The sequence below is a fragment of the Kribbella sp. NPDC043289 genome (genome assembly GCF_056436705.1).
In genome coordinates this window covers 433044-894416 of sequence record NZ_JBWKCB010000002.1, presented here as the reverse complement: position 1 = coordinate 894416, position 461373 = coordinate 433044, and the positions used below count along the sequence as shown (strand labels likewise).

General features: G+C 69.0%; 424 protein-coding genes (2 of these 424 running past the window's edge). 191 read left to right on the top strand and 233 right to left on the bottom strand.

Annotated elements, in window-relative coordinates:
- Positions 1-3186, bottom strand: the 5' portion of a protein-coding gene (locus tag AC0662_RS16025; protein WP_478301324.1) for an excinuclease ABC subunit UvrA. 1518 nt of this gene lie to the left of the window's left edge; the window shows 3186 of its 4704 coding nt (coding positions 1-3186); the start codon lies at positions 3184-3186; the stop codon falls past the left edge of the window.
- A 163-nt stretch (positions 3187-3349) separates the two neighbouring features.
- Between AC0662_RS16025 and AC0662_RS16020 the strand changes: the two genes are divergently transcribed.
- The 6 genes from AC0662_RS16020 (at position 3350) to AC0662_RS15995 (ending at position 13245) form a co-directional block, all read left to right on the top strand.
- The gene (locus AC0662_RS16020) at positions 3350-5695 is read left to right on the top strand and encodes a helix-turn-helix transcriptional regulator (RefSeq protein ID WP_478301322.1); all 2346 of its coding nucleotides are present in this window, start codon (positions 3350-3352) and stop codon (positions 5693-5695) included.
- A gap of 124 nt (positions 5696-5819) precedes the next feature.
- The gene (locus tag AC0662_RS16015) at positions 5820-7322 is read left to right on the top strand and encodes a cytochrome ubiquinol oxidase subunit I (RefSeq protein WP_478301320.1); all 1503 of its coding nucleotides are present in this window, start codon (positions 5820-5822) and stop codon (positions 7320-7322) included.
- Positions 7319-8362 (top strand): cytochrome d ubiquinol oxidase subunit II, encoded by a 1044-nt coding sequence (locus AC0662_RS16010; RefSeq protein WP_478301318.1) that lies wholly within the window; start codon positions 7319-7321, stop codon positions 8360-8362. The genes AC0662_RS16015 and AC0662_RS16010 overlap by 4 nt, the downstream gene beginning before the upstream one ends.
- Before the next feature lie 94 nt (positions 8363-8456).
- A complete protein-coding gene (locus AC0662_RS16005; RefSeq protein ID WP_452203954.1) occupies positions 8457-10316 on the top strand; it encodes a glycoside hydrolase family 15 protein in 1860 nt (619 codons plus the stop codon).
- Complete coding sequence (locus tag AC0662_RS16000; protein ID WP_452203953.1) at positions 10313-11680, top strand: NAD(P)/FAD-dependent oxidoreductase; 1368 nt, start codon at positions 10313-10315, stop codon at positions 11678-11680. The genes AC0662_RS16005 and AC0662_RS16000 overlap by 4 nt, the downstream gene beginning before the upstream one ends.
- An 11-nt stretch (positions 11681-11691) precedes the next feature.
- Complete coding sequence (locus AC0662_RS15995; RefSeq protein ID WP_478301315.1) at positions 11692-13245, top strand: GMC oxidoreductase; 1554 nt, start codon at positions 11692-11694, stop codon at positions 13243-13245.
- On the opposite strand, the gene AC0662_RS15990 is transcribed toward AC0662_RS15995, so the two are convergent.
- The 4 genes from AC0662_RS15990 to AC0662_RS15975 all read right to left on the bottom strand — a co-directional run bounded on the left by AC0662_RS15990 (position 13242) and on the right by AC0662_RS15975 (position 17974).
- Positions 13242-15368 carry a winged helix-turn-helix domain-containing protein gene (locus AC0662_RS15990; protein WP_478301313.1) on the bottom strand — a complete coding sequence of 709 codons (2127 nt, stop codon included), beginning with the start codon at positions 15366-15368 and terminating at the stop codon, positions 13242-13244. The genes AC0662_RS15995 and AC0662_RS15990 overlap by 4 nt on opposite strands.
- Before the next feature lie 197 nt (positions 15369-15565).
- Positions 15566-16969, bottom strand: a complete 1404-nt coding sequence (gene zwf / locus AC0662_RS15985) for a glucose-6-phosphate dehydrogenase (RefSeq protein WP_452203950.1) — start codon at positions 16967-16969, stop codon at positions 15566-15568.
- A gap of 18 nt (positions 16970-16987) precedes the next feature.
- Positions 16988-17284, bottom strand: a complete 297-nt coding sequence (locus AC0662_RS15980; protein WP_452203949.1) for a hypothetical protein — start codon at positions 17282-17284, stop codon at positions 16988-16990.
- Between the two features lie 147 nt (positions 17285-17431).
- On the bottom strand, positions 17432-17974 hold the full coding sequence (locus tag AC0662_RS15975) for a hypothetical protein (RefSeq protein WP_452203948.1): 543 nt from the start codon (positions 17972-17974) through the stop codon (positions 17432-17434).
- Between the two features lie 138 nt (positions 17975-18112).
- On the opposite strand from AC0662_RS15975, the gene AC0662_RS15970 reads away from it, so the two are divergent.
- Positions 18113-19444 (top strand): serine hydrolase domain-containing protein, encoded by a 1332-nt coding sequence (locus AC0662_RS15970; protein WP_478301310.1) that lies wholly within the window; start codon positions 18113-18115, stop codon positions 19442-19444.
- Here the strand turns inward: AC0662_RS15970 and AC0662_RS15965 are convergent.
- Together AC0662_RS15965 and AC0662_RS15960 are read right to left on the bottom strand one after the other, a co-directional pair.
- Entirely contained in the window at positions 19425-20090 is a 666-nt protein-coding gene (locus AC0662_RS15965; protein ID WP_452203957.1) for an amidohydrolase family protein, read from the bottom strand. The genes AC0662_RS15970 and AC0662_RS15965 overlap by 20 nt on opposite strands.
- Positions 20053-20541: an amidohydrolase family protein gene (locus AC0662_RS15960; protein WP_452203946.1), complete on the bottom strand. Its 489-nt coding sequence runs from the start codon at positions 20539-20541 to the stop codon at positions 20053-20055. The genes AC0662_RS15965 and AC0662_RS15960 overlap by 38 nt, the downstream gene beginning before the upstream one ends.
- A gap of 6 nt (positions 20542-20547) precedes the next feature.
- Between AC0662_RS15960 and AC0662_RS15955 the strand changes: the two genes are divergently transcribed.
- On the top strand, positions 20548-20745 hold the full coding sequence (locus AC0662_RS15955; RefSeq protein WP_452203945.1) for a hypothetical protein: 198 nt from the start codon (positions 20548-20550) through the stop codon (positions 20743-20745).
- Here AC0662_RS15955 and AC0662_RS15950 read toward each other — a convergent pair.
- Positions 20742-21446: an SDR family NAD(P)-dependent oxidoreductase gene (locus AC0662_RS15950; RefSeq protein ID WP_478301307.1), complete on the bottom strand. Its 705-nt coding sequence runs from the start codon at positions 21444-21446 to the stop codon at positions 20742-20744. The genes AC0662_RS15955 and AC0662_RS15950 overlap by 4 nt on opposite strands.
- An 80-nt stretch (positions 21447-21526) precedes the next feature.
- On the opposite strand from AC0662_RS15950, the gene AC0662_RS15945 reads away from it, so the two are divergent.
- Positions 21527-21886 (top strand): winged helix-turn-helix transcriptional regulator, encoded by a 360-nt coding sequence (locus tag AC0662_RS15945; protein WP_452203943.1) that lies wholly within the window; start codon positions 21527-21529, stop codon positions 21884-21886.
- Here the strand turns inward: AC0662_RS15945 and AC0662_RS15940 are convergent.
- The 4 genes from AC0662_RS15940 to AC0662_RS15925 form a co-directional block, all read right to left on the bottom strand.
- A complete protein-coding gene (locus tag AC0662_RS15940; protein ID WP_452203942.1) occupies positions 21883-22872 on the bottom strand; it encodes a cobalamin B12-binding domain-containing protein in 990 nt (329 codons plus the stop codon). The two genes, AC0662_RS15945 and AC0662_RS15940, sit on opposite strands and share 4 nt — an antisense overlap.
- Positions 22869-24176 carry a PP2C family protein-serine/threonine phosphatase gene (locus AC0662_RS15935; protein ID WP_478301305.1) on the bottom strand — a complete coding sequence of 436 codons (1308 nt, stop codon included), beginning with the start codon at positions 24174-24176 and terminating at the stop codon, positions 22869-22871. The genes AC0662_RS15940 and AC0662_RS15935 overlap by 4 nt, the downstream gene beginning before the upstream one ends.
- The gene (locus tag AC0662_RS15930; protein WP_452203940.1) at positions 24163-24570 is read right to left on the bottom strand and encodes an STAS domain-containing protein; all 408 of its coding nucleotides are present in this window, start codon (positions 24568-24570) and stop codon (positions 24163-24165) included. The genes AC0662_RS15935 and AC0662_RS15930 overlap by 14 nt, the downstream gene beginning before the upstream one ends.
- A 173-nt stretch (positions 24571-24743) precedes the next feature.
- Entirely contained in the window at positions 24744-25430 is a 687-nt protein-coding gene (locus tag AC0662_RS15925; RefSeq protein WP_452203939.1) for an ANTAR domain-containing protein, read from the bottom strand.
- A gap of 196 nt (positions 25431-25626) precedes the next feature.
- On the opposite strand from AC0662_RS15925, the gene AC0662_RS15920 reads away from it, so the two are divergent.
- Positions 25627-26313: a GAF and ANTAR domain-containing protein gene (locus AC0662_RS15920; RefSeq protein WP_452203938.1), complete on the top strand. Its 687-nt coding sequence runs from the start codon at positions 25627-25629 to the stop codon at positions 26311-26313.
- A gap of 6 nt (positions 26314-26319) precedes the next feature.
- Here the strand turns inward: AC0662_RS15920 and AC0662_RS15915 are convergent, their stop codons facing one another.
- The 3 genes from AC0662_RS15915 to AC0662_RS15905 are packed head-to-tail and all read right to left on the bottom strand — an operon-like array spanning position 26320 to position 29790.
- The gene (locus AC0662_RS15915; protein ID WP_452203937.1) at positions 26320-27285 is read right to left on the bottom strand and encodes a family 43 glycosylhydrolase; all 966 of its coding nucleotides are present in this window, start codon (positions 27283-27285) and stop codon (positions 26320-26322) included.
- 55 nt (positions 27286-27340) lie between these two features.
- Complete coding sequence (locus tag AC0662_RS15910) at positions 27341-28732, bottom strand: glycoside hydrolase family protein (protein ID WP_452203936.1); 1392 nt, start codon at positions 28730-28732, stop codon at positions 27341-27343.
- Complete coding sequence (locus tag AC0662_RS15905; RefSeq protein WP_452203935.1) at positions 28729-29790, bottom strand: LacI family DNA-binding transcriptional regulator; 1062 nt, start codon at positions 29788-29790, stop codon at positions 28729-28731. Before AC0662_RS15905 ends, AC0662_RS15910 begins: the two co-directional genes overlap by 4 nt.
- A 149-nt stretch (positions 29791-29939) precedes the next feature.
- On the opposite strand from AC0662_RS15905, the gene AC0662_RS15900 reads away from it, so the two are divergent.
- Genes AC0662_RS15900 through AC0662_RS15885 form a run of 4 tightly spaced genes read left to right on the top strand, consistent with a single transcriptional unit; the run spans position 29940 to position 34442 of the window.
- Complete coding sequence (locus AC0662_RS15900) at positions 29940-31346, top strand: ABC transporter substrate-binding protein (protein WP_452203934.1); 1407 nt, start codon at positions 29940-29942, stop codon at positions 31344-31346.
- Positions 31346-32278: a carbohydrate ABC transporter permease gene (locus AC0662_RS15895; RefSeq protein ID WP_452203933.1), complete on the top strand. Its 933-nt coding sequence runs from the start codon at positions 31346-31348 to the stop codon at positions 32276-32278. Before AC0662_RS15900 ends, AC0662_RS15895 begins: the two co-directional genes overlap by 1 nt.
- Positions 32275-33114 (top strand): carbohydrate ABC transporter permease, encoded by an 840-nt coding sequence (locus tag AC0662_RS15890; protein WP_478301300.1) that lies wholly within the window; start codon positions 32275-32277, stop codon positions 33112-33114. Before AC0662_RS15895 ends, AC0662_RS15890 begins: the two co-directional genes overlap by 4 nt.
- Positions 33111-34442 (top strand): glycoside hydrolase family 32 protein, encoded by a 1332-nt coding sequence (locus AC0662_RS15885; RefSeq protein WP_478301298.1) that lies wholly within the window; start codon positions 33111-33113, stop codon positions 34440-34442. The genes AC0662_RS15890 and AC0662_RS15885 overlap by 4 nt, the downstream gene beginning before the upstream one ends.
- Positions 34443-34627: 185 nt before the next feature.
- Here AC0662_RS15885 and AC0662_RS15880 read toward each other — a convergent pair whose 3' ends face one another.
- From AC0662_RS15880 to AC0662_RS15870, 3 genes are read right to left on the bottom strand one after another with little or no spacing between them, the layout of a single operon-like run.
- Positions 34628-35662, bottom strand: coding sequence for a hypothetical protein (locus AC0662_RS15880; RefSeq protein WP_478301296.1), 1035 nt, complete (start codon positions 35660-35662; stop codon positions 34628-34630).
- Positions 35659-37203 carry a glycoside hydrolase 5 family protein gene (locus AC0662_RS15875; RefSeq protein ID WP_478301294.1) on the bottom strand — a complete coding sequence of 515 codons (1545 nt, stop codon included), beginning with the start codon at positions 37201-37203 and terminating at the stop codon, positions 35659-35661. Before AC0662_RS15875 ends, AC0662_RS15880 begins: the two co-directional genes overlap by 4 nt.
- Positions 37200-40388 carry a hypothetical protein gene (locus tag AC0662_RS15870; RefSeq protein WP_478301292.1) on the bottom strand — a complete coding sequence of 1063 codons (3189 nt, stop codon included), beginning with the start codon at positions 40386-40388 and terminating at the stop codon, positions 37200-37202. The genes AC0662_RS15875 and AC0662_RS15870 overlap by 4 nt, the downstream gene beginning before the upstream one ends.
- Positions 40389-40582: 194 nt before the next feature.
- Here AC0662_RS15870 and AC0662_RS15865 point away from each other — a divergent pair, with 194 nt between their 5' ends.
- The 6 genes from AC0662_RS15865 to AC0662_RS15840 all read left to right on the top strand — a co-directional run bounded on the left by AC0662_RS15865 (position 40583) and on the right by AC0662_RS15840 (position 47956).
- On the top strand, positions 40583-41638 hold the full coding sequence (locus AC0662_RS15865; RefSeq protein WP_478301290.1) for a LacI family DNA-binding transcriptional regulator: 1056 nt from the start codon (positions 40583-40585) through the stop codon (positions 41636-41638).
- A gap of 316 nt (positions 41639-41954) precedes the next feature.
- Positions 41955-42941, top strand: coding sequence for an ABC transporter permease (locus AC0662_RS15860; protein ID WP_478301288.1), 987 nt, complete (start codon positions 41955-41957; stop codon positions 42939-42941).
- Between the two features lie 26 nt (positions 42942-42967).
- Positions 42968-43813 carry a carbohydrate ABC transporter permease gene (locus AC0662_RS15855; RefSeq protein ID WP_478301286.1) on the top strand — a complete coding sequence of 282 codons (846 nt, stop codon included), beginning with the start codon at positions 42968-42970 and terminating at the stop codon, positions 43811-43813.
- 25 nt (positions 43814-43838) lie between these two features.
- Positions 43839-45458: a substrate-binding domain-containing protein gene (locus AC0662_RS15850; protein ID WP_478301284.1), complete on the top strand. Its 1620-nt coding sequence runs from the start codon at positions 43839-43841 to the stop codon at positions 45456-45458.
- Positions 45459-45470: 12 nt separating this feature from the next.
- Positions 45471-47261: a hypothetical protein gene (locus AC0662_RS15845; RefSeq protein ID WP_478301282.1), complete on the top strand. Its 1791-nt coding sequence runs from the start codon at positions 45471-45473 to the stop codon at positions 47259-47261.
- Positions 47258-47956 (top strand): polysaccharide deacetylase family protein, encoded by a 699-nt coding sequence (locus AC0662_RS15840; protein WP_452203922.1) that lies wholly within the window; start codon positions 47258-47260, stop codon positions 47954-47956. Before AC0662_RS15845 ends, AC0662_RS15840 begins: the two co-directional genes overlap by 4 nt.
- On the opposite strand, the gene AC0662_RS15835 is transcribed toward AC0662_RS15840, so the two are convergent.
- The 3 genes from AC0662_RS15835 to AC0662_RS15825 form a co-directional block, all read right to left on the bottom strand.
- Complete coding sequence (locus AC0662_RS15835; protein ID WP_478301280.1) at positions 47932-48909, bottom strand: hypothetical protein; 978 nt, start codon at positions 48907-48909, stop codon at positions 47932-47934. The genes AC0662_RS15840 and AC0662_RS15835 overlap by 25 nt on opposite strands.
- Before the next feature lie 85 nt (positions 48910-48994).
- A complete protein-coding gene (locus tag AC0662_RS15830) occupies positions 48995-49954 on the bottom strand; it encodes a hypothetical protein (RefSeq protein WP_452203920.1) in 960 nt (319 codons plus the stop codon).
- Between the two features lie 126 nt (positions 49955-50080).
- On the bottom strand, positions 50081-52897 hold the full coding sequence (locus AC0662_RS15825; protein ID WP_478301278.1) for a helix-turn-helix transcriptional regulator: 2817 nt from the start codon (positions 52895-52897) through the stop codon (positions 50081-50083).
- Positions 52898-53013: 116 nt separating this feature from the next.
- Between AC0662_RS15825 and AC0662_RS15820 the strand changes: the two genes are divergently transcribed.
- A complete protein-coding gene (locus AC0662_RS15820; RefSeq protein WP_478301276.1) occupies positions 53014-53601 on the top strand; it encodes a dihydrofolate reductase family protein in 588 nt (195 codons plus the stop codon).
- Between the two features lie 61 nt (positions 53602-53662).
- Here the strand turns inward: AC0662_RS15820 and AC0662_RS15815 are convergent, their stop codons facing one another.
- From AC0662_RS15815 to AC0662_RS15790, 6 genes are all read right to left on the bottom strand, one after another.
- Entirely contained in the window at positions 53663-55768 is a 2106-nt protein-coding gene (locus tag AC0662_RS15815) for a COG1361 S-layer family protein (protein ID WP_478301274.1), read from the bottom strand.
- Positions 55765-59520, bottom strand: coding sequence for a DUF7507 domain-containing protein (locus AC0662_RS15810; protein ID WP_478301272.1), 3756 nt, complete (start codon positions 59518-59520; stop codon positions 55765-55767). The genes AC0662_RS15815 and AC0662_RS15810 overlap by 4 nt, the downstream gene beginning before the upstream one ends.
- Before the next feature lie 114 nt (positions 59521-59634).
- Entirely contained in the window at positions 59635-60261 is a 627-nt protein-coding gene (locus AC0662_RS15805; RefSeq protein WP_478301270.1) for a 3-oxoacid CoA-transferase subunit B, read from the bottom strand.
- Position 60262: 1 nt separating this feature from the next.
- The gene (locus tag AC0662_RS15800) at positions 60263-61033 is read right to left on the bottom strand and encodes a CoA transferase subunit A (protein WP_478301268.1); all 771 of its coding nucleotides are present in this window, start codon (positions 61031-61033) and stop codon (positions 60263-60265) included.
- Positions 61030-61794, bottom strand: a complete 765-nt coding sequence (pcaD, locus tag AC0662_RS15795; protein WP_478301266.1) for a 3-oxoadipate enol-lactonase — start codon at positions 61792-61794, stop codon at positions 61030-61032. The genes AC0662_RS15800 and pcaD overlap by 4 nt, the downstream gene beginning before the upstream one ends.
- Before the next feature lie 28 nt (positions 61795-61822).
- Complete coding sequence (locus tag AC0662_RS15790) at positions 61823-63031, bottom strand: acetyl-CoA C-acetyltransferase (RefSeq protein ID WP_478301264.1); 1209 nt, start codon at positions 63029-63031, stop codon at positions 61823-61825.
- Positions 63032-63111: 80 nt separating this feature from the next.
- Between AC0662_RS15790 and AC0662_RS15785 the strand changes: the two genes are divergently transcribed.
- The gene (locus AC0662_RS15785; RefSeq protein WP_478301262.1) at positions 63112-63993 is read left to right on the top strand and encodes a LysR family transcriptional regulator; all 882 of its coding nucleotides are present in this window, start codon (positions 63112-63114) and stop codon (positions 63991-63993) included.
- Here AC0662_RS15785 and AC0662_RS15780 read toward each other — a convergent pair.
- The gene (locus AC0662_RS15780; RefSeq protein WP_478301259.1) at positions 63987-64802 is read right to left on the bottom strand and encodes an IclR family transcriptional regulator domain-containing protein; all 816 of its coding nucleotides are present in this window, start codon (positions 64800-64802) and stop codon (positions 63987-63989) included. The two genes, AC0662_RS15785 and AC0662_RS15780, sit on opposite strands and share 7 nt — an antisense overlap.
- A gap of 121 nt (positions 64803-64923) precedes the next feature.
- Here AC0662_RS15780 and AC0662_RS15775 point away from each other — a divergent pair, with 121 nt between their 5' ends.
- Genes AC0662_RS15775 through catC form a run of 4 tightly spaced genes read left to right on the top strand, consistent with a single transcriptional unit; the run spans position 64924 to position 68194 of the window.
- Entirely contained in the window at positions 64924-65478 is a 555-nt protein-coding gene (locus AC0662_RS15775) for a flavin reductase family protein (RefSeq protein ID WP_452203910.1), read from the top strand.
- An 11-nt stretch (positions 65479-65489) separates the two neighbouring features.
- Complete coding sequence (locus tag AC0662_RS15770) at positions 65490-67043, top strand: 4-hydroxyphenylacetate 3-hydroxylase family protein (RefSeq protein ID WP_478301257.1); 1554 nt, start codon at positions 65490-65492, stop codon at positions 67041-67043.
- A gap of 12 nt (positions 67044-67055) precedes the next feature.
- The gene (catA, locus tag AC0662_RS15765; protein ID WP_478301255.1) at positions 67056-67919 is read left to right on the top strand and encodes a catechol 1,2-dioxygenase; all 864 of its coding nucleotides are present in this window, start codon (positions 67056-67058) and stop codon (positions 67917-67919) included.
- Positions 67919-68194 carry a muconolactone Delta-isomerase gene (gene catC / locus AC0662_RS15760; protein ID WP_452203907.1) on the top strand — a complete coding sequence of 92 codons (276 nt, stop codon included), beginning with the start codon at positions 67919-67921 and terminating at the stop codon, positions 68192-68194. Before catA ends, catC begins: the two co-directional genes overlap by 1 nt.
- On the opposite strand, the gene AC0662_RS15755 is transcribed toward catC, so the two are convergent.
- The 4 genes from AC0662_RS15755 to AC0662_RS15740 all read right to left on the bottom strand — a co-directional run bounded on the left by AC0662_RS15755 (position 68160) and on the right by AC0662_RS15740 (position 72021).
- On the bottom strand, positions 68160-69488 hold the full coding sequence (locus AC0662_RS15755; RefSeq protein WP_478301252.1) for a sensor histidine kinase: 1329 nt from the start codon (positions 69486-69488) through the stop codon (positions 68160-68162). The genes catC and AC0662_RS15755 overlap by 35 nt on opposite strands.
- A gap of 2 nt (positions 69489-69490) precedes the next feature.
- Entirely contained in the window at positions 69491-70177 is a 687-nt protein-coding gene (locus tag AC0662_RS15750) for a response regulator transcription factor (protein ID WP_478301250.1), read from the bottom strand.
- A 130-nt stretch (positions 70178-70307) separates the two neighbouring features.
- Positions 70308-70916 (bottom strand): hypothetical protein, encoded by a 609-nt coding sequence (locus AC0662_RS15745; protein ID WP_478301248.1) that lies wholly within the window; start codon positions 70914-70916, stop codon positions 70308-70310.
- 283 nt (positions 70917-71199) lie between these two features.
- Positions 71200-72021 (bottom strand): tryptophan 2,3-dioxygenase, encoded by an 822-nt coding sequence (locus AC0662_RS15740; protein WP_452203903.1) that lies wholly within the window; start codon positions 72019-72021, stop codon positions 71200-71202.
- Between the two features lie 81 nt (positions 72022-72102).
- Between AC0662_RS15740 and AC0662_RS15735 the strand changes: the two genes are divergently transcribed.
- From AC0662_RS15735 to AC0662_RS15715, 5 genes are all read left to right on the top strand, one after another.
- Positions 72103-72600 carry a hypothetical protein gene (locus AC0662_RS15735; protein ID WP_478301246.1) on the top strand — a complete coding sequence of 166 codons (498 nt, stop codon included), beginning with the start codon at positions 72103-72105 and terminating at the stop codon, positions 72598-72600.
- Between the two features lie 94 nt (positions 72601-72694).
- A complete protein-coding gene (locus AC0662_RS15730) occupies positions 72695-74158 on the top strand; it encodes a glycoside hydrolase family 76 protein (RefSeq protein WP_478301244.1) in 1464 nt (487 codons plus the stop codon).
- Positions 74159-74176: 18 nt separating this feature from the next.
- The gene (locus AC0662_RS15725; RefSeq protein WP_478301242.1) at positions 74177-75625 is read left to right on the top strand and encodes a hypothetical protein; all 1449 of its coding nucleotides are present in this window, start codon (positions 74177-74179) and stop codon (positions 75623-75625) included.
- Positions 75626-75674: 49 nt separating this feature from the next.
- Positions 75675-76166, top strand: coding sequence for a DUF2505 domain-containing protein (locus AC0662_RS15720; protein ID WP_452203899.1), 492 nt, complete (start codon positions 75675-75677; stop codon positions 76164-76166).
- Positions 76167-76242: 76 nt separating this feature from the next.
- Positions 76243-76458 (top strand): hypothetical protein, encoded by a 216-nt coding sequence (locus AC0662_RS15715; protein ID WP_478301239.1) that lies wholly within the window; start codon positions 76243-76245, stop codon positions 76456-76458.
- Positions 76459-76592: 134 nt separating this feature from the next.
- Here the strand turns inward: AC0662_RS15715 and AC0662_RS15710 are convergent, their stop codons facing one another.
- From AC0662_RS15710 to AC0662_RS15685, 6 genes are all read right to left on the bottom strand, one after another.
- Positions 76593-77285: a hypothetical protein gene (locus AC0662_RS15710; RefSeq protein WP_478301237.1), complete on the bottom strand. Its 693-nt coding sequence runs from the start codon at positions 77283-77285 to the stop codon at positions 76593-76595.
- Between the two features lie 205 nt (positions 77286-77490).
- Positions 77491-79119 (bottom strand): L-glutamate gamma-semialdehyde dehydrogenase, encoded by a 1629-nt coding sequence (pruA, locus tag AC0662_RS15705; protein ID WP_478301235.1) that lies wholly within the window; start codon positions 79117-79119, stop codon positions 77491-77493.
- Between the two features lie 142 nt (positions 79120-79261).
- Complete coding sequence (locus tag AC0662_RS15700) at positions 79262-79732, bottom strand: VOC family protein (RefSeq protein ID WP_452203896.1); 471 nt, start codon at positions 79730-79732, stop codon at positions 79262-79264.
- Between the two features lie 20 nt (positions 79733-79752).
- Positions 79753-80682, bottom strand: a complete 930-nt coding sequence (ku, locus tag AC0662_RS15695) for a non-homologous end joining protein Ku (RefSeq protein ID WP_478301233.1) — start codon at positions 80680-80682, stop codon at positions 79753-79755.
- Between the two features lie 15 nt (positions 80683-80697).
- Positions 80698-81225: a DUF6912 family protein gene (locus AC0662_RS15690; protein WP_478301231.1), complete on the bottom strand. Its 528-nt coding sequence runs from the start codon at positions 81223-81225 to the stop codon at positions 80698-80700.
- Positions 81222-82688 carry a WS/DGAT/MGAT family O-acyltransferase gene (locus tag AC0662_RS15685; protein WP_478301229.1) on the bottom strand — a complete coding sequence of 489 codons (1467 nt, stop codon included), beginning with the start codon at positions 82686-82688 and terminating at the stop codon, positions 81222-81224. Before AC0662_RS15685 ends, AC0662_RS15690 begins: the two co-directional genes overlap by 4 nt.
- Positions 82689-83020: 332 nt before the next feature.
- On the opposite strand from AC0662_RS15685, the gene AC0662_RS15680 reads away from it, so the two are divergent.
- From AC0662_RS15680 to AC0662_RS15670, 3 genes are read left to right on the top strand one after another with little or no spacing between them, the layout of a single operon-like run.
- On the top strand, positions 83021-83503 hold the full coding sequence (locus AC0662_RS15680) for a cupredoxin domain-containing protein (protein ID WP_452199551.1): 483 nt from the start codon (positions 83021-83023) through the stop codon (positions 83501-83503).
- On the top strand, positions 83500-84828 hold the full coding sequence (locus tag AC0662_RS15675; protein ID WP_478301227.1) for a hypothetical protein: 1329 nt from the start codon (positions 83500-83502) through the stop codon (positions 84826-84828). The genes AC0662_RS15680 and AC0662_RS15675 overlap by 4 nt, the downstream gene beginning before the upstream one ends.
- Positions 84828-85571 (top strand): nucleotidyltransferase domain-containing protein, encoded by a 744-nt coding sequence (locus AC0662_RS15670; protein WP_452199548.1) that lies wholly within the window; start codon positions 84828-84830, stop codon positions 85569-85571. Before AC0662_RS15675 ends, AC0662_RS15670 begins: the two co-directional genes overlap by 1 nt.
- Here the strand turns inward: AC0662_RS15670 and AC0662_RS15665 are convergent.
- From AC0662_RS15665 to AC0662_RS15645, 5 genes are all read right to left on the bottom strand, one after another.
- Entirely contained in the window at positions 85531-86769 is a 1239-nt protein-coding gene (locus tag AC0662_RS15665; RefSeq protein ID WP_478301225.1) for a glycosyltransferase 87 family protein, read from the bottom strand. The genes AC0662_RS15670 and AC0662_RS15665 overlap by 41 nt on opposite strands.
- Positions 86766-87437: an HAD family hydrolase gene (locus tag AC0662_RS15660; RefSeq protein WP_478301223.1), complete on the bottom strand. Its 672-nt coding sequence runs from the start codon at positions 87435-87437 to the stop codon at positions 86766-86768. The genes AC0662_RS15665 and AC0662_RS15660 overlap by 4 nt, the downstream gene beginning before the upstream one ends.
- Before the next feature lie 88 nt (positions 87438-87525).
- Positions 87526-88320 (bottom strand): DUF4097 family beta strand repeat-containing protein, encoded by a 795-nt coding sequence (locus AC0662_RS15655; RefSeq protein ID WP_452199542.1) that lies wholly within the window; start codon positions 88318-88320, stop codon positions 87526-87528.
- A 124-nt stretch (positions 88321-88444) separates the two neighbouring features.
- Positions 88445-89719, bottom strand: a complete 1275-nt coding sequence (locus AC0662_RS15650; RefSeq protein WP_478301221.1) for a CpaE/TadZ family protein — start codon at positions 89717-89719, stop codon at positions 88445-88447.
- Positions 89719-90378: a CpaB family protein gene (locus AC0662_RS15645; protein ID WP_478301219.1), complete on the bottom strand. Its 660-nt coding sequence runs from the start codon at positions 90376-90378 to the stop codon at positions 89719-89721. The genes AC0662_RS15650 and AC0662_RS15645 overlap by 1 nt, the downstream gene beginning before the upstream one ends.
- A 168-nt stretch (positions 90379-90546) precedes the next feature.
- Here AC0662_RS15645 and AC0662_RS15640 point away from each other — a divergent pair, with 168 nt between their 5' ends.
- Positions 90547-90795, top strand: a complete 249-nt coding sequence (locus AC0662_RS15640) for a helix-turn-helix domain-containing protein (RefSeq protein WP_452199538.1) — start codon at positions 90547-90549, stop codon at positions 90793-90795.
- Between the two features lie 117 nt (positions 90796-90912).
- Here AC0662_RS15640 and AC0662_RS15635 read toward each other — a convergent pair whose 3' ends face one another.
- Positions 90913-91461, bottom strand: coding sequence for a hypothetical protein (locus AC0662_RS15635; RefSeq protein ID WP_478301217.1), 549 nt, complete (start codon positions 91459-91461; stop codon positions 90913-90915).
- Positions 91462-91630: 169 nt separating this feature from the next.
- Here AC0662_RS15635 and AC0662_RS15630 point away from each other — a divergent pair, with 169 nt between their 5' ends.
- The 5 genes from AC0662_RS15630 to AC0662_RS15610 all read left to right on the top strand — a co-directional run bounded on the left by AC0662_RS15630 (position 91631) and on the right by AC0662_RS15610 (position 97250).
- Complete coding sequence (locus tag AC0662_RS15630) at positions 91631-92962, top strand: LysM peptidoglycan-binding domain-containing protein (RefSeq protein WP_478301215.1); 1332 nt, start codon at positions 91631-91633, stop codon at positions 92960-92962.
- Between the two features lies 1 nt (position 92963).
- A complete protein-coding gene (locus AC0662_RS15625) occupies positions 92964-94256 on the top strand; it encodes an Rv3235 family protein (protein WP_478301213.1) in 1293 nt (430 codons plus the stop codon).
- A gap of 182 nt (positions 94257-94438) precedes the next feature.
- Positions 94439-95416 (top strand): VanW family protein, encoded by a 978-nt coding sequence (locus tag AC0662_RS15620; protein ID WP_478301211.1) that lies wholly within the window; start codon positions 94439-94441, stop codon positions 95414-95416.
- Between the two features lie 61 nt (positions 95417-95477).
- Positions 95478-96185, top strand: coding sequence for a helix-turn-helix transcriptional regulator (locus AC0662_RS15615; protein WP_452199529.1), 708 nt, complete (start codon positions 95478-95480; stop codon positions 96183-96185).
- A 12-nt stretch (positions 96186-96197) separates the two neighbouring features.
- Positions 96198-97250, top strand: coding sequence for an aminoglycoside phosphotransferase family protein (locus AC0662_RS15610; RefSeq protein ID WP_478301209.1), 1053 nt, complete (start codon positions 96198-96200; stop codon positions 97248-97250).
- A gap of 3 nt (positions 97251-97253) precedes the next feature.
- Here the strand turns inward: AC0662_RS15610 and AC0662_RS15605 are convergent, their stop codons facing one another.
- On the bottom strand, positions 97254-98651 hold the full coding sequence (locus AC0662_RS15605; protein WP_478301207.1) for an alpha/beta hydrolase: 1398 nt from the start codon (positions 98649-98651) through the stop codon (positions 97254-97256).
- Between the two features lie 157 nt (positions 98652-98808).
- On the bottom strand, positions 98809-99420 hold the full coding sequence (locus AC0662_RS15600) for a TetR/AcrR family transcriptional regulator (RefSeq protein ID WP_478301205.1): 612 nt from the start codon (positions 99418-99420) through the stop codon (positions 98809-98811).
- A 278-nt stretch (positions 99421-99698) separates the two neighbouring features.
- Here AC0662_RS15600 and AC0662_RS15595 point away from each other — a divergent pair, with 278 nt between their 5' ends.
- The 6 genes from AC0662_RS15595 to melA are packed head-to-tail and all read left to right on the top strand — an operon-like array spanning position 99699 to position 105868.
- On the top strand, positions 99699-100577 hold the full coding sequence (locus tag AC0662_RS15595; RefSeq protein WP_478301203.1) for an endo alpha-1,4 polygalactosaminidase: 879 nt from the start codon (positions 99699-99701) through the stop codon (positions 100575-100577).
- Positions 100578-100610: 33 nt separating this feature from the next.
- A complete protein-coding gene (locus tag AC0662_RS15590) occupies positions 100611-101909 on the top strand; it encodes an ABC transporter substrate-binding protein (RefSeq protein WP_478301201.1) in 1299 nt (432 codons plus the stop codon).
- The gene (locus AC0662_RS15585; RefSeq protein ID WP_478301199.1) at positions 101879-102832 is read left to right on the top strand and encodes a carbohydrate ABC transporter permease; all 954 of its coding nucleotides are present in this window, start codon (positions 101879-101881) and stop codon (positions 102830-102832) included. The genes AC0662_RS15590 and AC0662_RS15585 overlap by 31 nt, the downstream gene beginning before the upstream one ends.
- Positions 102829-103647, top strand: coding sequence for a carbohydrate ABC transporter permease (locus AC0662_RS15580; protein WP_478301197.1), 819 nt, complete (start codon positions 102829-102831; stop codon positions 103645-103647). The genes AC0662_RS15585 and AC0662_RS15580 overlap by 4 nt, the downstream gene beginning before the upstream one ends.
- 2 nt (positions 103648-103649) lie before the next feature.
- Complete coding sequence (locus tag AC0662_RS15575; RefSeq protein ID WP_478301195.1) at positions 103650-104576, top strand: carbohydrate kinase family protein; 927 nt, start codon at positions 103650-103652, stop codon at positions 104574-104576.
- Positions 104573-105868, top strand: a complete 1296-nt coding sequence (gene melA, locus AC0662_RS15570) for an alpha-galactosidase (protein ID WP_478301192.1) — start codon at positions 104573-104575, stop codon at positions 105866-105868. Before AC0662_RS15575 ends, melA begins: the two co-directional genes overlap by 4 nt.
- Here melA and AC0662_RS15565 read toward each other — a convergent pair.
- The 3 genes from AC0662_RS15565 to AC0662_RS15555 all read right to left on the bottom strand — a co-directional run bounded on the left by AC0662_RS15565 (position 105832) and on the right by AC0662_RS15555 (position 112452).
- Positions 105832-106788 carry an NAD(P)H-dependent flavin oxidoreductase gene (locus AC0662_RS15565; RefSeq protein ID WP_478301190.1) on the bottom strand — a complete coding sequence of 319 codons (957 nt, stop codon included), beginning with the start codon at positions 106786-106788 and terminating at the stop codon, positions 105832-105834. The two genes, melA and AC0662_RS15565, sit on opposite strands and share 37 nt — an antisense overlap.
- Before the next feature lie 1283 nt (positions 106789-108071).
- The gene (gene secA / locus AC0662_RS15560) at positions 108072-111056 is read right to left on the bottom strand and encodes a preprotein translocase subunit SecA (RefSeq protein ID WP_452199511.1); all 2985 of its coding nucleotides are present in this window, start codon (positions 111054-111056) and stop codon (positions 108072-108074) included.
- Between the two features lie 184 nt (positions 111057-111240).
- Complete coding sequence (locus AC0662_RS15555; RefSeq protein WP_478301188.1) at positions 111241-112452, bottom strand: winged helix-turn-helix domain-containing protein; 1212 nt, start codon at positions 112450-112452, stop codon at positions 111241-111243.
- Between the two features lie 155 nt (positions 112453-112607).
- Between AC0662_RS15555 and AC0662_RS15550 the strand changes: the two genes are divergently transcribed.
- Positions 112608-113420 (top strand): S1 family peptidase, encoded by an 813-nt coding sequence (locus tag AC0662_RS15550; protein WP_478301186.1) that lies wholly within the window; start codon positions 112608-112610, stop codon positions 113418-113420.
- Between the two features lie 64 nt (positions 113421-113484).
- Here the strand turns inward: AC0662_RS15550 and hpf are convergent, their stop codons facing one another.
- The 5 genes from hpf to mtrA all read right to left on the bottom strand — a co-directional run bounded on the left by hpf (position 113485) and on the right by mtrA (position 119349).
- Entirely contained in the window at positions 113485-114111 is a 627-nt protein-coding gene (gene hpf / locus AC0662_RS15545) for a ribosome hibernation-promoting factor, HPF/YfiA family (RefSeq protein WP_337759795.1), read from the bottom strand.
- A gap of 238 nt (positions 114112-114349) precedes the next feature.
- Entirely contained in the window at positions 114350-114931 is a 582-nt protein-coding gene (locus AC0662_RS15540) for a ComF family protein (RefSeq protein WP_478301183.1), read from the bottom strand.
- A 157-nt stretch (positions 114932-115088) separates the two neighbouring features.
- A complete protein-coding gene (locus AC0662_RS15535) occupies positions 115089-116870 on the bottom strand; it encodes an LpqB family beta-propeller domain-containing protein (protein WP_452199503.1) in 1782 nt (593 codons plus the stop codon).
- On the bottom strand, positions 116867-118624 hold the full coding sequence (mtrB, locus tag AC0662_RS15530; RefSeq protein ID WP_452199501.1) for an MtrAB system histidine kinase MtrB: 1758 nt from the start codon (positions 118622-118624) through the stop codon (positions 116867-116869). The genes AC0662_RS15535 and mtrB overlap by 4 nt, the downstream gene beginning before the upstream one ends.
- 47 nt (positions 118625-118671) lie before the next feature.
- Positions 118672-119349: an MtrAB system response regulator MtrA gene (mtrA, locus tag AC0662_RS15525; RefSeq protein WP_141859693.1), complete on the bottom strand. Its 678-nt coding sequence runs from the start codon at positions 119347-119349 to the stop codon at positions 118672-118674.
- A 257-nt stretch (positions 119350-119606) separates the two neighbouring features.
- Between mtrA and AC0662_RS15520 the strand changes: the two genes are divergently transcribed.
- Genes AC0662_RS15520 through AC0662_RS15500 form a run of 5 tightly spaced genes read left to right on the top strand, consistent with a single transcriptional unit; the run spans position 119607 to position 124654 of the window.
- Positions 119607-120626, top strand: coding sequence for a hypothetical protein (locus AC0662_RS15520; RefSeq protein ID WP_478301181.1), 1020 nt, complete (start codon positions 119607-119609; stop codon positions 120624-120626).
- A complete protein-coding gene (locus AC0662_RS15515) occupies positions 120623-121255 on the top strand; it encodes a DUF4129 domain-containing protein (RefSeq protein ID WP_452199498.1) in 633 nt (210 codons plus the stop codon). The genes AC0662_RS15520 and AC0662_RS15515 overlap by 4 nt, the downstream gene beginning before the upstream one ends.
- The gene (locus AC0662_RS15510; protein ID WP_478301179.1) at positions 121252-122394 is read left to right on the top strand and encodes a DUF4350 domain-containing protein; all 1143 of its coding nucleotides are present in this window, start codon (positions 121252-121254) and stop codon (positions 122392-122394) included. Before AC0662_RS15515 ends, AC0662_RS15510 begins: the two co-directional genes overlap by 4 nt.
- Positions 122391-123362: an AAA family ATPase gene (locus AC0662_RS15505; RefSeq protein WP_452199494.1), complete on the top strand. Its 972-nt coding sequence runs from the start codon at positions 122391-122393 to the stop codon at positions 123360-123362. Before AC0662_RS15510 ends, AC0662_RS15505 begins: the two co-directional genes overlap by 4 nt.
- A gap of 41 nt (positions 123363-123403) precedes the next feature.
- Complete coding sequence (locus AC0662_RS15500; RefSeq protein ID WP_478301177.1) at positions 123404-124654, top strand: DUF58 domain-containing protein; 1251 nt, start codon at positions 123404-123406, stop codon at positions 124652-124654.
- Here AC0662_RS15500 and AC0662_RS15495 read toward each other — a convergent pair whose 3' ends face one another.
- From AC0662_RS15495 to AC0662_RS15460, 8 genes are read right to left on the bottom strand one after another with little or no spacing between them, the layout of a single operon-like run.
- Positions 124655-125323: a phosphotransferase gene (locus AC0662_RS15495; protein ID WP_478301175.1), complete on the bottom strand. Its 669-nt coding sequence runs from the start codon at positions 125321-125323 to the stop codon at positions 124655-124657.
- A gap of 26 nt (positions 125324-125349) precedes the next feature.
- Complete coding sequence (locus tag AC0662_RS15490; protein ID WP_452199489.1) at positions 125350-126159, bottom strand: VOC family protein; 810 nt, start codon at positions 126157-126159, stop codon at positions 125350-125352.
- On the bottom strand, positions 126156-126491 hold the full coding sequence (locus tag AC0662_RS15485) for an ArsR/SmtB family transcription factor (protein ID WP_452199487.1): 336 nt from the start codon (positions 126489-126491) through the stop codon (positions 126156-126158). The genes AC0662_RS15490 and AC0662_RS15485 overlap by 4 nt, the downstream gene beginning before the upstream one ends.
- Positions 126492-126513: 22 nt before the next feature.
- On the bottom strand, positions 126514-127473 hold the full coding sequence (locus AC0662_RS15480) for an ABC transporter ATP-binding protein (RefSeq protein WP_478301172.1): 960 nt from the start codon (positions 127471-127473) through the stop codon (positions 126514-126516).
- Positions 127474-127475: 2 nt separating this feature from the next.
- Positions 127476-128435: an ABC transporter ATP-binding protein gene (locus AC0662_RS15475; protein ID WP_452199483.1), complete on the bottom strand. Its 960-nt coding sequence runs from the start codon at positions 128433-128435 to the stop codon at positions 127476-127478.
- Complete coding sequence (locus AC0662_RS15470) at positions 128435-129319, bottom strand: ABC transporter permease (RefSeq protein ID WP_452199481.1); 885 nt, start codon at positions 129317-129319, stop codon at positions 128435-128437. Before AC0662_RS15470 ends, AC0662_RS15475 begins: the two co-directional genes overlap by 1 nt.
- A complete protein-coding gene (locus AC0662_RS15465) occupies positions 129316-130338 on the bottom strand; it encodes an ABC transporter permease (RefSeq protein WP_452199479.1) in 1023 nt (340 codons plus the stop codon). The genes AC0662_RS15470 and AC0662_RS15465 overlap by 4 nt, the downstream gene beginning before the upstream one ends.
- Complete coding sequence (locus AC0662_RS15460; RefSeq protein WP_478301169.1) at positions 130335-132131, bottom strand: ABC transporter substrate-binding protein; 1797 nt, start codon at positions 132129-132131, stop codon at positions 130335-130337. The genes AC0662_RS15465 and AC0662_RS15460 overlap by 4 nt, the downstream gene beginning before the upstream one ends.
- 381 nt (positions 132132-132512) lie before the next feature.
- Here AC0662_RS15460 and AC0662_RS15455 point away from each other — a divergent pair, with 381 nt between their 5' ends.
- The 3 genes from AC0662_RS15455 to AC0662_RS15445 are packed head-to-tail and all read left to right on the top strand — an operon-like array spanning position 132513 to position 135603.
- Entirely contained in the window at positions 132513-133121 is a 609-nt protein-coding gene (locus AC0662_RS15455; protein ID WP_452199475.1) for a TetR/AcrR family transcriptional regulator, read from the top strand.
- Positions 133122-133123: 2 nt separating this feature from the next.
- Positions 133124-134020 (top strand): ABC transporter ATP-binding protein, encoded by an 897-nt coding sequence (locus tag AC0662_RS15450; RefSeq protein WP_452199473.1) that lies wholly within the window; start codon positions 133124-133126, stop codon positions 134018-134020.
- A complete protein-coding gene (locus tag AC0662_RS15445) occupies positions 134017-135603 on the top strand; it encodes an ABC transporter permease (protein ID WP_478301166.1) in 1587 nt (528 codons plus the stop codon). Before AC0662_RS15450 ends, AC0662_RS15445 begins: the two co-directional genes overlap by 4 nt.
- Positions 135604-135608: 5 nt before the next feature.
- Here the strand turns inward: AC0662_RS15445 and AC0662_RS15440 are convergent, their stop codons facing one another.
- Together AC0662_RS15440 and AC0662_RS15435 are read right to left on the bottom strand one after the other, a co-directional pair.
- Positions 135609-136358 carry a DUF1206 domain-containing protein gene (locus AC0662_RS15440; protein ID WP_452199470.1) on the bottom strand — a complete coding sequence of 250 codons (750 nt, stop codon included), beginning with the start codon at positions 136356-136358 and terminating at the stop codon, positions 135609-135611.
- Between the two features lie 47 nt (positions 136359-136405).
- Positions 136406-137401 (bottom strand): stage II sporulation protein M, encoded by a 996-nt coding sequence (locus AC0662_RS15435; protein ID WP_452199468.1) that lies wholly within the window; start codon positions 137399-137401, stop codon positions 136406-136408.
- Between the two features lie 82 nt (positions 137402-137483).
- On the opposite strand from AC0662_RS15435, the gene AC0662_RS15430 reads away from it, so the two are divergent.
- Complete coding sequence (locus AC0662_RS15430; protein ID WP_452199466.1) at positions 137484-138470, top strand: RDD family protein; 987 nt, start codon at positions 137484-137486, stop codon at positions 138468-138470.
- Positions 138471-138533: 63 nt separating this feature from the next.
- On the opposite strand, the gene ahcY is transcribed toward AC0662_RS15430, so the two are convergent.
- Complete coding sequence (ahcY, locus tag AC0662_RS15425) at positions 138534-139964, bottom strand: adenosylhomocysteinase (protein WP_452199464.1); 1431 nt, start codon at positions 139962-139964, stop codon at positions 138534-138536.
- 122 nt (positions 139965-140086) lie between these two features.
- Here ahcY and AC0662_RS15420 point away from each other — a divergent pair, with 122 nt between their 5' ends.
- Positions 140087-140446: a MerR family transcriptional regulator gene (locus tag AC0662_RS15420; protein WP_452199463.1), complete on the top strand. Its 360-nt coding sequence runs from the start codon at positions 140087-140089 to the stop codon at positions 140444-140446.
- Positions 140447-140514: 68 nt separating this feature from the next.
- On the opposite strand, the gene AC0662_RS15415 is transcribed toward AC0662_RS15420, so the two are convergent.
- The 8 genes from AC0662_RS15415 to AC0662_RS15380 all read right to left on the bottom strand — a co-directional run bounded on the left by AC0662_RS15415 (position 140515) and on the right by AC0662_RS15380 (position 147791).
- Positions 140515-141474, bottom strand: a complete 960-nt coding sequence (locus tag AC0662_RS15415) for a cation diffusion facilitator family transporter (protein ID WP_452199461.1) — start codon at positions 141472-141474, stop codon at positions 140515-140517.
- A 22-nt stretch (positions 141475-141496) separates the two neighbouring features.
- Entirely contained in the window at positions 141497-142651 is a 1155-nt protein-coding gene (manA, locus tag AC0662_RS15410; RefSeq protein WP_452199459.1) for a mannose-6-phosphate isomerase, class I, read from the bottom strand.
- On the bottom strand, positions 142645-143721 hold the full coding sequence (locus AC0662_RS15405; protein ID WP_478301162.1) for an SIS domain-containing protein: 1077 nt from the start codon (positions 143719-143721) through the stop codon (positions 142645-142647). The genes manA and AC0662_RS15405 overlap by 7 nt, the downstream gene beginning before the upstream one ends.
- Entirely contained in the window at positions 143721-143924 is a 204-nt protein-coding gene (locus AC0662_RS15400) for a Trm112 family protein (RefSeq protein WP_452199456.1), read from the bottom strand. Before AC0662_RS15400 ends, AC0662_RS15405 begins: the two co-directional genes overlap by 1 nt.
- Complete coding sequence (locus tag AC0662_RS15395) at positions 143925-145310, bottom strand: phosphomannomutase/phosphoglucomutase (protein ID WP_478301160.1); 1386 nt, start codon at positions 145308-145310, stop codon at positions 143925-143927. It abuts the gene before it with no gap.
- 86 nt (positions 145311-145396) lie between these two features.
- A complete protein-coding gene (locus AC0662_RS15390) occupies positions 145397-146149 on the bottom strand; it encodes a ThuA domain-containing protein (protein ID WP_478301158.1) in 753 nt (250 codons plus the stop codon).
- Positions 146142-147230, bottom strand: a complete 1089-nt coding sequence (locus AC0662_RS15385; protein WP_478301156.1) for a Gfo/Idh/MocA family protein — start codon at positions 147228-147230, stop codon at positions 146142-146144. Before AC0662_RS15385 ends, AC0662_RS15390 begins: the two co-directional genes overlap by 8 nt.
- 114 nt (positions 147231-147344) lie before the next feature.
- Entirely contained in the window at positions 147345-147791 is a 447-nt protein-coding gene (locus AC0662_RS15380; protein WP_452199450.1) for a metallopeptidase family protein, read from the bottom strand.
- A gap of 31 nt (positions 147792-147822) precedes the next feature.
- Between AC0662_RS15380 and AC0662_RS15375 the strand changes: the two genes are divergently transcribed.
- On the top strand, positions 147823-148206 hold the full coding sequence (locus AC0662_RS15375; RefSeq protein WP_452199449.1) for a DUF3499 domain-containing protein: 384 nt from the start codon (positions 147823-147825) through the stop codon (positions 148204-148206).
- 1 nt (position 148207) lies between these two features.
- Here AC0662_RS15375 and AC0662_RS15370 read toward each other — a convergent pair whose 3' ends face one another.
- The 4 genes from AC0662_RS15370 to AC0662_RS15355 form a co-directional block, all read right to left on the bottom strand.
- Positions 148208-149686 (bottom strand): DUF5719 family protein, encoded by a 1479-nt coding sequence (locus tag AC0662_RS15370; protein WP_478301152.1) that lies wholly within the window; start codon positions 149684-149686, stop codon positions 148208-148210.
- The gene (locus AC0662_RS15365) at positions 149683-152598 is read right to left on the bottom strand and encodes a glycosyltransferase (protein ID WP_478301150.1); all 2916 of its coding nucleotides are present in this window, start codon (positions 152596-152598) and stop codon (positions 149683-149685) included. The genes AC0662_RS15370 and AC0662_RS15365 overlap by 4 nt, the downstream gene beginning before the upstream one ends.
- 169 nt (positions 152599-152767) lie before the next feature.
- The gene (locus AC0662_RS15360; RefSeq protein WP_020389877.1) at positions 152768-153019 is read right to left on the bottom strand and encodes a WhiB family transcriptional regulator; all 252 of its coding nucleotides are present in this window, start codon (positions 153017-153019) and stop codon (positions 152768-152770) included.
- A gap of 321 nt (positions 153020-153340) precedes the next feature.
- Positions 153341-154651 carry a hypothetical protein gene (locus tag AC0662_RS15355; protein WP_478301148.1) on the bottom strand — a complete coding sequence of 437 codons (1311 nt, stop codon included), beginning with the start codon at positions 154649-154651 and terminating at the stop codon, positions 153341-153343.
- Positions 154652-154766: 115 nt separating this feature from the next.
- Between AC0662_RS15355 and cofD the strand changes: the two genes are divergently transcribed.
- The 3 genes from cofD to AC0662_RS15340 all read left to right on the top strand — a co-directional run bounded on the left by cofD (position 154767) and on the right by AC0662_RS15340 (position 157530).
- Entirely contained in the window at positions 154767-155744 is a 978-nt protein-coding gene (gene cofD, locus AC0662_RS15350; RefSeq protein WP_452199441.1) for a 2-phospho-L-lactate transferase, read from the top strand.
- A complete protein-coding gene (locus AC0662_RS15345; RefSeq protein ID WP_478301146.1) occupies positions 155741-156715 on the top strand; it encodes a coenzyme F420-0:L-glutamate ligase in 975 nt (324 codons plus the stop codon). Before cofD ends, AC0662_RS15345 begins: the two co-directional genes overlap by 4 nt.
- A gap of 137 nt (positions 156716-156852) precedes the next feature.
- Positions 156853-157530: a DUF3105 domain-containing protein gene (locus AC0662_RS15340; RefSeq protein ID WP_478301144.1), complete on the top strand. Its 678-nt coding sequence runs from the start codon at positions 156853-156855 to the stop codon at positions 157528-157530.
- Here the strand turns inward: AC0662_RS15340 and AC0662_RS15335 are convergent.
- The 8 genes from AC0662_RS15335 to AC0662_RS15300 all read right to left on the bottom strand — a co-directional run bounded on the left by AC0662_RS15335 (position 157481) and on the right by AC0662_RS15300 (position 165806).
- Positions 157481-158359 (bottom strand): hypothetical protein, encoded by an 879-nt coding sequence (locus tag AC0662_RS15335; RefSeq protein ID WP_478301142.1) that lies wholly within the window; start codon positions 158357-158359, stop codon positions 157481-157483. The genes AC0662_RS15340 and AC0662_RS15335 overlap by 50 nt on opposite strands.
- Before the next feature lie 23 nt (positions 158360-158382).
- On the bottom strand, positions 158383-158907 hold the full coding sequence (locus AC0662_RS15330) for a hypothetical protein (protein ID WP_478301140.1): 525 nt from the start codon (positions 158905-158907) through the stop codon (positions 158383-158385).
- A gap of 432 nt (positions 158908-159339) precedes the next feature.
- Positions 159340-160434 carry a mannose-1-phosphate guanylyltransferase gene (locus AC0662_RS15325; protein WP_478301138.1) on the bottom strand — a complete coding sequence of 365 codons (1095 nt, stop codon included), beginning with the start codon at positions 160432-160434 and terminating at the stop codon, positions 159340-159342.
- A gap of 11 nt (positions 160435-160445) precedes the next feature.
- Positions 160446-161516, bottom strand: coding sequence for an NAD(+)/NADH kinase (locus AC0662_RS15320; RefSeq protein WP_452199430.1), 1071 nt, complete (start codon positions 161514-161516; stop codon positions 160446-160448).
- A gap of 100 nt (positions 161517-161616) precedes the next feature.
- Positions 161617-162684, bottom strand: coding sequence for a hemolysin family protein (locus tag AC0662_RS15315; RefSeq protein WP_478301135.1), 1068 nt, complete (start codon positions 162682-162684; stop codon positions 161617-161619).
- Positions 162681-164018 (bottom strand): hemolysin family protein, encoded by a 1338-nt coding sequence (locus AC0662_RS15310; protein ID WP_478301133.1) that lies wholly within the window; start codon positions 164016-164018, stop codon positions 162681-162683. The genes AC0662_RS15315 and AC0662_RS15310 overlap by 4 nt, the downstream gene beginning before the upstream one ends.
- Positions 164019-164027: 9 nt before the next feature.
- On the bottom strand, positions 164028-164915 hold the full coding sequence (locus tag AC0662_RS15305) for a siderophore-interacting protein (RefSeq protein ID WP_478301131.1): 888 nt from the start codon (positions 164913-164915) through the stop codon (positions 164028-164030).
- Between the two features lie 42 nt (positions 164916-164957).
- A complete protein-coding gene (locus AC0662_RS15300; RefSeq protein WP_478301129.1) occupies positions 164958-165806 on the bottom strand; it encodes an SDR family NAD(P)-dependent oxidoreductase in 849 nt (282 codons plus the stop codon).
- A gap of 70 nt (positions 165807-165876) precedes the next feature.
- Between AC0662_RS15300 and AC0662_RS15295 the strand changes: the two genes are divergently transcribed.
- Positions 165877-166788 (top strand): LysR family transcriptional regulator, encoded by a 912-nt coding sequence (locus tag AC0662_RS15295; RefSeq protein ID WP_452199421.1) that lies wholly within the window; start codon positions 165877-165879, stop codon positions 166786-166788.
- Here AC0662_RS15295 and AC0662_RS15290 read toward each other — a convergent pair.
- The gene (locus AC0662_RS15290) at positions 166747-167100 is read right to left on the bottom strand and encodes a twin-arginine translocase TatA/TatE family subunit (protein ID WP_478301126.1); all 354 of its coding nucleotides are present in this window, start codon (positions 167098-167100) and stop codon (positions 166747-166749) included. The two genes, AC0662_RS15295 and AC0662_RS15290, sit on opposite strands and share 42 nt — an antisense overlap.
- Before the next feature lie 74 nt (positions 167101-167174).
- On the opposite strand from AC0662_RS15290, the gene AC0662_RS15285 reads away from it, so the two are divergent.
- Positions 167175-167855 (top strand): TIGR03089 family protein, encoded by a 681-nt coding sequence (locus AC0662_RS15285; RefSeq protein WP_452199417.1) that lies wholly within the window; start codon positions 167175-167177, stop codon positions 167853-167855.
- Between the two features lie 2 nt (positions 167856-167857).
- A complete protein-coding gene (locus tag AC0662_RS15280) occupies positions 167858-168637 on the top strand; it encodes an SDR family NAD(P)-dependent oxidoreductase (RefSeq protein ID WP_452199415.1) in 780 nt (259 codons plus the stop codon).
- Here AC0662_RS15280 and galE read toward each other — a convergent pair.
- The 4 genes from galE to AC0662_RS15260 all read right to left on the bottom strand — a co-directional run bounded on the left by galE (position 168634) and on the right by AC0662_RS15260 (position 173259).
- The gene (galE, locus tag AC0662_RS15275) at positions 168634-169587 is read right to left on the bottom strand and encodes a UDP-glucose 4-epimerase GalE (protein WP_452199414.1); all 954 of its coding nucleotides are present in this window, start codon (positions 169585-169587) and stop codon (positions 168634-168636) included. The genes AC0662_RS15280 and galE overlap by 4 nt on opposite strands.
- A gap of 61 nt (positions 169588-169648) precedes the next feature.
- On the bottom strand, positions 169649-170281 hold the full coding sequence (locus AC0662_RS15270) for a class I SAM-dependent methyltransferase (protein ID WP_452199412.1): 633 nt from the start codon (positions 170279-170281) through the stop codon (positions 169649-169651).
- Positions 170278-172365, bottom strand: a complete 2088-nt coding sequence (locus AC0662_RS15265) for a spermine/spermidine synthase domain-containing protein (protein ID WP_478301122.1) — start codon at positions 172363-172365, stop codon at positions 170278-170280. Before AC0662_RS15265 ends, AC0662_RS15270 begins: the two co-directional genes overlap by 4 nt.
- Positions 172366-172428: 63 nt before the next feature.
- Positions 172429-173259, bottom strand: coding sequence for a S1 family peptidase (locus tag AC0662_RS15260; RefSeq protein ID WP_478301120.1), 831 nt, complete (start codon positions 173257-173259; stop codon positions 172429-172431).
- A gap of 260 nt (positions 173260-173519) precedes the next feature.
- Between AC0662_RS15260 and AC0662_RS15255 the strand changes: the two genes are divergently transcribed.
- Together AC0662_RS15255 and AC0662_RS15250 are read left to right on the top strand one after the other, a co-directional pair.
- Positions 173520-175013: an LCP family protein gene (locus tag AC0662_RS15255; protein ID WP_478301118.1), complete on the top strand. Its 1494-nt coding sequence runs from the start codon at positions 173520-173522 to the stop codon at positions 175011-175013.
- A 6-nt stretch (positions 175014-175019) separates the two neighbouring features.
- A complete protein-coding gene (locus AC0662_RS15250; protein ID WP_452199404.1) occupies positions 175020-176024 on the top strand; it encodes a glycosyltransferase family 2 protein in 1005 nt (334 codons plus the stop codon).
- 6 nt (positions 176025-176030) lie between these two features.
- Here the strand turns inward: AC0662_RS15250 and AC0662_RS15245 are convergent, their stop codons facing one another.
- From AC0662_RS15245 to AC0662_RS15220, 6 genes are all read right to left on the bottom strand, one after another.
- Positions 176031-176789 (bottom strand): ABC transporter ATP-binding protein, encoded by a 759-nt coding sequence (locus AC0662_RS15245; RefSeq protein WP_452199402.1) that lies wholly within the window; start codon positions 176787-176789, stop codon positions 176031-176033.
- The gene (locus AC0662_RS15240; protein WP_478301115.1) at positions 176776-177675 is read right to left on the bottom strand and encodes an ABC transporter permease; all 900 of its coding nucleotides are present in this window, start codon (positions 177673-177675) and stop codon (positions 176776-176778) included. Before AC0662_RS15240 ends, AC0662_RS15245 begins: the two co-directional genes overlap by 14 nt.
- A gap of 42 nt (positions 177676-177717) precedes the next feature.
- Positions 177718-178419, bottom strand: coding sequence for a tyrosine-protein phosphatase (locus tag AC0662_RS15235; RefSeq protein ID WP_452199553.1), 702 nt, complete (start codon positions 178417-178419; stop codon positions 177718-177720).
- Between the two features lie 5 nt (positions 178420-178424).
- A complete protein-coding gene (locus AC0662_RS15230) occupies positions 178425-179132 on the bottom strand; it encodes a hypothetical protein (RefSeq protein WP_452199398.1) in 708 nt (235 codons plus the stop codon).
- A 106-nt stretch (positions 179133-179238) separates the two neighbouring features.
- Positions 179239-179562, bottom strand: a complete 324-nt coding sequence (locus tag AC0662_RS15225; RefSeq protein ID WP_452199396.1) for an AzlD domain-containing protein — start codon at positions 179560-179562, stop codon at positions 179239-179241.
- Positions 179559-180245 (bottom strand): AzlC family ABC transporter permease, encoded by a 687-nt coding sequence (locus tag AC0662_RS15220; RefSeq protein WP_452199394.1) that lies wholly within the window; start codon positions 180243-180245, stop codon positions 179559-179561. The genes AC0662_RS15225 and AC0662_RS15220 overlap by 4 nt, the downstream gene beginning before the upstream one ends.
- Positions 180246-180299: 54 nt before the next feature.
- Between AC0662_RS15220 and AC0662_RS15215 the strand changes: the two genes are divergently transcribed.
- Together AC0662_RS15215 and AC0662_RS15210 are read left to right on the top strand one after the other, a co-directional pair.
- Complete coding sequence (locus tag AC0662_RS15215) at positions 180300-180875, top strand: helix-turn-helix domain-containing protein (protein ID WP_452199392.1); 576 nt, start codon at positions 180300-180302, stop codon at positions 180873-180875.
- Positions 180876-180982: 107 nt separating this feature from the next.
- Positions 180983-182059, top strand: a complete 1077-nt coding sequence (locus AC0662_RS15210) for a ricin-type beta-trefoil lectin domain protein (RefSeq protein ID WP_478301111.1) — start codon at positions 180983-180985, stop codon at positions 182057-182059.
- A gap of 54 nt (positions 182060-182113) precedes the next feature.
- On the opposite strand, the gene AC0662_RS15205 is transcribed toward AC0662_RS15210, so the two are convergent.
- Positions 182114-182944: an SAM-dependent methyltransferase gene (locus AC0662_RS15205; protein ID WP_478301108.1), complete on the bottom strand. Its 831-nt coding sequence runs from the start codon at positions 182942-182944 to the stop codon at positions 182114-182116.
- A gap of 166 nt (positions 182945-183110) precedes the next feature.
- Between AC0662_RS15205 and AC0662_RS15200 the strand changes: the two genes are divergently transcribed.
- On the top strand, positions 183111-183989 hold the full coding sequence (locus AC0662_RS15200; protein WP_452199386.1) for a helix-turn-helix domain-containing protein: 879 nt from the start codon (positions 183111-183113) through the stop codon (positions 183987-183989).
- A gap of 11 nt (positions 183990-184000) precedes the next feature.
- Here AC0662_RS15200 and AC0662_RS15195 read toward each other — a convergent pair whose 3' ends face one another.
- Entirely contained in the window at positions 184001-184492 is a 492-nt protein-coding gene (locus AC0662_RS15195; protein WP_452199384.1) for a winged helix-turn-helix transcriptional regulator, read from the bottom strand.
- A gap of 54 nt (positions 184493-184546) precedes the next feature.
- Between AC0662_RS15195 and AC0662_RS15190 the strand changes: the two genes are divergently transcribed.
- Positions 184547-185128, top strand: coding sequence for a GNAT family N-acetyltransferase (locus tag AC0662_RS15190; RefSeq protein ID WP_478301105.1), 582 nt, complete (start codon positions 184547-184549; stop codon positions 185126-185128).
- Positions 185129-185295: 167 nt separating this feature from the next.
- Here the strand turns inward: AC0662_RS15190 and AC0662_RS15185 are convergent, their stop codons facing one another.
- The 6 genes from AC0662_RS15185 to AC0662_RS15160 are packed head-to-tail and all read right to left on the bottom strand — an operon-like array spanning position 185296 to position 190079.
- The gene (locus AC0662_RS15185) at positions 185296-185637 is read right to left on the bottom strand and encodes a VOC family protein (RefSeq protein ID WP_478301103.1); all 342 of its coding nucleotides are present in this window, start codon (positions 185635-185637) and stop codon (positions 185296-185298) included.
- A 20-nt stretch (positions 185638-185657) separates the two neighbouring features.
- The gene (locus AC0662_RS15180; RefSeq protein WP_452199378.1) at positions 185658-185852 is read right to left on the bottom strand and encodes a ferredoxin; all 195 of its coding nucleotides are present in this window, start codon (positions 185850-185852) and stop codon (positions 185658-185660) included.
- 11 nt (positions 185853-185863) lie between these two features.
- On the bottom strand, positions 185864-187063 hold the full coding sequence (locus AC0662_RS15175; protein WP_478301101.1) for a cytochrome P450: 1200 nt from the start codon (positions 187061-187063) through the stop codon (positions 185864-185866).
- Between the two features lie 30 nt (positions 187064-187093).
- A complete protein-coding gene (locus AC0662_RS15170) occupies positions 187094-188236 on the bottom strand; it encodes an NAD(P)/FAD-dependent oxidoreductase (RefSeq protein ID WP_478301098.1) in 1143 nt (380 codons plus the stop codon).
- Entirely contained in the window at positions 188233-188877 is a 645-nt protein-coding gene (locus tag AC0662_RS15165; RefSeq protein WP_452199372.1) for a TetR/AcrR family transcriptional regulator, read from the bottom strand. The genes AC0662_RS15170 and AC0662_RS15165 overlap by 4 nt, the downstream gene beginning before the upstream one ends.
- Positions 188877-190079, bottom strand: a complete 1203-nt coding sequence (locus AC0662_RS15160; RefSeq protein ID WP_478301096.1) for a cytochrome P450 — start codon at positions 190077-190079, stop codon at positions 188877-188879. The genes AC0662_RS15165 and AC0662_RS15160 overlap by 1 nt, the downstream gene beginning before the upstream one ends.
- Positions 190080-190221: 142 nt before the next feature.
- Between AC0662_RS15160 and AC0662_RS15155 the strand changes: the two genes are divergently transcribed.
- Positions 190222-191679, top strand: coding sequence for an MFS transporter (locus tag AC0662_RS15155; protein ID WP_478301094.1), 1458 nt, complete (start codon positions 190222-190224; stop codon positions 191677-191679).
- Positions 191680-191710: 31 nt separating this feature from the next.
- On the opposite strand, the gene AC0662_RS15150 is transcribed toward AC0662_RS15155, so the two are convergent.
- Complete coding sequence (locus AC0662_RS15150; protein WP_478301092.1) at positions 191711-192280, bottom strand: dienelactone hydrolase family protein; 570 nt, start codon at positions 192278-192280, stop codon at positions 191711-191713.
- Between the two features lie 58 nt (positions 192281-192338).
- Here AC0662_RS15150 and AC0662_RS15145 point away from each other — a divergent pair, with 58 nt between their 5' ends.
- Positions 192339-192920, top strand: a complete 582-nt coding sequence (locus tag AC0662_RS15145) for an ArsR/SmtB family transcription factor (protein WP_452199365.1) — start codon at positions 192339-192341, stop codon at positions 192918-192920.
- Here AC0662_RS15145 and AC0662_RS15140 read toward each other — a convergent pair.
- Entirely contained in the window at positions 192884-193741 is an 858-nt protein-coding gene (locus AC0662_RS15140) for a helix-turn-helix transcriptional regulator (RefSeq protein ID WP_478301089.1), read from the bottom strand. The two genes, AC0662_RS15145 and AC0662_RS15140, sit on opposite strands and share 37 nt — an antisense overlap.
- 70 nt (positions 193742-193811) lie before the next feature.
- Between AC0662_RS15140 and AC0662_RS15135 the strand changes: the two genes are divergently transcribed.
- The gene (locus AC0662_RS15135) at positions 193812-194621 is read left to right on the top strand and encodes a phytanoyl-CoA dioxygenase family protein (RefSeq protein ID WP_478301087.1); all 810 of its coding nucleotides are present in this window, start codon (positions 193812-193814) and stop codon (positions 194619-194621) included.
- A gap of 11 nt (positions 194622-194632) precedes the next feature.
- On the opposite strand, the gene AC0662_RS15130 is transcribed toward AC0662_RS15135, so the two are convergent.
- Entirely contained in the window at positions 194633-195253 is a 621-nt protein-coding gene (locus tag AC0662_RS15130; protein ID WP_478301085.1) for a TetR/AcrR family transcriptional regulator C-terminal domain-containing protein, read from the bottom strand.
- A 94-nt stretch (positions 195254-195347) separates the two neighbouring features.
- Here AC0662_RS15130 and AC0662_RS15125 point away from each other — a divergent pair, with 94 nt between their 5' ends.
- From AC0662_RS15125 to AC0662_RS15095, 7 genes are all read left to right on the top strand, one after another.
- On the top strand, positions 195348-195551 hold the full coding sequence (locus tag AC0662_RS15125) for a DUF7489 domain-containing protein (protein ID WP_452199359.1): 204 nt from the start codon (positions 195348-195350) through the stop codon (positions 195549-195551).
- Between the two features lie 101 nt (positions 195552-195652).
- Positions 195653-196276: a hypothetical protein gene (locus AC0662_RS15120; RefSeq protein WP_478301083.1), complete on the top strand. Its 624-nt coding sequence runs from the start codon at positions 195653-195655 to the stop codon at positions 196274-196276.
- A 35-nt stretch (positions 196277-196311) separates the two neighbouring features.
- On the top strand, positions 196312-196929 hold the full coding sequence (locus tag AC0662_RS15115) for a chemotaxis protein CheB (protein ID WP_478301081.1): 618 nt from the start codon (positions 196312-196314) through the stop codon (positions 196927-196929).
- Positions 196929-198800 (top strand): CheR family methyltransferase, encoded by a 1872-nt coding sequence (locus AC0662_RS15110; RefSeq protein ID WP_478301079.1) that lies wholly within the window; start codon positions 196929-196931, stop codon positions 198798-198800. The genes AC0662_RS15115 and AC0662_RS15110 overlap by 1 nt, the downstream gene beginning before the upstream one ends.
- A 10-nt stretch (positions 198801-198810) precedes the next feature.
- Positions 198811-199734, top strand: coding sequence for a GAF domain-containing protein (locus AC0662_RS15105; protein WP_478301077.1), 924 nt, complete (start codon positions 198811-198813; stop codon positions 199732-199734).
- An 11-nt stretch (positions 199735-199745) separates the two neighbouring features.
- Positions 199746-200459, top strand: a complete 714-nt coding sequence (locus AC0662_RS15100) for a GAF and ANTAR domain-containing protein (protein WP_478301075.1) — start codon at positions 199746-199748, stop codon at positions 200457-200459.
- A 148-nt stretch (positions 200460-200607) separates the two neighbouring features.
- Entirely contained in the window at positions 200608-201555 is a 948-nt protein-coding gene (locus AC0662_RS15095) for a hypothetical protein (protein WP_478301073.1), read from the top strand.
- 75 nt (positions 201556-201630) lie between these two features.
- Here the strand turns inward: AC0662_RS15095 and AC0662_RS15090 are convergent, their stop codons facing one another.
- Positions 201631-202794 (bottom strand): acyl-CoA dehydrogenase family protein, encoded by a 1164-nt coding sequence (locus AC0662_RS15090; protein ID WP_478301071.1) that lies wholly within the window; start codon positions 202792-202794, stop codon positions 201631-201633.
- Positions 202795-202918: 124 nt separating this feature from the next.
- Here AC0662_RS15090 and AC0662_RS15085 point away from each other — a divergent pair, with 124 nt between their 5' ends.
- Positions 202919-204256 (top strand): UDP-glucose dehydrogenase family protein, encoded by a 1338-nt coding sequence (locus tag AC0662_RS15085; protein WP_478301069.1) that lies wholly within the window; start codon positions 202919-202921, stop codon positions 204254-204256.
- Positions 204257-204286: 30 nt separating this feature from the next.
- Here the strand turns inward: AC0662_RS15085 and AC0662_RS15080 are convergent, their stop codons facing one another.
- From AC0662_RS15080 to AC0662_RS15070, 3 genes are all read right to left on the bottom strand, one after another.
- Complete coding sequence (locus tag AC0662_RS15080; protein WP_478301067.1) at positions 204287-205507, bottom strand: MFS transporter; 1221 nt, start codon at positions 205505-205507, stop codon at positions 204287-204289.
- 75 nt (positions 205508-205582) lie between these two features.
- Entirely contained in the window at positions 205583-206083 is a 501-nt protein-coding gene (purE, locus tag AC0662_RS15075) for a 5-(carboxyamino)imidazole ribonucleotide mutase (RefSeq protein WP_478301065.1), read from the bottom strand.
- An 8-nt stretch (positions 206084-206091) separates the two neighbouring features.
- Positions 206092-207264 carry a 5-(carboxyamino)imidazole ribonucleotide synthase gene (locus AC0662_RS15070; protein ID WP_478301063.1) on the bottom strand — a complete coding sequence of 391 codons (1173 nt, stop codon included), beginning with the start codon at positions 207262-207264 and terminating at the stop codon, positions 206092-206094.
- A gap of 144 nt (positions 207265-207408) precedes the next feature.
- Here AC0662_RS15070 and AC0662_RS15065 point away from each other — a divergent pair, with 144 nt between their 5' ends.
- Complete coding sequence (locus tag AC0662_RS15065) at positions 207409-207972, top strand: GtrA family protein (RefSeq protein WP_452199336.1); 564 nt, start codon at positions 207409-207411, stop codon at positions 207970-207972.
- 1 nt (position 207973) lies between these two features.
- Here AC0662_RS15065 and AC0662_RS15060 read toward each other — a convergent pair whose 3' ends face one another.
- Positions 207974-208498 (bottom strand): hypothetical protein, encoded by a 525-nt coding sequence (locus AC0662_RS15060; RefSeq protein WP_478301061.1) that lies wholly within the window; start codon positions 208496-208498, stop codon positions 207974-207976.
- Positions 208499-208584: 86 nt separating this feature from the next.
- Between AC0662_RS15060 and AC0662_RS15055 the strand changes: the two genes are divergently transcribed.
- Positions 208585-209868: a phospholipase D-like domain-containing protein gene (locus AC0662_RS15055; RefSeq protein WP_478301059.1), complete on the top strand. Its 1284-nt coding sequence runs from the start codon at positions 208585-208587 to the stop codon at positions 209866-209868.
- On the opposite strand, the gene AC0662_RS15050 is transcribed toward AC0662_RS15055, so the two are convergent.
- Complete coding sequence (locus AC0662_RS15050; protein WP_478301057.1) at positions 209869-212673, bottom strand: AfsR/SARP family transcriptional regulator; 2805 nt, start codon at positions 212671-212673, stop codon at positions 209869-209871. It lies immediately after the preceding gene.
- 84 nt (positions 212674-212757) lie between these two features.
- On the opposite strand from AC0662_RS15050, the gene AC0662_RS15045 reads away from it, so the two are divergent.
- Complete coding sequence (locus tag AC0662_RS15045) at positions 212758-213969, top strand: GNAT family N-acetyltransferase (RefSeq protein ID WP_478301055.1); 1212 nt, start codon at positions 212758-212760, stop codon at positions 213967-213969.
- Here AC0662_RS15045 and AC0662_RS15040 read toward each other — a convergent pair.
- Positions 213966-214586, bottom strand: coding sequence for a PH domain-containing protein (locus AC0662_RS15040; RefSeq protein ID WP_478301053.1), 621 nt, complete (start codon positions 214584-214586; stop codon positions 213966-213968). The two genes, AC0662_RS15045 and AC0662_RS15040, sit on opposite strands and share 4 nt — an antisense overlap.
- Positions 214587-214727: 141 nt before the next feature.
- On the opposite strand from AC0662_RS15040, the gene AC0662_RS15035 reads away from it, so the two are divergent.
- From AC0662_RS15035 to AC0662_RS15025, 3 genes are read left to right on the top strand one after another with little or no spacing between them, the layout of a single operon-like run.
- A complete protein-coding gene (locus tag AC0662_RS15035) occupies positions 214728-216122 on the top strand; it encodes an OFA family MFS transporter (protein ID WP_478301051.1) in 1395 nt (464 codons plus the stop codon).
- Positions 216119-216226 carry an MFS transporter small subunit gene (locus AC0662_RS15030; protein ID WP_478301049.1) on the top strand — a complete coding sequence of 36 codons (108 nt, stop codon included), beginning with the start codon at positions 216119-216121 and terminating at the stop codon, positions 216224-216226. Before AC0662_RS15035 ends, AC0662_RS15030 begins: the two co-directional genes overlap by 4 nt.
- Positions 216227-216274: 48 nt before the next feature.
- Entirely contained in the window at positions 216275-216823 is a 549-nt protein-coding gene (locus tag AC0662_RS15025) for an MOSC domain-containing protein (protein ID WP_478301047.1), read from the top strand.
- On the opposite strand, the gene AC0662_RS15020 is transcribed toward AC0662_RS15025, so the two are convergent.
- The 3 genes from AC0662_RS15020 to AC0662_RS15010 all read right to left on the bottom strand — a co-directional run bounded on the left by AC0662_RS15020 (position 216801) and on the right by AC0662_RS15010 (position 221003).
- Positions 216801-217607, bottom strand: a complete 807-nt coding sequence (locus tag AC0662_RS15020; protein WP_478301045.1) for a biotin--[acetyl-CoA-carboxylase] ligase — start codon at positions 217605-217607, stop codon at positions 216801-216803. The genes AC0662_RS15025 and AC0662_RS15020 overlap by 23 nt on opposite strands.
- Complete coding sequence (locus AC0662_RS15015) at positions 217607-220234, bottom strand: phosphoenolpyruvate carboxylase (RefSeq protein ID WP_452199317.1); 2628 nt, start codon at positions 220232-220234, stop codon at positions 217607-217609. Before AC0662_RS15015 ends, AC0662_RS15020 begins: the two co-directional genes overlap by 1 nt.
- Positions 220235-220367: 133 nt before the next feature.
- Complete coding sequence (locus AC0662_RS15010; protein ID WP_478301043.1) at positions 220368-221003, bottom strand: TetR/AcrR family transcriptional regulator; 636 nt, start codon at positions 221001-221003, stop codon at positions 220368-220370.
- Between the two features lie 129 nt (positions 221004-221132).
- Here AC0662_RS15010 and AC0662_RS15005 point away from each other — a divergent pair, with 129 nt between their 5' ends.
- Positions 221133-221609, top strand: a complete 477-nt coding sequence (locus AC0662_RS15005; RefSeq protein WP_452199313.1) for an SCP2 sterol-binding domain-containing protein — start codon at positions 221133-221135, stop codon at positions 221607-221609.
- 11 nt (positions 221610-221620) lie between these two features.
- Here AC0662_RS15005 and AC0662_RS15000 read toward each other — a convergent pair whose 3' ends face one another.
- Both AC0662_RS15000 and AC0662_RS14995 read right to left on the bottom strand, forming a co-directional pair.
- Positions 221621-223519, bottom strand: a complete 1899-nt coding sequence (locus AC0662_RS15000) for a hypothetical protein (RefSeq protein ID WP_478301041.1) — start codon at positions 223517-223519, stop codon at positions 221621-221623.
- Between the two features lie 52 nt (positions 223520-223571).
- Positions 223572-225002, bottom strand: coding sequence for a hypothetical protein (locus AC0662_RS14995; protein ID WP_478301039.1), 1431 nt, complete (start codon positions 225000-225002; stop codon positions 223572-223574).
- A gap of 89 nt (positions 225003-225091) precedes the next feature.
- Here AC0662_RS14995 and AC0662_RS14990 point away from each other — a divergent pair, with 89 nt between their 5' ends.
- A complete protein-coding gene (locus AC0662_RS14990) occupies positions 225092-226669 on the top strand; it encodes an acyl-CoA carboxylase subunit beta (RefSeq protein WP_478301037.1) in 1578 nt (525 codons plus the stop codon).
- Entirely contained in the window at positions 226666-226866 is a 201-nt protein-coding gene (locus AC0662_RS14985) for an acyl-CoA carboxylase subunit epsilon (RefSeq protein ID WP_452199307.1), read from the top strand. The genes AC0662_RS14990 and AC0662_RS14985 overlap by 4 nt, the downstream gene beginning before the upstream one ends.
- On the opposite strand, the gene AC0662_RS14980 is transcribed toward AC0662_RS14985, so the two are convergent.
- Together AC0662_RS14980 and AC0662_RS14975 are read right to left on the bottom strand one after the other, a co-directional pair.
- On the bottom strand, positions 226863-228053 hold the full coding sequence (locus AC0662_RS14980; protein WP_478301035.1) for a Maf family nucleotide pyrophosphatase: 1191 nt from the start codon (positions 228051-228053) through the stop codon (positions 226863-226865). The two genes, AC0662_RS14985 and AC0662_RS14980, sit on opposite strands and share 4 nt — an antisense overlap.
- The gene (locus tag AC0662_RS14975) at positions 228050-229753 is read right to left on the bottom strand and encodes a DUF885 domain-containing protein (RefSeq protein WP_478301033.1); all 1704 of its coding nucleotides are present in this window, start codon (positions 229751-229753) and stop codon (positions 228050-228052) included. Before AC0662_RS14975 ends, AC0662_RS14980 begins: the two co-directional genes overlap by 4 nt.
- Positions 229754-229850: 97 nt before the next feature.
- Here AC0662_RS14975 and AC0662_RS14970 point away from each other — a divergent pair, with 97 nt between their 5' ends.
- Positions 229851-231080 carry a neutral zinc metallopeptidase gene (locus AC0662_RS14970; protein ID WP_478301031.1) on the top strand — a complete coding sequence of 410 codons (1230 nt, stop codon included), beginning with the start codon at positions 229851-229853 and terminating at the stop codon, positions 231078-231080.
- Here AC0662_RS14970 and AC0662_RS14965 read toward each other — a convergent pair.
- Both AC0662_RS14965 and AC0662_RS14960 read right to left on the bottom strand, forming a co-directional pair.
- Positions 231060-231395, bottom strand: a complete 336-nt coding sequence (locus AC0662_RS14965; RefSeq protein ID WP_452199301.1) for an MmcQ/YjbR family DNA-binding protein — start codon at positions 231393-231395, stop codon at positions 231060-231062. The two genes, AC0662_RS14970 and AC0662_RS14965, sit on opposite strands and share 21 nt — an antisense overlap.
- A gap of 2 nt (positions 231396-231397) precedes the next feature.
- The gene (locus AC0662_RS14960; RefSeq protein WP_452199299.1) at positions 231398-232813 is read right to left on the bottom strand and encodes a DHA2 family efflux MFS transporter permease subunit; all 1416 of its coding nucleotides are present in this window, start codon (positions 232811-232813) and stop codon (positions 231398-231400) included.
- Between the two features lie 93 nt (positions 232814-232906).
- Here AC0662_RS14960 and AC0662_RS14955 point away from each other — a divergent pair, with 93 nt between their 5' ends.
- On the top strand, positions 232907-233455 hold the full coding sequence (locus AC0662_RS14955; protein WP_452199297.1) for a TetR/AcrR family transcriptional regulator: 549 nt from the start codon (positions 232907-232909) through the stop codon (positions 233453-233455).
- A 13-nt stretch (positions 233456-233468) separates the two neighbouring features.
- On the opposite strand, the gene AC0662_RS14950 is transcribed toward AC0662_RS14955, so the two are convergent.
- Genes AC0662_RS14950 through AC0662_RS14925 form a run of 6 tightly spaced genes read right to left on the bottom strand, consistent with a single transcriptional unit; the run spans position 233469 to position 238856 of the window.
- Positions 233469-234017, bottom strand: a complete 549-nt coding sequence (locus tag AC0662_RS14950; protein ID WP_452199295.1) for a hypothetical protein — start codon at positions 234015-234017, stop codon at positions 233469-233471.
- Positions 234014-235315, bottom strand: coding sequence for a DUF58 domain-containing protein (locus AC0662_RS14945; protein ID WP_478301028.1), 1302 nt, complete (start codon positions 235313-235315; stop codon positions 234014-234016). Before AC0662_RS14945 ends, AC0662_RS14950 begins: the two co-directional genes overlap by 4 nt.
- Positions 235312-236316 carry an AAA family ATPase gene (locus AC0662_RS14940; protein ID WP_452199292.1) on the bottom strand — a complete coding sequence of 335 codons (1005 nt, stop codon included), beginning with the start codon at positions 236314-236316 and terminating at the stop codon, positions 235312-235314. Before AC0662_RS14940 ends, AC0662_RS14945 begins: the two co-directional genes overlap by 4 nt.
- Positions 236317-236326: 10 nt before the next feature.
- Positions 236327-236914, bottom strand: a complete 588-nt coding sequence (locus tag AC0662_RS14935) for a hypothetical protein (RefSeq protein WP_478301026.1) — start codon at positions 236912-236914, stop codon at positions 236327-236329.
- A complete protein-coding gene (locus AC0662_RS14930; protein ID WP_478301024.1) occupies positions 236911-237630 on the bottom strand; it encodes a DUF4129 domain-containing protein in 720 nt (239 codons plus the stop codon). The genes AC0662_RS14935 and AC0662_RS14930 overlap by 4 nt, the downstream gene beginning before the upstream one ends.
- 17 nt (positions 237631-237647) lie before the next feature.
- Positions 237648-238856 (bottom strand): GNAT family N-acetyltransferase, encoded by a 1209-nt coding sequence (locus AC0662_RS14925; RefSeq protein WP_478301022.1) that lies wholly within the window; start codon positions 238854-238856, stop codon positions 237648-237650.
- 65 nt (positions 238857-238921) lie between these two features.
- Between AC0662_RS14925 and AC0662_RS14920 the strand changes: the two genes are divergently transcribed.
- On the top strand, positions 238922-239995 hold the full coding sequence (locus AC0662_RS14920) for a CobW family GTP-binding protein (RefSeq protein ID WP_478301020.1): 1074 nt from the start codon (positions 238922-238924) through the stop codon (positions 239993-239995).
- Here the strand turns inward: AC0662_RS14920 and AC0662_RS14915 are convergent.
- The 4 genes from AC0662_RS14915 to AC0662_RS14900 are packed head-to-tail and all read right to left on the bottom strand — an operon-like array spanning position 239992 to position 244232.
- Positions 239992-240687, bottom strand: a complete 696-nt coding sequence (locus tag AC0662_RS14915) for a maleylpyruvate isomerase N-terminal domain-containing protein (RefSeq protein WP_478301019.1) — start codon at positions 240685-240687, stop codon at positions 239992-239994. The two genes, AC0662_RS14920 and AC0662_RS14915, sit on opposite strands and share 4 nt — an antisense overlap.
- A gap of 53 nt (positions 240688-240740) precedes the next feature.
- Positions 240741-241517, bottom strand: coding sequence for an HpcH/HpaI aldolase family protein (locus AC0662_RS14910; RefSeq protein ID WP_452199281.1), 777 nt, complete (start codon positions 241515-241517; stop codon positions 240741-240743).
- A 14-nt stretch (positions 241518-241531) separates the two neighbouring features.
- The gene (locus AC0662_RS14905; RefSeq protein WP_452199280.1) at positions 241532-243061 is read right to left on the bottom strand and encodes an acyl-CoA carboxylase subunit beta; all 1530 of its coding nucleotides are present in this window, start codon (positions 243059-243061) and stop codon (positions 241532-241534) included.
- Between the two features lie 7 nt (positions 243062-243068).
- Positions 243069-244232: an acyl-CoA dehydrogenase family protein gene (locus AC0662_RS14900; protein ID WP_452199279.1), complete on the bottom strand. Its 1164-nt coding sequence runs from the start codon at positions 244230-244232 to the stop codon at positions 243069-243071.
- A 52-nt stretch (positions 244233-244284) separates the two neighbouring features.
- Here AC0662_RS14900 and AC0662_RS14895 point away from each other — a divergent pair, with 52 nt between their 5' ends.
- The 4 genes from AC0662_RS14895 to AC0662_RS14880 all read left to right on the top strand — a co-directional run bounded on the left by AC0662_RS14895 (position 244285) and on the right by AC0662_RS14880 (position 250295).
- Positions 244285-244686 (top strand): MerR family transcriptional regulator, encoded by a 402-nt coding sequence (locus AC0662_RS14895; protein ID WP_452199277.1) that lies wholly within the window; start codon positions 244285-244287, stop codon positions 244684-244686.
- Between the two features lie 105 nt (positions 244687-244791).
- The gene (locus AC0662_RS14890) at positions 244792-247575 is read left to right on the top strand and encodes a cation-translocating P-type ATPase (protein ID WP_478301015.1); all 2784 of its coding nucleotides are present in this window, start codon (positions 244792-244794) and stop codon (positions 247573-247575) included.
- A complete protein-coding gene (locus AC0662_RS14885) occupies positions 247572-248504 on the top strand; it encodes a polyphosphate kinase 2 family protein (RefSeq protein WP_478301013.1) in 933 nt (310 codons plus the stop codon). The genes AC0662_RS14890 and AC0662_RS14885 overlap by 4 nt, the downstream gene beginning before the upstream one ends.
- Positions 248505-248516: 12 nt before the next feature.
- Complete coding sequence (locus AC0662_RS14880; RefSeq protein ID WP_452199271.1) at positions 248517-250295, top strand: SulP family inorganic anion transporter; 1779 nt, start codon at positions 248517-248519, stop codon at positions 250293-250295.
- Here AC0662_RS14880 and AC0662_RS14875 read toward each other — a convergent pair.
- From AC0662_RS14875 to AC0662_RS14850, 6 genes are read right to left on the bottom strand one after another with little or no spacing between them, the layout of a single operon-like run.
- Complete coding sequence (locus AC0662_RS14875; protein WP_478301010.1) at positions 250278-250961, bottom strand: sirohydrochlorin chelatase; 684 nt, start codon at positions 250959-250961, stop codon at positions 250278-250280. The genes AC0662_RS14880 and AC0662_RS14875 overlap by 18 nt on opposite strands.
- Positions 250958-252085: a uroporphyrinogen-III synthase gene (locus tag AC0662_RS14870; RefSeq protein WP_452199267.1), complete on the bottom strand. Its 1128-nt coding sequence runs from the start codon at positions 252083-252085 to the stop codon at positions 250958-250960. Before AC0662_RS14870 ends, AC0662_RS14875 begins: the two co-directional genes overlap by 4 nt.
- Complete coding sequence (nirD, locus tag AC0662_RS14865; protein WP_452199265.1) at positions 252075-252419, bottom strand: nitrite reductase small subunit NirD; 345 nt, start codon at positions 252417-252419, stop codon at positions 252075-252077. Before nirD ends, AC0662_RS14870 begins: the two co-directional genes overlap by 11 nt.
- The gene (nirB, locus tag AC0662_RS14860; RefSeq protein WP_478301008.1) at positions 252416-256258 is read right to left on the bottom strand and encodes a nitrite reductase large subunit NirB; all 3843 of its coding nucleotides are present in this window, start codon (positions 256256-256258) and stop codon (positions 252416-252418) included. Before nirB ends, nirD begins: the two co-directional genes overlap by 4 nt.
- Entirely contained in the window at positions 256255-258387 is a 2133-nt protein-coding gene (locus tag AC0662_RS14855) for a molybdopterin oxidoreductase family protein (RefSeq protein ID WP_478301006.1), read from the bottom strand. Before AC0662_RS14855 ends, nirB begins: the two co-directional genes overlap by 4 nt.
- Positions 258384-259751 carry an MFS transporter gene (locus AC0662_RS14850; protein WP_478301004.1) on the bottom strand — a complete coding sequence of 456 codons (1368 nt, stop codon included), beginning with the start codon at positions 259749-259751 and terminating at the stop codon, positions 258384-258386. Before AC0662_RS14850 ends, AC0662_RS14855 begins: the two co-directional genes overlap by 4 nt.
- A gap of 147 nt (positions 259752-259898) precedes the next feature.
- Between AC0662_RS14850 and AC0662_RS14845 the strand changes: the two genes are divergently transcribed.
- Complete coding sequence (locus AC0662_RS14845; protein ID WP_478301002.1) at positions 259899-262037, top strand: MMPL family transporter; 2139 nt, start codon at positions 259899-259901, stop codon at positions 262035-262037.
- A 1-nt stretch (position 262038) separates the two neighbouring features.
- Here the strand turns inward: AC0662_RS14845 and AC0662_RS14840 are convergent, their stop codons facing one another.
- Positions 262039-262353, bottom strand: a complete 315-nt coding sequence (locus tag AC0662_RS14840; RefSeq protein ID WP_478301000.1) for a hypothetical protein — start codon at positions 262351-262353, stop codon at positions 262039-262041.
- 40 nt (positions 262354-262393) lie between these two features.
- On the bottom strand, positions 262394-262594 hold the full coding sequence (locus AC0662_RS14835; protein WP_478300999.1) for a hypothetical protein: 201 nt from the start codon (positions 262592-262594) through the stop codon (positions 262394-262396).
- Between the two features lie 47 nt (positions 262595-262641).
- On the opposite strand from AC0662_RS14835, the gene AC0662_RS14830 reads away from it, so the two are divergent.
- Together AC0662_RS14830 and AC0662_RS14825 are read left to right on the top strand one after the other, a co-directional pair.
- Positions 262642-264684, top strand: a complete 2043-nt coding sequence (locus AC0662_RS14830) for a hypothetical protein (protein WP_478300997.1) — start codon at positions 262642-262644, stop codon at positions 264682-264684.
- Between the two features lie 41 nt (positions 264685-264725).
- Positions 264726-265169 (top strand): YdeI/OmpD-associated family protein, encoded by a 444-nt coding sequence (locus AC0662_RS14825; RefSeq protein WP_478300995.1) that lies wholly within the window; start codon positions 264726-264728, stop codon positions 265167-265169.
- A 1-nt stretch (position 265170) separates the two neighbouring features.
- Here AC0662_RS14825 and AC0662_RS14820 read toward each other — a convergent pair whose 3' ends face one another.
- Positions 265171-266118: a helix-turn-helix domain-containing protein gene (locus AC0662_RS14820; protein ID WP_478300993.1), complete on the bottom strand. Its 948-nt coding sequence runs from the start codon at positions 266116-266118 to the stop codon at positions 265171-265173.
- 81 nt (positions 266119-266199) lie between these two features.
- Between AC0662_RS14820 and AC0662_RS14815 the strand changes: the two genes are divergently transcribed.
- Positions 266200-267408 carry an MFS transporter gene (locus tag AC0662_RS14815; RefSeq protein WP_478300991.1) on the top strand — a complete coding sequence of 403 codons (1209 nt, stop codon included), beginning with the start codon at positions 266200-266202 and terminating at the stop codon, positions 267406-267408.
- Here the strand turns inward: AC0662_RS14815 and AC0662_RS14810 are convergent.
- Positions 267395-270406 (bottom strand): helix-turn-helix transcriptional regulator, encoded by a 3012-nt coding sequence (locus AC0662_RS14810; RefSeq protein WP_478300989.1) that lies wholly within the window; start codon positions 270404-270406, stop codon positions 267395-267397. The genes AC0662_RS14815 and AC0662_RS14810 overlap by 14 nt on opposite strands.
- 110 nt (positions 270407-270516) lie before the next feature.
- Here AC0662_RS14810 and AC0662_RS14805 point away from each other — a divergent pair, with 110 nt between their 5' ends.
- Positions 270517-271953 carry an Nramp family divalent metal transporter gene (locus AC0662_RS14805; RefSeq protein WP_478300987.1) on the top strand — a complete coding sequence of 479 codons (1437 nt, stop codon included), beginning with the start codon at positions 270517-270519 and terminating at the stop codon, positions 271951-271953.
- A 4-nt stretch (positions 271954-271957) separates the two neighbouring features.
- Here the strand turns inward: AC0662_RS14805 and AC0662_RS14800 are convergent, their stop codons facing one another.
- Positions 271958-272740: a hypothetical protein gene (locus tag AC0662_RS14800; RefSeq protein ID WP_478300985.1), complete on the bottom strand. Its 783-nt coding sequence runs from the start codon at positions 272738-272740 to the stop codon at positions 271958-271960.
- Positions 272741-272787: 47 nt separating this feature from the next.
- A complete protein-coding gene (locus AC0662_RS14795; protein WP_452204778.1) occupies positions 272788-273717 on the bottom strand; it encodes an SMP-30/gluconolactonase/LRE family protein in 930 nt (309 codons plus the stop codon).
- 181 nt (positions 273718-273898) lie between these two features.
- On the opposite strand from AC0662_RS14795, the gene AC0662_RS14790 reads away from it, so the two are divergent.
- Complete coding sequence (locus tag AC0662_RS14790; protein WP_478300983.1) at positions 273899-275353, top strand: three-helix bundle dimerization domain-containing protein; 1455 nt, start codon at positions 273899-273901, stop codon at positions 275351-275353.
- Here AC0662_RS14790 and AC0662_RS14785 read toward each other — a convergent pair.
- Entirely contained in the window at positions 275344-276255 is a 912-nt protein-coding gene (locus AC0662_RS14785) for an SMP-30/gluconolactonase/LRE family protein (RefSeq protein WP_478300981.1), read from the bottom strand. The two genes, AC0662_RS14790 and AC0662_RS14785, sit on opposite strands and share 10 nt — an antisense overlap.
- Positions 276256-276316: 61 nt before the next feature.
- On the opposite strand from AC0662_RS14785, the gene AC0662_RS14780 reads away from it, so the two are divergent.
- Both AC0662_RS14780 and AC0662_RS14775 read left to right on the top strand, forming a co-directional pair.
- Positions 276317-276766 (top strand): Lrp/AsnC family transcriptional regulator, encoded by a 450-nt coding sequence (locus tag AC0662_RS14780; RefSeq protein ID WP_452204781.1) that lies wholly within the window; start codon positions 276317-276319, stop codon positions 276764-276766.
- 64 nt (positions 276767-276830) lie between these two features.
- Positions 276831-278609, top strand: coding sequence for an acetyl/propionyl/methylcrotonyl-CoA carboxylase subunit alpha (locus tag AC0662_RS14775; protein WP_478300979.1), 1779 nt, complete (start codon positions 276831-276833; stop codon positions 278607-278609).
- Positions 278610-278645: 36 nt separating this feature from the next.
- On the opposite strand, the gene AC0662_RS14770 is transcribed toward AC0662_RS14775, so the two are convergent.
- Complete coding sequence (locus AC0662_RS14770) at positions 278646-279023, bottom strand: hypothetical protein (RefSeq protein WP_452204783.1); 378 nt, start codon at positions 279021-279023, stop codon at positions 278646-278648.
- 149 nt (positions 279024-279172) lie between these two features.
- On the opposite strand from AC0662_RS14770, the gene AC0662_RS14765 reads away from it, so the two are divergent.
- Positions 279173-279814, top strand: a complete 642-nt coding sequence (locus AC0662_RS14765; RefSeq protein ID WP_478300977.1) for an SMI1/KNR4 family protein — start codon at positions 279173-279175, stop codon at positions 279812-279814.
- On the opposite strand, the gene AC0662_RS14760 is transcribed toward AC0662_RS14765, so the two are convergent.
- Positions 279815-280588, bottom strand: a complete 774-nt coding sequence (locus AC0662_RS14760; RefSeq protein WP_478300975.1) for a phosphotransferase enzyme family protein — start codon at positions 280586-280588, stop codon at positions 279815-279817.
- Between the two features lie 267 nt (positions 280589-280855).
- The gene (locus AC0662_RS14755) at positions 280856-281320 is read right to left on the bottom strand and encodes a GNAT family N-acetyltransferase (protein ID WP_478300973.1); all 465 of its coding nucleotides are present in this window, start codon (positions 281318-281320) and stop codon (positions 280856-280858) included.
- 250 nt (positions 281321-281570) lie between these two features.
- On the opposite strand from AC0662_RS14755, the gene AC0662_RS14750 reads away from it, so the two are divergent.
- Positions 281571-282422, top strand: coding sequence for a peptidylprolyl isomerase (locus AC0662_RS14750; protein ID WP_478300971.1), 852 nt, complete (start codon positions 281571-281573; stop codon positions 282420-282422).
- A gap of 71 nt (positions 282423-282493) precedes the next feature.
- Here the strand turns inward: AC0662_RS14750 and AC0662_RS14745 are convergent, their stop codons facing one another.
- The 3 genes from AC0662_RS14745 to AC0662_RS14735 all read right to left on the bottom strand — a co-directional run bounded on the left by AC0662_RS14745 (position 282494) and on the right by AC0662_RS14735 (position 286364).
- Positions 282494-283657, bottom strand: a complete 1164-nt coding sequence (locus AC0662_RS14745; protein WP_478300969.1) for a glycoside hydrolase family 76 protein — start codon at positions 283655-283657, stop codon at positions 282494-282496.
- Between the two features lie 92 nt (positions 283658-283749).
- Positions 283750-284973: a SpoIID/LytB domain-containing protein gene (locus AC0662_RS14740; RefSeq protein WP_478300967.1), complete on the bottom strand. Its 1224-nt coding sequence runs from the start codon at positions 284971-284973 to the stop codon at positions 283750-283752.
- Positions 284970-286364 carry an N-acetylmuramoyl-L-alanine amidase gene (locus AC0662_RS14735; protein ID WP_478300965.1) on the bottom strand — a complete coding sequence of 465 codons (1395 nt, stop codon included), beginning with the start codon at positions 286362-286364 and terminating at the stop codon, positions 284970-284972. The genes AC0662_RS14740 and AC0662_RS14735 overlap by 4 nt, the downstream gene beginning before the upstream one ends.
- Positions 286365-286521: 157 nt before the next feature.
- Here AC0662_RS14735 and AC0662_RS14730 point away from each other — a divergent pair, with 157 nt between their 5' ends.
- On the top strand, positions 286522-287364 hold the full coding sequence (locus AC0662_RS14730) for a hypothetical protein (RefSeq protein WP_452200960.1): 843 nt from the start codon (positions 286522-286524) through the stop codon (positions 287362-287364).
- Positions 287365-287441: 77 nt separating this feature from the next.
- Here AC0662_RS14730 and AC0662_RS14725 read toward each other — a convergent pair whose 3' ends face one another.
- Entirely contained in the window at positions 287442-288350 is a 909-nt protein-coding gene (locus AC0662_RS14725) for a hypothetical protein (RefSeq protein WP_478300962.1), read from the bottom strand.
- Between the two features lie 38 nt (positions 288351-288388).
- Complete coding sequence (locus tag AC0662_RS14720) at positions 288389-289768, bottom strand: NAD(P)H-quinone dehydrogenase (protein WP_452200956.1); 1380 nt, start codon at positions 289766-289768, stop codon at positions 288389-288391.
- Positions 289769-289799: 31 nt separating this feature from the next.
- Between AC0662_RS14720 and AC0662_RS14715 the strand changes: the two genes are divergently transcribed.
- Together AC0662_RS14715 and AC0662_RS14710 are read left to right on the top strand one after the other, a co-directional pair.
- A complete protein-coding gene (locus tag AC0662_RS14715) occupies positions 289800-290261 on the top strand; it encodes a gamma-glutamylcyclotransferase family protein (RefSeq protein ID WP_452200954.1) in 462 nt (153 codons plus the stop codon).
- A 9-nt stretch (positions 290262-290270) separates the two neighbouring features.
- Positions 290271-291905 (top strand): phospho-sugar mutase, encoded by a 1635-nt coding sequence (locus AC0662_RS14710; RefSeq protein WP_478300959.1) that lies wholly within the window; start codon positions 290271-290273, stop codon positions 291903-291905.
- A 33-nt stretch (positions 291906-291938) separates the two neighbouring features.
- Here the strand turns inward: AC0662_RS14710 and AC0662_RS14705 are convergent, their stop codons facing one another.
- From AC0662_RS14705 to AC0662_RS14690, 4 genes are all read right to left on the bottom strand, one after another.
- On the bottom strand, positions 291939-292391 hold the full coding sequence (locus AC0662_RS14705; protein ID WP_452200950.1) for a hypothetical protein: 453 nt from the start codon (positions 292389-292391) through the stop codon (positions 291939-291941).
- Positions 292392-292548: 157 nt separating this feature from the next.
- On the bottom strand, positions 292549-293502 hold the full coding sequence (locus AC0662_RS14700; protein ID WP_452200948.1) for a neutral zinc metallopeptidase: 954 nt from the start codon (positions 293500-293502) through the stop codon (positions 292549-292551).
- 112 nt (positions 293503-293614) lie between these two features.
- Positions 293615-294511, bottom strand: a complete 897-nt coding sequence (locus AC0662_RS14695) for an alpha/beta hydrolase (protein WP_478300956.1) — start codon at positions 294509-294511, stop codon at positions 293615-293617.
- A 4-nt stretch (positions 294512-294515) separates the two neighbouring features.
- Positions 294516-295076 (bottom strand): PH domain-containing protein, encoded by a 561-nt coding sequence (locus AC0662_RS14690; RefSeq protein ID WP_478300954.1) that lies wholly within the window; start codon positions 295074-295076, stop codon positions 294516-294518.
- Between the two features lie 46 nt (positions 295077-295122).
- Between AC0662_RS14690 and deoC the strand changes: the two genes are divergently transcribed.
- Genes deoC through AC0662_RS14670 form a run of 4 tightly spaced genes read left to right on the top strand, consistent with a single transcriptional unit; the run spans position 295123 to position 299398 of the window.
- A complete protein-coding gene (gene deoC / locus AC0662_RS14685; protein ID WP_452200942.1) occupies positions 295123-296079 on the top strand; it encodes a deoxyribose-phosphate aldolase in 957 nt (318 codons plus the stop codon).
- 3 nt (positions 296080-296082) lie between these two features.
- Complete coding sequence (locus AC0662_RS14680; protein ID WP_478300952.1) at positions 296083-297519, top strand: aldehyde dehydrogenase family protein; 1437 nt, start codon at positions 296083-296085, stop codon at positions 297517-297519.
- Positions 297509-298381, top strand: a complete 873-nt coding sequence (locus tag AC0662_RS14675) for an aldehyde dehydrogenase family protein (RefSeq protein WP_452200937.1) — start codon at positions 297509-297511, stop codon at positions 298379-298381. The genes AC0662_RS14680 and AC0662_RS14675 overlap by 11 nt, the downstream gene beginning before the upstream one ends.
- Before the next feature lie 3 nt (positions 298382-298384).
- A complete protein-coding gene (locus AC0662_RS14670; protein WP_452200936.1) occupies positions 298385-299398 on the top strand; it encodes a S66 family peptidase in 1014 nt (337 codons plus the stop codon).
- Here the strand turns inward: AC0662_RS14670 and AC0662_RS14665 are convergent.
- On the bottom strand, positions 299388-299759 hold the full coding sequence (locus AC0662_RS14665) for a cupin domain-containing protein (protein ID WP_452200934.1): 372 nt from the start codon (positions 299757-299759) through the stop codon (positions 299388-299390). The genes AC0662_RS14670 and AC0662_RS14665 overlap by 11 nt on opposite strands.
- A gap of 106 nt (positions 299760-299865) precedes the next feature.
- Between AC0662_RS14665 and AC0662_RS14660 the strand changes: the two genes are divergently transcribed.
- Entirely contained in the window at positions 299866-301461 is a 1596-nt protein-coding gene (locus AC0662_RS14660; RefSeq protein WP_478300949.1) for an HD domain-containing phosphohydrolase, read from the top strand.
- Here AC0662_RS14660 and AC0662_RS14655 read toward each other — a convergent pair.
- Both AC0662_RS14655 and AC0662_RS14650 read right to left on the bottom strand, forming a co-directional pair.
- Positions 301458-302060, bottom strand: coding sequence for a hypothetical protein (locus AC0662_RS14655; protein ID WP_478300947.1), 603 nt, complete (start codon positions 302058-302060; stop codon positions 301458-301460). The genes AC0662_RS14660 and AC0662_RS14655 overlap by 4 nt on opposite strands.
- A 17-nt stretch (positions 302061-302077) precedes the next feature.
- Positions 302078-303088, bottom strand: a complete 1011-nt coding sequence (locus AC0662_RS14650; protein ID WP_478300945.1) for a serine/threonine-protein kinase — start codon at positions 303086-303088, stop codon at positions 302078-302080.
- Between the two features lie 38 nt (positions 303089-303126).
- On the opposite strand from AC0662_RS14650, the gene AC0662_RS14645 reads away from it, so the two are divergent.
- Positions 303127-303666 (top strand): RNA polymerase sigma factor, encoded by a 540-nt coding sequence (locus AC0662_RS14645; RefSeq protein WP_452200926.1) that lies wholly within the window; start codon positions 303127-303129, stop codon positions 303664-303666.
- Here the strand turns inward: AC0662_RS14645 and pepN are convergent.
- Genes pepN through AC0662_RS14630 form a run of 3 tightly spaced genes read right to left on the bottom strand, consistent with a single transcriptional unit; the run spans position 303653 to position 307568 of the window.
- Positions 303653-306091 (bottom strand): aminopeptidase N, encoded by a 2439-nt coding sequence (pepN, locus tag AC0662_RS14640; protein WP_478300942.1) that lies wholly within the window; start codon positions 306089-306091, stop codon positions 303653-303655. The two genes, AC0662_RS14645 and pepN, sit on opposite strands and share 14 nt — an antisense overlap.
- Positions 306092-306106: 15 nt before the next feature.
- Positions 306107-306478 carry a hypothetical protein gene (locus tag AC0662_RS14635; protein ID WP_452200922.1) on the bottom strand — a complete coding sequence of 124 codons (372 nt, stop codon included), beginning with the start codon at positions 306476-306478 and terminating at the stop codon, positions 306107-306109.
- Positions 306479-306488: 10 nt separating this feature from the next.
- Positions 306489-307568, bottom strand: coding sequence for an FAD-dependent oxidoreductase (locus AC0662_RS14630; RefSeq protein WP_478300940.1), 1080 nt, complete (start codon positions 307566-307568; stop codon positions 306489-306491).
- A 70-nt stretch (positions 307569-307638) separates the two neighbouring features.
- On the opposite strand from AC0662_RS14630, the gene AC0662_RS14625 reads away from it, so the two are divergent.
- A complete protein-coding gene (locus AC0662_RS14625) occupies positions 307639-308340 on the top strand; it encodes a TetR/AcrR family transcriptional regulator (RefSeq protein ID WP_478300938.1) in 702 nt (233 codons plus the stop codon).
- On the opposite strand, the gene AC0662_RS14620 is transcribed toward AC0662_RS14625, so the two are convergent.
- Entirely contained in the window at positions 308337-309212 is an 876-nt protein-coding gene (locus AC0662_RS14620; protein ID WP_478300936.1) for a LysR family transcriptional regulator, read from the bottom strand. The genes AC0662_RS14625 and AC0662_RS14620 overlap by 4 nt on opposite strands.
- 82 nt (positions 309213-309294) lie before the next feature.
- Here AC0662_RS14620 and AC0662_RS14615 point away from each other — a divergent pair, with 82 nt between their 5' ends.
- On the top strand, positions 309295-310038 hold the full coding sequence (locus AC0662_RS14615) for a sulfite exporter TauE/SafE family protein (protein WP_478300934.1): 744 nt from the start codon (positions 309295-309297) through the stop codon (positions 310036-310038).
- Positions 310035-310319, top strand: coding sequence for a hypothetical protein (locus AC0662_RS14610; protein ID WP_478300932.1), 285 nt, complete (start codon positions 310035-310037; stop codon positions 310317-310319). The genes AC0662_RS14615 and AC0662_RS14610 overlap by 4 nt, the downstream gene beginning before the upstream one ends.
- 21 nt (positions 310320-310340) lie before the next feature.
- Here the strand turns inward: AC0662_RS14610 and AC0662_RS14605 are convergent, their stop codons facing one another.
- From AC0662_RS14605 to AC0662_RS14580, 6 genes are all read right to left on the bottom strand, one after another.
- Complete coding sequence (locus AC0662_RS14605; protein WP_478300930.1) at positions 310341-310832, bottom strand: YkvA family protein; 492 nt, start codon at positions 310830-310832, stop codon at positions 310341-310343.
- A 54-nt stretch (positions 310833-310886) separates the two neighbouring features.
- Positions 310887-312350 carry an FGGY family carbohydrate kinase gene (locus AC0662_RS14600; protein ID WP_478300928.1) on the bottom strand — a complete coding sequence of 488 codons (1464 nt, stop codon included), beginning with the start codon at positions 312348-312350 and terminating at the stop codon, positions 310887-310889.
- 10 nt (positions 312351-312360) lie between these two features.
- A complete protein-coding gene (locus AC0662_RS14595; RefSeq protein WP_478300926.1) occupies positions 312361-313824 on the bottom strand; it encodes a mannitol dehydrogenase family protein in 1464 nt (487 codons plus the stop codon).
- Positions 313821-314645, bottom strand: coding sequence for a carbohydrate ABC transporter permease (locus tag AC0662_RS14590; protein ID WP_478300924.1), 825 nt, complete (start codon positions 314643-314645; stop codon positions 313821-313823). Before AC0662_RS14590 ends, AC0662_RS14595 begins: the two co-directional genes overlap by 4 nt.
- Before the next feature lie 94 nt (positions 314646-314739).
- A complete protein-coding gene (locus tag AC0662_RS14585) occupies positions 314740-315702 on the bottom strand; it encodes a carbohydrate ABC transporter permease (protein WP_452200904.1) in 963 nt (320 codons plus the stop codon).
- A 12-nt stretch (positions 315703-315714) separates the two neighbouring features.
- Positions 315715-317082, bottom strand: a complete 1368-nt coding sequence (locus AC0662_RS14580) for an ABC transporter substrate-binding protein (RefSeq protein ID WP_478300921.1) — start codon at positions 317080-317082, stop codon at positions 315715-315717.
- Between the two features lie 147 nt (positions 317083-317229).
- On the opposite strand from AC0662_RS14580, the gene AC0662_RS14575 reads away from it, so the two are divergent.
- Both AC0662_RS14575 and AC0662_RS14570 read left to right on the top strand, forming a co-directional pair.
- Positions 317230-318189, top strand: a complete 960-nt coding sequence (locus tag AC0662_RS14575) for a sugar-binding transcriptional regulator (RefSeq protein ID WP_478300919.1) — start codon at positions 317230-317232, stop codon at positions 318187-318189.
- 6 nt (positions 318190-318195) lie between these two features.
- A complete protein-coding gene (locus tag AC0662_RS14570) occupies positions 318196-318984 on the top strand; it encodes a phosphotransferase (protein ID WP_478300917.1) in 789 nt (262 codons plus the stop codon).
- Here AC0662_RS14570 and AC0662_RS14565 read toward each other — a convergent pair.
- Positions 318944-319387, bottom strand: a complete 444-nt coding sequence (locus AC0662_RS14565) for a hypothetical protein (protein WP_478300915.1) — start codon at positions 319385-319387, stop codon at positions 318944-318946. The genes AC0662_RS14570 and AC0662_RS14565 overlap by 41 nt on opposite strands.
- A 68-nt stretch (positions 319388-319455) precedes the next feature.
- On the opposite strand from AC0662_RS14565, the gene AC0662_RS14560 reads away from it, so the two are divergent.
- The 3 genes from AC0662_RS14560 (at position 319456) to AC0662_RS14550 (ending at position 322523) form a co-directional block, all read left to right on the top strand.
- A complete protein-coding gene (locus AC0662_RS14560; RefSeq protein ID WP_478300913.1) occupies positions 319456-320055 on the top strand; it encodes a uridine kinase family protein in 600 nt (199 codons plus the stop codon).
- 97 nt (positions 320056-320152) lie between these two features.
- Entirely contained in the window at positions 320153-320815 is a 663-nt protein-coding gene (locus tag AC0662_RS14555; RefSeq protein WP_478300911.1) for a hypothetical protein, read from the top strand.
- A 1066-nt stretch (positions 320816-321881) separates the two neighbouring features.
- Positions 321882-322523 carry a DUF998 domain-containing protein gene (locus AC0662_RS14550; RefSeq protein WP_478300909.1) on the top strand — a complete coding sequence of 214 codons (642 nt, stop codon included), beginning with the start codon at positions 321882-321884 and terminating at the stop codon, positions 322521-322523.
- Here AC0662_RS14550 and AC0662_RS14545 read toward each other — a convergent pair.
- From AC0662_RS14545 to AC0662_RS14520, 6 genes are all read right to left on the bottom strand, one after another.
- Entirely contained in the window at positions 322481-323758 is a 1278-nt protein-coding gene (locus tag AC0662_RS14545; protein WP_452200888.1) for a thymidine phosphorylase, read from the bottom strand. The genes AC0662_RS14550 and AC0662_RS14545 overlap by 43 nt on opposite strands.
- A complete protein-coding gene (locus tag AC0662_RS14540) occupies positions 323758-324186 on the bottom strand; it encodes a cytidine deaminase (protein WP_478300907.1) in 429 nt (142 codons plus the stop codon). The genes AC0662_RS14545 and AC0662_RS14540 overlap by 1 nt, the downstream gene beginning before the upstream one ends.
- Entirely contained in the window at positions 324164-325453 is a 1290-nt protein-coding gene (locus tag AC0662_RS14535) for an ABC transporter permease (RefSeq protein ID WP_478300905.1), read from the bottom strand. Before AC0662_RS14535 ends, AC0662_RS14540 begins: the two co-directional genes overlap by 23 nt.
- Positions 325450-326646, bottom strand: coding sequence for an ABC transporter permease (locus AC0662_RS14530; protein WP_478300903.1), 1197 nt, complete (start codon positions 326644-326646; stop codon positions 325450-325452). Before AC0662_RS14530 ends, AC0662_RS14535 begins: the two co-directional genes overlap by 4 nt.
- A complete protein-coding gene (locus AC0662_RS14525; RefSeq protein ID WP_478300901.1) occupies positions 326646-328196 on the bottom strand; it encodes an ABC transporter ATP-binding protein in 1551 nt (516 codons plus the stop codon). Before AC0662_RS14525 ends, AC0662_RS14530 begins: the two co-directional genes overlap by 1 nt.
- A 93-nt stretch (positions 328197-328289) precedes the next feature.
- A complete protein-coding gene (locus AC0662_RS14520; RefSeq protein WP_452200878.1) occupies positions 328290-329369 on the bottom strand; it encodes a BMP family lipoprotein in 1080 nt (359 codons plus the stop codon).
- Positions 329370-329665: 296 nt separating this feature from the next.
- Here AC0662_RS14520 and AC0662_RS14515 point away from each other — a divergent pair, with 296 nt between their 5' ends.
- Positions 329666-330847 (top strand): amidohydrolase, encoded by a 1182-nt coding sequence (locus AC0662_RS14515; RefSeq protein ID WP_452200876.1) that lies wholly within the window; start codon positions 329666-329668, stop codon positions 330845-330847.
- A 151-nt stretch (positions 330848-330998) separates the two neighbouring features.
- On the opposite strand, the gene AC0662_RS14510 is transcribed toward AC0662_RS14515, so the two are convergent.
- Positions 330999-332573 (bottom strand): acyl-CoA mutase large subunit family protein, encoded by a 1575-nt coding sequence (locus AC0662_RS14510; RefSeq protein WP_478300899.1) that lies wholly within the window; start codon positions 332571-332573, stop codon positions 330999-331001.
- 150 nt (positions 332574-332723) lie between these two features.
- Here AC0662_RS14510 and AC0662_RS14505 point away from each other — a divergent pair, with 150 nt between their 5' ends.
- The 3 genes from AC0662_RS14505 to AC0662_RS14495 all read left to right on the top strand — a co-directional run bounded on the left by AC0662_RS14505 (position 332724) and on the right by AC0662_RS14495 (position 338377).
- On the top strand, positions 332724-335816 hold the full coding sequence (locus tag AC0662_RS14505) for a M14 family metallopeptidase (protein WP_478300897.1): 3093 nt from the start codon (positions 332724-332726) through the stop codon (positions 335814-335816).
- 210 nt (positions 335817-336026) lie between these two features.
- Complete coding sequence (locus AC0662_RS14500) at positions 336027-337151, top strand: glycosyltransferase family 4 protein (RefSeq protein WP_452200870.1); 1125 nt, start codon at positions 336027-336029, stop codon at positions 337149-337151.
- Positions 337148-338377 carry a glycosyltransferase gene (locus AC0662_RS14495; protein WP_478300895.1) on the top strand — a complete coding sequence of 410 codons (1230 nt, stop codon included), beginning with the start codon at positions 337148-337150 and terminating at the stop codon, positions 338375-338377. Before AC0662_RS14500 ends, AC0662_RS14495 begins: the two co-directional genes overlap by 4 nt.
- A gap of 108 nt (positions 338378-338485) precedes the next feature.
- On the opposite strand, the gene AC0662_RS14490 is transcribed toward AC0662_RS14495, so the two are convergent.
- The gene (locus AC0662_RS14490) at positions 338486-339301 is read right to left on the bottom strand and encodes an MBL fold metallo-hydrolase (RefSeq protein WP_478300893.1); all 816 of its coding nucleotides are present in this window, start codon (positions 339299-339301) and stop codon (positions 338486-338488) included.
- A 223-nt stretch (positions 339302-339524) separates the two neighbouring features.
- Here AC0662_RS14490 and sdhC point away from each other — a divergent pair, with 223 nt between their 5' ends.
- The 5 genes from sdhC to AC0662_RS14465 all read left to right on the top strand — a co-directional run bounded on the left by sdhC (position 339525) and on the right by AC0662_RS14465 (position 344096).
- Positions 339525-339902, top strand: coding sequence for a succinate dehydrogenase, cytochrome b556 subunit (gene sdhC / locus AC0662_RS14485; protein ID WP_344237808.1), 378 nt, complete (start codon positions 339525-339527; stop codon positions 339900-339902).
- A gap of 1 nt (position 339903) precedes the next feature.
- Positions 339904-340371 carry a succinate dehydrogenase hydrophobic membrane anchor subunit gene (locus AC0662_RS14480; protein ID WP_452200865.1) on the top strand — a complete coding sequence of 156 codons (468 nt, stop codon included), beginning with the start codon at positions 339904-339906 and terminating at the stop codon, positions 340369-340371.
- A gap of 10 nt (positions 340372-340381) precedes the next feature.
- Positions 340382-342124 carry a succinate dehydrogenase flavoprotein subunit gene (gene sdhA / locus AC0662_RS14475; protein ID WP_452200863.1) on the top strand — a complete coding sequence of 581 codons (1743 nt, stop codon included), beginning with the start codon at positions 340382-340384 and terminating at the stop codon, positions 342122-342124.
- Positions 342124-342828 carry a succinate dehydrogenase iron-sulfur subunit gene (locus tag AC0662_RS14470; RefSeq protein WP_387663305.1) on the top strand — a complete coding sequence of 235 codons (705 nt, stop codon included), beginning with the start codon at positions 342124-342126 and terminating at the stop codon, positions 342826-342828. Before sdhA ends, AC0662_RS14470 begins: the two co-directional genes overlap by 1 nt.
- 107 nt (positions 342829-342935) lie before the next feature.
- Complete coding sequence (locus AC0662_RS14465; RefSeq protein WP_478300890.1) at positions 342936-344096, top strand: WD40/YVTN/BNR-like repeat-containing protein; 1161 nt, start codon at positions 342936-342938, stop codon at positions 344094-344096.
- 3 nt (positions 344097-344099) lie between these two features.
- On the opposite strand, the gene AC0662_RS14460 is transcribed toward AC0662_RS14465, so the two are convergent.
- Together AC0662_RS14460 and AC0662_RS14455 are read right to left on the bottom strand one after the other, a co-directional pair.
- The gene (locus tag AC0662_RS14460) at positions 344100-344522 is read right to left on the bottom strand and encodes a DUF2000 family protein (protein WP_478300888.1); all 423 of its coding nucleotides are present in this window, start codon (positions 344520-344522) and stop codon (positions 344100-344102) included.
- 482 nt (positions 344523-345004) lie between these two features.
- Positions 345005-345832, bottom strand: coding sequence for a M55 family metallopeptidase (locus tag AC0662_RS14455; RefSeq protein WP_478300886.1), 828 nt, complete (start codon positions 345830-345832; stop codon positions 345005-345007).
- Positions 345833-345855: 23 nt separating this feature from the next.
- Here AC0662_RS14455 and AC0662_RS14450 point away from each other — a divergent pair, with 23 nt between their 5' ends.
- Positions 345856-346647 (top strand): helix-turn-helix transcriptional regulator, encoded by a 792-nt coding sequence (locus tag AC0662_RS14450; protein ID WP_478300884.1) that lies wholly within the window; start codon positions 345856-345858, stop codon positions 346645-346647.
- Here the strand turns inward: AC0662_RS14450 and AC0662_RS14445 are convergent.
- From AC0662_RS14445 to AC0662_RS14435, 3 genes are all read right to left on the bottom strand, one after another.
- Positions 346619-346855 (bottom strand): SCO4848 family membrane protein, encoded by a 237-nt coding sequence (locus AC0662_RS14445; RefSeq protein ID WP_452200853.1) that lies wholly within the window; start codon positions 346853-346855, stop codon positions 346619-346621. The two genes, AC0662_RS14450 and AC0662_RS14445, sit on opposite strands and share 29 nt — an antisense overlap.
- A complete protein-coding gene (locus tag AC0662_RS14440; RefSeq protein WP_478300882.1) occupies positions 346856-349618 on the bottom strand; it encodes a helix-turn-helix transcriptional regulator in 2763 nt (920 codons plus the stop codon). It abuts the gene before it with no gap.
- A gap of 233 nt (positions 349619-349851) precedes the next feature.
- Positions 349852-350574 carry an amino acid permease gene (locus AC0662_RS14435; RefSeq protein ID WP_478300880.1) on the bottom strand — a complete coding sequence of 241 codons (723 nt, stop codon included), beginning with the start codon at positions 350572-350574 and terminating at the stop codon, positions 349852-349854.
- Between the two features lie 168 nt (positions 350575-350742).
- Between AC0662_RS14435 and AC0662_RS14430 the strand changes: the two genes are divergently transcribed.
- From AC0662_RS14430 to AC0662_RS14410, 5 genes are read left to right on the top strand one after another with little or no spacing between them, the layout of a single operon-like run.
- A complete protein-coding gene (locus AC0662_RS14430; RefSeq protein WP_478300878.1) occupies positions 350743-352089 on the top strand; it encodes a glutamine synthetase family protein in 1347 nt (448 codons plus the stop codon).
- A complete protein-coding gene (locus AC0662_RS14425; RefSeq protein ID WP_452200845.1) occupies positions 352070-352777 on the top strand; it encodes a gamma-glutamyl-gamma-aminobutyrate hydrolase family protein in 708 nt (235 codons plus the stop codon). Before AC0662_RS14430 ends, AC0662_RS14425 begins: the two co-directional genes overlap by 20 nt.
- On the top strand, positions 352774-354120 hold the full coding sequence (locus tag AC0662_RS14420; RefSeq protein ID WP_478300876.1) for an aldehyde dehydrogenase family protein: 1347 nt from the start codon (positions 352774-352776) through the stop codon (positions 354118-354120). Before AC0662_RS14425 ends, AC0662_RS14420 begins: the two co-directional genes overlap by 4 nt.
- A complete protein-coding gene (locus AC0662_RS14415; protein WP_452200841.1) occupies positions 354121-354897 on the top strand; it encodes a 3-oxoacyl-ACP reductase in 777 nt (258 codons plus the stop codon).
- A gap of 9 nt (positions 354898-354906) precedes the next feature.
- Complete coding sequence (locus AC0662_RS14410) at positions 354907-355626, top strand: FadR/GntR family transcriptional regulator (protein WP_478300874.1); 720 nt, start codon at positions 354907-354909, stop codon at positions 355624-355626.
- A gap of 8 nt (positions 355627-355634) precedes the next feature.
- On the opposite strand, the gene AC0662_RS14405 is transcribed toward AC0662_RS14410, so the two are convergent.
- The 6 genes from AC0662_RS14405 to AC0662_RS14380 all read right to left on the bottom strand — a co-directional run bounded on the left by AC0662_RS14405 (position 355635) and on the right by AC0662_RS14380 (position 363796).
- Entirely contained in the window at positions 355635-356546 is a 912-nt protein-coding gene (locus AC0662_RS14405; RefSeq protein ID WP_478300872.1) for a carbohydrate ABC transporter permease, read from the bottom strand.
- Entirely contained in the window at positions 356543-357466 is a 924-nt protein-coding gene (locus tag AC0662_RS14400; RefSeq protein WP_452200835.1) for a carbohydrate ABC transporter permease, read from the bottom strand. Before AC0662_RS14400 ends, AC0662_RS14405 begins: the two co-directional genes overlap by 4 nt.
- The gene (locus tag AC0662_RS14395) at positions 357466-358803 is read right to left on the bottom strand and encodes an ABC transporter substrate-binding protein (protein ID WP_478300870.1); all 1338 of its coding nucleotides are present in this window, start codon (positions 358801-358803) and stop codon (positions 357466-357468) included. The genes AC0662_RS14400 and AC0662_RS14395 overlap by 1 nt, the downstream gene beginning before the upstream one ends.
- 20 nt (positions 358804-358823) lie before the next feature.
- Complete coding sequence (arfA, locus tag AC0662_RS14390; RefSeq protein ID WP_478300868.1) at positions 358824-360326, bottom strand: arabinosylfuranosidase ArfA; 1503 nt, start codon at positions 360324-360326, stop codon at positions 358824-358826.
- Positions 360327-360449: 123 nt separating this feature from the next.
- Positions 360450-362663: a twin-arginine translocation signal domain-containing protein gene (locus AC0662_RS14385; RefSeq protein WP_478300866.1), complete on the bottom strand. Its 2214-nt coding sequence runs from the start codon at positions 362661-362663 to the stop codon at positions 360450-360452.
- A gap of 131 nt (positions 362664-362794) precedes the next feature.
- Positions 362795-363796, bottom strand: coding sequence for a LacI family DNA-binding transcriptional regulator (locus AC0662_RS14380; RefSeq protein WP_452200828.1), 1002 nt, complete (start codon positions 363794-363796; stop codon positions 362795-362797).
- 187 nt (positions 363797-363983) lie between these two features.
- Between AC0662_RS14380 and AC0662_RS14375 the strand changes: the two genes are divergently transcribed.
- Complete coding sequence (locus AC0662_RS14375; RefSeq protein ID WP_478300864.1) at positions 363984-364928, top strand: zinc metalloprotease; 945 nt, start codon at positions 363984-363986, stop codon at positions 364926-364928.
- A gap of 77 nt (positions 364929-365005) precedes the next feature.
- A complete protein-coding gene (locus tag AC0662_RS14370) occupies positions 365006-366166 on the top strand; it encodes a D-alanyl-D-alanine carboxypeptidase family protein (protein ID WP_452200824.1) in 1161 nt (386 codons plus the stop codon).
- Here AC0662_RS14370 and AC0662_RS14365 read toward each other — a convergent pair.
- From AC0662_RS14365 to AC0662_RS14335, 7 genes are all read right to left on the bottom strand, one after another.
- Positions 366163-367224 carry a YihY/virulence factor BrkB family protein gene (locus AC0662_RS14365; RefSeq protein WP_452200823.1) on the bottom strand — a complete coding sequence of 354 codons (1062 nt, stop codon included), beginning with the start codon at positions 367222-367224 and terminating at the stop codon, positions 366163-366165. The genes AC0662_RS14370 and AC0662_RS14365 overlap by 4 nt on opposite strands.
- A gap of 29 nt (positions 367225-367253) precedes the next feature.
- Positions 367254-367766, bottom strand: coding sequence for a 2'-5' RNA ligase family protein (locus AC0662_RS14360; protein ID WP_452200821.1), 513 nt, complete (start codon positions 367764-367766; stop codon positions 367254-367256).
- A 6-nt stretch (positions 367767-367772) separates the two neighbouring features.
- On the bottom strand, positions 367773-368828 hold the full coding sequence (gene trpS, locus AC0662_RS14355) for a tryptophan--tRNA ligase (RefSeq protein ID WP_452200819.1): 1056 nt from the start codon (positions 368826-368828) through the stop codon (positions 367773-367775).
- Positions 368829-368974: 146 nt separating this feature from the next.
- Positions 368975-369391, bottom strand: coding sequence for a hypothetical protein (locus tag AC0662_RS14350; protein WP_452200817.1), 417 nt, complete (start codon positions 369389-369391; stop codon positions 368975-368977).
- 56 nt (positions 369392-369447) lie between these two features.
- Complete coding sequence (locus tag AC0662_RS14345) at positions 369448-370137, bottom strand: hypothetical protein (protein WP_478300860.1); 690 nt, start codon at positions 370135-370137, stop codon at positions 369448-369450.
- A 48-nt stretch (positions 370138-370185) separates the two neighbouring features.
- A complete protein-coding gene (gene ngcE, locus AC0662_RS14340) occupies positions 370186-371529 on the bottom strand; it encodes an N-acetylglucosamine/diacetylchitobiose ABC transporter substrate-binding protein (protein ID WP_478300858.1) in 1344 nt (447 codons plus the stop codon).
- Between the two features lie 39 nt (positions 371530-371568).
- A complete protein-coding gene (locus AC0662_RS14335; RefSeq protein WP_478300856.1) occupies positions 371569-372354 on the bottom strand; it encodes a sugar isomerase domain-containing protein in 786 nt (261 codons plus the stop codon).
- Positions 372355-372566: 212 nt separating this feature from the next.
- On the opposite strand from AC0662_RS14335, the gene AC0662_RS14330 reads away from it, so the two are divergent.
- A complete protein-coding gene (locus tag AC0662_RS14330; RefSeq protein ID WP_452200809.1) occupies positions 372567-373547 on the top strand; it encodes an N-acetylglucosamine kinase in 981 nt (326 codons plus the stop codon).
- On the opposite strand, the gene AC0662_RS14325 is transcribed toward AC0662_RS14330, so the two are convergent.
- Positions 373533-373916: a YciI family protein gene (locus tag AC0662_RS14325; RefSeq protein ID WP_452200807.1), complete on the bottom strand. Its 384-nt coding sequence runs from the start codon at positions 373914-373916 to the stop codon at positions 373533-373535. The two genes, AC0662_RS14330 and AC0662_RS14325, sit on opposite strands and share 15 nt — an antisense overlap.
- 136 nt (positions 373917-374052) lie before the next feature.
- Here AC0662_RS14325 and AC0662_RS14320 point away from each other — a divergent pair, with 136 nt between their 5' ends.
- From AC0662_RS14320 to AC0662_RS14310, 3 genes are read left to right on the top strand one after another with little or no spacing between them, the layout of a single operon-like run.
- Positions 374053-375237, top strand: coding sequence for a serine/threonine-protein kinase (locus AC0662_RS14320; protein ID WP_478300853.1), 1185 nt, complete (start codon positions 374053-374055; stop codon positions 375235-375237).
- Between the two features lie 51 nt (positions 375238-375288).
- Entirely contained in the window at positions 375289-375906 is a 618-nt protein-coding gene (locus tag AC0662_RS14315) for an ArsR/SmtB family transcription factor (protein WP_452200803.1), read from the top strand.
- Positions 375907-375910: 4 nt separating this feature from the next.
- Complete coding sequence (locus tag AC0662_RS14310) at positions 375911-377170, top strand: MFS transporter (RefSeq protein ID WP_478300850.1); 1260 nt, start codon at positions 375911-375913, stop codon at positions 377168-377170.
- On the opposite strand, the gene AC0662_RS14305 is transcribed toward AC0662_RS14310, so the two are convergent.
- Positions 377115-378443 carry a hemolysin family protein gene (locus AC0662_RS14305; protein WP_452200799.1) on the bottom strand — a complete coding sequence of 443 codons (1329 nt, stop codon included), beginning with the start codon at positions 378441-378443 and terminating at the stop codon, positions 377115-377117. The two genes, AC0662_RS14310 and AC0662_RS14305, sit on opposite strands and share 56 nt — an antisense overlap.
- A gap of 167 nt (positions 378444-378610) precedes the next feature.
- Between AC0662_RS14305 and galT the strand changes: the two genes are divergently transcribed.
- Both galT and galK read left to right on the top strand, forming a co-directional pair.
- On the top strand, positions 378611-379657 hold the full coding sequence (gene galT / locus AC0662_RS14300; protein ID WP_452200797.1) for a galactose-1-phosphate uridylyltransferase: 1047 nt from the start codon (positions 378611-378613) through the stop codon (positions 379655-379657).
- On the top strand, positions 379654-380781 hold the full coding sequence (galK, locus tag AC0662_RS14295; RefSeq protein ID WP_478300848.1) for a galactokinase: 1128 nt from the start codon (positions 379654-379656) through the stop codon (positions 380779-380781). The genes galT and galK overlap by 4 nt, the downstream gene beginning before the upstream one ends.
- Before the next feature lie 9 nt (positions 380782-380790).
- Here the strand turns inward: galK and AC0662_RS14290 are convergent, their stop codons facing one another.
- The gene (locus tag AC0662_RS14290; protein ID WP_452200793.1) at positions 380791-381603 is read right to left on the bottom strand and encodes a DeoR/GlpR family DNA-binding transcription regulator; all 813 of its coding nucleotides are present in this window, start codon (positions 381601-381603) and stop codon (positions 380791-380793) included.
- 78 nt (positions 381604-381681) lie between these two features.
- On the opposite strand from AC0662_RS14290, the gene AC0662_RS14285 reads away from it, so the two are divergent.
- From AC0662_RS14285 to AC0662_RS14260, 6 genes are all read left to right on the top strand, one after another.
- Positions 381682-382809 carry a GNAT family N-acetyltransferase gene (locus tag AC0662_RS14285; protein ID WP_478300846.1) on the top strand — a complete coding sequence of 376 codons (1128 nt, stop codon included), beginning with the start codon at positions 381682-381684 and terminating at the stop codon, positions 382807-382809.
- A 147-nt stretch (positions 382810-382956) separates the two neighbouring features.
- On the top strand, positions 382957-383619 hold the full coding sequence (locus AC0662_RS14280; RefSeq protein WP_452200789.1) for a GNAT family N-acetyltransferase: 663 nt from the start codon (positions 382957-382959) through the stop codon (positions 383617-383619).
- Positions 383620-383714: 95 nt separating this feature from the next.
- Complete coding sequence (locus tag AC0662_RS14275) at positions 383715-384530, top strand: CAP domain-containing protein (RefSeq protein ID WP_478300844.1); 816 nt, start codon at positions 383715-383717, stop codon at positions 384528-384530.
- Positions 384531-384739: 209 nt separating this feature from the next.
- A complete protein-coding gene (locus AC0662_RS14270; RefSeq protein WP_478300842.1) occupies positions 384740-385720 on the top strand; it encodes a CAP domain-containing protein in 981 nt (326 codons plus the stop codon).
- 249 nt (positions 385721-385969) lie between these two features.
- Entirely contained in the window at positions 385970-387994 is a 2025-nt protein-coding gene (locus AC0662_RS14265) for a CAP domain-containing protein (RefSeq protein WP_478300840.1), read from the top strand.
- 75 nt (positions 387995-388069) lie between these two features.
- The gene (locus AC0662_RS14260; protein ID WP_452200781.1) at positions 388070-388330 is read left to right on the top strand and encodes a hypothetical protein; all 261 of its coding nucleotides are present in this window, start codon (positions 388070-388072) and stop codon (positions 388328-388330) included.
- On the opposite strand, the gene AC0662_RS14255 is transcribed toward AC0662_RS14260, so the two are convergent.
- Complete coding sequence (locus AC0662_RS14255) at positions 388306-389259, bottom strand: GlxA family transcriptional regulator (RefSeq protein ID WP_478300838.1); 954 nt, start codon at positions 389257-389259, stop codon at positions 388306-388308. The genes AC0662_RS14260 and AC0662_RS14255 overlap by 25 nt on opposite strands.
- 82 nt (positions 389260-389341) lie before the next feature.
- On the opposite strand from AC0662_RS14255, the gene AC0662_RS14250 reads away from it, so the two are divergent.
- A complete protein-coding gene (locus AC0662_RS14250) occupies positions 389342-390100 on the top strand; it encodes an MBL fold metallo-hydrolase (RefSeq protein WP_478300836.1) in 759 nt (252 codons plus the stop codon).
- A gap of 116 nt (positions 390101-390216) precedes the next feature.
- Positions 390217-390687, top strand: coding sequence for a lamin tail domain-containing protein (locus AC0662_RS14245; RefSeq protein ID WP_452200775.1), 471 nt, complete (start codon positions 390217-390219; stop codon positions 390685-390687).
- 11 nt (positions 390688-390698) lie between these two features.
- On the opposite strand, the gene AC0662_RS14240 is transcribed toward AC0662_RS14245, so the two are convergent.
- Positions 390699-391547, bottom strand: coding sequence for an MOSC domain-containing protein (locus AC0662_RS14240; protein WP_478300834.1), 849 nt, complete (start codon positions 391545-391547; stop codon positions 390699-390701).
- Positions 391548-391605: 58 nt separating this feature from the next.
- On the opposite strand from AC0662_RS14240, the gene AC0662_RS14235 reads away from it, so the two are divergent.
- A complete protein-coding gene (locus AC0662_RS14235; protein ID WP_478300832.1) occupies positions 391606-392124 on the top strand; it encodes a helix-turn-helix domain-containing protein in 519 nt (172 codons plus the stop codon).
- On the opposite strand, the gene AC0662_RS14230 is transcribed toward AC0662_RS14235, so the two are convergent.
- Both AC0662_RS14230 and AC0662_RS14225 read right to left on the bottom strand, forming a co-directional pair.
- Positions 392087-392893, bottom strand: a complete 807-nt coding sequence (locus tag AC0662_RS14230) for a spermidine synthase (protein ID WP_478300830.1) — start codon at positions 392891-392893, stop codon at positions 392087-392089. The genes AC0662_RS14235 and AC0662_RS14230 overlap by 38 nt on opposite strands.
- Before the next feature lie 16 nt (positions 392894-392909).
- Positions 392910-394007 (bottom strand): glycerophosphodiester phosphodiesterase, encoded by a 1098-nt coding sequence (locus AC0662_RS14225; protein WP_478300828.1) that lies wholly within the window; start codon positions 394005-394007, stop codon positions 392910-392912.
- A 169-nt stretch (positions 394008-394176) separates the two neighbouring features.
- Here AC0662_RS14225 and AC0662_RS14220 point away from each other — a divergent pair, with 169 nt between their 5' ends.
- Positions 394177-395169, top strand: coding sequence for a malate dehydrogenase (locus AC0662_RS14220; RefSeq protein WP_452200763.1), 993 nt, complete (start codon positions 394177-394179; stop codon positions 395167-395169).
- Positions 395170-395226: 57 nt separating this feature from the next.
- On the opposite strand, the gene AC0662_RS14215 is transcribed toward AC0662_RS14220, so the two are convergent.
- From AC0662_RS14215 to AC0662_RS14200, 4 genes are all read right to left on the bottom strand, one after another.
- Complete coding sequence (locus AC0662_RS14215) at positions 395227-398475, bottom strand: S8 family serine peptidase (protein ID WP_478300826.1); 3249 nt, start codon at positions 398473-398475, stop codon at positions 395227-395229.
- Between the two features lie 74 nt (positions 398476-398549).
- Positions 398550-399260 carry a transporter substrate-binding domain-containing protein gene (locus tag AC0662_RS14210; protein ID WP_478300824.1) on the bottom strand — a complete coding sequence of 237 codons (711 nt, stop codon included), beginning with the start codon at positions 399258-399260 and terminating at the stop codon, positions 398550-398552.
- 53 nt (positions 399261-399313) lie between these two features.
- A complete protein-coding gene (locus tag AC0662_RS14205; RefSeq protein ID WP_478300822.1) occupies positions 399314-400555 on the bottom strand; it encodes a hypothetical protein in 1242 nt (413 codons plus the stop codon).
- A gap of 29 nt (positions 400556-400584) precedes the next feature.
- Positions 400585-401031, bottom strand: a complete 447-nt coding sequence (locus AC0662_RS14200) for a GNAT family N-acetyltransferase (protein ID WP_478300820.1) — start codon at positions 401029-401031, stop codon at positions 400585-400587.
- Positions 401032-401100: 69 nt separating this feature from the next.
- Between AC0662_RS14200 and AC0662_RS14195 the strand changes: the two genes are divergently transcribed.
- On the top strand, positions 401101-401739 hold the full coding sequence (locus AC0662_RS14195; protein ID WP_452200753.1) for a phosphotransferase: 639 nt from the start codon (positions 401101-401103) through the stop codon (positions 401737-401739).
- On the opposite strand, the gene AC0662_RS14190 is transcribed toward AC0662_RS14195, so the two are convergent.
- Positions 401727-402647: a helix-turn-helix domain-containing protein gene (locus tag AC0662_RS14190; RefSeq protein ID WP_478300817.1), complete on the bottom strand. Its 921-nt coding sequence runs from the start codon at positions 402645-402647 to the stop codon at positions 401727-401729. The two genes, AC0662_RS14195 and AC0662_RS14190, sit on opposite strands and share 13 nt — an antisense overlap.
- A gap of 71 nt (positions 402648-402718) precedes the next feature.
- On the opposite strand from AC0662_RS14190, the gene AC0662_RS14185 reads away from it, so the two are divergent.
- A complete protein-coding gene (locus AC0662_RS14185) occupies positions 402719-403030 on the top strand; it encodes a cupin domain-containing protein (RefSeq protein ID WP_478300815.1) in 312 nt (103 codons plus the stop codon).
- Here AC0662_RS14185 and AC0662_RS14180 read toward each other — a convergent pair.
- Positions 403027-404016 carry a pirin family protein gene (locus AC0662_RS14180; protein ID WP_452200747.1) on the bottom strand — a complete coding sequence of 330 codons (990 nt, stop codon included), beginning with the start codon at positions 404014-404016 and terminating at the stop codon, positions 403027-403029. The two genes, AC0662_RS14185 and AC0662_RS14180, sit on opposite strands and share 4 nt — an antisense overlap.
- 167 nt (positions 404017-404183) lie before the next feature.
- Between AC0662_RS14180 and AC0662_RS14175 the strand changes: the two genes are divergently transcribed.
- The 4 genes from AC0662_RS14175 (at position 404184) to AC0662_RS14160 (ending at position 408137) form a co-directional block, all read left to right on the top strand.
- Positions 404184-406268, top strand: a complete 2085-nt coding sequence (locus AC0662_RS14175) for a glycosyltransferase family 39 protein (protein ID WP_478300813.1) — start codon at positions 404184-404186, stop codon at positions 406266-406268.
- A 438-nt stretch (positions 406269-406706) separates the two neighbouring features.
- Positions 406707-407564 carry a bifunctional methylenetetrahydrofolate dehydrogenase/methenyltetrahydrofolate cyclohydrolase gene (locus tag AC0662_RS14170; RefSeq protein ID WP_478300811.1) on the top strand — a complete coding sequence of 286 codons (858 nt, stop codon included), beginning with the start codon at positions 406707-406709 and terminating at the stop codon, positions 407562-407564.
- A gap of 37 nt (positions 407565-407601) precedes the next feature.
- The gene (locus tag AC0662_RS14165) at positions 407602-407871 is read left to right on the top strand and encodes a DUF3017 domain-containing protein (protein ID WP_478301919.1); all 270 of its coding nucleotides are present in this window, start codon (positions 407602-407604) and stop codon (positions 407869-407871) included.
- A gap of 44 nt (positions 407872-407915) precedes the next feature.
- The gene (locus AC0662_RS14160; RefSeq protein ID WP_452200742.1) at positions 407916-408137 is read left to right on the top strand and encodes a hypothetical protein; all 222 of its coding nucleotides are present in this window, start codon (positions 407916-407918) and stop codon (positions 408135-408137) included.
- A gap of 61 nt (positions 408138-408198) precedes the next feature.
- Here the strand turns inward: AC0662_RS14160 and purH are convergent, their stop codons facing one another.
- Genes purH through AC0662_RS14145 form a run of 3 tightly spaced genes read right to left on the bottom strand, consistent with a single transcriptional unit; the run spans position 408199 to position 411657 of the window.
- A complete protein-coding gene (gene purH, locus AC0662_RS14155; RefSeq protein WP_478300809.1) occupies positions 408199-409758 on the bottom strand; it encodes a bifunctional phosphoribosylaminoimidazolecarboxamide formyltransferase/IMP cyclohydrolase in 1560 nt (519 codons plus the stop codon).
- Positions 409755-410396, bottom strand: coding sequence for a phosphoribosylglycinamide formyltransferase (gene purN, locus AC0662_RS14150; RefSeq protein WP_452200739.1), 642 nt, complete (start codon positions 410394-410396; stop codon positions 409755-409757). The genes purH and purN overlap by 4 nt, the downstream gene beginning before the upstream one ends.
- Before the next feature lie 10 nt (positions 410397-410406).
- Positions 410407-411657, bottom strand: coding sequence for a cell division protein PerM (locus AC0662_RS14145; protein WP_478300806.1), 1251 nt, complete (start codon positions 411655-411657; stop codon positions 410407-410409).
- 185 nt (positions 411658-411842) lie between these two features.
- Here AC0662_RS14145 and AC0662_RS14140 point away from each other — a divergent pair, with 185 nt between their 5' ends.
- Positions 411843-413177: a hypothetical protein gene (locus AC0662_RS14140; protein ID WP_452200735.1), complete on the top strand. Its 1335-nt coding sequence runs from the start codon at positions 411843-411845 to the stop codon at positions 413175-413177.
- Positions 413178-413237: 60 nt separating this feature from the next.
- Here AC0662_RS14140 and sucD read toward each other — a convergent pair whose 3' ends face one another.
- Positions 413238-414128, bottom strand: coding sequence for a succinate--CoA ligase subunit alpha (sucD, locus tag AC0662_RS14135; RefSeq protein WP_452200734.1), 891 nt, complete (start codon positions 414126-414128; stop codon positions 413238-413240).
- 14 nt (positions 414129-414142) lie between these two features.
- Positions 414143-415315 (bottom strand): ADP-forming succinate--CoA ligase subunit beta, encoded by a 1173-nt coding sequence (sucC, locus tag AC0662_RS14130; RefSeq protein ID WP_478300803.1) that lies wholly within the window; start codon positions 415313-415315, stop codon positions 414143-414145.
- Between the two features lie 127 nt (positions 415316-415442).
- Between sucC and AC0662_RS14125 the strand changes: the two genes are divergently transcribed.
- Complete coding sequence (locus AC0662_RS14125; protein ID WP_478300801.1) at positions 415443-417104, top strand: glycoside hydrolase family 13 protein; 1662 nt, start codon at positions 415443-415445, stop codon at positions 417102-417104.
- Between the two features lie 60 nt (positions 417105-417164).
- Here AC0662_RS14125 and AC0662_RS14120 read toward each other — a convergent pair whose 3' ends face one another.
- The 5 genes from AC0662_RS14120 to AC0662_RS14100 all read right to left on the bottom strand — a co-directional run bounded on the left by AC0662_RS14120 (position 417165) and on the right by AC0662_RS14100 (position 421588).
- Entirely contained in the window at positions 417165-417338 is a 174-nt protein-coding gene (locus tag AC0662_RS14120) for a hypothetical protein (protein ID WP_478300799.1), read from the bottom strand.
- A complete protein-coding gene (locus tag AC0662_RS14115; protein WP_478300797.1) occupies positions 417335-418195 on the bottom strand; it encodes a carbohydrate ABC transporter permease in 861 nt (286 codons plus the stop codon). Before AC0662_RS14115 ends, AC0662_RS14120 begins: the two co-directional genes overlap by 4 nt.
- Positions 418195-419247: a carbohydrate ABC transporter permease gene (locus tag AC0662_RS14110; protein ID WP_452204650.1), complete on the bottom strand. Its 1053-nt coding sequence runs from the start codon at positions 419245-419247 to the stop codon at positions 418195-418197. The genes AC0662_RS14115 and AC0662_RS14110 overlap by 1 nt, the downstream gene beginning before the upstream one ends.
- A 100-nt stretch (positions 419248-419347) precedes the next feature.
- Positions 419348-420616 (bottom strand): ABC transporter substrate-binding protein, encoded by a 1269-nt coding sequence (locus AC0662_RS14105; protein ID WP_452204651.1) that lies wholly within the window; start codon positions 420614-420616, stop codon positions 419348-419350.
- Between the two features lie 552 nt (positions 420617-421168).
- Positions 421169-421588, bottom strand: a complete 420-nt coding sequence (locus AC0662_RS14100; RefSeq protein WP_452204652.1) for a coenzyme B12-dependent isobutyryl CoA mutase small subunit — start codon at positions 421586-421588, stop codon at positions 421169-421171.
- Between the two features lie 132 nt (positions 421589-421720).
- On the opposite strand from AC0662_RS14100, the gene AC0662_RS14095 reads away from it, so the two are divergent.
- The 3 genes from AC0662_RS14095 (at position 421721) to AC0662_RS14085 (ending at position 424272) form a co-directional block, all read left to right on the top strand.
- Positions 421721-422578 (top strand): esterase/lipase family protein, encoded by an 858-nt coding sequence (locus AC0662_RS14095; protein WP_478300794.1) that lies wholly within the window; start codon positions 421721-421723, stop codon positions 422576-422578.
- A gap of 218 nt (positions 422579-422796) precedes the next feature.
- Positions 422797-423705 carry a M23 family metallopeptidase gene (locus tag AC0662_RS14090; RefSeq protein ID WP_452204654.1) on the top strand — a complete coding sequence of 303 codons (909 nt, stop codon included), beginning with the start codon at positions 422797-422799 and terminating at the stop codon, positions 423703-423705.
- A gap of 48 nt (positions 423706-423753) precedes the next feature.
- Positions 423754-424272 carry a DUF6886 family protein gene (locus AC0662_RS14085; RefSeq protein ID WP_478300791.1) on the top strand — a complete coding sequence of 173 codons (519 nt, stop codon included), beginning with the start codon at positions 423754-423756 and terminating at the stop codon, positions 424270-424272.
- Between the two features lie 17 nt (positions 424273-424289).
- Here AC0662_RS14085 and AC0662_RS14080 read toward each other — a convergent pair whose 3' ends face one another.
- The 4 genes from AC0662_RS14080 to AC0662_RS14065 all read right to left on the bottom strand — a co-directional run bounded on the left by AC0662_RS14080 (position 424290) and on the right by AC0662_RS14065 (position 428989).
- Entirely contained in the window at positions 424290-424850 is a 561-nt protein-coding gene (locus AC0662_RS14080) for a hypothetical protein (protein ID WP_452204656.1), read from the bottom strand.
- A gap of 87 nt (positions 424851-424937) precedes the next feature.
- A complete protein-coding gene (pcrA, locus tag AC0662_RS14075) occupies positions 424938-427256 on the bottom strand; it encodes a DNA helicase PcrA (protein ID WP_478300789.1) in 2319 nt (772 codons plus the stop codon).
- Positions 427257-427302: 46 nt separating this feature from the next.
- On the bottom strand, positions 427303-427884 hold the full coding sequence (locus AC0662_RS14070; RefSeq protein ID WP_478300787.1) for a TetR/AcrR family transcriptional regulator: 582 nt from the start codon (positions 427882-427884) through the stop codon (positions 427303-427305).
- Between the two features lie 13 nt (positions 427885-427897).
- Entirely contained in the window at positions 427898-428989 is a 1092-nt protein-coding gene (locus tag AC0662_RS14065; RefSeq protein ID WP_478300785.1) for an acyltransferase family protein, read from the bottom strand.
- Between the two features lie 42 nt (positions 428990-429031).
- Between AC0662_RS14065 and AC0662_RS14060 the strand changes: the two genes are divergently transcribed.
- The 3 genes from AC0662_RS14060 to AC0662_RS14050 all read left to right on the top strand — a co-directional run bounded on the left by AC0662_RS14060 (position 429032) and on the right by AC0662_RS14050 (position 430674).
- A complete protein-coding gene (locus tag AC0662_RS14060) occupies positions 429032-429391 on the top strand; it encodes a hypothetical protein (protein WP_478300783.1) in 360 nt (119 codons plus the stop codon).
- Positions 429392-429469: 78 nt separating this feature from the next.
- Positions 429470-430066: a ClpP family protease gene (locus tag AC0662_RS14055; protein WP_452204661.1), complete on the top strand. Its 597-nt coding sequence runs from the start codon at positions 429470-429472 to the stop codon at positions 430064-430066.
- Positions 430063-430674 (top strand): ClpP family protease, encoded by a 612-nt coding sequence (locus tag AC0662_RS14050; RefSeq protein ID WP_478300781.1) that lies wholly within the window; start codon positions 430063-430065, stop codon positions 430672-430674. The genes AC0662_RS14055 and AC0662_RS14050 overlap by 4 nt, the downstream gene beginning before the upstream one ends.
- A gap of 91 nt (positions 430675-430765) precedes the next feature.
- Here AC0662_RS14050 and AC0662_RS14045 read toward each other — a convergent pair whose 3' ends face one another.
- Complete coding sequence (locus tag AC0662_RS14045; RefSeq protein ID WP_478300779.1) at positions 430766-431854, bottom strand: serine hydrolase domain-containing protein; 1089 nt, start codon at positions 431852-431854, stop codon at positions 430766-430768.
- 43 nt (positions 431855-431897) lie between these two features.
- Between AC0662_RS14045 and AC0662_RS14040 the strand changes: the two genes are divergently transcribed.
- A complete protein-coding gene (locus tag AC0662_RS14040; protein WP_478300777.1) occupies positions 431898-432626 on the top strand; it encodes a PIG-L deacetylase family protein in 729 nt (242 codons plus the stop codon).
- On the opposite strand, the gene AC0662_RS14035 is transcribed toward AC0662_RS14040, so the two are convergent.
- Entirely contained in the window at positions 432623-433573 is a 951-nt protein-coding gene (locus AC0662_RS14035; RefSeq protein ID WP_452204665.1) for a DUF1152 domain-containing protein, read from the bottom strand. The two genes, AC0662_RS14040 and AC0662_RS14035, sit on opposite strands and share 4 nt — an antisense overlap.
- A gap of 63 nt (positions 433574-433636) precedes the next feature.
- On the opposite strand from AC0662_RS14035, the gene AC0662_RS14030 reads away from it, so the two are divergent.
- From AC0662_RS14030 to AC0662_RS14020, 3 genes are all read left to right on the top strand, one after another.
- A complete protein-coding gene (locus AC0662_RS14030) occupies positions 433637-434371 on the top strand; it encodes an alpha/beta fold hydrolase (protein WP_478300774.1) in 735 nt (244 codons plus the stop codon).
- An 83-nt stretch (positions 434372-434454) separates the two neighbouring features.
- The gene (locus AC0662_RS14025) at positions 434455-435807 is read left to right on the top strand and encodes a DUF1727 domain-containing protein (protein WP_478300773.1); all 1353 of its coding nucleotides are present in this window, start codon (positions 434455-434457) and stop codon (positions 435805-435807) included.
- A complete protein-coding gene (locus AC0662_RS14020; RefSeq protein ID WP_452204668.1) occupies positions 435804-436589 on the top strand; it encodes a type 1 glutamine amidotransferase in 786 nt (261 codons plus the stop codon). Before AC0662_RS14025 ends, AC0662_RS14020 begins: the two co-directional genes overlap by 4 nt.
- Before the next feature lie 107 nt (positions 436590-436696).
- On the opposite strand, the gene AC0662_RS14015 is transcribed toward AC0662_RS14020, so the two are convergent.
- On the bottom strand, positions 436697-438019 hold the full coding sequence (locus tag AC0662_RS14015) for a C1 family peptidase (protein WP_452204669.1): 1323 nt from the start codon (positions 438017-438019) through the stop codon (positions 436697-436699).
- A gap of 136 nt (positions 438020-438155) precedes the next feature.
- Here AC0662_RS14015 and rpsR point away from each other — a divergent pair, with 136 nt between their 5' ends.
- Positions 438156-438398 carry a 30S ribosomal protein S18 gene (gene rpsR, locus AC0662_RS14010; RefSeq protein ID WP_452204670.1) on the top strand — a complete coding sequence of 81 codons (243 nt, stop codon included), beginning with the start codon at positions 438156-438158 and terminating at the stop codon, positions 438396-438398.
- A gap of 125 nt (positions 438399-438523) precedes the next feature.
- Positions 438524-441406 (top strand): S8 family serine peptidase, encoded by a 2883-nt coding sequence (locus AC0662_RS14005; protein ID WP_478300770.1) that lies wholly within the window; start codon positions 438524-438526, stop codon positions 441404-441406.
- Positions 441407-441460: 54 nt separating this feature from the next.
- Here AC0662_RS14005 and AC0662_RS14000 read toward each other — a convergent pair whose 3' ends face one another.
- Both AC0662_RS14000 and AC0662_RS13995 read right to left on the bottom strand, forming a co-directional pair.
- Positions 441461-442102, bottom strand: coding sequence for a response regulator (locus tag AC0662_RS14000; protein ID WP_452204672.1), 642 nt, complete (start codon positions 442100-442102; stop codon positions 441461-441463).
- Entirely contained in the window at positions 442099-443643 is a 1545-nt protein-coding gene (locus tag AC0662_RS13995; protein WP_452204673.1) for a PspC domain-containing protein, read from the bottom strand. The genes AC0662_RS14000 and AC0662_RS13995 overlap by 4 nt, the downstream gene beginning before the upstream one ends.
- 182 nt (positions 443644-443825) lie before the next feature.
- Here AC0662_RS13995 and AC0662_RS13990 point away from each other — a divergent pair, with 182 nt between their 5' ends.
- The 11 genes from AC0662_RS13990 to AC0662_RS13940 all read left to right on the top strand — a co-directional run bounded on the left by AC0662_RS13990 (position 443826) and on the right by AC0662_RS13940 (position 455796).
- Positions 443826-445208 (top strand): PspC domain-containing protein, encoded by a 1383-nt coding sequence (locus AC0662_RS13990; RefSeq protein WP_452204674.1) that lies wholly within the window; start codon positions 443826-443828, stop codon positions 445206-445208.
- Positions 445205-445396 carry a hypothetical protein gene (locus tag AC0662_RS13985; RefSeq protein ID WP_452204675.1) on the top strand — a complete coding sequence of 64 codons (192 nt, stop codon included), beginning with the start codon at positions 445205-445207 and terminating at the stop codon, positions 445394-445396. The genes AC0662_RS13990 and AC0662_RS13985 overlap by 4 nt, the downstream gene beginning before the upstream one ends.
- Before the next feature lie 137 nt (positions 445397-445533).
- Positions 445534-446685: a Cmx/CmrA family chloramphenicol efflux MFS transporter gene (locus AC0662_RS13980; protein ID WP_452204676.1), complete on the top strand. Its 1152-nt coding sequence runs from the start codon at positions 445534-445536 to the stop codon at positions 446683-446685.
- Between the two features lie 27 nt (positions 446686-446712).
- The gene (locus AC0662_RS13975; RefSeq protein ID WP_478300766.1) at positions 446713-446919 is read left to right on the top strand and encodes a cold shock domain-containing protein; all 207 of its coding nucleotides are present in this window, start codon (positions 446713-446715) and stop codon (positions 446917-446919) included.
- Positions 446920-446976: 57 nt separating this feature from the next.
- Positions 446977-448128 carry an L-histidine N(alpha)-methyltransferase gene (locus AC0662_RS13970; protein ID WP_452204678.1) on the top strand — a complete coding sequence of 384 codons (1152 nt, stop codon included), beginning with the start codon at positions 446977-446979 and terminating at the stop codon, positions 448126-448128.
- Complete coding sequence (locus AC0662_RS13965) at positions 448125-448688, top strand: hypothetical protein (protein WP_452204679.1); 564 nt, start codon at positions 448125-448127, stop codon at positions 448686-448688. The genes AC0662_RS13970 and AC0662_RS13965 overlap by 4 nt, the downstream gene beginning before the upstream one ends.
- Positions 448689-448827: 139 nt before the next feature.
- Positions 448828-450846 (top strand): ligand-binding sensor domain-containing protein, encoded by a 2019-nt coding sequence (locus tag AC0662_RS13960; RefSeq protein ID WP_452204680.1) that lies wholly within the window; start codon positions 448828-448830, stop codon positions 450844-450846.
- A gap of 90 nt (positions 450847-450936) precedes the next feature.
- A complete protein-coding gene (locus tag AC0662_RS13955; RefSeq protein ID WP_478300763.1) occupies positions 450937-452202 on the top strand; it encodes an extracellular solute-binding protein in 1266 nt (421 codons plus the stop codon).
- Positions 452203-452363: 161 nt separating this feature from the next.
- Positions 452364-453179: a carbohydrate ABC transporter permease gene (locus AC0662_RS13950; protein WP_452199250.1), complete on the top strand. Its 816-nt coding sequence runs from the start codon at positions 452364-452366 to the stop codon at positions 453177-453179.
- Positions 453179-454051: a carbohydrate ABC transporter permease gene (locus tag AC0662_RS13945; RefSeq protein ID WP_452198921.1), complete on the top strand. Its 873-nt coding sequence runs from the start codon at positions 453179-453181 to the stop codon at positions 454049-454051. Before AC0662_RS13950 ends, AC0662_RS13945 begins: the two co-directional genes overlap by 1 nt.
- 104 nt (positions 454052-454155) lie before the next feature.
- Positions 454156-455796 (top strand): MFS transporter, encoded by a 1641-nt coding sequence (locus AC0662_RS13940; RefSeq protein WP_452198922.1) that lies wholly within the window; start codon positions 454156-454158, stop codon positions 455794-455796.
- A 35-nt stretch (positions 455797-455831) separates the two neighbouring features.
- On the opposite strand, the gene AC0662_RS13935 is transcribed toward AC0662_RS13940, so the two are convergent.
- The 3 genes from AC0662_RS13935 to AC0662_RS13925 form a co-directional block, all read right to left on the bottom strand.
- Positions 455832-456296: a DUF7144 family membrane protein gene (locus AC0662_RS13935; protein ID WP_452198924.1), complete on the bottom strand. Its 465-nt coding sequence runs from the start codon at positions 456294-456296 to the stop codon at positions 455832-455834.
- 23 nt (positions 456297-456319) lie between these two features.
- Entirely contained in the window at positions 456320-457402 is a 1083-nt protein-coding gene (locus AC0662_RS13930; RefSeq protein WP_478300760.1) for a hypothetical protein, read from the bottom strand.
- A gap of 96 nt (positions 457403-457498) precedes the next feature.
- The gene (locus AC0662_RS13925; protein ID WP_478300758.1) at positions 457499-458473 is read right to left on the bottom strand and encodes an LLM class flavin-dependent oxidoreductase; all 975 of its coding nucleotides are present in this window, start codon (positions 458471-458473) and stop codon (positions 457499-457501) included.
- 96 nt (positions 458474-458569) lie between these two features.
- On the opposite strand from AC0662_RS13925, the gene AC0662_RS13920 reads away from it, so the two are divergent.
- The 3 genes from AC0662_RS13920 to AC0662_RS13910 form a co-directional block, all read left to right on the top strand.
- Positions 458570-459703 (top strand): mandelate racemase/muconate lactonizing enzyme family protein, encoded by a 1134-nt coding sequence (locus AC0662_RS13920; protein ID WP_478300756.1) that lies wholly within the window; start codon positions 458570-458572, stop codon positions 459701-459703.
- A gap of 9 nt (positions 459704-459712) precedes the next feature.
- Positions 459713-460672, top strand: a complete 960-nt coding sequence (locus tag AC0662_RS13915) for a dihydrodipicolinate synthase family protein (protein ID WP_478300754.1) — start codon at positions 459713-459715, stop codon at positions 460670-460672.
- A gap of 239 nt (positions 460673-460911) precedes the next feature.
- Positions 460912-461373: the 5' portion of a hypothetical protein gene (locus AC0662_RS13910; RefSeq protein WP_478300752.1), read on the top strand. 762 nt of this gene lie beyond the right edge of the window; only the first 462 of its 1224 coding nucleotides appear in the window; the start codon lies at positions 460912-460914; the stop codon falls past the right edge of the window.

Here is a 461373-nt window from a genome sequence, read left to right as displayed (position 1 = left end):
CAGCCGCCGGCCCCCACACTCGCGACAGGGAAACCCGATCGAGTCCTTGCCGCCGACGTCATTCCGGGCCCAACTGTTCAGCCCGGTCCACGACGCGTCGCCGTACAGGACAGCGTTCCGGGCCTCGTCGCTCAACTCGGCCCAGGGTGTGTGGTCGAGGTCATACCGGTACCGCGAGGCCAGCGACCGCGTCGGCGCCTCCATGCCGCCGGTCGCGCGGAACCACGACAGGCTGCCGCCGAACACGCCCGCGGGAATCGGCACGTCCGGGTGCACGATCAACTTGGCGAACTCGAACTCCCGCTCGACCCCGAGTCCCAGGCACTGTGGACAGTTCGAGACCGGCGATCCCACCAGCTGGCGCGGCTCGATCGGCACCGCGCTGGTTCCGCAGTCACCGCACAGCCACGTTCGATCCGGCTTCGGGGACGTCCGGCGTACGCCGTCACTCCCGCAACTCAGACAGGTCCGAACACCGGCCCGGGCGATGATCACGGCGAGCAGCCGATCGAGATCGCTGGACCGGCCAACGGTCACCCGGTCCGCATCCCACACGTAGAAGCCCGGCCCCTGTCCGTCGAAGGACAGGCCCGACGGGTCGATACCGATCGTCGGGCCCAGGCCGGTCACCGAGTCGACCGGCGCCTCCGGTCCCTCCCGCACCGACTGCCGCTCGTACACCGACAGGCACTCGAGCAGCCGCCTGGTCGCCTCGGACTCGAGTACGTCGTGGACCAACGACGACTTGCCGGACCCCGAGACCCCGGTGACGACACTGAACCGGCCTTTAGCGAAGTCGACGTCGACACCCTGCAGATTGTGGGCACGAGCACCACGGACCCGTACGGCGGCACTCGATCGCCGGTCGGTGCGCGGCGCGGCGCGAGGACGCACCCGCGGCTGTTCCTCGGGTTCCGGCGGTCCGCAATGCTGCAGCCGTCCGCCGTCGGGACCGCCCGCCGGACCGAGATCGATGCGCCAGTCGGCGGCGGCGATCACGTCCGGTTGGTGCTCGACGACGACCACCGTGCAGCCACTGTCCGTCAGCCGGTCGAACACCGCCAGCAACCGATCGAGATCGCCAGGATGCAGCCCGGTCGTCGGCTCGTCGAGCAGTAGCAGCTCACCGGCCTTGGCCTTGGCGACCTCGCGGGCGAGCCGGACGCGTTGGGCCTCCCCGCCGGACAGGCTCGGGGACGCCTGTCCGAGCGTCAGGTAACCAAGACCGACCTCCTGCAAAGGCTCCAGGATGCGAGTCACCGCCGGGTGCTCCGCGAAGACCGCGACGGCCTCGTCGACGCTCAGCTCCAGTACGTCGGCGATCGACCGGCCGGCCCACGTCGCTTCGAGGACCTCGGGCCGATAGCGCCGGCCGTCACAGGCCTCGCACGGAACCCAGATCGGCGCGACATAACTCGTCGAGACCTGACTCAGGTTGATCGCGACCGAACCCATCCCCTCGCAGTCCGGGCAAGCGCCCTCAGCCCGGTTGAAGGTGAAGTCCGATGCGGACCGGCCGGTCTCGGTCGCGAACACGTCGCGGATCCGGTCCAGCACCTTGGTGTACGTCGCCGGGTTCGACCGCGGGTTGTTGCCCAGCGGCGCCTGATCCACCGCCCGCGCCCGGATCACCGGCCCATCGAACGCCGCGCACCCGACCGGCCCACGCTCGCGCAAGGACGCCAGCAACACCTCGCGGCTCAGGGTGGTCTTGCCGGCCCCGGATGGACCGGTGATCACCGTCAGCGCTCCGAGCGGGATCTCGCAGTCGACGTCGCGCAGGTTGCGCAGGGTCGCACCGGCGATCCGGATCCGGTCCGCGGAGAGCGGTCGCCGGGATCGTTGCTGCCGAGCGCCGGTGGCGAAGCTGCGGCCCGACGCCGTGTCCGCACGCCACAGTTCAGCGGGCGGGCCCTGAAACACCAGCCGTCCGCCGGCGTCACCACCGCCAGGCCCGATTTCCACGACATCGTCGGCCATCGCGACGGCCAAGGGATCGTGTTCGACCATCAGGACCGGGCCGGGCAGCGCGACGACGGCGTCGAGCAGTCGGCTCAGATCGCTGTGGTGCAGGCCGATGGTCGGTTCGTCGAGGACGTGCAGCAGGTCTTCGAGGCGCCCGGACAGCACGACCGCGAGCCGGGTTCGTTGCGCTTCACCGCGCGACAGCGTCGGCATCGAGCGATCGAGGGCGACGTACCCTAGGCCGAGCTGTTCGAGTGGGCGCAGGCGTCGGAGCAGCTCGTCCTGGACGCGTCGCGCGCGCGAGCCGAGTGGGAGTTGTTCGACGAATTCGAGGGCCTCGGTCACCGGTCGACCCATCAGCTCCTGGAACGTGACGCCGGCGATGCGATGTGACGAGGTGTCGTGGTCGCCACGGAACGCCGACGGTGCGAGGGGCCGGACCCAGGCGCCGCATCGCGGGCAGATCGGGGCGCGCAGTACCGGCGTACCGCCGAGGAGGACTTCGGGTCGGCCCAGCGCGTCGGCGTGCTCCAGCATGGCCCGAACCTCGGCCGCCGACTGGTCGGATCGGAGCGTGGCGACTCGGACGACGACATCGTGTGGCAGCGCCGGGTCGAGGCGCGGAGCCCGACCGGCTGCCCACTCTCGACCGTCGACGGAGACGTGGGCGAACTGTCCGCGGATGCCCGCAAGCAACCGGGCGTGACTTCCCGTCAGCCCCCGCACGATCGCGACCTCGACGTCGAGCTCGTCCCGCTGAGCGAGCAGGTCGAGCGCGGTCGTCAGACGTTCCTCGGCGGAAAGCGCCCGGATCGGTACATCGCAGCGCGGGCACTGCACCTCGGCGAACCGCGAGTACAGGATCCGCAGGAACGGATGCAGCCCGACCGATGTCGCCAGCGTCGAGGCCGGGTTCCGGTTCAGGACGTTCTGCGCGACCGCCACCGCAGGCCCCAGGCCGTCGATCCGCCGGACCTGCGCGGCGGGAACCCGCGCCGAGTTGCCGCCGAGCGCCAGCGTCTCGACGAACCGCCGATGCGCCTCGGCATGCACCACGTCGAACGCCAGCGACGACTTGCCCGACCCCGACACACCGACGACGGCGGTCAGACCCGGTCCGAAGGAGACGTCGACATCGCGCAGGTTGTGTTCGGCTGCGCCGTAAACGTCGAGGAACCGTCGCCGACCACGGCCGGTCGCACCCGCGCCTCGACGATCCATCCCGCCATCCTCGCAGCTCTCCGGACCAGTCCACCGAAGACTGGGTTTCACCCCATCGGGGCGATGCGGGGCCCCTCGCGCGAACCCAGAGTCGAAGGAAGGGGAGGGTCTGTCTCTGCCTGCGCGGCGGCGGACGGCAGACGCGCGAGCGGTCGGGGGAACTATGACGGTGCACGTGCGGGCGCCCGTACCAGCTTTTCACGTCGTTGACCGGACGCGGTTGCTCGATCGCCTGTCGGAGGCGGTACGAGACGCCCCGTTGACGCTCGTCAGCGCACCTGCGGGCTCCGGCAAGACCGTGCTCACCGCAGCGTGGGCACGACATTACGGACAGACGCCGGTGGCCTGGCTCTCGTCGTCCGGCGGCGAGGACACGTTCCTGACGGACGTGCAGCGCGCACTGACCGACGCCGGCGCCGGTACGACGGACTCCGCGGCAGCGAACCTGGACCAACTGTCCGACGAACTGCTCCGGCTCGACCAACCGGTCGTACTCGTCGTCGACGCGGCCGAGCGCGTGCAGCGGCGTACGGTCTTCGATCAATTGGATCGTTTGCTGGACAGCAGCGGCGACCACTTGCGCGTGCTGATGACCACGCGGGTGGATCCGCCGATGCCGCTGCACCGCTACCGGCTCGAAGGGACCGTTGCGGAGATCCGGCAGGACGATCTCGCCTTCACCGGTGCGGAGGTCGCCGCGTTGCTCGGTGCCCACGACGTCAACGAGCCGGAGATAGCGGCAAAGGTCGTTCTCGATCGCACGGAGGGCTGGGCGGCCGGAGTGCGGCTGGCAGCGCTCGCGATGCGGTCCGGGGCGCAGGCCGGTGCGCTGAACGGATTCGCGACCGATTACCTGGTCGCAGAGGTTTTCGGTGAACTCGACGAGGCCGATCGGGACTTCCTCCTGCGCATCAGTCCGGTGGACGAGTTCACTCCGGACCTCGCCGCCTCGTTGTCCGATCGCGCGGACGCGGGCGCCGTACTGCAGCGGATGACGGCCGGCAACACCTTCGTCCAGCCGGTGCGTGGCCGTGCCAACTGGTACCGAATCCATCCGCTCTTCCGTGAATTCCTCCGCGCCCAGGTGGTCCGGACGCTGCCGGTCGACGACCTCCACCAACGGGCGGCCGACTGGTACGCCGACCAAGGCCAACTGCTCCCGGCTGTCCGTCATGCCGCCGCGACGGGCGATTGGGAACGCGCAGCGAGCGTCGTCATTCGTTGTCTGGCGATCGCGGACCTGTTGCTGTCGACCGCTACCGGCACGGCTCTCGCGGAAGAGCTGGCCAGCATGCCCGCTCTCGACCGCACCGATGTGCACTTGGTTCGCGCCGCGCTGGCGCTAAAGAAGGACGACGTCGACACAGCCGCGGATTGCCTCGCGCGTTGCGAGATGTCCTTGCCTGCAGCAGTTCTGACCACTGTCATGCACGACAAGTCCGGCTCTGTCGACGCAACGCTGGTGGCCGCGCGCGACGCCCGCGAGCAGCTGCCCGCGAGCGATTCCGATCTCCTGTCGGCGTTGGTGCTGGCCGCCGAGGGTACGGCGTACCTCCGCCGAGGGGACCTGGACAGTGCGTGCGCGGTGCTCGGTGACGCTGTCCGGCTCGCGACGTACGAATCTGAAGACCTGCGGCTGCGGTGTGTCGCGACGCTCGCGCTCGCCGAAGCGTGTCGCGGTCATCTGTCCCGCGGCGAGGGGCTGGCCGACATGGCCGAGCGCATCGCGGACGATTCGCACCGTCTCGCAGCGGCCCATCTGGCGCGCGCCTGGGTCGCGCTGGAGCGACAGGACCTGCACCGCGCGCAACACAGTCTCACCCGCGCGCGCAACCTCAGCGAGACCCAGGACGACGTACTGATGGGATCGGTGTCGACGTTGTTGCGTGCACGGCTGATGCGGGATCGCGGTGACACCGTGGGCGCCCGCTCGGCGCTGCGGACCCCGGAACCACGCGCTGGTTGGCTGCGCGAGTACGTCGACGCTGAAGCCGCCGGTGTCGGACTCGACCTGCTCGACCGGGGCGAGTCGGACCAAGCGGATCGTCAGACCTTGACCACCTCGCAGCGCGTGCAGGACCTGCTCGACCACGCGCACAGCCAGTGGCTCGACGGTGACGTCCGCGGCGGCCGCTCCGAGATCGCGAAGGCGCTGTCGCTCGCGCGCGGCGAGCGGATCCGGCGGCCGTTCACCCACCTGCCGGCCCGGATCCGGGCGGTCATCCGCAACGATCTCTCGCTGCGATCCCACGCCCTCTGGTTGCGTCCGGACCAGACCACGGCGATGACCTGGGCGCGGGACCCGTCGCCGATCGTCGAAGAGCTCTCCGAGCGCGAACTCGAGGTACTCCGCCGGCTCTCGACGCTGCGCAGTACCGACGAGATCGCTGCCGAACTGTTCATCTCGGTGAACACCGTGAAGACGCATGTCCGCAAGATCCTCCGCAAGCTGTCGGTGTCCAGCCGGAACGAGGCGGTCCGCCGCGCCTGGGACCTGCATCTGATCTGACGAATCCGATCTGCCGAATCACTCCCGCCGGATGATCCCGCGCGGGTTCGGCGCCCGAAAGACTCGAAGGGCGCCGAGCCGGGGACCGGCCCCGGTCGCGCCTGGGAGGCCAGTAGGAGGCCAGATGATCGCGAGCGGCACTGTCACTGCCCTGGTGGCCGAGGCGGTGAACCCGGTCCCGTGGGCCCGGGCCCAGATGGCGTTCACGCTCGCGTTCCACATCATCCTGGTGCCGCTCGGTGTCTCCTGGGCGTTCATGACCCTGATCGCGAACTACCGGGCGATCAAGCGGGACGACCACGACGCACTGGTGCTCGCGCAGCGCTGGTCGAAGTACATGGCTGTGACGTTCGCCGTCGGCGCGGTGACCGGGACGGTGCTGAGCTTCGAGTTCGGCCTGCTCTGGCCGCGGTTCATGGGCGTGTACGGCGACGCGTTCGGAATCCCGTTCGCGTTCGAGGGGTTGTTCTTCTTCACCGAGGCGATCTTCGTCGCGATCTACCTGTTCGGCTGGCGCCGGCTGAAACCGTGGACGCACTTCTGGACCGGCGTACCGATCGTGATCGCCGGGGTCTTCGGGGCGGTCTCGGTGGTCGCCGCGAACGCCTGGATGAACGCGCCGGGCGGCTTCACGATGAACGCGAACGGCGAGATCACCAAGGTCGAGCCGCTCGAAGTGATCTTCAACAAGGCGATGCCCTGGCAGTCCGCGCACATGGTGGTCGCGGCGTACCTGGTCGGCGGGTTCCTGATCGCGTCGGTGTACGCGACCGGGATGCTCCGCGGCCGGCACGACCGGTACCACCGGATCGCGTTCACGATCGCGTTCACGGTCGCCGCCGTGATGACCCCGATCCAGATGGGGGTCGGCGACACGCTGGCCCGGTGGGTGTACAACAACCAGCCGGAGAAGTTCGCCGCGATCGAACTCGTGCCGACCACGAAGTCCGACGTACCCGAGACGTTGCTGGGCAAGCTGAACGCGGACGGCACGATCTCCGGCGGCATCCCGATCCCCGGGCTCGCGTCCTGGCTGTCGGATCCGAAGACCGGTAAGTCGACCGTCGTCCAGGGCCTGAACAGCGAGGCCGTTGCCGATCGCCCGACGATCCGGGAGACGAACACCGTCCATCTCGCGTGGGACATCATGGTCGGGCTCGGCACGCTGCTCTTCCTGCTGTCGGTCTGGTACGGCCTGACCTGGCTCTTCCGGCGGCACATGCCCAAGAGCCGGGCGTTCCTCTGGATCGCCGCGGGCAGCGGAGTGCTGGCGGTGATCACGATGGAAGCCGGGTGGGTGGTCACCGAGGTCGGCCGGCAGCCGTGGATCGTCTACAACCAGATGAAGGTGGAGCAGGCGGCCACCGCGAACACCGGGGTCTGGATCACCTTCATCTGCGTCTTCGTCCTGTACGCCGCGCTCGGGGTCACGACGATCCTCGTACTGCGGGGCATGAGCCAACGCTTCCGCCGCTCGGGCGGGTTCATCGAGGGCGACTCGCCGTACGGTCCGACCCAGGCGGGCGCAGCCAAGGAACCGCCGGTCGAGCAGGTCGAGGAACCCGTCGAGGAACCGGCCAAGGAGCCGGTCAAGCAGGAGGCCAAGGCGAAGGACGGGGCGCCGTGAGTACGACGGTCGCCATCGTCCTGCTGCTCGCGCTGGCGGCGTACGCCGTGTTCGGCGGCGCGGACTTCGGCGCCGGGTTCTGGGACCTGGTCGCGGGCGGGCCGGAGCGTGGCGCGGAACCGCGGGCGGTGATCGAGCGATCGATCGGGCCGGTGTGGGAGGCGAACCACGTCTGGCTGATCTTCGTCTTCGTCGTCACGTGGACCGCGTTCCCGTCGGCGTACGAGTCGATCGTGCTGACGATGTTCGTCCCGCTGACGCTGGCCGCGCTCGGGATCGTCCTCCGCGGGGCGAGTTTCGCGTTCCGCAAGGCCGTGGTCACGTTGCGGTTCCGGCGGATCTTCGGTGGCGCGTTCGCGTTGTCGTCGGTGCTCGTGCCGTTCTGCATGGGTGCGATCGCGGGTGGCATCGCGTCCGGGCACGTGCCGTCGGGCGGTAAGGCCGGTGACCCGGTCGACAGTTGGCTGAACCCGACGTCCATCGTGACCGGGGTGCTGGCGGTCGCCGTGGCGGCGTACCTGGCGGCGGTGTACCTGGTCTGGGACGCTCGGCACTTCAGCGAGTTCGCGATGGGTGAGTACTTCCGCCGGCGCGCTGTGCTGAGCGCCGTCGTCGCCGGGGTCGTCGCGGTGGCCGACCTCGTCGTCGTGAACGCCAAGGCGTCGTACGTCTTCGACGGCCTGATGTCGAGAGGCCTGCCGACCGCGATCCTCAGCGTCCTCTGTGGTGCCGGGGCCCTAGTCCTTTTGATGCGGTACGCCGCCCGTGGCGCAAGGGTGCTCGCCATCCTGGCGGTCGCCCTGATCATCGTCAGCTGGGGTATCGCGCAGTGGCCGTATCTCCTGCCGGTGAGCCTCACGATCAAGGCCGCCGCGGCACCCAACAGCAGCTTGGTGACGTTGGTGGTGGTCGTCGGTCTGGCCGCGCTGATCGTGGCACCGGGCTTCGTCCTGCTCTACGTCCTCGACCAGCGCGCGATGCTCCCGGAGGAGGGCACCGAAGACGTCGGCGACCGCCCGCTGGACGCGCCGGCGGGCTGAGCCGCGCCCCAATCATCACTGGCGGATGATCCGCCGCTCGCGGCACCCGGCCGATCGTGGGTGGAGGCCACGACCGAACCAAGGAGCCCTCGCCATGACCTCGACGTCACCGTTCCCGCCGATCGCCGACTACGCGTTCCTGTCGAACTGCCACACCGGCGCCCTGGTCGCCCCGGACGGCTCGGTCGACTGGCTCAGCATCCCCGCGTTCGACGCACCGAGTGTCTTCGGCAACTTGCTGGACCGCGGCGCCGGGTCGTTCCGGTTCGGTCCGTACGGCATCAACCAGCCGACCGCCCGGGTGTACGTGCCGGGCACGAACGTGATGACGACGACCTGGCACACCCCGTCCGGCTGGCTGCTCGTCCACGACGCGCTGACAATGGGTCCGTCCCAGGGCCCGGACACCGTCACACCGCACACACGGCCGCCGGCCGACGACGACGCCGACCACCTGCTGGTCCGGACCGTCGAATGCCTCGACGGCTCCGCCGAGATCGAACTCGTCTGCGAGCCGGCCTTCGACTACGGGCGGGTCCCGGCCGAGTGGACGATGGTCGGCGACGACATGCACGCCGCGGACGCGACCGGAGCCGGTAAGACCTTCCGGCTGAGCACCGGCATGCTGATCGGGATCGAGGGAAGCTCCGCCCGGGCCCGGCATGTGATCACCAAGGGACAGAAGGCGTACTGCGCGCTCTCCTGGGCCGAGGGACTCGCGTCGCCGGCCGGCCTGGACGACGCCGTGGCGCGGATCGAGGCGACGATCCGGTTCTGGCGCAACTGGCTGGCCCGGGCCCGGATCCCCGACCACCGGTTCCGGCATCCGGTGGAACGCTCGGCACTGACCATCAAGGGTCTGACTTACATGCCGACCGGGGCGACGGTCGCCGCGGCCACCACGTCGTTGCCGGAGACACCGGGTGGCGCCCGCAACTGGGACTACCGCTACACCTGGATCCGGGACACCACGTTCACCCTGCAGGCGCTGCACTACCTGAACCTGGACTGGGAGGCGAACGAGTTCATGCAGTTCGTCGCCGACCTGGAGCCGAACTCGGACGGCGCGCTGCAGATCATGTACGGCATCGACGGCCGCCGCGACCTCGCCGAGACCACCCGGGACGACCTCACCGGCTACGAGGGCGCCAGTCCGGTGCGGATCGGCAACGGCGCCTACAACCAACGGCAGAACGACGTGTTCGGAGCGGTGCTGGACTCGATCCTGCTGCACACGATCCGGAGCAAGCGGCTGCCGCGTCGGTTGTGGCCGCTGGTGGAGTCGCAGGCCCAGTGTGCGATCGCGTCCTGGCACGACCCTGACCAGGGCATCTGGGAGGCCCGCGGCGAGCCCCAGCACTACGTCTCCTCGAAGCTGATGGGCTGGGTGGCCCTGGACCGTGCGGCCAGGCTGGCCCGGATCCGCAACGAGGAGGGCCTCGCCGAACTGTGGGCGAAGACGGCCGAGGAGATCCGTGAGGACATCCTCGAGCACGGCGTGAGTGACCGCGGTGTCCTGCGGCAGCACTACGACACCGACGCGCTGGACGCCTCGACCCTGCTCGCCCCGCTGTTCGGCTTCCTCCCGGCGAGCGACGAACGGATGCGGGCCACCGTCGAGGCGATCGACAAGGAACTGACCGAGAACGGGTTCGTCCTGCGCTACAAGACCGACGAGACCGACGACGGCATGTCCGGCAAGGAGGGCACGTTCCTGATCTGCTCGTTCTGGCTGGTCTCCGCGCTCGCGATGGTCGGCGAGGTCGATCGCGCCCGGAGCCAGATGGAGCGGCTGCTGCGGATCCAGTCGCCGCTCGGCCTGTACGCCGAGGAGTACGAGGTGGACCGGGCCCGGCACCTGGGCAACTTCCCGCAGGCGTTCTCGCACCTGGCCCTGATCGGAGCCGCCGGCCGGATCATCATCAACGATCTCCGGGAGGAGCTGTCGCTGTGACCGAGCACGCGGTGACCGAGCAGAAGGACGAGAGCCCGCACGTCGTCGTCCTCGGCGGCGGGCTCGCCGGGGTGGCGTGCGCGCACACCCTCGGCGACGAGGGGGTCCGGGTCACGTTGGTCGACCGCAACGACTACCACCAGTTCCAGCCGCTGCTCTACCAGGTGGCGACTTCCCAACTGCCGGCCGAGGACATCGCCCGCCCGCACAAGGCGATCTTCCGCGAGCACCCGACGGTCGAGGTCCGCACCGCCGACGTCGCTGAGATCGACACCGAGAAGCTGGCGGTGACGTTGAAGAGCGGCGAGCGGATCAGCGGCACCCACCTGGTGATCGCGGCCGGCTCACGCCCGCAGTTCTTCGGCGTACCGGGCGCGGCCGAGCACGCGTACCCCTTGTACTCCGTCGTCGACGCGGAACGGTTGCGGCTGCACATCCAGGACATGGTCCAGGCCGGCGCCAAGTCCGATGACGACGACGGCGCGCTGGACGTCGTCGTGGTCGGTGGCGGTCCGACCGGTGTCGAGATCACCGGAGCGATCACCGAGTTGATGGCGGCCCTCGTCGCCACCGAGAAGATCCCCAAGGCCGGCCAGATCACGCTGGTCGACCGCGGGAAGGCGGTACTGGCCCCGTTCTCCAAGAAGTCGCACAAGTACGCGCACAAACGGCTCGTCGAACAGGGGGCCGATCCGCGCCTCGGGACCGGCGTGACAGCCGTGCACTCCGACCGGGTCGAGTTCGACGACGGTACGTCGATCCGGACCCGGACCGTCATCTGGGGCGGTGGCGAGTCGGCGGCGGCGGTGGTGAAAACCGCGAAAGATCTGCCCACGGGGCGTGGCGGGCGGATCGACGTACAGCACGATCTCACCGTGGACGGGCATCCGCACGTCTACGCGATCGGCGACGTCGCGAACATCCCGGCGAAGGACGGCAGCATCTACCCGCAGCTCGGCTCGGTCGCCCAGCAGTCGGGGGCGTGGGTGGCCGCGAACATCCTGCGTGAACTGCACGGGGACAAGGCCAAGCCGTTCCACTACAAGGACAAGGGCATCATGGCGATGATCGGCCGGAACGCCGCCGTCGCCGAGGTCGGCAAGCGCCGGCACCAGATGGAGGGACCGCTCGCCTTCGCCGCCTGGCTCGGCGTGCACGCGATGCTGCTGAGTGGCGCGCACAGCAAGACCGACGCGTTCATGTCCTGGGCCTGGGACTACTTCGACCGCGACCACGCCGCGACCGTCGAGTGGTCCACCACGCCGCAGCGGATCGCCTGGGGTGACGACTCCGCCGACGTCCCGCACATCCACGTCGACCGAGACGACTCGACCCCGTCGGCCGGCAGCAACCAGGCGGAATGAGGAGAACAGCCATGGCCGAGCAGTACGACGTTGTCATCATCGGATCGGGAGCAGGGGGCGGGACCCTCGCCCACCGGCTCGCCCCCTCGGGGAAACGGGTGCTGATCCTGGAACGCGGCGACTGGCTCCCCCGCGAGGCCGAGAACTGGGACGCCGAGGCGGTGTTCGTCGACAACCGCTACATCTCCAAGGACCAGTGGTTCGACGGCCACGGCAAGCCGTTCCAGCCGCAGGTGCACTATTTCGTTGGCGGCGCCACCAAGTTCTACGGCGCCGCCCTCTACCGACTGCGGGAACGCGACTTCGGCGAACTGAAACACCACGGCGGGATCTCGCCGGCCTGGCCGATCTCGTACGACGTGATGGAGCCCTACTACACCCAGGCCGAGCAGCTGTACCAGGTGCATGGTTCGCGCGGTGAGGATCCGACCGACCCGCCCGCGTCAGCGCCGTACCCGTATCCCCCGGTCTCGCACGAGCCGCGGATCCAGAAGCTGTTCGACGACATGGCCGCGGTCGGGCTGCACCCGTTCCACGCGCCGTGCGGCGTGATGCTGGACGAGAGCGAGCCGGCCTTCAGTACCTGCATCCGGTGCGCGACCTGCGATGGCTTCCCGTGTCTGGTGCACGCGAAGTCCGATGCCGACGTGATCGCCGTTCGGCCCGCGATCAAGCATGACAACGTGACGTTGCTGCGCAATGCCGTCGTACGCCGCCTTGAGACCGACGCGACCGGACGGACGGTCACCACGGTCGTCGCCGTGGTGGACGGTACCGAGCAACGGTTCGCGGGCGACGTCGTCGTCCTGTCCGCGGGGGCGGCCAACTCGGCGAAGATCCTGCTGGCGAGTGCGAACGACAAGCATCCGCACGGGCTGGCGAACGGGTCGGACCAGGTCGGGCGCAACTACGTGTTCCACAACAGCCGGGCCTTCCTGGCGGTCTCGACCGAGAAGAACGACACCCGCTTCCAGAAGACGCTCGCCATGAACGACTACTACTTCGGCGACGAGGACTTCGACTACCCGATGGGCAACCTGCAGATGGTCGGCAAGTCCTCGGCTCCGATGTATCGCGGCGAGAAACCGGTGGAGACATTGGTCGCGCCAACCTTCGCGCTGCGTGACGTCGCCGAACACGCCGTCGACTTCTGGCTGTCGGCCGAGGACCTCCCCGACCCGGACAACCGGGTGACACTCGATGCCGACGGCAACGTCGTGCTGAGCTACACGCCGAACAACACCGAGCCGATGGAGCAGCTGTACAAGCGGGTGAAGAAGAACCTGGGCAAGCTGGGGATGCACCCGCACCACCTGATCTCGCGCAACGTCTACATGAAGAACGACATCCCGGTCGCGGGCTGCGCGCACCAGGCCGGCACGGTCCGGTTCGGGCACGACCCGGCGACGTCGGTCCTCGACTCCGACTGCAAGGCGCACGAGGTCGACAACCTGTACGTCGTCGACACCAGCTTCTTCCCGAGCATCGGTGCGGTGAACCCGGCGCTGACCGCGATCGCCAACGCACTGCGGGTCGGAGACCATGTGCTGGAGCGCCTTGGTTAATGGGACATGCCGGTCTCGGCCATCAGCTCGACCACTTCCCGGCGCGAGGAGGCGCCGAGCTTGCGGTAGACCGACTGCGCCTGTGACTTCACGGTGTGCCGCGAGACGTACAGCTGCGCGGCGATCTCCGGGAAGGACAGGTGGGTCGGCAGCATCCGCACCAGCCGCAGCTCGGCGGTCGTCAGCGAGGAGAAGCCGGCCGAGGCAGCCACGGTGATCTGGTCGACGCGGGTCCGCAGCTGCGCGATCGCCGCCGGCAGGGTGCCGAGGTCGGGGCGGCGGCGCAGGATGTTCTGGGCCTGTTCGAGGACGGCGTGCGCACCGGCCGGGTCGACCAGTGCCATGTACGTGCGGGCGAGCTCGAGCAGGGCCTGGACCGACACGATCGGGAGCGCGTAGGTCAGGAGTGGTCGCAGTTCGGCGGCCCGCCGGACGAACTGGCGGGCCTCGCGCATCTCTCCGCGACGGGCGGCCGAGTGCGCGGCGGCGGCGTACACCAGGGCGCTGGTCCAGTACGCCTCGTAGTGGCCGGTGTCGACGAGCTCCAGAGCGCGTTTGAGCATCGCGTCGCCGGCGGTGGGCTCGCCGCGCTCGGCCGCGATCAGGGACTGCTCGGCCAGGATCAGCGCGGCCAAGGGAGTGACCCCGAAGCCGGTCGCGACGTCGTACGCGTGGGTGAAGCCGATGTCGGCGCGCTCGAGGTCGCCGGAGACGAACCAGGACAGCGCCTGCGACTGCAGCATCGTCGCGCGGAACGGGCTGGCCGGGCTGAGTCCGTCGAGCGCCAGGATGCTGTCGGCCCGCATCGCCTCGGGCCCCTCCCGGCTGAGGTTGGCGCGCATGTACGCCAGCGTCGCGGCGACCGTGCTGCCGTCGGACAACGTGCCGCTCACCGGCAGGCTCTCCGCGACCGCGACCCAGCGCTCGGCCTCCCGCGGGCGGCCGAGCAGGGCGAAGATCAGGGCGCCGTGCGCGGCGATCGCGGCGTAGTGCGGCACCCGCGGGCGGTGGTCGAGCAACTCCATCCAGCCGTGCACGGTGTCGACACGGCCGCCCGCCCAGACCGGTTGCATGAGTTCGAGGACGAGCCGGGCGACCCGTTCGGTGTCGCCCGCCGCGTCGGCGTGGTCGATGGCGGCCTCGGGTGTCCCGACCGCCTCGAACCAGTCGGCGGCGCGGGAGTGCAGCTCGGTCCCGAGGTCCGGATCACCGCGGCGCAGTTCGGCTTGGAGCAGTTCGCGGAACAGATGGTGATACCGGTACCACTCGCCGTGCCGGTCGAGCGGTACGACGAGCAGGTTGTGCCGCTCGAGGTCCGCGAGCATCCGGGCAGAGTGCTTCCCACCCAGAACGGCGTCGCACAACGGTCCGCTCATGCGGTCGAGGACCGACGTACGGACCAGGAAGCTCGCCTGGTCGGGAGACAGTCGCGCCAGTACTTCGGACCGTAGGTACTCGTCGATCAGGCGATCGTCGCCGGCGAAGCTGAAACCGGTCGTCGGCGCACCGGACTGGATCGCCAGCGCGGCCAGGTACAGGCCGGCCGGCCAGCCCTCGGTACGGCGTACCAGCTCCTCGACCTCGGCCGGCGACACCTCGGTCCCCGCCAGGCGTAGCAGCGCGGCTGTCTCGACGTCGTTCATCGCCAGGTCTCCGACACCGATCTCGACGAGCCGGCGACCGATCCGCAACCGGGACAGCGGGAGCGGCGCCGGATCGCGCGACGCGACCGCGAGCCGCCAGCCGGCCGGCACCCGGAACGCGAACTCGGCGATCGACGCCGCGCACTCCGGGCTCGTGATCTCTTCGACATGGTCCAGTACGACGACCAACGGCGACCGCAGCCCGGAGATCGACCCGACCAGCCGGGGTACGGCGTCGACGCCGCCACCCGACGCGGCGAGCAGTGCCCGCGACTGCGCGCCGACCGGCTCGATCTGGTCGAGCGCATCCAGGATGCCGGTCCACAACGCGACCGGGTCGTTGTCGGAGCGCTCGCACGACACCCACGCCACCCGTGCGCCGAACCGCGCCGTCCACTGGGCGGTCCACTGGGCGAGCACAGTCGTCTTGCCGTAGCCGGGCGGCGCCACCACGGCGACCACCGGCTCCGGTGATTTCATCAAGCGATCGACAACCGCGGTCCGCGGAACCAGTCGCTCACGCGCACCCAAGATCCCGGACCCCACGCTGTGGCCCCCAGGCGTCACGGTCGGTGCGACGGGAACGGAGGTGCCTCCCGAACCTGCGTCCGGCCCCTGCACACGGCCGAGGATACGCCCGGTCGTTGAACGGGCGCCGATCTCCACTCAGTGCGGGGTCAGCTCGAGATCCACGGCAGCTGCCAGCCACCGAACCCGTCCGGCACCCGGTCGGCGGCCGTCGGGCCCCACGTCCCCGGCTTGTAGGTGTGGACCGGCGTCGGCGCGTCGATCAACGGCTGCATCACTCGCCACGTCTCCTCGACCGCGTCCTGGCGGGTGAACCGCGTGCTCTGACCGGTCATCGCCGCGTGCAGCAGCACCTCGTACGGCGTGGGTGCCTCGCCACCCTCCTTGCTGAACTCCATGTCGAGGTTGATCGGCGCGGCCCGGACCGAGTCGGCGCGATGCGCGTCCACCTGGATCCGCACTCCGGTGGACGGGTCGAGCCGGATCACGAGCTGGTTCGACTCCGCGAGATGCCCGGGGGGCGCGAACCCCAGCCGGGGTGAGCGTTTGAACACCAGGCGCAGCTCGGTCTGCGTCTCCGGCAGCCGCTTGCCGGTCCGGATGAAGAACGGGACGCCGGCCCAGCGCCAGTTCTCGATGTCGAGCCGGAAGGCGGCGTATGTCTCGGTGGTCGAGGTCTGCGCGACCCCGTCGATGTCGAGGTACCCGTCGTACTGGCCGCGGACGTAGTGCTTGGGGTCGGCTTCCTCGACGGCCCGGAAGAGCGCGGTGGTCGCGTCCTTCAGCGTGCCAGGATCGCCGCGCGACGGCGGTTCCATCGCGGCGGCCGCGACCACCTGCATGAGATGGTTGACGCCTACGTCGCGCAGCGCGCCCACCGGGTCGTAGAAGTGGCCGCGGTCCTCGACGCCGAAGCTCTCGGCCATCGTGATCTGCACACAGTCCAGGTAGTTACGGGTCCACAGCGGTTCGAGGACGGCGTTCGCGAACCGCAGGTACAGGATCTCCTCGAGCCCCATCTTTCCGAGGTAGTGGTCGATCCGGTACAGCTGGGACTCGTCGATGTACTGGTGCAGCTCGTCGGCCAGTGCCCGGGCGGACTGCTGGTCGTGGCCGAACGGCTTCTCGACCACGACCCGGGCACCGGTGGTGAGCCCAGCCTCGGACAACCCCTGCACCACCCGGCCGAACAGGAACGGCGGGATCTCCAGGTAGAACACCGGCGTCTCGGCGCCCTTGATCACCTCGCCGACCCGTTCGTAGACCGACGGGTCGCCGAAGTCACCGCTGACGTACGACAGCCGGGCCGCGAACCGGTCGAAGACCGCTTGGTCGATCTTGACGCCGGTACCCTCGATCGACGTCCGGGCGCGCTCGATCAGCTGGTCGAGCGTCCAGTCCTGCGCCGCCACCCCAACGATGGGGCAGTCGAGCAGGCCGCGCGCCTCCAGCCGGTAGAGCGAGCGAAACGTCATCACCTTGGCGAGATCGCCGGTGATCCCGAAGATGACCAGGACGTCCGCGGTCGATGGCTCCGTTACCGTCTGCGCCATGCCTACCCCACCTCAATTTCAGACCGGCCGGGGCTGCCGGCCGGGAATCTGGTTGCGCTGGGTCGCGCTCGCGGCCCAGTGCGCGATATCGCCCAGCGCGGCCAGCCCGATCCAGAACCAGTCGAAGCCGTGCAGTCCGCCCGCTTGCCAGAGCAGCAGGTAGATCAGGGTCGTGAAGGGCAGGAAGATGATGCCCAGCAACGGCCAGATCCAAGAGCTGAACGCCGCGTCGACCCGTTCCGGCCGCGCGACCCACACGATGAGCACGCCCAAACGCGGGAAGAACCCGGCCAGCAACGCCAGCAGGCAACCCATCAGCCCACTCCCCCCTTGCCGATCAGTTGGTCAGTCGGTCGGTGTCGTTACCGACGGCGGCGCGCCGTACGACGGGAAGTCCGTCGTGCCACCCTGCGAGAGCCGAACATGGGGTCACCTCCAACGCCTCGAGTTCCGGCCGCGGCGTCATTTCGCCGCGGCGGCCTTCTCCATCTGCTGCATTTCCTTGGCCTCTTCGGCCTCCAACAGTCCGATACTGACCAGGTCGACCGGGCTGATGAAGCCGTCGGCCAGCCGGAAGCCACCGGCCCGGGCGACGGCGTCGCGCAACGGGACCGCCCAGTGGTGCTCGATCAGCACCAGCGCCGCGGCCGAGTCGTTCGGGATGTCCTCCAGGACGTCCCAGGCCTCTTCGTCGTCGAAGACCTCGAACCCGTCCGCGGCCGCCTCGGCACCGGCCTCGGCGCCCTTCTCGATGCCTTCCTCGCCCTCGATCCCGAGGCCGATCAGCGCACCGATCTTCGTGCCCAACTCGACGGCCTCGTCCGTGGTGAGGTTGCTGAGGTGCGCGACCTCCATCTCACCCTCGGCGTCCTTGTGGACGGCCAGCGCGTCGATCACCCGGATGGCGTCGGTCTCGCGCAGCCTTTCGAGCTCTTCGATGATCTCCCCGTGGAAATTCGGATGGTTGAACCCGAGCACCACCAACTGCACCGGTCCGATCGCCATGCGGTTCTCCCCCTCCAGGCCAGTTCCGTACCCAGGCGACGGCAGTCGCTCGCCGCGCCCCCATCCTCACCGCCACCCGAAGCCAGCAACATCATCCGCGGCGGGTGATTAACCCCGTGCCGCTGTAGAAAGAGGGGCATGCCGGTAGCGAGCAGAACACTGGACGAGCTACAGCGGCGGCTGCCCGGGTTGCTCGTCGAGCATCAGGTCCCGGGTGTCGCGGTCGGGGTTTGCGACGCGGAGTCGGCGTTGTGGTCGGCCGGATTCGGGGCCACTCGGGCAGGTGGTGATGAGGCGGTCGGCGCCGGGACGATGTTCAGCGTGCAGTCGTGTTCGAAGATGTATACGGCGACTGCGGTGCTGATCGCGGTTCAGGAAGGTCTCGTCGAGCTCGACGTGCCGATCACGCGGTACCTGCCGGAGTTCCGGGTCAACAGTTGCTTCGAGGAGCGGCCCGAGCGGCTGATCACGCTGCGGCATCTGCTCAGTCACACCGCCGGGTTCACGCATGAGGCGCCGGTCGGCTCGAACTATCTGGTCGGCCGGGAGTCCTTCGCGGCGCACTGCGAGAGCATCTCCGACACGTGGCTCCGGTTCCCGGTCGGGCACCACCACCAATACTCCAACCTCGGCATCGATCTGGCGGGCTACATCCTGCAGCGCCGCAGCGGGCAGCCGTTCCATGCTTTCGTACGGCGGGTCCTGCTCGCCCCGCTCGGGATGACGCGGACGACATTCGACCCGCGGGAGATCGCGCGGGCAACGGATCGGGCGATCGGACACACGGCCGGCACGACGCGGCTACCGGTCCGGGTCCCGATGGTTGCCGCCGGCGGCCTGTACACGACCGTCAACGACGCCTTCCGCTACATCCAGTTCCACCTCTCCGGAGGTGCGTCCCTGATCGATCCCGCGCTGCTCGCCGAGATGTACCGGAGCGATCAGGGGTACGGCCTCGGTCTCGCGTTGGCGCACGCGGACGGAATTCCAGTCCGCGGGCACGGCGGCGGCGGTTTCGGATTCCTGTCCGACATCTACTGGGCGCCCGAGGAACAGTTCGGGGTCGTCGTACTGACGAACTCGACGGACCACTCGCTGCAATGGCAACTGGCCAGCGACATCTTCCGTGACCTGCTCCCGGACAGCCCACGTCGCGCAGCAGCTCCCGAACACGTCGCCGAGCCCCCGGAGTCCCTGGCCGATCTGGCGGGTGCGTACGACGGCCCCGCCGCGGAGGCCGAGCCGGACGGACCGTGGAACCGTGACTACGCCATCCGGGCCAGCGGCGTCCCGAACGGAACCGCCAGACTGCGCAAGGAGAAGGACGTCCTGCTCTTCAACCACTGGCACGGCGAAACCCTCCGCCTCCGCGAACACACCTCAGGCATCTACGTCGCAGCCAACGGCGAGACCCTCGACCTCACCCGCACCCCGCCCACCTACGCGAACGTCAGACTCCACCCGCAGTAGCCCGCACGAACGTCGGTGGGAACAGATCGGAACCGTCCGCCGCGCGCGGTCCGTACGCGGCCCGCATGTGGTCGAAGAGCTCCTGTGCCTCAGCCCGCAGCGCTGCGAGGTCGAAGCCCGGGAGTTGTCCGTCGCGCATCACGATGCGGCCGCCGATCATGGTGAGCCGGGCGCCGCGGGCGTGGCCGTTCATGATCAGCGTTCGCACCGGGTCGTCGAGTACGCCGTCCCGGAAGTCGTCGAACCCGAACGCAGTCAGATCCGCTGTCGCCCCGACCGCGATCCGCCCGAGGTCGGGCCGCTCGAGGGCGTCGGCGCCGGCCAGGGTCGCCGCGCGGACGTAGTCCTCCACCGGCGCGGCATCGAGCGCACCGTCGATCACCTTGGCCACGTTGCTGCCGACGTCGATGCCCCGGATCAGGTCCGGCGGGAACGAGTCGGTGCCCAGAGCGATCCGTACGCCGGCATTCCGCAACCGCCCGAACGAGCGCAGTGCAACGCCGTACCGCAGGGACGTCAGTGGGCAGTGGATGATCGTGATCCCGTGATCGACGAGCATCCGGAGACCGCGGTCCGGGGCACCGGACACCGGCACACCGTTGCGCCGGTCATGGTCGTCGGTCGCCGGGTCGCCGTCCAGGTAGATGCCGTGCGGGATCAGCAGCCGAGGCCCGAGTACGCCGAGCCTCTCGAGCGCCGAAGTACCGCAGTCCGAGCGCCTCCGCCTCCTCGGCCATCGCGACGGCGTCCTCGTACGACTCCGCCCACTCGCTGTGTACCTCGCTGGCGATCGGCATCGCCGACGTGATGCCGTGCGCGATCAGCTGCGCGAACGCGAACCGGCGGACCGTCCGGCGCTGGTCCGCGTCGAACGTGTGCCGCCGACCGTTCGCGGCGTATTCCGGTGACCACTCGACCGTCCGCGACGACCAGGAGTCGAGGAGCGCGTGATCGATGTCGGACACCGCGTCGAGGTCGATCAACCCCGGCATCAGCAACGCGTTGCCGAGATCGACCCGCTCACCCGCGGCGGTCGCGCGCGGCGGGCCGACGTACGAGATCGTCGTACCGTCGACCTCGACCTGGCCCGGGGACAACAGTTGATGGTCACCGTCGACGTACCTGAGTACGTGATCGGCGGTGACAACGATGCTGGTCAGCGCAACTCACCTCCGTCAGCGACCAAACGGCCGCCGTGGATCACAGTACGGTCGCATGTCGTGAAGGTCGCCTCCGCCTTCGAGTCCATGCGCGAACTCGACGGCGAAGACTTCGGCTACCGCAGGACAACCAACTCCTAAGCGACCTTGTGCCGCGCACCGCCCTCGAGGTGGATCGTCTCGCCGGAGACGAAGCCCGCACGGACGAGCCACAGCACCGCGTCGACGACGTCCTCGATCTCACCATGCCGCCCGACCAGCGATCCGGCGGCGCTCTTCTGCAGTACTCCGGCCTTCCGGTCACCCAACCGGTCCCAGGCACCCGAGTCGACGACACCGGGTGAGATCGCGTTGACCCGCACCGGGGCGAGATCCGCCGCGAGGTGGCGCGCGGCGTACTCGACCGCTCCGTTGGTCACTCCCTTGACCAGCGAACCCGGCCCGGGACGCCACCCGACGACACCCGAGAACAACAGCATCGACCCGGTCGGCCGCAGGATCGGACCGAAGTGCTTGGCGAGCAGCATCGGCCCGATCACCTTCGCCGTGAACGCGGCGACGAGCTTGTCGTGATCCAGCTCCGCCGTCCGTACGTCGTGCGGCGCCGACCCGGTCGTCACGAGATGGTCGATCCCGTCGCTCAGTTGCTCGGCCGCGGCCGCGATCGTCGTCTCGTCCTGCAGGTCCAGGTGGACGGCGCTCGCACCGACCTCGTCCGCGAGCGCCTGCGCCCGGGCCAGATCACGCGCGCCGACCACCACGTCGTACCCCTCCTTCACGGCACGTCGCACCACCGCCGCGCCCAGCGCCCGCGCGCCGCCGACCACCAGCATCCGTTCCATCACGGTCACTCCCTCTCGTAGGATCGGGCTCAACGGTATGGATTTGATACCGGTATCTTCAACGGAACCGGGAGGCCCCGATGGGCAAGGCGTACAACGTGATGGCGGCGACGTGTCCGAGCCGCACCGTGCTGCATCGGATCGGCGCCCGCTGGACGGTGTTCGTCGTCAACGCGCTCGACGACGGCCCGCGGCGGTTCACCGAACTGAAGGCGCACATCCAAGGCATCACGCCGAAGGTCTTGACCGAGACCCTGCGGTCGCTGGAGCTCGACGGACTGATCAGCCGGCACGAGTACGCCGAGAATCCGCCGCGGGTCGAGTACGACCTGACACCGCTCGGACGTTCCCTGCTCGGTCCGCTGCGTGCTGTCCGGCTCTGGGCCGAACAGCACGTTCCCGACATCGAAGCGGCCCGGGCCCGAGCTCTCACGCCCTAAGGCCAGGACGTATCGAGAAGCGTCGTTGCGAGCGGGTAGTCGCGAAGGGTCCGGGTCAGTTCGTTGCGCAGGTCGTCCAGCAACGTCGGTGACTGGGCGCGGAACTCCAGCAGTGCCGACACCCACCAGACGGTCTGCGCGATCGGGCGTGGGTCGGCGGTGAGCAGCGCCGCCCAGACGGCGTGCAGCAGCTGCTCGATGCAGTCCTTGACCAGGTCGAGGTCGAGATCGCAGCCGCTCCCCGGCCAGCGGGACATCAGGTCGAGGATCAGCCCCGAGTGCGCCAACTCGAGCGCGGCCTGCTCGGCGACCTCGCCCGCGGGCAGCGGCGCGGCCGCCGAGACCACGGCCGGCATCGTCCGCATGATCTCGATGGCATCGCTCGCGTCGGCCGCCCACGCGGTGGCGCCCAGGCTACGAGCGCGGAGGTCGTCCGACCCGAAGGCCGGACCACCGACGAGCACCGGGATGCCCGCGGCCTTCGACGCCTCGATGAACCGTCTCGTGGTCGGCAGCGAACCGAGCACCGAGCAACTCACCGCCAACGCGTCCGGGCCCAGGTCCTGCAGGTACTGGCTCAGTCGCAGCGCCGGCGTGGAGGCGCCGAGCAGCGTCGTGTTCCAGCCGTCCGAACGCAGGGCGCAGTCGATCATCATCGCGGGCAGCGCATGCCACTCACGTTCCGCGCACGCGACGACCACACGGCCGCGGACCACGGGCCGGCGCCGTACCTCGCGAGCGATCGCCTCGGTCGCCGACATCGCCACCGCGGTCGCGGCATGTTCCTCCGCCACCGACCACTCGCCACGCTGCCACTTCTCGCCGACCACACGCTGCGCAGCGCCGACGACCTCGGTGAGCAGAGAGATCGGATCAGTGCCGCTAGCGAGCGCTGCGTCCACCACGGCCAAGGCCGCCACGCTGTCAGTGCTCGCCACCGCGCTCTGGAACTCGGTCAACGCCGGTCCGAGATCGACTACCGTCACGAGCTCGCCCCCGCACAACCGACAGACAGTACGGCGATGTCGTCGTGTGACCGTCCCGCGAGATGCTCGACCACGTCCTGCTCGAGCGCGGCACACACCACGTCAGGCCCCGCCCCGGCGTACCGGCCGAGCAGCTCGCGTAACCGGTCGTGGCCGTAGAACCCGGACTCGCCGCGGGCTTCCTCGATACCGTCGGTGAACAGCACGAGCTGATCGCCGGGCGCCAACCGGACGGTGGCGGTCGAGTACTCCTCGTCGGCGACGACTCCGAGTACCGCGCCGTCCGCCGCGACTTCGCTGACCTCGCCGCCGGAGCGCACCAACAGTGGCGGGGCGTGACCGGCCACCGCGACGTCCACCGTCAACCCGTCCTCGCCCCCGGACCGGATCCGTAGACAGACCAAGGTGACGAACCGGTTCGAGACGTCGTTGTGGAAGACCGAGCTCAGCGCCGACATCAGCGCCCCCGGATCGCGCTCGAAATGCGCGGCCGTACGAATGCTCTGCCGGGTGCGGCCGGTCAGGACCGCCGCCTCGACACCCTTGCCGCACACGTCGCCGAGCGCGATCAGCCAGTCACCGCCCGAGCCGAACACGTCGTAGAAGTCGCCACCGATGTCCAACTGCTCCGCCGCCGGCCGGTACCGCGCACCGAGCGCCACACCCGGGATCTCCGGCAGCGGCGGAGGCACCAGGCTGTCCTGCAAAGCCTCGGCGATCTGCCCCCGCTGTTCGTAGAGCCGCGCGGAGTCGAGCGCGAGCGAGGCCCGGGCCGCGATCCGCTCGGCCGTCGCGATGTCGTCCGGGCCGAACCCGCGTCCCTGCCCGCGCACCAGGATCAACGCCCCGAGCGTCGCGCCACGCGCGGTCAGACCGGTCGCAAGTACGTCGGCCGGTCGCAGCGACGATGCCTCCTCGCGCAGTTGCGGATGCGGCACCAGACTCGCGAGTCCGTCCTCGATTCCTGCGGTCGCAACATGCATCAGCTCGGTCAGACCGTTCGCCAGCACCCGTTCGAGCGCCTTCCCGGCCAGCCGCCGCCGCGGCACCGTCACCACGCTCCCGAGGTCGTTTCCACCGAACACCTGAAGTCCAGTGCCGCGCGGGTTGATCAGCGCGACCACCGCCCAGTCGGCGACCTCGGGACACACGCCGTCGAGCAGCCGCAGCACCGACCGCCGCATGTTGAGCGAACCCGTCATCGCCAGACCGATCTCGTCCGCGAGCTCCGGCCGAACCGCCGTCGTACCGGCGATGTCGAGGTCGACGCGTCGCAGCTCGTCGATCCCGTCAGCCTCGCTCACGGGACCCCATCTCGAAGCCCGGTACGACGGCCTGCGCCGCCGCACCGTCGACGGTACGAACCGCCTCGTCGACCGTCTCGTACAGCGCGAACACCTTGTGCAGCTTGGTGATCTTGAAGATCCGGTGCACCCGCGGCCCCGGCGCGGCGACCAACAGCGCCCCGCCCTGCGCCGCCGCGTCCTTGTGCGCCCCGACCAGCACCCCGAGCCCGCTGGAGTCCATGAACTCGATCCCGGCCAGGTCCAGCACGATCGGCCGCGCCCCGAGCCGGGCCTTCAGTTCCTCGGTGAGCGCCGGCGCGCTCTCCAGATCCAGGTCACCCACCACCTGGACGAGCACGTACGCACCGGCATCGGTGGTCCGGATGACGAGTTCGGCACCTTCGTCGATCATGACGCAGCATCTCCTTGCCGGGACGCCGCTCGATCAGAGCGCAGACGTCCGGGCGGCTCAGCGCACGCGGGCGTGCGGAACCTGTTCACGGTTGCTGGCTAAACCGATCGACCTCGGTTACAACTATCACCACCACGGCTCACGGGCAAGCGGTACGGCGGCGCGGCGGTCACTCAGCCGGGGGCGAGCAGGTCCTGATCGTCGATGACGCGGCCGGCGATGTCGCGCAGTTTGACCTTGTGCTCGAGCGAGACCTGACTGAGGACGTCGTACGCCTCGCGGCTGTCGATGCCGTAGCGCTCCATGAGGATCCCGAGGCTCGAGCTCACCACCCGGTGCGACTCGATCGACGCCTGCAGGCGGTGCTGGTACCAGAGCGTCTCCATGGCCAGCGCGACATGGGTGGCGAACCGCTGGAGATCCACCTGATCGGCGGCCGTTCCGGTCCAGTACAGCGACAACACACCGACGGCTCGGCCCCGCCCCGGCACCAGCGGGACGTGGGTCAGCCCACGGACGCCGGCTTCGGTCAGACCCGCGGCGAGGGCGGGCACGTCACGGATACCGACTGACACGTCCACGGAGAGCGACTCGCTCGCGGCGAGTGTGCGATGCCAGGCGCTCGTCGGTACCGCTGCCTCGTCACGGACGAACCCGGCCGCCGTACCGGCGACGTCGAGCAGCGTTGCGCCGCGGCTCAGGGTCGCGGCTCCGACCAACGAGCACGCGAAGATCTCGGCGGCCAGCTCGGCCGTCACCACGAGCAGTTCGTTCATCTCCCGGGCCGAATGCAGCCGCAGCGCCACGTCGCCGAACGTGGCTGCCGTCGGGCGTACGACCCGCTCGCCATCCGATCGCATGGGACTCCTGTCCGGGACATGGACCGGTCGATACCAAGGCCCGCTGCTGAATCTCGGGCGAGATCATAAGCGATCCTGCCGCGTTCTGGATCCCCTGGACATCTCGTCGTACCTGCTGCTGCGCCGCGGGGCCGGGACACCGCACAATGAGGGGCAGTGGTCGGCGTCGCCGGCCTGTGCGAGGTGAGGTTGACAGATGGAACTCCCAGAGCTGGCCGGCATGATGAGCACGGTCGCCGACACGTTGCGGACGCCGGTCACGGTCGAGGAGTCGCTCGAGCTGATCACGACCAGCGCGGCCGGGACGATCCCCGGGATCACCGGTGCCAGCGTCTCGGTGACCAACAAGGACAACACCATCAAGACGCTCGCCTCCACCGACCCGCTGGTGGCCGAGGCCGACGATCTCCAGCACGAGCTCGGCGAAGGACCGGCCATCGCGGCGGCCCTCAGTGAACCGGTCGTCCAGGTCGACGACATGGCCACCGACCAGCGCTGGCCGCTCTACGGCCCGAAGGCCGCCGCGCTCGGGCTGCACTCACAACTGGCGTTCCAGTTCCGCGCCGCGCCCAACGTGCGCGGCTCCCTCAACCTGTACGCCGACGAACCGCAGGTCTTCGACGCCGACGCCCGCTACCTCGCCGGGATGTTCGCCGACTGGACCGCGGTACTGCTGGGCTGGGGCCGGCAGGAGATCACGATGTCGCAGGCGCTGGAGAGCCGGACCACGATCGGCACCGCCATCGGGATCCTGATGGAGCGCTACCAGCTCGACCAGAACCGCGCGTTCACGTTCCTGGCCCGCACCTCGCAGACCGGCAACGTCAAACTCCGCGACGTGGCGGCCGGTGTCGTCGCCGAGGCCGCCCGCAAGGCGCGCTGAGGAACCTCAAGCCAGGTACGGGCGTCCTGCACCGTCCCACTTGATCGTGCCGGTGTAGGCCTGCCGGGTGTTCGAGTCCTTCACACCGTTGTGGTTGGCATCGACGTAGGCGTGGAACGCGACGCGGGTCGTCGTACCGACGGTGATGACGGTGGCTCCGCCGGGGCCGCAGAGCTTCGTCGAGGCGGTGCTCATCAAGGTCTTCACGCGGGTGAAACGCCCGCCCCAGAAGGTGTTCGCGGACCAGACGTCGGTGTTGTAGCTGCAGTTGATGTAGTCGCCGCGGGACGTGAACAGCCACACCTTGCCACCGTGCGCGATCACCGACGGGCCCTCGATCTTGGACGAGCTGACGACCTTCGCGATGCTGCTGCCGACCACGCGGGTGCCGGTCTGGGTGTCCATCTGAACGGCACGGATCTGGAAGCCGGAGGCGTTGCGATAGTCACTCTTGTAGATCAGGTACCGCTTGCCGTCCTTGGCCCGGTACGCCGCCGGGTCGATCGCCTCGTACCCACGGGAGACCCACGGCGAGCAGACGACCGGCTTCGAACCGCCCACGAATCCGCTGGCCGGATGACGAGAGGTCGCGACGCCGATGCAGTGCACGTGCCGCGAGGATGACTGCCCAGTGAAGTACATGACGTACAAAGTCCCGTGGCTGTCCTTGCTCTGGAAGACCTCTGGCGCCCAGAGCAGGGGCGAGCCGTGATCGACCCAGGCCGGGATGGACGCCATCGAGTTGTGGATCGCGGACCAGCCGCTGCCGCTCGTCGACCGCGCACCGAAGCCGGTGCCCGTCCGGTACAGGTAGTAGCTGTTGCCGAAATGCGCGAAGCCGGGATCCGCGAAACTCTGCGTACCGACACGACGGACGCTGCTCGGTCCGGCCGCGTTTGCAGGAAGCACACTCCCCGCGACCAACCCGAGAGCACCGACCACACCACCGAGAACCTGAGCCAAACGACGCACGCTGACCTCCACGGATCCGACCGAGCGCTGCACTGTAACCCCACCGAAGGGCCACCTAGCGCGTAGCGACCGTGAAGTCGATCAGCTCGAAGCCGCCGTCCGTCACGAACAGCCCGAGATGCCCGGCGCCCTCGGCGCTTTCGACCCGGAAGCTGAGCGCGACCCGGTCGTCAACCACAACCTGCCCGGTCGGTCCGTCCAGGAGCACCTGCACCGCGTGCCGGCCAGGCGGCAACGGACAAGCCCTTTCAAGTTCCTGCGGTACGTCGCCCCGCACCTGCCACTGCGCCGGCCCGGTCCGGCCACGCGGCCAGCGATCCAGCACGACCCGATCCCGCTGCGGCTCGAGCCGCACGATCGTGGCGTCCTCGCCATCCGCGCTCGCATGGATCAGCACCCCGAACGACTGCGTCCCCGCGTCCACGTCAACGGTCAGCGACACAAGGCATTCCGCCGGCGCCACGTCGCCCACCCAGGCGGCGTACCGATCGATCGCCCCGCGCCCCGGGTCACCGGAGAGCTTCACCTGCTGCACCTCGGAGTACGCCGCGACAACCTCCGCGGGCAGCCCGAACGCCAGCGTCCCGTCGGCCTCCTGATGCGCTTCGAGGACGGCGAGATCTCCGGCCCACTGCCACGCATCCCCTTGTTTCGTGGGGATCCAGCCGATGAAGAAGCGCCGCCCGTCGTGCTCGACCGACTTGGCCGCGTAGAACGCGCGCCCGTCGACCGTGTCCCGACCCGGCGCGAGCCACGGGCCGTCCGGGCCACGCGAAACGCGGTACCGCGTCTGGAACGCGTCGGTGAACTCGGAGTACACCAGGTACCACCAGTCGCCCCACTGGAAGACGTCCGGGCACTCCTGCGTGATGAACCGGTGCGGCTCCCACAGCGGCTCCGCGAGCGTCCACTGTTCCAGATCGGTCGACGTCAATCTCGCGACGACGCCACAGCGGCGATTCGGTGCGTCGTCGTACCGAGCGGCCAGAACCATCTGCCAGGGCTCATCGACCGCGGTGCGGTAGGCGAAGGGATCACGCCAGTCCTGCGGTATGAAGCCGTCCGGTGCGCCGAAGGTCAGCTCGGGTCGCTTGGTCCACCGCGTCGGATCGCCGTCACTCGTCGCATGGCACACCAACTGGAGACCGCGCCGCCGCGGGTTGTGGCCTGTGTAGAACAGATGCAGCTGCGAGCCGTCGTACACCACACTGCCCGTGTAGCAGTCGAAATCCTCCGCGTCGCGATCGCCACCGGGCAGTACGACGCCATGGTCGGTGTAGTGCACGAAGTCGGTCGTCGACACCAACGCCCACGGCATCCCGCTCTCCCCCGCCGTCGGATCGTCGGGCCGCAGGTCGAGCAGGTAGAACAACCAGACCCGCCCGTCATGACTGAACGGGATCACGTCTCCGACGAACCCTTGCGAAGGCCGCCAATGCAGGCTCATGCGCGCTGCCTCGGTCGAGGGGTACGTCGGGGCGGGTGCCCGACCGAGTCGCGTTCGATCAGGTCGCACCCGATCACGACCCGCTCGGGCGCGTCCTCCGGCCCGGCCAGGACCAGCTCGCCGGCCCGGCGTCCCAGCAGCAGATGCGGCAACGCGGCGGTCGTCAACCGCGGCCGCACCTGGTCCGCGACGTCCGGCTGGTCGTCGAAGCCGACGATGCTGACGTCCTTCGGGCAGTTCAGCCCCAGGTCGTGCAGCGCGAGCATGGCGCCGATCGCCATCCGGTCGTTCCCGCAGACCAGCGCGGTCGACCCGTGCTCGGCGACTGCCTCGGTCGCCAGGTCGTACCCCGATCCGATCTGATAGGTCCCGTACCGGTGCAGCAGGTCGGCCGGCCGCAGACCCGCCGCCCGGGCGGCGTCGGCGAAACCGCGCCGCCGTTCCTTGCAGGCGTACTCGTTGCGTGGGCCACCGAGGAACGCTACCTCGCGATGCCCCCGCTCGAACACCGCCGCGGCCGCCGCCCGGCCACCGGCGTACTCGTCGGCGAGCAGGACGGTGTCGGCCTTGCCCTCCTCCGGCCAGCAGTTGATGAAGATCGTCCGGATCCCGTTCAGCCGCGGGCTCTGGTGCAACGGCTTCGGTGACGGCGAGGCGTACAGGATCGCGCCGACGCCCTGCGCGAGCAGGCTCGCGACCGCGGCGTCACCTTCCTCCGGGTCGTCGGTGGTGTCGACCACCATGCAGACGTAGTCGGCCGGCTGCACGACCTGCTGGATCCCGAGCACGATCAGACCGGCGTACGGCTGGGAGACGATCCCGCTGGTGACCACGCCGATCGTGAACGATCGGTTCGAGCGCAGCTGCTGCGCGGCCCGGTTCGGCACGAAGTTCAGCTCGGCGGCGGCCTCGAGCACGCGGCGCCGGGTCTCGGACGCGACCGCGACGTCGCGGCGGTCGTTCAGCACGAACGACACGGTCGGCTGGGACACGCCCGCACGCCGCGCGACATCGGTCATCGTGACCCGTTTCGGCCGGTCCGCCGATTGCTTCGCCATGGGCTCCCCTTCACGGTTGGCGACCGCAGTATTCATACCAGAGCAGGCACCAATACGTATTGCGCACCACCGTACACCGCTGCTACGGTCCCGGGTCAATACGTATTGGGCGGCACGCCGGGCCGCCCAGCGGTCAAGGAGGAATCCCCATGAACCGAATCCATCCGCCCGGTTTCCCGCTCGCCCGCCGCACCCTGCTGAAGGCCGGTGCGGGTGGCCTCGGGCTGGCCGCCCTGGCCGATCTGGCCGCGTGCAGCAACGACAGCGGCGGCGGCTCCTCGAAGTCGCTCAAGATGCTGTACTTCGGTGAACAGGCGCAGGCCACGCAACTGCAGAACAGGCTGCAACCGCAGATCAGCAAGCTGGACCCCGCGATCAAATTCGAGATCTCCGCGATCAACGGCACCGACTGGAACGACTTCCTGGCCAAGGTGCTCACCCAGATCGCCGCGGGCACCCCGCCGGACATCATCAGCGTCGCCACCGAGGGACTGCAGTTGATGGCCTCCAAGGAGCTCGCGGTCCCGCTCGACGACTACGTCACCAAGGACCTGTCCGCCCTGCAGGAGTACTTCGACGACATCCACCCCGCCCTGGTCGAGTCGATGATGTACCAGGGTCACCTGTGGGAACTGCCGGACAGCTTCAACGCGGGGAACATGTTCTACAGCACGGGCCTGTTCCAGCGCGCCGGCGTCGTACCGCCGAGCGAGGACTGGACGCTCGAGGACTTCGAGGCGGCCGCGACGAAGATCGCCAAGTTCAAGGGCATCAACGCCTTCGGCTGGGTGGTCCGCCTCTGGGGCAGCTGGACCTCCTTCATGTACGCCAACAACGCCAACCTCCTCGAGGAAGGCAAGTACGACGGCGGCGACTGGTTGTGGAGCAAGGCGTACGCCGGTGACGCGGCGGCCGCCGGTCGCAAGGGCGGCTGGAAGTGGGGCGCACCGACCGCCAACTCCGACGCGGTCGTCGAGTCGCTGAACTACATGATCGAGCTGACCAAGAAGGGCCTGTCACCGTCGCCCGACGTCGGCGGTGGCGGGACGCTGCAAGGCCTGTTCGCGTCGAACCGGATCGGGATGTCGATCGGCGGCGGGTTCTGGGCCGGCGGGCTGACCAACGCCGGGATGAAGAGCGGCAGCTTCGACGTGACGATGTTCCCGAAGTGGAAGAGCCAGCGGCACCTGTTCGGCGCCGGCGGGTACGCGATCTTCAAGTCGTCGAAGAAGAAGGACCTGGCCTGGGAGGTCCTGAAGCTGCTGGTGAAACCGGAGACGTTCGACCTGGTGTTCCCCGGCAACGTGACCACGCCCGGCCGCAAGTCCCTGGTGACGGCCGCGCGGTACGCCAAGACCGGGCCGAAGCACTGGCCGGTCTTCTACGACACGCTGACCAAGCATCCCGATACGGCGCCGATCCCGGCCCCGCCGTACTACAACGCGCTCGCCACCGCGCTGAACCAGCGCACCACCCAGGCGATCTCGTCCGGGAACGCGAAGGCGGCGCTCGACGGATTGCAGTCCGACCTCGAGAAGGCCGCGGGGGCCGGCTGATGACCGCCGTCACCGCGGAGGTGCGCGAGACCGTCGTCAAGCGGCGCAGTCATCCGGCCGCGCACGGCGAGGCGCCGTTCGGCTTCGCGATGATCGGGTTGTCGGTGCTGTTCGTCGCGGTCTTCACCGCGATCCCGATCGTCGCGTCGCTGGGTCTGTCGTTCTTCTCCTGGGACGTGATCTCGAACCCGCGGTACGTCGGCCTGGAGAACTACCAGCGGTTGTTCACCGACGGGCCGGTGCTGAAGTCGTTCGGTGTGACGCTCGGGATGGCGGTCGCGATCGTCGTACTCCAGCTCACCATCGGGCTCGGGCTCGCCGTGCTGGTGAACCAGCGCCGGCGGATCTGGGCCCGGACGGTGTTCCGGACCGCGTTCTATCTGCCGCTGCTCGCCTCGACGGCAGCCGTGTCGATCTTCATGGGCTACCTGTTCGACTACAAGTTCGGCGTCGTCAACTACTACCTCGGGCTGCTCGGCATCCCGAACGTGCCGTGGCTGACCAGCGGCTTCGGCGCGGCCACCACGATCGTGCTGATCGCGGTCTGGCAGCAGGTCGGGTTCACGTTCGTGCTCTTCGTCGCCTCACTGATGTCGGTCCCGACCGATGTCCTCGAGGCCGCGCAGATCGACGGCGCCGGCGCGGTGCGCACGTTGCTGCGGATCAAGCTGCCCCTGATCAGTCCGACGATCCTGTTCGCCGCGGTCGTTGCACTGATCAACGCGATGCAGCTGTTCGACCAGCCGTACATCATGACCAAGGGCGGCCCCGGATCGGCGACCACGACGGTGACGATCTCGATGTACCAGAAGGGCTTCCAGAACCTGCAGTTCGGCTACGGCTCGGCGATCGCGATCGTGCTGCTGGCGGCGATCCTGGCGATCACCGGGCTGCAGTTCCTCGCGGCACGAAAGCTGGTGTTCTACCAATGACGCACTCCACCACGACCCTCGCCCGGATCGGCCGGATCAGCGGCCTGGTGATCCTGGTGCTCGCCGCGATGGTTGCCCTCGGCCCGTTGCTCTGGACGGTCACCACCTCACTGCGGACCCCCGCCGAGGCGTTCAGCAACCCACCCCAGTGGTTCCCGCTGCACCCGGACTTCTCCAACTACAGCGCGGTGTTCGACCGGATCCCGATCGGCTGGTTCTTCGTCAACAGCGTGGTCGTCACCGGGCTGATCGTGGTCGGCCAGACGATCACCTGCACCCTGTCCGGCTACGCGTTCGCGATGGTCACCTTCCCGGGCCGGTCGGTGATCTTCGGGATCTTCCTGGCCACCATGATGGTGCCGCTGCAGACGATCATCATCCCGGTGTTCGTGATCGTCCGGTACCTCGGACTCTCGGACAGCCCGCTCTCGCTGGTGGTCTCGGCACTCGGCAGCGCGTTCGGGACCTTCCTGATGCGGCAGTACTTCCTGCAGATGCCCAAGGAGCTCGGCGAAGCGGCCAGGATCGACGGCGCCGGCCATTTCCAGACGTTCCTGCTGATCTACGCCAAGATGGCCGGTCCGGCGATCGCGACGCTCGCGATCCTGAACTTCTCCGGCTTCTGGGCGGAGTTCTACCGGCCGCTGATCTTCCTGCAGACCCAGGACAACTTCACGCTGCCGTTGGGGCTGGTCGGGCTGCAGGGCAACCTCGGCACCGGTTCGATCTCGGTGGTGCTGGCCGGCGTCGTGCTGGCCATTCTGCCGAGCGTAGTGCTGTTCGTCTTCGCCCAGAGGTACTTCATCGCAGGCATCACGGCAGGAGCATCACGGTGACCCAGACCCGGTCCGACCCGCGAACGATCGGTGCCGTCGCGCATCTCCGCCCGGCGTACCACGTCCGCCCGCCGCGCGGGTACCTGAACGACCCGAACGGACCGATCGAGGTGGGAGACGACGTACACCTGTACTTCCAGTCGCGGTCCACCGTGGACATGCACGTGCCGGTCGAGTGGGGGCACGCGACCTCGACCGACTACGTACGCTGGACGGTGCACCGCCCGGCGATGACGCCGCAGCCGGGCGGGCCGGACACCGACGGCTGCTGGTCCGGCAACACGATCCTCGACGACGGGCGGATCCGGGCGTTCTACTCCGGCCGGATCGACGAACGCCCCTACCAGTCCGTACTGACCGCGGTGTCGGAGGACGGCGGCGCGTCGTTCGGACCGGCGCGGCAGGTGGTCCCGGATCCGGTGGACGACGCGCTCATGTTCCGCGATCCCTTTGTCTGGACGGAGAACGGGAGCTGGTGGCTCGCGGTCGGTGCCGGGTACACCGACCGGGGCGCGAGCATCACGCTCTACCGGTCGAACGACCTGCAGGAGTGGACGTACGCCGGCCCGCTCGCCGAACTGCCCCGCGGTGTCGCGGGCGGCGAGGACACCGGCGCCGCCTGGGAGTGCCCACAGCTGCTGACGCTCGACGGCCGCCGGATCGCGGTGGTCGCATCCTGGTCGCCGGAGGCAGGTCCCGCGGAGGTGCTGTCGTTCGACGTCGACGCGCCGGTGGTGCCGCGGCGCGTCGATCACGGGACGAACTTCTACGCCGCGTCGGCGATGCGCGACAGCCGGTTCGGGCCGCTGCTGTTCGGGTGGCTGACCGAGGGGCGTGACCGCGACGGGTGGGACGGCTGGGCAGGAGTCATCTCGCTGCCTCGGGCCGTCTGGCTCGGCGCCGACTCGTCGGTCCGGAGCGCGCCGGTTCCGACGGTCGACTCGCTCCGCACCGGCCCCGGCGTACCGGCCGACGGCTGTACGACGGGCCCGCAGTGCGAGATCGCCGTACCGGAAGGATCGGGGCAGGTGGTGATCCGCTTCGGCGAGCACGAGCGAGTGGTGATCGAGCTGACCGCCGACATGTTGACGATCGACCGCACCGAGGCCAGCCTCTCGCCGTACGCCCATCGCGACCGGATGCGCGTGTCCGACGCGTTCGATCCTTCGTCCGGGCGTCCCGCCGCCCGGATCTTCCTCGACGGCTCGGTGCTCGAGGTCTTCACCAGTGCCGGCCGTGTCCTCAGCACCCGCGTCTACCCGACCACACCGCCTACCTGGCACGTCGAAGCACCACCCAACGCCCACTTCTGGACCCTCGACCGCTGACAGGAGTCCCCATGTGCACTCCTGGGCGGTCGATTTCAGTTCGTCCATCGCGGATGTGAAGGGTGTGCCGCTCGACCTCGTCAACGGTGAGCTCACGGACCAGATCTTCGCGGACCCGACCAGCCGCGGCGTCACGTTCTTCGCCGAGAACGGCACCGCCGCGGCCAGCCTCAAAACCTGGCCTCTCAAGTCCAGTCGGCGTTGGACGGCAGGTCTACGACGGCCGCCCCTCGGGCGGTCGGTCCGATGTGGTTGAAGACCACCGACCGGCCGTCCGGGGTGACGGAGGGGTGGGGGTGGTAGGGATGGGTTTCGTGGGTGGTGGTGGCGAGGGTGGTGCGTTCGCCGGTTCGGGTGTCGATGGCGACGATCGAGGAGTGGTGGTCGGCGTTGTGCCAGCCTCGGCCGGCAGTGTCTGCGGGTCCGCTGGTGTCGACGACTGCCCATCGGCCGTCGCGGCTGATGCCGCAGTGCCAGTCCCGGTCGCCCGCGCTGACCAACCGGGCCGCCCCATCCGGTAGGACCTCCCACAGACCACGCGGCCCCACCGGACTCTCGCCGTACGCGACCACCAGCAGACCGGGCCGATGGAACATCCACCGCTCATGCCCGACCGCAACGGGTCGGCCGGGCTCGGTGGACATCGCGAACTGGTCGGCGACGGCGATGCCCTTGGGGGCGTGGACCGGGTGATACGCCCAGACCCGGTCATGGATCGTGGTGGCAGAACCCTCGTGCGAGAAGGCGACCCACTGCTCGTCGGCAGGACAGTAATGGGCATGGTTCGCCCACCAATCCACGCTGACCAGCGGCTCCGCCGTACCCGACGCCAGATCGATCTCGACCAGCGTTCGCTCCTCCCCCGCGGTCAGAACGGTGACGGCGCGCCGCCCGTCCGCGGACACCCCCACCAGCCCGTCCATCGTCGACCCGTCCGGCGGGGTGTACGCGACCCGCGCCGCCCCGGCCTCCCGCAACTCCTTCAGTACCAGCCGGTTCTGCCACGGCGCGATCAACGTCTCCGACTCCGACGCGATGTCGATCCATGGCGGTGCGCCGTCACCTTCGAGTTCCAGCAACACCACCTGGTCCGCCCCGTCGAGTCCCACCCCGACGACCTCGAACCCCCGCCCGCTCTCCCGCACCAACGCGACACCGCCGTGCCAATAGCCGTTGTTGTGCGGGTACGTCGCATACGCCCCTTCGACCAGCACGTTCACGATGCAGCTCCCGTTACGTAGACAGGACTCGCGGTCAGTGTGAGTACGACGGACTCGTTGCTCGGCGTCAGGGTCCGCGTCCCGCCGTACTCGTCGGTGATCGTCAGCGGTCCGGACGCCCGGAGCGTCACGTTCTCGCTACCGGTCGACCACATCACCCGGGTCGTCGACGCGCCGGAGTACGGATAGGAGTACGCAGTCGACGAGCCGAGGTCCTCACGGGCGCCGAGGGTCTTGCCGCCGACGGCCCGGATCAGTACGGCGTTGGTGATCGCGCCCGGCTTCGGGGCGACGCCCGCCACTCCGTCCACCGGTTGCCGGAACAGGCCGAAGTGGTGCTCCCGGTTCGCCGGGTCGGTGCCGTCGTCCATCGCGGAGTACCACGAGAAGACGTCGACGCCGGCGGCCTTCGCCAGAACCTGCGCGCGGACGAGGTTGTCGGCCTGCTGCGGCTCCGTCGATCCGGGCGCGTACGTCGGCCACCCGTTCTCGGTGATCCACACCGGCACCTTCCGCGCGCCGGCGGCCTGCCGCACCTGCTGGACGAGTGCGGGCAGCTTCGACACCAGCAGCGTGTGCTCGGGGATCGTGTTGGCCCCTTCGAGCGCGTAGCCGTAGACGTTCGTGGCGAACGTGTCGATGTAGTTGATCCCACCGGCCGCCAGGAACCCACTGTTCCACGCGTCGTCGATCGTCGATGTGATCGGCCCCATCACGTTCGCGTCCGGGTTGCCCTCGTGGATCGGCCCGTACGTCGCCTGCAACATCTGCACGTAGCACGCCGGCGTCGTACCGCACGCGCCGTTGTTGAACCCGGTCCCGTTGAACTCGTTGTAGACGTTGAAGTCCTCGACCTCGCCCCGGTAGTGCGCGGCCGCCGCCTTCGAGAACGCGCCGAACGCAGCCAGTCCCGCAGCGGAGCTCGGTGTCTTCCCGCCGTCGTAGTTGGCGTTGCTGTAGGCAAGGACTCCCTGCGGCGCCATCCCGAGGCTCGCCGCCTGTTGCGCCTTCGCCTCGAAGCTGTACCCCGCCCAGTCGTACACCCCCGGCGTCTTCTCGATCAGCGACCAGTTGAGGTCGCTGCGGACGTGCGCGTACCCGATCGTGCCGAGCGCGTTCATCAGCCCGTCCTCGAGTGCCTTGTAGTGCCCGAAGTGCGTGTCGATGCCGAAGTACGGGTCCCGGGCGGCCGGTGCGGGCGTGACGATCCCGAACGACGTCGTCCGGGTCAGCGTCTGCCCGTTGACGACGCTCGAGAACTTCAGCGTGTAGTACCCCGGACCGAGATCACCGACCGCCAGCTGCGCATCGCTGCCGCCCGCGACCGATGCGGTACGGACCGTCTGTCCCTGAGGATTCGTGATCACGATCGAGATCGTGGCACCGGTGGTACCGAACTCGAGGTTCGCCGTGGTGGGAGTCAACAGCAGGCTCGGATTCAGCACTGACAGGTCGGGCGTGGCGTCGGCCCGTGCCGGGAGCGTTGGCAGGCCCAACGCCCCCACGGCCAGCGCCAGTACGGCGACCAGTGCGCGCCTCATCCGACGACCTGCGCAGTACGGAAGAGCGCGGGGTTCTTCGGCGCGCTGCCGACGCCGGCGCCCCATTCGAGCCAGCCCTTGCGGGCGTCGCCGTTCACGCCGGAGTCGTCGTCGTTGACAAGGAACGAGAGCCCGAGAACGCCGGCCGGTGGACCGGTGAAGCCCAGGGAGGTCCACGGAATCACGAGATGGTACGTCGTGACCCCGGTCGTACGCGTGATGTCGGCGGTCGCACCGGGGGTCGGGCCGAGGTTCTGGCCGGTCGGTGCGGCGAACGTGTACACGGCCGGGCCGCCGTCGAGCAGGGCCGCGCCGATCTCGACGCGCTGACCGCCGAGCACCGTCGGCAACCGGTCGTACGTGTCGAACTGGATCGAGTCGGTCTGCCAGAGCAGGTCGTTGCTCCGGGCACCATAATGGATGTCGTCGGTGATCCTCGCGTCGACCACCAGCGACGACGGGGTGTGCGTGAACCGCACGGTCCCGCCGAGATCGGCCGGGCCGGTCCGGGTCCCGCCGCGGATCGCGACGAACCTGCTCTGCTTGTCGAGGTCGATCGGCGCGAGCGTCTGCGCCGCGTTCGGCTCGATCGGCGAGTACGACACCGTCCCGCTGAGCGTCTTCGCGTCCACGATCACCCGATAAGCCACGTTGTCGAAGAGGCTCACCGCACTGACCGGAAGCGTCACGGTCGCGGTGCCGCGCGCCGGGATCTCGGAGGCGGAAGCCGATCCGCTGACTGCGCCTACGGCGTACCGGATCGCGGTCGGGGTGACGGCACGTGAGCGGTTGTTGGTGAGGGTGACCTTCAGGCCGTATCCGTCGCCGATGACCGGCTCCGCGCTCACCAGGAGCGGTTCGACCACGGTCGTCGCCGAGCGCAGGCTCGCCACCAGTTGCCGGTCTTCGGTACTGACGGCAACTGCTACCGACCGCTCGCCCAGAACGGTTGTGGCCGGCAACTGTACGGTGACCGACGTCTTCCTCCCGGGCGCGGTCACCAGTTCCGCACCGCCGGCCACGAGTTTCGCTGGGAGACCGGTCCCGGGCTTGGTCCGATCCGCGGTGACGGTCACCGGTACGTCGTCACCCGCGACCGCGCTCGCCCCGACCGAGATGCCGAGCGGCGACTGCGCGGCCGCGACATGCCGCACCGCGCCGCTCACGAACACCGGACTGGCGTCAAGCGTCAACGTCACCTTGCCGTCGTGCGGCGTGATCGTCCGGGCCGCCCCGAACTGGTCGGTCAGCCGGAACGGACGGTCCACGGTCAGTTGCACCTGCTCGGACCCCGTCGACCAGAGCACCCGGGTCGTCTCGCCGCCGCCGACGTACGGGTAGCTGTAGGCGGTCGCCGAGCCGAGGTCCTCGCGGGCCTGCTGGGTCTTGCCCGACACCATCCGGATCAGCGCCGCGTTCGAGATCGCGCCGGGCTTCGGTGCCACCCCGAGGACCCCGTCATTCGGCCGCCGGAACAGCCCGAAGCGGTGTTCGCGTTCACCCGGATCGTTGCCGTCGTCCATCGCGTCGTACCACAGGTACTTGGTGACGCCGGCGGCCTTGGCCAGCAGCTGGGCACGGATCAGGTCGTCGGCCTGCTGCGGTTCGGTCGAGCCGGCGGTGTGCGTCGGCCAGCCGTTCTCGGTGATCCAGACCGGGATGTTCCGGCCGCCGTCGAGGGTGTGGATCTGCTGCACGAGCGCGGGAAGTTCCTTGGTCAGGACGGTCTTCTCGGGGTTCGTGTTCGGGCCGAGACTCGAGTAGCCGTACATGTTGGCGGCGAACGAGTCGACGTACTCCAGTCCGCCGAGCGCGAAGAACTGGTCGAGCCAGGTCTTGTCGATCCCCGCGGTCACCGGGCCGATCACGTTCGCGTTCGGATTGCCTTCGTGGATCGGGGCGTACACCGCCTTCAGCATGTCCAGGTAGCAGGCCGGTGTGATCCCGCAGGCCCCGTTGTTGAACCCGGTCCCGTTGAACTCGTTGTAGATGCCGAAGTCGTTCGTCACCGGCGCGTAGAACTGCGCCGCCGCCTTCGCGTACCGGCCGAACGCGGCCAGGCCCTCCGGCGTACTCGGTGTCCGGCCGCCGTCGTAGAACTTGTTGTTGTAGGCAAGGTTCCCCATCGGCGAGAGACCCAGCGCCTTGGCCTGGCGGGCGCGCGCGTCGAACGGGTACGACGCGAAGTTGTACGTCCCGGGCGCGGTCTCGACCGCCGACCAGCTGATGTCCGAGCGCGTCTGCGCCCAGCCGACGTCGGCCATCGCCTGCGCCAGCCCGTCCTCGAAGCCGGTGTAGTGCCCGAAGTGCGTGTCGACGCCGAAGAACGGGTCCCGGACCTTCGGCCCGGGCGTGACGACACCGAAGGAGGTGGAGCGGCTCAGCGGCTCACCGCCGATCGCACCCGAGAACGTCAACGTGTAGTACCCCGGGCCTAGGTCGTTCGCCGGTACCGACGCGTGACCGGTCGCGTCGGGCGTCACCCGTCCGGTCCGTAGCGAGACGCCGTACTCGTCGCCGATCGTGTAGTCCACCGCGGACGCGAGCGTCGCGAACTGCAGGCTGGTCGCACCCTGGCGGAACACGAGATCCGGGTTGGTGATCGCCAACTGCGGAAGATCCGTGAACGTCACGGCGATGCGGCTGATGCAGACGTCGGGCATCGCGCCCGCGGCGGACTTCACGTCCAGCCGGAAGTCGGCGCCGTTCGACCGGTTCGCGAACTTGATCTTCGACAGCTCGAACGTGTGCGACGTCCAGGTCCGGCTCCCTGTCAGCGGCTGGTTCGCCGAGCCGGTGAACGGGTTGCTGACGCCGTCGTACTGGACGTCCATGTTCGTGGCACCCGCGTCGTAGTAGTCGACGGTCACCAGCGCGCGGTCCGCGCCGGCCGGGATCGCCGCGGCCGCAACGTCGACGTACAGGTAGCGGACGTACGGGTCGTCGGACAGCTGCCAGCACTGCCGGCCGTCCTTCTCGGTACTGGCGTGTGCCGGGTCCTTGTCGGCGTCCCCCGGCCAGGCCCGGACGACTCCGGAGTACGACGGGGTGCTGCCGAGGACAGCGACCGCATCGGGACCGACGGCGGCGGCAGTGAGTGGAGTGAGTGGGGTGAGCGAGGCCGCGAGCAGCGCCGCGGCGGTGATCAGGCCGGCCGAGCGGCGGCGAAACGGGCGTGGATTCATCGAAACTCCTGACCGAGCGTGGGAGGGAGGGTTCCGGAAACCTGAGGCCCCGGACGCTAGCCGATCGCACCAATCTGGGCAAGCGCTTGCCCGCCGTAATTTCCGAGATGCTCGATTAGCGCGGGGAATCGACGCCTCGACCGGGCAGAAGCATCGGGACAGCGCTGTCCCGCCTGTGCGGATATCATGTCGGCGTGCCGAACGAACCGAAGGTGACCACCCGACTGGCCGATGTCGCCCGCGAGGCCGGCGTGTCGCCGTCGACCGCGTCCCGGGTGCTGAACGGCAGTGCCCGGCAGGTCGCCGACGAGTACCGGCAGCGGGTGCTGGCCGCGGCCGAGCGGGTCGGCTACACCACGAACCTCGCCGCCCAGGCGACCGCCCGCGGCCGCTACCCCGCGATCGCGCTGGTGGTCGGGGACATTCGCGACCAGTTCTTCGCCCGGATCGCGTTCGGCGCGATCCGGGAGGCCGCCCGCCGCGGGTACGTGCTCAACCTGCTGTCCACCGAGGGCGACACCGACCGCGAGCGCAGCCTCGTGCACGACCTGCGCCGGCAGCGGCCGGAAGCGCTGATCCTGGTGCGGAAACGCGACACCACGCCGACGGCGGGCTCGATGCTGCTGCAGGAGCTGATGGAGTTCGAGCGGGAGAGCGGCCGGGTGGTGATCGTCGGCGAGCCGTCGGAGCCGGTGCTGGCGATCCGCCCGCCGGACTTCGACGGCGCGAAGGACCTCGCCACCGCGATGCTGGGGCTTGGCTACCGCGACTTCGTGGTGTTCAAGGCCGATCCGCTCGTGCCGTCCGCGCAAGACCGGCTGGACGGTTTCCGCGCGGGCCTGTCGGCCGGCGGTGTCGCCTTGCCGGACAGCCGCGTCTATCCCGCCGAGCGGAGCTTCCGGGGCGGTGCCGCAGCGGCCGCGGCCTACCTCGCCGACGGGCGGGAGACCGAGCTGCTCTTCTGCACCGAGGACGAGGTCGCGCTCGGGGCGATCCAGCACTTGCGCTCGCAGGGGTACGCCGTCCCCGAGCAGCTGGCGTTCGCCGGGTACGGGCGGAGGCGCGTGAACCCGTTCGGCGAGGAGGACTGGCTGACCACGGTCCGCTCACCGTTCGAGGAGATGGGCGCGGCCGCCGTCGACGCCGCCCTCGGCCCGGCCGTTGCCGGCGTACCCCGCTCGGCCCCCGAGGTCCACATCGGCCCCAGCACGCCACCCCGCACCTCCACGACCGACCCAACCCCAGCCTGAGCCCACCACAGCCCGAGCCAGCCCCGCCCGGGCCCCGGTCTGAACCACCACGGGCCTGAGCCGACCCCGGCCGGTCCGGCCTCGGTCGCGGCCCGCCCTCCCCCGCGTGCGGCGAGCGCGCACACGCGCCGGCCGGCGCGTGTGATGGCGGTGGGAATGTGTCCGGGAATGCTTCCCGTGGGTGAGTTCGGGATGGGTGACGCCGTGCTGAATTCGTAGCGCTACGACCAAATCTTCGGTCTTGACATCGTTGATCGGCGGACCATAGCTTTCGGGAAAGCGCGTTCCCACTTTGTTTCCCGGACGGAGCACCTCGATGACGATGACCGGTCAGCGGGCTGATCAGGGATCTCCGCCGTCCGCGTCCGCCGGTCCGCCGGCGCGTGCGCGCCGGCTGAGCCTGGCCGCCCGGATCCGGCGGGACCGGATGCTGCTGCTGTTCGCCGCGCCCGGAATGCTATTGCTGCTGGTGTTCCACTACCTGCCGCTGCTCGGGAACGTGATCGCCTTCCAGGACTACCTGCCGTTCCTCGGGTTCCGCGGCAGCGAGTGGGCCGGGCTGCACAACTTCTCGGTCCTGGTCAGTGGCGACAGCGACTTCCTGACCGCGCTGCGGAACACGCTGGTGCTGTCGCTGATCCAGACCGTGTTCGTGTTCCCGATCCCGATCCTGCTCGCGCTGGCGCTGAACAGCCTGCTCTCGGAGCGCGTGAAGAAGCTCGTCCAGTCGATCCTGTACCTGCCGCATTTCCTCTCCTGGGTGATCGTGGTCTCACTGTTCCAGCAAATCCTCGGCGGCAGCGGGATGGTCAACCAGTTCCTCCGCCAGCAGGGCTGGGGCGTACTGAACGTGGTCGGCAACCCGGACGCGTTCTTCACGCTGCTGACCAGCCAGGTGGTCTGGAAGGACAGCGGCTGGGCGACGATCCTGTTCCTCGCCGCACTGTCCCGGATCGACGTCGAGCAGTACGAGGCGGCGGCCGTGGACGGCGCGTCTCGGTGGCGCCAGCTCTGGCACGTGACGCTGCCGGGTCTGCGCGGGATCATCGTGCTGCTGCTGATCCTGAAGCTCGGCGACTCGCTCACGGTCGGGTTCGAGCAGATCATCCTGCAGCAGCCGGCCGTCGGTCAGCAGGCCAGCGAGGTTCTCGACACGTACGTCTACAACAACGGAATCGTCAACGGGGACTGGGGTACGGCGGCCGCGGTCGGCCTGATCAAGGGCCTCGTCGGTGCCGCGCTGGTCTTCGGCGCGAACAAGATCGCCCACCTCTTCGGCGAGGCGGGGGTGTACCAGCGATGAGGAACGGACAACCTCTACCCGGGCTGATGTCCCGCACCTTCCGCGGGGTCGCGCTGACGGTCTGCTGTTTCCTCGTACTGTTCCCGTTCGTCGGCGTGGTGACCACGAGCTTCGCCGGTCAGGACGACGTGAACCGGACCGGCGGCCTGGTGATGCTGCCGCGCGAGTGGACGTTCGAGGCGTACCACGCGATCTTCTCCGGCGGTGTGGTAACGCGCGCGTTGCTGGTCAGCGTGTTCGTCACCGCGGTCGGGACGCTGTGCTCGATGGCAGTCAGCACCCTGCTCGGCTATGCGTTGGCCTCGCCAACGATGGTCGGCCGGAGCTGGATGCTGATGCTGGTCCTGCTCAGCCTGCTGTTCTCGCCGGGCCTGATCCCGAGCTACCTGATGGTCAAGCAGCTCGGGCTGATCGACACCCTATGGGCGCTGATCGTGCCGACGATGCTCAGCGGCTTCAACGTGATCGTGGTCCGCGCGTTCTTCATGGGCATCCCGGACGAGCTGCTGCAGAGCGCCCGGATCGACGGCGCCGGCGAGTGGGCGATCTTCCGGCTGATCGTGCTGCCGCTGTCGAAGGCGGTGCTCGCGGTGGTCGGCCTGTTCTACGCGGTCGGCTACTGGAACGCGTTCTTCAACGTGATGCTCTACATCAACGACCAGTCCAAGTGGACCCTGCAGTACGTGCTCCGGACGTACGTCGTGAACAACACCCGGATCGGCAGCGACCAGGTCAACGTCGACGCGCTGCCGCCACAACCCGCACTCCAGATGGCCGTCCTGGTGGCGTCCATCGTGCCGGTGCTCCTCGTCTACCCGTTCCTCCAGCGGCACTTCGCCAAGGGTGCCCTGACCGGCGCCGTCAAGGGCTGAACCGCCTTCACCACAAGGAGAAATCATGACTTCAGGCCTGTCCCGACGGGACCTGCTGAAGCTCGGTGCCGGCCTCGGCGCGACGGCAGCCCTGGGCGGCTGCGGCGGTGGTACGTCGCCGCAGGCGAACTCGCCGCAGAGCAAGGCGGGCGCGTTGCCGAAGTACCTCCGCTTCCCCGGACTGCCGGCGCCGGATCTGCCCGGCAACGACCAGGGTCTGCTCGACGCGTTCACGAAGTACCCGACGACGCTCGTGGACGCCTGGAAGGGGCGGACGCCGGGTGACGGGAAGCCGGTCACCGGGCTCGCGCAGCTGAACGGCGCCGCACCGCCCGGGCCGCCGGGCAACGTGTTCTGGAAGACAGTCAACGAGCGGCTCGGGTCGCCTGTGCAGATGCAGCTGGTGAACGCGGGCGACGACTTCAACACGAAGATCGCCACCATGAGCGCCGGGAACGACTTCCCAGACATCATGCAGATCAACAACTCGATCCCGTCGCTGGACCGGTTCCTGGCCGCGAAGATGCTGGACCTGACGCCGTACCTGTCCGGCGAGAACGTGCGGAAGTACCCGGCGCTGGCGAACATCCCGACCCGCTACTGGGAGGCCTGCGTCTTCGACGGCAAGCTGTTCGGGCTGCCGATCGCGCGCGGCCTGCTGTCCGCCTGGGGCCTGTACTACCGGTCCGACCTGATCGAGGAGGCCGGCGGCCAGGCGAAGGTAGAGAACTTCGACGACCTCTACCAGTTGGCCAAGGCAACGACCAACCCGAAGGCCGGTGTCTGGGCGTTCGCGAACAGCCCGCTGGACTACCTCCGGATGATGCTCGCGATCCCGGCCGGATGGCAGCAGTCCGGCGGCTCGATGGTGAACATGATCGAGCACGAGCACCAGCAGCAGGCGCTGGAGTCGGCCCGGAAGATCGTCGTCGGCGGTCTGGTGAATCCGGACATGGCGGCCGCACCGCCGTCGCAGTGGCAGCAGTGGTTCGGCAGCAAGAAGGCCGCCCTGCTGGGCGGGACGTACAGCGCCTGGGTCAGCCTCACCCAGCAAGGAGTACCGGTCGACAAGATCGGGATGTTCCCGGTCGCCGGGTACGACGGCGGCAGCGCGCCGGGCTGGAAGGGCGGCCTGAACAACAACATCGCGGTCATCCCGGCCAAGAACAAGGACCGCGCCGAGACCCTGCTGAAGATCGCGGACTTCCTCGCGTCCCCGTTCGGTACGTCGGAGAACCGGCTGCTGACCAGCGGCGTCGAGGGCCACAACTACACGCTCGACGGCACCAAGATCGTGCTGAACCAGGACCTCACGAACGAGCGCAGCCTGGGCCTGAACTACCTGGCCGCACCGCCGCCGGTGGTCGCGTCCTCCACCGACCCGCGGTACGTCCAGCTCGAGTACGCCGCGCAGAAGAAGCTCGCCGCCGACGGAACCATGGACCTCGCGCAGACGCTGTTCTCGGACACGAACTCGCGCAAGTTCCCGCAACTGGAGAAGGAACGCCAGAACGTGGAGTTCGACATCATCCTCGGCCGCAAACCGGTGTCGGCCTGGAAGGAGTACGTCGAGCGCTGGAGGAGCTCGGGCGGCGACAAGATCCGCCAGGAGCTGCAGAAGGCGTCCGAAGTCGCAGGCGGCTAGGACGCCCCGAGGATGAGGAACGAGATCGTGCACGAGTCCAACGACCGATTCGACACCGAGCTGATCCGGCTGGCCCGGGTCGCCGGTGACCAGGCGTACGACGCGGCGGCCGGGCTGATCGCGCAGGACGCGAAGTACAACCCGATCCACACCCGGATGTGGACCGGCGTCCGGCACCCGCACCGGGAGAGCGTGGTCTACGCGCTGGTGCTGCTCGAGTCGGGTACGGCCGCAGACGTGCCGCTCGCCGAGGAGATCCTGCTGCGCGTGCTCGCGGAGCAGGACGCCGACGACGCGTCCCCGACGTACGGGATCTGGAGCTACTACCACGAAGAGCCGCTCGACCGGATGGTTCCGCCGGACTGGAACTGGGCGGACTTCATCGGGCGGGAGCTGGCGTTCGTACTGCTCCGGCACGAGCCGCAGCTGTCCGAGGAGACCCGTACCGCGGTGCGGGTCGCGCTCGGGCACGCGGCCCGGTCGATCATCCGCCGCAACGTGACGATGAGCTACACGAACATCGCGGCGAAGGGCACGTTCGTGACCCTGGCCGCCGGTCAGCTGCTGAAGGACCCGGAGCTGACCGAGTACGCCGTACGCCGGGTCGGCCGGCTCCGGGAGCAGATCGAGGCGGCCGGGAGCTTCGCGGAGTACAACAGCGCCGGGTACTGGACCATCACGATGGAGGCGATCGCCGCGATCGTCCAGTACGTCGACGAACCTCAGGCGGTGGCCGGGGCGCGGTGGATCGTCGAGCGGCTGTGGGGGCACCTGGCCGGCCGGTGGCACTCGCGGACCGGGCAGCTGAGCGGTCCGATGGCCCGCGTGTACACGGACGAGCCCGCGCGGACGCCGGACCTGCTCGCGCTGCTCGCGAAGGCGACCGGTTTCCGGGGATTGTTCGCGGAGCTGCCGGCGCTCACGCCGACGCTCGGGCTGGCCGGACCGGCGCTGGTCGACGTCGAGGCGCCCGCCGCGGTCGTCGAGCGGTTGCTGGACACGCCAACAGGAGTGGTTCGGGAACGGTTCAGCTACCTCGAGGGACAGGTGCCGGTGGTCGGGACCACCTGGCACGGCTCGGACGCGACGCTGGGCAGTGCGAGCGTCGGCGAGTACTGGCTGCAGCGCCGCCCGCTGATGGGGTACTGGCGCGAGCCGGAGGACCCGGCCTGGGGACCCTCGCGGTTCGTTAAGCTGCACCTGATGAAGGACGACCACGACTTCTCGTCGGCCGTGTTCGCGTCGGTGCAGTCCGGCAGCCAGGTCCTGTGGTCGGTGAGCTTCGTGTCGCCGGGCGGTGACGAGCATATCGGGCTGCATCAGATCGAGGCGGGACAGGCGTTCTCCGTCTCGTCACTCCGGTTGGTACTGGAGATCGCGGGCGCCGACGGCGCGACTGTTTCGGAAGGGCCGGTGGCGGTCGGTCAGAAGTTCCGGGTGCGTACGCCGGGTGCGGACCTGGTCGGGAGTGTGGACTCGATCAGCTTCGGCGATCATCGGCCGACGTTGCGGATGGAGCGTACGGACGACCGGATCCTGCTGGTCGCGGAGCTGCTGGAGGGTCCGGCGTCGATGACGATGCAGGACATCGCCCCGGCGGAGCTGACCGGTACGTTCTCCCTGTTCGAGGGCGCCGACCGGCCTGACGTGGCGGCGCCCTCGATCACGGTGTACGACGGGGACGTGCAGGCGCACTGGGTCACCGCCGACGGCACCCAGTTGCGGCTGGTGGCTCCGGCTCGGGTCACCACGAAGACGGGGCATCCGCAAGCCGTCCGTACGTCGATCGACGTACGCGCGTGACAGGGACGCTCCTGCTGACGTTCGACGATCGGCACGTCGCGGGCTGGGAGGAGGCGCTGCCGGTGTTCGACGCGGCCGGGGCACGCGTGACGTTCTTCGTCGTGGAAGCGGACTTGCTCGACGACGCGGAGCAGGCAGGTGTACGGCGGCTACTGTCCGCCGGGCATTCCGTCGGGTCGCACGGCGCCCGGCATCGCAACGCCGACGAGACGATCGCGGAGTTGGGCGCCGTGGAGTACCTGCGGACCGAGATCACCGGCAGTGTGGCGGCGTTGCGGTCGCTGGGTGCGTCGGCGAGCAGCTTCGCGTACCCGAACAGCCGGCGGGATGAGACGACGGATGCCGTGCTGCTGGAGGTGTTCAACCACCTACGGGCCGGGAGCCCGCGCACGACCGATCTCGGTACGGCGTTGGCGTCGGTCGTGCACGGGGACGCGAAGGTGTTTCCCGGGCGCGGCATCGACACCGGGCGGGGCGGCGTACCGCAACTGAACGACGCCGTCGCCCTCAGCGAGCTCTTACGGGAGCTCGCCGAGGCCGACGGGACGCTGGCGCTGTACGCCCACGAGATAGCACCGGTTGCCCAAGGCAATCATATCCACCCGGACCGCCTTCGCGCCGTACTTGCCGAGGCGCGGAGGCTGAGCCTCCGGATGATCGGATTCGACGACTACTCGCCGGTCAGCTGGTTGTAGTGCGTGGTGATCGCCGCGTGACTGGCCACGTTGAAACGGCAGGGACCTTGCCGTACGCCGTGATCGCGGTCGCGGTGCCGTTCGTCTTGCTCAGCGCGAACTGGTAGCCGGACTGCGTGTCGTTGTCGACCGCCACGAGCAGCGAACCGCCGCGGGTCCCGCAGCCCTGGACGACGAGCGACTCGTACGCCGACCAACCCGACGAGCGGATCAGCTTCATCACCGGCTTCGCCCCCGGCGGCGACCGGGATGCGCGCGGTCCAGAGCGCTCCCGCGTTCGTCGTCATCAGCAGCGTGTCGTACGTCGCCGTCTCGCTGATCACCGTCACCGTCTTGAAACCGCGGAACCCGGGGATCGGACCGAGCGCCCGGAAACCGGCGCCGACGATCTGGTAGCGGTACAGGCTGCCGTTCGTGTTCAGGCCGTACAGGTACGCGTGCCGCGGTGCGGCGACGCTGAAGTTCGACGTGGCGATCAACTTGAAGCTGGTCCAGCCGGAACCGACCTTCTTGAAGGTGGGCGACCAGGTGAAGGTGTCACCGCCGTCCCGCACGTAAGTTGTGTGCCGGTACAGGTTGCCGCCCTGCAGGAGCAACCCGTAGTAGTACACCTGCGTGCCGACGGCGTTCACCGCGCCGTACCAGGTCGTGTTCGCACGGCTGCCGGCGAGCTTGAACGGCGTGTCCTGGAACGCCTGGACCTGGCGTCCCGGCATCGCCAGGGTCTCCTGCGACGTACCCGTCACGGTCGGGGACATGACGTCGCTGATGCACGGTTCACCGGCCGCCTTGAGCATGTTCGGGTTCACGTTCTTGGCGAACGGGTGCTTCGGGTCGGCCTGGCCGGTGGCGGCGGCCGGGACGGACGCGACGGCGGCGGCCAGCAGGCCGGCGCGGCGATCGCCAGTGCAAAACGCTGCAACTTCATTGGGTCTGCTCTGGAAAGATCTCACTAGCCCCCGAGATCGCGCTGACTATAGCCGCGCCCGGGGACACCGCGCGTGGCGGTGTCCCCGGCTGCGGGGTACTGCGGGTTGGTTACTCGCCGACCAGCTGGTCGTAGTGCGTCGTGATCGAGACCTCGTTGACACCGTCGAAGACGGCCCCCGGGATCTTGCCGTACCCCGTCATCGCGGTGGCCGTGCCGTTCGCCTTGCTCATCGCGTACTGGTCGCCGGACTTGGTGTCGTTGTCGACCGCCACGAGCAGCGTGCCGCCGCGGGTGCCACAGCCCTGCGCCACCAGCGACTCGTACTGCGCGAAGCCGGTGGAGCGGATCAGCTTCAGCACCGGCTTGGCGCCGGCCGCGATCGGGATGTGTACGGTGTAGAGCGCACCCGACGTCGTCGTCATCAGCAGGGTGTCGTACGTCGCCGTCTCGCTGATCACCGTCATCGCCTTGAAGCCGCGGAAGCCGGCGAGCGGACCGAGCGCCTTGAAGCCGGCGCCGACGATCGCGTAGCGGTACAGGCTGCCGTTGGTGTTCAGGCCGTACAGGTACGCGTGCCGCGGCTGCGCGACGCTGTAGTTGGACGTGGCGATCGCCTTGAAGCTGCCCCAGCCCGACCCGACCCGCTTGAAGGTCGGCACCGGCGGCTTGTTCTCGTCGTTCGACAGGTACGTCGTGTGCCGGTACAGGCTCGTGCCCTGCAGCAGCAGGCCGTAGTAGTAGAACTGGGTGCCGGACGCGTTGACGGCGCCGTACCAGGTCGCGTCCGCGCGGGAACCGACGTACTTGAAGGGCTCCCAGACGTCGGCGCGCGGCGGCTTGGCGGCCGTCACGTCGATTTCCTGCATCGTCCCCGCCGCGGTCGGCACGCCGACGTAGTTGATGCACGGACCGCCGGCGAACGTCTTCACCGAGCTCGGGTGGGCGGCCTTCTTGGACAGGTAGGGCTTCGGGTCGGCCTGGCCGGTGGCGGCGGCCGGAATCGAAGCGACGGTGGCGGCCAGCAGGCCGGCCCCCGCGAATGCGAGCGCGAAGCGCTGCAGTTTCATAGGAGTTCCCCCTCCAGATGTGTCCCGATTAGCTCGAGATCGCGCTGACTATAGCCGAGGTCGCCGACCTGCGCGAAGGTCTTGCACCTTGTTGCAATCGTTGCTGATCAGCGTTCTGGGGCCCAGTCAGGCGCTCAGCCCGGCGCGGTGCGCGACCGCGGCGGCCTCGGTGCGGGTGGCGACGCCGAGCTTGCGCAGGATCCGGGCGACGTGGGTCGCGACCGTGTTCGGGGAGACGAACAGTTCGTGGGCGATCTCGGCGTTGGACAGGCCGCGCGCGAGGGTTCGCAGTACGACGAGCTCGCGCTCGGTCAGCCCGAGCGCCGTGGGTTCCGCGCGGACCGCCGAGTCCGATAATCCGGCCCGCCGCGCGAGGTCGTTGATTTGGGCCACCAATGGTTCCGCTGCCAGCCGGTCCGCGAGCTCACGGGCCTCCTCGAGACGTCGCCGCGCACCCGGTTTGTTGTTCGTCCGGACCGCGCTCGCCGCGCCACCGACCAGCGCTCTGGCCAACTCGTGCACATCCTTGGCCGACCGCCACCCGTCGGCGGCCGTGTCCCAGGCCGCGATGGTGTCGACGGCGTACGCCTCGCAGGTCAGCGTCGCCGCGTCGACGACCGGCCAGCCGGTCGCGTCGGGCAACCGGCGCCGTACGTCGTCCGACCAGCGCGGGACGTGTCGTCGCCGTCCCGGCTGGGCGTGCTCCAACCGGACCGCGGCGAGCGCAACCCGTGCCAGGCCTCGCGGATCCAGCCCGTCCCCGCCGGGGAGTACGGCGACCGTCTCGGTGAGCAGACCGTCCGCACGGGCCAGATCACCACGACCCATCTCCAGCGCGACCTCGATCGGCAAGCGCTGCAACGCGAGTTCGCTGGCCGCACCGGATTGCGGAGCGACCATTCCCCCCAGGTGGTCGGCGGCTTCGGCGTAGTTGCCCCGTCCGACGGCGATCTCGGCCAGCGCGATCCGCAGACACGCGGCGTACCAAGGCGACGGGCCGTCCGCGAGGGCGGCGTACGCGACCTGTTGGGCCTCGTCCCAGCGGCCCAGGACGAGGAGGGCCATCGACCGGTTCTGCGCGAGCATCGTGCCGCGGGCGCGCATCCGGCCCCAGCGTTGGGCCTGCTGCTCGGCCAGTTCGAGCAGCTCGATCGCTGCCTCCGGATCCCCGGAGTCCGTCAGCGCCTGGCCTTCCCACTGCAGGGAGGTCAGGTACGTGTGGTGGTCGTGAACAGCCTCGGCGGTCCGCCGCGTTGCTTGCAACAGGGAACGCGCCTCCGCTGGCCCGCCGCCTAGGTGCAGCGTGATGCCGCCGACGGTCAACTGCGCCTCGGCCAGCGCCTGACCGTCTCCGGTTCTCTCGGCCAGCTTCAGAGCGTGCTGTGCGTGCCGTTCCATCCCAGGCCCCGGAGTGCCGACGAACTCGGTGAACGCGAGTGCCGAAAGCAGTCTGCTCCGCAGCACAATGTCTGCCCCTTCGGGCACCATCTCGACGGCTCGCAGCAGGTCGTCGCTCCCTGAGCCGTCGATCCGGCACCGCAGCATGCCACGGAGGCGGAGGAGTGCTGCGACGCGCAGCGGCTCGGTGATCGTCGTCAGAGCCTCGGTGGCATGCTCCACGCCCTGCTGGGAGCGACCGGTCGTGAACGACGCAGTAGTGGCCTGTTCCTGGACTGTCGCGCGGTCGACCCCGATGAGGCCGGCTGCCCCTTCCACGTCGGGCCACAGCGCCAGAACGCGTTCGAGCATGTTGAGCTGCTCGTCGTACGCGTACTGCCGCTCGGCGGTCGCGGCAGCTCGCCAGGCCGCCACCAGTGCCTTCGCTGGTTGGCGCGCCACGGTCCAGTGTTCTGCGAGCGCCGCGGACGGCTCCGGTCCCGCTGCGATCGCCTCGGCGTACCGGGCGTGCAGGTGTCGACGCTCCCCCGGCAGCAAGGCGCTGTACACCGCCTCGCGGATCAGGTCGTGGCGGATCGCGTAGCCCGCCTCGAGCACCGCCAGCTGGTTCCGCTCGACCAGCTCCCGCACTGCCTCGTCGACCGGCTCGTCGGACACCTCAGCCAACAACTCATCCGGTACGGCGTCACCCGCGACCGCCACTGTGGCGAGGACTCTCCGAGCCGACGGCGAGAGATCGGCGACCCGGCTGAGCAGCAGGCTGGTCAGCCCTTCGGACGAAGCCCGCCCGGAATCGAACAACGCCTCCACGAACAGCGGATTGCCACTGGACCGCCGGTGGATCTCGCTGCTGGCCACCGCGTCCGGCGGCCGCCCGTCGAGAGCCGACAGCAGTGCGGTCACGCCCTGTCGATCCAGCGGCGCCAACTCCAGCCCGACGACCTCCGGACGGCGCCCTAGCTCGGACAGCAACTGCCGCGTCGGGTGCCCCGCAGGCAGCTCACCGGTCCGTAAGGTACCGATCAGCAGGACAGCGGCGGTGCCGAGGTTGCGGACCAGATAGACGAACAGTTCGCGGCTGGATGCGTCCGCCCAGTGCAGGTCCTCCACCACCAGCACGAGCGGGCGTTCCTCCGCTGCGCGGGTCAGCAGACCAAGGACCTCACCGAACAGCCGGACAGGCCCGCTCGGGGCCTCCGGAAGCGAAAGCTCAGGCAGCCACCCGGCCAGCGCGGACCCGCTCGACGGCAGCGCGTCGGCGAGCCGGTCCGGGCCCCACGCTCGCGACAGGTTGCGCAGGATCGCCATGAACGGCACCCATGGCGTACCGTCCGCGCCGAGCTCCAGGCAGCCACCGGTGAGCACCAGCGGATCCCCGTCGAGCCCCTCGATCCCCGCGGCCACCAGGCGGGACTTGCCGATACCCGCCTCGCCGGAGACCAGCACGGTCGCCGGCTGTCCATCCCGGGTCCGCTCGTACGCCCCGCGCAGCGCGTCGAGCTGAGCCTGGCGGTTGATCAGAACTGGACTGATGACTGCCCCCATGCCGGTCATCCTCGCATCCAGCAGGTCTCGGGCCGGATGTCATCAGATCTGGTGACGACCCGGATGGGCTCCGCAGGACAGAGTTCGAGATACGTCAACCCAGCAAGGAGCCCACCATGAGCAGGACCGTAGTAGGCAACATCTCCCTCTCCCTCGACGGCCGGGTGAACGGCCCGGGCGGCGACTACGACATGGGCTGGATCGCGCCGCACGCGGTCACGCCCGGCGCGCTGGCCCACATGAGCCGGGTGACCGAGCCCGCCACCACGGCGCTGCTCGGCCGGAAGAACTACCAGGGCTTCGGCGGCTACTGGCCGACGGTCGCCGACGACGAGAGGGCACCGGCGGAGAGCCGGGCGTTCTCCCGCTGGCTGAACCAGGTGGAGAAGGTGGTCTTCTCGACCACTCTCGACGAGGCAGCGTGGGAGAACAGCAGACTGGCCACCGAGGACCCGGTCGCGACGGTCAAGGAGCTGCGGGAGCAGGAAGGCGGCGACATCGTCGTACTGGCCAGCGCCAGCGTCATCCGTGCGCTCCTGGCCGCCGGCGAACTGGACCGGCTGTCCGTCACGCTCTGCCCGGAACTCGTGGCCGGTGGGGTCCCGCTGTTCGACGAGACCACCGCTGCGTCGTCGTGGACCCTCACCGATTCCACGGTGACCGAGAGCGGCGCACTCTGCCTTCTGTACGACCGCAAGGCCTGAACCCTGTCTAGGAACAGCCCGGCGCCCTCCAGTCCGTCAACTGGAGGGCGCCGGAGTTCCTTCAGGACCGCGTACGGCGGGAGCGCGTCGCGGCGACCACTGCGATGCCGGCCGTGATCAGAGCCAGCGCGGCGAGCAGGAGGCCCGCGCTGACCGGGCTACCGCTGTCGCCGAGGTCCCCGCCAGGCTTCTGCGGCGTGGCTGGCGGTGTAGGCGGCGGTGTGGGTGGCGGAGTGCCTGGCGGCGTGGTCGGCGATGGCGTCGGCCGGCCGGGCTGCGGTGGTGTCACCTTCACCGTGACCGAGCTCTTGTTGTCGTTCGTGTCCGGATCCGGCGTGGTCGACTCCGCCGTCGCAGCGTTCGTCACCGAGGTTCCGCCGTACGTCGTGTCGACCAGGACGTCCAGTGCGACCCGTGCCGTCGTACCCGGGTCGATTCGGCCGACCGCACACGTGACCTTCTGGCCCTGCGCTGTGCAGTACTCCGGCATGCTGGTGAGCCGGAGTCCGTTCGCGAGCACGTCGGTGACGACCACACCGACCGCCGCCGACGGGCCCTCGTTATGGACGGCGATGGTGTACCGCAGCGTGTGTCCGGCGACGACCGACTCCGCCGACGCGGTCTTGCTGACGCTCAGGTTCGCGGACTGCTTGGTGCGGCCACTGACCTTCGCCTCGTTGTTCGGAACCACCGGGTCAGAGGTGGAGGAACCGACGCGGGCGATGTTCTCGAGCGTCCCGCTGAACCCGGGCACCACGGTGGCGTGGATCGTGATCTTGATGGTCGCGCCTTCCGCGAGCACCGTCGTACCGCACTGGACCGTGCCGGCCTCCGGAGCGTCCGGTGCGCCGGGTGCGAGCGGCGGCAGGATGATGCAGGAGCCACCGGTCGCGGTCACGTTGGTGAGGCCGCGGGGCAGCTCGTCGGTGACCTCCACCAGGCGGGCGTCGGACGGGCCGTTGTTCTTCACCGTCAGCGTGTAGGTCACCGCCTGGCCGGACACCGGCTCGGCCGGCGACATCGTCTTCGTGATCGCCAGGTCCGCCAGCGCGGTCACCGGCGACTCCACCGTGCCCGTGTTGTTGTCCGGGTCCGGATCGGTGGTCGGCGATGTCGCGGTCGCGGTGTTGGTGACGCTGCCTCCGTCGTACCCGGAGGCCAGGCGGACTCGGAGCGAGACGACCCGCTGTCCGATCGGCAGGTCACCCAGCTCGCAGCGCACCGCCCGGCCCTCGACCGTGCACCCCGCCGACGCGGAGCTGACGGTCAGTCCTGCAGGCACCATGTCGGACAGGACCACCGAACGCGCGGTCGACGGACCCGCGTTGGTCACCACGATCGTGTAGTCGAACGTGCTGCCCGGTGTGACACCGGCCGGGTCCGAGGTCTTGACGACACTCAGATCCGCACGAGTCTCGACCGGAGTGGTCACCGTGGAGCTGTTGTTGCTCTCGTCCGGATCAGTCACCGGCGAAGTCGCCGTCGCGGTGTTCGCCAACGACTTCCCCTGGTACGCCGGGTCGAGCGCCGCCGTGATCACCACAGTCGCCGTCTTGCCCGCGGCGATCGTGCCGAGCGCGCAGCTGACGTCCTGGCCAGCCGTCGTACAGGAGCCCTGCGTCGGGTCGACCGTGGTCAGCGTGAGTCCGGTCGGCAGACTGTCGGTAGCCGTGACCGGTGTGGCGTCCGACGGCCCGTGGTTGACCACCGTCAGCCGGTAAGTCACGCCACCGCCTGCCACGACGGTCGCGTCGTCACTGGTCTTGATCACCTCGACGTCCGCGACCTGCCGCACCTCGCTGGTCACCGAATCCTTGTTGTTCGAGGGATCCGGATCCGTCGTCGTACTGGTCACCGCGCCGGCGTTCGTGACCGCCGCGATCCGTTCGGCAGCGACCGCCACCCGGATCACGACCACCGCGTTGCCACCGGCCGCGAGCGTCCCCAGCGCACACGTCACCGCGGATCCGGACGTGGTGCAGGTGCCGTCCGCACTGGTTGCCTCAAGCACCGACAACCCCGCCGGTACGGCGTCCGACACGGACACTGCCCGCGCGGTGGACGGACCGTCGTTGTGCACTGTCAGCGTGTAGACCGCCTCGTCACCGGCGATCAGCGAGGTCGGCGCCACCGTCTTCACGATCGACAGATCGGCGGCCGTGGTCACCGTGGTCTCGGCCGAGTCGCTGTTGTTCTGGTCGTTCGGGTCCGGTGTAGCGAGCTGACCGTCGCGCTGTTGACGAGCGTCCCCGCGGGCTGGTCCGGCGACACCTTCACGACCACCGTGACCGTCGCGTCGTCGTTCGGTTCCATCCGGCCGACCGGGCAGCTGACGACCGGTTCGGACAGCGCGGGGCTCTGGGTGCACGCGCCACCAGGCCCGGTGCCGCGAACGAACGTCGTACCCGATGGCAGGGTGTCGGTGATCACTGCACTGACCGCGTCCGAAGGTCCGGCGTTGTGGACCGCGAGGGTGTAGGTCAGTTCGTTGCCCGCAACAACGGTCGCCGCCGCGGTCTTGGTGACGGACAGGTCTGCCTCGGCCCGCACGCTCGGCGTGGTGGTCGAGGTGTTGTCGGAGGTCGTCGGATCCGTGGGAGTCTCCGAGTCGGCCGTTGCGGTGTTGCCCAGCTCTCCGGGCTCGGTGGACGCGGCGACCGTCCCGGTCACCGTGACCACGAAGCTGTCGCCGGCCGCGAGTGTCGCTGCCCGACAACGCACCTGGCCGCCTGCGCTCGTACAGATCGCGCCACCGGTCGCACTCGCCGACACCCCGGTCACCGCAGCCGGTACGTCGTCCACCACCGAGACGCCCTGCGCATCCGACGGTCCGGTGTTCCGGACGGTCAGTTTGTAGGTGATCGCCTTCCCCGCGACCACCGGGTCCGGCGAGGCCGTCTTGGTGAGCGTGATGTTGGCCTGCGTACCGGTCGTCAGCGTGTACGTCGCCGTGTTGTTGTCGTCGTCGGGATCAGGGGTCGGCGACGCGACGGTCGCCGTGTTCGCGAGATTGTTCGGAGGGGCACCGGACGGGGCGTTCGCCACCACGGTCACCGTGACGACGTCGCCCGGAGCCACCGCGCCGAGCGCACAGCTGACAGTGCCGTCGGCCTCGGTGCAGCTGCCGCTCGAGGTCTTCGACGAGACGTACTGCAGCGGCGCCGGCACCGGATCGGTCACCTTCACCGACTGCGCCGCGGACGGGCCGTTGTTCGTCACCGTCAGCGTGTAGGTCACCGGGTGGCCGGCCTGCACCGGGACCGGCTGAGCGGTCTTGGTGATCGCCAGATCGGCACTCGCCGCCACGTTGTCCGTGGTCCGTCCGGTGTTGTTCGAGTCGTCCGGGTCAGGCGTCGTACTGTCGGCGGTCGCGGCGTTGGTGAGCTGGCCGATCGCCTTCGGAGACACGGTCCCTGTCACGGTGACAGTCGCCGTCGAGCCGACTGTCAGGTCACCCAACGCACACGCGACCTGCCCCGAACTCACCGTGCACGACCCGGCCGAAGTGTCCGCGGTGATCCCGGTGATGGCCGCTGGTACGTCGTCCTTCAGCTGCACGGCCTTCGCGTCCGACGGTCCCGCGTTCCGCACCTTGATCTGGTAGGTGATCGGCTCGCCGGCGACGACGGGCTTCGTCAACGTGGTCTTGGTGACCACCACATCGGCCTTGGCCGCACCAGGAGTCACCGTCACGGTGCCGGTGTTGTTCGAGTCGTCCGGGTCCGGGGTGTCGCTGTTCACCTTCGCCGTGTTCTTCAGCGCGCCGCCGGTGTAACCGGCGTCGAGCGTCGCCGCGATCCGCACCGTCACACTCGACCCAGCCGCCAGGCGTGCCAGCGTGCAGCTGATGTCCTGGCCGGCCGTCGCGCAGTTCGCATCCGACTGGACGCCGGTGACCGCGAACGCGGTCGGGACCGTGTCCGCGATCCGCACCTGTTCGGCATCCGACGGTCCGTCGTTCCGGATGGTCAACGTGTAGACGACGGGCTCACCTGGTGCGGGGCTCGCCGGCTCCACGGACTTCACCAGCGCGAGGTCCGCCGTACGGGAGACGTCGGTGGTGACCGAGGAGATGTTGTTGTCCGGGTTCGGATCGGAGGTCGAGGTGGTGACTGTCGCGACGTTCGTCAGGCTGGTCGCCGTACTCGCGGAGGGGACCCGGACCACGACGGTGATCGTGGCGGTCGCTCCGGACGCGATCGTGCCGAGTTCACAGGTGGTCGACGAGCACTTGCCCTGCGTCGGCGTCGCGGACACCAGTTGGACGCCGTCGGGCAACGTGTCGGCGACCGTCACGTCCTGCGCGGGGCTCGGACCGTTGTTGCGGGCAACCAACGTGTAGGTGAGGTTGCCGCCGGCCGCGACCGGGTCGGGCTTCGCAGTCTTGGTGATCGACACGTCGGCCTCGGCCGCGACCGGAGTGTGCACCTCGTCGGTCCGGTACGTGTACTGCTTGTTCAGCGTCTCCGCCGTGTAGTCGAGCAGACCGGTGTTGGTCAGCGTGGTCCCGGCCGCCGCCTTGTCGACCGTCACCCGGAACCGGACCGCACTGCTCTGGTTCTTCTTGATCCGGCCGCCTGTCGTGGCATCCGCACCGGTGCCGATCCGGAACCGGACCAGCCGCGAGCTTCCGTCGTACTCGGCCTGGTCGTCGCCCGCCTGGTCGGTCTTGGCACCGGAATGCGGGCCTGAGACCACGCTGAGCGAGCCGGGGACGTACGTCGTGTTCGCCGGCAGTGCATCGCGGACGACGGCGCCGAGCGCGTCGTCGTCACCGGTGTTGCTGAAGCTCATCGTGTATTCGAGGGTGTCCCCAACCTTCGCCGGATCGTTACCGGCCAGGTTCCGCACCGTCTTCGTGCCGAGGATGGTCGGCGCGTAGAGGTCGATCTGTGTGGTCAGCGCGGCCGGGTAGTAGACGTCGCCGGTGCTCGCGAAGGTCAGCTCCGCACTGGTCGAGTTGTTCGGCAGGATCCCGGCGGCGTCCACCACCTTGGCATCCATGCCCAGGTTGTTCACGCTGGCCGGGGATCGGTCGGCCAGGTTCGAACCGCCGTCGGTGATCCGGCTGCCGTAGAAGTTCGCGGACGGGTTCTGGGTGTCGGCGAGCCGGGTGCCGTTGACCGCGAAGTAGTCACCCGTGATGCCGGCGTCCCCCTCGTACGTGACACTGCCGAACCGGGCGTTCACCGCACCGCTCGGCGGCGCCAGGAAGCCGGAGATGTTCGTCCGCTCCGGCTGGCCACTGCTCACCTTGGCGTACCCGTTGAACACGCTCAGGTCACGCAACGGCTCGTCGGCCTGCTGGTAGGCGATCACCAGACTCCACCCGGCGTACCGGTCGGCACCCGTCCCGGTCGCCACGTCGGCGCCCCAGTACGGACCGTTGCCCCCGGCCCGCACCAGATCGGTGACATCAAGGTACGACGAGTAGTCGTTCTTCGAGCCGGTGTTCAGCAAGTCGGTCCGGCTGGCGGTGACGGTCTGGTACTTCGTCGCGCCGGGCAACCGCAGGCGCATCGTCGTACCGTCGTCGGTGCTCGCCGTGCCACCCTTGCCGGCGCCGCGGGCCGCACCCCAGAACAGGCCGGCGTACAGCACCTGCGCTCCCGACGGCAGATTGACGCCCGCGCTCGAGGACGAGCTCGTGGACGGGTCGGAGTCCGTGTCCAGGAGCTCCATCGTCCAGTCGTTGTTGTTCGCCGACGAGCTCCCGCCGGCCAGCGACGTACGGCAGGCCGCTGACGTCCGATCGCAGGTCAGCAGACTGTTACCGGTGATCCGGATCGCGCCGTTGGTCTGGGCGCCGAACACCTTGCCGAAGTCCCGGACGGTGTCCGCCCGGGCCGTTGCCGGCAGCACCAACCCGGTCGTCAGAACGAGCAGCAGAGCGAGCAGCATCCGCACCCGAGCGGCCATCTGAAGTCCCGTTCTAGTCAGCAGTCGCCCGCCAGACCTACCACACAACAGACCTCAGAGTAACCATTCCACTACCGTGTGTCGCTACATCTTGTTGCCAACAGCACGCAACTGTCAACGTACGGGTGCCGCCGTCGCCGCCCGTACGTCGTCCTCGGTCACGCCGGGGGCCAGGTCGACGAGGGTGAAGGTGCCGTTGGCAACGTCCAGGACCGCAAGGTCGGTGATGACGCGGTGCACGACGCCGCGGCCGGTGAGCGGCAGGGTGCAGACGTCGAGGAGTTTGGAGGCGCCCTGGCGGGTTCGGTGCTCCATCAGGACCACCACGCGGCGGGCGCCGTTGACCAGGTCCATCGCGCCGCCCATGCCCTTCACCATCGCCCCGGGGACGAGCCAGTTCGCGAGGTCGCCGTACGCCGAGACCTGCATGCCGCCCAGGATCGCGACGTCGATGTGGCCGCCGCGGATCATCGCGAAACTCGTCGCGGAGTCGAAGTACGACGCGCCGTCGACGACCGTCACGGTCTGCTTCCCGGCGTCGATCAGGTCCGGGTCGACCTCGTCGTCGTACGGGAACGGCCCGACGCCGAGGACACCGTTCTCCGCCTGCAGGGTGACCGACGAGCCGGCCGGCAGGTGGTTCGGGACGAGCGTCGGCAGGCCGATGCCGAGGTTCACGTACTCGCCGTCGTTCAGCTCGCCCGCCGCTCGGGCGGCCATCTGGTCACGTGTCCAAGGCATGTCAGGCCTCCCGCGGCCGCGTCGTGCGCTTCTCGATGCTCTTCCGCGCGGCCTGCTCAGCAGTCAGCGGTACGACGCGGTGCACGAACACGCCCGGCAGATGGATCGCGTCCGGCGCGAGCTCGCCGACGTCGACGACCCGCTCGGCCTCGACGATCGTCAGCCGCCCGGCCATCGCCGCGACCGGGTTGAAGTTCCGCGCCGCCGCGTGGAAGACGCAGTTCCCGGCCCGATCGGCGGCCGCGGCGCGGACCAGCGCGACATCGGTGACGATCGCCTCTTCCAGCACCATCTCGCGGCCCTGGATCGTCCGCACCTCCTTGGGCGGCGAAGCGACCGCGACCGTCCCGTCCGGCGCGTACCGCCACGGCAGACCGCCTTCGGAGACCAACGTGCCGACCCCGGTCGGGGTGAAGAACGCACCGATCCCGGCCCCGCCCGCGCGCAGCCGCTCGGCCAGCGTGCCCTGCGGGGTCAGCTCGACCGTCAATTCCCCCGCGAGGTACTGACGAGCGAACTCCTTGTTTTCCCCCACGTACGACGCGATCACCCGGCTGATCCGCCCGCGTTCGAGAAGCAGTCCGAGACCGGCGCCGTCGACACCGCAGTTGTTCGAGACGACCGTCAGGTCACCGGCGCCCTGCTCGAGCAACGCCTCGATCAGGAACCACGGGATCCCCGCCAGCCCGAAACCGCCGACCGCGAGACTGGTCCCGTCGGGGAGGTCGGCGACCGCCTCGGCCGGGGTCGCGACCACCTTGTCCACACTCATGCGTCCTCCTGAAGGTGGGCGACGACGGCCGGCGTCACCACGTCGGGGCGTTCCGCGGCGGCCAGGTGCGCGGCCTCCGGTACGACGAGAAGCTTGCCGTCAGCAACCGCGGTGGCGATCCGCTCCAGCTGCCACGGCGGGGTGGCCGGATCGTCGGCACCGGCGATCGCGAGGGTCGGTGCGGTGATCGCCGGCAGGTCGTCGAGAAGGTCCATCGCCGCGATCACCTCGCAACAGGCGGCGTACCCGGCGGGTGGGGTCGTGGCGACCATCTCCTCGGACTCCTTGCGGATCCGCGGGTTCCGGTCCAGCCAGGCGGCGGTGTACCAGCGTTCGACGACCGCCTGCGCGACTGCCGACGTACCCCGGGCGCGGACCAGGGCCGCGCGGTCGGTCCACGCGCTCGACGGGTCGAGCCGGGCGCCGGTGCAGAGGACGACGAGCCGGTCGACGCGGTCCGGGTTGCGGGCGGCCAGGCGGAGGCCGGTCATGCCGCCGAGCGAGAGGCCGACGAAGTGGGCGCGCTCGATGTCGAGGTCGTCGAGCAGCGTGATCACGTCGTCGGCGAGGTCGTCGATAGTGGAGGTCCCGGGCGGAACCGGTGAGCGGCCGTGCCCGCGGGTGTCGAAGCGGACGACCCGGCAGTGGCGTTCCCACTCGGCGAGATTCGCGTCCCACATCTCCCACGTGGAACCGAGCGAGTTCGCCAGTACGACGGTTGGCGCGTCGGGCCGGCCGCTGACGGTGTGGGCGACCTTCATCGGACGACCTCTCTCATCGGTCTGCCTCTCATCGGACGGCCTCGAAGATCGCGGCGATGCCCTGGCCCCCGCCGATGCAGAGCGTTTCGAGCGCGTAGCGACCGTTGCGGCGGTGCAGTTCGCGGGACAGCGTGGCGAGGATCCGGGCACCCGTGGCGCCGACGGGGTGGCCCAAGGAGATACCGGAGCCGTTCGGGTTCAGGCGGTCGTCGGTCGGGTCGACCTTCCACTCCCGCAGGCAGGCGAGAACCTGCGCGGCGAAGGCCTCGTTGAGTTCGATCAGGTCGAGCTCGTCGAGGGTCAGGCCGGCGCGATCGAGAGCCGCCGCGGCGGCCGGGACCGGGCCGATGCTCATCACCTCGGGACCTACGCCGGCGACTGCCCAGGATCGGAGCGCCACGAGCGGGCGGAGGCCACGCCGCTCGGCCTCGTCGCGGGTCGTGACGACACAGACCGCCGCGCCGTCGTTCTGACCGCTCGCGTTGCCTGCCGTGACGGTGGCGCCGGGGTCGCTCTTCAGCATCACCGGACGGAGCGCGGCGAGGCCCTCGAGGGACGTATCGGGCCGCGGGTGCTCGTCGGCGTCGACCAGCGTCGTCGTACCGCGGCGGCCCGGCACCTCCACCGGGACCAGCTCGTCGGCGAAACGCCCTTCGGCCTGCGCGGCGACGGCCCGCTGGTGCGAGCGGAGCGCGAACTCGTCCTGCTCCTCGCGAGAGACGCCGTACTCACGGCGGACGTTCTCAGCGGTCTCCAGCATGCCGCCGGGGACCGGGTGGTACTTCCCGCCGGCCGTCTCGCGGGCGCGGATCAGGCGGTCGTTCAGCTCCACGTTGCCGCGGACGCCGGTGCGCAGACCGAGTGCGTAGTGCTCCACCTGCGACATCGATTCGGTGCCCCCGGCAACCACCACGCTCGCGGCGCCGGTGGCGACCATGCCGGCCGCGTACAACACGGCCTGCAGACCCGAGCCGCAGCGCCGATCCACCTGCACACCCGGTACGCCGACGCCCAGGCCCGCGTCGAGTGCGGCGATCCGGCCGATCGCCGGCGCCTCGCCGTTCGGGTAGCACTGGCCGAGGATCACGTCGTCGACAGCACCTTCGCCCAGACCGGTCCGGCGTACCAGCTCGGTGAGCGCCGCGGTGGCGAGGTCGGCCGCGGACAGCCCGGCGAGCGCGCCGCCGAAGCGGCCCACCGGAGTACGGATCGGTTCACAGATCACGACGTCGCTCATGCCCTCGACGGTAGGCCGCCGGGACCGATATGGAGAAATACTCATTTACGCTCGATCGAGACTCTGTCAATATCAATCCCGTGGAGCTACGCCATCTGCGGTACTTCGTCGCCGTCGCCGAGGAACGTCACTTCGGGCGCGCGGCGGCCCGCCTGCACATGGCCCAGCCGCCGTTGTCGCAGCAGATCCGCCAACTCGAGAGCGAGCTCGGCCTGCAACTCCTCCGCCGTACTACGCGACGGGTCGAACTCACGCCCGCCGGCGAGGCGTACCTGGTGCGCGCCCGGCAGATCATCGCGGCGGTGTCATCGGCCGCGGGAGAGGCGCAGCGAGTCGCGGCGGGACTGCAGGGCCGGTTGGTGATCGGGTGCGTCGGGTCAGCGACGTACAGCCTGTTGCCGCAGCTGGTGCGGACGTTGCGCGAGGAGTTGCCGGACGTCGAGGTGGCGGTTCAGGGCGAGATGCTCGCGCCCGATCAGGTCCGGGCGCTGGTGGACGGGCGGATCGATCTCGGCCTGCTGCGACCACCCGTCGAGGACGAGTCCCTGAGGGTCGAGGTACTGCGGGCCGACCAGCTGATCGTGGCGGTTCCCGACGGGCATCGGCTGGCCGGGCGGCGCCGGGTGCGGCTGGTCGATCTGGCCGACGAGGACTTCGTGATCCACGCCGGCGGCGGGCGATCGGTGATGCACGACACGGTGCTGGCGCGCTGCCGGGAGGCCGGGTTCGAGCCGCGGGTGCGGCACGAGGTGGCCGAGACTTCGACACTGGTGACCTTCGTGGCGGCCGGGCTCGGGATCGCCGTCGTACCGGCACCGGTGGCGGAGCTGATGGTCCCCGGAGTCGCCTACCGAGCGCTCGGCGGGCAGGCGGCAGTGGAGTTGGCCGCAGCGACGCGGGTGGACGACGAGGCGCCACACCTACAGCGGGCGCTGGCCCTCCTGACCGGGTTGGTTCAGTAGAACCCGTCGCGGGCCTGGGCATCGAGCCGACGGGTGCCGCCGAGTAACCGGAGGTCATCCGAGATTGCCGCAGCGGCGTCGCGCATCAGCGGGATGACCTTCTCGACGATCTGTTCCTCAGTACGCCGCCCGACCGTCGTCGAGTAGGCGAGCGCCGCGAGGACCCTGCCGTCCGGCGTACGCACAGGCACGGCGGCGGACAGCAGGCCGTCCTCGAGTTCGGACTCGACGACGGCGTACCCGTCCTGCCGGACCTGGTGCAGCACGTCGCGAAACGCGGTCGGGTCGGTGACCGTACGCCGCGCCAGCCGCGGCAGCCCGGCCGCGATCACGGCTTCGACCACCGACGCGTCCGCCCACGCGGTCAGCACCCGCCCCATCGATGTCGCGTGCGCCGGTACCCGGCTGCCCACGTCGATCGCGACGGCCATCACGCGGCGGACCTGGACGCGGGCGACGTACACGACGTCGGTCCCGTCGAGTTGTGCGAGGGACGCCGACTCCTGGGTCTCCTCGGCGAGCCGGAGCAGGTGCGGCTGCGCAGTCTCCACGAAGCTGTGCGTGGCCGCGTAGTGCTGACCGATCGTCAGCACGCGAGGCGTCAGCGTCCACCGGGAGCCCTGCGCGGCGACGTACCCCAGACGCTGCAAGGTCAGCAGGATCCGCCGGACCGCGGGCCGCGACAGCCCGGTCGCGGCGGCGACCTCCGCGAGCGTCGGTGTCGGCCGGTCCGCGTCGAACGCGAGCAGTACGGCGAATCCGCGCTCGATGCTCTGGATGTAGTCGCGCTCGCTCCCCTCCCCACTCATGGCGGCCATCCTTCCACGAAAAGTTGTTGAGCCCTTGACAGTCGCGCGTCAGGACTCCAAGGTCTTGTCGTACGCCAAGCGTACGGCTTGTACGCAGAGCGTACATCGAGGAGGAACGCTGATGGACTCCCGAGAACTCCGCACCGCATTCGGTCAGTTCGCCACCGGCGTCACCGTGGTGACCTGCACCAGCGACGAAGGCCTTCCGCACGGCGCCACCGTGAACGCGTTCACCGCCGTGTCGCTCGAGCCCGCGCTCGCGCAGGTCACACTCACCCGCACGTCGAAGGCGTGCCAGTACCTCGACGGCAAGCCGTTCGCGATCAACGTGCTCGCCGACGACCAGCTCGACGTCGCCTGGCACTTCGCCGGACGGCCCAGCCAACTGCCAGGCCGCACCCCCGGCTGGGTCGACGGTCCCACCGCTCCGCTGCTCGACGGCGCGGCCACGACGATCTCGTGCCGGCCGTGGCGGACGTACGACGGCGGCGACCACCTGATCGTGATCGGTGAGGTGCACGCGGTCGAGATCACCGCCCGGGACCCGCTGCTGTTCCACGGCGGCCGGTTCCGCTACCTCGGTCCGGTCGAGACCCACTGGTCCGGCTCCATCGACTGCCCGAACAGCGGCTGGTTCGACGCCAGCGCCGTCTTCACGCCGCTTTCCCTTGTCTGAAAGGACTTCTCATGACCACGACTGTCGAGCAGGAAACCACCACCAAGCGCCCGATGAACGGAGCGGAGTACCTGGACTCGATCCGCGACGACCGCGAGATCTGGATCTACGGCGAACGCGTCAAGGACGTCACCGAGCACCCCGCGTTCCGGAACCCGGCCCGGATGACCGCCCGGCTGTACGACGCCCTGCACGACCCGGCGACCAAGGACGAGATCACCGTCCCGACCGACACCGGCAACGGCGGCTACACGCACCCGTTCTTCCGCACCCCGCACAGCTCGGCCGACCTGCAGAAGGACCGGGTCGCGATCGAGCACTGGGCCCGGCAGACCTGGGGCTGGATGGGCCGCAGCCCCGACTACAAGGCCAGCTTCCTCGGCACGCTCGGCGGCAACACCGACTTCTACCAACCGTACGAGGAGAACGCGAAGCGCTGGTACAAGGAGTCCCAGGAGAAGGTCCTGTACTGGAACCACGCGATCATCAACCCGCCGGTCGACCGCAACCTGCCGCCGGACGAGGCCGGGGACATCTTCATGCGGGTCGAGAAGGAGACCGACGCCGGCGTGATCGTGTCCGGCGCGAAGGTGGTGGCGACCGGTTCGGCGATCACCAACTACAACTTCATCGCGCACTACGGCCTGCCGATCAAGAAGAAGGAGTACGCGCTGATCTGCACGGTCCCGATGAGCTCCCCTGGTGTGAAGCTCATCTGCCGGCCGTCGTACACCATGCAGGCCGACGTGATGGGCAGCCCGTTCGACTACCCGCTGTCCAGCCGGATGGACGAGAACGACACCATCTTCGTCTTCGACAAGGTGCTGGTCCCGTGGGAGAACATCTTCCTGTACGGCGATGTCGACAAGATCAACGGCTTCTTCCCGCAGTCCGGGTTCATCCCGCGGTTCACCTTCCACGGCTGCATCCGGTTGTCGGTGAAGCTCGACTTCATCGCCGGACTGTTGCTCAAGGCCCTCGAATGCACGGGCAGCAAGGACTTCCGCGGCGTCCAGACCCGCGTCGGTGAGGTGATCGGCTGGCGGAACCTGTTCCGCTGCATGGCCGACGCGATGGCACTCAACCCCGACCCGGGCCCGAACGGAACGGTGCTGCCGAAGCTCGACTACGGCCTGATCTACCGCCAGTTCATGATCACCGGGTACCCGCGGGTGAAGGAGATCATCCAGCAGGACGTTGCCTCCGGCCTCATCTACCTGAACTCCAACGCGATCGACTTCAAGACTCCCGAGGTACGCCCGTACCTGGACCGCTTCGTGCGCGGGTCCAACGGGTACGACGCCGTCGAGCGCACCAAGCTGATGAAGGCGCTGTGGGACGCGGTCGGCACCGAGTTCGGCGGGCGGCACGAACTGTACGAGCGGAACTACTCCGGCAACCACGAGAACGTGAAGGCCGAGATCCTGTTCGCCGCCGAGGCGCAGGGCGAGACCGCCGCGATGAAGGGCTTCGCCGAGACGATGCTCGCCGAGTACGACCTGGACGGCTGGACCGTGCCGGACCTCGTCAACCCCACCGACGTCAGCCGGATCCTGAACCGCTGAAGGAGCCACGTCATGACCACTGTTCACCATTCCCCGACCGCGGCCGGCTCCGGCGCCAACGCGAGTGAGAACTTCAAGGCCAAGCAACTGGCCGACGCCGGCACCTCGCCCGAACGGGTCAGTGAGGTCGTCACCGCCGTCCTGGAGGGCGTGCACGCCGCGATCAAGGACCACCAGGTCACGTATCCCGAGTTCCAGGCGGCGAAGGCCTGGCTGATGGCGGTCGGCGACGGTGGTGAGTGGCCGCTGTTCATGGACGTGTTCGTCGAGCACGTCGTGGAGGAGGTCGCGGCCTCGTCGCAGCGCGGCACGCTTGGCACGATCGAAGGTCCTTACTACCTTGGCTCGCAAGGCCGTCTGCCCGCCGAATGCGAGCTCCCGCACCGCGCGGACGAGCAGGGTACGCCGCTGGTGTTCAGCGGTCAGGTCCGCGATCTCGACGGTGCGGCGCTGGCCGGGGCCGAGGTCGACATCTGGCATGCCGATGCCGACGGCTACTACTCGGGCTTCGCGCCGGACATCCCGGACGGCAACCTGCGCGGCGTCGTGGTGACCGACGCGGAGGGGCGGTTCGCGATCCGGACGGTGCAGCCGGCGCCGTACCAGATCCCCACCGACGGACCGACCGGCAAGCTGATCGAGGCGGCCGGGTGGCACCCGTGGCGGCCGGCCCACCTGCACCTGATGGTGCGGGCCGACGGCCACCGTACGATCACCACACAGCTCTACTTCGCCGGCGGCGAGTGGCTCGACTCCGACGTCGCCGAGGCCACCAAGCCTGAGCTCGTCCTTGATCCGGTCGACGACGGTTCGGGTGTCCGGCGGGCGACGTACGACTTCGAGCTCGAACCGTCCCGAACCGACAAGGATCAGTGATGCTCTTCCACGTCCGTATGGATGTCCACCTGCCGCCCGACCTGGATCCCGACGTCCGCGCCGAGCTGGTGGGCCGCGAACGCGAGCGGGCGATCGAGCTGCAGAACTCCGGCGTCTGGCCGGAACTGTGGCGGATCGTCGGCGAGTACGCGAACTTCAGCATCTTCGACGTCGCGTCGAACGACGAGCTGCACGACCTGCTGTCGAGCCTGCCGCTGTTCCCGTACATGACGATCCAGGTCACCCCGTTGGCGAAGCACCCGTCGAAGATCTGAGGGTCAGTTCGACCTCGTTGTGGCGCAGGGTGAGGTGGCCGCCGGCGGCCTCGGCACACCGGCGGGCGATGTCCAGCCCGAGGCCGGTCGAGCCGCGGTCGCTGCGGCCGCGCTCGCCCGCGCCCAACGGGATCCCGGGACCCTCGTCGGCGACCACGATCCGTACGCCGGAATCCGTTGGCGCGACCGTGATGCGCGCCGGAGTCCCGTCCGGGGTGTGCGCGACGACGTTCTCGACCAGCGCGTCGAGCGCCGCCCCCAGATCTTCGGCAGACGACCGCACCAACGCTGGAACGTCCGGGAGGTCGAGTGTCAGTTCGCGGCCTTGGTCCTCGAACAGCGGTTCCCAGAACGCCGCCCGCCGGCGCGTCACGTCGACGGCGTCGCAATGCGGCACCCGGCCCTCGCGCTGCGGTCGACGGGCCGCGCTGATCACCGCGGTCAACGTCCGCTCCAGAGCAGTGACCTGGGTGTTCAGCTCCTCGGCGCTCTCCCGGTCCGGCAGCGCCTCGACCTGCAGCCGGAGCGCGGTCAACGGCGTCCGCAACCGGTGCGACAGATCCGCGACCGCCTCGCGCTCGACTGCGATCACCTCGTCGATGCGGTCCGCGAGCCCGTTCAACGCGGCGCCGACCTTCGCCACCTCAGCCGGGCCGGTGGTCGGGGCGCGGGCGTCCATGTCGCCCTGGGCCAGCCGTTCCGCTGTTCCCGCGGTCTCCTCCAGCGGCCGCGCCAACCGTCGCGACACCAGCTCCGCGCCGACGATGCTGAGCAGCAGGACGAGCAGACTCGCGCCGATGAGGATCAGTAGCCGCGGCACCAGACCCTCGTACAGCTCGGCGTTCGTCAGGTAGAGACAGACGGACGCGGGGCCTTGCGGCGTACCGACTCCGACGTCGACCGCGAGACCGTCGTCGACGCTGCGGTAGTCCGCGTCGCCGACCTTCGGCGGGCCCTTCTGGTCCTTGTCGCCGTCGCCGTCTCCGTTTCCGGCCGGCACGTCCGTCGGCGTCGGCACCCCGCCGGGCGGCGGGTTTCCGAGAGTCGTTCCGTCGGGCATCCGCACCGAGATCTGCCCCGGCCCGTCCGGCAGCCCATCGAGGTACGCCGTGATGTCGTCGGCCGTGTGGTCCTGGTCGCCGACGTAGTACGCCACCGACTCGGCCAGGTACCGCGCCTTGTCCTTCGACTCGTTGGCAGTCGTCGTGCGCAGCAACAGCACCAGCGGTACGGCGAACGCGAGCACCACCAGCGTGGTCATGCCGACCGAGAGGAACAGGATCCTGCGGCGCATACTCAGCCGTCCGCCTCGGCGAGCTTGATCCCGACACCACGCACGCTGTGCAGGAAACGCGGTTCCGCCGCAGTTTCCCCCAGTTTCCGGCGCAGCCACGACAGGTGGACGTCGACGGTCCGGTCGCCGCCACCCCACGGCAGCCCCCAGACCTCCGCGAGCAACTCCCGCTTGGTCACCACGGCCCCCGGGCGCCGCGACAACGCGAACAGCAGATCGAACTCCTTCCGGGTCAGATCCACCGGCGCCCCATCGACCGTCACCTCGCGGCTGCGCGGATCGATCCGCAGGCCACCGATCTGCACGGTCGACTCCGCCTGCGGGTCCTGCCCGAGCCGCCGCAGTACGGCACGGATCCGGGCATCCATCTGGGCCGCGCTGAACGGTTTGATCACGTAGTCGTCCGCGCCGGCATCCAGGAGCCGTACGACGCTCGCGTCGTCGTCGCGGGCCGTTGCCACAATCACCGGCACGTCACTCACGGCGCGCACCATCGCGAGCACGTCGCGACCGTCGAGGTCCGGGAGCCCGAGATCCAGCAGCAGTACCTCGGGTTTCTCGCGCGCCACCGCGGCGACCCCGTCCGCACCGGCGGCCACCGCCGAGACGACATGCCCGGCCGCCGTCAGAGACTTCCCCAACGACGCCCGAATCGCATCATCGTCCTCGATCAGCAACACCCGCGCCATGCCCCGAGCGTATCCGCCCCACCCTCAACCCCAGCTCAAGCCGCAGTTAAGCCCCGGGTGAGCCTTCGTGGAAACCTTTGGCCACCAGACGGTCCTTTCTTTCCACAAAGCGGGCTCCCGGTCGGGTGGTTCAGGGCGGGGGTGGTTTGAGGCCGGTGGTGCGGAGTTCGAGGGTGGCGAGTTCGGTGATGACCGTGCGGTCGCCTTCGCGCCAGGCGGCGACCGGGTCGTCGGAGATCCGCGCGAGTTTGTGCATCGGCTGGTTCGCCATCGCCCGCAGCGCGAACAGATCCAGATCCGCCGCACTGTCGATGAACTTCTGCGCCGCGCTCGCCCGCCGCGCGAACCGGATCCGCCGCGGCAGCCAGATCAGTACCGCGAACAGCACCGGCAGCGCGATCGTCACCCCCGCCAACAGATACGCGAGCTGCTCGACCGCATGCGCCTGATCCCGCCCCGCCTGCGCCAACTTCCCCGCCGCGCCCGCAGCCCCGTCGATCGGCGCCCGCAACTGGTCCCCCACCGCCGGCACCTTCCCGATCGGCTCCGACATCCGCCGCAGATCCCCCGCCAACCCGTCCCCAGCCTCAGCCGCCTTCCGCCCCGGCGTCCCCAACGCATTCGTGACCCGGTACACGAGCAGCCCAAGCTCAACACATAGCCAGACCCACCCCACCAATACCAGATCCCCCACCACCTGCCCAACCCGCTGCACCCCCACATCGGAGTAGAGCTTCACCACACCCGCCCTTCCCTGACCCCGACTCGTCGGCCGCGACACTAGCGCGCCGGCCACCACACCAGCAGCCCAACCAGCCCGCCGGCCCGAAGACATGTACCCGCCCGCCACGGGCGGCACGCACCCGAGAAGGCAGCCGATAACAACTGCGGGCGAACGCACCTGGCGCCGGCGACAGAGCCACCCGTGGTCGTCGCACCACCATCCGTCCCGCCGGTCACATCCACCCGGAGCACCTCACCTCCGAGGGGTGCCGGCGAAGTACGCGCGGGTGAGAGGAGAACTACAAACTGCTGCGGAGGTTCCAGAGGAGGGGGTAGTAGCGGAGGTCCAGGCGGCTGCGGAGGTAGTTGGCGCCGGAGGAGCCGCCGGTGCCGGGTTTGGTGCCGATCATGCGTTCGACCATGACGACGTGGCGGGCGCGCCAGGCGGCGGCGAGTTCGTCGTGCTGGAGGAGGGCTTCGGCGAGTTCCCAGATGGCGGCGTACTGCGAGCGGTTGCCGGCGATCTTGCGCAAGGCACCGCGGAGGTTGTCCTCGGTGGTGGTGTCGAAACCGCCGGCCCGTACTACTTCGACAAACGCGTCCCACAGCGTCGGTTCGTCGAGGCGGCGGCGCAGGCGCTCCTGTTCCGCCTCGGTCAGGCCGCGGAACCGGCGTACGAACGACGGGTCCTTCGCGCCGGACAGGAACTCGATCTCGCGGAACTGCACCGACTGGAACCCGGACGCCGGCGACAACCTATGCCGGAACTCCCCGAAGTCCTGCGGCGTCATCGTCTCCAGTACGTCGACCTGCTGCGTGAGCACCCGTTCGATGGTGTGCACGCGGCGCAGCAGGTGTTCGGCCAGCCAGAGCTCGCCGGACAGCATCGCGTCGCGGGACGCCGTCAGCTCGTGCAGGATCTGCTTGAACCACAGCTCGTACACCTGATGGATGGTGATGAACAGCAGTTCGTCGTGCGCCGGCGGCTCGGACTCGAGCCGCTGCTGATCGAGCAGCTCGGTCAGCCGCAGATAGCTGCCGTAGGTGAGCCGCCCGCCCTCCTCGCCGAAATGCACGTCGACCCCACCCCACTGCCCCGCCACCCCGTCACCAGTGCTCATGACACGGAGACTAACCGACCAATCCGTGACCGGTCAGCTAGTCATTCGTTGACCTAGGGGTACGCCAAGTCGAGGAGTTGCATGTCCGCCACGGTCGAGACACCGATCGTCCCGGGACCGGTGCACGGTCCCACCAGGGAAGAACCGTTGATCGAGGCGTTGCTGCTCGACGACTACCGGTCACTGGTCCACCTCGCCTATCTGATCCTCCCGCCTGCGATCAGCCGGGCGAGGCGGGTGGCCGCGGCGCACGCGGTGGTCCACCGGGCGCTCCCGCCGGGGCTCGAGCTGCCGTCCAGCCTCGTCGTGGCGTCGGACTTGCGCGTCCCGGCGACCAGGCACCGCGAGTTCATGCGGCGGCGCGTCATCCAGGAGGCGACCCGCGAGGTGGAGCGCCGGCCGGTACTGGCGCGACTCGGGAGCGTGCTCGCCCCCGCAGACGGCCTCGGATTCGACCCGTGCGCGACTCGCACCGACCGCACCGCCCTGCACCGCCGCTGCGCCCGCGGCCGCCGGGTCACCATCGCTGCCACGGTCCTGCTCACCACCGCAGTGCTCGCAGCCTTACTGCTGTCCTGACTTCCTGACGCCGTCCTGACTTCTTGACTGGGTGCAGTCCGGCCCTTACCTTCAGTGACACCGCATTCTTCCTACCGCCCCAGGGAGATCCGTGATGTCCGTTGGAATCGTTTCCAGCATTGCCCTGCTGATTGCACCGCTCGGCGCGCCCCTACCGGCGCCGGCCTCCGAGACCCCACCGGTGAACATGTCCACTCAGGCAACGATCTGCAACAAGTACTGCGACGCTCGCGACCCCGCCCTGGCCCCCAAGGACCGCACTCCGGTCTCCACCAGCTTGTTCGGGCGCACGATCACCCTGCACATCGATGACGACGACGCGATGGGCTGGGCCTCGATCGCGAACGGCAGTCCGGGCGACGAGGTCTGGCTCGACCGCTCCATGGACGGCGGCCGCACCTGGACCGCCGGCAGCCGCCTCGGCAACACCGCGATCCCGGCCGGGCAGACCGGCTGGCGCACGCAGATGTACAACGCCGACGACTGGATCAACCTCGGCGTCGGCGCTCTCCGCGCCTGCGGCAAGGCCGGCGACCGCGCCGACATCGCCTGTACGCCGTGGGCGCGACCGACCTGGAACGCCTGGGACCGCCGCACCGCGGCTGCCACCGCATTGATGCAGGACTACAACCTCAGCACCGGCCTGTTCGACACCACCGGCTGGTGGAATTCGGCCAACGCCCTCAACGCGCTGATCGACAACATCCGAGTCAGCGGCATGCACAGCTACGAGTACGCGATCGCGCGCACGTACGACCTGAACCTGAACCAGTTCGAGGGCCAGTTCCGCAACGACTACATCGACGACACCGGGTGGTGGGGTCTCGCGTGGGTCGCGGCGTACGACCTGACCGGTGATGCGAGGTACCTGCAGACCGCGCGTGTGGACGCCGACCACATGGCGGCGTACTGGGACAACACCTGTGGCGGCGGCGTGTGGTGGAGTGAGGCGAAGACGTACAAGAACGCGATCACGAACTCGCTCTACATCCAGCTCAGCGCGCAACTGCACACCCGGATCTCAGGCGACAGCACGTACCTGCAGCGCGCGCAGGCCGGATGGACATGGTTCCAGCAGAGCGGCATGATCAACGGCTCGAACCTGGTCAACGACGGCCTCGACAAGGCCACCTGCAAGAACAACGGCCAGACCGTGTGGACGTACAACCAAGGTGTCCTCATCGGCGCGCTCACCGAGTTGTCCAAGGCAACGAACAACTCGGCGTACCTGACCACCGCGCGGCAGCTCGCCGACGCGGGGACGACGGCCGCCTCGCTGCACACCGCCGACGGCATCCTGCGCGAACCGTGCGAGAGCGGCGACTGCGGCGGTGACGGCCCGTCGTTCAAGGGCGCGTACTCGCGGGGCCTCGGGAAACTCAATGCAGCGCTTTCCGACCATCCGTACACGTCCTACCTGCAACGCCAGGCCGATCGTGCGTTCACCGCGGACCGTACGCCGATGGACCAGTACGGACTGCGGTGGTACGGACCGGTCGACAAGCTCGATGCCGCGCGTCAGCAGTCCGCGCTTGATCTGCTCAACGCGGCCCCCTGACGGCGGTACGTTCGCAGTGTGACGACGATCTTCGAGCGCGCCGACTGCACGCTGACCCTGCGGATCGACGACCGGATCGAGTACACGATCGACGGCGGCGATCGCCAGTTCGTCATCAGCACTCCGCTCGAAGGTCTCGCCACACTGACCGCCTTCCTCGGGGAGGTCGCGAGCACTGACCTTGAGGCGTCCGGCACGCTCGCCGACGCCAGCCGGGCCGCGGCCGTGCGCGACGGATTCGATCGCTACGCCTTCGGGAGCATCGCCTCGGAGGTCCGCCGCTGGTGTCATCAGGCCGGCCTGTCGTCGACGTGGCAGGTCGACGGACGGCGTACCCGCCGCGAACACATCCTCGCCGTCGTCCCGCAGCCCGGCACGGAAAGGAGCGTCACGGTCAGCGTGGCGTTCTGGACCCCCGGCGACGCCGACGAGTTCTCGTTCACCGAGGAGTACCGCGGACCCACCGAGATCATCGGCTACAGCTTCGGAACCGGCATCCGGTACGACGAACTGCCCCGCCTCACCACCTACCTCGAGGGAGACCGCGGTACGCCGGGCGACCCGGAGGACCGTCTGGTTGCGGTCCTCGACGAACTGGTTGCCCAAGGCACCATCGATCCGCTGGCCGGCCAGGGCGCGCTGCGCGAGCTCTTCGAGACCTGGTGCCACGAGGCCGGGATCGACACCCGGCACCGCAGCCGTGGGACCGACCGCCGCGAGACCCTGGTCACCGTCGACACCCGGCCGGATCAGGTCGCCACGATCTCGTTCTCGATCGACGCGTATGCCAAACAGCTGGGTTTCCAGGAGGGGTACGGGCCCGCGGACGAGAACTGGCGGGACGCGCTCTACCAACTGCAGTTCGGCTACGACCAGATCGCGAAACTCCAAGCCTGGTTGACGAATCGGGTCGGCCCCGTCGACGAACGGCTCACCCCGGACGACGCCGTGGTCGCCGCCTGGCGCGTACTCGCCGACCGTGGCGAGCTGACGCCGCGGCGCCCGATGGAGGTCCGGGACCGCGTCGCCGGCTGGCTGACCGAGGCCGGTGTCGTGTTCCGCAGCTACGGGTCCGCGTGGCGCGAGACGCTGCTGCGCGTCCACCGGCAGCCGAGCGACTGCATCTTCACGTTGTCGCTGACGATCGATCCCGCCGACCGCGACAAGGGCATCACGTTCACTGAGTTCTACGACTACGGACCGAGCGGCGACGATCCCGGCCGCGAGTACGGGTACAGCGTGCACGCGCCGTACGACGCCCTGGACACCTTGGCGAACGCCTACGCGCCGGGCACCGACGGACCCACGCAGGACCGGCTCGTGAACGCTTTCAAGGACCTGGTCGCGACCGGTCAGCTCGGTGACCAGAGAGTGTTGAAGGCGAACCAGCAGGCGGTACTGCAGGGTTTCGAAACCGCGGGAGTGCCGGCGACCCCGGACGTGTGGGTCTGGCTCAACTCCGACTGACACCCGCACGCTCACGCCGGTGACCGATGTGTAATGCCATGATGGCCGCATGGAGCTGAAGCTGTCGGCGTCGTACGACGCCACCCCTGAGGAAGTGTTCGCGATCGTCACCGACACCACGTTCCGCGAGCAGGCCTGCGAGAAGACCAAGGCGCTGTCGTACGACGTGAAGGTGAGCACATCAGGCGCCGACACGATCGTCCGGGTCCAGCGCAAGATGCCGGCCACCGACATTCCGGACATGGCCCGGAAGTTCGTCGGCGAGACGCTGACCGTCGTCCAGACCGAGACCTGGCACGCACCCGCCGCCGACGGTTCACGGAAGGCGGACGTGTCCGGCGAGATCAGCAACACCCCGGTCACGCTGAAGGGCACCGCGAGCATCACCCCGAACGGCGCGCAGACCGTCCAGGCGATCGAGCTCGACGTCAAGGTCGCCGTACCGCTGATCGGGAAGAAGCTCGAGCCAATCGTCGTCGACGCCATCCGCGCCGGCCTGGTCAAGGAACACGACCTCGGCCGCGAGTGGAGCGCGAAGTAAGCCGTGTCGCTGCGCTGACCTGATCACCTCCGGTGGCAACCTGAAATCAAGAGTCGCACCGGAGGTGACCGTCGTCATGCGAAGTTCCCTGCGCAAGAACCGCGACCGCACCACATCTGTCGAGGCCCCCGACACCGACCAGTACTGCGCCTTCTGCGCCACGGTCATGCCGTTCGAACGCCTCGACCCCGCGGACTACCAGGTCGACGAGCCGGCTGAATGGATCTGCACCGCCTGCGGATCCGCCCTCCTGGTAGACCCACCCACCCAAGAACTCACCCAAACCGCCTGACCCCGCAGACCACGCAACCCGGTCTGTCCCGCTCGTCTGCCTGCTGGTCGGTTGTTTACCCGGTGGCGCGTTACAGCCCGGCACCGGACCCAGAACCCGCCAGTCGGGGTCCGACCCGACGTACCGAACAACTGTCAGCGGGCCCGGGCGTCGGCGGCCGCTAGGCCGGTACGCATTGCTTGCCGGACCTCGGGCGCCCAGGGGCCGGTGTTGGCCAGCGGGATCTCGGTGATGAAACGCCGCTCGCGTTCGGGGATCCGCGCCACGACCAGATCAGGGTCGTCGACCACCGCCGCGTAGAGCCTGGGCCCGTCCGCGCTGAACAGGTCCGCCGCGACGAGCCGACCGTCCGCGGTCCGCATGATGTTGTCCGGGTTGTCGTCCAGCCGCGGCGCGAACCACGGCAGCTCCAGCTGTCCCCGCTCGTACACCCGGCGTACGACGTCCGCGAGCTCGGCCAGCTCGGGAGCGCGGTCGGCCAGGGTTCGATGGAACCTGGCCGCCTGATCCGGAGCGACCGGTTCGAGCCACTCCAGCAGTTGCAGATCCCCGCCGCCCGCCAACCGACGATGGGCAAGGAGCCGTGGGACCTGGCGTGTGTGCGCCGCCTCTCGATACAACGCGGCCGTGTACGGCCCGGCCGGGTCGAACGGACTGATCCGCGCCGCAACACGACCGTCCGGCGACCGATAAGCGACCGCCCAGTCCCCCGCCCCGCACGGCGTCCACCCCGCCTGCAACAACACACGCGCCACGTCACGGTGGTCACCTTCCGGCTCCAGCGCACGCAGCACGGCCCGAGAGACGCTCCCCTCGCCGCCAGTCACGCCGCCGAGCATAAACACCCAGCTGAGCCCACCGCACCCCGATATCTCCGGCTGGGACGACTGCCGTGTCCGGGCACAGGAACCAGTGACCGTGCACAGGAAATAACAGGTCTCAACCCACCAGTTCCTGTGCAAGCCCCCAACACTCGACCAGCCCGCACGCCCCGCCCGCTCGCCCCGCCAGCTGCGCCGGTGGGGCGGGTACTCAGCCCTGGTGGGGGTAGCGGTAGTCGGTTGGCGGGGCGAAGGTTTCCTTCATCGACCGCGGGGAGGCCCAGCGGATCAGGTTCCACATCGAGCCGGCCTTGTCGTTGGTGCCGGAGGCGCGGGCGCCGCCGAAGGGCTGCTGGCCGACGACGGCGCCGGTCGGCTTGTCGTTGACGTAGAAGTTGCCGGCCGCGAAGCGCAGGTACTCGGCGGCCTCGGCGACAGCGTGCCGGTCCTGGGCGATCACGGCGCCGGTCAGACCGTACGGCGCGGAGTGCTCCATGTTCTTCATCACGGTCGCGTAGTCCGCGTCGTCGTACACGTGCACGCCGAGGATCGGGCCGAAGTACTCCATGGTGAAGATCTCGTCGGTCGGGTCGTCGGAGACCAGCAGCGTCGGGCGGACGAAGTACCCCTCGCTGTCGTCATAGGTGCCACCGGCAACAACGTCGATCGAGGACGTCGCCTGGGCGCGGTCCAGCGCGGCCTTGTGCTTGGCGAACGCGCGGTCGTCGATCACGGCGCCGATGAAGTTCGACAGGTCGGTGACGTCGCCCATCGTCAGCGACTCGGTCTCGGCGACGATGTCGTCCTTGATCAGGTTCCACACCGAGCGCGGCACGTAGGAACGCGACGCCGCCGAGCACTTCTGCCCCTGGTACTCGAACGCGCCCCGCACCATCGCGGTCTTCAGCACCGCCGGGTCCGCCGACGGATGCGCCAGGATGAAGTCCTTGCCACCGGTCTCGCCGACCAGCCGCGGGTACGTCTTGTACGCCGCGATGTTCGTCCCGACCGTCCCCCACAGCGACTGGAACGTCTTCGTCGAGCCGGTGAAGTGGATGCCCGCGAGATCCGGATGCGTCAGCGCGGCCTTGCTCACCTCGAGGCCGTCACCGGTGACCAGGTTGATCACGCCGGCCGGCAGGCCCGCGGCCTCGAACAGCCGCATCGTCCAGTGCGCCGCGAACTGCTGCGTCGGCGACGGCTTCCAGACCACGGTGTTGCCCATCAGCGCGGGCGCGGTCGGCAGGTTGCCGGCGATCGCGGTGAAGTTGAACGGGGTGATCGCGTAGACGAAGCCCTCGAGCGGCCGGTAGTCGACCCGGTTCCACACGCCCGGGGACGAGATCGGCTGGTCGCTGACGATCTGCCGCGCGAACGCCACGTTGAACCGGAGGAAGTCGATCAGCTCGCACGCCGCGTCGATCTCGGCCTGCTGGACGGTCTTCGACTGACCGAGCATGGTGGCCGCGTTCAGCGTGTCGCGCCACGGGCCGGCGAGCAGGTCAGCGGCCTTCAGGAAGATCGCGGCGCGGTCGTCGAAGGACAGCGAGCGCCACGACGGCGCCGCCGCGAGCGCCGCGTCGACAGCGGCCTTACCGTCCGCTTCGGTCGCGTTGCCGAGGGTGCCGAGGACGTGCGCGTGCTTGTGCGGCTGCACCACGCCGACCCGCGCGCCGCCGCCGAGCTTCTGCTCGCCGCCGATGGTGCAGGTCAGGTCGATCGCACCGGCCGCGGTGAGCTCCTTCAGCTTCCCTTCCAGGCTCGCGCGCTCGGCCGAACCGGGCGCATAGCCCTTGACGGGCTCGTTGGCGGGCGTCGGGACGGCGGTGACGGCATCCATGCTGCGGACTCCTCGATCGTGTGGTGGACCGTGCGGGCAGGGACCGGTGCGGATGGCCGGCGCAACCCGTGACCTCTGCATCGTGCCACGCCGTACCCCCGGACCACGAACCCGACTGGTAGCCCCTGTGGACAACCAGGTGCTAGCGGCGCCACGGCATGTGTTGGAGGGCCCACGTGTTGCCGTCCGGGTCCTCGAACCAGGCGTAGAACACGCCTCCCATGTCCTGGGTCTCGCTGACCTCGACGCCGCGCCCGATCAGCTCCTGGCGAGCCGCCTCGATGTCCTTCACAACCAGGTGCAGGCCGCGCTGGGTACCGGGCGGCATCGCCAACTGGTCCAGCCCGGTGGTGAGGCTGATCGAGCAGAACGACCCCGGTGGGGTGAGCTGAATGATCCGCACCCCCTCGGCCGGCGTCACGTCGACGTCGAGGTGGAAGCCGCACTGCTCGGTGTAGAACTGCTTGGCCCGCTCGATGTCGGACACCGGGATCGGGATCAGCTCCAGCAGGTACGCCCCCGGCTTCACCACGACCGCGCTCGGATCGTCCGGGATCTCGGAGATGTCCTTCGGGATCTCGGTCGTCGTCGGCTGTACCGGCAGATCGGTCATGCGATTCCCCCTCAGCCCAGTCAGGCCGACTTCTTGGTGGCCTTCTTGGCGGTCTTCTTGGCCGGCGCCTTCTTGGCGGCGGCAGCCTTCTTAGCCGGCGCCTTCTTCGCGGCGGCCTTCTTGGCCGGTGCCTTCTTCGCCGGCTCGGCGTCCGCGGCGCCACCGCCCGCACGCCGGGCCTTGGCGGCCTCGACGGAGGCGCGCAGCGCAGCGACCAGGTCGACGACCTCGGCGCCCTCGGTCTCCTCTTCCTCGGACTCCGGCAGCGGCACGCCTTCGGCCTTCGCCTCGACGACCTTCTCCAGCGCCACGCGGTACTCGTCGTGGTACTGATCCGGGTCGAACTCACCGCGCAGCGTGTCGATGTACGACGACGCCATCGCCTTCTCCTGGGACCGGATCTCCACGTCCTCGGACGGCGCCGCGAACGACTTGTCCCGGATCTCGTCCGGCCACAGCATCACCTGCAGCACCAGGACGTCGTCCACGGTGCGGAGCAGCCCGAGGCTCTCCCGGGACCGCAACGCGACCTTGACCAGCGCGTACAGCTCGGAGCCCTCGAGGGCGTCCCGGAGCAGTACGTACGGCTTCGCGCCCGGACCACCGTCAGCGGCCAGGTAGTAGGACTTCCCCAGGTAGAGCGGGTCGACCTGGTCCGCCGGCACGAACTCGAGCACGTCGATGACCTTCTTGCTGGACAGCGGCAGGTCCGCGAAGTCGTCGGAGTCCAGCACCACCATCCGGCCGTCGGGCATCTCGTACCCCTTGCCGATGTCGGAGTACGGCACCTCTTCGCCGTCGATCGAACAGATCCGCTTGTACCGGATCCGGCCCCCGTCGGCGACGTGCACCTGGCGGAACGAGATGTCCTTCTCCTCGGTCGCGGAGAACACCTTGATCGGGATCGTCACCATCCCGAACGAGATGGCCCCCTTCCAGATCGCCTGCATCGCCATCAGCTCCCGTCAGATTGATCCGTTCCGCCCCCGCGGCCCCTCCGCCGCGAGCAGATCTGGAATCTCCTGTGTCGCGTACCACATCAGGTCTTCACCCTCGCACGAATCCAGGGCGAACACCGCGTCGTCGTTGCCGTTCTGAGCGGCCTCCCAGAGGTCCGCGGCCTTCCCGACCACCGGGATCGCGTCGGCCGCGTCCAGGTGCACCGAGGCCACCAGGCGCCACGGGATCACCACGTGCAGCTCGAGCCGGGCGTCACCGAGCTCCACCGACCCGTCGGCCGGCGGTACGGCGCTCACCTCGGCAGCGATCACCACGCGTCGCCGAGCGGTCCCCGAATCGTCGGCCAGCAGTCCCACCGAGGCGCGGGCCGCCTGCGCCATCGCGGCGTACTCCAGCTCCTCGTCGTCGCCGTCGGCGTACCACTCCCGCAGCGCCGGGGTCACGCCGTACGCCGTCAGCGGGGCCGGACCGATCTCCCCAGCGTTGCACGCCACGCTCAGCAACCGGAGCGTGGATGGGATGTAGACCCTCATGAACCCGCCTTCTTGTTGGTACCGCGGGGTTTCTTCCGGCCCCGGGAGGCCCGGTTCCGGCTGCCCTTGGTGGTGTCCAGCAACTCGTCCAGCGCATCGGTCACACATTGGGCGAAAACAGCGAGGTCCGGCATGGCGGTGCGGTCCGCGTTCAGACCGTAGTACACCTTGCCGTCGTACGACGTGACGCCGACGGAGAGCCCTTGCCCGGGCATCAACGGAACTACCGGGTACGACGCCAGCATCGGGGCACCCTGCGCGTACAGCGGGAACTGCGGACCCGGCACGTTGGTGATCACCACGTCGTCGATCGGCCGCACCGTGGTGGTCGCGACCCGGGCGGCGAGCGCGTGCAGCGTCGTCGGGGCGAACCCGGCGATGCCGACCAGCGAGCGGGCGCTGACCGCGCGGCCGGTGTCCTTGTGCACCTTGGTCTGGTACGAGATCTGGTGCAGCCGCATGACCGGGGAGTTCTCCCCGATCGGCAGGTTCACCGCGGAGGCGATCACGCGGGAGCCGAGCGAGGTCGGCTCCTCGTCCTCGTCGTCGCGGATGCTGACCGGGACCACCGCGCGCACGCTCCGGGTCGGGCCGACGCCCTCACCGCGGGTCATCATCCAGGCCCGTAGCGCACCGGCGACCACGGCGAGGATCACGTCGTTGACGGTGCCGCCGTGCATCGCCCGGACGGTCCGGTAGTCCTCCAGGTCGGTCTGCACGGTGGTGAAGCGGCGCTGACCGGACGTCTTCACGTGCAGCGTGCTGTCCTGCGCGTGCCGCTGCGCGACCAGCGAACCGACCACGTCACCGAGCACCTCGCGGACCGAAGTCGAACCGGTCAGGCTGGCGATCTCGGCGCGAGCCAACTCCAGGGCCGCGGTCGGATGCCGGCCGGCGTCGATGAACACGCCGGCGAGCAGCTCCAGCGCGGACGGTGGGTGGTCGGGCTGCCAGGTGTCGGTCGGTGTGTCCCGGGGGTGCGCGGTCGCGTCCAGCACGACCTGACCGATGTCGACCGTGCTGTTGCCGTCGACAAGCGCCTGGTGGGACTTCGCGATGATCGCGAACCGGTCACCTTCCAGACCCTCGACCAGGTACATCTCCCACAACGGCCGGGCCCGGTCGAGCCGCCGGGACATGATCCGGGCGACCAGCTCGAGCAGCTGCGCGTGCGTGCCCGGGCGGGGCAGCGCGGAGCGGCGGACGTGGAAGGTGATGTCGAACTCTTCGTCGTCCACCCACACCGGCCCAGCGAACCGGCCGGGGATCTGCTGGACGCGCTGCCGGTACCGCGGCACGAACGCGATCCGGTCGCGGATCAGCGCCACCAGGCTCTCGTAGTCGAACCCCTCGTCGCCGTGCACCGGCGGCTCGAAGATGTCGACCGTCCCGACATGCATCGGGGTGGCCGGCGACTCGGCCTTGAGAAAGGTGAGGTCGAGCGACGTCAGCCGATCGGGCATTGCCATCACCTTCCTCTCAGTAGTTGCTGTCACCCTAGCGGCCACGTCAGACAGTGGGCTGCGACACTGACCGTGGAGGGCGTCTGGGATCCCTGCGCCGTCGCGAGCAGGTGCTCGGCGGAGTGCCTCGCCGCGCTGGAGGGAAGGTCTCGATGTGGTTTCATCGTGGCCTTTCCTCCAACGCGGTGAGGTGCCCGCCGAGTGCCGCGCAGTAGGCGCAGGGGTCCCAGACGCCCTCCTCAGGGAACGATGAGCCATTCGTGTTCGTCAGGCAAGAGGGTGTGTCCCGCACCCTGAGAAGTTCACGTACCCCTCGAAAGGCTTCTGGACCGATGCGTTCGACCCTCACTCGCGGTGCCGCCACCGCTCTCCTGCCCACCCTCGGCGTGCTGGTCCTGGCCGGCTGTGGTGGCGGCGATTCCGGCAGCGGAACCAGCACCCCGTCAGCGAGCGCGTCGACCCCGACCTCGAGCCTGCCGACCAACACCCCGACCCCGGGGTCGCCGAACACCAGCTCCCCGTCGAACACCGCGGACCCCTCCGGTGAGCAGGCCGACGTCACCATCGACGTCACCGTTGCCAACGGCAAGGTCAACCCGAGCGGCGCCACGATCAAGGTGAAGGCCGGACAGACCGTGCTCGTCAAGGCGACCAGCGACGCCGACGAGGAGCTGCACATCCACGGCTACGACAAGGAGCTGGAGCTCACCCCGGGCAAGCCCGCGTCGGTGACCTTCACCGCGAACATGAAGGGCACGTTCGAGGTGGAGACCCACAAGAGCGGCAAGCTGGTCGCCAAACTAGTCGTCTCGTGATTGCACAACTCCTCCCCCTGCACGGGATCGGTGGGCGGCAAGACCTTCCGGTTCCGTTCGGGCTGGCGGTTGGTGGTGCCGCGGTCGCGGTGACGGTCTCGTTCGTGATCCTCGGGCTGGCGTGGCGAAGTCCGAAGTACCGCGGGAACGCGTCGGGGAAGCCGTTGCCCGCCGCAATCACCCGGACGGTCGACGCCGGCTGGTTCCGGTGGATCGTCCGCGTGGTCGGGCTGGCGACCTTCCTGTACGCGATGGTGTCGCTGATGTTCGGCGTCGACCGGTTGACGAACCCGATCTTCGGCTTCATCTACATCCTGGTCTGGGTCGGACTGGTCCCGATCTCGATCCTGCTCGGACCGGTCTGGCGGACGCTCAACCCGCTGCGCACGATCCACCTGCTGCTGTCCAAACTGCTCCGGCAGCCGTCGTCGAAGGGTCTGCTCGAGCTCCCGTCATGGGTAGGACTGTGGCCGGCCGCACTCGGGATCTTCGCGTTCACCTGGCTGGAGCTGGTCGCGCCGGATCGCGCGACGATTCCGGTACTGCAAGCCTGGATCGCGCTGTACGTCGTGATCACGCTGTTCGGCGCGATCCTGTTCGGTGACCGCTGGTTCGCGCAGGGCGACCCGTTCGAGGCGTACGCGACGCTGATGTCGCGCCTCTCGCCGTGGGGCCGCCGGACCGACGGCGCGCTGGTGGTCCGGCGTCCGCTGGAGAACCTCGACGGGATGCAGCCGCGGCCCGGCCTGGTCGGACTGGTGGCCGCGCTGCTCGGCTCGACGGCGTACGACGGATTCTCGAACTCGTCGGCGTGGATCGGCTGGGCGCAGAACCAAGACGTCTCGATGACCTGGCTCGGGACCGCCGCACTGATCGTGTTCATCCTGTTCGTGCTGGTCACGTACTCCGGCGCCACGCTCCTCGCCGGCCGCCTCTCGGACAGCTCCCGTACGTCGCTCCCGGGTCTCTTCGCGCACTCCCTCGTACCGATCGCCTTCGGGTACGTCGTGGCGCACTACCTGACCCTGTTCATCCTCGAGGGGCAGCGGACGCTGATCTACCTGAGCGACCCGCTGAGCAACGGGGCGAACATCTTCGGCACGGGTCTACTCGCGGTGAACACCGGTATCACCAACCACAGCACGGCGATCGCGGTGATCCAGGTGCTGGCGGTGGTCGGCGGTCACCTGCTCGGCGTCGTCTCGGCCCACGACCGCGCGGTCGCCCTGTTCCCCCGCGCCAAGGCGCTGGCTGGTCAGCTCCCGCTACTCGTCGTCATGGTCGGCTACACCTGCGGCGGCCTGCTCCTACTGTTCTCTTCCTGATGTACACACCCGCCGCACGCTCGGCCCTCCGCGACAGACTGGTCGAGGCGGCCCGAGCGGACGCGCGCATCGCGGGTGCCGCGCTGACCGGATCGGCCGCGTCCGGCGCCGAGGACGAATGGTCGGACATCGACCTCGCGTTCGGCCTCGCCCCGAGCGCTGACCAACAGGCCGTACTGGAGGACTGGACGGCGCGGCTGTACAAGGACCACGGCGCCGTCCACCACACCGACGTGTGGTCGAGCGGGACCGTCTACCGAGTGTTCCTGCTGGAGTCCACGCTGCAGGTGGACATCGCCTTCGCCCCGGCCGACGAGTTCGGCGCGCGCGGTCCCGCCTTCCAAGTGCTGTTCGGAGAGACCGTGGAGCAGCCGGTCTGGAAAGCGCCGTCGCCGATCGACCTGGTGGGGATGGCGTGGCTGTACGCCCTGCACGCGCGATCGAGCATCGCGCGCGGCAAGGTGTGGCAGGCCGAGTACATGATCAGTGGAGTCCGTGACCACGTGCTGATGCTGATGTGCCTGCGGTACGACGTTCCGCATTCGCAAGGTCGCGGGTTGCATCTGTTGCCGTTGGTCGCCAGCACGACCGTGGAGCCGACGCTGGTGCGGTCGCTCGAGCTCGCCGAGTTGCGGCGGGCGTTTCGCGCGAGTGTCGACGTACTGCTGGCCGAGGTGGAGCTTGTCGACGCGGACCTGGCGGTCAGGCTTGGGCGGCCGGTTCGGGAGTTGACGCGGTCTTAGGCAGTCCGCGGCTGGTCCATGCGAGCAAGATGAACGCGACCATGCCGACGATCAGGTGCGAGTTGCCGGGGATCGACTGCCAGAACGACCAGTCGAGCTCCCGGTCGTCGCGGTACGGGACCCACCAGATCGAGCGCAGTACGAACAAGCCGTAGAACAGCACGCCGGCGACGACCGCCGGGTTCAGTCCCCAGACCCGGTTGATGCCGCGGATCAGGCTGACGCCGAGCGGGATGATCCACACCCAGTGGTGACTCCACGAGATCGGCGACGCGTACAGCACGGCGAGCGCCAGTACCGAAATCGCGGTCACGCGTTCGTCGGCCAGCCAGTACCGCCGGGCCAGCCAGAGCACGATCAGCCCGAACGCGGCCGAGAGCAGGAACCAGACCGGCTGCACCCAGCTCGCCTCGTCACCGATCCGGTGCAGGAACCCGTTGAACGACTGGTTCCCGGTGTACGCGATGCCACCGACCCGGTTGGCGTCCAGGATCACGTCGGTCCAGTACCGCCACGACTGGTGCGGTACGACAACGAACCCGACCGCCATCGTCGCCAGCAGCCCGAGTACGGCGTTGCGCAGCGCCCGCCACTGCTTCGTCACCACGAGCAACGCGAGGAACGGTAGCGGCGTCAGCTTCACACCGATCGCGACGCCGACCCAGAACCCCCGCAGCCGCGCGTCGTTCGGCCGGACCAGGTCCAGCAGGATCATTGCGGTCAGCAACAGGTTGATCTGGCCGAACTGGATCGTCTGCCAGACCGGTTCGAGCAGCAGCGACAGCAGGGTGAGCGCGATCAGCACCGCGGTCTGCTTGCGCTGGCTGATGAACGACCAGAACGTCTTCGGCAGGCTGGTCCGCCAGAGCGCGGTGATGGACAGCACCGAGATCGTCGTCCAGGCCACCAGCGCGACACCCCACGGTACGGCGGCGAGCGGGACCATCGCGATCGCCGAGAACGGCGGGTACGTGAACGGGAGATCGGAGCCGCCCGGCAGCTTCGCGTCGTACAGCGACTGACCGTGCAGCAGCACCGAGCCGCCCATCCGGTAGACGCGCAGGTCGATCATGCCGCCGTACAGGTGGGCGACCCAGGCACCGAGTGCAACGAGGACCGCACAGCCGGCGATCGCGATCAGCACGCGGCGGCGGCCGGCCGGCAGAACAGGGGAGGAGGGAGGGGTGGTCACGGTCACGTCAGGTCGGCTCCGAACAGGGTTTCCAGCGCTCGCCGGGTCTCGTCGTACTCGGTGTGAAGTATCGCGGTCATGCCGACCGCACGGGCGCCGTCGACGTTCAGTTGCAGGTCGTCGACGAACACGCATTCCTCCGGCTTCAGGTCCAGCCGGCCGGCGGCGAGCAGGAAGATCTCCGGCTCGGGCTTGCGCAACCCGACCTCACCGGAGATCACGATGTCGTCGAACATGCCCGCCCAGGTGTCGCGCGGGTACGTGTTGCCCCAGGAGTTCGACAGCAGGGCGGTCCGGATCCCGCGCTCGTTGACGCGCCGGACCAGCGCCGCCATCGCCGGCTGGTGCTCGAAGTGCGCGAACATCCGCTCGATCAGTCCTTCGGCGGGCACCGGCGTCCCGTCCCGCCGTACCAGCATGGACGCCAGCTTGCGCTCGAAGTCCGGTACGGCGATCTGGCCGCGCTCGAGGGCATGCACCGGGTTCAGCTCAGCCTCCGCGGTCGCATCCTCCGGCGACTCCGACGGGAGCCACGCGAGCACCGCCCGCAGGTACGAGTCGAAGTCGAAGTCGTCCAGCTCCGCCCAGCGCCGCAGCGCCGCTTCCAGGCCGGAGGTGAGCACGCCGCCCCAGTCCACCAACAGACCTCGCGGCATCGCGCGCACCTCAACCATGGCGGCAAGACTACTCAGCCCGCGACCTCCGTGACGCTTCCGGCCCCGGCGCTCACTCCACGTACACGGCCGCCGGGAATCGCCGGGATCAGTGGTTGTACTCGATGCTGACGTCCCCGGACGACGTCTTCGCCTTGATCGTGCGGGTGGCGTTCGGGTCGATCTTGACGTTCGCCGACTCGTCGCCGGACGAGGTGGTGGTGTCGACCTTGTACGACTCGGCACCGGACGGGATCCGGATCTCGACGTCCCCCGAGCTCGACTTCGCCTCGACCGACTGCGGCGCGACCGTGAAGTCGAGTGTCGCGCTGCCCGAACTACTGGCCGTCGTCACCGAGGTCGCGGCCAACCCGTCCCCCGCGAGATCACCCGAACTCGAACGCATCGTGAGCGGCCCGCCGACATCGTGGACGTCGATGTTGCCCGAGCTGGTCTTCACGTCCGCCCCACCCGCGAACCCGGACACGGTCACGTCCCCGCTACTGCTCTCGACCCTCAGCTTGACGTCCCGCGGCACGGTCAGGACGTAGCTGGTCTTGCACCCGAACGACAGGAACCCGCAGCCGCCACTCTTCAGCTCGAGCGTGCTGTCACCCGCGTCGTAGCTCTCCTGCGGATCCGAACCGAACACGTTCCGCTCGAACTGCCGGTCGACCTTCAGTTCGGTGCCGTCCCCGGGCTGGATCTCGACCTTCGCGGCCCCACCCTTGACCAGCAGCGAGTCGCCCTGCACCTGGTAGCTCTGCTGGCCGCTCTTGGTGCCCTCGGTCAGCCCGGTGAGTGCCCAGTACACGCCACCCAGGATGAGCGCGATCGAGATGGCGATCCCGTACCGCCGCTGCGCGCTCATCGAACTGGACTGCCGCCCCTGGACATCGGACATGACGCTCCCTGAAGTACGGATCGAAGTACCTCAAACCCTGGCACACCAAACCCGCACTGTCTGGCGGGGTTGTCCCCGAGATCCCCACCATCCGACCCTGACTCCGCCGCCCTTTGATCCCGGGTCAGGCGGGGACGGCGGCCAGCTCCTTGTGGATCGTGGTGGCGAGTTGCTGGAGGGATTTGCGGAGTTTGCTGGACTTGGCCGCGTCGGAGAGGCTGCGGCCGTGCGACATGGCGGCGTCGACCGCGCTCTGGTCGAACGGCAGGAACGCCGCGGGCTCGATCCCGGCGTACTGCGCCAGCGCCTCGGCCGCCGCCTCGTTCGGCGAGCCGCCGAGAGTGCCGGAGCGGACCCGGTTCATCACCACGCGCACGGTGACCGACGGTACGACGGCGCGCACCTCGTGGATCGCCCGGATCAGCCGGGTCAGACCGACCGGGTCCGCGGAACCGACGACGATGACCTCGTCGGCCTCCTCCAGCGTGGAGACGGTCGCCCCGTTACGCCGCGGGGCCAGCGAGTCGAACGAGATCTCCTCGTCGGTCTCGATGCAGAACCCGGCATCCACCACCGTCACCGGCGCCAGCGTCCGCGCGGTCGACCAGATCGACTCGATCGCGGCCGGCCGCAGCTCGGTCCAGCGGTCCGCGCGGCTGAGGCCGGTCAGCACCAGGAGATGCGGATCCACCTGCCGGGCGTGCTTGGCGAGCATCACCATGTCGAGCGAACCGTTCGACGCCGAGCGCGCCGCCGCGGCCAGCCCGGACGTCTCGTCGAGCATCCCGAGCATCTGCGCGACGGTCCCGCCGTACACATCGGCGTCGGCGAGCAGCGTCGGGATCTTCTTCAGCGCCAGCTCGTAGGCAAGGTTGACGGCCACCGTCGTCCGCCCGGGCGCGCCCGTCGGCCCCCAGACCGCGATCAGCCGGCCAGCTCCCTCGGGGTACGGCGGCGGCTCGCTATTGATCGTGTCCGGCGTCAGCGGCACGAACCCGCCCGCGAAGTGCGCGTTGGAGACCGGCGGACCCGAGTCGACCGCGTCGGTGACCGCGCGACCGAGATCCCCCGGACTCACGTCGGCCGGGAGGATCCGCTCGATCCCCATCCGGGCGAGCCGGTCCTCGGCGCCGAAGGGCGCACCGTTCTCGGTCGGGTCGACCAGCGCCAGTACGACGATGCCTCGGGCGTGCAGCGCGGCGACGGCGTCCGACGAGAGCCGGGGCAGGGCGTCGGCCAGCAGCACCGCACGGGCCTGCCCGCTACCGGCCGCGGCCATCACGTCGGCGATGTCGACGCAGCGCCGGACCACTCTGATCCCGGGCGCGCGCTCGGTCCGCCGTACGACTTCTGCCTCCCAGGGCGCGCCGGTCACGGCCAGGAGGACGGGGATCGCCATCAGTTGCCCTTCCGCACCAGGGTCGGCTCGCCGGCACTGATCGCAGTCAGAGCGGCCGGGATGCGGGGCAGGTCGCTGGAGGCGAGGCTGATCAGGACCTGGCGCCGGGCCGTGCTGCCCGAGACGCCCTTCACCGAGTCGATCTGCAGCACCCGCACGCTGCTCCACAGCGGCTTGGCCGACTGCCCCTCCTCCTTCGGCACCACCCAGACGTCCACGATGTCGCCGACCGCGGTGTCCGACGGCAGGCGGCCGGTCGCGACCGACAGCGGCATCTCGGTGCGAGTCTGTTCGGACTTCGGGACGGCGGCATCCTTCGGGAGGAACTCGCCCTCGCCGACCGTGCGCCCGACGACCAGGCCCTTCACGTCGGCGTCGGCGGACAGGTACCGGCCCGAGTCGTTGCCGTTGGTGAAGCGCACCCGGACCGTGGTCAGGTCGTCCCCGGTGAGCGGGGCGCCGACCCGGAGCTCGTGTTTGGCGGCCAGGATCGTGGTCGTGTCGTCGGCGGAGGACAGCAGCTTGGCGCCGGCCAGCGCGGTGACGGCGACCAGCAGCACGCCCAGGACCAGACGCCCGTCCTTCCAGCGGGCCTTCCGGTTCCGCTGGGCCGGCGCGGACGGCGCACCGAATCCACTTCGCACTTGTGTCTCGACCACGTCGGCTCCCCAGTCAATCGATCGCTCTCGGCGGACATTCTGCCCGTTCCCGGTTCCGGACGTGAACGGTCATCCACAGGCTGTCACGGCCTGGGGACAAACGCGATCATCCATTCGCCAACCGTGGCAAACTGAAGGAACCAGCCACTATCCGAAGGAGTACGGACGATGCCGAGCCCCCGGTTCCTCCAGCTCGCCGATGTCGCGGAGGTCCTGAACATCTCCGCCAACCAGGTCTACGCATTGGTCCGCCGCGGTGACATCCGGGCCGTCAAGATCGGCGGCCGCGGTCAGTGGCGGGTCGAGGCCACCGAGCTCGAGAAGTACATCGAGCGGCTCTACACCGAGACCGAGCAGTTCATCGACAGCCATCCACTCGGCGAAGAGGCCGAGACCACGGAGGACGCCCGCTTCTAAGTCGCAGACGGTCACGCCGGCGGGCTGGCGCTGGTGAGACCAGATGGTTGTGAACTCGATACGTCGCGGCGGGAGTACCGATGGGTGCGCGTGTCGGCGTACCCGCCGGTGTTTGGGTCAGCGGCGGCGGAGGGCTCGGAGTGACTGGGTGGGGACCAGGCGGACGTTGTAGACCTCGGTCCGGCGGCGCGGTGCGTCCAGGGGGTGCTCGGCGAGCTCGAGGAAATCGGCACCGACACGGTCGATCGTGCCGCTGACCGGGCCACCGCCGCCGCAGAACAGCGTCACCGGTGAGCGGTCCCGGGCGATCCCCCGGAGCAGATGGGCGAGCCCGAGCTTGCCCTCGACCGCCCCGACGGCCGGCTCGGCCCACGGCCCCAGCTGGTGTACGGCGACCAGCGCCCCGACCGGGATCAGCCACTCCTCGTAGCGCTCGGTCTCGAGCAGCAGACAGTCCTTGCCGACCCGGCTGAGCAGCCCGCGCACGGGCTCCGCGTCCATCAGCTCCACGCGGACGACGGTGTCCACCGCACCGCGGAGCCGGTCGAGCACCGTGATCTTCCCGACCTCGGCGCGGATCCGGTCCGCGACCTCGCCGTACAGATCCGTCTCCTGGAGCGCCTCGAACTGCGACTCCAGGTCCGCGAACAACGCATCCCACCGCATGACCGTGAACCTACCGGTCCCGAGTGCCGACGTACCCCTCGGTGATCACCCTCCGCACCGGAAACCGACGCTGCGTGCGTTAAGGACTTGCAAAGCTGACCTAGAACCGGTCTATAGTGGTCAAGCCAACGCAAACTAACGCAAACTCAAAGGTCGGGAGCGAAGCGGGATGAACGCGATGATCCGGGTGCTGAAAGGCACACTCGCGGTGCTCGCGCTGGCTGCCCTCGGGCTGGCGCTGCGCTGGATGACCGCCGGGTCGATCAGCGGCGTGCGCACGTACGACCTGGATTCGCTGACCGTGCTCGCGGTCGGGACGGTCGCCTGGATCGCGTACGGGTGGCTGGTGCTGGCCGTCCTGATGACGGTGCTGGAGCAGATCCCCGGAGTCGTCGGCGCGCTCGCCGGAGCCGTCGCCGGGCGCATCACGACGAAGACCGCGCGGGCCATCCTCCGCTCCGGCCTCGGCGTCGCCGCCGTCACCCCACTCACGGTCGGCGTCGCCCACGCCTCCCCCGGCGACAGCGCCCACGTCCGCCAGTGGGACCAGACCGAGCCGAAGTCCACGGTCAACCTCGGCAACACCAACTACCGAGCCACCGAACCCCGCTCCTCGGTCGAAATCGGCGGCACGGAAGCCAACTACCGCGCCACCGAGCCCCGCTCGACCGTAGAAATCGGCGGCACCGAAGCCAACTTCCGCGCTACCGAGCCCCGCTCAACCGTAGAAATCGGCGGCACCGACACCAACCGCCCCGCCACCTCCGCCGACCAGAACACGACCCGCGCCTCCGCCAACACCCAGTCCTCCGCGAGCAAGCAGTCCTCGACCAGCACCCAGTCGTCGGCCGGCACGCAGGAGCGCAGCACCGCCAACTACCGCGCCACCGAGCCCCGCTCCACCGTCGAAATCGGCGGCACCGAAGCGAACTACCGTGCGACCGAGCCCCCGTCGACCGTGGAGATCGGCGGTGGCGACACCGACCGGACTGCCCCGGGACAGCCGACTGGCAGCCGGACTGGCGGCAACCCCACGACTCCGGGGACTCCGACCGCGTCTGGCCGTCCGGCGACCTCAGCGGACTCGACCATGCCCAGCAGCCCCGCCAAGCCGAGCAACCCGACGGCTCCGGGCACCCCGGGTACGCCTGGTCGTCCTGCGGCGCCTGCTCAGCCGAGTGCGGAGCGGCCGGCGGATGCGCGGATGCGGATGGGGGTGCCGGATCGGCCTACCGACGGGGCGCCGACGCGGTACACGGAGCTGCGGCCGCGGGTTCCGGTGCGGGTGGTCGTGCGCGAGGGGGACTCGCTGTGGAGCATCGCCGCGCGAGAGCTCGGTCCGGGTGCGACGGACGCGGCGATCGCCGCCCGCTGGCCCGCCTGGTACGCCGCGAACCGCCACGTGATCGGGGACGACCCCGACCTCATCCTTCCCGGCCAGGTCCTCCGCATTCCGCCCACCCACGGCGACCACCTCCCGACCACCCACCAGGAGAAGTGACATGAGCCAGCCACAGAACCTCGGTGCGGACGACCTCCAGCACCCCACCAGCTCGGCGCAGGACGAGTCCACCACGGCGCCGGTACTTGCCACCGCCACTTCCGCACAGGACGAGGCCATCGCGGCTCAGGCGCAGCACGCGTCCGCCGTCTCCGCTGCGGAGGACGGGGCCACCACGGGCTCGGTGCGCGGTACGTCCGGCACTACCTCGGCGTACGACGAGTCCGCCGCTTCGGCGCCGGAGCGTGTCGTTCTCGCCGCCGTTACCGACCCGACTTCAGCACTGGAATCCACGGAGGCAACCATGGCCGTCACCAACGCCGCTCGGGCCGACCAGCTCGGCACCACCGCGATCGCCGCAGTCGTCGGGGCGGCGCGCGCGGAGGTACCGGGGATGTTCGCCGCGGTCGAGCGTCCGCGGCTGCAGGCTGTGGACGGCGGGTCCGCGAGGAGCGCCGTACCTGCGACTGCTCGGTACGCCGGTGGCCTGACGGAAGGGGCGCTCGCCCTGCGCCTGCAGGCGATCACGCGGCTCGGCGTCGGCTCCGCCCCACGCCACCTGTCGAGCATCACCTCCGCACCCCAGGCCGATGCGGCTGCTGCCGAGCCCGCGCACCTGGACCCCACGGTCGAGTCAGACGCAGCCGACGCGAAGCCGGCCGAGGCTGACGCGGCTGGTGCGGACGCCGCTGGTACGACGAAGGCGCGGAAGCTCAGCGTCGTCTCGGATTCGGCATCGGCGGCGGCGACGCCGGACGCGGCGCCTGGGCAGCCTGACGGGGCCCGGGCGCCGCTCACCACGACCACCCCGCGCGCGGTCCCGGTCGACGCCACCGCCGCCAACGCCGGCGCCGCTTCAGCCGCGACCGCCGCCTCGGTCCCGACCGCCAAGGGTCGCGCCGCGAAGGTTGGCGGCTCCCCCGTCGGCACCGCCCAGACGTCGGCGGTTCCGGTTGGGGTGCCGGAGGCTCGGGCTTGGGGTGGGCGGTTGGCTCAGGCGGTTTCTGAGGTGCTGGCTGGGGATCGGCCGATTTCGCAGCTGGTGCGGTTCACGGACGACAGCGTGTTCATGGAGCTGAACCGGCGGGTGCGGTTGCTCGGGCTGAACTCGACCGCGGTGAGCCGTGGGGCGCGGGAGAAGAGCACGGTGCGGTCGGTGCGGGTGTTCATGCCGGAGCCGCAGATCGCCGAGGTCGCCGCGCACGTGCGGCACGGGGACCGCTCGCGGGCGATCGCCTTCCGCCTGGAGATCCGCCGCAACCGCTGGGTCTGCACCGCGCTCGAGATCGGCTGACGGGCCGCGGCGAACTCGATTGGGTTCGGAAGTATTTGCCGCCGTCATCGAACTCCCGGTGTGTACACGGCGTCGTACGGAGCGCAATCCGATCGTGCTGTTGCTGTCATCTGGTTGGGGCCGCGGCGGCGTACGGTAACCGAGGTCGGTCACCAGGCCGGCCGCTTGTTCGGGGGAACAGGATGTCTGAGACCACAACTGCCGCACCGCTGGACGAACGGACGGAGTCGACTGGGGTGTCGCCGGCCGGGACGTGGCAGGTCGAGGTGCAAGAGCTGAGTGCGGCCGAGCGGGCGCGGGTGCTGCCCGCGGTTCGGCGTCGGCGGTGGACCGAGCGGGTGCCGCTGCTCTATCCGCTGGCCGTGCGCTACCACCGTGCGGTCAAACGCCTCGAGTGGATGCGGTCCAGCACGCCGTACGCCGATGTGCGCCAGGCGGCCGACCTTCCGGTGCGGATCAAGCGCCACAAGTCGCTCCTGCTGCGGCAGCTCGGTGAGACCGAGATGTGGATGCAGCACAACAAGGTGAAGAACCTGTCGCTCGCCTGCGCCCAGGTCGACGGTCTGCTGATCCGGCCCGGCGAGACGTTCTCCTTCAACAAACTGGTCGGGAACGCGACCCGTCGCAAGGGGTACGCGAAGGGCATGCGGCTGTCGAACGGTCAGGCTCGTCCGGGCATCGGCGGCGGTATCTGCCAGCTCGCCAACCTGCTGCACTGGATGGTGCTGCACTCGCCGATGACGGTCACGCAGCGCTCGACGCACAGCTTCGACCCGTTCCCGGACAACGGCCGCGTCCTGCCGTGGGGTGTCGGCTGCAGCATCGTGTACAACTACGTGGACCTGCAGTTCCGCAACGACACCGACCAGACCTTCCAGCTGCACGTCGGCGTCGGCGACCGCTATCTCGAGGGCGAGATTCTCGCGGACGTCCCGGCCGCGTCGTCGTACCGCGTGTTCTCCAAGGACGAGCGGTTCCTGCGCGTCGGAGCGGAGTACTTCCGCCGCAACGAGATCTGGCGGACCGTGATCGACCGCCGTACGGGGGCGGCGCTCCGCGACGAACTGGTCAAGGAAAACGTTGCCCTGGTCAAGTATGTCCCGGTCGACGTGCCGGTGCTCGACGTCGTGGTCCCCAAGCAGTACCCGCCCCGAGGCTGACGCCAGGCGACAGGTGCCGCACGGGCCTGAAACTGTCGGTAGGGCGTAGCAGACTGGCGGTGTGACCGTAGCTGTCGAGCCGTACCGGGAGCGCCCCGCGCGCATCGCCGGCGCCGGCCTGTGGACACGCGAGGCCGAAGGTGGGGAGTACCGGATCCTCCCGGACGGCTGCATGGACCTGTTGCTGATGGACGACGACCTGATCGTCGCCGGTCCCGACAGTCACGCCTGGACGGGCAGCGCCCCCCGCGGGACGCGGTACGCCGGGATTCGGTTCGCGCCCGGAGCGGCACCGGGTTTCCTCGGCGTACCGGCCCGCGAACTGCTGAACGAGCGGGCCCGGCTGGCCGATCTCTGGTCGCCGAACCGGAGCAGACGCCTGCTCGACCGGATCAGATCGGCTCCCGACTCAGCGGCCGCGCTCGACCTCGAGGTCGCCAAACTGGTCGAGGCACCGATGGACCGGCTGATCCCGCACGTTCTCCGCAGCGTCCGCGGCGGCCTGCTCCGCGGTACGTCGGGCGTTTCCCGCCTGGCCGGGACGGTCGGCCTGAGCGAGCGGCAACTGCATCGGCGCTGTCTGGAAGCCTTCGGGTACGGCCCGAAGATGCTGGACCGCGTGCTCTGGATGAACGTCGCCCTCGACCACGCCCGCACCGGCCTCTCGCTCGCCGACGTCGCCGTACTCACCGGGTACGCCGACCAGGCGCATTTCACCCGCGACGTGAAAGCCCTCACCGGTCTGCCCCCGAAGATCCTGTTGAGTTGAGAGAACCCGCGCATGTCAGCATTGCTGTTCATGACCGGTCACCCGGAAGTCGGTACGGCGACGCTGCGGCACAACCCGTTGAACGCGGTGACTGCGACCGTCGAGCGGGTCACCTACGCGGACGGCCGGACTGCGGTTCGCAAGGAGCTTCGCCGGCCGACCGACACCCTAGGCCCGTGGGCCGCCTCCACCGACCCGCGGCACTGGAACTACTGGCGCCGCGAGCTCGAGGTCTACCGCGACGACGAACTCCGCGGCCGACTCGCCGACGCCGGGCTCTTCATCCCCTCCGCGCAGGCGGAGGAGTCGCCGGACGGCGCCGTACTCCTGATGGAAGACATCGGCGGCACGCCCGGCACCCAGTTCAGCCTCGCGGAACATGCCGCACTCGCGCGCGCCTGCGGCCGTTGGCAGGCGCGCCCGATCGACGACCGGCCCTGGACGTCGAGGGGTTTCCTCCGCGACTACTCGACCACGCGCGACGTGCCGTGGCAGTTGATGACCGACGACAGCTCCTGGCAGCAGCCGCTGATCCGCGAGACCTGGCCGGCCGGACTGCGCGAGGCCTGGACGCGGCTCCTCGTGCATCGGGACGCACTGCTCGACCTGGTCGCGAGTCTCCCTCGCGCCCACTGCCACCTCGACTTCTGGGTCTCGAACGTGATCCAGCGACCGACCGGCGAGCTCGCCCTCTTCGACTGGTCGTTCTTCGGCGACGGCGCGCTCGGCGAGGACATCGGCAACTACATCCCGGACGCGGTCTTCGACCTGTTCTGGCCGGTCGAACGGATGCCCGAGCTCGCCGAGACCTGCATCACCAACTATCTCGACGGCCTGCACGACGCCGGCTGGCACGGCGACCCGGACGAGGTGCGACTCGCGGTGATGGCCTCCGGCGTCAAGTACGCCTGGCTGCTGCCCGGCCTGCTCGGCCGCGCGTCCGACGAGTCGCACAACGCCTACCACCAGGAGGTCGACAGCCGGCACCTGTTCCACCAACGCGGCCAGGCCCTCGCCTTCGTCGCCGACTGGTGCGCGGAGGCGATCACCCGAGCACGACGGTGATCGTCAGGTGGTGCCGCAGGCGCGGTCGTGAGCCGGGCGCCGGCCGGTGGCGAGGAAGTCGGTGACGGTGTCGTTCAGGCACCGGTCAGCCTTGAACAGGTACGCGAGATGCCCGCCCTGATCCGCGGTCACCATTCGCGCACGGTCGCCGAGCACGCCGCGCATCATCCGGGCCCCGACCAGCGGAGTCGCGGGGTCGCGGAGGTTCTGCGCGATCAGGATGTTCGACGGACCACGGTCGGAGATCCGCACCGGCGCCTCCTGCCGCGCCGGCCAGTACGCACACGCCGACACACTCGCCGTCGCCGCACCGAACATCGGGTAGCGGATCCGGTCGATCGCGACATTCACCTGGTACGTCGCCAGCGCCCGCGGCCAGCGCGAATCGTTGCAGAGCACGTGCAACTGACTCGCCAGGTAGTTGTCGTTCACCGGGGCGGCAGCAGTCTTCGCAGGTGCTTTCGCAGCGCCGGCCGGGTCGCCGGTCGCGAAGCTCCGCCAGATTCCGGCAAGTTCCGGAAACTTGTGGTCGTAGTACAGCTGGCTGAACGTCGTCTGCCGGAAGATCGCGCCCAGCGACCGCCCGCCGACCATCTCATGATCGGCCTTCGCGGCGAGCTCGTAGTACTTCGCCGTCACCTGCGCGACCGTGGTCCCGAGGCCGTACTCCGGGTGCGCCGCGACGTACTGCGCGAAGTCCGGAAAACGTTCCTCGAAACCTCGGGCGATCCGCCGCTGGAACGCGTAGTCCCAGCCACCGGGCCCGGTCGAGCTGTCCAGCACGACGCGATCGGTGCGTTCCGGAAACATCGACGAGTAGACCGCACCGAGGTACGCGCCGTAGGAAATCCCGAAGTACGACGTTTTCCGTTCCCCGAGGGCGGCGCGGATCCGGTCCATGTCGCGGGCCGTGTTCGCCGTGCTGATGTACGGCAACAGCGCACCGGTCTTCGACTTCGCGCACTGCCCGGCGATCGTCTTCGCCAGCGCCGCCTGCTGCTTCACGTCAGCCGCGTTCCGCGCGTACGGCGGCACGCTCGAGAACTGCTGCGCCGCGGTCAGGTCGCACGTGACCGGCGTACTGCGGCCGACGCCGCGGGAGTCGAAACCGATGATGTCGTAGCTGTCCCGGACGTTCTTCGGCAGCGCGAGTTTGGTGCCTGAGGCATCGACCAGGTCGGCCGGAAAACGCAACCCCTCGCCGCCGGGACCGCCCGAGTTCGTCAGCAGGATGCCGCGGCGCTTGGCCGGATCGGCCGTCGACAAGCGGGAGACCGCGATGGAGATCGTCGGCCCGTCCGGCCGACTGTAGTCCAGTGGTACGTCGAGTGTCGCGCACTCGGGTTTCGACGCGGTCGGTGGATCGAACGCCGGGCAAGCACCCCAGCTCAGCCCCTTCACGACAGAAACCCCAGAACTCGCCTCGGAAACTGGAGCGCTCGCGGCGGAAACTCCCGTTCCGGCGAGGGCTACAGCGGATGCGGTCAGGACAGCAATCGTCGTCTTTCGCACAGTTCTCCTTGTCTGCTGGAAGGTCTGCTGAACGGTGGGCTGGGCGTCAGCTCATGGGGTCACCGATCGCGCCGCCGGTGGCCTCGCGAACCCCGCGCACGATCCGCGCGAACGGATCACTCAGCCGTGCCCGATCGCCGGCGACGACGGCGACCAGTTGCTCCTCGCTGACCACCCGAACCACAGCGGTGATGGTCGCGGCATGCACCCGCACCCCCACGTCGTCGAGGGGCCGGCGCAACCGATGGGCGACGATCGGCACCAACTCGCGCTCGGCCTGATCACAGGCCATCAGGAACGCGGTCCGGATCGCGGGTTCCGTTCGGCTGAGCACGATCATCTTCCCGGCGGCGCGATCGTCGTCGAGCTCCTCGGCCGACGGCGTCCGCTCGTCCTGCTCGGCCGCCACGTGATCCTCGAGCGACCGGTCGTCGGGCCAGCGCCGCCAACCCTCCAGGAACCAGGCCCAGCTGTGGGCCAGGATCGGCTCGGCGCAACTTTCCTTGCTCCGGAAATGCCGCCACAACGTACGCACGGACAGTCCGACCGCGTCCGCGATCTGTTGCCCGCTCGTCGCGGCGACACCGTTTTCCCAGAACAGGTCCGCCGCGGCCCGGGACACCTCGAACCGCAGCCGGTCCCGTCGCTGAACACTCATCGCCGCTCCTGTCACTTAGTGCCATTTCGACACTAAGTGACAGTCGGGTCACGCGCGCCAGCACTGCGCAGTACCGCTCTCTGGGCCAGAATCCACGCACTCGTATGCACGTTCTGCTTGACGGAGTCGCGTGGCAGCGCTTGACTGGGTCGGCAGTGACGCACCCAGCCGGTAGCGGACCACGCCAGCGACAAGGCGGTCCGGAGCCCGGTTTTCAGGCGCCAGGGCTCAGGTGAGGCCCGAGGCGGGGTCGCGTCCCCGGGACCGATGGAGCAATCGTGTCCAAGTCGCACCAACTCACCCACCGCCCCCATCACCGGCTCACTCGCCGCCTCCTTGTGGCCGGCCTCGCCGCCGCGTTGGCCGTGGCCGCGACGGTCGCCGTCCGCACCCGCAATCCGGCCGACGCGGCAGACGCGGCACGCACGGCCGGCACGTCAGCCACGTCAGTCACACTGCCGCCGGCGCACGCGAAGTTCGACTACCAGATCGGTGGCGCGTACACCCCACCCGCCGGCGTTCAGGTGGTGACCCGCGACCGGACCGCCGCACCGGCGGCCGGGCTCTACAACATCTGCTACGTCAACGCTTTCCAGGTACAGCCCGGCGAACAAGGACAGTGGGCCTCCGACCTGCTGCTCCGCGACGCCAACGGCAACCTCGTCATCGACGAGGACTGGGGCGAGCCGCTGCTCGATCTCCGCACCGCCGACCAGCGGAACCGGATCGCCGCCAAGGTCAACGGCTGGATCGACGGCTGCGCGGCCAAGGGATACCAGGCGATCGAGCCGGACAACTACGACAGCTACACCCGCTCGAAGAACCTGCTCACCGCCGGACAGGCCAAGGCGTTCCTGAAGCTGCTGGCCACCCACGCGCACAGCAAGAGCCTGGCCATCGGCCAGAAGAACACCGTCGAACTGGCCGGCGACCGGACGACGGTCGGCCTGGACTTCGCCGTCGCCGAGGAATGCGGCCAGTACGACGAGTGCGCCGACTACGTCGATGCCTTTGGCAACAACGTGATCGTGATCGAGTACACCGACAACGGCCGGCGGAAAGCGTGTTCGCAGTACGGCGGAACGCTCTCGATCGTGCAGCGCGACGTGGACGTCTCGACTCCCGGTGACTCCGGGTACGTCCGCAAGACCTGCTGAAACCCCCTTCCTGCATCTTTCCTGGAGACCGTCATGTCTCAGCATGCTCGCAACCTGTCCCGCCGCGACATCCTGCGCGCCGCAGCCGCCGCGGCCGCCGTCGGCACGCTCGGTGCCTGCGGCAAGAACGACGACACGGGGGCCGACGCCAACGGCGTGGTCACGCTCGATCTCTGGCACGGCCAGGTCGATCTCGGCAAGGCCGCGGTCGACAGCCTGATCGCCGCGTTCAACAAGAGTCACCCGAAGATCAAGGTGGTCGGCGGCGGTGGCGGGGTGACCGCGGACAGCATGCTGCAGAAGGTCACCGCGGGTCTGGCGGCGGGGTCCTACCCGGACATCGCGTACATCTTCGGGTCGGATCTCGCCAGCCTGACCAAGAGCCCCAAGGTCGCCGACCTGACCGGCGGGCTCAAGATCGACGACTACTGGCCGGCCGCGAAGGACGCCGTCAGCGTGAAGGGCAAGGTCCGCGCCGCACCGGCCCTGCTCGACTCGCTCTGCGTGGTCTACAACAAGAAACTGTTCGCCGCGGCCGGCGTCCCCGCACCGAAGGCCGGCTGGACCTGGGACGACTTCGTGGCCGCCGCCAAACAGCTGACCAACCCGGCCAAGGGAGTCTTCGGCACCGGCTGGCCCGGCGTCGGAGACGAGGACACGGTCTGGCGGATCTGGCCGATGATCTGGGACCTCGGCGGCGACGTCGTGAACGGCGACGGAAAGAAGGTCGGATTCGATTCCGTAGGCGAGCAGGCCCTTGGAACACTCGACAAACTGCGCACCGACAAGTCGCTGTACGTCGACCCGAAACCGGGGAGCGAGCAGCTCTACCAGGTCTTCCTCGGCGGCCGGATGGGCATGGTCGCGACCGGCCCCTGGCAACTCCCGGAACTCAAGGAAAACGGTGTCGAGTACGGCGTCGCGCCGCTGCCGTCGTACTCCGGGAAACCGGTAACGATCTCGGGTCCGGACACCTGGACGATCTTCGACAACGGCAAGGCGAAGGTGAAAGCGGCCACCGAGTTCGTCAGTTGGTTAGCCGAGCCGGAGCAGGACCTGCAGTGGGACATGAAGGGCGGCAGCCTGCCGATCACCAAGGCCACCGCTGACCTGCCGGCGTGGAAGCAGCACGCCGCCGCGACCAACGGGCTGGACGTGTTCGTGAAGGCGCTCGACACAGCGAAGGTGCGGCCGACGATTCCGACGTACCCGCAGATCTCGCAGCATGTCGGTGAGGCGATCGCCGCCGTACTGCTGGGGAAGCAGAGCCCGAAGGATGCGTTGAAGCAGGCCGTCGACCAGTGCAACCAGGTACTGGCGGTGCCGAGCTGATGGCCAGCGTGGTCGGTACGTTCACTGTCGACCCGCGGAGCCGGGCGGCAGCGAAGCGGCGGGCCCGGAGCGAGGGCGCGACCGGGTGGGCGTTCGTCAGCCCGTCCGTGGTGATCATCCTCGGGCTGAGCGTCGTACCGGTGCTGTGGTCGTTGTTGTTGTCGTTCCAGGTCAACGATCTGGTGTCGCCGAGCGAGTGGGTCGGGCTGGCCAACTACCAGGCGTTGCTGAAGGATCCGGCCTTCGGGTCGGCGGTCTCGCACACGCTGATCTACACCGTGCTCTATGTGCCGTTGAGCGTCATCGCTGGGTTAGCGATCGCGATCGCTCTGGACCGCAAGATCGCGTTCATCGGCCTGTACCGGACGCTGGTGTTCGTACCGTTCGTGGTGTCGGCGGCGGCGCAGGGCGTGCTGTTCTCGTTCGTTCTCGATCCGGAATTCGGTGTCGCGAACTCGGTACTGCACAAGTTCGGCCTGCCCGCGCAGGGGTTCTTCAGCGACCCCGGCCAGGCGCTGTACCTGCTCGTCGCCATCTCGCTGTGGAGCGGAACGGGTTTCTGCGTGATCGTCTACCTGGCCGGTCTGCAAGGCGTGTCGAGCGAGCTCGTCGAGGCGGCCCGGATCGACGGCGCCGGCCGGTGGGGCGTACTGCGGCACGTCACCCTGCCCGCGCTGACGCCGGTGACGATCTTCCTGCTGCTGTTCCAGACCATCAATGCGTTGCAGGTGTTCGACCTGGTCTTCGTGACCACGAAGGGCGGGCCGCTCGGGTCGACGACGGTGATCGTCTACTTCATCTGGGAGAAGGCGTTCAAGACCTTCACCGCCGGCTACAGCGCCGCGGCGGCGTACACGCTGGCGGTCGCGTTGCTGGTGGTCGGTGTGGCCTTGCAGATCTACCGGCGGAAGGTGGCGCGATGAAGCGTTTTCCGTTCAGTGCTTGGCATTTCGTCCTCGCGCCGCTGGCGTTGCTGTTCGCGTTGCCGCTGGTCTGGTTGCTGGTCAGTTCGGTGATGAGCAACGCGGAAATCAACCGTTTTCCGCCGGCCCTGATTCCGCACGGGATCAAGCTGGACGGGTACCGGTACGTGCTCGGAAACGCTCTGTTTCCACGATGGTTCCTGAATTCCTTCATCGTTTCCGCGATTGCCGTGACCGCGAACCTGGTCCTCGGATCGCTCGGCGGGTACGCGTTCGCGCGAATCCGGTTCGCCGGCTCGAAGATCGTGCTCGGGCTGATGCTGGCGACGATGGTGATCCCGTTCCAGCTGACCATGATCCCGACGTTCCTGGTGATGAAGCAGCTCGGGCTGATCGACACCCTCGGCGCCCTGATCGTTCCGTCCCTGGTGACGCCGCTTTCCGTTTTCCTGTTCCGGCAATTCTTCGTTTCCTTGCCGCGGGAGCTCGAGGAGGCCGCCTGGATCGACGGCTGCGGCCGGCTGCGCATCCTCGTCTCGATCGTGCTCCCGCTCGCACGGCCGGCGCTGAGCACAGTCGCCGTACTGACGTTCCTCGCGACCTGGAACGACCTGACCTGGCCGTTGATCGCGATCAACACCGACTCCACCTACACCCTTCAGCTCGGACTGACCACGTTCCAAGGGCAGCACCACACGCAGTGGTCCGCCGTGATGGCCGGAAACGTCATCACCGTGTTGCCGGTCCTGCTGGGGTTCCTCCTGGCCCAGAAGGCGTTCATCCGCTCCCTGGCCTCCACCGGACTCAAAGGCTGAGAATGACTTACGACCTGCTGGTGATCGGCGATGCGAACCCCGACGTGGTCGTCGGGCCCGTCGATCAGCCGATCCTGTTCGGCCAACGGGAACGCCTGGTTCCCAGCGGCTCCCTGGTACTCGGCGGCTCGGCGTCGATCATGGCCTGCGGCGCGGCGCGTCTCGGGCTGCGCGTCGCCTTCGCGGGCCGCGTGGGTGCCGACGCGGCCGGCGACTTCGTCCGTACGGCGCTGGCCGACCGCGGCGTGAACGTCGACGCCCTCGTCGTCGACGACGCGCTGCCGACCCCGCTCACCACCATCCTCACCTCGGGCGACGACCGCGCGATCCTCACCTCCCCCGGCTGCCTCCCGAGCACCTCGGCCGACGACGTACCGCGAGACCTGCTCAGGTCGGTACGCCACGTGCACGCCGCGTCGTTCTACCTCCTGCCGTCGCTGGCGGCCGGACTGGCAAGCCTCTTCAAGGAAGCGAAAGCGGCCAAGGCCACCACCTCGCTGGATCCGAACGACGACCCGACCGGCCGCTGGGACCGGACGGTCCTCGACCCGATCCTGCGGGTCACCGACTACTTCCTCCCCAACGCGGCCGAAGCCCTCGCGCTGACCGGTCACCCCTCGGTCGAGGACGCGGCCGGCATCCTGGCCCGCCGCGGCCCCTTGGTCGTGGTGAAGAACGGGTCGGACGGCGCCCTCGCCCACAACGGATCCAAGGTGTTCACCACGCCGGCGCTGAAGGTGGACACGGTCGACTCCGTCGGGGCGGGCGACAGTTTCGACGCCGGCTGGGTGGCCGCCGTACTCGACGGGTCCCGCACCGAGCGGGCCCTGGCCATCGCCGCGGCCTGCGGATCGCTGTCCACCCGCGCCGCCGGCGGTACCGCGGCCCAACCCGACTGGGACCAAGTGACAGAGAGCGTGACATCATGACCAAGATCGTCTTCATCGGCGCCGGCAGCGTGGTCTTCACGCAGGGTCTGCTCGCCGACCTTTTCAGCCTTGACCTCGGCCCGCTGCACATCGCGCTGCACGACATCGATCCCGAGCGACTCGACACCGCCGCGGCCGCCGCGGCGTACATCGCCCGCGAACACGGCGTGACGCCGCAGATCACCGCGCAGCTCGACCGGCGCGCGGCGCTCGCCGCCGCCGACTTCGTGATCAACATCGTCCAGGTCGGGATGAACGCGGCGACCCGCGCCGACTTCGAGATCCCCGCCCGCTACGGGATCCGGCAGACGATCGGCGACACGCTCGGCGTCGGCGGGGTGTTCCGCGCGCTCCGCACCTTCCCGGTACTGCGCGGGCTCGCGCAGGACATCGCCGACGTCTGCCCGGACGCGTGGTTGCTCAACTACACGAACCCGATGGTGATGAACGTCTGGTACCTCAAGGCCCTCGGCGTCCGGAACGTCGTCGGTCTCTGCCACTCGGTCTACTGGACGATGCAGGGGCTGTCCGAGCTGGTCGACGTACCGTATGACGACGTCACGTACCTGGCCGCCGGCGTGAACCACCAGTCGTGGGTACTGCGGTTCGAGCGCGCCGGGGAGAACCTGTACGACCGGTTGGACGCGGCGATCGCGGCGGATCCGGAGCTGCTGCGACGGGTCCGGGTGGACATGTACCGGCGACTCGGGTTCTACCCGACCGAAACGAGCGAGCATTCGTCGGAGTACGTGCCGTGGTACCTCGGGCACGCGAGCGAGGTCGAGCGGCTGCGGTTGCCGATCGGCGCGTACCTCGAGATCGTCGCGGACAACCTCGCGTCGTACGAGCGGACCCGCAACGCGCTGAAGTCCGGCGAACCCGTGGTGGTCGAACCGACGATGGAGTACGCCCCGCAGATCATCCACAGCATCGTCACCGGCACGCCGCGGACGGTCTACGGCAACGTGCCGAACACCGGTCTGATCAGCAACCTACAGCCCGGCGCGGTCGTCGAAGTCCCTTGTCTGGTTGACGCTTCGGGGGTGCAGCCGACGTCGATCGGGGCCCTTCCGGCGCAGTGCGCGGCCCTGAACCGCTCGTACCTGAACGTCGCCGAACTCGCCGTCCAGGCCGCCGTCGACGAGGACCCACGAGCGCTGCGGCAGGCCGTGATGGTCGACCCGGCGACCGCGGCAGCGCTACCGGTCGAGCAGATCTGGGAGCTGTGCAACGACCTGGTGATTGCTCACCGCAACTATTTGGACCCGTCGTTGAGGGCAGCGCTCAGATAGGTCCGGTACGTCGCGAACTCGGACAGCACCGCGGCCGCGGTCGGCTCGCCCGTCAGTGCGCCGACGCCTTGGCCCGCGTAGATCGACGCGCGGGCCGGGTCCGCGGCCGTCGAGCCGTCGACGTACTCCGCGTGGCCGGCGTCGTCGGTTTTCAGCTGCTGCTCGCGGCCTTGCCAGGTGTCGAAGTACGCGTTCCGCAACGCGCGGCCGCCGAACTCGTCCGGCCACCCGGCGCGCGACGCGGCGTCGAACACCGTGCCGTAGACGGTGTCGGTCTCGTCGGCCTCGATGATCCGCTGCCGTGCCGGTTCCTTCGTCAACGCCTCGACGCAGGTCAGGAACGCCGTACCGATCCAGCCGCCGGCCGCGCCCGCGGCGAGTACGGCCGCGAGCCCGCGCGGGCCGGAGATCCCGCCACCGGCGAGCACGGGCAGATCGGTCAGGTCCAGAATCGCCTGCAGCAATGGCAGTGTCGCGATCGCGTTCCGGCCGTGCCCGCCCGCCTCGGCGCCGCGCGCGACGATCGCGTCCACGCCGGCATCCACAGCCTCACGCGCGTCCGCGACCGTACCGGCCTGCGTCGCGACGACGATGCCCGCCTCCTGCAGCGGGGCGACGTACGGCTTGTAGTCACCGAAGCTGAGCGAAACGAGCGCCGGCTTCAGCTCGAGGATCGCTTCCAAGTGCTCCGGATGCTCCTCGACCGACCAGGCCATCAACCCGATCCCGTACGGCTTCCCACCCGCCGCCGCGATCGCTCCCTCGGTACGAATCCAGTCCGCACTCACCGCCGACCCGGCCCCCAGCATCCCCAACCCACCACCAGCCGAGATCGCCGCCGTCAACCTCCCCCCACTGACATTAGCCATCGGCGCCCCCACCACCGGAACGCTCACCCCAAACCGCTCCCTCAACCACATACCCCCCAGCCCACCACACCCCCACCCTCAAACCAACACCAGCCCCACCACCCCTGCCCCCACACCGAGGACCCCCGAGTGCTGGCGTACGCCGCGCCGCCCGCCGCCAACGCACACCAACCCAATGCGCCACGCGTCACCAACCCACCCCGCGCCATAGTCGGGGCCTTGGACCCCCACCGGGGACTGTGCACAAGCAATTGCCTATCCATAGTCCCCACCGAGTGTGCACACCCCCGAGTGCCGGCGTACGCCGCGCTGCCCGCCGGCCGATCCACCCACAAACCCAACGCGCCAGGCGCCACCAACCAACCCCGCACCAGACTCGGGGCCTTGGACCCCCACCGGGGACTGTGCACAAGCAATTGCCTATCCGCAGTCCCCGCCGCATGTTCACGCCCCCGAGTGCCGGCGTATGCCGAGCCGCCCGCCACCAGCGCCAACGCCAACGCCAACGCCAAGACCTTGACCAGGTGGTCCTGGACTAGGGTGCGCAGACCCAACCCAACGCGCCCGGCGTCACCAACCAACCCCGCGCCAAAGTCGGGGCCTCAGACCCCCACCGGGGACCGTGCACAAGCTATTGCCTGTGCGGTGTCCCCACCGGGTGTTCACACCCCCGCGCGCCGGCGTACCAAACCACGCCTGCCGCGGAACGGCGCGACGCCTGCGCCGAGCGACCCGACACTTCGGGTACGCCGCCGGGGAAAGGCAGGGCGAACAGGCCACTCAATGCCGCCAATGCGGCCGAGTTACGCCGACCGCAGCGCGCAGCGCCGCACCATGCTCGGGGCCTTGGCCCCCTACCGGGGACCGTGCACAAGCAATTGCCTATCCACAGTCCCCACCGGGTGTGCGCACCCCCGAGTGCAGGCGTCCGCCGCGCCGCCCGACGCTCGCCAACGCACACCAACCCAACGCGCCAGGCCTCACCAACCAACCTCGCGCCAATACTCGGGACCTTGGACCCCACCGCGGACTGTGCACAAGCAATTGCCTGTGCACAGTCACCACGGAGTGTTCACACCCCCAAGCGCCGGCGTACGCCGCGCCGCCCGCCACCAGCGCCAACGCACACCCAACCCAACGCACCCGGCGTCACCAACCAACCTCGCGCCAATACTCGGAGCCTCAGACCCCCACTGGGGACTGTGCACAAGCTATTGCCTGTGCGCAGTCCCCGCGGAGTGTTCAAACCCCCGAGTGGCGGCGTACGCCGCGGCGCCCCGGAACGGCGAACGGCCGGCTCCGGGGTTGCGGGGCCGGCCGTTCGGGGGAATGGGTTACTTGTAGACGTCTGACTGGGGGTCGCCGTGGCAGCGCTTGTACTTCTTGCCGCTGCCACAAGGGCAGGCGGCGTTGCGCGGCGTGCCGGCGTACTCCAGGCTGCCTGCTTCGGCGCCTTCCTGGTGCGTCGCGACCTCGTCGTCGCCGTCGATCGTCGGCGCCGAGTAGGTCAGCCGCTGCTGCCGGGGCTCGTTGCTCAGACCCTTGGCGCGCAGCCTCGGCGTGTCCCGCGGCCGCGGGGTGTCCTGCGGGCGCTCCTCGTCGTCCTCGCTCCGGCCCTCGAACTCCGCGACCGGTGCGCCCGGCGTGAGGATGTCCTGGATCCGCCGGCCTTCGAGGCTGTCCTCGTCGGCCAGCGCGGCCTCGGAGGCGAGCTCCATCTCGGCACGCATCGCCTCGATGTCGACCTCGACGTTGAAGATGAAGTTGATCGACTCTTCCTTGATCGACTCCATCATCGAGGCGAACATGTCGTAGCCCTCGCGCTGGTACTCGACCAGCGGGTCGCGCTGCGCCATGGCGCGCAGGCCGATGCCCTCGCGTAGGTAGTCCATCTCGTAGAGGTGCTCGCGCCACTTGCGGTCCAGCACGCTGAGCACGACGCGCCGCTCCAGCTCGCGCATCGCCTCCTCGCCGAGCAGCTCTTCACGACGCTCGTACGCCGCGTGCGCGTCCTCGAGGAACCGCTCGACCAGGAAGTCCTGGGTCAGGCCGGCCTTCTCGCCGCCGGCCTCCTCGATCAGCTCGTCCTCGGTGAGCTCGGTCTGGTACAGCAGCTTCATCGCGGCGAATAGCGCGTCCAGGTCCCAGTCCTCGGCGAACCCGTCCGCGGTCGCGCCCTGCACGTACCCGGTGACGGTCTCGTCGAGCATGTCCTGCACCTGGTCGCGCAGGTCGGCGCCCTCGAGCACGCGGCGACGCTCGTCGTACACCACGTGGCGCTGACGGTTCATCACGTCGTCGTACTTGAGGATGTTCTTCCGGGTCTCGAAGTTCTGCGCCTCGACCTGGCCCTGCGCGGACGCGATCGCCTTGGTGACGACCTTGTTCTCCAGCGGCTGGGTGTCGTCGTTGTTCCGCGACATCGCCCAGTCGACCATCTCGCGCTTGAACAGCCGCATCAGGTCGTCCTCGAGCGACAGGTAGAACCGGGACTTGCCCGGGTCGCCCTGGCGGCCGGCGCGACCGCGGAGCTGGTTGTCGATCCGGCGGGACTCGTGCCGCTCGGTGCCGAGGACGTAGAGGCCGCCGAGTTCGCGGACCTCCTCCTGCTCTTCCTTGACCTGCTTCTCGAACTGCTCCAGCAGCGACGGGTACTCCGACTCGTACTGCTCGATGTCCTCGGCCGGGTCGATACCGCGGGCGCGGAGCTCCTTGTCGGCGAGGAACTCGGGGTTGCCGCCGAGGATGATGTCGGTACCACGACCGGCCATGTTGGTGGCCACCGTGACGGCGCCGCGGCGACCGGCCTCGGCGACGATCGCGGCCTCACGCGCGTGCTGCTTCGCGTTCAGGACCTCGTGCTCGATGTTCTCCTTGAGCAGCTGCCGGGAGAGTCGCTCGGACTTCTCGACCGACGTCGTACCGACCAGGATCGGCTGCCCCTTGGCGTGCACCTCGACGATGTCCTTGACCACCGCGTCGAACTTGGCGTCCTCGGTGCGGTAGATCAGGTCCCGCTCCTCGACCCGGATCATCGGCTTGTTGGTCGGGATCGGCACCACGCCGAGCTTGTAGACCTTGGAGAACTCGTTCGCCTCGGTCATCGCCGTGCCGGTCATGCCGGCCAGCTTGCTGTAGAGGCGGAAGTAGTTCTGCAGCGTGATCGTCGCGAGGGTCTGGTACTCCTCCTTGATCTCGACGCCTTCCTTGGCCTCGATCGCCTGGTGGAGACCCTCGTTGTACCGGCGGCCGTGCAGCGTCCGGCCGGTGTGCTCGTCGACGATCAGGACCTCTTCCTGACCCTGGCCGCCGACCACCACGTAGTCCTTGTCCCGGTGGAACAGGTCCTTCGCCTTCAGCGCGTTGTTCAGGTAGCTGATCAGCGGGGTGTTGGCCGACTCGTACAGGTTGTCGATACCGAGCCGGTCCTCGACCTTCTCGATGCCGCGCTCGAGGATCGCGACGGTGCGCTTCTTCTCGTCGACGTCGTAGTCGGCGACCCGGCGCTTGGTGTCGTCGATCTCCAGGTCGGTGACCCGCGGGTTCTTCCGCTTCAGCTCCGCCTCGTCGGCCAGCGTCCAGGCCTTCAGCACGTTCGCGATCCGGGCCATCTCGACGTACCAGCGCTGGGAGTCCTCAGCGGGGCCGGAGATGATCAGCGGGGTCCGGGCCTCGTCGACCAGGATCGAGTCCACCTCGTCCACGATCGCGTAGTTGTGCTCGCGCTGGACGCAGTCCTCGATGCTGGCGGCCATGTTGTCGCGCAGGTAGTCGAAGCCGAACTCGTTGTTGGTGCCGTAGGTGATGTCCTTGGCGTAGGCGACCCGGCGCTCGGCCGGCGACATCTCCGGCAGGATCACGCCGTAGTCCAGGCCGAGGAAGTGGTACACCCGGCCCATCCACTCGGCCTGGTACTTCGCCAGGTAGTCGTTCACCGTGACGACGTGCACGCCCTTGCCGGACAGCGCGTTCAGGTACGTCGGCAGCGTGCCGACCAGCGTCTTGCCCTCACCGGTCTTCATCTCGGCGATGTTGCCCAGGTGCAGCGCCGCGCCACCCATGATCTGTACGTCGTAGTGCCGCTGGTGCAGGGTCCGCTGGGCGGCCTCCCGGACGACCGCGAACGCTTCCGGCAGCAGCGCGTCGAGCGTCTCCCCGTTCTCGTGCCGCTGCTTGAACTCCGCGGTCTGGCCGCGCAACTCCTCGTCGGACATCGCGGAGAAGTCGTCCTCGATGGAGTTGACCATCTTCGCGATGCCCTGGAGCTGGCGGAGGATCTTGCCCTCGCCGATCCGCAGGACCTTGTCGACAACCTTCATGGTGGGGAGTTCTCTCCTTGCTGCTGAAGCCTGGAAGCGGGCGACGCCGCATGGCACGGCCGACCCCGGGGGAAGGCGTGCGTCCCCCATCGTACGGGGCCGAGTGTGCCAAGCCACGCCCGCAGCGTGCCTCGGGCCCTAACCGACCCACGCGCGAGCGAACCGGAAAGTTCCCGGCCTCATCTCAGAAACCGCGCAAGGCGTCACTCAGCGCAGGCGACAGATCACCTCCACCGGCCACCCGGACCTGGTCCAGCCCGAGCCACCCCGCCAACTGGACGAGCTCGGCGGCCAGCTCCTCGGGCGTCTCCACCGGAGCCTTCGGCTCGGCGTGTGCCGACTGGACCAGCAGTACGCCGCCGGCGCGGTCGGCCTTCAGGTCCACTCGGGCGACCAACTTATCCCCGAGGAGAAAGGGAAGCACGTAATAACCGTGGACGCGCTTCTCGGCCGGGACGTAGATCTCGATCCGGTACCGGAAGTCGAACAGGACCTCGGTCCGGGTGCGCTCGAAGACCAGCGAGTCGAACGGGCTGACCAGGGCGCGGGCGTTGACCCGCCGCGGCAGCCGCGCGTCGCGGTGCAGGTACGCCGGGCGCTTCCACCCGTCGATCCGGACGGGCAGCAGCTCGCCTTCTTCCACCAACTCGGCGATCGCCTGCAGCGTCGGCTCGGGCGCGGTCCGGAAGTAGTCCCGTAGGCATTGCGCCGTCGCGACTCCGTGGGCCCGTGCCGCGATCGAGACCAGTCCACGGTGCGCCTCGGCGAGGGACGGGGTCGGCGTCTCGACCACCGCGCGCGGCAGCACCCGCTCAGGTACGTCGTACAGCCGCTCGAACTGCTGGTTGCGCCTCGCGACCGTGATCTCGCCCGCGAAGAACAGGAACTCGAGGGCGCGTTTCACGTCGGACCAGTTCCAGCCCCAGTTGTCCTTCGAGCGCTCGACGTCGTCGTCGATCTCGCGGGCGGTGAGCGGGCCGTGGGTCTGCACGTCGCTCAGCACCTGCTTGACCAGGTCCGGCCGCTCCTTCGCGATCGACCGCGGACCGCCCCATGCCTCGGTCGTCGCGCGCGCCATCCGCCAGCGCATCAGCGGGTGCGTCTCGACCGGGATCAGCGACGCCTCGTGCGCCCAGTACTCGACCAGGCGACGCGGGGCCTTCCCGGAAGCCCGGTCGAGCAGATCACGCGGATACGGCCCGAGGCGGGAGTAGAGCGGGAGGTACTGCGTGCGACTCAGCACGTTCACGCTGTCGATCTGGATCAGCCCGATCCGGCCGAGCACCCGCGCCAGCGCCCGTGCGTCCGGGACGCCTTTCGGTCGCGGGTCCATGAACCCCTGCGCCGCCAGCGCGACCCGGCGCGCCTGAGCCGTGGACAGCACCTCTGTGGTCATGCGCGCATTCTGCCGGGCCGCACCGACAATCCCCGCCCGAGCCGTGGGCATAACTCGGGAGTTACCGAAAGTGGGAGGTGCGCTACGGATGGTGTTCGAGGGAACCTGCCAGCAGGCCGTCCGCCCGTGCGGCCCCTATCACCATGGAGTGAGGCATGACAGGAATGAAGCATGTGGTCCGCGCTGCCCTCGCGGCCGGCGTCCTGACCGCGGCGTCCCTCGGTGCGGTGGCCGTCGCCGGCACCGCGTCGGCCGCCCAGAACCCCGGCGCCCCGACCAACCGCATCGTCGGCGGCACCGTCGCCCACACCGCGGACGCCCCCTGGGCCGTCGCGCTGAACAACAGCGGTTCACCGTCGCCGAGCGGCCAGTGGTGCGGCTCCACGCTGGTGAAGGCGAACAAGATCGTCACCGCCGCGCATTGCGCTCAGGAGGCCGCGACCACCTACACCGCCATCCAGGGCCGTGACGTCCTGACCCAGTCCGGCGGCAAGACGTCGAAGATCAGCAGCATCTGGGTGGACCCGGAGTATGGGAAGTCGCCCGCGCACGACGTCGCCGTACTGACGCTGGCGACGCCGTTCGACGGTGTGGAGACGCTGGCGCTGGAGACCGACAAGGCCGTGGACAAGGCCGGCGCTGCGTCGGTCGTCTTCGGCTGGGGCTCCACGGAGGGCACCGGCCCGGAGGACACCTTCCAGAAGGTCGACGTACCGGTGCTCGGTGACGACTACTGCTCGAAGGCCTACGCGAGCCAGGGCTACACCCCGGACGGCGAGATCTGCGCCGGCTACGAGGCAGGCGGCAAGGACTCCTGCCAGGGCGACTCCGGCGGCCCGCTGGTCCTGAACGGCCGCCTGTTCGGCGTCGTCTCCTGGGGCGTCGGCTGCGCGGACGCCGGCAACCCGGGCGTCTATGCCCAGGTCGCCACGTACGCCGCCGAACTGCAGAAGCAGATCGACAGCTGAGTCTCCCCGCAGAGTGAAGGGGCCGGGCGATTGCCCGGCCCCTTCGTCGTGCTCCTCCCGCGGTCTAGACGGCCAGCCGGATCACGCCGTAGTCGTAGCCGCGACGGCGGTAGACGACGCTCGGCTGGTTCTCGTCGGCATCGACGAACAGGTAGAAGTCGTGCCCGACCAGTTCGAGCTCGTAGAGCGCCTGGTCCAGGGTCATCGGCTTGGCGGTATGGGTCTTCTCGCGCATCACCAGCGGTCCGTCGCCGGTGACCGTGAGAGATCCGTACTTGTGTGTCGCCACCTCTTCCTCGGCGACTGGTTCCTCCACTACAGGGGCGTTGCCGTTGAGCGGCTGCTTCGCGTTCACGTGCCGCAGGCCTTCCGGCGTTCGCTCACCACGGTGCACCCGGCGCCGGTCGGCCGCCTTGCGGACCTGGGACCGGAGCCGGTCCAGGCAGACGTCGAACGCCGCCTGCTTGGTCTCTCCGCACGCCTCCGCGCGGACCACCGGACCCTTGGTGTACATGGTGAGCTCGACACGCATCGCCCGATCGTGCTGTCGCGGGTTCTTTTCCTGGCTGACTTCCACCTCGCACCGCAGTACCCGATGATCGACTTTCTCGATTCGCTCGAGTTTTTCCTCGACGTACTGCCGGAAGCGGTCACTGACCTCGCAGTGATGACCCTTGACAACGACGTCCACGGAAACCTCCATCGATCGGCGACTTCTTGTTACGTCTCCGGGCCCCCGTCCTTCCTGTCCTCGCTGAGCTGACTGCGATTGGGGCGCCCGAAACGAGAACACCCGCGGTCGAGCCGGTCGGACCCCGTGGCCAGGAAGCCGGCTGATCCGGTCCTGCACCACTCCACTGCCCGACAAGCCCCTGCGGGTGTCATAGGCCAACGCTAGTCGGCTTCGGCGAAAACCGGTAGAGAAGTTCTCATGAACCAGACGTCTCGTGTCGCGCGGTCGCGGCCAGGACGGCGCAGCCGAGGACCCGGATTCCGCCGGTTTCCAAGGCGCGGCAGGCCTCGCTGAGCGTGGATCCGGTGGTGATCACGTCGTCGACCAGCAGGACAGGTTGATCGCTCAGCGTTTCAGCCCAGCGCGAACGCAGCCCGAACGCCCCGTCCAGGTTGGCGGTACGGCGTTCCGCGGACAGCCCGGCCTGGTCGTCGGGACGCCCGACGACCCGCAGCGCGTCGGCCACGCGCGCGTCGATTCCCTGTCTGCGCAGGGATCTGACGGCTGTCTTCGTAATCCGCCGGAGCGGGTCGTGCCCGCGCTGCCGGACTGTTGCCCGAGGCGACGGCACCGGACACAGCCACGCCGCCCGCCGCCCTCCGAGGGCCGTCCGGGCGACCGTCGCGAGCAGGTAACCGAGCGGTTTGGCGAGCGCGTACCGGGCATGCTCCTTGTGCGCGAGGATCAGCTCGCGGAGCTCCCCGCCGTACGCCGCGGCGGCGGTCGGTGGCGCGAGCCCGGGTGGCGCCGGGTCCGGCCATGCACGGAACGGAGTCAACTGCGTCAGTAGCCCCCGGCAACCATGACAGAGAGTCACTCCGGGGCGCTCGCAGCCGGCGCACCGCCCGCCCAGCACCAGATCCGCGAACCCACCCCACACCCCACCACGATCGGTGAGTCGTCGCCGGCGGGCAACTCCCGCCTGTGGACAACTGTCAGCCGGGGTACGTCGGGATGATCGGGGCGGACCCGGCGTCGGAGTCCATCGTCATCCAGAGCAGGTCCTTGCTGAGCCAGTGCATGCGTCCGCTGTCGTCCTCGATCACCGGCAGGGTGTCCTTGTTCGGGTTGGACGTCACGTGCTCCGCGGTGAAATCGGGGGTCGACCCCGGCAACAGCTGCAGACTCGAGCCGTCGGTGTTCACCATCCAGGTCTGACGCCGCGGGCTGCTGGCCGTCGCCCCGACGACGAGGATGCCGGCCTTGCTCCAGGCCGCGTCGGTGATGTTGGTCAGCGCGAGCTGCAGCTGCCGGAGTTCGGTGAGCACCAGCTGCTTGCCGCCGTCCCTGGTCTGGACGGTGCCGATCTGCACGGTGTTCTGGTCGCCGGCCTTCGGCTTCATCACGATCAGCGCCCGGACGCCGTCCGGCGCCATCCGGAGCTCCTCCGGGGCATCGCCCTTGAAGTTGACCGCCACCGGGGTGAGCTTCCCGTCGTGACCGCGGACGCGGAGCCGGGGGTGGTCGGTGTCGGCGCGATCCAGGATCCACAGGTTGTCCTGGCTGTCGAAGCTCGGCTGCAGGGTCTTGCCCTCGACCTTGATCGGCACCAGGTCGTCGTTCTTGTCGCCGGACGGGTCAAGCCGCCCGTACATGACGACGTGGTCGCCGTTCTTGGTGGTGGTGACGATCGCGCCGAAGGCGCCGCTCAGGTTGACCGCGAACGACTCGGCGTCGTACGACGACAGCTTGCTGCTGGTCAGCGGCTGGGCGGCGATGTCCGAGGACCCGTCCAGGCCGACGATGCGCTGCGGTTTGTTCCGCCGCAGGCCGAACAGCTTGGTCAGCGCCGCGCCCGGCACCTGCGGGTCGAACTGGGCGAAGTTGGCGAACGGCAGCACGTCTGGGTCGTCCGGCAGCAGCGGAGCGCCACCGACGGTGATCTTGGCGCGCAGATTGATCTGGTTGAGCGTCCAGACGATCTGTGCGGCCAGCAAGCGGCGGTCCTGGTCGCGGAGACCACCGGCGGCGTCATTCAGCGCCACGGTGGCCACGCCGAAGTCGACGGGGACGGACACCTGCACTTCGGTACCCGGCGGTGCCACAGTGGACACGCCGTTGCCCAGCCGGCTGGTCGGGCCCTTCAGCAGCTCCTGGATGAGCTGGGTCGCCGCCTGGCCCTGTGACAGGTTCAGCGGCAGGTAGACCGGGTCGGCCACCAGGAGCTCTCGGGCCTGGTTGAAGAAGTACAGGTCCCGGGAGGCGAGCTTCAGGTCGACCTGGTTGCTGCCGAGGTACGCACCGGGCGGGACCGAGTCGACGCGGTACTGGCCGTCGATCTTCTTCAGCTTGAACAAGAAGGTGGTCTGGGCGTTCACCGGCGCCGGGTTCCACTCGCCGCGCGCACCGATGGTGGCGATCCTCGGAGCGCTCAGCTGGATGCCGTTGCCCTTCTTGGTGAGCGACTCGGGGCTCTGGTCGTACACGACCGTCTGCAGCTCCGGCTTCCACGCCGCGGCCGCCTCCGGAGTCATGTACTGCCGAGCGACGTCGTACGCCTGGGAGTCCGACATGGCCTCCAGGAAGCCGCTGACGATGGCCATCTCGTCGACGTTCGCCCGCGGCGGCTTGGCCTCGACACCGACACCACCGAGGTCCGGCGCCAGCCCTTGCCGCTCGCCACTGCGGATGGTGCCCTGGGTCGGTACTGTCGCGCACCCGCCGAGCAGCGCGGCGACGACCAGCAGCGGCAGGACCGCGCGCAGCTTGCGCCTCACCGCTCGTCACCACCGTTCAGCTTCTGGTACGGCGCTCCGACGTCGACGAGCTCCGTGACGATCCGGAGGGCGTCCGCCGGGCGGGCCGGGAGCGGCGAGCCGGTGAGTGCCACGTCCGGACGGCGCGGCAGCGTCAGCCGGAAGTACGCACCGTCACCCGGTGAGCCCCAGGCGTCCAGACGGCCGCCGTGCAGCCGGGCGTCCTCCAGCGCGATCGACAGACCGAGGCCGGTGCCACCCGTGGTCCGGGCCCGGGCCGGGTCGGCACGCCAGAACCGGCTGAACACCATCTCCGCCTCCTCGGCCCGGAAACCGACACCGTGGTCACGGACCGCGACGGCCGCCGCGTCCTCGTCGTACGCCGTGCTGATCCGGATCGGGAGGCCCTCGCTGTGCTCGATGGCGTTGCCGATCAGGTTGCGCAGGATCCGCTCGATCCGGCGCGAGTCCACCTTGGCCCGGCACGGCGCCGTCATGTCCAGCTCGACCGGACAGCCCTTGGCCTTCAGCAGGGCCTCGTGGTTCTCCAGGACGCGGGTCACGATGTCGCGCAGGTCGACGTCCTCCAGGTCGAGCGCGGCCGCACCGGCGTCGAACCTGCTGATCTCCAGCAGGTCGGCCAGCAGCTCCTCGAACCGGTTGAGCTCGTTCTGCAGCAGTTCCACCGAGCGGCGGCTCATCGGGTCGAACTGGTCGCGGCTCTCGTGCAGCAGGTCGGCGGCCATCCGGACCGTGGTCAGCGGCGTCCGCAGCTCGTGCGACACGTCCGACACGAACCGGCGCTGCAGCCGGGACAGCTCCTCCAGCCGGCGGATCTGCCGCTGCAGGTTGCTGGCCATCTTGTTGAACGACACGGCCAGCCGGGCCAGGTCGTCGGTACCGCGGACCTGCATGCGTTCCTCGAGCTTGCCGGCTGCCAGCCGTTCAGCGATCCGCCGGGCCATCCGGACCGGCGTCACGACCTGTCTGGTGACCAGCCAGGCCACTGCACCGAGCAGAACGATCAGCAACAGACCCGCGGTCACCAGAGCACGCTGGACGACGTCGAGCGTCTCCTGCTGCGCGGTGAGCGGGAAGAGGAAGTAGATCGCGTACCGGTCGCCGGTGGAGTTGATGCGGATCTGCGACCCGATCACCAGCCCCGGTGCGCCGGAGCCGTCGCGGTAGTTGATCTTCGTGTACGTGTCGTACAGCTTCGAGTCGTCGCTCATCACCGAGGACGCGAGTGCCTGCGGGATCGAGTCGCTGTCGACCAGACCGGTGTAGCGGATGGCGTTGGACGCCGCCTGGTCGGTCGGGACCAGCAGAACGTCGTACAGGCCCGGGCGGTTGGTGCCGAGGACCAGCTCGGACAGCTGCTGGTTGATGTCGCTGCGGTTGGCGGCGTCGATCGTGTTGGCCAGCTGCGCCAGCTGCGCGCGCACCTCCGCCTGGGCGCTGGTACGCCGTGATTCCAGGACACCGTCGGTGACCTGGCTCATCATCACCCAGCCGACCAGGATCAGGACCAGCGTCGACATCAACAGGGTGCCGGTGACGATCCGGGCCTGGATGGAGCGGCGCCAGATGTCCGGCCAGTGCTTCGGGTGCGTCCGCCACAGCGGCTGCGGCTGGGCAGACCAGTCCGCCACGGCGGCGGTGAGCTCCAGCTCCGTCCCGCGGGATTCGGCCCCCTCCTGCTCGGGCGGGGCCGGCTGCCCGTCCGACGGACCACCTGGTTGGCCGGTGTGGTCCACGATGACCGGATCGGCCACCGGCTCCGGGTGGGCCGTCTGCGACTCTGGGCCGCGTCCGTACTCGATCAGTCCGCACCAGCCTTGTATCCGACACCGCGGACCGTGACGACGATCTCGGGGTGCTCAGGGTCCTTCTCGATCTTGGAGCGCAGTCGCTGGACGTGCACGTTCACGAGCCGGGTGTCGGCCGCGTGCCGGTAGCCCCAGACCTGCTCCAGCAGCACCTCACGGGTGAACACCTGCCAGGGCTTCGACGCCAGGCAGACCAGCAGGTCGAACTCCAGCGGCGTCAGCTGGATGGTCTCGCCGGCCCGCTTCACGGAGTGCCCGGCGACGTCGATGGTGAGGTCGCCGATGGTCAGCGACTCCGGACCGGGCTCGTCCATCCGGCGCAGCCGGGCCCGGATCCGGGCCACCAGCTCCTTCGGCTTGAACGGCTTGACCACGTAGTCGTCGGCACCGGACTCCAGCCCGAGCACCACGTCCACGGTGTCGCTCTTGGCGGTCAGCATCACGATCGGTACGCCGGACTCGGCCCGGATCGCCCGGCAGACGTCGATACCGTCCATCCCCGGCAGCATCAGGTCGAGCAGCAGCAGGTCGGGCTTGAACTCCCGGAACGCCGGTACCGCTTTGTCACCGGTCGCACACAGATAGGTGTCGTAACCCTCGTTGCGCAGCACGATGCTGAGCATCTCCGACAACGCGGTGTCGTCGTCGACGATGAGGATGCGGCCCCGCATCGTCCGGTTACCCTCTGCCACGCCCAGTCTCCTTGCCGTCCGAATGTCGTCCGACTGCCGTTCGAATCCCGACCGATCGGTGTGCGACCGGCGGGTGCCAGGCCGTACGCACTACGGATAGTGTCCCATTCCCCCGGTAGTGCACACGCCGGATCGCCGTCTGACCCCGAGTTGGGCTGTGATCATGGTGCACGGTTGGGGTCCACCACAACTCACGTGCCGAGAGGTACGACGGTTCAGCTGGGAGGAGGAACGCAGTGACCGACCGGAACATGCGCCTGTACGACGACGTGGCCACGGAGCCGCTGCGCCCCTGGCTGCCCGCCGATCTGCTCGACAACGCCGCCCGGACGATCTCCGACAACAAGACCATCATGCTCGGTCTTCCGGTACTCGCGGGGATCGCATTGGTCGCGGTGCAGGCGGTGCTGACCGAGGTCGCCGTACCAGGTGGGCTCGGTGGGTTCTTCGGAGCGGACGACCCGTTCTCGCAGGCCGGTGCGGCGCTGTTGCTCACGTACGGCGTGCAGGTGGTCCTGTTCTCGGTCGTGTCTAGCATGCTGGCCGGGATCATCGCTCTGGCCGCGGTGCGGAGTCAGCTGGCGCAACGGCTCGGTCCGCGTGAGCTGATGCGGCTGATCAGACCTGCGCTGCCCGCACTGGCTGCCGTCGGTCTGGTGCAGTCGCTGTCGTTCATCCTGCTGATCGGCGGCTGGGGACTCCTGGTCTTCGGTGTCGGAGCTGGTGCCGACGCAGCGATCTCTTCGGATGCAGCTGGTGCGGTCGCCGTGGTGATGATGCTCGTCGGCGGTGCACTGGTGCTGATCTTCGGCGTCCGGCTGGTGCTGGCCGGGACGGTCGTGCTGATGGAGGGCCGGCACGCGCCCGCCATCGGCCTCTACATCCCCGCGCGGGTCGGCGTCTGGGGGGCGCTGCGACGGTCGTGGCAGCTGGTACGGGGCAAGTTCTGGCGGGTCTTCGGGATCCTGCTCTTCGGCGGCCTGGTCGTGAACATCATCGGGTACGCCCTGCAGTTCGGGGTCAGCGCCATGATCATCACCCTCGGCTCGTGGGCGGACCTCAGCAACAGCAGCGGGGCCGTGCTCGTGACAGTCGTGCTGGGTGTGGCGGCCGGTGTCGCGACCGTGCTCACGCTGATCGCCAGCCTCGCGTTCATGTCCGCCGTCCAGGCCCTGATCTACCTGGACCTACGGGTACGGCGTGAAGGCCTCGACCTGTGGATGCGTCCGGCACTGCGGTCGGAGGGACCGGCGTGATCGTGTTCTGGCAGGAACCGCCTGTCGACATCGACCGGGACCAGGCTGCCCAGGAGGCGGCCAAAGAGCTGTCCAAGCCGGCGTACCGGGACTCTGGCGGTTCGCTGATCGGCAAGGCTCTCAGCAAGTTGGTGGAGTGGATCCGCGACCTGCTGGACAGCCTCACCGGTTCGTCTCCCAACGGCCATGCCGGTCTGGTCATGCTGATCGTTCTGCTCGTCCTTGTCGTCGTCGTGGTGCTCTGGCGGGCCGGAGTACTGCGGACCAGTCGTAAGGCCACGTCGCAGGCCGTTTTCGACACGGCGCGGCCGCAGCGCGCAGCGGAGTACCGAGCGCAGGCAGAGCGGGAGGCCGGCGCCGGCGACTTCGCTCTGGCCATCCGCAGTCGCTTCCGGGCCTGCGTTGCCGAGCTGACCGAGCGGACCGTGCTGGACGAGCGGCCAGGACGTACGGCGTACGAAGTGGTCACCGATGCGTCGCGAGCGGCACCTGTACTGCGTGAACCGCTGCAGCCGGCCGCACTGGTGTTCACGGAGGTTGTCTACGGCAACCGTCAGGGGACACCGGAGCGGTACGCCGCTGTTGTGGCCGCTGACAACGCCGCACGGACCGCACGAGTGGCTGTATGAGCACGCCGGTCGGGCGGACCGTCGGCGATAGCTGGAAGGCGTTACGACTTCCCCTGCTCGTCACTGGTGTCGTCGTGCTCGCTGCGATCGTCATCCTGATCGCCACGTCCGCACAGACGTCAGGTCAGTTCAGTCCGGACTCCACCGAGCCAGCCGGGGCACGCGCGCTGGCAGCGCTGCTGAAGAACCACAACGTCGACGTACATGGCACCGAGTCGCTGGACGACGCCGTGGAGCCAGGTGATGGACAGACGCTGCTGGTCGGGCCCGGCGGCTCACTCGATCGCTATGACTGGCAGCAGATCGCCGACGCCAGGTGGAGTCACCTGGTCCTGATCGGGCCGAGTGGTGACGCTCTGGACATTCTCGCGCCCGGAGTCAAACCCACCGGAGACGCGCTGGACCTGCAGAGTCGTAAGGCGGACTGTGACCTCCCAGCCGCGGCCAAAGCGGGGACAGCGACAGTCAGCGGGTACACGTACAGCGCACCCGACAACGCCATCGCCTGCTACGGCGACGGCATCAACAACACCATCGTCCGGCTGGACCTCGACGGCCGCACAGTCGACGTGATCGGTACGCCGACGTCGTTCACCAACGCGCGACTCGCGGACGACGGGAACGCCGCGCTGGCGCTGAACCTGATCGGCACGCACCAGGACCTCACGTGGTTCCTGCCGCAACGGGACACGTCCGGCAGCGGTCCGGTCAACCAAGACGCGCCACCGCTGATTCCACCGGACGTGCGGTACATCGCGTGGGCGCTGGCCTTCACAGTCCTGGTGGTGGCGCTGTGGCGGGGCCGACGGCTCGGTCCGGTCGTGGCGGAGCAGTTGCCGGTCATCGTGCATGCCGCGGAGACCACTGAGGGCCGTGCGCGGCTGTACCGGCGTTCACGCGCCCGGGACCGTGCCGCGGCGGCACTGCGCGAGTCCGCGCTGGGGAAGCTCCACAAGGCCCACGGCATTCCCCGCCGGGCCGAACCGTCCGCAGTGGTCGCGACTGTTGCCGCCCGCACCGGTCGGGACCCGGCCGTGCTGTACGAACTGCTCTACGGGCTGCCGCCACAGTCCGACGCCGCTCTGATGTCCTTGTCCTTTGAGCTCGACGTACTGACGCAGGAGGTACGACACCCGTGACGACTACCGAGGTCTCCGCGGACCAGGCCCGGCAAGCGCTGGTCGCGCTCCGGACCGAGATCGGCAAGGCGGTGGTCGGCCAGGACACCGCGGTGACCGCACTGGTGCTCGCACTGCTCTGCCGCGGCCACGTGCTGCTCGAGGGCGTCCCCGGTACGGCGAAGACGCTGATGGTGCGCGCACTGTCCACAGCGATGCGTCTGAACACCAAGCGGGTCCAGTTCACGCCGGACCTGATGCCGGGCGACGTGACCGGGTCACTGGTCTACGACGCGCGGACGAGCGAGTTCGAGTTCCGGCCGGGACCTGTGTTCACCAACATCCTGCTGGCCGACGAGATCAACCGGACGCCACCGAAGACCCAGGCCGCGCTGCTGGAGGCCATGGAGGAGCGGCAGGTCACCGTGGACGGCGAACCGCGCCTCCTGCCGGCGCCGTTCGTTGTCGCCGCCACGCAGAACCCGGTGGAGTACGAAGGCACCTACCCGTTGCCCGAGGCCCAGCTGGACCGGTTCCTGCTGAAGGTGACGCTGGACATCCCGCCACGGGACGCCGAGATCGCCGTACTCGCCCGGCATGCACAGGGCTTCGATCCGCGGGACCTGGCTGCCGCTGGGTTGCGTCCCGTGGCCGGTCCGGAGGATCTGGAGGCTGGACAGCGCGCCGTACGCCGGGTTGCGGTCCGCGACGACGTACTGGCTTACGTCGTGGACCTGTGCCGCGCCACTCGCCAGTCGCCTTCTCTGCAGCTCGGTGTCTCACCGCGTGGGGCCACAGCGCTCCTCGCGGTCTCTCGTGCGTGGGCGTGGCTCTCCGGCCGCGACTACGTCATCCCGGACGACGTCAAAGCCATGGCACGTCCCTGTCTGCGGCACCGGGTCCAGGTGCGCCCGGAGGCCGAACTGGAGGGCGTCAACGCCGACGCGGTCCTGGAAAGCGTGCTGGCCACCGTCCCGGTCCCCCGCTGATGGTTGTGACAGGCCGGGCCGGGCTACTGGCGGCGGCTGGGGTGGTTTTCGTTGCCCTGGCGGCGCCGTCGTGGGACGGGGTCGGTCTGGTCGTTCTCGTGGTGCTGTTGGTCTGTTTGGTGGACATCCTGCTGGCAGGCTCGCCACGTCGGCTGCAGTTCAGTCGCGACGGAGACCACGCCGTACGGCTGGGCGAGCAGGCTGTTGTGCAGTTGCTGGTGACCAACCCGGGACGACGCGTACGCGGGTTGTTGCGAGACGCGTGGCCGCCGTCGGCCGGCGTACTGGATCCGCCACACAAGCTGGATCTCCCGTCAGGCGAGCGTCGGCGGCTGGTGACGCATCTGGTGCCGACGCGGCGGGGAGATCGCCAGGCGGCGCGAGTGACGGTGCGGTCAATCGGTCCGCTCGGGTTTGCTGGACGCCAGGGGTCGCATCGGGTGCCGTGGACAGTGCGGGCGTTGCCACCGTTCAACAGCCGTAAGCATCTGCCGTCCCGGTTGGCGCGGCTGCGCGAGCTGGACGGGCGTACGGCGTTGCTGGTGCGCGGCCAGGGCACCGAGTTCGACTCACTGCGGGACTACGTGCCCGGTGACGACGTACGAAGCATCGACTGGCGGGCGACGGCTCGGCGCGGGAACGTCGTACTGCGGACCTGGCGCCCCGAGCGGGATCGTCAGGTCGCGATCGTGATCGACTCCGGTCGCCTGTCCGCGGGGCGGGTCGGCGACGCACCACGGCTCGACCACGCGATGGACGCCGCTCTCTTGCTGGCCGCACTGGCCACTCGCGCCGGCGATCGGGTCTCCCTGCTGGCCTGCGATTCCGCAGTGCGGGCCGACGTACGCCGTCCTGCGCCGGAGGACGTGCTGCCGTCGTTCGTGAACGCTCTCGCGAACGTGGAGGCCGAGCTGGTGCAGACGGACTTCCGGGTCGTTGTGTCGCAGGTGCTGGAGCGACTGGGTCAGCGTTCGCTCGTAGTACTGCTCACTGGGCTGGACCCGGCGGTCATCGAGGAGTCACTGCTGCCCGTCATCGGTCCGCTCCTGCGCCGTCACGTAGTACTGCTCGCTTCTGTCGCCGATCCACGGCTGGCCGAGCTCGAGTCCACCCGCAGCGACCTGCTGGAGGTGTACGGCGCTGCGTCGGCTGCCCGTACCCGTCTGGATCGAGAGCGCGTCACAGCGACGCTGGCGCGAGCCGGCGTCACCGTGGTGGACGAGAACCCGGACCAGATCGCTCCGGCCCTGGCAGACACCTATCTGGCGCTCAAGAAGGCTGGACGACTGTAGCTACAGGGCTGCTTCGAAGGTCTGTCTGTTGGCCGTGATGAAGGCGTGTTCACGGCGGGACCATGCGATGCGTTCGGCTGCGTCTGCGGGGTCGCACGGGGTCTGCTGCCAGAACGTCACGTTGTGGAGCTGGGCTACTTGGGTTGCCGGAATGACGGACCGGCGTTGCGACGAGGTCAGGCCGTAGGCGTCCGCGAAGACTCGGACCTGGTGGGCCTGGCGGTCCGGGTCGGCGTGTTTCGAGGCGATGCACCAGGTCCACGCGGCGTACCCGATGTCCTCCAGGGGATCGCCGGGGGCGGCCAGGTCGAAGTCGATGATGGCGGCCGGGAGGTCCTGGTCGAACACGAAGTTGTTCGGCGCGGCGTCGTGGTGACAGACCAAAGGTGAGGCGCCCGCCAACGCAGTGCCGGCGGTGGCGTCGTGGAAAGCGCGCAGGAGCGCACCGGCCGCGGCGACCTGGACGTCGGACCAGCGCTGGAACCTGGCGGGCACCCAACCATCGACGTACGTGAGGATGTCGCGGCCCGACTCATCCTGACCGAGGTACTTCGGGGCCGCGGTGAATCCCCGCTCCGCCAGGAGTTCGAGAAGCGCGGCCGTGAAGGCGGAGGCGGCCGACCCGGGGCGGCGCACCGTGTCGTCGACGCGCACTACCCCGGCCGTCATGCGACCTCCGGCGAGAGGTTGTTCGGTCATGCCATCGTCGGGCGGGCCTGGAGGAACGTCCAGCGGTGACCTTCGAGATCCTCGGCCTCGTAGCTGCGGTAGCCGTGCTCGTGGATGTCCTGCAGGATCTTCGCGCCCTTGTCGCGCGCGTGGGCGAAGTGCGCGTCGAGATCGTCGACGTACACCCAGACATTGTGATCGGTCGTGCTCGGCCGCGGCTCAGTGCGTTCGAACAGGAGCACGGCGGCGGATCCGACGTGCAGCTCGATCCACATCGCTTGCTCCCCCTCGGCAGGCAGCGTGTCCCACGAGTCGAGCGCGAACACCTCGTGCAGCCAGCGCGCCGCGGCGGCCGGATCTTCGTAGTACAAGGCGATCGAGAGCCGGCCGATCTCGCGCGGCGACCCGGCAGCGCTCGCCCGCCGCGCGACCCAGTCCGGCAGCCAGCGGATGACGCGCGGCCAGAAGTAGAACGCTTTCCCGCCCTCGGTGACCAGCGACTGTACGACGGTCACTCGCGTCCCACCGTCGATCGCCTCGAAGTCGACCCGGGTCTCGGTGTCGTCGACCGAGCTGCGATAGCCGAGCCGCACACCGGGCTCCCAGTCGGTGATGATCGCGAGTTCGAGGGCGTCGTCGGCGTACACCTCGAGCACCCGTCCACCGACGCCGGGCTCGATCCGCATCGCGGTCACGCGGCTGGAGTCGAAGAAGTTGATCGGGTTCCGCAGCCACCACTGGTCGATCTCCGCGGTGAACGCCTCGAAGGCGGTCGCGGGGTCGACCGCGACCTCGACCGAGGCGGTGGCCGAACGTGGCACGGGCGTGGTGGTCATGATGACTCCTTCTGCTCGACATGCCGTTTGAACGAGCCCAACTGATTGCGCCAGTGCGCCTGGACCTGGTCGAGCCAGGCCTGGACAGCGACTACGGGCTCGGGGTTGAGGCGGAACAGCCGGACCCGGGCGTCGCCGGGGACCCGTTCGTCCTCGACGAGGCCGGCCTCCAGGAGAAGCTTGAGGTGGCGACTCATCGCGGGCGACGACGCACCGGTCGCCGCGGCCAGCTCGCCCGCGCGCCGCGGGCCTTCCCCGAGCAGCTGCACGACCTGCCGCCGCGTCGGGTCCGCGAGCACCTCGAAGACCCGGTCGACCTGCTCTTCCGCCATACCGCAATAGTTCTACTTCTTGTTAACTATTGTCAACCGTTGAAACTAGTGCCGCGGCCAGATGACACGCGACCTGCGGCGTACTGCTGGCCGGGAGGATCTCGAGCAGCTTCGTGGTGCAGGCTTCGATACCGTTGCCAGCAGCCACCAGTTGGCAACGCGGGTGGAAGCGGCAGCCGGTGGGGATGTGGGTGGGGTCCGGGGGCTCGCCGGTGAGGACGATGCGTTGCGGGGACTCGGGGAGGACCGACAGCAGCGCGCGGGTGTAGGGGTGCTGCGGGTCGGTGAGGACGGCCTCGGTCGGGCCGGATTCGACGATGCGGCCGAGGTACATGACGGCGACCCGGTCGGCGATGTTCCACGCGAGGCCGAGGTCGTGGGTGACGACGAGTGCGGACAGGCCGAGGTCGTCGCGGAGCCGGAGCAGGAGCGAGAGGATTTCGCCGCGGACCGAGGCGTCGAGGGAGGCGACGGGTTCGTCGGCGATCAGCACCTTCGGGTCCAGGGCGAGCGCGCCGGCGATGACCACGCGTTGCCGCTGGCCGCCCGAGAGCTCGTGGGGATAGCGGTGGAAGAAGCGCTCGGGCGGGCGCAGGCCGGCTCGGGACAAGGCCGAGGAAACGACCGATTCCTCGTCCGCGAGGCCGTGGATCCGTGGGCCCTCTGCGACCGCCTCATAGACGGTATGGCGGGGGTTCAGCGACCCCATCGGATCTTGCAGGACCAGTTGTACCTCGCGGCGGAACGCGCGCAGGGACCGGCTGGAGTAGCTCAGCGGCGTGCCGTCGTACGTGATCTGGCCCGACGTCGGGCGTTCCAGGCCGAGGAGGGTACGGGCGAGGGTGGTCTTGCCGCAGCCGGACTCGCCGACCAGGGCGACGATCTCGCCGGAACCGATCGACAGGTTGACGCCGTCGACGGCGCGGGCCCGGCGGCCGCCGCGGCCGGAGAACTCGACTGCGAGGTCTGTTGCTTCGAGCATCGTCATTCCCCCACTCGGACGCAGGCAGTGGATCGCTCCGCGCCCGCGGGCCGGAGATCGACATCGACGGTCGCGCAGGTGTCGAGCGCGACCGGACAGCGCGGGTGGAAGCTGCAACCTTCAGGCAGCTTCTGCGGATCGGGCGGATCGCCGGCCAGGCCCCGCGGCGCGAGCCGGGACGACGGGTCGCCGACGGTCGGGAACGCCGCGGCGAGCGCCTTGCTGTACGGGTGCTCGAAGGAACCTGACGAAGGACCGAGTTCGACCAGGCGACCGGCGTACATGACGGCGAGCCGGTCGCAGACGTCGGCGAGCACCGACAGGTCGTGCGAGATCATCAGCAGCGAGATGTCGTGCTCGGCGATCAGCTGGCGGATGAGGGCGAGGACCTGCGCCTGGACCATCAGGTCGAGGGCGGTGGTGGGTTCGTCGGCGATGATCAGTTGCGGCGAGCAGGCCAGCGCCATCGCGATCATGACTCGTTGCCGTTGGCCACCACTCAGCTCATGGGGATAGCTGCGAGCGCGCCAGGCTGGCAGACCGACCTGTTCGAGGAGCTCGCGGACCCGGGCGTCCGCGGCGGCTCCGGAGGCCAGCCGGTGGACAAGCAGCGGTTCGGCGATCTGGTCGCCGATTCGGCGGACCGGGTTCAGCCCGTGCTGCGCGCCCTGGAAGACGATCGACGCCGACGACCACCGGACGGCACGCAGCCGGCCCCACTTCATCGTCAGCACGTCCTCGCCGTCCAGCAGGACCCGACCACCGACGACGGCCGTGCGCGGCAGCAGTCGCAGCAACGCGAGCGCGACGGACGACTTCCCCGACCCCGACTCCCCCGCCAGCCCGACCGCCTCGCCGGCGGCCAGCGCCAGCGAGACGCCACGAACGGCGGGCACCTCACCGGACCCTGCTGCCGCGCCGCCGATCCGGTAGGTCACCGACAACTCTTCGAGACTGAGCATCACACCGCCCGGGTTCGCAGTCGGGGATTGAGCACGGACTCCAGCGCCCTTCCACACAAGGTGAACGCCATCACCACGATGACGATGCACAGACCCGGCACGAGGATGTACCACCACGCCCCGGCGGTCGCCGCGCCCCAGTCGTAGGACCCCCGCAGCATCGTTCCCCACGAGGTCTTGTTCGCACTCACCCCGAGGAACGCCAGCGTCGACTCGGTCACGATCGCGCTCGCCACCTCCAGCGTCGTACTTGCCAACAGCAACGGTGCGACGTTCGGCAATACGTGCCGGGTGGTGATGTGCCAGTGCCCGGCACCGAGCGCCAGCGAGCGTTCGATGTACGGGCGGGCCTCGACGGCCAGCGTCTGCGCGCGGATCAGCCGGGCCGTCGACGGCCACGACGTCACGCCGATCGCGATGATGATCGTCGCCGTCGAGCCACCGAGGATCGCCGCCAGCACCAGCGCGGTGACCAGCGACGGCAGCACCAGGAACCAGTCGGTCACCCGCAGGATCACGGCGCCGAGCCAACCGCGGAAATGTCCGGCAGCGATTCCGAGCACGGTTCCGATCACCATGCTCAGCAAGGCCGCCAGGAATCCGATCAGCAGCGATGTCCGCGCGCCCCACCAGATCATCAGCAGTACGGAACGTCCGGACTCGTCCGTTCCGAGCGGATCGCGCAGGCTCGGCGGCGCCAGTTTCGCGCCGGTCCCGCTGACCACGTTCGTGACGCCGGAATCGATGAACAGCGGCGCGATCAGCGCGAGCACGACAGCGAGCGCCAGAACGACCAATCCGGAAACGCCTGCTCGGTGTTTCCGGAAATCCGTCCAGAAACGACCGGCGGCGCGCCGACGACGTACCCAGGCGACGGTGCTCATGCCGACCTCACCCGTGGGTCCAGGAAGTGGTACACGACGTCCGCCAACGTGTTCATCACGATCACCGACACCGTGATCAGCAGGAACGTTCCTTGCATCAAGGTGAAGTCCGGAACCCGGATCGCCTCGTAGAACAGCTGCCCGAGCCCCGGCCAGCTGAAGATCGCCTCCACCGTCACCGCACCACCGACGACGAACCCGATCCGCATGAACACCAACGTCACGGTCGGCAGCAGCGCATTGGGTACGGCGTGCTTCCGGCGTATCTCGTCATCGCGCAGACCCTTCGCCCGCGCGGTCGTGATGTAGTCCTGACCGACCTCGTCGAGCACCGACGAGCGCATCACCAACAGGTACTGCGCATAGACGACGGCGACCAGCGTGAGACACGGCAACACCATGTGCTGCCCGACGTCCAGCACACCCGCGAACCCGTCCGGCTTGTCGACACTCGAGCTCCCGCGGGTCGGGAAGATCCCCGGAATCGGTCCGATCCCGGCCGCGAACACCATCAGCAGCAACAGCCCGAGCCAGAACGTCGGCACCGACCACAGCACCAGTGAGACCGCGGTGGACAACTTGTCGAACCGGCTGCCCGGCTTCCACCCGGCGCGGGCGCCCTGCCAGAGACCGAGGCTCACCGCGAGCACCAGCGCCGTCCCGGTGAGCAGCAGGGTCGACCCGATGCGCTCCCCGATCAGGTCGAGGACCGGCCGCTTGTACTCGTACGACGTGCCGAGGTCGAACTGCAAGGTCTGCTTGACGAAATGCACGAACTGCTCAGGGATCGGCTTGTCCAGACCGAGCCGCGCACGCTCCAGATCCAGCTGCTCGGGCGTCATGTTCCGGCCCTGCGCGAGGGCCCGGACCGGATCGCCCGGCAGCAACCGGAACAGGAAGAACGTCGCGACGATCACCATCGCGATGCTGAGCAGGGCCCCGCCCGCCTTGGTCGCCGCGTACCGCAGCAGACCGTGGCGGGCCGGAGTCTGCTCGACCGCTTCGATCGTGGTCGTCATTCGCGCTCGTCGGCCGCGCCGCGCCGCCGACGCAGTACGAAGAAGCCCACGATGGCGAGGACGGCGACACCGCCGGCGACACCGGCGATCACACCGCTGCTCGTTCCGCTAGCGTTTTCCGACTTTCCGTCCTTCGACACCGCCTCGACGGTGTAGAACGGCCAGTACCCGGAACCGCCGTACAGCAGGCCCTTGTCCTCGGGAATCGGCGTGATGCTCGCGATCCGGTCCTTGCGGTAACCCTCGAGGTCGTTCGGGTAGTACAGCGCGATCACCGGAGCGTCGGTGTAGAGCCGTTCCTCCATTTTCTTGATCGTTTCCGCACGCTTTCCGCGGTCGAGTTCCTTCTGCTGCTGCAGGTACAGGCTCTCGTACTGCGGATCGCAGTAGAACGACTCGGTTCCACCACCCTCACCGGTCGCCGTCGGGCGCCGGCTGCACAGGTGCGTGCCGAGCACTTCCTCCGGATCCGGGTTCACCGACCAGCCGCTGATCGCGATGTCGAAGAGCGCCGTCGTACCGGTTTCCTCGGTGAACTTGCTCGAGTCCAGCCGCTTCGTGGTCAGCTGGATGCCGATCTCCTTGAACCAGCCGGTCAGGTACTCCGCGAGCTTGTCCTCGATCGGGGTGTCGGTGTGGATGCTGAACCGGAACTGCAGTTTCCGCGATCCGTCCGGCATCGTCCGGACACCGTCCGCGCCCTTCTTGTAGCCGGCGTCGTCGAGGATCTTGTTCGCCTTCGCCAGGTCGAACGAGACCTTCTCGTCGCCGCTCGCCTCCCAGAAGTAGTCCTTGTACAGCGGCGGGATGATCGATCCGTCGGCCGGTTTCGCGAGGCCGCCCTGGACCTCGTCGACCAGCTTCTGCTTGTCGATCGCGTAGTGCAGCGCGGTCCGCACCTTCGGGTCCTTCAGTGCCGGATGCCCGTCGCCGATCGGCTTGTTGTCGCTCGTCGTCGCCCCGTGGTTGATCTGCAGGTACGTCGCCCGCCGGCCCTGCGTGTTCCACTGGACGATGTTGTCGTCGCCCTTCAACGACTCGAAGTCCGGCGGGTTCAGCCGGCCGATCAGGTCGATGTCGCCCTTCTTCAGCCCGACGATCGACGCCGCCGGGTTGTCGTAGAAGATCACCTGCAGCTCGTCGATCTTCGGCCGTCCGCGCCAGTAGTCCGGGTTCGCCTCCAAGCGCACGTACTGGTCCTTCTTGTGCTCGACCGCGATGTACGGGCCGCTGCCGACGGTCGGGTACGTCTCGCCGTCGTACTTCGCGATGTCCTTGACCTTCTCCCAGACGTGCTTGGGCATGATCGGCACCGGGTTGTCGAGCATCGACGCCTGCGGGGCCTTGAGCTTGATGGTCAGCTCCTGGCCGTTCGCGGAAACGCTCTGGAAGTTCTCCACCGCCGGGCCGTTGCCGGTCTTCGCGCCGTCGTCGGTCATCATCTTGTTGAATGTCCAGGCCGCGTCCTCGGCGGTGATCGGCTGTCCGTCCGACCACTTCGCCTGGCGAATCTTGAACGTCCAGGTCAGCCCGTCCGGCGACGTCGTCCAGGACTCGGCGAGGTCCGGGCTGGGTTGCAGGGTCTTCGAGTCCGGCACCGTCAGGAAGCCGTAGATCAACCGCTGGATCGACCCCGTCACCAGCCGCACGGCGAGGAACGGGTTCATCGAGTCCACCGACTGGGTGACACCGATCTTGATGACCTTCTTCGGTTCGGGATCAGCGGCCGCCGCCGTCCCCGGAACCATCGCCAGCAGACACAACGCCGCCAGCACCGCCAACAGCTTCCTCATGGGCCGCCCCACCTTCCCCAGCCGGTGTTGGTGTTTGAGGAAGAACCCACACCAGCGAGCCCACAGGTGTCAACGAGATACGAAACTTTGTCACATTGAAGTAATCAACTTACGGCCGCCGAGCACTTTCCGGCTATCACCGGAAGTTGCCGTCCCACCTTCGGCGGCGCCAAAGCCCGAGTCGTGGCGTGTGGCTCGCCTCCCCTGCGTCGAGTCGTGGATCTGTCGGCGTGTCGCCCAGCCGATCCCCACGACTCGACGAACAACCGACCGAGAAAGGCCGGGGCGGAGCGCGCGGGCTGAGCGCAGTACATGGGTTCCTGCACTTGACTACACGGTTGTGTAGTAGTTTGCTTTTGTGTGTAGCGGGAGGAGAGGGTGATGGATCGACCGGCGGATGACCTGACGGCGCGGGCGCGGATTCGGGATGCGGCGATCAGGCTGTTCGGGGAGCGTGGGATCGAGGGGGCCTCGATCCGGGACATCGCGGCCGAGGCCGGGGTGTCGTCGGGGTTGGTGCGGCATCACTTCGGGTCCAAGGAGTCGCTGCGCGAGGCGTGTGACAAGTACGCCAAGGAGCGGATGGTCGAGATCGGCGCCGAGCTGACCCAGAACAACGACCTCACCGGGCTCGACCCGCTGGCTCTGCACCCCCGCGCGTTCCCGCTGCAGTTGTACATCGTCCGTTCGATGATGGACGGCTCGGAGACCGCGACTGCCCTGTTCCTCGAAGGGGTCGACGCGGTCGAGGAGTGGACGACCAGCTACGGCATCGACCCCAAGGACCGGCGCGGGTACGCCGCCGCGCTGGCCGCGATCAAGCTCAGCGTGTTCGTGTTCCGCGATCAGGTCTCGAAGGCGCTCGGCGAGGACATCACCACCCCGGCGGGCTACAACCGGATCGGCCAGGCCCTGATGGAGGTCTTCACGATCCCGCTGCTCACCCCCGAACAACTCGAGAAGATCCAGCAACGCTCTGAGGAGAAGTGATCATGCCGGCTGCGATCAGCACGGAAGGTCTGGTCAAACGGTTCGGGCGCACCCACGCCCTGGACAGTCTCGACCTCACGGTGCGAACCGGTGAGGTGCACGGGTTCCTCGGCCCGAACGGCGCCGGGAAAACCACCACGATCCGGATCCTGCTCGGGATGACGCGGGCCGACGCGGGCGTCGCGCGGGTCCTCGACGGCGACCCGTGGTCGGACGCGACCGAGCTGCACCGGCGGCTCGCGTACGTCCCGGGCGACGTCACCCTGTGGCCGAACCTCTCCGGTGGTGAGGCGATCGACCTACTCGGCCGGATGCGCGGTGGCGTGGACAAGAAACGCAAGGCCGAGTTGCTCGAGCGCTTCGACCTGGACCCGCGGAAGAAGGCGCGCGCGTACTCGAAGGGCAACCGGCAGAAGGTCGCGCTGGTCGCCGCGTTCGCGTCCGACGTCGAGCTGCTGCTGCTCGACGAGCCGACCAGTGGTTTGGACCCGTTGATGGAGGAGGTCTTCCGCGAGGTCGTGCAGGAGGTCAGCGACCGCGACGGCCGAACGGTCCTGCTGTCGAGCCACATCCTGTCCGAGGTCGAGGCGCTGTGCGACCGGGTGACGATCATCCGGGCCGGCAAAGCCGTCGAGAGCGGCTCCCTCAACGAGCTCCGGCACCTGACCCGTACGTCCATCCAGGCGGAGCTCGTCGGCCCGATGGACGGTCTCGCGCAGCTGAACGGCGTACACGATCTGCAGATGGACGACGGTCGGGTGCGGTTCGACGTGGACACCGACGAGATCAACCCGGTACTGCGGCGGTTGACCGAGATCGGCGTACGGAGTCTGGTGAGTCAGCCGCCGTCGCTCGAGGAACTGTTCCTGCGGTTGTACGAACCCGAGACCGTGCGATGAGAGGCCTCGTGGGGACCGGCGGGCTGATCCGGCTGATCCTGCGCCGCGACCGGATCGTGCTGCCGTTGTGGATCGTGCTGCTCGTCGCGATCTCGGCCAGCTACGTCAAGGAGTACGGCGACCTGTTCCCGACGCCCGAGTCCCGGGTCAAGTACGCGAGCAACGCCGGCTTCATCACCTTGTACGGCGAGCTGTCCGGATCGAGTCTCGGTGAGTTCGTCACCTGGCGGCTCGGGTTCGTGCCGGTGATGGTCGGGCTGATCAGCCTGCTCACGGTGATCCGGCACACGCGGGTCGAGGAGGAGACCGGGCGTCGCGAGTTGCTCGGGGCAACGGTCATCGGGCGGTACGCGCAGCTGGCCGCGGCGCTGATCGTGACGCTCGGCGCGAACGTCGTACTCGCTGTCCTGCTCACGTTCGCGATGCACGGCCAGGATCTGCCGATGGCGGGATCTGTCGCGATCGGCGTCGTCTACGCCGGCACCGGATGGTTCTTCGCGGCGGTCGGTGCGGTCGCGGCGCAACTGACCGCCAGCGCGGGGACGGCGCGCGGGATCGCGATCGGCGTGCTCGGCGGCGCCTACGTACTGCGGGCCGCGGGCGACACCAGCGCGCACACCGACGGTCCACTCGCCTGGCTGTCGTACCTGTCGCCGATCTCCTGGGCCCAACGGATCCACCCGTACGCCCAGAACCGTTGGTGGCTGGGCATCTTGGTGCTGGCGGCAACGATCGCGCTGGTGGCAGTCGCCGCCTGGCTGTCCACGCGCAGGGACATCGGCGGTGGGCTACTGGCCGACCGCCTCGGTCCGGCGGACGGCGCGATCGGCTCGCCGCTCGGGCTGGCATGGCGGCTGCATCGCGGACTGCTCGCGGCATGGACGGTCGGATTCGCCTTGCTGGGCTTGCTGTTCGGTGGGGTGGCCAAGGGCGTCGGCGACATGATGCGCGACGACCCGAGCATCCAGGAGATGTTCCGGCGGATGGGCGGGGCGGCCGGGTTGATCGACTCGTTCCTGGCCGGTGTGATGACGCTGGTCGGGCTGATCGCCTCGGCGTACGCGGTCCAGGCCACGCTGCGCCTGCGGGTCGAGGAGAGCAGCGGTCGCGCCGAGCCGGTGCTGGCAACCGCCACGAGTCGCTGGCAGTGGGCCGCGAGCCATCTCGTCTTCAGCCTGCTGGGTCCGGCGGCCGCGTTGCTCGCGGCGGGTGTCGCCGAAGGGCTCGCGTACGGCGTGGCGATCGGCGACGTCGGTGGCCAGGTACCCCGATTGGTCGGTGCCGCGCTGGTCCAGCTGCCGGCGGTGTGGGTTCTTGCGGCGATCGCGCTCGCGATCTTCGGGTTCTTCCCGCAGGCGTCGATGGCGTCGTGGGCGGGCCCGGCGGTCTGCATCCTGATCGGGTTGGTGAGCGCCGGTGTCGCGACGGCCGGCTGGATCCGTGACATCTCGCCGTTCACCCACCTGCCCTCGCTTCCGGGCGGTTCCGTGTCGGCGGGTCCGCTCATCGTGCTGCTCGCGATCGCCGCGGTCGTGGGGGGCGCAGGTCTGGTCGGCCTGCGCCGAAGGGACCTGCCGGCCTAGGCAGGTCAGCGGCGGGCGTTGCGGGACCAGATGAAGCAGTAGCCGCCGAAGGCTGCGATGCCGGCTGCCAGCACCGTCAGGAGGACGGAGCCGAACGGCTGCTCCTTGATGGTGTGCAGCGCGGTGTCGAGCCCGCCGGCCTTCTGCGGGTCGTAGGCGATGGCGGCCCAGCCGAACAACGCGCCGACGACCAGGAACGCGAGGCCCTTTGCGGCGTACCCGATCCGGCCGAGCAGGATCGTCAGGTCGGACACACCACCCGCGAGATCCTCGGTGAACTTCTTCGTGATCGCCTTGTGCAGCTGGCGGACGCCGATCCCGATGATGACCAGGCCGATGACGACGATGACGACCCGTCCGGCTCCGTGCGCCATCAGCCGGCCCGACATCGTCTCTTGCTGATTCGTGCTCGAACCGCTGGAACCGACACCGACCTTGACGGCGCTGATGCCAAGGAACAGGTACACGACGGCCCGGCCGATCGACGAGATCTTCTTCTCCAGCTCGAGGTGACCGTAGACGAGCTCCAGCACCCGCCACAGCACCAGGGCGAACATGCCGCCGGCGGTCACCCACAGCAGTACGCCGCCGAGCGGTTGGTCAGCCAACTCACGCAGAGCACCCTGCTGCGTCGCCTCCTGTGACGACTTGCCCCAGGCCAGCTGCAGCGCGATCCAGGCGATCAGCAGGTGGACGACGCCGTACGCCATCAGGCCGACGGTGATCGCGACGTCGTACGCGCGGCTGTGCCTCACTTCGGTGGCGGTACTCACGATCGTTCCGGTGCCCACCACGGAAACGGTCAGGCGGAGACGGGTGCGCTCGCTTCGCGGTCGGCTTCGTCGATGTCGCCGTACTCGCCGTGGCGGTAGGCGCGGCGGCCGAGGGTCCAGACGTAGGTGAAGAAGGCCAGTTCGGCGAGGATGCCGATCGTGACGCGGACCGGGGCGGGCAGGAACGGCGTCACGAACGCTTCGATCAGACCGGTGACGAGCAGGACCGCGCCGAGACCGATGGCCATCCCAACGGTTGCGCGGCCGGTCTGGGCGACCGCCTGCATCCGGGTGCGCGGACCCGGCACGATCCACGACCAGCCGAGGCGCAGTCCGGCTGCAGTCGCGACGAAGACCGCGGTCAGCTCGAGCAGACCGTGCGGAGTGATCAGACTGAAGAACAGACCGCCTCGGTCGTTGCTGATCATCAGACCGGCGCTGAGACCCAGGTTGAACGCGTTGTCCCAGAGGATGAAGACGGACGGGATCAGCAGGATGCCCAGCGCCAGTACGGCGGCACTGATAGTCGCGTTGTTGATCCAGACCCGGAGCGCGAAGTCCTGCGCCGGGTTCTCCGAGTAGTAGGACTCGAAGTCGTGGTTGACGAGCTGTTTGATCTGGTCCGGTGTGGCGACCGAGTCCAACGTCTCCGGATGCGCCAGCACCCGCCACGCGGTCCACGCAGCGACCAGGTAGAACAGCAGCCCGATGGTGACCCACCACCGCCTCGACGCGTACAGCGCGGCCGGAAAGGTCACCAGGAAGTACTTCGAGATGTCGCGCCACACAGGAGCCTGCGCACCCGTCACCGCACCGCGGGCGTCGGCGATCAGACCGGACAGCCGGCCGATCGACACCGGGTCCGCACCGGCGGCTCGGAGCGCGGCCAGGTGAGTGCCGACGCGTTGGTAAAGCGTGACGAGTTCCTCGGCCTCCGCACCGGACAGGCGGCGCTGGCGCCGGGTCAGGTACGCCAGGCGGTCCCACTGCGGCTGGTGCACCGAGACGTACGCTTCGACGTCCACTGCCGCACCTCCTCCACCCGGATGACTTCCTGCGCTGGCAGACTAGCCGGACCGGGTGTCTACGGAGGAGGGGGGCGACAACGTGTCTCAGCTGGTCACCGGTGAGGCGGTCGTCCTCCAGGTGCGGATCGCGCGGATGCCGACGCGGGCGCTGGCCTGCGCTATCGACATCGCGCTGCAGGGCGCCGTACTGGTGGCGCTGATCTCGCTGCTGGCCGGGTTCCTGCTCGGGGGCGAGGCCAGTGAGGCGCTGGGGGTCGCGCTGATCTTCATCGTCGTACTGCTCGTCGTGGTGGGCTATCGGGTGGTCATGGAGACGCTGACCCGCGGGCGCACGGTGGGCAAGATGGTGCTCGGGCTGAAGGTGGTGCGCGACGACGGGAGTTCGATCCGGTTCCGGCACGCGCTGGTCCGGACGCTGATGTGGTTCTTCGTCGACTTCGCCCCGTGGTTCGCGGCGTGCCCGGGGATCGTGGCGAGCCTGATGAACAAGCAGGGCAAGCGGATCGGGGACATGGTCGCCGGTACGGTCGTCATTCGCGAACGGCACCAGCCGATGGCGTCACCGCCGCTGTTCGTCCCGGCCCAGCTGGTGCAGTGGGCGCAGTCGCTGGAGCTGTCACGGCTGTCCGACGAACTGGCGAACGCCGCCCGCGACTACCTGGCGCGCTACACCGAACTCCTCCCCGGTGCTCAGATCGCCATCGGCGAGGCGCTCGCCACCCGCGTCGCCGCCGTCATCGCGCCGCCCCCACCGGGCCCGATCATCGCCCCGGCCTTCCTCTCCGCCGTCCTCGCCGAACGCCGGCGCCGCGAACTCCACCGGCTCTCCACGCAGCGCCCACTCAACACCGGCCCGTTCGCTCCCGCGTTCGCACCGGCGGCCACGCCGTCGTACGCGATCCCCGCGGGACCCTTCGCCCCGCCGAGCCCGTACGGCGTGCTCCCGCCGGCCGCGCCCGAGCCGGGCCCGTTCACCCCACCACCGCCGCCGAACTCCCGGCCGGCCGCCGTCAACGCCCAAGGCTGGGCGGCACCCGGCAGCAACGACGCCACCCAGTGGTTCTGAGCGGGTTATTGTTGCAGGCCGGGAACGCCCCGCAGGAAGCGGGGCGTTCGCGCTGTGCGGGACTCAGTAGCGGTAGTGCTCTGCCTTGTACGGTCCCTCGACCGGTACGCCGAGGTACGCCGCCTGCTCCTTGGACAGCTCGGTCAGCTTCACGCCGAGCGCGTCCAGGTGCAGCCGCGCGACCATCTCGTCCAGGTGCTTCGGCAGCACGTAGACCTCGGTCGGGTACTCCGCGGTCCGCACGAACAGCTCGATCTGCGCGAGGACCTGGTTGGTGAACGAGTTCGACATCACGAACGACGGGTGCCCGGTGGCGTTGCCCAGGTTCAGCAGCCGGCCCTCGGACAGGACGATGATCGTGTGGCCGTCCGGGAACCGGAACTCGTCGACCTGCGGCTTGATGTTGATCCGCTCGACACCGGCGGTCTTGTACAGCCCGGCCATGTCGATCTCGTTGTCGAAGTGACCGATGTTGCCGACGATCGCCTGGTGCTTCATCGCCGCCATGTGGTCGGCGGTGATGACGTCCTTGTTGCCGGTCGTGGTGACGAAGATGTCGGCGATCCCGACCACGTCGTCGACCGTCGAGACCTGGTAACCGTCCATCGCCGCCTGCAGCGCGCAGATCGGGTCGATCTCGGTGACGATCACCCGGGCGCCCTGACCACGCAGCGACTCCGCGCAGCCCTTGCCGACGTCGCCGTACCCGCAGACGACCGCGACCTTGCCGCCGATCAGGACGTCGGTGGCGCGGTTGATGCCGTCGATCAGCGAGTGCCGGCAGCCGTACTTGTTGTCGAACTTCGACTTGGTCACCGAGTCGTTCACGTTGATCGCCGGGAACAGCAGCGCGCCGGCCTTGTGCATCTCGTACAGCCGGTGCACGCCGGTGGTGGTCTCCTCGGTGACCCCCTTGATGCCCTGACCGATCGTCGTCCACTTGTCCTTGGACTCCGACAGCGAACGGGTCAGCAGGCTCAGGACGACGCCGTACTCCTCGGAGTCCGCGGTCGACGGGTCCGGAACGGCGCCCGCCTTCTCGAACTCGGTGCCCTTGTGGACGAGCATGGTGGCGTCGCCGCCGTCGTCCAGGATCATGTTCGGGCCTTCACCCGGCCAGGTCAGCGCCTGCTCGGTGCACCACCAGTACTCCTCCAGCGTCTCGCCCTTCCAGGCGAACACCGGGACACCGGCCGGCGCCTCCGCCGTACCCTGGCCGACGACGACCGCGGCGGCCGCGTGGTCCTGGGTGGAGAAGATGTTGCAGGACACCCAGCGCACCTCGGCGCCGAGCGCCACCAGGGTCTCGATCAGTACCGCGGTCTGGATCGTCATGTGCAGCGAGCCCATGATCCGGGCGCCGGCCAGCGGCTTGCTCTCGCCGTACTGCGCGCGCATCGCCATCAGACCGGGCATCTCGTGCTCGGCCAGCCGGATCTCCTTGCGCCCGAACTCGGCGAGACCGAGATCCGCCACCTTGTAGTCGAAGGTCATACCGCTCCCCTGAAGACTGTGCCCTGAATTGTGATTGCTTCCGACCTGAGCCTAGAGGGATGAGCCACGCGGTTTGATCGCTCCAGGCGCGAAATTGACACCGGAATGTCAGGATTGATGCTATGCGCATCGCCGAGGCCGCTCGCCAACTGGGTACCACTCCGCGCATGCTGCGCTACCGGGAGGCACTCGGGCTGCTCCCGCGCTCCCGGTCGGAGCACACCGCGCAACGCCAGTACGACGACCGCGACCTGGCCGCGGTACAACTCGCGCTCGACCTCGAACGCCGGTACGACGTGACGCCGGCCGCGCTCGCCTTCGCCCTGCGAGCCCTGGCCGAACCGTCCGTCGCGGCCGACATCAGGAACCTCGGCTACCGCACGGGGCGCCTGACAGCACCACCCACCCAAGCCCAGATCGACCGCGACCGGGCGCTGCGCTGGCTTGGACGCAGCGGCGTCCTGCCGGAGAAGCCTCGCTAGGAAAGGAAGGAAAGAAGGGAGGGGAGGGGGAAGCCCCGCCGTGGAAGGTCGGCGAGGCAGCGGCGGCGTTAGTGGGACGGGGCTTCGGGGACGGCGGGGCGGTCTTCGCGGACGTAGTTCTCTACGTAGATGTCGGGCTCGAGGTAGATGTGCTGGCTCATCGGCTCCGCCTCGCGGATGGCGTGCTCGGCGGCGTTGATGGTGTTGGCGACCACGGCGGCGTCGGAGGTGGGCTCGACGGCCAGCTTGGCCGCGACCAGCACCTCCTCGGGGCCGAGGTGCAGCGTGCGGATGTGGATCAGCCGCGTCACACCGGGAGTGTTCTCGATCGCGGCGACGATCCGCTGCTGGGACTCGCGGGTCGCGGACTCGCCGAGCAGCAGCGACTTCATCTCGATCGCCAGGAAGATCGCCACGCAGACCAGCAGCGCACCGATCGCCATCGAACCCAGGCCGTCGAACACACCGTTGCCGGTGGCAAGCGTCAGGATGACGCCGAACAGCGCCAGTACCAGTCCGGTGAGCGCGGCGAAGTCCTCCAACAGGATCACCGGCAGCTCCGGGGCCCGGGCGTTCCGGACGAACCGCACCCAGGAGACGTTGCCGCGCAGCTTGTTCGCCTCGACGATCGCGGTCCGGAACGAGAAGCCCTCCATCACGATCGCGATCAGCAGCACCGCGACCGGGACCCACTTCCAGTGCTCGATCCCGTGCGGGTCGTGCACCTTGTGGTAGCCCTCGTACAGCGCGAACAGACCACCCACGCTGAACAGCACGATCGACACGATGAACGAGTAGACGTACCGCTCCCGGCCGAACCCGAACTGGTGCAGCTCGTCCGCCGCACGCTTCGCACGCTGCCCACCGACCAGCAACAGCACCTGGTTGCCGGCGTCGGCGAGCGAGTGGATCGCCTCGGCGAGCATCGACGCCGACAGGGTCAGAGCCCAGGCGGCGAACTTCGTGATCGCGATCCCGGTGTTCGCCAGCAAAGCCGCGACAACGGCCTTGTTCCCGCCACCAGCCATGGTGTTCTGATCCTCCGAAGTGTCAGCGTGCGGACACGACGAAGGCCGTGCCGGAACCACGCAAGATACAGGGTCCGTCGGGTCCAGCAGCGAACGCGGACTGACCGGCGGACAACTTCACAGCAGATTCTTGGTCGGCAACCTCGATCTGCCCCGACACACAGCAGACGATCCGCGGACCCACACCGTCGACGGTCCGCTCGTCGTCGTCCAGATCGACGCGGTGTACGGCGAAGTACTCACACCCGGTCTCGTAGCCGCCGTCGTCACCGGCTGTCAGCACCGGGTCCGCGAGCGGCTCGAAGTCGACCACCGACACCAGCTCCGGGACGTCGACGTACTTGCTCGTCAGCCCGCCCCGCAGCACGTTGTCCGAGTTCGCCATCACCTCGAACCCGAGCCCGCGGATGTACGCGTGCACGTTCCCGGCCGGCAGGTACACCGCGTCGAACCGCTGCAGGCGAACCCGGTTCAGCAGCAGGGCCGCGAGTACGCCCGGATCGTCCGGGAAGTCCGCGCACAGCTTCGCCAGCGTCTCCCGCTCGAGCGCGAACGCGTCCCCGGCGTACTGCGCCACGGCCTCGCCGAGCGCACCGACCAGCGGACGGATCGTGTCCCGGTCGGTGCTCATGAAGTCGGTGAACGCCTCGCGGAGCTTTCCGTCCCGGAGCTGGTCGGTGAGCTTGTCGAAGCCCACCGGTGCGAGCGCCTCGAGCAGCGCGACGGTCTGCGCCAGCGGGCGGAAGCCGACCAGCGCGTCGAACGGCTCGAGCGCGATCAGGATCTCCGGCTTCGGCCAGGCGTCCTTGTAGTTGCGGTCCGCGGCGTCGCGGGGAATCCCGGCCGCCTCGTCCCGCGCGTACCCGTCGATCGCCTGGTCCCGCGAGGGGTGTGCCTGGATCGACAACGGCTGCGCGGCCGCCAGCAGCTTCGCGAGGAACGGGAACCGGCCCTCGAACCGCTCGGCCGTCTCCTCCCCCAGCACAGCCGCGGGGTCGAACGACACCGCGTCGTACAGGGTGTCCCCGGACGGCAGCACCGACGGCGCGGACTCGTGCGCGCCCATCCACATTTCCGCCTGCGGCTCGCCGGTCGGCTCGACGCCGCGCAGCTTCGGTAGCGCGGTCGGCGAACCCCACGCGTAGTCGCGGATCGTGTTCTGCAGCGGGACTACCACGCCATGTCCTCCGAGGGATTCCTCGGCTCGACCGGATCGTCCACGGTCGGCATCCCGTGCCGGCCGAGGCCGATCCCGAGGTACGCCGCGGCGTACCGGCCCTGCTGGGTCAGAGCGGCGTACCGCGCGACATCCGTGCCGTCGGCCTGCCTGATCGTGTGCACGCGGACGTCGTGCGCCTCCGCCTTGGACTCCAGCTTGCGGCGTTGCTCGGCGACACCGGCCTCTTCGGTCCCGTCGTCCAGGATGATCAGCGCCGGCCGCAGCTCCGCCGGCTTGTCGAACGGGTCCGCGAACAGATCCCGTGGCGGCTGGTTGAGCACCGGAAGCAGGTGGCCCGCGTCAGCGGCCAGCGCCGGCCGGCCACTGGCCAGCCGCAGCGCCTCAACCACGCGGCGAGCTGCGCGCGCGGCCAGCACGGAGCCACCCCAGACGAGCGGCAACGCGTCCGCCAGTACCAGCGCGAGGTCCTTCGCCGGGTTGGAGGACACGTCGTTGTTGGGCGAGCACTCGATCGCGACGTCGTCCAGCAACGACGCTACGGCCTTGTGATCCACCTCGGGACCAAGCTCCATCTGATGCAGCGCCTGCAGTACGGCGACGGCGGCGGCCAGCTGGTCGTCGGACTGGGACGGCAGCCGGATCGCATGCCGCAGACCGGCCGACGCGATCGCCACCGGAGAGTCCACCGGCGCAGCCACCATCAGCCCGCAACCACGGCGTACGGCTTCGCCCGCGGCCGACACCGCATCCGTGTCCTCGGCGGCACCGCCGAGGACGACGACCAGGTCCAGCGGACCGGCCCAGCCGGGCAGACCGGGGCCCGGCCAGGCAAGGAACGGAACCGGGCAGACCGGCTCGAGGACGGCCCGGACGAGCCGGGCGTCCCGTCCGGCCGCGACCACGGCCCGCGGCCGGAAGCCGTCGGAGTCCAGCGCGGACAGCACGTCCTCGGACGCTTCGAGCTCGGCCCGGATCCGGGCACCGGCCATCGCCAGCCGGCGCAGCAGACCGTCCGCCGCCTCGAGGGCGGCCGGGTCGTCCAGCCGGGTGTCGTCGAAGACGCTCATCAATTCTCCGTGGCCGCCGGTTCGCGCGTGTCCCGGGCCTCGTCGATCAGCAGCACCGGGATCTCGTCACGCACCGGGTACGCCAGCGCGCAGCCGGCGTTGGTGCAGATCAGCTCGTTCGCCTCGTCGTCCACGCGGAACTCCGAGCGGCACTTCGGGCAGACCAGGATGCTCAGCAGGTCCGGGTCCAGATTGACTGCCATTCAGTTCTCCTCCACCGATGCGCCGGTGATCAGGGCCAGTACTTCGTCACGGACGCGCTCCATCGTGGCCTGGTCCGCCGCTTCGGCGTTCAGCCGCAGCAACGGCTCCGTGTTCGACGCACGGACGTTGAACCACCACTGTCCCGCTGACACGGTCAGCCCGTCCAGATGATCGACGGTCACGCCGTCGACGCCAGAATACGTATCTTCGATCGCCGCGACCGTCGCCGCCTGGTCCTCGACGGTGTTGTTGATCTCGCCGGACGCGACGTACCGCTCGAACTCGGCGAACAGCTCGCTGGCCGGCTGGTCCTGCTCACCGAGGGCGGCCAGCACGTGCAGCGCGGCGAGCATGCCGGTGTCGGCGCGCCAGAAGTCGCGGAAGTAGTAGTGCGCCGAGTGCTCGCCACCGAACACCGCGTCGGTCTCGGCCATCTTCTGCTTGATGTAGGAGTGCCCGACGCGCGCGCGGACCGGCGTACCGCCGTGCTCGGTGATCAGCTCGGGGACGGCCTTGGAGGTGATCAGGTTGTGGATGACCGCCGAGCCGGGGTGCTTGGCGAGCTCACGGACCGCGACCGCGCCGGTGATCGCGCTCGGGGAGATCGCCTCGCCCTTCTCGTCCACCACGAAGCAGCGGTCGGCGTCACCGTCGAAGGCGAGGCCGAGGTCGGCGCCGGTCTCGCGGACCTTGGCCTGCAGGTCGACCAGGTTCTTCGGGTCCAGCGGGTTGGCCTCGTGGTTCGGGAAGTTGCCGTCCAGCTCGAAGTACATCGGGACGATCGTCACCGGGCCGCCGGCGAAGACCGCCGGGACGGTGTGGCCGCCCATGCCGTTGCCGGCGTCGACGACGACGGTCAGCGGGCGGATGGCGGACAGGTCGACCAGGTCGTGCAGGTGATCGGCGTACGCCGTCAGCAGGTCCTTGTGGGTGACGTGCCCGCGGGCGGGACCGGTCTCGGAGTTCTCGGCGAGGGCCTTTGCGACCAGGTCGGCGATGTCCCGCAGGCCGGAGTCGGAGCCGACCGGAGCGGCGCCGGAGCGGCAGAGCTTGATGCCGTTGTACTTCGCCGGGTTGTGGCTCGCGGTGAACATCGCACCCGGCAGGTCGAGCCGGCCGGACGCGAAGTACAGCTGGTCGGTGGAGGCCAGACCGATGTCGATCACGTCGGCGCCGGTGCTGGTCACCCCCTCGGCGAACGCCGCCGCCAGCGCCGGGCTGGACGGCCGCATGTCGTACCCGACCACGACCGCACCGGGTCCACCGAGCACGTCCAGCACCTCGACGAACGCGGCCCCGGTCGCCCGGGCCACCGACTCGTCCAGCTGGTCGGGCACAACCCCCCGCACGTCGTACGCCTTGAAGATCGCCGCAACGTCAACCATGCGTGGACCCTATCCGGCCCACCCCACAACCCCCACCTCAACCCGTCGAGAGCCGCACGGTCAGTTCGCGGAGTGGGCCGTCGGGCTCAGGCCTTCTCGAACCAGCCGATGTCCTTGCGGTGGTGGACCGTCGGGAGCTGGCGCGGGCTGCTCGGGGCGGCCCACTTGGCGGCGTTGGCCAGGATCTGCTGGATCTCCGGCTGATGGTACGTCGGGTACTCCTGGTCACCGGGGCGGAAGTAGAACACCCGGCCCTGGCCGCGGCGGTAGCAGCAGCCGGAGCGGAACACCTCGCCGCCGGTGAACGAGCTGACGAACACCAGTTCGTCGGGCTGCGGGATGTCGAACAGCTCGCCGTACATCTCCTCGCGCTCGATCACCAGCGGGTGCGGGACACCCTGCGCGATCGGGTGCCCGGCGGCGACCGTCCAGATCAGCTCGCGGTCGTTCTCGGCCCGCCAGTCGAGTGAGCAGGTGGTGCCCATCAGCCGGATGAAGATCTTGCTGAAGTGCGCCGAGTGCAGCGCGATCAGACCCATCCCGGACAGCACGTGCTGCTGGACCCGGTCGACGATCGCGTCGTCGACGTCGCCGTGCGCCGCGTGACCCCACCAGGTGAGTACGTCGGTGTCGGCGAGCACCTCCTCGGTCAGACCGTGCTCGTCCTGCTGCAACCACGCCGTACGGACGACGACGTCCTGCCCGAGCTTGTCCCGCAGCGCCGCCGCGATCGTCTCGTGCATGGTGTCCGGGTAGACCTTGCGGACCGACTCGTCGCGGCCCTCGTGGACGTTCTCGCCCCAGACGGTGACGCGGATCGGACCCTTCGACTCAGCCATGGAGTACCACCTCTCGGCCCGCCTTCGCGGAGGCGTAGCAAGCGTCGATGACTTCGGTCCGGAGCAGCGCCTCGGACCCGTTCTGGCCTTCCCACTCGCCGCTGCGGACGATCCGGACGAACTCCCGGACCACCGCGCGGTGGCCGAGCCCGGCGCCGGTCGCCGGCTTCACCTCGGCCGGGATGCCGGCCACGTCGGTGAAGATCCGCAGCGTGTCCACGGTGGTGTAGTTCTGTACCTCGATCTTCGCGCCGCCCTCGGTGCCGAACAGCTCGATCCCGAAGTTGTCGCCCGGCGCGCGGTACGTCGCCCAGCTGGTCTCCAGCTGCAGCGCGCCGCCACCCTTCAGCCGCAGGTACGCCGTCGCCAGGTCCTCGACCTCGAACTTCGAGCCGAGCGTGTTGACGGTCGGGCGGTCCGGGCTGCTCGAGCTGCCCTTGCCCTGCGGACCGAGCTCGGCAAACGTGTCCGCGGACACCGTGGTGATCTGCGGCTCGCCGAGCAGGTGCAGCGCCATATCGAGGATGTGGACGCCGAGGTCGATCAGCGGACCGCCGCCGGACAGCTCCCGGTTGGTGAACCAGCCACCCATGCCGGGGATGCCGTTGCGGCGCATCCAGTGCGCCTTCGCGTAGTAGATCCGGCCGAGCTGACCCTCGTCGATCTGGTGCTTGAGGGCTGCGACGTCACCACGCTCGCGGTGGTTGAAGACGACCTTCAGCACCCGGCCGGCCTTCTTCGAGGCCTCCACCATCGCGGTGCCCTCGGCGACCGTCCGGGCCAGCGGCTTCTCGGACAGGACGTGCAGACCCTTCTCGAGCGCCTTCAGCGCGATCGGGGCGTGCAGCTGCGTCGGCGTACCGATGCTGACCGCCTCCAGCCCCGGCGTCTCGAGCAGGTCTTCCCACTTCTCGTACAGATGCGGTACGCCGTGCTTCTCGCCGAGGCTGGTCAGCGTGTCCTTCTCCAGGCCCGCCAGCGCGATCACCTCGACATCCGGCAGCTCGGAGAACGCCTCCAGCGCCGTCCGACCGGCGAATCCCAGGCCGACCACACCGACCCGCAGTTTTTGATCGTTCACAGACACGATCCTCTCCCGATGACAACGAAGGTCACAAACCTCAATCCACAGTACGGAACACGTTCCAACATGTGCGAGGGGGGCGGCCTGTCGCCCACCGGGTGAGACGCGGAGTCAGTCCTCGTCGGTGTCGAAGTCCGGGTCGATCTGCTCCGGTGACAACGCGAGCACGTCGGCCAGCTCGAGCACCAGTGCGGAGCGGACCAGCCAGGCCAGGCTCGCCCCGGACCGCTCGGCGCGGAGCTCGATCGGCCGCCGGAAGACGACGATCCGGTACGGCTCGTGGGAGGTCCCGCCGGTCGCATGTGTGAGCGGGATCTCGGTCGCGTCGAGGTCCAGGTTCGGGACGTCCTCGATCGCGAACTCGACCCGCGCGATCACCTGCGGGAGCCGCTTCTCGAGCCGTGTCACCTCGATCGCGACCACCTCGTCGAACGAGGCCGCGAGCGAGCGCTGCAGCGGCAATCCACGCGGCGCGAACTTGCTCGGCCGGCTGATCGGGCCGAGCATGCCGCGCCCGTGGCGGTCGATGTGCCTGCGATGACGGCGAGCCTCGGTCACGCGCTCAGCCTAGTGGGGGTAACGTCTGCCCGTGAGCATCGCCAGGATTTGTTCGCGCGCCGGATGTCAGAAGACGGCTGTGTCGACGCTCACCTACGTCTATGCGGACTCCACGTGCGTCCTCGGCCCGCTGGCGACGTACGCCGAACCGCACTGCTACGACCTGTGCGCGGACCACGCCGACCGGCTGACCGCTCCGAACGGCTGGGAAGTCATCCGGCTCGCTCCTGACCCGGCAGCCGCCGGACCGTCCTCGGACGACCTGGAAGCCCTGGCGAACGCGGTCCGCGAGGCTGCGCGTCCGCTGCCGCCCCGCGAGCCCCGCACGGGTACGCCGGGCGCACCTGTCGAGGTAAAGCGCCGAGGTCACCTGCGGATGCTGCAGGACCCCGGCGCCAACTCCTCCGAAGGCTGAGCTACCGCAGCGCGGCGCTGACCTCAGGCTGCGCACCCAGCTGTGCACGGAACACCAGCGACGTCGACAGCGGCCACACAGCCACCTGAGGTACGTCCTCGTCCTTAGGCTTCGCCGCCGGCATCAGTGTGACGCCTGCCACGACCGTCCCCCGCGTCTGCTGCACCATCAGGTACGTCGCGCGCGGCTGCGCGGGGAACGCGATCTGTGTCGTCGCGCCGGCCACAATGTCCAGCGCCCGCGTCGTCAGCACCCGTCCGCGCGCGTCCCGCAACTCGAACTTCACACTGCCCGTCTTACCGGGCGCGGTCACCTGCAACATCGCAGGCTGCTGGTGCGCCGGCAACACGAGGTACGCCGGTCCGGTCAGCGCCTCCGCCGACCCGATGGACGCGAACTCACTGCGGCTCGCGTCGGTGACCCGCAGCGACGCGGTCACCGGCTGGTCTGACGTGATCGTGACCCCGCTCGCGTCACCGTGCAGCACTGGGTCGAGCATGAACGTCTTCACCGAGCCGGCCGCGATCTGGACGGTCTCCAGACCGGCAGGCTTGAACGGACCGTTCGGCCCGTTCACGGTGAGGCTGGCGGTCGCCTGCAGGTCCGACGGGTTCGCCACCGACAGGATCCGCAGACCGCCACCGGCCGCCACCGCCGGCACCAACACCTTGGTCGCGGGCGCGGCCGACGCGTTCAGCCAGTCCACACCGACCGGCTGACTGCCGTTCGACGCGTTGGAGCGGACAGCGGCAGCTACGCGACCACCTGTCGACTCCACGTGCAGTGCGATGTCGCGGAGGTTCGGAGCGACCTCCTTGAGGAACAACGCGAAGAAGCCGTGTGCCGGGACCACGATGCCGCGGGCGGCGGGCAGGTCCTGCGCCCCGGAGCGCGCGAACACGCCGACGTTCACCTCCGCGTTGACGCTGTCCAGATTGGTCAGCACTAGGACGTCGCGCCGGTCACTCGCACCGGACGCCCCGACGAACCAGAAGTCCGAACCGGGCGCCTGGCAGCTCACGCTGGCCATCCCACGGTTCACACCCTCCTGTGCGGTCGTCGTACTCGTGCCGACCGTGCCGGCGGCGAGCGGACCGGTGCCCTGGATGGACAACGGCTCCGGCTTCACCGCCGGAGCGCTCGAAGCGATCGTTCCGCGGGTCAGCAGGGAACCGACCGGGTCGCCAGTGGCGGGCAGCGGCGCGATCGTCAGCGGGTCGGCGTCGCCGGACGCGATCGGAGTACCTTCGGGCAGCGTCGGAGCCACCGCGTTCACCACGCTGGCCATCTTGCCGCCGGGTGACAGCACCGGGCACGACAGCGCCGTACGGTTCACCACCGCACGGGACGGCTCGGTCACAGCCGCTTGCGGGCGGGTGTCCGGCGACTTGGGGTGGGTGACCACGCCGAGGCCGGCCAGTACGGCCATGGCGGCGACGACGGCCCCGATCCGCAGCCGCGGGTCGGACAGCAACCTCACCGGGGGTCCCTCCTCGCGTGTGTTCCTTGCGGTACGGCGACAGTGCGGCGGACCGTCGGCAGACAGAACACCAGTGCGATGATCCAGGCGATCAGACCGAGGATGCGCCACACCGTGTGGGTCTGGTCGACCAGTGGGGTCTTGCCCTCGATCTTCGACCGGTCCACCAGCCAGGACGCGTCGCCGTCGCTAGCGCTGGCTCTGGTCAGACCAGGCAGCGAGTCGAGCGTGGCCTGCAGCGTGGTGTCCACCGGACCGGGCAGGTAGACGTAGTCGATCGCCAGACCGGCCAACTGCCTGCCCTCCTCACCGCTACCGCCGCCACCGAGGGTCGCCAGTACGTCGGCGATCGGTTTGGTCTGCGCAGCGGTCGGAGCCGCCTCGAGCGACCCCATCCGCGGTCCGCCGTCCTTGACCAGTGAGAACCGCATCTGGCCGTTCGGCGCCTTGCGCACCACCAGGATCGAGTTGTTGTCCGGCGGGTCCTGCGAAGACACGAGGTACGCCGGGAGGTCCTGAGCAGGCCCCCGCCACAGCGGACCGTCACTTCCACGCACCAGCCAGAAGCCTGCGGTCACGACAGTCGTCAGCAGGACGACGCCGAGCACGCCCTGCACGATGATCTCGGTGGACTTGCCGACCGAGTCCCACGCGACCGTCACGGCGATCACCCAGCCGGCGGTCATCAGGAACATCAACGGCCCGCTGCCACCACCCAGTCGGCTCGCGACCAGCGTCCCGGCCAGGCCGGCCAGTGCGGCGAACCAACCGAGCAACTCGTACCGGTTCCGCGACTGACGCAGCAGACACAACAGCGCCACCAGGATGAGCGGTACGGCGAGCCACCAGGGCGTCGGCGCACCGATCGGCGTACCGGTGAGCAGATGCGGGAGGCTGTCGCCCGGACCGACCGCAGCGGTCGGCGGACCGCCCGCCTCCTGGCCCAGCTTCGACGGGTGCAGCACCAGGTCGATCGTCCACGGCAGAACGAGCACGAGCCCCAGTACGACGGAGAACACCAACTGCCGGCCCTGTCGCCGCCAGCCCAGCCCGAACACGGCGCCGAGAACGAGCAGGACGGCCATCAGAAGACCGAGCGCCGGCGTGAACGCGATCAGCACGGCCAGGCAGATCCCGGCGAACCACGCGGCCCGCCAACTGCCCTGGATCACCACACGCCGCCGCCGCGCGACGGTGTGCACGGCAGCCCCGAGCAACGGCAACACGATCGCCGCCACAACAGTCCCGAGCCGCCCCTGCGTGATCGCCCCGTTCATGAACACGGCCAGCCCGTACGCCGCTGCGCCCCAGGCGCGCGCCACACGGTCGACGACGAACGATCGCAGCAACGCCCAGGCCGCCAGACCCGCCAGCGGCACCGCACCGAGCAACAGCAGGTTCGTCGCACCGGTCGGGCCGAACATCACCGTCGAGAACGCCCACATCTGCGCCAGCCACGCAGGTGGTGTCACGCCTGGCGGAGCGGACGCGGCCGCGTGCCACAGGGCCGCGAGGTTCTCATGGGCCGGAAGCAGGAGGTTGGACCGAAGGACGCCGCCACCGATCAGATCGCGGGCAGAGATCAGCGCACCGATAGCCAGCACGACCCAGGCGACCAGGAACGGCCGCCGGATCAACTGACGACGCCAGCGCGGCTGGTCGACCGCTACGCGGGCAGTGGACTTGGCCCGGCGAGCAGTGGTGACGACCTGCTCTTCCGGTTCGTCCGCCCAGGCTTCACGGATCCGCTCGGAGATCGTGCTGGTGGTTTCCTCCAGGTTGTGCCGCAAGGCGTGCACGGACCGGGAGAACAGGCCCTTGATGTCGTCGTACGGGACCTGGTCGAGGTTTTTGCGGTTCTTGCGGGCCGTTGTCCAGCCGCCGGCCAGGAGCGTGCCGAGCAAGGCGGTCCACTCGTCGACCGCACCTGACGGTGTCTTGCCGAGCAGGAACCAGATCGACCGCATCACGGTGCCGAGGAGGAACCGGAGGATCAGGAGGGGCAGCAATTTGCCCGGTGCGTTCGCGAGAACCGTGTAGTACGCGTGGGCGCGGTCCAGTTGGTAGGCGTGCCGACGAGTGCCGGCCAGCGCCCGCTCACCGGTCGCAGCGGCCTGCGCGTGATAGACGACCGCGTCCGGCGCGACTCCGACCTGGTAGCCGGCGCGACTGGCCCGCCAGCCGAAGTCGATGTCGTCGCGGAACATCGGCAGCCGCGGGTCGAACCCGTGCAGCGATTCCCAGACATCGCGACGTACCAGCATGCCGGCCGAACTGACCGCGAGCACGTTCCGCGGGTGGTCGTGCTGCCCCTGGTCGAGCTCGCCGTTCTCGATCCCGGTGTCGCGGCGGCCGCCGAGCGACGTGGTGACGCCGACCTCGAGCAGTTCGCGATCCCGCGGCCAGAGCCGGAGCTTCGGGCCCCAGACGCCGGTGTTCGGCGACATTGTGGCCTGGAGCAACAACTTCTCCAGGGCCTTCGGTGCCGGCGCGCAGTCGTCGTGCAGCAGCCACAGCCACTCCACCACGGGCATGTGCCCGTCGTCGCCGTACGGGCCGACGGCACTCGGGATCGGCGCGAAACCGTGCGTCTCCAGGCCGCGGGCCACGGCCAGGCCGAAACCGGTGCGCGCCGAGAGGCTCACCACCGGCTCCACACCAGGCATCGCGGCGAGTAGTTCGGCGGTGTCGTCGGTGGATCCGGTGTCGACCGCGATCAGCCGGTCCGGACGTGGGTTGAGCGCCCACAACGCCTCGGACAGACGCGGCAGCCAGGCCGCGCCTTCGTGGCCGACCACCACAGCGGTGACGACATGGCGGACCCGCGGACGACCCATGGCGTCGTCGATGTGATCGGTCGGGAAATCGACGGAGTCGAAGAATTCCCAGCCGGCCGGAGCTTCTTGTTCCATGCGGAGCTGTGACACCTCGATGCTTGCGGACGGTCACCGTGACCGCAGTCCCGGCGAGGAATCACCATACAGCCGCCGTCGGAGTGTGTGGAAAGCCGCGGGCCCCGGGGGTGATCACCCCGGGGCCTCGCGGAAGTCCATCGTGAAGTTGTCGCTTGCGTTCGGACCGTCAGACGGCCTTTTTCTTCAGCTTGCGGCGTTCCCGTTCCGACAGGCCGCCCCAGATCCCGAAGCGCTCGTCGTTCTGCAGCGCGTACTCGAGGCACTCGCCCCGGACATCGCAGCCCAGGCACACTTTCTTGGCCTCGCGGGTGGAACCGCCCTTCTCCGGGAAGAAAGCCTCTGGATCGGTCTGGGCGCACAGCGCCCTTTCCTGCCAGTTCGGCTCCTCCTCGATCGCCTCACCGTCGACAATCGCCATCAGGCCCTCTGTCACGGTACGACCTCCTCGACCCTGTTCGTTCCCCTGTACATGTGGGTTTGCGGTCCACACGCCTGACCTCGTCCGTCCTGCGCTCTGCAACGGTCCCCGATACCGAGTGTCCAACGAACGACACGGTTGAAATTACATTCCTGCAATCCACGAAAGTCAAGCCGTGCTCTGCTATTGGGATCATCCGCAACATGGCCGCAAAAGAACGAGAGGCCTGTAGATACAGGCCTCTCGCGCTGTGTACCCCAGATTCAAACGCCCTCCTGGCGGATTTTCACACCCGGCCAGGAGAGGGCTTTCCCTTCCAGATCAGGAAGGTTGCGACCACCAGCCCTGCTGGCCCTGCTGCGGGTTCTGGTCGTTCTTGTCCGGCTCGACCCGCGGATCGACCCGGGTCTCGTCGCCGGCCTCGGTCTGCGGCGCGGGCGCCGGAGGCTCAGTGCCGCTCGGCTGCGGCTCCGCTGCCGGCGTCCCCTCGGCCTGCCAGGCCTGCTCCTGCTGCCAGGCCTGCTGCGCCTGCTGGGCTTCGCTCGGCTCGTGCGAGCCCTCCTCGACGACCGCGGCACCCTGAGTGCCCTGGTCCTGCTGGCCCCACTCCTGCTGACCGGGCTGCTCCTGCTGGCCGGCCGGCTCGTGCTGACCGTGCTGCTCCTGCTGGCCGTACTCCTGACCGGACCACTGCTGCTGTCCGGCGTCGCCGGCACCCCATTGGTGCTGCTGCTCCTGCGGCCACTGCTGGCCCTGACCCTCGTCGTGGCCACGCCACTGCTGCTGGCCCTCAGAGCTCCACGCCTGCGTGGGCTCAGCTGCCTGCTGGCCCTCGGCGGACCAGGCCTGCTCGCCCTGCTGACCGGAGTGCTGCGCGGAGTGCTGACCGGGCTGGGCCTCGGCCTGACCGGCCGACCAGTTCTGCTGTTCGCCCTGGTTCCAGCCCTGCTCCTGCGGCCACTGCTGCTGGTCGCCCTGACCCGCCGCATAGCCACCCGCAGCGCCGGCCGCCGCGTAACCGCCGTACTGGCCCTGGTCGTGTCCCTGGTCGTACTGGCCGCCGTACTGACCCTGCTGGCCCTGCTGACCCTGCTGACCCTGCTGGTAGCCCTGCTGGCCGTACGGCGCGGTCTGGCCGTACTGCTGGCCCTGCTGACCCTGCTGCTGGAACTGACCGGGCTTCGGGGCGCGGACCGGCGCGGGCATCGCCTGGAACGTCTTCAGGATGTAGAAACCCGCCGCGGCGTACAGGGCGAGCGCCCCGAGCGCGGTCAGGAAGTTCGTGATGTTGACCCCGGCGGACGCGCCGCTGTTGAAGGTCGCGAACCCGGCCAGCAGCACGACGAGAGCCAGCACACCCGTGATCACGAGCGCGACCAGCGCGACGAGCCGCGCGTTCGGGGTCCGCTCACCCTCGTTCACCAGCCAGACCGCGCCGACCAGCGCGATCAGCAGCGCCAGCCCGGAGGTCTGGAACGGGCCGACATCCCGGAACGCACCGGCCGAACCAGCGACGAAACCGGAACCGGTGACGAACAGCTGGAGTAGCGCCGACAGCGCGAACAGGGCAGCGAAAGCGAGCAGAATATACGCGACCGGCTCTTTGAGCTTCTTGGTTGCGTCGGTGACCACGAGGGCTCCTCGGATGTTGGGGGGCCGTACAACTGAGCTGTGCGGATGCATCTGACCCTCCGCAGCATAGTCGTGCGGTGGTCCGCCGCATTGACGACTCGTGCAGACTCTTCCCATGCGATTGACAGTGCTGGCCGGTGGCATCGGCGGTTCCACCTTCCTGCGCGGGCTGCTCAAGGCCCGGCCGGACGCCGAGATCACCGTCGTGGGGAACACCGCCGACGACATCACCCTGTTCGGGCTGCGGGTCTGCCCCGACCTCGACACCGTGATGTACACGCTCGGCGGCGGGATCTCCGAGGAACGCAAATGGGGCCGTGAGGACGAGACCTGGGTGATCAAGGAGGAGCTCGCGGCGTACGGCGTGGAGCCCACCTGGTTCGGGCTCGGCGACCGCGACGTCGCGACGCACCTGGTGCGTACCCAGATGCTCGACGCGGGCTACAGCCTCACCGCGGTCACCGAAGCACTGTGCAGCCGCTGGAAACTGCCGGTCCGGCTGCTGCCGATGAGTGACGACCGGATCGAGACCCACGTCGTGGTGGACGACCCGGAGAACCCGGGACGCCGCAAGGCGATCCACTTCCAGGAGTACTGGGTCCGCTACCAGGCCGAGGTCCCCGCGCACCAGATCATCGCCGTCGGCCAGGACAAGGCCAAGCCGGCGCCGGGTGTCCTGGAGGCGATCGCGGAGTGCGACGTACTGATCGTCCCGCCGTCCAATCCCGTGGTGTCGGTCGGCACGATCCTCGGCGTACCCGGGATCCGGGAGGCGGTCCAGGCGACGGCCGCGCCGGTCATCGGGCTGTCGCCGATCATCGGCACCGGTCCGGTCCGTGGCATGGCGGACAAGGTGCTGGCCACGGTCGGTGTCGCCTCGACCGCCTCGGCCGTCGCGCGGTACTACGGTTCGCGATCGTCCGGCGGTGTGCTGGACGGTTGGTTGATCGATACCTCGGACGCGATCCAGGCGGATTCGATCGCCGGAGCCGGAATCAATGTCCAGGCCGTCCCGTTGTGGATGACGGATGAGACCACGACCGCCGCGATGGCTGACGCGGCACTGAACCTCGCGGAGGCCGTACGGCGATGAGGAAGCACCTGGAGATCTTCCCGGTGACCGGACTGCCCGAGGTGGCGGCCGGGGACGACCTGGCCGCGCTGATCGCCGACGGCGCCGACTTGCGCGACGGCGACGTCGTCTCGGTGACGTCGAAGATCGTCAGCAAGGCGGAGGGTCGGTTGACGCACGGCACCCGGCAGGAGGCGGTCGACGCCGAGCTCGTCCGGGTCGTCGCGCAACGCGGTGAGACCCGGATCGTGCAGACCCGCCACGGCCTGGTGATGGCCGCCGCGGGCACCGACACGTCCAACACCGCGCCCGGCACCGTGCTGCTGCTCCCCGTCGACCCGGACGCGTCGGCGCGCGAGCTGCGCACCGCGCTGAAGGAGCGGTACGACGTGAACGTCGGCATCGTGGTGACGGACACACTCGGCCGCCCGTGGCGCAACGGTCAGACCGACCTCGCCATCGGTGCCGCCGGGGTGCGCGTGGTCGAGGACCTGCGCGGTACGACGGACAGTCACGGCAACGTCCTCGCGGTCACCGAGCCGGCGCTGGCCGACGAGATCGCGAGCGCCAGCGAACTGGTGAAGGGCAAGGCGGACGGTGTCCCGGTCGCCGTACTGCGCGGGCTGGACGACGCCGTACTGCCGGTCGGCGAGCACGGTCCCGGGGCGCGGGCGCTGGTGCGGGACGCGGAGTACGACATGTTCAGCCTGGGTACGCGGGAGGCCGCGCGGGCCGCCGTACTCGATCGGAAGGCGCCAGTTGGGCCGCGGGAGGTCGATCCCGCGGTGTGGTCGGGGTTGCTGGCCGAGGTCGACGACGTACGGCTCGAGGTGGGTGACAACGCTGTCACGGTGTTCGGTGAGGAACCGGTGACGGTCGGGGTGGTGGCCGAGCGGCTCGCCGTCCTGCTGCACGCCGAGGGGTACGGCGTCGCGGTGCGGCCCGGGCCCGGAAGCGAGGCGACGGTCACGTTCGGCTCACGGTCTGCCTAGATTGGCAGTAGTTTTCTAGGCAACTTCTTAGGGTCACCTCGTACACTGCCATCGCACGGCGGCGCGGTGGCCGCCCTAATCCGGGAAGACCAAACACTGTGGGTAAAGCGTCGTCGCAGAAACAGTCGCGCCGCGAGATGATCGAGAAGATGCAGCGCGAGCAGGCCCGCTCGGACCGCCGCCGCACGATCATCATCGTGGTGTGCTCCATCGTGGTAGGCCTGGCCATCATCGCCTACCCGGCGATCAAGCTGATCCAGGACTCCCGGACCAAGAACCAGGCGCTCACCGACTTCGGCGTCGCCGCCTCCGCCGCGTCCTGCGACCCGGCCACCAACGACGCCGCCGGCGGCACCCAGGACCACCGCCCCGACGGCGAGAAGATCATGTACTCGGTGTCGCCGCCGTCGTCCGGCCCGCACTACGCCGTCTGGGCGCCGTTCGACAAGAAGTTCTACTCGACCGGCGACCGGCCCCCGGTGGAGAACCTGGTGCACAACCTCGAGCACGGCTACACGATCCTCTGGTACCGCGACACGCTGCCGAAGGACCAGATCGACCAGATCGAGAAGATCGCCAAGGCCCAGCTCCCCGACAGCGCGAACGGCAAGTTCATCGCCGCCCCCTTCAAGGAGTCCGACGGCAAGGCCTGGCCCGACGGCAAGAACCTCGCCTTCGCCCACTGGAGCGGCCCCGACGCCTCCCAGAAGTCCTTCGGCCACCGCCAGTTCTGCGGCTCCGTCAGCGGCGACGCCCTCAAACAATTCATCGAGAAGTACCCAGCCGCCGACGCCCAAGAACCCAACGGCGGCTGACACTCCCCGCACACCGAACGGCCCCGAGGATGCATCCTCGGGGGCGTTCGCCTTGTACGTCGTCCGCTCGAACGGACCTCGGACACCCTCTGCGGACGGGAGACACGCTATTGCCTGTCCAAGGTCCGGATCGGATGTTCGAGGTCCACCCCGAGGGCGGCAGACCGTGCGGCGTGCGTGACCGCGAGCGTCCGACCATGTTCGAGGGACAGACCCTGACATCACCGCGGCCCGCCCGCGGTGCCATCCGGACTTCCAGACCCTCCCGCGAGCGAATACCGGCTTCCTGCGCCCGTTGTGCCGCCCGGGCACGAACCTTCTCCAGCTCGGCTCGATCTCTCTCGTCCAGCGCAGCCAGGGTCGCGGCATCGATGGCGATCGGCTCTTGGCTCAACCGGAAGTCGAGGCTGCGATAGGCCACGCCGGCGATGGGCAGTTCGATCCCGCCCTGCCCAGGCAAGAACTCACCACCGAGCTCGAGGACCTGCACCATCGGCTCGTACGGGTCGTCGAACGCCGGAAACCGTTCATACGGCCGGTCACCGAGCGACGCCCACCGGAACATGTCGGTCACCACCTTGCGTACCTGCGGCATCAGCTCGTGGCCGACTGCAGCCTCCAACCGCTCCAGCCAGACCGGATCGGTTTCCAAGGAAGGATCGAACGCCAGAGCAACCTCAGCGAGAGGCCACAGTTGAGTGATGCCTAGCGCGTTGGCCCAGACAGCCTTACGGCGGAAGAACTCGCTGGCCAACGCGCCTCGCGACGTCTGGTGCAGGTCTTCGGCCTCCTGGTCGTCCCACCGCGCCGCGACCAGGCGCTCGAGCAATCGCTGACACGCCGCCGTGTCTGTCACAACCCCAGTCCTTCCTTCGCCAACCGAACCACTTCGTCCAGGTTCGGCAGATCCTCCGCCACCCGCAGATCACCTCTCGGTATGTCCAGCTTGTCCCAGTGCGCCAGCAGGTCAACCATGCGCGCCTGCAGGCTCCGCGGCGCCGTGTTGTGGGCCGAAGGGTGATCCGGCGAGACCCTCGACATCTCGTACTCGTCCCAGGCATCTGCGTGGGACGACTTGTAAGGGACTCCGGCTTCCATCAGCTTCGCTTCAACGTATTCGTGCGCGATCAACGACCAGAGCTGCGCCTGTTGCTTGTCCGTCAGCTCGGCGCCCGATGCGGCTCGGTCCCACAACGACCCAACTCCGTCGAGAGGCGTGAAGTATCCACGTCTGACCACTCCCGGTTCCACCGCCGCATCGTGCTGGCGGATGAACAAGTTGTCTTTTGCGACCTCGACGACCTCGCGGGGGAATCCGCTGTTCTCAGCCACAGCGTCGACATCTTCGGTTTCGCGGATCCGCCGGTATGTCTCCATGTCCTTGGGATCGGCGTTCTCGACGAACTCGTGACCTGGCGTGTCTGTGGTGACTCCGGCCGGGTCATGCTCCGACTTGGTCGTGTAGCGATCGGTTGCTCGATCGCTAGGGTCGTCACCCGCATTCGGGTCAGCCGTTGGTGGCCGACTGCCATCAAGTCCTGTACGGGATGCCTGCCCCGTCTCGTTGGACCTGTCCGCATCGGCGCCCGCCGATTGGTTGCCGATGGCATCGTCGCTTGGTGATTGCCCGTGCCCGTCAGCACACTACTGCACCCCGCGACGCCACGACTACGCTAAGTCGCACCTCCGCTGCAGGCCGGACCTCGGACACCCTCTGCGGACGGGAGACACGCTATTGCCTGTCCAAGGTCCGGATCGGATGTTCGAGGTCCGCTGCGAGGGCGGCAGACCGCTGGACCGTGGTGCGGCTCAGATGTAGTTCGCGTGGTCGGATTGGACTTGGGCTACTAGGTCTTTGACGCGTTCGCCGTCGGAGAGGGGGCAGACCATGGTGACGTCCTGGGTGTGGACGATGATGTGGCTGCGGAGGCCTACGGTGGCGATCAGGTGGTCGGGGTCGTCGGTGACGATGATGTTGTCGTGGGAGTCGAGCAGGCAGCTCAGGGTGATGCTGTCGGTGCGGTTGCCGTTCGGGTCGGCGTCGTACGTGTCGGCCAGGGCGGCCCACGAGCCGACGTCGAGCCAGTGCACCGGCATCGGTACGACGACCACGTCGGCGTCCACCTTGCCTTGGGAGGCGGGCTCCATCACGGCGTAGTCGACGCTGATCTTGCGCAGGTTCGGGTAGATCTCGGCCAGCGTCGCGTCGCGTTCGGGGGTGTCCCACACGGACGCGACCTCACGCAGCCGGGTCGCCGACTCGGACAGCAGCGAGTCCAGGACGTTGAGCACGGTCGATGCCTGCCAGACGAACATCCCGGAGTTCCACCAGAAGCGCCCGGTCGCCAGGTACTCCTCGGCGGTCGACCGATCCGGCTTCTCCCGGAAACGGTCGACGACGAAGGCCGACGTACCCTCGATCGCCGCCCCGCGCTCGATGTAGCCGAGCCCGGTGTGCGGATGCGTCGGCTCGATGCCGAACGTCACCAGCGACTTCGGCCGCGCCTCCACCACCTCGAACCCGTGCTCGATCGCCGCCCGGAACTCGTCCTCCGGACTGATTAGGTGGTCCGACCCGACGAACGCGACGACCGCGTCCGGATCGTTGCGCGCCACCACGGCGGACGCGAGCCCAACCGCGTTCGCGGTGTCCCGCCGGGCCGGTTCGCCGATGATGTTGTGCTCGCCGAGCTCGGGGAGTTCCTTGCGTACGACGTCGGTGATCGCGCCGACCGTGCACACATAGATGTTCTCCGGCGCGACCAGTCCGCGCAGGCGGTTGTACGCCACCCGCAACAGCGACTGCCCGGCCGCCAACGGCAGCACCTGCTTGGGCCTGTCGTCTCTGGACATCGGCCACAGCCTGGTCCCCGAACCACCTGCCAGGATCACCACGTTCCGCATGGGGACAGACCCTACCGGTCGTCACCAGGCGGTGGCGGGATGCGCAGGTGCTGCAGGTCGGGCGGCACCGGCGAATCGGCCGGCTGCCAGAACAACTCGGACTGCCCGTCGAGCGCCGTCGCCGGCGCGTCGGTGAGCTGGAAGCGATCGCGCAACCGTCCGTAGAAGTCGGTCGGACGCAGGCGCACCAACCGCAACCGCTGCGGCGATCCGTACACCCCGATCCAGTCCCCCGGGTCGAGCACGCCGCGCAACTGCCCGTCGATGCTGACCGCGGCCTGTCCCGAATGCGGCAGCACCCGCAGCGCGATCGCCTCGTCCGGCGCCGCGACGACGGTCCGATTGAAGGTCATGTGGGGCGCGACCGGAGTGAACACGATCGCTTCGGTGTTCGGCGACAGGATCGGTCCACCCGCTGCGAAGCTGTACGCCGTCGATCCGGTCGGCGTCGCGACAATCACCGCGTCCGCGGAGTACGACGCCAGCAAGCGCCCCGAAAGGTAAACGCCCAACGCCACTTGATGATCGCGCGCCAGTTTCTCCACGACCACGTCGTTCAGCGCGGTGACGTCCAGCGCCATCCCCCAGCCGTCGCCCTCGGCCATCTCGTGCCGCACCGGTGGTGGCGGCAGCGCCGGTCCGTGCCCGTACCGCAGCAGTGACTCGATCCCGGTCGGGATTTCCAGCGGCCGCGACGCCCGCATGGTCAGCGTCATCCGTTCCTCGTACGTCGCTCCGCCGTGCTGTACCGCCTCGAGGGCGGCCTCGACGTCGCGGCATGCCACCTCGGTCAGGAACCCGACCTTCCCGAGGTCGACGCCGAGCACCGCCGCGTTGTTCTTCGCCGCGATCCGCGCGCCGCGCAGGAACGTGCCGTCGCCGCCGAGCGTGACCACGAGGTCCGGATCACCGGCGTGGTGCAGCTCGTCGGTGCCGCTGCGGCGTTCCTGATGGTCCTTCCAGACGTCGATGTCGGTGCACCCGATCCCGTGGTCGGCCGCCCACTTGCGTACGGTCCCGGCGGTCTCCACTGCCACCGGCCGCCCCTGATGAACCACAAGCCCGATCCGCTCAATCGCCACTGGCCCTCCTCCGCCCTCGCAACCACCGTATCCGGCGACTTTGTGCACCCACCGCCTATCTGGAGCACCCCGAAACGCGCGGTGGGTGCCACAAAGTGTGTCAGTCGGCGGCCTCGGTGCGGGCGGCGGTGACGATCGGGTCGGTTTCGTCGTCGAACTCGCCGATGACTTCCTCGAGGAGGTCCTCCAGGGCGACCACGCCGATGGCCTGCTCGCCGCCGCAGACGACCGCGAGCTGTGACCGTTCGTCGCGCATCGTGCGGATCGCCTTGGCCACCGGGGTGTTCTCGCCGAGTTCGAGGGCCGCCATCATCAGGTCCGAGGCGCGGCTGCCGGTGTCGCCGGCGGTCGTCGCGCGGGCGGCGTCGCGGACGTGCACGATGCCGCAGATCGACGTACCGGAGCTGACGACCGCGAGGCGGGAGTGGCCTTCGCGGCGGCTGATCAGCTCGACCTCGCGGGCCGACGCGGACGCGGACACCGTGGAGAGCTGGGCGATCGGCGTCATCACCTGGCCGACCGTGGTGTTCTGCAGCGCGAGCATCGCGGTGAGCAGGTCGTGCTCGGGTTCCTCGAGGGTCCCGTGCTCGCGGGAGGACTCGATCAGCAGCCGCAGCTCGTCCGGCCCGTGGGCGTTGGCGATCTCGTTCTGCGGCGTGACTCCGACCAGCCGGACGCACAGGTTGGCGATCCAGTTCAGGACGCTCAGCAGCGGCCGGAAGACGTACGTGAACGCGCGGAACGGCAACGCCAGCGCGAGCGCGGACCGCTCGGGATCGCTGATCGCCCACGACTTCGGCGCCATCTCGCCGAGCAGGACGTGCAGCAGACCGATCCCGCCGACCGCGATGATCAGCGCGATCACGTGCCCGACGCCCTCCGGTACGTGCGCGAGCTCGAACAGCGGGTGCAGCAGCTGCGCGATCGCCGGCTCGCTCAGCGAACCGAGACCCAGCGTGCACAGCGTGATCCCGAGCTGCGCGCCCGCGAGCATCAACGACAACTCGCTGACCCCAGCGATCGCGGCCCGCGCCGAACGGCTGCCCGACGCGGCCATTTCCTCGAGCCGATGCCGCTTCGACGCGACCAGCGCGAACTCCGCGGCCACGAAGAACCCGTTCAACGCCAGCAGTACGGCGGAGATGACCAGCGCCCACGTCGTACTCATGCGACCCGCTCCATCAGCACGATGCCAGGCACCCGCCGCTCGATCGTCTGCACCGTCAACCGCACCGACTCGGTCGGGATCGGCTTGCCCTCGTGGTCGATCCGCGGCGGCAGCTCCACGACGAGGTCGTCGCCGACGACCGGGATGCGCCCGAGCCGGGCCATCACCAGCCCGGACACCGTCTCGTAGTCGTCGCTGTCCGGCAGTTGTACGCCGGTGGCCTCCTCGACCTCGTCGAGTCGCCACCTGGCCGGGACCACCCACGCCCCGTCCCCGCCCTGCACCAGCCCGGTCTCGGGCAGGTCGTCCTCGTCGCGGATCTCCCCGACGAGTTCCTCGGCGATGTCCTCCAGCGAGACGATGCCCGCGAAACCGCCGTACTCGTCGACGACGATCGCGAGCTGCCGACGGGCGACCCGGAGCCGCTCGAGCACTCCCGGCAGCGGCAGCGTCGTCGGTACGGCGACCGGCGGCGACGCCAGCGAACCGACGGCGATCGTCCCGCGATCGGCCGGTTCCAGCTCGACGACGTCGCCGATCGCGACGACACCGATCACCTCGTCGACCGACTCGCCGATCACCGGGAACCTGCTGTGCCCGGTGTCCTGCAGCTCGACCACCCGGGTGAGCGGCTCGTCACGATGCATGGTGACCACGTCGACGCGCGGGACCATCGCCTCGCCCGCGGTCCGGCCGCGGAAGTCCAGGCCGCGGTCCAGCAACCGCATCGTGTCCTGGTCCAGCAGACCCTGCTCGTACGACGTCTCGATGATCCGGTCGAGCTCCTGCGGTGTCGCGCCCTGCGGCAGTTCTTCGACCGGTTCGATGCCGACGCGGCGGAGGATCCGGTTCGAGGCCGAGTCGAACAGATGAATGACCGGACCGGCGACCGTCAGGTACACCAACGTCGAACGCGCCAGCCGGAGCGCGATCGCCTCGGCCTTCGCGATCGCCAGGTTCTTCGGAGCCAGCTCGCCCAGCACCATCTGGATGATCGTTGCCAGCAACAGCGCCAGGATCACCGAGACGGACCTACTCACGGCTGTCGGGACCCCGGCCCCGCCGAGCAGGTGCTCGAGACCCGCGCCCAGATAGGGCTCGGCGAAGTAGCCGGCCAGCAGCGCGGTGATGGTGATGCCGACCTGCGCGCCGGACAGCACGAACGACAGCCGTGCGGTGACCTTCAGCGCCCGGGCGGCCGCCGCGTCACCGCCTTCGGCGAGGGTCCGCAGACGGCTGCGGTCGACGGCGACGTACGCGAATTCCTGGGACACGAAGTAGCCGGTGGCAACGGTCAGCACCAGGATCAGGCCCAGGCCGGCCAGGATCAGCATGACAAAACCTTATGAGAACTCCAGCGACTGCAGTACCGCGGGGTCGGTGACGTCGAGCCCTTCCTCGGCGGCCTGCGCGAACACCCGCGTCCGGAGCGCGTCCCCGCCCTCGGCGGTCTCACCGGCGATCCAGTAGGCGACCGTGTGCAGATCGTCGCGATCGACCCCGAGCTCGTCGACGAGGTACGGCCGGATCGAGCGCACCACGCCCGCCTCGGCCGCACACCACGCTTGCAACCGCCCGGCCGGCCGCCGGAACCTGCGGACCGCCTCCTCCAGCGCACTCCCCGGCCCGGCGAGCGGCGGCGAATGGATCCACTGCACGTCCCCCTTCACCAGCGACCGCTCGGCCGGCGTCTCCGCCTGCAGGAAAACGGTCGCCGGTACGTCGAGGCTCTCGACGATGCTCGCGATCGCGGGCAGGGACGTGGAGTCGCCGATCAACAGGTGATGATCGACGTCGCCGGCGTGGAACTCGCGCCGCATACCGACCAGCACCGCCCTGTCGCCGCGTCGGGTGTTGTCCAACCATGTGATCGCCGGCCCGTCGCCGTGCAGGGCGACGTCGAACGTGAGCCGCCGGGTGTCCGGGTCGAACGCGCGGACCGTGAAACCGCGGGTCAGCGGCGTCGGGCGGTCCTGCGGCCAGACCGGCGCACCGGCCGGGCTGATCTTCGGCATCCGGACGCTGCCGATCCCGTCCGGCGGGATCACCAGCTTGAACGCGTCCGCCGGCCGGATCGTCCGGTACGCCGCGAGCCCGTCCCCCTGCACCGTCACCCGGCTGAACCGTGGGGTCAGTGACTCGATGGTCTCCACCCGGACCGGGCAGATCACCCGGGAGTCACCGGAACGGGTCAGCCGCCTGATCTCACCGCGTATCGTCGATCCCCTCACAGAAAGTTAGGTTAACCTAACCGTGAGGGGTGGACGAGGGGCTTACCGAGGGGTGGACGGCGTCCACGCGACGACCTCACCGTCGCGGATCAGTTCGCCGTACTGGGCGGGGTCGACGTGGTCCGCGAGGACGAGGTCGACGATCGGCTGGACGGCATCGGCGGGCGACTTGGCCTGACTGAAGTCCTCGAACCACGGGCGTGAGGCGCGGGTGTCAACGAGCCCGGGGCAGACCGAGGCGATCAGCGTGTTGGACGCAAGGTCACCCTCGCGCCGGTCGTCGGCGACCGCGCGGACCGCGGCGACCTGCGCGACCTTCGACGGGAAGTTGATCCACTCCGGCCAGCCCTGCGCGGTCGCCGTACCGTCGTGGACCGCGGTCCGCCACTCCTCGACGACCTTCTCGATGTCCTCGAGCGAGGCCCCGTCGAACCGCGACCACAGGTGCTCCGGCAGGTGTTCCAGGGTGCCCAGCGAGCTGGCCACGACGATCAGCCGGCCGCCCGGCCGCAGGATCGGGCCGAACGAGCGGAGCATGTACTGCGCGCCGAGGTTCGCCACGTCCACGACCTCGTCCACCTGCTCGACGGGCTCCTTGCCCGGTTCCAGCGGCCCCACGGCGTTGGACACCACGATGTCCACGCTCCCGAGCTCCGCCGCCAGCCGCGCCACGGCGTCCCCGTCGGTCACGTCGAGGACCCGGCCTTCGACGCGAGCCTGGAGCTCGGTACTGCGATTCAGTTGGTCGACGGCGTTGGCGACACGTTCGGGGTTCCTGCCGGTGAGCAGGACCAGGTCCTCCGGGGTCATCCGGTGCGCGAGTTCTTGGACCAGTGCATACCCGATGCCTTGGTTGGCGCCGGTGACGAGGGCGATGCGTTGTGCTGTCATGTCGCCAACGTAGGCCTGGAGCGGGTATGACTCCAACGAAAGTTCAGCACATGTGGTATGCGTAAACGTCATGGACTTCACCGACGTCTCGCTGGTTGCGTTGCGGGTGTTCCGGGAGGTGGCCGAGCGGGGTACGTTCACGTCCGCCGCGACGGCGCTCGGGTACACGCAGTCCGCGGTGTCCCGGCAGATCGCGACTCTCGAGCGGGCCGCGGGCGGACAGCTCCTGGAACGTCGCCGCGAAGGCGTCGCGCTGACGACCGCCGGCCAGGTGGTACTCCGGAACGCGGCCACCGTCCTGGATCAGATCGACGCCACCGCGCGCGAACTCGCCGGCCTCCCGGTCGCAGGCGGGACCGTCCGGCTGGGCTGGTTCCCGAGCGCCGGCGCCGTCTTGTTGCCACGGGCAATCAGCGCGGTACGGCGTACGCACCCGGCGGTGACTGTCACGACGCGAGAGGGTTCCACACCCGCCTTGGTCCGGGCGTTGCGGGCCGGGACGATCGATCTCGCGGTGATCGCGTCCGCGCCGCCGTTCCGGCCGCCCGACGCCGAGTCACCGGCACTGAAGCTGGAGACGCTGGCCGAACGGAGCCTGCGGCTGGCGGTGCCGACGGGGCACGCGTTGGCGGCGTACGACTCGGTGGACGTTGACGATCTGCGGGGTCAGCGGTGGATCGCCGGGCCGGCATCGAGCAGCGAGATGTGGATGGGTGTGTGGCCGGGGCTGGACGAGCGGCCGGTGATCGCGCATACCGTGCGTGACTGGTTCGCGAAGCTGCAGTTGGTCGCGGCCGGGGCGGGGGTGACGACGATCTCCGCGTCGATGGCCTCGGCGGTGCCCGTGGGTGTTCGGGTGGTCACCGTCCGGGGTGGACCGCAGGAACTGCGGCGCATCCTCCTCGCCCGGCTGCCCGGGCGGATGCCGGAGCCGGTCGCCCTACTGGCCGCCGCCCTGCGCGCTGCCGCCGCCGAGGCCTGACCCATCCCCAGGCACCTGAGGCGCCGGAGCGATGGGCGCGGGTGCCTGCGGCGCCGGGGTGGAGGTGTCCGCCCCCGGAGCTTGAGCCGGCTGGTGCGGAGTGTCCTGAGTGGTGGCGGTTGGCTGGGGCTGTTGGGCGGTGACCTGCGGCGTTTCGTCGTCGTCGCCGCTGCGGGCCTTCTCGAACTCCTTCATCGCCCGGGCCGCGTTCTTGGTCAGCTCAGGGAGCTTCTTCGCGCCGAACAACAGCACGACGATCACCAGGATGACGATCCATTCGCCGCCCTCGGGCAACGCGAGCATTGGCATCATGACAAGCCTCTTTCACCCAACAACCACCGGTCGGTTCCACGGTACGTCGGCCCCCGAACCGTAGGCTGGGCCATATGTCACGAGTCCTGCCCGAGCTGTTCGCGGCCGCGGTCCGCCGGGACGGTGCCGCCCCGTTCCTGACCTACTACGACGACACCACCGGCGAGCGCATCGAGCTCAGCGCGGTCACCACCGCGAACTGGGTCGCGAAGACCGCCAACCTACTGGTCGACGAGTACGACGTGGAATCCGGCGAGACCGTCGCGATCGGCCTCCCGCCGCACTGGCTCGGCGTGGTCTGGGCGCTGTCCACCTGGTCGGTCGGCGCGTCCCTCACCAGCAAGACCGGCGCCCTCGCGATCACCGGCCCGGACTTCGCGATCCGCGGCGACCGCGAGACTGTCGCGTCCGCGCTGCTGCCCCTCGGCGGACGCTTCCGCGAACCGCTGCCGGACGGGATCCAGGACTACGGCGCCGAGGTCTACAACCACCCCGACGTCTTCGTCCCGTTCGACCCGCCGACGCCGGCATCACCGGCGTACGACGACCTCTCCCACGACGACCTGATCGGTACTGCGGAACCGATCGCCGACCGCATCCTGGTCACCCGGACGCTGACGGACCGCGACGGGCTGGGTCTGCTCGTCGGCGTGATCTCCGGAGGTGGTTCGATCGTGCTCTGCCGCAACCTGGATGCCGCCAAGCTGGAGCGCCGGGTCGCGGACGAGAAGGTCGACCGAATCGTGGAGGGGTAGGCGTGCGCAGGTTCGAGGGGAAGGTCGCGCTGGTCACAGCCGCGGCGCAAGGGATCGGGGCGGCCGTCGCGCGGCGGCTGGCGGACGAGGGTGCGTCGGTGGTGGTGACCGATCTCCAGCAGGAGAAGGTCGGCGAGGTCGCGGCGAGCATCGGTGAGCAGGCGCTCCCGCTGCAGGTCGACGTGACGAGCCGCGACGACGTGGACGCCGCCGTCGCGGCCGCGGTCGAGCGGTTCGGCCGGCTGGACGTCGTGGTGAACAACGCCGGCGGTTGCATCGTGCGGTCCGTCCCGGAGGACGCGACCGCCGAGGAGTTCCACGCCCAGCTGGACCTCACCCTCGTCGGCGCCTCACGCTGCATCCAGGCCGCGCTCCCCCACCTGGTGAAGAACCGCGGCAACGTCGTCACGATCAGCTCGGTGAACGGTCTCGCCGCGTTCGGCAACATCGAGTACGCCGCCGCGAAGGCCGGCCAGATCGCGATGACGGTCAACTACGCAGCGCGGTACGGCGAACTCGGCGTCCGGTTCAACGTCGTTGCCCCCGGCACCATCCGGACGCCGAACTGGGACAACCAGCCGGACACCCTGGAGCGCTTCAGCAAGATGTACCCGCTCGGCCGCGTCGGCGAGCCCGAGGACATCGCCGCGGCGGTCGCCTTCCTGGCCTCCGACGACGCCTCCTGGATCACCGGCCACACCCTGCCCGTGGAGGGCGGCGTGCTCACCGGACCCGGCGGCATGAACCTCGGGCCTTCCGGCTTCTTCAAGAAGGAGTACTAGCCCTTCGGCCAGGCTTCCCACGAGGTCGCGAACATCTGGTCGACCGTGTAGGTGTTCGCCCAGCCGAGGTCGCGGGCGGCGAGGTCGCCGTTCGCCACCACACGAGACGGGTCGCCGGGGCGGCGTGGGCCTTCGGACGGGGTGAAGTCGATCCCGGTGACCCGGCGCGCGGCGTCCATGATCTCGCGGACCGACGTACCGGTGCCGCTACCCAGGTTGTAGACGCGCTCGAGGGTCTTGCCGGACTCGAGCGCCCGGGCGGCCGCGACGTGGGCGCGCGCCAGGTCGGCGACGTGCACGTAGTCCTTCACCGACGTACCGTCCGGGGTCGGGTGGTCGGTGCCGTAGATCTGCGGCACCTTCCCCTGGGTGAGCAGGTTGCAGACGATCGGGAACAGGTTGTACGGGCTGGCGTCGTACACCGCCGGGTCGCCGGACCCGACGACGTTGAAGTAGCGCAGCGAGGTGTGCCGCAGGTCCGTCGCGGCAGCCTGGTCGCGGAGCAGCCACTCACCGATCAGCTTGGATTCCCCGTACGGCGACTGCGGGTCCGGCGCGGTGTCCTCGGTGACGACCTCGTCCTTCGGGGTCCCGTAGACACCCGCGCTGGACGAGAAGACGATGTTGCCGACGTTCTTCTCCGCCATCGCTTCGAGCAGCGACACCATCGCGGTCACGTTCTGCGTGTAGGTGTGCAGTGGGCGGTCCACCGAAACTCCGGCGTACTTGAAGCCGGCCAGGTGCACGACCCCCTCGACGCCGTCCAGCGCCTGCCGGACCGCTGCTCCGTCGAGCAGGTTCGCCTGCACGAACGGCACGCCGTCCGGGACGAACTCCGCCTTCCCACTCGACAGGTCGTCGATCACGACCACGTCGATCCCGTCGTTGCGGAAGGCGCGCACCACATGCGCCCCGATGTATCCGGCACCACCAGTCACGAGCCAAGTCATGTCTCAGATCCTGCCACCACACGCCGCCCGGGACCTCGGAAACGGGCCGAACCTGTACCAACTAGCAGACAGTTGCCAGCCAGAAATAAGCGAGTTCGGTCCACTCGACCTCGCGCGGGGCGACGTCGGCGGTGAACTGTTCCCGGGTCGGGAAGTTCTTCAGTACCTCGAAGCTGCGCCCGTCCGAGAGCTGCCGGTCCTGGTAGGTGTCGCCGGCGGCCGATGTCCGGGTGATCGGGTAGTTGCTGCCTTCGACGTAGCGGTTGTCCGCGAGGATCACCACGCCACCCGGCTCGACCCGGTCCAGCAGCCCGGCTGCGAACCGCCGTACGTCGGCGCGCAGCACGTGCGACCAGAAGAACCCGGCGAAGATCGCGTCGAACCGGCCCTCGACCGCACCGAGGTCGTAGGCGTCCGCGGTCTCGAACCGCACCTCGGCCGGACCGTACGACCGGGTCCGCGCGACGGCCAGCGTCTCGTCGTTCAGGTCCGTCGCCACCACCGACCGGGCGGTGGTGGCGAGCGCCTTCGTCCAGTAACCGGTGCCTGCGGCAACTTCCAGCACGGAACGGCCGCTGACCAGCGGCGGCAGGAGGGCCCGCAGGCGCGCCAGGTCCTCCTGCCGTTCCGGCTTCTCGTAGACCGCGTCGTACTCGCCGGCACGGCTGCGGTAGTAGTCGCCGAGATCGCTCATCGGAGTGCTGTTCTGACCTTCGGCGTCAGGATGAACGCTCCGGCGTAGAGCAGTGCGGCGATGATCAGCAGGCCGTGGAAGCCGATGATCAGGGCCGCGTACTCGAGGCAGCCGCCGAGCATCGCGCCGAGCAGGTTCGCCCCGAAGGACGCCGTACCGTCGGCGGTGTCGGTGAAGCGCTTCGCGAAGATCACGTTCGCGGCGAAGATCGGCAGGAACGCGATCAGCACCGCGACCAGCGCCCGGAGGCCGACCGGCATCTCCAGCAGCCAGCTGTCGGGGAAGATCCACGACAACGCCAGCCCGCCGAACAGCACCGCGAACATCACCTTGATCGGTGGTGTCTTGAACCGTCTCGTCACTTCGACCGCGGCCAACACCGCCACCAGCACGCCGGCGAACACGATCGCGTTGACCACCCACGTCGTACCGAAGAGCAACGCGAACCCGGTGATGCTCTTGGTCTCGAGCAGCATGAACCCGGCGCCGAGCAGGAACAGGTCGGCGTACGGGCGCATCCGCTTGTACGACGCCCCGCCGCCGGCGATCCCGACGCCGACGAGACCGGCGACCAGGACCAGCCCGAGCGTGATCAGGTACAGACTCGGGATCCGGTCGGTGAACAGGTACAGGAACGGGCGGTTGTCCGTCGCCGGCGGCGGTGTGATCGCGGACGCCCCGGGCCACTCGGCCGCGCAGGTCTGGTCCTGCTCGGTCAGGCCGACGGTCACCACGGCCTGCTGCAGGCCGTCACCGATCTTGTCCACACACGGCTTGTGCCCGAACGCCGTCTGCGCCGTCAACGCCAGCCGGTCGATCAGCCAGGTCTCGCGGTAGTAGTTGTACATCGCGAACGCGCCACCCGGATTCAGGTGGTCGCGCGCGGCCTCGAACGCCTGCTGGGTGAACAGGTAGCTCTCCAGCCGCAGCGAGCTCGCACCGTTCACCAGCGTCAGCGAGTCCGGCAGCGCGAGCAGGATCATGTCGTACTTCTTGTTCGTCCGGGACAGGAACGCCCGGCCGTCGTCGATGTGCGAGGTCACCCGCGGGTCCTGGTACGGACGGTCCGGGTGCAACTGCTTGCCGAGGTCCCGGATCCGCGGGTCGATCTCGACCGCGTCCACGTGCGTCGCGCCCTTCTTCAGCGCGATCGCCACGTCCGACCCGGAGCCGGCGCCGATGATCAGCACGTTCTTGGGCGTCTTCCCGGTGTTCGCGCGCTCGTACGGCAGTCCGTACTGCGGTTCCCACTTCAGCCGCGCGTCGGCCGGGATCGCCTGCTGGTGCGGTACGCCGTTCACCGTGATGGTCAGCAGCGGCACACCCTCCCAGGTGTACTGCTTGGTCTGCACCTTGTAGTACGGCGACCAGCTGTTCTGCGGCTGCGTCGACTCGTGGAACAGCACACCGAGCATGACGATCAACGGAGACAGCACGAGTGCGGCACTCACGCCGGTCGCGACCGCACGCCGGCCAGGAGCCGTCGCGGTCCGCGGGATCAGCAGCGTCGCGAACACCACGGTGACGATCAGGCCCCACCAGATCGGCGGTGCGCCGAGGAACGACAGTCCGGTGAAGGCGGCGATCCCGACCAGGCTGCCGATCAGGTCGAAGCGGTACGCCGTGAGTCGGGGTACCTCGGAGAAACAGCGGCCGACGAGCTCGGCCGGACCGGCCAGCACCACAGCCGCGGCGACGAAGATGATCGGCAGGATCACCCAGACCGGCGGGCCGGTGGTGTTCAGGCTGGTGAAGTAGATGACGCTCGACGAACTGCCGCGGTTGACCGTGACCGGCTTCCACGCGATCACCAGGACCAGCAGGCCCAGCATGATCGGCGAGTAGTACGGCAAGCGTTTCGCCCGGCCGGACCGGAGGACACCGATCCCGATGCCGAGGAACGAGCCGAGCAACACGAAGTTCGAGAAGTAGCTCAGATGGACCACGTTCGAGCCGGTCCAGCGAATCAGCGCGAGCTCGGTGAACAGCATCAGCGCACTGGACGCGACCAACCGCGTCCGTACTCCGAACGGGCTCGGCCAACTTGTTGTCGTGACGTGGTCAGTTGCGGAGTCGACTGCCATGCGGGGGGACGTTACCGGATAAGCAAGTGGTCTGCGTCACCCCCGCGGCAGCGTTACCGACTGTCAGTGCCGACGGGCCGGTTTCGGGAGCTCGCAGCCGGACTTGTTCAGGTCGATCGCGCGATCGGCGGTCAGGCAGGTGTAGAGCCACCAGGTCTGCTCGCCGTACGCCGCGCCCTTCTCGACCGTGACGTTGCCGTCGGCGTCGACCTCGCACGGGTTGTTCACCGTGCACTGCTCGCCGTCTTCATTTCCGGTGTTGTTCACGCCGATGACTTCACCCGTTGTGGTGCTGACGACCGGCGAACCCGACGTACCGCCGATGGTCTCGCAGCCGGGCTGCTGGTACTTGATCGAGTTCTGCCAGGTCCAGTCGCCCTCGCGGAGCTGGGGAATCGTGGCCTGCACCGAGCAGGTGTAGATGCGCTGCCAGTAACCGGACACGACCGCCATCCCGGTGCCGTTCGCCGGCGCCTGCTTGGCCAGCGTCAGCGGGGTGACGTTCAGCCGGCTCTTGATCGACGCGTAGGTCTCGTTCACCTCGTAGACGATCATGTCGGTCTTGGTCATGGTGCCGAACAGGATCTTGTCGGCGCGGACCGTACCGGCCCGGCTCGCGTCCGGCTTGAGCAGAGTGATCGAGCGCGTCGACGCCTTGTTCACCAGCACCTGGCCGGGTTGCAGGAACCCGCCCTCGTAGCAGTGCCCGTTGGTGAGTACCAGGGCCTTGTCGGTGTCCACCGATTCGGCGTACCGGACGAGGGAGGCGGAACAGTTGCTCAGGGCGGCGATGCCGGTGAAGTCGGCGCCGGGGGCCGCGTGGGCGGACGTGGCGCCGAGCAAGGTGGTGGCTGCGACCGTGGAGGCAGCCAGGAGCGTACGCAGGAGTTTCATGGGGGCGGTTTCCTCACTGTTTGTGCTTGCAGGACTTCGTAACGCATCCGTTGGCCGGTCTCCATCACAACTGTGTGAAACCGCCTGTCCACAGGGTCAGTACACGGGTTTTCCTGCGCTGCGTGAGGGGACTGCTACTCTTCGTCTCCGGATCCGCCCGGTCCCGAACCATCGCCTACCCCGGCACGTCGTACCAGTCGATGAGGAACGACAAGGTACGGTCGGCAGCAGCCGCCCCGGATGGATTACGGAAGGACGTCATGCCGCAGGAGAAGCCAGACCTGCGCAACCTCCGCGAACCGGTGCGGTTCAAGCGGGCGCTGACGCTGTTGCTGATGACACTGTTCCTGCCCGGGTCGGCGCAGATCGTCGCGGGCAGCCGGAAGACCGGGCGCTGGGTCTGGCGGATCGTCGCCGGCCTGCTCGCGATCGTGATCTTCTTCGTGGTGCTCGGCCTGATCTGGCGGTCCGGCACGATCAACATCCTGGTCCGTCCGGGCACGCTGCGGTTCGTCCAGGTGCTGCTGATCCTGCTCGCGGTCGGCTGGGCGGCGCTGTTCGTGGACGCCTACCGGCTCGGCCAGCCGCTGATGCTGGAACGCAACCACCGGCTGACCGCCAGCATCCTGGACGGCGTGATGATCTTCGTGGTCGTCGGCGCCCTGATCTACGCCAGCGTGATCGTGAACACCCAGCGGGACTTCGTCGCCAGCGTGTTCGGCAGCGGCAAGACCTCGAAGGCCGAGAAGGGCCGCTACAACGTGCTGCTGATGGGCGGCGACTCCGGCGCGGACCGGATCGGTACCCGTCCGGACAGCATGACGGTGGCCAGCATCGACGCCGACACCGGCCGCACGGTCCTGGTCGGCCTGCCGCGGAACCTGGCCAAGGTCCCGTTCCCCGCCGGTACGGCGATGGCGAAGCAGTTCCCGGACGGCTTCAAGTGGAAGAACTGCGGCGCCGAATGCCTGCTGAACGCGGTGTACACCTACGCCGCGAACCACAAGAACCTGTTCCCCGGTGACCCGAACCCGGGCGAGACCGCGACCACCCAGGCCGTCGAGGCGGTCACCGGACTGAAGATCAACTACTACGTGCTGATCGACCTGGCCGGCTTCCGCGACCTGTTGAACGCGGTCGGCGGGATCACCCTGGACATCGGCAAGCGGGTTCCGATCGGCGGCGGCAGCTCGCCGATCAAGGGCTACATCGAACCCGGCAAGAACCAGCACCTGGACGGGTACCACGCGCTCTGGTTCGCCCGCTCCCGGGCCGAGTCATCGGACTACGAGCGGATGGCCCGGCAGAAGTGCGTGATGTCGGCGATGCTGAACCAGCTGTCGCCGTCGACCGTGCTGACCAAGTTCCAGGGCATCGCCTCGGCCAGCAAGGAAGTGGTCAAGACCAGCATTCCGGCCAGTGAGCTGGGCACCTTCACCGACCTCGCGCTGGACGCGAAGAAGCTGCCGGTGTCAAGCTTCTCCGCGGTCCCGCCGTTGATCCACACCGGCGACCCGGACTTCGCGTTGATCCGTACCAAGGTCGCGGAAGCGATCGCGAAGTCGGAACAACTGGACAAGGGCGGCTCGGGAGGAGACGGTAAGACCTCGAACACTCCGAGTAGTACCGCCAGCAAGCACCCGAGCAGCACTTCGACGAAGCAGCCGACCACCGGCAGCACCAAGAAGCCGACCACCTCACCGACCACACCCGCCACCGGCGTCGACGACGTCGCATCGATCTGTAAGGCCTGACCTGATATGCCGCTGTCCCACTGGCCACCCGTGTCCGTCGTGATGCCCGTGCTGAACGAGGAACGCCACCTCGAGGAGGCGGTCGGGCGTGTCCTCGACCAGGACTACCCGGGTGAGCTCGAAGTCGTGCTGGCGATCGGGCCGGGCAAGGACCGGACCGAGGAGATCGCGGACAAGCTGGCCGAGAAGGACCACCGGATCAGCATCGTCCCGAACCCGACCGGCAAGACCCCGGCGGCGCTGAACGTCGGGATCGCGCACGCCAAGCACGACATCCTGGTCCGGGTCGACGGGCACGGCGCGCTCACCGACGGGTACATCACCCGCGCGGTCGAGGTGCTGGAGGAGAGCGGCGCGGACAACGTCGGCGGCGTGATGGCCGCCGAGGGCCGGACCCCGACCGAGATGGCGGTCGCCTGCGCGTACCGCTCCCGCCTCGGGCTGGGCGCGTCCACGTTCCACCAGGGCGGCAAGGCCGGACCGGCCGACACCGTTTACCTCGGGGTGTTCCGGCGGGCCGCGCTGGAGCGGGTCGGCGGTTTCGACGAAACCATGCACCGGGCCCAGGACTGGGAGCTGAACTACCGGATCCGCAAGACCGGCGGTCTGATCTGGTTCAGCCCGGACCTGTCCGTCACCTACCGGCCGCGCTCGTCGCTGTCCGCGGTGGCCAAGCAGTTCTTCCACACCGGTCAGTGGCGCCGTGAGGTGATCCGCCGGCACCCGGAGACCGCCAGCAAGCGGTACCTGGCTCCCCCGGTCGCGGTGATCGCGCTGGCCGTCGGCACGATCCTCGGCATCATCGGCCTGGCCACCGGCATCAGCTGGCTCGACATCGGCTTCCTGGCCCCGCTCGGCTATGCCGTGCTGCTGCTCTTCGGCTCGGCGATGGAGGGCCGGTACCTGCCCTGGAAGGCGCTGGCCTGGCTACCGCTGGTCTGCGCGACCATGCACGTCTCCTGGGGCCTCGGCTTCCTGGTCGGCCTCCGGGAGCACCCGAAGGCCGTCTAGCCCCGGCTAGCCGGCCCGTGTGGCCTTGATGTAGGCCGCGACGACCTCGTCCACCGGCCCGTCGAGCTTCAGGACGCCGCTGTCCAGCCACAGCGCGCGGTTGCAGGTCTCCTGCACCACGTCCAGGCTGTGGCTGACCAGGAACACCGTCCCGGCCTGGTCGCGGAGTTCCTTGATCTTGCGCTCCGACCGGACCCGGAACTCGGCGTCACCGGTGGCCAGCGCCTCGTCCACGAGCAGGATGTCGTGCGTCTTCGCCGAGGCGATCGCGAACTTCAGCCGCGCCTGCATCCCGGACGAGTACGTCGACATCGGCAGGTCGATGAAGTCCCCGATCCCGGAGAACTCGACGATCTCGTCGTACCGGTTGTCGATCTCGGCCGGGGACATGCCCATCGCAAGACAGCCGAGCACCACGTTCCGGTCGCCGGTGAGGTCGTTCATCATCGCGGCGTTGACGCCGAGCAGCGATGGCCGCCCGCCGGTGTAGACCGCGCCGGAGGCCGGCGGCAGCAGGCCGGCGATGGCCCGCAGCATGGTCGACTTGCCGGAGCCGTTGCGGCCGATCACGCCGATCGCATCGCCCTTGTACGCCGTGAAGGTGACCTTCTTGACCGCGTGCACCTCACGGATCGTCGGCCGGTCCTGGCGTTTGACGATCCGCCGCAGCGCCGTCGCCGCCGTACCCTTGCCGCCTTGGCCGGCGATCACCTTGTAGATGATGTCCAACCGGTCGGCGATCACTGTGGGATCAGCCGCGCCCATAACGGTCCTCCGCCCGCCAGAAGTACCAGAACCCACCGGCCAGCATCACGAATGACCAGACGATCGCGATCGTCCAGGCGTGTGGCAGTTCGTTCGCCTGGTGTTCCTGCAGCAGCGACCGCCGGACGATGTCGATGTACGCCGAGATCGGGTTGAGCGCGAGCACCTGGGTCACCCACGGCGGCGCATCGAGCTGGGTCAGCTTGGCCGGCAGCGAGAAGAAGATGCCGGACGCGTACAGCCAGGTCCGGGTGATGAACGGCAGCAGCTGGGTGACGTCGGAGACGAACGTCCCGATCCGCGCGAACACCAGCGTGATCCCGATGTTGAACATGATCTGCAGCAGCATCGCCGGTACGACGAGGAACCAGCGCCAGGCCGGTCCGTCGGTGAACCCGACGACCACGAACAGGATCGCCAGCGAGACCATCATCTGGTTCAGCTCGTTCAGCACATAGGCCAGCGGGAGTGTCGCGCGCGGGAAGTGCAGGGTGCGGATCAGGGACATGTTCAGCGCCAGCGAGCGGGACCCCTCGGTCATGCAGCGCTGGGTGAACGTGAACACGAAGATCCCGCTGAGCAGGAACGCGACGTAGTTGTCGATCCCGTTCTTCGTCCCGAGCAGGACACCGAAGGCGAGGTAGTAGACCGCCGCGTTCAGCAGCGGTGTCAGTACCTGCCAGATCGAGCCCAGGCGGGCTCCGGCGTACATGGCGTAGGTGCGCGCGGTGGCATAGCTGAAGACGAACTGGCGACGGCTCCACAGCTCGCGAAGGTACGAGCCGAGCGGAGGGCGGATCGAGCTCTTGGAGAGTCCGTAGCGTTCGGCCAGCCCTGCAAGCTCCGTCGGGTCGGTGACCCCGGTCTGCTCTGCGGCGGTCGGCATTGCGTTAATGTACTGCGCTCCGTGACGCCCGGGTGACGCAGGTCAGGCCACCAAGCGTGCTCTCAGCTTGCTGAGATCGGTGTCGGTAAGACCACCGTGCCGCAGGTATGCCTCCGGTCCGCCGTAGTTCGCGTCCAGGTGCCGCAGGATCGCGACGATCGACTCGGCCCGGGTGTCGCGGAACTCGCGCATCTCCGGGTGCCGCGACAAGTCCGGCTCGTCGGCCAGCTGCTCCTCGAGCCAGGCCGCCATCCGCGACTGCGTGCGGAAGTAGTCGGCGACGATCTCCTGCTCCGGTACGCCGGCCACGCTCAACGCCAGCGCCACGACCATGCCGGTCCGGTCCTTGCCGCCGTGACAGTGCACGACGACCGCGCCGTCCGGCTCGTCCGCGATCGCCTTCACCGCGGCCGCGAACCGCTCGGGCCGCTGGTCGAGCATCCAGAGGCACGCCGCGATGATCGTCGGCTGACCGTGGTCCGGGTCGGCCGGGTCGTGCACCGATTGCCGCACCGCCAGCGGCGTACCGGTGAACGGTGTCGGGAACTGCGCGACCTCGGCGTCGCCGCGCAGGTCGAGGATCCGGGTCACGCCGGACCGGCGCACCGCCGCGACGCCGTCGTCGGTCAAGTACCCCAGGCTGTCGGCACGGATCAGCACCCCCGCGCGGATCACCCGCCCGTCGGCGGTCGGCAGGCCGCCGACGTCCCGGACGTTGCGGCAGCCCGGCCAGTCGAGGTCCATCCCGGTCACCGGTCCTGCGGACGGTCCGGGTTCGGGCCCGGGTTGTACGGCGGGGGCGCGGGGAACGTGTGGTCGGACGGCGGCGGCTGCTGCGGGTAGCCGGATTGCGGGTAGTTCGACTGCGAGTAGTTGGGCTGGGGATAGTTGCCCGGGGCACCAGGTTGGGTCGGGAAGGTCTGACCCTGACGATTCCGACGACCCTTGCGGACCGCCCCGATCACCAGGAACGTGCTGCCGAGCCCGACGAAGATCAGCAGCGCGAACACCGCGCCGAGGATCGACAGGACGAAGCGCACGACAGACATCTTCGGCCCGGCGGCGTACGTCGCGTTGGTCTCGTCGTCCGTGCACGAGATGTTGTAGGTCCCGGCCGGTACGGTCTGCTCCGACTTCGCGATGACGTACCAGATGTCGTCGTTGATCGTGACGGTCTCCGACCCGGTCGGCCGCTTCAGCGGTACGTCGTTGCCGTTCGCGTCCTGCGCCTTGCACGGCGGGGCGAGCACCGGGACGGACGCGTAGATCGTCAGCCCCTCCTTCTTCAGCACGACCTGCCCGGACTCGATCGGCTGCGGCTTCCGCGGTGCCGTCACGACGATCTGCCAGGCGAAGATCCCGGTCACGATCGCCCCGACGACGAAACAGGCGATGGCGATCTTCGGCAGGATCGACTTGGCGGGTGCCGGTCCGGGCTGCCCGGGCTGCATGCTCATAGCCGCACGGTATCCGCTGCGGGGATGACCACGCCCACTCTTGCGGCTGCCGGGTTGTCTGACCGCTGACGTGCTGCAGCCCGCTAGCGGCCCGATACCCCGCCGGCTACGGGACGCCGAGCAGGCGTAGGCCGGCCGCGGTGACTGCGGCGGCCACCACGATCAGGACGAACGGCGCCTTCCGCCACGCCAGCACACCGCCCACCAGCACTCCGGCCGGACGCGCAATCCCGGCCGGACCGTGGCCCTCGGTCAGCGCGGAGGTGGCGACCAATGCGGTCAGCAGCACGATCGCGGCCGCGGCCAGCAACTGCTGCACCCGCTCCGGCACCTCGAAGCGACTCCGCAGCGCGGGCCCCGCGAACCGCAGCGAAAAGGTCCCCACAGCAAGCACTCCGATGCCGACCAGCAGGAGCGGGGTATTGGTCATGGGGCCACCTCCACGGCGGGCTTCGTGGCGCGGTAGCAGAGCAGCCCCGCCAGCGCGCACAGGACGGGTAGACCGGCTGGCAGGAACGGGGTGGTCGCCAGCGCGACGACGACGCCGACGAGGGCCGCCGTACGCGTCGATCGGTCGCGCAAGGACGGCAGGACCAGGGCCAGCAGGACCGCCGGGAACGCAGCGTCCAGGCCGAACATGTCAGTATCGGTGATGACCGAGCCGGCCAGTCCACCGACGACGACGCCGATGTTCCAGCAGACGAAGATGCCGATCCCGCCCGCCCAGTACGCCGCCCGCTTCTGCCGTACGTCGTCCTGTCCCATCGCGAACGCCACGTTCTCGTCGGTCATCACGTGACTGCCGGCCCAGCGCCGCCAGCCACCACCGATCACGTCGCTCACCGCCAGGCCGAACGGGACGTGCCGGGTGTTCACCAGCAGACCCGCGATCATCGCCGCGATCGGGCTGCCGCCGGCCGCCACGATCCCGACGAACAGGAACTGCGACGCGCCCGCGAAGACCACGATCGACAACAGGATCGGCACCCACAACGGCAGCCCGCCGCCGACGCTGATCGCGCCGTACGAGAGCCCGACGACGCCGTCGGCCAGACAGACCAGACCGATGTCCCGGGCGAGTCCCCGATCGAGTGTTCGCCAGATCGAACGCATGGGCATTATGATGAACAACGCGCCGCCCGTTCGTCAAGCCGAACAACCAGACCGATGGAGCGAACGATCGTCATGGACAGCACCAGAGCACCGCTCGACGTGATCGCAGCCTCTCTGCGCCGGCACCGGGCGCGCGCCGGACTGTCACTGACCGAGGTCGCTAAGCGGGCGGGAGTCGCGAAGTCCACGCTCTCTCAGCTCGAGTCCGGCACCGGCAACCCAAGCGTCGAAACGCTGTGGGCGCTGGCCGTTGCCCTCGACACCCCGTTCGCGGCGCTGCTCGACCCGCCGCGGCCGAAGATCCAGGTGATCCGGGCCGGCGAAGGACCCGCGATCTACTCCGACCAGGCCGAGTACAGCGCCACCCTGGTCGCGTCCAGCCCGCCGAACGCCCGCCGTGACCTCTACCGGATCGTCGCCTCCCCCGGCCCCGGCCGGAAGTCCGAGCCGCACATGCCGGGCGTCGTCGAGCACGTGATCCTCGGCTCCGGACGAGCCCTGGTCGGCCCGGCCGACGAGCCGGTCGAACTGCTCCCGGGCGACTACATCGCCTACCCCGGCGACCTCCCGCACATCTTCCAGGCACTCGAGGAAGGAACGGCGGCAACGCTCGTTTCCGAGCACATGTAACGTTAACCGCTCACCTCTGGACATCTGCGCGCAGCTCTGCGCATCATCGTCGATGAGAGCTCTCGAAGTCGAAGTACCGCCCGCTTCGCTTGGAGGTAGCACCCCCGATGAGACTCAAGTCCTTACTGCTCTGCGCCCTGCTCGGCCTCGCCGCCGCGCTGATCCCCGGCAGCGCGTCCGCCATCGGCGTCACGCCCGGCACCTACGTGAACTACACGTTCGACACTCCCTCGCTCACCCAGGCCGAGTTCCGGATGACGATCAACAACGCACCCGGCCGCGCGAACGTCTACTGGTCCAACCAGTTCGCCTTCACCGGCGGCGACGTCGGCGGGTACACCGGCATGCAGACCCACCGCGACGGCGGCGGCATGTTCCTCTACTCGCTGTGGAACTCCACCGCCTGGAAGGTCGGCGACGCCGGCACCTACTGCATCCAGTTCCAGGAGGACGGCACCGGAGGTAGTTGCCGCCTCGACCGAGCCCCGACGCCCGGCCACACCTACGCGTTCGCCGTCGCCAGTGAAGGCAGCGGCTGGTATGGCGTGACCGTCCGCGACCTCACTGCCGGTACGTCGTTCAAACTCGGCAGCCTGCAAACGGGAGCAGGCAACACGATCAGTACGTCGGGCATGGTCAGCTGGACCGAGTACTTCGACTGGAACAACGCCAAGGCGACCTGTGACGACGAGCCGTACTCGAAGCTCACGATGAGCGCACCGACCAGCGGCAGCCTCACCGCGCACTTCACCGGCAGCTCGGTGAGTACGGGCTGTGCCGCGGACAGCAAGGTCACCCTCAACGGATCGTCCGCCGTGCAGGAGAACGGCATCGGCAACTCCGCGTCCGGTGACATCCGCGGCAGCGGCGGCTGCCTCGACGTCTCCGGAACCGACGGTACGACGATCCTGCTCTACAGCTGCACCGGCGGCGACAACCAGAACTGGGTGCACGCCGAGAACACCACGTTGCACGCGCAGTTCGGCTGTCTGGACGCCAGCGCCACACAGGCCGGCGCCGTCATCCTGTACAGCTGCCACGGCGGCACGAACCAGCAGTGGAGCCTGCCCGGTGACGGCACCATCCGGTCCGGCGGCCGCTGCCTGACCGCACCCGCTGCCCTGGGCAACCCGGTAACCGTTGCCACTTGCAACAACTCGGCCGGACAGCGCTGGACGTTCTGAAAGCACAGCGGGCGCCCGGGACGGATCCCGGGCGCCCGCTGAGCGACTGAGCGGTCAGACCTTGCGGCCGACCGCGCCGACGATGCATTCCTCGACCTGGTTGAGCGGCTTGAGCCGCGGGCCGTCCGGCCACCAGTCGTCGCAGAGCACCAGACCCGGGGCAACGAGCTCCTGGCCGGGGAAGAACTCCATCAGTTCCGCGCGGGTGCGGAACCTACCGCTGCCCATCGGGCTGTGGATGAATTTCTCCTCCATCTGCTGGGCGACCTTGGTGTGCTCCGGAGTCTCCGGGTCGTAGAAGTGCGAAATCGCCGTGTACGACCCGGGCACCACCGCGTCGACGTACTTCTGCATGATCTGCGCGCCCTCGGTGCCGATGTAGTGGTGCAGCGTGCCGGCCTGCATCACGGCGATCGGCTCGCTGAAGTCGAGGAAGTCACGCACCTCGGGCCTGCTCAGCACCTCGTCCGGATCGAAGATGTCGGCGCTGACGAACAGCGTGTTCTCGTTCTCCTCGAGCAGCGCGCGGCCGTGCGCGAGCACCACCGGGTCGTTGTCGATGTAGAGCACCTTGGCCTCGGGCTGGATCCGCTGCACGACCTGGTGGGTGTTCTCGGCGGTCGGCAGACCGGACCCGCAGTCGAGGTACTGCGTGATACCCGCCTGGCCGGCCAGGAACCGGCAGGCGCGAATCAGGAAGTTCCGGTTCGACCAGGCCAGGTCCTGGGCCTGCGGCGCGGCGGCCTGGACCCCACGCAGGACCTCGCGGTCGACCTCGAAATTGTCCTTGCCGCCCAAGAAGGCGTCGTACACGCGGGCGATGCTGGCCCGGCTGGTGTCGACACCGACCGGGATCGAACTGGGTGCATTGGTGGCATCGACCATCGGTGAACCTCGCAGAGAGTGATCGGGAAGTCTGTGCGACCGACTCTACCGAGAGTACGGCGCGCTGAACACATCGTGTCGGCGGGTGCGGTATGGACACGTTCACGGTCCGTTATGGAATGATCAACTGCTGCACACCGAACCACTGCTGCTGGGAGGCGAAGAGGTGACAGAGCCGGGGGCGTACGGCGGCCCGACCGCTCTGCGCATCGTGCTCGGTGTCCACCTGCGCCGGCTGCGCGAGGCCGCCAAGGTGAGCCGCACCGACGCGGGCTGGGCGATCCGCGGCTCGGAGTCGAAGATCAGCCGCCTGGAACTCGGCCGGGTCGGGTTCAAGGTCCGCGACGTCGACGACCTACTGACGCTGTACAAGCTGGACGACCCGGAGGAACGCGAGCGCCTGCTCACGCTGGCCCGCGACGCGAACAACCCGGGCTGGTGGCAACGGTACGACGACCTGACGCCGCAGTGGTTCCACTCCTATCTCGGCCTGGAGATGGCGGCCGACCTGATTCGTACGTTCGAGTTGCAGTTCGTGCCGGGGCTGTTGCAGACCCCGGAGTACGCGCGGGCCGTCGTCAAACTCGGCCAGCAGGACGTGCCGTTGTCACCCGAAGAGGTGGACCGCCTGGTCGCGCTGCGGATGAGCCGTCAGGACGTGCTGACGCGGCAACGACCTGCACGCCTGTGGGCCGTCGTCGACGAGGCGGTCCTGCGGCGTCCGATCGGCAGTCCCGCGGTTCTCAAGGCCCAGCTGGAGTACCTGATCGAGGCGGCCAGGCGGCACAACGTGACGCTGCAGATCATCCCGTTCGACAAGGGCGGGTACACCGCGACCGGCGGCGCGTTCACGCTGCTGCGTTTCAACGACAGCGACCTTCCCGACATCGTCTACATCGAGCACCTGACCAGCGCCGTCTACCTCGACAAGCGCGAGGAACTCGATCTGTACGTCGTCACCATGGACGCCGTCTCGATCACCGCGGCGCAGCCTCGGGAGACCGAATCCCTGCTCCGGAAGGCAATCGCGGACCTCGAGGCCTAGCGCCGCTCGACCTACCGTGGTTGGGCGCCCGGGCCGGGGCGGAAGGCGACCTCGCGTGGCGCCGGCTCGTGACCGCCCTCGCACTGCATGACCACCGTCACCCGCTCGCCGCAGTCACCGCGATGCCGCGGCTCGATCGGCGGTCCGGACTCTAGCGGCAGGTACTGGTCGGCCCACTGGATCATCGCCACCAGCACCGGGTAGAGGTCCATCCCGGCCTCGGTGAGCCGGTACTCCGAGCGTTCGCGCTGCCCGGGCAGCCGGTACGGATGGCGGCGGATCAGGCCGCGTTCGATCAGCGCGGCGAGCCGCTCGGTGAGCATCTGGCGTGGGATGCCGGCCCGGGCCCGGATGTCCTCGAACCGGCGGACACCGACGAAGACCTCGCGGAGGACGTGAAAAGTCCACTTGTCACCGAGGATCTCCATCGTCCGGGAGATCGTGCAGTTCTCCGTGGACCACCGCATCGCCTCGGGCTCCTGCGCGTTCACTGCCGTACTCATGTGACCAGGATAAGTCCGCTTGACAGACTCAGCCAAGCAGGGAACGCTGAATCCGTGAACCAGACTCAGGCGAGACCGCCGCTCGTCCGACGTGCCGGTGAACCCGACGCGGACGAGCTGTCCAGGATGCTGACCGGGCTGACGGACCTCAGCCGCTACTTCCGCTTCCAGACCGCGATCGGGAATCCGCCCCGGCCGGCGCTGCTGCTGCGGATGCTGTGCCCGAACGGCGCGGCCTTCGTGGCGACCCGCGACGAGAGCATCGTCGGGCACGCGATGTGGGCGTGGGCGCCGGGCGCGTCGACGGCCGAACTGGCCGCCGTGATCGGCGAGGCCGACCAGCGCCGCGGGCTCGGGATCCGAATGCTCTCGATCGCCGCCGCGGACGCGATCGCGGCCGGCGCGACGCATTTCCTGTTCGTCGTCAGTGCCGCCAACGAACGCTCGCTCCGCATGGTCCGCCGCCGCTGGCCGGACGCGACGGTCGAGCGCGACGGCGCATTGCTGACGTACCTCGCTCCCGCCCGCCTACCGGACGCCGTCGCGGACACTCACCCGGTGCCACGCACGGCTCTCGCACCGTCGCGGCAGCGCTCCGCCTCCGAGAGCACACCGCTCGAATGCCCGGCTGTTTGAGTGTCCGTCAGCGAGTGCCGCGCGTACGCCTCGGACGGATATCCGTTGCCGTTGGGGGTTGTCCGCTCTCATGCCAGCCGAGAACCCCCAACGCGAAGGGATAACCCGTGCTACGAGAAGCACGGAGTACGGCGACAGCAGGTCCGCGCGTCGTGCTGCACGGGATGTCAGGTGGCACGCTGGTGGTGGGGCTCGTACAAGCCGATCTCGCCACCTCCGGGGAGCCGGAGTGAGGTCAGGACGCCCCAGCGTTGGCGTTCTACCGGCTTGCTGAACTCGACCCCCTTCGCGCGCAGGTCCGTCATCGTTTGCTCGAGGTTGTCGCACATCAGCAACAGCTCGTGCGAGCCGCTCTCGGCCGGATGCACCGCGACCTCGGCCGGGGGCAGCTTGAAGATCAGCCAGCCGTGGCCGGCATCGACCGACGGGTACTCCAGCACGTCGGAGAAGAACGCGCGATCGGCCTCGGCGTCGGTGCTGTAGATGATCACATGCGCTCCGTTGATCATCTACAGCACTGTAGCCGGGCTCAGTCCTCGACGACGATGGCCAGCGCGGGGCAGACCGCGGCGGCCTGGTGGATGTCGGCGGCCAGTTCCGCGGGCGGGTTGTCGGTGAGGAGGACGACGACGCCGTCCTCGTCACGCTGGTCGAAGACGTCGGCGGCCGCCGTGACGCACTGGCCGGAGGCGACGCACTTGTCCTGGTCGACGGTGATCTTCATGGCGTGTCCTTTCACCAGGTGACGGGAAGCGAGTAGACGCCGTACACCGCGCCGTCGTGCTTGAAGGGGATCTCCTCCAGCGGTACGGCGCGCCGCAGCGTCGGGACGCGGCGGTACAGCGTGTTGTAGACGACCTGCAGCTCCATCCGCGCCAATGGTTGCCCGAGGCACTGATGCACCCCGAACCCGAACGCCACGTGCCGGCGCGCGTCCCGGCGTACGTCGAGGGTGTCCGGGTCCTCGAACACGGACGGGTCGCGGTTGCCGAGGTCGTTCGGGAAGATCACGCCCTCGCCGGCCTTGATCACCTGCCCGTGCAGTTCGATGTCCTCGAGGACCGCGCGACGGCGGCCGTTGTGGGTGATGTTCAGGTACCGCAGCAGTTCCTCGACGGCGCTCGCCACCACCTTCGGGTCGTCGGTCTCCCGCAGTACGGCGAGTTGTTCGGGGTGCTCCAGCAGCGCCAGCGTGCCGAGGGCGATCATGTTCGCGGTGGTCTCGTGCCCGGCGATCAGCAGCAGCACGCCGATACCGGCGGCATCCCGGCGGGTCAGCTCACCGGCCTTGATCCGCTCGGCCAGCCCGGACAGCAGGTCGTCCTTCGGGCTCTCCAGCTTCTCCCCCATCAGCTCGTTAAGGTACTTGCCGATGTTGTTCCGCGCCTGGGTCCGCTCCTCGACCGAGGCGCTGGTGCGGATCAGGATGCGGCTGTTCTGCTGGAAGAACTCGTGGTCGTCGTACGGGACCCCGAGCAGCCGGCAGATCACCAGCGACGGGACCGGGAGCGCGAACGCCTCGACCAGATCGACCGGCTTCGGCCCCGCGAGCAGGTCGTCGATCAGGCCGTCGACGATCTCCTGGACCTGCGGCCGCATCGCCTCGACCCGCTTGATCATGAACGGCGCGGTGACCATCCGCCGCAGCCGCGCGTGCTCCGGGTCGTCCATCAGGATGAACCCGATCCCCGCGTCCTCGCCGGTCGGCAAGGCCCGTGCGACGGTGTTCGGGTAGCCCGGCTTGTTGACGTCGGAACTCACCCGAGGATCCGCGAGCAGCTTGCGCTGGTCGTCGTACCGCGTCACCAGCCACGCGGTGCTGTCGAAGACCTGCACCTTCACCAGCGGCGCTTCTTCCTGCAGTTCACGCAGCTGCGGCGGCGGATCGAACGGACAGCCCGTGGCCCGGGCCATCGGATACACCGGAGTAGTCATACGAATTCCTTCCCCAGAGAGGTCTTCGAATTACGCGTGCACCAGATGCTCCCGGTGCAGGCGGGTCTGTTTCGGCATGTTCCAGCCGAGTACTGCGGTGACGCGGTCGTCGTGGCGGTAATGCGCGACGAAGCGTCCGTCCGTGATGTTGCCTTCGACAACGGTCACCTCGGCGTCCACGGACGGGCGGCCGTGCAGCTGGAGCTTCACCGCGAACTGATCCGTCCAGAAGTACGGGATCGGGCGGTAGGGCTGCGCTTCGCCGAGGATGTTGGCCGCGACGCAGATCGCCTGTTCGGTCGCGTTGGTCCGATTCTCCAATCGGATCAGAGAATCGCCGTACTGCCAGAGCGCCACGTCGCCGGCCGCGTAGATCCCGTCCGCCGCGCGGCAGAACTCGTCGCACACCACACCGTTGCCGAGAGCGAGCCCACTTCCTTCCAGCCACTCGGTTGCGGGCGCAGCGCCCAGCGCCACGACCACCACGTCCGCGGGCAGCACCTCACCATCAGCCAGCCGTACGCCGCTCACTCTGCCGCCCACGTCTGTCAGCCCGGTCACCGCCGCGCCGAGCCGGAGCTCGACACCTTCGCTCGCATGCAACTCGGCAAGCAGGCCACCGACCACCGGACCAAGCTGGCTCTGCAACGGCACCGCTTGCGGACCTGCCATCGTGACGGTGAGGCCGAGCTTGCGGGCCGTCGCGGCGATCTCGGCCCCGAGCACCCCGTCACCGACCACGACAACCCGCGCGCCATCCACCAGGTCCGCACGCAAGGCAGCGGCGTCGTCGAGCGTCCGCACCACGTGAACACCGTCGAGTTCAGGCCCGGGCAGCCGGCGCGGCGTCAGCCCGGTAGCGATCACCACCGCATCGGCAGACAACGCACGTCCCGCCGCGGTCCGAACCACCTTCCGCCCGACATCCAGCGCGACGGCGGAGTCACCGAGCACGAACTCGGCCTCCAGCGCCGACAACATCGCCTCCGGACGCAACTGCGTGCGCCCGGCGTCCCAGTCCCCGCAGAGGAACTGCTTGGACAGCGGCGGCCGATCGTACGGCGGGTGCCACTCCGCGCCGAGCACGGTGATCGGCTCCCGGAACCCCTTGCGGCGCAGGGCTTCCACGGTCGTCAACCCGGCCGCGGACGCTCCCACCACGAGCACGCTCACGAAGTCACCGGCGCGGTCAGCAGGCCGACGATCCCGTCGATCAGCCCGTCGGCCATCTCCTGCCAGGTCGCCCGAGCCGTCGGCGTACCGTCCGCGAGCGCCCGCTCGAACTCGGCCGTCATCTGGATGATCAGATGCCGCGCCATGTCGCCACGCTCGATCCGGACCGCCGGCGGCAGGTCCGCGAGATGCTCGCCGAGACCGTCGACGAGCTGCGTGAGCGTCGGCGAGTTCCGCGACTCCTGCAGCTGGATCTCGCGCAGGGCGGGATCGTTCATGAGTTGGGCGCTGAACCGCGCGAGCCAGCTCGGCGTCCCCAGACTGCCCATGTGGTCGGTCGCCGACCGGACCAGGACCGTCACGTAGTCCCGGACGTCCGGTTCGGCACCGAGCTCGGCGAGCAGCTCCCGGCGCCGGTCCTCGACCGGCACCGCGTGCCTGCGGACGATCTCCCGCACCAGATCGGTCTTGGTCCCGAAGTGGTACCCGACCGCGGTGTTGTTGCCCTGACCAGCGGCCTCGCTGATCTGCCGGTTCGACACCTCGTGCACGCCGCGCTCGGCGAACATCCGCTCCGCCGTGTCCATGATCAGGTCCCGCGTGGCATTCACCCGCGCCGACCTGACCGTCTTCGCCATCATCACCAGATCACCCTTACCTCCCGCAGCCCACCGACGAGCAGCCCTTCGACGAGCGGCAGCTCGGCCGCCGGCACTGCCAGCGCCAATGTCGGCAATCGACGCAGCAAGACTTCCAGAACGACCTGCAGCTCGGTACGCGCCAGCGACTGACCGATGCAGGAGTGCGGCCCGGCACCGAACGCGAGGTGGACGTTCGGGCTGCGACTCAGGTCCATCTCGCCGGCATCGGCGAAAACCCGCTCGTCCCGGTTCGCCGAGGCCATGCTGCAGATCGCGGTCGTCCCCGCGGGCAGTGCGCCGTCGGCGAGCTCGAGCTCCTCGGTGACGTACCGCATCATGCCGAAGCCCGCGTTGGCGTCGTACCGCAAGGTCTCCTCGACGGCGGTGCGGACCAGCGCCGGGTCCGCGAGCAACTGCTCCCAGCGGTCGCGGTCGGCGAGCAGCATCGCCATCATCTTGCCGATCATGTTCGTGGTGGTCTCGTGGCCCGCGATCAGCAGGCCCATGCCGGTGGACACCAACGCGTCGTCGCTCAACTGTTCCCCGGCCGAGTCGGTGCCGGTGATCAGGTCACTCAGCAGATCGGTCCCGGGGTTCGCCCGCTTCGCCTCGACATGACCGCTCATGTACGCCGTGAACTCGGCCTGCGCGGCTTCCATATCGGCGGCCGAGTAGCGACTCAGGTTCAGGAACGTGTCGGACCAGTAGGAGAACCGCTCCCGATCCGAGGCCGGTACGCCGAGAAGTTCGCAGATCACCCACACGGGCAAGGGGAACCCGAGGCTCGCTTTCAGATCGGCCGGGTGCCCGCCGTCGACCATCTCGTCGACGAGTTGCTCCGCCATCGCCTCGATCGACGGCCGCAACGCCGCCATCCGCTTGGCCGTGAACCACTTGGTGATCATCCGCCGCCACCGCTGGTGCCCGTCACCCGACTGCGGTACGCCGGGACGCCGCCGGTCGAACACGCCGGCGCCTTCCGCCGACACCCGCGCCGCTCCCTCCGCGGTACGGGCGAACCTCGCGTCGGACAGCACCTGGCGAACATCGTCGTACCGGGTCAGCAGGGCCGCCTGGTCGCCGCTCGGCAGCCGGACATGCGCCACCGGGCACTCGCGCCGGAGCTCCTCCCACTCGGGTGGCGGTTCGATCGCATCGACGGGTGGGATCGGGTAGTCGGCAAGCTGATCACTATCGGTCACAGGCCATCACCTCCGTGTGGTTTCTTCTCCCAGCTTCCCTCGCCGACTTGTTTAAGTCAACTGCCTGACTTAACGTATGGTTGCAGAAACCAACCATCTATCGCTGCTCTCAACTATCTATCGCTGCGCTCGGAGGCAAGTGATGTCCGCTGCTCATTCAGTGCGTACCGGGGCCGTCGTTCCGGTGCTCGCCTCGGCCGGGATCACGGTCGCGCTGATGCAGACCCTGGTGATCCCGCTGGTTCCCGAACTGCCGCGGCTGCTGAACGCCTCGGCCGCCGGGACCGCCTGGGCGATCACCGCGACACTGCTCGCGGCCGCGGTCGCGACCCCGATCATGGGCCGCCTCGGTGACATGTACGGCAAGCGCCGGATGCTGCTGATCAGCATCGGCATGCTCGTCGCCGGCTCGGTGGTCGCGGCGCTGAGCAGCTCGCTGGTCCCGATGATCGCCGGCCGCGCGCTCCAGGGCCTGGCCTCCGGCGTGATCCCGCTCGGGATCAGCATCATGCGCGACGAGCTGCCCTCCGAGAAGGTCGGTACGGCGGTCGCGCAGATGAGCGCCTCACTCGGCGTCGGCGGCGCACTCGGTCTCCCGGCTGCGGCGTTGCTGGCCGAGAACTTCAACTGGCACACGCTGTTCTGGGTGTCGGCCGCGCTCGGCGCGATCGTCTTCGTGCTGGTCGTGCGGTTCGTCCCGGAGTCGGCGGTGCGGTCCGGCGGGCGCTTCGACGTACCCGGTGGGGTCGGGTTGTCGGTCGGGCTGATCTCGTTGCTGCTGGCAATTTCTCAGGGCGGGAGCTGGGGCTGGGGCAGCCCTCGCACGCTCGCCCTGTTCGCCCTCGCGGTCGTCGCGCTGCTCGCCTGGGGCTGGTGGGAGACGCGGACCAAGGAGCCGCTGGTCGACCTGCGGACGACGGCCCGCCCGCAGGTCCTGCTGACCAACCTGGCGTCGATGGTGTTCGGGTTCGCGATGTTCGCGATGTCGCTGGTGCTGCCGCAGCTGCTGCAGATGCCCAGGGCAACTGGTTTCGGACTCGGCCAGTCGATGCTGGCGTCCGGTCTGGTGATGGGCCCGTCGGGTCTGATCATGCTGGTCGCCGCGCCGTTCTCGGCGAAGATCTCGAGGACCCGCGGCCCGAAGGTCACGCTGATGCTCGGCGCCCTGGTGGTCGCGGCCGGCTACGGCGTGGGCAGCGTGCTGATGAGCCAGGTCTGGCAGCTGGTCCTGGTCTCGCTGCTGATCGGCACCGGCATCGGCCTGGCGTACGGCGCGATGCCCGCGCTGATCATGTCCGCCGTCCCCGTGTCGGAGACCGCGGCGGCGAACAGCTTCAACACGCTGATGCGGTCGATCGGCACCTCGGTATCCAGCGCGATCGCCGGCGTGATCCTGGCGAACCTGACGATCAGCCTGGGCGGCTACACCCTGCCTTCGCAGAGTGGCTTCCGGGCCGTCCTGCTGATCGGCGCCGGCGCCGCGCTGACCGCGCTGGTGGTGGCCTCGTTCATCCCGACCCGGCGCGAGCGGCAGCTCGACAGTACGTATACGCCCACTGCCGAAGCGGCCACGCTCAGCGGCTCAGCCAATCAGGCGTAGTGGACGTATACGTACTGTCCTCCTGCAGACGCTAGGCCAGGAAGTCCAGCGTGCGCTGGAGGACGAGCTTGGCGGCGGCTTCGTCGTAGCCCGGCAGGGAGGAGTCGGCGAACAGGTGCTCCTTGCCGGGGTAGAGGAACAGCTCCACGGAGCTGTTGGCGGCGACCAGGGCGCGGGCGGCGTCGATGTCGCCGCCTTCCTCGGCGAAGAACGGGTCCTCCTCCATCCCGTGCACCTGCGCCGGCAGACCCGCGGGCCACGCCCCGAACTCCTCGGCCGGTAGACACGAGTAGTAGAACAGGCCACCGACCGCACCCGGCCGGGTCTGCGCGAGCTGCTGAGCGGGGACGACGCCGAGCGAGAAGCCGGCGTACACGATGTTCGCCGGCAGGTCCTGCGCCGCCGCGACGCCGCGCTCCGCGATCTTCCCGAAGCCCGTCGCCCGCGCGTAGTCCATGCCCTCGTCGAGGGTCGCGTAGGTGTTGCCTTCGTACAGGTCCGGCGTGTGCACGGTGTGGCCCGCCTGCCGCAACTCCTCGGCGAACGCCTTCACCCCGTCGGTCAGTCCCTGCGAGTGGTGGTACAGCACGACCTCGGCCATCATCAGCTCCAATGATCCAAATATCTCGAACAATCGGCGATGCTAGTCTATTCGAACCATGTCGATCAACAGTGGGGTACCCGACTACGAGCTCGCGGACACCGTCGAGCTGACCACCGCCGAGCAGGTGCGGGCGATCAGCGACCCGTTGCGGACGACGATCCTCGGGCTGCTGCACGAGCGGGCCGCGACCGTGACCGAGCTGGCCACCGCGGTCGGCCGGCCGAAGAGCACGGTCGCGCACCACGTGAAGGTGCTGACCGACGCCGGCATCCTGCGGGTGGTGCGGACGCGGCGGGTGCGGGCGATCGAGGAACGGTTCTACGGGCGCGCCGCACGGATGTTCTACGTCGGGCTCGGCCGGCAGGGCGCGGAGGGTCGGCTGCCGCAGGACTTCAACGACTTCGAGGTCGCGGCCGACGAGTCCAAGCCGGCATATGACGCGGGCGAGATGCGGTCGTTCATCCGGCACGCCCGGATCCCGGAGGAGCGGGCGGCGGAGTTCTGGCAGCAGGTCGACCGGTTGATCCATTCGTTCGACCAGCTGCCCAGGTCCGGCGACACGACGTACGGCTTCACCGTCGGCCTCTATCCGATGTTCGACTACCCGACATTGCCGCCGGTCGAGGGCGAGGACTGAGACCGGAAGGCAGTCGGCGTCGTGCCGGTGAACTGACGGAACACTCGGGCGAAGTGCTGGCTGGAGCTGAAGCCGAGGCTCAACGCCAGCGCCGTGATCGTGATGTCGCTGGTCTCGAGCAGTTGGCGCGCGCGGTCGATCCGGCGCTCGCTCAGGTAGCGGTGCGGCGGCTGACCGAGCTCACCGGTGAACAACTCGGCCACGTACGCCGGTGCGAGTCCGGCGCGATCGGCGAGTTCGCGAAGGGTCCACCGCTCGTGGAACTCCTGGTCCAGCAGGCGTTTCACCGTCCGTACGGCGGGATGCATGGCCAACTGCGGTACGGCGGCCGGCGCGAGCGACCGGGAGACCGCGAGGACGAGATGATCCACCGCGAGCGCCAGCCCGGTCTCGGCGTACTCGTACCGCGTCGTCAGTTCACGCACCAACTGCGCGAACGCGTGCGTGAGTTCGCCCGCCTCACGATGGACGACCGTCTTGGGCCACGGTCGCGCGAGAGCGGTCTGACGCCGGGCGACCGCGTCGCGATCGACCGCGGCGAAGTAGAAGTGGTGATTGCCGGACCGGCCCGCCAGGTGATGCGTGACGCCGGGCGGTACCGCGAAGAGGTGGCCGGGATGCAGGACGTAGCTCTCACCGCCCGCCACCCAGTGCGTGGTGCCGTGCTGCTGCAGGTAGATCTCCCAGACCGGGTGCTGATGCGGTTCGATCAGGAACTGCTCCGGCGCCCACTGCTCCCCCGCGTGCCGCAGACCGCTGGCGGGGTCGAACCCCTCGGCATGGAAGCCGGCGCGGAGCCCGCTGGGACGGTGCAAGGACACCTGAAGATTGTGTCCAGGTGGCTGAACATCGGCAACGCCCGCGCGAGCCGGGATTCCTAGGTTGGTCGCCATGGAGCTACCAGGACCTGATGACATCGCCTTCTACCAGGAACGCGGCTACTGGATCTCGCCGGTGATCGTGCCGTCCGACGTACTGGACGCGGCCGAGCGCGGGATGGAGCGGTTCTACGCCGACGATCACGACCACACACTGCCCGACGTACCCGCGACCCGCGGGTGGCGGCCGGCGGACGGGGATGTACTGCGGAAGAACGACTACTCGTCGCTGCGCGTGGACGAACTGGCCGCGCTCGTCCGGCACCCGGCGATCGCGGCGACGGCGGCCGCGTTGTCCGGCGCGGACGGGATCCGGCTGTGGCACGACCAGTTGTTGTTCAAGCCGCCGGGTGAGTCGGCGGCGCGCGTCGGATGGCACACGGACCGGCAGTACTGGCAGTCGTGTACGTCGGACGAGATGCTCACCGCATGGGTCGGATTCCACGACGTCGACGAGGTGAACGGGGCGGTCGGGTTCCTGCCCGGCAGCCATCGCTGGTCCGTGACGGGGCTGGACTTCTTCTCCCAGGACACCGCCGGACTCGAGGCATCGATCGCCGCGCAGGGGTTCGACCCGACCCCCGTCGTACCGCGGATGAAGCGTGGCCAGGTGAGCTTCCACCACTGCCGGACGGTGCACGGAAGTTCGGCGAACCTGAGCACGGCAGCACGCCGATCCATCGCCATCCACCTGCAGCCGACCGACAACCGCTGGCGCCCCGGCGCCAGCCATCCCAACGACGAACTGGTCCGCCACAACCCCACCCCCGACTACACGGACTCCAAAATCCAGCCCCGCCTCTGGCCTGCCGGGGTCAGGTAGTCGTGACCGACCTAGCCATCGGGTGACGGGTCGAGGCCTTTCACCAGCGCGGCCAGGCCGGTCGCGAACTCGTGGTCAGGGCCCAGCGCGACGACCTGCCCGGCAACATCGAGAAGATGCGCGGCTTCCGGAGAGGCGGTCGGGGGAAGGGCGATGTCGTTCCCGTCCCGGGCCGTCTGCTGCTCGATAGTCGCACCGATGGTGTACCGCGACACCGCGACGTACGCCAGAATCGCGCCCGTACCGCTGAATCCGTGCCGCTCGAGGAACGACACCTGCGCGATCGCGTGCGCCAGCTCCGGAGCCCGCGGCCCGGCCAGCGCCAGTAGCCGCGCACCGTCCCGGACCGCGAGCATCGCGCGGCGCAGGCTGTACGCGTTGCGGGTCAGGAACGTCCGCCAGCCCTCGCCCGGCTGTGGCAGCCGCTCGGTGTGCCAGCGTTTCAGCACCTCGGCGGCGACGGCGGCGAGAATCTCGTCCTTGTCCCGGAAGTGGTGGTACAGCGCCGGCTGCCGGACGCCGAGCCGGGCGGCCACCGCGTGCAGCGACAGCTTGTCGAGACCGCGCTCGTCGAGCACCTCGATCGAGGCGGCGACGATCGCGGTGCGGTCGGTACGTCGCTGCTGTGGCACCAGCGAACCGTACCCACAGACCTCCCGGTTCGGCGAAGCTTATCGATGATAAGGTTCGGGTCGACCACTGAGCGTAACCGGAAGGAGCGCCACCGTGACTGACCAGGAAGCCTGGAGCGGGGTCGTCGTGAAGAAGTCCCGCGCCTTGTACGACGGTTCGAACCTCTACCGCAAGCTCGAGGTGCAGCTCGACGGCGGCGAGGTCCAGGACATCAAGGTGCAGCGCGACCTCTGGAAGCAGCTCGAGGTCGGCGACCGCGTGGTCAAGGAGGCCGGGTCCGACCCGCGCCGCGGCTGACCCAGCGACTGACCCAGCGACCGACACAGCAGCCGTTCGGCTCCGAGTTCGCAGGTCTTCGGACCCTGGCGCCGCTCCGCGCCAGGCCGCACGCTGAGCCCATGCTCATTGACGCCCAGATGCCCGTGTGGGAGCAGCGCATGACGCGGGCCGTGCCGGTCGATGCCGATGCGCAGCGGACCTATCGCGCCATCCGGGACGTCGAGCTGTTCCGATCGCCGCTGCTGTCCGAACCGCACCGGAACGGGTCGCTGCCCGACGATCTCCTCGGATGGGCCGGGCGTGCCCCTGGCAAGGTGGTGAACGAACCGCCGGGCTTCGATCACCTGATGACCCGAGGGTTCCAGGTGGTGGCCGACAACGAGGAGACCGAACTCGTGATCGGTTTCATCGGCCGGTGGTGGCAGGCCGACTACACGCGGGTGGTCTGGAGCCCGGCGGAGCTGCGCGCGTTCGACCTGCCTGGCTACGGAGTCGGGGTGTGGGGCTTGACCGTCCTCGGCTATGGCGAGCGCAGTTCGGTCCTCGTCGCCGAGGTCCGGCTACGCTGCACCGACGCGGCGTCCCGGCACGCTCTCGGCGCGTACTTCGCCTTGACGTCGCCGCTGATCACGGCAATGGGCCAGCCGATGCTCCGGCTGATCCGCCGTGCGGCCGAGCGCCGCGTCACCCCGGTTGCCGTCGATGGTGACGGATCGTGGTCACGACGGCGCGATAGGCGCTAGGCTCGGGGAGTGTTCACCGGCCGCACCTCCAGATCATGAATCAACCTGGTCCACCCCGTCTCGGAGCCGAGCAGGTCGATCGGTTCGACATCGTCGCGATCGCATCGTCCGCGGGCGGCATCCGGGCGCTCACGCAGGTGCTCGGCGGATTACCGTCGGGGTTGCGGGTCCCGGTGCTGGTCGTCCAGCACCTCGACCCACGGCATCAAACGGTGATCGCCGATGTGCTCGGGCGCCGGTCCCCCTTGCGGGTGAAACTGGCCGCGGACGGCGAGCACGCCAAACCGGGTACGGCGTACATCGCGCCGCCGAACCGGCATCTGCTGGTCGGCGCGGGCGGCGAACTGTCGCTCTCGAGCAGCGAGCTGGTGCATTTCGTCCGGCCGTCGGCGGACCTGCTCTTCGAGTCCGCGGCCGGAGCCTACGGAGCGCGAGCGATCGCTTGTGTACTGACCGGATCGGGGCGCGACGGTTCGATGGGCGTCAGCGCGGTCAAGTCACGCGGCGGCACGGTGATCGTCGAGGACCCGGAATCGGCGGAGTTCAGCGGAATGCCGGAGGCGGCGGTGGCCGCCGGGGCGGTCGATTTCGTCCTGCCGCTCGGTGAGATCGCGGACGTGATCGCGGCGCTGGTCGAATCGAGGAGCGTTTGATGTCCGACAACGTCCACGACAGCCCGGACCCGGACCTTGAGCAGCTGCTCGGCTTCATCCGGGACTCCCGCGGCTTCGATTTCACCGGCTACAAGCGGACCTCGCTGGCCCGCCGGGTGCGCAAACGGATGGCCGACGTGGGAATCGCCGGCTATCTGGACTACCGGGATCTGCTGGAGACGAGCGCGGAGGAGTTCGAGTTCCTCTTCAACACCGTCCTGATCAACGTCACGAGTTTCTTCCGGGACACCGACAGCTGGTCCTACCTCCAGCGCGAGATCCTGCCCGAGCTGCTGAGCAGCGTCGACCCCGAAGAGGAGATCCGGGTCTGGAGCGCCGGGTGCTCGAGCGGCGAGGAGGCCTACTCGCTGGCCATCATGTTCGCCCAGGCGCTGGGGATCGAGGAGTGCGCCCGGCGGGTCAAGATCTACGGAACCGATGTCGACGAAGAGGCACTGCGCGAGGCGCGCACCGGCTCGTACCCGGCCAAGGCGCTCGAGGCGATGCCGGAAGAAATGCGCAGCCTGTACTTCGAGGAGAGCGGCTCGCGCTTCACGTTCCGGTCCGACCTGCGCCGCCGGGTGATCTTCGGTCGCCACGACATCACCAGGGACGCCCCGATCTCGCGACTGCACTTGCTCGTGTGCCGCAACACGCTGATGTACTTCAACGTCGAGGCACAGGCGCAGATCATGGACCGGTTCCACTTCGCCCTCCGGGAGAGCGGCTACCTGTTCCTCGGCAAGGCCGAGATGCTGCTGTCCGACGGCGAGCGCTTCGACGTGGTGAGCATGCGGCAGCGGATCTTCCGCCGGAAACCGGGTGACGCCGGCCCGCCCCATCAGCCCAGCCCACTGCAGCTGGCCCCGGCCGCCGGGCTGGAGCTTCGCGACGCCGCCCGCAAACGGCAGCTTCGCGACCTGGTTCTGGAGACGGCGCCGAACGCCATCATCTCGGTCGACCTGGACGGGACGATCATCCAGCTCAACAGCCAGGCCAGAGCACAGTTCGGGCTGACGTCCCACGACCTCGGCCGGCCGTTCCGCGACCTCGAGGTCTCCTACCGGCCCACCGAGCTCCGCTCGCTGATCGAACAGGCGCACTCCGAACGCCGAGCGGTCCGGGTCAACGCGGTCGAGCGCAGACTGTCCGCCGAGGACGTGCAGTACCTCGACATCGTCGTACAACCGCTGACCGCCTCGGACGGCATCCTCGTGGGATCGTCCGTCGTGTTCACCGACACCACCGCCCTGACCCGGCTGCAGCTCGAGGTGAAGCGAAACCGCGAGGATCTCGAGACCGCCTACGAGGAACTCCAGTCCACCAACGAAGAACTCGAAACCACCAACGAGGAACTCCAGTCCAGCATCGAGGAACTCGAAACCACCAACGAAGAGCTGCAGTCCACCAACGAAGAACTCGAAACCACCAACGAGGAACTCCAGTCGGGCAACGAAGAGCTCGAGACGATGAACGAGGAGATCCGCATCCGCAGTACCGAGCTCGACGAGGCCCGGACCTTCCTCGAGGGTGTGCTGTCCAGCGTTGCTGCCGGAGTCGTGGTGCTCGATGGCGACCTGCGGGTCCGCAGCTGGAATCGCGGTGCCCAAGAGCTCTGGGGACTGCGCGGCGACGAGGTGAAACAGCAACTGTTCTTCCAGCTGGACTTCGGTTTGCCGACGGCGGCGCTGGTCGAGGTGGTCCAGCGCTGCGTGGACACCGGCGCCCGAACCGGGCCGACCGAGCTGCCCGCGGTGAACCGCAAGGGCCGGGCGATCAGGTGCGCGGTCACCTGTTCGCCACTTGACAGCCAAGGAGACGGCGTGGTGCTGCTGATGGAAGACATGCACGGAACCGACGAAGAGGCATAGGCTGAGCTTCGTGGGAGCTGGGCTGTCGGCCTGGATCGGGCCGGTTCGTGAGCGTGCTGAGATGGAGCTGGCCCGAGCGAGTCGGGCAGGCGCTATCGCCCTGCGCCATGAGCAGCTGATCGCGACAGCCTCCGAGTCTGCTCGCCCGCTGCATGAGCGAATGGTTCGGCTGCACCGCAAGAACGAAGAGCGCCACCTGACCGCCGCGAAGCTGCATGACGCCCACATCCGCCGGATCGAGCGGTGGTTCGCTCTGGACGCGGCGGCGGCGAGTCGCCGGCCGCTGCTCATTTCCACCGTGGCCGAGATGCTCGGCGCCCGGAGCGCCGGGATCACGCTGCTCAGTTCCCGGTGGGCCGTGGCGGCCTCGATGACGGCCTCGGACCCACTGGCGGCAGCGGCCCAGGACTTGGAATTCACCCTGGGCGAAGGACCCGTGCACGACACGGCCGCCTCCGGCCGGCTGGTTGTCGTGGCCGAAGACTCACTGCCGGATCGCTGGCGGCTCTTCTCGCCGGCTGTCTCGGCCCTCGGCGTGCACTCGATCGCGGCTGCGCCACTGGGGCTTCCGGACCGGTGCTTGGGCGCACTCGCGGTGTTCGACCCGCCACCCTCCGGCCCGGACCAGCCTCCTGGACGGGCGATAGAGGAGATCGCCGACGCCCTGACCCACACCATCCTGCTCACCGACGAGTACGTCGCCCAGCTCATCGAGGAAAGCTCGGTGGGCGACAACCTGGCAGGGAGCCTGGTGGACGGCCCCGGGGACTCCGCGGTCGTTCATCAGGCCGCAGGGATGGTCGCCGCACAGTGCGGCTGCAACGTCGCGGACGCACTCGCCCTGGTCAATGCCCGGGCGTTCGCGGACAACGAACTGGTCACCACCACAGCCCGCCGGATCGTGGAGAGACGGCTACGGCTGGACACTCCATAGGGAGACCGACAATGAACCGCCCCGATCATCCGCGATGGGTCAGCGTGCCGGATCTCGTCGCCAGATTCGTGGCAGATCCGGACGTGGGAAGCACCCTCGGCTGGCTCACGACGCACTGTGCCGAGGTTCCAGGCGCCCGCGCGTCGGCCTTGCTGCTGGCCGGCCACGAAGGCGTGCTCGAGGTCGCCGCCGTGTCCTCGGACCTCGCGAGCTGGTTGCACGAGCTTGAAGCGCGCAACCTCGAAGGACCGGCTCAGGACAGCTACGCCACCTGCCGCCGCATCGACTGCGCGGATCTGTCCGAGGCCGATACCCGGTGGCCCCAGTACGCCGCGGCGGCGCGGCGGGCCGGGATCCGGGCGGTGCACGTGTTCCCGTTGGCGCTGCCGGGGCGGGCGATCGGCGCGCTGGCGATGTATTTCAGCCAGCCGGGCGGCCTGTCCGAGGACGACCTCGGGCGAGGGCAGGCGCTGGCGAGCACGGCAGCCCTCGGGGTGGCCAGTGGCCAGGCCACGCAGGACAAAGCGCGCGCCGACCAACTGCAGGGCGCGCTGGACAGCCGGGTACTGATCGAGCAGGCGAAGGGCCTGCTCGCGGAACGATTGAGCGTCGCTCCCGGCGAGGCGTTCGGCGTACTGCGAAAGTACGCCCGGAACCACCAGGTCCGCCTCGACATCGTCTGCACGGCCGTCCTCGACGGCAGTCTCTCGCTGTCCAGCCGCTGACGCGGAGGTACCTCACCAAGAGTCGGTAGATCTCGATTTGATCACGTCGCGTTACGGGAGTAACGCCAGGTAGGCGGGCCGCGATGGGACGGTCAGTGACCTGAGACTCGGGGAGTTGACCGAGGAACCTGCTCTTGGAAGAGGAACCATGAAGCTGCATCGTCTTGCCTTCGCGATGGCGGGTGTGGGCCTGCTGGCCGCGTCCGTCGCGACTGTTCCGGCCAACGCCGGAAAGACCGACCCGAAGCCGTGGTCGGACCTGACCCACCAGTCGAACACCGCGAAGGCCGCTTCCGCCGCCTGCTACATCTCGGTCGGCTACCCGACCGCGGCCGGCACCATGGAAGCAGCCGACGTGATCGCCGGACGGCCGCCCGAGGGGCTGCCGTACGAGTCGTTCAAGTTCGTCGGCACCCGGGCCAACGCGACCTGGTACATGGCCAGCAACGCCGCGGCGACCCAGTTCTACTACTACGGCCTGCTGCTCCAGGGCGGGAACCTGTACCGACACACGACGTACATCTACGACACCGACCGCGCACCGCTCGCGACCTTCAAGAAGGTCGGCAGCGGCTGGTCGAGCTTCAAGACCATCGCCACCTCGAACTACAGTGTCGGCGCGCCGCGGCACCAGTACCTGTACGGGCTGAACAGCAACGGCAGTCTGTACCGCTACTCGATCGCCGGCGCCGGCATCAAGTCCTACGGTTCGTTCGCCGGTTTCAAGGGCTTCAAGACGATGACGGTGCTCAGCGAGACCGCGACGTACGACACGCTGCTGATGACCACGACCGCCGGTGCGCTGTGGACCGTGCGGATCCCGGTCGCGGCCTCGACCAAGCCGGTGCTGAAGCGGATCCGGACCGGTGGCTGGCAGAACTTCGAGTCCCTGGTCGTCGACGGCTGCGGTGACCGCGGCGGTTCGCTGATCGTTGGTGTGGACAACGACACCAAGACCGGCACCCTCTACGCCATGAGCAAGGCGAACGGCGCAGCCACCGCCTTGACCGGCTACGGCAACATCCCAGGCGTCGTCTTCAACGGCGTCAACTCGGTCCTCCTCACCACCCACTACGACCAACTGGTCGGCGAGTAGCAACCGCAGCTGTGCGCCGCGGACCACCGCGGCCCACAGCTGCTGTTCAAGAACGCGTGTGTCGCCCGGCCGGGATCACTTGAGGCCTTTGAGGAGTTGGCGGGCCATGACGATGCGCTGGACTTGGTTGGTGCCTTCGTAGATTTGGGTGATCTTGGCGTCGCGCATCATGCGTTCGACTGGGTAGTCGTGGGTGTAGCCGTAGCCGCCGAGGAGTTGTACGGCGTCGGTGGTGACGGCCATCGCGACGTCGGAGGCGAAGCACTTGGCGGCGGCGCCGAAGTAGGTGAGGTCGCTGTCGTTGCGCTCCGAGCGGGCCGCGGCGGCGTACGTGAGCTGGCGGGCCGCCTCGATCTTCATGCCCATGTCGGCGAGCATGAACTGCAGGCCCTGGAACTCCGCGATCGCCTTGCCGAACTGCTTGCGCTCCTGGACGTACCCGAGCGCGTAGTCCAGCGCGCCCTGCGCGATCCCGAGCGCCTGTGCCGCGATCGTCACGCGGGTGTGGTCCAGCGTCGCCATCGCGGTCGAGAACCCGGTGCCTTCCGCACCGATCATCCGCGTGGCAGGGATCTTCACGTTGTCGAAGTACACCTCGCGGGTCGGCGAACCCTTGATCCCGAGCTTCTTCTCCGGCGCCCCGAACGACACGCCCTCGTCGGACTTCTCCACCACGAAGGCGGAGATCCCGCGAGACCGCGCCTCCGGGTCGGTGACCGCGAACACCGTGTAGAAGTCGCTGACGCCGGCGTTGGTGATCCAGCGCTTCACGCCGTTCAGCACGTAGTCGTCGCCGTCGCGGACCGCGCGGGTCTTCATCGACGCGGCGTCCGACCCGGCTTCGGGCTCGGACAGGCAGTAGGAGAACATCGCGTCGCCCGCCGCGACCGGCGGCAGATAGCGCTGCTTGACCTCGTCCGACGCGGACAGCAACAGCGGGAGTGAGCCGAGCTTGTTCACGGCCGGGATCAGCGAACTCGAGGCGCAGGCCCGCGCCACTTCCTCGATCACGATCACCGTGGCGAGCGCGTCCGCCCCGGCGCCGCCGTACTGCTCCGGGATGTGCGGCGCGTGGAAGTCCGAGGCCTTCAGCGCGTCGTACGACGCCTTCGGGAACTCGGCCAGCTCGTCCACGTCCCCGGCGTGCGGGGCGACCTTGGCGTCACAGACGTCGCGAACGGCCTCGCGGATCGCCTGGTGCTCCTCGGACAGCGCGTACAGCTCGAATGAGTTACTCACGAGTCACACAGTACGACGAACCACCCGTGCGCGGGGGACGTCGTACCCCGAAAGTGAGCAACAGCGCACTCTGCAGACATGAGCCGGTCACCGGCTGATAACCACGATGGGTAGAGTCCCCGACATGAGTGAAGCGACGCCCCGGCCGCTGCGGATCGCCGTCATCGGTACCAACTACCTAGGCGCGAACACCGCCGCGGGGATGGCCGAGTTCGGTTTCGACGTGATCGGGGTCGAGATCGACGAGCACCGGCTCAAGCTGCTGAACGACGGTAAGGCCCCGCTGTACGAACCCGGGCTGGACCCGCTGCTGAAGAAGCACACCGAGTCCGGCCGGCTGCGGTTCACCAACGACTACACCGAGATCGCCGACTGGGCCGACGTGCACTTCGTCTGCGTCGGCACGCCGCAGCTCGAGGGCAGCGAGGCCGCGGACCTGTCGCAGGTGCACTCGGTCGTCGACATGCTCGCCCCGCTGCTGACCCGGCCGGTGCTGGTGGTCGGCCGCTCCACGGTCCCGGTCGGTACGTCGACGATCGTCGAGCAGCGCTTCCACGCCGAGTCCCCCGCCGGTCAGGCGGTCGAGATCGCCTGGCAGCCCGAGTTCCTCCGCGAGGCGCACGGCGTCGAGGACACCCTGCACCCGGACCGGCTGGTCTTCGGTGTCCAGTCCGAGGCGGCGGAGACCCGGCTGCGCGAGGTGTTCGCCACCCCGATCGGCGAGGGTACGCCGGTAGTGGTGTGCAACCTGCCGACCGCGGAGCTGGTGAAGGCGGGCGCGAACGCGTTCCTGGCCACGAAGATCTCGTTCATCAACGCGCTCGCCGAGATGGCCGACGCGACCGGCGCGGACGTCACCCAGCTCGCGGACGCGCTCGGGTACGACCAGCGGATCGGCCGCGGCGCGCTGAACGCCGGCCCCGGGTACGGCGGCGGCTGCCTGCCGAAGGACCTGCGGGCGTTCATGCACCGCGCCGGCGAGCTCGGCGTCGAGGAGATCATCACGCTGCTCCGCGAGGTCGACGACATCAACCAGCACCGGCGCGCGGGGATCGTGCACCTGACCCACGAGATGCTCGGCGGCGAATGGATCGGCAAGAACGTCACGGTCCTCGGCGCAGCCTTCAAGGCCGGTACGGACGATGTTCGGGACTCGCCCGCGCTGGACGTGGCCGGCCGGATCCAGCTGCACGGGGCCAACGTCACGGTGTACGACCCCGAGGCGATGGAGAACGCCCGCCGGGTCCGCCCGACGCTGCGCTACGCCCCGAGCGCCGTCGAGGCCTGCCGCGACGCGCACGCCGTACTGCACCTCACGGAGTGGCCGGAGTTCCGTGCGCTCGACCCGGCCGCGCTGAAGGACGTCGTCGCCGCACCGGTTGTCGTCGACGCCCGGCTGAACCTCGATGTCGAGGCGTGGCGGGCGGCAGGCTGGACCTACCGCGCGCCTGGCAAGCCGTAACGCACAAGCCGTAAAAGCAGAGAGCCCGGGTCAGCTGACCCGGGCGTTGCGGATCACCGGGCGGCTGAGGGCGATCAGGCCGATCAGCGCGACCGCGACTCCGATGCCGAGGCAGACGCCGGTGATCTGGATGCTCTCGACGTCCGCGAGGCTGCCGAGCACCGGGTTCATCACGACCTGGGCGAGGCTCTGGCAGAGCACGATCACCGACTGCAGGCGGGACTGGTACTCGCGTTCGACCGAGTTCATCAGCAGCGGCAGGATGTGCCCGGTGAAGGTGCCGACGCCGATGCCGCTGATCACCGCCGCCACGATCGTGAGCGGCAGCGGGAGGAACGCGGACAGGCCGATGAAGCCGACGGCGGCGAGCAGCAGACCCAGCATCGCGACCATCCCGGGGCGCTGGAAGGCGCCGCGCATCAGGATCCGGATCGACACGACTCCGACCCCGAGGCTCCGGGTCGCGATCAGGATGCCGGCGGTCGTGGCGTCCCAATGGTGGTCGCGGGCCAGCAACGGCAGCAGCAGGGCGTCCATCGGCATCAACAAACCGGCCGCGATCGTCATCGTGATCAGCAGCGCCCGGGTGAGCGGCCGCCCGAAGGCCGCACGGAGGCCGTCCGCGATCGACCGGAACATGCTGGTCGTCCGGGACCCGTGCGGGGCGGTGGTGCCGCGGAGCAGGTACAGCACCACGATCATGATGCCGAAGGTGATCGCGTCGAAGCCGGCCGCCGCGGACAGACCGGCCCAGTTGACCAGGAGACCGCCGACCGCGGTACCGGTGACGGCGAAGACGACGCCCGAGACCTGGAAGCTCGCCAGCGCCCTCGGCACCTGTTCCGGCGGAACCAGGAGCCGCGGCATCGAGCGGGACGAGGGCAGGAAGAACGCGTCGATGACGCCGACCACCAGGGCCAGGACGACCAGCAACCAGATCGGCTCGCCCACCGCGAGCGTGGCGGGCACCAGGGCGGCGGTGACCACGAACATCGCGACACAGCTGACGAGCAGCACCCGCGGAGCGCCGTACCGGTCGCCGATGGCGCCGCCGATCAGGAGGAGCACGGCGCGCGGGGCGGCAGCCAGCAGCAGGATCAGACCGGCCACCCGCCCACCGTGCTGGCTGGCGGACCATCCGATGGCGAACATCATCGTCAGGTCGCCGAGCAGCGAGACCAACGCGCCGAACAGCCAGATCCAATAACGGACCGGAATGCGCTGCGTATCCGGTTCAGTGGGCGGAGTCACGATCGACGACCTTAAACGACAACCAATGGGATCTCACGACTACCCGCCCCCGTCCGGAGAAAACCAGCGACTCCTTCAGCCTTTACGCAACTCTGCCGCCCCGTCACGCACCGTGACGCCCTTCCCGCGCGCGATCTCCGCCAGCGACGCCTGGAACCCGATCATCCGGTCCCGCAGCTTCTCGTCGGAAGCGGCCAGGATCCGGACCGCCAGCAGCCCCGCGTTCCGGGCGTTGCCGATCGAGACCGTCGCCACCGGCACCCCGGCCGGCATCTGCACGATCGACAGCAGCGAGTCCATCCCGTCCAGGTACTTCAGCGGCACCGGGACGCCGATCACCGGCAGCGGCGTGACCGACGCGAGCATCCCGGGCAGGTGCGCGGCTCCGCCGGCGCCCGCGATCAGCACCTTCAGGCCGCGTTCGTGGGCTGACCGTCCGTAGTCGATCATCTCGGTCGGCATCCGGTGCGCGGAGACGACGTCTGCCTCAAAGGGCACCTCGAAGTCCGCGCACACCTCGGCCGCGGCCTTCATGGTCGGCCAGTCGGAGTCCGACCCCATCACGATGCCAATCATCAGCAGTCCTATTCGTCGATCGTGCCGGTCAGGTAAGCGGCCGCGTGCCGGGCCCGCTCACGGGTCTGTTCGAGATCGTCGCCGTACGCCGTGACGTGGCCGACCTTGCGGCCCGGCCTCACCGACTTCCCGTAGAAGTGCACCTTGAGGCCCGGGTCGCGCGCCAGGCAGTGCAGCAGGCCGCGGTGCATGTCCTCGACGTCCCCGCCGAGCACGTTCACCATCACGGCGTACGGCGCCCGCGCGGCCGGCGACCCCAGCGGCAGGTCGAGGACGGCCCGCAGGTGGTTCTCGAACTGGGACGTGACCGCCCCGTCGATCGACCAGTGCCCGGTGTTGTGCGGGCGCATCGCCAGCTCGTTGACCAGCAGCCGTCCGTCGCGGGCCTCGAACATCTCCACCGCGAGGACGCCGACCACGCCGAGCTCGCCGGCGATCCGCAGCGCGGTCTGCTGCGCCTGGGCGGCCTTCTCCGGCGCCAGGCCGGGCGCGGGCGCGGTGACCTCGACGCAGATGCCGTCCTTCTGCACCGACTCGACGATCGGGTAGGCGACCGCCTGCCCGTGCGGCGAGCGGGCCACGATCGCGGACAGTTCGCGGACGAAGTCCACCTTCTCCTCGGCCAGGATCGGTACGCCGCTCGCGAAGGCCGTGGCGATCGCGTCGTCGTCGGGGCCGTCGATGAACCAGACGCCCTTGCCGTCGTACCCGCCGCGGGTGGTCTTCAGGATGATCGGGAAGCCGCCGACCCGCTTGGCGAAGTCCGCGACGTCGGCGGGCGACTCGACCACCTGGTGCGCCGGCGACGGCGCGTCGAAGGTGTCCAGCCGGGCCCGCATCACGGCCTTGTCCTGGGCGTGCACGAGCGCGTCCGGACCGGGCCGGACCGCGACCCCGTCCGCCTCGAGCGTGTGCAGCAGGTCCGTCGGCACGTGCTCGTGGTCGAACGTCACCACATCACACTCGGCGGCGAACCGGCGTACCGTCTCGGGGTCCTTGTAGTCGCCGACGGGGGCGTCGGCGACGGCCTGGGCCGCCGACACCGTGGGGCCTTCGGCGAGCACCCGGAGCTGGATGCCGAGCGCGACGGCCGTTTCCTGGGTCATCCGGGCCAGTTGGCCGCCACCGACCATGCCGACCACCGGCGTACCGACGGGGAGGTCGTTTCGATCGAACTTCACAGCGGTGAGCCTAATGTCCATACAACATCGCTCCTACGGCGGCCACCGCGGCGCGCTGAGGATTTCGGTGTCTGACCGGTCGCCAGGTACCGTGGGAAGCTGTTCTGCCCGTCGCGATCTGATCACAGAAGGTTCCGAACACCGTTGAAGCTCGTCACCACGCTGTACCGCCAGTTCCAGCACCTGGTGCACGAAGTGGCCAAGTTCGGACTGATCGGTGTCCTCGGTCTGGTCGTGGACCTGCCGATCTACAACTGGCTCGTGTTCAACAACCCGCTGGTGCTCGCCGACTCGGGAGTCGGCATGCTGCACCACAAGCCGCTGACCGCGAAGCTGATCTCGACCACCGTCGCCACCGTCGTGACGTACTTCGGGAACCGCTACTGGACGTGGCGGGACCGGGAGCGCAGCGGACTGCACCGTGAGTACGTGCTGTTCTTCGTGCTGAACGGGATCGGCCTGCTGATCGCGGCCGGCTGTCTGGCCTTCTCGCGGTACGTGCTGGACCTGCACAGCTGGCTGTCCGACAACATCGCGGCGAACTTCATCGGCCTCGGCCTCGGCACGCTGTTCCGCTTCTGGTCGTACCGGAAGTTCGTGTTCAAGGAAGAGACCGCGCCCGACGAGGTCGAGCAGACCCCGGCGCCGAACTCCCCCGCCGAGCTCGACGACACCGAGTCGACCGGCGACCTTCCCGCCGTCCGCTGATCTACTGCCAGCCGAACCAGCGGGAGCATTCCGCCGCGGTGACCATGCGATGCGAGCTGATGCTCTTCGCCCAGTTACCGCTGGTGTCGCCGTAGTGCCACAGCACGTTCACCCAGCGCCCGGGCGCCAGGCAGAACGAGTCGCCTTTGCCGCCCGAGTTGTATTTCGGGTACGTGTAGAACTTCACCGGCCTCGATGAGGTGTTCAGCACCGAGGCGGTCTTGTTGTCGAACGCCTTGATGGCACCCTTGCCGTCGCCGTAGTCGCTGTCATTGCCCTTGTCCTTGGCGTCGTTACTGCCCGCACAGTCGTCCCTGGCGTACAGGAAAACGTAGCCGCTCTTCGCGTACTTCGCGGCCGTCTGCCGACAGTTCAGCTCGGCCGCGGCGACGGTGGCTGCGGCAGTGTCGGCAGTTTCGGTCCTGGGCGGCGCTGCGGTGGTGTGGGCCGCGCCGCCTGCCAGCAGGCTCGCGGTGGCAGCGGTGGCAGCGGTGGCAGCGGTGGCGAGAAGCGTCAGCTTGATCATGCGCCAGGACGGTAGCCAGCGCGGTTATCGGCCGGTTATCACCGGCGGATACTGCGCCGATAACCGGCGTCCGTACGGTCCCGGCCATGAGATCACGGATACTTGCCGGCCTCGTCGCCACCGTCGTCGCGTCCGGGTCACTTCTCCTGGCCGGGGGCGTACCCACGAGCGTCGCGAAGACCCAGGCCCTCACCGACCACACCACCTTCAGCAACCCGAACACGTCCGAGAACGACGACATCGTCGCCGAGATCGTGCGTTTGATCGACGACGCTGAGAGGGGCAGCAAGATCTGGGTAGCGCACTATCACTTCAACGAACCCCGCATCCGGGACAGCCTGATGAAGGCCTCCGACAACGGCGTGGGCATCCAGGTCGTCCTCAGTGGGGCTGAGCGGAACGTCCCCGCCGCCGTCGCTCTCAAGGACAAGCTCGAGAAGGACCCGACGAAGCAGTCGTGGGTGTTCTTCTGCCCGGGGAAGGGCGGGGAGTACTCGTGCCTGGGCTCGCACATCATGCACAACAAGTTCTTCCTGTTCGAGAAGACCGCCGGCGCCAGTAACGTGATCGTCCAGTCCTCCGCGAACCTCAACGAGTTCTCCGGAACGAAGATGTGGAACAGCTCCGTCACGCTGGTGGGGCACAAAGGTCTGTTCGACGCCTATCGCGCGTACTTCGAGGACCTGCATGCGGCCGAACCGGAGCCTGACTACTTCCATAAGCACAAGTACTCCGACGACGAGTTCACGCTGACGCACTCGCCGCGCCGCGACGACACGGGCACCACCTGGGTCGAGGTGCTGAAGGACATCAAGTGCACGGGCAACACGTCCGGTGGTACCTCGGACAATCACCGGACGATCATCCGGGTCGCCAACAACTCGTTCGCCGGCCACAACGGGAGCCGGATCGCGGATGCCCTGTGGCAGAAGGACCAGGAAGGCTGTTACGTCGACATCGTGGCCAGCGAGATCTCTCATGGCGACAAGCCGGGCGACGCACAGCCCCTTGAGCACCTGTTGAAAAAGCCCAACGGGTACCACGGACCCGTCGTGCGGGAGTTCAGTGAGTACACCTACAAGGCCGACGGGTCCCGTGGTCCGAAGCGGAAGCAGTTGCATCAGAAGGATCTGATGATCGACGGCAACTACAAGCAGCCGAACAACAAGGTGGTCTTCACCGGGACGCTGAACTTCAACAACAAGTCCAACGCGTCGAACGACGAGTCGCTGCTGATGATCGACAACGACACGATCCACGACGACTTCGTCAAGCAGTTCCTGCGGATCCGGACCTGCGCGAACCTCGACTGGCAGACGAGTGCCCAGCAGAACGGCAACGAGCCGGATCACTCACCCGACTGCATCTGATCAGAGGTTGCGACTGATGACGTCGGGAGTCCGTGGCCGGTCGGTGGACTCGATCGCGTGCCGTTCGTCGGCATCGATCAGTCCAAGGCCGGCCAGGATCCCCGCGGACGTGGACCAGGCGGCCCGCGCCTCCACCGCTTCGCCGCGATCCTGGTACGTCTTCCCGAGACCCCACCAGATCTCCGCGTCCAGGTACGTGTCGGTCGTTGCCTTGCGCAACTCGAGCGCCCGGCGGAAGTGCGCGATGGCCTCGACGAAACGGCCGGACCGGCGCAGTGCCTCGGCCAGGTTCGCCAGGATCGACGTCATCCGCCGCGATTCGCCGGACGCCTCGGCGGCGTCCAGCGCCGCGGTGTGCGTCCGCACCTCGTCGTCCGTCCGCCCGAGATGCCGATACGTCAGGCCCAGACCGGTGAGATACAGCGGTACGACGAAGTCCCGGCCGGCGCTCCGGGCCAGGTCGATCGCTTCGGAGTACGAGCCGATCGCCTCGTCGTACCGCTCGAGCCGGTGCTGGACGACAGCGAGCATGTGGACCTGCGCGGCCTCGGTCGAGTGGTTGCCGATCAAGCGGTACGCCTCGCGCGCCTGGCGGAGATGCTCCGGCGCCGCGTTCAGGTCGCCGATCTGCATCTGCCCGTACCCGATCGCCTCGTGGGCGACCGCCAGATGGCGCGGGTCCGCGGTGTGATCGGCCGCGTCGAGTGCGACGACACCCATCGTCCATGCGTCCCCCACGCGACCACGGTTCGTCAGGAGTACGGCGTACACCGCGCACAGTGCCGCGGTCAGCACCGGGCCTTCGTCGGTGGGCAGCTCGGCGGCCTGCTGGACGAGCGCGAGCAGGTTGTCCCGTTCGACGTCCAGCCACGCGTAGACCGCGTCCCGGTCGTCGAGGGTCGCGCCGTCGCGGGTCAGCAGGTGTGGCTCGAGGTCGTTACGCCAGGTCGCCAAGGGAAGCGCGATCTCGATGGCTCGGCGTGCGGTGGCGAGGTGGCAGTGGAAGGCCCGGCGCAACGCGGCGACACGGTCGGTCTCGGGATCCTCGGCGTGGGCGCGTTCGCGGGCGTACAACCGGATCAGGTCGTGCATGGCGTAGCGGCCGGGTCGCGGAGCACGGATCAGTTGGGCGTCGGTGAGGTCCTCGAGCAGCCGACCGGTGGTTTCCGGCGGCAGATCGACGAGTGCGGCAGCGACCGGAACGCCGAGGTCAGCGCCGTCGAGGAGACCGAGTGCCCGGAAGAGGCGCCGGTGCTGCGGTCCGAGTTCGGCGTACCCGAGCTCGAAGCCGGCGCGGAGCGCGCGGTCGCCGGAACTCAGGGCATCCAACCGGTCGTCCTCCTGCCGGAGCCGGTCCGCCAGATCGGGCAGCGTGGAGCCCGGCCGCGTGACGAGCCGGGCGGCGACGAGCGAGATCGCGAGCGGCAGGTGACCGCACAGACGGACGATCTCGTCGGCAGCGCCTTCGTCGTACGGCGCTGTTGTGGTCAATCGCTTGAGCAGCTGGAGCGCCTCGTCGTGAGTGAGTACGTCGAGGTTCTCGTGGACCGCACCGGGCAGATCGACGAGAACGCGTCGGCTGGTGACCAGGACTCGGCAGCCCGGCCCGGCGGCGATCAGCGACGCGACCTGCGCCGGGTCGTGGGCGTTGTCGAGGACGAACAGCAAGCGGCGGCTGTTGGTCAGCGACCGCAGCCGCGCGGACGCTTCGTCGGGATCACTCGGGACGGCGCGGTCGCTGGTCCCGAGCGACCGCAGGATCCGCGCCTGCGCCGCCTTCGGCTCCAACGGCCTGCTGCCCGGCGTGGATCCCCGCAGATCGATGTAGATCTGACCGTCCGGAAACCCACCGACCAGACTGTGCGCGACCTGGATCGCGAGCGTCGACTTCCCCACGCCACCGGGACCCGCCACCGCGACCACGGGGTACGGCGGATCCGATGACAACAACTCCACCAAGCGATTCAGCTGCTGCTCCCGGCCGGTGAACACCGGCAGCTCACCTGGCAACTCCGCCGGCACGACATGAGCGGGATCCGGTACGCCGGCATTCGCACGAGGCGGGTCCGCGGTCAGGACCGTCCGCTCGACCTCGCGGAGCTCCCGGCCCGGTTCGAGACCGAGCTCGTCGAGCAGGACCCGACGGCCCTCCTGGTAACTGGCAAGTGCGTCCGCTCGCCGGCCGGACTGCCACAGCGCGGTGACGAGTTGGGCGCGCAGCTTCTCGCGCAACGGGTGCTCGGCGACGAGGCGAGTGAGCTCGCCGACCAGCTCGCGACCGCGGCCGAGCGTCAGCTCATGGGCGTAGAGCTGTTCGCAGGTCCACAGCCGCGCCTCGCTCCACTGCTGAGCCGCGGCGGCCAGCCCGGGTGCTTCCAGACCGGCGAGCACTGGGCCGTGCCACAGGCCGAGTGCCGAGCGCAGTTGTTCCACCGCAGCGGCTGGGTCGGTCTCGGCCTTCGCTGCGGTCATCAGCCGACCGGCCTCGGCGACGTCGGTCCAGACCCGGGTGTGGTCGAGCCGGTAGCCGCCCGGCGTGGTCATGATGACCGGGGGTGTGCCGTCGCCGAGGTCGAACGCGCGCCGCAGCGCCGAGATCTGGATGCTGACCTGGGTCCGGGCCGAGGCCGGTGGATCGTCCTGCCACACCATGGCGATCAGGCGTTCCAGCGGCACCACGCGGCCTTCGTGCAGGACCAGCGCGGCCAGCACCTGCAGGGCTCGCGGGCGCCCCAGCCCGACCGGACGGCCGCGGATCGCCGCGTCGACCGGGCCGAGAACGCGGATCTCGACCAGTCGATTCATTCCACCGCACAATAATCGCCGCCGGTGTCATTCCGCTGTCACAAACCAGCTGCCGTCTCCGGTTCGGCATGTGAAGATGCGGGGGTGACCGACATCGAGGTACGCGCAGCGACGGCCGCCGATTTCGAGGCGACGCGGGAAGTGTTCGGCGGGGCGATGATGTTCGACCCGTCCTCCGACGAGCTCGGGCGGCAGCTGTTCGAGCCCGAGCGCACGCTGGTGGCGACCGACGACGGGGCCGTCATCGGGACGACCACGGTGCTCACGCGGGACCTGTCCGTCCCGGGTGCGGTGGTCGACGCCGCGCACGTCACCGGGGTCGGGGTACGCGCGACGCATCGCCGGCGCGGCGTGATGTCGCAGCTGATCGGGCGGCAGCTCCGCGAGGTCCCGGAGGCAGTCGCGGTGCTGTGGGCCAGCGAGCCGGCGATCTACGGCCGCTTCGGGTACGCCGCGGCCGCCTGGGGTACGGCGTACGAGGTCGATCTGCATCGTGTTGGTCCGACCAACGATCCGATCCGCCCGGGCGCGCTCGGTGTACTGACGGCGGACGAGGCGCTGAAGGAGTTGCCGGCTGTTCTGCGCCGCCTGCAGGAGCAGCGGCCCGGGGTGTCGGGGCGCTCGGAGCTGCGGTGGCGGAAACACCTGAAGGACAAGCCGGAGGACCGCAACGGGCGAACGGCCCTGGAGATCCTGGTGCACCGCGACGAGGCCGGGACCGTCGACGGGTACGCCCTCTGGCGCGGCAAGATGAACTGGATCCCCACCGGGCCGGCGAACGAGGTCCTTGTCGAGGAACTCGTCGCGCCCGAGTTCCCGGCGTACCGGGCGCTCTGGCAGCACCTGTTGACGATGGATCTCAGTGCGAAGCTGGGCTACGGGTACGCCGCTGTCGACGAGCCGCTGCTGCAGCTCGTCAGCACGCCGACGGCGCTCGACCGCCGCGTGGGCGAGTCGCTCTGGCTCCGCGTGACCGACGTACCGCGGGCGCTGCGGGAGCGGCGGTACGCCGTACCGATCGACCTCGTTCTCGAGGTGACGGACGGCCTGATCGAAGCGAACAACGGCCGCTTCCGGCTGACCGGCGACGACGCGCTCGTGACCTGCGACCGCACCGACAGTCCCGCCGACCTGACCCTCTCGGTCGCCGAACTAGCCGCGACCTACCTCGGCGGCCGCCACCTCGCCGAATTCGCCACCACCGGCCGAGTCACCGAACACACCCCCGGCGCCCTCAACCGAGCCACAGCAGCCTTCAACTGGCCCCTCGCCCCAGTCAGCGTCGAGATCTTCTAGCGGTCGTCGTCGGAGCTGAAGAGGGTTTCGCCGTCGTCGGGGCGGGTGGGGCGTTCCTGCTGTTGGGGGCGGCGGCGCATGTGTTCCGGCGGCGCCTCGTCCTCGAGGATGCCGTCGCCAGGTTTGCCGTCGGGGCCGCCGAACAGCAGGTCTGACATCTGCAGGTGGACGTGCTCGACATGCGGTACGTCGGGCAGCACCACCTGACCGCGTTCGCCGGCGGACTCGATGTGCAGCGTGCCGCACCCGAGGATGCGGTCGATCAGCCCGTGCTCGTACGACACGTCGTTGACCCGCATCAGCGGGATGTCCCGGCCGGTCCGGGTGAGCACGCCGTGCCGGGTGATCAGCCGCCGGTTGGTGATCGTGTACGTCGAGAAGAACCAGTTCAGGAACGGTTTCAGCGCGAACATCGCCAGTACCACCACGCCGACCGCGAGGATCGCGATCCGGGCCGGCGTCTGCACCGAGCCGGTCGGCACGATCGCGGCCAGGAACCCACCGAGGGCCGCCACCACGAGCAGCAGGAGCACCGGGCCGATCAGCGCCTTCCAGTGCGTCCGGGTGCTGACGACGACGTACTCGTCCTCACCCAACAACTTCGCCGAGATCGCCATACCCCCAGTCTCACAGGTCGCAGGTTCGGTTGTCCCCTCCCGACACGATCGAGCGAAAAGATGGTTTAACACTTCACAATCTGCATACAGTGAGCCAAGATGCGCGAAGGGTTACCAGCTGGGGGACGAGAGGGAGCCGTGATGGCAGTCTTGTCGGTACTTGATCGGGAGCACACCGTCGCACCGCCGGGGTACAGCCGGTGGCTGATCCCGCCGGCCGCGCTGGCCGTCCACCTGTGTATCGGGCAGGCGTACGCGACCAGCGTCTACAAGACCTCGATGGTGAAGCACTTCGGCGCCAGTCAGACGGCGGTCGGCGTCGTGTTCAGCATCGCGATCGTGATGCTCGGCCTCTCGGCCGCGATCGGCGGCACCTGGGTCGAACGCAACGGCCCGCGGAAGGCGATGTTCGTCGCCGCCTGCTTCTGGGCGACCGGATTCCTGGTCGGCGCCCTCGGCATCGGCACCGGCCAACTCTGGCTGGTCTACCTCGGGTACGGCGTGATCGGCGGCATCGGTCTCGGGATCGGCTACATCTCCCCGGTGTCCACCCTGATCAAGTGGTTCCCCGACCGCCCGGGCCTCGCCACCGGCCTGGCGATCATGGGCTTCGGCGGCGGCGCGCTCGTCGCCAGCCCGCTGTCCCGCCAGTTGCTCAGCCTGTACGACGCCGGCTACAACCCGAACGTGAGTACGTCGGTCGCGGGCGGCGGCGCACTCGTCGGGCTGTTCGTCACGCTCGGCGTCGGCTACTTCGTGATCATGATGTTCGGCGTCTTCAACATCCGCGTCCCCGCCGACGGCTGGACGCCACCGGGCTTCGACTCGGCGAGCGTGCAGCAGAAGGCGCTCGTCACGACCGGCAACGTCTCGGCCGCGAACGCGATCAAGACGCCGCAGTTCTGGTTCCTGTGGGTGGTGCTGTTCTGCAACGTGACCGCGGGGATCGGCATCCTCGAGCAGGCCAGCCCGATGATCCAGGACTTCTTCCGCGGCGACGACGGGAAGTCGACCGTCGCGGTCGCGGCGGCGGCCGGGTTCGTCGGGCTGCTGTCGATCTTCAACATGGGCGGCCGCTTCGGCTGGTCGAGTACGTCGGACGTGATCGGGCGCAAGCCGATCTACGCGATGTACCTCGGCGTCGGGATCGTCGCGTACGCACTGCTGGCGACCGTCGGGCACACCAGCACGTTCGTGTTCGTCCTGCTGGCGGCGGTGATCATCTCGTTCTACGGCGGTGGCTTCGCGACCGCACCGGCGTACCTGCGGGACTTGCTCGGCACGTACCAGGTCGGCGCGATCCACGGCCGGCTGCTGACCGCGTGGTCGGCGGCCGGGATCGCGGGACCGCTGATCATCAACGGGTTCCTCGACAAGGAGGGCAAGCCGGGCACGCTGACCGCGTCGGCGTACCGTCCGGCGCTGTTCACGATGGTCGGCGTCCTCGTCGTCGGGTTCGTCGCCAACCTGCTGATCCGCTCGGTCGCCGAGCGGTTCCACGAGAAGACCGAGACGACCGCGGAGGCCGCACGATGAACCAGACCGCACGCCTGGCGATCTCTTGGCTCCTGGTCGCCGTCCTGCTCGGGTACGGCGTCATCGAAACGCTGATCACCGCAGCCAAGATCTTCACCTCATAAAGCGAAAACGATCAAGTACGCCGGCGCGAACGGCGGCACGATGGTGGCATGACCACCACCGTGCCCGCCGCCGTCGTGGCGGTGAACGTCGTCCACGAGCTGATCCGCGGGCCGACGCGGTGGACGGCGATCGACAAGCGGCCGGTGGACGGGGCGGTCGCGGTGGGCGAGCTCGGGCTGGTCGGTGACCGGCAGTGCGATACGCGGTACCACGGTGGGGTGGACAAGGCGCTCTATGCGTATGCCGCGGAGGATGCGGAGTGGTGGAGCGCCGAGTTGGGGCGGGAGATTCCGCCGGGGTTGTTCGGGGAGAATCTGACCACGCGCGGGCTCGACATCACCGGCGCGCTGCTCGGCGAGCGGTGGCGGATTGGTGGGACGGCCAACGGAATCCTGGTCGAGGTACGGTCGGCGCGGACGCCGTGCGGGAACCTGTCGGGGCGGATGGGGATCCACCGCTTCCACCATCGGTTCGCGAAGACCGGGCGGGTCGGCGCGTACCTGAAGGTGCTGGAGACCGGCTCGGTGCAGGCCGGCGACCCGATCGTGGTGGTGCACCGGCCGGCCGCTGCGGTCAGGCTGGGCGGAGGTGGGTGACGTCGCCGGCGGCGAGGGGGCGGGGGCCTTCGGGGGTGTCGACGATCAGGCGGCCGTCGTCGGCGAGGTCGCGGGCAGTGCCTTCCAGGAAGGTGCCGTCAGGGAGCTCGACGCGGACCTTCCGGCCGATCGTCGCCGACAACTCGCGGTACTCCGGGAGGATCGTCTGCGGATCCCCACCCGACTCGACCCAGGTCCGGTAGCGCGCTGCGAGCTCACGCAGTACCGCAGCCATCACCGTCGTCCGGTCCGTGGTGGCTGCCTTCTCCAGCAGGAGTGACGTGGCAGCCTCGTGCGGCTTCTCCGACTCGCGCAGCGTCACGTTGAGACCGATCCCGATGACGGCAGCCGGACCGTCGACCCGCTCGAGCAGGATGCCCGCGAGCTTCCGGTCCTCCACGAGTACGTCGTTCGGCCACTTCACCTGCGCCGGTACGTCGGCCACTTCGCGCACCGCGGCCGCAACGGCCAGCGGTGCGAGCAGACCGAGCCACGGCCAGCGCGACGCGTCGACCGCTGTCGGCCGCAGCAACAGGGACATCAGCACTGCCGACTGCGGCGGAGTCGTCCACGTCCGCCCCAGCCGTCCTCGACCGGACGACTGGTACTCCGCCACCACGACCAGCCCTTCAGGCTGGCCCTTCGCGGCAGCAGCCGCCACGACCGCATTGGTCGACGGCGTCTCCGCGAGTACATCGATCTGCGTCCACAGCGAACCGGGGCGCACCAAGCGGCCCCGCAGGAACTTCTCGTCCAGCGGGGGCCGCTCCAGGTCGTTGAACATCAGCCGGTGTTCTGCAGGCCGGCGGCAACGCCCGAGACGGTCAGCAGCAGCAACCGTCGAGTGCGGACGATCTGCTCCTCACTGAGCGAGTCATCGGTCCGCAGTGTCCGCAGCGCCCGCAGCTGCAGGTAGCTGAGCGCGTCGACGTACGGGTTGCGCAGCTCGACCGCACGGCCCAGCACGCGACGGCCCTGCAGCAGGCGCTCCTGGTCGAGCACCTTGAGCACCCACTCGGTGGTGAGCGCGTGCTCGTCGAGCATCTGCTGCGTCAGCTCGTCCCGGTCGCCCAGCTCGAGGTAGCGGCCGAGGATGCGCCGGTCGGTCTTCGCCAGCGACATCTCCGCGTTCTCCAGCATCACCTGGAACAGCGGCCAGTTCTGGTTCGCGTCCCGCAGAAGCGCGACGTCACCGACCGCCTGCAGCGCCGTACCCAGGCCGTACCAGCCCGGTGCGTTGACGCGGGCCTGCGACCAGGCGAACACCCACGGGATCGCCCGCAGGTCCTCCAGCGACGACACCGCGACACCACGCCGCGCCGGCCGCGAACCGAGCGGCAGCTGCCCCAGCTCCTCCAGCGGCGTCACGGTGCTGAACCACTCCGCGAACCCCTCCGCCTTCACCAGCCGGTGGTACGCCGTCCGCGCGGCCTCGTCGAGCGTCTTCTCCATCACCGAGAACCGCTCGGCCGCCGCGACGGCCCGCTCCTCGATGGCCGGCGTCGACGCGAGCAACGTTGCCGCGGTGACCTGCTCGATGTGCCGCTGCGCGATCGCCGAGTTCCCGTACCGGGCCGGGATCGCCTCACCCTGCTCGGTGAGCTTGAACCGCCCGGCCACCGACCCAGGAGCCTGCGCCAGTACGGCGCGGTTCGCCGGGCCACCGCCGCGCCCGAGCGCGCCACCACGGCCGTGGAACAGGGTCAGCCGGATCGCGTTCCGCTGCGCCCACGCGGTGATCCGCGCCTGCGCGTCGTACAGCGCCAGCGTCGCGGACACCGGGCCGACGTCCTTCGCGGAGTCGGAGTACCCGAGCATCACCTCGAAGCGCCGGTCGTTCGCGGTCAGCCGGTGCCGCACGCGGGTGAGCTGGATCGCGTTGTCCAGCACCTCCACCGAGTTCTGCAGGTCCTCACCGGTCTCGAACAGCGGTACGACGTCCAGCTCGATCGGACGCCCGTCCAGCGCGGCGTCGGCGAGCTCGTACACGGCCGCCAGGTCGCCGGCGTTGCGCGTGAACGAGACGACGTACCGGCGGCAGGCCTCGGGGCCGAAGCGCTGCTGGATCTGTCCGATCACCCGCAGCGTCGCCAGGACCTCTTCGGTCTTCTCTGACAGCTCTCCGCCGCCCAGGACCTCCTCGAGGGCCTTGGCGTGTACGGCGGAGTGCTGACGGACCTCCAGCTCGGCCAGGTGGAACCCGAACGAGTTCACCTGCCAGATGAGCTGCTGGAGCTCGCCGTACGCCTGGCGTGGTGCACCGGCGGTCACCAGCGAGTCCTGCAGCACCTTGAGCTCGTGCAGGAAGTCAGCGGCCCGCGGATAGCCGAAGTCGGCGTCCCGGTTCCGGGTGGCGGCCAGCCGGCGCGCGGCGAGCAGCAGGAGCTGCCGGTGCGGCTCCGCGGGCGACCGGCTCTCGATGTCCGCGATCAGCTCCGGGTTGACCGCCCGGGCGTCCTCCAGGATCCGGCGGACCGGTGCGGACGGCGGAGTGGTCGCGGCGTCCAGGGTGAGCGCGCGGCCGAGCACCTCGGTGGCCTGCTCCAGCGCCCGCAGGACGTGGTCGGCCTGGATCTGCATGGCCTCGCGGGTGATCGCCGCGGTGACGTTCGGGTTGCCGTCGCGGTCGCCGCCGATCCACGACCCGAGGTGCACGAACGGTGCCACCACCGGCGGCCGCGTCCCGGCCGCGTCCCCGGCGAGCGCGTCGTCGAGCCGGCGGTACACGTTGCCGACGACGTTGAACAGGGTCTCCTCGAACACCGCCATCGCGGACCGCACCTCGTCCAGCGGCGAGGGGCGGGCGGTGCGGAGTTGCGACGTACGCCACAGGACGTCGACCTGCTCGACGAGGCGGCGGCGGTTCTCGGCCAGGTCGCTGTCGCCGGCGCGCGGGTCGTGGCGCTCGTCCAGCAGCGACGAGATCCGCCGGATCGTCGCCAGGACGGCGCGGCGCCGGGCCTCGGTCGGGTGCGCGGTCAGTACCGGACGGAACTCCAGGCCGTTGAGCAGCGCGCGGGCCTGCTGCTCGCCGCTGTCGCGGGCGATCTGCTCGACGGCCTGGGCCAGCTCCGACACCACGGCCTCGCTGCCGGCCCGGTCGCGCTCACGGAGCACGCGGGCGCGGTGCAGTTCCTCGCTGAGGTTCGTCAGGTGGAAGTAGCAGGTGAACGCGCGGGCCACGTCCTCGGCGCGCTCGTGCGGCCAGGAGGCGACCAGCTGCTCGGCCGCGGCGCCGTCTCCGGCGATGGTCAGCTCGCGCAACTTCTCGACGTCGTCGAGCAGCGGCTGACCGGCGTACTCGACCAGAACCTTTCCGAGGATCTCTCCGAGCAGGCGGACGTCGGCCCTGAGTTCCTCAGGCACCTCGAACCGCGCGCGGGTACGGGTCTCACTTCCGGTCTCGGTCACGTTCGCCCACATTATCGGCGGACGCCCGTCCGTGCCGCCGAGTCCGCCCACTGGAAGCCGATCGTGACCGGGCGTTCAGCTACTTCACAGTATGTGAGCCGCCCGTGTGGCACTGGTCACGCTCGGGCGGTGATCAGACGGTGCCGAAGCCGCCGGCGACGATCTGTGCGACGGTTCGGGCGAGTTCGGCCGGGGTGCGGTCGGTGCCGCCGGGGCCGTCGGTGACGAGCATCTGGGCGCAGGTCTCGGTCATCGCGGCGAGCAGTTCGGCGAGTACCGGGAGGTTCGCGGCCGGGTCGGTGACACCGGGAAACTGCTTCAGCAGGGTCAGCCGCAGGCTCTCGACGAGGAACGCCCGGGCCGCGCGGACCCGCTCGGCGATCACGGGCGTCGCGCCGTACTGGGCTCCGAAGACGATCTGCCAGGACCGCGGCTGCTTCTGGACGGCGGTGAAGAACGTGGTCAGGCCGTCGAGGACGTGCTGCTGCGGGCTGCCGACGCTCGGGTCGGCCGGGAGCGCGCCGACGATCGAGATCACCAGGTGCTGCTCCTCGCGGGCGAGCAGCGCGAGCAGCAGTTCGTCGCGGTTCGCGAAGCAGTCGTAGACGACCGGTTTGGTGACGCCGGCCGCGTCCGCGATCAACTGCATCGTCGTCCCGGCGTACCCGTTCGCGGCGAAGACCTCGAGGGCGGCGTCCAGGATCAGTGGGCGGCGGCGCTCCGGACCGAGATGCCGCGCCCGCCGGCGTCGCTCAGTCTCCTCGACCACTTGACAAAGCTACCGCATCGTAGGAAATTCCTACGGTCTGGTAGGGAAGTTCACCGGAGACACTTCGGCGCCCGATGGGCGGCGAAGAGTGTGCGGCGAACCTCCCACTCACTGCCGCGGGGGTGGTCGATGACCGAACGAGGCAGTGCCGGCTGGCTCGAGTCCGAGGGCATCACCGCCCTGGACGCGAGTGAGCTTGCCCGGATGGTCGACCGGACGTCGGAGCGGGAGCTTCGGCATCGACTCATCGGGGGAGTACGAGAGATCGCGTTGCGCGAGATCTTTCGGCGGATGCCGGAGTACCTCCGACCCGCCCGGGCCGCCGGGTTCGATGCTGTCGTCAGATGGCAGATCACCGGCGCGGGCGGGGCCGGCGACGCCGTCGACGAGTACTGGATCCGGGTCCACGACGGCCACTGCGCCGCCGTACCAGCGCCGGCCACGCCACCCGACATCTCGATCCGCACCGACCCCGCCACCCTGCTCCGCATCGTCACCGGCAACGAGGACCCGCTCACCGCCGTCCTCAAACAACGCCTCACCGTCCAAGGCGACCTAACCCAAGCCGCCCGCCTCACCAAACTCTTCGCCGTCGGCCCGCCGTGAGCCTCCCGCCACTACTTCTCCATGCCGCGTGGCTTGGCGTGGGTCTGCCCCGTCGATTGCTCTGTTGACTGGCCGGCGGTGGGGGCTTTGACGCCGCTGGGCTTGGCGCTTGTCGGGTCGAGGCCGGGGACGAAGCGGGCGGAGGGATCCTGCCGTGCTCGGACCAGTTCGTGGACCTCTCGGGCCAGCTGGTGCCCGAACTCGCGAGATCGGCCGGCGATGTCGCGCTCCGGCGTACCGGCTTGGCGCCAGGCCTCGACCTGGGTGGGCAGTACGCCGAACGCCGCGTCGACCCGCGCAGCGACGTCGCGGGCGAGGGCCGGTTGTTGCTCGCTGGGGATGCCGGCGTGCGCCGTCAGTACGTCGGCCGCGGTCGTCGCGATCGCCCCGCGGGGCTGACCGGCGAGCTGCCGCAACGTCTCGCCCGCGTCCCGGCCGGTGAGGTCGTCGATGCTGCCCGCGAAGGCCCGCGCGGCCGGCGCGCGCTCCGAGTCGACGTGCGGAACGGGCCCTCCGGTGAGCTGCTCCGCGACGTCACCCGGCAGGGTCTGCTCGATGACCAGGTCGAGATAGTCCTCCGAGAAGGCGCGACCGACCGCGAACGTGAGGTCCGAAGGGATGGTCGCCTGCGCCCGAATTTCGTCGCCGAGGGTGTACCCGTCCGAGACGGCCTGCCACGACAGCGTCGACGTCACCGCTTGCAATGCTGCCCGGGCCTCCACGACCTGTTCGTCGGTGAGGACGATAGGACCCTCCGCGGTCAGCTGCCGCAGTGGCGTCTCCACCAGGTTCCTGTTGAGGCGGAGCGTGCCGTCGGAGTCCTGCGCGACGTACACCTGGTTCCCGGTCCGACCGGCCGGTGCGGGGACGTGCTCGCCGTTCCACAGCGACTCCGACGTACCGGTCAGCTCGCCGACGGTGTCGCGCATCCCGTGCAGCAACGCGTCGACCGACGCCGGCCGATCTCTCCGCCGAGCAGCAGGGACCGGAGCGGACCTGACCGAAGCGGGTTTCGGCGCCGGTTCGGCCGCAACGCGCGCGGCGTCGCGTTCCTGTTTGGCCGGGTGCCAGTCCGGCAGTTCGTCGAGGAACTCGTGCAGCCCCCGCATCTCCGCGATGACCGTCGCGTTCGCCCCGTCGACCGCTCCCGCTCCCCCGGCGATGTCACCCCAGCGGCTCTCGAGTTCCTGGGTCAGCTCGCGTTCTCGGGCCGCGCCGAGATCACGCGCCGCGAAGCGGGTTTCGAGCTCGTCGCCGAACTGGCGCACGAACACCGCCTGCTGGGCGCCCGGCGGCAGCGTTCGATGGGCCTCGTTGTCGAACAGCACCATGCTCGCGGCGGCCTGCCCGGCGCCGCCGGCCCCGGCGCCGGCCAGGGCCTTCAAGACTTCCACGTCGTTCTGGTTGATCCGCGCCCCGACCGCGAGGGCGAGGGCTCGCGCGGCCGCGGCGTCGCCCTCCAGCAGCGCGTGCGGGAAGAGTCCCAGATCGTCCGGTCGGCCGTTCGGCAGCAGGCGCGGGACGATCCGCTGCGTCGCGGTCGACGCGTAGGCGTGACTGACGGCTGTCGTCAGTCGCTCGCGGTTCGCCGGATCGGGTGCCGGCGACAGCGGGCGGCGGGGGTCGAGGGACCGTGCGCAGGCCGCAACGACCGCCGTCAAGGCAGCTCGAACCTCCGGCCGGCGGTCGACCGCCTGGTGCGTCGCCCGAGTCAGGTTCAGCTGCGGGCTGGAGGCGAGCTTCACCGGGGTAGCGAGGTTCTCGGCGAGCGCCTTGAGCGCCCGCTCGTGATTGCGCGCGACCGCGATCACCTGCGGGCTGGGCCCGTCCGATTCGCCACGGGTGTCGCTGGCGACGAGTTGGTTGACTCGGTGGACCAGGTTCAGCACATCGGGATCGAGATCAGCCACGGCGGAACGCTATCCCCGCCCCAGGTTCAGCGCGGGCGTCAGAGGCCGCGTATCAGAGGCTGTGGGTGGACGGACCGTCGCGGCGGGATCCGGTGGAGCCGGTCCGCGCCGCGTCGCCGGCGCCGCGCGTCTCCCCGCCGGAGCCGTGTACGGCGCGCAGCGGCGGGATCGCCGCGTCGTCCAGGAAGCGCTGCGCGGCATCCCGCCCAGGGCCGGCCGGCGGCCGGGACTCGAACCCCTTGATCGCCGCATGCGTCTGATCCCCGAGCGACGCGCCGTACCACGCGGCCTCCTGGCGCAGGTCCGCGTCGCGCGCCTGCCACTCCTCCACCTGAGCGGGTAGGTCTTTGAGGCCCTCGACCAGCATGGTGGCCGTCGCTGCCACGGCGGCCGGACGGCTCGCCGGGGGGATGTCCGACATCGTCACCGCCGCGTCGGCCGCGGCGGCCGCGGCGGCCGCCGGCGACGTGATCTGCTCCGCGGTGACGCCGGGTTCCATCCCGGAATGGTGCTCCACCCTGGTCAGGAGCCGGTCGACGACGATGGCCTGAAGCTCCCCGAACTGTTGATCTGCCACGCCCGGCAGCGTAGCGAGACGGGGAGTCAGCCCACTGTCAGAGCGCGACGGTGCGGTTGCCGAAGCGTCGTACCCCGGCAGGAACCGGGCGAGCTCCTGCGTGTTCGCCGCCGCGGGTCCGTCGTCACCGGCGCGGAGCTCCGCGAGGGTCTTGATCTCCTCGGCGCCGATGTAGTTCGCCCAGCCGAGCGCGGCGAGGCCGCGGTCGGTGGGGTTGCCGGCCGGATCGAGGCCGAGGGCGGCCTGCGGCGGTGCAATGTCTCCGACCGGCTCCGCCAAGCCGTCCTCCAGCTCGTCGGTGACGGCCAGGACGGCACTCTCCCGCTCCACAGCGGTCAGCATGTCGAAGCCCGACTTGGTGCTCAGAACGATTTCCGCGGCCTTCGCACCCATCTGGCCTCGGCCCGCGGCGACCACCGTGTCGAGCACCTGCTCACCAGGTACGCCGACCTGCCGGCCGAGCGTCGACGTGATCATCCACGCGGTTTCCTGGTCGGCCTCGAGCCTCGGCGGCCCGAACTCCCCCAGCCCCGCGTCCAGCCGCTCGGCGATCCGGGGAGTCGCGAACTGCGCCCAGGTTCTGCTCATCGCCACGCCGAACGCGTCCCGGTTGTACTCGTACTCCGCGGTCGACAGCAGCTCGTCCCGCTCCTGCGCCGTGACCGGGCCTGGCACCCGCAAGTTCGCGCAGTGCGCGACCGTCTCGGTCAGCTGCTGCCGGATCGCCGCCCGCTGATCGTCACGAGGCGCGTCGTTGCCCGCGGCCAGCGCTTCGAGCAGCGGACGCCCGCTGCGCGTCACCCCGCGCGTCAGCTGTTCGTCGGTCGCGAGCGACTGGCCGCCCAGTTCCTCCAGCACGGCCCGGTTGATCCGGCCGAGGACCTCCGTCAGATCTGCATCCGCCACGCTCGGCAGCGTAGCGAGGCGGAGAGTCAGCGCACTGTGCGGCCGACGTCACAGGCGGTACGGCGTACTGGCGCGTAGGCTGCCCGTTCATGGGAGAGACCGTGAACATCCACACCACGGCCGGCAAGCTCGCGGATCTCGAGCACCGGCTCGACGAGGCCGTGCACGCCGGGTCGGAGCGCGCGGTGGAGAAGCAGCACGCGCGCGGCAAGAAGACCGCCCGCGAGCGGATCACGATGCTTCTCGACGAGGGCTCCTTCTCCGAGCTGGACGAGTTCGCCCGGCACCGGTCGACGAGCTTCGGCCTGGACGCGAACCGCCCGTACGGCGACGGCGTGGTGACCGGCTTCGGCACCATCGACGGCCGCCAGGTGTGCGTGTTCGCCCAGGACTTCACGGTCTTCGGCGGCAGCCTCGGTGAGGTGTTCGGCGAGAAGATCGTCAAGGTGATGGACCTGGCGATGAAGATCGGCTGCCCGCTGATCGGCATCAACGACTCCGGCGGCGCCCGGATCCAGGAGGGCGTGGTCTCCCTCGGGCTGTACGGCGAGATCTTCCGCCGCAACGTCCGCGCGTCCGGCGTGATCCCGCAGATCTCCCTGATCATGGGCCCGTGCGCGGGCGGCGCGGTCTACTCCCCCGCGGTCACCGACTTCACGGTGATGGTCGACGAGTCGTCGTACATGTTCATCACCGGCCCGGACGTGATCAAGACCGTCACCGGTGAGGACGTCACCCAGGAGGAGCTCGGCGGCGCGCGGACGCACAACACCAAGTCCGGTAACGCGCACTACCTCGGCAGCGACGAGGAGGACGCGATCGAGTGGGTGAAGACGCTGGTCGGTCACCTCCCGCAGAACAACCTCGAGGATCCCCCGGTGTACGACGCCCCGGCGGACCTCGAGCTGACGGACACCGACCTCGCGCTCGACACGCTGATCCCGGACTCCCCGAACCAGCCGTACGACATGCACACCGCGATCGAGGCGGTCGTCGACGACGGCGACTTCCTCGAGGTGCAGGAACTGTTCGCGCCGAACATGATCGTCGGCTTCGGCCGCGTCGAGGGCCGCCCGGTCGGCGTGGTCGCGAACCAGCCGATGCAGTTCGCCGGCACCCTCGACATCGACGCGTCCGAGAAGGCGGCCCGGTTCGTCCGCACCTGCGACGCGTTCAACCTGCCGATCCTGACCTTCGTCGACGTCCCCGGCTTCCTGCCCGGCACCGACCAGGAGTGGAACGGCATCATCCGCCGCGGCGCCAAGCTGATCTACGCGTACGCCGAGGCGACCGTCCCGATGATCACCGTGATCACCCGCAAGGCCTACGGCGGCGCGTACGACGTGATGGGGTCGAAGCACCTCGGCGCCGACATGAACATCGCCTGGCCGACCGCGCAGATCGCGGTGATGGGTGCCCAGGGCGCCGTCAACATCCTGCACCGCCGCGAGCTCGCCGCGGCCGAAGACGTCGACACCCGTCGGCAGGAACTCATCACGGAGTACGAGGACCACCTGGCGAACCCGTACATCGCGGCCGAACGCGGCTACATCGACGCCGTGATCAAGCCCAGCGAGACCCGCGCCGAGATCGTCCGCGCCCTCCGCCTGCTCCGCACCAAACGCGACACCCTGCCCCCGAAGAAGCATGGGAACATTCCGCTGTGAGCACACTGCGCGTCGTCAAAGGCGATCCGACTCCAGAAGAGCTCGCTGCGCTGGTAACCGTCCTGGCCGCACGCTCGACCGCACCGGCGCCGGCTCCCGACCCGGAACGAGCCGGCAACTGGGCGACGTACTGGCGTAACGCCCGCACCCCGCTGCACCCCGGCCCCGGCCAGTGGCGCGCCTCGGCGCACCCCTAAGTCCGCCGGAACCGCACGAGCGGGTACGTCGGAGCCTCGCCCGTGTTGCGCACCGGGCCGGGGAAGGTTGTCGCGCCGTCCAGCACTAGGCCGTGCCGCGCGGCCACTGCCACCAGGTGGGCCAGGGAGTCCTGCGAGCGGGTGTCGTTCGGGCCGCGGGTGTCGGAGTACCGGCTGGCGTCGGTCTTCTCGGTGGTGGTCACGAAGACGCCGTCGGTTCGAAGTACCCGGGCGACCTCGGCGATCACCGGTTCGCTGTCGTCGAGGAGATGCAGCAGCCACACCGCCACCACCGCATCGCACCGGCGGTCGGCGATCGGCAGCCGGCCCGCGTCCGCCGCGGCGACGTGGCCCGGAAGGCGGACCCGCGCGTGGTGCAGCATCGCGGCGGACAGGTCGACACCGTGCACCAAGTTGCCCAGTGCAACCAGCTCGGCGCCGACGATGCCGGTCCCGACCGCGAGCTCCAGTACCCGGCCGCCCTTGGGGAGCAGCGAGTCGACCGCCTGCGCGGCCGCCTGCGCGCGGATGGATCCTCCGCGGGTCTCGTCGTACGTCGAGGCGACGGTCTCGTCGTAGGTGTAGGAATGCTGCGTCTTCCACAACTCGGGCCAGGCGATGCCGACCTCGGCGAGCATCGTGCGGAGCAGCGGGAGCGAGACGCCGACCACGTTGTGATAGTCACCGTTGGTCGAGGTGACGAACGGTCCGCCCAGACCGTCGACGGTGAACGAGCCGGCCACCACGAGAGGCTCGCCGGTCGCGACGTACGCGTCGATCTCGTCGTCCGTCAGGTCCGCGAACTCCACGGTGGTGGACGCGAGCTCCCGCAGTTCCTGCTTGCTCTCGGTGTCGATCAGGCAGTGCCCGGTGTGCAGTACGCCGGTCCGCGCGCGCATCGCGCGCAGACGTTCGCGCGCGACGTCCGGCGTACCGGGTTTGCCGAAGGGTTCGCCGTCGAACTCGAGCACCGAGTCGCAGCCCAGAACCGTCGCGTGGTCGGTCAGGTTGGCGACCACCGCGCGGGCCTTCAGCGTGGCGAGCAGCCGGGCGAGCTCACCCGGAGACTCCGCGGTGATGTGGTCCTCGTCAACACCGGACACGATCACCTCCGGCTCGACGCCCGCGCCACGCAGGGTCTTCAGCCGGGCCGGCGACGCCGACGCGAGCACGAACCGCGGGCTCACAGCTTCGCCAGCGCCCGGCGCAGCGGGTCCAGGCCGATGGACCCGAGGTTCAGCGCGTCCCGGTGGAACTCCCGCAGGTCGAACGCGGAACCCTTGCGCTGCTTGGCCTCCTCGCGCGCCTGCAGCCACATCCGCTCCCCGACCTTGTACGACGGCGCCTGGCCGGGCCAACCGAGGTACCGGAGCAGTTCGGCGCGCAGGAACTCGGTCTCCATCCGGCAGTGCGCGCGCAGGAACTCGAACCCGAGGTCGGCGTTCCAGCGCTCACCCGGCCGCCAGCCGAACGGGTTGTCGCGCGGGACCTCCAGCTCCAGGTGCATGCCGATGTCGACGATCACCCGGGCCGCCCGGAAGCCCTGGCCGTCCAGCATGCCGAACCGGGCGCCGGGGTCCTCGAGATAGCCGAGCTCCTCCATCAGCCGCTCGGCGTACAGCGCCCAGCCCTCGCCGTGGCCGGAGACCCAGCAGGCGATCCGCTGCCAGCGGTTCAGCAGGTCGGTGCGCAGCATCGTCTGGGCGACCTGGAGGTGATGCCCGGGTACGCCCTCGTGGTAGACCGTGGTGACCTCGCGCCAGGTGGCGAAGGTCTCGACGCCGCTCGGCACCGCCCACCACATCCGGCCCGGCCGGGTGCTCAGGTCCTCACTCGGCTGCGTGTAGTAGATCGAGCCGTCCGAGGTCGGCGCGATCATGCACTCCAGCGTGCGGATCTCGTCGGCGATGTCGAAGTGCGTGCCGCCCAACTCGACGACGGCCGCGTCGGACAGCTGCTGCATCCAGTCCCGGAAGGCTTCCTTGCCGTGCACCGTCCGCGCCGGGTCGTTGTCCAGCAGCGCCGCCGTCGCCTCGATGCTTCGGTCGCCACCGTTCAGGTCGGCCGCGATCTGCTGCATCTCCGACTCGATCCGGGCCAGCTCCTGCCAGCCCCAGGCGTAGGTCTCCTCGAGATCGATCGTCGCACCGAGGAAGCTGCGCGAGGCGAGCTCGTACACCTCCCGGCCGCACGCGTCCCGCTCCGGAGCCCGTGGCGCGAGTTCGGCGGTCAGCCAGGCGCCGAACTGGTCGAACGCCTTCCGGGCCGCGGCCGCCGCGGCCTCCACCGTCGGCTTGACCGGGCTCTCGGGCGCCCGCGCCGCGAGGCCGGCGAAGAAGTCGTCGCCCTCGGCCCCGGTCCAGCTGGCGATCCGCTCGGCCAGCCCGTTCACCTGCCGGACCGCCGAGACGCGTCCCAGCGCGGCCTGCTCGAGCAGCGTGTCGCGGTACCCGTCGAGCGCCGTACCGATCTGGTTGAGCCGGATCGCGACGATCTCCCAGTCCTGCTCGGTACCGGTCGGCATCAGGTCGAACACCTGCCGCAGCGCCGCCGGGACCGACGAGATCGCGTTCAGCTGATGCTGCGGTACGCCGGCCTCGTGGCGCTCCACCTCCAGCCCGAGCCGCTCCACGAAGGCATCCTTCGCGACCTCCTCGCGGGGGCTCGCGGGCTCGATCGCGCGGGCGTCGGCCAGCGACCGCCGGGCCAGCTCGACCCGGGCCTCGAAACCGGCCGTGGTGAAGTCGGGCAGCTCGTGGTCGTGGCCGGCGATCCCCAGCTCGGTGGCCGCGATCGGGTCGAGCACGACCTCCTGCTCGAGGTGCCGCTCGGCGAGCTGGTCGATCGGGCTGTTCGGCGTCGTCGCCGGGGTACGGGCATCGGTCACGCTGCCGACACTACCGTCCGGGGGTGCTCCGAACTGACCTGATCGGTACGGATACTGTGGCGATCGCTGTGTCAGCAGAGGGACGAGAGGATCGGCGTTGAGCCAGCCACCCTACGGGCCGCCGGGTCAGAACCCGCCGTATCCGCAGTATCAGCAGCAGGGACCACCTCAGGGACCGCCGCAGGGCCAACCGCAGTACCAGCAGCAGTATCAGCAGCCCCGCCCGCCGCAAGGTCCCCCACCTGGTCAGTACGGACCCCCGCAAGGTCAGTACGCCGGCCCGCCCCAGGGCCCGCCGCACTACGGGCCGCCCTCGCAGGGTCCCGGCTTCGGCTGGGGCCCGAACTTCGGTCCCGGCGGCCCGCAGCCGCCGCGGCGGAAGAAGTCGAAGGCCCCGCTGGTCCTCATCGTGTCGCTGCTCGGCGTCGTGATCGTCGGCGGCTGGATCCTCGGCGTCATCAAGAAGAACGCCGACGACACCACGACGCCGCCGGTCAGCCCGACCCGGTACACGCCGGAGCCCACCTCGTCGACGTCTCCGACCGGGCAGCCGACCGAGGAGCCCACCAACACCGAGTCGACCTCGCCGAACAAGCCGGCGGACTCGACCGTCGTGGCGAAGAACCAGCTCTACAAGGTCGGCCAGATGACGCCGGTCGGCTGCAAGGAGCCGAAGGTCCGCCCGACCAACGCCCGGAACGCGGCCGCGTACTGGACCGCGATCAAGCCCTGCCTGGACAAGTCCTGGTCGCCGCTGGTGGCGAAGGCCGGCTACTCGTTCAAGGCACCGTCGATGACGTTCTGGGCCGGCACCAACGCGACCGGCCCGTGCGGCAGCGGCCCGGTCAACGTCCCGTACTACTGCTCGGTGAACAACAACCTGTACATGAAGGTCGACGTCTTCGTGAAGGCGTACACCGAGTACCCGGACGCGGAGTCCAGGGCGTACGCGCGGATGTGGTACACCCGCTCGGTCTCCCACGAGTACGGTCACGCCGTCCAGAACATGACCGGCATCCTGCAGGCCTCCGACAACATCCGGTACGAGCTGACCAGCTACGAGGACCGGACCCGGCAGACCCGCCGGATGGAGCTGCAGGCGAACTGTTTCGCCGGCGTCTTCCTGGCGATGAACAAGCGGTCCTACCCGATCAGCGGCGAGATGCTCTACGTCTGGAACAAGTGGGTGGTCACCGCCGGCGACAAGCCGGAGGAGGGCGACCACGGCAGCGTCGCGAGCCAGAAGCGCTTCATGGGGACGTCGTTCAAGACCGGCAACCCGGCGAGCTGCAACACGTTCGCCGTCTCACCCAAGTACGTCAGCTAATCCAGGCGGCGCCACCTGGCGCCAGGAGTCGATCAGGATGTCGTGCAGTTCGGCGGCGTCCTCGAGCGCGGCGAGGCGGGCCCGAACCCAGTTCGAGCCCGCCTCGTGCTTGGGTACCCAGAATTTCTCCGGCTCGGCCGCGATCAGTTCCTCGCGCTCCAACCGCGGACACCGGACGGCGAACGAGGTCTGGTCGTCCGGGACCGTGACGAACATCCGCCCGGCCACGTCGAACGTCGGGTGTCCCCACCGCTGCTTCTCCACCGTCTCCGGGAAGGACAGCGCGATCCGTCGTACGTCGTCAGCGTCCAGCACCGTCACACTCTAGAGCGTCCGCGCCCCGGCAGCAGAAGGGCGACGAGCGCACCGGCGGCCACGATCGCGGCGCCCGTCCAGACCGCGGGGACCAGACCGGCGGCGTACCGGATCGGGGACTCGTAGGAGCCCGCCGACGCGAACACCGAGGCCAGTACGGCGACCCCCATCGCGACGCCGACCTCGCGGATGGTGTTGTTCGTCCCGGACGCCACTCCCCGGTCGGCATCCGACGCGCTGCCCATCACCACGCTCGCACTCGGCGCGAAGGTCAGCCCCATCCCGATCCCCGCGAGGACGAACGGCACGACGAGTTCGCCGTACTGCGTGGTCGCGCTGGTGATCAGTGCGATCCAGCCGAGCGCCCCGGCCAGGAACACCTGCCCGACGGTGATCAGCAGTCGTGCGCCGACCCGGTCGACGATCAGACCGGCGATCGGGGCGACCACCAGCGGTGCCGCGGTCCACGGCAGCGTGCGGACGCCGGACTGGAACGGCGTGTAGCCCTGCACGACCTGGAAGAACTGCGCGAGCAGGAACACCGAGCCGAAGACGCCGACCGAGAACGTGAACGTGACGACGTTCACGACGCTGAACGAGCGGACCCGGAACAGGCGCAGCGGCAGCATCGGCGCCGCGGTCCGGTGCTCCCAGCCGATGAAGGCCGCCAGCAGTACGCCGCCTGCGACCAGCGAGCCGAGGACGTTACCCGACGTCCAGCCGTCGCCGGCTCCGTGCACGACACCCCACACGATCGACAGCACACCGGTGGTGGCCAGGACGAAGCCCATCAGGTCCAGCGACTTCGCCGTACCCTTCGACTCGGTCAGGACGCGCGCGGCGAGCAGGACGGCGACGACGCCGATCGGGACGTTCAGCCAGAAGATCCACTGCCAGTTCAGGCCGTCCACGACCGCGCCGCCGACCACCGGCCCGACGGCGATACCGAGACCGGAGATACCGCCCCAGATGCCGATCGCGGCGCTGCGCATCTTCTCCGGAACGGCGCCGGACAGCAGGGTCAGCGACAGCGGCATCACGGCCGCGGCGCCGATGCCCTGGATCGCCCGCGAACCGATCAGCATCCACGGCTCGGTCGCCAGCGCGCAGGCTGCGGAAGCGAGCGTGAACAGCGTGATGCCGGCCAGGAACACCCGGCGCCGGCCGAGCCGGTCACCGATCGCGGCCGCGGTCAGCAGCAGCGCGGCGAAGGCCAGCGTGTAGGCGTTCACGAACCACTGCAGGTCCGACAGTGACGCACCCAGCTCGGACTTGATCACCGGGAGTGCGTTGGTCACCACCAGGTTGTCGAGCGTGACCATGAAGGTCGGAATCCCCACCGCAGCGAGCACCACACCGAGCCCCCGGCTCCGCGCGGTCCGCGCTCCGTCCCTCTCCTCGAGAGCGGTCGATGTCATCTCTCTACCCCTTGTTGTAATTGACTGATAACAAGCTTGATGACGAGAGTATGCATCCACTGATAACATGTCAAGGGACGGAAGGAGCGAGGGATGCCGGCAAGGGTTCGACTGACTGCAGCGGAGCGTGGCGAGGAGGTACTGCGGGCCGCGGTCCAGGCGTTCGGGCGGTCCGGGTACGAGGGCACCAAGACCGATGAGATCGCCCGGATGGCGGGGGTGTCACAGCCCTACGTGATCCGGCTGTTCGGGACGAAGCAGCAGCTGTTCCTGGCCGCCGTACAGAGTGTCTGTGAGCGGATCGAGCAGATCTTCCGCGAGGCCGCCGCCGAGACGCCCGAGCTGCCCGTCCTCGGCCAGAACTACGAGCGTCTCCTGGCCGAGCCCGAGCTGCTTCTGGTGCTCCTGCACGGCTTCTCCGCGAGCGGCGATCCGGCCATCGGCGACTGCGTCCGCGAACGCTTCGGCGGCATCTATCGACTGGTCCGCGAACTCACCGGCGCCTCAGCGCAGGAGGCCCGGGAGTTTCTGTCCACCGGCATGCTGATCACGGTCATGTCCGCGCTGCAGGTGATCGGCCCGAAGGCGATCCCGATGCCGTGGGCCGAGGAGATCACCGAGACGCTCGGGCACGAGCACTAGTCCCAATCGAGCACTAGTCCCGATCGAGCTTCTGGCCGGCGGCGAACCAGATCGTCGCCGCGACCAGCGCCATCGCCGCGGCGACCACCACCAGCGACCCCCGCACGTCGGCTCCCTGAACCAGCCGCGCGGCCACCGCACCGACCACCACCAGCGACAAGGCGATTGCCGTCGGCAACCACCAGCGCCGGAGCGCCGCCGGCCGAATCCGCACGTACGACGGAACTTGCGCCGCGAACGCGGTGGCCAGGTGCACCACCACGAGCGCCATCGCGGTGAGCGCAAGACTCCAGCTGACCTCCCGCGGCGCCCGCAGCAACCACCCGACGCCGACGAGCAGCAGGAACGCCGCCGCGGCCGGTGAGTCGGGCAGCACGACGGTCGCCACCAGCAGCGGTACGCCGACGATCGGCACCAGGTCCATCTCGTCCCAGGACTGCAACGCCGGCACCACCAGCGCGACCGCTCCCGCGAGCGCGATCACCGAGCGCGCGATCCGCATCGCCCGCCCCGACGCCCGGAGCTGTTCGAGCCACAGGCTGATCCGTTCGGCGGCCGTCATGAGCGGATCCTCGGGGCCGCGGACAGCCGCGCCGCGTCCCGCAGTACCTCGTCCAAGGTCCCGGAACCGCTCCAGGGCACGGTCGGTACGCCGAGGTCGCTGAGGCGATCGAGATCGCGACGGCGCTCCAGCAGACGCAGGCGCCAGGCGAGCGGCCAGGACCGGGCGTCGTGCTCGTCGACACCGATGACGTCGGCGACGTCGGGTGGCAACGTGTCGATCGCGATCACCGTGCAGCCGGAGTGCACCAACGTGACGATGTAACCGAGCATGGTCTGCCGCAGCAGCGGGCTGAGGACCAGCACCAGGCTGTCCGACCGGATCCGGTTCCGCCGCGCGAGTTGTTCTTCGTCCTGCTGGCGTCCACGCCGATCGGCATGGACGAGGGTGTCCAGGATCCGCCGCAGATGTGCACGGCCGCTGCCCGATCGCACGCCCCGGAACAGGCTGCCGGTGTCGATCAGCCGCACCCGGTCGCCGTTCCGCAGGTAGTGCTCGGCGACCGCAGCGGCCGCCCGGACCGCGGTGTCGAGGCTCGAGGACCGGCCTTCGATCCCTTCGCTGATCCCTATCTCGCCGCCGGTGTCGACCATGATCACCACCTCGGTGTCGCGGTCCGACCAGGTCGACGTGACATGCAGCTCCTGTGTGCGCGCCGACACCGCCCAGTTGATCCGCCGCAGCCGGTCGCCGGTCCGGAACGGCCGCACGCCGGACAGCTCGGTCCCCTCGCCCGGTCGCCGCGAGCGGTGCAGCCCGACCAGACCGGCCGGTCGCGGCACCGAGTCCACCGCCTCGAATCCTTCGCGCAGCGGCAGGGTCTTCACCGCCTGCGACTCGGCCGACGTCATCGGCAGCCGGTACGCCCCGACCGTCGACGTCGCCACGACTGTTGGCCGCTCCAACGACCGCAGTCCCCAGCGTTTCGACCGTACGCCGACCTCCAGCGTCACGTCGCCGTCCGCGACCGGCTCCGCGATCGCCGCCTGCGGCGGGTCGTACTGGAACCACGCCGTCCGCGGCAGCGCCGCCACGACGAGGTCGATGTCCGGATCGACCGCCTCCGGAACCCGCAGCCGGTACGTCGTACCCTGCCCCTCGAACAACACGTCCGCGTCGAGCTCGGTGTACACCTCAGGCCGTCCGCTGGGACGGAAGAACCTCCCCCAGGCCGCCAGGAACGCCAACGGCAGCCCGAACACGGCCGCATCCGGACGCCGGAACAGTACGGCGATCCCGAGCAGCACCGCAGCTACGCAGACCACCCGGATCTGCGCGTGCGTCGGCCGCCACCTCATGCGCCTGCAGCACCGGCAGCGCCGACCACGGTCGGCGGCGCCGCGACCGAACCGAGCACGGCCCGCACCACGGTCGCCCCGGTGACCTCGTGCAGCCACAGCTCCGGCCGCACCGTGATCCGGTGCGCCAGCGCCGGAACCGCGACAGCCTTCACGTCCTCCGGTACGACGTAGTCGCGGCCCTGGATCACCGCGTACGCGCGAGCAGTCAACAGCAACGCCAGCGAGCCTCGCGGCGACGCACCGACCAGCACCTGCGAGTCCCGTCGCGTGGCCGCGGCGAGGTCGACGCAGTACTGGCCGACGGTGTCGTCGACCGTCACCGTCTCGACGGCACGTTGCGCGGCGAGCAGCCCGGCGGCGTCCGTCACCGCGTCGACGGTCTGGTCCTCGCGGCGGCGGCTCATCCGGCGACGCAGGACCTCCCACTCCTCCGCGGGGCTCGGGTAGCCGAAGCCGATCCGCAGCATGAAGCGGTCGAGCTGCGCCTCGGGCAACGGATAGGTGCCCTCGTACTCCACCGGGTTCGCTGTGGCGAGCACGTGGAACGGGGTGGGCAGCGGGAACGTCTGCCCCTCGACCGTCACCTGATGCTCCTGCATCGACTCCAGCAGCGCCGCCTGCGTCTTCGGTGGGGTTCGGTTGATCTCGTCCGCGAGCAGCAGGCCGGTGAAGATCGGGCCCGGCCGGAAGACGAACTCGGACTCCTTCTGGTCGTACACGAAGGCGCCGGTCACATCCGACGGCAACAGGTCGGGCGTGAACTGTACGCGGCGGAACTCCAGCCCCAGGGCCTGCGCGAAGGACCGCGCGGCCAGCGTCTTGGCCAGGCCCGGGTAGTCCTCGAGCAACACGTGCCCGCCGGCCAGGATGCCCGCCAGCACCAGCTCCAGCGCCTCGGCCTTGCCGACCACGGCCTGACTGACCCGGTCCAGCACCTGCCGGCTCAGCCCGGACACCTCATCGAGGGTCAGCTCGGTTTCGGTAGCCGTATCGCTCACGGGATATCCCTCACAGATTCTCGATGGTGTGAATCGCGTACTCGATGTCGTCGAGGGACGCGGTCCGTTGGTCGTCACCGGTGACGAGCTGCCAGAGCCGGTCGCCGGCGATCGCGCGGGCCCGCTCCGGCTCGCGCTCGGGGTCGATACCGTGCCGGTGCACGAGGCGGTCGGTGGTCAGCTCGAGCAGCAACGGCCGCACCCGGCGCGCGAACGTCCGCGACCCTTCACCGGCACGCCGCTCACGGCTGGACTCCTGCAACCAGGTGGCGATGAACTGGGTCCGGTTGTCGTTCGTCCGGACTCGCAACGCGGCCAGCCGCTCGTCGTGCCGGCCCGGCCAGTTCGTCTCCAGCACCTGAGGCAGGAGCAGCCGGATCGCCAGCGACCCGACACCGACCGCGAGCGCGGCCACCACGAACCAGAGCGCCTTCGGCGCCATCCCGGCGGCACCGAGAACCCCCACCAGCAACAGGCTCCCCAGCACGGCCAGACCGACGTGCTGGACGAGCAACTTGTTCGGCCGCAGCGAGCGGGACCGTTTGGTCTCGGGCGGCGGCCCCTTCTCCTCCAACGGCGCCCAGCGGTACGACGTCATCCGGACACCTCCGCCTGCTCGGGGCGGGCCACCGCAAGCTCCTCCCGCAACCGGAGCAACGCCGCGCGGGCCTCCGTCCGCGCCTGCTCGCTCGACCCGTGCGTGGAGTACCGCGCCTCGCGGTACAGCTCGCCGAGCCGGACCAGCTGCGGCTCGGAGATCCCGCCGACCCCGAGCACCCGCACGGTGAACTCCGCCGGCGTCTCGGCGGGCTCACGCGGTACGCCGGCAGACGCGGCCGCCTCCTCCAGCGCCACCCAGCACGCGACCACCGCGTCCGTCGCCGTACCGCTGTCGATCCGGGCCAGGCCCGCGTCGACCGCCTCGACGAGCCGCTCGGTCTTCACCCGCTCCCAGTCGGTGTCCTCGTGCTCCGCCTTCGGCAACCGGATCTTGCGGACGACCCGGACGATCACCACGACGACGAAGATCACCACCGCCGCGACGAGCAGATAGGCGAACGCCTGCCAGAGCGCCTTCAGCCACTCCGGCAGCTCGGCCGGCTGGGCCTGGGCAGTGGGCGACCCGATCGGGGCCGACGGTGCGCTCTGGGTCCGGGTGAAGGTCGGCAGTGGGCGCGGGCTGGACCGCAGCGTGCTGTCGCTGACCGGGCGCACCGGGCCGCCGGCGGACGCGAGCACGACGAAGCCGGCCACCGCGACCCCCACGGCCACGACAGCGGCCACCGCGAGCGCACCCCTACGCTGCGTCTGCATCCCGGCAGGCTACCCCCTCAAAAGCCAGTGTCCAGGAACGGAAGCCGAGATGTGGAAAACGCTTGCGCTGTCGCGGCCAACGCACCGGACGTGTGTTCGGCGACCAGACCGGCCCGGCCGAGCCTCGCCAGCGACGGGCGCCCGAGGTACACCGCGCCGAGGTCGCGGACGTCCAGCGTGAGATCCGCGTCCCGGGACACCGACTCACAGGTCGCGCCGTCCGGTCCGCCGGCCAGGTGCCAGCGGCCCGCGTTCCACGGCAGGAAGTCGTCGGCCACCTCGATCACGACGTCGATGTCGCGCGCATACGTCCGGCCCGCGAGCGCGCGACCGACGTCGACCGGCCGGACCCACAGGCCGTCGCGCGTGATCGGCGACGGCGCCCGCGGATCGAGCAGCAGATCGAGCAGCGGGTCGTCGGACGCGAGCATCGCGCATCGCGTCTGACTGAGCAGGTCCGGCTCGAGCAGGTACCGCCACAGCGCGGCATGCGACGCCAGATCCGAGGCGTGCACCCGCTGTACGTCGACGTACCCCTGCTCCGCGCGCTTCGTCCGGTAGTGCGCGAACCCGGTCAGCTCACCGTCGCGCTCGGCCAGCACGCAGCGGAGCTTCGACGCGTTCGCGGTGTTGCTCGAGAGGTTGTCGCTGATCGAGTACGCCTGCCAGCGCTCGTCGTGCTGGAACATGCCCGGTTGCTCCAGCGCGAGCCGATTCCGCAGCTCGGCGCAGCGGGCGAGGTTCTCCCGAAGGTCGACGTACCGGATCCGGACGTCGTCGATACCGGCCACCGGGCGCAGGGTGCGAGACACCTTGGGTACGGCGATCTCCTGGTGGTCCGCCGCGAGTCCGTACCCGAACCGTGGATAGATCACCGGCTCGCTCGCCGTGAGCGCCGCCAGCGGTTCGCCGGCCTCGTGGACGGCTGTCAGCTGCGCGCGCATCAGGTCGCGCAGGATGCCGCGCCGCCGGTGCGTCGCCCGGACGCCAACCATCGTCACGCCCGCGACCGGCAACTGCCCGCCCGGCACCGACATCCGGTGCGAGAACGTGCCGGTGTGCCCGACGAGCTGGCCGTCGTCGATCGCGACGACACTGCGCTCGCGTTCCCAGATGCCCCGCTCGGCCTCGTACTGCGCATCGGTCCACGGCGAGGAGAACGCCATGTCCAGGAGCTCCAGGAGCTCGTCCCACTCGCCGGTGTACCGCCCGATCTCGATCGCCATGCCCTTTACCTACCAGATGATCGGGCCCTCTGGACTGATGAAAACCGTTTTCATATACTGGGGAGATGACCGCCCAGGGGAAAACGCCGTTGTCCTTGCTGGCCGGGCTTTCCGCGACTTTGCGCGAGCCCGCTCTCGAGGCGATGACCGATGCCACCACAGTCGTGGTGACGGTCGCGCAGGACGAGCTGACCGAGCGCGGCGTGCTGTCGTGGCAGGTGCGGGACGCGTCCGGCCCGATCGACGCCGGCGAGTTCACGGTCGGCGACGACTGTGGCGCCTGCCAGTTGATCGAGTCGCTCGTGCCGCTGCTGGAGACGCTGGTCGCGCGGGCGCACTGGGACCACATCGTCCTCGCGGCACCGCCCGCGATGGAGGCCCGGCCGCTCGTCACCACGCTCGTTACCGTGCTGCCGGAGATCGTCGTCGACACGGTCACCTGCGTCGTCGACGCCGTACTGCTGGTCGAGCAGTTGTCCGGTGACGAACTGCTCGCCGAGCGCGGCCTGGCGCTCGGCGTGCCGGACCGGCGGAACGTCGCGGAGCTGACCGCGCGCCAGATCGAGTACGCCGACGTGTGCGTGCTGGCCAACGCCCACCGCAGTACGGCGGTCGAGCGACTGGAACACCTGCTGGAACACCTGAACCCGCGGACCTCGGTGCTGACGACAGACGTCGACGGCGTACCGGTCGGAGCCGTCGCGCGGACGGGACGGTTCGACTTCGACGCGGCGGAAGCGTGGGCCGGCGAACTCGCGACGTCGGACCGGGTGCAACCGAGCGACGACGGGGTGACGACCGTGCTGTGGCGGTCGACCCGGCCGTTGCATCCGGCCCGGTTGAACGACGCCCTCGAGGACATCGTGCACGGCGTCGTCCGCAGTCGCGGCGTGGTCTGGCTGGCGAACCGGCCGACGCAGCGAGTCCGCTGGGAATCAGCCGGGTACAGCGCGTCGCTCGGGATGCTCGGCGAGTGGTCGGACACCGAGCACCTCGCCGAATGCACGGTCGTCGCGACCGGGATGGGCCTCGATCCGGCCCGCCTGCAAGCCGTCCTGGACGCCTGCCTGCTGACCGAGTCCGAGCTGGCGAAGCTGGACTGGCGCGACCTCGAGGATCCGTTCGCCGGCGTGTTCTAACCGATCAGCGGCAGCCGGTTCGCGTGGGCGCCGAGCATGTCCAGGTCGTCCTCGTCGAGCGGCTCCCGGCCGGTCGCCTTCAGCACGTACGTCGTGGTGTCCCAGCCGATCACGTCCCACGCGTCCGGACCGAACAGGCCGTCCAGCGTGCGCGCGGTGACCTGCAGGCCCTCGGGGTCCGGCTCCGGCGCGTCCGGCAGCCCGACGATCAGGTCCAGGTGATGGACCGTTGCCTCAAGCACCAAAGTGGCGACGAAGTCGAGCGCCGGCAGCACGTGCCCCTGCGTCTCGATCCGGTGCCCCTTGGCGCCCAGTCCCACCGAGGCGACCCGGACCGCGGCCTCGGACACCTCCCGCCAGTGCTGCACGAGCAGGCCGGGCCTGCGGTACGACGCCGCGACCCCGCGAACGAAGCTCGTATCACCGTCGGGTTGCGGCGGGAAGTCGGTCCAGTACGTGACGAAGTTGCGGTCGGGCTCGACCACCGCCGGACTGGCGAAAGCGATCAGTGCGCGCTCGGCGTCGTACAGGAGATGGACCAGGAGCGGGCCGACGGTCATGCCGGGGCAGCGGGTCTCGCGACGGAAGTCCGCCTCGCTCAGCCCCTGCACCGTCTCCGTCAGCCGCCCGTAGGCACGCCCCAACGTCCCTGCCAGTCCGCGCGGCAACGCCCCACGCTCGGGTGCCCTCATCCCGGCCCTCCTCGCTCTGCTCCTCCGAAGCTACCGCGAGTCGCGGACGTGCCCTAGGAGCGAGCTGTGTCGAGGTGTGCGGCGGCGATCGCCTCGAGGTGGCTGAGGTCGGAGGCCACGGTCGCGAAGCTGTACCCCTGCTCCAGCCGCTGCTTCGCGGACTCGCCGTCGAAGGTGTGGATGCCTGCCGCGATCCCGGCCTCCCGCGCGGTCCGCGCGATCAACTCGACCGCTTCCTCGAACGGTCCCTCGACTGCCGGGTCGCCCGGGAAGGCGGCACCCAGCGCGAGGCTCAGGTCCGACGGCCCGACGTACACGCCGTCGAGGCCGGGGGTCGCGCAGATCTCGGCGACGTTCGCCAGGCCGAGCGGCGTCTCGATCATCGCCAGCACCACGGTCGCGTCGTTGCTCTCGGCCGGCACCGGCCCGATCCGCAACGCGGCCCGCATCGGACCGAACGACCGCACCCCGACCGGCGGGTACTTCGCCGCGCGCACCGCCCGCGCCACGTCGTCCGCACTGTCGATCAACGGCACGATCACACCGGTCGCACCGGCGTCCAGCGCCCGCCCGATCGGCGTCGGGTCGTTCGCCTCGACCCGCACGAGCCCGACCGACGGCCGCGGGCCGATCGCCGAACCCGCGTCGATCGCCAGCAGCCCGTTGACGAGCCCCTGATACCCGATCAGCCCGTGCTGCCCGTCCAGCACCACGTAGTCGTACCCCAACCGAGCAATCCGCTCGGCAGCCGGCGGCACGTCCAACGTGACCCAGTACCCGACGAGCCGTTCCCGAGCCCGAACCTTGCGCGCGAAATCGTTTGCATTCACGGTCCGCACACTATCTACACCGGCGGTACGCCGTGCCGTCGGTGGGAGAACGTCCGGTCTTTGGACTGGGCGGCGGCCAGGCGGGCGATCAGGTCGGTGCGTAGGCTTTCGGGTTCGACGATCGCGTCGATGACCAGGTCCGCGGCCAGCCGGAGGATGTCGATGTCGGTCTCGTACTCCTCGCGGAGCTTGGAGACGTACTCGACCCGCTCGCCCTCGTCGGCGATCTCCTGGATCTTGTTGTAGTACACGGCGTTGATCGCCGCCTCGGGACCCATCACCGCGATCTTCGCGGTCGGCAGCGCGACGCAGGCGTCGGGTGAGAACCCCGGGCCGCACATCGCGTACAGCCCGGCGCCGTACGCCTTGCGGACGATCACCGACACCGTCGGAACGGTCGCCTCGGAGACCGCGGTGATCATCTTCGCGCCGTGCCGGATGATCCCGGCCCGCTCGACCTCGCTGCCGATCATGAACCCGGGCACGTCACACAGGTAGACCAGCGGCACGTTGAACGCGTCGCACAGCCAGATGAACCGCGCCGCCTTGTCCGCCGAGTCGACGAACAGGACGCCGCCCTTCACCGCCGGCTGGTTCGCGACGATCCCGACCACCTGACCTGCCAGCAGCCCGAACCCGACCACCAACTCCGGCGCGTACGCCGGCTTGATCTCGAAGAACGTGTCCGCGTCCAGGACCGCGTCGATCACGTCGTGGATGTCGAACCCGACGCTCTCCTCCGCCGGCACCAGATCCCGGGTGAAGTCCCGGGCCGGCTCCGAGGCGTCGTACGACGGGGGTCGCGAGCGCCACGAACCGGGCAGGTAGGAGAAGTACTGCTTCGCCAGCTCGATCGCCTCGGTGTCGTCGCTCGCCAGCAGGTCACCGCAGCCGGAGACGCTGGTGTGCATCCGGGCGCCGCCCATCTCCTCCAGCGTGACCTTCTCGCCGACCACCATCTCGGCCATCCGCGGCGAACCGAGGTACATCGAGGCGTTCCCGTCGACCATGATCACGATGTCGCAGAACGCCGGGATGTACGCGCCACCCGCGGCCGACGGGCCGAACAGGCAGCAGATCTGCGGGACCTTGCCGGACAGCGCCACCTGGTTGTGGAAGATCCGGCCCGCGCCGCGGCGGCCCGGAAACAGCTGCACCTGGTCGGTGATCCGGGCGCCGGCGGAGTCGATCAGCCAGAAGATCGGCAGCTCGTCGCGGAGCGCGACCTCGGTGATCCGGACGATCTTCTCGACCGTGCGGGCGCCCCACGAGCCGGCCTTCACGGTCGGGTCGTTCGCGACCAGCAGCGCCGGCCGGCCGTCGACGAGCGCGCGGCCGGTGACCACGCCGTCGGCCGGCAGGCCGGGGTTCAGCGCGTTCGCGAGCTGCGCGTCCTCGACGAAGCTCCCCTCGTCGACGAGCAGCGCGATCCGGTCACGCACGTACAGCTTGTTCTGACTCTGAAGCTTCGCGGCCGCCTTCTCCGGCGGGCCGAGTGTGGCTTCGCGGGCGACCTTGACCTCAGTCCAGTGATCGTGGGTCATGCCGTCATCATTCCACCGGGAGGCCGAGGGATCGCGCGATGAGCATGCGCTGCACCTCCGACGTACCCTCGCCGATCTCCAGGATCTTGGCGTCCCGGTAGAAGCGGGTGACCGGGTACTCCTCCATGAAGCCGTAGCCGCCGAAGACCTGGGTGGCGATCCGGGTGGCGGTCACCGCGGACTCGCTCGCATACAGCTTGGCAACGGACGCCGCCTGCTTGAAGTCGGCCATGGACGCACCGGCGTCCTTCAGCGCCGCGGCGCGGTAGACCAAAAGCTCGGTGGCGTCGGCCATCACCTTCAGGTCGGCGATCTGGAACGCCACACCCTGCTTGCGGCCGATCGGGCCGCCGAAGGTCTGCCGCTCACCGGCGTACTGCACCGACATCTCCAGGCACGCCCGGATGCAGCCGAGCGCGACGGCCGCGATCGCCACCCGCCCGTCGTCGAGCGTGGCCAGGAACTGACCGAAGCCCTTGCCGCGCTGCCCGAGCAGGTTCGCCTCCGGCACGCGGCAGTTCACGAACGTCAGCGGGTGCGTGTCACTCGCATGCCACCCGAGCTTGTCGTACGCCGCTTCCGCGATGAACCCCGGCGTACCGGTGGGGACGATGATCGTGGAGATCTCCGGCTTACCGTCCGCGCGCTCCCCGGTGCGCGCCGTGACCGTGACGCAGGACGTGATCGACGAGCCGGAGTTGGTGATGAACTGCTTCGAGCCGTCGATCACCCACTCGCCGCCGTCGAGCACCGCGCGAGTCTTGGTGGCGCCGGCGTCCGAGCCGGACTCCGGCTCGGTCAGCCCGAAGCCGGCCAGCGTGCGGCCCGCGACCAGGTCGGGCAGCCAGGTGGCCTTCTGCTCGTCGGTGCCGTAGGTGAGGATCGGGTTGATCCCGAGCCCGACCGCCGCCTCCAGGGTGATCCCCATCGACTGGTCGGCGCGGGAGATCTCCTCGATCGCCACGCAGAGGCTGGTGAAGTCGCCGCCGGCACCGCCGTACTCCTCCGGCGCGGTCAGCCCGAACAGGCCGAGCCGCCCCATCTTCTGCACGACCTCCACCGGGAAGTAGTGCTTGCGGTCCCACTCCGCGGCGTGCGGCGTGATCTCCGCCTCGGCGAAGTCCCGGACGCTACGGCGGAACTCCTGATGCTCCGCGGACAACTCGAACATGCGGCACCCCTTCGTGCTTGACGCTTACGTCAACGTAAAGCACGCTAGGCCCATGCACAACAGCCAGGTGCCGTCCGAGACCTGGTCGATCGCCGAGCTGGCCACCGAGTACGACGTGACCCTCCGCACGATCAGGTTCTACGAGGACCGCGGCCTGCTCACGCCCGAACGCCGCGGTACCGCGCGGGTCTACCACCCGCGCGACCGGGTCCGCCTCGGCCTGATCCTGCGCGGCAAACGCCTCGGCTTCTCGCTCGGCGAGATCGCCACGATCGTCGACATGTACGACGCCGAGCCCGGCGAGGAGGGCCAGCTCGTCTACCTGCTGGACCAGATCGCGCACCGCCGCGCCGAACTCGAGCAACGCCGCCAGGACATCGAGGACACCCTGGTGGACCTCGCCGAGGTCGAGGCCCGCTGTCAGGCCGACCTGGCCGCGCTGCGCACGCACTGAATCTCCCCCAGTACGGACGATAGGCACGCGGCGCTGCTGGTCTACCGTGTGATGCGGGGCCGCCGTCCACGAGGCGGAGGGGGAAAGTTCGTGAGCGAGACCGGCATGACAGCGCCATCATCGACCGGCACTGAGCAACCGGCGTACTCGCTGGATGCCGACGCGGTCATCACCGCGGCCGGGTCCGACGCGGCCGGTGGGTTGTCCGCGTCCGAGGCAGCCGACCGGCTCTCGTCGTACGGCCCGAACGAGATCGCGGCCGAGAAGCCGCCGTCGATCTGGGCCGTCGCGCTCGCCCAGGTCCGCGACCCGATGAACCTGATGCTGATCGCCGTCGTGATCGTCAGCCTGCTGATCGCCGAGGTCTCCACCGCGATCCTCGTCGCCCTGCTGATCCTGCTGAACATCGGGCTCGGCACCCGCCAGGAGCTGACCGCGCGGGCCAGCGTGGACGCGCTGTCCAAGATGCAGGTGCCGCAGGCCCGGGTGACCCGCGGCGGCGAGGTGACGATGATCCCGGCGACCGAACTGGTCCCGGGCGACCTGATCGAGGTCGAGGCGGGCGACATCGTGCCGGCCGACGGGCGGATCGTCCGGTCCGCGACGCTGGAGGCGCAGGAGGCGGCGCTCACCGGCGAGAGCGCCCCGGTCGCCAAGGACGCCGGCGCGCTCCCGGCCGGTGACGTCGCACTGGGCGACCAGACCGACATGCTGTTCCAGAACACCTCGGTGACCCGCGGCACCGGCACGATCCTCGTCACCGCGACCGGGATGCAGACGCAGATGGGCCAGATCGCGACGATGCTCACCTCGGTGAAGCGCACCCGGTCGCCGTTGCAGCGCGAGCTGGACTCGCTGACGAAGGTGCTCGCGATCATCGCCTGGGGCGCGGTCGCGGTGATCGTGATCGCCGGCCTGATCCGTGGTTTGCCGGGCAAGGACGTGCTGCTGCTCGGGACCGCGATGGCGATCTCGGCGATCCCGACCGGTATGCCGGCGTTCGTCTCCGGCCTGCTGTCACTGGGCGCGAAGGAGCTGGCCGCGTCCAAGGCGGTGGTGAAGAACCTCACCGACGTCGAGACGCTCGGTGCCACCAGCGCGATCAACACCGACAAGACCGGGACGCTGACGCTGAACCAGATGATGGTCTCCACGCTGTACGCGAGCGGATCCTGGTTCACCGTCGACGGCGAGGGCTATCGCAAGAGCGGCGCGATCCGTTCGGTGGCCGGCACCCCGGTACCGGACTTCAGCCGGCTCGGCCTCGGTCTGGCGCTCGACAGCGACGCGGTGGTCAACGACGACGGGTCGGTGATCGGCGACCCGACCGAGGCGGCGCTGGTGGTGCTGGCCGCGAAGCTCGGCATCGACGCGGAGCAGACCCGGCAGGCCTACCCGCGGCTGGCCGAGGTCCCGTTCGACTCCGAGTACAAGTTCATGGCGACGTTCCACCGGGCGACCGTCGACGGCGTCGAGCACCTCATCGAGCTGGTCAAGGGAGCACCCGACGTGGTCGTCGCGAGGTGCACCCAGGCCGGTGGTCCGTTGAGCGGCTCGCAGGTGCCGATGACGGAGGCGCGCGCCGGGATCGACGACGCCAACCTGAAGATGGGGCAGAAGGGCCTGCGGGTGCTCGCGTTCGCCGCCCGCCTGGTCGCCGACGACGAACAGGCCACGATGACCAGCGACCCGATGGCGCTGACCCACGACCTGTCGTTCGTCGGGATGGCGGGCATCATCGACCCGCTACGGGCAGAGGCCAAGAATGCCGTCCGTACGGCGCTCACGGCCGGCATCGACGTACGGATGATCACCGGTGACCACGCGGTCACCGCGCAGGCGATCGGCGGCGAGCTGGGGCTCGGTCCGGGAGCGCTCAGCGGCACCGAACTGAAGGCGCTCAGTGACGAGGAGCTGAAGCAGCGGTTGCCGCAGCTGCACGTGTTCGGGCGGGTCACACCGCAGGACAAGTTGCGGCTCGCCAGGACGATGCAGGAACTGGGCCTGATCGTGGCGATGACCGGTGACGCGGTCAACGACGCGGCCGCGCTCAAACAGGCCGACATCGGTGTCGCGATGGGGACCGGGAGCGAGGTCACCAAGCAGGCCGCGCGGATGGTGCTCACCGACGACAACTTCGGCACCCTCGTGCACGCCGTGCAGATCGGCCGGCGCGTGTACGACAAGGTCGTGTCGTACGTGCGGTACCAGATGACGCAGCTGCTGGCGCTGGTCCTGCTGTACCTCGCCGCGACGGTGTTCGACATCAACCAGGGCGTGGCGATGACACCGTCGATGGTGCTGTACCTGCTGTTCGTCGCCACCGCGGTCGGCGTGATCATCATCGCGGTCGACCCGGGCGATCCGGACGTGATGCACCGGCCCCCGCGCGATCCCGGCGTACCGATCACGAACCGGGGCGCCGTGACGATGTGGCTCGGCTACGCCTTGGTGCTGTTCCTGGCCGCGCTGGGACCGCTGATCCTCGGACCGGACGACCCGAAACCCGACAGCGCCAGTACGTCGATGACGATGACGTTCGCCGTGATGGGTCTGGGGACGATCTTCAACGCACTGGTCAACCGGCGGGACCCGGCCAGCGGCCTGACCGCACCGATCCTGAAGGCCGTCGGGATCGGACTGATCTCGTTCGCCCTGCTCTTCCTGGGCACCCAACTGCCGACGCTCCAGAAGGGGCTGTCCACCCAGACCCTGAGCCCGCGCGAGTGGCTCGTCTGCGCCGGTCTGGCGGCGGTCCTGCCGATCGTCGTCGAGGTGGCGAAGGCGATCAGGAGGCGCCGGCACCCGCGGCCGGCGACGTTGAGCCCGGAGTACGCCGTCGCGCCACAACGTGCCCGTAGCGGGTCCGAGGTCAGGGGGAACGCATGACATCACGGGAAGAACGGATCGCCGATTTCATCGAGCCGTTCCGGGTCGAACCGGGCTCGAAGGTGAAGCTCGCCAAGGATTTCGACCCGTCCTTCAAGGGCACCGTCCGGTCCAAGAAGAAGGGCCGGCAACTGCTGGCCGTGGGGACCGACCTGCTGTCCGAGTACCAGGCCCGCCTGTACGCGCAGCACACCCACGGCGTACTCGTGGTCCTGCAGGCCCTCGACGCCGGCGGTAAAGACGGAACCATCCGGCACGTGATGACCGGGGTCAACCCGCAGGGCGTCGACGTGCACGGCTTCAAGGTGCCCACCAGCGAGGAGCTGGATCACGACTACCTGTGGCGCTACGGGCTGCAACTCCCCCGGCGTGGCGAGATCACCATCTTCAACCGCTCGCACTACGAGGAGGTGCTCGTCGTCCGCGTGCACCCGGAGCTCCTCGAGCGGCAGCACCTGGCCAAGAGCGCCCGCGGCAAAGGGGTGTGGCGACACCGGTTCCAGGAGATCAACGAATGGGAGCGGCACCTCAGCCGCAACGGCACCAAGATCGTCAAGCTGTTCCTGAACCTGTCCAACGAGGAGCAGCGGACCCGTTTCCTGCGGCGGATCGATCTCCCGGACCACAACTGGAAGTTCTCCTCGGCCGACGTCCGGGAGCGGGAGTACTGGGACGACTACCAGCGGGCGTTCTCGAAGATGCTGTCCAACACCAGCACCACGTGGGCGCCCTGGTACGTGATCCCGGCCGACCGCAAGTGGTACGCGCGGATCGCCGCGGGCGCGGTGATCGCCAACGCGCTGATGGAGATCGATCCGCATTTCCCGACGATCGACAAAGATGCCCGTAAGGCGCTCCTGGACATCAAGAAGACCCTCGAGGCCCAGTCGCCGGAGGGGGCGGCACCTGACCCGTTCGAAGCCGGCTAGGCCGCGACCGCGATGGTTGCGCCCGGCGAGCCTGCCGAATCGAGACCGCCCAGGTGGCGGGAGTTCGTCCCTGGAATCGAGCTGGCCAGGTCGTACCAGCGATCGTGGTTGCCGAAGGACATCGTCGCGGGCCTGGTCCTGTCGGCGCTGCTCGTACCGCAGGGGATGGCGTACGCCCAGCTGGCCGGGCTGCCTCCGGTGACCGGTCTGTACACGTCGATCCTGTGCCTGCTCGGGTACGCGGTCTTCGGGCCGTCCAAGGTGCTGGTGCTCGGTCCCGACTCGTCGCTCGGACCGATGATCGCGGCGACGCTCGCCCCGCTGCTGCTCGCCAACGGTGACCCGGCGCGGGCGATCGCGCTCGCCTCGATGCTGGCGTTGATGGTCGGTGTGGTGATGGTGGTCGCCGGGGTGGCCCGCTTCGGGTTCGTCGCGGATCTGTTGTCGAAGCCGACCCAGATCGGCTACATGAACGGGCTCGCCCTGACCATCGTGGTCGGTCAACTGGCCAAGCTGTTCGGGTTCTCGATCGATGCCGACGGGCTGCTGGCCGAGTTCCGGGCCTTCGTGTCGGGGCTCGCGGACGGGAAGGCGAACACCACGGCGGCACTCCTCGGCATCGGATCGCTGGCCGGCATCCTTTTGCTGAACCGGTTCCTGCCGAAACTGCCGAGCGTCCTGATCGTCGTGGTGCTCGCCGCCGTCGTGGTCGGTGCATTCGACCTGCAGTCCCACGGTGTCGACACAGTCGGCGTACTGCCCGAGGGCTTTCCGCCGTTCACGATCCCGCACGTCACCTGGGGTGATGTGCCACCGCTGTTCTTGGGTGCGCTGGCGATCGCCGTCGTCGCGCTCGCGGACACGATGTCCACGGCGTCGGCCTTCGCGGCCCGCCGGGGCGAACGGGTGCACGGGAACCAGGAGATGATCGGAATCGGTACCGCCAACATCGCGGCCGGCCTCTTCCAGGGGTTTCCGGTCAGCACCAGCGGATCCCGCACCGCCGTCGCCGAGCAGGCCGGCTCCAAGTCCCAGGTGACCGGTGTCGTCGGCGCCGCGACGATCACGGTGGTGCTGCTCTTCGCCACCTCGGTGATGCAGTACGTACCGCAGCCGACCTTGGGCGCGATCGTGATCGCCGCCGCGTTGTCGCTGGCCGACATCGCCGGAACCCGCAGGCTCTGGGAGCAACGCAGGACCGAGTTCTGGCTGTCCATCGCCGCACTGCTCGGCGTGGCGCTGCTCGGCGTACTGCCCGGCATCCTGATCGCGGTCGCGCTCTCGATCCTGAACGTGTTCCGCCGGACGTGGTGGCCGCACCAGGCCGAGCTCGGCCGGGTGCAAGGGGTCGCGGGTCTGCACGACACCGAGAGCTACCCGGACGCCGACCTGCTGCCGGGTCTGGTCGTCTACCGTTTCGACGCGCCGCTGATCTTCGCGAACGCGCGGATGTTCGGCGAGAAGATCCGCGAGCTGACCGAGGACGACCCGGACCTGCAGTGGATCATCGTGGCCGCCGAACCCATCACCGACGTCGACACCACCGCGTCCGACATGCTGCAGGAGCTGGACGCGTGGCTCAACGAGCGCGGTATCTCGCTGGTCTTCGCAGAGATGAAGGATCCGGTGCGCGCGAAGATCGAGCGGTACGAACTCACCCGGACGATCGACCCGCGGCACTTCCTGCCCACCCTGGACGAGGCCGTCGCGGAGTACGTCCGGCAGACCGGCGCGACCTGGCACGCACCGGACGGACGGCGGACCGTTCGCCCGTCAGACAGCGATGGCTGACGGACGGACGGCGGCCTCGTAGCGGTGCAGGGCGAGCTCGGCGAGCCGCGGGTCGGCGCCGAGCGGTGGGCTGACGAAGCGCTGGCCGGCGAGTCGGCGTACCCGGCGGGCGAAGAAACCAGGAGCCAGCAGGTACGTCGCCACCGCGACGCGACCGTGCACGCGGGACAGGACCGCCGGCAGGCGTTCGCCGGCACCGGAAAGGTAGCCGACGGCAACAGGTCGGTGGACGCGCTCGGCCAGTAACTTCGCGGTCTCCTCGCAATCCATCAGCGCCCGCGGATCGGACGAACCCGCGGCGGCGAGGACCACCTGGTCGACCCGGGACAGGTCCCCAAGGCGGTCGGCCAGGATGTCGGCGAGGACGGGGTCGGGCCCGAGGGCATCGGCGGCGCGAAGCTTGTGGGGACAGCGGGCGGCTTCGGCGGCGATGTCGACGTACACGTGATAGCCCGAGCTGAGCAGGAGCGGGACGAGGACGGCGTCGTCGGCATCGGTCGCCACTCGGCGCGCGAGGTCAGGAAGGGTTGGCAGCAGGAGGTCGACGAAGCCCAGCGAAACCGGCAGATCCGGCCGCTGGCGCGCCATCTCGCGCACCAACTCGTGAACCACCGCGATCCCTGCAGGATCCGCGGTGCCGTGGGCGACTGCGATGAGGTCGGTCATGTGGGGACTCCCGCGGGTTCTACGGCCAGGCGATAGCCGCGACGGACCACCGTGCGGACCAGTTCCGGGCGGCCGACGGCGGTGCGCAGGCGGTTGACGGTGACTTCGACAGCGTGAACGTCCTCCGCACCGGGCAGGACGGCGAGCAGTTCCGGCCGTGAGACCACGTCCCCGCCGGCGGCCACCAACGCGGCCAGTACCGCGCGCGGACCCGGCCCGAGCGGCAGTACGACGCCGTCGAGCACCGCCGCGCCACCGCGGATCACCAGCAGACCGAACTCGGTCTCGATCGACCGCGCGTTGTCATCGGTGAGCCGATCGGTGACGATCCGGATCAGCGCACCGAGGCGGTAGCGATCCGGAACGAGCGGCTCCAGCCCCAGCGTCACGAATGGTCCGGCGGTCACCGGACCGACGCAGGCGTTCAGCACCCGCCCTGTGCGCAGCGCCGACACCAATGCGTCGTACTGCCCGTTCAACGCGGCCGCGTCGAGCATCGCCTGGGCGCCGGGCGCCGACGTGTGGACGACCGCGTCCACCGTTCCCGTACAAATCTGGGAGATCATCCGCTCGACGATCGCCGGGTCCGGCGCCGGGCCCCAGCGGTACACCTCCAGCCCGCGCACCGAGGCGCCGGCCGACCGCAACGCGTCCTGCAGCGCCGGATCCGACAACCCGTGCAGCTGGACGACGATCTTCCGCCCCACGACCCCCTGGCTGCGCAGCCAATCGACCACCTCGGCCGTGGTCTCGGACCGCGCCGACCAGTGCTCCACGAGCCCCGCGGCCCGGATCGCACCGCGCGCCTTCGGACCGCGCGCGAGGATCCGCGACTGCTCCAATGTTCCGAGCAGCTCCGCGGCCAGCCCGGCGGTGTCGGCCGCCTCGATCCAGCCGCGGAACCCGACCGCGGTCGTCACCACCACGTCGTCCGGCGGGTTCGCGATCACCCGCCGGGTCGCCTCCAGCAGTGCGTGGTCGTCAGCGACCGGGACGATCTGCAGCGTCGGCGCGTGCAGCACCTTCGCGCCGCGCCGTTCGAACGACGCGATCAGGTCCTCCGCGCGCCGGTGCGCGGTGATCGCGATCGTGCAGCCGTTGAGCGGGCCGGACCTAGTGCTCACCGGTACCCACCACGACCTGACCGTCGACGATCCGCACCGGGTACACCGGCAACGACACCTCCGCGTCGTCCAGGCACACACCGGTGCGCAGATCGAAGACCTGCTTGAACATCGGCGACGCCACCGTCGGTACGTCGCCGCGGCTGCCGACGATGCCCCGCGACATCACGTTCGCCCCGCTGAACGGATCGGTGTTGCCGATCGCGAACACCTGCCCGTCGTGGGTCCGGAACAGCGCGATCTGCCCGTCCCCGAGGAGCGCGGCGACACCACGCTCCGGCAGCAGGACGTCGTACCGGCAGATCACTGTCGAGCTCACGGCTGTGACGCTCATCGGCGTACCTCCAATCGGGGGCCGGCCAGCAGCACCGGCTCCAACTGCCCGCGCTCGGCCGGGGTGGCCGGACGCGGCTGGTTGCGCTCGACCACGTACCGCAGGTCGGCGTCCGGCTGGTCCGGCGCGTTCACGAACGACACGAACCGGGCCAGCTTGTCGGGATCGTTCAGGGTCGCGCGCCACTCGTCGACGTACGAGTCCACGTGCTTGGCCATCGCGGCGTCCAGGTCGGCGGCGATCCCGAGGCTGTCGTTCAGTACGACGTCCTGCACGTGCTCCAGCCCGCCCTCGAGCTCCCGCATCCAGACCGCCGTCCGCTGCAGGCGATCACCGGTGCGGATGTAGTACATGAGGAACCGGTCGATCGCCTGGAACAGCTCCTCGTCGCTCAGGTCCGACGCGAGCAGCTCGGCGTGCCGCGGCGTCATCCCGCCGTTGCCGCCGACGTACAGGTTCCAGCCCTTCTCGGTCGCGATCACGCCGACGTCCTTGCCGCGCGCCTCGGCGCACTCCCGCGCGCACCCGGAGACACCGAGCTTGAGCTTGTGCGGTGAGCGGAGCCCGCGGTACCGGAGCTCCAGCGCGATCGCCATCCCGACCGAGTCCTGCACGCCGTACCGGCACCAGGTCGACCCGACGCAGGACTTCACCGTCCGCAACGCCTTGCCGTACGCGTGGCCGGACTCGAACCCGGCCTCGACCAGCCGCGTCCAGATCGCCGGCAACTGCTCGATCCGGGCTCCGAACAGGTCGACCCGCTGACCGCCGGTGATCTTCGTGTACAGCCCGAAGTCCCGCGCGACCTCGCCGATCACGATCAGGCCCTCGGGAGTGATCTCACCACCGGGGATCCGCGGCACGACGGAGTACGTGCCGTCCTTCTGCATGTTCGCCATCACGTGGTCGTTGGTGTCCTGCAGCGTCGCGCGCTCACCGTCGAGCACGTGCCCGGCCGGGTCGGTGCTGGCCAGGATCGACGCCACCACGGGCTTGCAGATGTCACAGCCACGCCCGGTGCCGTGCCGCTCGACGATCTCGCTGAAGGTCCGCAGCTCGGTGATCCGGACGACGTCGAACAGCTCGGCCCGGCTCAGCGCGAAGTGCTCGCAGAGCGCCTTGCTGACCTCGACGCCGGCCTTGGTGAGCTCGGTGTTCAACAGGTTCTTCACGATCGGCAGGCAGGACCCGCAGCTCGTTCCCGCCTTGGTCTTGCCGCACACCGACTTGATGTCGCCGCAGCCCTCGTCGCGAACGGCGCAGCGGATCGTCCCCGCCGACACGTTGTTGCACGAGCACACCGGCGCGTCGTCCGGCAGTTCGAGCTGCACCGGCGCGGCGCCTTCCGGCAGCAGGAACGCTGCCGGGTCCGCGCCGAGTTCCCGGCCGACCATCGGCCGCAGACCGGAGTACGCCGACGCGTCGCCGACCAGGATGCCGCCGAGCAGAGTACGGGCGTCGTCGGACAGCACGAGCTTCTTGTAGACACCGGCCACCGGGTCGGCGTACACGATGTCCAGTGCGCCCTCGGTCGCGCCGAACGCGTCGCCGAAGCTCGCGACGTCGACGCCGAGCAGCTTGAGCTTCGTCGAGGTGTCCGCGCCGGGGAAGGTCGCCTCGCCGCCGAGCAGCCGGTCGGCGACGATCTCGGCCATCGTGTAGCCGGGCGCGATCAGACCCCACACGCGTCCTTCGATACAAGCGACTTCACCGATCGCCCAGACGCCGGGCACCGACGTACGGCAGGCCTCGTCGACGACCACACCGCCGCGCTCGCCGATCGCCAGCCCTGCCTCCCGGCCGAGCTCGTCGCGCGGCCGGACACCGGTCGCGAACACGACCACGTCGGCCGGCAGATCGGGGCCGTCGGCAACGGCCATCGCGCGCGCCGAACCCTGGGAGGTCAGCTTCACCCGCTGACACTGCGTCGCCGTGAGCACCTCGACGTCCAGTCCCTCGATCAGCCGGGCCAGCGCCGATCCACCGCCCTCGTCGACCTGCAACGGCATCAGCCGCGGCGCGAACTCGACAACCTTCGTCGCCGCACCGAGCGCCCGCAGCGCGCCGGCCGCCTCCAGGCCGAGCAGACCGCCCCCGACGACGACACCGCTGACCTGCTGGCCCTCGGACTTCAGCCGCTCCACGTAGACCCGGAGCGCGGCGACGTCGTCGATGGTCCGGTAGACGAAGCAGCCTTGCGCGTCGTTGTTCTTCACCGGCGGGACGAAGGCCGCAGAGCCGGTCGCCAGGACCAGTTCGTCGTACCCGATCTGCTCGCCGCGCGCGGTCGTGACGGTCTTCGCCGTGGTGTCGATCGAGCTGATCAGCACGCCCTTGCGCAGGTTCACCGCCGGGTCGTCCCAGAGCTCGGGGTCGCCGAGCGACAGGTCGTGGGGGTCGCGGCCCGAGAAGTAGCTGGTCAGCGCGACCCGGTCGTACGGAAGCCGCGGCTCCTCGGCGAACACGGTGATCCGGTAGCTGGTCCCGGTGTCGCGCTGCCGCAGCGCCTCGACCAGCCGGTGCGCCACCATGCCACCGCCGACCACCACCACGTGCTTGGCCTTCTTCAGCTCTGCCATCGTCGCCCTCCTGCTCGGGACTGGTTCGGTCTCGCCGCGCCGGAAGCGGTCGAGCAGTTCGCCGACGGCACCGGTGCAACTGCCGCACCCGGTGGTCGCCCGCGTCGTGGCGGCGATGCCGGCGACACTGTCGGCACCCCCACGGAAGGCCGCTTCGATCGCGGCCCGGGTCACCCCGTTGCACCGACAGACTGTCGGCACCTTCTTCTTCGGTACGGCGGGCGCCGCAAGCAACCCGTCCGCGCTGACGGGTGTCCCCCGGTCCGCCAGCAATACAAGTTCCGCGGCCACGTCGGGTGCACCCACCGCGACGGCTGACCGCACCACTCCATCCCGCAGGACGGCCCGCACGTACCGGCTCTCGTCCTCGAGCCGAACGACTTCGCCGGCCTCGTCCTGATCACCGAGAACCAGAAGGTCGAGGCCACCGGCCGTCACCCGCACGACCTCGTGGTCGGGCACCTCAACGGGCTGCCCGGTGAGGTGCTGCGCCAGCGCTTCCGCGTGCATCCAGGCGGATTCGACGGTGCCGGTGACTCGGCCGTCGATCTCGGCACAGTCGCCGATCGCGTGCACTCGTTCGTCGTCCACACTCGTGAACGTGTCGTCCACGACGATCCCGGTGCGAACGGTCAGCCCGGTCGCGAGTTCGGTCCGCGGCCGCACTCCACACGCAACGACGAGCAGATCAGCGTCAGTTCCCGCGAACGTGCTGTTCAGCAGTACTTCGACCCCGAGGCGCCGTACCGCTCGCGTCACCCGGCGACTGGCTGACGCGCGGACCGTCTTGTCCAGCAGCGTTCCGCCGTCGTGCACCACGGTGACCGCTAGCCCGCGTTCCCGCAGCGCACACGCTGTCTCGACCCCGAGTACCCCGCCACCGAGCACGACCACGCGCTGCGTCCGACCAGCCGCCGCGACCAGGGAGCGCGCATCCTCGACAGACCGCAGCAGCAGCCCGTTCTCGGCGCCCCGCGGAACCACCGGAACGGCACCGGTCGCGAACACCAGATGGTCGTACGCGTACTCGCGACCGGCTTCGTCCACAACCACCCGCCGACCACGATCCACACGGGCCACGCGCGCTACCGGCTCGTTGCCAACAGCAACCTCCGCGCGGCCGGCGACGTACTCAGTCAGCCTGCTGCGGTTGTACGACGGTTCGTCGCCGAGCAGCGTCACGTCGTACGAGGGTTTGTTGTCGAGTAACTCGGCCAGGCGACGGCCCGCCATCCCGCCGCCGATGATGACAACCTTCATGCCGGAACTCCCGTCGCCGGAAGGGCAGCGGCGGTGACTTCCACGGCACACGCCTTGAACTCGGGCATCCGCGAGACCGGGTCGAGCGCGTCGTTGGTCAGCTCGTTGACCGCCTCGGCCCCACCGAAGTGGAACGGCACGAACACCGTGTCCGGCCGGACGTCGTCCGTCACGCGCGCCGACAGCACCATCGATCCGCGCGCGGTCCGCAACCGCACCGGCCGCCCGTCGCCGATCCCGAGCTGCGCCGCCACCCGCGGGTGGATCTCGGCGAACACCTCCGGCTCGGCCTCGGCCAGCTCCGGAACGCGGCGCGTCTGCGCACCGCTCTGGTAGTGCTGCAACAACCGTCCGGTCACCAGGTACATCGGGGCGTCGGCGGTGAGATCGTCCGCCACCGGCCGATGTTCGACGGGTACGACGTGCGCTCGCCCGTCCACCGTCGCGAATCGGTCGGCGAACAGCCGGGGCGTTCCCGGGTGCCCGTCGTGCGGCACCGGCCAGAACAGCGCCTCTTCGTCGTCCAGCCGGTCCCAGGTGATGCCTGAGTAGTCGGCCTTCCCGCCGGCACTCGCCCGCCGCAGTTCTTCGAACACCTCCGCGGGATCCGTCGAGAACCCGGCGACCCCGAGTCGTTCGGCGATCCCGGCGAACACCGCGAGATCACTCCGCACCTCACCAGGCGCGGTCACCGCGGTACGCCGCCGCAGTACCCGCCCCTCGAGGGACGTCATCGTCCCGTCCTCCTCGGCCCACTGGGTGACCGGGAAGACCACATCCGCGAGCAGCGCGGTCTCCGACGGCACTACGTCGGCCACGACCAACAGGTCCAGCGACGACAGGTGTTCCCGGACCGATGACAGATGTGGAGCCGAGACGACCAGGTTGCTTCCGTGGACGAACAACGCCTTCGGACCGTTGGTCGTCCCCAACGAATTGATCAGCTCGACGGCACTCTTGCCCGGACCGGGCAGCTCGTCGGGGTCGACACCCCAGACGCCGGCGACATACTCGCGGGCGGCCGGGTCCGAGATACTGCGGTAGCCAGGCAGTTGGTCAGCCTTCTGACCGTGTTCCCGGCCGCCTTGCCCGTTGCCTTGACCGGTGATGCAGCCGTAGCCGCTGCCCAGCCGACCGGGCAGTCCGAGTGCCAGCGCGAGGTTGATACACGCTGTCACAGTGTCCGTGCCCTTGCTGTGTTGCTCCGCCCCGCGACCCGTGAGGATGAACGCCCCGGCTCCACCGTTTACCGGCGCGGCCGCAGCGAGCACGCGCGCGGCCTGGCGAATCGTCGCCGCCGGCACGCCCGTCACTCGCTCCGCCCGCTCGGGCCACCAGGAAGCCGTGGAGCGGATCAGCGCATCGGGATCGTCGGTACGGTCGTTGAGATAGTCGCGGTCCGCGAGGCCTTCCTGCAGCACCACGTGCGTCAGCGCGAGCACCAGCGCCAAATCGGTGCCAGGCGTCGCCTTCAGATGAATCCCGGCGCCTTCGGTGGTCAGTCCGGCCGTGGCGGAGCGGCGCGGGTCGACGACCAGAAGTCCACCCGCGCCCCGGGCACCGTCCAGATGCGCCACCGCCGGCGGCATCGTCTCCGCGATGTTGCTCCCGACCAGCAGCACAGCTCCGGCGGTCCCCAGATCGGCCAGCGGGAACGGCAGTCCCCGGTCGATCCCGAACGCCCGGTTCGTCGCGGCGGCCGCCGACGACATACAGAACCGGCCGTTGTAGTCCACGTTCGCCGTCCGCAACGCGACCCGCGCGAACTTGCCGAGCGCGTAGGCCTTCTCGTTCGTCAACCCGCCGCCACCGAACACCGCGACCGAGTCCCGCCCGTGGGCCGCTTGCAGAGCCCGGATCCGCGCGGCCACGAAGTCCAGCGCCGCGTCCCAGCTCGTTTCCTCGAGCTCGCCCGCGGCATTGCGGACGAGCGGCACGGTGAGCCGGTCCGGCACCGTGAGTACGTCGGGAGCCGTCCAGCCCTTACGGCACAGCCCACCCCGGTTGGTGGGGAAATCGCGCGGCCGTACCTCCACCGCACCCGGCCGCGCGACCGGGTGCAGCGTGGTGGCGCACTGCAGAGCGCAGTACGGGCAGTGCGTCGGGACTTGCGTGGGCTCAGGAGTCACACGCGCTCCCGGCTGAGCGGGCCGCCCTTGCGCAGGTAGCAGAAGTACGTCACGCCGAGGCACAGCACGTAGAAGCCGCAGAACACGTACAGCGCCGGGATCAGCGAGCCGAAGTGACTCGTCGACATCGCGAACCCCCGCGGTACCAGGAAACCGCCGTACGCGCCGATCGCCGACGCGATCCCGATACACGCCGCCGCCTCGCGCCGGGCGCGGCCCGGGTCGTCCACCGTGGTGAGCCGGAACACCGCCGGAATCATCCGGTACGTCGACCCGTTCGCGACGCCGCTGGCGACGAACAGGACCAGGAAACTGATCAGGAACGCCGGGAAACTTTCCGCCTTCAGCGCGACGATCGCGGAACCGATGCCGAGCCCCATCACCACGAACGAGCAGACCGTCACCCAGGCACCGCCGACGCGGTCCGCCAGCCTGCCGCCGAACGGCCGGGACACCGAGCCGACCAGGGCGCCGAGGAACGCGTAGTGGGCCGGCGTGACGTCCGGGAAGGTGGTCTTGATCAGCAGCGGGAACGCCGCGCCGAAGCCGATGAACGACCCGAAGGTGCCGATGTAGAGGAACGAGATCACCCACGTGTGCGGGCGCTTCGCGGCGGCGATCGAGGTCCGGAACGAGGAGCTCGCGACCGACAGGTTCGCCATCGCCTTCCAGGCCCAGACCGCGGCCAGCGCGATCAGCGGCAGCCACATCAGGCCGGACCGGTTCAGGGTCAGGCCGGCACCGGCGACGATCACGATCGGCACCAGCAGCTGCACCACGGCGACGCCGAGGTTTCCGCCGGCCGCGTTCACGCCGAGCGCGAAACCCTTTTCCTTTTCCGGGAAGAAGAAGGAAATGTTCGTCATACTGCTGGCGAAGTTTCCGCCACCGACACCCGCGGTCGCCGCGACCAGCGCCATCAGCCAGAACGGCGTGTCCGGCTGTGTCATGAAGTAGGACAGACCAATGGTCGGGATCAGCAGCAGCAGCGCAGAGAACACCGTCCAGTTCCGGCCGCCGAACCGCGGTACCGCGAACGTGTAGGGCAACCGGAGGGTCGCCCCGACCAGGCTCGGCAGCGCGACCAGCCAGAACAACTGGTCGGTGCTGTAGCCGAAGCCGGCCTTCGGCATCGACACCACGACGATGCTCCACAGCTGCCACACCGAGAAACCGAGGAACTCGGCGAAGATCGACGGCCACAGGTTCCGCTGCGCGACCGCACGGCCCTTCGCGGCCCAGAACCCGGCGTCCTCGGGATCCCAGACGTCGATCCAGCGCCCGCGCCGCGGCGCCTCGACCGTGCCCACCGCGCCACTGCCCTCGCGGGTGGCGACGGCCGCTTGTCGTGCCTCGAGCGTCATCGCAAGTCTCCGATCATCCGACCTCATCGATTAGGCCTGGACGTTATGACCGGGGTGTTTCCGCGTAGTCATCTTGTTGTTACGTCGCCGAAACGGCTCCCGCACACCCTCCGGTGGGTAGTGAGAGATCCCGGGTACTGTGCCCCCGTGAACCGTTGGATGTGGAGGGCGGGAATCGCCGCCGTACTGATCGTCTGGCTGCTGCTCGGGTCGCTGGGCGGACCGTCGGTCGGCAAACTGAGCGAGGTCCAGCAGAACGACAACGCCAACTTCCTCCCGAAACAAGCCGAGTCGACGGTGGTCGCCAACGAGTCGGCCAAGTTCGTCGACAACAAGGCACTGCCGTACTTCGTGCTGGTGGAGCGCGAATCCGGGATCACTCCGCAGGACCTGGCCAAGGTCAAGGCGTTCATCGCGACGATCCCGGGCCTGGACGTCGGGAACGGGAAGAAGCTCGGCGAGTACCTGGTCGCCCCGGTCGGCGAACCGGTCCCGTCCGACGACGGAAAGGCCCTGCTGGTCACCGTCCAGACCGACAGTGACCGCGCCGACGAGGTCGTCGGCCAGGGCAAGACCGTGCTGTTCGCCGTCGCCGACGGGCTGCGCAACCAGATCAAGCAAGACCTCACACCTACTGGTCTGCAGGTGTACGTCACCGGTCCCGGCGGGGTGTTCGCGGACTTCGTGGTGGCGTTCAGCGGGATCGACGGGATCCTGCTCGGCGTCGCCCTCGCCGTGGTGTTCGTGATCCTGCTGATCGTGTACCGGAGCCCGATCCTGCCGATCGCCGTCCTGCTCACCGCGGTCTTTGGTCTCGCACTGGCCGCCCTGGTCGTGTACCCGCTCGCGAAGCACGGCGTACTCCAGCTGAACGGCCAGAGTCAGGGCATCCTGTTCATCCTCGTCGTCGGCGCAGCGACCGACTACTCGTTGTTGCTCGTCTCCCGGTACAAGGAGGAGCTGCACGACTACGACAGCAAGTACGACGCGATGCGGGTGGCCTGGCGGGCGTCGATCGAGCCGATCGCGGCCAGCGCGGCGACCGTCATCCTCGGTCTGCTCTGCCTGCTGCTCTCCCAGCTCGGCAGCACAAAGGGCCTCGGCCCCGTCGGCGCACTCGGGATCGCCGGTGCGTTCATCGCGGCGATGACCTTCCTGCCCGCGGTCCTGCTCGCATTCGGTCGCCGGATCTTCTGGCCGTCGATCCCCCGCGTCGACCACGTGCACACCGCTGACCAGGTCGGCGGACGCCGGCTCTGGGGCCGCGTCTCCGCCCTCGTCGGCACCCGGTCCCGCCGAGTCTGGGCGATCACCGCGCTCGTACTGGTCGCTTGCGCGGCGTTCCTGCCGACCTTCAAGGCGAGCGGCACGTCCCAGGAGGACCTGTTCCTCAACAAGGTCGAGTCGGTGACCGGCCAGGAGGAACTCGGCAAACACTTCGACGCCGGCGCAGGTACGCCGGTGGAAATCCTCACGCCGGTCGCGCAAGCGGACCGGGTGGTCCAGACCGCCACCAAGGTCGACGGTGTCGGCGCGGCGTCCGCGTCGGTCGCTCCCGGCGTACCGCCGAAGGTCGTCGACGGGAAGGTTCTGGTGCAGGCCACGTTGACGGTGCCGGCCGATTCACCCGAGGCGACCAAGGTGGTCAAGCACCTGCGGACCGAGCTGGACACGGTCAGCCCGGACATCCTGGTCGGCGGAAACACCGCGATCAACCTCGACGTCCTGGACGCCGCGCAACGCGACCTGCGGGTAATCATCCCGACGATCCTCGCGGTGATCTTCGTCGTCCTGATGCTGTTGCTGCGCTCGCTCGTCGCGGCGATCCTGCTGGTGATCGCCAACGTGCTGTCGTTCGGTGCGACCGTCGGGGTCAGCGCGGTGGTGTTCAACCACGTCTTCGGCTTCCCCGGCGCCGACCCCGGCATCCCGCTGTACGCGTTCGTGTTCCTGGTTGCCCTGGGCATCGACTATTCGATCTTCCTGATGACGCGGGTGCGGGAGGAGGCGCAGGAACATGACACCAGGCAGGGCATCCTGATGGGTCTGGCCGTCACCGGCGGTGTCATCACCTCGGCCGGCGTCGTCCTCGCGGCGACGTTCTCGGCGCTCGCCGTCCTGCCGATCCTGTTCCTGGTTCAGATCGCCTTCATGGTGGCCTTCGGCGTGCTCCTCGACACCACCGTCGTACGCTCCCTGCTCGTCCCGTCCGTCGCCTACGACATCGGCAGGAAGATCTGGTGGCCGAGCAAACTCTCCCGCGCAACCCAGGAAGAGGACCTGTAGTTCAGACGGGGTCGGTGAACGCGACCGCCTTGCCGGTGGCGCGCGCGTAGGCGATCTCCCGACTCGTGGACTCGCCGATATACCCGCCGGGGTTGACGACCAGAACCCTGTCGGCCAGGTCGATCTTGCGCAGGTGAAGCGCACCCAGCGCTGCCTTCTGCTCGTCGGTGATCAACTCCTGATCCCCGGCGCGCTTGAACACGCCCGGCGCGACGACGATGATCCCTGTGAAGGTCAACTCCCGGTTCGCCGCGCTCATCTCGTCCACGAACCGCGCCGAGCCACAGATACAAACAATCTCAGGTCGCTCAGCCACAACTCAGCCCTCCACCTCGAACACCCCACAAGCCAACAGCCTACGCAGGCTGTGCGGCGAGCCCGACCAGGCTCAGCACGCCGCGGCGCTCGACGAGAACAGGACCCGCCGTACGACGCCGCGCTGGCGGAGCTGGTGAGTTCCGGTAGGCGGACGGCGACGCGTTGGCGGCGACAACTGTTGCCTCCGGCGACGATGTGACGAGCGCTGCCTCTTGCCCGGCCGTCCACAGCTGACTCACCGAGGCCATTCTCCCTTGCAGATAAGGGATTCCATGGGTCTGGGAATTTGGAGAAGCGGGTTTGTCGAGATAGAATCGAACACATGTTCGACAATGATCTGAGTGAGCTCTCCACGGCCGACCTGCTCGAGTCGGCCGCCGAGCACCGCGCGATCGCCAACCAGGCCGACGCGCGACTGCTCGAGCACGCCCAGATCTACGCCGACCGCTTCCACCCCAGCATCCGCGACATCCGCCCCACCCGCCGCGCCAGCGACGGCCGCGAACGCTCCGTTGTACTCGGCGGCGACGGCTGCCCACCCATCGCGGAATTCGCGATCGCCGAATTCGCCGTCATCCTCGGAACCTCCCCGATGACCGGCGCCAAGTTCCTCGGCGAAGCCCTCGCCCTGCGGCACCGCTTCCCCTTCACCTGGGCCCGCGTCCAATCCGGCCACGCCACCCCCTGGAAAGCCCGCCGCATCGCCGCCGCCTGCCTCAAACTCTCCGAAGACGCCGCCCACTACGTCGACCAGCGCGTCGCCCCACTCATCGACTCCATCACCCCCTACCGCCTCGACAAGATCGTCCACGCCGCGAAAATGCACGCCGACCCCGAAACCGCCCGCGCCGAAGCCGCTGAGGCAGCCCGCGCCCGCGGCGTATTCATCGGACGCAGCGACGACCACGGCAACAAAACCATCTACGTCAAAGCCCCCGCCGGCGCCGTCATCCGCCACGACGCCACCATCACCGCCATCGCCGACGCCCTCCAAACCATCGGCGACACCCGCCCCCTCCAACACCGCCGCGCCGACGCCATCGGCATCCTCGCCGACCCCCACTACACCGAACAACTCCTCACCCAAGCCCGCACCAACCCCCACCAAACCCCCGCCCCCACCGAAGAGCCCGCGCCTGCCGGAGGGACGACGCCTGCCGGAGCGACGACGCCTGCCGGAGGGACGACGCCTGCCGGAGCGACGACGCCTGCCGGAGGGACAACAGTTGCTGGAACGAGCGCACCCGCTGGAGCACCCACGCCCGCCGAAGCGCACACGCCTGCTGCTGGGGCGAGCGCGGCTGCTGGAGTATCTGCACCGGCCGGAGCGAGTGTTGCTCGGGCGGTAGGGGTGCGGGAGACAGACCTCGGCGCCGATGATGACGACGACCTGCTGGCCGAGTGGAACACCGGCTGCCCGGAACCGGGAACCGACGACGACGCCGATCGCGACGCACCCCACCCCAGCTCCAGCGACCTACCCGATCCACTCGACGCCCCAGACAGGCAAGCCACCGAGCCGCTCGAACCCGATCCAACCACCCACTCCGACGACCCCGGCGACGGCGCCTGGACCATGGACCCTGCAGCCCGCCGCGCCCTCGACCTCCGCCTCGCCCAGATCAAACAAGACGCCCACGCCAAACCCCGAAGACTCCGCACGCCACCCACCACACCCGGAACATCCACCAGGCCCGGAGACTTCACTGCACCCGGAGAATCCAGCGCACCCGGAGACTCCACCGCACCCGGAGAATCCAGCGCGCCCGGGGCATCCACCGCACCCGGAGAATCCAGCCTGCCCGGGGGATCCAGCCTGCCCTCACGCCCCGGGCACACCGAGATCTTCGTGCACCTCACCGACCACACCCTCGCCACCGGGACCGGCGTCGTGCGCGCCGAAACCATCGGGCCGCTCCTGGCCGAACAACTCACCGAACTCGTCGGCCACGCCCCCTACACCATCAAACCCGTCATCGACCTCAACCAGACAATCAGCGCCGACGCCTACGAAATCCCCACCAAAATCCGCAACCACATCAAACTCCTCCACCCCGTCGAACTCTTCCCCTACGGCACCCGCGAAACCCGCACCACCATCGACCTCGACCACATCCAGCCCTACAACCCCCTCGGCCCACCCCACCAAACCAACACCACCAACCTCGCCCCACTCAGCCGCTACGCCCACCGCGTCAAAACCCACGCCCACGGCTGGAACCTCCGCCGCCTCGACCACCAAACCCTCGAATGGACCACACCCCACAACTTCACCTTCCACGTCGACCCCACCGGCACACACCGGATCCCAACAGCAGGTGACGCCTGATGGCCGCGACACTCGACTCCGCCGGTTTGTACCGTGGAGGGATGGAGGCCTTTGAGGGCAGGATTGTCGTGAACGACGACGGCGGAGGAGCGTGGGTGGAGGTGCCCGCCGAGGTGGTCGCCGCGCTCGGTGGCGGTGGACGGATCCCGGTACGGGCGACGTTCGACGGGATCGCCTATCGGGGTTCGATCGCCTCGATGGGTGACTGTCTCTCGCTCGGCGTACTGAAGAGCATCCGCGCGGAACTCGGCAAGGGCGACGGCGACGCCGTGACCGTGACGGTCGAGCGCGACACCGGCGAGCGGACCGTAGCGGTCCCCGACGACCTAGCCGCCGCACTCACCGACGCAGGCTTGCGAGAGGCCTTCGACGCCTTGAGCTACAGCCACCGCCGCGAACACGTCAACGCCATCAACGACGCCAAGAAACCCGAAACCCGCGCCCGCCGAATCACCAAAACCATCGACATGCTCAAACCCGCCTGACCTACTCCCCCTGCAACAGCCCAGCACCACGATCAGTCAGTCGGTAAACGACCTTGTGCCCGTCGCGCAGACTGACGATCAGGCCAGCATCGCGAAGGATCCGCAGATGCCGACCAACCGTTCCCAGTGACAGCTCAAGATCCCGAGCAAGTTCGCTGACCGTCGCAGGCCGCGACAATCCAGCCAGGACGCGTGTGCGGCCGCGTCCGATGAGTTGCTCGAGAGCCGGGCGATCGCCGGCCACGTTCGCAACCGCTGCCCGTTTGGCCGGATAGACCAGGGCATATCCACCGGCGTCGCTCTCGCACAGCCAAGTCCCGCTCTGCAACGTGACCGGGACGAACTGGAGCCCCTCGTCCCCGATGAAGCGGTCTGCTCCGGGCTGGTCGCTGAAGCGGATGCTGTCGGAACCGACCCACCTGCTGCGCCGGCTCATCCCCTCCAGGGCAGTGGGCCAGCCGAAGGCGGCCAGCAGACCCGCGCGGTGCATCACCTCCCGCTCGAGCGCCTCACGACGGCGCCCCCAGTCAGGTGCAACGTGGTCGTCCCAGATCGACCGCAATGCGGATGCGAGTCGTACTCCGAGGTCGCGTCCGGAGATCCAGGCGGTGTCATGCTCGAGCCAGCTGTGCTGCATCGAGACCGCGAGGGTCTCGCGGATGTCCCGGTCAGACATCGAGCGAATCGGATCGAGTTCGCTCGCGAGTGACGTCGTCATTCCTCCACCGGGCGGCAGCGCAACGAAATCCGGCAACCACTTCGTCGAGCTCAGGAGATCAGTCAGCCCCTGGAGAAACGAGTCTCGCTCCAGGCGCTGGTCGAAGCACCGCTGATTCGCCGCGTGCCAGCTCTTCGTCCACGCCTCCGGCTGTCCGCGTCGGAGACTCACGATCGCCCCGACCGTCTCGGCCAGCGGTGACAACGCGAAGCGCGATCTCGACAGTGCCATCGAACTCAACCGCAGCAGCGTCAACTTTCGCCTCCGAACGAAATACTCGCCCGCCGGCCGGCGGCACCTCATCCTTGCGCAGTGCCCACTCCGCTGCAGCAGCCGGCTTTCCGGCGCTTTCTGACCGGCCAGCTGGTCACGCTGCTCGGCAGCTCGATGGCCCCGGTCGCGCTGGCCTTCGCGGTCCTCGACGCCTCGGGCAATCCGACCGACCTCGGCATCGTCCTTGCCGCCCGGATGGTTCCGATGCTGTGTTTCGTCCTGCTCGGCGGCGCGGTGGCGGATCGGCTGCCGAGGCGAACGGTCCTCGTCGCGGCCACTGCAGGAAGCGCGCTAACGCAGGGCGCGGTCGCCGCGACGCTGATCACGCACAACTACGATCTCGTGCTGATCGGTACGCTGAGCGCCGCCAACGGCGTACTGGACGCGTTCACGTCGCCGGCGCTTCGGGGGCTCCTGCCAGAGCTGGTCGAGAAGGAGGACCTTCGCAAGGCGAACGCCTTGTTGAGCTCGGTACGCAACGCCACGAAGATCGTCGGGCCCGCGCTCGCGGGCATTCTCGTTGCCGTCGCGGGCACCGGTGCCACGATCGCCATCGACGCCGTGAGCTACCTCCTGGCGGCCATGCTCCTCGGCAGCCTGCGGATAGCTACGCCGATTGCTCCGCGTACGTCGACGGTTCTCAGCGATCTGCGTCAGGGCTGGCGAGAGTTCCGAGGTATCCGCTGGGTATGGGCGGTCACGCTCTCCTCGGCCGTGATGAACCTTGCGCAGACCGGCGTCTGGCAAGTCCTGGGCCCACCGCTCACCAGGGACCTGGGTGGAGAGCAGACGTGGGGATTCGTACTGAGCACGCGTGGCGTCGGCCTGCTCGTCATGAGCGCAGTGATGTATCGGCTGGTTGTCCGGCATCTCCTTCGCACCGGCCAACTACTGAGTGCCCTCGGCGCGCTCCCGCTGTTCGCGCTGGGTCTCGGCCTCCATCCAGCGTGGCTGCTCCTCACTGCCTTCGCGGCCGGCGTGGGCTTCTCGGTCTCCGGTGTCAGCTGGGACACGTCCCTGCAGGAACACATCGACGGAAGCCTGCTGTCCAGGATCTCGTCGATCGACGATTTGCTCTCGTTCGTCGCGATCCCGGTCGGCATGCTCGCCGCCGGCCCGTTGGCGGACCGGTTCGGGGCACAGGGTGTGGCTCTGGTCGCCGCCCTCGTCTATCTGCTCGCGGCGTGGGTTTCGCTTGTCTTCAAGGAGGTTCGAGACCTTCCACACGGACTGGTCAGGGTTTCTTGAGGGAGGCCAGTTCGGTGCGGTTGGCGACGTTGAGTTTGGCGTAGACGTGAGCCAGATGGGTCTTGACGGTGCCTCGGCTCATGAAGAGGCGTTCAGCGATCTCGGGGTTGGTCAGACCTTCGACGGCGAGGGTGACTACCTGTTCCTCGGTTGGGGTGAGGCTTGCCCAGCCTGAGGACGGTCGGCCGCGAGCTCCGCGCGTACGTCGGGCGTAGGCGACGGCCTCGTCCAGCGGGAGCGCTTGCTCGTCGGACTGTGGGAGGTCGGGGCAGTCGGGTGGCGTGGCGGCGCCGATCTCGAGGCGTGCGTTGGCGGCGGCAGTCGCCAGGCGGGCGGCGTCAGTGGCGCGGTTCGTGTGGCTCGCCAGCAGGGCGAGGGATTCGAGGCTGTCGATGACGTAGGTGCGCAGGCCGTGGTCGACGCGGATGGTCAACGCCTCGTGCAGCAGGTCCGCCGCCTTGTCCGGTTGTTCCGTGATCGCGATCCGGCCGAGCTGGTCGAGTACGTCGGCGTGAATGCGCGGGAGGTTGTAGCGGCGCGCCAGCTCGGCCGCATGCTCCAGCAAACCCGTCGCGTCCTTCCCCTGGGCACGCAGAGCGGCGGCGACGGTCGGCAGCAGCATCGCCGGCGCAAACGTATCCGCAAGCGGACTGTCGGGTGCCGTGTCGCGGGCCATCCACTCGACCGCGGCATCGTACTCACCGCTCCAGAACGAAATCAGTCCCATCACCTGCCCGAGGTTCGCGGGGACGGCGCCGGTGGTCTCGACCAGGTCGAGCAGGGGTCGCATCAGCTCGCGTGCTTCGTCGAGCCGGCCCGTGCGAACGAGGAGGGTGGCTACCTGTCCGCGTGCGGCGCCGACGCGGTGGAAGTCGGCGAGGGGTTCGGCGGCGGCGAGGGCACGCTCGGCGACCCGCAGGGCCTCGCGCGGTTCACCGGTCGACATCAGGCTCTCGGACCAGACGGTCAGCACGGTTGAGGCGATGCCGCGTTCGCCGCTGGTGACCAGGCCGTCCGCGACCAACTCGATCAGCGGGCGCTGCTCGTCGTACCGGTCCCGGAGTGCGAGCAGCACGCATTGCAGGGCGATGTTCGCGTTCCGCGCCGGCTCGTTGCCGATACCCTCCGCCAGCCGTCGCCCTTCAGCGGTGAGGTCCCACGCCTTCTCGAAGTCCGTGAAGAACTCACCGACCGCGACCAGCGCGAGGAACAGTGAACGCAACCGATCGTCACCGAGCTCCGTCGCCAGCTCGAGTCCGCGACCCGCCGCGTCGTACCCGAACGGGTCGACGGTGTCGGCGACGGTCGCGTAGCCGTACAGCAAACGGGCCTGGAGCAACGTTCGGTCGTCGGGTGCGCAATCGATCGCGCGCCGGAGGTAGTCGATGCCCTCGGTGCCGGTCGCCTGCAGGTTCCAGAGCCAGCGGAGCGCGGCGGCGAGGCGACGGCCGCGGTCGGGATCGGTCGCCGTCAGTCCGTGGTCGAGCGCTGCGCGACAGTTTTCGCGGTCCGGTTCGATCAGGGCCCGCCAGGCGTCGCGGTCCTTGTCCAGCAGGGGTTCCGCAGCCTCGGCGACGCGCAGATAATGATCCAGGTGACGGTCCCGCAGGTCCTCGCCGGCTTCCGTCAGACGCAGCGCGGCGTACTCGCGGATCGTCTCCAGGAGCCGGTACCGCCCGTCCTCGGCGACCACCAGCGATTTGTCGACAAGTCGCGCGAGCACCTCGAGTACGTCGTCCCCACCGCAGATCACCGTGGCGGCATCGAGCGTGAAGCCGCCGGCGAACACCGCGAGCCGGCGGAAGACCCGGCGTTCGTCCGCGTCGAGCAGCTCGTGACTCCAGTCGATGGACGCGGCGAGGGTCTGCTGACGCGCCGCGACCCCGCGAACGTTCTTGGTGAGCAGGCCGAACCGGTCGCTCAGACCGGACTCGATCTGCTCCGGGGTGAGCGTGCGGACCCAGGCGGCGGCCAGTTCCAGCGCGAGCGGCATGCCGTCGAGTCGCGCGCAGATCGAGCGGATCGCCTGCTCCGACTGCGGGAACTCGGTGCCGGCGCGTTCGGCGAACAGGACGCGCGCCTCGTCCGGCGCGAGCGCGGGCACCCGCCAGATCGCCTCACCGGGAAGATCCAACGGCACACGGCTGGTCGCCAACACAGAGATCTCGGGGCAACCCGCGTGCAGGGCGTGGACGAACTCCGCGACCCCGTCGATGATCTGCTCGCAGTTGTCCAGGCAGATCAAGGCCTGTCGGGTGCGGAGCTGGCCGATCAGCAGGCGGTCGCCCGACTCCACCAACAGACCGATCGCGGCGGCGACCGCTTCCGGGATTTGGGCGTTGTCGGTGGCTGCGGAGAGGTCGACCCACCAGACGCCGTCGGGCCAGCGTTCGGCGAGTTGCGCCGCGGTCTGCGCAGCCAGGCGGGTCTTGCCGCTGCCACCTGGGCCGGTGAGCGTGACGAGCCGTCCGCCGGACAGTTGCGTGCGGAGCGCGGCGACCTGCGTCTGCCGTCCGACGAAACTGGTGAACATGACCGGAAGGTTGTTGGGTACGCCGTCCAGCGACCGCAGCGGCTCGGCGGTCGAGGTCAGTTCGAAGATGCGTTCCGGCGAACCGAGGTCCCGCAGCCGGTGCACCCCGAGATCGCTGACGGCCGCACCCGACTCCGCCACAGTCGTTGCGGTGAGCAACGTTTGGCCCGGGTTCGCGAGGGCCAGCAGATGCTCGGCGTGACGGACCGCCGGCGCGACGGTCGGTGCGGTGTGCAGGGCGATCCGGAGCAGCTCACCTGCGGGAACCCGGGAGGCGGACTCACGCAGCGTGTACGCCGCGGCGATCGCGCCGGCCGGGTCGTCGTACCGGATGACCGGCCAGCCCGCGTCCCGTCGTACGAGGAGTTCCCCAGGCAGTTCCGTGGCCAGGCCGGCCAGTCGTGCGTAGGCGGGTGCGCTGGCGGCGCCGGCGTACGAGGCGGCCAGCACGGTTACCCCACTCATGGGGCTCAGTCTGCCATTCGGGCTGTGTCGGGTCGCCGTTGTCGACAGTATTCGTTATCCTCCGGAACGGGGGGTCGAAGCTCGGTGGACTCCAAGGAGTGAGGACCCTGATGGCAGACACCACGGCGACTGACCACGGACGATTCGCGCTACCGACCAAGAACCTGCCCGCACCGCAGGTTCGCGACCTCCCCGAGCCGCCCGCCAATACCTGGAAGATCATCGGCCCCGGCATGGTCGGCGCCGGCGTCGGGCTGGCCTCGGGCGAGTTCATCCTCTGGCCGTACATCTCCAGCCAGGTCGGCCTGGTGTTCCTCTGGGGCGCCGTGGTCGGCGTGGTGGTCCAGTGGTTCCTGAACATGGAGATCGAGCGGTACACGCTGGCCACTGGTGAGACAGCGTTGACCGGCTTCAACCGGTACGGGAAGCACTGGGGACTGTTCTTCGCGATCATGACGTACTTCGCGAACCTCTGGCCCGGCTGGGCGACGAGCTCGGCGAGCATGCTCACGTACCTGTTCGGCGGCGGCGATCCACGGTGGATCGCGATCGGCATGCTGCTGCTGATCGGCGCGATCCTGACCTTCGCGCCGGTCGTCTACGTGATGCTGGAACGCTTGATCGCGGTGAAGATCGCCGCGGTCGCGCTGCTCGTGATCCTGGCGCTGGTGTTCGCGATCCGCGGCAAGACGTACAGCGCACTCGGCGACGCGGTCACCCAGCCGCATTTCCCGGCCGAGCAGCTCGGGTTCGCGCTGGTGATGGGCGCCATCGCGTACGCCGGCGCGGGCGGCGGCCAGAACCTGGTGCAGAGCAACTGGATCCGGGACAAGGGCTTCGGGATGGGCGTGCACGTACCGCGGCTGACGTCACCGGTCACCGGCGAGACCGAGGCGGACCCGAACGCCAACGGGTACACGTTCGAGCCGAACGACGAGAACCTGGCGCGCTGGCGGCGCTGGTGGAAGTTCGCGAACATCGAGCAGGCCGCGACGTTCGTGGCGATCACCGTGCTCACGATCGTGTTCACCTCGATGCTCGCGCACGCGACGCTGTTCGGGAACGACGCGGTGAAGAACAGCATCAGCTTCCTGAAGATCGAGGGTACGACGCTGCAGACGATCGTCGGCGGCTGGTTCGGGTACCTGTTCTGGGCGATCGGCGCGTTCGCCCTGTTCGCCGCGGCGACCGGCATCGTGGACTACACGTCGCGGCTGTCGTCGGACATGATCAAGGCCCGCTACCTGCGCGAGTCGAAGGTGACGGAGTCCAAGCTCTACTTCTGGCTGGTCTGGGGTTTGGTTGCCTTCGGCATCATCGTGCTGCTGGCCGGTCTGACCCAGCCGCTGGTCCTGCTGGTGATCTCCGCCTGCACCGCCGGCACGATGATGTTCATCTACTCCGGCCTGCTCTGGTGGATGAACTCGCGAGCACTGCCGCACGCCATCCGCATCACCACCTGGCGCGCCGCCGTACTCGCGTTCTCATTCCTGGCCTTCGGCTTCCTGGCCGTCTTCACCATCATCGACCAGATACAAAAGCTGTAAGACTTCAAACGCTGGCGAGGTAGGCAACCGCGGCTTCTTCGGCTGCGGTGCGGCGGTCGGCCTGTACGCCGGAGGTTTCGCGGACCTTGCGATACAGGTCGACCGACGCCCGGAGGGCGCGGAAGCAGTCGTCTGGGTCCATGGTCGGGACGGTCTCGCGCAACTCGGGGAGCAGCTCGGGCGCGAGCGTTTCCAGCCGACGTACCCCGGCCGGCCTGGTGGTGCGCCCGATCCCGGCGAGCGGGGCGATCGCCGACGCCCGCATCATGCCCAGGCCGTCGATCGCCTCGAAGATCTCGCCGCGCTGGATCTTCACCGCGACGTAGTGCACCCAGACCCAGAACTGGTCCTCGATCCGCTGCGCGTCCACCTGCGGCCAAGCCGGCGTACTCTCCTGCCGCACCCGGTCGACCGCGTCGTCGCGCTGCCACAGCACGATCCCGTCCTCGACCCGCGTCCGCCAACCGTCCGCGGTCACGAACTTCAGGTCGACGTGGATCAGCGGTGGGCCGTACAGCGCGATCAGCAACCGTGGTTCACCCACGTGCTCGCCGGTGAAACTCGACAACAGCGGCCCGGCACGGCCCGCGAACTCCTTCGCCTCGGCGAGGCAGGCCGGCTGCCCTTCGTCCGTACACACCAACACCAGATCGAGATCCGAGTACTCGTCAGTGGTGCCGAAGGCAACCGATCCGCCGGCGACGACGGCCAGCACCCGCGGATCCTTCTGGGCCTCGGAAACCACGTTGTCCGCCACTACCCGGAGATGTTCCGGAACCATGCTCACCAGTCCTCCCTGGATCAGGTCAGCAGGCCATCATCACACACATCGCGTCAGCGATGCGGACCGTACGCCTCCGGGGCGCCGTTGACGGTGGTGAAGAGTGAGTAGACGGAGGTGGTCGCGGTGAGGAACAGTCTGTTGCGCTTCGGACCGCCCCATGTGAGATTGCTGACGGTCTCCGGCACGAGGAGCTTGCCGAGCAGCGTTCCATCCGAGTGGTAGACGTGCACGCCGTCCGCGGCGGCGCCCCAGACGCGGCCCTCGGTGTCGAGGCGGATGCCGTCGAAGATCCCGTTGCCGCACTCGGCGAACAGTTCGCCACCACGCAACTTGTCACCGTCGACGGTGAAGACGCGGATCGTGCCTTCCTCCGAGTCTGTGATGTAGAGCAACGACTCGTCGGGTGAGAACGCCAACCCGTTCGGCCGGTTGAAATCGTCCGCGACGCGGGTCAGCACGCCGTCCGGCGAGACGCGGTACACATGGCATCCGCCGGTCTCGATCGCGCCCTTGAACCCCTCGTAGTCGCTGTCGATCCCGTACGCCGGATCGGTGAACCAGACCGACCCGTCGCGCTTCACCACGACGTCGTTCGGGCTGTTCAGCCGCTTCCCGTCGTACTCGTGGGCAAGCACCGTGATGCCGCCGTGGTGCTCGGTCCGGGTGACGCGCCGGTTCCCGTGCTCGCAGCTCACCAGGCGGCCCTCGGTGTCGCGCGTGTGGCCGTTGGTGTTGCCGGCCGGCTGCCGGAACACCGACACCTGGTACGACGTCTCGTCCCAGCGCAGGATGCGGTCGTTCGGGATGTCGCTCCAGAGCAGGTAGCGGCCCGCCGCGGAGTACACCGGGCCCTCGACCCAGCGGCCGCCGGTCCACAACCGTTCCAGCTGACTGTCGCCCCGGATGCCGGCGAACCGGTCGTCGAGCTTCTCCCAGACGGCCGGTGCGGTCCCTGCCAACGGCTCGAGAATTCCCGTCATCACGACTCCTCGCGAACTCGGCTGCAAACGCTGTCCCCCGAGCCTATGCGGTACGCCGGAAGCGCGCCCCGGGACGCCCGTCGGTTGGACCTCTCGATGCGAGACGATGACCGCGGCGCCGGACGGGGGTGCAAGGTACGGCGCCACTGGAGTCAAGTGACCGTGATGTGGAGACATCCTCTTGAAGCTCGACACCGTCGATGAAGAACTGGCCCGGGAACAACGGGCCATCGAGAATCTCACCAGCAGGCTCACCGAAACCTTCGCCGACCTTCATACTCCCGACGACATCGAAACCGCGATCCGCAGCGCCCAGGAGACCTTCGACGGCGACCCGGTCCGCGACTATGTCCCGATCCTGATCGAGCGCATCGCTCGCGAGGCGCTCACCCCGAAACCCGACCCGGTCGCGCAGGCGGAAGAACGCAAGGCCAAGTGGACCAGACCGGCCGTCGCTCTCGAGGCCTCCGGTGACAGCGGTTCACCGACCGTCCCGGCAGACCCAGCAGGCCCGACCGGCCCGTGGCGTCGGATCCCGATCGCGCTGCCGGCCGCCGTCGCCGGCGTCCTCGTGGTCGCAACGGTCGCCACCATCCTCGTCGTACGCAACGGTGACGACGTGCAGGCGCAGACGCAGCCCGGCGTGGTCACGCTCGGCGGCGTCATCGGTTCGGAGAAGCGCGCCTTCTTCGAGGACCCCGACGTCAAGGCCGCGCTCGCCAAGCACGGCCTCGCGGTCAAGGTCGACACCGCCGGCTCGCGCGAGATCGCGACATCGGTCGACCTGGGCAAGTACGACTTCGCGTTCCCGTCCAGCTCCACCGCGGCCGAGCGGATCCTGCAGCCGGCCTCCGGCAAGCCCGCGATCAGCGGTAAGAAGTACGCGGTGTTCTCGTCGCCGATGGCGATCGCGACCTTCCAGCCGATCGTCGACCTGCTGTCCGCGTCCGGCATCGCCAAGCAGGTCAACGGCACCTGGTACTTCGACATTCGCAAGTACGTCGATCTCGCGAAGGCGAACTGGCGCTGGACGAACATCCGCGGCAACACGACGTACCCGGTGAACAAGCGGATCCTGATCACCACCACCGACCCGCGCACCTCGAACTCGGCGGCGATGTTCCTGTCGATCGTCAGTTATGTTGCCAACCACAACAGTGTGGTGCAGGGCCCGGCCGACGAGCGGAAGGTGCTGCCGCTGGTCGCGCCGCTGTTCGTGAACCAGGGCTACACGGACAACTCCAGCGAGGGCCCGTTCGACGACTACCTGTCGCTCGGGATGGGCAAGTCGCCGATGGTGAACATCTACGAGGCGCAGTTCGTCGAGGCCGCCGTCGAGCGGAAGCTGAAGCCGGGCATGGTGCTGATGTACCCGTCGCCGACCGTGCAGTCCAAGCACACGCTGGTCTCGCTGAACGCGAACGGTGACAAGCTCGGTGAGCTGCTCGCCACCGACACCGAGTTGCAGCAGCTCGCCGCGCAGCACGGGTTCCGGACCGCCGACGAGGCACAGTTCGCGAACGTGGTCCGCCGGAACCGGGTACCGGTCGCGAAGGACGTGATCGACGTCGCGGACACCCCGACGTACGACACTCTCGAGCGGCTGCTCGACGCGGTCTCCAAGTCCTACCGCTGAGCCCCTTGCGCGGTGGTCAGCCAGGACCACACCGACGTGGTCGCGGTGATGAACAGGTGGTTTCCCTTGGGACCTCCGAAGGTCAGGTTGGACACCACGTTCGGCAGCAGCAGTTTGCCGATCAGCGTGCCGTCCGGGTCGAAGCAGTGCACGCCCTCGTGCGTCGCGGCCCAGACCCGGCCGGCGCTGTCCAACCGGAGGCCGTCGAACATCCCGGCCTCGCAGTGCGCGAACACTTCCCCACCGAGCAGCTTGTCGCCGTCGACGGTGAAGCGCCGGATGTGCTTCGCCGGTGTGTCGACGACGTACAGCTGCGACTCGTCCAGTGAGAACGCCAGGCCGTTCGGGCGGATGAAGTCGTCGGCGACAACAGTCAGCTCGCCGTCCGGTGCGATCCGGTAGACGTGACAGCCGTCGATCTCCTGCTCGGCGGCGTGACCCTCGTAGTTCGAGGTGATGCCGTACGGCGGGTCGGTGAACCAGATCGACCCGTCACTGCGCTCGATCACGTCGTTCGGGCTGTTCAGGCGGCGGTCGTTCAGGTGCGACGCGAGCACGGTCCGAGTTCCGTCGTACTCCGTGCGGACGACCTGGCGATCGCCTTGTGAGCAGCTGATCAGCCGGCCGGCGCGGTCGATCGTGTTGCCGTTCACGTAGCCGGACGGCTCGCGGAACACGCTCACGGTCCCGGAGACCTCGTCCCAGCGGAGCATCCGGTCGTTCGGGATGTCGCTGAAGATCAGACAGCGCCAGGCGGGCGAGTACGCCGGTCCTTCGAGCCAGCGGCCGCCGTCGTACAGACAGTCCAGGTACTCGTCGCCGGCGATCGTCGCGAAGCGCTCGTCGAGCACTACCAGCTCGGCCCGCAACCGCGCTGGGGCGGGAGTCAAGGTTCTCGTCATGCCGTGAACCATATCCTGCTAATGTCATTGCCGACAGAATCTGATCTGGTTTGAGGTGCAAATGACCATAGATGATGTGGATCGCAAGCTGCTGACCGCGCTCCAGGACGATGCCGGTCAGTCGTACGCGGCCCTCGGAGAGATCGCCGGACTGTCGGCCGGATCGGCTCACGAGCGGGTGCGGAAGCTGAAGGCGTCCGGCGCGATCCGGCGGACCACGGTCGAGGTCGATCCCGCGGCGCTCGGGCTTGGCGTCCTCGCGTTCGTGATGCTCGAGGCGAGTGCCTGGATGGGTGACGAGCCCACACTGAAGGCACTGCGGAAGATCCCGGCCGTCGAGGAGGCGCACATCATCGCGGGCCCGGCGTCGGTGCTGGTCAAGGTGCGCACCGGGACCACCGAGGACCTGCAGGCGACGCTGCGCGCCCTCCATCAGGTGGACGGCGTGACCAGTACTCAGACAATCGTTGTCCTGGAGTCCTTCTTCGAGCGGCGACCCGCCGTAATGTGAGGAACGCCCTGTCCTCCCGAACACCTGCTTGACCCTAGACTCGGGCCAGCCGAAGGGAGCCGCTGTGTCCGACAGCTTGCAGATCACCAAGGTGCTGGTCGCCAACCGGGGCGAGATCGCCGTCCGGGTCGTCCGGGCCGCCGCCGACGCGGGCCTGGGCAGTGTCGCGCTGTACGCCGACCAGGACCGGGACGCGCTGTTCGTCCGGCTCGCCGACGAGGCGTACGCGCTGGACGGGTCGACCCCGGCCGACTCCTACCTGAACATCGCGAAGATCCTGGACGTCGCGGCCCGCTCCGGCGCGGACGCCGTCCATCCCGGGTACGGCTTCCTGGCCGAGAACGCGGAGTTCGCGCAGGCTGTGATCGACGCCGGGCTGATCTGGATCGGCCCGCCGCCGTCGGCGATCGACTCGCTCGGCGACAAGGTCAAGGCGCGGCACATCGCCGAGAAGGTCGGCGCACCGCAGGTCCCGGGGACACCCGATCCGGTCGGCGGCGCGGACGAGGTCGTTGCCTTCGCCGAGCAGTTCGGCCTGCCGATCGCGATCAAGGCGGCGTACGGCGGTGGTGGGCGCGGGATGAAGGTCGCGCGCACGATGGAAGAGATCCCGGAGCTGTTCGAGTCGGCGACCCGGGAAGCGGTGAGTGCGTTCGGGCGCGGCGAGTGTTTCGTCGAGCGGTACCTGGACAAGCCGCGGCACGTCGAGACCCAGTGCCTGGCCGATGCCCACGGCAACGTTGTGGTGGTGTCGACGCGCGACTGCTCGCTGCAGCGCCGGTACCAGAAGCTGGTCGAGGAAGCGCCCGCTCCGTTCTTGAGCGATGAGCAGATGTCGCTGCTGTACTCCTCGTCCAAGAAGATTCTGCGCGAGGCCGGGTACGTCGGCGCGGGCACGTGCGAGTTCCTCGTCGGGCAGGACGGGATGATCTCGTTCCTCGAGGTGAACACCCGGCTGCAGGTCGAGCACCCGGTCTCCGAGGAGGTCACCGGCCTGGACCTGGTGCGCGAGATGTTCCGCATCGCCAACGGCGAAGAGCTCGGGTACGACGACCCGGAGATCTCCGGCCACTCGATCGAGTTCCGGATCAACGCCGAGGACGGCGGCCGTGGATTCCTGCCCGCTCCCGGCACGCTGACCCGTTGGCATGCCCCGTCGGGTCCGGGCATCCGCCTCGACGGCGGTTACGACCAGGGCGAGACGGTGCCCGGCGCGTTCGACTCGCTGGTCGCGAAGCTGATCGTCACCGGTCGCGACCGCACGCAGGCGCTGGAGCGGTCGCGGCGCGCGTTGCGGGAGTTCGTCGTCGAGGGCATGCCGACGGTGATCCCGTTCCACCAGGCCGTCGTCTCCGACCCGGCCTTCGTCGGCACCGACGGCTTCCAGGTCCACACCCGCTGGATCGAGACCGAGTACGACAACCAGCTCACGCCGTACGACGGTCCGACGGCCGACGCGCCCTCGGACGACGAGCGCGAGAAGGTGACGGTCGAGGTCGGAGGCAAGCGGCTCGAGGTCGTACTGCCTGCCGGCCTGGGTTCTGTTGGCGCGGTCGCCGCGGCGGCCACCGGCGCGAAGAAGAAGCCGTCGCGGCGGGCCGGTGGGTCGAAGGGCTCCGCGGCGTCCGGCGACTCGCTGACATCGCCGATGCAGGGCACGATCGTGAAGATCGCCGTCGAGGAAGGCGCGACCGTTGCCGAGGGCGACCTGATCGTCGTCCTCGAAGCGATGAAGATGGAGCAGCCGCTCAACGCGCACAAGTCCGGCACCGTCACCGGCCTGACCGCCGAGGTCGGCGCAACTGTTTCCGCGGGCGCCGCGATCTGCGAGATCAAGGACTGACAGTGGGGCCGGGGCTGTACCCCGGCCCCACTTTGTTCAGTAGCTGAGCGTGCCGCTGACGACGTACCCGCCGTTGCCGGTCTTCGGGGCGAGCAGCATGAGGAAGCACGTCCCCTTCGGCACGTCGGTGGCGAGGGTCTGCGTTTTCGCCTTCGCGGTGAACAGTTGCGGGTCGCCGAGGTCGTGGCCGCCCTCGCACTCCTCCACGAGCACCTGCGTGTTCTTCGGCAGCGTGCTCAGCGTGAGCTTGATGTCCCCACCTTGCGCAACGTACGCCCCGCCGGTGCTCCAGTCCTTGCCCGACAACAGATGCGTGTACGGCTGATCCGTGGCGGCCTGGGCGGCCGCCGCCGGTACGGCCAGTAGCGCAATCGTTGCCGCAATCGTCGCTCCGGCCCGCGTCCCGTTCCTCATGTCCTGTCCCCTTCCGTCAGATGATCCGGCTGCATACCCGGTATGTAGATACCGAGCATGCCTGACGGTTGGGTCAGCCGACCGGCGAACCCGTCGAGGATCCATTGAACCCTCACTTCTGGCATAGTCCGGGAGTTATGGCGCGATCAGTGGCAGAGTCGTGGGGGCAGATCATCGGATGGCTGCAGGAGCAGTTGCCGGAGGCGTTGGACGGTCTCCAGCCGCCTGCGTCGGGACGCGAGATCTCCGGACTTCGGGATGCGATGGGACGGCGGCTGCCCAGTGACTTGATCGCTTGGTTGGTGCTGAACAACGGCTTCGGCCGGCGCGCCAGCTTCGGGAATCTCATCCCGGTGCTCTACGTACCGATGTCGATCGAGGAGATGCTCCGCGACCGCTCGATGCTGCGGCAGGTCTGGACGTCGATCGTCCCGGAGCGCCCGTACGCCGCCGAGCAGGCTCCCGCCGGAACGCGGTCGTTCGAGTGGATCGACGCGTTCCTCCCGATCGGCGACGCCGGCACCGACTGCCATCTCTTCGTCGACCTGCGCGAAGGCGACCACTTCGGCTGCGTCGGCAACTACGACGCGCAATGCGGTGGATTCGAGGAACCGGAGTGGTTCAGCATCACCGACATGCTGGCTGATGTCGCCGACGCCCTGACGCTCGACCAGCCCGCCCTCGCGAACTACGGCCGCCGCGTCGCGGCACGAATGCCGCCCTCACCGCCGCGCGGGTGGTCGCCGTACCTGGACGATCGCTATCTCCGGTGGGACCTCGTCGATCTGTAGCTAGCCGGGGACGTACATCGTCAGGTTGCGCCACGACTCGTTGCTGTCTTGGGAGTCGGCGTGTGGCACGCGGAACAGTTGGACGTACGAGGCGATCTCGGCCAGCGACCACCAGACGTCGAACAACTCGAGCGCCGCGGAGCTTGGGCTGACCGGACCGGCCTCTGCTTGGTACGCCGGCAAGACGTCGGTCGACTCGCCCATGACGGCGGCGAGGTCGCGTTCCCGCGGCGCGAGCTGCACGGTGTCCCAGTCGATCAGGTGCATCCGGCCGTCGGCGGTGCGTACGACGTTCGCGCTGTGCGGCTGGCCGTGGGTCACCACCCAGGGGTCGTCTGACGCGTGGACCTCGCGGACCAGCGCGTCGTAGTACGCGAGCCTCTCGTGGAGGTGACCGAGCGCGCCCGCAAGCCGCAACCGGGTGGGCTCGGCATAGGGCCCGGAGGACCAGGGCCGGTCAAGCTCCGTCAGTGCGACCAGCAGCGCGTCGCGCCCCGGTACGGCGAAATCCCAACGCTGCAGGTTCTTTGGCGGTGTCGCGGTGTGCAGACGGCCGAGAATTTCGGCGATCTGTGCCCGCTCCGCCGGATCGTCCCATTGACCGTCCGGAGTACTCCACCCCTGCAGATAAGGCAGGACCATCAACAGCCAACCCGGCAGCACCTCCCGGACGAGCTGCCCAGTGCGATCAGGCAAGGGCGCCACAACGAACTCGTAGCCACCATCGGCCAGCTCCTTCGCCGCCCACACCGCGGCCACGATCGCGTCCCGCACCCGCTCGGCGGTATCCCCCAGCCAGTTCCCCCGCGGATCAAGCCGATCCGCAGTAACAAACCACCGCGGCCCGTCCCCGTCGCCGGCAACCCAGTGATAACTCCCGAACCCCACAGGTGCATAGCTGACCTCAGCAGCCCGAAACCCCCAATAATCCTTGAGAAACCCACGCACCCCGTCACACGAGATCTCCCCAGGTTCATCCCTCATCCCACCGACCCTAGCCACCAACTCGGCGAGGTTCAGGTGGTTTTCCTCGACCGAGAGTCACCCCAGCGCGAGAACATAGATCGCCGCCGGATTCCCCGCACTCCACCCCGGCAGCGGGTCGATCGTGTCGATCTGCACGAACCCCATCCGCTCCCAGAAGGCCCGGGTGGACTCGTAGGGCTCGTACTCCACGCTCCCATCGAGCGTCTTCACCTCGACGACCTGTACGCCGTCCGCGCGCAACTGCCCCAGCACCTCTCGCATCAGCAGGCCGCCGACGCCCCGCGCGCGAACCGATTCGTCGACCGCAGCCCACAGCACCTCCGCCGCAGGCGTGCCCCGACGTTCGACCACCACGAAGCCGGCCACCTGCCCGTCGCGCAACGCAACCCACCCGCGGTGCCGCTCGAGATCCCGGCGCACCGTCTCCGGTACGTCGGGCGTGAAGTACTCCGGAAGACCCCGCACGATCCGCACGCAGGCGTCAACGTCCTCAGCTACAGCTCGCCGCACGTCCAACACGACCCCAGTCTCATAGCCCCCCAGCCCACCCACGAGCCTCCCATACCGGACCGCCAGGCCATCACATTCGACGCAGAACAACCCTCGTCACGCTCAGCGGGACGGGGCCGGCTGGATTGTGATGGCCTGGGGATCCGCCAGGTTTGGCGCGAGGGGTCTCAGGGGTGAAACGAATCGGGGGATTAACAGGCGGTTCTCAGGTTTTGGTTGTAGGTTCCCGTGCAGGCATTCGGGTGAGGAGGGTTACTGCATGTCCAAGAAGACCCATCAGCAGCAGCTGGCGGCGCGGAAGGCGAAGCGGCAGGCCGAGCGGGACGCGGACCGGCGGCGGCAGCGGCGGAATCTGGCGATCACGGTGACGGCGGTCGCGACGGTGGTCGTGGTGGTGGTCGGGGTCTTCCTGGTGTTCGGGGTGGGTGGGGACGACAAGCCTGCCGCGGCGGGGCAGACGGCGCCGGCGGAGAACCGGCCGGCCAGCATCCCGACCGCGATGGCGGCGGCTCCGAAGCGGCCGACCCCGCTCGCGGCCGAGGTGAACTGCGCGTACAAGAAGTCCGCCGAGCCCGCCGCGAAGAAGGTGAACCTGCCGGCCGACGGGCAGACCAAAGCGTCGGGTACGTCGAAGGTCAGCCTGAACACGTCGGTCGGCGACCTGCAGCTCACCCTCGACAGCGCGCTGGCGCCGTGTGCGGTGAAGAGCTTCCTGAGCCTGGTTGGGCAGAAGTACTACGACGACACCAAGTGTCACCGGTTGACGGTCGGCGAGGGTCTGCAGGTGCTGCAGTGCGGTGACCCGACGGGCACCGGGTCAGGCGAGCCGGGGTACAGCTTCGCGGACGAGGTGTTCCCGACGCTGAAGTACGGCCGCGGCACGCTGGCGATGGCGAACTCGGGGCCGAACACGAACGGCAGCCAGTTCTTCATCGTGTACGGCGATGCGTCGGGGCTGACCGCGCAGTACACCGCGTTCGGGACGATCGACGAGCCGAGCCTGAAGCTGATCGACAAGGTCGCCGAGGCGGGTGTGTCGCCGCAGAACAGCCCGCAGGACGGGTCGCCGATCACGCCGGTCGACATCAAGACGGCAAGCGCAGCAGCCTGAATCAAGGACAAGAAGCGCGCCGCCCGTCCCCTGCGGGGACGGGCGGCGCGTTGTTGTAGGCACAACTCGGGTCAGGCGAGCAGGGAGTACTTCGAGCGGGGCCAGGCCAGGAGGGCGTGGACCTGGGTGATGCCGGACTGTTGCAGGAGTTCCACCGAGCCCTCGCGGAACTTGTAGAGGTTGGTCGCCGGGTCGCGGGTGGTGTCCCACGTGTGGTCGGCGTACGACTGCATCGCCGCGCGGTAGCGGGGATCCGGTGCAACCGAGTCGAGGATCAGCAGGTTCTTGAACCAGATCGAGTTGAACGCCGCGCCCTGCTTGGCGAGCATCTCGGGGGTGTTGTAGAACGCCAGCGACGCGTTCGCGACCGCCTTCGCGTCCTTCAGGTACTTCCCGTCACCCGTTGCCTTGAACAACAGAACGCCGGCGCCGAGCATCACGCCCTGGTTGTAGCTCCACTGCGTCTTCTCGACGTTGCCGGCCAGGTCGATGTGGTCCCAGTACAGCCCGTTCGGCGCGAGCATGCAGGTCTGCGCCCACGTGTACATCCGCTGCGCCCAGGTCAGGTACGACTTGTCCCGGGTCAGCAGGTACAGGTGCGCGCCGAGCTCGGCGCCCGGGCCGTTCGAGATCGTGTTGCGGTCCTGGCTCCACGGGGCCTGGGTCCAGTAGACGCCGCCCGCGCACGGGTGCGACGTGTCGGTGTCCCAGCCGTGGACGGTCAGCGCGAAGATGTCCTTGGCCCGAGCGAGTGCAGCGCGGTCACCAGTCCGCTTGTACCGCTGGATCAGGTTCAGCCCGATCCACTCGTTGTCGTCGTAGAACTTGTCCCCGCCCTGACCGTTGGGCGGCCGGACGTAGGAGTCGTAGCCGGTCGGCGTGGTCCCGGCGTTCCAGTAGAACTCGTACGCCGCGAGCCGGCGATCGGCCTCCTTCGAGCCCTGCACACCCGCACCGGGCACCCCGGCCAGGTCCTCGGCCGCGATGGCTGCCTGCGAGTACGGCCAGACGTACGAGTAGGCGTTGCCTCCCGTGTGCGGGTACTCCTCCAGCAGCAGTCCGCTGCCGGCGTCGAAGTACTTGTTGATGGCGTCGTACGACGCCCGTGCGCGCGCCGCGGCGGTCGGATCGGTTCCGACACCGGCATCAGCGGTCGTCATGTTCAGCGTCCCGAGGACGGCGACCGCGAGCGCTCCAGCAGCCAGACGGGTTGATATACCAAATTTCCTGCGCATCGACCTGCTCCTCCTGGGCAGTGGTGGTTGACAGCGATGTCATGCCTCTAGATGTCATGGATCTAACCGGCGCAAACACCCCGCGTCAATGGCTAGCGAGCAGGCACTTCCGGCGCCGTAGTTGGTATATCAAGAGGCCGGGCCGCGAAGCTGATCCAGGCCGATCGCAGATGCAGCCGGATCCGCACCTGGTCCCCGGTCAGCACCCGCTTCCCCTTCGACCCGACGGCCTCGACGGTCAGCACCCGCCCGCCGCCCGGACCGACGCCGGTGCGCTTCAGCACCCGGACGTACCGGATCGATCCGACCGCGAAGACGGCCTGCATCTCGGCCGCCGTCCGCGTCACGGTCCATGTCGTGTTCGGGTTCCCGTTCTTCGGGTACGCGTCCCAGCCGTCCACCTTCATCACCTGGTACGGCGCGTCGCCGGTCGCCGTCGCCCCGCCGTTCGAGGACGAGAACTCCGCGATGATCGGCTTCCCCTTGTACAACCGGATCTGTCCCGCGGTCGCCGCGATCGCGTTGTTCGTCGACGTTTTCTCCGCGTCGTACCCGCCGTACACCTGGCACGACGTGGTGTCGCACAGGTCGTACGCCTTCCGCGACGCGCGAGCCCGATGGAACACCGAATAGGTGCGCGCGGCAACGGACTGTGCCTGCAGCGCGGCCGGCCTCCAGCTCGACACGGCTTCCCGCGGTACGACGCCGCGCAGGTAGTACTCCAACGGCAACACATTCACGGTGTCCAGATGGGACCCCGATACGTCGATCGCCCGCAGTGCACCGCGATACCGCCGTACGGCGCCACTCGGCAGGACCAGCCCGATCACGGCCGCGCCCTCGAACTGCGCCATCCCCGTGAACGTCTTGTAGAGCGTCCATTTCCGGGTCTTCGCGTCGTACGAGCTGAGCTTGGTGCCGTGGTCGCCGTTCGGGTCGATCGACCACTGGTTCAGATTCGCTGCCCTTGGCAATGAATAGACCTTGCCGGTGGCAAGGGAGCGGACGCGGAGACCGCTCACCGCGCCCACCCGGACGCCGTCGGTGGTGTCCGCGCTGACGCGGACCCGGATGTTCCCGGTCGCCTTCCCGGTCGTCGTTCCCGGGTAGTAGAAGTCCAGGATCTGCCGCGCGGACTTCCCGGCGATCGCCGCACCTTGTGCGCCGTACTGCGAGAGTCCGCGACCGTGGCCGAAACCGCGGCCGCTGATCGTCGTGTCCGGCACAGTCGCGGCCGGCCCGATCGGGCCGGCCTGCGCGCTCCCACTGATCACCGCGGACGACAAGACGACGGCCGCTATTGCACGTTTCCTCACCCTGCTCCCCCATACACGAGATGAACCTGACGATCGCGGCGGTCCCAGACCAACCAGCCGCGCTGGAATTTCTGCCGGGCCCCACCCGGCACCTGGTACGCGTCGGTGACGGGCAACCCGAGCCGCGCGCTGCCGGCCCCCAGCCGACGGAACCTGGTCCGGAACGCACCCGCCGTCGAATGCGGGCCGGTGGCAACGGAATAGAAGACGTCCCGGGTCGCGAAGTACGTCGCCCAGCCGGTTCGCGTCCGGTGCTCACCCCAGAACGGCTGCCCGACCGTGCGGAACCCGATACGTCGCGCATACTCGTAGATCGGCGTCGAGAAGTTGCCGCTCATCAAGGTGTTGACGCGTTGCTTCAGCCAGCCGAGTTTGTTGTACAGCTGGGTTCCCGGGCAGGCGGTCGCCTTCGTGTCGCGGTGTCCGGAGACGGTGTGCAACCGGCTGCCGTCGAGCACGATCGTTGCCAACGGCGACCGATAGTTCGCGTCCAGTTTCCACGCGATCACCCGCGCGGTGGACTCCAGCATCGCCGGCGGGGGTGCCGTCTGCTCGAAGTTGCCGATCACCGCGACACCGAACGAGTTCGCGTTGAACGACCCCGTGTGCGCGCCGAGCACCGGCAGCTGCGCACCGCCGGCCCTGCCCTCGAAGATCCGGCCGAAGCGGTCGACGAGGAAGTTGTACCCGAGGTCGCACCAGCCGCGGCTCTTCACGTGGTACGCGTACATCGCGCGCACCATCGCCGGCGCCTGCGCGCGGGTGTAGTCGTTGCGATCCGCGGTGTGGTGCACGAACGCCGCCTGCACGGTCGACGTGTACTTCGGCCGCACGCAGTCCGCACCGTTGTGCGCCCGCAGCCGCTCATCGGCACCCCACCGCCGGCGGCTCACCATCAACGGCATCGGGTACGGCGCTCTGCTCGCCGCCGGCTCGACGGATTGGGCACTCGGCTCGTCGGCGTCCGTCGGGAGGACACCGGGCTGGATGAGAACGACCTTGGCGCCGGTAATCGTCGTACCGGCAGTGGTGACGGCGGCGGCCTGGACACCGGTGGCGTCGCCGACCCACAGCGGCTCGGTGCCGGCGCGCTCAATTCCTTCCGGGGCCGATGGATCGGGCCCGTGGTCGTCCTCGATCCGCAGCGCCTGCCAGTCGGTCCATGTCCCGTTGTGCTCGACGCGGATCTTGGCGGTGACACCGTGCACACCTTCGGGCCAGGTGACGGCGACCATCCCGAAAGGCTTGGTCTGCGCCTGGACGGACGGACCGTCGAGCGGGATCTCCTGGTACGAATCGTCCGCGGTCGGGGTCTCGGAGGCCTGGTGCGGGAGCGGGGCCAGAGCGGCCGCCGTCAAGAGGAGCGGGAGCAGTCGCGCGGTCTTGCCCATGAGCAGCCTTCCGGCGGGGGACGGACATCGCTGGGCGGCGCATTCCATTGTGCGCTGACGGTGACCGCTTTCCGGGCATTGCGTCACCCTGCGTGGCGCCGTCCGTCTTGAGGCGTTCGATAGGCTCTACCTAAAGAGCCCCCGAGAGAGGCCCGACATGACACTCATCCTGATCATCGCGGTCGTGGTGATCGCGATTCTGGCGTACCGCTCGTACCGTCGGACCCAGCTGCAGACCAAGCAGCAGCACCAGATCACCGCCGCCGAGCTCGAGGCGGTCAAGCGCACCGCCGACGAGGACATCACCCGCTTCGGCGAGGAGCTGCAGGACCTCGACCTGGAAATGGTCGGCAAGGACCTAGGCGACGGCGCGCGGCAGGACTACCAGCGCGCGCTCGACTCCTACGAGTCCGCCAAGCAGGCGGTCGGCCAGGTCACCGAGGCCGACCAGATCAAGCACGTCATCGAGATCCTCGAGGACGGGCGCTACGCGGCTGCCTGTGTCAAGGCCCGGGTGAACGGCGAGCCGCTGCCGCAGCGCCGGCCCGCCTGCTTCTTCAACCCGCAGCACGGCCCGTCCGTGGTCGACGTGATGTGGTCCCCGCCGAGCGGTGCGCCGCGTGAAGTGCCGGCCTGTGCGGCCGACGCCGAGCGGGTCCGCGCCGGTGCGGAGCCGGACGTCCGCAAGGTCATGGTCGGCCCGCAGCGCGTTCCGTACTGGGAGGCCGGTCCGGCCTACTCGCCGTACGCGCAGGGTCTGTTCGGTGGCGTCGGCGGCGTGCTGACCGGCATGTTCATCGGTACCGCGCTCGGCGGCATGTTCGCCGGCGGCGGGTACGGCGACTACGCCGCGGGCTACTCGGACGGCATGTCCGACGGTGGTGACGGAGGCGACGGCGGCGGAGATGGTGGCGACGGCGGAGGCGACGGCGGGGGCGACTTCAACCCCTTCGACGGCGGCGGCGACGGCGGCGGCTTCGACTTCGGCGGCGACTTCTGAGCAGCCCCGCCTTCTGAACGACCCACAGGGCCCCGGTGACCACTCAGGTCACCGGGGCCTTGTCCTTGCGTACGGCGTTACTCGCCGAAGAGGTGTTCCGCGGCGTCGGAGGCTTCCCGGACGTTGATGGCGTCCTTGTGCGTGCCAGGCAGCTGACCCAAGAGCTGGATCGCGGTTGCCGAACCGTTGGCGTGGCCTACGGCATAGGCGAAGGCCTGGCCGCTCTCCTTGTCGATGGCGGTGAGCAGCGTGCTCTGGGTGCCACACTTCTCGGCGACCAGCGAGTCGAAGGTGCTCCAGCCGGTACTGCGAACCTGCTTCACCACCGGCTTCATCGGGTTCGCGAGCGGAACCCGGATCGTGTAGAGCGCACCACCACGGGTCGTCGCGATGAACGTGTCGTACGTGCCGGTCTGGCTGAGCAGCGCCAGCGTCTTGACCGAGGAGAACCCGGAGGCCGACCCGGCCGCGCGCCAGGCGCCGTTCGCCCCGGGCAGCCAGCGGAACAGCACGCCGTCCTTGCGCAGGCCGTAGAGCATGGTCCGGCCGGTCGGCGCACCGACGTACGGCTGGTAGATCGACTCCTCGACCGCGGTGAAGTCACCCCAGCCGCTGCCGACCTTGGCGATGGTCTGGAACGGCGCACCGGTGCTGTCGTCGAGGCCGTAGCTCGAGCGGTACAGGGTCGAGTTGAGGATCACCATTCCGGAGTACGCGATGCCGTTCGCCACCCCGAGGGAGGAGAACCAGCTCGTGCTCGCCTTCGCGATCCCCGGCGTGTACAGGTGCGTACCGGCCGACGGGCCCGTGGCCTGCGGCGGGGTCGCGGCGGTCACCCGCGTACCGGTGATGTCGCCGCCGGCGGTGATCGAGTTGAAGTCCATCACGCAGGCCTTCCCCGCCGCTGCCTGCGCCGGAGTCGACATGCTGAGTCCACCCGCCAAGGCCGCTACCGCGACCCCGGTCGTCATCCACTTCGTCTTCATACCTCACCCGATGCGTGCCCCGCGCCGGAAGTTGCGAGTTAACTCCGAAGGTGGAGGCGGCGCGCGGCTTCGGCGATGGAGCCGGAGACCGAGGGGTAGACGGTGAACGCCTGGGCGACCTGGTCGACCGTGAGGCGGGCTCCGACGGCCAGCGAGATCGGGTGGATGAGCTCACTGGCCCGCGGCGCCACCACGACACCGCCGACCACGATGCCGGTGTTCGGGAGGCAGAAGAGCTTCACGAAACCGTGCCGGACGCCCTGCATCTTCGCCCGGGCGTTGTCCGCGAGCGGCACCTTGACGACCATCGCCGTACTGCCGCCCGCGTCCAGGGTCGCCTGCGTCAGGCCGACGGTCGCGATCTCCGGTGCGGTGAAGACGTTCGCGGAGACCGTTGACTGGTCCAACGGCGTGACCGCGTCGCCGAGCGCGTGCGCCATCGCGATCCGGCCCTGCATCGCGGCCACCGAGGCGAGCATCAGTACGCCGGTGCAGTCGCCGGCCGCGTACACCCCGCGGGCCGTCGTCCGGGAGACCCGGTCGACCTGCACGAACCCGCCGTCGGTGAGCGACACGCCCGACTCGACAAGGTTCATGTCATCGGTGTTCGGCAGCGAACCGACGGCGAGCAGCGCGTGCGATCCCTCGACCGTCCGGCCGTCGGTCAGCGTCACCACGACGCCGTCGCCCTGCCGCTTCACCGACTCTGCCCGGGACTTGCTCAGCACGGTCAGGCCGCGCCGCTTGAACACGCCCTCCAGCACCGCCGCGGCGTCCGCGTCCTCCCCCGGCAGCACCCGGTCCCGGGAGGACACCAGGACGACGTCGCTCCCGAGCGCGTCGTACGCGCTGGCGAACTCCGCACCGGTGACACCGGACCCGACCACGATCAGCCGCTCCGGCAACTCCTCGAGCTCGTAGACCTGCTCCCAGGTGAGGATCCGCTCGCCGTCCGGTTCGGAGCCCTTGAGGATGCGAGGCCTTGCCCCGGTGGCGATCAGCACCACGTCGGCGTCCAGCCGCTCCTCGCCGACCACCACGGTCTCCGGGCCGTCCAGCCGGCCGCGGCCGCTGATCACCCGGACCTTGTCGGACTCGAGCCGGCGCTCGATGCCCTCGCCCTGGGCGGCGGCCAGCGCCTTCACCCGTTTGTTGACGACGGAGAGATCGACACGCACGGAGTTCGCCGGATCGTCGTCGCCGTCGTCCAGCCGAACGCCGAGCTCGCCGGCCTCCTCGACCTCGGTCATCACTTCTGCCGTGGCGATCAGCGTCTTGCTCGGGACGCAGTCGGTGAGCACGGCAGAACCGCCGATCCCGTCGGAATCGACAACCGTCACCTCCGCCCCGAGCTGGGCAGCCGCACTGGCCGCTTCGTACCCACCTGGACCGCCTCCGATGATCACAACTCGCGCCACGAGAGGCCATTGTTCCGTATCCTCTGTTTGCGTGACCCTGTACGCCGCGTTTGCGTCGAACCTGGACCCGAATCTGATGGCCGAGCGGTGCCCCTACTCGCCCTTGCGCGGGACCGGCTGGATCACCGGATGGCGGCTCACCTTCGGCGGTGAGGAGCTCGGCTGGGAGGGTGCGATGGCGACCGTGGTCGAGGATCCGGCCGACCCGAAGAACCAGGTGTTCGTCGCGCTGTACGACATCCACCCCAAGGACATCGAGCGGCTGGACGAGTGGGAGGCGACCGACCAGGGCGTCTACCGGAAGATCCAGGTCCGGGTGCAGACCCTGGACGGCGAGCAGCTGGCCTGGATGTACGTCCTGAACGCCTACGAGGGCGGGCTGCCCTCGGCCCGCTACCTGGGCATCCTCGCCGAGGCCGCCGAGGCGGCCGGCGCTCCCGACGACTACGTGGCCGACCTGCGAGCGCGGCCGTGTCGGTCCTCGGGTCATTAGAGTGCCCATGTGATCGATGACCTGAGGGCCGCCGCCGAGGCTTGGCTGAGCGAGGATCCTGACCCCGACACCCGCGCCGAGCTGCAGGAACTGCTCGACAGCGGCGCCGACGCGGAGCTGGCCGACCGCTTCGCCGGCACGCTGGAGTTCGGCACGGCGGGCCTGCGCGGTGCCGTCGGCGCCGGACCGAACCGGATGAACCGGGTGGTCGTGATCCGGGCCGCCGCCGGACTCGCGGCGTACCTGATGGCGAAGGGGATGACCGACGGGCCGGTCCTGATCGGGTACGACGCGCGGCACAAGTCGGACGTCTTCGCGCGCGACACGGCGGCCGTGATCCGGGGCGCCGGGCTGGACGCCGTCCTGCTGGACCGGCCGGCGCCGACGCCCGTGGTCGCCTTCGGGATCGGGCATCTGGGCGCGGTCGCGGGTGTCGTCGTGACGGCCTCGCACAATCCACCGCAGGACAACGGCTACAAGGTGTACCTCGGTGACGGCTCGCAGATCGTGCCGCCGGCCGACGCAGAGATCGCGGCCGCCATCGCTGCGGTCGGCGCGCTGGCCGACGTACCGCGGGGTGACGACTGGGAGACCACGGGCGACGACCTGCTGAACGCGTACCTGGACCGGATCGCGGAGCTGGTGCCGGCCGATGCGCCGCGGGAACTGAACGTCGCCTACACGCCCCTGCACGGCGTCGGACGGACCCTGGTCGAGGCCGCGGTCGCTCGCGCGGGGTTCGCCGTACCGCGGGTGGTGGCGTCGCAGGCCGATCCGGATCCGGACTTCCCGACCGTCTCTTTCCCGAACCCGGAAGAGCCGGGCGCGATCGACGCCGCGCTCGACCTGGCGCGGTCGATCGGCGCGGACATCGCAGTGGCCAACGACCCGGACGCGGACCGTTGCGCGGTGGCGATCCCGGATCCGTCGGCCGACGGTGGCTGGCGGATGCTCCGCGGTGACGAGCTCGGCGCGCTGCTCGGTGAGTTCCTGCTGTCGTCACGACCGGACGGCGTCGCGGCCTGCTCCATCGTGTCGTCGTCCCTGCTCGGCAAGATCGCCGCGTCGTACGGCGTCCGGTACGTCGAGACGCTCACCGGCTTCAAGTGGATCGGACGGGTCCCGGAGCTGGTGTTCGGCTACGAGGAGGCGCTCGGGTACTGCGTGGATCCGGCGGCCGTGAAGGACAAGGACGGCGTCTCGACGCTCGTCCGGGTGCTGCAGCTGGCGGCGGGCGCGAAGGCCGCGGGGCGCACGCTGCTGGATCTGCTGGACGACCTGGCGGTCAAGCACGGTCTGCACGCGACCGACCAGCTGTCGGCGCGGGTCGAGGACCTGTCGCTGATCGCGAAGGCGATGGAGCGGCTCCGCGCGACGCCGCCGTCGGCGCTGGGCGCGTACACCGTCGAGCGGATCGACGATCTCGGCCAGGGGTCGGAGTCGTTGCCCCCGACGGACGGGCTGCGCTACACGCTGTCCGACGGCGCACGCGTGGTCGTGCGCCCGTCGGGTACGGAGCCCAAGCTGAAGTGCTACCTGGAAGTGGTCGTCCCGGTCAGCACGGATGTCGCCGCGGCCCGGGGCGATGCTGCTACTGCATTGGCAGCCATCAAGACCGATCTGGCTGCCGCAGCAGGTATGTAGGAACAGAACACCTGGCGGGTGATTCTGTTCCGGTCAGCGAGCCGCCGCGGCGGCCGCTTCGGCTTCCTCGGCCTGCAGGGAGCTCTGCAGCGAGGAGTGCAGGATGCGGAGCGTGCTGGTCGACTGCATCAGCGCGTCCCGCTCGTCCGGGTTCCGGTTCGCCAGCGCGCCGATGTCGTTGATGGCGGCCTCGATCCGGACGAGCCGGTCGCGGACCGTCCCCTCCTGGCTGCTGGCCCGGCGGATCGCGTCGGACGTGACCGTCCAGACGTCTTCCTTGTCGTTCGTACGCCGGGACATGTCCACCATCTGGCTCAGCGCGGCGAGGTCGTGGTCGACCTGGGTGCGCTCCACCGGGGCGGTGATGCCCGCGGTCGCCTGGCGCAGCCGGGTGACGTGCCCGGACAGCTCCGACCAGGTGCTCCGACCGCTCTTGATCTTGTCCAGCACCTTCGCGTACTCGGTGTTGAACTCGTCGTAGTTCACTGTCCTTGACTCCTGCCGTTCGACGCTCGACTCAGAACTCTAGGGCGTGCGCACCAAAAACAAGTAACCACACGATCGCAGATCGTGCAGGTGTCGCCAAAACGCAACAGCCGCCCGGTACGCCAACGCGTACCGGGCGGCCGAGTTACGAACTACGTCAGGCGACGTACGCCGAAGACGCGTTGAAGGTGTTGCAGTTGCCCGCGACCGTGTAGCTGTGCCGCGCGTTGAAGCCCGCGGTCACCCAGAACGCGTGGTTCTTGATCGAACCGTGGTCCCGCGTTCCGCCCGGCTGGTCACCGCTGTGGCTGACCACCCAGTTGTACTGCGTCTGGAAGCCACCGCTGAACGGGTAGTTGCGCTTGTTCGCGCCGTCCACGGCACCGCCCAGGCAGGACGCCTGCAGCTCACGACGGCGGCTCTCCTCGAGCTGCGCGGCGTAGGTGCTGAACGCCCGCTGACGCTCCCAGGACGCGCCCAGGATGCCGGTCAGCCACTGGACGTGGTGACCGTACTCGTGCGACAGCGTGAAGGTCGCGTAAGCCTGAGCCATCGTCGGGCTCTGCTTCCAGTAGTTGATGATCACGTACGCCGGGATGTAGATGTACCCGTGGTCGACACCGCAGAAGAACGCGGTACCACCGCGGACCACACCACACTTCGAGTTGACCGCGCTCGAGTTGTGGACGATCAGCTTCGGCGCCACCTTGTACGCCGCGCCGGCCTGCTTCAGCGGCAGGGCCCAGGAGCCGTACAGGCACTTGAAGAGGTTGTTCTCGTAGGCAACGACGCCGTTGAACGTGCGCAGGGAGACGTTGGCCTGCTTGCAGCCCGACGACGGGATCGCTCCGGTCTTGTACAGGCGGTTGTAGCGCACCACGTTCGTCAGCGACGACTTCGTGGTGATTGCGTCTCCAGCCGGCGGCGGGCCGGCCATCAGACCGGTGCCGATCTCGATCGGCTTCGGCGTCTCCGCAGCCTGCGCGGCAGCAGTCGTCGTCGTGCTGGAGGTCTGCGCGGCCTGGGCGTTCGGCAACGCCAGCGCCGCGAACCCGGCCAGGGCTGCGAACCCGGCCAAACCACGCAGGGTGGTACGGGAGAGGTTGACCATGAGCTCCACTCTCGATGTGTCTAGGGACCTGTCGGACCAATCCTGGGGTGCACAGGGGTTCACCCGAGGTTGGACACGGACTCTGACGCGGCGATTCGCGCCACAGTTCCGGCTAGTTCAGCAGATTTCCGCCAAGGAATCGCAACTGGTCAGGAAGCATGCGCCGCCAGTAGCCGGCGGTGTGCGCGCCGGCCTGCTGACCACCGGCCGCGTGCAGCTCGGCGCGCAGCTCGCGAGCGGTCGTCGCGAACGGGTCGTCGCGCCCGCAGTCGATGCGGACGGCAACATCCCGGAACCCGCTCGGCCGACCGAATATCTGGTTGCGTTCGAAGTCCCCGGCGTCGTCGAATGCACCGGCCTGGACGTCGGCGTAGTCGCGCCACAAGGCCGGGCTGAGCGCACCGACCGCGACCGCGCGCGCCGCCGGCCGGACCCGGCGTTGCCAGTAGTGCAGGGCGACCCAGAGCAGCGCGCCGTACCCGCCCATCGACCAGCCGAGGACGCCGTACCCGTTGATGCGCAGGCCGCGCCGGGCCAGCAGGGGAAGGAATTCCTGGTCCAGCATGAACCCGGGGTCGTTGCCGTCGGCGCGGCGATGCCAGTAGCTGTCGCGGCCGCCGTCGACGGTCGCGATCGCGAACGGCGGCGTACCGGACCGGACGGCCGAGGTCAGGTAGCGGTCGATGCCGAGGTCGTTGACCGCGGATGTGTGGTCGCCCCCACGACCGTGCAACGCCAGGACGACGGGCAGTGCCGCGGTCGCGGCGTACCCGTCGGGATAGATGACGCTGTAGCCGACCTTCGTCCCGCGACCGAACGAGTCGAAGCTCCCCGACACCACCGGACCAGCCGGTACGTCGGGGACGACACCGTCCGGCCCTGTCAGTCCGAGTACGTCGTGCACGCGCGCCCGGCCCGGGATCACACCGGTTTCCAGAGCCGCCACTCCGGCGACACCGGCGACGGCGGCCGCGGCTCCGGTGCGAACGAAGGTACGCCGATTCAGCACCGGGTCAGCGGACGATGGCCGAGACGACAGCGACCACGGCAAGCACACCGAGGACGATCAGCTCGGGCCGCGCCCACTCGGTCACGACCTCGCCGTCCGCCTGCGCGGAGTACTGCTCCTGCATGGTCTCGATCCGGTTCACGACCACGTCGGCCTTGGAGATCGAACTGTCGGCCGCGAGCTTGCGGCCGCCGACCCGTTGCTTGCGAAGATCACGCATGACGAGTTGGACGCCGGGCGCGCGGAAGCGGTTGCCTTCGGTGTGCACCCGGAGGATGTCGGTCACGTCGACGCCGGTCACCTTCGACCACGGGATCTGGCGGTCGCGCAGGTGGTTACGCAGCAGGACGTTCTCGGGGCTGAGGGTGACGGACGGCCGCATCAGGCCGACGTACGCCAGGACCATGAAGATGCCGATGATGCTGGCGACCAGCAGACCGGTCGCGGTCCGCCACTCCAGGACGATGTCGAGCAGGCCGAGGGCCCCGATCACCAGCACGATGGTCCCGGTGATCCGGTTCGATGCGGACAGGTACTGCTCGCGCTCCGGCGATGTCGACTTCACCAGCACAACGTAACCGGCCCTCAGGATCGGCACTAGACTCCCAGGGGTGACCACACTCGACAGCGGCGTCGACACCTTGGCCGACGTGACCTCGTCCGAGGACCGGCTGCGCCGGTTCCTGCTCGGGCTGCCGGGCGTCGACCAGGTCGGTGCCGAGGCCCGGGCAGCCACTCTGAGCACCCGGTCGATCAAGACCACCGCGAAGGCGTACGCGCTGGACCTGGCGATCCGGATGATCGACCTGACCACCCTCGAGGGCCAGGACACCCCGGGCAAGGTGCGGGCCCTGTGTGCGAAGGCGAAACGGCCCGACCCGGCCGATCCGACCGCTCCACAGGTCGCCGCGGTCTGCGTGTACCCCGACCTGGTGGCGACCGCGAAGCGCGAGCTGCAGGGCTCCGGGATCAACGTGGCCAGCGTCGCGACCGCCTTCCCGAGCGGGCGTTCCAGCCTGGCGATCAAGATCCAGGACACCAAGGACGCGGTCGCGTCCGGCGCCGACGAGGTCGACATGGTGATCGACCGCGGCGCGTTCCTGTCCGGGCGGTACGCGATGGTCTTCGACGAGATCGCCGCGATCCGCGAGGCCGCGGGTGACGCACATCTCAAGGTGATCCTGGAGACCGGCGAACTGGTCACCTACGACAACGTCCGGCGGGCGTCCTGGCTGGCGATGCTGGCCGGCGCGGACTTCATCAAGACCTCCACCGGCAAGGTGTCCCCCGCCGCCACGCTGCCGGTGACGCTGGTGATGCTCGAGGCGGTCCGCGACTACCACGAGGCCACCGGGCTGCACATCGGCGTCAAGCCGGCCGGTGGCATCCGGACCTCGAAGGATGCGATCAAGTACCTGGTCACGGTCAACGAGACCGCCGGACCGGACTGGCTGGACCCGGAACTCTTCCGCTTCGGCGCGTCCAGCCTGCTGAACGACCTGCTGATGCAGCGCACCAAGCTCGCCACCGGCCACTACCCCGGCCCCGACTACTTCACGTTGGACTGACGCATGAGCAGATTCGAGTACGCACCCGCACCCGAGTCACGGGCGATCGTCGACATCAAGTCGTCGTACGGGCTCTTCATCAACGGGCAGTTCACCGACGCGACGGACGGGAAGCCGTTCAAGACCGTGTCGCCGGCGTCCGAGGAAGTGCTGGCCGAGGTCAGCGAGGCCGGACCGGCCGATGTCGACAAGGCCGTGCGCGCGGCCCGGAAGGCCTACGACAAGGTCTGGGGCCCGATGAGCGGTCGCGACCGGGCGAAGTACCTGTTCCGGATCGCGCGGCTGATCCAGGAGCGCTCGCGCGAGCTGGCGGTGCTGGAGTCGCTGGACAACGGCAAGCCGATCCGCGAGTCCCGCGACGTCGACATCCCGTTGGTCGCCGCGCACTTCTTCTACTACGCGGGCTGGGCCGACAAGCTCGAGTACGCCGGTGTCGGCGACGACCCGCAACCGTGGGGTGTCGCCGCCCAGGTGATCCCGTGGAACTTCCCGATGCTGATGCTGGCGTGGAAGATCGCGCCCGCGCTGGCCGCCGGGAACACCGTCGTACTGAAGCCGGCCGAGACCACGCCGCTGACCGCGCTGGCGTTCGCGGAGATCTGCCAGCAGGCCGATCTGCCGCCGGGCGTGGTGAACATCGTCACCGGCGCGGGCCGCACCGGTCAGGCGCTGGTCGAGCACCCGGACGTCGACAAGGTCGCGTTCACCGGGTCGACCGAGGTCGGCCGGGCGATCGCCCGGTCGGTGGCCGGGACGCACAAGGCGGTCACGCTCGAGCTCGGTGGCAAGGCGGCGAACATCGTCTTCGAGGACGCCGCGCTCGACCAGACCATCGAGGGCATCGTCAACGGCATCTTCTTCAACCAGGGCCACGTCTGCTGCGCGGGCTCCCGGCTGCTGGTCCAGGAGAGCGTGTACGACGAGGTGCTCGCGCGCCTGAAGCGTCGGATGGGCACGCTGCGGGTCGGTGATCCGCTGGACAAGAACACCGACATCGGTGCGATCAACTCCGCGGCCCAGCTGGCCAGGATCCGCGAGCTGTCGCAGGTCGGTGAGGACGAGGGCGCCGAGCGCTGGTCCCCGGAGTGCGAGCTGCCGGCCAACGGCTACTGGTTCCCGCCGACCGTGTTCACCGGCGTCTCGCAGGCACACCGGATCGCCCGCGAGGAGATCTTCGGGCCGGTGCTGTCGGTGCTGACCTTCCGTACCCCGGCCGAGGCGGTCGAGAAGGCGAACAACACCCCGTTCGGGCTGTCCGCCGGGATCTGGACCGAGAAGGGGTCCCGGATCCTCTGGATGGCGAACCAGCTGCGCGCCGGCGTGGTCTGGGCGAACACGTTCAACCGCTTCGACCCGACGTCGCCGTTCGGCGGCTACAAGGAGTCGGGCTACGGCCGCGAGGGCGGTCGCCACGGTCTGGAGGCCTACCTTGCCCACTGAGACGCAGCGGCTCGAAGTACGCAAGACCTACAAGCTGTACATCGGTGGTGCCTTCCCGCGCAGTGAGTCCGGCCGGTCCTACGTCGTGTCCAATGCCAAGGGCAAGTTCCTCGCGAACGCGTCGCAGGCCTCTCGCAAGGACGCCCGCGACGCCGTCGTCGCGGCCCGTAAGGCGTTCAACGGCTGGCACGCGCGGACGGCGTACAACCGGGGTCAGGTGCTGTACCGGATCGCCGAGGTGATGGAGGGCCGGCACCAGCAGTTCAGTGCCGAGGTGTCCGCCTCCGAGGGGTTGTCGATCTCGAAGGCCCGCGCGGTCGTGGACGCCTCGATCGACCGCTGGGTCTGGTACGCCGGGTGGGCCGACAAGCTCGCCCAGGTGGTCGGCTCCAGCAACCCGGTGGCCGGCCCGTACTTCGACTTCTCGTTGCCCGAGGCAACCGGCGTGGTCGCGGTCCTCGCCCCGCAGGACTCCAGCCTGCTCGGTCTGACCAGTGTGATCGCGCCGGCGATCGTCTCCGGCAACACGGTGGTCGCGGTGTCGTCGTACGAGCGCCCGCTGCCGGCCGTGACGCTGGGCGAGGTGATGGCGACCTCCGACGTCCCGGGTGGCGTGGTGAACATCCTCACCGGGTCCGCCTCCGAGATCGGTCCGTGGCTCGCTTCGCACCAGGACGTGAACGCGATCGACCTGTGCGGCGTCGAGGATCCTGAGGAGGCGACCGCTCTCGAGGTCGCCGCCGCCGACAACCTCAAGCGGGTACGCCGTCCCGCCGAGGAGGACTGGACCGCGGATCAGGGACTCTCGCGACTCACGCAGTACCTGGAACTGAAGACCGTCTGGCACCCGATCGGAGTCTGATCGGTGCTGACGCCAGGTGACCGGATCGCGATCGTCTCGCCGTCCGGTGGACTGCCGGAGATCTTCCCGCTGCCGTACGAGCTCGGCTTGCGCCGGTTGCGGGAGGACTTCGGGCTCGACCCGGTCGAGTACCCGACGACCCGGAAGCTGCGGACCTCGCCGGAGGAGCGGGCCGCGGACCTGCACGCGGCCTGGTCGGACCCGACTATCCGGGCGGTGTTCGCGAGCATCGGAGGGTCCGATCAGCTCACCGTGCTGAAGCACCTCGACCCGGAGGTCTTCCGGGCGAACCCGAAGCCGTTCTTCGGGTACAGCGACAACACGAACCTGCTGAACTTCCTGCATTCGCTGGGGCTGCCGGGCTACTACGGCGGCAGTGTGATGGTCCAGTTCGGGCGCGGCGGCGCGATGCACCCGGATTCCGAGCGGTCGTTGCGGGCGGCGATCTTCGACGGCGGCGAGTTCGAACTGACGCCGGCGACCGGCTGGACCGACGTCGATCACGACTGGGCCATCCCGGCGAACCTCGAGACCGAGCCACCGCTGTTCCCCGGCACCGGCTGGACCTGGAGCGGCACCCGCGAGGTCAGCGGGAAGCTCTGGGGCGGCTGCATCGAGATCCTCGACTGGCAACTCGCCGCGAACCGCTGGATGCTGCCCACCGAGTCGTACGGCGGGGTGCTGTTCTGCGAGACCAGCGAGGAAATGCCGTCGTCCCAACACGTCTACTGGATGCTCCGCAACCTCGGCGAGCGTGGCCTGCTGGAGCGCTTCGACGCGGTGCTGTGGGGTCGGCCGAAGTCGCGGTCGCTGTTCCAGGAGCTGACGCCGGAGCAGTCGGTCGCGTACGTCGCCGACCAGTACATCGCGGTCGATCGGGCGCTGGCGGAGTACAACCCGGACGCGGTCGTGGTGAAGGGCCTCGACATCGGCCACACCGACCCGATGCTGACACTGCCGTACGGCGGCCAGGTCCGGATCGACCCAACCGCCGAACGGATCACCGTCAGTTACTGACGTGCAGGACCTTGGCGATCGCAGCCTCTGTCTCCGCGAGCTGCTCGGTCGGGCTGAACTGGACGAGTTCGGTGCCCGCTTCGGCTTCGGGCGCGTGCCCGGGTGGCAGATAGTAGGCGTTGCCTGCCTCGATGGTCTCTTCACCGCCCGGGTACCGAACGATCAATCGGCCCTTGAACACGTAGCCCCAGTGCGGACATGAGCAGTTCCCGCCCGGGAGCGATGCGAGCATCGGGCCGAGATCGTGGCTCTTGGTGATGGTCGTGAAGTTGACGGTGTAACCGTCGAGCTCGGCCGTCCGGTCGATCGCTACCTCGTAGTCAGCCACCTTGTCGGCGCTCGCACTCGATGCCTTCGCCATGGTCTTTCCTTTCGTTCGATCCTCACAGGACCGTAACCAGCTCGGTCACAGCCGGTCATGGGGCGAATCCCTCATCTTCCGATCGGCGGCGGCCTATGCTTCGATCATGGGCGGAGGTGCGGAGCCGGACATCCGGTTGGCGGAGTTGCTCGCCGCGCTGTCACTCGGGATCGACCTGGCCTTCGGGCAGCCGATGGAGCATGTACTGCGCCAGTGCCGGATCGCGACGCGACTGTGTGAGCTGGCCGGCGTCGACGAGGACACCCGAGCCGCTGCGTACTACAGCGCGTTGCTCGTCAACGTCGGCTGCCACGCGGATGCCCATGAACAGGCTCGCTGGTTCGGCGACGACATCGCGTTCAAGACCCACAAGTACGACGACCCGGCGAGCAAGCTGGCCGAGCTGACGACGATGCTCGGGCTCCTCGGAGCCGGTTCGCCGCCACTGCATCGCCTGCGGGTCGGCTTCGAGTTCCTGCTCGGCGGTCACCGAGGGGTCGAGACGATGATCGCGGAGCACGCCCGTCTCGCCCGCGCGCTCGGCGAGGAACTCGATCTTCCGGAGGGGGCGCTCGACGCGCTGGCCGGGTCCTACGAGCGATGGGACGGGCGCGGGTGGCCCGGCGAACGCCACGGTGACCAGATCCCGATCGCGGCCCGCGTCATCCAGCTCGCGGAGTTCGCCGAAGTGGCCCATCGCAACCACGGTGTCGACGGCGCCGTCGCATTCGCCACCCGCGGAGCGGGGACGCAGTTCGATCCGGGTCTCGTCGAGACCCTTCGAGCCAACGCCGGGAAGGTGTTCCACGAACTCGACGAGATCGGCTCGTGGGACGCCGTACTGGAAGGCGAACCGGCACTGCGCGTGCTCCCGCCGTCCAAGGTCGACGCCGCGCTCGCTGCCATCGGTCGGTTCGTCGACCTGAAGTCTCCGTTCTTCCTTGGTCACTCCGAAGCCGTCGCGAGCCTCGCCTCGGCTGCCGCATCCGGCGTCGGGATGACGGCGGTGGAACGCTCGTCGGTCTATCGCGCCGGGCTGGCCGTGGGCTTCGGACGCCTCGGAGTGTCGAATGCCGTGTGGGACAAGCCCCGTCCACTGACCGCTGCCGAGTGGGAGCGCGTACGGCTCGTGCCGCAACTCGCCGGGCGCATGCTTCAACATTCCGCGGCGCTGGCTCCGACCGCCCGCATCGTCGGCCAGCACCGCGAACGACTCGACGGATCCGGCTACCCCAGCGGTATCGCCGGTGACAGCATCTCGGGCGCCGCACGCGTCGTCGCCGCCGCCGACAGCTACCAAGCGATGCTCGAGCCCCGCCCACACCGGGCGCCACACACCCCCGACGAGGCCGCCCAGGTACTACGGGCCGACGCGCGAGAAGGCCGGCTCGACCCCGACGCGGTTGCGGCGGTGCTCGCCGTCGCCGGCCATCGGGTGCCGCGCCGACGTGCCGACAACGCCGGCCTCACGAACAGAGAGGCCGACGTCCTCCGTCTCGCGGCCCGCGGTTTGCCGAACAAGGAGATCGCGAAGCGCCTCGTGGTCACCCCCAAGACCGTCGGCAACCACATCGAACACATCTATACGAAGATCGGTGTGTCGAACCGAGCCGCCGCGGCACTCTTCGCCACGCGGCACGGCCTGCTCCCTGAGGAACAGCCGGAAGGAGGGCTGCCCAGCGCGGGGGACGGGCGGGGTTAGCGGATTGTGGTTGTAGTGAGGGCCGGGTTGGGGTCCGGGTAGCAGGCGACAGGTGCTGTGGTGGTGATGAACTTCCACTTGATCTTGGCCTGCAGCGTGAGGCCGGGGTCGTCGTACCCGGTGCCCTTGAGTTTGGTCTCGACGACCGTGCCGCGACGGCCGGACTTGAGCCGGACGCCGAGCATGGGGAGCTGGTAGTTCGCGCCGCCGGGGATCGGGCCGGCCACCGTGATGACGACGACGTTGCCGTCGAGCCGGACGGTCGGGGTCGAGTTCAGCCCGGAGCCGCCGGTGAGCTGCGCGCCGACGTACGACGAGTTCGCCGGGACCGGGACGCGGAGGGCCAGGTCCCGGACCTCCTGGAGTTTGAAGCCCTTGACCTCACTGGGCAGGGCGCCGGGCTTGAGGTCGACGGCGATCGTGAAGCGGGTGTTCGGGCGGACGGTCGCCGGCGCCTTCGCATCGACGCCTTGCCGCAACGAGAGGGTGTGCCGGCCGAACTTGGTGTCGGCCCGGCAGGCATAGCTGGCAACGGGTTGAGCTACGGGAGTCGGGGCGATCAAGGCGAGAGCCACCACAAAGCTGCAGCAAGTAGCCATACGACTACTCTAAGCAATCACGCTCCGAAGAGGAACCAGCCGCCGACCGCTGCCCCGACGAACACCACCGGCAGGGCCAGCAGGAACCAGGCCCGCATCCGCCGCCGCCTGCGCGTGGGCGGGTCGGTGGCGACGGTCGTGTCCAGCTCGTCGTCGGTGATCGCGGTCCGCTCGGCCGCGCGCAGCGGCGCTTCCTGCTCCAGCCGGTACGCCTCGGCCTCCAGCCGGTCGGCGAGCGTGTCCGCGCGCTCCCATCGGTCGGCGACGCGGTAGGCCAGCGCCCGCGCGAAGACGTCGTCGAGCTGCCCGACCGAGTCGTGCAGCACCGGTCGCAGACTCGGCGGTGGCAGATCCGGATCCCGGTTGAGCACGTCGCCGATCGAGGCCGCGGAGTACGGCGGATGTCCGGTGAGCAGCGCATACGTCACCGCACCCACCGCGTAGATGTCTGCCCGCTCGTCGAAGCCACCGTCGCCGCGTCCCTGCTCGGGCGCCATGTACGACGGCGTACCGACTGCTTGGGTGAGTCCGGATGCCTCCGCGGCCCGTTTCGCCAGGCCCAGGTCGGCGAGCACGATCCGATGAGTGCCGCCGCCGGACTCCTCGCCCGCTCGGAGCAGCAGGTTCGCCGGGGTGACGTCGCGGTGCACCACGCCTTCACCGTGCAGCGCGGCCACCGCCCGCGCCAGGTCCGCGCCCCACCAGAGCGCGTCCACCGCGTCCAGCCGCCCTTGCCGCAGTACGTCGCCCAGCGTGCCGCCGCCGACGTAGTCCATCACGAAGTACGGGCGCCCGTCGTCGAGCTTGCCCAGGTCGAAGACGCGCACCACCCGGTCGCTGGAGATCCGGCGCATCAGCCGGGCCTCGGACAGGAAGCGTTCGCGCACGTCGGCGCGCGACGCCCAGTTGTCCGCGAGTACCTTGACGGCGACGTCGACGTCCAGGTCGTCGTCGTACCCCCGCCAGACGGTCGCGAACGCGCCCGCGCCGATCTTGTCCCGCAACCGGTACCGCCCGATGACATCCATCCCGGCTATTGTCGTGCACGACCGAGTCAAGGGGGAACATGACCGAGGAGCTGGAAGAACTGGCGGCCCGGGCGGCGTCCGGGGACCAGTCGGTCATCCCGCAGATCCTGCAGGTGATCCGGCCGCAGGTGCAGCGCCGGGTGGCCAAGTTCCTGCCCTATCGGGAGGACGCCGAGGAGGCCGTCCAGGACACCCTGCTGCAGGTCGCCAACAAGGTGCACACGTTCAAGGGCACCGGGAGCTTCGCCGGCTGGGTCACGATCGTCGCCACCAACCAGGCCCGCCAGACCTACCGCTCGCTGAAGCGCCGCTCCGTCGAGCAATCCGCCGAGGTACTGCCCGAGTCCGTCGACCCGCGCACCACCTCGGTGATCGCCGGCTCCCGCCTGGACCTGCTGGAGGCGCTCGAGGCCCTCGAGTCCAGCCACCCGCAGCTCGTCCAGCCGCTCGTCCTCCGCGACCTCGGCGCGCTGTCGTACGCCGAGATCGCCGACGAACTGGACGTCCCGCTGGGCACCGTCAAGGCCCGCATCCACCAGGCCCGCAAAGCCGTCGCCGAACGCCTCACCGTCCGCTGAAAGTACGCCGTACCACCAGCGCCCGCCGAAGGTCGTCGAGGTAATCGGCGGTCTGCCGGCGAATGCCCGACACGACGCTCTCGTCCGCGATCAGGGCCTCCGCCGGGGCGACCAGCTCCTCCTCGATCGCGAACCGGGGGGCCATCCGGTGCGCGGTGAGGCCGAGCACCATGCCTGCGCGGATCTCGCCGGTGTGCGGGATGTCGGTGAAGAACCGGCGGGCGTACGGCGCGGTGATCGTGGCCTGACCCGGGTGCCAGAAGCCTTCGGCGGCCGCGAGCAGTTCCTTCACACCGATCGACGGGTCGGACATGATCCGCGTCCAGGCGGCCTCCTTGCCGTCGGGCAGCGCGGCCCGGCAACGCGCCGCCTGGTTGACGCCCTCGGTCGACCGGTCGCGCGCCAACTCCGCGTCGATCTCGCCGGCGCCGAAGGCGTTCAGCCGCACCAGGCGCAGGACGATTGCCCAGCGCAGGTCGGCGTCGATCTCGAGTCCTTCCGGGGCCGCACTGTTGAGCCAGGACGTCAGCAGGTCGGCGTCGTCGCTGGTCGCGATCAGGCCCCGAGCCGTCACCAACTGCAGGCTGCTGCCCGGAGTGGTGACGGACAGCTTGCCGCGCAGGGCGTCGGCGGCGGGGGCGCGGTACTCGTCGTAGTCGAGGTAGCGGCCGAGGACACGGTTCTCGAGCCATTGGACGAGTGAACCGACGGCGACGTCGCTGACTTCGTGAGGTAGTGCGGCTGCGAACAGCTCGAGCGCGCGCCGCGGATCCAACTCGGCATCCGCCACCGAGTCCCGCACCGAGTTCCACACCACGGCGCGCGTCGTCCCGTCCGAGATCTTCGGCAGCACGTCAGGCAGGTTCGAGAGGCTCATCGGGTCGAGCCGAACCTTCGCCCAGGTGTCGTCCCCGGCGTCCGGCACCACCACATCATTGCCCAGGACAACTTCTACGGAGTCCTCCGCGAGCACCGCATCGACCACGCTGGCGGAACCGTCGGCGCCGTACCCGCCGACGCTCAACTTGTGCAGGCGCCGCGAGCTGTCCGGGCTCGTACGGTGCAGCACCACACCGCCATCCGTCCGCTCGACGGTGATCGTGTCCAGCCCTGACGTTCGCAGCCACTGGTCCGACCAGTTGTCGAGATCGCGCGCGCCCGCCTCCGTCAGCTTGGCGATGAACTCCTGGAGATCGGCATTCCCGTACTCGTGCGCGTCCAGGTGCGCGTTCACGCCCTTCAGGAACACCTCGTCGCCGAGGTACTTCGCCAGCTGCTTGAGGACGGCCGCGCCCTTCGCGTACGAGATGCCGTCGAAGTCGTCCAGCGACTGTCGCGCATCCTTGAGCGTGTCGGGGGCGACCGGATGGGTCGAGCTGCTCTGATCCGTGACCAGTCCCCACCACTTGCGGACGAAGGCGAAGTCGGTCCAGTTGCCGGCGTAGCTGGTGGCGTCCTCGGAGACGCGGTGTGCCATGTACTCGGCGAACGACTCGTTCAGCCACATGTCGTTCCACCACTTCATGGTGACCAGGTCGCCGAACCACATGTGCGCCATCTCGTGTACGACGACCCGGGCCCGGGTACTGCGTTCCGCCTCGGTCGCCTGCCCGCGGAACACCAGGCTGTCGGCGAACGTCACGCAGCCCGGGTTCTCCATCGCGCCGAGGTTGAAGTCCGGGACGAACACCTGCCAGTACTCACCGAACGGGTACCGCTGGCGGAACATCCGGTGGTACTCCGCGAACGCCTCCCGGGTCGTCCCGAACAGGTCCTCGGCGTCCCGCTCCAGGTGTTCGGCCAGCGATTGCCGGCAGGCGAGTCCGAGCGGAATCCCGTCGTACTCGCTGCGGATCTGGTGGAACGGGCCGGCGACCAGCGTGACGAAGTACGTCGAGAGCGGCTTGGTCTCGACGAGCGCCCACTCCCCCGGCGCCGTCCGCCGGGCCGCACCGTTGCCCAGGACAACCCAGTGCTCGGGGCACCGCACGGTGACCGTGTACGGCGCCTTGAGGTCGGGCTGGTCGAAGCACGGGAAGTAGCGTGGCGCGGACTCCAGCGACGACATGCCGTAGGTGTAGACGCGCCCGTCGGCCGCGTCGACGGACCGCACCAGGCCCTCGCCGTCCGTCGAGTACTTCATCTGCGCGGTGACGACGAGCTCGTTCTCCGGCTGCAAACCGGTCAGCGGGAACCGCCCGCCGACGAGCGCGCCGGGCCCGAGCGACTGCCCGTTGAGCTCGACGCCGATCAGCCGCTCGGGCTTCACGTCCACCCAACTCGTCGTACTCGTGGCCCCGAACCGGATCCGGCTGGTCGCCAGGAACGTGTCACCCGGATCGGTGAGGTCGAACGCGATCTCGTACGACCGCAGGGCCAGGTCCGCTGCCCGTCGCCGGGCTTCTTCGACTGTCAACGCGCGCATAACAGCACGCTATCCCTAGGACCCGGTCGTCTTCCGGCGTGCGGTGTCTGCCGCGAGCGAAGCGACCGCCCGGACCTGCTCGTCGCTCGTGCCTTCCTGCACCGCGGTGATCGCAGCGAGGTCGTCGGGCTCGGCGAGCGTGGTCAGCACGTTCAGTGCGCTGACATGATCGAAGCCGGCGGCGATGTCCTCGCTCGCCTCGACCGGCGGCCGGGACAGGATCTCCAGCGCTACCTGCCGTACGTCGGCCGCGAGCGGCTCGAGCGGATTACCACCGCTCAACTGCGTGTACGCCGCGGCCACCTGGTACATGTTCAGCGCCCGGCAGACGGTCGGCACATTCGGACTGTGCAGAAGGGCCTCGAACGCCTGCAGCGGAATATCCACGCCGACCAACCTAGTCGACGCCTGTGAAGAACCTCAGAACCTTCTGGGCGGCATCGGGCCCGGTCATCATCTCGGCGACAACGGCCGACCGCTCCGCGACCTCGGCGGTCCGGTCGAACATCGCCGGCTCGTACTGCTCGAGCGCGGCGTCCAGGTCACCAGGGTGCGCGGCGATCGCCCGGGCGAGCTCGGCCGCGTCGAGCATGGCCTGGTTCGCACCCTCACCGTGCGACGGCATCAGGTGTGCGGCGTCCCCGAGCAGCGTGACACCTGGCCGGCGCGCCCACCGCAAACCGATCGGCAGGGTGTACGCCGGGCGCACGACGAACGGCTCGTCACACGCGGCCAGCAGCCGGCGGAACTGCGGCGCCCAGTCACCCGGCAGATCCGTGACGGCCGCCGGGTCCGCATCGGCCGGCGCCTGGATGGAGATGCTCACCTGGATCACCCCGTTCCCGTTGCGTTGCGCGCCGAGCATCCGGTCCGGACCGAACACCCAGTAGTTGCCGCGGCCAACCATCGCGGCGAGCTCAGGCTCGGCGCGATCGGCCTCGTGAATCGCGCTCTGCACCACGACCTTCCCCTGGTACGCCGGCTCGGTGCCGGTGAGCAGCCGACGTACCCGGGAGTTGGCCCCGTCGGCTCCGACGAGGAGGTCACAGAGCGCCGTACTCCCGTCGGCGAAGTGCAGGAGCTGTCCCTCCGCATGCGTGAAGGCGCTCCCCCAGCGAACGGTCCCCGGCGCGAGCGAGCGGAGCAGCAGCTCGCGCAGGTCGGCGCGATCGATCTCCGGACGCAGCATCGGCGCGTCGTCCGGGGTGTCTTCCTGGAGCAGCAGCGCGCCGGTGTGATCCAGCATCCGCAGGTCCTGACCTTCGCCGCGCGCTGCTGCGAGGAACTCATCCTCGAGGCCGGCCGCGCGCAGGGCTGCCTGGCCGGTGCCGGCGTGCAGGTCGAGCATACTGCCCTGAGTGCGGGCGGCGCTCGACGAGTCACGCTCGTACACGACCGACTCGATGCCGTGGACCTGCAGGATCCGCGCGAGCGTCAGGCCGCCGGGTCCACCGCCGATGATCGCGATCACAGGCATGCTCCTTTCGATACACTGTATTGAGAAATACACTGTATCGCATGAGGTCGGTGTATTGTTCCTGCCTGTGATGGACAACCCCGTGATCTGGGAGCGCCCCGAGCCGGCCGAGCGGCGGCGTCCGAGTCCGCTCAGCCGGGAACGCATCGTCCGGGCCGCGATCGAGCTCGCCGACGCCGCGGACCTGGAGGCCGTCTCGCTCCGCAAGGTCGCCGCCGCGCTCGACGCCGGCCCGATGCGCCTCTACCGGTACGTCGACACCAAGGACGAGCTCCTCGAGCTCATGGTCGACGCCGTGTACGCCGAGCTTCCGCCACCCACCGGAGCGACCTGGGACGCCGTCCTGAGGTCCATCGCGACCGGACTCCGCGACGCGGCGCTGCGCCACGAGTGGTTCGCCGACCTCCTCGGCGGCAGGCCGCGGTTCGGTCCGGCCGCCCTCGCGCACACCGAGGCGTCGCTGTCCGCGCTGCGCGCCACCGGTCTTGACGACATCGACGCGCTGTCCGGCGCGCTCGAAGCGGTGAACGTCTACCTGGTCGGTGCGGTCCGCAAGGAGGTCACCGAGCGCCGGGCGGAACGCGCGAGCGGCCTCGACCGGCACCAGTTCCAGCACGCCACCGGTCCCTACCTGACCCGCATGTTCGGCACCGGGAAGTACCCCGTGCTCGCGGAATGGGTGCACGACGCCCGCCACCGCAAAGCCTCCGAGATCTTCGACCTCGGCCTCGGCTATTTGATCGACGGCATCCGAGCCCAGCTGCCCAGCTAGAGACGTGCCGCCGCGTGCAGGTGTTCGGCGAGCAGGTTCACCGAGTCCGGAGCGTCGGCGGCGTAACAGATCAAGTGGCCGCGGGTGGACCAGGCGTCCTGCAACGGGCAGATGTCGACCTCGGCGTTCGCGTGCACGGCCCGGCGCGGCACGACGGCCAGTCCGGCGCCGGCGGTCGCGAGAATGATCAGCGCGTGCAGGGTCGGGACGAGCGTCCGGTAGCGCGGCACGGGCGCGTGCGGGCCGAGGCGATCGTCCATCCACTCGCTGAGTGGCGAGTTGCGGTCGAGCCCGACCAGCGGGTGCTCCGCGACTTCGGCGTACGCGATCGAGGCGCGGCCCGAGAGGGTGCCGCCGGCCTGACCGATCACGACGAGGGAGTCGTCGGCGAGCGGCTCCGTCCGTAGCTGGGTCGGCTCGTCGTCGAGGATCACACCGAGATCCGCCTCACCCGCCGCGAGCAGGCGGACCATCCGGACGGTACGGCGCTCGCTCACGTTCACGTCGCACTCGGGATGATCGCGGAGGAACGTGGCGAGCGCGAGGGGGACGAGCTGGTGCATCGCGGACCCGCCCGCGACCAGGCGGATCGGTGCCGACCGAGAGCCGGCGTACGACGCGACCGCGCTGTCCAGACGAGTGGTTTCGGCGAGCACCTCCCGAGCGTGTCGAGCCAGGGTGGCGCCGGCCGGGGTCAGCCGGACACCGCGGCGCTCGCGCACGAGCAGCGGTACGCCGGCCTGCGTTTCGAGTGCTCTGACCCGCGCACTGGCCGAAGGCAGACTGAGGTGCATCACCCGCGCGCCGGCGGTGATCGAGCCTTCCGCCGCAAGATGCGTGAACAGCCGGAGGTCGTCGAGGTCGTACCGCATGAGCTCAGCCTACGTCTCAGACTGAGGCTGGCTACGGGGATCGCGCATTGTGGCGAGCGCGCCGACCCCTGATCCTCGAAGGGTGCTGCTGATCCTCCTGGCCGGTGTCGCGGCCGGCGCCCTGAACGCGGTCGGCGGCGGCGGGAGCTTCGTGGCCCTCACCGCCCTCGTCGCGGCCGGGATGCCTCCGGTCACCGCGAACGCGACCACAACCGTCGCGCTGCTGCCCGGGAACGCGACCAGCGCGTGGGTCTACCGGCGGGAGATCGAGGGCTTCGCGCACCCGTCGCCGGCCCGGCTAACGCTCGCGAGTGTGCTCGGCGGCGCGATCGGCGCGGGACTGCTGTTATTGCTGCCGTCCGCTTCCTTCGACGCGGCGGTGCCGTGGCTGCTCGCGTTCGCGACCGTCGTACTCGCGTTCGGCAAGCGGCTGACGGCCGCGCTGCGGCTCGGCAAGCCCGGCCCGGCGGCGATCCTGATCGGGCAGTTCGTGCTGGCGATCTACGGCGGGTACTTCGGCGGCGCGGTCGGGCTGATGATGCTCGCGTTCTGGACCGCCACGACGACCCTTGATCCGGCCCGCGGCAACCCGCTGCGGGTCATCCAGGTCGCGGCCGTTTACCTGACCGCCGCGGTGATCTTCGTGTTCGCGGCCGACGTCCTGTCCCAGCCGGTCCACCTGGTCGCGCTACTCGCCGGCGCGGTCGTCGGTGGCTACTTCGGCGCCCATCTCGTACGCCGTCTGGCTCCGCTGGTGCTGCGCGGCCTGGTGCTCGGCACCGCGGTCGCGATGACGGCGATCTTCTTCGTGCGAGCCTTCGGATGAACCGCGCCCAGCTCGCGATGGCGTATCAGGCCTGTGAGGTCGCGGACCTGGCGACCGCGGTCGCCACGCTGCACGATCCCGCCGAGGCCACCGCCCAGGCGGCGCGCGTGCTCGCGGCGGCGCAACAGCTCGTCGCCGCGGCCGACCGCCTCACGTCACCCGAACTCCCACCCGATCCCCTCCAGCGCTTCGCCTACGAGCACCCCGACGAAGCCGCCGAGGACATCGCTCACTGGCTCGGTGCCGCCACTGGGGAGGATTCCTGCCCGATTCGGGACTGAAAGCCTCCCCACAGCGACTGGCTACGGGGTGGCGCGGCGGCCGCGGGGCGGCTCGTGCGGGAGTTGCTCACGTTCCTTGCGGAGGTACAGGCCGGCCGCGGTCGACACGCTGGTGAGCAGCCAGACCGCGACGCCGGCATCGTCGGTGACACCAATGACCGGGAGTAGGTCCGGCAGGATGTCGATCGGCGAGATCAGGTAGACGATCGCGAGCACCCAGAGGAAGGTCCGGTTCCGCGGCAGGTCGGTGTACGCGCCCCGGCGTACGTCGCGCAGCAGCCGCGGCACCGCCTTCGCCCGCTCGATCACGTTCCCGACCGGCACCGGCTCGCCGCGCTCGATCTTCCGCCGCCGCACCACCCGCCGCCGGACGACGCCGAGCGCCCCGACCGCGATCCCGATGACGAGCAGCCCGATCCCCACCGCCACGCCGGGCACACCGAACACGTCCCCGTGCCGGAACACCAAAGTCAGCAGCCCGATCACACCGAGCAACCCACCGAAGTACACCATCCACCCAGGGTAGGGCGAGACTCCAGGCCCCGCCCCTCGCGCCGAGCCGGGCAGTTACTGGTTGTAAGGCTGGGCGAGGAGGGGGCGGGTGTTGGTGAGGACCTGTTCGTAGTCGGCGCGGATCTTTTCGGCGTTCACGGTGATGGCCGGCTCGGGCTTGCTGAGGGGGACGTTCCAGGTGGGTGGGGCGTCGGCGCCGGACAGGGCCCAGGCTGCCTGGCGGGCCGCTCCTAGGGCGACGTACTCCGCCGGCTCGGGGAGCACGACGTCGGCGCCGAGCAGGGCCGGGGCAAGCGCCTGGACGGATCGGGATCGGGCACCGCCGCCGAGGAGCAGCACGCGGCGGACCGGCAGCCCCTGGTCGCGGAGCGCGTCGACGGCATCCGCCAAGCCGCAGAGCAGACCCTCGACGGCGGCGCGGGCCATCGTCGCAGGCTGCATCGTGGCGCGGGTCAGGCCGTAGATCAGACCGGTCGAGTGCGGGAGGTCCGGCGTACGCTCGCCGTCCAGGAACGGGAGCAGGACCAGACCGTTGCTGCCGGGCGAGGTGATCGCCGCCTCGTCGAAGGCGGACAGTTCGAGGCCGAGCATCTGCGCGGTCGCCGACATCACGCGGGCCGCGTTCAGCGTGCAGACCAGCGGCAGGTACTCGCCGGTGGCGTCCGCGAAGGCGGCGACCAGACCGGACGCGTCCTTCGTCGGGTGCGCGGACCGGGCGAACGCCGTACCGCTCGTGCCGAGGGAGACCGCGACGTCGCCGGGCTGCAGGTCGAGGCCGAGCGCGGCGGCTGCGTTGTCCCCCGTACCGGCCGCGATCGCGGCGCCGAAGGCCGTCTGCCCGACGATCTCCGCCGGGCCGGCCACCCGCGGCAGCTCGAGCGAACGTCCGAAGGCGAGCTCGACCAGGTCGGTGCGATAGCTGTCCGTCGACGGCGCCCACCACCCGGTCCCGGAGGCATCGCCCCGGTCGGTGGTGATGCCTTCGATGCCCTTGCGGTCCGCCGCCAGCCGCTGCGTCATCCAGTCGTGCGGCAGTACGACGGCCGCGGCCCGCCGTACCGCCTCGCGTCGGGCCTCGCCCAGCGCATCGCCCGCAGGATCGTCCGCGGCCGAATCGCGCAGCCAGCGTAGCTTCGTGACGGTGAAGCTCGGGACCGGCACCGAGCCGACGGCCTCGGCCCACGCCTCGGGGCCGCCCAGCTCGGTGATCAGCTCGGTGGTCGCGTCGGCCGAGCTCGTGTCGTTCCACAGCACGGCCGGGTGGACGACCTCACCAGAGTCGTCCAGCAGCACCATGCCGTGCTGCTGCCCGCCGATCGCGATCGCCTGGACGCCGTCGAGCAGCCCGTCCGACGCGGTCTCCCACGCCTTCCACCACTCCGCCGGGTCCACCTGGGTCGCGTCCGGATGCGGCGCCCGCCCTTCGCGAATGATCGCTCCGGTCTCGGCGTCGCACACCAGAACCTTGGTCGCCTGGGTGGAGCAGTCCACCCCGGCCACCAGCCTCAGCTCAGTCATAGAAGCCAGACTAAAGGGACTCGAGGGTGGCGCGGGCGCCGATCTCGTGGAGGGACTTCAACGCGGCCTTGTACTGCGTGACGAACTCCCCGTCGGACGCCAGCGTGCCGAAGAGGTCCGGGTCCGAGATGAACACCAGCGGCTCCTCGCGGTTGTGCTGCGCCCGTTCGACCAGCTTGTCGCGCAACCGGTCGACCACCTCGATCGGCTGACCTTCCTCGTCGACGCCCTCGGCGTACCGCGCCCAGGACGCGACCACGAGCACCGAGCGGGTGATCTCCCGCCCGGCCGCCAGCTGCTCGCGCACCACCGGCAGCAGCCACTTCGGGATCCGGTCCGAGCTCTCCGCACACAGCCGCGCGAGCGTGTCCCGTACTTCGGGATTCGCGAACCGCTCGATCAGCTGGTGCTTGTAGCGGTCCAGATCCACCCCGGGGACCGGCGGCAACGTCGGCGTACCTTCGTTGTCCATGTAGGCGAGGAGGAAGTCGACGAACAGCTTGTCCTGGCACACCTCGTGCGCATATCGGTAGCCGGACAGGAAACCGAGGTAGCACAGCGCCTGGTGCGACGCGTTCAGCAGCCGCAACTTCATCAGCTCGTACGGCTCGACGTCCTCGACGATCTGGACGCCGACATCCTCGTACGGCGGCCGCACGCCACCGAAGTCGTCCTCGAGCACCCACTGCGTGAACGGCTCGCACACCACCGGCCAGCCGTCCTCGATCCCGAACCGTTCGGCCAGCGCCTCCCGGTCCGCGTCCGTGGTCACCGGCGTGATCCGGTCGACCATGCAGTTCGGGAACCGCACCTCGGTCTCCAGGAACTCGGCCACTGACGGATCCTTCAGCCGCGCGAAGGACGCGAGCATCTTGCGCGCCACGTGCCCGTTGCCCGGGATGTTGTCGCACGACATCACCGTGAACGGCGGTACGCCGGCTTCGCGCCGCCGGCGCAACGCCTCGACGATGAACCCGAACGCGCTCCCCGGCGTCGCGCCCGGCTCCAGGTCCGCGGCGAGCGCCGGGTCCGAGGTGTCGAGCTCACCGGTCACCTGGTTGACGTGGTACCCGCCCTCGGTGATCGTCAGCGACACGATCCGGGTCGCCGGGTCGACCATCCGGGCCAGCACCGCCTCGCGGTCGTCCGGCGCGAACAGGTACCCGACGATCGACCCGATGACGTGGGGCTCCAGGGTCCCGTCCGGGTGCTTGATCACCAGCGTGTACAGGTGGTCCTGCGCCGCGAGGGCGTCGTACATGCGCCGGTCCTGCGGGAGGACGCCGACGCCGACGATGCCCCAGTCGAGGGCCTTGCCGTCGTTCATCAGCCGGTCCAGGTACATCGCCTGGTGCGCGCGGTGGAAGCCGCCGACGCCGAAGTGCACGATGCCGGGCGTCACCGCCGTCCGGTCGTACGTCGGGACGCCGACCTCATTGCCGAGGGCACCGAGAGCTGTGGTCGTCAGTCTCACTTGACCGCCCCCAGCGACAGACCCTGGACGAGCTTGTCCTGAGCGGCGAACCCGGCGATCAGCACCGGCAGCGACACCACGATCGACGCGGCACAGACTTTGGCGAGGAACAATCCTTGACTTGTCACGAACCCAGTCAAGAACACCGGCGCCGTCTGCGCCACTGTGCCGGTCAGCACTCGGGCAAACAGCAGTTCGTTCCAGCTGAAGATGAAGCAGATCAAAGCGGCCGAGGCGATCCCCGGCGTGACCACCGGTGCGACCACGGATCGCAGCGTGCGGGTCAGCGACGCGCCGTCCACCGAGGCCGCCTCGAGGATCTCCACCGGGACCTCGGACAGGAAGCTGCGCAGCATCCAGACCGCGATCGGCAGGTTCATCGACGTGTACAGGATGATCAGCAGCCAGATGTTGTCCAGGAAGTGCACCGACTGCGCGAAGAGATAGATCGGCAGCAGGCCTGCCACCACCGGCAGCATCTTCGTGGACAGGAAGAAGAACAGCACGTCGGTCCACTTCTTCACCGGCCGGATCGACAGCGCGTACGCCGCCGGGAACGCGAGCAGAAGGACCAGCACCGTGGACAGGATGCTCGCGGTCAACGAGTTCGCGATCGACGGCCAGGGACCGCTGTCGAAGAACGACCGGTACCCGTCCAGCGTCAGCGGCGCGCCCAGGTCCGGCGGGTTCTTCGCCGCGTTCTCCTCGGAGTGGAACGACGTCAGCAACATCCAGACCACCGGTAGCACGAACAGGATCCCGACGATCCACGCCAGCCCGCTCAGGACGAACCCACCACCGCGGTTCTTCTTGCCCGTCACAATCGTGACCTGGCCGCTCAACGTCGTCCTCGCTTCGCTCCGGGCGCCGCTTCGCGACGCGCACTGTGCTTTCTTGTGAATTCGCTTCGCTCATTCACCGACCGGTCTCCTCTCGGAACAGCGTGGACACCGACCGCAGGGCGAACGTCGCGATGGCGATGGTGCCGATCACGACGATCACGCCGGCCGCCGACGCCCGGCCGTAGTCGTGGGCGGTGTAGAAGGTCTGGTAGATCGTGTACGGGAGGTTCGCCGTACCGAGGCCGCCGGACGTGATCGTGAACACCGCGTCGAAGTTCTGGACGACGTAGATCGAGCCGAGCAGCGCGGACAGCTCCAGGTACTGGCGCAGGTGCGGCAGCGTCATGTAGCGGAAGATCTCCCACTGGTTCGCGCCGTCGATCCCGGCCGCCTCGATGACGTCGAGCGGACGGCTCTGCAGACCGGCCAGCAGGATCAGCATCATGAACGGCGTCCACTGCCAGACCAGCGCGAAGATGATCGACCACAGCGGCTGGTTGCTGATCCAGTCCGGCTGCGGGGCGTTCTCACCGAACAACCACTTCAGCACCCCGTTGAACAAGCCGTACGTCGGGTTGTACAGCGCGTGCTTCCACAGCAGCGCGGCGGCGACCGGGACGACCAGGAACGGCGTGATCATCATCGTCCGGACCGCGCCGCGGCCGCGGAACTTGCGGTCCAGCAGGAGCGCGATCGCGAGACCGAGTACGAGGCTGAGCAGCACCACGCCCGCGGTGAGCAGGATCGTCACCAGGATCGCGTGCCGGGTGTTGGCGTCGGTGAGCACCCGGCGGAAGTTGTCCACGCCGGCGAACCCGCGCTCGTCCGGGTAGTAGGCGTTCCAGTCCATGAAGGACACCACGATCGTGACCACGAACGGCAGCTGGGTCACGATGATCATGAACACCAGGGCCGGCAGCAACGGACCGCGCCGGGCCCAGTCGCCGGCCTTGCGCATGATTGTGCCCTCGGAGCCGGGTGGTGCCGCGTGCCGCTTCGGCCGGGTCGCTGTGTCAGGTTTCGCGTCGACGGACATGAACTGCACCCCTCACTTCGCTGCGCGCGAGCGGTACCGCTCCGCGACGTCGTCGGCGAGCTCCTGCCCGCGGTTCAAGGCTTTGTCGACGCTCATCCGCCCGGCGATCGCCGAGCTCACGTCCTGGCTGACCTGGGTCCCGAGATCCGGGAACTCCGGGATGTCGACGAACTGGATCCCGGGCGCCGGCCGTGGCTGCGTGCCGGGGTTGCTCGGGTCCGCGTTCTCGATCGCCTGCTTGGTCGGCTCGGCGAATGCCGCCGCCTCCTTGACGTACTCCGCGTTCGCGTACGTCGACGTGCGTTTGCCGGCCGGAACGTTGGACCAGCCAACCTTCTCGCCGACCAGTTGCTCGTAGTCCTTGCCGGAGGCCCAGGAGATGAACTTCCAGGCGTTGTCCTTCTTCTTCGACGCTTCCTGGATGCCCCACGCCCACGCGTACAGCCAGCCGGAGCTGTCGGTCTTCACGACCGGCGCCGGCGCGTAGCCCATCTTGCCCTTGACCGGCGAGTTCGGTGCCTCCAGCGATCCGGCCGCCGACGTGGCGTCGTACCACATCGCGACGTTGCTCTGGATGGTGTTGTTCAGGCACTCGGTGAACCCGGCCTGCGGCGCGCCGGCCTCGCCGTGCGCGCGGACCAGGTCGACGTAGAACTTGGTGGCCTCGGTGAACGCCGGCGAGTCGACCTGCGCCTGCCAGTCCTGGGTGAACCAGGTGCCGCCGAAGGTGTTCACGACTGTGGTGAGCGGAGCGAACAGCTGGCCCCAGCCGGGCTGGCCGCGCAGGCAGATGCCGCGCATCCCCGGCTTGGCGTTGTCGACCTTGGCCGCGATGTCGGCGACCTCCTGCCAGGTCGGCTTCGCGGGCATCGTCACGCCCTTGGCGGCCAGGATGTCCTTGCGGTACATCAGGAACGAGGACTCGCCGTAGAACGGTTCGCCGTAGATCTTCCCGTCCTCACCGGTCATCGACTGGGTCATCGGTTTCAGGATGTCGCCCTGGTCGAACGCGGAGTCCTTGGCGATGTAGTCCGACAGCGGCGCGATCCACTTGGACTTGGCATAGATCGGGATCTCGAAGTTGCTCACGGACGCGACGTCGTACTGACCGGCCTGGCTGGAGAACTCCTGGCTGATCTTGTCCCGGACGTCGTTCTCCGGAAGCACGGTGAAGTTCACCTTGATGCCGGTCTGCTTGGTGAAGTTCTCGGCGGTCAGTTTCTGCAGGTCGACCATCTGCGGGTTGTTCACCATCAGCACGTTGATGCTGTCCGCGCTGTCACCACCGCCGGCTCCGCCTCCCCAGCCCGCACAGCCGCTGACCACACTCACCAGGAATGCGACCCCGACCGCTCCGATGCGTTTGCGCCTACTCAGCACGAGCCACTCCCTTGCCGCTCCGCCTCGGGCCCGCTCATTTGAGCACGCCTCCGCTCACAGCATGAGTAGACCGGGAAGCCCCTTGACCTGTCAAGGGTCTGTGCAACACTTGGGTACACACGTGCTCATATGAGCGGGGAGGCTGTGATGGAGTCGAGCGCTGGCGCCTTCGGGCCGGCTCAGCTGGTACTCACCGCGTCGGTCGCGCGGCGGTACTACGTCGACGGGCGGTCGAAGGTGGAGATCGCGGACGAGTTCCGGCTCAGCCGGTTCAAGGTCGCGCGACTGCTGGACCAGGCGCGCAGCAGCGGGCTGGTGCGGATCGAGATCAGCCACCCCGGCGCGATCGACATCGACCTGTCCGCGCGGCTGCAGGAGTCGCTCGGTCTGCGCCGCGCGATCGTGGTGGACACCCCCGAGGTCGACGAGCCGGCGTTGCGGACCCAGCTCGGCAAGGCCGCGGCTGATCTACTTTCCGAGATCGTCACGGCCGAGGACGTGCTCGGCCTCGCGTGGGCGCGGGCGGTGACCGCGATGACCGAGCAGCTCACCACGCTCGCGCCGGTGCCGGTGGTCCAGCTGACCGGTGCCCTGACCCGTCCCGATGTCGAGGCGAACTCGGTGGAGCTCGTACGTCACACCGCTCGCCTGTCCGGCGGTCCGGCGTACCTGTTCTATGCGCCGCTCGTGGTGCCGGATGCGGCGACGGCTCGCGCGCTCCGGCAGCAGCCCGAGGTGGCCGAGGCGATCAGCCATTTCGACTCGGTGTCGAAGGCTGTCGTCGGGCTCGGGTCGTGGTCGGCCGGACAGTCGACGCTGTACGACGCGATGGACGAGAAGGCCTGTGAACAGCTGGCCAAACGCGGCGTCGTCGCGGACATCTCCGGGGTGTTCGTCGACGCGGACGGTCAGGCCGTGCAGAGCCGCGTCACCGACCGGGTGATCGCGATCAACGCGGAACAGATGGACAAGATCGACGAGGTGATCGCGATTCCGTACGGTCTGGCGAAGCTCGCGGCGGTGCGGGCCGCCGTCCGCAGCGGGCTGGTCAACGGGATCGTTACCCACGCACCCCTGGCGAAGGCACTGCTGGACGAGTCACACTGACCGGCGATGCCTGCTGAGGTGGAGACCCAGTTGCTCGGCGGTACGGCGAACCGCGGCCTGGTCGTGCGGGTCGGGGACACCGTCCGGCGGCCGCTGCGTGCCAGCAGTACGGCGACCCACGCGCTGCTGGAGCACCTGGAGAGTGCCGGGTTCACGGGCGCGCCGACGTACCTGGGGATCGACTCGCAGGGGCGCGAGGTGCTGTCGTACTTGCCGGGTGAGACCGTCACAGCGCCGTACCCGGACTGGTCGATGACCGACGCGGCGCTGGACAGTGTGGCCCTGCTGCTGCGGGACTATCACGACGCGGTGGCGGACTTCCGGCCGGTCGGACTCGAGTGGGCCGAGCCGGTGCCGTCCGGTTACGTCACCGGGCTGATCAGCCACAACGACCCGAACCTCGACAACGTGGTGTTCCGGGACGGCGTCGCTGTCGCGCTGATCGACTTCGATCTCGCCGGGCCCGGGTCGGCGCTGTGGGACGTCGCGACCGCGGTGCGGTTGTGGGCGCCGCTGCGTCCGGACGCGGACATTCACGACGTACGCCGTGGTTTGTCGGCGGCTCGTTTGCGGCGCTTCGCGGACACTTATGGGCTGAGCGAGGCGGACCGAGTGCGGTTGGTGGACGCGGCGGCCGACAACCACGTCTGGTGCATGGACTACGTGCGTCGCGGCGCCGAGACCGGGCACCCGTGGTTCCACCAACGCTGGACCACCGGCGAGTCAGACCTGACCGACCGCACCAACACGTGGTTCAAGAGTCAGAACGACGTACTTCGACAGGCTCTGCTATGACGCCGTTACGCTCCCGAACTGCCTGCACCTCGGCTTCGACGCGGCCGTCCCAGTAGTTCTCCTGCATGCGCCGAATCCAGCTCGGGAAGAAGACCACCGAACCTGTCGGGAGCCACGGCAGGTAGGCGTCGGACAGCAGGGTCAGAACGAAGCCGGCGGCCGTCAGCCCGACGATCACGGTCCAGCCTTTCCGGCAGATCCACGGACCGTCGTTCGCTATCAGCCCGCGCCGGGTGACCGCCCCGACCGCCAGCAGCACAGCCGAGGCCGCGACCACGGCCACCAGTCCGCCGAAGACCCATCCGTGCACGTCACCCCAAGCACCGTGCCGCGCAAGCATCTGCACGACGCCCCCGGTCATTCCGATCGCCGCCAGCCCGTACGCCACGGCCCCCAGTTTCATCTTCGGCACACCTGATTATCGCCACACGGGATTGGCTGTTACTGCAGGAAGTGGAAGAGAATGTGCCGGTGCGTTCACGGGTGGTGTTGCTGGCAGGACCGTCGGGGGCGGGGAAGTCGCGCCTGGCGGAGCAGGTCGGGCTGCCCGTGGTCCGGCTGGACGACTTCTACCGCGACGGCGACGACGAGGCCATGCCGCGTTCCCCGCTCGGCATCGTCGACTGGGACGACCCGCGCTCCTGGGACGGTGACCGCGCCGTCGCGGCCCTCGAGGAGCTGTGTACGACGGGATCCGCCGACCTACCGATCTACGACATCGCCGCCGACGGCACCGTCGGTCACCGCCCGGTCAGCACCGGCGACGCCCCACTCGTGGTTGCCGAAGGCATCTTCGCCGACCAGATCACCGGCGCGCTCGCCGACCGCGGCCTGCTCGCCACGGCGATCTGCGTCCGGCACCACCGGCTCGTCACGTTCGCGCGGCGGTTCCAGCGCGACCTCCGCGAGCGCCGCAAACCCCCGTTGACGCTGCTCCGCCGCGGGCTGCTGCTGCTCCGCGACGATCCGCAGGTGGTCCGCCGCTGCGTCGAGGCTGGCTGCACACCGATGCATCCGAAGGCCGCCCGGCGGGCGATCGAGACGCTTCTCACGCGGTCCGCGTCTCAGTAAATCAAGACTGTTCGCCTGGAGTTCACCAACTTCTGATGACATCGGCCTCGGATTGGTCGGATGCGCTCGGGGGCGAGTGGCCGGACGGAGAGGGACCGTGAAGCGGACTGCGCCAGGCGTTGCCGTTGTAGTAACCGCAGTACTGCTGTCAGTCACCGCGTGCGGGAGTGAGGACGGCACGTCGTCCGGTGGCGTCCAGACGCCACCCGCGAGGCATTCCGCGCTGAACGGTCCGGCCGAGAAGGCGGCGAGAGGTTCCCTGGCCGCGCTCGCCGCGCTCCCCCGCGGGTACGTCGCGGACTCGCGCAACGGCACCGGCCCGTTCACCGCGACCGCCTTCCTGAACACGTGGTCCGCCAACCCGGCCCTGGACCGCGCCCTGCTGCTGAACGCGGGCTTCGTCGAGGGGTACCGGGCGACCCGGCTGAGCCCCGACAAGAAGAAGCGCTACACCCTGCAACTGTTCAAGACCAGCTCCGCCGCGAAGGCGAAGGCCCTGCAGAAGGGGCTGTGGAGCCAGGACACCCACGACCACCCGTTCGACCTCCCCGACGCCCTCTCGGACGCCCGGGTCGAGTACGACGGCGCCGCCGACCAGTCCGTAGCCATCGCCGAAGCCAGCCTCACCATCGGCCCCGTCGTCGCCGAACTAACCATTCGCGAAGCGGCCCCCCTCGGCACCACCCTCACCCCCGACACCCCCCTCATCACCACCCTCACCAAAGAACAACAAACCCGCCTAACCACCACCTCCAGCTAACCCAACCGCCCCGCCCCGCCCCGCCGGCATGCAGTTGGCCACGGTCGCGTACGAGGGGTTATCCCCTCGTCTTGGGGGTTCTCCCCTCCCATACCAGCGGAGAACCCCCCCACCCGAGCGGTTATCCCCTCCCGCACTCGGCTCCGACCCACAGCGCCCACACCTCGGCGCGCACCCGGGCCCCGCCTGCACCACGGCCCCCGCCGAAAGCGCCCGCATTCCGCCGCGCGCCCACACCGCCCGCAGCCGACCACCGCCGTACGAGGGGATATCCCCTCGCCTTAGGGCTTCTCCACTCTCACACCAACAGAGAACCCCCACCTCGAGCGGATAACCCCTCCCGCGCAGACATCCCCTCCCGCGCGGTTTCCCCTCGCGCGACTTCCCACCGCGCGACGGATCGGCGAAGCCTGCGGCGGCCGGGGCTGGGGTGTGCTGGTCCGCAGGCCGCACCCACGCCCGGCCGCCGCGCGTCGCCCGGCCCCCGACTGGCGACCGACGCACGAGGGGATATCCCCTCGTCTTGGGGGTTCTCCCCTGCCATACCAGCAGAGAACCCCCCACCCGAGCGGTTATCCCCTCCCGCACATGGCTCCCACCCACAGCGCCCGCACCCCGCCGCGCGCCCACACCGCCCGCAGCCGACCACCGCCGTACGAGGGGATATCCCCTCGCCTTAGGGCTTCTCCCATGCCATACCAGCAGAGAACCCCCGCCTCGAGCGGATAACCCCTCCCGGACGGGCATCCCGTCCCGCGCGCCGGCGTCCGCTCCCGGTCGTACATCCGCTCCCGGTCTTACATCGGCTTCCGGTTGGATGTCCCGTCGCGCGGCGGAGCGGAGGGGCTTGTGGCGGCTGGAGGGGCGGGAGCTGCAGGTCGACAGGAGGTGTCGGGGGTGGGGGTAGTGCACTTGAGCGTGAACGGGGTCGCGCGTACGGCGTATAGCGGGTGCACTACCTGTCGAGCTGCCGATCGCCCGGGCGAGATGGGGTCGCGTGGGGGCTACCTGGGGTGGGGTCTGCGAGCCAGCGCGGGAGCGGCATGCGGCTCTTAGCGTCTGGTGGGTGGAGAAGATTGCGGCGCGTTGTGGTGCGGTGAACTGGATCGTTGGGGTTGGGCAGTTCTTCGTGGTGATGGTGGTGGTGCAACTGGCGTGGAAGACGCCGTACAGCTGGGGATCCAACAACATCAGCGATCTCGGGAACGTGCACTGTGGGCACTTCAACGGGCGCTATGTCTGTTCGCCGCTGCACCCAGTGATGAATGTGTCGTTCGCCGCCGGCGGGGTGTTGATGATCCTCGGCACGGTGCTCACACACACCGCCTGGCCGCGGACGGTCGCAGCCTGGACGGTGCGGCTGCTGCTGGTGGCGACCGGCGCCGGGTGGATGGTGGCTGGGTTGTCGCCGGCCGACGTCAACGAGGATCTGCACGTGCTGGGCGGCGCGTTCCCGATCTTCGCCTTCGGCAACCTCGCGCTACTGCTGACCGGCTTCCTCCGGACCGGACCGCTGGCAAGCATCAGGCGGTACGGCGTCGGACTCGGCGCGCTCGGGATGAGCTCGATGGTCCTGCACTTCACCCACCACGGGTTGGGGCTGGGCGTCGGCGGGATGGAACGGGTGACCGCCTTCGCCCTGCCCCTGTGGCTGATCCTCGCTGGTCAGGCGGTGACGCGGTCGATGACCAGTGGGCCCGGCTCGTAGGCGTCTGCGACCGCTACCGCGTCGGTCAGGGACTCGAGCGCGCGCTCGATCCGTGACGGGTCGTCCGTGTGCAAGGTGAGCAACGGCTGGCCTTCCTGGATTCGGTCGCCCGGCTTCGCGTGCATCTCGACGCCCGCCACCGCCGACACCGGGTCCTCCTTACGAGCCCGCCCGGCGCCAAGTCGCCACGCAGCGACCCCCACCGCGAGCGCGTCGAGCTTCGACAGCACCCCAGAAGCAGGAGCAGGTACGACGTGTTGCTCGGGAGCGACCGGCAGTTCGGCAGCGGGATCCCCGCCCTGTGCCGCGATCATGGCCCGCCAGACGTCCATAGCCGTACCGTCCCGGAGCTTTTCAGCGGGGTCGACGTCCGTGACGCCGACCGCGGTGAGCATCTCGGCGGCGAGGGCAATGGTCAGCTCGACCACATCGGCCGGTCCGCCGCCGGCCAGTACGTCGACCGACTCGCGGACCTCCAGCGCGTTCCCGGCGGTCAGCCCGAGCGGCACGGACATGTCGGTGAGCAGCGCCACCGTCTTCACCCCGGCATCGGTGCCGAGCGCAACCATCGTCTCGGCGAGCTCCCGAGCGTCCGCCAGGTGCTTCATGAACGCCCCGGAGCCGACCTTCACGTCCAGCACCAGCGCCCCGGTGCCCTCCGCGATCTTCTTGCTCATGATCGAGCTGGCGATCAACGGAATCGCCTCGACCGTACCGGTCACGTCCCGCAGCGCGTACAGCTTCTTGTCCGCCGGGGCCAGCCCGTCACCCGCCGCGCAGATCACCGCGCCGACGTCCTCGAGCTGCCGCATCATCTCGTCGTTCGACAGCGCGGCGCGCCAGCCCGGGATCGACTCCAGCTTGTCCAGCGTCCCGCCGGTGTGCCCGAGGCCGCGCCCGGACAACTGCGGTACGGCGACCCCGCAGGCCGCCACCAACGGGGCCAACGGCAACGTGATCTTGTCCCCGACCCCGCCGGTCGAGTGCTTGTCCGCGGTCGGGCGGGACAGCGTGCTGAAGTCCAGCCGCTCACCGGACGCGATCATCGCCGCGGTCCAGCGGGCGATCTCGCGCCGGTTCATCCCCTTGATCAGGATCGCCATCGCGAGCGCGGACATCTGCTCGTGCGCGACGTGCCCGCGGGTGTAGGCGTCGATCACCCAGTCGATCTGCCCGTCGCTCAGCTCCCCGGCGTCCCGCTTGGCCCGGATGACGTCCACCACGTCGAAACTCATCAGTTCTCCAAGTCCTCCGGCCCGAACGCGTCGGGCAACAACTCACGCAGGGCCCGCGGACCGCTCGGCGTTTCCAGCAGCAGTCCCGGACCGCCGTTCTCGTGCAGCAACTGCCGGCAGCGCCCGCACGGCGTCAGCAGATCTCCGTGCCGGTCCACGCAGGTGAACGCCACCAGCCGCCCGCCACCGGTCCGGTGCAGCTCCGACACCAGCCCACACTCGGCGCACAGCGTGATCCCGAAGGAGGCGTTCTCGACGTTGCACCCGGCAACTACCCGGCCGTCGTCGACCAGCGCCGCCGCACCGACCGGGAAGCCCGAGTACGGCGCGTAGGCCCGGCCCATCACCTCGAGGGCGGTGGCCCGGAGGAGCTCCCAGTCGACCGGGCCCGCGCCGCCGTCGGGACTACTCGGTGACGTAGGGCTCACCATCGGCCTTTGGAGCTCTCACCCGACCCACCAGACCGGCCACGGCGATGATCGTCGCCAGGTACGGCGCCATCAGCAGCAACTGCCCCGGGATCGGCGTCTGGATGATCTGCAACTGCGACTGCAACTGGGTCGCGAACCCGAAGAACAACGCGGCGATCGTCGCGCCGATCGGGTGCCAGCGGCCCATGATCAGCGCGGCCAGCGCGATGAACCCGTTGCCCGCGGTCATCTCCTTGCTGAACGAACCGGCGTACCCGACGGTGAAGAACGCGCCGCCGAGACCGGCCAGGATGCCGCCCGCGAGCACCGCGGAGTACCGGATCCGCTTGACCCTGATACCGACCGTGTCGGCGGCCTTCGGGTGCTCGCCGACCGCGCGGATCCGCAGGCCCCAGCGGGTCTGGAACAGCACGAACGTGACGACCACGACCGCGACGTACATCAGGTACACCAGGATCGTCTGGTTGAACAGGATCGGGCCGATGAACGGGATGTCGCCGAGCCCCGGGATCTTGATCGCCGACAGCACCTCGGGGTTGTTCAGCTTGCCCGAGTCGCTCTGCAGGAACTGGTCGAACAGGAAGCCGGTGATACCGGTCGCGAACACGACCAGGACGACGCCGAGCACGACCTGGTTGACCAGGTACTTGATCGAGAACACGGCCAGCAGCGCCGCCATCAGTACCCCGGTCGCGGCCGCCGCGATCAGGGCCGCCGCGCCGCTGCCCGTCGTACTCGAGACGACCGCCGCGGTGAACGCGCCGACCAGGAACTGGCCCTCGATCGCGATGTTGATGACGCCGGCCCGCTCGCACATCACGCCGGCCAGCGCGCCGAGGATCAGCGGCGTTGCGAAGTTCAGCGTGCCCTGGAACTGGTTGGCCAGCGGGAAGGTCTTCCCGGCCGCCGCCCAGCACAGGAACGCGCCGATGAAGCAGATCCCGAGCAGGGTCGCCAGGTAGCCGGAGTACGACTGCGGAACCCGGCGGAGCAGGAACGCGCCGGCGGCGATCACGCCGAAGATGGCGAGCACCAGCGCGGTGAACTGGGCCGGGACGCCGAGCAGATTGTGCTGCAGGTCGCCCGAGACCAGCTGGAAGGTCGCCTTGCCACCCTTGGTGAAGATCGCCAGACCGAGCCCGATCAGCGCGAACAGCACCATCAGGGAACCGACACGCAACCGCCGGGTCCGCTCCGCCGGCCCCTCGATGACCTGCGGCTTCTCCGCTGCCTCGGGTACGGCGTCGGGAGTCGTCTCGCTCATCCGTTCCACCCCTTCGCGAGAACCGGGCCGGTACCGCGTTCCTTCGGCAGGAACCGGAAGATCGAGCGCACCAGCGCCGGAGCCGCGACGAACAGCACGATCACGGCCTGCAGGACAGTGGTCAGGGTCAGCGGGGTCTGCGTGATCAGCTGCATCTGCAGACCGCCCGCGTTCAGCGCGCCGAACAACAGACCGGCGAGCACGGTGCCGAACGGCGTACCGCGGCCGAGCAGCGCGACCGTGATCGCGTCGAACCCGACCGACGCCGCGACACCGTCTGTCAGCGGTAGATCCGTACCCAACACTTGCTGGGTGCCGGCCAGACCGGCCAGCGCACCGGCCACCACCATCGCGATCACGTAGGCGCGGCCGACCGACATTCCGGCCGTCCGGGACGCGTCGGGGTTCGCTCCGACCGCCCGCAGTTCGAACCCGATCGTGGACCGGTTCAGCAGCCACCAGACGAAGACCGCGGCCAGCACCGAGAGGATGAATCCGCCGTGCAGCCGGGTGCCCCCGAACTGCGGGTACTGCGCGTTCGCGTCGACGATCGGCGAGATCGGGTCCGTACGACCCGGGCGGCGGAACGTCGACGTGGTGAGCAGCCAGGCCAGCAGGTAGATCGCGACGTAGTTCAGCATGATCGTCACGATCACCTCGTGCGCACCGGTCCGCGCCTTCAGGAAGCCGACGACGCCACCCCAGATCGCGCCACCGAGCAGCCCGGCGAGGATCGCCACGATCAGGTGCAGGCCCGCGGGCAGGTGCCACGCGAACCCGACGTACGCGGCGAAGATCGCGCCCATGATCAGCTGGCCCTGCGCACCGATGTTGAACAGACCGGTGCGGAAGGCGAGCGAGACCGCGAGACCGCCGCAGATCAGTGGAGTTGCCTGCGTCAACGATTCGCTGATCGACGTCACGCCGCCGAACGCGCCGACCGCGAGCGCCTTGTACGCGTCACCGACCGCGCTCAGGGCGGCCGTGACGGTGTCCATCGGCGCGGCGCCGAAGTACTTCACCGCGGCCTGTACCTGATCGTCGCTGACGATGATCAGGATCGCCCCGACCAGCAGCGCCAGCACGATCGCGCTCAGCGAGACCAGGCCCTGCACCACCCAGTTCGGCAGGCCGGACTGCTTCGGCTCCTTGGCCGGCGCGGGCGCCGGCACGGCATCTGTCTCAGTGCTCATCAGATGGTTCCCAACGTGGTCGGGTGTTCGATCGCCTCGTCGTGCGCCTCGGACTTCGAGGCGCCGGCCATCATCAGGCCCAGTTCGTCGCGCGGGGTGTCGGACGGTACGACGCCGACCACCTTGCCGCGGTACATCACCGCGACCCGGTCCGCCAGCGCGGCGATCTCGTCCAGCTCCGTGGACACGATCAGGACCGCCGTACCGCGGTCGCGCTCCTCGACGATCCGGCTGTGCAGGAACTCGATCGAGCCGACGTCGACGCCGCGGGTGGGCTGCGAGGCGACCAGCAGCTTCAGCGGGCGGGACAGCTCGCGGGCCAGCACGACCTTCTGCTGGTTGCCGCCGGACAGCGACGACACCGGCAGGTGGATGCCCTGGGTGCGGATGTCGAACTCCGCCACCCGGGCTTCGGCGTTCTTGTCGATGTCGTCGGTCCGCAGGGCCAGCCCGTTGCCGAACGGGGCCTTCCGGAACAGGTCGAGGATCAGGTTCTCGGCGACCGTGAACGAGCCGACGAAGCCGTCGTGCGCCCGGTCCTCAGGGACGTACCCGATGCCGGCCTCCAGCCGGTACCGGGTGGACTTCCCGGTCAGGTCCTGACCGTCCAGGCTGATCCTTCCGGCTGCGATCTGCGTCAGCCCGAGCAGGGCCTCGGCGAGCTCGGTCTGGCCATTGCCCTGGACACCGGCCACCGCGAGGATCTCACCGCCCCGGACCTCCAGGTCGACCTCGTCGACGGCGGTGAACCCGCGCTCGTCGATCACGGTCAGGCCTTCGACCCGCAGTACGGCGTCCTTCGGCTCGGCCGGCTCCTTGTTCACCACCAGGTCGACCGCACGGCCCACCATCAGCTCGGCGAGCTCCGCCTCGGACGCCGACGGCTCGGCCTGGCCGACCACCTTGCCGCGGCGGATCACGGTGATCTTGTCCGCGATCGCCTGCACCTCTTTGAGCTTGTGGGTGATGAAGACGATCGACGTACCGTTCTCCTTGAGCTGGCGCATCACGCCGATCAGCTCGTCGATCTCGGCCGGCGTCAGCACCGCGGTCGGCTCGTCCAGGATCAGCACGCTGGCGTTGTTGGTGAGCGCCTTGATGATCTCCACCCGCTGCTGGACGCCGACCGGGATGTCCTCGACCAGCGCCTCGGGATCGACCTCGAAGCCGTACCGGTCGGACATCTCGGTGACCAGCGCGTGCGCCTTCTTGCGGTCCAGTACGCCGGCGCCGCGGGTGTTCTCGCGGCCGAGCATGATGTTCTCGGCGACCGTGAACACCGGGACCAGCATGAAGTGCTGGTGCACCATGCCGATGCCGTGCCGGATCGCGTCGCTCGGCGAGGTGATCGCCACCTTCTCGCCGTCGATCACGATCTCGCCCGAGTCGGGCTGCAGCAGCCCGTAGAGCATGTTCATCAGGGTGCTCTTGCCGGCCCCGTTCTCACCGAGCAGGCAGTGGATCTCGCCCGGCTCGATCACCAGGTCGATGTGGTCGTTGGCGACCAGCGAGCCGAAGCGCTTGGTCAGCCCGGAGAGCTCGAGATGCATGCGGGAGCCTTCCCTTCAGACGGCGAGCCAGGAAGGCCGGACCTGTGGGTCTGCCTTCCTGGCTCGCACCGTACTACGCCTGTGTGCGACGGTTCAGGATGCCTTGGGCTGAACCTTCGACTCGATGGTGATCTTGCCGCTGATGATGTCGGCCTTGATCTGGTCCAGCTCCGACTTCACGTCGGCCGGGACCTTGCTGTCGAAGTCGTGGAACGGCGCGATCGCCGTACCGTTGTTCTGCAGGGTGCCGGTGAACTGGGTGTTGTCGAACTTGTTGTCGACCACCGAGACCACCGCGTCCTTGACGGCGACGTCCATACCCTTCTCGACGCTGCTCATGAGGACGGAGCAGTACTCCTCGGCGCTCACGCAGCCGTCGGTGTCGACCCAGATCGCGTTCACCTTGCCGTTGCTGGCCTTGGCCGCCTGCAGGCCACCCAGACCCGACGGACCGGCCACCGGGAAGAGCACGTCAGCGCCCTGGGTGATCAGGTTCTGGGCGTTGTTCTGGCCCTTCGCCTTGTCCTCGAAGTCGCCGGTGAACAGGCCCTTCTGCTTCTGGTCGTCCCAGCCGAGCACCTGCACGTTCTTGCTCTTCTGCGTGTTGTAGTACCGCACGCCCTGGGCGAAGCCGTCCATGAAGATGGTCACGGTCGGGATCTGCAGACCACCGAACGTGCCGACCTTGCCGGACTTCGTCATCGCGGCGGCCAGGTACCCGGCCTGGAAGCTGGACTGCGCGGTGTTGAACAGCAGCGGCTTCAGGTTGGCGATCGGGGCCTTCGGCGCCGAGTCGACGATCGCGAACTTGATGTTCGGGTTCGCCTTCGCCGCCGCCTCGGTGGCGTCCTCGAGCTTGAAGCCGACCGCAACGATGACGTTGCACTTGGCGCTCACCATCGCGGTCATGTTGGTCGTGTAGTCGTTGTCCGACTTCGACTCGGCCTTGACCTCGGTCAGGCCCTTCTCCTTGACCGCGTCCTGCAGACCCTTGTACGAGGTCTGGTTGAACGACTTGTCGTCGAAGCCCCCTGAGTCGGAGACCATGCAGGCCTTGAAGTCCTTGTTGGCACTGCTGCCGCCTGCGTTGTTATCGGTCGGCTTGCTGCCACAAGCGGCAACGGCGAGCGTCAGCACGCCCACGATCGCCGTTCCCCGCACGTACTTCTTCACCGGACGTCTCCTTCGTCGACCAGATACGTTTACGGGCACGCCTTCCCCCGCGTGCCATTCGCAGACTATAGGGCGCGTCCCGGCCCGGATTGAACGTCGAGCGGACCTCGATACCGGAAAGTGACCGGCGTTTGCGTCACATTTCGACAACTTCTCCGGTACGGTCACCGCCCGCGCTGCCGAGATCACGGTGAGCACTCTCCGTGGCGACTTTCACCGAGCGTGTCCGTAATCCCGTCGTGATCCGCCTCGGCACTCTGCGCGGGCCCCCGGTCTCCGGGTGCAACAATCGCGGGATGAGTCATCAGTTGCTGGTCGCGGACATCCTGGCGCGCGTCGAGGCGGTGCGCGAGGACATGGTCGGCGTACGGCGCGACCTGCACGCCCACCCGGAGCTCGGGTGGCACGAGGTCCGGACGACCGAACTGCTCGAGAAGCGGCTCGTCGACGCCGGGCTGTCGCCGCGGGTGCTGCCGACCGGGACCGGGCTGATCTGCGACATCGGCGCCGGCGACACGTGCGTCGCGCTGCGGGCCGACATCGACGCGCTGCCGGTGCCCGACGGCGTGGACGCGCCGTGGCGGTCGACCATCGACGGAGTGGCGCACGCGTGCGGTCACGACGTACACACGTCCGCTCTGCTCGGGGCGGCGCTGGTGCTGGCCGGGATGGCGCGTGACGGGCAGCTGGACCGGAGGGTCCGGGTGATCTTCCAACCGGCCGAGGAGGTGATGCCGGGTGGCGCGCTCGGTGTCATCGCGGCCGGCGGGCTCGACGGCGTACGCCGTATTTACGGGCTGCACTGCGACCCGCGGCTCCAGGTCGGCCAGATCGGCCTCCGAGTCGGCGCTTTGACGGCCGCCGCGGACAAGCTGCTGGTGCGGTTGACGGGGCCGGGCGGGCACACCTCCCGGCCGCACCTGAGCGCCGACCTCGTCTACGCGCTCGCGAACCTGGTGACCGAACTACCCGCGGCGCTGTCCCGCCGCATCGACCCGCGCGCCGGGATGTCCCTCGTCTGGGGGCGCATCACCTCCGGCTCCGCCGCGAACGCCATCCCGTCTCGTGGCGAGGCCGAGGGGACGCTGCGCTGCCTGGACGTCAACGCGTGGCGCCTCGCGGAACAACTCATCCCCGAACTCGCTGCACAGATCGTCCTGCCGTACGGCGTGGAGGTCGACACCGAAGTCACCCACGGCGTCCCGCCCGTCATGAACGACGCCATCGCGATCAACGTGCTGCAGAACGCCGTACATCAGACGCTCGGATCGAGCGCGGTAGCCCCCACGGACCAGAGCCTCGGCGGCGAGGACTTCGGCTGGTACCTCGAACACATCCCCGGCGCGATGGCCCGCCTCGGCGTCCGCCCGCCAACCCTCGACACCACCGGCGACCTCCACACCCCCACCTTCACCCCCTCCGAAGAAGCCATCACCCTAGGCACCACCGTCCTCACCTCAACCGCCCTGCTGGACTAGGGCGTGGATACCGCGAGCTCACGCTCGACGTCGATGTCGCGGGTAGACGGTCCTGCAGATCACCAGTCGTGGCGATTGGTTGGCCACCCCGCACTCGAGTCGTGGAGCGAGGCTCTGAATTAGCGCCCATCTCCACGATTCGGTGTTGGGGTTAGAAGGTGTCGGCGGGGACGTATACGCCCCAGACGTCTCTTAGGGTGTTGCTGACTTCGCCTACGGTGGCTCGGGATTTTAGGGCTTGTTTCATGGGGTAGAGGCAGTTTTCGTTGCCTTGGGCAGCGGTTTTGAGGGCTGCCAGGGCTTCGTCGACGGCGGCCTGGTCGCGGGTGGCGCGCAGCGTGGTGAGGCGGTCGACCTGCTGGGCCTCGATGGCGGGGTCGACGCGGAGCGGCTCGTACGGCTCCTCCTCCGCGATCTTGAACTTGTTCATGCCGACCACCACACGTTCGGCCGCGTCGATCTCCTGAGCGATCTGGTACGCCGAGCGTTCGATCTCCTGCTTCTGGAAGCCCTTCTCGATCGCGGCGACCGCACCGCCGTACTCCTGCACCTGGTCCATCAGCTCGACCGCGGCGGCCTCGACCTCGTCGGTCAGCGACTCCACCACGTACGAGCCGGCGAACGGGTCGACGGTCGCGGTGATGTCGGTTTCGTACGCGAGCACCTGCTGCGTGCGGAGCGCGAGGCGGGCGGCCTTCTCGGTCGGGAGCGCGATCGCCTCGTCGTACGAGTTGGTGTGCAGGGACTGCGTTCCCCCGAGTACGGCGGCCAGCCCCTGGACCGCGACCCGGACGAGGTTCACCTCGGGCTGCTGCGCGGTCAACTGCACGCCCGCGGTCTGGGTGTGGAAGCGCAACATCTGCGACTTCGGATTGCGCGCCCCGAACTCGTCGCGCATCACCCGTGCCCAGATTCGCCGCGCGGCCCGGAACTTCGCGACTTCCTCGAGCAACGTCGTCCGGGCGACGAAGAAGAACGACAGCCGCGGCGCGAACTCGTCCACGTCCAGACCCGACGCAACCGCGGCGCGGACGTACTCGATCCCGTTCGCCAGCGTGAACGCGATCTCCTGCGCGGGCGTCGCGCCGGCCTCGGCCATGTGGTAGCCGGAGATCGAGATCGTGTTCCAGCGCGGCAGCTCCGCCTGGCAGTACGCGAAGATGTCGCTGATCAGCCGCAGCGACTCCTTCGGCGGGTAGATGTAGGTCCCGCGGGCGATGTACTCCTTCAGTACGTCGTTCTGGATCGTGCCGGTGAGCTTGTCACCGGAAACGCCCTGCTCCTCGGCGACCAACTGATACAGGAGCAACAGCACCGACCCGGGCGCATTGATCGTCATCGAGGTGGACACCTGGTCCAGCGGGATCTTGTCGAACAGCACCCGCATGTCGTCGATCGAGTCGATCGCCACCCCGACCTTGCCGACCTCGCCGTGCGCGATCGAGGCGTCGGAGTCGTACCCCATCTGGGTCGGCAGGTCGAACGCGACCGAGAGGCCCATCGTGCCGTGGTCGATCAGCTGGTGGTACCGCTGGTTCGACTCGGCCGCCGTCCCGAACCCGGCGTACTGGCGCATGGTCCAGGGCCGCTGCGTGTACATCGTCGGGTACACGCCGCGGGTGTACGGGTACTGCCCCGGCTCGCCCAGCTGCGTCGCGGCGTCGAACCCGTCGAGCGGCCCGTACACCGGCGAGAACTCGAACCCCGACTCGCTGCGATGACTCATCCTCCAACGGTATTCCGAACCATTGCCGCACTGGTATGCACGGCCGGGTGAGATCGAGCACGCCACAGTCCGCTCACTCTCAGCTATTGACTAGTGATCTGAGTCACAGGACGCTGCCCTGGTATGCACCGTCGACCGGGGAGGGGCGACATGCGCAGAACTCCTGTTCTCATCGCGGTAATGGCCGTCGTAGCGGGGGCTTTCGCCACAGGGCAGGCAGCAACAGCGGTACCGGGCCAGGGTAAGGACGGCCTGGAGGTGTACGTCGGCGATCTGACCGCACAAGAAGTGCAGAAGGTCGTGGACATCGGAGTTGACCGTTCGGATCTGGCGACCGGCCGGGGCGCGGACGGGAAGACCAAGGTCGAGGTCGTCATCTCGAAGCGGCAGGCTGCGAAGCTCCGCTCGGACGGCGTCGACCTGAAGGTGAAGAAGGTCAAGGGGCGGGACGCCTCCGAGGAGGCCGCTCGGCTGACCGCGGCGGGACCGACAGTGTTCCGCCCGTACAGCGGGACCGGCGGTCTGCAGGCCGAGCTGACCCAGACAGCGGCCGCGAACCCAGGCCTCGCCAAACTCGTCACCATCGGTACGACGAGACAGGGCAAGCCGATCGTCGCGGTGAAGGTGACCAAGGACGCCCGGCAGTCGACCGACGGCTCGCGGCCGTCGGTGCTGTATGCCGGCACTCAGCACGCCCGCGAGTGGATCACGCCGGAGATGGTGCGGCGGCTGATGCACTACGTCATCGACGGGTACGGGAAGAACGCCGACATCACCAAGCTGGTGAACTCCACCGACCTCTGGTTCCTGCCGGTGGCCAACCCGGACGGCTACGACTACACGTTCGTCGGCGACCGGTTGTGGCGCAAGAATCTGCGCGACAACAACGGCGACGGGCAGATCGCCCCGGGCGACGGCGTCGACCTGAACCGGAACATGGCGACCAAGTGGGGTTACGACAACGAGGGTTCGTCGCCCGACCCGAGCAGCGAGACGTATCGCGGTCCGGCCCCGGCGTCCGAGCCGGAGACGAAGGCCCTCGACGGCCTGTTTCAGCGCGTCCATTTCACCGAGATGATCAACTACCACTCGGCCGCCGAACTCCTGCTGTACGGCGTCGGCTGGCAGGTGAGCACGCCCTCGCCGGACGACGTGATCTCCGAGGCGATGGCCGGCGACGACGCGAATCCCGCCGTACCCGGCTATGACCCGGACATCTCCGCCGAGCTCTACACGACCAACGGGGAGACCGACGGGCACGCGTCGGCGAAGTACGGAACGATGGCGTTCACGCCGGAGATGTCGACGTGCGAGACCGCGTCGGCGTCCGACCCGAACGACCAGTGGCGGCCCGAGGACTGCGTCAGCGTCTTCAGCTTCCCCGACGACGAGCGCCTGATCCAGGCCGAGTTCACCAAGAACATCCCGTTCGCGCTGTCCGTCGCGAAGTCGGCCAAGGACCCGGACGACCCGGTGTCGGTGGTCGGCAAGAAGGCCGCGGATCTGGTGATCGACCCGTTCGCGGTCTCGTACGGCACCACGCAGCCGGTCGCGGTGATCGCGAAGCGGGCGTTGAAGAACCTGCGCATCAACTACCGCGTCAACGGCGGCGACCCGATCACCGACAAGGCGTCGGAGTGGAAGGGCGGCGAGCGGTACGGCAACACCGACAACCACTACTACGCCGAGTTCCGCGGCACGGTTCGCAGTACCAGACCTGGCGACTCGGTCGAGGTGTGGTTCACCGGTAACAAACCGGGGACCGGCGCGGTGGCCAGCCAGCACTTCACCTACCGCGTCGCGACCGACATCGGTGGGAAGGTGCTGATCCTGGCGGCCGAGGACACCACCGGCGCGAGCCCGGTGCAGGGCGTCGCGACGGCGAAGTACGCCGACAAGTACGCCGCCGCACTGACCGCGGCCGGGATCACGTCCGACGTGTACGACGTGGACGCGAACAACCGGACCGCACCGCACCCGCTGGGCGTGCTGTCGCACTACAAGGCGATCGTCTGGGAGACCGGCGACGACGTCATCACGCGGAAGACCGGCCAGCCTGCCGGTACGGCGGCCGAACTGGCGCTCGACCTGGAACTGTCGGTCCGCGACTACCTCAACGAGGGCGGCAAGCTGCTGTACACGGGTAAGTACGCCGGCTTCGCGAGCAACGCGGACGGGGCGTACTACTACAACCCGTTCCAGGAGCAGCAAGGCGAGTGCACGACGCCAGGTGCGTACCCGTGTCTGCCGTTGCTGAACGACTTCGAGCAGTACTGGCTCGGGGCCTATACCTTCATCGACAACAGCGGTACCGCGAATGGTGACCCGGTCCCGATCAAGGGTGTCTCGGGCGCCTTCAACGGGTTCGACGGGACGCTCAACGGCGGCGACTCGGCGAACAACCAGAACCACACCGGGGCCTTCGTCCTGACGTCGAGCGTGCTTCCACCCGCCCAGTTCCCGCAGTTTGCGAGCTCGGCGCCGTTGAAGTGGCAGCGGCCCGGCGGTGACCCGTACGAGCCGTTCACGGGTTCGCGGTACGTCTACAGCCAGCAGGCGAACATGAGCTACAAGCGGCTGGCCAAGACCGTTGATCTGACCGGGTCCACGAGCGGTTCGCTGTCGTTCAAGTTCTCCTACGACACCGAGGCGAACTGGGACTACGTGATGGTCGAGGCGCACACCGTCGGCCAGGACGACTGGACGACGCTGCCCGACGTCAACGGCCACACGACGCAGAGCACCGGCCAGAGTTGCCCGGCCGGCTGGGTGCAGCAGTTGCACCCGTTCCTCGCCCACTACCAGGGCGCCGATTGTTCAGCCAGCGGTACCACCGGCGCCTGGAACGCGTCCTCGGGCTCGAGCGCGGGCTGGCAAGACTGGAAGGTCGACCTGACGCCGTACGCCGGTCACCAGGTCGAACTGTCGATCACCTCTGTGAGTGACTGGTCGACCCAGGGCCTCGGGTCCTTCGTCGACGACGCCACGATCACGAAGGACACCGGCACCGAGGCGACCTCGTTCGAGACCGACCTCGGCGGCTGGACGGTGCCGGGCGCACCGGCCGGCACGGCCGCGAACCCGAACGACTGGGTCCGCACCACGACCGCCTTCGACGAGGGCGCCGGCGTCACCACACCGGACACGGTGTACCTCGGCTTCGGCGCCGAGGGCCTCACCACGCAGGCGATGCGCACCGACCTGGTCCGCCGGTCGATGGCCCACCTGTTCAACGCGCCGTAACTTCGGTGAATCGTCACTGACAGGCGGCCGTCCCGGTCACAGCGACCCGGGGCGGCCGCCGAACCCTTGGCGTTGGTCTGGCCACACACCGAACGCCTCCCGTCGGCAACCTGAAGGACACTTCAAATCCCAGCATCCGTCGACAGGGCATCGACGCGGTGTCACGAGAGCGTCGCCCAGGGTTCATGCGCGGTGAGGAACCTTCGAGATGTGCGAATCGTGATGGTGGCCGAAACCTTCCTGCCGCAGATCAATGGCGTGGCGAACACGGCTCGCCACGTCGCCGACCGGCTGCGTGCCCGCGGACACGAGCTGCTCATCATCGCGCCCGGACCGGGCCCCGACACCTACGCCGACGTCCCGGTCCTGCGGGCGCGGAGCTTCCGCACGCCGGGGTACAAGGAGTACCCGGTCGGTCTGCCGGACCCGTCGATCGAGCGGGCGATGGCCGACTTCAAGCCGGACCTGGTGCACCTCGCCTCACCGTTCATCATCGGTGCCTACGGACTGCGCGCGGCCCGCAGGCTCGGCGTCCCGACGGTCGCGATCTTCCAGACCGACATCGCCGGCTTCGCCCGTCAGTACCCCTGGTACGCCGCCGCGGACCGCGGCATCTGGCGCTGGGTGAGCCGCACGCACTCGCGCGCCGACCGCACCCTCGCGCCGTCGACCTCGGCCGTCGACTCGCTCGTGCAGCGCGGTGTGCCGCGGGTCTACCGCTGGGGCCGCGGCGTGAACCTGGACCTGTTCGACCCGAAGCACCGCGACGAGGACTGGCGTCGGGAGATCTCCCCGGACGGCAAGCCGATCGTCGGGTACGTCGGCCGGCTGGCCGCGGAGAAGAAGGTTCGACGGCTCGCCGAACTGACCGACCTGGACTGCCGGATCGTGATCGTCGGCGACGGTCCGGACCGGGCCGCACTGGAGCACGCGTTGCCAACGGCAACCTTCCTCGGGATGCGCCGCGGCACCGACCTGGCGTCGATCTTCGCCGGTCTGGACGTGTTCGTGCACACCGGCGAGCACGAGACGTTCTGCCAGACGATCCAGGAGGCGCAGGCCTCCGGCGTCGCGACCGTCGGCCCGGCCGCGGGCGGTCCGCTCGATCTGATCCACCCGGGCGAGAACGGGTTGCTGTTCGAACCCGGTCGGCCCGGTTCGCTGCGGAGCGCCGTACAGACGCTGCTCGAGCACCCGACGGCACGCGGGCGGATGGCCGCCAATGGTCTGGAACGCGTGCAGTCGCGCACGTGGCCGGCCGTCGTCGACGACCTGGTCGACCGGCACTACACCGAGGTACTCCGCGACGCGGCAGCCGTACGGCGGGTCGCATGAGCTCGTTGCGGATCGCCCAGCTGGCCAATTTCGTTGGTCCGACCTCCGGTGGGATGCGGACCGCGATCGAGCAGATCGGTCAGGGGTACGTCGAGGCCGGCGTGGACCGGATGGTGATCACACCGGGCGAACGGGACGAGGTGGTCGAGACCGAGTTCGGCACCGTCGTTCGCGTGAAGGCGCCGAAGGTGAGTGGCGGCTACCGGCTGATCACGACGCCCTGGAACGTGATCGACGTACTGAAGAAGTTCCGGCCGACGACGGTGGAGATCTCCGACAAGTCGACGCTGCTCCCGGTCGCGCGCTGGGCCCGCAAGAACGACATCGGCACCGTGCTGTTCAGCCACGAACGTCTGGACGCGATGCTGGCACTGGGTGCGGCCCGTCCGGGTCAGCTCGGCGGGCACGACGTACTGCGTCCCGGACGGATGCTCGGCGAGATCAGCCAACGCACCAGCCGCTGGACCGGCGAGAGCGTCCAGCGCCGCGCCGAGGGCGTCAAAGCCAGCCAGCTGCACGTGGTCGCCACCGTCGCGGCGCTCTACCGGATCCTCAGCCGGACGTACGACGCGGTCGTGGTCACGTCCCGGTACGCGGCGGCCGAGTTCGACGAGGTGACGACGCCGCTCGTCCGGATCCCGCTCGGGGTCGACCTCGACACCTTCCACCCGTCGCTCGGTGCGCCGGCCGACGACGGCGTACTCAAACTGGTGCACGCCGGCCGACTCTCGCGGGAGAAGAGCCCGCACCTCGCAGTCGCGACGGCGGCCGAGCTGCACCGCCGGGGCGTGAACCTGCGGATGGACGTGTACGGCACCGGCCCGCACCTCGACGAGCTACTCGAGATCGCCGGCGACGCGCCCGTCACCTTCCACGGGTACGTCGACGGTCGCCAGACGCTGGCCAAGCACCTCGCCGAGGCCGACATCGCACTGTCCGTCTGCCCCGGCGAGACTTTCGGCCTGGCCGTCCTCGAAGCACTCGCCGCCGGTACGCCGGTGGTGACCGCCAACACCGGCGGCGCCCGCGAACTCGTCGACGAGACCTGCGGCCGCTGGGCCGCCGCCAACCCCGCCGCACTGGCCGACGCGGTCCTCGACCTGTCCCAAATCCCCCACCGCAGAGCCGCAGCCCGCCGACGCGCCGAGCTCTACGACTGGAACACCTGCACCCGCCACATGCTCGCCCTCCACACCCGCCTGGCCCAAACCCGCATCGCGGCCTAGCGAACGGCAGCTCGACAGGACGTGTCGCCTATTCTGGCGCCTTCCGAGGCCCGGCTGAGCGTGGCCCGCGGGCCTAGTGGACCTATACGTACTGTCGAGCTGCCGCCGTCAGGTGAGGTGGTCGTAGTCGCCGCGGACCCAGGCGGCGTGGCGGTCGGCGGAGCGGCGTACGACGGCTCTGGCGTCGACGGGGATCGAGGCGCCGAAGTTGTTGTAGAGGCGGTCGTAGGTGAACGGGTCGAGGGAGCGGGCCACTCGGTCGACGACGGCGCCGGACAGTGGGATGCGGTTCGGGTAGCTGCGCATGAAGCTGACCGAGGTGCGGTCCGGGTTGGCGAAGATGGTGTCGCCGGAGAGGATCGCTCCCTTGCCCTCGGCACCGTCTGCCCAGTGCACGACGGCGCTGCCCGGGAAGTGACCGCCGGGTTGGAGAACGGTCACTCCGGGTAGCGGGGCGAGTTCGCCGGCCCAGGTCTTGATCACCGGGTCCTGGCGGGCGACCCACTCGCGGTCGGCCTCCGCGACGTACACCGGCACGTTGCCGAGACGGTGGCTCCACTCGACCTGGACGCCGTACATGTGCGGGTGGCTGGCGATGATCGCGACCACCTCGCCGAGTTCTGAGACCCGGCGTACGGCGTCGTCGTCCAGGTAACCGATCGGATCCCAGAGCAGGTTGCCGGCGGACGTTGTCACCAGCATCGACTGCTGCCCGATACCGACCGGCGGCTTCGAGCGGACGCCGTACAGGCCGGGCTCGACCTCGTCGATGGTCACCTCGGTGCCGGCCGCGGCCAGCTCCTCGAGTGTGGTCCAGTGCTGTCCGTCGGCGGGCACCCACTGGCGCTCGTCGGCGCAGATCGCGCACACCTCGACCTGTTCGGAGTGCTCGACCGCACAGGTCGCACAGATCCAGAAACTCACCGTAGTTCTCCCCTCGCAGCGGTAACCGCCAGTGTTTTCGTTCAAGCTCGGTTGAAGTCAAGAGCATCGGAGGCGCACCGTCGAGGGCCATTCGGGCAGCGCTGCCCTGGGCCACCGACGCGACCGATTTCACACCTTTCCGGACATTTCCGGGTCGGCTGCGGGACTAGCATCGAAACGGCCTGGTGTCCGCCAGGTTCGGAACTCCGATCGGAGGATCGGTTTGCCCAGCAAACCAGCCGGCACGCTCTACCGTGGCCGGGAGGGCATGTGGTCATGGGTCGCGCACCGGATCACCGGTGTCGGGATCTTCTTCTTCCTGCTGGTGCACGTGCTGGACACCGCACTCGTCCGGGTCTCGCCGCACGCGTACAACGAGGTCATCGGCACCTACAAGAACCCGGTCGTCGGCCTGCTCGAGGTCGGGCTGGTGGCGGCGATCCTGTTCCACGCGTTCAACGGCATCCGGCTGATCCTGGTGGACTTCTGGGCCAAGGGCCCGCGCTACCAGCGGCAGCTGATGATCGGTGTCGGCGTGCTCTGGGTGGTGCTGTTCGTGCCGTTCGTCATCCGGCACCTGACCCACGTGTTCGGAGGCTGAGATGTCGGAAAACACCCCTGCCATCGCGGCACCACGGTCCAGCTCCCGCGCCCGCTCGCTGAAGGGTGGCGGCCGGAGCCGTTCGGGCCGGACCAACTTCGAGCTCTACAGCTGGCTGTTCATGCGGCTGTCCGGGCTCGCCCTCGTCATCCTCGTGCTCGGGCACCTGTTCGTGAACCTGATGCTCGGCGGCGGGATCACCGCGCTCGACTTCGGTTTCGTGGCCGGCAAGTGGGCCAACCCGCTGTGGCAGGTCTGGGACCTGCTGATGCTGTGGCTGGCGATGCTGCACGGCACCAACGGCCTGCGCACGATCGTCAACGACTACGCCGAGAAGGACCAGACCCGGTTCTGGCTGAAGGCCCTGCTGATCACGGCCGCGGTCGTGATCGTCGTCCTCGGCACCCTGGTGATCTTCACCTTCGACCCCTGCCTCGACCCCAACTCCACGTTGTCGGTCTGCAAATAGTAAGGACGTCATGCAGGTCCATCAGTACGACGTAATCATCGTCGGCGCGGGCGGCGCCGGAATGCGCGCGGCCCTCGAGTCCAGCAAGCGGACCCGGACCGCCGTACTCACCAAGCTCTACCCGACCCGGTCGCACACCGGCGCGGCCCAGGGCGGCATGTGTGCCGCGCTGGCCAACGTCGAGGAGGACAACTGGGAGTGGCACACCTTCGACACCGTCAAGGGTGGCGACTTCCTGGTCGACCAGGACGCGGCCGAGGTGATGTGCAAGGAGGCCGTGGACGCGGTCCTCGACCTGGAGAAGATGGGCCTGCCGTTCAACCGGACGGCCGAGGGCAAGATCGACCAGCGCTTCTTCGGTGGTCACACCCGCAACCACGGTGAGGCCGTCGTACGCCGGTCCTGCTTCGCGGCCGACCGCACCGGTCACATGATCCTGCAGACGCTGTACCAGCAGTGCATCAAGCAGAACGTCGAGTTCTTCAACGAGTACTACGTGCTCGACCTGCTGATGACCGACGGCAAGGCGAGCGGTGTGGTGGCCTACGAGCTGGCCACCGGCGAGCTGCACGTGTTCTCCGCGAAGTCGGTGATCTTCGCGTCCGGCGGGTTCGGCAAGGTGTTCCGGACCACGTCCAACGCGCACACGCTGACCGGTGACGGCATGGGCATCGTGTGGCGCAAGGGCCTGCCTCTGGAGGACATGGAGTTCTTCCAGTTCCACCCGACCGGCCTGGCGGGTCTCGGCGTACTGCTGTCGGAGGCGGCCCGTGGTGAGGGCGGCATCCTGCGGAACAAGGACAACGAGCGGTTCATGGAGCGCTACGCGCCGACCGTGAAGGACCTGGCGCCGCGGGACATGGTCGCCCGCGCGATGGCCAACGAGGTCCGCGAGGGCCGCGGCTGCGGTCCGGACGGCGCGTACGTGATGCTCGACCTGACCCACCTGGAGCCCGCGCACATCGACGCGAAGCTGCCGGACATCACCGAGTTCGCCCGTACCTACCTGGGCGTCGAGCCGTACACCGAGCAGATCCCGGTGTTCCCGACCGCGCACTACGCGATGGGCGGCATCCCGACCAACATCAAGGGCGAGGCGCTGGCCAACAACGACGACGTGATCCCCGGCCTGTACGCCGCCGGTGAGGTCGCCTGCGTCTCGGTGCACGGTGCGAACCGGCTGGGTACCAACTCGCTGCTCGACATCAACGTGTTCGGCCGGCGGGCCGGGATCGCCGCCGCGGAGTACGCCGAGACGGCCAGCTTCGAAGAGCTGCCCGCGGAGCCCGAGAAGTACGTCGTCGACCTCGTCGAGGGACTGCGGAACTCCACCGGCGAGGAGCGGATCGCCGCGATCCGGTTCGACCTGCAGGCCACGATGGACCTGAACGCGCAGGTGTACCGGACCGAGGGCTCGCTCAAGCAGGCGCTGGTCGACATCGAGGCGCTCAAGCAGCGGTTCGCCAACGTCGCAGTACAGGACAAGGGCAAGCGGTTCAACACCGACCTGCTCGAGGCGGTCGAGCTCGGGTTCCTGCTCGACCTGGCCGAGGTCCTGGTGGCCGGCGCGCTGGCCCGCAAGGAGTCCCGCGGCGGGCACTTCCGCGAGGACTACGACAAGCGCGACGACGTGAACTTCATGCGGCACACGATGGCGTACCGCGAGGTCGATGCCGAGGGCAACGTGAACATCCGGCTCGACTACAAACCGGTCGTCCAGACCCGCTACAAGCCGATGGAGCGCAAGTACTGATGGACGTCAAGGTCAAGATCCTCCGGTACAACCCCGAGGTCGTCGACGAGGCCGAGTGGAAGACGTACTCCGTCACGCTGGAGCCGACCGACCGGGTGCTGGACGCGCTGCACAAGATCAAGTGGGAGCAGGACGGCACGCTGACCTTCCGGCGGTCCTGCGCACACGGGGTCTGCGGCTCGGACGCGATGCGGATCAACGGCCGCAACCGGCTCGCCTGCAAGACCCTGATCAAGGACCTGAACCCGGACAAGGAGATCACCGTCGAGCCGATCAAGGGGCTCGCGGTGCTCAAGGACCTGGTCGTCGACATGGACCCGTTCTTCGAGGCGTACCGCTCGGTGATGCCGTTCCTGGTCACCAGCGGTCACGAGCCGACCCGGGAGCGGATCCAGTCCCAGGCCGACCGGGACCGGTTCGACGACACCACCAAGTGCATCCTGTGCGCCGCCTGTACGACGTCCTGCCCGGTGTTCTGGTCCGACGGCCAGTACTTCGGTCCGCAGGCGATCGTCGGCGCGCACCGGTTCATCTTCGACAGCCGTGACGAAGGCACCGAGCAGCGGCTGGAGATCCTGAACGACAAGGAAGGCGTCTGGCGCTGCCGGACCACCTTCAACTGCACCGACGCCTGCCCCCGCGGCATCGAGGTCACCAAGGCCATCCAGGAAGTGAAGCGAGCGCTGATCTTCCGCCGCGTGTGAGCGGGGTGCGGCCCGAGGGCCGTGCCGCGTTTGCACCCGGTTTCGCATAAGATTCGGTCGCCGACCTGACCCCCGATCGGGGGACTCATCTGCGCCCGGGGGTGATCGTGCAGCGCCTGCGTGAGGTCTTCGACCGCTTCTACCGTCGGCTGGTGGAGCTGTTGGAGCGTTGTGGCCTACCCCGCAGCATGCCGCCGCTGCTCGTCCTCGGCATTCTCGCCGCCACGACCTCCGTCGTTCTCGCGGCGACGCTGTGGTCCACGCACCGCAGCGGCGCCGACGACGGTCCGGTGGCGATCGAGCCGGCCGCCGCCGGAAGCCCCGGTACCGCGGTGGTGACCGCCGACCGGGCCCAGGTGCTGTCGATGACGATGGTCACCCGGAACCGCTGGGCGGCCGGCTGGTCCGATTGCACCAGCGGCCCGAACTGCAAGTACGCCGCGGTCATCGACCGGGACGGCGCCCGCGCGACCGCGCCGGAGTGGCCGGTGCCGTACGCGACGCTGAAGTCCGGCGACGAGGCGATCGCGGTCGCCCCGCCGCGCGAGGGCACGCTGACCGGCGACTCGACGATGATGTTCCGGCTCACGTACGACAGCCCGGTGCTGACCCGGCTGCGGTACCGGCTGTCCACCTCGACGTTCCACACCGGCGAGATCCTCACCGACCGGATCGTGCCGGGCCGGATCGTGGTAGTGAACCCGGAGGAGTCGACGGTCCGGATGCTCGACACCCGCGGTACCCGGTCCCCAGTCTGCGACGCCACCGGCCGCTGCTGGATGCTGACCGGGATCGGCCGCACCGACATCATCTGGACCGACGACGGCGGCAAGACCTGGGGCACGCACGGACTCGACCGGCACAACCAGCTCGGCAAGCTCGCCGTCAGCCCGGACGGCCGCACGGTGGTGATGACCTCGGTCCTGGTCGGCGACACCGGGGAGACCGTCGCGGGGATGCAGATCTCCACCGACCGCGGCGCGAACTGGAAGCAGGTCAAGAGCCCGCCGCCGAGCCTGAACGCGCCACCGCTCGCGTTCGACGACGGTACGGCGCTGATGCTCGGCGGGCGCCCGAACGACCGCCCGCGGCTGTACCGCGTCCGCGACGGGGTCGCCAAGCTGGACCGCGGCTACCCGGGGGATCTCGCGATGCTGTCCGGCGACGAGCACCTGATGTACGGGTTCGAGGTCCCGAAGCGCCGTACCACCGAGGTCGTGCTGAGCGAGGACGAAGGCGCCAGCTGGGCCAAGTTCGCGCCTCGCTAAGGCTCAGTGGTGCATGGCGGCGCCCTTGGTGATCTTGTCGACGGCGTTCTTCGGGCCGTAGAACGCGATCCCGACCAGATCCAGCGCGGCGGTCGGAACCGCCCGCACCGCGGCCCGGTTGTCCCGGTCGTTGCCGGTGGCAAACAGATCCTGGGTGAACACCGAGTGCTCGACCTCGCGCCGCAGCGCCCGCTCGTGCGCGGTGGCCATGAACTCCTTGGACCCCTCGAACACCATCACCGGCTGCCGGAACATCGGCAGGTACCGCGTCCCGTCCGCGTCCTCGTACGGCTCCCCCACCACCTCGGAATGCGTCCCGGCAATCCCACTCACCAGAAACGCCGTCACATTCAACCGCTGCCACACCGCCAGGTCGTCCCGCAACAACACAGCAATCTTCGTCTCGAACTTGATCGGCTCATCCACCCCCCGATCCTCCAGCCCCCGCCACCCCCAGGTCTTGTACGTTCTAAACCTCTCAGCCCATGTCACCAACCAGCGCGCGAGCTCTGGTGGGTGGGGACAGGATCTGGTGGGTGGAGACCTGTAATACCAGGTCTCCACCCACCAGTTCTTGGGTTGAGTCCCGTCAGTTCGCGATGCGCGGGCGGTTGGCGGCGGGAGGTACGGCGTACGTCGAGAAGCGCGGGCTTGGGAAGAGCCGGCGCGGGACCGGGACCGGCGTGGGAGCCGCCTCTCGCGCCGGCTGGGGCCGTCGACGGGTGACTGGGGAAGGTTGCGCACCTGAATCGACCAGTAGAGCTCCCCGGTTGGCGGGAACAGACGGTGGCCAGCGGCCGGCTTCTCAGGTGTTGGTGATCTTGGTTAGGAGGGCGGCGCGTTCGAACTGCTCCCGATACCGGGCATCTCCCGCAGCTGGAGAGTCCCGGGCTGCTTCTGGCAGGTTCTCAGCAGTACGGTGGGTTTGAGGTGACTGCTGTGCAGACGCGGAGGAACAGGTTGAACAGTCGGTAGAGCTGCAGCATCTCGCCCTCCACCACGACCGTCCGGTCGTCCCGCCGGCTCACGCCCGGGATGGCGGTCAGGTGCGAGGCGACCGAGGCCGACTGCCAGCGAACCGCGAGCGTCCGGAGACCAGCGGCGGTCGCCGGTGCCTTGAGGTCACCGAGGGCTTCGGCGGTGGTCGTCTCGATCGCCGCCTGCGCCTCGGCGACAGGCACGAGCTGGGCGGCGAAGCGGTCCTTCGCGAACTTGACCGGCACAGTCGCGGCCGCCGGGTCCCAGGACTTCATCTCGTCGCACGCGGCGTCGTCGCCGGTCAGCACCGCCACTGGCGCCCCATAAGCAGCCGCGGCCGCGTGGAACAGCCCGATCTCGCCGGTCACCCGGTCGTCGAGCCAGATGTCCTCGATCTCGTGCCCCATGAAGCTGTGACTCAGTACGCCGAGCACGCCCGCCCGCGCGTGGAACCCGACGCACAGCACGGCGTCGTACTCCGAACTCAGCCCCTCGATCATCCCCATCGGCTTCGGCCGGCCCTTGATCAGGCGCGCCCGCGGGTCGAGCAGGTCCGGGAGCAGGTTGCGCATCGGGCCGTGCGCGTCGTTCACCAGGACGGCGGTGGCACCGGCCGCGTACGCGCCGCGGACTGCGGCGTTCACATCCTCGGTCATCAGCACCCGGCCGCGTTCGTAGTCCCGTCCGGGCGGCTGTACGTCCTCCGCGTCGACGAGTCCGGTGACGCCTTCCATATCCGCGCTCACATAGACCTTCACAAGCAGCAGCGTATGTTCTAACCATGAGCGGCGGCGCCGAGGTCCGGGCGTGGCGACCTGGACTGGCCGGGGTCGTCGAAGTGCTGCACGCCCACTTCCCGTCGCACGCGTACCCCAGCCACACCCACGACGCCTGGACCGTGCTGATCGTCGACGAGGGCGCCGTCCGGTACGACCTGGACCACCGCGAGCACGGCCTCGCCCAGGCGCAGGTCTCCCTGCTCCCGCCGCACGTTCCGCACGACGGGCGTTCGGTCCGCCCCGAGGGTTTCCGCAAGCGAGTGCTCTACCTGGCCCCTGACCGACTCGGCGACCACCTGATCGGCGCGGCCGTCGATCAGCCGGAGTACGTCGACCCGCTGCTGCGCCACCGCATTCACCAGTTGCACGGCGTACTCCTGGACGGGCAGGAGGATCTCGAGGCGCAGAGCCGGCTCACTCTGATCGAGGAGCGACTCGGGCAGCACCTGCGGCGCCACGTGATCGCACCACCCAATCGGTACGACGTCGGGGTCGCCTCGCGACTGCGCGACGTACTGGACGCCAACGTGCCCGACGGGATCACGCTGGAGGACGCCGCGCAATTGGTGCACGCTCATCCGGCGCATCTGGTGCGCGCGTTCAGCCGGGAGTACGGGATGCCGCCGCACCGGTACCTGACCGGGCGGCGGGTCGATCTGGCGCGGCGGTACCTGCTCGACGGGTACCCGGCCGCGGAGGTGGCGTCGCTGGCCGGGTTCTACGACCAGTCACACCTGACGCGGCACTTCCGGAAGATGCTCGGGGTCACACCTGCGAGTTTTGCGGCGGGCTGACCTTCGCTGCCTTGTACGCGCGGACTCCCCAGGTGCCGAGCAGCGCCGCGATCAGCAGATTCACGATGATCAGGATCGTGTGCGCGACGTAGTACCCGGTCGGACGTCCTTCGGTGTCCAGCAGCGCCTTGATGAAACGCACGTAGGTGACGACGTTCCAGACCGCGATGGCGAGCAGGATCAGAGCATGCTTGCGTTCGAGCTTCACCTAACCATTGTGACTCGGGCGGTCCACCGTGCGGAGCAGCTGGGTCCGGTTCGCCACCCCGAAGCGGCGGTAGAGGCGGGTCAGCTGGGACTCGACCGCCTTCACCGACAGGTACAGCGCCGCGGCGATCTCGCGGTTCGTGGACCCGTCGCGGACCATCGAGACGATCTGTTGCTCGTTGTCAGTCAGCTCCGAGGGCTGCCGGCTCCGGCTCGGTACGTCGAGTCGCGCGAGCTCGGTCTCGGCCACCTCCCGCCACGCGGGCGCGCCGTACGCCTCGAACTGCTCGATCGCGTCCAGGAACGCGGTCCGCGCGACCGAGCGGCGCCGGGCCTGCCGGGCGACTCGGCCGCGGGTGAGTTCGCAGCGTGCGAGGTCCAGCGGGTAAACCCGGTCGCCCGCCGTACCGATCGTGGTCTCCAGCAGGTCGAGTGCCGCGGCCGGGTCACCCTGCTTGGCGATCAGCAACGCCTCGGCGCGGTCGAGGCCGATCGCGATCACGGCGCGGTCCAGGTTCGCGGCGCGGGTGCGGATCTCGGCGATCAGAGCAGCCGCGTCGTCGAGGCGCCCGGCGGCGACCAGAGCTTCGGCGTAGTCGGCGTGCCACGGGATCACCGCCGGGTCGTACGGCATCGCGGCCTCGCCTGACTCCGCGATCGCGTCGAACGCCTCGACCGCGCGCTGGGGGTCGCCGGTCAGCACACCGATCTGCCCGAGGCTGGCCAGGGCGGGGCCGGTCCACTCGTCGTTCCCGACCAGGCGGACCCCGTCCAGCGCGGCCTCGGCGAGTTGCCGGCCCGCGGCCGCTGTACCACCGGCCCACTCGGCGCGACTGGCGATGATCAGACCGACCTCAGGCTCGTCTCCGATGTCCTGCATCAGCTGGTGGCACTCGTGTCCGGCGGCCAGCGCGTCAGCGCCGCGTCCGCTGCGCTCGTAGATCGCGGTTGCCGAGATCAGCGCGGACGCCAGCCAGCGCATGGCGCCCTGGTCGCGGACCTCTTCGACCAGCGCGTTGATCGCGATGATCGCCCGATCGGTGCGGCCGAGGAACAGCTCCTGCATCGCGGCCATCTGCCGCGCGTTCACCACGGTCCGGGTCAGCGGCAGACCGTTCGCCAGCTCAGCAGCCTGTTGCAGTACGTCGTCCGCGGACTCGCCGGCGTCGCGGGCCATCAGCACCGAACTGGCCGCGCTCAACGCATCAACAACCGCCTCGGTGTCACCCGCCTCACGCGCCAGCGCCTCGGCGATCCGAGCGTCCTCCTGCGCGTCGTCGAGACTGCGGTCGAAGTAGTGGCTGTGACTGCGCTCGATCCGCACCCGCGCCTCGAGCCGCTGATCCCCCGCGGCCGCGGCGAACGCCTCGGCCAGCAACTCAACGCGCCGCTCCCGCTCCGGCCACACCGCGTCCGCGCACAGCAGCAGCGCCGGCACCTTCGTCTCCGGCGTCCGTGCAGCCTGTACGGCGAGGCGCGCCACGTCGGCCGATTCGGCCAGGTGACCCGCCGCCGCGGCGTCATCCGAGGCCCGGGTCAGTCGGCGCGCCCGCTCGTCCGGCTCGGTGCTCGGCGTCCGATCGGCGCTCAGCCGCCACAGAGTCGCGGCGGCACCCGGAGCTCCTCGCCCAGCGGCAACCGCTGCGGCTTCCTCGATGGCGCCTGCCAACTCCGCGTCGGCCGCCTGCGTGGCGAGGGCCCGGTGCGTAGCGTTCTCGACCGGTTCGTCGACCACGGCAGCCAGTTGGGCGTGCGCCTGCCGACGGGCGGCCGACGTTGCCTCGGCGTACACGAACTCGCGCAGCAACGGGTGGCTGAAGCGCAGGCGCTCGGCGGAGACGTCGATCAGACCGAGCGTCTCGGCCGCGGCCAGGTCGGTGTCGATCGGGCGGCCGAGGGACCGGGCGAGCTGGGTCGTGGTCGGGCGCGGTGACGACGCGGCGTGCAGGAGCAGCTCGTGGGTGCCGGGTGTGAGGTCGGCGAGTCGCTCACCCAGCAGGGTCTTGAGCCGGCTGGAGACCGGGAGCGGGTCGTTGGGCGAGACGCTCTTCGGATGCCGCAGTACGGCCCGGCCGAGTTCCAGCGCCATGAACGGGTTGCCGGCGCTGGCGGCGAAGATCCGGCGCGCGGTTCGCACCGGGAGCGGACTGGACAGCCGCTGGCGGAGCAGACCGAGGACGTCCGGCTCGGTCAGCGGCGGTACCTCGAGCTGGAGGACCGGCTCGGGGCACGCGTCGACCATCATCGGCAGGTCGCCGTCGGCCACCTGTTCGGTAGCGAGCATGTGCACGCCCTCGGAGAGCCGGCGGGCGCAGAAGGTCAGCACCTCGAGGCTGGACGGATCCACCCATTGGATGTCGTCGACGACCAGCAGGACCGGGCCGGTCGTGGCGAGCCGGCGCAGTACATGCAGTACGGCGAGCCGCACCGCGAGCTCGTCACGGACCGTGTCGGGGGCACTCGCCTTGAGCAGGGCGACCTCGAGCGGCTGACGGAGGTGGTCCGGCAGCACCTGCCAGGCGAAGTCGAGCTGGCTGGACAGCAGGTCGAGCAGCGTGACGTACGGGAGACCGGCCTCGGAGTTCGACGGGGCGGCACTCAGGATCCGGCAGCCTCTCCGGCCACGGTCCGCGACCAGCGCCCGGCCGAGCGCCGACTTGCCGATACCGGTCGGGCCATAGAGCAGCACGCTGCCGCTGGTCTCGAGCTGCTTGGTGGCACGCTCGACCAGCCCGGCACGCCCGACCAGCTCGTCGTCAGTCATCCATCTCCTCGAAGGATTACCTTCGCCGATTATCACAGCCAATGACCGCTCGACACGGCGAGTGTCACATGAGGAAAGTTTCTGGTCACCATCCTGTCACCGACTGCTGCCCAGATCCGAGCAGTCGCGGCGGCACGATCGTGCCGGGGCACCGGATGGTCTCCGAACGACTTCGAGCCCCCACCAACCACTTTTCACACCGCGAAATGGTTGGTGAGGGCTCAAAGAGAGCTTCAGATGGCCTCGAGGTCGCGTTCGACGGCGGCCAGTTCCTCCTCGGTGCCTTGGACCTTGGGACCGGTGAACCAGCGGCGGGCCGACAGGAACCAGTACGCCGCGGCGAAGCCCAGCACCACCAAGACGGCGATCGGGGTGTAGTTGAACGTACTACCGGTCACCGGGCTGACCTGCGGCAGCATGAAGAGGATCGTGATGAAGCAGACCCAGACGATCGCGATCACGCCGATCGGACGGCTCCACCGGCCGAGGTGCCACGGGCCGCGCTGGAACCGGTCGCCCTGGAGCAGCCGGAGCAGGGTCGGTAATACATAGGCGATGTAAAGCCCGATCACCGCGATCGACGTCACCGCGGCGTATGCCGTCGCGTTCCAGAGATAGGGCAGACCCAGCACGAAGGCACCCCCGGCGGCCAGCCAGATCGCGTTGGTAGGTGTGCGGGTGCGGTGGTTGATCTTGTGCCAGAACTTCGAGCCGGGCAGGGCGCCGTCCCGGGAGAACGCGTAGATCATCCGCGAGTTCGCCGTCACCGAGGACATCCCACAGAACAGCTGCGCGCCGATCACGACCAGCAGCAGGATCTTGCCGGTCACCGCACCGACCGCGTCGATGAAGATCTGCGCGGGCGGTACGCCGGTCGAGCTCTGGTGCAGGCGTAACTCGTCGTCGGTCATGGTGGTGGGCTGGGTGGCGGGCTCGGTCCGGTCCTCGTTGCTCACTGCGGCCTCCTGGGAAAACAGCCGTGCGCCTCAATGGTCTCCCCCCAGACCTTTAGGCCATTGAGGCAGCCGGTCGGACGGCTGTCAAGGAGTCGGGTCCGGGATTGACAGCGGCCGGTGTGGTTGAGTCAATGGACTGGAAGCAGACCATTGACCCCGGGAGTGGCTGTGCTGGGTGTGCAGGAGTTGCGGAGGCTGGTCGAGGCCGGCGAGGTCGACACCGTACTGGTGGCGATCACCGACATGCAGGGGCGGTTGCAGGGGAAGCGCTGCGGGGCGCGGTACTTCCTCGAGGAGGTGCTGAAGCACGGCACCGAGAGCTGCAACTACCTGCTCGCCGTCGACGTCGACATGAACACCGTGGACGGCTACGCGATGTCGTCCTGGGCACGCGGGTACGGCGACATGGTGATGGCCCCCGATCTGGACACGCTCCGGCTGGTGCCCTGGCTCGAAGGCACCGCGCTGGTGCTGTGCGACGTGCAGTGGCTCGACGGTACGCCGGTACTCGCCTCGCCGCGGCAGGTCCTCCGGGCCCAGCTCGACAGCCTCGCCGAACGCGGACTGCGCGCGTACGTCGGGACCGAGCTCGAGTTCATCGTCTTCGACGACACCTTCGAGTCCGCGTGGGACAAGCGCTACCGCGACCTCACGCCCGCGAACCAGTACAACGTCGACTACTCACTCCTCGGCACCTCCCGGATCGAGCCGCTGCTGCGCGACATCCGCAACGGCATGGCCGGCGCCGGCCTCTACGTCGAGTCCGCGAAGGGCGAGTGCAACCTGGGCCAGCACGAGATCGCCTTCCGGTACGACGAGGCGCTGGCGACCTGCGACAACCACTCGATCTACAAGACCGGCGCGAAGGAGATCGCGGCGAAACACGGCAAGAGCCTCACGTTCATGGCGAAGTACGACGAACGCGAGGGCAACTCCTGCCACATCCACCTGAGTTTCCGCTCCACCGACGGCGACCCGGTGCTCGCCGGCGATCGCGACCACGGGTTCTCGCAGCTGATGGAGCACTTCATCGCCGGCCAGCTCGCTTGCCTGTCCGAGTTCACTTATCTGCTGGCGCCGAACATCAACTCCTACAAGCGGTTCGTGGACGGCAGCTTCGCCCCGACCGCGGTCGCGTGGGGGTTGGACAACCGCACCTGCTCGCTGCGCGTGGTCGGTCACGGCGACTCGTTGCGGGTCGAGAACCGGCTGCCCGGTGGCGACGTGAACCCGTACCTCGCGGTGGCCGCGCTCATCGCCTCCGGCCTGCACGGGATCGAGCAGGAGCTGGAGCTCGAGCCGCTGCTAGAGGGCAACGCCTACGAGTCGGACAAGGAGCACGTCCCGGCCACGTTGCGCGAGGCCGCCGCACTGTTCACTGGCTCGAAGGTCGCCCGGACGGCGTTCGGCGACGAGCTGGTCGACCACTACGCCAACGCCGCGCGCGTCGAGCTGGACGCGTACGACGCCGCCGTCACCGACTGGGAGCGGGTCCGTGGTTTCGAACGTCTCTAGGCGCCCCCGGATCGGCATCACGACGTACCTGGAGCCGGCGGCCTGGGGGATCTGGCAGCGGGACGCCGCGCTGCTCCCGAAGGTGTACCTCGATGCGGTGGTCGCGGCCGGAGGGGTGCCGCTGCTACTGCCTCCCGCCGGTACCGATCCGTCGGTACTGGAGATTCTCGACGGACTGGTGATCGCGGGCGGGTGCGATGTCGACCCCGGCGCGTACGACGCGACGCCGCACCCGGAGACCGTCGACACCCGGCCCGGACGGGACGAGCACGAGGCGGTCCTGATCCGCGCGGCGCTCGACCGGGAGCTGCCGTTGCTCGCGATCTGTCGCGGCCTGCAGATCCTGAACGTCGCGCTCGGCGGCACGCTGCATCAGCACCTCCCGGAGGTCGTCGCGCACGACGCACACCGGCCCGAGCCCGCGGTCTTCGGCACCACCGAGGTGAAGGTCGAGCCCGGAACGCTGACCGCCGAGATCCTCGGCGAGCAGGCGGTCGGCAGCTGCTTCCACCACCAGGCGCTCGATGTCCTCGCACCGGGCCTGAAGGTCACCGCCCGCGCGGGCGACGGCACGATCGAGGCGGCCGAGGTGGAAGGCCACGCCTTCGCGCTCGGGGTGCAGTGGCACCCGGAGGAGACTCTCGACGACCTGCGGTTGTTCACCGCGCTGATCAGGAAGGCCCTATGACGTACGACGTGATCAACCCGGCCACCGAGAAGGTCATCCGGACGATCGAGCTCGCCTCGGAGCAGCAGACGGACGCGGCGATCGAGCGCGCCGCGAAGGCCTTCGAAACCTGGCGGAACGTGACGCCGGCGGATCGCGGACTGCTGCTGCGCCGGTTCGCCGCCGCGGTCGACGCGGACCTGGAGAACCTCGCCGCACTGGAGGTCGAGAACGCCGGCCACACGATCGGCAACGCCCGTTGGGAGGCCGGCAACGTCCGCGACGTGCTGACGTACTACGCGGCCGCGCCGGAACGCCTTTTCGGAAAACAAATTCCGGTTGCCGGCGGCATCGATGTGACCTTCCAGGAACCGCTCGGTGTCGTCGGCGTGATCGTTCCGTGGAACTTTCCGATGCCGATCGCGGGTTGGGGTTTCGCGCCCGCGCTGGCGGCCGGGAACACCGTCGTACTCAAGCCGGCCGAGCTGACGCCGCTGACCGCGATGCGGCTCGGGGAACTGGCCCTGGAGGCCGGCCTCCCGCCCGGCGTGTTCGAGGTCCTGCCGGGCAAGGGAACCGTTGTCGGACAACGGTTCGTCACGCATCCGGCGGTCCGGAACGTGGTGTTCACCGGGTCGACCACGGTCGGGAAACAGATCATGGCGGGCTGCGCCGACCAGGTGAAGCGGGTGACGCTGGAGCTCGGAGGAAAGTCCGCGAACATCGTTTTCGCCGACGCCGATCTGGAGAAGGCGGCCGCGCAGGCGCCGTACGGCGTGTTCGACAACGCGGGGCAGGACTGTTGTGCGCGGTCGCGGATCCTCGTGGAGCGGTCGGCGTACGAACGGTTCATGGAACTGCTCGAACCCGCGGTGAAGAAGTTCCGCGTCGGCGATCCAGCTGACGAGTCGACTGAGATGGGTCCGTTGATCTCGAAGGCACAACTCGAACGAGTCGCTTCGTACGCCGAGGACTGTGCGTTCCAGGGAACAGCACCCAGCGGGCCCGGGTACTGGTTCCCGCCGACCGTCCTGGCGCCGGGCTCCGAGCGCGCACAGCGAGAGGAGATCTTCGGGCCGGTCGTCGCGGTGATCCCGTTCGCGGACGAGGCCGACGCGCTGCGGATCGCGAACGACTCGGAGTACGGGCTGTCCGGCTCGATCTGGACCCGGGACGTCGGTCGCGCGCTCCGGGTCAGCCGCGGTGTCGAGGCCGGGAACCTGTCGGTCAACTCCAACGCGTCGGTGCGGTACTCGACACCGTTCGGCGGTTACAAGCAGTCCGGCCTCGGCCGGGAGCTCGGTCCGGACGCGCTGGCCGCGTTCACCGAGACCAAGAACATCTTCATCAGCACGGAGGACTGAATGGACGTGAAGGCGCAGCGGCTCGAGGGCCGGGTCGCGGTGGTGACCGGCGGCGCGAGCGGGATCGGCCGGGCCACGGTACGGCGGTTGGCCGCGGAAGGCGCGCACGTCGTGATCGGCGATCTCGAACCGGCCGCGGGCAAGAACGCGGCGGACGAGGTCGGCGGGCTGTTCGTGGCCACCGACGTCACCGATCAGGTCGCGGTGGAGAACCTGTTCCAGCAGGCCGTCGACACCTACGGCAGCGTGGACATCGCGTTCAACAACGCGGGCATCTCGCCGCCGGACGACGCGTCGATCCTGGACACCGGTCTGGAGGCCTGGCGCAAGGTCCAGGAGGTCAACCTGACCTCGGTGTACCTGTGCTGCAAGGCCGCGATCCCACACATGCAACGGCAGGGCAAAGGGTCGATCATCAACACCGCGTCGTTCGTCGCGGTGATGGGCGCGGCGACGTCGCAGATCTCGTACTCCGCCTCGAAGGGCGGCGTACTGGCGATGAGCCGGGAGCTCGGCGTCGAGTTCGCGCGGCAGGGAATCCGGGTGAACGCGCTCTGCCCTGGCCCGGTCAACACGCCGCTGCTGACCGAGCTGTTCGCGAAGGACCCGGAGCGTGCGCAGCGCCGGCTCGTGCACGTCCCGATGGGCCGCTTCGGCGAACCCGAGGAGATCGCCGCCGCGGTCGCCTTCCTGGCCAGCGACGACTCCTCCTTCATCACCGCCAACACTTTCCTGGTCGACGGGGGAATCTCCGGCGCCTACGTGACTCCCATCTAATGTGGAGGCATGGTCGTTCAGGCAGATGACGCGGTGTTCCGGCCGGTGCGGGCCGGGAACCCGTTCGAGGAGACGGTCGAGCGGTTGCTGCAGGCAATCAAGCTCGGCGTCGTCGTGCCCGGCGACCGGTTGCCGCCGGAGCGCGAGCTCGCGGCCCGGCTGAACGTCAGCCGGGTCACGCTCCGCGAGGCGATCCACGCTCTCACCGAGGCCGGGTACGTCGAGTCGCGCCGCGGCCGGTACGGCGGCACATTCGTCAACGAGCGGTTGCCGAAACCCCGTCGTACGACGGCCAAACGGCGCGCCCGGGATCTCGCCGACGGACTGGACGACGCGCTCACGCTGCGCTTCGTGCTGGAGACGGGCGCCGCCGAGGCGGCCGCGTCCCGGGACCTCACCGACGCCGAATGCGACCATCTCGAACGCTGCCTCGCCGACACGTCGGCAGCCCGGCTCACCGACTACCGGCGCCTCGACTCGCGCCTGCACCTCGCGATCGCCGAGGTGACCGGCTCGCCGTCGCTGACGTCCGCGATGGCCGACGTCCGGATGCGACTGAACGAACTGCTGGACGCGATCCCGCTGCTGGAGCCCAACATCGAGCACTCCAACGACCAGCACCAGGCCGTCGTCGACGCGATCCTGGCGGGCGACCCCGGCGCCGCCCGCCGCGCGATGCACGAGCATCTGGCCGGCACCGAGGCCCTCCTCCGAGCGTTCCTCGCCTAAGAAACGGCCTAGCCCTTCAGGCCGCTGTTGGCGACCCCCTCAATCACGTAGCGCTGGACGACGATGTACAGGATCAGCACCGGTACGGCGGCCAGGGTCGCGCCGGCCATCACCACCGGATAGTCGGTCGTGTACGCACCCTGCAGCGTCGCGAGACCTGGCGCGAGCGTCATCTTCTCCGGGCTGAACAGCACGAAGACCGGCCAGACGAAGTCGTTCCAGGCACCGAGGAAACTCAGCACCGCAAGCGTCACCAACGCGGGTTTGGACAGCGGCAGCACGATCCGGGTGAAGATCGTCCACGAGTTCGCGCCGTCGATCAGCGCGCTCTCCTCCAGCTCCCGCGGGATCGCCAGGAAGAACTGCCGGAGGAAGAACACACCGAACGCGTTGGCCGCACCGGGCACCACCAGCGCCCAGTAGCTGTCCAGCCAGCCGAGGGTGCTCATCGTCAGGTAGTTCGGCATGAAGAAGATGAAGCCCGGGATGAACAACGTCGCGATCAGCGTGCCGAAGAGCAGGTTGCGCCCTCGGAACCGCATCCGGGACAACGCGTACGCCGCCATCGACGCGACCACCAGCACCAGGAGCATGTGCAGGATCGAGACCGCGAACGAGTTCGCCAGCCACAGGTAGACCGGGTTCGCCGCGTCCGCGAAGATCAGCTTGTAGGCCCGCAGCGTCCATTCGCTCGGCATCACCTTGATCGGGATCGACCGCGCGTCGGACTCGGTCTTGAACGTGGTCAGCAGCATCCACAGCATCGGCAGGACGAAGATCAGCGAGATCAACGTCATCGCCACGTAGGTCAGCGGCCCGACACGGGACCGCGAGTACGCGCGGCGCCGGTGCCCGCCGGGTCCCTGGTCGGGCGTGTCCGATTCCTCGCCGACGTACGCCGGGGTCGTGGTCGTCGTCACTTGCGCTCCCTCATCAGCAGGAAGTTGGCGATCGAGACCAACCCGAGGACCAGGGCCAGCAGGTAGCTCATCGCGGCCGCCGTACCCATCCGGAAGCCGCGCAGGCCCTCGTTCGTCATCGCCATGATGGCCGTTGTCGTACTGTCACCCGGGCCACCGTGGGTCAGCAGGTACGGCTGCCCGAACAGGTTGGCGCTGGCCAGCACCGTCGTGATCAGCACGAAGACGAACACGTTCCGCAGGCCCGGGATCGTGATGTGCCGGAACTTCCCCCAGCGGCCGGCGCCGTCCAGCTCGGCGGCCTCGTAGAGCTCCTGCGACAGCGACTGCAGGCCGGCCAGGAAGATCACCGCGTTAAAGCCGATCGTCCACCAGACCGTGCAGATCAGGATCGTGATCCACGCCTGCGGCTGGCTGGTCAGCCAGGCGATCTTGCCGATCCCGAGCCCCGAGAGGATCCCATTGACGACACCGACCTCGGGGTCGAACAGGTACCCGAACAGCACCCCGACCACGGCAACCCCGAGCACGAACGGCGTGAAGATGATCGCCCGGAAGAACGTCCGGCCGGGGAACTTCTTGTTCAGCAGCATCGACAGCAGCAGCGGGATCGACACCAGGAACGGCACGCTGATCAGCACGAACAGGAACGTGTTCTTCATCCCGTTCCAGAACGGGTGGAAGATCACCGAGGTGGAGTCGAACAGGTCCTTGTAGTTCTGCAGCCCCACCCACGGCTTCCCCTGGAGCATGAAGTCCCAGTTGTGCAGGCTGATCCAGATCCCGAAGACCGCCGGGAACACCAGGAACGCCAGCAACAGGATCACGAACGGCGCGACGAACAGGTACGGCGTGATCGGGCGGTAGTGCCGCAGCGTCGGGCGGCTCATCGCCGCCGGACGCCCCAGGACGGTGGCCATCACCCGTACTTCTTCTTGTTCGCTTCCAGGATCTTGTTGCCCTTGTCCGCCGCGGCCTTGAGCGCGTCCGCGACCGGCTGCTTACCGGTCATCGCCAGGCTGACGCCCTTCGACCACTCGGGGTCGGTGTCGGACATGCCCGCGACGTTCGGCGGGAAGTGCGCCCAGTCGATCATCTTCTCGAACTGCTTGACCTCGGTGTACTGCTCGAACTCCTTGGACTCCCGGACCGACTTGCGCGCGGGCACCATGCCGGCCTCGGCCCAGCCGACCGAGTGCTGGCTCATCCAGTTCACGAAGAACCGGGACGCGTCCGCCTTGTTCTTGTCGTTGCTGGTCTGCCGCGGCAGCGTGAAGCAGTGCGACCCGGCCCAGGTCTGCTGGTCGCCACCGAGCAGCGGGACCGGCGCGCAGCCCCAGTCCAGGCCCTTGGCCTGCTTGCACGGCGTCACCATCCACGGGCCGACGATCATGAACGCGGCCTTGTTGTTGCTGAACGACACCCAGTCGCCGTCACCAGCGGCGTTGGCCGGCGAGTACCCGTTGTCGATCAGGCCCTTGAAGAAGCTGATCGAGTCGATCGCCGGCTGGTCACCGAAGCCGGTCTTGGCACCGTCGTCGCTGATCATGTAGCCGCCGCTCTGGAAGATCATCGACTGGGCGATCAGCCCGCCGACGCTGAGCGCGCTCACCCAGTAGCCCTTGATGCCCTTGGACTTGCACTTGTCCAGGACGGCCATGAACTCGTCCTTGGTGGTCGGCGGCTTGGTGGGATCGGCGCCGACCTGGGTCAGCACCTTCTTGTTGTAGTACAGACCCGCCGGGTGGATGTCGAGCGGAATGGCGTACTGCTTGTCCTGGTAGTGCGCGGACTTCCAGACCGCGTCGGCGTAGTCGGCGGCGGTCAGGTTCAGGCCCTTGACGACGTCGTCGATCGGCTGGATGACCCGCCGGGCGGCGTTCGTCGCGATGTCCGCGGTGTGCATCAGGCAGATGTCGGGCGCCTTGCCGCTCTGGACCGCGGCCGGCAGCTTCTGGAAGAGGTCGGCCCAGGCGATCGAGGTGGTCGTCACCTTGATCTTGGGGTTGGCGTCCATGAACTTCTGGACCAGCTTCTTCATCACCGGACCGTCACCACCGGTCAGACCGTTCCAGTACTGCAGCTGGACGTCCGGGCCGTCGTAACCGTCGGCGCCACCCTTGCCGGTGGCGGCGGCGCCCGCCTGACCGGGGCCTTTGCTGCCACCGCACGCGGCGAGCGACAGACCGGCCGCGGCAGCACCGGCGGCACCTAGCACTGTCCGGCGGCCGAGCCGCACGGAATCGCGAGAATTCATCGTCAGGTCCTTTCTGGGGATCAATGACAAGCGAGCCGAATGCAGTGCCAGGACGCCGGTGGCATGGCGACGTCCAAGGCGCAGTCGGTGATGCCCGACGTACCCGGGTGCGGGACCACCCGGTCGGGCGCATCCGAGGAGTTGGCCGCGTAGCGGTCGTCCTCGGCGAGGACCAGATGTTCGGTCAGCCGGACGTCGCCGAACGCACCGAGCCGGAGTTTCCAGGAGGCGGGGTCGGTCAGCGATTGATTCACAGCGAAGATCGTCAGCTCGCCGGCCTCGGGATCGTGGGTGGCGACCGCCCAGACCTGCTCGACCTGCCCGTACGCCGGGGTGTCGACCTGACCGTGGTCGCCGGCGAGCCGCAGGACCGTACCGCGGGCGTACTTCGCGGTCAGCGCGAACGGATGGAAAATCGTCTGCCGCCACGCGGCCCCGCCGGCGACCGTGAGGATCGGCGCGATCGCGTTCACCAGTTGCGCTTGGCAAGCAACACCGACGCGATCGGTGTTGCGCAGCAGCGTGATCAGCAACGACCCGACAACGACCGCATCGAGTGCGTTGTAGACGTCCTGGATCAACTCGGGAGCCTCGGAGGCCGTACTGCGTTCCTCCTCGCGCTCGCCGTGCCGAGCGGCGAACCACACGTTCCACTCGTCGAAAGAGACGTTGATCTGCTTGCCCGAGTGGCGTTTAGCGGCGACGTGATCGGCCGTGGCCACCACGCCGCGGATGAAGCGATCCATGTGGGTCGAGGACGCCAGGAACGAGGCCTCGTCGCCGTCGACCGGTTCGTAGTACGCGTGCGCCGAGATGAGTTCGACGTCGTCGAAGCAGTGCTCGAGGACGACGCGTTCCCACTCACCGAAGGTCGGCATCGTGGTGTTCGACGAGCCGCAGGCCACCAACTGGAGATCGGGATCGAAGGTCTTGTACGCCCGCGCGACTTCCTGCGCGAGCCGGGCGTACTCGAGCGGTGTCTTGTGCCCGATCTGCCACGGGCCGTCCATCTCGTTGCCGAGACACCACAGTCGCACGTCCCACGGTTCGGCGTACCCGTTGCCGACGCGTTGGTCGGCGTACCGGGTTCCGGCCGCGCCGTTGACGTACTCGAGGTAGTCGACCGCCTCGGCCAGGCCGCGGTTGCCCAGGTTGACGGCAAGCATCGGCTGGATGCCGATCCGGTTGCACCAGGCAAGGAAATCGTCGGTGCCGACCTGATTGGTCTCGATCGATTTCCACGCCAGGTCGAGGACCCGGGGCCGCTGTGCCCGCGGGCCGACGCCGTCCTCCCAGCGGTAGTTGGAGACGAAGTTGCCGCCGGGATAGCGGACCACCGTCGCGCCGAGTTCACGCACCAGTTCGGCGACGTCGCCGCGGAAACCGTCGGTGTCCGCGGTGGGGTGGGTGGGCTCGTAGATCCCGGTGTAGACGCAGCGTCCGAGATGCTCAACGAAGGTCCCGAACAACAGGGGGTTGACCTGACCGACGGTGAACGCCGGATCAATCGTGGACGTGATCAATGGGCAGTCCTCACACGACTTCCAACGATGTAACCGCTGAGGTGCCAGGAAGTTTGCACCGCGCGCAAACGGCCTGTCAACGGCTCGGCCGCCAGAAATTTCTATCGTTGAACTGGCGTGACCTCAGCGCGCCGGAGTTCGGTTCGCCCGCTGCCGCTCCGCGAGCGGGATCGCCTCGAGTGCCCCCAGATCAAGGGTTCCGAACGTGTCGACGAAGCGCGACAACGGTTCCACCTCGGCGACCGAGCACCACGGCAGCCAGACGTTGGAGCCGCTGACCACCAGATCGCTGAGTCCGATCGCCTCCTCGACCAGACCGGGTACGGCGTACCCCTGCGACTGGCCCGGAAGCTCGGTGGTCCGTACGCCGGCCGTCAGGATCGTGAGCGCGACATCGCGATAATGCGTATCCCCGGTCAACAAAAAGATCCGATAGAAATTCCAGCTCTGGTAACAGATCCAGTTGTCGACGCCCGAGTGTCCCGAAGCAATGAACGACAGGCCGAAGGCGCCGTCGCGCGCATACGAACGGCGTGGTGTGGTGATCCGCCAGCGCCACGCGACGAGCCACGTCTCGGTGAAATCGGCGGCCCGTCGGGCGAGGTCGAGCCAACGATCCTCGCCCGTGAGGTCGTACAGTGCAAGGCTTGCGTTCAAAGCCATCCCGCCGGCCTCTTTGTCGAGGACGTTGGGGTTGTCGGCCGTCCCACCGATGAACTGCCAGTCCTTCGTGTTGGCGACGTACCACTCGCCGGCAGCGATCGCGGCCTGGCGATAGCGGTCGTCCCCGGTCAGCGCGGCGGTGCTGCAGAGGAAGCGGATCGGGGGCGAGGTGTTGGTACGGGCGTCACTCGCGACCGACCCGTCCTGGTTGTAGGAACGGGCGAACGACCCGTCGGCGTACTGCTCGCGGACCAGGAAGTCCGCGAAGCCGGTGACAGCCTTCTCCCACGTGGCGACAGGCTCGCCACGATCCCGCATCAGCCGGCAGGCGTCAACCATGCCGTCCATTCCGTCGGATGCCACCCGGAGGAAACCCTGGTACCAGTCCCGCCAGCGTGGCTGGTCGCCGTCGATCCACAGGCGCACGAGTCCGTTCGGCAACGGTGCCTCGGTGGCCCAGAAGTCCAGGATTTCCTGGCCTTTCGCCTGTCGCGCCGGGTTACCGTCCCGTAGACCGCTGCGCAGAAGCTGAAAGCCCGCAGGCACCTGCTGGCCGACGAAGCCCATCATGTAGCTCACGGCATCGGCCTCACCGCTGTCGAGGCGAGACCTGAACGGCAGCCCGGGTTTGCCGTTGTACCGGGCGACTTGGCTGTCCAGCAGCGCCAGTCCGGACTCGTGAACCTGCCGGTTACGGTCCTTCAACGGCGTGACCTTGAACAGCTTCCAGTGGTCACGCCAGGCGTCGCGCGCCGCGGTCGCGAACGTCTCGGACTCCGCGGCCGCGATGCGCACCTGGTACTTGTGCGTGAACCCAGGACGCGCCGGGTGACTGCGTCGCGTCCATTGCCCGCCGAGATAGGTGATACCCCCTTCGCTGCCGGGATACGCGAGCGCCAACGCGGTCTTGTGATCCGGAGACTGGTGTACGCCGAGCGATGCGAACTGCACGTCCTCGTGGATCCACCAGGCGTTGGAGTTCTCGGGGTAGAGACCGTTGGTCGCGGTCCGCGGCGCGGCGTCGAGATGCGCCAGCGTGATCGTCCGACCGCTCTGACGATTGCGCAGCGCGGCGAACGGCAGCGTCATCCGCATCTCGCGCACGAGAATCCACTCGGCGGCGTCGTTGCCCGCGATCCCGCCGCCGATCCCCGCGGTACTGCCCGCCCGGATCGCCGGGAGCAGCAGGTCCTGCTCGCTCAGCGGACCAGCAGTTGCCGGCAGGATCTCGAGACTCGACGCGAATCCCATCTCCTGCAGGGGATTCGGCGCGACGGCCGTGACGGATCTGCTGAGCGTGACGGCGGAACCGTCCGTCCGCCATTCGTCGTGGAACTCGTAGCGCCCACCGGTCGCGGCGGTGATCTGCCCGACGCCGGACGCACGCCCGTCGGCGACGACGAGCGAGGCGTACCCGGCTGCCGACCGCACCGGCGCATCGCCGACCTTCACCTCGATCCGGAGCGGATCCCGACACTCCCAGACGACCTCGGTCCCGGCCACCGCACGGATCCCGGCGAGGCCGCCGGCGGACGCCGAAGTCTTCTCCAGTGTCAGCGGTGTCGAGGCGGCCATCGGTGCCGCCTCCGCCGGCAGACCGTCCTGGAGCGGGAGCGCCGCCGCCGCACCACCGGCAGCAGCCGCCATCACGAAGGATCGCCGCGAAACATCCATCTCTTGCTCCTCATCGACGGGGGCGTTCGACAGACAGTGAGAGGTGGGATTCCGGCGTCACCTTCGCACGGCGCTGTGCATCGATGCAAGAGTTCACGACGTCTCCGCCGCGACCGCCGGCCCGGCGCGCGTCAGCTCGAGGCGCGGACGACCAGGCGGAACGGCGTGAGCGTCCGGGTGAACTCGTACGGCATCGGATGGCCGTCGATCTGGTCGACGAGCAGCCCGATCGCACGCTGCGCGAGCTCGTCCAGGTCCGGTGCGATCGTGGTCAGCGGCGGGTCGGAGAACCTGCTCATCACGATGTCGTCGATCCCGGCGATCGCAATGTCGTCGGGAACCGTCAGCCCGCGGTCCCGGATCGCTCGGAGAGCGCCGTGCGCCAGGCTGTCGTTGAACGCGAAGACGGCCTCGGGCGGCCGCGCCCGGCGACGCAGCAGCGCCGAGATCTCGCGGTACGCCCCCTCGGCCGACCACGGCTCGGGAAAGTCCAGGCTGAGCAGCCGACCGAGCCGAGCTCCCGCCATCGCCTGCCGATAACCCTCGAACCGCAGTCTGGCGGTCTCGGTGTCCTGATTGCCGAACGCCAGGATGCGGTGATGCCCGCGGTCGATCAGATGCTGTACGACGGTGCGCGCCGCGGCCACGTTGTCGATCCCGACGTGCGGCGTGTTCGCGACCGGCGGCGATTCCCCGAGCAGCACCGTCGGGAGGTCCGGGTTGCCCTCGTGATCAGCGGCGACCGCGTTGACGAGCACCCCGTCGACCATCTTGGTGAGCGACCCCTGGAGGATCTCGCGTTCGATCTCGGGGTCGTTGCCGGTCGTCTCGATCAGCACGTTCAGCCGATGCTCGCGGGCCGCCTTGATCACGCTCTCGGCCAGCGCGGCGAAGTACGGCTCGGCCAGGCTCGGGACGACCAGCGCGACGAACCCGGTGCGCCCCGAGCGGAGGCCTCTGGCCAGGTAGTCCATCTGGTAGCCGAGCTCGTCGAGCGACTTCTGCACCCGGGCGCGCATCTCGTCGCTGACGTAGGCGTAGTTGTTCACGACGTTGGACACCGTGCGCGGAGAGACCCCGGCATGCGCGGCCACGTCCTTCATCCGCACCCGGCGAGCTCGACGTTGCGCCACGCCCGCATCATGCCACGAAAGCGACGGATTCTCTTGCATCGATGCATTCCGGATCGCGCCCGGCGTACGGCGTGCTGGTGCCGTGGCACCGGTCGGACAGCGAACCGGTTGGCAGCGCGCGGAGTGGTGCGGAAAATGCCGGGATCCGGCCGCACCGCCCAAGCGGCCCGATCTGTGGAGGACCGCTATGCGATCTTTCGTTTCCCGCCCCCGCGCCCTGGCCGTTCTGCTGGCCGGTACGGCGCTCGCGTTCAGCCCACTCGGAGGACAGGCGACCGCCAAGTTGCCCGTCGACCAAGTCGGAAATCCGGCGTGCTTCACGCCCGAAGAAGGTGCTGCGGCCCGTGGCGGCCACGGCGCCGACCATCGCGAGTTGTCGGCCGCCGAGCAGAAGGCCATCGACGCCCGGACCGCGCAGATCCTGAAGGCCAAGGCCGCGCGCGGTCTCGCCCCGAAAGCCGGCCAGTTGGCGGCCGCGAGCGTGCCCGTCTACGTGCACGTGATGCGGAGCAGCACCGGCGCCGGTGACGTCACCGACACCCAGATCTCCCAGCAGATCGCCGAACTGAACCAGGACTACGCCGGCGGCGAGTCGTCGCAGGCCGCGAACACCGGCTTCACCTTCTACCTGGCCGGCACCGACCGCTTCAACAACAACCAGTGGCACAACGACCGGCAGAGCACGCAGTACCGGTCACAGACCCGCAAGGGCGGCAAGAACGCCCTGAACATCTGGCTGGTGGACTTCTCGTACCTCGGGATCGCGACCTTCCCGTGGGACTACGCGAGCAACCCGGGGATCGACGGGATCCGGGTGCAGTACACCTCGCTGCCCGCTGGCTCGGCGACCAACTTCAACCTCGGCAAGACCGCGTCCCACGAGGCCGGCCACTGGTTCGGGCTCTACCACACGTTCCAGGGCGGCTGCACGAGCACGAACGACTCGGTGTCCGACACGCCCGCGCAGAGCAGCGCCTCCAGCGGCTGCCCGACCGGGCGGGACTCCTGCTCGCTGCCGGGCCTGGACCCGATCCACAACTACATGGACTACTCCTACGACACCTGTTACAACCAGTTCACGCCCGGTCAGTCGACCCGGATGAGCAACATGTGGACGGCCTACCGTGCCTGACGGTGCCTGACGATGCCTGATCGCGGCATGAGACCCGACTGTGACATCTGCACCGTCGGCCAACTAGAGTGCCCGCGATGCGTTTGCTTCTGACGGCCTGCGCAACCACCGCACTGGTGGTCGCCGGCCCGCTGACAGCGACCGCCGCCGGCCAGGGCCCACAAGGCCCGGTCGGCGGCGACCAGCTGACCGCGAAGCCGACGGTGGTCGCCAACGGGGCGTCGCCGCCGGCGGTGCAGGCATCGGCGTTCGTCGTGGCCGACCTGGACACCGGTCAGGTGCTGGCAGCGAAGGCCCCGCACGCGAAGCTCCGCCCGGCCAGCACGCTCAAGACGCTGACCGCGCTGGTCCTGCTGCCGCGGCTGAAGAAGACCGATCCGGTGATCGGCAGCGACGCGGACGCCGGGATCATCGGCAGCAAGGTCGGGGTGTACCCGGGCCTGCACTACACCGTCGACCAGCTGTTCCAGGGCATGTTCCTGGCCTCCGGGAACGACGCGGTGCACGCATTGTGCGCCCATGACCAGGGCGGCGTACCGGCGACCATCCAGCGGATGAACGCGAAGGCCAAGGAACTCGGTGCGCTCGACACGAGCGTGACCGACCCGACCGGCCTGGACGCCGACGGGCAGTACTCCAGCGCCTACGACCTGGCCCTGTTCGCGCAGGCCGGGCTGCAGCGGCAGGACTTCGCGAAGTACGCCTCGACCAAGTTCACGAACTTCCCGAACGTGGGGAACAAGGGCAGCTACCAGGTCGCGAACCAGAACAAGCTGCTGTTCAACTACGACGGCGCGATCGGGGTCAAGACCGGGTACACCACGCTGGCCAGGAACACGTTCGTCGGTGCCGCCAAGCGCAACGGGCACACGCTCGTGGTGACGATGATGAACGCGCCACACGGCATCACCCAGGACGCCAGCAACATGCTGACCTGGACGTTCACGAACTACGACAAGCTCAAGCCGGTCGGCACCCTGGTCAAGGCCGAGGCGCCGCCGAAGACCCAGGCACAGGGCAAACCGGGCGTCGAGACCAAGCCGACCGCCGGTACACCGCGGCCGCCGCGCAGCCGCACCGTCCTCAACCCCGGCCAGGCCGTCCAGTCCATCGCCTTCCGGGTGCCCGCCTGGGCGTACGCCGGACCGCCGGTCCTGCTCCTCGGGCTGTTCCTGCGCCGCCCGCGCAGCCTCCGCCGCCGTCGATCGGCGATGGCCGTCAGCTCACGCCGGCACTAACGACGGACGGCCCGTACCGCGCGGACCGTCTGGACGGCCAGCGTGGTGAGAGTGGCGCCCAGCACCGCCCCGGCGGCGACCGCGACGGTGTCCGCCTTGCGCTCCGGGATCGGGATGACCTTGTACCGCTTCCCCGGCGGCCCGAGCAGCAGCGGCTCCTGCTCGACCGCGCGACCGGTCCCTTCGGCTGCGGCGGGCTCTTCCTCGGGCTGTTCCACGGCCCGGGCGTCGAGCGTGGCTTCCTTCGTCCACGCCGCGATCAGCATGATCACCCGCGTCATCAGGTAGATCCAGACCAGCAGCGCCAGCGGCACCGCGAGCGCGCCGTACGCCGCGTTCGTGCCGATCACGTGGCCGACGTACAGGTTGCCGAGCCGTTGGGCCAGGTAGAACACGATGCCGCCGGCCAGCGCCGCGATCCCGGCCACCTTCCGCGGCAGGATGATCCGCGGCAGCGCGGTCTGCATGTAGAGAAACAGGACCGCGCCGGCCGCGATGCCGACGACGATGCTGAACAGGTTGATCCCCCAGCTCGCCAGCCAGGTGCCCTCCAGGTCGGCGGCATGCACGATCCGCTTGGACAGACCGGTCAGGATCGAGGAGGCGGCGGTCGCGATCATGCCGATCAGGCCGAGACCGATCAGCGCGGCGAGATCGACGACCTTCAGCTTGATGGCGTTGCCCGGCTCGTCGTCCAGCTCGTGCATCGAGCGGATCGAAGCACGCAGCGAGTCGATCCAGCCGAGACCGGTGAACAGCAGGCCGATCGCGGAGATCAGTCCGATGGTGCCCGCGTTGGCGATCAGGGCGTCGATGTCGATCCGGTCGCCGATCCCGGGCAGGTACTGGTGCAGGGCCTTCTTCAGCGCCACGATCGCCCGGTCGCCGAGCAGCGGCCCGATGATCGCCGCGGTCAGCACGATCAGCGGGAACAGCGACAGGAAGCCGAAGAAACTGGTGGCCCCGGCCAGGCGGTTCCCGCGCCGGTTGCCGTACCGGTTCCAGGCGCGCCACAGTTGCGTCCGGCTGAACCACTGCCAGACCGACTTGATGTTCATCACTTCTCCTGTACCCCGAACGAGGAGACTCAGCCTGCCAGCGGGAACGACCGTTGTGGGCGCCACACGCCGTCGGCACCGTGCTCGTACCGGCTGAAGTACTCGACGTCGAAGGCGCAGTCGTACTCCGCGAGGGCGTCGTACGCATTGTCGAGGGCGGCCTTGTCGAGGTCGTGCGCGACCGTCACGTGCGGGTGGTACGGGAACCGGAGGTCGACCTGCAGCGGGCCGGACCGGACCTGGGACTGCAACACCTCGCAGGACGAGATGCCCTCGGCCAGCGGCACGAACACCACCGGCGAGATCGGCCGGAACGTCGCCGTACCGCGCAGCCGGATCCGGAAGCTCGGGAACCGGGCCGCGACCGCGAGCAGGTGCTCGTCGATCTTCTCCAGGTCCGCCGCGTCGATCTCGGTCGGCGGCAGCAGCGTCACGTGCGTCGGGATCGACCCGGCCATCGGATCGCCGAACTCGGCCCGGTACTTCTGCAGCTCCGAGCCGTACGGCTCCGCGATCGGGACCGCGACACCGATCGTGGTCATCGCGGCCTACCGGCCCTGGGGCGGGCCGGCGACGAACCCGAGGCGGTCGTAGACGCGGGCCAGGGTCGGCTCGGTCACCGCGCGGGCGCGCTCGGCGCCGGCGGCCAGGATCGCGTCCAGCTGCGCCTTGTCGTCGAGGTAGGCCAGCGTCTGCTCGCGGAACGGGGTGACGAACTCGACCACCACGTCGGCGAGGTCCTTCTTGAAGTCGCCGTACCCGCGGCCGGCGTACTCGTCCTCGAGCTCGCTGATCTTGCGGCCGGTGAGCGCGGAGTAGATGGTCAGCAGGTTCGCGACGCCGGGCTTGTTCTCCTGGTCGAAGATCACGTCCCGGCCGGAGTCGGTGACCGCGGAGCGGATCTTCTTCGCGCTCACCTTCGGGTCGTCGAGCAGGTCGATGATGCCGGCCGGCGACGAGCTGGACTTGCTCATCTTGGCGCTCGGGTCCTGCAGGTCGGAGATCTTCGCGGTCTCCTTGACGATGTACGGCTCCGGCAGCCGGAAGGTCTTGCCGAACCGGTGGTTGAACCGCTGCGCGAGGTCGCGGGTCAGTTCCAGGTGCTGGCGCTGGTCCTCACCGACGGGGACCCGGTCGGCCTGGTAGATGAGGATGTCGGCGGCCTGCAGGATCGGGTACGTGAACAGGCCGACGGTGGCGCGGTCGGCGCCGCCCTTGGCGGACTTGTCCTTGAACTGCGTCATCCGGCTGGCCTCGCCGAACCCGGTCAGGCAGCCCAGCACCCAGGCCAGCTGCGCGTGCTCGGGCACGTGCGACTGGACGAACAGGGTGGAGCGCTCCGGGTCGATCCCGGCCGCGAGCAACTGCGCCGCGGACCGGCGGGTGCGCTCGCGGAGCGCCTTCGGCTCGTAGTCCACGGTGATCGCGTGCAGGTCGACGACGCAGTAGAACGCCTCGTGGTCGTCCTGCAGGGCCACCCATTGCCGCAACGCGCCGAGGTAGTTGCCGAAGTGGAAGGAGTCCGCCGTCGGCTGGATCCCGGAGAGCACGCGGGGGCGCCGCTGGGAACCGGCTGCGGAGGGGTCAGACGCAGCATGGGACATAAGGGCGATTCTGCCAGCGGCTCTAGTTCACTCCACACCCGGGCGGGTCGCGACCCTCCATAAGCTCAGAGTTATGCCCGCCTCGCTTCGCTCGGCGGGGTGAGGGAGGGGGCACCCGGCGCGGTGGGGTGGGCTGGGGTGCGGGGTTACCAGGACCAGCCGCGGGCGGCTAGTTCTTGTTCTTCGTGCCAGCGTTTGGCTTCGGAGCGTTGTTGTTCCGGTTCGCCGGGGACGCCGGCCAGGCGGCACGCTTCGTCGAGAAGGTCGTCGTACGCCGCCTCCAGTGCCATCAGGCGATGGGCCCGGGCGTAGATGTGCGGCGTGGACTCGACGCTGCGAATCTTGCTGGACAGGTGACCCAGGCGGGTCTGCAGGCGGAGCGTGTCGAACGGATCCGGCTCGACGACGGCCCGCCGATGCAGGCGCGACGTGACACGAGCGGTCCGCTGCTCCAGCCCACGCCGCCAGCGTCCCTGCGGCGGGTGCGGCAGCAGCAGGCTCAGAAGCAGGCTCAGCAGGGCGCAGAGCAGCAGAAACACACCCGCCGACAGCAACCACGCCATAGCTTTCACTCCCACTTCCGAGAGTACGGCGAGCGGGACCCGACGGCGACGGGGAATTACGCGTTCGTGGCGGGGTCGCCGTCCACCGCGGCCGCCAGCTTCGGCACCAGCTCGTCGAGCACGATCGGCAGGCTCAGCACGGACACGAAACTCGTCGCGCCGTACAGCTGGTCGTCGTAGTCCTCCTCGACGAACACGTCCCGTCCCTCGGTGCGCACCTTGAGGTTCTTGTACAGCGGGTCCGCCTTCAACTTCGCCGTACCGCCCTTGGTCGGGAACCACACCAGCGCCTGCTGATCGAGCAGCGCGATCCGCTCCGCGCTGATGTTCGCGCCGAGCTTCTTGTAGTCGTCTGCGGAGATCCCGGAGTACAGCCCGATGATCAGGTCCGGCCGCAGCGCCGCGATCTTCTCGAACTGCAACCCGTCCTTGTCGCTCAGCACCTGCGGCACGGCCGCGTCCCCGAGCTTCGCCTTGGCCCACGGGAACAGCGCGCCCGGCTTCTCCCCGAACCACTCGGTCGTCCCCACCGGCGCGACGCCCAGCGCGAGCAGCGCGTCCTGCTCCACCAGCCCGACCGTCACGACCCGCTGCGGCGCCGCCTTGACCACGGTGTCGCCGTACTTGTTCTTGATCGTCACCGGGAACGCGCCACCACCCGGCGAACTCGCCGCCTCCGGCTTGTCCTCGGACCCGCAGCCGCTCAACCCGAGCAGGAGAACGATCAGGACCACCAGGCGGCGCATAGAGACCTCACAAGATTCGAGTTAGGTTGCCCTAACCTAACCCAGCTCTCAGTCGCGGTGGTACTTCGTCACCTCGGCGTCCTGTTTGAGCTTGTCGGCCGCGGCCTGGATGCGGGCGGTCCACTCGGACTGCTGGACACCGCCCGCCATGAACTGAGCCGTCGTCGTGGCGGCCGTGGTGGCGAACGCGGGGTACCAGGTGTCGAAGTACCAGGTGATCACCTGATCGCCGGCGGCCGACAGGAGATCGCGGGCCGAGCGGAGCGCCGTACTCATCTCCAACCCGTCGGCCGCGCCGCGGACGATCGTGAGCTGACTGGACTCCGAGCTGACCTGCGCCGCCACGTCCGCGGACAACAGCGCCCGCAGGTACTCGAGCCCGCCCGCCTTGTTCTTCGCCTTCTCGGGCACCACGAGCGGCGCCGTCGCGGCGACATGCAGTCCGCTGGCGAGCGCCGGCGAGTTGTCGAGCGGCGGTACGGCGAACATCGTCAGCCCGAACCCTTCCGGGACCAGGCCTTTCATCTCGTTCTCGAGCCAGTTGCCGCACGGCAGCATCCCCGCCTTCGAGGCCAGGAAGCGCTTCTGCGAACCGATGTGGTCGTACTGCGCGGTCCCGGGGGCGAGCAGGCCGCGCTTGGTCAGCTCGCCGACCGCGGCGATCGCCCGGGTGACGCTCTCGTCCTTCCACGCACCGTCGTCGAGGTTGTCGATCCGCTTGAGCACGTCCGGTCCGCCGGTCTTGGCGGCCAGCGTGAGCACGAGTTCGAGGAGGTAGTACGGGTGCGTGCCGGCGTACATGAACGGTCCGAGACCGGCCGCCTTCATGTCGGTGCCGAGCGCGAGCAGATCCGGCCAGCTGTGCGGGACCTCCCAGCCGTTGCGCTGGAACAGGCCGGCCGAGTACCAGATCCCGTAGACGGTCGCGACGTAGTTCAGGCTGCGCTGCGTACCGTCGTACCGTCCGACGTCGAGCATGCCGGACAGCAGCTGGTCCTTGACCTTGGCGTCGTGGTTGTCCCAGGAAGGTGCGTCGAGCAACTGTTGCAGATCGGCCAGCGCACCGTCCTTGACCAGCCGGCCGAGCTCGAGGGCGCTGTCACCGGCGCTGAGCACCACGTCGGGCGGGCTCCCCGCGGCGAACCGGGGCAGCAACTCGTCCGACAGTTGCCGCGTCACCTTGGGCGTGACGACGGCGCTCGCGTACTTCTTGCGGTACGCCGACGCCGCGAACCCGCCGTACTCCTCGCTGACCACCACGTCTAGCGGCGCGTTCCCGTCGACGGTGAACGGGTTCTCCGGTGACACCGGCGGCGCGGCCGGGGCGCCGGAGCATCCGCTCACGACGCCACCGGCCAGCGCCGCTTGCAGTAACGTCCGCCGTTTCAGCACCTGGGCAGGCTAGTCCTTCAGGGTGCTTCCGGGTGGTTGTCAGGCGGTGCGGCGGATGCGACCGGCGTACAGGGCTTCCAGGGCGTGGTTGTGCTCGTCGCCACCCGGGATGTTCGCGGACAGGTACACCGGCGGGGTCTCGCCGGCCTCGGTCATCCGGCGGAGCACCTCGGCGACCAGCATCTGGGCGATCAGCGCGGCGGTGATGGACGAGACCGCGCACACCTTCCCACCACCGGGCAGGTCGAGCACGGAGTCGCCGTACGGCGCCTCGTTGTCGAGCACCACGTCCGCGAAGTCGATGAGCTTCTTGCCGGACGGGTGCCGCGAGTCCATGCCGCCCGTGTGCTGCAGCGAGGTGATCGCGATCAGCGGGTGGCCCTTCTCCTTCACCACGCTCGCGAGCTCGACGATCGAACCGTTCACGCCGGAGTTGGAGGCGATGATGAACAGGTCGCCCTCGCGGGCCGCGGACAGTTCGTAGAGCTTGCGCGAGTACTGCGGGTCGCGCTCGAGCTCCGCACTCCGCAGCAGCTCCGGCGGCTCGCCACCGAGCAGGACCAGGTCGCGCAGCGCGATCCGGTTGCTGGCGATCAGCCCGCCGGCGCGGCCGGCGATCTCCATCGCGAGCGCCTCGGAGTGGCCGGAGCCGAAGGCCTGGATGACGCCGTTCGCCCGCAGCGAGGCGACCATCAGGTCGGCGGCCTGCTGGATCGGGCCGTCGATCTGCGTGGTGACCGCGGACAGGATCGGCATCAGCGTCTGAACGTAGGCCTGCGCGCTCACGCCGCCCGTGGTGCTCTCCCCCGTAGTACTGCTGGCCATCAGCGGGCCCACCCCTCGGCTAATCTGCACGCTTCGACACTCCTCGTGCCGACAACTGCGCAAGTTTGCGGTTTGCTGGACAGAACTTTTCTCAACTGGCAGCTTAAGTCAAGGCTGCTCATCCGTGGGATCTCCCTCGCTCGGGACCGTTGCGTGACCTTGTTCTGTTGTGCTTGACATTAGGCTCGTTTGAGCAGTTTGGAGCATCGCGTATGTCGGTCGACCCACTGGTGCTCGGCGGAGATCTGGGCGGGACCTCCACCCGGATCGTGATCGCGGACTCTGAAGGCAACGTAGTCGGTCGCGGAGCTGCCGCGGGCGGAAACCCGACGAGCCACCCGGCAAGCGCGGCGGCCAACTTCGGTCAGGCGCTTCACGCGGCCCTCACCGGGCTGGACCCGAGCGCCGTCCAGGCAGGCGTCGTCGGCATGGCCGGCGGAGTGGCACTGGGCCGCCCCGACGTGGCCGCCCAGTTCGAGGCCGCTTGGACCGGCGCAGGCCTGACGGTGCCACCGGAGTACATCGGTGACCTGGAGGTCGCTTTCGCCTCGGGTACGCCGGAACCGGACGGCACCGTGCTGATTGCGGGCACCGGCAGCAACGCCGGACTCGTGCGGAACCACCAATTGCTCCGCACGGCCGGCGGCCACGGCTGGTTGCTGGGTGACGATGGATCGGGGTTCTGGTTCGGCCGGGAGGCAGTGCGCAGCGTGCTGCAGGCGCTTGACCTGCGCGAGCCACTCGGGGTCCTCGGGCAGGCCGTCGTACAGGCGCTCCTGCCGGAGCGGGACGAGAACGCGACCGGACTGCGGGAAGGGTACGACGCGTTGCGCGACGACCTGGTGCGGACCGTGAACAGCCGCCCGCCGGTGATGCTCGCCGAACTGGCGCCGACCGTGATGGCGGCGTACGCCCAGAACGACGAGACTGCTCAGACCCTGGTGAAACGCGCAGCCGAGTTGCTCACCGAAACGGTCGCCCGCCTGAAAACCACCTCGGACAAGGGCCCGATGGTGCTGGCCGGCAGCGTCGCCGGCGAATCGTCCCCCGTCGGCCAGCTGATCCGCCAACACTTCGCCGGCGAAGTCCGCACCGCCAAAGACGGCGTGGGTGGCGCCACCTGGCTGGCCCTAGGCACCCTCGACCCAGCCCTGGCCACCACCCAGAACCACACCCGCCTAGTCGAACACTGAGACCGGGCGTACTTCTACCGCGAAGAACTCGGCCTCAGGGATGGTGGCAGCGATCTCCTCCGCCCGCTCGGGGGTCTCCACGTCGATGAGGAAGACCCCGGCGAGCTGCTCCTTCGCCTCGGAGTACGGCCCGTCGGTCGTCGCGCGGACACCTTCCCGGACCCGGACCACGCGGGTCTTCGACGGTGGATCGAGTGGCACCGCGTTGATCAGTTCGCCGGACTTGTCGAGCTCGGTGAGCAGGTCGTCGAGCTGCGCGGTGAGTGCGTCACGGGCCTTCTTCGGCAGCGCCTTGCCCGCTTCGGTGTGCAGGAACGACGGGTGGCCCCAGGTGATCGGGTTGCTGTGGATCATCAGCAGGTACTTCATGACCGGTTGTCCTTTCGGGTACGGCTGACTGGATCTTCGCAGCAGACGTCGGCGCCGCCCGGTGGGACTCGACATTTCGATCCTGACTCAACACAATCACTGAATCGTCAGCGACCAACGTGGGTACCGGCCGGATGTGCTGCTAGCGGGGCGGTATCGCACCAAGGAGATCCGCGGCCACGGTGGGATGGGCGAGGTCTACCACGGGTACGACGAACTTCTCGGCCGACCGGTGGCGGTGAAGCTGCTGCGACCCGATCTCCGGGACCCGTTCGCGACGGCGCGGTTCCAGCGGGAGGCCCGGGTCGCGGCCGTTGTGAAACACCCGCACGTCGTCGCGGTCTACGACTTCGGCCATTCCAACGGCGAGTACTACCTGGTCATGGAGCTGGTCGAGGGTCGCAGCGCGACCCACGAACTCGCATTGCACGGCCCGCTGGAGGCGCAGCGGGCCGTCGCCATCGTCCGGGAGGCGGCCTCCGGCCTGGCCGCCGCGCACCGGCACGAGATCGTGCACCGCGACATCAAGCCGGACAACCTGCTGATCGACCTCGACGGTTCGGTGAAGGTGGCCGACTTCGGCATCGCCCGCTCGCCAGGCACTGCGTCGCTGACCACCACGTCGTCCGGGACGATCCTCGGCACCAGCTACTACCTGGCGCCCGAGCGGGCCCTGGGACACTCGGCCACACCGGCCTCGGACGTGTACGCGCTCGGCTGCGTGCTGTACCAACTGCTCGTCGGACGCCCACCGTTCGAGGGCGACAACCCGACCGCGATCCTCTACCAGCACGTCGAGGTCGAGCCGGCCCTTCCCGCGGACCTCCCGGCGCCCGTCGCTGATCTCCTCCGCTCCCTGCTGGCCAAAGACCCCGACGACCGACCCACGGCCACAGAGCTCGCCGCCTGGACCGACGGGTCCACCGCGCGGACCAGTGAGCTCACCCCGACTCCCCGCTCCCTACGGCGCCGGATTTTCGCGGTGCTGGCTGGACTGCTCGTCGCCGGCGCGGCCGTGACGGCCGGGGTGTTCATCGACCAGGCGGGCAACACTCCGCTGATTCCACCGGAGGTCGCACGCATCCACTCACCGCGGCAGGCCCCACCATCACCTCTCCCGACAGCCGGCCCAACTGTCACCCCGTCCGTCACCCCGTCCGTCACCCCGACCGTCACCCCGACCGTCACCGTGACGAAGCCGGCCACCCCGAGGACGGTGCCGACGACCGTGCCACCACGGACAACTCCCCTCAGCCCGACCGGCCCCACCGCCGCTCCGACGCCCACCACCGGCAACCAGGGGGACGACAGCCAGAACTGACATTCCAAGCAACGGCTTGACATCGCATCCGGCGTACCGCATATTCCAAGCATGTCTTTGGAGAAGGATCCGCGGCGGTCGCGGTTGCTGAACGATCCGCTGGCGATTCGCGCGATGGCGCATCCGGTCCGGCTGGACCTGCAGTCGCTGCTCGGGCGGGAAGGGCCGATGACCGCGGCCGACGCGGCGCGGCAGCTCGGGATCAGTCAGGCGCTGGCGTCGCATCACCTGCGACAGCTCGCGAAGTACGACTTCGTCGAGCCGGCGCCGGGGAAGGACAACCGTGAGCGGCCATGGCGGCTGGTGTCGACGTCGCAGTCCTGGCGAGACGCCGCCGCGACCCCGGAGGGTGCCGCGGCCGCCGACGTCCTCGAGCAGTTGCTGGCCGAGCGGGCGCTCGACTCGCTGAGCCGGTGGCAGCTGCAGCGGCCGGCCGAAGGCGTCGAGTGGCGCGACAACACCGGCATCGGGCAGAGCGGTTTCTATCTGACGGCCGACGAGCTCACCGAGTTGGTCACCGAGATCGACGCCCTACTACAGCGCTGGATCGACCAGCGACCCATCGACGACAAGTCCGCCCGCCCGCCCGGCAGCCGGCATGTCTCCATCACCCAGATCGTCACAGTCTCCCCGGAGAACGGACCGGAATCGGACAACGAAGCGGAGTAAGCAGATGAAGGACTTGTGGGGCGTCCTCGCACGGCAACGTGACTACCGCCTGATGCTCAGCGCCGGCCTGATCTCACTGATCGGCGACTGGCTGCTGCGTACCGGTCTCGCGTTCCAGGTGTACGTACTGACCGGATCGACGCTGGCCTCGGGTGGACTGCTGCTCGCGTCCTTCCTCCCGGCCGTCGTCTTCGGCTCGCTGGCCGGCGTCTTCGTCGACCGGTGGAACCAGCGGACCACGATGATCGTGACCAACGTGCTCAACGCGCTGGTGCTGATCCCGCTCGTCGCCGTCCACGACGCGAGCATGATCTGGATCGTGTACGGCGTCGTACTCGCGCAAAGCTGTCTGCAACAGTTCTTCACCCCTGCCGAACAGTCGCTGGTCCCAGTGCTCGTGAACCCCGAGCAACTGGTGACGGCGAACGCGCTGAACAGTCAGATCCGCGACCTCGCCCGCCTGATCGGCGCCGCGCTCGGTGGTGTGCTCGCGGCCGCGGGCGGGCTGACGCTGCTGGCCTTCGGGGACGCCGCGACGTTCCTGATCGCTGTCGTCCTGGTCGCCGCGATGCGATATCGGCACCAGCGAACCGTCACCGAAGAGCAGACCACCGGCGGGGCGATCAAGCGCCTGAAGACCGAATGGACCGAGGGGCTGCGGCTGTGCGTCGCCAGCCCGGCGATGCGGTTGTTCTTCGTGTTCTCCATGGTCACCGGGGTCGGTGAAGGGATCATGAGCACGCTCTTCGCACCGTTCGTCAGCGCCGAGATCGGCGGCGACGGGAAGGTCTACGGCCTGATCGTGTCCTCGCAGGCGATCGGCGGGATCGTCGGCGGCCTGATCGCCGCCGCGATCGGCTCCCGCTGGCCGGCCGCGACCCTGTGGGGCATCGGCGCCTTCGCCTTCGGCCTGATCGACGTCACGCTGTTCCTCTACCCGCTGGTGTCGAGCAGCGTGGTCCCGGCGTTCGTCTGCATGATCGTCGTCGGCCTGCCCGGCGCACTGGCCGTCGCCGGGATGATGACGGTCTTCCAGCACCTCACCGTCGACGGCACCCGCGGCCGGATCTTCGGCGCGGTCGGCGCCGCCGAGAGTGTCGCGGTGCTGATCGGCATCACCGCGGCCGGGTTCCTCGGCGACGCCGTTGGCATCATCCCGGTCCTGGTCTTCCAGGGCCTCGGGTACGTCGTGGGTGGGCTGGTGGTGCTCAGTCGGCGGCAGGTGCTGGCGCGTCGGCCGGAGGCGGCTCCGCTCCCGGCGTGACCAGGTGCAGCCGGACCCGGGCGACCCGGCGGCCGTCCATCTCGGTGACGGTCAGCGTGTGGGCGTCGAGCGGCACCTCGTCGCCGGTCGACGGGACCTTCCCGAGGCTGGCGGCGAGGAACCCGCCGACGGTCTCGTAGGGGCCGTCGGGGAGCTCGATCAGGGTCGCGTCGGCGAAGTCGTCCAGGTTCAGCAGGCCGTCGACCTCGATGTCGCCGCTGCGCAACCGGGTGGTCTCGGCCGGCTCCTCGTCGTACTCGTCCTTGATGTCGCCGATCAGTTCCTCGACCAGGTCCTCGAGCGTGACGATGCCGGCGGTGCCGCCGTACTCGTCGAGGACGATCGCGAGGTGGGTACTGCGGCGGCGCATCTCAGTCAGCGTCGGCAGCAGTTTCGCGGTGTCGGGCAGCATCAGTACGTCGCGCGCGAGGTCGCCGACGCGCACCGAGCGGGTCGCGACGGCCGGGTCGAACAGGTCGCGGACGTGCACGAACCCGACGATGTCGTCGGCGGAACCGTTCATCACCGGGTACCGCGAGTGCGGCCGCTCGGCGGCGAACTTCACCGCCTTGTACGCCGGCATCTCGGCGTCGACGAAGTCCACCTCGGTGCGCGGCAGCATCAGCTCGCGGAGCTGGCGGCTGCCGGCCTCGAAGACGTCGTCGACGATCTTGCGCTCTTCCTCACCGAGCGACTCGTGCGCCGAGACCAGGTCCCGGAGCTCCTCGTCGGTCATCACCTCGCGGTTCGCGTTCGGGTCGCCGCCGAGGGCCCGCACGACCACGTCGGTCGACTTGGAGAGCAGCCAGATGACCGGCCGGGCCCCGGAGGCGATCCGGTCGACCAGCGGCCCCAGGCCGAGCGCGAACGTCTCGGCGCGTTGCAGCGCGAGCCGCTTGGCCGCGAGCTCGCCGAGCACGATCGAGACGTAGGAGATGCAGATGGTGATCAGCACCAGCGCGACGGTGTTCGCCACCGACTCGGGCAGGCCGAGGTTACGCAGGTGCGGGGCGAGGGCGTCGGCCAGGGTCGCGCCACCGAAGGCGGCGGACAGGAAGCCCATCAGGGTCACGCCGATCTGCACGGCGGACAGGAACCGGTTCGGGTTGGCGGCGACCTTCGCGACGATCGCGCCACGCTTGCCGCGGTGCGAGAGTGCCTTCAGCTGGCTCTCCCGCAGTGACACGAGGGCCATTTCGGCGGCGGCGAAGACACCGCCGATCAACACGAAGACCAGAATCAGAACGATGTTCAGCAGCAGGGAGTCGTTCATGGGTGGAGTTTCCTAGCGCCCTCTCGTCAGACCACGAGAGGGCGGGCGTAGGGCGTAGTCGTCCATCTACCAAGCCTAGCGGGCGCTCGGGCCGCCGTGCGTGTTCGAGTTTGTTGGTTTACGATGATTCCTGGCCGGACGCGTCGTACGGCCGGGAGGGTCACACGATGAACACACCCCGCGGTGTCCGCCGGACCGACACCAAACTGTCGGACGGGCGCGAGCTGATCTACTACGACCCGGCCGACGCGCCGCCCCGGGTGCCGCTCGAGGACACCCGTGGCCTGCCCGCACCGCAACCGCAGGTCGAGCTGCGCACCGACCCGCTGACCGGTGACGTGATCACCTACGCGACGCACCGCAACACCCGCACGTACCTGCCGCCGGCCGACCAGTGCCCGCTGTGCCCGAGCAAGCCGGGCAACCCGACCGAGATCCCGGACCACGACTACAACGTCGCCGTCTTCGAGAACCGGTTCCCGTCCTTCGCCGGCCCCGGCCGGACCGAGGTGGTCTGCTTCACCAGCGACCACAACCGCTCGTTCACCAACCTGTCCCAGGGCCAGGCCCGGCTCGTCGTCGACACCTGGGCCGACCGGACCGCGGAGCTGAGCGCCCGCGACGACGTCGAACTGATCTTCCCGTTCGAGAACCGCGGCCGCGAGATCGGCGTCACGCTCAGCCACCCGCACGGCCAGATCTACGCCTACCCGTTCGTCCCGCCGCGGATGCGGACCCTGCTCGCCCAGGCGCGCAAGCACCAGGAAGTGGCCGGCAGCAACCTGTTCGCCGACGTCCTGGCCGCCGAGCGCAAGGAGGGCACCCGGGTTGTCGCGGAGAACGGCAACTGGACCGCGTTCGTCCCGGAGGCGGCCCGCTGGCCGGTCGAGGTGCACCTGTACCCGCACCGTCAGGTCGGCGGGATCGACGAGCTGTCGGTCGGCGAGCGCGACGACTTCGCCGAGCTGTACCTCGACGTTCTGAACCGCCTCGACGGTCTGTACGGCGAGCCGCTGCCCTACATCGCCGCCTGGCACCAGGCACCGGTCCGGATCGACCGCGAACTCGGCTACCTGCACCTGGAGCTGTTGTCGATCAAGCGGGCCGCGGACAAGATCAAGTACCTGGCCGGCTCCGAGTCCGGCATGGGCGCGTTCATCAGCGACACCCGGCCCGAGGACGTGGCCGAGACTCTGCGGAAGGTTGGCTCGTGAGCTTCGAGGATCTCTTCGGTACGGCGCCCGACGGCACCTGGCGCGCTCCCGGGCGGGTCAACCTGATCGGCGAGCACACCGACTACAACGACGGTCTCGTCCTCCCGATCGCGCTGCCGAACCGGATCCAGATCACCGCGTCGAAGCGCGACGACGGCCGGATCGCGGTCGCGTCCAGCGGGCACCCGGGCACCATCGAGTTCGCGATCGACGAGCTGGCTCCCGGTTCGGTCGGCGACTGGGCGGCGTACCCGGCCGGTGCCGCGTGGATCCTGCGCGAGACCGGCTACCCGATCGGCGGCGCGAACCTGCTGGTCGACTCCGACCTCCCGTCCGGCGCGGGGCTCTCATCGTCGGCCGCCTTGCTGTGCGCGACGTTCGTGGCGTTGCTCGGCCTGCGCGACATCGAGGTCGACCCGGCCGAGGTGGCGCGGCTCGCCCAGCGGGCCGAGAACTCCTACGTCGGTGCGCCGGTCGGACTGATGGACCAGATGGCCTCGATGTGCTGCACCGCGGGCCACGCACTGTTCTTCGACATCCGCGCGATGTCGACCGACCAGATCCCGTTCGACCCGCCGGCCGACGACCTCGCCCTGCTGGTCGTCGACGTGAAGGCACCGCACCGGCACGTCGACGGTGAGTACGCCGCGCGCCGGAAGAGCTGCGAGCAGGCCGCGGCCGAGCTCGGCGTACCGGCACTGCGGTCGATCGCCTTCGAGGAGCTCGACGACGCGCTGGCGCGGTTGTCGGACGACGTCGTACGGTGCCGGGTGCGGCACGTGGTCACCGAGATCCGCCGGGTCGAGGACGCGGTCGCGCTGATGCGGGCCGGCAAGCTGCGTGAGGTGGGTCCGCTGTTCACCGCGTCGCACGCCTCGCTGCGCGACGACTTCGAGATCACCGTGCCGGAGCTGGACGTTGCCGTCGACACCGCTCTCGAGGCGGGCGCGCTCGGTGCGCGGATGACCGGTGGCGGCTTCGGCGGCTGCATCATCGCGCTGGTCGAGGCCAGCGCGGCCGAATCGGTCCTGGCCGCAATCGAGAAGGCGTTCGCGGAGCACGGCTTCAACGCGCCGACCTCGCTGGCCGCGACCCCGTCGGCCGGGGCATCCCGGGTCAGCTGACGCCGTACCTCAGGAAGCGATCACCAGGTCACACCCGGTGTCGCGCATGGCCTTGCGGGCAGCGGTCGACAGGCCGTTGTCCGTGACGATCACGTCCAGGTCCGCCCAGGTCGCGAACGTGCTCAGACCGACGGTCCCCCACTTGGTGTGATCCGCGACCACGACGATCTCGCGGCTGGCGGCGATGAACGACCGGTTGGTCTCGGCCTCCATCAGGTTCGGCGTGCTCAACCCGTGCTCGGCATCGACACCGTGCGCGCCGAGGAACAACAGGTCGAGGTGCAGCGACGCCAGCGCCGCGGTCGCGATCGGTCCGACCAGCGCGTCCGACGGCGTCCGGATGCCACCGATCAGTACGACGGTGCGGTCCGAGCGACCGTTGCCGTGGAACACGTCCGCGATCCGCGCCGAGTTCGTGACGACTGTCAGGTTCTCCACCCGCAAGAGCTGCCGGGCCAGCGCGTACGTCGTCGTACCGGCGCCGATGCCGATCGCGCTGTCCGGCTGGACGCGGGTGGCGGCCTCGGCAGCGATCGCTTGTTTGGCCGCGGACTCCTGCGTCAGCTTGGCGTCGAAGCCCGGCTCGTGCGCGCTGCGCAGACCGACCGAGGTCGCGCCGCCGTGCACCTTGTGCAGCAGGCCGCTGGAGTCGAGGGCGTCGAGGTCGCGGCGGATCGTCATGTCCGAGACACCGAAGCGGTCGACGAGTTCGGCCACCGTGACCGCACCCCGACTGTTGACCTCGGCAACGATCGTGGCCTGCCGCTGGGCGGCCAACTGACCCCCGCGGCCGCGTGGCGGCTCTGCTCCGGCTGCGTTCACCTTCACAGCCTACTTTCGAAATGTCTCGCTGTCAGGGAAATGCGTTGCCCAGCCGGTGGCTGCGCGTCACCCTGAAGCATGCGATTCCCCGAAGACGTCCCCGTGCTGACCGATGGTGTGGTGACGCTCCGTGCCCACACGGCCGAGGACGTGGAGCCGGTCTTCCGGATGTGCCAGGACCCGACAATGCAGCAGTGGACGACCATCCCGGTCCCCTACGGGCACGAGCACGCGGTGCACTTCCTCACCGAGGTGATCCCGAACGGCTGGCGCGCGAACACCATGTGGGCGTGGGCGATCGAGTACGACGGCCGGTACGCCGGCACCGTCGACCTCGGCGACGGTGAGGGTGGCGTCGGTGAGGTCGGGTTCGCCGTCACACCGAATGTCCGGGGCAACGGTGTGATGACCCGGGCGCTCAAGCTGGCCGTGCGGTACGCGTTCGACGAGCTCGGCTGGCAGCGCGTGATCTGGCGGGCGTTCGTCGGCAACTGGGCGAGCCGGCGGGTGGCGTGGAAGGCCGGCTTCCGTGGGCTGGTGACGATCCCGGGCGGCGGCCGGGCGCGCGGCGTACGTAAGGACGAGTGGGTCGCGTCGGTCGGCCGCGACGAAGAGCTCGAACCACAGGGCAACTGGTGGCGCGTGCCCGAGCTCGAGGGCCGCGGGATTCGCCTGCGGGCGTTGCGGGAGTCGGACGCGCAGCGGGTGATGGAGGGGTGCAGTGACGAGCGGACGCAGTACTGGCTGGCCGGCTTGCCGTCGCCGTACTCGCTCGAGGACGCCCAGCGGTTCATCACGGGCCGGCTGCAGATGCTCGCGGACGGCGTGGGCGTCTCGTGGGCGGTCGTCGACGCGGCGACCGACGAGTTGCTCGGGAACGTCAGCATCTTCGACCTGAACCACCGGATCGATCCGACGCTGGGCGAGATCGGGTACTGGGCGCACCCGGACGCGCGCGGCCGCAAGGTGATGAAGACCGCCGTCGAACTAGTGATCGCGCATGCGTTCACTCCGATCGCGGACGGTGGGCTCGGGCGACGGCGGCTGGTGGTGATGGCCGCCGAAGGCAACAGTGCTTCCGCTCACGTTGCCGAGGCCAACGGCTTCACGCAGGTCGGTCACGAACGTCGCGCCAGCCCACTCCGGGACGGCGCGTACGTCGACCTCCTGGTCTTCGACCTGCTGGCGAGCGACCGACCCGGCTGATCGGTCAGGAACCCGCGCCGAGGGGTTGCGGCCGGGCTGCTCCGAGCGGTAACGGTGACCCGCTGTTGACGGCGGAATACGGCCAGTTGATGACATACGACACCCGTCCCCCTCGCCGTGGCGGGATCGGGCTGCTTGAATCGACGGGTGAGAGATCGTGAGGAACTCGTCCGCCGTTGGCAGGCCGGGTGGTCCGTCTCGCGGGGCTGGACCACGGTTGAGGACGACAACGACGGCATCCTGATCGTCCGGGCAGGCGAGGAGAACAGGCCGACCGAGTACGTCGTACTGGATGCCGACGACAAACCGGAACGGGTGGAACGTGCCGCCCAGCTCGCCCTCCAGCACGGCGGTGGGCGGGGCGCGGGCTGGATCACGCTGGCCACCGACGACAAGGAAGCCCGGATCGAGCAGCTGGAGGATCTCGGCCTCGAGGTCCAGCAGGACCAGGACTGGCTGATGACGATCCAGCTGTCGGAGCAACCGGCCCTGAAGCTGCACGAGCGGTACGCGTTGCACACCGAGCTCGAGGACGACCTGATCATCACCCGCGCGACCTTGCACGGCGGCGTGGTGTCGAGCGGCCGGATGGCCGTCGTCGGCGCGGACGCGGTCGCGGACCGGATCGAGACCGACCCGGCGCACCGCCGGCGCGGACTCGGCAGCGCGGTGATGGCGTCGCTGGTCGAGGCGGCCGCGGCGAAGGGTGCCAAGCGCGGCATCCTGATCGCGTCGATCGACGGCCTGCGGCTGTACCGGAGCCTGGGCTGGAAGGTGATCGCGGACATCGTGATCGCCCGCTCGCGGTGACTCGGTCGTTTCAAACGACTGGGATAGTCAAAGGTTCGTGAAGTGCATGTTCTCGCAGGAGTGGGCAACCGCCGTCCCGGGCAAGGCTGCAGACCATGACGAACCACAGACGGCCATCCGTGAGCGGTGTGGCCGGGCCTCTCATCGCGTCGCTGTCGGCTCTTGTGCTGCTCGCCGGTGTCGGATGGTTCGTTCTGCGGCAGACCGGCACCAGCAAGGTCACCAGCCAGGAGACCCCGGTCACCTCGGTCGCGCCGGTCAGCGACGACACGTCGCCGACACCTTCGGTCATCCCGACGAGCCCGTCGTACACACCACGCCGTACGACGCCTGCGCCGACGCCCACGCGGTCGACGACGAAGAGCGTGACGCCGAAGCCGACCCGGTCGACGACGGCACCGAGCCGAGGCAGCACGCGGACACCGTCGCCCACGACGTCGAAGTCCACCCCGAAGCCGAGCCACACCGCAACCCCGACACCGACGAAGACCAAGACCACCAAGCCGAGTAGTGGATCCGGTCCCGCCGAGTCACAGGTGCTCTCGCTCACCAACGCCGAACGGGCGAAGGCCGGCTGTGGACCGCTGCGGACGAACAAGGCCCTGACCAGGGCAGCCGACGCGCACGCCGCCGACATGGTCGCCCAGCACTACTTCGCCCACGACAGCCTGGATGGGCGCAGCCCGTTCGACCGGATGAAAGCGGCCGGGTTCACCGGTGGCGCGATGGCCGAGAACATCGCCGTCGGCTACACGAGTGCGGCAGCGGTTGTGGAAGGGTGGATGAACAGTGCGGGACATCGCGCGAACATCCTCAACTGCACCTACACGATGATCGGCATCGGCTACGACAGCGGAGTTGTGAAGGCCGGCCTGGGCAACGGCAGCTGGGTGCAGGACTTCGGCGGCTGACGGTCCCACCCCACTCACTCAATCGTTTTCTTCAGGAATTGTTAAGAGGGTTCACGCCTCTGTAACGATGACCTCGCGCGTCGGTTAAGGTCGCTGTTCGGTGACCAGGGGGGACCTGGCTGTGTTGCCTGTGCTGTCTGTAATCGCTCTACCACGGGGAAACGACGCGCTACTCGGCACGACGAGAACGAAGAGGATTCGCCCATCCCATGACGGATTCGCCTACCCCCCGGCGGCACCGCGGCAGTAGACGAGCTCCCCGACGGAGCCGTGGCCTGGTCGGCCCGGCCGTCAGCGCGCTCTCGGTCCTGCTCGCCATCGGCCCGGTGGTCTGGCTGATGTCCCGCGACACCTCCCGCGTCGACGAATCCGCCAAGGTGCTGAACGTCTCCGAGGACACCCGCGTCGACGGCAGCACGGCGGTCGAGGGTACGACGGCCGGCACGCCGCTGATCACCGTCACCAAGACCCTGCCGAACGGCCGCACCACCACCGCGGTCGTCGGTACGCCGGCCCTCGGGGCGGCCGTGACCTCGACGTCCACGTCGCTCACCCCGAGCACCTCGGGGACGCCGAGCGACACACCGAGCAACACGCTGACCGCACCGACCGTCGGCGTGACCACCGTGACGGTGACGCCGACCGCGTCGCGACGTACGGACAGCGGCGACAGCAAGCCGAAGCCGACCCGGACGCCGTCGACGAGCAAGACGCCGTCCAGCACGCCGACCAAGACCCGGACCACCGACACGCCGCAGGCCACCCCGGAGCCGCCGACCGGCGGTGGCGGGACGAACGCGCAGGAGCGGCAGGTCCTCGACTACACCAACCAGATCCGTCAGCAGCAGGGCTGCGGCCCGCTCCGGCTGGACAGTGCGCTCGTCGAGGCGGCCGGGAAGCACGCGTCGGACATGGTCCGGCGGCACTACATGGACCACACCAATCCCGATGGTGAGGACCCGGGCGACCGGATCAAGGACGCCGGGTACCGCGGGTCGGGCTGGGGCGAGAACATCGCGGCCGGCTACGACTCCGCGCAGAAGGTGGTCGCGGCCTGGATGCGGAGCGACGGCCACCGGAAGAACATCCTGAACTGCCGGTTCACCGCGATCGGCATCGGGTACGACCCCGGCCAGGTGCGGTCCGACTACGGACCGGGCAGCTGGGTCCAGGACTTCGGCCGGAGCTGACGGGTGCTTCGTGGTGAACACACTTCGAGGCACCGGACGTGAGGTCCGCTGCCGGCGCGCTGTCGTCACCGTTGTCATTGTGCCGAGCACACCGAGTGTGGCCGGGATGTTGTCCCAGAGCCACAATGTCCGGCCGGTTCACGGCCGGTCGCCGCGGGTAGATCCGATCGTGTCCTGCTGCCGGACGTTCCTGGGGGGCTCCGGCTGGACGGTTGATGAGGCACGTCCTGGGAAGGGAACAACGAAATAATGTCCGAGTCCGGTAACGGCCGGTACAAACCACGCAGGAAGGCGACCCGGGCCGCGTCCCGCTCGTCGCGATCCGGCACCCGGTCCACCCCGCCCGCGGAAACCACCCCGCCCCCGCCACCCGAACCACCCCGCTACGCGCCGCGCTCCAGCGACGAGTCGCCGTACTGGGCGAGCCCGCAGAACGCCGGCACGTCCAGCGAGTCGCCGTTCTGGGCCGGCAGCAACCAGTCGCGCCCGGCCACCCCGCAGTACGCGCCACGCACCGCGCTGCCCAGCTACACGGCCCCCGACCAAGCGACCCCGGACCACGCGACCCCCGGACACCCAGCCGCCGATTACCCGGCCATCAGCTACCCGGCCGCCGGCTATCCGGCCGCCGACGCCGGCCGCCCGTCCGAAGACTCCGCGTCCGGTCTCTCGGGCCGCCGCGCCGCCGGTACGCCGTCGTGGGTCGAGCAGTCGATCGTGGGCGACCCCGAACCCCCGGCCCGCGCCCGCCGCACGGCCCGGCGCCCGGAAACCCCCGCGGACCAGGACCTCGGCGAAACCGCCGGCACCTGGTCCACCCGCCGAGCCGCCGACGACTGGGCCTCCCTAGGCGCCACTACCCCTGCGGCCGACCCGCAGCCAAACACCCCCAGCGGGCCCACTGCAGGAACCTCAGCCGCGGCGGCTTCCGCGGCCGACGACCTGGCAGCCGCCGCCCGCGGCTCAGCCGCCCGCCGCGCCTCCGCAGCCCCGGTCGACACCCCGAGCAACACAGCACCCAGCACCGGCAGTTCCGAGCTCCCCGCAGCCCGCCTCGGCGGCACCGGCGACGGCACGGACCGTCGCAGCGTGCGCATCGATCGAGCAGGCAGTGCCGGGCTCGGGGTGGACCGCCTCGGTGGTGCTGGTTACAGCGCGGCGGCCGGCATGGGGAGCGACCACGTTGGCAGCGCCGGGCTTGGTAGTGAGCGGCTTGGTAGTGAGCGGCTTGGTGGCGAGCGGCTGGATGGCGAGCGGCTGGATCGGGTCGGGGGTGCGGCGGGGGCTGCTGGGCTTGCTGGTGGGCGGGCGGGTTCTGGGCCTGGCCGTTCCGGGGCCGGCGGTTCCGGGCCGGGCGGATCTGGACCTGGTGGTTCAGGGCCCGGGAGGTCTGGGGCTGGTGGGTCTGGGGCCGGTGGGCCGGGGCGGCGGGCTGCGGCTCGGTCGGCGGCGGCTGGGCGGTCCGCTCGGGGGCGGCGGACGGTGATTGCGATTGCTTCCGTGCTGCTGGTGATCACGCCGATCTCGTGGATCCTGCTGCACCAGCCGCAGAACGACGACGCCGACGCGTCCGTACCGATCGTGACGCGCACCGACGACACCTACATCACCCCGTCGACCAAGGCCGCGGCCTCGACACCGACGGCCCGCCCGACCGTCGCGCCGACGGCGACGCCAACCGTCACACCGACGACCACGCCGACCGCGACCCCCACCGACACCCCGACGGACACCCCGACCGACTCGACGTCCCCGACCACGGTCCCCTCGCGCACTCCGAAGACGACCGAGCCAACGTCGACACCGACGACCGAGCACTCCACGGTCGCGCCCACCACCCCGGGTCGCACCATCGACTCCCCCAAGCCGACCAAGACCACCACCACCCCGCCGCCACCGCCAGAGGACGGCGGCTCGATGCAGCCGATCGAGCTGCAACTGTTCAACATGATCGACAGCGCACGCAAGAGCAACGGCTGCGCTCCGCTGAAGCGTGACAGCGACATGACGGCGAGTTCGCGATCGGACGCCGGCAGCCGGTCGAAGTCCGCCAGCCGCCTGACGGCGAGCGGTGGATCGATGAGCGCGGCGGGCGGCGACGACTGGACGGCCAAGCAAGCGTTCGACCAGATGATGGCCCAGAGCAGGAGCACGATCCTCAACTGCGGGTTGACGACCGCAGCGGTGGGCTACGGCTTCACCGAGCACTGCAAGATCCTGCTGTGCCTGACGGGTACCGCCGATCGCAACGCGTGGGTGGCGAACTTCTCGTAGTGGGTGGAGCGCTCTTGCTGAGGGTTGGTGCGACCATGGTTTGACGACCTGGTCCACCAACCTGCGGGAGGCTGGATGTTTTCCGAGCGTGATGATGTGGATCGGGCCGGGCCGGCGCATTTCGGGATTCATCCGGACGCGTTCGCGGAGGAGCGTCCGGATCCGCGGCCCGAGGAGGCCAAGCGGATGGGGTTGAGCCGGCACACCGAAGAGGGTGCCGTGCTGTACTTCGCCTCCGCGCTCGACCGCGGCAAGACGGGTCACCGGATGATGGCCTGGATCCTGCTCGTCACGTTCGCGGCGCCGGTGATCTACATCCTGCTCGTGCTGCTGTAGAACTCCTGCCGATGCCGCTGCGGCGTCGTCCCCAGCAGGGTGTGGAAGTGGTGCCGCAACGCGTCGCTGCTGCCGAACCCGCTCTCGTTCGCCACCCGGTCGACCGACAGATCCGTTGTCTCCAACAACAACCGCGCCCGGTCGAGCCGCTGCCGCAGCAACCACGCCTGCCCCGAGCTCCCGGTCCGGGCCCGGAACTGCCGCGTGAACGTACGCCGGGACAACGCCACCGCCCCGGCCCAGTCGTCGAGTGACACCGGCTGGTCGAGCCGCGCCCGGGCCCACACCATCGCCTTCTCGATCACGTCGTCGCTCGGGTCCGGCGGCACCGGCACCGGGATGTACTGCGCCTGCGACCCGCTGCGACGCGGCGCCACCACGATGTCGCGGGCAACCTTCTCCGCCATCTCGACCCCGTGATGCGTCCGCACCAAGTGCAGGCAGCAGTCCAGAGAAGCCGCCGTACCCGCGGACGTGATGACGTCGCCTTGATCGGACCACAGCACGTCGGCGCGTACGTTCAGCGACGGGTACCGCGACCGCAGTTCGTCGGCGAATCGCCAGTGCGTCACGACCTCGCGCCCTTCCGCGATCCCGCTCTCCGCGACCAGGAACGCCCCGACGCACAACCCGACCACGGTCGCGCCTCGCGCGTGCGCCCGCCGGATCGTCTCCAGCAGTACGTCGGAAGCGACCAGCCCCGGCTCCCAACTCGGAAGGACCACGACGTCGGCCCGGTCCATCGCCTCGAGCCCGTGCTCCACGGTGATCCCGTACCCGGCGTTCGTCGGCATCGTTCCCGGTTCCTCGGCGCAGACGAGTACGTCGTACCGCTCGGGAAGTCCGCGTCGTTCGCCGAGGACCAGGCACGGCACCGAGAGGTGGAACGGGCTCATCCCGCCGTACGCGAAGACCGCTACTGTGCGCATCACACCAGTATGGCCCGATCTTCGGTAACTATGGCTCCCGGGCCAATGGCCGGACGCTCCGCGGGGGCGCAGGATCGTGGTCATGAAGATCACGCACATCGGCGGCCCGACCGCCGTCCTGTCCCTCGGCGGCCTGACGTTCCTGGTCGACCCTGCCTTCGACGAGCCCCGCGACTACCAGCTCCCGGGCCGGGTGATGACCAAGCTGATCGGCCCGGCGATCCCGGCCGCGGAGCTCGGTCCGATCGACGTCGCGCTGGTGTCGCACGACGAGCACAAGGACAACCTCGACGACGCCGGGCGGGCGTTGCTGCCGTCGATCCCGACGGTGCTGTCGACCGAGGGCGCGGCGGTGCGCATCCCCGGCGTCCGCGGGCTGAAGAACTGGGAGTCGATCGAGCTGCCGCGGCCCGACGGCGGCGTACTCACGGTGACCGGCGTACCGGCGCTGCACGGCCCGGAGGGCGCCGAGGCGGTCGTCGGATTCGTGACCGGGTTCGTCCTGGAGGGCGAGGGGCTGCCGACGGTCTACGTGTCAGGGGACAACGCGTCGCTCGGTCTGGTGAAGGAGATCGCCGACCGGTTCCCGGCGATCGACGTCGCGGTGCTGTTCGCGGGCGCCGCGCGGACCGGTCTGCTCGACAACGCGAACCTCACGCTGACCTCGACGGACGCGGTCGAGGCCGCCCGCATCCTCGACGGGGCAACCATCGTCCCGGTCCACACCGAGGGCTGGACGCACTTCTCCGAGGGCCCGGACCAGCTGATCACCGCGTTCCGTGACGCCGGCCTGGAGGACCGCGTGAACCTGCTGCCGCACGGCGTCCCCACGCACGTGTGATTGAGCGCTTGACGAGCACGGAGAGTTACGACTAAGGTTTGCGCCGCCGGGGGGACCGGCAGTCATTCTCATTCGGGCCGGGGGATCATCGGCCCACTGCCCAAGGGGACATTCCTATGCTCGTACGACGTTTCCGCCTGCTCTTCTCCGCCGCCACGGCCGCCGTGGTGCTCGCCGGTACGGCGATCCTCGCACCGCTTTCGGCCGAGGCGGCGATCACCGTCGTCCTCGGCGGCATCCAGTACGACCCGCCGGGCGCGGACACCCGCACCAACGCCCAGCTGAACAACGAGTTCTTCACGGTGCGCAACATCAGCACCCGGCCGATCAACCTGTCCGGGTACCGCGTCGCGGATGTCGCGAACCACGTCTTCGTGTTCCCGCGCGGCTACGTGCTGCCGGGCCGGTCGACGGTCATCGTCCGGACCGGCAAGAACCGCAACCGGGCCCTCACCCTGTACTGGAACCAGAGCTGGTACGTCTGGAACAACACCGGCGACACCGCCCGCTTCCAGACCCCGGCCGGCAAGACCTTCGACACCTGCTCCTACAAGGCCGTCGCCGGTCGCGCCCGCGTCGCCTGCTGAAACGCTGAAAACTAGTGCGCGGGATCAGTGCCGTCCGGGATCCAATCCCGGACGGTGATCTCGTCGCCGACCCGAACGATGCCGGGGGCAAGCACCGCGGCCTTCACGCCGAAGCTGACCCCACCGCCATACGCGGGTTCCCGCCGGTACGTCGCCAAGGTCCGCGTCGGCTCCGGCCCGGACTTGGCACCGGTCGCCTGGTCGACAGTCGGTACGGCGCAGCGGATCCCGCGCGCGGAGTACCCGATCTCGACCGCGCCGGCGGTCATCCGCAGCACCTTGTCCTCGGTGTGCGGGTCCGACCAGCCGGACACCACGATGTTCGGCCGGAAGCGGTTCATCGGGATCGCATCGCCGCCGCGTTCGAGAATCCGCGCGTTCAGCCCGTCGAGTGACGCCTGCGACGTGATCATCAGCGCGTGCGCGTCGCCGTACCCGGTGAGCCCGCGATGCGCGCCCCAGCCGGGCCGGTCGTGCTCGGGCGTGACCCGGACCAGCGCGGCCGACGTACCGAGTCGTTCGGTGAACCACGCGTCCGCGGCCGGGTCCTGCACCACGCCCTGCCCGAACCACTTCCCGAACAGGCTGACGTCGCGCCGCTTCCCGTCGTACCTGATCTCGATGTCGAGGTCCGGGGCGTCCGGCGCCGACAGCCGCAGTACGTCGCCGTCGAGCGCGGCCCGCAGTGTCGCCATCGCGGGCAGCTTGCGCTGGCTGAGGAACGTCCCGTCCGGCTCGACCAACATGAACAGCCGGTCGTTCAGCAGACCGGTGGGACCGACCTCGGCGGTCTCCACGGGGACCCCGGCGAGACCTTTCACCGGGTAGTAGGCCAGGGCGGCAACCTTTGCAACAGACACAACCGCAAGCCTAGCCCGACCTTGAACTGTTGAAACATGTTGAGTTATGTTTGAACACGTGGAGGATGTCGAAAGGTTCGCCGCCGCGCTGCATCGCGTCCGCCGCCAGGCCGGCCTCAGCTACCGCCAGTTGGCGGACCGGGCCCACTACTCGCACCCCCACCTGATCCGCGCGGCGAGCGGCAAGCAGCTCCCGACCTGGGACGTCGCCGCCGCCTACCTCACCGGTTGTGGAGTGCCGGCGGACCTGCTCCCCGTGTGGCATCGGCGCTGGCAGGAAGCGAGCCGGGACCCACGCGACATCGTCGGCCTGCTGGACGACGCCGAGACTCTCGAACACCTCGGTGACGCCGTCGCGGCCCTCGTTCGGCCGCGCTCGCTCCGCACCCTCGAACAGCTGACCGGCATCCCGCGCGCGACGATCCAGGCCTGGCTCCAAGGCACCCGTCTCCCCGGACGCGACCGCCTGGACCACCTGGTCAGAACAGTCGGCGCGACTCCGGCCGAGCGTTCTGCCGTCGCTCAAGCAGTCGACCGACTCAGCTCCGGAAGACTGAGGCCGGCGCCCGCGGCGTGACGAAGCCTTCCGCATCGGTCAGCGGCGCGGCTTTCCCCGCCAACTCCCCCAGCGACATCACGTCGTACGGCGGTTGCGCCCGCCGTCCCGCGTCGATGAGATCGGGCACCGGCTGCGGCGACGCGACCATGATGACGTTCCCGAACCCCTTGCCCCGCAGGATCTTCCGCTCCGCGAGCACAACGCCTGAACCAACCGCGGCGGCCACCGTCGCGGCCGTCCGCCGGATGAACGGCAGGCCGGCCTTCCCGTCGATCAGGTTCGCGACGAGCACGCCGGTCGGTCGCAGGACGCGCCCGCACTCGGCGAAGAACTCGGCGGTCACCAGGTTCGCCGGGACCGCCTCGTGTTCGAAGGCGTCCAGGATCATCAGGTCCATCGAGTCGTCGTACAGGTCGGTGATGCCGGCCCGGCCGGTGACCGGGCGGACCTTGATCCCGGACCGCTTCGGCAGCGGCAGCGCCTCGCGGACGAAGTCGGTCAGGTCCTCGTCGGGTTCGAGCACGATCTGCCGGGACCGCGGGCGGGTCGCGGCGACGTACCGCGGCAGGCTCAGCGCCGCGCCGCCGATGTGCGCGACCGCGACCGGCTGACGTCGCGGCGCGACCGCGTCCACGACGTCGCCGATCCGGCGCATGTACTCGAACGAGAGGTGGGTGGGGTCCGCGAGATCGACCTGCGACTGCGGTGATCCGTCGACGCGCAGCACGAACGTACCGTCGGCCTCGGCCTCCACACTCGCGAGCCCGGAGGCCGTCCTGCGTTCCACCCGCCCATCATCCCAGCTACTTGGCCTCGCGCTCCTCCGCCACTGCCACATCGGTGTTGTCGGTGAACAAACCGTCGATCCCGGCCTTCCGGTACGCCGCGATCTCGCCGAACAGGTTGCCGGAGTCGTTCGGGTTCGTGGAGCTGTCGAAGTCCGCCGGGAGGAAAGTGTTCTCGACCCGGAACGTGTACGGGTGCACGACCAGGCCGGCCTTGTGCGCGTCGGCGACCAGCGCGGTCGGCTTCCCGAGCTTGCCGGTCGCGTCCAGCGGGATCACCTGGTCCTTGCTCGGGCCCACCCCGGCGGCGTACGTCGCGACCTCGCGCAGACCGTTCGCGCTGACCACATCGGCGTACGTGCGCTTGTCCCCGGACACCACGAAGTCGTACGGCGCCCCGCTCGCGCTGGTCAGCTGGACCAGCGGGACCCGCAGCTCCTTGTGCAGTGCCTTCAGGTTCGACACCTCGAAGGACTGGACGAAGACTTTGGCGTCCTTCTTGTTCAGGCCGTTGCGGTCGAGCGTCTTGACCAGCTCGGGCTCGAGCGGCAGACCCTGCTGCCGGAAGTACGTCGGGTGCTTGGTCTCGGGGTAGATGCCGATCGGGCGGCCGAGCTCCTTGGACAGTCGCTTGCTGAGGTCGATGACTTCCTGGAACGTCGGGATCTGGTAGTGCCCGTTGAAGATCGTGTTGTGCTGGCGGACCGCCGGGATCCGCTCCTTGGCCCGCAGTGTCTTCAGTTCGGCGAGGGTGAAGTCCTCGGTGAACCAGCCGGTGGTGGCGACGCCGTCGAGCAGCTTGGTCTTCTTGCGGTCCTTGAACTCCGGGTGGTCCGCGACGTCCGTCGTACCGCTGATCTCGGGCTCGTGGCGGGTGACCAGGACGTGGTCCTTGGTAGTGACCAGGTCGGGCTCGATGAAGTCGGCGCCCATCCGGGCGGCCAGCTCGTACGACGCCAGCGTGTGCTCCGGGCGGTAGCCGGAGGCACCGCGGTGACCGACGATCACGAAGTCGTCGTGATGGCTGGTCGCGTCGACGGACTGCGGGACCAGGACCGAGGTGGCCACCGCGAGCGCCGAGACAGTCACCGGAATCAGCCGGCCGGTCAGCTTCATGAGGTTCTCCTAACACGTCAGGGGACTGGGGCCAATCTCCGGTACTCCGGCGTACGCCACGTAGCCGCTCGATGAACGATCGCGCCGAATGTGAGCAACCCAGCGTTGGACACGAGCGCGGAGCTTGCTAGCGTCCGAAGCACACAATCTGATGAGCTAGGAGCTGGTCGTGAGCACTACACCGGTGAAGGTGGCCGTTACCGGGGCCGCAGGGAATATCGGTTACAGCCTGCTGTTCCGGATCGCGAGCGGAGCGCTGCTCGGGCCGGACACGCCGGTGGAGCTGCGGCTGCTGGAGATCACCCCGGCGCTGAAGGCGCTCGAGGGCGTCGTCATGGAGCTCGACGACAGCGCGTTCCCGACGCTGGCCGGGATCCAGATCGGCGACGACCCGAACGTGGTCTTCGACGGCGTCAACGTCGCGCTGCTGGTGGGTGCGCGGCCGCGGACCAAGGGGATGGAGCGCGGTGACCTGCTGGAGGCCAACGGCGCGATCTTCACCGGCCAGGGCAAGGCGCTGAACGACCACGCCGCGGACGACATCCGGATCACCGTCACCGGCAACCCGGCGAACACCAACGCCCTGATCGCGAAGAGCAACGCGCCGGACATCCCGGCCGAGCGGTTCTCGGCGCTGACCCGCCTGGACCACAACCGGGCGCTGGCGCAGCTGTCGAAGAAGACCGGTGTGCACGTCACCGACCTGAAGAAGATGACGATCTGGGGCAACCACTCCGCGACGCAGTACCCGGACATCTTCCACGCCGAGGTGGCCGGCAAGAACGCGGCCGAGGTCGTCAACGACCAGGCCTGGGTGGAGAACGACTTCCTGCCGACCACGCAGAAGCGCGGCGCCGCGATCATCGAGGCCCGGGGTTCGTCCTCGGCCGCCTCCGCCGCGGCCGCCACCATCGACCACACCCGCGACTGGCTGCGCGGCACCGCCGACGGTGACTGGGCCTCGATGGCGGTCGTCTCCGACGGTTCGTACGGCGTCGCCGAGGGCCTGATCTCGTCGTTCCCGGTGACCACCAAGGACGGCAACTGGGAGATCGTCCAGGGTCTGGACATCAACGAGTTCTCCCGCGGCAAGATCGACGCCTCGGTCGCCGAGCTCACCGAGGAGCGCGACGCGGTGAAGGCGCTCGGCCTGATCGGCTGACCCAGCACGTTGACAGCAGGGCCCCCGGGACGCGTCCCGGGGGCCCTGCTGCTGTTCTCACCGCAGCGTGTAGGCGGCGATCACCGTTTGCGTGGTGCTGTTGCCGGCCGCATCGGTCGCGGTCGAACGCAACGACACGGCCTGACCGGCAGGCGTCGGAAAGATCGCCTTGCCACCCGTGGCCGGCGCCTGATGCCAGGTGGCACCCGCGTCACCGGAGTACTCGATCTTCACCTTCGTCACCGGACCGCCGGTGACCTCGAACGGCAGGACCGTGACCGGCTTGCGCACCATCGTGTTGTTGCCGTCGACATCCGGCCGGAAGCGCACGGTGTGGATCGGGACGCTCGACTGATCCGCGGACGACGTGAAGGTCGCTTCCAGGTCGGTCCGGGTCGAGAACGGCCAGACCGCCTGCGTCCCGGTCGTGACCAGCTTGTACGCCGCCTTACCCGCCGGCTGGCCCGCGACGTCGACGAAACCGAACTTGTCCGACGATCCGACCTCGGTCCCGTCCCGGTAGAGCTTCGTACTCTGGGACGTCCGGTCGATGAAACCGCGGTGACCGTCGGCGTCACTCAGCCCGTACATGCTGATGGTCAGCTTGTCGGCGGACCGCGTCGCGGCATACACCGACGGGACGAACGTCGCCGCGTTCCAGCGTTCCGTGTACTGCCGCCCGGCCTTGTAGATCACCGGGTCGCCCACGAGGCGCCAGCGCGCGCTCGGGAAGTCCGGGCCGTCGGTGTCGTCCTGGGTATCGCCGGCCCAGCCGTACGGCGTCTGGTCGACGTAGTACCGGATCGTCCGTGGCGGGTCGAGGCGGATCACTCGGGCCCACCCGCCGCCCGGCCCCTGTGAGGACAGCATCTTGAACAGTCGTGCGCCGTCGGCCGAGTTCACCGTGCTGTCCACGGTCGCGAGGTCGGACTGCTGCACCAACCGGTCGAAACCGGTCGGGAAGTCGCCCGGAAAGTAGTTCGCGATCCCGTACAGGTACGGCGTGTTCGTGAAGTACCCGTCCGCACCCGGCACACCCCACTGTGACGTCACGTGTCCCGTCAGCTCGGCGGCCGTCAGCTTCGGCCCCGCGTTGTAGGTGAAGAACTCGCCGAGCTTGAAGCCCGCGGCGGTGTAGTTGTACGTACTGTCCTTGATCGTCCGGGCGAACCCGATGTCGGAGAACGCGTCGACAGCGCCGGCGTTCGGTACCGAGGTGGTGACCGGCTTCGCCTTGCGCGCATCGAGGACGACCGTCTGGTCGCCGCTGAGCTTGACGCTCGGCGCGAGCAGCGTGAAGAAGATCCAGTCCTCGGGCCCGCGCTCGAACTCCTGGAACTGGTTGAGCACGTACTCGCCCTGCGGCACCCTGATCGTCACCGTGCCGTCCGCGTCCGGACTGTAGATCTCGCTCCGGTCGTTGTCGACGCCGACGAGGTGCACCGGGTAGTCCGGATCCGGCGCCCCGTCCCGCCGGATCGACTTGACCGTCAGGGTGTACGTCGGCACTTCCTTGTCCACCCCCACCGGTACGACGACCGTCTGGCCGCCTCCCGTGGCGGTGATGCGACCGCTGTACAGCCCGTCGGCGCCACCGAGTGTGGTGTCCGATGTCGCCTGCACGGACGCCGTACCGCCAGCCGGGACCGTAACCGAGTCGGCGCTCAGCTTCAGCGCACCGCCCGGAGCCGCCGCGCCGTCCGGACCGGTCAGCACAGACGACAACGACAACGTGACCGCCGCGTCGCCGAGGTTCCGGAAGGTCACCGCGCGAGTCACCGGCTGGTCGTCGGTGTGCGGGTACGACGCCTTGCCGAACGACACGCTGCCCGGCTCAGCGACCACGGACTGCTTGATCGCGGTGGTCAGGTCGATCCGGCCAGCGCCCTGCTGGAACGACGTCTGGCCGGCCGCGACCTTGGCCGAACCCATCAGCGCGGCCTTCAGCTCGGCCGGCGTCCAGGACGGGTGCTCCTGCAGCAGGATCGCGGCGGCGCCGGCGGTGTGCGGCGTGGCCATCGACGTCCCGGAGAGCCGCAGGTACTGGTCGCCGACCGGTTCGCCGATCGACGAGTCCTTCGACTTCGCGGCGACGATGTCCGTACCGGGAGCGGTGACGTCCGGCTTCAGGGCGCTGTCACCGATGCGCGGTCCACGACTCGAGGTCAGGTTCAGCTGGTCCTGCTTGGTGACGTTGCCGACGGTCAGCGCCGCGTCGGCGCTGCCCGGCGAGCTGATCGTCGCGTCACCGGGACCTTCGTTGCCTGCAGCAACTACGAACAGGGTGCCGGTCTCGGCGGTCAGCCGGTTCACGGCCTCCTCGACCGGGTCGAGGTCCGGCGTGTCCTGGCCGCCGATGCTGAGGTTGACGATCTTCGCCTTGACGTCGCGCGCGGCCCACTCCATCCCGGCCAGGATCGCGGAGTCCTCGCACCCCCACACCTCGCAGATCTTGCCGTCGTAGATCCGCGCGTCCGGCGCGACGCCCTTGTAGCGTCCACCCGACGCCGCGCCCGTACCGGCAATCGTCGATGCGACGTGCGTACCGTGGCCGACGAGGTCGTCGGCGGACTCGGTGGTGAAGTTCTTCTCCCCCGCGATCTGCGTCGCGAGATCGGGATGGGTCGCGTCGACACCGGTGTCGAGCACCGCGACCGGCACTCCCTTCCCGGTGTACCCCGCCTGCCACGCGACCGGTCCACCGATCTGCGGAACCGACTGGTCCAGCATCAGCTTGCGCTTGCCGTCCAGCCAGAGCTTGCTGAACCCGGCCGAACTCAGGAACGTCTTGGCGCTGCTCTTGCTGACCTTCAGCGCCGCCCCACCGATCGACGGCAGCTGCCGGGTGACCTTGGCCCCGGCCGGTACGGCGCGCTTCGCCGCGGCGGCCCCGGAGTACGTCGTCAGGACCGGGATGGTGCTCGTCGACGCGTCGTCGTACCCGTCCTTGAGCAGCTCAGCGACGTCGAAGAGCCGGCGGTCGATCCGGCCGTCGCCCACCTGCTTGGTGACGTCGGCCGGGATCACATACATGTGGTCCTTGGTGCGGTGTGTGGTGAAGCCGACGTCCTGCCGGCCGGCACCGGGTTCGACCGTCGCCTTGGTCAGGTCGCCGCCGCGCAGGACGACGCGGTCACCGGTGATCAATGTGACGCGGATGTCCTTGGCTGCCGTGTGGACGGTGGCCGACTGGCCGGATGGTGCCGCCTGCGCCGGTGCTTGACCGGCCAACGTACTGGCGGCAAGGCCCGCGACCGCCAGAACGGCGATCGCGGGCGTTGCTCTACGCGTAGATCTCGAACTCACTCAGGGCCTCCCCAGAAGACGGTTGTCTGCGCACTCTTAGAACGCCGCAACCGGCCTCAGGGGTTGCCTCAGTTTCAGGCAGGTGGTGCGACCAGTCCGCTGTCCTGGCCGGCGGCGGCCAGTGAGGCGGCGATGAAGCCGGTGGACTTGAGGTCCTCGATCAGGTCGTGAAGGTACGCAACCGTCTCGGGCTGCTTCGCCTTGGACGTCCCGACGGCCTGCTGGATCTGCATGAACCGCTCGTCGATCAACCGCAGGTCCGCGTGCTCGGCGACGTACTGCGAGATCGGCTGCCGGATGCCCGCGGCCACCTCCAGCCCTTCGGCCCGGAACACGTCGACACCGTCCGCACCCCGCACCACCGTCGCCTGCTGCAAGGTCCTGGTCAGGTACAGGTCGTACGCCGAGCCCTGCTTCGCCCCGATCCGCACGCCAGGCGCGTCCACGTCGGCCACCGCGGTCAACGCCGAGTCCCGCGGTACGGCGAAGACTCCTTCGATCACGACGTACGGGCCCGTGAACGCCACCTCGGCAGCCCGTGCGGGCTCGATCGCGAGGAAGCAGAGGTCCGCCTGACCGGTCGTCATCGCCTCGAACGACTTCCGTGCCGCGTCAAAACACAGCAGCTCCAGCGGCAGGTCCAGCCGCTTGGCCAGCTCCCGCGCGATGTCGACGGTGACGCCGCCGGGCGCGTCCGGGGTGCCCTGCGCGAGGACCGGGTTACCGAGGTTGATCGAGGCCCGCAGGACACCGGTCGGCGCCAGGTCGGTGGCAACAGTCGTCATAGCGGCGACCTTATCCGCCCGCCTTGGACCCGGCTGACGACTGACGGATCTTGTCAGTCGTGATCTCGCAGGGTCGCCGCGGCGGCTCGGGCGGCCGGGGCCAGCTCGTCGTCCCTCGAGGGGGCGAACACCGTCGTCGTCGGCGCCGGATGCGCGCGGAGCAGACGGGTCCGTTGCCAGGTCGGCGGATGCTCCGCGTCGCTGCGCCCGTTGCACGCCCGATCGACCCGCACCAGTCGCGCGAACTCATGGTCGGGGATCTCGGCCGCGGTACGTCGTACCGCGTCGAGCGGATCGCCCGTGCGATCGAACCGAACGGCGCGCTCGAGTGCGCGATAACAGATGCCGGCGAGCAGGACCCGCTCCAGGGACGCGGCGGTCGGCTCGGAGCCGACGAGCTCGGCCACGCGCCGGTCGATCCGGTACTCGCGCCGTTGCCGCCCGGCCAGATCGAGCCGACGCAGCAGCCGGTGGTACGCGCGGATCGGCGGGCCGAGGACGGCGTTCGCGATCTGGGTCATCCGATGGTGCGCGATCTGGCCCTCGCCACGCCCGACCACGACATCCACACCTTCGGAGTGCTTGGCCCGCCACTCACCGGCCGAGTCGAGTGCACCGGGGGACACAGTCGCCGCCAGTTCACCGATGACGTGCTGGGCCGCGCCGAGGACGCGGTCGTGCACGCTGCGCTGGTCGTCGTACAGGGCGTGCGCGAGGGCGGCGTACCGCTCCTGCGGTCCGAGGACGGTCCACGACGGGAGACCGAGCCGGAGGGTACGGCGGTAGCTCAGGCCGATGCGGTCGATCGCGATACGGGTGTCGGTGGTGACCACGACGCTCTGCAGTTTCGGCGTCCCGGTCTGACCGGCGAGGCGGTCGAGGACGTCGTACAGCTGGGGAGCCTGTTCTCTGGTCACCGGCTGGGCGCTGTCCGGGAGGCGGGTGATGCGCGGGCGGAAGATCGCGGTGATGACGAAGAGGATCGCGGCGAACGGGACGCCGAACAGGAACGGGCGGTAGAACACGAGCAGCGCGAGTCCGCCGAGCAGTCCGGGGAGCGGCACCAGTAGCACCGGCAGCGACAGCAGGAAAGCGCTCAGCGAACGTTCCGGTCCGGACGCGGGTCGCTCGGCCAGGGCATCCGCCAGTTTGCGCTCGCGCTCGACCTGCCGGTCCGGCTGCGCGGGCGCCGGCTCCAAGTTCCACTCACAGTGCCGGCACCAGATCGCGTAGCGCGCGTCGGTCGGCAACGGGCGGCCGCACTGCGGGCAGTCGACCGCGCTGTCCATCGTCATGGGGCAAGAATGCGACTCACCAGGGCCATTCAGAGCGTTTTCTCGAACAACACGCGACGGCGATCGAGGATGGTCTCCCGACCGGTCTCGACGTACCCGTGGCGCGGGTAGTAGCTGAGGTTCTCGGTCATCGCTTCGTTGGTACACAGGGTGATGCGGCGGTATCCGCGCTCGCGGGCCTGATCCTCGGTGAACGTCAGCAGGGCGGAGCCGAGGCCGGTGCCCTGGGCGTCCGGCGCGACGGCGAGGACGTCGAGCAGGAGCGAGTCGGGCTCGTCCTCCAGCAGTACGAAACCTCTGACGGCCCCACTGTCGTCATCGGTGGCGACCCACACCTTGGCGCCGTTGACGGCCGCGGTGTAGTCGATCGTCATCGGGATCGGAGGCAGGCCGATCCGGGGGATGTAGTGCTCGAAGGCCGCCCGGGCGATGGCCGTGACGACCCCCGCGTCGGCCGGCGTCGCGGGTCTGATCATGGGGGCATCCTTGGTCGGTGTGCAGAAATAGCCTAGACCGCTCGGACGTCGCACCGTAGCCTCCGGCGAGTGGACCTCACTGCTCTCCAGGATCGGTTCGGCGCCGATCGCGCCGCACCGATCGCTCTGGGTTGCTCCGAAGCGACCGTCGTCCGGCTCGACCGCGGCTCGGAACGCCTGTATTACAAGGAAGGTCAGGTCCTGGACGCCGAGGCCGATCGGCTGGCCTGGCTCGGCTCGACCGGTTTCCCGTGCCCACAGATCGTTGATCGCGGCAACAACTGGCTTCTGACCGCCGAGTTGCCCGGCCGGGACGCGTCCCAGGACTGGCCCGCCGCCGACCGCCCGGCCGTGCTCGCCGCGATGGCCGCCGGCCTGCGCGCACTGGACGAGCTCACCGACTGCCCGTTCGCCTCCCCCTTCCCCGGCGACGGCTCGGCCGTGACCCATGGGGACTACTGCGCACCGAACGTTTTCATCGACCCTTCGACGCTGCGTTTCACCGGAGTGCTCGACGTGAGTTGGCTCGGCACCGGCGACCGGTACGTCGACCTCGCGCTCATGTTCCAGAGCCTTCGCGGCACCCTGAACCCGCAGTACGGCGGACCACCCGCGGCGCGGCGCTTCGTCGAGTTGTACGGCGGCGATCCGGACGATCCGCGGATCGAGCAGTACATCGCGGTCGACACCGACGACTACTTGCCCTGATACGCCCGGCGGTACGCGCTCGGCGTGGTGTGCAGTGCGGCGCGGAACCGCCGGCGCAGATTGGTCGCCGAGGACAGACCGACGCGGGTCGCGATCGTGTCCACGGAAAGTTCTGTTTCCTCGAGCAGAAAACGTGTTCTGGCGATTCTCTGGGCGAGCAGCCACTGCCCTGGCGGGACCCCGAGTTGTTCCGCGAACCGGCGGGCGAGAGTTCGTGCGGAAACGTTGGCGCGACCTGCGAGATCCTCGAGCGTGATCGTTTCCGCGAGATTTTCCGTGGCCCAGTCGAGCAGTTCGCCGAGTGATTCCACGGGCTGCTCGGGCTCGTCGCGGTACTGCACCTGACCGCCTTCGCGATGCGGCGGCATCACCATCCGCCGGGCCACCCGGGACGCGTACGCCGCGCCCTGATCGTTGCGCACCAACTGCAGGCACAGATCGATACCGGTCCCCGATCCGCCGCTCGTCGCGACGTCACCGTGATCGATGTACAGCACGTCCGGATCCACTTGGACCGCGGGGAATCGGCGTTGCAGCTCGTCGGCGTACCGCCAATGGGTTGCGGCGCGACGACCATCGAGCAGGCCGGTCGCGGCCATCACGTACGCGCCCGAGCAGATACTCACCAGGCGCGCTCCGCGTCGGTGGGCACGCGTCAGCGCTCTCGTCACGGCCGCTGTCGGCTCGCGATTGATCGGCAGCCACCCCGGTACGACGATCGTGTCGGCCCGGTCGAGGGCACGCAGACCCGAGGCGACGACCATGTCGAAACCCTCGGTGGTCCGCACGTTCCCCGGCCGCTCGGTGCACACACTGAAGCGGTACGGCGCCTCGCGGAAGACCGCCGCCGCGCACCCGAGCTCGAAACTCGCCTGCGGCTGACTCACCAGTGCGACCACGCGATGCATGGCAAGAAAGTACCTGATCGGGACTATCCAGACACTGGGGACAAGCCTGTGGAGGACGCGAGGATCGGGGTATGCAGAACTACGAGTGGGCGTCGCTCGCCGACGCACCGGTCCGTGAACTCTTCCCCGGCATCAAGCTCCGGCCCCTGTGGTCCGGGGAGGTCGCCAAGGCATTCGTGTTGCAGATGGAACCCGGGTCACGCTGGGAGGGCATCGACGTCCACGACCCGGGTCCGGAGGAGGTGTTCGTCGTCGACGGCGTCTTCAACGACGGCGACCGCGACTACCCGGCCGGTTCGTTCATCCACGCCCCGGCCGGTTCGTCACACGTTCCGCAGTCCCCTCAGGGGTGCACGCTGTTCCTCTTCTACCCCGAGGGTTAGTTGTCGGTACTGCGCAGTTCGGTCGGGGCACCGTGCACGGCGGGGATGCTGCCGAGCTTGCCGGCCTGGAAGTCCTCGAAGGCCTGGACCACCTCGGCGCGGGTGTTCATCACGAACGGCCCGGCCATGGCGATCGGCTCCCGGATCGGGCGGCCGCCGATGACGAGGACATCCAGGTTCGGCTCCGCCTGCGACTGCGACGTACTGGCCGCCGTACGGATGGTGTCGCCGGGGCCGAAGACGGCCAGCTGACCCTTCCGGATCGCCCGCCGCTCGGCGCCAACGGTGCCCTGACCGGCCAGGACGTAGACGAGTGCGTTGTAGTCCGGCTGCCACGGCAGGACCATCTCCGCGCCCGGGCTTACGGTGGCATGCACCAGGCTGATCGGGGTGTGCGTCGAGCCGGGGCCGTCGTGACCGTCGACCGAGCCGGCGATCACCCGGATCAGCGAGGCGCCGTCCGGCGTGGTGAGCAGCGCGGAGTCGCCGCCACGGATGTCCTGGTAGCGCGGCGGGGCCCATTTGAGCGCCTTCGGCAGGTTCACCCAGAGCTGGACACCGTGGAACAGGCCACCGCTCAGCACCAGGTGCTCCGGCGGGGTCTCGATGTGGAGCAGGCCCGAGCCGGCGGTCATCCACTGGGTGTCACCGTTCGAGATGACGCCGCCACCACCGTTGGAGTCCTGGTGCTCCATGATCCCGTCGAGCATGTAGGTCACGGTCTCGAAGCCGCGGTGCGGGTGCCAGGGCGTGCCCTTCGGCTCGCCCGGCGCGTACTCGACCTCGCCCATCTGGTCCATGTGGATGAACGGGTCCAGGTCGCGGAGGTCCACACCCGCGAAGGCCCGGCGGACCGGGAAGCCCTCGCCTTCGTAGCCGCTCGGCGCCGAGGTCACCGACTTGACCGGGCGCTCGCGCACGACGGCGGGATCCTGCGGGCTGATCCGGGGCAGGACGGTGATGTCGCTGACGGTCACGGCGGGCATGGTGTGCTCCTCGCTGGTTGGTAGTTCAAGAATAAACTATCTGCCCGAACCGCGGCAAGACCGCCCGCATTCCCGGTTCACAGCGACCTCCCAGCCGCCGTCCAGGGACGCCGAAGACCCACTTGTCATCGTCGCCAGCGGAACCGATCCGCGAACTGGAGACGATCATGACGACGCTGCTCGACCGGCCCCGAGGGCCGCAGGACCCACCCGCCGACCCGCCGGTCCGACCGCCCGGCAGACTCCGGCGAGTGCTTCGCGGGCCCGCCGAGCAGGCGGCGTACGTCCGGCCGGCCGCGCTCGCGATGCTGGTCGGTACGGCGTTCCTCTACCTGTGGAACCTGACCGCGTCGGGGTACGGCAACAGCTTCTACGCCGCGGCCCAACTCGCCGGGACACAGAGCTGGAAGGCGTGGCTGTTCGGCTCGCTCGACGCGGGGAACGTGATCACGGTCGACAAACCACCGGGTGCGTTGTGGGTGGCGACGGCGTTCGCGCGGGTGTTCGGGTTCAACAGCTTCACGGTGCTCGCCCCGCAGGCGTTCATGGGGATCGCCGCGGTCGGACTGCTGTACCTGACCGTCAAGCGGGTGGCCGGCCCCGTCGCGGGGTTGATCGCCGGTAGTGCGCTGGCGCTGACGCCGGTCGCCGTACTGATGTTCCGGTTCAACAACCCGGACGCGTTGCTCGTGCTGCTGATGGTGGCCGCGGCGTACTTCGTCGTACGGTCGCTGTCGCGTGCATCGGCCCGGTGGTTGATGTTGGCGGGTGTCGCGATCGGGTTCGCGTTCCTGACCAAGATGATGCAGGCATTCCTGGTACTGCCTGCGTTCGGGCTGGTGTATCTGATCGCGGCGCCGACCTCGGTCCGGCGGCGATTGCTGCATCTGCTCGGGGCGTTGGGCGCGGTGATCGTCAGCGCCGGGTGGTACGTCGCCCTCGTGGAGCTGTGGCCCGCGTCGAGCCGGCCGTATATCGGTGGGTCGACCAACAACTCGCTGCTGGAGCTGGCGCTCGGGTACAACGGTCTCGGGCGGTTGCTGGGCGGCGAAGGCAACGGCGGCGGGGGCGGCGGCGGTATGGGTGGCGGCGGGAACACCGGGTTCGGTGGGACCGCGGGGATCACGCGGATGTTCGGTGATTCGTTCGGCACCGAGATCACGTGGTTGTTGCCGGCGGCCCTGATCGCGTTGGTCGGCGGCTTGTGGGTGACGCGCCGGGCGCCGCGGACCGATCTGCTGCGCGCCGGGCTGGTGCTGTGGGGCGGCTGGTTGCTGGTGACCGCGGGCGTCTTCAGCTTCATGAGCGGGACCGTGCATCCGTACTACGCGGTTGCGCTGGCACCGGCCATTGCCGGCCTGGTCGCGCTGGGCGCTTGGATCGGGCGGCGACAGCGGTGGTTGCTGGCCGCAATGATCGTGCCGACGGCGGTGTGGGACTACGTGCTGCTGACCCGTACGCCGGACTTCGCGCCGTGGGCGAAGTACGCCGTCCTCGCGGCCGGCGCGATCGCCACGCTCCTACTGCTCGCCGGGCGTCGGCTGCGGCGGGCGTTGCCGGCTCTGGTGCTGGCGGTGGTGGTGTCGCTCGGGCTCGGGAGCACGGCGTACGCGGCAGCCACCGCATCGCAGGCGCACAACGGGTCGATCCCGACGTCCGGTCCGAGCAGCAGCGCAATGGGCGGCGGCATGGGCGGCGCGACGCGCGGAAACGGCGGCCCCGGCGGCACCCCGCCAACAAACTCCACCGGCGCACCCCAACCCCCAGGCACCAGCACTTCAAACTCCACCGGCCAGACCGGCACCGGCACCGGCTCGACCGGGTCCACCGGGTCCACCGGGTCCACCGGGGCCACGGGGTCCGCAGGGGCTTCGGAGGCTGGCGGGCCTCAGGGCGGGGGCGGGATGGGCGGCGACGCGTCGGCGAGCAGCGAGCTGACGGCGCTGCTCGAGAAGACGACCACGACCTGGGCCGCGGCAACCAGCGGTTCACAGTCGGCGGCCTCGCTCGAACTCGCCACCGGCAAGTCCGTCATCGCCATCGGCGGCTTCAGCGGCACCGACGACGCACCGACCCTTGCGCAGTTCAAGCAATGGGTGGCCGAAGGCAAGATCTCGTACTACATCGCCGGCGGCCAAGGCGGCGGCGGACGCGGCGGCTCCTCCGCGGCGAGCGAGATCCAGTCCTGGGTCGAGTCCACCTACACAGCCACCACAGTCGGCACCACCACCGTCTACAACCTGACAAGCTGACCGACCGGACCCCCAGCCCATCACAATCCCCTTCTCGGCCGGGCGCCCCACGGGAGCGCCCGGCCAACCCCCGATTGTGATGGCCTGGCGCTCCGCACCTCCCCCCAACCCGCTGGCCCCGCACCCGCCAACCCGCTGGCCCCGCACCCCTCAACCCGCTGGCCCCGCGCCCGCCAACCCCGGCGGCCCCGGCACCACCGCACCCATCAACCCCGCCAGATCCGCACCCCGGAGTTCGCCGGCCACACCCCGCACAACCAGCCGGCGCCCTATCTCGAGCCGTCCGGCTGGTGGGTCGGATCTGTGGCACTCAGCAACTGGGGGAATCGGGGTTGGCGGGTGGGTTTTGCGGTGGGAGGGCGGGTGGGGTGGTGGAGTTGGTGAGTGTTGGCGGTCCGGGTGTGGGGTGGGGTCGGGGGCGTGGCAGACTCTGGAGTCGTGACGGCGCAGATTCTGGACGGTAAGGCGACGGCGGCAGCGATCAAGGACGAGTTGAAGCTCCGGGTCGCGAAGCTCGCCGAGCAGGGTGTGGTGCCCGGGCTCGGCACGATTCTGGTCGGCGACGACCCGGGCAGCCGGGCCTACGTGGCCGGCAAGCACCGCGACTGCGCGGCGGTCGGGATCTCCTCGATCCAGGTCGAGCTGCCGGACACCGCGACCCAGGACGAGATCGCCGCGAAGGTCCAGGAGCTCAACGAGAACCCGGAGTGCACCGGCTTCATCGTCCAGCTCCCGCTCCCCAAGCACGTCGACACGAACACGATCCTCGGCCTGATCGACCCCGCCAAGGACGCCGACGGTCTGCACCCGATGAGCCTCGGCAAGCTCGTCCTCGGCCAGGACGGTCCGCTCCCGTGCACCCCGAAGGGCTGCGTCGAGATCCTCCGGCGGTACGACGTCCCGATCGCCGGCGCGCACGTGGTCGTCGTCGGCCGTGGAGTGACCGCCGGCCGGCCGATGGGCCTGCTGTTCACCCGGCGGAGCGAGAACGCGACCGTCACCCAGTGCCACACCGGCACCAAGGACCTCGCCGCCGTGGTGCGCACCGGCGACATCGTGATCGCCGCCGCTGGTTCGGCCGGCCTGATCACCGCGGACATGGTGAAGCCCGGCGCCGTCCTCCTCGACGTCGGCACCAGCCGCAACGCCGAGGGGAAGATCGTCGGCGACATCGAGACCGCCGCCCGCGAAGAGGCGTCCTGGATCGCCCCGATGCCCGGTGGTATCGGCCCGATGACCCGCGCGATGCTGCTCACCAACGTCGTCGAGGCCGCTGAAGCGAGCCTTGCCCAGTGAGTTCCCGCGGGCTGGCTGAGACGAGTGTGACGTGCTGATGGCGGGCGAGGCCAAGCCGCGCAGCCAATGGCCGCTCGCGTTGTCCTTGCTGGCCGGTCTCGCCGGCCTGGTCGTGCTGTGGTTCTACAACTGGCGCAACGGCGTACTGGTCTTCGCCGGTGCCGTTGGCCTGGCAGGCCTGCTCCGAGCCGCGCTCTCCGACAGCGCCGCCGGGCTGCTGCGCGTCCGCAGCCGCATGTTCGACATCGCCTTCCTGTTCCTCACCGCCATCGCAATCGCCGTCCTGGGCCTGATCATCCCCAACTGACAATCCGCGTGCAGCCGGCACTCGGCGGCGGAATAATCCGGCGGATGGTGACTCTTCGCCCCGCCTCCACCGCCGACGGTCCGCAGGTCGCACGCGTGTACGTCGACTCCTGGAACGACGGCTTCGGCAACCTCATGCCACCCGCCGTCCTCGACGACGGCCGCATCGCCCGCTGGTCCACCACCCTTGCCACCGGCAACTGGTGGGTCGCCGAGAACGGCCCCAACGGCCACCAGGTCGCGTACCGGCTGAGGTTCCTCGGATAGCAGTTGGGGACTGTGGACAAGCAATTGCTTGTCCACAGTCCCCAGCGGGTGAGCCCGCCTGTTAGTGGAAGAAGTGGCGGGTTCCGGTGAAGTACATGGTGATGCCGGCCTTGGTGGCGGCTTCGATGGCGGCTTCGTCGCGGATGGAGCCGCCGGGCTGGACGACGGCCTTGACGCCGCCCTCGATCAGGACCTCGAGGCCGTCGGGGAACGGGAAGAAGGCGTCCGAGGCGGCGACCGAACCGGCTGCGCGCTCGCCGGCGCGGGAGACGGCCAGGCGGCAGGAGTCGACGCGGTTGACCTGACCCATGCCGACGCCGACCGAGGCGCCGTCCGCGGCCAGCAGGATCGCGTTCGACTTCACCGCGCGGCAGGCCTTCCAGGCGAACGCCAGGTCGGCGAGCACCTCGGGCGAGGCGGCGTCGCCGGCCGCGAGGGTCCACGCCGACGGGTCGTCACCGGGGGCCTGGAAGCGGTCGCGGTGCTGGAGCAGCAGGCCGCCGCTGATGGCGCGCAGCTCAACCGGCTCGCTCTGGTCGACGGCGGGCGCCACGAGCAGGCGGATGTTCTTCTTGCCCTGCAGGATCTCGACCGCGCCCTCGTCGTACCCGGGAGCGACCAGGACCTCGGTGAAGATCTCCGCGACCTGCTTGGCCATGTCCACCGAGACCGGCTGGTTCGTCGCGATCACACCGCCGTACGCCGACACCGGGTCGCACTCGTGCGCGCGCCGGTGCGCCTCGGCGATGTCCTTGCCGACCGCGATGCCGCACGGGTTCGCGTGCTTGATGATCGCGACCGCGGGCTCACTGAAGTCATACGCGGTACGGCGAGCCGCGTCGGCGTCGACGTAGTTGTTGTACGACATCTCCTTGCCGTGCAACTGCTCCGCGGCCGCCAGCCCGCCGCGGCCGTTCAGGTACAGGGCCGCCGGCTGGTGCGGGTTCTCGCCGTAACGCAGTACGGCGGACTTGTCCCACGACGCACCGATCCAGGACGGGAAGCCCGAGCCCTCGCTGCTGTCGGTGAGCACGTTGCCCATCCACGACGCGACCGCGATGTCGTACTCCGCGGTGTGCACGTACGCCGCGGCGGCGAGCTTCTGCCGGTCCTCCAGCGAGAAACCGCCCTCGTCGAGCACGGAGTACAGCAGGTCGTACTGCGCCGGCGACGTCACGACCGCGACGTTCGCGTGGTTCTTCGCGGCACCCCGCACCATCGACGGCCCGCCGATGTCGATCTGCTCGACGCACTCGTCGACCGACGCGCCGGACGCGACCGTCTCCGAGAACGGGTACAGGTTGCTGACCAGCAGGTCGAACGGCTCGACCCGCATCTCGCGCAGCTGCGCGACGTGCTCTTCGCGGCGGACGTCGGCCAGCAGCCCGGCGTGCACCATCGGGTGCAGCGTCTTGACCCGCCCGTCGAGGCACTCCGGGAACCCGGTCAGCTCCTCGACCTTGGTCACCGCGACACCCGCGGCGGCGATCCGCGCCGCCGTCGAACCGGTGGACACGATCTGCACGCCCGCCGCGGACAGCGCGGAAGCGAGCTCCTCCAGGCCGGTCTTGTCGTACACGCTGATCAGCGCTCGCCGAATCGGCCTGCGGTCGGTGCTCACTTCAGTCGAACCTTTCGTCCGGTGATGGTCCAGCCGTCACGGACCAGCCGGCCGACCCACTCCACCAGCTGGCGGCGTTCGACCTCCTTGATCCGCTCGGTCAGGGTTTCTTCGGTGTCGTCGTCCTCGACGTCGACCACGACCTGCGCGATGATCGGCCCGGTGTCGACGCCGCCGTCCACGAAGAACAGCGTCGCGCCGGCCACCTTCACGCCGTACTCGATCGCGTCCCGGGGACCGTGGATCCCGGGGAAGGCGGGCAGCAGCGCGTTGTGGGTGTTGATGTACCGGTCGCCGAAGGCGCCGAGGAAGTCGTCCCCGACCAGCTTCAGGAACCCGGCCGACACCACCAGGTCGGGCTTGTGCTCCGCGACCGACGCGGTCAGCGCCCGGTCCCAGTCGACCCGCTCGGGGTACTCCTTGACCTTGTGGACGAACGTCGGCACCCCGGCGGCCGCGGCGCGGTCCAGCCCGGCGATCCCGTCCCGGTCGGCACCGACGGCGACGACCTGGGCGCCGTACGCCGGGTCGGCGCACGCGTCCAGCAAGGCCTGCAGGTTCGACCCCGACCCCGAGACGAGCACGACGAGGCGTGCCTGCCCGGAATCAGACACAGCGGAGTCCGCAGCAGAAGTCACGGCGGGAAGCCTATCGCTCGACTTCCCCTGCATCGTCAGCCGGTCGGCGTGCGGACGCCACGGCGGCCGTGATCGCGGCCCCGATCGCCATCCCAGCCGCCAGCAGACCGGCCGCCGACAGCGCGGCCGGCACCCCGATCGCGGACATCCGGCCCGGCCCGGCCGAGCCACCCGACAACGCCATCAGCACGTACAGCACGACCCCCGCGAGCAGCGCCGACATCCCGCCACGCAGCGCGAACGCGTCCCAGCCGAGTGCGTTCGCGTCCCGCTCCGCGAGCCCACGCCGTACGACGACCAGTCCCGCGACCACGCCGGCGATCAGCGGTACGACGGCCGTCAGCGCCAGCACGTACGGCGGAGTGGAGCCGTCCTCGGGCACCGCGGCCAGCAGCGGGAGGGCGGGCAGGTTCCCGACGTCCACGCCGGTCGGCGCGATCGTGGTCCCGGTCCCGAGCTGGAAACCAGGCCCGGCGAGGAACGCGACGACGTACAGGATCATGTTCGGCACCAGCATCAGGCAGATCGCGAACAGCACGACCGACCCGATCACACCGGCGTTCAGGAGTTCGAGCATCCCGGTGATCCGGGAGAAGTGGATCGCGAGCAGTACGGCGTACAGCACCGCCGCGAGCGCGATCACGGTCAGCACGGCGGCGAGCGCAGCCGGTACGGCGTCCCGCAGCCCAGCCGGTGTCGCGTCGGCGATGTCCTCACCCGCACCGGACTCGACGACGATCCCCGCCGCACCGGCGACCAGGGCTAGGCAGAAGGCGCCGAGGAACGCGGACAACGGGGAGACCTTCAGCGGTCCATCCGCCGTGAACAGCGCCACAACGAGCGCACCGAGGGCGTAGATCAGCGCGAAGGCGCCGGCCAGCATGAGCAGGTCCCTGGTCCGGTCGGCCGCGCTTGAGCGGGCGGCGGACTTACCGCCGCGGTACAGGCACCAGGCGAGGAACAGAGTCAGACCGAGCGGTGCGACGCTGATGTGGCCGGTGCCGAGCGTGACGCTGGCCTTGTGCGCGACCAGCCAGGCTGCCGCACCGGCCCGGACCGCACCCGAGGCGCCGCCGAACGTCGCCGCCAGCCAGCCGATCACGGCAACCGCGGCGCAGGTGAGCAGACCGGTCAGCAGGCAGGCTCCGGCTGAGATCACGGCCGACACGACCAACGGCTTGGTCTGGGCGGCGATCTCCGACGTCGGCGCTGTATTCGATTCACCGTCCCGCGCGCCCGGGCGGCTCAGCATGTCGGTCATCTGACCCCCATGGTCTCTCCGCACCCGGATACCGCTCGTCCTGACACGCCGGGTGTGGGAGACTTCAGCCCGCTCGCTCACGCTCAGTTCACCGGTGTTCACTCGTGTTCGCCTGGTGGTTGCGGAATGGGAGCGGCATGGGTCCACCGGGTACTGTCGGGTGGAATCAGTCAGGAGGTCGAGCTTTGGCCGGTTCCCACCGTGCACAGCGCGGCGGCGGTCGCGCCGCTGCCCGGGAAGCGCGTCGGCAGCAGGCGCGCAAGCGGAACCAGACGATCGCCGCAGGGGTCGCGGTCGTGGTGCTGGTCGGCGGCGGCGGTGTCGCTGCCCTGAACGCGTTCGGCGGCGACAAGTCTCCCGGACCGAAGGTCGGCAAGGGGCCGTCGGACGACAAGCCGACCGAATCCCCCGTGCTGGCCGACGACAAGGCGCTGCTCGACGTCACCGGCGCGAAGGCGCTCGGCGCCACCGGCGCCTGGGCGGTCGCCAAGACCGCGGACGCCGACTCCGCCCCGGACACCGCGTTCGTCTGCCAGCCGCAGCGGTTCGCCGACCCGTCCGGTCTGCGCACCTGGGTGCGCACCTTCCAGAACGCGACCACCAAGGACACCGCGGTCCAGTACGTCGACGTCTCGAACGACAAACCCACCGCCGCCAAGACGTACGCCGCGGTCGTGCACTGGTTGAGCCAGTGCAACACCCCGCAGACCCGGTTGTCGGCCGGTTACGTGACCACGGGCGTCGGCCAGGCCGGCGTAATCGCCGTGTTCGGGTCGGTGCCCGGCGCGAAGACGACGAAGTACAAGACCGTCTCGGTCACGCTCGCCGGGCAGGCGACGATGGTGATCGAGCACGACACGCTGGCGAAGACGCCGCCGCGGCCGGACGCCGTACTGGCCGCGACCAGCGCCGCGACCAAGAAGATCTGCGCCCAGACCGGCGGCTGCTCGACCGCCGCCCCGCTCGCGAAACCGGCGCTGCTGCCGAACGTCGACACTCCTGGATTCATGGCCTCGGTCGACCTGCCGCTGCTGACCGAGATCAACAAGACGTGGGTGAGCGCCACCGCGAAGACCACCGCCGGCACCGGCTGCGAGAAGCTCGACTTCAAGAAGGCGAAGGCGACCAAGTTCGGCACCGTCACCTACGTGACGCCGGACGCCAAGGTGCCGACCGAGTTCGGGCTCGACGACACGGTGGCCACGTTCGCCACCCCGGCGGCCGCGTCGGACTTCGTCAGCCAGGTGCGGAAGAACATCGACGCCTGCGGGAAGAACGTCTCGAACGCCAAGGTCGAGTCGACCGGCACGGTCCAGACCGGCACCATCAAGGGCAAGAGCTGGAAGGCGACGTACGACACCGGGGACGGGAAGAAGTTCGTCTACCGGATCGGGGTCGCCGGGGCCGGAAACCGGGCGGTGTACGTGCTGTTCCCGGTGCTGAAGGAACTGGACCTGACCGACGACGCCTTCAACGAGACGCTGTCCCGCGCGGCCGACCGCTCAGCGGCGTACAAGTAGGACAAGCAGAAAGCGGGACCCGCCCCGAGGGGCAGGTCCCGCTTTCTGTTACCCGGGCAGTTACTTGCTCAGGCCCTGCATGATCTCGCGCATCAGGTTGGCGGTCTCGGACGGCGTCTTGCCGACCTTCACGCCGACGGCCTCGAGGGCGTCCTGCTTCGCGGCCGCCGTGCCGGACGAGCCGGACACGATCGCGCCCGCGTGACCCATGGTCTTGCCCTCCGGCGCGGTGAAGCCCGCGACGTACCCGACGACCGGCTTGGTCACGTTCGCCTTGATGAACGCGGCCGCCCGCTCCTCGGCGTCACCACCGATTTCACCGATCATCACGATCGCATCGGTGTCCGGGTCGTCCTGGAACGCCTGCAGCGCGTCGATGTGCGTGGTCCCGATGATCGGGTCACCACCGATACCGATCGCGGTGGAGAACCCGAAGTCCCGCAGCTCGTACATCATCTGGTAGGTCAGCGTGCCGGACTTCGACACCAGACCGATCCGGCCCTGGCCGGCGATGTCGGCCGGGATGATGCCCGCGTTCGACGACCCCGGGGTGATGATGCCCGGGCAGTTCGGCCCGATGATCCGGGTCTTGCCGGACGCCTGCGCGGCGGCGAAGAACGCGGCGGTGTCGTGCACCGGCACGCCCTCGGTGATCACCACGACCAGCGGCACCTCGGCCTCGACGGCCTCCAGTACGGCGTCCTTGGTGAACTTCGGCGGGACGAAGATGACCGACACGTTCGCGCCGGTCTCCTTGACGGCGTCCGCGACGGTGCCGAAGACCGGCACGGCCTTACCGTCGAAGTCCTGGCTCTGGCCCGCCTTGCGCGGGTTCACGCCGCCGACGATGTTGGTGCCCGAGGCAAGCATCCGGGTGGTGTGCTTGGTGCCCTCGGAGCCGGTCATGCCCTGGACGATGACCTTGCTGTCCTTGGTCAGGAAGATAGACATTGTTCGGCGATCCCTTACTTCGCAGCCAGCTCGGCGGCGCGCTTGGCGGCGCCGTCCATCGTGTCGACCCGCTCCAGACCGGCCAGCCCGGCCTCGTCGAGGATCCGGCGGCCCTCCTCGGCGTTGTTGCCGTCCAGCCGGACGACCATCGGCTTGGTGACGGCCTCGCCCCGGCTCGACAGCAGCTCGAACGCCTGCACGATGCCGTTCGCGACCGCGTCGCAGGCGGTGATGCCGCCGAAGACGTTCACGAACACGCTCTTCACCTGCTGGTCGGAGATGATGATCTCCAGGCCGTTCGCCATCACCTCGGCGCTCGCGCCACCACCGATGTCCAGGAAGTTCGCGGGCTTCTGGCCGCCGAACTCCTCGCCCGCGTAGGCCACCACGTCGAGGGTCGACATGACCAGGCCCGCGCCGTTGCCGATGATGCCGACGGAACCGTCGAGCTTCACGTAGTTCAGGCCCTTGGCCTTGGCAGCGGCCTCCAGCGGGTCGGCCGCCGAGACGTCCTCGAACTCGGCGTGGTCCGGGTGCCGGAAGTCGGCGTTCTCGTCCAGCGTGACCTTGCCGTCCAGCGCCTCGACGTTGCCGTCCTCGAGCTTGACCAGCGGGTTCACCTCGACCAGCGACGCGTCCTCGCTGAGGAAGACCTCGTACAGCTTGACGATCTCCGGGACCACGGCGTCGATCACGTCGGCCGGGTACTTCGCTGCTTCGGCGATCTCCCGGGCCTTCGCCTCGTCCACACCGGTGGCCGGGTCGATCGAGATCTGCGCGACCGCGTCCGGGTTCGTGTGCGCGACCTCCTCGATCTCCATGCCGCCGGCGGCGGAGGCGATGCAGAGGTAGTTGCGGTTCGCCCGGTCGACCAGGAAGGAGAAGTAGTACTCCTCCGCGATCGCCGCGGCCGGGACGATGTTCAGGATCTTGACGACGTGGCCCTTGATGTCCAGCCCGAGGATCTCGCGGGCCTTCTCCTCCGCCTCGTCGGGGCTGCTCGCCAGCTTGACGCCGCCGGCCTTCCCGCGGCCACCGGTCTTCACCTGGGCCTTCACGACCACCCGGCCGCCGATTTTCTCGGCTGCCGCGCGGGCTTCCTCCGGAGTCGTGACAACCGCACCCACGGTCGTCCGCACCCCGTGCTTGGCGAAGACCGTCTTCGCCTGGAATTCCATCAGATCCACGAGTGTGGTCCCTCTCTCGCCGGTACGGATTCCTGACACTAGCCACCCCTGAGCCGAGAGCAACAGCCGGGGTACTCCCTGAGACGACTGTCACAGGCTCTCGCGGCGTCGTGCGACGCTTGTCCGCATGACCGATTCCCAGCCTGACGCCGTACCCGTTCCGGGGAGCAGACCAGCTGACGACTGGTGGCGTTCCGCCGTCGTCTACCAGGTGTACCCGCGCTCCTTCGCCGACGCCGACGGAGACGGAACGGGCGACGTGAACGGTATCCGCGCCCGCCTGGAGTACCTCGCCGACCTCGGCGTGGACGCGATCTGGATCAGCCCGTGGTACCCGTCCCCGCTGCTCGACGGCGGCTACGACGTCGCCGACTACCGCGACATCAATCCGGAGTTCGGCACGCTGGCCGACGCCGACGCGCTGATCGCCGAGGCGCACGCGCTCGGTCTGCGGATTCTGATCGACCTGGTGCCGAACCACTGCTCCTGGGAACACCCGTGGTTCAAGGCGGCGCTGGCGGCGGGTAAGGGCTCTCCGGAGCGCGACCTGTTCTGGTTCCGCGACTCCGAGGACGGCAAGCCGCCGACGAACTGGCCGGCCGCGTTCGGTGGCCCGGCCTGGCAGCAGATCGACGACGGCCAGTGGTACCTGCACCTGTTCGACATCTCCCAGCCGGACTGGAACTGGGACCACCCGAAGGTGATCGAGGAGTTCGACGCGATCCTGCGGTTCTGGTTCGACCGTGGCGTGGACGGGTTCCGGATCGACGTGGCCGACTCGATGGCGAAGGACGCGACGCTTCCCGACGTACCGCTGGAGAACGGTCAGCCGACGAAGGAGAAGTACGTCGGGAACCCGTTCTACGACCAGCCGGGGGTCCACACCATCCACCAGCGCTGGCGGGCGATCGCCGACGAGTACGCCGACACGCCGCAGGGTCCCCGGGTGTTCGTCGCGGAAGCCTGGTTGTCGCCGGCAGAGCGGCTGGCGCAGTACGTGCGGCCGAACGAGCTGCACTCGGCGTTCAACTTCGACGCGCTGCGCTGCGCGTGGGACGCGAAGGAGCTGCGCGAGGTCATCGACCACACCACGGAGAACCTGTGGGCGGTCGGGGCGCCGGCGACCTGGGTGCTGAGCAACCACGACACGATCCGGCACCGCACCCGGTACGGCCGGGCCCGGCGGGACGCGCTGGAGGGCGCGGGCGTCGTACCGACGGATGTGGAGCTCGGGTTGCGCCGGGCGCGGGCCGCCGTGCTGCTGGAGCTGGCGCTGCCCGGTGGCGCGTACGTCTATCAGGGTGACGAGCTCGGGCTGCCCGAGGTCGAGGACCTGCCCGAGGACGTGCTCGACGACCCGACCTGGGAGCGCTCGGGTCATACGGTCCGCGGCCGCGACGGTTGCCGGGTCCCGATCCCGTGGTCCGGCTCCGAGCCGCCGTACGGGTTCGGCCCGGGCACCGGTCAGCCCTGGCTGCCGCAGCCCGCCGACTGGTCGGGCCTGACCGCGGAGGCGCAGGCCGGAAAGCCCGACAGCCACCTCGCTCTGTACAAGGCGGCGCTCCGGATCCGCCGCGAGCACCCGGCGCTCGGCGAAGGCCGCCTCGCGTGGGACCAGGAGGCGCCCGAGGGAGTCCTGTCCTTCACCCGCGACCCCGGCTTCCGCTGCGTGGTCAACGTGAGCGACGCCCCGGTCACCCTCCCGCCGCACCAGCGGATCCTGGTCGCCAGCGAGCCCCTCGACGGCGACGAACTCCCCGTCGACGCGACCGTCTGGCTCGAAAGCTGACCTGACCAAGCGAAACGGCCGGAGCGAAGGCTCCGGCCGTTTCCTTGTACTGCGGTGTTTCTAGCGGTACCGCAAGCGATCCTCGCGGTCGCGACGATCGCGGTCCGCCTGGTCCCGCCGGTCGCGGTCGTCCTGGTCGCGGCGGTCCCGGTCCCGGCGGTCGCGGTCGTCGCGATCGCGCCGGTCCCGGTCGCGCCGGTCGCGGTCCTCCTGCTGGCGGCGGAACAGGCTCACTTCACGCCACCTGCCGTGAGGCCTGCGACGATCCGGCGCTGGAACAGCAGGACGGCGATCACGAGCGGGATCGTGACGATCACACCGGCGGCCATCTGGCTGCCGAAGGGTTGGTCACGGCCCGTCGTACCGGTGAACTGCGAGATGATCACGTTCGCCGTCTGGATCGACTTCTTGTTGGTCATGCTCAGCGCGATCAGGAACTCGTTCCAGGCCGCGATGAACGTGATGATCGCGGTGGTGAACACACCGGGCGCCGCCAACGGGATGATGATCTTGCGGAACGCCTGGGCCGGCGTACAGCCGTCCACCATCGCCGCCTGCTCGAGCTCCTGCGGCATCTGCCGGAAGAACGCGGTCAGGTTCCACACCGCCAGCGGCAGTGCGAACGACAGGCTGGGCACGATCATCGCCTGGTAGGTGTTGATCCAGCCGATGTTGACGAACAGCTTCAGCAGCGGCACCACCAGCGAGATGCCCGGGAACATCGACGTGGTGATGATGATCGCCAGCACGACGTTCTTGAACTTGAAGTCCAGCCGCGCCAGCGTGTACGCCGCTACCATGCCGATGATCAGCGTCAGGATCGTCACCGACCCGGCCACGATCAGGCTGTTCAGCAGACCCCGCCCGAAGCCGTTGTCACCGCTGAACACGTCCTTGAAGTTCTGCATCGAGAACGGTGCCGGGATCCACTTGTTCGAGAACTGGTCGGACGGCCGGCGGAACGCCGACACGACCATCCAGTAGAACGGCGCCAGGCAGTAGATCACGATGATCGCGACGCCGAGCAACGGCAGCCAGCGCTTGAGCGCGGCGTTCTCGCCGGCCCGAACCTGCGGGATGTCGGTGGCCATCAGACGTTTCCTCCTGTACCGGGAGCGGCACCCACGGCGACCGCGGCCCGCGCGGCCTTGGTCCCCGAGCCGCCACCCTTCTTCCGGCGGCCTCCGCTCTTCCTGGCCCGGGCCTCACCGATCACGTCGGCGCCGAGGATCTTCACGAAGAGGTAAGCCACCACCGCGACGTACACGAACAGCACTGTCGCGTAGGCGGCCGCTGGTCCGTATCTGACATTGGACGCTTCGTCGTAGGCGAGCATCGAGAGCGTCTCGACCGAGTCCTTGTGCGCGCCCACGAGCACGAACGGAAGGTCGAAGATCCGCAGCGTGTCGAGGATCCGGAACAACACTGCCACCAGCAGCGCCGGCTTCACCAGCGGCATCGTGATCCGCAGGAAGGCCTGCCATGCGTTCGCCCCGTCCACCTTGGCGGCCTCGTAGACCTCGGCCGGGATGGTCTGCAGCCCGGCCAGGACCAGAAGGCCGATGAACGGTGCGGTCTTCCAGGTGTCCGCGATCACCACGGAGAACTTCGACTGCCAGCCCTCCGTCGACCACAGCACCTGAGTGCCGAGCAGGGCGTTGGCGATACCGTCGGCCTGGAAGATCCACTTCCACAGCAGCGCCGAGATGACGGTCGGAATCGCCCACGGGACCAGGATGCTGGCCCGGACGATGCCGCGGCCCTTGAAGGCCTTGTGCATGATCAGCGCCATCGCGACGCCGAGGATGGTTTCCAGGATGACGCAGACGACCGTGAAGAACGTCGTGTTCCAGAAGGCGTTCCAGAACCGGTGTCCGGTATCACCCTTGAAGATGTCGGTGTAGTTCTGCAGACCGACGAACGTCGATCCCTGGACGACGAACCCGTTCGCGTCGAGGTGCTGGCCGCTCTGGAACAGAGATTCGCGCAATGCCGCGATGATCGGGAACAGCACCACCACGGCGAGCACGAGCAACGTCGGCGAGAGCAGGATCGCGGCCAGCCGGCCGGTGCCCTCGTTGAAACTCGTCGGGTGCTTCTCTTTCTTGGCCGGTCGATCGACGACCGGCGCATTTGCAGTCACCTGAGACTCCTTTTGACTTCCCGAGCAGGAACCCGGGCAGGGACTGGCCGGGGCCGGTGCGTGGTCAGTACTTCTCCACTCACCGGCCCCGGCACGACGGTCATTGCGTGATGATCGACTGCAGCTTGGTCTGCAGGTCGGCCAGCGCCTTGTCCGGCGCCACCGTGCCGTTCAGCGAGTCGTACGCCGCGGCCTGGATGGCAGCCGTGACGTCGCCGTACTTGACCACCTTCGGGCGCGGCTGCGCACCGAGGATCGACGCCTTCAGCGGCGCGAGGTACGGGAACTGCTTGGACAGCGTCGGGTCGTCGTACAGCGACTGCCAGGTCGGAGCCTGCGAGGTCGCCTCGATATTCGCCTTCTGGCGGGCCTCGCTCGCCATGAAGTTGATGAAGTCGATCGCAGTCGCCTTGTTCTTGGCGTACGAGCTGATCGCGTAGTCGTGACCACCGAGCGAGGAGACGCCCGGACCGGACTTACCCGGCAGCGGCGCGACCGCGAACTTGCCGGCGATCTTCGACGAGCCGTCGGTCTTGTTCGCCAGGGAGTACACGTACGGCCAGTTGCGCAGGAAGAGCAGCTTGCCGTCCTGGAACGCGCGGCGGGACTCCTCCTCCTTGTAGGTGATCGCGGCCTTCGGGATGGCGCCGGTCTTGAACCCGTTCACCAGCTCCTCGAGACCGGCCTTGGCCTCCGGGGTGTTGACGTTCGGCTTGCCGTCCTTGCCGACGATCTCGCCGCCGGCGGAGTTGACGGCCTCGGAGAAGTTGACCGTGAGGCCCTCGTACTTCTCGAACTGGCCCGAGTAGCAGCTCATGCCCTTGGCCTCGGGCAGCGCGGCCACCTTCTGGCAGGCGGCGAGCATCTCGTCCCAGGTCTTCGGCGGCTCGGTGACGCCGGCCTTGGTCAGCAGGTCCTTGCGGTAGTAGAGCAGACCGCCGTCGGAGGTGATCGGGACACCGTAGAGCTTGTCGCGGTACTTCGCGGTCTCGACGGTCGCCGGGATCAGCTTGCCCAGGTCGGGCACCTTGTCCTCGGGGATCTGGGTGATCCACTGGTTCGCGGCGAACTCCGACGTCCAGACGACGTCCATGTTCAGCACCGTGAACGCGTCGGACTTGGCCTGCGCGTTCTGAACCATCTGCTGGCGCTGCGCGTCAGCGTCCTCGGGCAGTTCCTTCAGCTCGACCTTCTCGTTCGGGTGTGACGAGTTCCAGGCAGCAAGCTGCTTCGGCAGGAAGCCCGACGTGTCCTTACCGGTGGCGAAGGTGATCGGCCCCCGGCCCTCGAGTGCCCCTGCCGCGCTGCTGCCCCCGCCGCTGCTGCTTCCGCTGTCGCCACTACCACACGCGGTGGCGAGCAGCGCCAAGCTGCCTGCGACGGCTACGAAAGCCGTCCTGCGTGCGTGTGATCGTTCAAACCTCATCGTTTACCTGCCCTCTCCCGATTTGGGACATCGCTTGGGTCCTGCGCCAGCAGTTCGCAGACCCCCACCGCACTGCGATCCGCCCTGTCCGGACAGTAACCGAGAACGGGGTGATGTGTTCTGAGCCACACACACCCCAGCTCGACGGTCTCTGAAACGGACAACCGCATGGCTGTATGCGACCGCGTTTGGGAAGCCCGCACAACCGGGCATTTCCTAACGATTCGGTATTACCGATTAGTAACCTGACTGAAACGGGCAGGACTGTTCAGATCGACTCCGGGCAGTCGCCATCACGCTCCGGAGCGGATCCGGGGCTCCGCTAGGGCGTGTCTCCCAATCCCGCGCCGTAGCGAGCAGGTGCTCGGTGCGGTAGCTCGGCGCGCGGGAGCGAAGGTCTCGATGCGGAGCATCGTGGCCTTTGCTCCCGTGCAGCGAGGTGCCGCACCGAGTGCCGCGCAGTAGGTGCTGGGTCGTCAGACATGCCCTAACGGGTCAGGCAGGTGAGGCCGAGGCGTCGCCGACGTGGCCCCGGACCCACTCGACGATCTCGGTCGTGGTGGCACCCGGAGTGAAGATCTTGTGCACGCCCAACTCGGCCAGCGGCTGCAGGTCGGCGTCCGGGATGATCCCGCCGCCGAACACCACGATGTCCTCCGCGTCCCGCTCCACCAGCAGCTCGCGCACCCGCTTGAACAGCGTCATGTGCGCGCCGGACAGCACCGACAGGCCGATAGCGTCGGCGTCCTCGGCGATCGCGGTCTCGACGATCTGCTCCGGCGTCTGGTGCAGCCCGGTGTAGATGACCTCCATGCCGGCGTCCCGCAGGGCACGGGCGACGACCTTGGCACCGCGGTCGTGTCCGTCCAGACCGGGTTTGGCGACGACAACGCGCAGCGGACTCGTAGCAGGCATGTGGGCAGGCTAACCGCTGCGAACCTCACGGATAAGACACGGAGGCGTGTGTTCCCCGACACGCGGAACCGGAAGCGGTTACTTTGGAAGGAGATCGGACCACCGGGGGGTCTGGTTTGGTGAGGAGCCGCCATGAGTTCCTGGCAGGACGAAGTCCGCGGCGCGCTGGACGGACTCGCGTACGGCGCCCGCTCCGCGCTCTCACCCAGCGTGTTGCACGGGGCAGCCGTCGAGATCGGCTGGCTGACGACCCACCTGGCGATGTACCCGCTCGGCGTCCTCGGCAAGGCCCCCGGCTCCGGCGCACTGCCCCGCCTGAACCTGGCCGGCCTCGGCCCGGCCCAGCGCGGCCTGCTGGTCAGCGACGTCCGCGCCGCCGGTACGCCGATCCTGCTCGCGCACGGGATCATCGACAACCACACGATCTTCACGCTGATGCGCCGCCACCTGGTCCGTCGCGGCTTCAGCAGCATCCACACCTTCTCGTACTCACCGTTGACGCTGGACGTACGGCGTACCGCCGAGCGGATGGGAGAGGAGATCGAAGCGATCTGTGAGGCGTCAGGGTCGGACCAGATCCACGTCATCGGGCACAGCCTCGGTGGGTTGATCGCGCGGTACTACGTCCAGCGGCTCGGCGGCGACGCGCGGGTGCACACCTGCGTGACCCTCGGGACGCCGCACCAGGGGACGGTCGCGGCCAAGTTGTTGCCCTGGCCCCTGGTCAAGCAGGTCCGGCCGGACAGCGAGCTGATGACCGAGCTGGCTGAGCCGGCGCCGGACTGCCGGACCCGCTTCCTCGCGTTCTACAGCGATGTCGACCAGTTGATCGTTCCGCAGCGGCGCGCCCGGATCCGGCACCCGGACCTGCTCGCGAACAACGTCCGCATCCACGGCGTGGGCCACCTGTCGTTGCCGTTCCATGGCGAGGTCGTGCACAAGATCACCGGCGTCCTGGCGGATTGGGACGAACAGCCCAAAACTGCCTGACTGCGCAGGCTTCTCGGCGCTCGCGGCCGATGCACGTGCAGCCGCTCATGCAAAAGTTTCGTGAAGGCGCGCCGGAAAACTACCCAGATGGGTTTGTCACCCCGTGACCCTTCCGTTATGGTCTGTGAGTCCTCCCGGGGAATAAACCCTCCGAGGGGACGGGACGAGCCTCCCTAGCTCTTCCTCAAGCCCCTCCCCTGTGACCGAAAGGCCACGTTGTGTCCCAGCACCGTGCCGCGGGAGACCGCGTCACGCCCGGCAATGCTGCGCGCAAGACCGGCGCAGGACGTCGCAGTGCCAAGCATCGCGTTGCCAGGCGTAATACCCCCAGCAGCACCCAGATCGTCGGACTGACCGCTGCGCTCGCCGCAGCCGCCGGAGCTGTCGGCTTCAGCCACAGTGCCCTGTCGTCACCGACCCAGGCGAACTCCGCGGTGAACCTCGCCGCGCTCAGCCTGGACAGTGGGCAACAGCTGTCCGGCATCACCACGGCACGGATCCAGGCGCGCCAGCTCGCCACCCGGGACTCCTCCCGGGTCCAGCTGGCCGACCCGGCGAGCACCACCAAGAAGCAGTCCGCTGCCGCGCAGCTGGCCAAGGCCCGCGCCGCGAAGCTGACCGCCACCCAGGCCCTCACCGCGAAGCGCGCGAACGCGCTGGCCGTCGCGAAGGCCAAGGCCGAACTGGCCGAGAAGAAGGCCCGTGAGTCGGCCACCCGCTGCGAAATCATGCTGACCGGGTACCACATCACCGCGACCTTCGGTCAGGGCGGCAACCGCTGGGCGCACAACCACACCGGCCTCGACTTCGCCGCCCCGATCGGCACCAAGATCGGCGCCGTACAGAAGGGCGTCGTGATCTTCGCCGACTGGGCCGGCCCGTACGGCCGCCAGGTTCAGGTCCGGCACGAGGACGGCACCGTCACCTGGTACAACCACATGTCGAAGTTCAGCGTGTCGGTCGGCGAGACCGTGTACGCCGGTGACCAGGTCGGCGCCGTCGGGATGACCGGCAACACCACCGGCCCGCACCTGCACTTCGAGGTCCGGCCGGACGGCGGCGAGCCGATCGACCCGGCGCCCTGGCTGCGCAACCACTGCGGCTTGGACCCGTACACCGCGGGCTGACCCAAAACCCTTTCAGCACCACACACCTGCGCGGCTAAGCTGCGGCGCATGCGTCCGGCAACTGGTGAGGTTCTGCACTTCTCCGAAGACCCGACCATCGAGATCTTCCGGCCGCACGTCGCGAAGACGGCGCTGCAGGCAACGGCGTACGTCTGGGCCGTCGGCTACGACCGGGCCCCGGACTACTGGTTCCCGAGGCAGTGCCCCCGCGCGATGGCGTGGGTGGGCCCCTCGACGACTCCCGAGGACCGCGAGCGGATCATCGGCGTCGGCTCCGGCACCCGCGTCCACGCCGTCGAGTACGGCTGGTTGGACGCGATGCGCTCGGTCGAGCTGTACGCCTACCGGCTGCCGGCCGCCGACTTCGTCGAGCACGACGCGGCGTACGTCGCTACTACCGAGGTGCGGCCGCTCGGCCCGCCGGAGCGTGTCGGCGACCTGTTCGCGTTGCACGACGAGGCCGGAATCCAGTTGCGGGTCCTACCGCGGCTCCACGACTTCTGGGCCGAGACCGTCGCCAGCAGCCTCGAGTGGAGCGGCATCCGCCTCCGCAACGCCAGGCCATAACAGCCATCGCGGAGCGCTCAGCGCTGCCAGACCTCGGCGGTGGTGAGGAACGCGGATGAGCCGGGTTTGTCGGGTGAGCCGTCGACCTGGACGAAGCCCGGCACCGAGGCGCCGCCGATCGAGACCGTCGCGGACCGGACCGGCGCGATCACCAGGCTCAAACTGTGGTTGCCGTCGGCGAGCTGGAAGTTGTCGGTCGCGAACAACCGCCGGTCCAGCACTCCGCTCATCTCGATCTGGATGTCGGCGGCCTTCGCGGTCAGCCCGTTGGCGAGGTTCATCGAGACCTGCACCAGGTCCCGCTCGACGGCCGGCTCGTGCCACGGCAGCCCCTGGACCTCGAGGAACGAGCGCACGAAGTACCGCTCCAGCCAGGACGCCAGGTCGACGTCCTCGGACACCACCCGGACGATCCCGTCGAACCAGAGCACGACCGCGGTCCCGGAGCCCCGGATCGACCAGTCGACCATCCAGATCGAGGCGTACGCCGTGACTTTGCCCCGCTCGTCGAACAGCCGGAGGCCAGGATTCGCTCCCGCCAGGATGATCCGGCGGTTGCTGGCCGACGACTTGGACATGAGCGGGCGCTTCCCTTAGAGGGGCCGAAGATGCTTGATTGTCTCAATCTCCGGGCCAGATGCAACGCATCAGTCCAAGAAGTTGACTCAGATCTTCTCCACCGGCGCGTAGCGCAGGAGGAGTCGCTTGACGCCTTCCGACCCGAAATCGATGTCCGCCTGGGCCTGTTGACCCTCGCCGCGGACCACCACGACGGTGCCCATCCCGAAGCTGTCGTGCACCACCCGGTCCCCCGGGTTCAGGCTGATCACGGGCTTGTCGGAGGCCGACTTGCGGGTCGGCTCGTACCTGCTCGGGATGCCGCTGCCGCGGGTTGTCCCGGTGCCGGACCAGCGGGTGATCGCGGACTCGTCCCGCCGCCAGTCGAGCAGTTCGGCCGGGATCTCCTCCAGGAACCGCGACGGCGGGTTGTGCTGCGGAGCGCCGTACGCCGATCGCACCGCGGCGCGGGAGATCGACAGCCGCTGGCGGGCGCGGGTGATCCCGACGTACGCGAGCCGGCGCTCCTCCTCGAGCTCCTTGAGGTCGGTGAGCGAGCGGGAGTGCGGGAAGACCCCGTCCTCCATGCCGGTCAGGAAGACCACCGGGAACTCCAGGCCCTTCGCGGTGTGCAGTGTCATCAGCGTGACCACACCACCGTCGTCGGCGGCGTCCGGGATCTGGTCGGCGTCGGCGACCAGCGCGACCCGCTCGAGGAACGCCTGCAGGTCGGCGGGCTCGCCGGCCTGCGTCCGCTCCTCGACGAACTCGCGGGCGACCGAGATGAACTCGTCCAGGTTCTCCAGGCGAGTCTCGTCCTGCGGATCCGGGGACTTCTGCAGCGCCTCGTAGTACCCCGAGCGGTGCAGTGCGACGTCGAGGATGTCGTCCGGCGGCGCGCCCGAGTCGACCATCGCGGTCAGCTCGTCGAGGATGTCCACGAAGGCCTGGACGGCGTTCACCGAGCGCGACGCCATCGCCGGCGCGTCCTGGGCGCGGCGCATCGCGGCCGCGAACGAGATCCGGTCCCGGGCCGCCAGCGACTCGATCGCCGCCTCGGCACGATCGCCGATCCCACGCTTCGGCTCGTTCATGATCCGGCGCAGCGAGACGGTGTCCTCCGGGTTCACCAGCACCCGCAGGTACGCGAGCGCGTCGCGGACCTCCTTGCGCTCGTAGAACCGGACGCCACCGACCACCTTGTACGGATGGCCGGTGCGGATGAAGACTTCTTCGAACACCCGGGACTGCGCGTTGGTGCGGTAGAACACCGCGACGTCGGACGGTTTCACCCCGTCGGCGTCGGACAACCGGTCGATCTCGTCGGCGACGAACTGCGCCTCGTCGTGCTCGTTGTCGGCGACATACACCGCGATCTGCTCGCCCTGGCCCTGGTCGGACCAGAGGTTCTTCGCCATCCGGCCCTCGTTGCGGGAGATCACCGCGTTCGCCGCGGTCAGGATCGTCTGGGTGGAGCGGTAGTTCTGCTCCAGCAGGATCGTCTCGGCGCCGGTGAAGTCCTCCTCGAAGGCGAGAATGTTCCGGATCGTGGCGCCGCGGAACGCGTAGATCGACTGGTCGGAGTCACCCACGACCATCAGCTCGGCCGGCGGCGCGGTCGGACCGTTGTAGTCTGCCGGGTCCTCACCGCAGAGCTCACGGATCAGCGTGTACTGCGCGTGGTTGGTGTCCTGGTACTCGTCGACGAGCACGTGGCGGAAACGACGCCGGTAGTACTCACGGACCTCGGGGAAGGCTTGCAGCAGGTTGACCGTGGTCATCAGCAGGTCGTCGAAGTCCAGTGCGTTCGCCTGCGCGAGCCGCTCCTGGTAGATCTTGTAGCACTCGGCGTACGTCTGCTCGAGGTGGTTCTCCGCCTTCGCCGCGGACGTCTCGTGGTCGATCAGCTCGTTCTTCTGGGTGCTGATCCAGTTCAGTACGGCGCGCGGGTTGTACCGCTTGACGTCCAGGTCGAGCTCGCGGCAGACCAGCGTCATCAGCCGGCGCGAGTCGGTGTCGTCGTAGATCGAGAACGTCGAGTTGATCCCGAACCGCTTGATGTCGCGGCGGAGGATCCGCACACAGGAGGAGTGGAACGTCGAGACCCACATCAGCTTCGCCCGCGGGCCGACCAGGTCCACCACCCGCTCGCGCATCTCCGCGGCGGCCTTGTTGGTGAACGTGATCGCCAGGATCGACCCGGGATGCGCGTCCCGGGCCGCCAGCAGGTAGGCGATCCGGCGGGTCAGCACCCGGGTCTTGCCCGAGCCCGCACCGGCGACCACCAGCAGCGGCTTGCCGGCGTGCACCACGGCCGCGCGCTGCTGCGGATTCAGCCCCTCGAGCAGCGAGTCCGGATCGGTCCGGGACTTCTTCGGCTCTTCGAGTGGCACCGGGAGCTCGTCAGGCGAGAACAGCGTAGTCATCACCAAACACCTTAGGCGCTCCCGCCGACAGTTACCGAAAACGCGGTCAGTCGAGCAGGCCCTTGGTGATGAATCGCTGGTTGGCGGCGCTGCGTTCGGCCAGCGGACCGGCCGCGAAGACCGGCGTGTCCAGGGTCGGCGCCATCACCGGCTCCAGCAGCATCGGCCCGAGGATCAGGAACAGGGCCTGGTACGGCGCCCAGCGCGCGTCGGCCTCGTCCAGCGGGACGGTCCGCAACGCGCCGAGGTGCCGGCGCGCCCCGTCGAGCAGCCCGTGGAATACGGCGATCCCGGCCGGACCGCCCTCGAGCAGGACCCGGCGCAGGTAGTTCCTCCGCAGTTCGTCCGCCCCGAACAGTTGCGCCGTCACCTGGCCGAGCGCGGCGAGGTCGCTCGCGTCGAGTTTCGCCAGACCCTCGTCGAACGTGTTCAGCACGTCCTCGTCGACGGCCGACCGCAGGCCGTCCTTCGAGCCGTAGTGGTGCCGCAGCAGCGCATGCGACACGCCGGCCTCGGTCGCGATCGCCCGCGTCGACGTCGCCTCGAACCCGTGCTCGGCGAACAGCTTCAGCGCCGCGAGCCGCAACCGCGCCCGCGCCGTCAGGTCCGAGGATCGTGCGTCGGTCATCGTGCCTCCGTCGTCAGGCCCCGACCCAGGCGCGCAGGTAGGGGACGCGGCGCAACCCGGCCGCGAGTACGAAACTGACCGGCAGTGCGACCGCACCGACCAGCAGGAACTTCGCCGGCGGTGCCGCCGCGAGATCGCGGACGAGCAACTGCAGTACGACGACCACCGGCACATGCACGATATACACGGTGAACGACGCCGCACCCCAACGGGCCAGGACGGCGTTCGGGCGGCCGGCGTACTCGCGGAACAGCACCACGAGGCCGACGCACAAGGTCACGCACATCGTGCTCTCGACCATCGACCAGGTGAACGACGGAAAGGTCGCGCCGCCCGGCGCATAGAACCGGGACAGTGCGGGCAGCGCCGCGAGGTGCGCGACCGCGAGCGCGGCGCCGATTGCGAGGCAGGTGTATCCGACCCGCCGCGTGATCCCGGTCAGCCAGTAGTACCTGTACGCGAGCAGTCCGGCGACGAACAGACCGCCGTACTGGATCAGGTCGGACGGTTCGGCCTGGATGAACTCGAGGATCCCGATCCAGGTGTCGACGGGCCACTTGATCCGGATCGCGTACGTGCCCAGGCCGATGAGCAGCGTGAAGGCTGCGATCGCTCGGCCGGTCAGGGCGCGCGGCTCTTGGGCGACCGGGCGGCGGTGGATCGCGAGGCGCCAAACGGCGTACAGGATCGCGTAGACCAGGAGGTGCTGGAGGAACCACAGGTGGGCGAACGAGAACTCGGGGAAATCGCCGTACGTGTGGTGGTGCAGGAACATCAGCGCCGGGACGACCACGAGGACTCCGAACACGAACGGTGCGCCGATCCGGCGGAACCGGTCGTGCAGGAAACGGCGGGCGCCCTTGCGTTCGTACGACGGGGGCAGCAGGTACGCCGAGATCGCGAAGAACAGGGCCATGAAGAAGGAGCCGTTCACGACCGTGAACCGTTCGAGCGGCTCCCAGCGGGCGGTCCCATGCACGTACCACCAGTCGGGCGGGCCGTACGGCTGGGCGGCGTGGTGCAGCACCACGAGCACCACCAGCGCGAGCTTCAGGCGGTCGAGGTACTGCAGTCGCTGTCCGACTGGACTTTTTACTGTCCACATGGACAGCATCATAGCTTAGAGTGCTCTGATGAGGCGGTTGGCGTGGTGGTTGCGCTGCACGGCGCCGGGCAGACGGTGGCGCGGGCACGGGCGGACTGGGAAGGAGTGCTGGACCGCGGGTACGCGTTGGTCTGCGTGCAGTCGTCCCGACGAATGTCGCCCAACTACAGGACCTGGCCCGACCCCGAGCAGGCCGCAGCAGACATCGCGCGCGGGCTCGCGGAACTGCCGGATCCGTTGTCGCCAGCAACTATCTGGATCGGGGCCGACGACGACCTGCTCGAGGTCGTGGATGATCTGGGCGAGCAGCTCACCGCACTCGGTTGCACGATCGAGCGGATCCCGGGCCTCGGTCACACGGTCCCGTCCGGCTTCGACGACCGGCTCGCGAAAGCCCTCTAAGGGCAGGTTTGCTCTGGGCAGACTTGCCGTCAGCAGAAAAGCTGGGACGGCGCGACCGGCGCGGTCAAGGTGGATGGCATGGCAGAAGACATCAAACCGCCGCTGTTCAACGAGACCGCCCGGCAACGGTTGCTGGCGCAGCGGATCGTCGTACTCGACCGAGCCCTCGACGACGACCTCGGGACCCTGCTGGTCACGCAGATCCTGACGCTGGCGGCCGAGGACCCGGACACCGACATCGCGTTCTGGATCCACTCGCCCGGCGGCTCGGTGCCGTCGATGCTCGCGATCCGCGACGTGATGCAGACCGTGCCGTGCGACGTGTCGACGCTGGCGATCGGGCTGGCCTGCAGCGCCGGGCAGTTCCTGCTGTCGGCCGGGACGCCGGGCAAACGCTACGCACTGCGGCACGCGCGGGTGCTGATGCACCAGGGCTCGGCCGGGATCGGCGGGTCCGCCGTCGAGATCGAGATCCAGGCGAACGACCTGCGGCACATCCGCGACACCGTGCTCGGGCTGATCGCCGAGGACACCGGCCAGCCGTTCGACACTGTGCACGAGGACTCGCTGCACGACCACTGGTACACCGCCGACCAGGCCCGCGACTACGGCTTCATCGACCACATCGTCGAGTCCTTCGACCAGGTCATGCCCCGAAAGAAGGCTGCCGCATGAGCTCGTACACGATCCCCAACGTCATCGCCCAGCATCCGCGCGGTGAGCGGATCATGGACGTCTATTCGCACCTGCTCAGCGAGCGGATCATCTACCTGGGTACGGCGATCGACGCCGGCGTCGCGAACGCGCTGATCGCCCAGCTCCTGCACCTCGAGGTCGACAAACCCGAGCAGGAGATCAACCTGTACATCAACTGCGAGGGCGGCGACATGACCGCGATGCTCGCGATCTACGACACCATGCAGTACATCCAGTCCCCGGTCGCGACCTTCTGCGTCGGCCAGGCGATCTCCGCCGGCGCGATCCTGCTGGCCGGCGGTACGGCGGGACGTCGCGCCGTACTGCCGCACGCGCGGGTCGTCCTGCACCAGCCCGCCGGCCGCGGTCAGGGCACGATCCCGGACCTGATCCTGCAGGCCGACGAGGTGGTGCGGGTCCGGAGCCAGGTCGAGACGATCCTCGCGAAGCACACCGGGCAGACGATCGAGCAGCTCCGCCACGACACCGACCGCGACCACGTACTGACCGCGGACGGCGCCAAGGAGTACGGCATCGTCGACCACGTGATCAACGAACGCGTCCCGCTCGCCTCCGCCCTGGTGTGACCCGGACCGCCAGGCCATCACAATCGCTCGAAAGGCGGCCGCCCACGCGGGGCCGCGGCGCGATCCGGCGATTGTGATGGCCTGCAGATACCTAGCTCGCCGCTTCGAGGACCTTGTCGGCGACGGCGGCGTGGTGCAGTTGGTCGGTGTTCGGCCGGCCGACGCGGTTGGTCAGGTACGCGTAGGCGATCTGCCGGTCCGGGTCGGCCCAGCCGATGCAGCAGTTGCTGCCGTTGTGGCCGAACGCCCGCGGGCTGCTCAACGATCCGAGCGACGACACCGCGCCTTCCACCCAGCGCGGTCCGCCGAGCTGGAACCCTTGCGACCAGCGGATCGGAGCTCGAGCAGTCCGGTCCATCTCGCCCTCGCTGGACGGCTCGACCGCGACAGCGAGCGTCTCCGGCCGCAGCAACTGTCCCCGCGGCGCCGTCCCGCCGTTCAGCAACGCTTGATAGAGCGCCGCGAGGTCCCGCGCGGTCGTCGAGATGCCGGCCGCCGGTACGACGGCCTCCCGGGTACTGCGCCGGTTCACGACGGACTGGATGAACGGCCCGATCGGACCGGTCGCGTGGATCGGGACGTGCCGGCCCCAGAGCTCGCCGGGCAGGCCGAGGTACGTGTCGTGGACGCCGAGCGGTGCAATGACGGAACGGCGTACCAGCTCGTCGATCGGGGTGCCGCTGCAACGATTGGCGACCTCGCCGAGGATGAAGCCGAAGGCCAGTGGGCTGTAGGCGACGGTGCCGAGCGGCCAGCGGGGCTTGGCCTCCGCGATCCGGTGCAAGGAACGGTTCCAGTCGGTCATGGCGCGGACCTCGCCGACGTACGACCCGGCGTTGGACAACCCGGAGCGGTGCCGCAGCACCTCGCGAACCGTGATCTCCCGCTTGCCGTTGTGGGCGAACTCCGGCCAGTACGCCGCGATCGCGTCGTCGAGGTGCAACCGGCGGGCCTCGACGAGCTGGTGGATCGCTACGGCGAGGTACGGCTTGCTCGCGGAGAAGAGCCAGAACAACGCGTTCGGTGCACAGCCGAACGAACGGTCCACGACGATGCGCCCGTGCCGCACGACACACAGCTGCGCGACCAGCCCCCGGGCCTCGATCAGCCCGACCGCTTCCCCCAGCCGGTCGGGGTCGAGCCCGGCCTCGCGCGGGTCGCACACACCACCGAACTCCATGTTTTCCACTGTGCACGCCGAGGCAAGCGGCTAGGGTCGTCGGGTGACCGTGCCTGAGGCGAATCCCCGACCGGACAGCGAGATCGAGCGGATCCTGGCGGTGGTCGCGCACCCGGACGACATCGACTTCGGCGGCGCCGGCTCGGTCGCCCTGTGGACCAAGGCCGGCATCGAGGTGCACTACTGCATCGTCACCGACGGCCAGGCCGGTGGTTTCGAACCCGACCGCGATCGCGCCGAGATCCCCGCCGTACGCCGGGCCGAACAGACCACCGCCGCGCAGCACGTCGGCGTCCACGACCTGCACTTCCTCGGCTACTCCGACGGCGAGGTCGAGCCGACACCACAGCTGGTCCGCGACATCAGCCAGGTGATCCGCAAGGTCCGCCCGCAACGCTTGCTCAGCCAGTCCCCCGAACGCTGGTGGGCACGCCTCCCGGTCTCCCACCCCGACCACCTCGCCGCCGCCGAAGCCACCGTCCGCGCCTTCTACCCCGCGGCCGGCAACCCCTACGCGTATCCCGACCTCGACGAGGAAGCGTGGGACGTGGGCGAGCTCTGGATGATGGAACACCCCGAACGCAACCACTACGTCGACATCACCGACACCTTCGACCAGAAGATGTCCGCCCTGATGTCCCACACCAGCCAGCACCGCAACCCCGAAGCCCTCCGCACTCACATCCGCACCAACTCCACCCGCCTCGCCCAAACCGCCGGCTTCCCCCCAAACCACCAAGCCGAAGCCTTCACCGTCATCCGCCTCCCCTAGTGCGGAAACACCCGGCGCGGGCGCAATCTCGTCCCTTCGCGATGCCTCTCGATCACCCGCGAGATCTGCGCAGGATGCTCGGTTCCTTCGAGCTCGTCCAGGTAGCCGACTGAACGTGCGAGGCCGTCGAGGTCGACCGCGAAGTACAGGGCCATCAGGGGATTCACGAGGAGCTCACCACCTGCCGTCCGGGCGGTGAACTGGACGTCGCCGAAGTCACCACGCAGCGCGGCGGCGATCTGGCCGTTGACGATGCTCGGCCTGACGGGCGTCACGAGCTGCGCGTAGTCGACGAGGTCCAGGTACGCCGCTGCCTCGGCCGACGCCGGTGGGATCGACACCGCGCCCAGGTAGTCACCGGTCCGGCTCAGCGCGGCGAGATTCTCGAGCACATCCACGTGGTTGACGCCGTGGTACGCATCGATCCCGAAGCCGAGGCAGACGACGAGCCGCTCGATCCCGGAGATCCGGGACAACGCGCCGAGGCTCGCCATGTCCTCCTCCGGCGTACCCAGACCGGCTTCGTCTCCGCGCATCAGGATGTCGGTGCCACCGTCGACCAGCACGACCGCGTCGATCCCGAGATGCCCGACCAGAGCTTCGTACGCCGCGCGCAGCGGCGCGACGCCCGTCCGCGGGAACGCGTACACCGTCGACGAAAGGTCCTTCGACTCGAGCCAACGCGACAACACCCGCTCCGGGAAGTACTCCGGACGACCGCGGCTGTCCGGCCGAACCACTGCCACACCCGGCGTCAGCCACTCCTGCACTTCACCGAGCTCGGCGAACGACAGGTTCGCGAACTCAACCTCTTTCCCCTGCGCAACCAAGGCGAGCGCGAGGGGTACTCCGGCGTACACGTCGAAGCCGCCACCCGCACCGGCGACGAGGACCCGCCGGGCGTCACGTAACCGGGTGAACACGGGTGGTTCGGAAAGCGTGAACACCTGCGCAGGCTATCTGCTGGTTAATGTTTTGCGGGTGGGGGTGATTGGGGTGAGGGTTCACGCATGACGATTTCTTTTGGGGTTGCCGGGGTGGGCCCGGATGTTTTGCTGGTGCATGCGGGGGTTGCTGACTCGCGGATGTGGGAGCGCGAGGTGAACGCACTGGCTGTGGACCATCGGGTGATCACGGTGGATTTGCGGGGGTACGGCGAGACGCCGTTGGAGGCGGGAGCGAAGTACTCCGATGCCGGTGACGTGCTCGCGGTGCTCGACGAGGTCGGTGCGTCGGCGGTGACCGCGGTCGGAGCGTCGTACGGCGGGTATGTGGTGCAGCAGATGGCGAGTCGGGAGCCGGCGCGGTTCGGGCGGCTGGTGTTGCTGTGTGCGCCGACCGACAACGTGGAGCCGGACGACGAGCTGCGGGCGTTGTGGGGCGCAGAGAACAAGCTGCTGGAGGCGGGCGACGTCGACGGCGCGACGGATCTGACGGTACGGCGCTGGATCGGGCCGGACGCCGACGACGAGGCCCGGGAACTGCTGCGGGTGATGCAGAAGCGCGCGTACGACATACAGCTCGCCGCGGGTGACGACGTGGACAACGAGGAGTACCCGGTCGAACCGGAGAAGATGACGATGCCGGTCCGCCTGATCACCGGCGCCCACGACTTCAAGTTCTTCACCGACTCCGCGGACTACCTGGCCGAACGCCTGCCGAACGCGGACCGCATCCACCTCCCGTGGGCCGGCCACCTGCCCACCCTGGAACGCCCCGCCGAGTCATTATCACTGATTCGCTGAGCATTCCCTGAGCCTTTTCCTGAGCATTTCCTGAGCTGAGCGGACGCTGAGTTTCTGTTGACCGGCGGATCTAGACTTTTCCTATGCGAGAAAAGGCCGCGATCGCTGTCGCCCGGACCGCCGCCGGCCTCAGCCGTCGGCTCGGCCGCGGCGGCCAGGTGATCCCTGGTGCGATCGCCGGGAAGATCGCTCCGGATTTGGCCGGGAAATTGGCGGCTGAATTACCGCACGGCAGCATTCTGGTGACCGGGACCAACGGAAAGACCACGACCACCAAGCTGATCGTCGCCGCGCTGCGGCTCGGCGGCGAGACCGTGCTCACCAATGCCAGCGGCGCGAACCTGCGCAGCGGGATCGTTTCGGCCCTGGTCACGGCGGCCGACCTGCGCGGTCGCACCGGCGCGACGATCGGCGTCTTCGAGGTCGACGAGGCCAGCCTGCGCCTCGTCGTACCGGAGCTGCGGCCGCGGCACATCGTCGTACTGAACCTGTTCCGCGACCAGCTCGACCGGTACGGCGAGGTCGACACGACCGCCGAGCTGCTGGCAGAAGGCATCGCGGCCACCAACGCACGGCTGTACCTGAACGCCGACGACGCCCGCGTCGCGAGTCTCGCCGACGCCGCGGCAGCACCGGACCTGGTCAGCTACTTCGGCATCGAGCACCTCCCGATCCGCTCGGCCGGTTCGATGTCCGCGGCCGACTCGGATCGTTGCCCGCGCTGTGGCGCACGGCTGGTGTTCAGCCAGGTCTTCTACAGCCATCTCGGCCACTACCGCTGCCCGAACGGCGACTTCGACCGGCCCACGCCGGACGTCGCGGTCACTGGGGTCGAGCAGGCGGACCTGGACGGCACCACGTTCTCCCTGTCCGCGCACGGCGTACCGCAGCGGATGCGGTACGGCCTGTCCGGCACGTACAACCTCTACAACGCCCTGGCGGCCGTCGGCCTGACGACAGGGCTGGGCCTCGCGCCGGCGTTGAGCGCGCAGGCAGTGCGGACCACCGAGGCCGCGTTCGGGCGCGTCGAGAAGACGGAGATCGACGGCCGGACGTTGTGGCTGCTGCTGATCAAGAACCCGACCGGGTTCGCGCAGGTGCTGGACACCTTCCTGGTCGGGCGGGCACCGCTCCGGGTGCTGATCGCCGTCAACGACCTGCCGGCCGACGGACGGGACGTGTCGTGGCTGTGGGACGTCGCCCTCGAGGCGCTGGCGCCGACCCGGCCGGAGGTCGTCGTGGCCGGCACGCGGGCCGCGGAGATCGCGCTGCGACTGCACTACGCCGGGACGGAGGCGACGGTGGCGCGCAGCCTCGAGGACGGACTCGCCCGGTTGCTGTCCGGCCTGCCACCCGGCGGCGACGCGTTCGTGCTGCCGACGTACACCGCGATGCTGCAGATCCGCCGCACGCTCGGCCGGCGGGCCGCGGCATGAAACCCCTGCGGATCGCCCATCTGTATCCCCGGGACCTGAACGTGTACGGCGACCTGGGGAATGTCATCACGTTGCGGAAACGGCTGGAATGGCGCGGATTCCGGACCGAGGTGACGGCCGTGGAACCGGGTATTCCTTTCGACTTCTGCGCGGTCGACCTGCTCTTCGGTGGCGGCGGGCAGAATTCCGGTCAATCGGCACTGGCCGACGATTTGCTGGAGCGCGGCAGCGAATTGCGCAGAATTTCCGCCGCTGGGGTCCCGATGCTGTTGATCTGTGGCAGCTACCAGCTGTTCGGGCGGGAATTCGTCGACGCCGACGGCCGGCGGTACCCGGGCCTCGGGATCTTCGGCGCGACCACCACCGTCCGGCGGCAGCGGATGATCGGCAACATCGTCGTGGACAGCCGGTTCGGGCAGTTGGTCGGTTTCGAGAACCACTCCGGCCGGACCGTCCTCGATCCCGGCCAGCAGCCGCTCGGCACAGTGCGGCAGGGCTTCGGCAACAACGGCCGGACCGGTGACGAGGGCGCGGTGACCGGCAACACGATCGGCACCTACCTGCACGGGCCGGTGCTGCCGAAGAATCCCGCACTCGCCGACCACCTGCTGCTCCAGGCCGTCCGGCGCCGGTACGCCGTCGACGTACTCGAGCCGCTCGACGACGACCTGGCGGCGCGCGCCGCGACCGTCGCTGCCGCCCGCCCGCAAGGCCGCACCCTCAGCATCCGCCCGCGCCGCCGACGCCTGCACCGTCTCGGCGCCGCCCTCCGCGGCCTCTGAAACCGGCCTCTGAAACCGGGCTCTGAAATCGGGCCCTGAAATCGGGCTCTCAACGTAGAAGGACCCCGGCCCGCAGGGGGCCAGGGTCCTTGGTGTACGGAGTGATGTCAGTCGGCGAGGGCGCCCATCGGGTCCCACGCGGGGAGGACGATCGGCTCGTCGTCGAGGCGCGCCTGGAGCTCGGCCGGCAGCGCGGAGCGCCGTACGGCGACCTCGAAGACGTGCTCGCCGAACCACGAGTCGTTCATGGTCCAGAAGCCGCTGTCGGCCTTCTCGTCGCCCCAGCTGTTCTCGACCCGCCAGCGGCGCGGCTCGCCGTCGACCACGTCGACGCCGGTGAACAGCATCGCGTGCGTCATCAGGGTCTCGTGGTGCACCAGGCGCTCGGCCTTGTCCAGCGTGAACTCGGTGTCGTAGATCGCGCTGTAGTCGTACAGCTTGGCGTCCCAGAAGCCGAGGTCGGCGTTCATCTGCTTGCCGACGTCGCAGCCGAACCAGACCGGCTCGCCGCCGACGATCGCGTCCTGGGTGAGCTTCTTGATCAGGTCGATCTCGACGTTCAGGTACACCACCGGCGGGGCGTCCACGATGTTGCCGAGGAAGTCCACGGTGAAGGTCTTGCCGACCGGGCTGGTCGAGCGCGGGTCGTGCACCAGGCAGACGTACTCGTCGACCGGCAGCTGCACGTACGCCGCCGCGAACTCGGTCGGAGTGGTCCAGCCGTCGCGGTGGAAGCCCTTGTCGCTGTCCTTCCACTGCCACAGGAACTTCTGCGGCGGCGTGCCGAGGTGGATGCTCAGCACCCGGTGCACGGTGGTCAGGATCTCGCGCTTGCGGTCGCGGCGGGTCTCGTCGCCGTCGAGCGCCCGCAGGTCGCGCGCACCCTGGCGGAGCAGCTTGCGGAGGGCGTCGTTCAGCTGCGCGGTCGCGGACGAGCTCTCGGTCTCCGGCATCGCCGACTTCGGCACCAGACCGTGCTTCTGCACCAGCGCGACGAACATGTTCCACTGGCCGCCGTCACCGATCGGGTCGGACAGCAGGTGCGCGACCGTGCGGTCGTCGGCGTCCCGGTCCGCGGTGTCGATGATCGCCTCGAGGAAGAAGTTCGACCGCTCGAACTTGTCCCAGAACAGCAGGTAGTTCTGGGAGAACTCGAAGTCCTTGACACCCAGCTTCTCGGCCGCACCGACGCGGAGCAGGTTCAGCCCGGCGAACAGCCAGCACCGCCCACTCTTCTTCTGGTTGGTCACCTTCCAGTCGTCCAGCAGATGGGACACCGAATGGTCCATCGACGTGACGACCTGGCGATCCAGGGCGATGCTGTTGACCGGGGTCTGCGTGACGGCGTTCTGCATCACCCGGTACTGCGGGTTCGACGCGAACTCCTTCTCGAAGAGCGCCAGCTGATCGGCAGTGAGATTCCGCTCCATGATGTCGACGGTATAACAGCCACCAAGCCCGGACGGCCGGATCGGAGTGGCGAATCCATGCCCTGGCCGAAACGCGCCACCCGTGACCACTTGCGCTACGCTAGTTGAAAACGACATTCAACAAAGGAGCGGCGCCATGGCCCGACGCCCGGCCCCGACCGGTAAGCGCAAGCCGAAGCAGAACCCGCTGGACCGCGACGGCATCACCTACATCGACTACAAGGACACCGCGCTGCTGCGCAGGTTCATCTCCGACCGCGGCAAGATCCGCTCCCGCCGCGTCACCGGCCTGTCCGTCCAGCAGCAGAAACAGGTCGCCCGCGCGATCAAGAACGCCCGCGAGATGGCCCTGCTCCCCTACACTTCCGCGAACCGCTGACCGTGTAACGACGCCAGGGACTTCTCCGATCTAGAACTCGGGTCGCGCTCGCGACCCACCGGACAGCGCCCGAACCACGGCAGCGGGTTCGGCGATCCGCCGCTCGCGGCGCTCTGGGGGTCCCTGTGCTGTCCCGTCCTACTCATCTGCTGCGCCTGGTCGTGCCCGCGGCCCTGGTCGCCGCCGGCGTGATCGTCGTCACCGGTTCGTCCGGGTCGGCCGCCGAACTGCGCCCGTACCGCCCGGCGGTCAGCGCGCACCACGACGCGAAGCCCGAGTTCGAGCCGAACTCCGTGCTGGTGAAGTTCAAGAGCAAGGCCACCGCGTCCGCCCGCCGGGCCGCGGTCTCGAAGCTCGGTGCCACCGCGAAGCAACCGGTCACCTCGAGCATCGTCAGGCTCAGCGGCACGCTGTCCGCGCCGGAGCTTCTGAAGAAGGCCAAGGCCGACCCTGCCGTCGAGCTGGCCTCACTGAACTACAAGCGCCACACCACGGCGGTCCCGAACGACACCTATTACCCGGTCAGCGGCGGTGTCGGCCAGGCGTCGTACCTGAACACCGTCCGCATGCCGCAGGCGTGGGACGTGTCGAAGTCGACCGGCAACCAGGTGATCGCGGTCGTCGACACCGGTGTCGACGCGGGTCACCCGGACCTCGCCGGCCATCTGGTCGCCGGCTACAACGTGCTCGCGCCGACGACCGCTCCGAACGACGACAACGGTCACGGCACGATGACGCTGGGCATCATCGCGGCGTCGGCCAACAACGGCGCCGGCGTGGCCGGGGTCGGCTGGTCCGCGAAGGCGATGCCGGTCAAGGTCCTCGACGCGAACGGCGAGGGGTACGACGCCGACGTCGCCAACGGGATCACCTGGGCGGCCGACCACGGCGCCAGTGTGATCAACCTGTCGCTCGGCGGACCGGGCGACGACCAGGTCCTCCACGACGCCGTGAAGTACGCCGTTGCCAAGGGCGCTGTGGTCGTCGTCGCGGCCGGGAACGACGGCAGCGACGCGGTACAGTTCCCGGCGTCGTACCCCGAGGTGATCGCGGTCGCGGCGACCGACGCCACCGGCCGGCTGACCGACTTCAGCTCGTTCGGCGACTGGGTCGATATCGCGGCGCCCGGCTGGGACATCGTCAGCACCGGCGCGCGCAGCCTGACCGAGCCCGGTTACGACCCGTACTGGCTCTGCACCGGCACCTCCTGCTCCGCGCCGATCGTCGCGGGTGTCGCCGCCTTGATGAAGAACAAGTGGCCGACCCTCACGCCCACCCAGGTGGCGGCGCGACTCGAGACCGTGGCCCGCGACGCGGGCCCGCGCGGCACCGACCCGTACTACGGCGCCGGCGTCCTCGACGCGTACGCCGCACTCGGCGGCAGCTGGGCCGCGGACTTCCCGGGGCCTCCGCTCAAGGCAGCCGACGACGAGCCGGCTCGCGCCCGCAACCTCGGCGACCTGCCGATCGGGTTCGGTCTGAGCACCGGCGGCGTGACGAACACCGAGGGCGAGGTCGATTGGTACTTCGTGCACCCGACGGGCGCCCGCACGATGCGGGTCACCGTCTCGGGTCCCGCCTACACAGCGGACCTCCCGCAGAACTTCGCTCCGGTGGTGACGGTCTACGACAAGGACCTGCACCGCATCGGGTTCGCCCAGAACCCCTACCCGGCGGACTGGTCCACGAACGCTCCGCTGACAGCAACCCTCGATGTCCCCATCGATTCCGGGGTCTCGTACATCCAGGTCCGCAACTACAACGGTTCCCGCGTGGATCGCTCCTACGGCTTGAACATCTCACTGGTCAGCGCGGGCGCGACGACGACCGGCGAGGCGTACCCGGTCCGCGACGTCCTCCCCGGTGACCTGTCCGACGACGCCGCGCTGACGTCGAAGCCGTCGGTGACCTTCGCACGACCCGTCGACGCGACCACGGTCGACGGCAGCACGGTGAAACTGCTGAACGGCAAGACCCTGGCGACGATCCCCGCCACGGTCAGCTACGACGCCGCGACGCTGAAGGCGACGATCACGCCGGCGGCACAGCTCGTCGACAACGCGCCGTACAAGGTCTCGGTCTCCGGCGTGCACGAGGCGGACGGGACTGCGCTGGCTCCGGTGCTGACCAGTTTCAGCACGATCGACTGGTACCCGAGCCAGCTGAAGGCGTTCGACGCGAGCGGCGCGTACCTCGCCGCGACCCTGAACTGGACGCTGCCGGAGATGACCGACTTCGGGCAGGTTGTGGTCCGGGTCGCCGCCGGGACCAAGGCGCCGGCCCTGGACACCGGCACGCTCGTCTACGCCGGTACGGCGTCCTCGGTCAAGGCGACCGGGCTGGCGCAAGGAACGACGTACACCTTCGCGGCCTGGATCAAGGACCGTGAAGGGCGGGTCGGCCCGGCCTCGGTGACCCAGTTGCTCGGGATGAAGTCCGGGATCAGCACGACCTCGACGCTGGTCAACTACGGCGGCTCGATCACGATCAAGGGCAGCACCCTGCGGATCGACAACAAGGTGTACGCCGGTCTGCCGGTCAACGTCTACGTGCGGCCGAAGAACTCCACGAAGTTCGCCCTGCTGGCGGCGTTGAAGACGTCGTCGACCGGGACCCTCGCGGTGGCGCACAAGCCCCTGGTGTCGTCGGTGTACATGCTGACGTTCCCCGGCAACGCGGACCTGATGGGCACCCGGAGCGCCGACATCACCGTGCAGGTGGCGCCGACGCTCTCGGCCACGCTGGCGCCGGCGTCGATCCGGCTCGGGCAGGCGACCGCGTTGAGCGGGTACGTCGCTCCTGCGCACGCCGGTCAGCCCGTGTACCTGCAGCAGTACGGGAACAAGGTCTGGAAGTCGATCGCCTCGGTGAAGCTCAGCACCTCGGGCAAGTACGCGTTCGGCATCAAGCCCGCCGTCCGCGGCCAGATCGCGTACCGGGTCTTCTTCCCGGGTGACGCGGACCACGCCCCGGCGTACTCCGCGAACAAGATCGTCACGATCAGCTGATCACAGCAGAACGCCCCGGCCGTCGAGCGGCCGGGGCGTTCTCGTGTGCTGTAGTCAGACCAAGCGGCGGTCTGTTGCCCAGCGGGTGAGTTCGTGGCGGTTCGAGAGCTGGAGTTTGCGCAGGACCGAGGAGACGTGGGTCTCGACGGTCTTCACCGAGATGAAGAGCTCGCGGGCGACCTCTTTGTAGGCGTAGCCGCGGGCGATCAGGCGCAGTACCTCGCGCTCGCGCTGCGACAGCCGATCGAGGTCCTCGTCCACCGACGCGATGTCGATGGCGCCCGAGAACGCGTCCAGCACGAACCCGGCCAGCCGCGGCGAGAACACGGCGTCACCGTCGGCGACCCGGTTGATCGCGTCCACCAGCTCGGCGCCGGAGATGTTCTTGGTGACGTACCCGCGGGCGCCGGCCCGGATCACGCCGATCACGTCCTCGGCTGCGTCCGACACCGACAGCGCCAGGAACTTGATGTCCGGGTGCCGCTGGTGGACCTGCTTCATCACCTCGGTGCCACCGCCGCCGGGCAGGTGCACGTCGAGGAGAACGACGTCGGGCTCGGTGCCGACGATCGCCTTCACCGCGGTGTCGACGTCGGAACCCTCCCCGACGATGTCGACCGAGGCGCCGATCTCGCTGCGTACCCCGGCCCGGAACATATCGTGATCGTCGACGACGACAACCCGCCTGCTGCTCATCTGTCCATCTCCAGTCGCACTTCGGTCCCTGTCTCCGGATCGGACCGCACCGTCGCGCGGCCGCCGTGCCGTTCCATCCTGCCCATCACACTGTGCCGCAAGCCGAGCCGATCGTCCGGGACCTCGTCGACGACGAACCCCTTGCCGCGGTCCCGGACGAACATCTCCACACGGTCCCCGTCCACCTCGACGAACACGTCGATCTTCGCAGCGCCGGAGTGCTTGGCGGCGTTCACCATCGACTCCCGGGCGGCCCGGACCATCGACGACAGCGGCTCGGTGAGGTCACAGTCACCGACCGTGATCACCTCGATCGGTACGCCGTGCGAGTCCTCGACCTCGGCGGCGGCCCGCTTCGCGGCGCTGGCCAGTGTCTGGTCCGCGTTGTCGTCCTCGTCGTACAGCCAGGACCGCAGTTCACGTTCCTGGGAGCGCGCCAGCCGGGCGACCGCCTTCGGGTCGTCGGACTGCTTCTGGATCAGCGCGAGCGTCTGCAGCACCGAGTCGTGCAGGTGCGCGGCCATGTCGGCGCGCTCCTGCGAGCGGACCCGTTCGGCGCGCTCGGCGTTCAGGTCGCGGGTCAGCCGGTGCACCCAGGGCCCGGCGATGACGCCGATCCCGACCACCGCGAGCAGCAGCGCGATCAGTACGTCGCCGACCATCGAGAGCCGGCCGTTCTGGACCAGGAACAGGGTGACCGCCGTACCGATCAGGATCAGCCCGACGGCGATCCGGACCAGCGACTTCCAGCCGCCCTTGCCGAGCACCAGCCCGAGGATCGGGACCCGGATGTCCTGCGCCCACTTGTCCTTCTGGTTCTCGTCCGCCTGCCGCCAGATCAGCGCCAGACCGGCCGCGGCGAACACCAGCGGCCAGAACAGCTTGCCGGCGACGCCGAACCCGGCGACCTGGAGCAGCAGCAACACACCGATGCCGATCGCCACCAACGCCGGCAGCTGGCCGCGGCTCTTCTCCCGCTTCCGCTGCTTCGCCTCGGTCACCGGCGCCGGCGGCTCGTCCGAGCGCAGCCCGCTGCGGGTGTGCGCGGCCAGGCCGGGCGCGTTCGGCACCGTCTCCGGCGCCAACGGCATCAGGAACCACAGCGCCGCATAGATCAGTACGCCGAATCCGCCGAACACCGTGGTCGCGATCAGGACCAACCGCACGACGGTGTCGGACACGCCGAGGTGGTCCGCGACACCACCGGCCACACCGGCGATCACCCGTCCCTCGGTACGCCGGTACGCCCGGCGCGGCGGGTCGGACGCCGGTCGCGGCGGCGGAGCAGGCTGCCCAGGCCCCTGCTGTCCCGGTGCCTGCGGTCCCGGCCCCGGCTGGCCCGGACCGGTGGGCGGCCCACCTGGGGCGCCGTGCTGCTGCTGACCCATCCGCGCGGCGTAGGCGGCGTACGGGCCTTGGTACTGGCCTGGTCCCTTCGGGCCCCAGCCCTTGTACCGCCACTGGTTCTGCGCAGGCGTCGACTCGGGTCGGTCCTCGTTCGTCGAGGATCCGCCCGTCGGCGCGGCTGCTGGCTGGCTCATCACCACGATCGTCACATGTGGACCGGCCCGACACCAGCAGGCTTGTCCCGGGCCCGCTCCTCAGCCGCCGCCCGGCCCGCTCAGGGTGCGCTCGGGGAGAACCCCGAATTCCGGGCACTCCGGGGGCCATCAGGGGCCATCCCCGATGTGATCCGGGGTGCCGGCGCGGGAGTATCGATGGCATGGAGCAGAACCAGAGTGGACCCGCCGGGTTCGACCGCGACCGCCTGCAGAACCCCCAGAGCTGGCGGCGCAGCAGGTCGGACCGCTGGGTCGCGGGTGTCTGCGGCGGCATCGGTCGCGCGCTGAACATCGACCCCGTGCTGGTCCGCGTGGTGATGGCCGTCCTGATCCTCAGCGGTCCGGGCATCATCTTCTACATCGCCGCCTGGGTCCTGATGCCCGACGAGGGCAGTGACCGCGCACCGGTGCAGGGCGTGCTCGGCGACCGGATCCGGACCGACCACCCGTGGTTCTGGCCGGTGGTGATCGGGATCTGCATCTTCGCCGCGATCGCGACGATGTCGTCGTTCAAGTTCGGCCACTTCGTCCCCGGTCCGGTGATCGTGCTGGCGGTGATCTGGCTGCTGGCCAAGCACCGCAAGGCCGGCAAGCAGTCGTCCCAGAACCAGCAGCAGAACCAGCCCTCGCAGTACCAGCCGCAGCAGAACCAGCCGCAGCGCCCGCAGGACACCACGTCCCCGGCGAGCGCCGGCCAGCAGTTCACCTCGCATCAGTACCCAGGCCCGCAGAACACCGGCCAGCAGAACTCGGCGTACACGCCCCCGCAGACCGGCCCGTCCGTTCCTCCGACGGGCCTGTCGTCCTCGGCCACACAGCGACCCCAGGACCGCACCGTCGAACCGGTCCAGCCTGTGTGGACCGAGGACGACCCCCTGGGCCTGTACGTCGACGAGCCGGCCGGCGCCACCCGTCCGGTCGCGACGACCAAGCGCGCCGAACCGCCCGCGAAGGGCATGCGCGGTATCAAGTCGATCATCGTCGTGCTGACCGGTCTCGCGATCGGGATCGCGGCGCTGGCGGGGGCCTCGACCGCGACCATGCTGGTCATCGGTCTGGCCACGCTCGGCGGCGGCATGCTGATCGGCGGTTTCGTCGGGCGCACGCTGGCCCTGCTTCCGCTGGGCATCCTGCTCGCCGTCGGAGCCGTGGCGAGCACGGTGTTCCCCGGCGTACCGCGGAACTTCGCCGACACCAACTACGTCGCGCCGGCCGGGCAGACGATCACCGCGACCGGCACGAGCTACCAGTTCGACGCCGGGTCGGTGACTTTGGACCTGACCAAGGCCACCTTCGCCCCGGGCGCCAAGGTCGACGTCCACGGCGGCGTCGGCGAGGTCGTCGTCAAGGTGCCGGCGAACGTCGACGTGAAGGGCCAGCTGTCGACCGAGATGGGAGACGTTGCCTTCCTCAACCAGCAGCACGAGGGCCATAATGCTCAGCTGAACCTCGACGACCTCGGCGCGGACGGCAAGGCCGGCCCGCAGCAGGTCACCCTGGACCTGGACCTCAGGCTGGGCAGCATCAAGGTGGAGCGCAGATGAGCCAGCAGCGACGGAAGACCAAGCCGGACGTTCCCGGTGTTGTGGCCGGGACCGTGCTGGCCGGGGGCGCCACGATCTGGATGCTGACCGAGAACGGCGTACTGCAGTCCGACGACCTGGGCGTCACCAGCGCCCTCCTGCTGGTCACCGCCGGGCTCCTCGGTCTCGCCGCGTCACACCGCGGCTAATCCGGTGGACGGCGGGTACGCCGTTCCCTAAGCTCCACGCCGTGAGCAGCCCGGAGGCGGACAGACCGTAACCAGAGACGACTCAACGGCAGGCGATCCCGTCTGCCGCCGTTCTCTCATGGTTGCGGAGTGCCTCCATGCCTTTCGTGCTGTACCTGCTCGGCCTGGCCGTTTTCGCCCAGGCGACCTCTGAATTCATGCTCGCCGGGCTCGGCCCGGACATCGCCCAGGACCTGGGCGTTTCCCTTCCCACCGCCGGCTGGCTGACCTCGGCGTTCGCGCTCGGCATGATCGTCGGCGCGCCGGCGATCGCCGTCCTCGGCGCCCGCTGGCCGCGCCGCCGGACGCTGCTGGTAACGCTGACCGTCTTCCTCGCCGCGCATGTGGCCGGTGCGCTGACCAGCAGCTTCACCGTGCTGCTGGTCACCCGGATCCTGGCCGCGCTCGCGAACGCGGGCTTCCTGGCCATCGCACTCGCCACCGCCACCACCCTCGTCCGTCCGGACGCCAAGGGCCGCGCCACCTCCGTCCTCCTCGGCGGTACGACGCTCGCGTGCATCGTCGGCGTACCGGCGGGGGCCGTCCTCGGCCGCTCGTTCGGCTGGCGGTCCGCGTTCTGGGCGGTCGCGATCATCTCGCTCCCGGCGCTCGTCGCGATCCTGCGCTCGATCCCGTCCCGCGGCGTCCCCAGCGCGGCCGGGGTACTGCGGTTCGGGATCCGGCCGCGACTCGCCGTACTGCTGCTGCTCGGGGCGCTCGTGAACGGAGCGACGTTCTGCTCGTTCACCTACCTCTCGCCGGTGCTGACCGAGGTGACCGGGTTCGGGGTGGGGTGGGTACCGGCGATGCTCGCGCTGTTCGGGCTCGGTTCGTTCGCCGGCGTGACCGTCGCCGGTCGCTTCGCCGATCGCCGCGACCACCGGCTCACATTCGTTGCCGGGGGCATCTTGCTGATCGGCTGGTGCGCCTTCGCGCTGACCGCCGGCCACGCCGCGCCGACGGTCGTCCTGGTCTTCGTCCAGGGCGCCCTTTCCTTCGCCGTCGGCTCCACACTGATCTCCTACGCCCTGTACGCCGGCTCCGCGTCCCCCGTCCTGACGGGCGGCCTGGCCACCGCCGCACTCAACGTCGGAGCCGCCACCGGACCGCTCCTGGGAGGCCTCGCGATCGGGGCCGCCGGCTTCTCCGGACCACTCTGGGCAAGCGCGGTCCTGGTGGGTACGGCGCTCTGTCTCGGAGCCGCCTCGGTTAGTCTTGTGGACTGCGAAGTACCGGAGGGACCCTGGTGAAGCGGGTCCCGTGGTCGAGGAGTCTCAATGGTGCGCGGCACCGTGAAGTGGTTCAACGCCGACAAGGGCTACGGCTTTCTGGCCGTCGAAGGCGGCGACGTGGACGACGTGTTCGTGCACTGGAGCAAGATCGTGTCCGACGGGTACAAGACCCTCGAGGACGGCCAGCGGGTCGAGTTCCAGATCGTCGACGGGCCCAAGGGCCGCGAGGCGGACGCCGTCACTCCGGTCTGACCAGCGGTCTGGTCCGGCAACCGATAACCTGTCGTCTCATCGTGTGAGGGGTGAGACGTGGCAGAGCCGGTACCCGTGGTCCGGAAGCTCGAGCATGCGCTGAACGACGACGACTTCGCCTGGTCACTGCTGCTGGTCGGCGAGGACCAGACGGACAAGCTCGCGACGCTGACCGGCGACCTGCGCGGGCCGTTCTCGACGTCCGGCGACGGCAAGCAGATCACGTCCGGCTTCTCCTACTGGGGGATCGGTCCGACGATCGCCTGGGCGAACGCGACGAACGACCCGTTCTACCTGGTGATGAAGGCCGGTGCGGAGTCGTTCCTGCGGCACTGGCGCACGCTCCGGCCGCATGTCGAGAACGGCGGCTTCCACCTGGTCAGCCTCGGAGTCGGCACCGGCGTCAAGGACCGCACGATCCTCAGCGACATGCGCCGGCACAACGCGGACATGTACTACATCCCGGTCGACATGAGCTCGGAGATGCTGCGGATGGGCACGCTGGAGCCCGTCCGCGGCGCCCGGTTCCCGGTGTCCCAGGTGCTGCCGGTGCAGCTGGACTTCTCCATCGCCGACAACATGGACGAGCTGGCCCAGATGCTCGCCCGGCTGGTCGGCGAGGAGCCGATCCTGTTCACGCTGACCGGCAACACGCTGGCGAACTTCGAGAACGACGAAGAACTGCTCCGCACTCTCACCCGGGTGCTCCGGTCGCAGGACCGGCTGTTGCTCGAGGTCGCCAGCACCACCCGGCTGGACCAGGAGGCCGCGGACGCAGCAGCCGACGAGTACCACCAGACGCGGGCGTTCGCCGAGTTCGTCACCAGCGCCCTGCGGTACAACACCGATCTCAAGATCAACCACGAGCTGGTGAAGTTCGTCGGCGAGGTCGAGGACGAGGACGCGCTGCTGGTCAAGATCCTCTGGCAGAACGACACCGACGACGAGATCCGGATGGAGCTGCCGGACCACACCGAGGTGCCGCTGTCGACCGGCGACACGATCCGGCTCTACACCACCCGGAAGTACTCCACCGCGCGGCTGAAGCGGCTCACCGAGGCGTGCAAGCTGACGCCGGTCGAGGCGATCCAGTCCCAGTTCCGGTACACCCGCCGGCCGAACCCGTTCGGCCTGGAGTTGCTGCTGCTCGCACCGGAGACGGCCGGCGAGGCCGCGCACAGCCTCGCCGACGACATCTGGTCCACATGAATCGGCGGACCGTCGTCAGTTGGGTGACGTACGGCCTGCTCGCGGTCGCATTTGTACTCGGCGTGATCTGGTTCCTCTGGCCGGGGAACTCCCGCTGGGAGCCGGCGGTCAACTCGCTGACGCTGGTCGCCGGGCTGACCGGCATCTTCGTCGAGCGGCTCACGGCCGAGGCGGAACGCCGTACCGAGGTACTGCGGGCCGTCGCGGACGAGCTGCAGGAGAACACCCGGCTGCTGAACGACGACCGGTTCTCGCCGGACGCGCCGACCAGCCGGCAGGTGTACCCGCGGCTGGTGGTGTCCGCGGTCGACCTCGCGCTGGTGTCCGGCGTACTCGGGCTGCACAAGGACGCGGACCTGGTCGGGCTGCTGCACCGCTGGCGGGACACCGTGCACCTGTTCAACCGGCGGCTCGACCTGACCGAGATCAGCACGTTCTCGAACACCATCTCGGCGGCCGAACTGGCCGGCTTCCACCGGGCCCTGCACCGCGAGAACAGCTACTTCGCCGCCACCCGCGAGATGCTGCAGAAGCTGCTCGGCCGGATCCCCCAGACATGATCCAGCCTTAACGGCTGGGGCCGTAACCGGGGCAGTTGCTGTCAGTAGTGGCAAATTTTCCCGAGCCGTTGACTTCGTGACGCCGCGAGGGCTTCACTTTCGGACAGGACCGTAAATACGGCACCCCGGAGGCATTCGCATGCGATCAGCCCGCTCGCTCGTCGCGGTGGCACTCGCCGCCGTCCTCGTCAGCACCCTCTCCACGCCCGCCCGCGCAACCCCTGAGCCACCCACCGCCACGGTCACCTCCCTCGGTACGCCGCTGTCCGACGTACTGCTGATCGGAGGCACCGTCGCACCCGGACCGAACGGCAAGACCGCGATCTGGAACGTGTCGAGCGGCAGCCCGGCGTACCTGAACGCCATCGACCCGGCGACCGGCGACAGCCTGCTGTCCACGGCGCTGACCGGCGCCGACGGGAGCTACGCGGTCGCCGCCGCGCCGGACGGCACCATCTATGCCGGCACCTACAACAACGGCCACCTGTACCGGCTCAAGCCGGGCGCGACCACCGCGGAGGACCTCGGCCGGCCGCTCGCCGCCGAGTCGTTCATCCTGCGGATCACCGTCGACGAGCAGGGCAACGTGTACGGCGGCACGTACCCGCACGGCCGCGTGTTCCGGTACGACCACCAGACCGGCGCGGTCCGCGACTACGGCACGGTCAAGGCCGGCCAGGGCTACGTGAAGAGCATCGACTACGCCAACGGAAAGCTGTACACCGGCACCGAGCCGGACGCATACTTCCAGGAGATCGACGTCGCCACGGGCGCGGTCACCGAGATCCCGGCCCCGCCGACGATGGGCGACCCGAAGGACAAGGTCGTCTACGACCTGAACGTCCGCGGCGGCCGCGTGTACACCCGGGTCAGCACGGCGTTCCCGGGCCCGATGTACGTCTGGGACATCGCGTCCCGGACCTGGGTCGACGAGATCCCGAACGAGCACGGTCTGGACATCTCCCCGCTCGGCGCCGACGGGTCGCTGTACATGATCCAGGCGAGCGAGCTGAAGAAGTACGACCCGGCGACCAAGACGCTGACCGGCACCGGCCTGACCTTCACCGGCCGGATCCAGAACGCCCGCTCGATCGGGTACGCCGACCTGAACCTGCCCGACTACCCCGGGACCAGCGTGGTCGGCACGCTGTGGCGCGGCGAGGAGTTCCGGTACAACCCGCAGACCGGCAAGTCGGAGATCTTCCAGACCAAGGTCCGCCGGGAGCCGATCGAGATCCTGTCGGTGGCCGGGGGCAAGGACAACATCTACGCCGGCGGCTTCCTGAACGGCGGCGTGTCGGTCGTCAACCCGACCACCGGCGAGACGAAGTTCAACCGGTTCTCGCAGGTAGAGGCCTTGATGGAGGCCTCGAACGGCACCGTCTACGTCGGCGCCTACCCGGAGGCCCGCCTGTACTCGTACGCCCCGACCCAGCCCTGGAGCAGCCCGGAGTACTCCCCCGGCCCGCCCGGTACGCCGGACAACCCGAAGCAGCTGCTGAACCTGAAACCCGACCTGTTGCAGACCCGCGCGCGGGCGCTGACCGAGGTGAACGGCAAGATCGCGGTCGGAACCGTCCCCGACGGCGACCGGCTCGGCGGCGCACTGGTGATCTACGACCCGACGACGAACACCGCGGAGAAGTACCGGAACGTGGTCCAGGACGAGTCCGTCTTCGGCCTCACCAGCCACTGCGGCATCGTGTACGGCGGAACGTCGATCGCCGGTGGTCTGACCACCACGCCCCCGACCCGCACAGCGGGCACAGTGTTCGCGTGGGACGTGGCCAAGAAGAAGAAGCTGTGGGAATCCGTGCCGGTGCCCGGCGCGGCCACCGTCTCGTCGGTCACGATCGGACCGGACGGGCTGCTGTGGGGTGTGGCCGGCAAGACCGTCTTCGCCGTCGCCCCGGACAGCGGCAAGTTGAAGAAGTCCTTCACGCTCGGGACGACGACCTCCAGCGGCGACATCGTCGCCACCTCGGAGGCCGTCTACGTGAGCATCGACCTGAACAAGATCTTCCGGATCGCGCCGGGGAGCAAGGCCACTCCGACGCTGTTCGTCGAGCACGCGCACCGGCGGCTCGGCGTCCGGGGAGATCACCAACTGCTGATGACGAGCGGCTCTCAGCTGTTCCGAGTTGATATCAGCCGTTGACAGCCGAAATTCATCCCGGCTACTTTCGGCCCTGACCGTTATTCGGTTTACCTACTTCCGGCCCTGACTTCCGGACACCCAGGGGGTGCGATGAAAACCACCGTCCGCCGCATCGCGGCACCACTCACGGCACTCGTTCTCGCCGCCGCGCTCAGCTCCTGCGGCGGTGGCGACTCGGGCTCGTCGGACTCGAAGAAGAGCGTCACGCTCTGGATGTACCCGGTGATCGCCGACCAGGCGGCCAGCGACGCCTACTGGAAGAAGGTCGAGACCGACTTCGAGGCGGCGAACTCCGGGATCGACCTGAAGGTCGAGGCGCAGCCGTGGGCGAACCGTGAGGAGAAGGTCGCGGCCGCGTTCTCGGGCAAGAAGGGCCCGGACGTGCTGCTGATGATCCCGGACCAGATCCCGCAGTACGTGAACAGCGGCTCGCTGGAGCCGGTCGACGACGTGGTCGCCCCGGACAAGGACAAGTTCCTGCCGGCCGCGATCCCGGGCCTGACCGTCGACGGCAAGGTGTACGGCGTACCGATCTATCACACCGTCACGACCACGATGTACAACAAGACGGTCCTGACCAAGGCCGGGATCGCCAAGCCGCCGGAGACCTGGGACGAGATCAAGGCCGCGGCACCGAAGCTCAAGGCCGCCGGGTTCTCCACGCTGGACTACTCGGCCTCGCCGGAGGCGACGCTGAACCTGAACTTCTACCCGCTGCTCTGGCAGGCCGGCGGCAAGGTGTTCGCCGACGACGGCAAGAGCGTCACGTTCAACCAGGCCCCGGGCCTGGAGGCGCTGACCTTCCTGAAGAGCCTGTGGGACGAGGGTGCGATCCCGAAGACCGCGCTCACCGCGGGCAACGTGGTCGCGGACTCGCCGTTCGGCAAGGGCCAGGTCGCGATGGCGATGACCAGCGTGCCGGCCGACGCCGCCACGGTGGCCAAGACCTGGGGCGCGGCGAACGTCGAGATCGGTACGCCGCTGACCGGCGAGAAGCAGGTCGGGTACGGCATCCCGGGTGGCCTGGTTCTGAACGCGGCCTCCGCGAACACCGACGAGGCGAAGAAGTTCCTGTCGTTCATGACCCAGCCGGCCCAGCTCGACGCGCTCAGCAAGGCGTCCGGCTTCTACTCGCCGCGCAGCGACGCCAAGTCCGAGTCGACGGACCCGACCGCGGCGAAGTTCCACGACGCCCTGCAGTACGCCGTACCGGGTGAGGCGAACGCGTCGGCGCGGCAGATCATGTCGCTGCTGAGCACCGAGATCCAGGCTGTGCTGACCGGCAAGAAGCAGCCGCAGCAGGCCCTGGACGACGCCGCCAAGCAGGCCAACGACCTGCTCTCGAGGCAGCGTTGACCGAAGCACGGCAGCCGGACACGGCGGCGGGCCGGGCGGGCCCCGCCGCCCTCTCGGCCCACCGGCCGGGTCGGCTTCGCCTCTTCTCCCGCGCCGCGCCGCCCGCAGGGCGGCGCGGCGCCCGCAAACGCCCGTGGGTCGGGTTTCTGTTCGTGTTGCCCATGCTGGTGCTGTTCCTGCTCTTCCGGTTCCTGCCTGCGGTCGGCGCGTTCTTTCTCTCGCTGACCGACTACCGGATCAGCGGCAAGTGGGATTTCGTTGCGCTCGACAACTACACCCGGCTGTTGTCGGACAAGGTGTTCCACGAGGCGCTGCTGGTGACCGTCACCTACACGGTGATCTTCGTACCGCTGACAGTTCTGCTGTCGCTCGGAACCGCCGTACTGCTGCATCAGGTGGTGTGGAAGCGCGGCTTCTTCCGGGGCGTGTTCTTCCTGCCGTACGTGACCAGCATCGTGCTCGCAGCGGTGATCTGGAAGTGGATCTACGACGCGCAGGACGGCCTGCTGAACGCGGTCCTCGGGCTGGTGAACATCGGCCCGATCGACTTCCTCAGCCAGTCGAACACGGTGCTGCCGTCGATCGCGGTGACGTCGGCCTGGAAGGGTTTCGGCTACTCGATGCTGATCCTGCTCGCCGGATTGCAAGCGGTACCGAAGTCGTACCTGGAGGCCGCGATGATCGACGGCGCGGGCACCTGGCAGCGGTTCCGGTACGTGACGTTGCCGCAACTGCGGCCGGTGCTGTTCTTCGTGCTGGTGATCGAGACCATCGGCGCGTTCCAGGTCTTCGACGCGATGTACGTGATGACCGGCGGCGGCCCGGTGCGGTCCAGCTATTCGCTGGTGTACTTCCTGTACGACAGCGGCTTCAAGTACTTCGACTTCGGGTACGCCAGTGCGATCGGTCTGGTGCTGTTCCTGATCGTGCTCGTCGTCTCGCTGGTCCAGCGCCGGCTCGTCGGGAGGGACGACTGATGACTGAGGTACTCGATCGGCCACCGGTCCGGGAGCTGGCGACCACGTCGTCCGCGGGCCGGCGTACCGCTGCTCGCCTGACCCTGCCGACGCTGCTGACACTGACCGCGATCGTGACGATCGTGCCGTTCGCCGCGATGGTGCTGGTCGCGTTCGCCCCGCCGAGCGGGCAGACGTTCCCGGGCGCGCTGAACCCGTCCCACTTCACGCTGGAGAACTTCCAGAAGGTGCTGTCCAGCTCGGACATCCCGCGCTGGACGGTCAACTCGCTGCTCTACTCGCTGGTGTCGGTCGCGTGCGTGCTGCTGTTCGCGTCGATGGCCGGGTACGCGTTTGCCAAGAAGAAGTTCCCCGGCCGCGAGATCATGTTCTGGGCGTTCCTGGCGACCCTGATGGTGCCGTTCCAGGCGACGCTGATCCCGTCGTACATCCTGGTCTCGAAGCTGGACTGGGTGGACAGCTACTGGGGCCTGATCGTGCCGACGCTGGCGAACTCCCAGGCGGTGTTCCTGATGCGGCAGTTCATCATGCAGCTGCCGGACGAGTTGTTCGAGGCGGCCGAGATCGACGGGGCCCCCGAGTGGCGGATCTTCACGATGATCGTGCTGCCGCTGATCCGGCCGGTGCTCGCCACGCTCGGGATCTTCGTGTTCCTGTGGCACTGGAACGACTTCCTCTGGCCGCTCGTGATCGGGCAGTCCGGCCAGATGCAGACGCTCACCGTCGGCCTGGCCACGTTGCAGACCCAGGCGGTGCCGATCAACCAGGTGATGGCCGGCGCGACGATCACCGTCGTACCGAGCCTGCTGGTGTTCGGGCTCCTGCAGCGCTACCTGACCGACAGCATCGCGATGTCGGGCCTCAAGGCCTGACCCACGCCCCCCGTCTTCACCCGGCGCGGACGATGCCGGGTGCTGACGGAGTGCGCTCTACTGACCCCGTCCGGCCGGAGATCCGGACGGGGAGGGGCCTGCGGATGAGCAGCGACGTACCGGCCGCCGGCGTCCGTACGGCTGCCGGCTCGCGGACCGTGCTGATCACGCTCGCGTCCGGCCAGTTCCTGATGGCGCTGGACAGCTCGGTGATGAACGTCTCGATCGCGACCGTGGCCGAGGATCTGGGCACGACCGTGACCGGGATCCAGTCCGCCATCACGCTCTACACCCTGGTGATGGCCTCGCTGATGATCACCGGCGGGAAGATCGGTCAGATCCTCGGCCGGAAGCGGGCGTTCGCGATCGGGTGCGTGATCTACGGCGCCGGCTCGCTGACCACCTCGCTGTCGCCGAACCTGACGGTGCTGATGATCGGCTGGTCGGGACTCGAAGGGATCGGCGCGGCGCTGATCATGCCGGCCATCGTGGCGCTGGTGGCGACCAACTTCGACAAGCCCCAGCGGCCAAAGGCGTACGGCGCGGTCGCAGCGGCGGCCGCGATCGCCGTCGCCCTCGGCCCGCTGATCGGGGGCTTGTTCACGACGTACCTCTCGTGGCGCTGGGTGTTCGCCGGCGAGGTCCTGATCGTCCTCGGCATCCTCGCGATGACCCGCCGGATCTCCGACGTACCCGCCGATCGCTCCACGAAGCTCGACCTGGTCGGTACGGCGCTGTCCGCGCTCGGACTCGCGCTGATCGTCTTCGGAGTGCTGCGCGCGGGTTCCTGGGGCTTCGTCAACCCGAAACCGGGTGCCCCGTCCTGGATCGGCCTGTCGCCGGTCATCTGGCTGATCCTCGGCGGCGGCGCCGTACTGGTCGGCTTCGTGGCCTGGGAGCGTCGCCGGACGAACCGCGGCCAGGCGGTTCTGATCGACCCGGCGATGCTCGCCAACGTGCGGCTCCGGGCCGGGCTTGTCTCGTTCTTCTTCCAGTACCTGCTGCAGGCGGGGCTGTTCTTCGTCGTCCCACTGTTCCTGTCGATCGCTCTCGGCCTGACGGCGATCGACACCGGGCTGCGGCTGTTGCCCCTGTCGCTCGCGTTGTTGGTGGCCGCGATCGGCATCCCGAGATTCCGTCCCCAGGCGTCCCCGCGGCGGGTGGTCAGGATCGGTTTCGGCCTGTTGTTCCTCGGGCTCGTGCTGCTGACGGCGGGTCTCGACATCGGAGTCGGGGCGGACGTCGTCACGGTGCCGCTCCTGCTGGCCGGGCTCGGTATCGGAGCGCTGGCGTCCCAGCTCGGCGCCGTCACCGTCGGCGCGGTCCGCACCGAGGAGAGCGGCGAGGTCGGCGGGCTGCAGAACTCGATCATGTTCCTCGGTGCCTCGATCGGGACCGCCCTGGCCGGGGCGGTCCTGATCTCCTCGCTGACCAGTTCGTTCCTGACCGGGATCAAGGACAATCCGGACGTACCCGCGAGCGTGTCGTCGCAGGCGGAGGTCGAGCTCGCCGGCGGCGTACCGTTCGTCTCCAACGATCAGCTCAGCCAGGCGCTGTCCAAAGCCGGTGTGGATCAGAAGACCGCCGACGCGATCACCGACGAGAACGAGCAAGCCCGGCTGGACGGCCTGCGCGCGTCGCTGGCCGCCCTCGCGCTGATCTCGCTGTTGTCACTGTTCCTCTCGAGCAATCTCCCGACCCGGCAGCCCACCACCACCGCCGCTCAGGCCGATCCGAAGACCTAGTGTCCCGCTAACGGGACCACTAGTGTCCTGAGTCGCTAGCGGTCGCGGGCCTCGAGCATCTTTCGCATCTCGTCGCCGTGCACGGTGAGGGCCCAGATCACCAGGATGTCGACGGCGATCAGGATCGTCGACCAGATCGGGTACGCCGCGAGGAACGCCGCGTTCACCACGATGCTGAGCACCGCCAGGACGACGCCGACCACCCGGCCCCACAACTTGCCGTTGAGCAGCGCGATCCCGGACACCACGACGACGAGTCCGAGGACCAGGTGGATCAGCCCCCAGGAGTCGTAGTTGAGCTCGATCGCCAGCTTGGCGGTGCGGACCAGGAAGTAGTCGTCGTGGAAGATCGCGATGAACCCCTGGAACGCGTGCAGGATCCCGAGCACGATCATCATCACGCCGGCGAAGAGGATCCAGCCGACCCAGCGGCTCGGCCACTGCGGGACCTCGACCTCGCCCGGGCGCCGGTGCGACCCGGGAATGTGGGCGTCTGACATCGTGCCTCCTCGCTTCGTCCGATCTAGGGCGTGACCTCGTTCTTCGCGGCGGCGGTGCGGTACTCGTTGACCGGGTGGTACCGGTCGTAGAGCGTGGTCAGGATGCTGAACAGGAAGACGAAGAAGAGCGTGTCGCGCAGCGACAGGCCGTTACCCCGCTGGGTGAGCAGCAGGTCCTCGAGGAGGACGATCACCACGTTCAGCCCGAAGACCACGGCGAACGAGATCGCGGCCGAGTCCCACCCGTAGCCGCGCCGGGCGGCCCAGAGACCGATCGCGGAGTTGATCACGACGAAGAACGCGATTCCGAGGAAGAGCTGGAAGTCGCTGACCTCGACGCCCGGCAGCACCCGCCCGTAGATCACGCTGATGATCCCGATCAGGAAGATCTTCTCGACGGCTCCCCAGCCGAAGACCTTGCCGTGCGCGGCGCGGAACGCGGCCCGCTCCTTCGCCTCGTCGATCTCGGTCGGCAGCGGATCGGCTTCCAGCCGCAGCGGCCAGTCCGGCGGGCGCAGCCGCGGCCGGACCACGAACCACAGCACGGCGGCGAGGGCGAGCAGCCCGATCACCACGGTGGGTCCGAACCACGGCACGTCACGGACGGTGTCGGTGAAATCCAGCTCGGCGACGTGGATCCAGTACTCCTGCGGCAGCTTGATGAAGATCCAGATCCCGCCGGCCACCAGGACCCAGAACTTCAGGCCGTAGCGCAGCGGGTTCCGACGGGCGCGGATCCCTTCGTAGCCGATGAAGAAGTACTCGAAGGTGTTCGGGAAGATCAGCAGCAGCGCCCGGACGCCGGTGAGCTCGAAGAGCAGGACGCCGATCTGGCGGTAGAAGAACAGGAACCGGCTGACCTTGACCGCGTGCAGGTTCGACCAGTTCCGCAGGCTCGCCAGGTAGGCGACGGACAGGTAGAACACGTCCATCGCCTTGTCGTAGCTCTGGTAGAACGGCGGGTCGTACCCGAAGAACTGGAAGATCGACTGATCAGCGGCGTCCAGCACCAGCGAGGCCAGGATGGCCGGCAGCGGCCAGCGCGGGATCAGCAGCGGCACGGCGAACCGCAGGAAGACGACAGTCCAGAAGACAACCTCGGCCATCCGCACGCCTCCAGCCGACGGTCAGCCGTGTGCACGCCGCGCTGGCGCGACAACATCCGTCACCAAGAGGTTACGACGTACACCCTCCGTAATGCGTCATCTTGACCCGATGAGATTTCCGAACGCCTCGATCGAGCGCAGTACGTCGCTCTGCGGCATGCCCGGCGGCTGGATCCGCAGGATGATGCCGTCGGCCCCCATCTCCTCGTAGTGCGCCAGCCGCTCGGCGCACTCGGCCGGCGAACCGATCACGCTGCGGTCGGCGATCTCGTCCCAGCCCTGGGTGTAGCGGCTCGCGTCCGTGGAGGTCCGTTTCCAGCCCGTGTAGGCGTCGTACAGGTCGCGCAGCGGCTCCTCGAGCGCCTGCCGGGCGTCCTGCGAGGTGGCCCCGCAGAATCCCTCGCGGCAGAGGATCACCTCCGCGCCGAGGGTGCCCTCGCCGCGCGGGTAGGACAGGTACTCGGCGATCTTGCCGGGCAGGTCGGAGTCCAGCTCGTTGAAGGACGTGGTCCAGCCGTCGCACATCCGGGCGGTCCGTTCCAGGACGGCGGACACGCGGCCGCCGTTCCACAGCCGTGGGCGCGGGTTCTGCAGCGGGCGCGGCGACAGGTACGCCTCGCTGATGCTGGTGAACTTGCCGTCGTAGCTGACCTCGTCCTCGGTCCACAACCGGGTGACGATCTCCAGGCATTCCTCGAACCGCGCGACCCGCTCGGGCTGCGTCACGCCGTACAGCGCGAACTCCTCGGGGCGGTAGCCGAGCACGAACCCCGCGGTGACCCGGCCACCCGACAGCACGTCGAGGTGCGCGAGCGTCTCGGCGAGGACGACCGGGTGGTACAGCGGCGCGACGATCCCGGCGGTGGCGAGGCCGATCCGCTCGGTGTGCGCGGCCAGCCAGGTCAGCGAGGTGAGGATCTCGTGGTACCCGGGCCGGTGCAGGTGCCGCTCGCCGAGCACCACCCACTCGAATCCGGCCTGTTCGGCGAGCCGCGCCTGCTCGACCGCGTCCGCAAGCCGCGGCCGCTCGTCGGGGGTGCCGTAGAGGTTCAGATACAGACCCAGCCGCATCGGGGTGCCACCTTCCGTTGACAGAGAGCGCTCGGGGTATTTACGGTCTTGACCGTAAATGCTATCCGCTCAGATTGCGACCCTTGGGAGCCGGAAATGAGTCTTGCAGCAGAACCGGCAGGGTTGCCGGGCGGGGCGGCACCGGTCAGCGACCCGATCAGCCCGATCAGTGCGATCAAGACCCGGGTGGTCAGCGCGGCGTACCGGCGCCCGTTCCAGATCAGCAGCGGCGTGAGCACCGAGCTCGTCAGCCTGGTCGTCGAGGTGCACACCGCCGACGGTGCGATCGGGATCGGCGAGACGTCCCCGATGACGGCGTACACCGGTGAGACGCTGGCCGGTGTCACGGCCGCGATCGAGGAGCACCTCGCGCCGGCGCTGATCGGCCGCGATCCACTCGACCGCACCGGCGCTCACGTGGTGATGGACGGCGTGCTGCGCGGCCAGCAGGTCGCCAAGTCCGGCCTCGACATCGCCCTCTACGACCTGGCCGGCAAGCTCAGCGGCTGGCCGGTGCACGCGCTCCTCGGCGGCTCGGTCCGCGACCGCGTCCAGACCACCTGGGTGGTCGGCCTCGGCACGCTCGACGAGATGGCCGCCGAGGCCGCGGAGTACGCCGATCGTGGGTTCCGGCACCTCAAGGTCAAGGGCGGCCACGACCCGGCGAAGGACCTGGAACTGATCCGGGCCGTCCGCGCCGCGATCCCCGCCGACGCCGAGCTCTGCCTGGACGCCAACGAGGGGTACGACGCGACGACGGCCCTCCCGTACCTCGCGAAGATGACCACGGCCGGTCTGACCCTGCTCGAGCAGCCGCTCCCCCGCTGGGACCTCGCCGGGCTCGTCCGGTTGCGCGAGCGCCTCGACGTCCGGCTGATGGTCGACGAGAGCATGCACTCGCTGCACGACGCGCTGGAGATCGCGCGGCGCGGCGCGGCCGACGTACTGAACATCAAGATCCTCAAGGTCGGCGGGCTGCACCGGGCGCTGCAGATCGCCAATGTGGCCGAGGCCGCGGGACTGGCGGTGAAGGTAGGCTCGATGCCGGAGTTGGGCGTCGCCACGCTGGCCGCCGTACACCTGGCCGCCGCGGTTCCGGGGGCGACCGTCGCGGCGGACCTGGTGGGGCCGCTGATGGTCGACGAGGACCCGCTGGCCCCGACTGTGTTCGCGGACTGCGACGGCTGGATCGACGTACCGAAGTCGCCCGGTCTCGGGCACGAGGTGTGAGGGGTCATGATGCATCCACTCGTTGAACGACTCCGCGGCTCACTGCTCCCCGCGGTCGTCACCCCGATGGACTCCGACGGCGTCGTCGAGTGGGACGCGCTGTCCGCGTACGCCGTGACGCTGGCGAAGCAGTCGATCGGCGGAGTCGCGGTCTGGGCCCACACCGGACGCGGGCTGTACCTGTCCGCGGGCGACCGCTCGAAGGTGCTCGAGACGTGGCGGCAGGCCACCGACCTGCCGATCGTCGCGGGTGTCGGCGTACCGAAGTCCGTGTCGGCACAGACGCTGCAGGAGGCGGCGGACGCGACGGTGGAGATGGCGCGGGCGGCTGCAGCGGGTGGCGCCGACGCCGTCATGGTCTACCCGCTGGCGGCGCTTGGTGAGCTGCCGGACGGGGACGCGCAGGCGGTGGCGTTGCACGAGCGCGTCGCGGCCGAGAGCGGGCTGCCGCTGGTCGGGTTCTACCTGCACGGCGAGGCGGGCGGCTATCCGTACTCACCGTCGTTGATCCGGGAGTTGCTCGCGCTGCCGGCCATGCTCGGCGTGAAGACGGCGACGCTGGACCGGGCGATCGGATGTCAGGACGCGATCTGGGCCGGGCGAGGCAGCGGGAAGCTGCTGATCACCGGCGAGGACCGGATGTACGGGCCGTCGTTCATGTGGGGCGCGGACACCGCCCTCGTCGGCATCGCGTCGGCGCAGGTGGAGCTGTCGGCCGCCGTACTGCGAACTTGGAACGCCGGCGACCACACGGGGTTCTTGACCGCGTCCGACCGGCTGGACCGGTTCGCCGCGGCCACGTTCTACGCGCCGATCGAGGGCTACGTGCAACGGATGCTCTGGGCGGCCGAGTGGGAAGGGCTGGTGCCGGCCGCGGCCGCGTACGACCCGTACGGCCCGCAGCTGCCGCCGGGCGAGCGGGATCTGGTGGTCGCCTGTCTCGAAGAGCTGGCGGCGCACCCTGGGTAGCACGGGCTGTGCGGTGGCGCGCTCCCTCCATCGCTCCACCACACCAGCGCCGTCGCGAACCGCCTCGGGGCTGACGGCAATTGTGGTCTTGACCGAAACTAGGAGAGCGTGACCGGAACGTCAAGATCTCGGAGATCCCTGCGCTATTCTGCGAGTTGAGGGCCAGACCAGAAGTTGTCGGAGGACCACGTGAGGATCTGCTCGGCTGCTGGGAGACACCCCCGAAGCGCGGTGGACTGATGGCGCTCGCGGTCGGTGTGGTCGGTCCCGAGGACCTGGTGCAGCGCGTCACCGCGGTCGGCGCCCCGAGCGGGACCACGCTCGTCCCGCTCCCGTACCGGCACGAGACCGAAGCGGTCGGGCTCGTCGAGCAGGCGCACCGGGAAGTCGACGCGTTCCTGTTCACCGGCGTCGTCCCGTACACGATCGCCACCGCGGCCGGCGTGATCGACCGGCCGGCGATGTACGTCTCGTACGACGGGGCGACGCTGCTCCGCGCGCTGGTCGAGCTGCTCCGGCTCGGGCACAACGTCACCCGGTTCTCGATCGACACGCTGCGGCGTTCCGAAGTCCTCGAGACCCTGATCGAGGCGAAGCTGCCGACGGACCAGATCCACGTGCTGCCGTACCGGCCCGGCCTGACGTCGGACGACATCGTCGGCTTCCACCGCGACGCCCGCGAGAAGCACGACACCAAGGTC

What these genes read in the sequence shown, in the direction of transcription:
- AC0662_RS16020 (WP_478301322.1), top strand. Translation starts at nt 3,350, where the DNA reads ATGACGGTGCACGTGCGGGCGCCCGTACCAGCTTTTCACGTCGTTGAC.
- AC0662_RS16015 (WP_478301320.1), top strand. Translation starts at nt 5,820, where the DNA reads ATGATCGCGAGCGGCACTGTCACTGCCCTGGTGGCCGAGGCGGTGAAC.
- AC0662_RS16005 (WP_452203954.1), top strand. Translation starts at nt 8,457, where the DNA reads ATGACCTCGACGTCACCGTTCCCGCCGATCGCCGACTACGCGTTCCTG.
- AC0662_RS15995 (WP_478301315.1), top strand. Translation starts at nt 11,692, where the DNA reads ATGGCCGAGCAGTACGACGTTGTCATCATCGGATCGGGAGCAGGGGGC.
- AC0662_RS15990 (WP_478301313.1), bottom strand. Translation starts at nt 15,368, where the DNA reads ATGAAATCACCGGAGCCGGTGGTCGCCGTGGTGGCGCCGCCCGGCTAC.
- zwf (WP_452203950.1), bottom strand. Translation starts at nt 16,969, where the DNA reads ATGGCGCAGACGGTAACGGAGCCATCGACCGCGGACGTCCTGGTCATC.
- AC0662_RS15980 (WP_452203949.1), bottom strand. Translation starts at nt 17,284, where the DNA reads ATGGGTTGCCTGCTGGCGTTGCTGGCCGGGTTCTTCCCGCGTTTGGGC.
- AC0662_RS15975 (WP_452203948.1), bottom strand. Translation starts at nt 17,974, where the DNA reads ATGGCGATCGGACCGGTGCAGTTGGTGGTGCTCGGGTTCAACCATCCG.
- AC0662_RS15970 (WP_478301310.1), top strand. Translation starts at nt 18,113, where the DNA reads ATGCCGGTAGCGAGCAGAACACTGGACGAGCTACAGCGGCGGCTGCCC.
- AC0662_RS15955 (WP_452203945.1), top strand. Translation starts at nt 20,548, where the DNA reads ATGGTCACCGTCGACGTACCTGAGTACGTGATCGGCGGTGACAACGAT.
- AC0662_RS15950 (WP_478301307.1), bottom strand. Translation starts at nt 21,446, where the DNA reads ATGGAACGGATGCTGGTGGTCGGCGGCGCGCGGGCGCTGGGCGCGGCG.
- AC0662_RS15945 (WP_452203943.1), top strand. Translation starts at nt 21,527, where the DNA reads ATGGGCAAGGCGTACAACGTGATGGCGGCGACGTGTCCGAGCCGCACC.
- AC0662_RS15930 (WP_452203940.1), bottom strand. Translation starts at nt 24,570, where the DNA reads ATGATCGACGAAGGTGCCGAACTCGTCATCCGGACCACCGATGCCGGT.
- AC0662_RS15925 (WP_452203939.1), bottom strand. Translation starts at nt 25,430, where the DNA reads ATGCGATCGGATGGCGAGCGGGTCGTACGCCCGACGGCAGCCACGTTC.
- AC0662_RS15920 (WP_452203938.1), top strand. Translation starts at nt 25,627, where the DNA reads ATGGAACTCCCAGAGCTGGCCGGCATGATGAGCACGGTCGCCGACACG.
- AC0662_RS15910 (WP_452203936.1), bottom strand. Translation starts at nt 28,732, where the DNA reads ATGAGCCTGCATTGGCGGCCTTCGCAAGGGTTCGTCGGAGACGTGATC.
- AC0662_RS15905 (WP_452203935.1), bottom strand. Translation starts at nt 29,790, where the DNA reads ATGGCGAAGCAATCGGCGGACCGGCCGAAACGGGTCACGATGACCGAT.
- AC0662_RS15900 (WP_452203934.1), top strand. Translation starts at nt 29,940, where the DNA reads ATGAACCGAATCCATCCGCCCGGTTTCCCGCTCGCCCGCCGCACCCTG.
- AC0662_RS15895 (WP_452203933.1), top strand. Translation starts at nt 31,346, where the DNA reads ATGACCGCCGTCACCGCGGAGGTGCGCGAGACCGTCGTCAAGCGGCGC.
- AC0662_RS15890 (WP_478301300.1), top strand. Translation starts at nt 32,275, where the DNA reads ATGACGCACTCCACCACGACCCTCGCCCGGATCGGCCGGATCAGCGGC.
- AC0662_RS15875 (WP_478301294.1), bottom strand. Translation starts at nt 37,203, where the DNA reads ATGAGGCGCGCACTGGTCGCCGTACTGGCGCTGGCCGTGGGGGCGTTG.
- AC0662_RS15870 (WP_478301292.1), bottom strand. Translation starts at nt 40,388, where the DNA reads ATGAATCCACGCCCGTTTCGCCGCCGCTCGGCCGGCCTGATCACCGCC.
- AC0662_RS15860 (WP_478301288.1), top strand. Translation starts at nt 41,955, where the DNA reads ATGACGATGACCGGTCAGCGGGCTGATCAGGGATCTCCGCCGTCCGCG.
- AC0662_RS15855 (WP_478301286.1), top strand. Translation starts at nt 42,968, where the DNA reads ATGTCCCGCACCTTCCGCGGGGTCGCGCTGACGGTCTGCTGTTTCCTC.
- AC0662_RS15850 (WP_478301284.1), top strand. Translation starts at nt 43,839, where the DNA reads ATGACTTCAGGCCTGTCCCGACGGGACCTGCTGAAGCTCGGTGCCGGC.
- AC0662_RS15845 (WP_478301282.1), top strand. Translation starts at nt 45,471, where the DNA reads ATGAGGAACGAGATCGTGCACGAGTCCAACGACCGATTCGACACCGAG.
- AC0662_RS15830 (WP_452203920.1), bottom strand. Translation starts at nt 49,954, where the DNA reads ATGAAACTGCAGCGCTTCGCGCTCGCATTCGCGGGGGCCGGCCTGCTG.
- AC0662_RS15825 (WP_478301278.1), bottom strand. Translation starts at nt 52,897, where the DNA reads ATGGGGGCAGTCATCAGTCCAGTTCTGATCAACCGCCAGGCTCAGCTC.
- AC0662_RS15820 (WP_478301276.1), top strand. Translation starts at nt 53,014, where the DNA reads ATGAGCAGGACCGTAGTAGGCAACATCTCCCTCTCCCTCGACGGCCGG.
- AC0662_RS15810 (WP_478301272.1), bottom strand. Translation starts at nt 59,520, where the DNA reads ATGGCCGCTCGGGTGCGGATGCTGCTCGCTCTGCTGCTCGTTCTGACG.
- AC0662_RS15805 (WP_478301270.1), bottom strand. Translation starts at nt 60,261, where the DNA reads ATGCCTTGGACACGTGACCAGATGGCCGCCCGAGCGGCGGGCGAGCTG.
- AC0662_RS15800 (WP_478301268.1), bottom strand. Translation starts at nt 61,033, where the DNA reads ATGAGTGTGGACAAGGTGGTCGCGACCCCGGCCGAGGCGGTCGCCGAC.
- pcaD (WP_478301266.1), bottom strand. Translation starts at nt 61,794, where the DNA reads ATGAAGGTCGCCCACACCGTCAGCGGCCGGCCCGACGCGCCAACCGTC.
- AC0662_RS15790 (WP_478301264.1), bottom strand. Translation starts at nt 63,031, where the DNA reads ATGAGCGACGTCGTGATCTGTGAACCGATCCGTACTCCGGTGGGCCGC.
- AC0662_RS15780 (WP_478301259.1), bottom strand. Translation starts at nt 64,802, where the DNA reads ATGAGTGGGGAGGGGAGCGAGCGCGACTACATCCAGAGCATCGAGCGC.
- AC0662_RS15775 (WP_452203910.1), top strand. Translation starts at nt 64,924, where the DNA reads ATGGACTCCCGAGAACTCCGCACCGCATTCGGTCAGTTCGCCACCGGC.
- AC0662_RS15770 (WP_478301257.1), top strand. Translation starts at nt 65,490, where the DNA reads ATGACCACGACTGTCGAGCAGGAAACCACCACCAAGCGCCCGATGAAC.
- catA (WP_478301255.1), top strand. Translation starts at nt 67,056, where the DNA reads ATGACCACTGTTCACCATTCCCCGACCGCGGCCGGCTCCGGCGCCAAC.
- catC (WP_452203907.1), top strand. Translation starts at nt 67,919, where the DNA reads ATGCTCTTCCACGTCCGTATGGATGTCCACCTGCCGCCCGACCTGGAT.
- AC0662_RS15755 (WP_478301252.1), bottom strand. Translation starts at nt 69,488, where the DNA reads ATGCGCCGCAGGATCCTGTTCCTCTCGGTCGGCATGACCACGCTGGTG.
- AC0662_RS15750 (WP_478301250.1), bottom strand. Translation starts at nt 70,177, where the DNA reads ATGGCGCGGGTGTTGCTGATCGAGGACGATGATGCGATTCGGGCGTCG.
- AC0662_RS15740 (WP_452203903.1), bottom strand. Translation starts at nt 72,021, where the DNA reads ATGAGCACTGGTGACGGGGTGGCGGGGCAGTGGGGTGGGGTCGACGTG.
- AC0662_RS15735 (WP_478301246.1), top strand. Translation starts at nt 72,103, where the DNA reads ATGTCCGCCACGGTCGAGACACCGATCGTCCCGGGACCGGTGCACGGT.
- AC0662_RS15730 (WP_478301244.1), top strand. Translation starts at nt 72,695, where the DNA reads ATGTCCGTTGGAATCGTTTCCAGCATTGCCCTGCTGATTGCACCGCTC.
- AC0662_RS15720 (WP_452203899.1), top strand. Translation starts at nt 75,675, where the DNA reads ATGGAGCTGAAGCTGTCGGCGTCGTACGACGCCACCCCTGAGGAAGTG.
- AC0662_RS15715 (WP_478301239.1), top strand. Translation starts at nt 76,243, where the DNA reads ATGCGAAGTTCCCTGCGCAAGAACCGCGACCGCACCACATCTGTCGAG.
- pruA (WP_478301235.1), bottom strand. Translation starts at nt 79,119, where the DNA reads ATGGATGCCGTCACCGCCGTCCCGACGCCCGCCAACGAGCCCGTCAAG.
- AC0662_RS15700 (WP_452203896.1), bottom strand. Translation starts at nt 79,732, where the DNA reads ATGACCGATCTGCCGGTACAGCCGACGACGACCGAGATCCCGAAGGAC.
- ku (WP_478301233.1), bottom strand. Translation starts at nt 80,682, where the DNA reads ATGCAGGCGATCTGGAAGGGGGCCATCTCGTTCGGGATGGTGACGATC.
- AC0662_RS15690 (WP_478301231.1), bottom strand. Translation starts at nt 81,225, where the DNA reads ATGAGGGTCTACATCCCATCCACGCTCCGGTTGCTGAGCGTGGCGTGC.
- AC0662_RS15685 (WP_478301229.1), bottom strand. Translation starts at nt 82,688, where the DNA reads ATGCCCGATCGGCTGACGTCGCTCGACCTCACCTTTCTCAAGGCCGAG.
- AC0662_RS15680 (WP_452199551.1), top strand. Translation starts at nt 83,021, where the DNA reads ATGCGTTCGACCCTCACTCGCGGTGCCGCCACCGCTCTCCTGCCCACC.
- AC0662_RS15670 (WP_452199548.1), top strand. Translation starts at nt 84,828, where the DNA reads ATGTACACACCCGCCGCACGCTCGGCCCTCCGCGACAGACTGGTCGAG.
- AC0662_RS15660 (WP_478301223.1), bottom strand. Translation starts at nt 87,437, where the DNA reads ATGGTTGAGGTGCGCGCGATGCCGCGAGGTCTGTTGGTGGACTGGGGC.
- AC0662_RS15655 (WP_452199542.1), bottom strand. Translation starts at nt 88,320, where the DNA reads ATGTCCGATGTCCAGGGGCGGCAGTCCAGTTCGATGAGCGCGCAGCGG.
- AC0662_RS15650 (WP_478301221.1), bottom strand. Translation starts at nt 89,719, where the DNA reads ATGGCGATCCCCGTCCTCCTGGCCGTGACCGGCGCGCCCTGGGAGGCA.
- AC0662_RS15640 (WP_452199538.1), top strand. Translation starts at nt 90,547, where the DNA reads ATGCCGAGCCCCCGGTTCCTCCAGCTCGCCGATGTCGCGGAGGTCCTG.
- AC0662_RS15635 (WP_478301217.1), bottom strand. Translation starts at nt 91,461, where the DNA reads ATGCGGTGGGATGCGTTGTTCGCGGACCTGGAGTCGCAGTTCGAGGCG.
- AC0662_RS15630 (WP_478301215.1), top strand. Translation starts at nt 91,631, where the DNA reads ATGAACGCGATGATCCGGGTGCTGAAAGGCACACTCGCGGTGCTCGCG.
- AC0662_RS15625 (WP_478301213.1), top strand. Translation starts at nt 92,964, where the DNA reads ATGAGCCAGCCACAGAACCTCGGTGCGGACGACCTCCAGCACCCCACC.
- AC0662_RS15620 (WP_478301211.1), top strand. Translation starts at nt 94,439, where the DNA reads ATGTCTGAGACCACAACTGCCGCACCGCTGGACGAACGGACGGAGTCG.
- AC0662_RS15610 (WP_478301209.1), top strand. Translation starts at nt 96,198, where the DNA reads ATGTCAGCATTGCTGTTCATGACCGGTCACCCGGAAGTCGGTACGGCG.
- AC0662_RS15600 (WP_478301205.1), bottom strand. Translation starts at nt 99,420, where the DNA reads ATGAGTGTTCAGCGACGGGACCGGCTGCGGTTCGAGGTGTCCCGGGCC.
- AC0662_RS15590 (WP_478301201.1), top strand. Translation starts at nt 100,611, where the DNA reads ATGTCTCAGCATGCTCGCAACCTGTCCCGCCGCGACATCCTGCGCGCC.
- AC0662_RS15580 (WP_478301197.1), top strand. Translation starts at nt 102,829, where the DNA reads ATGAAGCGTTTTCCGTTCAGTGCTTGGCATTTCGTCCTCGCGCCGCTG.
- AC0662_RS15575 (WP_478301195.1), top strand. Translation starts at nt 103,650, where the DNA reads ATGACTTACGACCTGCTGGTGATCGGCGATGCGAACCCCGACGTGGTC.
- melA (WP_478301192.1), top strand. Translation starts at nt 104,573, where the DNA reads ATGACCAAGATCGTCTTCATCGGCGCCGGCAGCGTGGTCTTCACGCAG.
- AC0662_RS15565 (WP_478301190.1), bottom strand. Translation starts at nt 106,788, where the DNA reads ATGTGGTTGAGGGAGCGGTTTGGGGTGAGCGTTCCGGTGGTGGGGGCG.
- secA (WP_452199511.1), bottom strand. Translation starts at nt 111,056, where the DNA reads ATGAAGGTTGTCGACAAGGTCCTGCGGATCGGCGAGGGCAAGATCCTC.
- AC0662_RS15555 (WP_478301188.1), bottom strand. Translation starts at nt 112,452, where the DNA reads ATGACCACAGAGGTGCTGTCCACGGCTCAGGCGCGCCGGGTCGCGCTG.
- AC0662_RS15550 (WP_478301186.1), top strand. Translation starts at nt 112,608, where the DNA reads ATGACAGGAATGAAGCATGTGGTCCGCGCTGCCCTCGCGGCCGGCGTC.
- mtrA (WP_141859693.1), bottom strand. Translation starts at nt 119,349, where the DNA reads ATGCGGGGCCGCATCCTCATCGTCGACGACGACACCGCGTTGTCGGAG.
- AC0662_RS15510 (WP_478301179.1), top strand. Translation starts at nt 121,252, where the DNA reads ATGAGCACGCCGGTCGGGCGGACCGTCGGCGATAGCTGGAAGGCGTTA.
- AC0662_RS15495 (WP_478301175.1), bottom strand. Translation starts at nt 125,323, where the DNA reads ATGACGGCCGGGGTAGTGCGCGTCGACGACACGGTGCGCCGCCCCGGG.
- AC0662_RS15490 (WP_452199489.1), bottom strand. Translation starts at nt 126,159, where the DNA reads ATGACCACCACGCCCGTGCCACGTTCGGCCACCGCCTCGGTCGAGGTC.
- AC0662_RS15485 (WP_452199487.1), bottom strand. Translation starts at nt 126,491, where the DNA reads ATGGCGGAAGAGCAGGTCGACCGGGTCTTCGAGGTGCTCGCGGACCCG.
- AC0662_RS15480 (WP_478301172.1), bottom strand. Translation starts at nt 127,473, where the DNA reads ATGCTCGAAGCAACAGACCTCGCAGTCGAGTTCTCCGGCCGCGGCGGC.
- AC0662_RS15475 (WP_452199483.1), bottom strand. Translation starts at nt 128,435, where the DNA reads ATGCTCAGTCTCGAAGAGTTGTCGGTGACCTACCGGATCGGCGGCGCG.
- AC0662_RS15470 (WP_452199481.1), bottom strand. Translation starts at nt 129,319, where the DNA reads ATGAGCACCGTCGCCTGGGTACGTCGTCGGCGCGCCGCCGGTCGTTTC.
- AC0662_RS15465 (WP_452199479.1), bottom strand. Translation starts at nt 130,338, where the DNA reads ATGACGACCACGATCGAAGCGGTCGAGCAGACTCCGGCCCGCCACGGT.
- AC0662_RS15460 (WP_478301169.1), bottom strand. Translation starts at nt 132,131, where the DNA reads ATGAGGAAGCTGTTGGCGGTGCTGGCGGCGTTGTGTCTGCTGGCGATG.
- AC0662_RS15455 (WP_452199475.1), top strand. Translation starts at nt 132,513, where the DNA reads ATGGATCGACCGGCGGATGACCTGACGGCGCGGGCGCGGATTCGGGAT.
- AC0662_RS15450 (WP_452199473.1), top strand. Translation starts at nt 133,124, where the DNA reads ATGCCGGCTGCGATCAGCACGGAAGGTCTGGTCAAACGGTTCGGGCGC.
- AC0662_RS15445 (WP_478301166.1), top strand. Translation starts at nt 134,017, where the DNA reads ATGAGAGGCCTCGTGGGGACCGGCGGGCTGATCCGGCTGATCCTGCGC.
- ahcY (WP_452199464.1), bottom strand. Translation starts at nt 139,964, where the DNA reads ATGACCTTCGACTACAAGGTGGCGGATCTCGGTCTCGCCGAGTTCGGG.
- AC0662_RS15420 (WP_452199463.1), top strand. Translation starts at nt 140,087, where the DNA reads ATGCGCATCGCCGAGGCCGCTCGCCAACTGGGTACCACTCCGCGCATG.
- AC0662_RS15415 (WP_452199461.1), bottom strand. Translation starts at nt 141,474, where the DNA reads ATGGCTGGTGGCGGGAACAAGGCCGTTGTCGCGGCTTTGCTGGCGAAC.
- AC0662_RS15405 (WP_478301162.1), bottom strand. Translation starts at nt 143,721, where the DNA reads ATGAGCGTCTTCGACGACACCCGGCTGGACGACCCGGCCGCCCTCGAG.
- AC0662_RS15400 (WP_452199456.1), bottom strand. Translation starts at nt 143,924, where the DNA reads ATGGCAGTCAATCTGGACCCGGACCTGCTGAGCATCCTGGTCTGCCCG.
- AC0662_RS15395 (WP_478301160.1), bottom strand. Translation starts at nt 145,310, where the DNA reads ATGGTTGACGTTGCGGCGATCTTCAAGGCGTACGACGTGCGGGGGGTT.
- AC0662_RS15390 (WP_478301158.1), bottom strand. Translation starts at nt 146,149, where the DNA reads ATGGCTGAGTCGAAGGGTCCGATCCGCGTCACCGTCTGGGGCGAGAAC.
- AC0662_RS15365 (WP_478301150.1), bottom strand. Translation starts at nt 152,598, where the DNA reads ATGGAACAAGAAGCTCCGGCCGGCTGGGAATTCTTCGACTCCGTCGAT.
- AC0662_RS15360 (WP_020389877.1), bottom strand. Translation starts at nt 153,019, where the DNA reads ATGGCGATTGTCGACGGTGAGGCGATCGAGGAGGAGCCGAACTGGCAG.
- cofD (WP_452199441.1), top strand. Translation starts at nt 154,767, where the DNA reads ATGCGATTGACAGTGCTGGCCGGTGGCATCGGCGGTTCCACCTTCCTG.
- AC0662_RS15345 (WP_478301146.1), top strand. Translation starts at nt 155,741, where the DNA reads ATGAGGAAGCACCTGGAGATCTTCCCGGTGACCGGACTGCCCGAGGTG.
- AC0662_RS15340 (WP_478301144.1), top strand. Translation starts at nt 156,853, where the DNA reads ATGATCGAGAAGATGCAGCGCGAGCAGGCCCGCTCGGACCGCCGCCGC.
- AC0662_RS15330 (WP_478301140.1), bottom strand. Translation starts at nt 158,907, where the DNA reads ATGGAGACATACCGGCGGATCCGCGAAACCGAAGATGTCGACGCTGTG.
- AC0662_RS15325 (WP_478301138.1), bottom strand. Translation starts at nt 160,434, where the DNA reads ATGCGGAACGTGGTGATCCTGGCAGGTGGTTCGGGGACCAGGCTGTGG.
- AC0662_RS15315 (WP_478301135.1), bottom strand. Translation starts at nt 162,684, where the DNA reads ATGAGTACGACGTGGGCGCTGGTCATCTCCGCCGTACTGCTGGCGTTG.
- AC0662_RS15310 (WP_478301133.1), bottom strand. Translation starts at nt 164,018, where the DNA reads ATGCTGATCCTGGCCGGCCTGGGCCTGATCCTGGTGCTGACCGTTGCC.
- AC0662_RS15300 (WP_478301129.1), bottom strand. Translation starts at nt 165,806, where the DNA reads ATGACAGCACAACGCATCGCCCTCGTCACCGGCGCCAACCAAGGCATC.
- AC0662_RS15295 (WP_452199421.1), top strand. Translation starts at nt 165,877, where the DNA reads ATGGACTTCACCGACGTCTCGCTGGTTGCGTTGCGGGTGTTCCGGGAG.
- AC0662_RS15290 (WP_478301126.1), bottom strand. Translation starts at nt 167,100, where the DNA reads ATGATGCCAATGCTCGCGTTGCCCGAGGGCGGCGAATGGATCGTCATC.
- AC0662_RS15285 (WP_452199417.1), top strand. Translation starts at nt 167,175, where the DNA reads ATGTCACGAGTCCTGCCCGAGCTGTTCGCGGCCGCGGTCCGCCGGGAC.
- galE (WP_452199414.1), bottom strand. Translation starts at nt 169,587, where the DNA reads ATGACTTGGCTCGTGACTGGTGGTGCCGGATACATCGGGGCGCATGTG.
- AC0662_RS15270 (WP_452199412.1), bottom strand. Translation starts at nt 170,281, where the DNA reads ATGAGCGATCTCGGCGACTACTACCGCAGCCGTGCCGGCGAGTACGAC.
- AC0662_RS15265 (WP_478301122.1), bottom strand. Translation starts at nt 172,365, where the DNA reads ATGGCAGTCGACTCCGCAACTGACCACGTCACGACAACAAGTTGGCCG.
- AC0662_RS15260 (WP_478301120.1), bottom strand. Translation starts at nt 173,259, where the DNA reads ATGAAACTCCTGCGTACGCTCCTGGCTGCCTCCACGGTCGCAGCCACC.
- AC0662_RS15255 (WP_478301118.1), top strand. Translation starts at nt 173,520, where the DNA reads ATGCCGCAGGAGAAGCCAGACCTGCGCAACCTCCGCGAACCGGTGCGG.
- AC0662_RS15250 (WP_452199404.1), top strand. Translation starts at nt 175,020, where the DNA reads ATGCCGCTGTCCCACTGGCCACCCGTGTCCGTCGTGATGCCCGTGCTG.
- AC0662_RS15245 (WP_452199402.1), bottom strand. Translation starts at nt 176,789, where the DNA reads ATGGGCGCGGCTGATCCCACAGTGATCGCCGACCGGTTGGACATCATC.
- AC0662_RS15240 (WP_478301115.1), bottom strand. Translation starts at nt 177,675, where the DNA reads ATGCCGACCGCCGCAGAGCAGACCGGGGTCACCGACCCGACGGAGCTT.
- AC0662_RS15235 (WP_452199553.1), bottom strand. Translation starts at nt 178,419, where the DNA reads ATGGACCTCGACTGGCCGGGCTGCCGCAACGTCCGGGACGTCGGCGGC.
- AC0662_RS15230 (WP_452199398.1), bottom strand. Translation starts at nt 179,132, where the DNA reads ATGAGCATGCAGCCCGGGCAGCCCGGACCGGCACCCGCCAAGTCGATC.
- AC0662_RS15225 (WP_452199396.1), bottom strand. Translation starts at nt 179,562, where the DNA reads ATGACCAATACCCCGCTCCTGCTGGTCGGCATCGGAGTGCTTGCTGTG.
- AC0662_RS15220 (WP_452199394.1), bottom strand. Translation starts at nt 180,245, where the DNA reads ATGCGTTCGATCTGGCGAACACTCGATCGGGGACTCGCCCGGGACATC.
- AC0662_RS15215 (WP_452199392.1), top strand. Translation starts at nt 180,300, where the DNA reads ATGGAGCGAACGATCGTCATGGACAGCACCAGAGCACCGCTCGACGTG.
- AC0662_RS15210 (WP_478301111.1), top strand. Translation starts at nt 180,983, where the DNA reads ATGAGACTCAAGTCCTTACTGCTCTGCGCCCTGCTCGGCCTCGCCGCC.
- AC0662_RS15205 (WP_478301108.1), bottom strand. Translation starts at nt 182,944, where the DNA reads ATGGTCGATGCCACCAATGCACCCAGTTCGATCCCGGTCGGTGTCGAC.
- AC0662_RS15195 (WP_452199384.1), bottom strand. Translation starts at nt 184,492, where the DNA reads ATGAGTACGGCAGTGAACGCGCAGGAGCCCGAGGCGATGCGGTGGTCC.
- AC0662_RS15185 (WP_478301103.1), bottom strand. Translation starts at nt 185,637, where the DNA reads ATGATCAACGGAGCGCATGTGATCATCTACAGCACCGACGCCGAGGCC.
- AC0662_RS15180 (WP_452199378.1), bottom strand. Translation starts at nt 185,852, where the DNA reads ATGAAGATCACCGTCGACCAGGACAAGTGCGTCGCCTCCGGCCAGTGC.
- AC0662_RS15175 (WP_478301101.1), bottom strand. Translation starts at nt 187,063, where the DNA reads ATGACTACTCCGGTGTATCCGATGGCCCGGGCCACGGGCTGTCCGTTC.
- AC0662_RS15165 (WP_452199372.1), bottom strand. Translation starts at nt 188,877, where the DNA reads ATGATGGCGAAGACGGTCAGGTCGGCGCGGGTGAATGCCACGCGGGAC.
- AC0662_RS15155 (WP_478301094.1), top strand. Translation starts at nt 190,222, where the DNA reads ATGTCCGCTGCTCATTCAGTGCGTACCGGGGCCGTCGTTCCGGTGCTC.
- AC0662_RS15150 (WP_478301092.1), bottom strand. Translation starts at nt 192,280, where the DNA reads ATGGCCGAGGTCGTGCTGTACCACCACTCGCAGGGACTGACCGACGGG.
- AC0662_RS15145 (WP_452199365.1), top strand. Translation starts at nt 192,339, where the DNA reads ATGTCGATCAACAGTGGGGTACCCGACTACGAGCTCGCGGACACCGTC.
- AC0662_RS15135 (WP_478301087.1), top strand. Translation starts at nt 193,812, where the DNA reads ATGGAGCTACCAGGACCTGATGACATCGCCTTCTACCAGGAACGCGGC.
- AC0662_RS15120 (WP_478301083.1), top strand. Translation starts at nt 195,653, where the DNA reads ATGCTCATTGACGCCCAGATGCCCGTGTGGGAGCAGCGCATGACGCGG.
- AC0662_RS15115 (WP_478301081.1), top strand. Translation starts at nt 196,312, where the DNA reads ATGAATCAACCTGGTCCACCCCGTCTCGGAGCCGAGCAGGTCGATCGG.
- AC0662_RS15110 (WP_478301079.1), top strand. Translation starts at nt 196,929, where the DNA reads ATGTCCGACAACGTCCACGACAGCCCGGACCCGGACCTTGAGCAGCTG.
- AC0662_RS15100 (WP_478301075.1), top strand. Translation starts at nt 199,746, where the DNA reads ATGAACCGCCCCGATCATCCGCGATGGGTCAGCGTGCCGGATCTCGTC.
- AC0662_RS15095 (WP_478301073.1), top strand. Translation starts at nt 200,608, where the DNA reads ATGAAGCTGCATCGTCTTGCCTTCGCGATGGCGGGTGTGGGCCTGCTG.
- AC0662_RS15085 (WP_478301069.1), top strand. Translation starts at nt 202,919, where the DNA reads ATGAGTGAAGCGACGCCCCGGCCGCTGCGGATCGCCGTCATCGGTACC.
- purE (WP_478301065.1), bottom strand. Translation starts at nt 206,083, where the DNA reads ATGATTGGCATCGTGATGGGGTCGGACTCCGACTGGCCGACCATGAAG.
- AC0662_RS15060 (WP_478301061.1), bottom strand. Translation starts at nt 208,498, where the DNA reads ATGATCAAGCTGACGCTTCTCGCCACCGCTGCCACCGCTGCCACCGCT.
- AC0662_RS15055 (WP_478301059.1), top strand. Translation starts at nt 208,585, where the DNA reads ATGAGATCACGGATACTTGCCGGCCTCGTCGCCACCGTCGTCGCGTCC.
- AC0662_RS15050 (WP_478301057.1), bottom strand. Translation starts at nt 212,673, where the DNA reads ATGAATCGACTGGTCGAGATCCGCGTTCTCGGCCCGGTCGACGCGGCG.
- AC0662_RS15040 (WP_478301053.1), bottom strand. Translation starts at nt 214,586, where the DNA reads ATGGCGATCTCGGCGAAGTTGTTGGGTGAGGACGAGTACGTCGTCGTC.
- AC0662_RS15035 (WP_478301051.1), top strand. Translation starts at nt 214,728, where the DNA reads ATGGCAGTCTTGTCGGTACTTGATCGGGAGCACACCGTCGCACCGCCG.
- AC0662_RS15030 (WP_478301049.1), top strand. Translation starts at nt 216,119, where the DNA reads ATGAACCAGACCGCACGCCTGGCGATCTCTTGGCTCCTGGTCGCCGTC.
- AC0662_RS15025 (WP_478301047.1), top strand. Translation starts at nt 216,275, where the DNA reads ATGACCACCACCGTGCCCGCCGCCGTCGTGGCGGTGAACGTCGTCCAC.
- AC0662_RS15020 (WP_478301045.1), bottom strand. Translation starts at nt 217,607, where the DNA reads ATGTTCAACGACCTGGAGCGGCCCCCGCTGGACGAGAAGTTCCTGCGG.
- AC0662_RS15005 (WP_452199313.1), top strand. Translation starts at nt 221,133, where the DNA reads ATGACCGAACGAGGCAGTGCCGGCTGGCTCGAGTCCGAGGGCATCACC.
- AC0662_RS14990 (WP_478301037.1), top strand. Translation starts at nt 225,092, where the DNA reads ATGGGAGAGACCGTGAACATCCACACCACGGCCGGCAAGCTCGCGGAT.
- AC0662_RS14960 (WP_452199299.1), bottom strand. Translation starts at nt 232,813, where the DNA reads ATGACATCGACCGCTCTCGAGGAGAGGGACGGAGCGCGGACCGCGCGG.
- AC0662_RS14955 (WP_452199297.1), top strand. Translation starts at nt 232,907, where the DNA reads ATGCCGGCAAGGGTTCGACTGACTGCAGCGGAGCGTGGCGAGGAGGTA.
- AC0662_RS14950 (WP_452199295.1), bottom strand. Translation starts at nt 234,017, where the DNA reads ATGACGGCCGCCGAACGGATCAGCCTGTGGCTCGAACAGCTCCGGGCG.
- AC0662_RS14945 (WP_478301028.1), bottom strand. Translation starts at nt 235,315, where the DNA reads ATGAGGTGGCGGCCGACGCACGCGCAGATCCGGGTGGTCTGCGTAGCT.
- AC0662_RS14935 (WP_478301026.1), bottom strand. Translation starts at nt 236,914, where the DNA reads ATGACGTCGTACCGCTGGGCGCCGTTGGAGGAGAAGGGGCCGCCGCCC.
- AC0662_RS14930 (WP_478301024.1), bottom strand. Translation starts at nt 237,630, where the DNA reads ATGCAGACGCAGCGTAGGGGTGCGCTCGCGGTGGCCGCTGTCGTGGCC.
- AC0662_RS14925 (WP_478301022.1), bottom strand. Translation starts at nt 238,856, where the DNA reads ATGGCGATCGAGATCGGGCGGTACACCGGCGAGTGGGACGAGCTCCTG.
- AC0662_RS14920 (WP_478301020.1), top strand. Translation starts at nt 238,922, where the DNA reads ATGACCGCCCAGGGGAAAACGCCGTTGTCCTTGCTGGCCGGGCTTTCC.
- AC0662_RS14915 (WP_478301019.1), bottom strand. Translation starts at nt 240,687, where the DNA reads ATGAGGGCACCCGAGCGTGGGGCGTTGCCGCGCGGACTGGCAGGGACG.
- AC0662_RS14905 (WP_452199280.1), bottom strand. Translation starts at nt 243,061, where the DNA reads ATGACCCACGATCACTGGACTGAGGTCAAGGTCGCCCGCGAAGCCACA.
- AC0662_RS14900 (WP_452199279.1), bottom strand. Translation starts at nt 244,232, where the DNA reads ATGTTCGAGTTGTCCGCGGAGCATCAGGAGTTCCGCCGTAGCGTCCGG.
- AC0662_RS14895 (WP_452199277.1), top strand. Translation starts at nt 244,285, where the DNA reads ATGCACAACAGCCAGGTGCCGTCCGAGACCTGGTCGATCGCCGAGCTG.
- AC0662_RS14890 (WP_478301015.1), top strand. Translation starts at nt 244,792, where the DNA reads ATGACAGCGCCATCATCGACCGGCACTGAGCAACCGGCGTACTCGCTG.
- AC0662_RS14885 (WP_478301013.1), top strand. Translation starts at nt 247,572, where the DNA reads ATGACATCACGGGAAGAACGGATCGCCGATTTCATCGAGCCGTTCCGG.
- AC0662_RS14880 (WP_452199271.1), top strand. Translation starts at nt 248,517, where the DNA reads ATGGTTGCGCCCGGCGAGCCTGCCGAATCGAGACCGCCCAGGTGGCGG.
- AC0662_RS14875 (WP_478301010.1), bottom strand. Translation starts at nt 250,961, where the DNA reads ATGACCGACCTCATCGCAGTCGCCCACGGCACCGCGGATCCTGCAGGG.
- nirD (WP_452199265.1), bottom strand. Translation starts at nt 252,419, where the DNA reads ATGAGCGTCACAGCCGTGAGCTCGACAGTGATCTGCCGGTACGACGTC.
- nirB (WP_478301008.1), bottom strand. Translation starts at nt 256,258, where the DNA reads ATGAAGGTTGTCATCATCGGCGGCGGGATGGCGGGCCGTCGCCTGGCC.
- AC0662_RS14850 (WP_478301004.1), bottom strand. Translation starts at nt 259,751, where the DNA reads ATGACGCTCGAGGCACGACAAGCGGCCGTCGCCACCCGCGAGGGCAGT.
- AC0662_RS14825 (WP_478300995.1), top strand. Translation starts at nt 264,726, where the DNA reads ATGGAGGCCTTTGAGGGCAGGATTGTCGTGAACGACGACGGCGGAGGA.
- AC0662_RS14820 (WP_478300993.1), bottom strand. Translation starts at nt 266,118, where the DNA reads ATGGCACTGTCGAGATCGCGCTTCGCGTTGTCACCGCTGGCCGAGACG.
- AC0662_RS14810 (WP_478300989.1), bottom strand. Translation starts at nt 270,406, where the DNA reads ATGAGTGGGGTAACCGTGCTGGCCGCCTCGTACGCCGGCGCCGCCAGC.
- AC0662_RS14805 (WP_478300987.1), top strand. Translation starts at nt 270,517, where the DNA reads ATGGCAGACACCACGGCGACTGACCACGGACGATTCGCGCTACCGACC.
- AC0662_RS14795 (WP_452204778.1), bottom strand. Translation starts at nt 273,717, where the DNA reads ATGACGGGAATTCTCGAGCCGTTGGCAGGGACCGCACCGGCCGTCTGG.
- AC0662_RS14785 (WP_478300981.1), bottom strand. Translation starts at nt 276,255, where the DNA reads ATGACGAGAACCTTGACTCCCGCCCCAGCGCGGTTGCGGGCCGAGCTG.
- AC0662_RS14780 (WP_452204781.1), top strand. Translation starts at nt 276,317, where the DNA reads ATGACCATAGATGATGTGGATCGCAAGCTGCTGACCGCGCTCCAGGAC.
- AC0662_RS14770 (WP_452204783.1), bottom strand. Translation starts at nt 279,023, where the DNA reads ATGAGGAACGGGACGCGGGCCGGAGCGACGATTGCGGCAACGATTGCG.
- AC0662_RS14750 (WP_478300971.1), top strand. Translation starts at nt 281,571, where the DNA reads ATGTCCAAGAAGACCCATCAGCAGCAGCTGGCGGCGCGGAAGGCGAAG.
- AC0662_RS14745 (WP_478300969.1), bottom strand. Translation starts at nt 283,657, where the DNA reads ATGCGCAGGAAATTTGGTATATCAACCCGTCTGGCTGCTGGAGCGCTC.
- AC0662_RS14735 (WP_478300965.1), bottom strand. Translation starts at nt 286,364, where the DNA reads ATGGGCAAGACCGCGCGACTGCTCCCGCTCCTCTTGACGGCGGCCGCT.
- AC0662_RS14730 (WP_452200960.1), top strand. Translation starts at nt 286,522, where the DNA reads ATGACACTCATCCTGATCATCGCGGTCGTGGTGATCGCGATTCTGGCG.
- AC0662_RS14725 (WP_478300962.1), bottom strand. Translation starts at nt 288,350, where the DNA reads ATGAAGACGAAGTGGATGACGACCGGGGTCGCGGTAGCGGCCTTGGCG.
- AC0662_RS14700 (WP_452200948.1), bottom strand. Translation starts at nt 293,502, where the DNA reads ATGGTCAACCTCTCCCGTACCACCCTGCGTGGTTTGGCCGGGTTCGCA.
- AC0662_RS14680 (WP_478300952.1), top strand. Translation starts at nt 296,083, where the DNA reads ATGAGCAGATTCGAGTACGCACCCGCACCCGAGTCACGGGCGATCGTC.
- AC0662_RS14665 (WP_452200934.1), bottom strand. Translation starts at nt 299,759, where the DNA reads ATGGCGAAGGCATCGAGTGCGAGCGCCGACAAGGTGGCTGACTACGAG.
- AC0662_RS14660 (WP_478300949.1), top strand. Translation starts at nt 299,866, where the DNA reads ATGGGCGGAGGTGCGGAGCCGGACATCCGGTTGGCGGAGTTGCTCGCC.
- AC0662_RS14655 (WP_478300947.1), bottom strand. Translation starts at nt 302,060, where the DNA reads ATGGCTACTTGCTGCAGCTTTGTGGTGGCTCTCGCCTTGATCGCCCCG.
- AC0662_RS14650 (WP_478300945.1), bottom strand. Translation starts at nt 303,088, where the DNA reads ATGGATGTCATCGGGCGGTACCGGTTGCGGGACAAGATCGGCGCGGGC.
- AC0662_RS14645 (WP_452200926.1), top strand. Translation starts at nt 303,127, where the DNA reads ATGACCGAGGAGCTGGAAGAACTGGCGGCCCGGGCGGCGTCCGGGGAC.
- pepN (WP_478300942.1), bottom strand. Translation starts at nt 306,091, where the DNA reads ATGCGCGCGTTGACAGTCGAAGAAGCCCGGCGACGGGCAGCGGACCTG.
- AC0662_RS14630 (WP_478300940.1), bottom strand. Translation starts at nt 307,568, where the DNA reads ATGCCTGTGATCGCGATCATCGGCGGTGGACCCGGCGGCCTGACGCTC.
- AC0662_RS14625 (WP_478300938.1), top strand. Translation starts at nt 307,639, where the DNA reads ATGGACAACCCCGTGATCTGGGAGCGCCCCGAGCCGGCCGAGCGGCGG.
- AC0662_RS14620 (WP_478300936.1), bottom strand. Translation starts at nt 309,212, where the DNA reads ATGCGGTACGACCTCGACGACCTCCGGCTGTTCACGCATCTTGCGGCG.
- AC0662_RS14610 (WP_478300932.1), top strand. Translation starts at nt 310,035, where the DNA reads ATGAACCGCGCCCAGCTCGCGATGGCGTATCAGGCCTGTGAGGTCGCG.
- AC0662_RS14605 (WP_478300930.1), bottom strand. Translation starts at nt 310,832, where the DNA reads ATGGTGTACTTCGGTGGGTTGCTCGGTGTGATCGGGCTGCTGACTTTG.
- AC0662_RS14600 (WP_478300928.1), bottom strand. Translation starts at nt 312,350, where the DNA reads ATGACTGAGCTGAGGCTGGTGGCCGGGGTGGACTGCTCCACCCAGGCG.
- AC0662_RS14585 (WP_452200904.1), bottom strand. Translation starts at nt 315,702, where the DNA reads ATGTCCGTCGACGCGAAACCTGACACAGCGACCCGGCCGAAGCGGCAC.
- AC0662_RS14575 (WP_478300919.1), top strand. Translation starts at nt 317,230, where the DNA reads ATGGAGTCGAGCGCTGGCGCCTTCGGGCCGGCTCAGCTGGTACTCACC.
- AC0662_RS14570 (WP_478300917.1), top strand. Translation starts at nt 318,196, where the DNA reads ATGCCTGCTGAGGTGGAGACCCAGTTGCTCGGCGGTACGGCGAACCGC.
- AC0662_RS14565 (WP_478300915.1), bottom strand. Translation starts at nt 319,387, where the DNA reads ATGAAACTGGGGGCCGTGGCGTACGGGCTGGCGGCGATCGGAATGACC.
- AC0662_RS14545 (WP_452200888.1), bottom strand. Translation starts at nt 323,758, where the DNA reads ATGAGTTTCGACGTGGTGGACGTCATCCGGGCCAAGCGGGACGCCGGG.
- AC0662_RS14535 (WP_478300905.1), bottom strand. Translation starts at nt 325,453, where the DNA reads ATGAGCGAGACGACTCCCGACGCCGTACCCGAGGCAGCGGAGAAGCCG.
- AC0662_RS14530 (WP_478300903.1), bottom strand. Translation starts at nt 326,646, where the DNA reads ATGAGCACTGAGACAGATGCCGTGCCGGCGCCCGCGCCGGCCAAGGAG.
- AC0662_RS14525 (WP_478300901.1), bottom strand. Translation starts at nt 328,196, where the DNA reads ATGCATCTCGAGCTCTCCGGGCTGACCAAGCGCTTCGGCTCGCTGGTC.
- AC0662_RS14515 (WP_452200876.1), top strand. Translation starts at nt 329,666, where the DNA reads ATGAGTCATCAGTTGCTGGTCGCGGACATCCTGGCGCGCGTCGAGGCG.
- AC0662_RS14510 (WP_478300899.1), bottom strand. Translation starts at nt 332,573, where the DNA reads ATGAGTCATCGCAGCGAGTCGGGGTTCGAGTTCTCGCCGGTGTACGGG.
- AC0662_RS14505 (WP_478300897.1), top strand. Translation starts at nt 332,724, where the DNA reads ATGCGCAGAACTCCTGTTCTCATCGCGGTAATGGCCGTCGTAGCGGGG.
- AC0662_RS14495 (WP_478300895.1), top strand. Translation starts at nt 337,148, where the DNA reads ATGAGCTCGTTGCGGATCGCCCAGCTGGCCAATTTCGTTGGTCCGACC.
- AC0662_RS14480 (WP_452200865.1), top strand. Translation starts at nt 339,904, where the DNA reads ATGTCGGAAAACACCCCTGCCATCGCGGCACCACGGTCCAGCTCCCGC.
- sdhA (WP_452200863.1), top strand. Translation starts at nt 340,382, where the DNA reads ATGCAGGTCCATCAGTACGACGTAATCATCGTCGGCGCGGGCGGCGCC.
- AC0662_RS14470 (WP_387663305.1), top strand. Translation starts at nt 342,124, where the DNA reads ATGGACGTCAAGGTCAAGATCCTCCGGTACAACCCCGAGGTCGTCGAC.
- AC0662_RS14450 (WP_478300884.1), top strand. Translation starts at nt 345,856, where the DNA reads ATGAGCGGCGGCGCCGAGGTCCGGGCGTGGCGACCTGGACTGGCCGGG.
- AC0662_RS14440 (WP_478300882.1), bottom strand. Translation starts at nt 349,618, where the DNA reads ATGACTGACGACGAGCTGGTCGGGCGTGCCGGGCTGGTCGAGCGTGCC.
- AC0662_RS14420 (WP_478300876.1), top strand. Translation starts at nt 352,774, where the DNA reads ATGACGTACGACGTGATCAACCCGGCCACCGAGAAGGTCATCCGGACG.
- AC0662_RS14415 (WP_452200841.1), top strand. Translation starts at nt 354,121, where the DNA reads ATGGACGTGAAGGCGCAGCGGCTCGAGGGCCGGGTCGCGGTGGTGACC.
- AC0662_RS14410 (WP_478300874.1), top strand. Translation starts at nt 354,907, where the DNA reads ATGGTCGTTCAGGCAGATGACGCGGTGTTCCGGCCGGTGCGGGCCGGG.
- AC0662_RS14400 (WP_452200835.1), bottom strand. Translation starts at nt 357,466, where the DNA reads ATGGCCACCGTCCTGGGGCGTCCGGCGGCGATGAGCCGCCCGACGCTG.
- AC0662_RS14395 (WP_478300870.1), bottom strand. Translation starts at nt 358,803, where the DNA reads ATGAATTCTCGCGATTCCGTGCGGCTCGGCCGCCGGACAGTGCTAGGT.
- AC0662_RS14385 (WP_478300866.1), bottom strand. Translation starts at nt 362,663, where the DNA reads ATGGATGTTTCGCGGCGATCCTTCGTGATGGCGGCTGCTGCCGGTGGT.
- AC0662_RS14375 (WP_478300864.1), top strand. Translation starts at nt 363,984, where the DNA reads ATGCGATCTTTCGTTTCCCGCCCCCGCGCCCTGGCCGTTCTGCTGGCC.
- AC0662_RS14370 (WP_452200824.1), top strand. Translation starts at nt 365,006, where the DNA reads ATGCGTTTGCTTCTGACGGCCTGCGCAACCACCGCACTGGTGGTCGCC.
- AC0662_RS14365 (WP_452200823.1), bottom strand. Translation starts at nt 367,224, where the DNA reads ATGAACATCAAGTCGGTCTGGCAGTGGTTCAGCCGGACGCAACTGTGG.
- AC0662_RS14360 (WP_452200821.1), bottom strand. Translation starts at nt 367,766, where the DNA reads ATGACCACGATCGGTGTCGCGGTCCCGATCGCGGAGCCGTACGGCTCG.
- trpS (WP_452200819.1), bottom strand. Translation starts at nt 368,828, where the DNA reads ATGTCCCATGCTGCGTCTGACCCCTCCGCAGCCGGTTCCCAGCGGCGC.
- AC0662_RS14350 (WP_452200817.1), bottom strand. Translation starts at nt 369,391, where the DNA reads ATGGCGTGGTTGCTGTCGGCGGGTGTGTTTCTGCTGCTCTGCGCCCTG.
- AC0662_RS14345 (WP_478300860.1), bottom strand. Translation starts at nt 370,137, where the DNA reads ATGCGCCGCCTGGTGGTCCTGATCGTTCTCCTGCTCGGGTTGAGCGGC.
- AC0662_RS14335 (WP_478300856.1), bottom strand. Translation starts at nt 372,354, where the DNA reads ATGGCCAGCAGTACTACGGGGGAGAGCACCACGGGCGGCGTGAGCGCG.
- AC0662_RS14330 (WP_452200809.1), top strand. Translation starts at nt 372,567, where the DNA reads ATGTCGGTCGACCCACTGGTGCTCGGCGGAGATCTGGGCGGGACCTCC.
- AC0662_RS14325 (WP_452200807.1), bottom strand. Translation starts at nt 373,916, where the DNA reads ATGAAGTACCTGCTGATGATCCACAGCAACCCGATCACCTGGGGCCAC.
- AC0662_RS14315 (WP_452200803.1), top strand. Translation starts at nt 375,289, where the DNA reads ATGTCTTTGGAGAAGGATCCGCGGCGGTCGCGGTTGCTGAACGATCCG.
- AC0662_RS14310 (WP_478300850.1), top strand. Translation starts at nt 375,911, where the DNA reads ATGAAGGACTTGTGGGGCGTCCTCGCACGGCAACGTGACTACCGCCTG.
- AC0662_RS14305 (WP_452200799.1), bottom strand. Translation starts at nt 378,443, where the DNA reads ATGAACGACTCCCTGCTGCTGAACATCGTTCTGATTCTGGTCTTCGTG.
- galT (WP_452200797.1), top strand. Translation starts at nt 378,611, where the DNA reads ATGAACACACCCCGCGGTGTCCGCCGGACCGACACCAAACTGTCGGAC.
- AC0662_RS14285 (WP_478300846.1), top strand. Translation starts at nt 381,682, where the DNA reads ATGCGATTCCCCGAAGACGTCCCCGTGCTGACCGATGGTGTGGTGACG.
- AC0662_RS14275 (WP_478300844.1), top strand. Translation starts at nt 383,715, where the DNA reads ATGACGAACCACAGACGGCCATCCGTGAGCGGTGTGGCCGGGCCTCTC.
- AC0662_RS14270 (WP_478300842.1), top strand. Translation starts at nt 384,740, where the DNA reads ATGACGGATTCGCCTACCCCCCGGCGGCACCGCGGCAGTAGACGAGCT.
- AC0662_RS14265 (WP_478300840.1), top strand. Translation starts at nt 385,970, where the DNA reads ATGTCCGAGTCCGGTAACGGCCGGTACAAACCACGCAGGAAGGCGACC.
- AC0662_RS14260 (WP_452200781.1), top strand. Translation starts at nt 388,070, where the DNA reads ATGTTTTCCGAGCGTGATGATGTGGATCGGGCCGGGCCGGCGCATTTC.
- AC0662_RS14255 (WP_478300838.1), bottom strand. Translation starts at nt 389,259, where the DNA reads ATGCGCACAGTAGCGGTCTTCGCGTACGGCGGGATGAGCCCGTTCCAC.
- AC0662_RS14250 (WP_478300836.1), top strand. Translation starts at nt 389,342, where the DNA reads ATGAAGATCACGCACATCGGCGGCCCGACCGCCGTCCTGTCCCTCGGC.
- AC0662_RS14245 (WP_452200775.1), top strand. Translation starts at nt 390,217, where the DNA reads ATGCTCGTACGACGTTTCCGCCTGCTCTTCTCCGCCGCCACGGCCGCC.
- AC0662_RS14225 (WP_478300828.1), bottom strand. Translation starts at nt 394,007, where the DNA reads ATGAAGCTGACCGGCCGGCTGATTCCGGTGACTGTCTCGGCGCTCGCG.
- AC0662_RS14210 (WP_478300824.1), bottom strand. Translation starts at nt 399,260, where the DNA reads ATGACGACTGTTGCCACCGACCTGGCGCCGACCGGTGTCCTGCGGGCC.
- AC0662_RS14205 (WP_478300822.1), bottom strand. Translation starts at nt 400,555, where the DNA reads ATGACGATGGACAGCGCGGTCGACTGCCCGCAGTGCGGCCGCCCGTTG.
- AC0662_RS14200 (WP_478300820.1), bottom strand. Translation starts at nt 401,031, where the DNA reads ATGATCAGACCCGCGACGCCGGCCGACGCGGGGGTCGTCACGGCCATC.
- AC0662_RS14190 (WP_478300817.1), bottom strand. Translation starts at nt 402,647, where the DNA reads ATGCATCGCGTGGTCGCACTGGTGAGTCAGCCGCAGGCGAGTTTCGAG.
- AC0662_RS14185 (WP_478300815.1), top strand. Translation starts at nt 402,719, where the DNA reads ATGCAGAACTACGAGTGGGCGTCGCTCGCCGACGCACCGGTCCGTGAA.
- AC0662_RS14180 (WP_452200747.1), bottom strand. Translation starts at nt 404,016, where the DNA reads ATGCCCGCCGTGACCGTCAGCGACATCACCGTCCTGCCCCGGATCAGC.
- AC0662_RS14175 (WP_478300813.1), top strand. Translation starts at nt 404,184, where the DNA reads ATGACGACGCTGCTCGACCGGCCCCGAGGGCCGCAGGACCCACCCGCC.
- AC0662_RS14165 (WP_478301919.1), top strand. Translation starts at nt 407,602, where the DNA reads ATGGCGGGCGAGGCCAAGCCGCGCAGCCAATGGCCGCTCGCGTTGTCC.
- AC0662_RS14160 (WP_452200742.1), top strand. Translation starts at nt 407,916, where the DNA reads ATGGTGACTCTTCGCCCCGCCTCCACCGCCGACGGTCCGCAGGTCGCA.
- AC0662_RS14145 (WP_478300806.1), bottom strand. Translation starts at nt 411,657, where the DNA reads ATGACCGACATGCTGAGCCGCCCGGGCGCGCGGGACGGTGAATCGAAT.
- sucD (WP_452200734.1), bottom strand. Translation starts at nt 414,128, where the DNA reads ATGTCTATCTTCCTGACCAAGGACAGCAAGGTCATCGTCCAGGGCATG.
- AC0662_RS14125 (WP_478300801.1), top strand. Translation starts at nt 415,443, where the DNA reads ATGACCGATTCCCAGCCTGACGCCGTACCCGTTCCGGGGAGCAGACCA.
- AC0662_RS14115 (WP_478300797.1), bottom strand. Translation starts at nt 418,195, where the DNA reads ATGGCCACCGACATCCCGCAGGTTCGGGCCGGCGAGAACGCCGCGCTC.
- AC0662_RS14100 (WP_452204652.1), bottom strand. Translation starts at nt 421,588, where the DNA reads ATGCCTGCTACGAGTCCGCTGCGCGTTGTCGTCGCCAAACCCGGTCTG.
- AC0662_RS14095 (WP_478300794.1), top strand. Translation starts at nt 421,721, where the DNA reads ATGAGTTCCTGGCAGGACGAAGTCCGCGGCGCGCTGGACGGACTCGCG.
- AC0662_RS14085 (WP_478300791.1), top strand. Translation starts at nt 423,754, where the DNA reads ATGCGTCCGGCAACTGGTGAGGTTCTGCACTTCTCCGAAGACCCGACC.
- AC0662_RS14080 (WP_452204656.1), bottom strand. Translation starts at nt 424,850, where the DNA reads ATGTCCAAGTCGTCGGCCAGCAACCGCCGGATCATCCTGGCGGGAGCG.
- pcrA (WP_478300789.1), bottom strand. Translation starts at nt 427,256, where the DNA reads ATGACTACGCTGTTCTCGCCTGACGAGCTCCCGGTGCCACTCGAAGAG.
- AC0662_RS14070 (WP_478300787.1), bottom strand. Translation starts at nt 427,884, where the DNA reads ATGACCGACGCACGATCCTCGGACCTGACGGCGCGGGCGCGGTTGCGG.
- AC0662_RS14065 (WP_478300785.1), bottom strand. Translation starts at nt 428,989, where the DNA reads ATGTGGACAGTAAAAAGTCCAGTCGGACAGCGACTGCAGTACCTCGAC.
- AC0662_RS14055 (WP_452204661.1), top strand. Translation starts at nt 429,470, where the DNA reads ATGGCAGAAGACATCAAACCGCCGCTGTTCAACGAGACCGCCCGGCAA.
- AC0662_RS14050 (WP_478300781.1), top strand. Translation starts at nt 430,063, where the DNA reads ATGAGCTCGTACACGATCCCCAACGTCATCGCCCAGCATCCGCGCGGT.
- AC0662_RS14045 (WP_478300779.1), bottom strand. Translation starts at nt 431,854, where the DNA reads ATGGAGTTCGGTGGTGTGTGCGACCCGCGCGAGGCCGGGCTCGACCCC.
- AC0662_RS14030 (WP_478300774.1), top strand. Translation starts at nt 433,637, where the DNA reads ATGACGATTTCTTTTGGGGTTGCCGGGGTGGGCCCGGATGTTTTGCTG.
- AC0662_RS14025 (WP_478300773.1), top strand. Translation starts at nt 434,455, where the DNA reads ATGCGAGAAAAGGCCGCGATCGCTGTCGCCCGGACCGCCGCCGGCCTC.
- AC0662_RS14020 (WP_452204668.1), top strand. Translation starts at nt 435,804, where the DNA reads ATGAAACCCCTGCGGATCGCCCATCTGTATCCCCGGGACCTGAACGTG.
- AC0662_RS14015 (WP_452204669.1), bottom strand. Translation starts at nt 438,019, where the DNA reads ATGGAGCGGAATCTCACTGCCGATCAGCTGGCGCTCTTCGAGAAGGAG.
- rpsR (WP_452204670.1), top strand. Translation starts at nt 438,156, where the DNA reads ATGGCCCGACGCCCGGCCCCGACCGGTAAGCGCAAGCCGAAGCAGAAC.
- AC0662_RS14000 (WP_452204672.1), bottom strand. Translation starts at nt 442,102, where the DNA reads ATGAGCAGCAGGCGGGTTGTCGTCGTCGACGATCACGATATGTTCCGG.
- AC0662_RS13995 (WP_452204673.1), bottom strand. Translation starts at nt 443,643, where the DNA reads ATGAGCCAGCCAGCAGCCGCGCCGACGGGCGGATCCTCGACGAACGAG.
- AC0662_RS13990 (WP_452204674.1), top strand. Translation starts at nt 443,826, where the DNA reads ATGGAGCAGAACCAGAGTGGACCCGCCGGGTTCGACCGCGACCGCCTG.
- AC0662_RS13985 (WP_452204675.1), top strand. Translation starts at nt 445,205, where the DNA reads ATGAGCCAGCAGCGACGGAAGACCAAGCCGGACGTTCCCGGTGTTGTG.
- AC0662_RS13980 (WP_452204676.1), top strand. Translation starts at nt 445,534, where the DNA reads ATGCCTTTCGTGCTGTACCTGCTCGGCCTGGCCGTTTTCGCCCAGGCG.
- AC0662_RS13975 (WP_478300766.1), top strand. Translation starts at nt 446,713, where the DNA reads ATGGTGCGCGGCACCGTGAAGTGGTTCAACGCCGACAAGGGCTACGGC.
- AC0662_RS13965 (WP_452204679.1), top strand. Translation starts at nt 448,125, where the DNA reads ATGAATCGGCGGACCGTCGTCAGTTGGGTGACGTACGGCCTGCTCGCG.
- AC0662_RS13960 (WP_452204680.1), top strand. Translation starts at nt 448,828, where the DNA reads ATGCGATCAGCCCGCTCGCTCGTCGCGGTGGCACTCGCCGCCGTCCTC.
- AC0662_RS13955 (WP_478300763.1), top strand. Translation starts at nt 450,937, where the DNA reads ATGAAAACCACCGTCCGCCGCATCGCGGCACCACTCACGGCACTCGTT.
- AC0662_RS13950 (WP_452199250.1), top strand. Translation starts at nt 452,364, where the DNA reads ATGCTGGTGCTGTTCCTGCTCTTCCGGTTCCTGCCTGCGGTCGGCGCG.
- AC0662_RS13945 (WP_452198921.1), top strand. Translation starts at nt 453,179, where the DNA reads ATGACTGAGGTACTCGATCGGCCACCGGTCCGGGAGCTGGCGACCACG.
- AC0662_RS13940 (WP_452198922.1), top strand. Translation starts at nt 454,156, where the DNA reads ATGAGCAGCGACGTACCGGCCGCCGGCGTCCGTACGGCTGCCGGCTCG.
- AC0662_RS13935 (WP_452198924.1), bottom strand. Translation starts at nt 456,296, where the DNA reads ATGTCAGACGCCCACATTCCCGGGTCGCACCGGCGCCCGGGCGAGGTC.
- AC0662_RS13930 (WP_478300760.1), bottom strand. Translation starts at nt 457,402, where the DNA reads ATGGCCGAGGTTGTCTTCTGGACTGTCGTCTTCCTGCGGTTCGCCGTG.
- AC0662_RS13925 (WP_478300758.1), bottom strand. Translation starts at nt 458,473, where the DNA reads ATGCGGCTGGGTCTGTATCTGAACCTCTACGGCACCCCCGACGAGCGG.
- AC0662_RS13920 (WP_478300756.1), top strand. Translation starts at nt 458,570, where the DNA reads ATGAGTCTTGCAGCAGAACCGGCAGGGTTGCCGGGCGGGGCGGCACCG.
- AC0662_RS13915 (WP_478300754.1), top strand. Translation starts at nt 459,713, where the DNA reads ATGCATCCACTCGTTGAACGACTCCGCGGCTCACTGCTCCCCGCGGTC.